Raw genomic sequence first — 461,373 nt, forward strand, 5'->3', positions numbered from 1 at the left:
AAAGTGGTGATGCATGGGTTAAAACAACTGATAATAAAGAATATTCTCCTAGTCAAATTGGTGCATTTATACTACAAAACATGAAAGAGGCAGCAGAAGCTTATCTTGGAGAGGAAGTAAAAGATGCTGTGATAACAGTGCCAGCATACTTCAACGACTCTCAACGTCAAGCAACAAAAGATGCAGGAAAAATTGCTGGATTAAATGTACTCAGAATAGTAAATGAACCGACTGCTGCAGCACTTGCTTATGGTCTTGATAAGAAACATGGGCACACAATAGTAGTATATGACCTTGGTGGTGGTACATTTGACGTTTCAATACTTGAAATAGGTGATGGAGTTTTCGAAGTGAAAGCAACAAACGGTGATACCCATCTTGGAGGTGAAGACTTTGATAATGGAGTAGTGAGTTATTTACTAGATGAATTCAAGAAAAGTAATGGCATTGATTTGAAAAATGATCCAATGGCTATGCAAAGAATCAAAGAAGCTGCTGAAAAAGCGAAAATTGAATTATCAAGTGCAATGGAAACGGAAATAAATCTACCGTTTATTACAGCTGATGCAAGTGGTCCAAAACACTTAAATATGAAATTAACGAGAGCAAAACTTGAAAGCTTAGTGAATGATTTAATCGAAAGAACTATGGCTCCTTGTAAAAAAGCTCTTGAGGATGCTGGTTTATCTGCTAGTCAAATTGGCGAAGTGGTTCTTGTTGGTGGCATGACTCGTATGCCAAAAGTCATAGAGAAAGTTAAAGAATTCTTTGGCAAAGATCCACATAGAGGAGTTAACCCTGATGAAGTTGTAGCAATTGGAGCTGCAATACAGGCGGGGATCATTCAAGGTGATGTAAGAGATGTGTTACTACTTGATGTGACCCCACTTTCTCTTGGTATTGAAACTCTAGGAGGAGTATTCACTCCACTTATTGAGCGTAATGCTACAATTCCTACTAAAAAATCTCAGGTGTTTTCAACTGCAGAAGATAACCAAACAGCTGTTACAATTAAGGTGCATCAGGGTGAAAGAAAACTGGCAGTTGATAATAAGCTACTCGGTCAGTTTAGTTTGGAAGGGATACCTCCTGCTCCGCGCGGAAGGCCACAAATTGAAGTGACATTTGATATAGATGCAAATGGAATAGCACACGTTTCTGCAAAAGATAAAGCTACTGGAAAAGAGCAAAAAATACGCATTCAATCTTCAGGCGGTTTATCTGATGATGAAATAAATCGCATGGTAAAAGAAGCTGAAGAAAAAGCGCAAGAAGATGAAAAGCGCAAAAAGTTTATTGAAGTGAAGAATCAAGCGGATAGCTTAGTCCATTCTACAGAAAAGTCTCTGACAGAGTATGGTGATAAAGTTTCACCAGAAGATAGATCTGCTATTGAAAATGCAGTTAACGAATTAAAAGAAGTTAGTAAATCTGATAACATTGATGACGCTGATTCAATACAGCAGAAAGTCACTAATCTTTCTCAATTATCTATGAAACTTGGAGAAGCTATGTATCAAGCATCTCAACAAAATAGTGCTGAAAATGGCTTTTCATCAGAAGGAAATCCAAATGATAAAGAGGAAAAAGTAGTAGATTCTGATTATCAAGACATAGATAATAAAGAAGAGAATAAGTAATTGCGATTGTCATCCAAGTAGCTGATACTGGGATGACAAGAGGAGCATATTGTTGCTTAAAGAAACCATTATGGATATTATTAAAACGATAGAAGAAAAGATACACGATTCGATAGATGTAATTGATATCAACATTATCGATGAATCAGCAAAGCATGCTGATCATTATTTTGCTTCATCTTCAACACTACCTTCACATATCAAGCTAATATTGATATCTGACAGCTTTATCGGAATGAACACTCTCAAAAGGCATAAATTGATCTATGAATTATTAAAGAGTGAGATAGAGCTAATACATGCAATTTCTCTTCACTTGTATACGCAAAACGAGTACAATTTAAAAAATAAATAATAAAAATGTGAAGGAAGAGTCTTTATTAGTTAAAGCAGGAAGAAAATTTAAGGACTATAAAGGTTCTATGAACCCGCCAGTTTATCATTCTTCTACCATATTATTCCCTACTTACAAGGACTACTTAAATGCAGCAAATGGAGAAAGTATATACGATGTAATCAACGATGATGTTGCAAGAGATTACAGCTATAGTAATGTTGGTACTCCCACTGTTCATTATTTTTCAAATGCACTGGCTGAAATTGAAGGGAGTGGACAAGCGCTTATTTTTCCTTCCGGACTATTTGCACTTACTTTTGCTATTTTGACTTTCACTAAAGCAGGTTCTCATGTTTTAATTCAGGATAACAGTTATTACCGACTCAAGAGATTTGCCGAAAATGAGTTACCAAACAGGGGAATAGAAGTAACTTTTTATGATCCAACACAGGATATAACTGATTTAATTCAGAGTAATACTTCATTGATAATGATCGAGACTCCTGGTTCTGTAACGTTTGAGATTTCGAATATAGAGCATATAGTAAAAGTTGCTAAAGAACGTGGAATCGTAACCGTTTGCGACAATTCATGGGCCACTCCTTTGTTATTTAAGCCGCTTGATTATGGAATTGATGTTGCACTATATGCGGTAACAAAGTATCTAGCCGGTCACTCAGATTTATTGATGGGGACTATGATTGCTGAAGGTGAAATTTTTAAATTGCTTTATGAGAGCTATAAAAATTATGGAGTAACCATTCAATCGCACGACTGTTATCTTGCACATAGGGGACTAAGAACACTGCACACACGTATGAAAAAGTACCAAAATACAGCAATGGAAGTGGCAAAGTGGCTAGAAGCACAGCAAAAAGTTAGAAAGGTTTTATATCCAGCACTTCCCTCCCATCCTCAACACGAATTATGGAAAAGTTACTTTAAAGGAGCAAGCGGCGTATTCAGTATAGTATTGGGTAGAGAATATTCATGTGAAGAACTAAGCTGCATGGTTGATCACATGAAAATTTTTGGTATCGGTGCTTCTTGGGGAGGGTGCGACAGTTTGATATTACCAATAGATCGTAGATCTATGTCAAGATCTGTAATGAATTCAGATTATGGTGGAAGTTTTATACGGATATTTTGTGGACTGGAAGATCCTGAAGATTTAATCTTTGACCTTAATGACGCACTAAAAAGGTTACCATGTTTAGACTTTCAAAACGATGAAGTAGGACATGAAACTGAGAGAATTACTGCATAACATTATTGATGTTAACTTTGATATTGAAATCAAAGGCGTCACATGTAATCCCAAGAAAATCAAGGAAGGTTATCTTTTTGTTTGTGTGTCAGAAAGGGATAGGATTTACATAGATCAGATATTATCTTGTGGAGCTAAAGCGATAATTGCAAGTGATTGCATAACAGAAGCTTCAAGCCTTGGTATCATTCCAACGCGTGATGCTGGAATCTGTATCTTCCACCCAAACCCTCAAGAAATATACAGCGAAATAGTCAGCAGGTTTTATCAATTCAAACAGCCAAAATATGTTGCTGCTGTAACAGGCACAAATGGCAAGACTTCAGTAGTAGAATTTTGCCGCCAGATCTGGCAAAACTCTGGCTATAATGCTGCGTCTATTGGAACACTTGGAACATGCATCAATAATGGCAGAAAAGGTAATAGCAACAGCCTTACCACTCCAGGTGCAGAAGACCTTTACGCAACATTGCGTGGTATAAGTGTAGAACACTTAGTGTTGGAATCATCAAGTCATGGGATTGATCAATACAGAATCCATGGATTAAAGTTGAGTGCTGCAGCTTTTACTAATTTCTCGCAAGATCATTTAGATTACCATAAAAGTCTTGGTGGATATTTAGAAACTAAAAAAAGGTTATTTTACGAAGTATTACCAGAAGGAAAAACAGCGATTTTAAATGCGGATATAGATGAATACGGCGCATTGCTTAAAATAGCTGAAAAACGCAGTAATAAAGTTGTGACTTATGGAAAAAAAGGCTCTGATATTACTTTATTAGAGCAAATACCAACTCCAAGTGGTCAATACCTTACAGTAAAAGTTGATAACCAAATTTACAATACATTTTTCCCAGTTTTAGGAAAATTTCAAGCATATAATCTGCTATGTGCAATTGGTATATCTGGATTAAATTACAGAGAAATATGTGTGGATAAACTCATTTTCCCGTCAGGAAGAATGGAGAAAGTGAAACCTTTTGCATTCGTGGATTACGCTCATACTCCAAGTGCGCTTAAACAAGCCCTATTGTCTTTAAAATGGCACTTCAATAAAAAAATAGTTCTAGTTTTTGGATGCGGTGGCAATCGTGATCAAACAAAACGCGCAGAAATGGGTAAAGTAGCACAAATATATGCAGACAAAGTGATAATCACGGATGACAATCCGCGTGATGAGAATCCTGCAGAAATTCGTCGTGGTATTTTACTACATTGCCCTGATGCGCTAGAGATAGAAGATAGAAGAGAAGCTATAGAGAAAGGAGTAGATATTGCCTATAATGAGGGTATGATTCTGCTAGTTGCAGGAAAGGGGCATGAAGGATACCAAATCGTGAGCGGCCAAACTTTTGAATTCAGTGATGTTGAGGTTATTAAAAATCACGTTTTAACATGCTACCGTTCTTGCAAGCGATAGCACTCTCACTTCTCTTGCACCAGAATTTAAAATTTCTTGAGAGCAGGACCTTACAGTTGCTCCAGTTGTTACTACGTCGTCAACTAATATCACGATTTTATTTTCGATAATTTTCTTGTTGCTTATGCTAAAAGCCTTCTTTAAATTTTTTTCACGCTGCTTAAGTGAAAGACCAGCCTGAGGGATAGTATGGCGAGGACGTTTTATTGCAAATGGCGTATAGGATAAATTGGATAACTTAGTCAACTCTTTTGCAAGCAGTGCTGCTTGATTATATTTACGTTTAAACAAACGCATTTTATGTAACGGTATAGGAATTACGACCTCTGCGTTCTGAAACGTATCCTGATTAGCTTGGTGTATCCACTTTGCATAGATTTTTACGTAATTCAAATTATCAAAAAATTTGAAATTTATAATCATGTTTTTACTATGTTGATCATAAGCAAAAACTGATCTTAATACTTTAAACGGTGGAGGATTGATGATGCACTTACCACACGTATAAATATTGTCTGAGATTACTACGCCACAAACATTGCAGTAATGCTTAGTTAGAAAATTGATTTTTTTGTTGCATTCACTACACAGATTAAGATTTTCATCAATGATACATTCGCAACTTACGCATACGCTTGGAAATATGAGATTTGTAGCTTTTTTTAGTAAGAGAAGGTTCACAACTCATTAAATATATTATAAAATAATTTATATAGTATAGCTAAAGTAACTTAAGCTTACACTCTTTCACTTTTTATTCCATTTCAATATAGTTCATGCTGCTGAAAAGCAGAACTTATAACTCAGTTTGTGGTATACCATTGACTGAAGTAGTCTTTGAATTATCCTTAGATAAAAATTGATGTTTTTCTGGCTTCTGTACTTCACTCAACTTACTTTGCACTTTGTCACAAGCCCACACAAGTGGCGTTATGATTGACGCGGCAGCCCAAATGATAGCAGCGCAAGCATAACTTACAATCTTGTTAAATACTCTAGCTACTGCATTAGCACAATCTTGCCCCATTTCTAAAAATATGTTTGAATAATTAACGAATGATTTTGTATCCGTTTTAAAACAATAGTCCCCTGTTATTTTTGACAATAACTTGACTGGAAAGTATGACAAACATGCCACTATCAAAAATAAAGGTTGCAATATTATGTTGGCTGCTAAAATAGCACTCAGTGCACACAATGAATACACTTTCTCTGCTCTGTAACCCACGTATTCACAATTATCATTGTTTTTATAATACTTGTTATAATCATCTTTACTCTCAACTCCACAAATTACATCTTTCACAGGTCCTAGCACATTATCAACGTAATGTACGGACTTATAGAAACTACTTTCTGGAACTAGTGTGCAATCTTCTGCTCTCTTAGCAGGTACAACTCCATATTCAACGTACCTTTTAAAGTATCGATATACTGACATTACCCTCTCCAAATCATAAATATGCAACATAGTCAATAATGATTAAGAAATAGTTTATAATAAATATGTTTTAAGATACCTGCCTGTAACACTTTCTGGAATTTTTACCACTTCTTCTGGAGTTCCAGTAGCAATCACTTCTCCGCCTTTTATTCCGCCCTCTGGTCCGATGTCTATTATATAATCTGCAGTTTTTATAACGTGCAAATTGTGCTCGATAACTATAACAGTGTTTCCCAGATCGACTAATCTATGGAGTATTTTTAGTAAGTTATTTATATCTTCAAAGTGTAATCCAGTTGTTGGTTCATCAAGAATATACAATGTTCTTCCGGTAAATCGTTTTGATAGCTCTTTAGATAGCTTTATTCGTTGTGCTTCCCCCCCAGACAACGTTGTTGACGACTGTCCGAGTTTTATATAGCCAAGTCCCACTTCCTGCAAAGAAACCAACTTTTCTTTTACCATTGGAAGGTTTTCAAAAAAAACACAAGCTTGATCTATCGTCATATCAAGCACATCAGAGATTGATTTTTCTTTATAAGTAACTTCCAATGTTTCCCGATTATACCTTCGCCCTTTACATTGCTCACACTTCACATAAACGTCCGGTAGAAAATGCATCTCTATCTTTAAGTGCCCATCACCTTTACAAGCCTCACACCTTCCCCCTCTGGTATTAAATGAAAACCGGCCTATATTATATCCCCTTGCTTTTGACTCCGAAAGACCTGCAAACCAATTTCTTATATGAGTGAACATACCAACATATGTTGCTGAATTTGACGCAGGAGTTCTACCAATTGGCGACTGATCAACTTCTATAACTTTATCTATATATTCAAGGCCTTCTATTCTATCACACTGACCATACCTTGCAGACGAATGATGTATCTTATGTGCTGAATATTTATATAACGTTTCTATGACTAAACTTGATTTTCCCCCTCCTGATATTCCAGTAACACAAATAAGATTCCCTATAGGAAATTTAACGTTCACATTTTTTAAGTTATTTTCACATGCATTTATTACTTTTATGAACTGAGTTGCTTGCTTTCTTCTCCTTGGAATTAAAATTTTTTTCTCTCCACTCAAATATTGCCCTGTTATGCTCCCCGAATTTCTTTGCACCTGGTCTGGTGTTCCTTCTGCAACAACTTTTCCACCATTTACGCCAGCTCCAGGACCAATATCAATCGCATAATCAGCAGCCATTATTGTATCTTCATCATGCTCAACAACGATTACAGTGTTACCCATGTCTCTTAAGTTTTTTAGTGTGGCAATTAACCGATCATTATCACATTGATGAAGGCCAATCGAGGGTTCATCAAGAACATATAAAACCCCCGTTAATCCTGAGCCAATTTGCGAAGCAAGTCTGATCCTCTGACTCTCGCCGCCAGAGAGAGTGCTAGATTCTCGATCAAGCGTTAGGTAATTCAACCCTACATTCTTTAAAAATGTTAGCCTCTTGATTATTTCACTTAGTATTTTATTTGAGATTTGCTTCTGTTGTTCTGTGAGCTTGTCTGGCAAATTTTCAAACCACTTAAGGGATTCATCGATACTAAGCCCTGATATTTCACCTATATGTTTGCTATCAATTTTTACTGTAAGCGCTTCTTTTCTCAATCTATAGCCAGTGCATTCTCTGCAGTGAGTAACAGAGCAATATCGCTCAACAAGCGTTTCATCATAATCCATCTGGTTTTCTAAGATACTGACCAAACCTTGAAATTTACCGAAGCCAAAGAGTATCATATCTTTTACTTCTTGATCTATGTTCTTCCACGGAACATCAAGGCTAAATTTACAATTTTCAGCCAGTGATAGAATTGCACTTTTTAAAAATCCATAACCTGTGTGCACTTGACGGAACATTGATCCCACTGGCTTTAAAGCGCCTTCAGATATTGAAAGAGTTTCATCTGGCACTATCAGCTTCACATCAATAGCCAGCTTTTTACCAAGCCCATTACACGAACCACATGCACCGTAAGGGCTGTTAAAAGAAAATAATCTTGGTTCTATTTCCTCAAGAGTGAAACCAGACTCGGGGCATGCAAAATTCTCTGAAAAAGTCAGAATTTGACCATTTTTATACTCGGAATGATGGTTGTCAGGTAGGTTTACTATTTCTACATACATTAGACCATTACCAAGTTTTAGTGCGGATTCTATACTACTTGGCAGTCGATTTCCTATATCGCCCAATATTGATATTCTATCTGCAACCACAAAAATGTCGTGTTTCTTGTTCTTATCGAGTTTAGGCAAGTCATCTACATTGTACACTTCACCATCTATTTTGAACCTTACGTAACCTTGTCTTTTAATTTCCAATATCTCTTTAAGATGTTCTCCCTTTCTACCACGCACAACAGGGGCAAGTATATATATCTTAGTTTCTAAAGGTAACGCAATTATAGTATCTACAATTTGAGACACCGTTTGTTTTGTTATTGGTAATCCAGTTGCAGGTGAATAAGGAACTCCTATTCGTGCATATACTAAGCGCAAGTAATCGTAAATTTCGGTAACAGTTCCAACTGTTGACCTTGGATTTTTTGAGATCGATTTCTGGTTGATAGATATTGCAGGAGAGAGACCTGTAATCGACTCAACATCTGGTTTATCCTGAATGTTGAGAAATTGACGCGCGTAAGCTGACAGGCTTTCAACGTACCGGCGTTGGCCTTCTGCATAAATCGTATCAAATGCAAGGCTAGACTTGCCAGAACCACTTAGCCCAGTTATAACAACTAGCTTATTTTTCGGTATATTGACGTCTACACCTTGCAGATTATGTTCCCTTGCGCCCTTAACTCTGATAAAATCGTCCATATTATACCATATAGCGTATTAACCATTATAGCCTCAAAATACGTGAATTTATAGTGATATATTGATTTTTTCAACTGTTACGGAGAATTAAGCAGCGTTTGATAAATCGTCATTCCGCTACTTGTTAGCGGCTGAGATACCGCGACGGTATGACGGTTAAGTAGGCCAGTGCCCCTATGATGTCATCCCAGTGTCAAGCACATAGCTGTACGAACGTTGTAGTTTAGGAGCAATTCCCACCAGTGGGCCAGTGCCCAGACACTGGTTCTATGCAACTTAATTAAAAACGTTTGTTTTAGCGTAAGACAACTACCTTTAGCTCATCAGCTCAGTTATAAGCAAAATTTCTGGATTCCAGACTGGAATGACACCATTTGCTGTGCAATTTACCTTCAAAAATGAATGTTCGTACAGCTATGTGTCAAGCACTGGGATGACACCATTCTTTTTTCTGGATTCCAGTGTCTGGGCACTGGAATGACACCCCCCTGATAGGCTCAAATCATAGTGTTTGTACAGTTGTGGGTTTAGGCTACCTATAAATTCTAAACTGTTGTTACGTATTAGGACCACCAAATACACCCCCAGGACCCAAAGTCAGTTTAGCTATATCAGAAAACAGGTTATGTGGAAATCTTAAAATACTTCTTGTTCGCCAAGCAAAATAAATACATTCCTACAAACAAGCAGATGCTCAATACTGACACATAAGAAAACTTAAAAATTAAATCTCTAATGTATATTGATAAGCATTTACCTGCAGAAAATTTGTATAGTAATCCAACACATACAACGGCACTATCAACCACTGATGCTATAATTAAAGTAATGAAATTTGCCATATGAAAATTCAACTTGGACTTCAATTTTTCAAAAATAATTATGCTTGAGAGAAGAGATACTAAAATTGCAGTATATGAAATCAATATCATCAAATTAAAACTTTGCCATTTAAAAACACAACATAGCGCTATACACACTATTAAGTTGTACGTAGCTTTGCTTCTGCCATAAAATTCAACCATTGAATTTACAACTAAAGCAGCTCCCACAAATAAGGCAGCACATATCATCAATTTATTTGAAGTGTTGAGTAAAGAAAGACTGATAAACAGGAGTATCGATAAAATAGACATAATTACCTACCCAAAATTAATAACATACATTCATTCTAAATAAACATTACATATAGTAAAAGAGTTATTTAGCATAATAAGAAAAATATTTTATATTAGCATGCCACATCTTTCAGATCTACTTTTAAAACATCCTTTATGTTTAGCACCTTTTTCTCTGTTACTTTGCCAATACATGAATAAACTGCACCTTCAAACAATTCTTCAAACCTCTTCTGATTTTGTGGTGTAATAGTAACCAAAATTCTACTTTGCGATTCAGAAAACATTATTATCTTGTTTATTATGTCTGTATTTTGTATTTTTCCTATTGGCACTAGTGAAAGATCGATTTCAGCACCAAGGTCTCCTGCAATTAGCGATTTTGCCAGAGCAATAACTAATCCGCCTAAGTTTGGTGCAATTGCAGAGGCAATTATGCCATCTTTTATTGCTTGGTTGTAACGCTCATACAACTTCCTAGCGCTCTTTGCATCAACTTTTGGTACGTTGTTATTACCTATTCCACTATATAACTGATATTCAGATCTACCAAGTTCATCAAGTGTTTCTCCAAGCACGTATATTAAGTCTCCCGGCATTTTCACATCAAGCGATACCGCATTTTCAATATTTTCTATAATTCCAATTGCTGAAATGAGTAATGAAGGTGGTGCAGATATCATCACTTTCTCGCCATTTTCATCATATCCCTTAAAGTCGTTAAACATACTATCTTTTCCGGATATGAATGGTGCTTTAAATGCGGTTGCGTAATCATAACAAGCCTCTGCAGCTCTCTTTAGCTGCCATAGCCTTTCTGGATTATAAGCGTCACACCAGCAAAAGTTATCGAGCAACGCTAGATGGTCTATATTTCCTCCTGCGGCTACATAGTTACGTATGGCAGTGTCGATCGCACATGCTGCCATATGGTAAGTGTCAATTTCCCCATAACTCGAGCCAAACCCTTGCGATTTTACAACACCTTTATTTGAAGAAAGGATTGGCCTTGAAACAATAGCTTCACTGCACACTCTTCCCTTGCCCTGCAGTGGTTTCAGCACTGACGACCCTTGAACCTCATGGTCATATTGCACCACTATGAACTCTTTACTGCATATGTTTGGTCTGCTCAGCATTTCTTTTAGTTCAACATCTATTGAACTAAGTGGGAGCTCAGAAGCTCGGTCTGGTGTCATGCAAGTAGCTATCCACTCTCCAGTCCACGGCTTTGTCTGTAAATGCATTTTAGGATTACCGTCATGCAGAAATTCAGTTTCGATGTCCATTATTACTTTCCCTTCAGGACATTTAACAACAGCTTTACCACTCTCATTGAACTCTCCAATCACACAAACCTCCACATCATGTTTTTTCATAATTTGCTTAAACATAGGAAGATTTTCTTCTGGCACTGCTAAGGTCATTCTCTCTTGTGATTCTGATATCCATATTTCCCACGAAGCCATACCATCGTTTTTAAGGAGAACCTTGCTCAAATCAACTTCAAATCCGTCTTTTCCCATTTCACCAATAGACGATGATAGACCACCTGCTCCGTTATCCGTTATTGCATTATAAAGACCAAGATCTCTTGCTTTTATGACGGCATTGGATAGTTTTTTTTGTGTTATGGGGTCACCAATTTGCACAATTGTTGAAGGGCTGTTTCCCGACAAAGCCTCTGAGGAAAACGTTGCGCCGTGAATTCCGTCCCTTCCAACTCTTCCACCAATAATTACGATTTTATCGCCATTTTTTGGTCCTTTAATGTGTGAAGGTGCGTTATTTATGTTGCGCGGAATAATTCCAACACTGCCAACAAAAACCAGCGGCTTGCCACAAAATCTATCGTCAAAATATACCGATCCAAGTTGTGTTGGAATACCAGAGCAATTACCAGCAACATTAACACCATGGATCACTTTTTTCATTATATATTTTGGCGGTAAGATCTCATCAGTGCGCTCTTTATCCCTATAAAATTTGCCTTTTGCTTCTTTGGCAAAGCAAAAGTAATAGGTATTCATTATAGGCTCCGCGCCTTTCCCGAAACCAACTACATCACGATTAACTCCAAGCACTCCGGTCATTGCTCCACCAAATGGATCAAGAGCTGAAGGGCTATTGTGGGTTTCAACTTTATCTACAATCAAGTAATCGTCATCAAAAATTATTCCTCCTGCGTTGTCAGAGAAAACTGACACACATATGTCAGAATTTATCTCACGCGTTGCACGCTTGATATAATGTGCGTATAGGCCATCTTTTATTTCATCAATGGGAGAGCAAAAGATATTGTGCTTACAATGTTCAGACCAAGTCTGTGCCAGAGACTCAAGTTCAATATCATATGGATTTCTATTAAGTTTTTTAAAGTAATCCTTTATAGCTTTCATTGCTGCCAGAGAGAGCCCTAAAGTGCCATTACCATCGATTCCATCTCTGCTGATTTTCTCAAGTTCTTGGTCACTTACATTTAGGTTAACAGACTTAGCCCCATTACTACTTGATATCACTCCAGTGCTCTCTTTTGTCATTCCTGTTTCCCCCTCTGTCATTCCAGTGCTTGACACTGGAATCCAGTTTTCATTATACAATTGCTTGAAATTTTCTGGATCCAAGTAGTCAAGCACTGGGATGACGCCTTTTAACTTACCGTAATGCCTCCAATAGTAATTGCCGTTTTCTTTATAAACAAGCGTGCAATACTCAGTGATAGGGTTGAATTCTTGCTTTATATCATCTTCAGTTGCTTGACTTAGAATCAATTTTGAACTTCTTGCTTTTATACAAACATTTTCATCAATGTAGTCCTTGTTTATTAAATATTCTCTAACAATTTGTTTCGCTGTGTTGCCTACATTATCGGTCATGCCAGGTAAGAAGCTTATTTCCAAGCCCCACTTTGCTTGTGGTTCTATGAAATCATACGGAACTTCTTCAAGGTTTTCATTGTAGGAATAATAACGGCAGTCTTGTATGACTTTATTATAAAATAGCCCGCAAATTTCTTCATATAATTTGGATGGTAATCCTTTGCGTATGTAAATCGAGTAAACGTTGACTAACCATCTGCATCCAATTTGCTCGCATTTATTTAAAACTTCTATTCTAATGTTTGCCATGTAATGTTATAAAAAATTTTAATATATAATAGCATACAAGCACGTTTATATTTTGAATAATTTCTATACAATAAAATATTGTATTAATTGTTACTGTTAGTGGGAAGAGTTTTTACCGTTAATGTGGATGAATCCCTTTTTGATGTGCTGGTTCAGCACATATTTTCTGAATATGAAAGAGAAAAAATTCCCGAGATAAAGGTCATACTTCCTTGCAAGAGGGATGTGATAGCGTTACTCAATGCATTCAAGAATTATAACGCTGAAAAATGCATAATTTTGCCAGAGATAGTTTCGCTAGAGAACATTGATGAGGAAGATTTAATATTAAATCTTGATAGAGTTAAAGTTATAAGTCCAATAAAAAGGACGCTGCTACTCATTCAATTCATATTGGAATGGAATAGAAAAAATAACGACAATTTCCCAGTTGATTTAGCTTATAGCCTGCCATCACTGCTTGATAAAATTCAATCTACCCAAACAACGGATTATGATCAATTTAATGAGCATTCAAAAAAAATAGAGAATTTCATAAGCTTACTCACTGAGACTTGGAGTAAAACTTTAAAAGGTTTAGAAGTAGTAGATATATTAAAACATAAGAGTGATTACATAAACAATATGATAATCTCTTTACAAAAAGACCAATATATAATCTTTGTTGGAATTGGAAAGGATAAGTCGTTAATTAAGGCTATATATGACCTGCCATTTGGAAAAATAATTTTGCCTAACCTGAATTTGAAAATTAAAGAGAAAGACTGGAAATTGCTTGATAAAAAACACTATCAATATTGTCTGAAAGATCTGCTCGATTATTTAAATGTAGATAGAAGGGATGTTAGCTGCTTGAACACTATAGAGAATGAAATAACTGACTATGTCTTTGATACAACTGCCGATCTAAGCAAAGTTAGTAGTGGACATGTTGGCAATATTGAAGTCATCACTTGTGATTCCAGAGAGGAAGAAGCACAAGTGACATCATTAATTATAGAAAATGAAGGTTATGAAAACATTTCTTTGGTCGTCTTTGATAAATTACTTGCAGCTCGTATAGCATGTTTATCAAGGCAACACAGTGCCATACCGGAAAATTACCCTTATATAACGCTTCTGCTTTATAGTATCGAAGTTTTGACCTCAAATTGGAGCAGTGTGTCATTACTTTCGCTCCTTAAACATAGGCTAGTGACTTTTGGTTACACTCAAGAAGAGTACACTCGGATTTTATCTGAATTTGAAATAGAGGTATTACGCAACTTTAGTACAAATGGCCTGAGCGATATTATAAATGCTATCAATGCCCATAAAAAGCTAAAACATAAAGAAGATATATTACTTATTATCAGTAAGTTAGAGGTTGTATTTAATCCTTTGCTTAACATTATAAATTGCCCTATTTCTGATGTGGTGGCAACTCATTTGCAGTGTGTTAATATGCTATCTGGTATAAATTTTTCAGAGCTAAATGGTGAAATAGGTAATTTCACCTGTAATTTCTTGAATGCATGTGAGGGTGTAGAAATTAAGTGCTCCTTAGAGTTATATAACCAAATTCTGACCTTATTTTTAGAGAAAGAGTTTTTCTCTGTAGCAAATGACTTAAATAAATTCAGCTTATATCACAACAAGGTTGTAATACTCGCTGGGTTTAATGAAGCGCCAAGCTTTCAAAGTCCGCTTTTGAATGCACTTACGAGAGAAAAATTTAGTCTTCCTTCTGCGCAAGAAGAGCAGGGGTATTTTTTTTATACTTTACACAATTTGTTTTGTGCAAGTAAGGTTTATATTACAAGATCGCTAAGCCATAGAAAACCAATTCTATTGCAGCGTTTGGAAATTATGTTACAGGGGTCAAAATATCCTTATCGTGATTGGCTAAGGATATTAAATACGCCTGAATGTACTGTTCCATGTACTCAGCCTATGCCAAAACCTCAAACCGAAGTTAGAAAAGAAAAAATGCAGGTGATGTCTTGCAGTGCAATAGAAAAGCTAATTCGTAATCCTTATTCATTTTACGTTGAATATATACTGGGCCTTAAACAATTAAGAGACTTGAATTTTAAGCCATCGATGTTGGAATTTGGCACTATGGTGCACAACATTCTTGCAAGATATTTACGCAACAAAAAGTCGCCAATGAGCATTGCACGAGAAACATTCTCGACTAGTCAGTTTAATTTTTCAAATATGTGGTGGATAAGACTACAGAGGGTAATTCAATCTTTTGTCGAACTTGATGAAACTCGAAGCAACTATGTTGAGTTGGAAAAGAGCTTTTCCTGTCCGATATTTCATATTCCAGTGCGTGATGCTGGTTCTTGTGATCAGTATGAAACTGCTGGGATGACAAATAGGCCACAAGAAATTTCACTGACAGCAAGATGTGATAGAGTTGAGTATCTACCAAGTGGGCAAGTGGCAATTATAGACTATAAGCTTGGTACACCACCTTCCAATGAAGAAGTAATGTCGGGATTTTTTCCGCAATTAATTTTACAAGCCTTAGCGGTAGAACATATAACAAAAAGAGAAGTCTCAGAACTTGCTTATTGGAAACTTGATTATGATAAAATAAAAGTTATTTCTATACAAAATTATAGATACAAAATGCAAGAATTAAAAAATGATCTGCCTGGTTTTTTATCTAATTATTTAAGTAATTCCACACCCTTTATTGCCTCTCCATATTTTGATAAATTCCTGAGATTTAACAGCTATAAACAGCTAGAAAGGGTAGGAGAGTGGTTGTAAATGGTGTCATCCGAGTAGCTGACACTGGGATCACCGCGAACCGTCATACCGCCACGAACCGTCATATCAACTATGTTTTTTTAAATTTTTTGAATTTAGTTTTATTACAACTCTTGTTTATAATTTTGTATTTTTATTCAATTAGAAAATGCATTTTTGACAATAAACACCCTAATTTATCATAGAAAAATTTTATATCAAACAACAGTTACTGCTTAGATTTTATGGTTTGTGCTTTAAGTGTGTGTGGACGCACATATTCGTTAACTTATTTCCTATGCAGATTTTTTTAATTCATATTAACTGCTTCTTTAAGCCTGGCATTAGCAATAACCATAATTTTACGCATTAGAGCTTACCATCTTCTTCTTACCACTTTCAATGAGCTTGGAATAAAATGCACCAAGTGCAGATTTGAGCAGCCATTGCAGCCGTTAGTACGAACATTGCTTCTACCGCCTGTTATTCTTCGATAACCAATAGCTTTTCCACTTTCTTTTGGATGCGCCAGCAAGACTTGCTACTTCTTTTCTGTTTAAGTAGCCAAGCTCTGGCATTAAACACAGAAAGTCTTGAGATAACTTTTCCAGGAACTGTTTTAAGGATTTTTTGACGTTGTTGTAACTCACGGCTTTCATCAATAATTTTTTGTATAGTATTATTGAGTTCATCTATTTGACTATTAAAGAATCCGATAGTTTTTTGACAACTTTCTTTTATATGGTCGTTTTCAGGTGCTTCCAGTCTACATTTTTCCTGAGTTCTCATTTGCGTAATGTCATCACGACGTTGACAAAGTGCAACCAAGGTTGATTGTTTTTCAGAAGTGGGGAGAGAGAGTTCCATGACGCATATTGAGCAAGAGCCCTTGCATCTGATTTATCGGACTTTGCTAAAGTTCCGTGTGACAAGATGAAGCTTTTTACTTTACGGGTATTAGCTCGATGTACAGCGATATTCTTGTCAATAAGAAAATGCGATAAACCAATTTCCTGTATTTTCTAAAGTTACTAAAGAATTAGGTAAGATATCTGAAAACTTTTTAAACAATTGTTGCCAACCAGAAGCATTATTATCAAATTCGACAACACTCTTCTGTGTGTGAACCGCAATAACATTTTTAAATTTTCCGATGTCAATACCAATAAAATTTTGATAAGATGTAACCATATTAATAACCTCGATAGTTTATTGATTTAAGATTGTAAACGGGTGCATACATATGTCCCATGCAACTATTCAAACGTATCGAGGGATAGCCTTGATATAAACGGTTGTCAACGCCGCGTCGGTCGTACACGCCCGCTATTCCTATAGTGAGTAGTTCCCTCTTGTTTCTTTTATAACATATTTTTAACTTACAGCCGCCGCGGTATCTCTTAGCCGCTAACACGTAGCGGGATGACGAGCTTATCGTCACGCCGCCACGAACCGTCATACCGCCGCGGTATCTCTTAACATAGATCCCCTACTATACCTTAACATAGATCCCGCTAACAAGTAGCGGGATGACGATTGTCGTTTAGCCATAAATATTAAGAAATTTACCAAATAAAAAAAAGGCAAAAGAAGCCCTGGGGTTATTATCTGCTTTAAAATATTGGCGTTTTTTATGTTTTAAACGCTTGACAAGCGAGATTCAGCCGCTTTTAATTGCAACTAACTTACGCTGCAAATGTTTAAGAAATTTACTAAGCAGAAAAAAAGACAAAGAATCCCCGAGTTAGCTAGTCTTTTACTATCTCTGTCGAGTATTGGCATTTTTTGATGTCTTGTAACGCTTTATAAGCGCGTTCAGCTTATTTAGATAAAAATCTAGATGTAGATGAAGTTTTGTAAAGACATACAGTATCTATATACTGCAAAAAATTGAACATAAGACGCCGATACATTAAGTAATCCTTACCTTTTAATCTGCAGATTGGCGAAAGCAAATACAATAGCTTCACTGTTATGATAAGGGGGCTGGCGAAGGGTGTCAAGGGATTTTTGACGAAATGATTTTGAAAGTAAAGAGCGGGAGAAGGGGTTCGAACCCTCGACCTCAACCTTGGCAAGGTTGCGCTCTACCAACTGAGCTACTCCCGCAATTAAATTAACCTAAATTTACTTAATTATAGGCATATACAGCAATTTGTAAACCCCCGTGTACACGAAAAATGTGAGAGCCCATAAACTTGTGTGGTTCCTTCTATGATCTTTTCGTATACTTAAGGCTTATTTTTGATTATCATAAGTTTTTAATTATTCCACAAAGCTTTATGGGAATATTTTTATATAAAGACGACTTGCCAGCTAGTTCAATACCAGATGATGTAAGGTCTATAGCTGTTGATACCGAGGCAATGGGGCTACTTCATAGCAGAGATAGATTATGCCTTGTGCAGCTCTCTTTTAATGATGGCAACGCTCACTTAGTTCAACTCAAGAACGATTATACAGCGCCAAATTTGAGAAAAATATTAGAGGATAAAAATATAACTAAAATATTTCACTTCGCGCGATTTGATGTGAGCATAATACGTTATTACTTGGAAACTTGGGCACTTCCGTGCTATTGCACAAAAATAGCTTCACGTTTAGTTCGCACTTACACAGATAATCATAGCTTAAAAGAGTTGTGCTTAGAGCTGCTTGATACCAAACTAAATAAGCAGCAGCAATCTTCTGATTGGGGAAATGAAAATTTAACAGACAAACAAAAAAGTTATGCTGCATCTGATGTTTTGTATCTCCACAGGATAAAGGAAAAGCTAGACTTAATGCTGGAACGTGAAAATAGAAAAGAATTGGCCCAAAAGTGCTTTGAATTTCTTCCTACTCGTATTGAGTTAGACTTAATGGGTTGGGAAAACGTGGATATCTTTAACCACCAGATGTAATAGAAGTTTTTTGTTTGTGCAAAACACTTTAGGGCAATTTTTCAAGCTCTGCGGTAAGAATTTAGTTGATTAACTGCTAATAGATATGCTATATTTTACAAAAATTTAGGTATTTTATGAGTGATGATATTACATCGGTAAATGATCAAAATTTCAAATCTGAAGTCACTGACTATAAAGGGTTTGTTCTGATAGACTTTTGGGCAGAATGGTGTGGGCCATGTAAAAGTCTAATGCCACGTATCGAACAATTGGCTAAAGACAGAAAAGGCAAGATTAAGATCTGCAAATTCGACATAGATGAAGGGACTGAAGTGCCAAGTAAGTATGGAGTGCAATCTATACCCACTTTAATCATATTTCAAGATGGTAAGGAAATTGCACGCAAAATTGGTGCAACAAATGATTTGTCAAGTTGGGTTGATAGTGAAATAAGCTAATAGACAAATTTGCTTTTGTGTGTATTATAAATATTGATAAAAGGGATTGTAGCTCAGTCGGTTAGAGCAGTTCGCTCATAACGAATTGGCCGTAGGTTCGAGTCCTACCAATCCCACCATTGTTAGCATGATCGTAACAATGAGAAAGCTGTAGTATATGAACTATATGTTGATATAATGGAGGAAATAATGAAATTTACTAAGTCTCTAAATAACAAGTTAGATGAATTGCACTTACTAAATCATCCATTTTACCAGTCATGGAATACAGGAAGCTTAAGCTTGCAAGCTTTACAAACCTATGCTAAAGAATATTATCACCACGTTGCTGCGTTTCCTCGTTACATCAGTGGTATACATTTTTTGTGCCCAGATCTAAAAATGCGACAGGTTTTACTTGGTAATTTAATAGAAGAGGAACAAGGTGATGAAAATCATCCAGAATTATGGCAACGTTTTGCTGAAGGGCTTGGCGTTGCGCGATCTGATCTTCGTGAAAGTGCACAGATTAAAGAGACACAGGAGTTAGTTGATGGTTACTTTGATATTGTAAGATCAGGTTTTGCGGCAGGTCTTGGAGCCTTATACGCTTACGAACGTCAAACTCCAGAGGTTTCTAAGTCTAAAATTGAAGGTTTAAAAAACACTATTCAATAAGTGATGAGTGTTCTCTTCAATTTTTTACGGTTCATATGGAAGCTGATGAGTGGCATTCTGAGGAGTGTGCAAATCTTATTGAAGATCTAGATGAAAAAGAGCAAGATAAAGTTATGCAGGGTGCTCAAAAGGGAGCAAAGCTCTTGTGGGGTTTTCTTGATGGGATGATAAATGCCAGTGTGTGTTAGTAGTTGTAAGTAGCTTAAACTCAGTGATGTTGGAATGCAATGTCTGCATGTAATCTTCTTATATCTGACTTACGGCTTTGGGTTCATTTAGGCTATAGTGCAGAAGAGAAGTATCATTCTCAATTAGTTAGTGTTAATATTGATTTTACCTTTAAATCCCCCCCTTTAGGACTTACAACTGACCGGCTTGAGGATACTATATGCTACTTGGAGGTAGTTCAGAGTATTCAATCTCTCGTTCAAAGCAAGCAATTCAACTTAATCGAGCATTTAACTCATGATATATACAGGACCATTAATAACCTTGTGATGCAAAAAAAGCTTATTATTTCTTCTATAGGCGTAACTATTCACAAAGTTGCACCACCTGTCCCCAGTGTGCATGGAGGTGTTTTCTTTACTTATCGTAATGCGTTGCAAGAATGATTTACATTTCTATTGGCTCAAATATGGGGAATCGCTTTTCCCATTTACAAAAGGCTGCTCAGTTACTGCAGGAACGCTATTTTAAAAATTTAAAATCTTCAATTATTCTGGAAACTAAGGCTATTTTACCAAATGATGCTCCACCTGGGTGGGACAGGCCATTTCTAAATATGGTTGTGTATGGAAGTTGTTCTTCTTCTCCTGAAGAGCTGTTAAAGGGCCTTAAACAAATTGAGTGTGACATTGGCCGCCCGCAGGTCTATGAAAAATGGGCACCTCGCGTTATTGATTTGGATATTTTGTTATGGGATAACCTGACACTTGATACATCCTACCTTAAGATTCCTCACCCAGAATTGATAAACAGACCATTTTTGCTTCACTTGATGGCAATGCTGAGTCCCATGGCAGTAGTTAACAAAACGTTTGGTACTATTAACCCTAACATTAAGGATTGCTTTTTAAGGAGTTTTACGCTTTCACCAGAGCTTGTAGGTATTGTTAATATTACTCCTGATTCATTTTCAGATGGTGGTCTTTATTATGATGCAGATCAAGCAACCAAGCAAGCACTGCAACTGGTATCAGACGGTGCAAGTATAGTTGATCTTGGTGCTCAATCAACAAGACCTGGCTCCTCAATACAAACTCCAAAAGCAGAATATGCACGCTTAAAACCAGTGCTTGATAATCTCAATCAGTATATGAAAGTTGGTGATATTAAAGTCAGCATTGATAGTTTCTGGCCAGACGTTATTTTAAATGTTTTGGAACACTACAACATTGCCTGGATAAACAATCAGAAGGGAGATCTAGATGATAATACCTTAAAAGCAGTTGCTAGTAATGGTTGCAGCATCGTTATTATGCATTCACTTTCAATACCACCACATAGAGACAACATTATTCCAGACGACACTGACCCAATTGATATCATAAATAATTGGGCAGAGAAGAGCATTAGCAGGTTACTTACCCTAGGTTTTGATCAAAGCTCGATAATTATTGATCCTGGTATTGGTTTTGGAAAATCTCTATATCAGAATATCTGGCTTTTATGCAATATAGAAGCATTGCAAAGTTTTGGCTGCAAAGTTCTGGTTGGCCATTCTAGAAAGTCATTTATTTCTTCTTTTTCTACAGAACCTGTCTTTAACCGAGATTTAGAAACAATTGCTTTATCATCTGCATTGCACAACAAGGTTGATTTCCTTCGAGTGCATAATGTGCGTGATCACATGCGATTCTTTGTAGCTCAAGCTGCTTTACAGGGATGATAGTTATCGGAATTATGGCTGTTGATCCCAAGGGGGTAATTGGAATAAATAATGGATTGCCCTGGCATTATCCAAGTGAGTTAGATCATTTTCGTCAGGTGACTGACAAACAAATTATTGTTATGGGAAGAAAAACATTTGAAACTATGTCTCAAAACATATTAAAGGATCGTATCCCTGTTGTTTTTTTCTCGTGACAAATTAAATTCTTGTTTTAACAGAGGAGTAAAATGCACTATTATTTCTTCTATGCAAGAGTTTTTGTCAATCCAAAGTAATTCTAAAGTCTTCATGATTGGTGGAGCACAAATAGCGCATCTTTTTTTGGAGTATGATCTAATCTCAGAATTTATCATAACAGAAATTCACAAACCCTATAAAGGTGATGTATATTTCAACTTAACACTTCTTGATGGATGGCATAAAACTATTCTCACCAAAACGAAAGATTATACTATATGTAGGCTAATACGTTAATATGCATGTTAAAGCAATTTATACCCACCGCATTGAATGTGGGGAAGTATTAGAGCAGGTTCTTGATCGCTATGTTTCAGAGTTGCTAGGAGAGGAAGTTGTTCTTGCTATCACATCAAAAATCATTTCTATTTGTCAAAAACAAGTGGTTTGCAAAACTGCTTGTTCTAAAGAAGAGCTAATCAAAAGAGAAGCTGATGCAATTGTTGATGTAGACCATAATTCTTACGGCATCTATTTAACAATCAAAGACAATATCTTAATTCCATCTGCTGGTATTGATGAATCAAATGGTAATGAAATGTATATTTTATACCCAAAGGATGTTCAGAAAACAGCTCTATCAATATGGAACTATCTCAAGACAAAACACTGCATAAAACATCTTGGTATTTTGATTACAGATAGTAACATAACACCTATGCGCCTTGGGGTTACGGGCGTTGCTCTTGGTTGGTGTGGATTTGAACCATTTTATTCCTATATAGGCAAGCCAGATCTTTATGATCAACCACTGCAAGTAACACAAGTCAATCTTCTTGATGCGCTGGCAACGTCTGCTGTTTTAGTTATGGGAGAAGGGGCGGAGCAAACACCAATGGCAATAATTAGTGGCGCACCAAAGATTCACTTTCTTACTCGTCTGCCAACTACAGAAGAAGAAAAAAGTGTGAAGATATCTATGGAAGAGGACCTTTACTCTCCTCTCCTCATGCGAGCCCGCTGGTTAAAGAGTTAAAGAGGAACTTAAAAATTTGCTATTAGACTTCTTATACCAATTCCCGCTACACAAGTAACGGATAGACAATAATAGAAAAAAGCCATACTGAAGTAAGTAAAGTAGCGAGGTTTAAATGGCATTAAGATCAAAATTATTGGATGAAAAAGTGGTGGAATCAGCAAAAGAAATGCTGAAGAAAGTAAGAAATAACGCATATGTTGCAAAAAAACTAAATGCTGTAATTGCAGCAAAAAAGCACAGTATAACAGCCGTAGCAAAGATATGCTGCATTTCAAGAAAGGCACTTACTGCATGACCTAAAATTTGGCAGAGAAGAAAAATTATTTGCTCCGCCTCAACGCCGTAGAAAAACTATATTGAATCAAAGTCAACGTGAACAAGTTGAGGTGTGGATAGAGGAAAACCCCAATATTACTATAAAAGAAATGAAAATAAGAATTCAAGAAAAGTTTGGTTTGAATATCAGCAAATCTACAGTACACCGTAATATGCAAAGAATGAAATTCTCATATATCACACCAAGACCAGTGCATAACGGACAAGATAAAAGTAAACAAGAGGAATTTAAAAAAAAATCTTAATGAAACTATTGTCATGTATCCTGAAAAAGAGCTATTTTTCTTCGATGAATCGCGGTTTGGCACACATTCAAAGATTGGACACGGGTGGTTTAAAAAAGGCATTAGGACACAGGTTAAGGTAAAACTAGGTAGGCAAAATTTTTATCTCTATAGTGCAGTTAATCCCAGAAATGGAGAAAGTTCTAGCTCAAACGTCAATACTGATTGTATGAATATATTCCTTGAGCAGATGTCACAATATTTAGGAACAAGGGAGGCATTTCTTATCATGGATTGTGCTAGTTGGCATAAGTCAAAAAATTTAAAAGTACCTAAAAATATCGACATTATATACCTACCACCATACTCACCTGACCTCAATCCTGTTGAGAGGTTTTGGTTATATATAAAACAGAACATTTTGTGTAACAAAATCTACGACACAATTGCTTTGCTTGAGAGCGCTTTGTGCAAATTTATTACCTCTCTTTCTCACTCCGCAATTAAAAAACTCTGCAATGCCGCTTATTTGATTCACTAGTAATGAGAATTGGTATAAACATGTTGCCGTCCACTTCCGCCTAACAAGTATAATGCGGCTTGACAAATTTATTGTCATCTCAGACCGCGGAGAGAACCATATGCTACTTTTAACTTATGTAAAATTACCAAGGATTATGGAGAAGATATGCTGTTTTGATTTGTGTGAAAATTATTGTTGACTTATGTGCAATTAGAGAACCTAAGTCACTTTAGCTATATATAAAAGGTTTAAGTGGTTGTATTGATGTATCTTTGTATTAAAAAACACCCAATAAGCAGAGTTGTAAGTGGAATAAACCACAAAATGTAAGTGCTAGATTTTATAGGCGGTACGATTATAATTGAATTGCCGTAAGAATTTTTTAACTCTGAGATTATCTCTTCATCTGTGTATCCATCATTGATTTTTTTACGAATTGCTTCTCGCATATCATACGCGATCTGAGATCCAGATTCAGACAATGATTCGCCAGAACATATTGGACACCTTATTATTTCAAATAAACTGGTTGCTCGTTTTTCCATGCTTTTATCTCTGAGTTTATTATCCAGAGTAAAAGCGTTTACGCCTGAGTGGAATATCAATATGAAAAGTAAACTAACTACTGCTCTCATCCTTGGTTAATTGGGTTATTTTACTGAGCTGGTTCATAAAATCAGTGGTGGATAACTTTCCAATAAAGCTTGACCCTACATCATCATCGTACTTTATTGAAAATTGAATGCCATCATCAGTTGTTTTTTCTGATAAGGAAGACATTAATTTTTCAAACGCATCTGAAGTTTTTGAGTCACCAATCATAAACGAGATTAATTCTTTATAATTTGATATAGCCACGTTGATTTTGTCTTTAAATGAAGACGTAACCAAGTTATAATTTCGCACTCCACCATCTGCAGCAAGAGAAAAATTATTACTTTGAATTAAAAATTTCTCTATGTTGAAATTAATTCTGGAAGCTGAGATGTGGTTTACAAATTCGTAATCAAATTTAGTGTCGATACTAAGGTAACTTTCAGGACTTGCAGTATTTTTATACCGATAAGTATAAAAATCAAATCCTAGTTTAGTATTTCCACTTGGTTCTTTATCGAGGTGAAATTGAATGTAATTGCTTTTATCATTCACTTCAGTTATAACACTTTGCTGATTTTCTAAAACATCACATTTTAATCCATAATCTTCGTAACGAAGTGTATCTATATAGTCTATCACGGTACTATTTTTGTTGAATCGCAATGAAGATGGTAAATCGTTTAGTCTAACAACAAAGTGGCTGCTATCGTTTGTGTGGCATTTTATATTCTTTTTCTCATCATCATGAACAGCAATGTTGACTTCATTGCTTGGTATGTAGATATATACTGATTTATCAAACAATCTATTTTTTATCAATAAAGCATCAGATGAGATGGTTAATTGCTCATTGGAAAATTTTGGGTTTGTCACACGGAAAATTAGGTTAGAAGGAAATCCACTAAAATCATGTGAAATATCAAATTTTTCGTCGTTAATGTATAGTATTGTTTCAGCTAAAAGATTTTTTACCTTACATGCAGAAAAATACCAAAAACCACTATACGCTACAGGAATAAACAAAAGTAAAGAGATGATAATATAGATAAAAATCTTACGCATGATTCCCCTATTTATCTAATGATATGTTTCTTGTACCCCTTGGTATGGTTACACACAAGCCGTCGATATCTTTTGTGATTTTTATTTGGCATCCAAGCCTCGACGTCTCTGTTAAGCCGAAAGCTAGGTCTAACATATCATTTTCCTCATCAGATATAGGGTTATGTATTTCTACAGCATTATAAAACTTTGGATCAACAATTACATGGCATGTAGAGCAAGCAAGAGAACCTTCACATGCACCTTCAAGCAGATCTGGATCACTTCTGTGGGCTAAATTGAGCAGAGTTTCTCCCTCTGCAGCTTCATAGCTTTTCTTACTCCCATCAGGTAAAATAAAAGTAACAGATGGCATATTATTCCTATTAAAATCCTTACTAATTTCTTTATATCCTACAGGTAATAACTAATATTTGCAAACTCTTTACAATTCCAGTACCTATATTTCTTGTTATCCAAGTATCTCCTTTAGCATAGATCCCGCTAACAAGCAGCGGGATGACGATTGTCAGGGTGTCATCCCACCCCCCTCTGTCATCCAAGTAGCTGACACTGGTTCCTTTATGATGGTAGCGCCCCTATGATGTCATTCCAGTGCTCCTTTCTCGTCATCCCAGTGTCAGCTACTTGGATGACAGAGGGGGGTGGGATGACAGAAGATGATGGAGTGACAGGGAGTAATACAAAAAGTTTCGTCATCCCCATTGAATCGGCTTTAAAATCGATGTTCAAAGTTGAAATTTCCCTAGAAGATGCGGGGAAAATCAGAAAAGGTCAGGAAGTTGTATTAAATAACTTGCGTAATTTAAAGAATCATGATATTTGTTGTACGGTGGTGGGTAGTGTACCCATTGCAATCTGCAGTTTTATTTATGGTTGTGTGAAACCTATTCGTGTTTTTAATATTTAAAATGAGGTTTAGATGTCGATAACATCCGAAAAGAAAAAGAGTTTGATAAATATATATGCAATTAAAGAAGATGATACAGGCTCATCTTTTGTACAATGTGCAATTTTGACCGAGAGGATCAGTAACTTAACTGAGCATTTTAAAGTGCACAAGCATGACCATCACTCTAAGCGTGGTTTACTTATATTGATAGGTAGAAGACGCAAGCACTTAAATTATATAAAGCGTAAATTTGGTAATGAAGCCTATCAGGAATTAATAGAGAAGTTAGGCATTAGAAAATAATCGAGGAATTTAATATGTTTAAAATTATAAAAAAATCTATAGAGTGGGGTGGTCGTGCCTTATCTTTAGAAACAGGAAAAATAGCACGCCAAGCTCATGGTTCAGTAGTTGTAAATTACGGTGATACTTCTGTTTTAGTAACTGTTGTACGTAAAAAGAAGGAAGAAAGCGTTGATTTCCTACCTTTAAATGTGCAGTTTATCGCAAAAAGCTATGCCATGGGTAAGATCCCTGGCGGGTTTTTTAAAAGAGAAGGCAAGCCATCTGATAGAGAAACTTTAATCTCAAGAGTAATAGATAGAAGTATAAGACCACTATTCCCAGAAGGATTTCATGATGAAATTAGTGTGGTGTGCAATCTATTAACTTATGATACAGTCAATCCTCCTGAAGTGCCAGCATTGATTGGTGCTGTTGCAGCTCTTGCAATTTCTGGTGTTCCCTTTCACTTTACTATAGCTGGAGTGATGGTTGGTTGTGATGAAAATAATAACTATATACTCAACCCTTCTGTTCAAGAGATGAAAGCAAGCAGCTTGGATCTGTTTTTGTCTGGTGATGAAAATTCAATTTTAATGGTTGAATCAGAAGTGAAAGAGCTCTCTGAAGAAAATGTTTTTAATGCAATAAAATTTGGCCATGAACACCTTAAGCCTGTCATTAAGCTCATAAAAGAGTTTGCTGATACAATTGGCAATAAACCTGAGAGCTTTGCCCCTATTGATGCATCAGATATAACACAAGAGCTCGAAAAATACGGTAAAGATTTTGAAAAAGCATATTCGCAAACAGTAAAACAAGAGCGAGTTCAAGCTCTAGAAGCGATCAGAGAGAATATATTGAATACTCTTAAAGAAACTGGAAAAGACGAAAAGTTAATTACGTATGCAGTAAAAAATTTTGAAAGATCTTTAGTACGTGAAATAATTAGGAAGAAAAGTGTAAGGATAGACGGTCGTAAGCATGATGAGATACGTCAGATAGAAGTTGAAGTTGATATTCTGTCCAAAACTCACGGTTCTGCACTATTTACAAGAGGCAATACTCAGGCACTGGTTGTTACTGCTCTTGGCACCACTCAAGATGAGCAAATTGTGGATGATATTGAAGGGGATAGACGTGAGCATTTCATGTTGCATTATAACTTTCCCTCATTTGCTGTTGGAGAAACTTCTGCTGCGCGTGCACCAGGAAGAAGGGAAATCGGTCATGGCAAACTTGCTTGGAAAGCAATTCATCCTGTTTTACCCGATAAGTCTGAATTTCCTTATACAATAAGAGTAGTGTCCGAAATTTTGGAGTCTGATGGTTCTTCTTCTATGGCAACAGTTTGTGGGACTTCTCTTGCTTTAATGGATACGGGTGTGCCAATAAAGGCCCCTGTTGCTGGAATTGCTATGGGTCTCATCAAAGATAAAGACGAGTATGTAATACTTTCCGATATACTTGGTGATGAAGATTATCTTGGTGATATGGACTTTAAAGTAGCAGGAACTAGTGAAGGGGTTACGGCGCTACAAATGGACATGAAAATTTCTGGTATAAGCTTTGAAATTGTTGAAAAATCTTTAGAACAGGCAAAAGCTGGAAGATTACTTATTTTAGAAAAAATGAATGCAGTGATTTCAGAACACAGTGATGATGTCAAAGACCATGCACCAAGGATGTTATCATTTTACATAGATAAAGACAAAATTTCTGCTGCTATAGGTTCTAAGGGGAAAAATATACGCAGTGTGTGTGAAAGAAGTAATGCAAAAATTGAAATAGGAGATGATGGTAAAGTTTCTGTTTTTGCTACGAGTGGCACTGAAGCTGAAATTGCAAAGAGTATGATGATTGATTCAATAACAGAACTAGAACAAGGTTCTATAGTTGATGTCAAGGTTGTAAGAATAGAGAAGTCTATTGTAGAGCTTGAATTTCTTAATGGCAGAAAAGGAAAAATGCACATAAGTGAAGTAGCTAATGAACATATAGATTCTATAGAGAGCGTACTTAAACAAGATGATACTTTCAAAGCACTAGTAATTGACTTCGAAAAAGGTGGGTGTCCAAAGTTGTCAAGACGTCGGGTTGATCAAGAGACGGGAGAGTTTTTTGAAGGTGAGCTTTACAACGAGGAAAGGAAAGATGGTCCAAATGACAGGGATAATTATTACAATAATTCATTTAGTAGAAAACCTGGAGGAAGTCACCATAAGAGGCCTCCTCGTCCTCGTTCTGGTTTCAGCAACAGAAATAGGCCGAAATTTGGTAATAATGATTCATCATCAGGTTTTTATTAAGAGTAAACTTCTTGCGTTACCTCTCGTCATTCCAGTGCTTAATACTGGAATGACACCCTTTCTGGTGAAGGTTGTTCTCAAATCACAATGTTAGTACAATTGTGGTGTTAGCTATAGCTAACCCAAGGTATCCGTTCAGCGGAGCGGTAAAATAAAAAGTAGACAAGGAGTGCTAAAAACACAATATCACAAGTAGTATGTGTGGTAAATATGTCTGATCTACTAGCTAGTCTTCTCAAGCTCTGTGAAAGCTTTAAAATAGAGATAGAGCAACTAAAAGCAGAGATAAAGAGGTTAGAGATAGAAAACGAAAATTTTAGATCTGAGAATAAGGCGCTAAGAATCGAAAATGCTGAATTGAAAGAAAGACTAGGTCTGAATTCACAAAATTCATCGATACCGAGCTCAAAAGAGTTATACAAGCTAAAGAAGAAAAAGAAAAAAAGTGACAGGAAAATAGGGGCACAGATTGGGCATGAAGGAAAGTATCGCCCTAAAATGGAAGCAGATGAAGTGGTGAAAATAGAGTTCTTGCGAGTGCGGAGGAGAAATTGCGATATCGAAAGAGCCATACATTCATCAAAAAGTTGATTTGCCAGCTTATGTTGTGGAATACCAATGGCCGCTGTTGCAAGTGTGGAAAAAGAAAAAGTAGCAAGTTACCAGAAGGTGTTACTGCGGATACATTTGGTCCAAAAGTTAAGTCAACAATTGCGGCGCTGAGCGGATTTTACAAGAACTCGAAAAGAGAAGTAGCAAATATTATAAAAAATATTTTCAACCTGGACATCAGTGTTGGTAGCGTGTCAAATAGCGAGGCTAGAGTTGCAGAAAAATGCCAAGAAGCATATGAGCAAATCGAGCAAGAAGTAAGTAAAAGTGAAGTTCTGCATATCGATGAAACGAGCCATTATAACAAAGGTAAACTTGGCTGGTGTTGGATGTTTGCAAGCAATACGGCAAGTTTTGTAAAATTGACAGAATCAAGAGGAATGAAGGTTTTGCAAGACAGCACATTTTGCAATCGCAATAGTTTGATAGTAACTGATAGATATTCAGCCTACAACTACTTTAATGATAAGAAAAGGCAAATCTGCTGGGCTTATTTAATAAGAGATTTTGAAAGGCTGGCTCATAGCTGGAACATTGAAGTTAAGATTCTTGGCTGTTATGTAAGAGATGTCACTACTGAATTATTTGCACTAAAAAAAGCTTTACTAAAAAATGAGATAGATGTTTTTAGATTTACCAGACGTGCCAGAAAATTGCGAAAACGTACAAGGTATTACTTGAAGCCGTTTACCTGAAGCAATTGGAGCTTCTCGAGTTGCAAAAAATATTTTGAAATCTGAAAGAATAATGTGGAATTTTTTAGATGACCCAGAAAACATTCCGCTGACAAATAACCATGCTGAACGGCAAATACGGCATTATGTCGTTTATCGCAAAAATTCATATTTTACCCAATCGAAGTGGGGAACTTGAACGGATAATTTCATTATACTTGACATGGAAACAAATGGGCTTTCCAAAACCTCTTATCTATCATCTCTCACACCGCTTAGCTGAACGGATACACGTGAATGTTGCAATTACAAAAGCGATCTCTACTAGGAGGATGTCATTTCAGTGCCCCTGTGATGTCATTCCAGTGCTCCTTTTTTTTGTCATCCCAGTGTCAGCTACTTGGATGACAGGGGAGGGAGGTGCTACCCTGACAATCGTCATCCCGCTACCTGTTAGCGGGATCTATGCTAAGAGATACCGCGAATGAATCGCGGTATGACGGTCTGCGGCGGTATGACGTAGGGCTGCACTAGCTATATCATGCATTTTATTAACCGACACTATAAACAACATCCTTACAATTATGAGATTGAACCACAACTTGCTCAAGCGTTAAGCTGCTGCGTTTAGCGTCTTTACCGTGGTTTTCCCCAAGAACATTTGTTCTTTCGTGTTTTATTTCTTCAATGAATTTCTTGTTAACGCTTTCAGGGTCAATCTTTTCCTGCGAATATATAAGATTAGTGCAATTTGTTTTTCTATAATAATGTATGCCAAAACCCACAATGAGTAATGCAAGTATACCAGAACCTATAAGTAATGATAATCCTATGTTATTAGTCAAAGGGTTTTGGTAAAATTTTTGTACACCATTAACACCATGTGTTGCAAGTAGCCCTAGAGGAAACGCTATATTTGCAGCAACTACACCAGTAAATAATGCAGTAAATATTGGTCTGTCGTTAATTACTGATTTTATTTTATTAGTTCTAGTAATTACTTTTTCGTCAATGTTAGTGAAGCCTTGTTTAGCTTCCCAAGCATTAAGTACAAAATTTGAATGAGTGCCATTGCTATATTCCAGTCTTACAGATTTTATAGCTTTATCTTTTGGCTGGTGCTCCAACACCTCAGCTAAAATTTTATCCGCATCTTTTTTTTGAATGGAATGTTCTTCAGTATCTATAAATTGCCTTGTTGCAAAAAATATTGGACCAATTGCAAGCAATGCAGCAAGTGCGATAACTGGTACAGTGATATATTTTGGGCTGTTTGTAAAAAATGCAATAAATTTTGCTTTATCTTGTAAATATAATAAAGCTGCAGATATACTGAGTATAATAGCACTTGCACCAAAAATTATAAAACCCTTCTGCTGCATGGCATACTTTGCTCTTGGCAAGAATCTGTTTGTTTTTTTATTTGTTGTGCTACCTATATCAGAATTTAGTGACAAAGACTCTTCAGAGTCATCTTTGCTTTTATACGATGGTAAAGTATTTGAAGACGCACCTAAATCATCTTTTGAGTTTTGACCACCTATTCCACTGTCTAAACTCTTTTTCGAAGATTTTGCATTTGGGTCTATAGCTGCATAAATATGTTCTTCTGATCCATTACCAGATAATCCTCCTAAACCTAAACTTGCTGTTTGTGATACCCAATCATGAGTCTCACCTTTTGTTTCTTCTAGGGAAGGAGGTAGTACTTCAGTACTAAGACCAAACAAATTTTTGTCTTCTTTGTCTTGTAAACCTGGAGCTTTTGGCAAAATCGGTGGTGCTCCATCACCATCTTTTTGTCGATTTACAGATGCATAAGTAGGATCCACTTCCTCATCATCTGATTCTTCATGTGACATTCCCTGCACACGTGGTACTACATTCAGTACACTTGAGATAGCATTTCCTGCTTCTTCAGGCGATGGTGGATCTTTTAGTGTTATCTTGCTATTGTCACCTGTTTGTTCGTAAGAAGTTAATTTTACTGTTGATTTTTCGACTGACCCATGCATATTCACTCCAAAGTTAATTACTATGCTGCATTGATTACGCTATAGTTATTAAGATGTAGTAAATACCAATTTACAGATAATGTATCTGTTTAGCAGAGTGGCAAAATAAGGTAGACGAGAAAAGACAACTATAGGAACAAATGGGTGTCATCCCAGTGCTTGACACTGGGATCCAGAAAATTTGATTGTGTACTATACAACATTTTTGATCAAAAGCTGGATTCCAGTGTCAAGCACTGGAATGACATCACAGGGGCACTGGAATTTTTGTTTCAATATTTGTACATTAGCCATGTATCTGAACAGATACATTATTAGTATAGAAATTGTCTATCAAAGATTCTTTCATTCAGAGGGTAATCTTTGTCAAAAAGCAAAGTGATTGTGTTCTCATGGTCTTTTTGTATTTTTATCTGTGATATATCATGAAATTCTTTGTAATCTGATACTACAAGTGCTGGACGGTTTTTTGTGTCGTTAATGTCAATTTGTACGATTGTATCGTTTGATATTAACGCTCCATTCCAATGCCTTGGGTAATAGCTATTGATAGAGGTTAATGCAAGTAAATTTGAATTTAGCGGCAAGATTGGGCCACCGGCAGAGAAGTTATATGCAGTGCTACCTGTGGGAGTAGATAATATTACTCCGTCCCCTCTAAATTTTTCTACTTTTAGCTTATCATTAATAGTGATATTCATTTCTACTATTTGGTTTGCTTTTCTAAAAACATATACCTCGTTTACCGCTATGTAGTGATACCTCTTGCCACTTGTGTCTGTTGCTTCCATTTTTAGCAAAGTTAACTGAGTTGAAGTTGCATGTTCTATATGATCAATTAAATCTTCACTGCGGCTAAAGCATTTATTCATCAAAAACCCAACATTGCCGGTATTTACCCCATACACATGCATGTTTTTATTTTCTATAACGTAATTATGCAAGGTGCGTAGCATAAAGCCATCACCGCCAACAACTATCAATAGATCGATTTCGGACTTATTTTCTTCTGTTATATTGATAAAATTAAGTTTCTTTAATAGTTTAGATACTTCCTGCGATTTTGGTGATGGAGAAGCAACATAGCCTATATTTTTGTATTTATGCATGCTTCAGTAAACTCTCTAAAACTTAAAGAGGAGGAGAATTAGAAAATGCTTCCATATTTATCGTTAAACTTAGCTAATTTGCTAGTTTTACTTGCTAACCCGCTTGTCAAACTTCCAGTCCATGCAGGGTGAGTAAGAGGATCTCTATCAAGTTTTACCCTATCTCCCTCCTTTCCATAAGTGGAACGAGTTTCAAACTCTTGACCGTCTGTCATAACTATAATAATTTTATGATAATTCATTGTTGTTTATAAACTTTTAGTCAGTTAACATTCTAGTGAACTTAATTCACTAAGTCAATCATTATTCTAAAATATTGACAAAAAATAAATAAAATGTTATACTTAATAAGGAATAAGTAATAATTATCATGATTTTCGCTTTCCCTGGTCAGGGCTCTCAGTTTGTAGGAATGGGCAGGAGCTTATATAGTGAGTTTTCTGTTGCAAGACAAGTATTTAATGAAGTAGATAGCATATTGGATGGAAAGCTGTCTCATTTAATCTTCAACGGTCCTATTGAAGAATTAACCATTACAGAAAACGCTCAGCCAGCTATAATGGCAGTATCAATTGCAATGCTACGTGTTATGGAGCATGTGTTTGGCAAATCTCTTTTCACTGATCACAATGTTAAATATGTTTGTGGGCATTCAGTTGGCGAATATACAGCGCTGTGTGCTGCAGGAGCGTTAACGCTTGAGTCTGCAATCAAGCTGCTGAAAGTTCGCAGCGAAGCAATGCATGAAGCTTCACTGAAATGTAAAGGCGGAATGGTTGCGTTGCTTGGAGCAGAGATAAATGAAGTGGAAGATATATTGAAATCAGTTCAAATTGACGGAATTTGTGAAATTGCAAACGATAACGGTGGCGGACAAGTGGTTATAAGTGGCACTAGAGAAGCTCTTGAAATGTTACCCGATTTATTCAAAAACTCGAGTGTGAGGAAACTAATTAAATTACAGGTTAGTGGGCCTTTTCATTCATCTCTTATGAAACCTGCTGATGAAAAAGTTTTGGAGTTTTTGAAGGGTATTAAAATAACCCGTCCTATAGTTCCTTTGATATCAAATGTTACAGCTAAAGAGGAGAGTGATCCCAAAGTTATAAAAACTTTACTCGCCAAGCAAGTTGTAAGCAGAGTGAAATGGAGAGAAATGGTTTTGTATATGTCAAGCCGTGGCATTAACAAATTTGTTGAAATTGGCCCTAATAAAGTTTTATCTAATTTGGTCAAAAGAATTGACCAATCTATCAGTACAAAAAATATAGATAGTATTGGTGATATTGACAGCTTCTTTAATGAATCATTAGTACTAACAGCGAAAAATTTAAAAGTTGGATTAAGTTAAAACACATCTATTTGATGTCATTCCGGTGCATAACGCTGCCTAGCTGGAATGACAGAGGGTAATGCAAGAAATCAACGAACTGCCTGTCATTTCGTTTGGTTTTTTAATTCCAAGTAGCTGTAAAATAGTAGGGGCAATGTCAGATAACCTTCCGTCTCTTAGTTTTAGATTATCGCAAGACACAATAAATGGCACTTTATTTAGAGTGTGTGCTGTGTGAGGTGTATTATTTTCTTCATCGAACATACATTCCACATTACCGTGGTCTGCAGTGACAATTAATGCGGTGTTGCTTGACTTTTTAACAGCACTCAGCACTTTCGCAAGACAATCATCTACAGCTAGCACAGCTTTCTCGGCTGCTTTTATATTACCTGTATGCCCTACCATATCAGGATTAGCGTAATTTACAACTATCAGTGCGAATTCTTGGGAGTGAATTTTTTCTACAAGCTTTTCTGTGAGCTCGAAGGCTGACATTTCGGGCTGCAAATCGTAAGTTTGAACTTTTGGTGAGGGAATGAGTATTCTTTCTTCACCAGAGAAAGGTTCTTCTTTTCCACAATTGAAAAAGAAAGTCACATGAGCGTATTTCTCGGTTTCGGCGATACGTAATTGTTGCAATTTATTGTCTGCTATTGTTTGTCCTAGAGTATCAGCGAAAGAAGTAGGAGGAAAAATATGAGGAATTTTGAGATCTTCTTTATATTTCATCATGCTTAGAATTGAAGAGAGTTTTGCTACCTCAATATAGTCTGTTTTGCCTAGCAAAATACTTGCTAATTGTATCATTCGATCAGCACGAAAGTTAGCCAACAGCACTCCATCTTCTGGTTTTATACCTTGATAGTCACCTATTACTGCAGGCCTGACAAACTCATCAGTTATGTTATTTTGATAATTTTCATCAATCAACGATACTGCATTATCATGACGAGGTGCCTTTGCAAATGCGATAGCCTCATAAGCTTCAATTATTCTCTCCCACCTGTTATCACGGTCCATAGCATAGTAACGCCCAGAAACAGTAGCAATTCTTATGTCATTTCCCTTTATACTCTTTATAAATTCTTGAATGCATTTTTTTCCTGAATTTGGCAATGTGTCTCTGCCATCTAAAAATGCATGTATCACCACTTTGATTCCATGCTGTGATATTTTATTTGCTAAAGTTGAAATATGCTTTTGATGCGAATGAACACCGCCATCTGACACCAATCCCACTAGATGGCATATACCATTCTTACTTTTTAGATCATTAATAAAACTTTGTAGATTTACATTGTTTTCTATTGTTCCAATCTCTTGATTAATGCGCTGAAGGCTTTGCATTACTACTCTACCACTGCCAATATTCATGTGGCCAACTTCTGAGTTACCTATCTGACCACCAGGTAACCCAACATCAGTTCCACAGGCGGATAAACTGCATTGTGGATAATTAGAGCTAATGTATTGCCAACAAGGTGGATTTGCGTTGCTAATAGCGTTGTATTTATTATTCTCTATTCCATTTCCCCAGCCATCTAGTATACATAAAACCACTGATTTAATGTTCATATAAAATCAACACTAGAATTTCACAGAGAAACGCTCCCCGGGCCGGATTCGAACCAGCGACCAATTGGTTAACAGCCAACTGCTCTACCACTGAGCTACCGAGGAATAAACCGTTTTTAATTTACCATGTTGAACGTTGGTTGTAAACGTTTTTTGTGTAGACTTTAAGTCCAACTGGTCACAGAAACGAAAAAACTTACTTGACAAACTCCGCCAGCCCCCTTATTGTAGTATTAAGAGTATTTCTGACTCAAAACTTGTTTTTGATCCGCGCGGGTTCAATAACAAAAATTCAGTAAAAAACTTGGAGTATCTATTGGCGGATTACATAAAATTATAGCGGCTGCATGTCTTTTTAATTTTTTCTACATTCAGCCAAATCGCGCTTATTTTAAGCGTTAGCACATTATTACAGCGCCAATTTAAAGTATTAGAGGGTCAAAACTCGCACCACGGGGCTTCTTTTGCCTTTTTTTTATTTGGTAAATTTCTTAAATATTTATAGCTAAACGACAACCGTCATCCCGCTACTTGTTAGCGGCTGAGATACCGCGAATGAATCGCGGTATGACGGTTCGCAGAGGCATGACGGTTCGTGGCAGCACGATAAGCTCGTCATCCCGCTGCTTGTTAGCGGGATCTCTTGTTAGCGCCGCGGCGGTATATTTGTCATCCCGCTAGCGGGATCTATGTTGAGAGATACCGCGGCGGTATGACGGTTTGTGGCGGTATGACGATAAGACACAAAGCCTAATGGAAAAAACTGCGAACGCCAGTGAAAAACATAGCAATTTTATTTTCATTTGCAGCTTTTATCACATCTTGATCTTTTAGCGAGCCACCGGGCTGAATTATAGCTGTAATTCCATGTTTTGTGCTTTCTACTATGCTATCTGGAAATGGGAAAAATGCATCTGAAGCAAGCACCGCACCTTTACATTTTTCACCTGCTTTTTTCACTGCAATGTTCACACTATCTATTCTGCTTGTTTGCCCTGCGCCGATGCCAATAGCACAACCATCTTTTGCTATAACTATTGCGTTGGATTTCACATGCTTACATATTTTCCAGGCAAAAATAAGATCTTTTTTTTCTTTGTCTGTTGCAGTGCATTCTGTTACTTGTTCTGCTTTTATTGTGTGGTCATTATTTTCTTGCACCAAAAACCCACCAACAACATTTTTAGTTTGGTATTTCACATTTTGTTGAAAAGATTTATGAATAATCACTCTTAAATTTTTCTTTCTTTGTAAAATTTTTAGTGCCTCATTGTTTACCGATGGTGCTATCACTACTTCTAAAAATATCTCGTTTAATTTTTCCGCTAGCTTTAAATCTATCTCCCGGTTTAAGGCAACTATACCACCAAAACTGCTTACTTCATCGCACGATAGAGCTTTTTCATATGCCTCCAAAGCATTATTACCAATAGCAGCGCCACATGGGTTATTATGCTTGATTATCACTGCTGCAGGTTCTTCGAATTCAGAAGTTATGTTAAGTGCGGATTCTATATCTACTATATTATTATAACTCAACTCTTTTCCATGTAGTTTTTCCAACGGATATTCTGTAAATTGATTACTATAAAATGCAGCTTTTTGATGGGGATTTTCACCATACCTGAGTTCTTGTACTTTATGCCCGTATAGAGCAAAAAACTCTGGTAACTCATTATTTTTACTCTGGGATAAAAACCAACTGTGAATATTAGAATCGTAGTGTGCAGTGAGAGCAAATGCTTTGGTTGCTAAGTGTTTTCTATATTCCAATGTTGTTTTATTGTTATTTTCTATCATCTCAGCTTTCAGTGCTTCATAGTCTTGAATGCTAGAAATAACTGAAGTAAAACGAAAGTTTTTTGCTGCAGCTCTAATTAATGCCACTCCGCCGATATCAATTTGTTCTATAATTTGCTCTTCATTTGAGCTGCTACTTACTGTCTCCCAAAATGGGTATAGGTTAGTTATAAGCAGGTCTATTGGCTCAATTTCTAGATCTTGCACTTCCTTTTTGTGCTTTTCTCGATCATAAAGTATTCCTCCATGAATTTTAGGGTGTAAAGTTTTTACTCTACCACCCAGTATCTCTGGAAATTGCGTATAATCTGATACTTCTTGCGTTTTTATTCCGGCATCAGATAGTGCTTTATAAGTATTTCCTGTTGAAAGAATTTCTATTTGTTGCTGCATTAAAAACGATGCAAGATCAATTATATTCGTTTTATCATATACCGATATTAAAGCTCTTTTGATTTTCATTTTTGTACAGAAAATTTTATAAGATTATATCTAAGAAAAGGAAATTTAGCTATTACATTTCTACACTAATTTAAAGCAGTCTATTCTATAAATTTTTTTACCATGCTTGATTTCAAGCCACGAATAAAATCTTCAATACTGCAAGGATTTCTCCCTTCCATTTGTACAACTTTAGGAATTAAAGTGCCACCTTTTAAACTTATGTGCATATTATCGTTAACAATCTTACCTTGTTCTGAAGCGAGAGCTTCAAAGTCAGCATCAAGTATCCTGATACGTTTATTTTCTATCTTAATGAATGCTTTTGGGTAAAACGCTTTAACCTTTCTATAAGCAACTTCACAGGCATCACTTGCATAAATTTTATAGTCTTCCACTTTGTTAGCGTAACATGCATCGTTATCGTTCTGTTTTAAGAGAAGCTGTTTTTCAATTTCGTTTAGCACTTCCAGCAGTAAATCACTGCCTAATTCAGACAATTTATCATGCAATGTCTTGTAATTATCGTTCTTTTCGATAAGAAATTTTTCCTGTTTTAAAATAGGGCCGGAATCTAATCCTTCATCCAGTTGCATAATGCTAACCCCGGTTTCTTGATCTCCTGCTAAAATTGTGTGCTGTATCGGGGCTGCACCACGCCACCTTGGTAGTAATGAAGGATGAATATTAATACAACCATATTTTGGAATATTCAAAATTTCTCTTGGAAGTATCAATCCATACGCAGCTACAACTGCAACGTCTGGTTTGAAATTTCTAAATTTTTCTTGCTCTGCCGAAAACTTTAGAGAGATAGGAGTACATACCTCTATGTTACTTTCTTCAGCGATAACATGTACTGGAGATTTCGTTGGCTTCTGTCCACGCCCTGAAGGTTTTGGAGCCTTGGTGTATACTGCTACTATTTTATTCTGTGATTTCAATAGTAAGTTTAGCGTACTAACAGCGAATTCTGGTGACCCCATGAAAATAATTCTCATGGTGTCTTTGCTTTAAGAATTCTCTGCTAATTTACCACTTACAGCTTCTACTAATTTGGCAAAATCATCCTTATAATTAACGGCCATCTCAGCAAGAATCTTTCTATTTAAATCAATGCCGGCAAGTGTAAGACCATGCATAAACCTACCATAAGTAAGCCCATGCTCTCTTACTGCTGCATTAATACGTATTATCCATAAACCACGAAAATCACGTTTACGATTTCTTCTGTCTCTATAAGCATATTGCAGTGCTTTTTCAACTCTTTGTAATGCAATTCTATAACAACTTTTTGCGCGCCCTCTATAACCCTTTGCCAGTTTCAATATTTTTTTATGACGAGCGTGAGTAGTGACTCCACGTTTTACCCGAGCCATTTTATTTTACCTCCATTTTATTAAATACCATAAGGCATATAAAGCTTAACTATACGCGAGTCAGATTTACCAAGAATCGTTGTACCGCGCTGATTACGAATATTAGATTTACTTCTCTTTACCATGCCATGCCTTTTGCCTGACTGAGTAGAAATGACTTTACCCTTAGCTGTAAGGTGAAAGCGCTTTTTGACAGAGGATTTGGTTTTTAATTTTATTTTCTTCATATTCTAAACAAATTTACAAGCACTACTATTGAGTTCTTTAATAGTAATTAAGTAGTAGTATAAATAATTTTATTAAAGAATCAAATTAAAATTGTATATTAAAGGAGTTTAAAAGTAATTACGCCCAATATATGTGTTATACCTTCTTTATTCCCAAGTGGCAACAATACTTGCCTCATTTTAACACTTTCACTTTCTTCCTCTTCGTTGATTGGACATTTACTCTCTATTACAGTATCAAGTTTATCAATGACTGCATCTATTTTATATAGTCGCAAAAATGGTGCATCAATTGCATACTTATTATCAATACGCGTCTTGTTCTCAAAACCATAGAATTCAACAGCCTTTTCTCCTGCATTTTCGCAAATATAACCTTGATCTTTGACTTCAATGATAAAACAATGCTGCCATGACTCCATTATTTCTGCAGTGTCTATTTCATGCCTTTCTGGCCAATCTCTGTCTGATCCTTTTATGTCATTCCAGTGTTGAGTCACCACATTTGCTATTCTTTTTTCTTTGCCTACATAAATTTCCATTCCAATTTCCACATATAAAACACAGATATGAGGTAAATTTATCGTGAATATATTGATTTTTTCTTACCACAAGGTGCATGTCACTAGAAGTTCTGAGATCTAGAGAGTGGTATTGATTTTATTTCCATTACAACTTATTATTTATAGATAACCTCAATAAAAACGATGAAGCTAAACGAAATCAGAGAAAGATTTATAAAATTTTTTGTAAATAATGACCACGAGCAGGTTTCTTCTTCTCCTTTGATTCCAGAACATGACTCAACGCTCATGTTCACAAATGCTGGTATGGTGCAGTTTAAAAATATTTTTACTGGTGCTCAAAAAACTGAAATGAAACGTGCTGTCTCAAGTCAAAAGTGCCTAAGAGCAGGCGGTAAACACAATGATCTGGAAAATGTTGGCTATACAACTCGGCATCACACATTTTTTGAAATGCTCGGAAATTTTAGCTTCGGTGATTACTTTAAGGAAACTGCGATAGAATTTGCGTGGGAATTTATCACTAAAGAGTTATCTCTTGATAAAAACAGACTATCCATAACCGTCTACCATACTGATGATGAGGCGTACGAGATTTGGCGTAAGATAAGTGGCTTTTCAAGTGATAAAATCATAAGAATTACAACGGATGATAACTTTTGGAGTATGGGAAGCACTGGTCCGTGCGGTCCATGTTCTGAAATTTTTTATGACCATGGGAGTCCTAATTTACAAGAGGGCGATAGAATTGTTGAAATCTGGAATCTGGTATTCATGGAGTTTAACAAAGATGAAGAAGGTAATTTACACAAATTGCCAAAAAAATGCATCGATACTGGAATGGGTCTTGAAAGAATAGCGGCTGTTATGCAAAACGTCCATGATAACTATGATATTGATTTATTTTCTGCTTTGATAAATAAATCTCAAGAGTATTGTGGAAGAACAGAAAATAAAATAGCGCATAAGATCGTAGCAGATCATCTTCGCGCGGCTGCATTTCTCATCGCAGAAGGAGTGCTTCCTGGAAATGAGGGCAGGAATTACGTATTACGCAGATTAATTAGGAGAGCCACACGTTATATTCACCTGCTTGGATATAATGATTCCCTACTCCATCGTATTTTTCCAGTGTTGATAGATAGCACGAGTTCGGCTTATATGGGAGCTGAATTAGTCAGAGCTAAAAGCTTAATAGAAACGACGTTAAAATCAGAGGAAGAAAACTTTAAAGACACTTTGATGAAAGGCATTAGTCTATTGGAAAAATTCACTGCAGATTTAAAACCAGGTGACACTCTGCCTGGAGAATTAGCGTTTAAGCTATATGATACTTATGGATTTCCTTTGGATATTACACTTGATATTTTAAAAGAGAAAAAAATAAATTTTGACCAGAAGGGTTTTGATGATGCAATGGGAGAACAAAAAGAGAGAGCACGTGCTAAATGGGCTGGATCTGGTGAAAAATCTGTTGAGCAAGTATGGTTTGATTTGATCGATAAATTTGGCAAAACAAAATTTGTTGGTTATGAGTTCAATGAAGTAAATGATGCGAAAATACTAGCTATAGTTTCCTCTAAAAATGAAGTAATTGATTCTGCAAAGGAGGGAGAAAAGATAACCATTATACTTGATAAAACACCTTTTTATGGCGAGTCAGGTGGACAGGTGGGAGATACTGGCAGTCTGATCAAATCTGATAGAAGTATTATTATAGTCGAGAATACCAATAAGGTTAATGACCTATATTTGCACAGATGCATAGTTAAGTTCGGTTCAATTTGTAAAGGTAACACAGTTGCAGCAAGCATTGACAAGGAAAGAAGGCAAACCTTAAGAAGAAATCATTCAGCTACACACCTTTTGCACTTTGTATTGAGAAAAATCTTGGGTGACCATGTCACTCAAAAAGGTTCCCTAGTTGCACCGGATAAGTTACGATTTGACTTTAGTCATAACACTCAAGTTACTCAGGATCAGCTATTCTTAGTAGAAGATATGGTAAACTCTCTAATCAGAGAAAACCTTTCTACGTCTACAAAAATTCAGAGCATGAATCAGGCAATAGACGAAGGAGCTATGGCGTTATTCGGTGAAAAATATGGCAACCAAGTAAGAGTAGTGAAGATTGGAGATTCAAGAGAACTGTGTGGTGGCACGCACGTTGAACATACTGGAGAAATTGGTTTATTTAAGATAGTAACAGAAAGTTCTGTTGCTTTTGGAGTGAGAAGAATTGAAGCTTTAACTGGTCAGGAAGCAATCAATTATGTACGTGATAATGAAATTAACTTAAAAAAAGTTGCAGAATTCGTAAAAGCACCAGCAAGTGAAATAATAAACCGATTAAATATTTTAAATCAAGAGCGCAAAGAATCTGAAGCTAAAATAAAAAATTTATATAAAAAACTTATAAGCGCAGAGAGCATAAAAAGCACTGAAATAAATGGAATAAATTTTGTAAGTCATGCTTTTACCAATATTCCAGCGAATATAATAAGAGAGTTTGTTTTGCAGCAACAAAAACCAAAAACGATAATAGCTTTCACGGCAACAGAAAAAGATAAAACAGTCTTGATTATTAAAGTAAGTAAAGACTTAGCTAATAAAATTAGTGCAAAAGAACTAGTATCAATAGCAGTTGAAAAAAATTGTGGTGGGAACGCTGAACTTGCACAAACAGGCTGTGATAGCAATAAAATAGATGATGCCATTACAGCCATTTGTAGCAAAATAGCAGCTTCTAAGCACTCTACGTCATACCACCACGAACCGTCATACCGCCGCGGCGCTAACAAGCAGCGGGATACTTAACCATCGTCTACACCGTCATACCGCGATTCATTCGCGGTATCTCTTAGCCGCTAACAAGAGATCCCGCTAACAAGCAGCGGGATGACGAATTACTATGCCGCCGCGAACCGTCATACCGTTGCAAACCGTCATACCGCGATTCATTCACGGTATTTCTAGATCCCGCTAACACGTAGCGGAATGACGAATTACTATCTACACTGTCATACCGCCGCGGTATCTCTCAACATAGATCCCGCTAACAAGCAGCGGGATGACGAGCTTATCGTCACGCCGCCACGAACCGTCATACCGCCGCGGTATCTCTTAACATAGATCCCCTACTATACCTTAACATAGATCCCGCTAACAAGTAGCGGGATGACGATTGTCGTTTAGCCATAAATATTAAGAAATTTACCAAATAAAAAAAAGGCAAAAGAAGCCCTGGGGTTATTATCTGCTTTAAAATATTGGCGTTTTTTATGTTTTAAACGCTTGACAAGCGAGATTCAGCCGCTTTTAATTGCAACTAACTTACGCTGCAAATGTTTAAGAAATTTACTAAGCAGAAAAAAAGACAAAGAATCCCCGAGTTAGCTAGTCTTTTACTATCTCTGTCGAGTATTGGCATTTTTTGATGTCTTGTAACGCTTTATAAGCGCGTTCAGCTTATTTAGATAAAAATCTAGATGTAGATGAAGTTTTGTAAAGACATACAGTATCTATATACTGCAAAAAATTGAACATAAGACGCCGATACATTAAGTAATCCTTACCTTTTAATCTGCAGATTGGCGAAAGCAAATACAATAGCTTCACTGTTATGATAAGGGGGCTGGCGAAGGGTGTCAAGGAAGTTTTTTCGTTTCTATATGCGCTACCTTAAGACTTCAACGTCTTAACGCACCTAACTCCATCTGCATATAAATTTGCATGGCTCTTTCCAGTATTAAGCAATGCAAATCCAATGTTGTCTACACTAGAGCGCAGTTCCCCTATTTCCTCATTGTTTTCATTTGTCACTTTAGTGCCAATATCTGGAAGTGCGTTATCCCCCTCAACAAGGTAAAGTTTTCTTCTGAATATTTCTTGTCTGCTCATTCGATTTACAACTTCCTGACCTATATAACACCCCTTATTAAAGCTTATACCGTTTACCTTATCGATTAAAAATTGCAGCGGAAACGATGAATTCTGCACCATATCTTTCGCTCCATCTGGAACGAGATTTTGAATTCTAACTTTTTCATACTGAGTAAAATCCCCAACCGGCTCTTTTATTTCATCTTTATGTATGATCCTCATTCCTAGCAGCTTGTGCCTTGGATCTTGAAAAATAACTTGTGACTTACCACTACACTCCGCCAACTTAGTATTAAACAAAACTCCAACCTTATATAGTGCGCTAACGTCTTTAATCTTCACTCTCAAGTAAGTTTTAAGCAAATCCAGTTTCTCGATTATTTGCTGCAAGTGCATGTTTTCGCACTCTAAGAGGGTGTATTTACCATATTCAATAAGAAAAAAATCATATAGATATTTTCCCTGAGGGCTAAGCAATAAAGAGTAAATGGCTTTTTGGCTATCCAACTTATTAATATCATTGGTTATAATACCCTGCAGAAAATCTCTAGTGTCAGGCCCATATAGCACTATCACACCACGACTTAAAAATGGTATATAACTCATGAAATCTCTATAAATAAATCTAAATTTTATTATATAACATTAGGCTCTTTTAGAAACTGCTTTTGGCGTGCATATTTTACAAGCTCCAGCCCTTGAAATCTAACTTACGAGTATATATATATAAACTTATAAGTTAATTTGTTGATGAGGAAAAACAAATGTCAAGTATAAGTTTAAATGTATTAGATGATAGCGTGCTGATCAAGCCTATTAGCGAAGAAAAGCAAGGTGGAATTGTGCTTCCATCAAGTGCTGAAAAGAAACCTACTAAAGGTGAAGTTATAGCAATTGGTGAAGGTTCACGCAATTCAAGTGGCGAACGCGTAACTTTAACTGTGAAAGCTGGTGATAAAGTGTTCTATCGTCAATGGGCTGGTACAGAAATAGAACATAATGATGAAAAGCTTATCGTGATGAAAGAGTCCGATATACTTGCTGTCATTAAATAGCAGTCTTTATTTTACTAAACTTAAACAAAGCGCAACATGACGCATTGTGAATGATTTTATTATAGTTTTCTAAATTTTTTATTAACAAGAGGTGATAAAAATGACTAATGTAGTAGTATCAGGTGAGCAGTTGCAAGAAGCCTTTCGTGAAGTCGCAGCAATAGTAGACTCAACGGTGGCAATAACTGCGGGACCTAGAGGAAAAACAGTAGGGATTAATAAGCCCTATGGAGCACCAGAAATTACAAAAGATGGTTATAAGGTGATGAAGGGTATCAAGCCTGAAAAACCATTAAACGCTGTAATAGCAAGCATCTTTGCACAAAGTTGTTCTCAATGTAACGATAAAGTTGGTGATGGTACAACAACGTGCTCAATACTAACTAGCAACATGATAATGGAAGCTTCAAAATCAATTGCTGCTGGAAACGATCGTGTTGGTATTAAAAACGGAATACAGAAGGCAAAAGATGTAATATTAAAGGAAATTACGTCAATGTCTCGTACAATTTCTCTAGAGAAAATAGACGAAGTGGCACAAGTTGCAATAATATCTGCAAATGGTGATAAGGATATAGGTAACAGTATTGCTGATTCCGTGAAAAAAGTTGGAAAAGAGGGTGTAATAACTGTTGAAGAGAGTAAAGGTTCAAAAGAGTTAGAAGTTGAGCTGACTACTGGCATGCAATTTGATCGCGGTTATCTCTCTCCGTATTTTATTACAAATAATGAAAAAATGATCGTGGAGCTTGATAATCCTTATCTATTAATTACAGAGAAAAAATTAAATATTATTCAACCTTTACTTCCTATTCTTGAAGCTATTGTTAAATCTGGTAAACCTTTGGTTATTATTGCAGAGGATATCGAAGGTGAAGCATTAAGCACTTTAGTTATCAATAAATTGCGTGGTGGTTTAAAAGTTGCTGCAGTAAAAGCTCCAGGTTTTGGTGACAGAAGAAAGGAGATGCTCGAAGACATAGCAACTTTAACTGGTGCTAAGTACGTCATAAAAGATGAACTTGGAATCAAGATGGAAGATCTCACGCTTGATGATCTTGGTACGGCTAAAAATGTTAAAATTACTAAAGATAATACCACAGTTGTCAGCGAAAATAGCGATTCTGACAGTGTGAAAGCTAGAATCGAGCAGATTAAATCTCAAATTGAAACTTCAACTTCCGATTATGATAAAGAAAAGCTAAGAGAACGTTTAGCGAAATTATCAGGTGGCGTTGCTGTGCTCAAAGTTGGTGGAGCAACTGAAGTGGAAGTTAAAGAACGTAGAGATAGAGTCGAAGATGCGCTGCATGCAACAAGAGCTGCAATTGAAGAAGGTATAGTTCCAGGTGGTGGGGTTGCGCTTCTTTATGCTTCATCTGTTCTCGACAAATTAAAAGGTGCAAGTGACGAGGAACAAATAGGCATAAACATTATCAAGAAAGTTCTCAGTGCTCCAATTAGAAGGTTAGTCAAAAATGCTGGTCTTGAATCTGCTGTTATAATTGACTATTTGATTAAGCAGAATGATAAAGAGCTTATATACAACGTTGAGGCTATGAATTACGCTAATGCATTTACAGCTGGTGTGATTGATCCAGCAAAAGTGGTGCGTATTGCTTTTGAAACAGCGGTATCTGTTGCGAGTGTGCTGATAACTACTGAATCTATGATAGTTGATGTACCAAGCAAAGAAAATGCTTCATCTCCTATGGGTGCAGGAGAAATGAGTGGCATGGGTGGATTCTAAGTAGAATGAAACCGTGGAGCAATTGCTCCACGGTAGTTCCAAAAAATCTCACATTTTACTATTCGTTAAAGGTAATACGTTTGGTGCAGAAATGCACTACTGTTTGCATCCGTTTCATGCCTTTATATTGTGGTTGTCTAATAACAAAAAGGCAGCATAAAAGAACTATAATCCCTAGTATATTTATACTATAGCTAACACGTCATACCGCGATTCATTCCACAACTGTACGAACATTACAATATGGCACATAGTAAACGATGTCATGAAAGTAGCTGACACTGGAATCCAGCATTTCCATAATCATCAAGACATTGTATTTTAACAAAAAACAGCTATTTTTATGCTTGCCAACTTAATAAAATTCCTGGATCCCAGTGTCAAGCACTGGGATGACACCCTCCTTATGGGCCAAAATCACAATGTTCGTACAGTTGTGGATTCATTCGCGGTATCTCGGCATAGATTCCGCTAACAAGTAGCGGAATGACGAATTTGTCGTTTTTCAGATTGTTGTAAGTCAGTTTAGCTATAGCATAATGCTATATTAATAAATAATCTATATAATGCTATTAAATGTAATAATTAAAATCTAAATCACTTTCTCTATAAAAGGAGAAATTTACCTTAATGAAAATATATATATATTTAATATTATTTTTATTTTTTTCTTGCGCTCAACTATATGCTGACGAGGAAATTGCAAAATTTGATTTACTTATTGGCGAGATAAATGAAGCAAGCTTCACTCTTAAAGGTGCAATAAAGGTTACAGTAGAACCAGGCTGGCACATATATTATAAAGATCCTGGAGATTTTGGCCTTCCCACGTCTATTAGTTACAAAGGTAATGCATCAGATATAAATATTCACTGGCCTATTCCAAAGGAACATAAAGATAAAGTAGGGAGAGAGACGTTTGTAAGTAACGTATATGAGGATATGGTATTATTTCCCTTTAAGATGAATATATTTTTAAATCAAGGGTATATTGACCTTAACTTCCATATAAATTATGCGATATGTAAAGATAGGTGCATCCCTAAAAATGTTGAGATAAAAATCAGGCAACCATTAAAGGATTTTATAGATTCTGATATCAATAAACTTATAAATGAGTGGTATGAAAAATAGAGTTCTCATGGGGTAGGTGTCATTCCAGCGCGTGACACTGGAATCTCATTTACTTTTTTGTTCACTATGTGAGGAACTTGGGCCTACAAGTATATAAACATAATGGTTTCACATAAAAAATTTAGATCCCAGATACTGTCTCTGCTGTCAAACAAATTATCCAACAAAATTACAATTAAATGGTTGATTCTTTTTAAGAATACCAAAAAAGACATGCATTAATTTTCGCATTAACGCAAGAACTATGACTTTTGGACATTTGCCTTTACTTGCTAGACGCTGACAAAACTTTTGAAAATGATTATTATGGTTTTTGACTACTATAGCTGGCATATAAAGAGCTTTTCGAATACGCTCAGATCCTATTTTGCATATGCAACTTCTCTTACTTACTGACGATCCCGATTGATAATGTCCTGGCAGCAAAAGCTGTAAATTGTTTAGCATTGTCAAAGTTATCAACTGATGGCATTTCTGCGACAACAGCAACAGCAGTAAGATATCCTATACCTTTTATAGTCTTAAGGTTTTCCACCATATTTTTTAGATGTGGATAGTTATTTATATGCTCATTAATTTCTTTTTCGAGAACAATAATTTGCTCCTCTATTGCCAAAATTACTTTAGATATAGCTTCTTTGCAACTGGAATGCATATTTTTGTTTTCCAAGCGATTTGTCTGTTGCACCTTATCATCTTTTAGCGATTGCATGCAACGCCCTCAAATGCCTCATTTCAGGTGCAATGGGCTTCCAAAGAGCAGGTTTGTTGGCGATACAAAATCTAGCTATCATAGCTGCATCTGATTTATCTGTCTTATTTCTGAGCAGCTCACTTTTGCCAAAAGCTTTCTGGGTTTACTATACTGACATTATGTCCTAAATCGTGCATAAAAGTAGCCAAATCTTCTCCATACCAACTAGTTGCTTCAAGACATAAATGAGTAAGATTTGCTCCATGGCCATTGCACCAAACTACAAGTTTTGCAAAACCATCTTGATTATTTTGAAAGACTTTGTGTCGTTTTTTACTGTCCACTAACAAACAAACATCAAATTTCTTTTTTGAAATATCCACACCCAAAATAGCATTTACTTGCATAAAATTGCCTCCAAGACTATAAATAAACTGAGAGTTTAGACTAACCTTGTAATACGGGATATAATTCCAAAAGATACTGTTCAGTCTTTAACTCTATGGGAGGGAAGCAAAATCTGGCTTAATGGCATTAGTGTCGCATCAGCTTCACCCTCCCTGTGAGGTATTTTAGCTCTAATGCCTCACATCATAAAGATACAAGTGTCACGCACTAACTGTACGAACATTGAGATATAAGAGTAATTTGTACCAAGAAAAAAGATGTCATCCCAGTGCCCAGACACTGGGATGACATCGTCTTAACATTGTACCATATTACAATGTTCGTACAGTTATATGTCACGCTACTTGGATGACAAGAAAAGGTTTCTAGAATGACGGAAACGAAGTCATACATAGAAAATAGGTTAGGTATTTTCAATTTTTGTTGTATACTCAAATAAAAATCTCACTTTTACAGATGGATACAGTAAAGTTTGTTTTATTACTGCCAACAATATTACTCATGCTAGTTGCTGGTGTTTACCTATCGATTAAACTAAAATGGCTACAGGTATTTAGATTACCATACGCCCTTTCACTCCTTGGAGCTAAAAAAGGAGAAAATAAATTTTCTTCTATAGCCGCTCTGTTTACAATTTTAGGGGGAAATTTGGGAGTAGGAAATATTTCAGGAACTGCTGTTGCTCTAAAAACCGGAGGACCGGGCTCTATTTTGTGGATGGCGATAATTATTGTTATCACTTCTGTGATAAAATATGTCACTTGTTATCTAAGTATAAAAACCAGAAAGGAAAAGAACGGACGGTTTATAGGTGGCCCTGTAGCCTACATGGCTGATGCATTTAACTCTAGAAAAGCTACAATTGTGTTTCTAGTTGTTATGATAATGGTTTCAATAACAGTTGGTAACCTTGTTCAGGTAAATTCTCTATCAATACCACTTAACATGATAGATGTGCCTGTAGTCATTGGTGGCATTGTAATGGCCATAATATTTTTTGTTGTTGCAGCTCTCAGCTTAAAAAAAATTAAAATTTTTATATCGGCTATGATACCGATAATGACGGTAAGTTACCTCACACTTTGCGGTATCATATTATTTAAATTTAGTGAAAATATTCTTCCTTCTCTAAAACTAATAACAAGCAGTTTTTTTACAACCAGTAGCTTTAACTCTGGTTTATCTTTAGGTTTGATTTTAGAAATGTTGACTATTATTCAAGTTGGAACTTTGCGAGGTATTTTTGCAACAGATATAGGGCTTGGCCTTGAAGGAATCGTACATTCTTCAATTGTTCCTAAGAAAAATAACAATAAATTTATTATTGAGCAGAGTCTAATTACGATAATATCGCCTTTTATAGTTGCGTTTATAGTGTTTATTACAACAATGGTACTGCTTGTCACAGATTCTTGGATTACTGATTTAGAGAGCACTAACATGTGCATATTTGCTTTTAGAAAGGCAATGAATTGGCCTTATATTGACTATTTAATTATGGCCATAATGTTTTGTTTTGCTTTTACTACTATTTTTACTTGGTTTTTTTGCTCAAAACAGACAATACGCTATGTGTCTATGGATAATAAATACACTAAAATCTGGATTGTAATTTTTACCATGATCATTCCGCTTGGTGCGATAGGTAAAGTCCGGTTGCTATGGGATGTTGCTGATATCTCGATTGCTGCTTTGTTGTTTATCAACATACTCGCTATACTCAAGCTAACCTCTCAAGATCCAGAAGTGTTTACTATGAGTAGCAGATATTTGAAGTTGCAAAAACAGAGCTATAGCTAAAGCAATTTAGGCTATGCAGCTGTTGTGATATAAGAGTGATTTCCGCCAAGAAGGATGTCATCCCAGTGCCCAGACACTGGGATCCAGGAATCTTGATTGGCACTAAGTTAGTGAGCATAAAAGTAGCTAATCTTATGTTAAAACACAACATTTTTGATGGGGTTCGTGAAAGGCTGGATTCCAGACTGGAATGACAACTTAAATCGTTTGATGTTACCATAAAATAGCTTGTGTCATCACATTAGTAACACAACCTTCCTTAATAAAAATTCAACCAATGCTTGTGATAATTATATTAGCTAGTATTAGCTAGAACTAAAGGCAGAGGGTTATTAGTGAGGGATATATGGGCACTAACGATACACAACAAGAACACATTTATAATGAGCGCATTCAAGAAATTTTTCCTTTATTTGATAAAATAAGAAAGGAAGACGACCCAATTTATAATGCTAGAGTTGATTTTAACACAGTAAAGTTTTTAACAAAACACGCCAACTGGAATTGGGACGAAGAAGAAAACAAAGATAAAGCATATGGAGTTATTCTTCAGAAATGCGACAAGACAAAGAAAGCTGGACAAGACCTTGAAAGTGAAGTTAAAGAAAGGTTGAAAGAGTATGTTGATGATGTTGCAGGAGTTTCAATATACGGTAATCACGCAAGTATTACGCTGGGAAATAACAAAAAAGAGTTTAAAATCAGCGAATTTTTAAACAGTGATTTTTGTGAGAAGAATGAAATCTCGGGATTTTCAACATTGCATAGTGATGGAAAGAGCGGAATGCATGGTTTTGTTGCCGAGGAAGAAGGGAAAAAAATAAGACATTATGTCGTAACTGATGGTTCATATGAAATGACTTTAAAGTGGTATGCGGAGGGGAAGGAATGTAAGATCAAAATTAAGATTGATGCTAACGGTGTAGACCTTGTTAAAGGTGATGATTTTTCTCTAGAACGGTTAGAAGTAAACAGAGATGTAAAAATAGGTGGTTTATTCTTGCATGAAATACAATTCAGGGAGAAAGGACAAGGAAAAGTGAATGAGGTGCAACATAATAAAGACAGTAACGAGCTATCATCTGAAACTACAACAAGAATTGATGTTAATAGAGATGTTAGCGTTCAAGCTACTGATATAACTCGAAAAAAAGAAGATCACCATTCACATTTTGGACCACAATCTAACAGCAGAAGGCAGTCTTACGATAGCGGAATTGGAAAAGATTTTGATGATAAAATTAATTCTCAGGAGGCTAAAGAAAAGCGTGAGCTTAGACAAGCAGCACGAGAAGCAAATTCGGGAGGTCAAGTTTATAACCTACAATCGCTTTTTGAGGAGAATCCTCAGAACAAAAAAACTCCTCCGCCACTTCCACCTAGAACTAGTTCACTACCACCTAAAAAAGGTGTTTTCGATGAGCAAGGGGGAGCCAAATCTGGAAGCCAAAAACCAGATAGAAGTGAGCAAACACCTAATGATCAGCAACAACCTAAAACCCAGCAACAAGAAGGAAATAGCAAAGGCGATCTGTTACAAGACATCAGAAATTTCAAGAAAAACAACTTACGGCACATTGATGTTGATGATAGAAAAGCATCAATTGCAGGAAGTAGAAAAAATAACCCATCACCGTTAGAGACATTAAAGGACAGAATTCCTTATTCATCTTCTCCAGATAACAGTGATAACCAAGATGCTAGTGATGCTAAGTGGAAAGAAAGTGAACAGCCGCTCTCTGCTACAGCACTCAATAATAAAAGTGACTCGGGCTATTCATCTCCAACTCATGACAATAATGAACAATCTCAAGTAAATCCTGAACAGTTAAAGAAGAGCTTAGAGAACATTGAACAAAGTGATCAAACTCCACCTGAAAATCTTCTTAAAGAAATCAGAGATAGATCACAGCAGGATAATAGAGGATTAAGGCAAGTTGATCCTACTGATAAACTGTCACAAGATAAAGAAGATGGATTGCAAAAAGACGATTTAGCAGATGTAAAAATAGTGGAAGGTCCAACTGTTAGTGTCTCTGCTTCAACACCAAATAGTATAAGTGATTCAGGCTATATATCTCCAACTAATAGTGATAGTAAATCTCAAACAGATTTAAAACAGGTAGGAAGGAAATTAGAAGAACATATTAGACAAAGTAATCTAACTCTATTTGAAGAACTTAAAAATACATTAGGTCAAGAAAATCTCGGGTTAAAACCAGCTGATCAGAGTCAGATTAGCGAAGAAACTAAAAAACGCTTGAGAGAAGTTGGGTTGCTAAAAGACAGCTCAACAGACATAAAAGCAAACGATTCGGGCTATTCATCTCCAACTCATGACAATAATGAACAATCTCAAGTAAATCCTGAACAGTTAAAGAAGAGCTTAGAAAACATTGAACCAAAAGAAATCGGAGATACGAGTGAGTTAAAAGGAGCATTGGGAAACCCGGATAAAGGGTTAAGAGAACCGGCACAACAGGCTACTAAAGAAAATATTCCTAAAGATTCATTCTCAGAAAACATTTTAGAAAAGATAGGAGAAGGTAAACAATATGACCCTATACGTAAGTGGTTAGAAAAAACAGTGGCAGAACGAGAAAATAATGACACTAATCCAACTGTAGATAAAAATAGCGAACTATATAAATTACTAGAGAAAGATGAAGCACAACTGAAAGCTGGAGTAATAGAAGAAGAAAGAGGAGATACTTTAACAGAACACACTGATGGTTATGATCGCAATAGAATTGCATTAGCTAACAGAAATAAAAGACCACTAGATTGGGCTAAACAGGTTGCTGAGTCACAACAAAAAAAAGATACTAATAAAGGTATTTCAATATAAATTGAAGTTAAAATAATTGCTTAGCAAACAATAGGTTTCATGTAATGGTAACCCTATAACGGAAGAGTAGGAGCCGCGTAAGAACAATACGAACACTCCAGCTAGGCCTTGTATATTGCATCCCCCCGCCCTATTTTTCCACTCTTCTGATGCTAAATAATACTTAATTTCTTGTTCACTGAGACGTTTAAATTTCACTATTGTAACCACAGTCCTGATATGTTGTTTAGATTGATCGGGAGTTAATAGATATACACTGGTGTATACTCTATGCCTTCTTCCTGATAACAAGCGGATACATTTTTCTGCTTGCTCAACGTTTTCAGCTTTGAGCAATATCCTTCTACCACAAGCAACAACTGTATCAACACCAAGCACAAAGTAATTTGGATTTGAGCTTTGTATTTTCTCCGCTTTACTTTTTGCCATACGGATTGAGTAATCCTTCGGAAGTTCCTTTTTTAAAGGGGCTTCATCTATATCTGCTGGCAAAATTAAACCTGGCTCAATGTTTATTTGTTTTAGTAAAGCTATACGCCTTTTCGATGATGAAGCAAGAATAAGATTATTTAGAGATCGTTCTGTCACTTGTACCTTTAAGCCTTCTAATGATCCTACCCTTTCTCGCATTCCTATCGTAAATGCTCATCTCAACTAACACCCTATCCCCTATAATGATGCGTATTTTACTTCTTCTCACTTTCCCTGATACATGACAGATAATCTCATGTTCATTGTCCAGTTTCACTCTAAATTCTGCTGCAGGTAGTAAAGCAGTTACTGCCCCTTCCACTTCAAAAATTGTTTTCGATTTCTCGTCTTTTATCATATGTTATATTATAATTTAATAATCTTTTTTAGTCTACTATAGATTTTAAATTATTATCAACACAAAAGACCTTTTGCGCCCCACTTAAGTTGCAACTTAACCCCAACCATCTTCACAATGATACCCTACCTACGTTTCTACTCTCTGCCACCTTCTCAATAGAACTTATAGGACTTATGTTGAAAGATAAATCATTATCACAATTTTCTTCATCGCTATCAAGTCCACTATCAACGCTTAAAGATCTGAGTAATGTTGTCTTCTCTCTCAGTGGAACATAAGACTCATTATCAACGCTTGAAGATTTGGATAACCTTTTCTTCTGTCGTGGAGCATTACCAGACTCATTAGAAATTTCTCCCGTTAATTGATTGTTGAAGCTCCTTTGTTCATCAGCACGAATTTTTTCTTCCAGTCCATCAAGCATTCCTACCAATTCATCACCCCATTCATTTTCTTCTTCTAATAATTGTTTACACTTTTCTTTCTCACGCTCTAGCTCGTTTCTTAACTCTTCGACTTTATCTTCATCTTTAGTGAGTTCAAGTGTAAGCACCTTATCTCCTGGAAATTCCTCGTACTCGTTTTCTAGTTCTTCAATGTTGAGTTTTAGTCTCTCTTCTCCAAGTGTATCTTGTAAATCGCTATCCTGCCTATCTGATTCTTTAATCTTTTGCCCAATTTCTACTTGTACCTTATATTCCTGATCTAATTCTCTTAGCTGATCTTTCAAGCGCTCTTTCTGCTGGCGTCGTTCAACCATTATCTGTTCCGCATCTTCTCGTGCTTGATTTAGCTCTTTTTCCAAATTCTTCTTTCCTGCATTAACAATTTTCAGCTCTTCCTTTAGCTTTCTTTTTTCTTCATATACACCTTTAAGTTCTTGTGCTTTCCCTTGTAGCTCTTTTAACACACCTGCTAATTCTTCATTTTTTTGTGCCAGTTCAGTTTGCAATTCCGTGTTTTTTTGCTCCTCTTTTTCAAACCTGTCTTGTAAATCGCTATTCTGCTTCTCTAACTTTACAATTGTTTGATTAGCTTCTGCTTGGGTTGTTTCTAGTTTCTCCTGTAGTCGCTGATTTTCTTGTATTAATTCATGGTGCTTTTTATTTATCACTTGCAACCCTGCTTCTATTTCTTGCTTCAATTCAACAGCTTCTTTTTTCAAATTTGACATTTCTTGCTTCAATTCAACGTTTTTTTCGGACAGCATCTGATTATTTAAAATCAATTCATCCATTTGTTGTGAAGCAACTTCTGTTTGAGTTTCAGTGTTTGTAAATTGACTTCCGTTTGAGTTGATGCATTGCTATTAATAGAAGGAGGAAGGCTATTGTCAGCATCAACTTTAGGGTCTAATTCCCCCTCTGGTTCCTTGCGATAGGCCACTATAGATTCATTTTGAAAATTGTTATTAGCAGTAGGCACAACATCAGCAGCCTTACCCTTTTCTAGTACAGCATCATATAAGGAGAGACTTTGAATATATAATTCATCATTTTGCTTTATCAATTCTAAGATCTCCTCCGATGAAACAAAATCTTCACCATTAAATTTTAGTACTTCAGTTATGCGACCGCTACTCACATTCATAATCATGGTACAAATTGAAACATTCCCGAACTCATCCTTTATAGGCCAAGTGCTTGTCATTTCATAACATGTGCCTTCTTTAAATTCATAATATCTTTTCTTATCTTCTTGATAAGCGTATATTTCATGTTTTTTATTGCAATAGATATTCAATTTTTTAATATCTTTCTCTTGCTGTAAAATGTCACTAATTCTTGTTGGCTCACTTTTATTGTAATTAATAAGGTTAACATTCAAAACTCTATGAGCATTATCAGTTTCTGTGTAATAAGCTTGAAGCTCTACGTCTTTCCTCTCAAAATATTTACTTGCAGTTTTTTTTCCCTGCTCTGCCAACTCTATGCATTTATCTATATCTTCCTTAAAGCTCTTATTAGCAGACTCTGTTACTGCTTTATCTATGTACGTTTGTTTAAAATCTCTATCGTTTATTAGGTCATAAAAACTCCACCCATCCCCAAAAGCCCCCTGCACGTAAGTGAAATTCTTTTTTTCCTTTAGTTCTCTTAAGAACCACACCTTTTCTTTCAGATTTTTCAGTTGAAAGCTTACCCTTGCCTTTACACTAGAGTTTTTGGCAGGAATACTAACTTCTTCTAATTCTTTAAGTAATTTGTTATTTTTTATAATTGAGGAGCAAAACTTTACAATAGCAGAATTTGCAAACGAAGGATCTTTTTTTATATCTTCATCAATAATTTCTTTAAAACGTGCAAATTGAGGTAGAACATAAAAATTGATTATTTCTTTTTCTGATCTTGTTTTATTAGCATAAGAGATATCACCTAATTGTGAATATAACTCTTTTAATGTATAGTAGATAAGCGTAGAGCAATAAACCTCCCTATTCAGTGAAGTTGGTCCAATACACTTTTCAAGTTGATCACCTGTTTTTCCTGCCTCTGCTGTTTTTTCTTCTTTAGCCAAACTTCCAATCATAATACACCTCCTTAACTATATTTATATTATACCAATTAACATATATTAAAAGAAATCAAACTGTATAACCTCGTCCTACACTAACTTTTATGATTACTTAATTGTGTAAAAATAACTGCAAGTGTTAAACTTGAGCTTTTATTTTTCATTATACATTTCTTACTACATGTTTATACTGCTGTCTTGCATAATAGACTATTCGAAGTTACACAAGTATTTTTTTTATTAGATAAGAGTTAGTAAGAGCCTGTTCATAATTTTTTCAGAAGTAAGGCAGTGAAAGCCAGAACTACCATTTGTAGGCTAGTATTGAGTTTTCGCTCACAATTTTTCCACAATCTTCTACATTTTTCTAACCAAGCAAAAGATCGCTCCACAACCCATCTTTTGGGCAATACAACAAAGGAACGTAATTCATTTCTTTTGATCACTTCAACGGTTGCACCAATAATCGTTTTTATTTGAGTTACAAAATTCTTTCCAGTATAGCCTGCATCAACCAGTACATTTTTAACTCCCGAGAGGTTTTCTTTTGCATTTTCGACCATTCTCACAGCACTGCTACGGTCAGTTATCTCTGCTGTTGTTGTATAAATTGCATGCTTGCGTATCTACTGCAATACGGCCCTGAAATCTTCTTGCCTGCATCATAGCTTCAGCAGTATCTGCATTTTTTATACTCTGTGCATCAATTATGCAGAAGCTTTTCCGACCATTGTTTTGTCGCAATTATTTTTTTTTAATACCAGCTCCAGAACACTTTCTTTATTTGCATCTGGTTTTTCACTCCACTTCTTAAAATAGTCGTAACAATTGCGCCATTTTGGGAACTCTTTTGATACCATTCTCCACTGGCAACCACTTTTTAACACGTATAACACTCCACAAAATACATCATGTAAATCAAGTGTTCTTGGTTTTGTCTTCTTTCTGCAAGATTCCAGATCTGCTACAATAATCTCAAACTTTTCTCGACTTATGTCACTTGGTTATAAACTTCGCATATCCTACTTTATATACTTTATCCTCTCACTTTATCTCTTTTTTGAGATTACGTACAGGCTCTAAGATACAAAGACGTTTTCAGAAATCTTTAAGCTTAATAACATCCTCTCTCTTTGGACTAGTTGAGATTAGATGAATTGGTACACCTATTAATTTTTCTAACCTGTCTATATATTTTATTAAATTGATAGGCAATGCTTTAATCGACCTTTTACCTTGAGTGTTTTCTTTCCAGCCAGGAAACTCTTCATATATTGGCTCTAATTCCCCTTGTATTGAATGCGATGCGGGTAAATAATCATACATTTTTCCGCTATACTTGTAACCAGTGCATATTTTAATTGTATCAAAAGAATCAAGCACATCTAATTTGGTTAATACAATGCTTGAAACTCCAGAGAGTTGTACGGCCTGGCGCACTAAAACTGCATCGAACCATCCGCAACGCCTTCTCCTATTGCTCACTGTTCCAAGTTCCTTGCCTATAGTAAATAAGCTGTCCCCCACTTCGTTCTTTTGCTCAGTAGGGAATGGACCATTGCCCACTCTTGTTGTATAAGCTTTTACCACACCAATAATGTAAGCATTGGAGGATAATCCTGAGCCTGTTATTGCTTGCGATGCTACGGTATTACTTGAAGTAACAAAAGGGTAAGTTCCGTGGTCGATATCTAAAAATGCGCCTTGGGCACCTTCAAATATTATTTTCTTACCTTCTTTCATCAAGTCATTTAATATCTTCCATACAGGTTTTTTATATGGAAGAATTTTTTCTGAAATCTCTTGAATTTCCTTTAATATTTCTTCTTTTTTAACCACCTGGTAGTTAAGGCCTTTTCTGATAGCATTGTGGTAATTCAGAAGAGTATCCACTCTTTTGTTGAGCTCATCTGCGTTTTCTAAGTCACAAAGGCGTATAGCTCTCCTGCCAACTTTATCTTCATAACATGGCCCTATCCCTTTGTTTGTTGTACCAATTTTGTGATTTCCGTTTAAATCTTCAAATAGCTTTTCCTTGTCCTTATGTACGCTAAGTATTAATGGACAGCTCTCGGATACCATCAAGTTGTTATAGTTTATGTCCACTCCTTTAACTTTCAATGACTCTATTTCTGAAACTAGAGCATGCGAATCAAGAGCAACACCGTTTCCTATAATAGATATTTTGCCTGGCCTCAAAACAGCAGAGGGCAGTAAATTTAATTTATAAACCTCATCATCTACTACTATAGTGTGCCCTGCATTATTTCCTCCCTGAAATCTCACAACTACATCTGCATTCTCAGAAAGATAATCTACTATTTTACCCTTGCCTTCGTCACCCCATTGCAGACCAATAATTACAATGTTATTCATCATTATTTTCTAAATTAATACATAAATATTAATACAGTACGCTACAAATGAAAAGAGAAATCTACGCCTTTCCTACACCCCTTAAATAAAGAAATATACTGTCGATTTTCTTAATATATTACCAAATTATTCATCATTATATGATATAACTTACAGCATATTTACAGTAAGGTGTTATTTATGAAAGAGACAAAAGGAAAAAATAATAAGAGTCCAGTAGTTAGATTAAAGGCCACAGCTAAAGAGTTCAATTTTAGTAAATTAAGAGCAGATCAAGATAATAAATTAGCGAATTCCGGTGAAACAATGTTCTTAGATTTTCAAAGGATGAATTTTATTATTAACGGAAAAGAAATAGATAAAAATCTTATTATTGCATTTAAGGAAGGAGCTAAGCACCGCAAAAGCGAACTTTTTAATAGTGATGATATATATAATGACGAAATATTTAACAAAAAAGGAACAAGAGAAATAGATACGGATCATGGCAAAGCTTTTGTTGCTTCAGTACTCGAAGATATTGAGAAAGAGCTTGTAAGTAATGCATTGGGTGAGCTATGGAAAAATCACTGTGAAAATTCCAAAACTGCCAATCATCAAAAAACCGATTCATATAAGAAAGAATTTGAAGAATTTTACAATGCTGGCCAAAGGTATATCCATCTATTACCAACAGAGAAAGATGAAAACAAGGATTACCGTTCCTTTGCAAAAGAAGTTTTCAAAAAAATGTTCAGATACGCTGGGGCAGAAGTTCCAAGTGATGCTATTTTAGAAGAGCTAGTTACCAATTGTAATCAAGCAGGGTATGAGGCTGCTCCATTTATACAAACCCAACTTGCACTTGGACAGTCGTTCATAGTAGAAAATCCTAAAAAAGTAATAAACATTGATTGTGCTAACCAAAATAATGTGAGAATTAGATCTGATATGAGGCTACCAATACTCTCTGTTAAAAATCAAGTTATGCATGGCGATAAGATATGTAATCTGTCTAGTTCATTGGAATTTACAATTGAATCTCACAATGGTGAAGACTTTGTAACATACAGAGATGGTAAATTGTCACTTACTATTCCTAAAGAGTTAAAAAATTATAAAGATAATGGCAAGAGCTTGTTTGACATTATTAAAGAATATTTTCAGAAATTCTGTGCAAAATTAGGATTTAAACCTGAGACAAAAATACAAATAGAGCATGGCTTCGGTGCTCAAAGTAACTATTTAGATGGTACAATATCAACCACAGGATCAGATGCAAATGAAGAATTTATCAATCTTTTAAGCGAAAATCTCAGAGAGAGGTTATTGGGGTCAGGAGTTGCTCTAGAAGATGAAGATGTTGATGATATTGTTGAAGTCAGAGTATCTACCGTTATAGATCTATTGAGTGATTATGCTAAATTGGAAGATAATAAAGAACACAGAGAGTTATTAATAAGTAAAGTAGCAGATAATTTAGGACTTTCCACTCAAGATAAAACAGCACCAGAAGTATTGATGGAATTAGGCTCTTTACCTTCTTTGATAAAAGGTCAGGTTAATCATAATCAAGTGCAGTCTGTTGTAAATACTTTTATTAAGTTAATTATTGAAGGGAAAAGCGAAGTATACAAAAAAGGAGGTGCGATTAATGCAATTGATGCAATTCATAAGGAGATAGATAAGGCAATTGTTGAGCAAGAAAAAAAAGCAACCAACAAACAAGATATAGAAAATGATAAATGGACAGATAGAATCAAAAAACAGAATTATTCTGCGGAATCACATGAACATTTACCTTAAAGATATTAGTAGGCTCTTTAAATATTTTAGAGTTCATGGTTGCAACGGTTGCTATTTTACAGCGCACCTCATCGTAAAAACTACGTGCCGTTGCATCATATGTTTCAAGAACGTTGGTAAAATGTTCAAGTTGATCTCGATTCAATACCTGATCTATTCTAGTTAGTTGGTCATTGCTGCTTTTAAAATTAGTTAGATCACATAACATAGCACGTTCTTCAGTTTCAGCAGGCAAGTATTTAAAGTGACCAAAGATATTTTGCCTAATTTTCTCTAGCATATTTACCTGTATACTTACAAAGCTACCTAATACCGCATACTGATTTCTCTCTTTATCTTATATAAATTAATTAAGTAAAGTGAATACAGTATCCACACTACTAAAAAAAATGTGGCACAAAACATAAACATTGCAACCAGTGGCAACAGCAGGGAACTTTCTATTGCTATTCCACCTTTTCTCAAAATGCTTGCTGGCTGATGGAGAGTGGACCATAAATTCACGGAAAATTTTACTATAGGAATATTTATAGCACTAAAGATGGCAAATACTGCTGCTGATTTTTCTGCCCTCGCTTCATTATCAAAAGCGCTCCACAATGAAAGGTAGCCAACATATAGGAAAAGTAAAATCAGCATTGAAGTAAGTCTTGCATCCCATACCCACCAAGTGCCCCAGGTTCCTTTTCCCCAGATGCTGCCTGTGATTAAACATATTGCCGAAAAGATTGTCCCTGCAGGAGCAGCAGCATGTGCCAAGACACTAGCAACGCTATTGTTCCATACCAATGAAATGAAACTGAGTGATGCAATTAATCCATATATTCCAAGAGCAAGCCATGCAGAAGGCACATGAATGTACATGATTCGTACAATTTCTCCTTGTTTATAATCTTCTGGAGAGAAGAATAACGCCAAAGACATTCCAATTAAAAAACATGCGAAACAAATAACCCCAAGCCAAGGTAGAGCTTTCTTAGAAAAATAAGAGAAATTTGTAGGCTTTAATAAAAACATTCGTTTTGAGAATAATTGTGTTAAGAATTTACCAATTAGTTTGAGTTTTATCAACAGGATAGTTTTTCTATATTTACGTAGGTCAACAAATTAGCATAATTTCAGTAGCAGATTGCTAGCTATTATTTTTAGTATATGACCCTTAAAAAGCTTAATCTACACTTAGTATCAGATTCAAGTGGTGAAACTGTTATATCAGTTGCAAAATCAGCTCTGAAACACTTTCGTTCTATAGAAACGATCGAATATGTTTGGTCTTTTGTGAAAAAAGAGGAGCAGATTGACAAAATTCTGGAGGAAATTAATAGGAAAAGTGATGAGCATAATTTTGTTATATGCACTATTACTGATGATGAGCTAAGAAAATATTTAAAAGATAACTGTATAAAGTTGAAAATTCCCTATAGAGCAATATTATCACATATTATTAGAGAAATTTCGTCCTATCTTGAAATTGAAAAAGACGAAAAGCTTGACTTGCATACTGAGATAAATAACGAATATTTTCAGCGCATTGAGGCAATAAACTACACTATTAATCATGATGATGGACAAAATATTCAAGATATTGATAAAGCAGATATAATTTTGGTTGGAGTTTCACGTACATCAAAATCTCCCACCAGTACGTATTTAGCTTACCGAGGCTATAAAGTTGCAAATATTCCTTTTGTTAGTGGAGTACCCTTTTATGTTGACTTGGCAAAATTAAAAAATAAACTAACGATAGGGGTAACAATAGACGTAAGTAGGCTAATAGAAATACGCAAAAATAGACTTACTTCAATTAACAACGAAGATAATAATATATATGCTAACCCTGAGAAAGTAGAAAAGGAAATTAAAGAAGCAGAGGAGCTCTTTAAACAGAATAACTGGCCAATTATCGATGTCACGCAAAAGTCGATCGAAGAAGTATCAGCAACAATTATACAATATTTTAATAAAATGTTATCAATTGACTAACTCTTGATAAGTGATTATAATGTAAAGTAATTTAATTCTTACTATAGATATGAAAGTCAAAGGGTCGCTAAAATCTCATCGTAACAGAGATAAAAATTGTAAAGTTGTGAAAAGGGGTGGTAAGATTTACATTATAAATAAGGTAAAGCCAAGGTGTAAAGCGCGTCAAGGTTCTTAGCTTTTTGTTCACCTTTTCATGTTATATATTTTTTATATGTGAAAGTACGGTGCTTATATCTAAAAAGAAGCAAAAGTTACTGTGTTTAAGCGCAGCCTTACTCATTTCTTCCCTTACATTATATTTCAGCATTAGCACAATTACAGGTAAACGTGGCTTATTGACGTTAATCGATTTAAAAAAAGAAATCGAGTACAATAAACTTTTGCTAAAGGATGTCTCTTCTGAAAAGGAAAAGTTGGACAACAAAGTATTTGGCTTATATGAAAAAAGCTTAGATTTAGATCTGCTTGATGAGCAAGCAAAAAATGCTTTAGGTTATGTGAACCCTAATGAACTTATGGTTGTTCTTGACGTGAAATAGCAGTAGAGATCTCCCTACGTCATACCGCCGCGGCGCTAACACGTAGCGGGATGACGGTTTTTCAAATTGTCGGTAAATCTAAGTCAGTTTAGCTATATTGTCTCTCACACCGCTTAGCTGAACAGACAATGGCGTCAACTTAAGGAAAAATGTCAGCGATAGTGTATAAAATTTCTCTCTAAAATTTTTACCATTAAATTACCCAAAAGCTGCATGACCTTACCCAGAAAAAGTAGAGAGAAAGTTAAGACGTTTTTGGAGTAAAATAAAACGTTTTTTCAAAATATGACAAATAGAAGAGAATATACAGCAGAATTCAAATTGGAAGCTGTTAAGCTGACAAATGAACAAAGAAAGGCAGGTCAAACAATTACAAAAATAGCAAGAGATTTAGGAATAAAGGGTGGTTTATTAGGAAAATGGATAAAGAAACACAACGAAAAAAAGTCGGCAGCAGATGCATTTCCAGGTAGAGGTAACATGGCTCCTTACGACAAAGAGAGGTTTGATTTACAAAGCAAAAGTAACAAGAGAAAGAGACATTTTAAAAAAAGCCCTGGCCAGTCAAAAAGAGTAAAATATTTTTTTATATAGTAACTGCTATAAAGTACAGGAATTATGTAGGATTTTCTGCTAGTGGCTACTATAAGTGGACTACAAGGAAAATAAGCAGTAGAGAATCAGCAAATAAAGAGTTATTAGCAGATATTCAAAAAATATATCAAGCTTCTAAATGTAGATATGGAGCTCCTAAAATTCATGCTGAATTAAAGGCTTTGGGTAAAAGTTGCAACTTAAAAACAGTGCAAAGTATTATGCAGAAAAATGGTATTCAGGCTATATTGAGAAGAAAATTTAAAATTAAGAAACAACAAACGGACAGTAGCTCCCAATATATTAGACCAAAACTTTATTGTCGATCAACCAAATAAAGTATGGGATTACTTATATAAAAACCAAAGAAGGATGGCTATATTTGGCAACAATAATCGATCTATATTCACGCATGGTAGTTAATGAGCAGTTCAATAAATAAACAATTGGTTATGGACTCTTTATTAATGGACGTTAACAAGCGTAAACCTGTTAAAAATCTACTGCTGCACAGTGACCAAGGTTCACAATATACTGCGCAAGGGTATCAATATCTCTTAGCTGTAAAGAATATAGATGAGTAATAAAGGCTGTTGTTACGACAATTCTGTTGCAGAAAGCTTCTTTAGCTCATTGAAAAGAGAAATACTTATTGATACTTCACAACACTCTGCTCAACAAACTAGAACTGCAATATTTGAATACATAGAAATTTTTTATAACAAACAACGTCACTATTAACTATTGCATTCCAGAACAATTTGATGCATCATTCTTTTTGTAAAAAACATTCCACACTTTCTCTCCACTTTTTCTGGGTAAGGTCATCATAGCATTAGTTAGATGCATTAGAATTGATCATGATGATGTACATATAATGTTTAGGTTTCAAGAACTTGCTCTGGAAATGCAAAAAAAAATGTTCAACATTATGTCGCGAGTCAAACTTAGGGTATTTGGCGTCTCATGTTTAATTTTTCGCACTACGTGCATCGCATGTCTTTAAAAATTTCTAGATTTTTATCTAAATAAGCTGAACGCGCTTATAAAGCGTTACAAGACATCAAAAAATGCCAATACTCGACAGAGATAGTAAAAGACTAGCTAACTCGGGGATTCTTTGTCTTTTTTTCTGCTTAGTAAATTTCTTAAACATTTGCAGCGTAAGTTAGTTGCAATTAAAAGCGGCTGAATCTCGCTTGTCAAGCGTTTAAAACATAAAAAACGCCAATATTTTAAAGCAGATAATAACCCCAGGGCTTCTTTTGCCTTTTTTTTCATTTAGTAAATTTCTTAATATTTATGGCTAAACGACAACCGTCATCCCGCTACTTGTTAGCGGGATCTATGCTTTGAGATACCGCGAATGAATCGCGGTATGACGGTTAAGTAAGGGATCTATGCTAAGAGATGCCAAAGACCTTCATGAAACTTTGCCCATTTGGCTTCTCTAAAGATTTCGTTTACAGAATCTAGTAACTCAGCTATGCAGAATAAAAAAAGTTTGTATGGTATACAAATAGTGTGTTTTTTTTATAATTATTTTCTATAATACATAAACCTTTGGTCCAAGCTGTAAATGCCACCATAGGCATTAAAAGTTAATTAACAAACTGCAATGTATAATTAAATAAAGAAACTTGTAAGACTTTGATCTTACAGATTATAAACTTGTCATAAAGTTTAATAGTGTCTGTTACTGCTTTTAGGTGTGAGGCTAGAGGGTTATTAGCAGTAACAGACACTATTAAACTTATTATAAAATTTACTTAAAGTAAATACTTAATTTAAAATATTATAATATTTTTACTTACAATAGATTTATGTAAATGCTTTTTTCCTCAATTAGTATTGTACTATTATACTTGTTGAATGCTAAAAAATTATTAACCATCACTAATCTCTATTTGCATAGTAAGTTTATATATACTATTATACAGTATATCACTTAGTTTTATAGCAAACAAACAAAAGATATGGTGAAGTTATTTGCACTATTGATAATATTTTACTCAAATATATCTGTTGCCTCTGCTCCTACTTCCTGGCAATTTGGATTTCCTGCTCCTGTAACTGAAGTAATGGAGGCTGTAGTTAGGTCACATTCGTTTGTGATGCTTGTGATGGTTACAATAATGCTTTTTGTGTGGGCGCTGCTTGCTTATATAGCGTTTCGCTTTCGTAAAAGCAAAGTAACAAACATAAGTAAAACTACCCATAGTGTTCCTTTAGAAATTATTTGGTTTGTTATACCAACTATCATTGTTGGTATATTAGCCTTTGAAAACGCTAAATTACTGAAGCTACAGGAAGAAATACCGAAAGCTGATATAACACTGAAAGTTATTGGCCATCAATGGTATTGGAGTTACCAATATCCAGAATATCAAGGTGTGTCATTTGATAGTTATATTAAGGGAAAAGAAGACTTTATCGAAGGAGATTTAAAGCTGTTCTCTGTTGATAACAACATCGTTTTACCCGTTAATGCTAACGTTCGTTTACAAGTTACAGCAGGAGATGTTATACATAGCTGGGGAGTACCAGCTTTTGGTGTAAAAATTGATGCGATACCAGGTAGGCTGAATGAGGCGTGGTTTAATATCAAAAAGCCTGGTGTTTATTATGGGCAGTGCTACGAATTGTGTGGTCAAGGCCATGGATTTATGCCAATTGTTGTTGAAGCAGTAAGCAAAGAAGATTTTAATAAGTGGATTGAAAATAGAAAATTAGTGAGTTAAATTTGGAGTATAGATATGAGTGACGTACCAAAGGGCATAAAGCGTTGGTTGTTTTCCACCAATCATAAAGATATAGGGACACTGTACATTATTTTTTCCATATTAGCTGGAATTATTGGTGGATTATTATCGGTGATTATTCGCACTCAGCTAATGCACATTAATATACTTAACAATAACTATCAATTATATAACGTAATGGTTACAGGGCATGCGTTGATAATGGTGTTTTTTATGATAATGCCAGCCCTCATGGGAGGATTTGGTAACTGGTTTGTACCTCTCATGATTGGCGCACCAGATATGGCGTTTCCTCGTATGAATAATTTGAGTTTCTGGTTATTAGTGTCATCTTTTATTTTGCTCATTCTCTCAGTGTTTATTGGTGAAGGTCCAGGTACAGGTTGGACTTTATATCCACCTTTATCACAGGTAATGTCCCATCCAAGTGCAGGAGTTGACATTGCTATACTTGCACTCCACGTTGCTGGTATGTCGTCAATTGTTGGGGCGATCAACTTTATAGTTACTATATTTAACATGCGCGCAAAAGGCATGTCATTAACTAAGATGCCACTGTTTGTTTGGTCTGTCTTGTTAACAGCATTTATGTTGATTGTTGCCTTACCAGTGCTTGCCGGTGCTATAACTATGCTTCTTACTGATCGCAATATTGGTACTTCCTTTTTTGATCCTGCCGGTGGCGGCGATCCTGTGTTATTTCAACATCTATTTTGGTTTTTTGGTCATCCAGAAGTTTACGTAATTATTTTTCCTGCATTTGGCATCATAAGTCAGGTTGTATCAACTTTTTCTCACAGACCTGTATTTGGTTACATAGGGATGGTTTATGCAATGATAGGTATAGCAGTATTTGGCTTTATGGTTTGGGCTCACCATATGTTCACTGTTGGGCTTAGTGCTGACGCTGCTGCATTTTTTAGCACTACCACAATTTTTATCGGTGTTATAACTGGTGTAAAAGTCTTTAGCTGGATTGCAACTATGTGGGGTGGAGCAATTGAGTTTAAGACCCCTATGCTATTTGCACTAGGTTTTATTTTCATGTTTGTTGGCGGTGGCATAACGGGAATAATTCTTTCTCATGGTGGAATAGATAAGCTCTTGCACGACACCTATTATGTTGTTGCTCACTTCCATTATGTCATGTCACTTGCTGCATTATTTGGAGCTTTTGCTGGCTTTTATTATTGGATTGGTAAAATGTCGGGTAAACAATATAATGAGCGCTTAGGTCAAATCCACTTTTGGCTTACTTTTATTAGCACCAATATCACTTTTTTACCTCAACATTTCTTGGGATTAGCTGGTATGCCAAGACGTATACCTGATTATCCTGATGCGTTTATCCCTTGGAATTATATATCCTCAATTGGCTCATATATGTCCTTTGTTTCAGTTATGTTTTTTGTGTTTATAGTTATACATCTCTTCAAATGGGGCAAGAAAGCTGGAGATAATCCTTGGAAAGGTGACACCTTGGAATGGACGGTATCTTCACCACCGCCTTTTCATACTTTCGAAAAGCCACCAGTGGTAAAATAGAATGTACACAAGTGTTTTGCTAAATGTTGAATCAACAATACTGGATTTTTGGCGTTTGCTGAAGCCAAGGATAATGTATCTTGTGGTATTTACTGCAGTTGCCGGTATGGTTGCTGCACCAGGTGGTATGCATCCTTTTCTAGCATTAATATCTCTTATATGTGTTGCTCTTGGCTCAGGATCTGCAGGTGCTATAAATATGTGGTATGACAGAGATATAGATCTGCTCATGGAAAGGACAAAAAACCGCCCTATACCCTCAGGTAGAGTTTCTGCAGAAAGCGCGCTTGAATTTGGTATCACTCTTGGAATATTATCAGTATTTATCATGGCAATAGCAGTAAACTATATTTCTGCTGCTTTACTTGCAATCAGCATATTGTTTTACGTTTTTGTATATACGATCTGGCTCAAAAGACGCACTCCGCAGAATATCGTTATCGGTGGTGCAGCAGGTGCTTTCCCTCCAATGATTGGCTGGGCAGCTGTGACTAATTCTGTAAGTTGGGAAAGTTTCATTTTATTTTTAGTAATTTTTATGTGGACTCCACCACACTTTTGGGCCCTATCTTTAAATAAGTCTGAAGACTATGTAAAGGCATCGATTCCAATGTTCAATATTGTTTATGGTCCGAAGAAAACAAGAAAATATATATTAATTTATAGTGTTTTGCTGGTGCTAACTAGCTTGCTTCCAGCTCTATTCTTGAAAAAGGCTTTACTTTATCTAAGCATGGCAACCTTTGAAGGGTGCGTTTTTATTTGGTACGCTATATCAATTCTCAGATTCAAGAACCACAGCTCACAGAAAAAAATGTTTTCTTATTCAATTTCTTATCTATTTTCCCTATTCGCCAGTATTATTTTTTGTTCTATTGATTTATTTTAATTATGAAAGAACGGCAGAAGCATAAAAACTATTTTTTACTTTTCCTTTTGGTAATGCTCGTTGTCACACTTTTTTTTGTTTCTATAATAAAATTTAAAGGTGCAGCTTAAACTACCTTTAGAAATTGTGCTTTCATAGAAGCAACTATATACTTTATTAATTCATTACAGTTAAAGATGAGCAAAAAGGAAGTGACAATATATACGGATGGGGCGTGTTCTGGTAATCCTGGAGCGGGAGGATGGGCAGCTATCATATTATTTCAAGATTATAGAAAAGACATTTATGGTAGAGAAGAAAATACCACAAACAATAAAATGGAGTTAACAGCGGTGATCAATGGGCTGAAAGTATTGAAATTTTCTTGTAATATTAATTTATATACGGATAGTCTCTATGTTAAACATGGCATAACAGAGTGGATAAATAAGTGGAAAATGAATGGTTGGAAAACAAGTAATAAAAAATCAGTAAAAAATATGGAATTGTGGAAAGAGTTAGACAACGTTGCTTTACAACACGAAATTGATTGGAAGTGGGTTAAAGCACACAGTGGCGATAAGTATAATGAGGAGGCTGATAGTTTAGCAAGAAAAGCAATAATCAATGCTTAAAAAAATTACTGTATTATTTTCCGTAGCTTTATTGTTCATATTGTGCTTCTTTATTTTTTTAAAGCCTTTAGAAATCAATATTAATTATGTTAATTTTTATGTTAAACATAAAATATCAAAAATATTTGTTGGCTCAAGCGTTAATGTGGAGAATACCTCAGTTGTTTGGCAGAAAGGTAGCAAAGATCCGTATTTAGTCATTACAGATTTGGCAATAGCAAACCCTAATTTTACTATAAAAGTTCCTGAGCTTTTTGTACATTTTAAGTTAAGTTCCTTATTTAAAGGTAACATAAAATTTTCTCAAGTTTTAGCTGATAATGTGCGTGTATATATCAAGAGAGAAGAAATTAATGTTAATCCGCAAAACTCATTAGACCTTTTGGATAATCATTATTTAAGTAATAACCGCCTTCCTTCGGTGTCATTCCAGCGCGTGACGCTGGAATCTAGAAAAAAAGAAACAAGTAGTCAAGCTACTTGGATGACAGGAAAAAAAGATATTGGGATGACAGGAAAAAAAGATACTGGGATGACAGGGAAGAATTTCAAGATGACAGAAAGCAGTGCAAAAAATCTATTAAAAACAATAAGGGAATTTTTTTTTGACTTAAATGCGGATTCAAAAATTGAATTTACTAACATCGCTATTAATAAAGGCACGGAAGATGAATTTTTTATTGATAAATTGTATATAGGGAAGGGGGAAGATTTTAATGTTTTAGATATTCATGTGAATACAAAAGATGAAAAGGGATTTTTGGATGATTTATCAATTACGATAAAAAATCGCAACAATTTGCTAAATGTGTACGGGACATTTTATGATCTAAAATTGGGACTATTAAGCGAGTTTTCTACATTAGTTAAAAGCTACAATTTGGACAAAAATATAGGATTCAAAGGAAGCTTCTCAGTGAAAATTAATAAAAAGGATGAAATTGTAGATGGAAATATATACGTATTGAATACAGAAAATTATTTGAACAAAAATTTGGCCTTAACTAATGTAAATATAAATTTAACATATAGTAATGGAATTATTAGTGTAAAAAACTTCCATTTTAAGTTAAATGACACGTATCTCTCTTTAATAGGCAAAATGAACTTTGGTACAAGTCATGCTTTGCTTAGAATTAATATTAGTAAGTTTGCTGCAAAGGATTTATGTACTTATATACCAGATAGTGTAGTAAATAGTAAATTTAAAAGCTGGTATTGTGATAATATTGATGGGGATGTTTTAAATACCATTGTAAGTTTCAATGGCAAAATTAACAATTTGGTTGATGACGATCTGTCAGACATTGTAATTGTTGCTGATATAGAAAACGGTAGCGTAAAATTTGATGAAGATTTTGAGCAAGTAAAGGAATTAAAGGGTGATTTGATCATCAAGAATAACGATCTTGAAATTACTGTAAATAGCGCTAAGTTTCAGAATTTCACTGTTAATGGTGGTGATATTGAAATGAAATCTCTAAATAAGGAAGATTCAGTTCTAACCATTAATGGCAAAGCTGTAAGTGATGCGTATGGTTTATATGAGCCTATAAGATTTAAGCTGGATGATGTGGTGAAGGTTGAAAGGGATAAAGTAAGTGGAATGGCAAAATCCGTATTTAATTTTCGCATTTTTAATCTAAATGCTGATGACAAAAAAGTAGACTTCTCAGCAAATTTTCATTCTGAAATTGACAATTTGGCCGTCTATAATGCAAGTCTTGGTAAATATGATATTAAGCTTAGTTTTGGCAGTGACTTTATAGATTTAAATGGTAGTGGTATGGTGAATAACACACAGCTATTATTTGACCTGAAAAGTAGCAATAGGAATGAAAGTTTCGCCTGGAATTTGACCGGAGATTTACCCGCTCAAATATTTAATTTTGATAGTGGCTATGTCAGTGCAAATTTAGAGTCAGTGATAAATCAAGATAAGACGGGGTATGTTAATGGTGATATAGATTTATCAGAATTTGAATCACATTCAAGCTACTTAGGGTGGAAAAATCGCTTTGAAGATCACAATAAAATTTTGTTTTCTACAAGGTTAAAAGGAGCAGGTGAATTGTTAGTAGATAAATTAGACATTGTAGGAAATGACCTAGATATAAAATTCAGCGGAAGAGTAGAAAATGGAAATTTATATTTAAATTCTAGTAGCTTTAAATTGCCTGATAATGATTTTAGTATAGAAATTGAATCAGGTAAGGAGAAAAATGCCATAACTATTTATGGTGAGGAAATTAACTTAAGTGATATTTTAGGCTTGCTTGGCAAAAACAGTAATGGATTAAATAAAGATATAGAGATTAGTATGAATGTTGACAATGTAATTATGAAAGAAGGCATCGTTATCAAAAATGCTAAGCTGAATGTAACCTGTACTAAAGGTAATTGCAATGGAAGTCAATTTACAGGGCAGTTTCTGGAAGATAGCAGCAACATACTAGCAGAATACAGTGGAATAGGGCTCGAAATATATGCGGATAATTCAGGTATGCTTTTGCGTTCCTTAGGCATTAGTAAATCAATTAAAAACGGCAAATTGTCTTTTTATCTCTCTCCTCAGAGAGAAAGTGGAGAACATTATGGTACGTTATCCATTAGCAATTTCTACATCAAAGATGCTCCACTACTTACTACTTTATTGTCGATGTCTTCATTGCCTGGCATTGTAAATGCCATAAAAAATGAAGGTGTATACTTTTACAAATGTAATGCACCTTTTTCATACAAAGATGGCACTATTGAAATTGAAGAATCTTGGCTTGAAGGGGCGGAGTTAGGTATTAGCACTGGTGGTAAGCTCGATATTAGAAATTATAAATTCCAGGTTGCAGGACAAGTAATACCAGCATATTCAATTAATAAATCTTTGTTAAAAATTCCTATAATTGGAAAACTTCTTACTGGTGGGAAAAGTAGGGGAATCGTTTCAATAGACTATAAAGCAAGTGGTGATGACAAAAACAATAACGTATCTGTTGATCTTATCTCTTCGCTAACTCCAAACCTATTAAAGAGGTTATTGGGAGTGTTTGATCGCATTATGACAAAAACTAACGAAAGTGGCTTAAAAGGTGGTGTGAAAAAGAAATTTGGTTCGATATGACCAAAAGGGAAGTTATTTAACAAAATTATGGACAAAAATGCAAGAATTTCAGAATGATCTACCTGGTTTTTTATTTAGTTGTTTAAGTAATACCACTCCCTTTAACCTCTCTATATTTGCTGAACAACTAAAAAGGGTAGGGGGGTGGTTGTAAATTGTATCTGTTCAGTAGAGTGGCAAAATAAGGTAGACGAGAAAAGACAACTATAGGAACAAATGGGTGTCATCCCAGTGCTTGACACTGGGATGGCTTTGTTGCATCGCTCTTCGGATAGTAGGTAACGCACAATAAATTTATGAAGCTATCTCAAATTTAGCCATACCAATATCAGTGAATTTATTAAGCAAATAGCATTTGATTGGCAGTTCTTTTTCTCGATTTATCTCAGATTTATTCCTAAAACTAAATCCGAATATTTGCTTTAATCTTGAGAAAAACCCTTCAATATAAGATCTTTTCCCATAATTTACTTCTTTTTTCCATTCTTTCATGCCATCTTCACCGTATAATTTTATTAACCTAATAGCAGCATTCCTGTCAGACATATAATCTATTTCTGGATGTTCTGCCGCATTGTTTATTGGTGGAATTTTTGTCTTTATATCATATTCGTTACACAACTTATAAAACTTGTGCCTATCACATGCTCTATCTGCATATAGTGCTTTTATGGCATGCTGAAAATCGACTTCTTTTAGCAAATCACAAGCTCCATAGTGATCAGCCGTTACTGTATTTTACAGCTATGGCTTTTTTGCTGTTTGTATTCAACATTACATGCAATTTTCTTGTCTGTTCATAGCTGCGATACTTTCTATCTTCGCTATTTTCTTTGCTATGACCAGGAGTGTTGTTGTATATACTAATTCCTGTACTGTCTATAGCAATTTCGATGTCTTCCATATTATTTTCTGCAATCATTTATCTTAATATTAAGTTTCTTAAACCTTCTTGATGCTTGTGAATAGCTGATAACTGCCAAATCTCTTCCTATTTGTTGCAAATACCCTTTTATAAACCCGACTGTTTGTCTTAAACCAATTCTAAAGAAACTGACGATTATATGCACCAAAATCACAACTTTATCACTATAAATATAGTTGCCGCCCTGCATTTTTGGACAATTCTCGTACCAATTTTCTATGGCGTCATTGATATAACAAAAAATGCTTCCTCTTTCTTGGAGAAATTTGTTATATTCATGGCAGTTACTGACTCTCATTTTTTGTGGCATATTTTTTCTTCAACAGTTAAATGGCTATTTATAATGAATTTTGTCAGTAACTGCCAGTTCTTTTCACTTGAGCGATGCAACAAAGCCCACTGGGATCAGGAATTTTATTAAGTTGGTAAGCATAAAAGTATAACTTCTACGTCATACCGCCGCGGTATCTGCTAACAAGTAGCGGGATGACGATTGTCGTTTAGCCATAAATATTAAGAAATTTACCAAATAAAAAAAAGGCAAAAGAAGCCCCGTGGTGGTTGGCTATTTACTATGTACTAAAATATCGGCGTTTTTTTTATTCTAAAACGCTTGATTAAGAGCGATTTAGCTGCTTTTAACTTGCAACTAACCTACACCGCAAGTGTTTAAGAAATTTACTAAGCAGGAAAAAAGGCAAAGAAACCCCGTAGTAGCTAGCATTCAAATTCTCCCTTGTCAATTTGACGTTTTTTGCTGTCTTAAACGCTTTGTAAGCGCGTTTCGGCTTATATAGGTAAAAACCCAGAGATTTTTAAAGACATGCGATGCACGTAGTGCGAAAAATTAAACATGAGACGCCAAATACCCTAAGTTTTTTGTCATTAACCTGCACAGATTGCGAAGATAAATAAATAGCTTCAGTACCATGATAAGGGGGCTGGCGGAGTTTGTCAAGGAAGTTTTTGTTTCTATTGAATGACAGTTGTAACCTACGAAAGAAGTCTGTTGTAATTTGTACGATATCTTTATAAAATGGTTCGCATAAGTTATCTAGCAGTGCAACTAAACAAATACAAAAATCAAAACGTCGCGGTTTTTGGTCTTGGTAAAACTGGTTTATCCGCCATTAACGCTCTAACAAAGAGTGGTGCAAGAATATATGCATGGGATGATCATGAAGAGCAAATAGCAAATACAAAAATGATGTATAAAAAATGTAATTTTATTCATCCCAAGGAATACAATTGGCATGAGATCAGTGCATTGGTTTTAAGCCCTGGAGTGCCAACAGAGCCACATTGGATAGTAAAACTTGCAAGGAGATTTGATTGCAAAATAAAATCAGACATTGAGCTATTTCTTGAAGCTAAAACTACGAACCAGAAGGTAATAGGCGTCACAGGAACAAATGGTAAATCAACCACTACATCACTAATAGGGCACATATTAAAATCTGCAGGGAAAAAAGTAGCTATTGGTGGAAATTTAGGCGTTCCTGTTTTGGATCTAGAAAGAGATGCAGAAATTTATGTAATCGAACTCTCCTCTTTTCAATTGGAGTTGATGAATGAAATTAACGTGGACATTTCAGCACTGCTCAATATTACACCAGATCACATAGATAGGCATGGAAGTATGGAGAACTACATAGCAACTAAATTAAAACTGATAAACGGTAGTGAGGTTGCCGTAATAGGATGTGACAATGAGATTACTGCTGATATATTCAACAAATTCACTGGAGACAAAATTCCAATCTCAGTAACATATTCCCCGATGTCATTCCAGCGCGTGACGCTGGAATCCAGAAAAGAAAAACCATTGCCAACTACTCAGATGACAGAGGGTGGTGCAAGAGATCTAATATCATTGGCAGGTAACAATTTGCTTGATTATAGTGAACAGATTGCTGGTATAGATCGAAATTATCTGGATCCCAGTGTCAGCTACTTGGATGACAAAAGGGGCACTGGGATCCAGAAGATCTCGTTAAAACTAGAGAATCATAGCTTATCAGTAAGCGACGTGAAAATAAACCTAATATCCAACGCAGAAAACATAGCAGCCACATATGCCGTATGTAAGGTACTTGGAGTAGATAGCAACACTATTATCAATGGAATCAAGTCCTTTTCAGGACTGAGGCATAGGAATGAACTGCTTGGCAAAATAAGAAATGTGTTTTTCGTGAACGATAGCAAAGCAACTAATGCAAAATCGAGCGAAAAGGCGATCTTATCTTATGAAAACATAAATTGGATCGCTGGTGGAAGAAGCAAAAAAGGTGGAATAGAATCATTAAGCAAGCATTTTACAAGGGTTAGAAAAGCTTTTCTTATTGGAGAATCAACCGAAGCTTTTGCAAATGTTATGGAGAATAAAGTAGATTATGTTAAATGTTGCAATCTAGAAGATGCATTCAGATTGGCTTTTGAAGAGGCCTTAAATAGCGCAGAAGAAGTAACAATATTACTTTCTCCCGCGTGTGCTTCTTTTGATCGATGGAAAAATTTCGAGGAACGCGGTGAAGCATTTTGTAGAATGTTTGAAAATCTCAGGTACAATCACACATGCTGTTTAGTATGATGTTGCGTGGAACAAAAGTTAATAATAGATAAGCTAATTAGGGTTATTCCATTTGAAGGGATAAGCGATGAAACCCTATTAAAGGTGTGCACTGACCTTAATCTAGCTAATAGCTTTTGCAAATTTCAGAATGGAATATATAGCGCTTTGGAGCACATAGCAGAGGACTTAAATAGCTCAATGGAAGCTGAATTAAGAAATTCTAATTTAGAAGATATGAAAGTGCGAGAGCGAGTAAAGTTAGCTATTCAAATACACCTTTCAAACTATGCTAAGCTACCGAATTATAGAGAACTTTTAAAAAATGTTTTATCATTCTCCGTATCACCAAAAAATACATATTTTTCTAGTAAACTTTTATACAGAACTATTAGTGCGATTTGGTATGGCATTCATGACCAATCAACAGATTTTAACTACTATACAAAAAGAGCAATATTAGCTGGAGTGTACTTAAGTACGATACTTTTTTTTATCAATGATTATTCAGAAGATTTTGTGGATACTTTATCGTTTCTTGATAACCGTATCAACAATGTCATGACATTTCAAAAATTCAAAACTCGCTTAAAAGGAATCATAGGAAATTTCTTATAAGCTATTGATTGTTGGTAGAAAAGTACTTGAGCACGATCCTGAAAAGGTTTGTGAAAATAAAAATATTCATGCTGATCATAAAGAACATTTAGTTTATCGTGAGGATAATAATGGTACAACAAAATACACCAGTTACGAAGAAAAAGAAAATAAATTTATTGAAGAAGCACATGAATATTTAATAGACTCTGAATTTAATAAAAATTTTGATCTAGGGCAGTACAGAATAAGTAATTTCTCCGGAAACTTGACGAAAATAGAACTGGAACTCATCAATGAAAAGTATATGCAAGTTCAAGTTAATAGAGAAAGAAAAATTATTCTCGCTATACCGTAGGTGCGTTCCAAGATTATACTGAAGTTTTTATTGCACTCAAAATCTTCGTTTTTCCTAATCTCTAGAATTATCAATGCATCATCACTTAACCAGCCTGAGTGAGCTAGTCCATTCAACGTTGATTCAACTAGATTGCTATTGTAAGGTGGGTCTATAAAAACTATGTCACATTTTGAAATAGGTTGTGGTAAGCAGTTAGCACTGCAGCAAATTAGCGTAACATTGTCCGTAATTCCAAAATCTTCTGCTGTTTTTTTAGGCAATTGCAAATTGTAATAATCTGAATCTACCATAAATGCATGTTTAGCGCCGCGAGAAAGCGCTTCAAATGAAAAAGAACCACTACCACAGAATAAATCAAGTACATTCAAGTTATAAATAGGTTTTCTTGAGGAAAGCATATTAAATATTGCTTCTCGGACAATACTCATAGTTGGCCGTGCAGCTAAATGCTTACCTGTAGTTATTTTTCTTCCGCGATATTTGCCTGCAATGATGCGTAGCATATTAAATAAGCTCCAAAATAATTAATTATTTATACTATATGATTAATGTCAATATGGCTTTAGCAGTTTAATAGAGAGAAGCTATCGAGTCGCTTGTAAGAAAAACACAAACACAAGACTCATCAGTTATCTTTTTCTGATTTGCCTGCTGCATTAATTGCTTGACCAATCTCATCTTGTAAATCATCATGATCATTTTTTTCATCATGATTTAGCCCTTCAATTCTGCTTTCTAACTCTAACTTAATTATAGTATTGATTTTATCTATATTATCAAGAAAGCCTCTACATTCTTCTTCACTATACTCTTCACCAGATGCTTTTTTTTCAATAAATAGGTTTTTAAATCCTGCTAGATCAGAATTCTGATCGGTATTTAGTACAACATTTCTCTCTATGAAGCTAAGATCTGACAGCAGTAAGCTAACCTCTAACAGATCTTCACTTTTCACGCTTTTAAGGTCTTCAAGACTTTCTAAAATACTAAACACCTTAATCCTTTCTTGTACAATCTCTTTGTCTTCCTTATCAAATTCAGACAATAAACTATGATTATCTACAAATTTCTCACTCAAAGCTTTATTCAATTTAGCAAAATTGACATCCTTGTCAAGTGATGTGTTATCCCGCAACAAGTCTACCCTTGCCCTACGCGCATTTAAAATGTCGTCGTAGTCATTTAACTTTATGTTGCCATCTTTGTCTTGCTGCAATTTATAATAATCAAGGCCTTTGAAATTTTTATTAGTCTTCATCTTCAATCCTCTTCTCATCTCCTTTTGCATCTGGTTTCCTCATTGGTTCCGGTAATTTCCTTTTACTGTCTTCTCGATTTCTTTTTTCCTCTCTTTCAGCACGTTTTTCTACAGCTTCTGGAGTGTTCATTTCAAAAAGTGGTGAGAGGTTATAAACTTTATCTTGATTTCTTCTGCCTTCTCTTTCAGCACGTTTTTCCATACCTTCAAAAGCAGATCCAAAATCATCAATTTCATCTGAACCTTTTGGTTCCGTGCCTAAATTTCGTGTCACTTCATTTGATTGATCAGGCTTATCTTCTTCTGTTGGCTGATCATGCTGTAGTTGATTAGGCTTGTCTTCTTGTTCTGTGCTTAGTTCTCGTACTACCTTATCTGGCTGACCTCCCCCTCGTAGTCGAAGAGGGTCGCCTTCTTCTAGTGGCTGATCATGGTTATCTCTTACTAGTTCCGTGCCTAACTCTCGTTCTACCTTATTTGATTGATCAGGATTGTCTTTTTCTGGTTCTCTCTTACGGCCTATGGTGTCATCATGAAGCTTATTCAAGAAATCTTGCCTATGCGATTTTGCTCTAAAAAGTAAGTTATTTGGATAACCATCTTTTTCTCCTGTACGACGGCTAACTCCTATAGAATCAAGGCCATGCTCCCAAGTAAACTTCATAGCATCTTCTATTGTATAGCCCAAATGTGATCCTACGTATCCTTTATAATAATCTAAATATTTACCGATCCTTCTGTGTGTAATATCTTCCTTATCAACTCCAAATGCCCTGTAGATCTTTTCCTCAAGTTTATCAACGTCATTTTTAGGTGATGTTGCAAATTTTGTTGCTTCAATAGTAGCACCTACAAATTTACGTGGCACATCAATAGCGTATTTCAGCACTCCTCCAACTCTTGGTACTCTCCCCAGCAGATTAGCTGCACCTCCGGCTAATCTATCCGGTAAATGAGTAGCCCAACTGCCTAAAGACTCAAGTCCTCTACCAGCAAAATTTTGCCACTGCTGTTTGAATTCTTCCATTATGCCAGTCAAAGGCGATGCCTGATACATACTAGATATATTGTAAACGCTGAATCCACCACCAGCGATACTTGAGCCCATTTGTTGTACGAACTCGCGTAAAGAGAACATTAAAAATGAAAGCAGGAATAATACAAAGATTTCCCCTGCATTGATTAAATAACCTCTCTGTATGTCTTGCACCCTTTGGTAATCACTATTTTCTTGATAGTTTCTATTTACCTTATAAAAATTCTGTGATTGGCAGCTCCCATCTTGTCTAATTATATCTTGCACTAAAGACTTTATTTCACTTTTTAAACTTGGCTGTAGAATTACTTTTTCTATGATTTCCTTGTAATTAGTACACCTGCTTTCATTTCCTGGCTGCTTACAATAGATTTCTGTCTTTTTACTTATATTATTAATCAATAATAAGATATCAGCTTTTTCTGATGCATGGGATAAACTATTTGTTAAACGCACTAAATCTTTTACACTACAGCTATTATCTACTACCATATCACTTTCTGCAATATAATGGTCTGCTGGATTCTCTTTAGTACCAGGAATTGGGTTAAAGAAAGGATAATCTATATAACGAAACCCTTTTTCAATGTAATCCGGTGGAAGAGGGATATACCCAGCACCGCCAGTAAATTTTATTGTACCACCTTCTCTGCTTATCTTTTCTATACCTTCTATGTTCTTATCTACGTTCAGCGGAGAAGCTTCTCCAAGAGTGTAAGGTACGAAAATTTGCCCTGGGGTCCAACCAAAGTACTGCTTATCAACGATACAAAAACCACCAAACACCCATTTTGGAGCACATAACTTTACCTCGAACCATTTATTGTAGCATACAGTAAAACCTAACTGCCTATAAAAGGTATTCATTATAATGGAAGCCAGTAATGACAAGAGAGCAAATATCATAATCGACTGTAAACAAAAGCTGATGCAGAATTTTATCCAACCTTCAAATAGACTTTTCAGCGGTGAAAATAAAATAGAAATTAGAAACAGTGGCATAATGGCTATAAGAAAAGCTATACCCATAAAACCAGAGAGAAATATTATGTAAGCATATAAGCACAGCAAGAAGTATAGCACAATCCCTATGAAAATTGCCGGTATCATAAGAAGGCTTGCCCACATTTGGTAATGTAAAAACGCTGCAAACTTTTTCCAAACAGAATAAGCAAAAAACTTATTGAACATGTCCTCCATGAAGCTAAACAACTTAGCTTCATCTCCTTGAACAATACTTCCGGTGTTCATGTTGGGAGCAAAATTAGTAATTATACTTATCAATTGTTCAAGACCTTTAACAAATAAAACAAGAAAATGATCATAGAAAAATCTAAAACTTCCAGGAGATATAAGCACTATTACTAGAGTGATTTTCATCATTCTGATGAGCATATCATGCTTATTTTCTTGTATCATGCCAAAAAGATAAAGAAGCGATGAAATCATTACAAATAGAACAAGCAAGGAAAGAACAAAATTGTGAAAGCTCGTACTTTTTTCAGCTATATTTTCGAACATAGCTTGTGCAACTGCAGGATCATTGCTATTAAAATGTTCTTTGCAATTTTCGTTAATCAATAATACACATTTTAGATAGTTATAAATATAATCAAAAAACTCAACCCCACTCGGTTGCCGCACTCCACTTAAGAACTCAAAAGAGTAGCCACCTACATTATCTAAGTAATATCTATCTAATATTTTTACATATATTTTCCATCCCTTTTTTAATTTCACCGGGTCACAATTTCTGTCCTTTAATTTAGTGCTATCTCTTTCTAAAGCAAAAAGACCGCTCCCATTCTCTGCCACGGAGTTGTAACCTAGATGTACAGTAGGAGATGAAGGATTGCGCATAGATTTCAAATCTTTGTTAGGACTATCGTCACCAGGCCTTTGAAACAAAAGATAAGCACCATGACCGTTGGTAAACCAACATGGAGCACCACGTGATACTGTATTTGCGCTATCATCTTCATTAATGCACTTGCACTTTACAGTGCAACTTGCATTAGACTTACTTGAAATTTTCTGTGGCGCACTAGGTTTGTAATCATTACAAACTAAGTGAAAGTCAGGTAGACTATTATCACCTGACTTGCCTTCAAATTTAGTTGCATATTTTAACTGCTCCAAGCTTTGTAAGGTATAACTGCCTTTTTTAGATTCCTTCTTGTTATTATTACTCCAAGATGTCCATGCACCATTCACTCGCACTTTTAAACTATCTCCATTGGTTTCGAGCCCGGTATCCTCCCACTCCACCACTTGGTTATGGTGAAAACCATAATTAATTTCACCAGTTTCAGGATCAACAACTTCTCCATCTCCTGGAATAAACGCATCGTGGTCGCTTGAAAAATGAGCGCTTACTGCAATAGGTTTAGGACCAAAATAGTCAGCAGATATACACCTTGGAAAAGGCATATCGTTTTTACTACAACCTGTGATCAGCACATAAGCTGCAAGAAGTAATACCCTAAACCAACATTTGCCTAAACGTGATTGCATATCTAAACTTTTTCCAAATACAGAATAAATTTCTAAAACTTTACTTAAAATATCTTTTTAATTAGTTACTCCATAATATCATTTATATCTTACTCCTCTCCATTTTCTTCCTTGTTTTTAGCTTTAGCACTAGGATCACTTCTTATTGTTTCATCAAAATTTTTTTGCTGATCTGATTGTTTTAATGTTTTAGGTCTATCACTCGTTGTTTTATCAGAACTTCCTTTAGAATCTTCTTTTTTGTCTGGTTGCTTTGGTGTGTTAGGTAATTTAGCCTCAATTTTTCCCCGATCTTTACTCATTTTCTGCTTGATACTCTGTATCATACTTTGGGTCTTATCATCAAGGCCAACGGTTGACAGCATAGCTTGCGATGCGCTCTTAGCAACTGTACCAACACCGCCAGTAACTCCATAACCAGAGCTAAATAGTGTTTGTACCATAGTTTCCGATATAGAAACAAAAGCTTCCATTGCACCGGCAATAATGAGGTATATAAACGCCTGGATTAGGTCTATAGGTAATGCTGCAAAGTGTCCACCAGCCCTTTCTCCGGTACTGAGTGCAACATCAACGCTAGTGCCAGGACTGTATCCAAGAGGCAGTATTGATTTCATCAAGCACAGATCATACGATAAGAAATTTACGCTAATTAAACATTGATAGCATGCAGAAAAATTTGTGAGGTTATATAAAACTGAATACATCAACTGATTTAAAAGAGATAAAAATGAAAATAAAATGACTGGTTCTAATGAAACATGAGCCAACGTTTTTATCCAATTATCAAACAAGGGTTTAGTCTTTTGAAATAGAATAAATACGATAAATAAAGGTGTTAATGACAGTAAAAACGCTACTAGAACAGTAGATATTACATATTTCAATGTAGCACTAATAATGCATTTTAAAAACGCATAAGTAGCGCAGAGTATTGCCAAAAATGCAATAACGCCAAAAGGACCAGAAAGCATCAACGATAAAAACTTTAGCCAAGTTTCTGCTGTGAATAATACTCCTGCTGTCAAGTCTAAGAATGCAAATTTTCTCTCCCCTTCTCCTACATAGCCAGAAAAACTATCAACTAAATAAGTGCTACCATCTATAAAAAGTCTGGATAAAGTTGTACCAAAAAGTTCCCAGCTTCTATCGCTAAAGGCAAAAGCTATAAATGCTATCTTGAACATTCTTACAATGAAATCAAATTTACTTAGCTGTATTGTTCCAAGCATATAGCCAACGACAGTAAATATAACGTATAGAGTAAGCAAAGCTCTTACCCCTTGAAGAAGACCTCTTGCATATCCTTTGTATGAATCTTTAACGCTGTCCCCAATTACTTCTTCTTTTATAAGTTTAAATACCCCGTTTACATTCGATGAAATAAAATCATTAATTTTTCTTTTAACAAATAAAGTTACTGTGTACTTATTATTTTCATAATATTTGCCATTTTTATCTGTAATGTCATCTCTCTCTACGTTGCTTACATTGATGCCGAAATATATCTTCTTAGATTCTTCGTTCTGAAAGTGTTCTCCGCTTATTACATCTAATATGGTGTACTCATCTTTTCCGTTTACTCTTTCTCTCACTCCTACCACTTTAAAATCATTAGTTCCCACACCATGCAAATCTTTAGGTGGCTCATCACCTAAATATACATATAATTTTTCGCCATTAATATATTCACATGATCTAGTCACCTTAACATGGTACCCTCCTCTATTATAGTAATAATGACCATAATCTGCGATAGCGAGCATCACACTACTACCGGGCGTTACCTCGTCATTTACTGGATAATCATTGTTCAATTCCAGAGAAAAATCCTCGAATTTATTGTTATCGCCAATTTGCAAACACATATTATCCCCTTTTGCACCCTCTTTCTTTGGAAGACATTGAATACCTTTAGCGATATTTTTATCATCAGGATCACCAATTTTTGCAACAAGAGCCTCAGCCCAAGATTTATCATCTTCAGTAAAACTACCTGCTTTAACATTCCCTTCCATTTTTTCTAGATAAGAATACATATCACATTTATTTCCTTTATCGTACTTCTTATACCTTATAGAGGAGACACAGTTCCGTTCTCCTGCTTGACCTAAACCATAGTTCCATATACCCTTCTCAGTATAGCATATATTTTGATGGTAACAGTTAAGCTCATAGGAGGAGTACTTTTTTCTCTCATCAAGACTACAGTTTTTTCCATCACATAACTCGTTCAATCCTATTTTAGCGCGGCGTAAATCAAGTAGTGAACCATATACCCATGGTTCGTTGTCTTGAATATAACCTTTATTAAAATGCACCTTATTATCATATGGGGTATACCCATTGCCAACTAGCACTTTGCTTTCCTTTGCTTTTGTTTTATCAAGAGGTAAAAATTGTATTTTATTTTTTGTACCATCTTTACCATCACAAAAAAACTCTCCCCCCTGATGTACTTCACTCACTGTAGCTTTCTTATATACAGTTTCCTTACGGTCATTTTCTACAGCTTTATAACAATTGTCATCAAAATTGATGCCTTTCCCTTCTGGATTGTCGTAATCAATTGTTATTTTTCTGGGAACTAAGCTGAAGCTTAACTTGTCACCAGGATTTACTTTAATTCCAGTGTCCACATAACGTCTATTGCTGCCAAATCCTTTGCCACCACATAGTTCGTTTTTACTTTCATTAACACCATAATTGTTAGGTACACTATTAATATCCGCAGCCTTACTATAATTTGGTTCTGAGCCATCAGCACAAAAGCTAGCTGGCACAAGTACTTTCCTTGGATTTTTGTCTTCTTTAAAAGGGCAAAAATTTACTGATCCATCGAGGGTGAATTTGATTTTCTCACCCTGACTAATTACCTGACCAGAATCAACCCAATGAATTTTATCGGCTTTACGAACTGGAACATCCACATTAACGCTGGTGTTTTTGCTCTGCAACCCAGGCTCGACACAATCCATATTACAACCAGTGATTGCAAGACACAGTATCAATAATAGTGATCTTTTACTTATCATTGCTGTCTTCCTGGTTGTGGTATCTGAGGCGTTGACCTTTGAGTCCCTTGTGGTATTTGAGGTCTTGACGTACCTGACTGTTGAGAGGCATCTCCTCTTTCTCTTCTTTGAACGCTTCGTTCATCTAACCCTACTGTTCCCATTAAGCTTTGTTGATACTGTCTTCCAGGTTCGCTTGCTACATAAGCACCAAACAACGAGTCAGATATTGCCGAAGAAGCTTCAACTAAAGCTTTCATAGCGTGTCCCAAAATAACAAAAGCCATCATAGCGGTAATATTAGGTGTATATTTGGAAGCATAACCATAAAAAATACAAGGGTTAAAAATCTTTAGGTTAATATTAAGTATACATGTAGAGCAGACCTCAAAATCAAATACTGAATACACAATATAATCCATAACCTGACTTATCAGTGATATAAAAATTAAAAGGACCACTGGATGAATTGCAAATCTTGCTAAATTTTTAACCCAGTTTTGAAACATCTGCCTAGTATACGCAAATAAAAGACAAATAATAAAAATAGGTGCTAAAGAAAGTAATAACGCAACTATTGCTATAGATGTAATAAAAGAAAATAAGGCATTAAAAATAGATAAGCTCACTGTGATTAAACCCCAAATCACCAAGCAAAAAGATACAATGCCCAAAGGGCCAGAAAATATAAGAGATACTATTAACAATACTGAATGCGATGACAAGAACCTATTGAGCGGCAAATCAAGAAACTCAAAAACATTTGAAGTAGTGCCTCTAAAATTTGCTATTTCTATTAGTTGTTTTGGAGTGTTAATAAATATAGAGAATGCGTTGTTATAAAAAAAGTCCCAGCTATTATCCTGCAATAGCTGAGCGATGATTCCTATCTTTACGCATATAATTAAAAACTCATATATAGAAATATGAGTTAATCCAAAAAAGTAATAAAGAGTATATAAGATTATATATAGTACTAATAGTGATATTATAGTAGATCTAATGGTATTTGTTCTGCTTGATTTTATAAAACTTTCGTAAAGAGACTTTACAGGACTAGTATCAGAGTGAATTGCGTTAGGGTCTTTATAATTAGAGCCGAAAAATGCAGTTTTCACTTTTTCATCAAAGAAATTATATATTGCACTAAAAGTTTTTGTAGGTGGCTCTTGAGTTGTTAGGTTAATGCTAAACTGACCTTCATTTTTGTAATCGCAGCCATGGTCTCTTATTCCGTAATATATGGTGCCTGTTTTGTCTTTTAATTTTCCTTTCAAGTTTTCCATGTCATGAACTTTGCTGATATCTACAGATATATCCGCTTGATTTTCACCAGGCTTATGCTCAGGGAATTTATCGGAAACACTTATATACAAGCTATTTTCCAGACTATGGTTCTTCGTTACTCTTATGTTGAACCCGCCTTTGTCATTTGTATTGTAGCAGCTCTTGTCATTTCTGCTACATAGACTAAAAGTTAAACTTGGTATTTGATGGTCATTCTCCATCTTATGATCACAACTAGTACATAAACCACCACCTGGAATGTGTTCAAGAGTTTCATTATCCATACCAACTTTTAGAAATGTAATGTCAGTTTTTACCTGTTTTCCCTTTAATACGTTACTAATAATTTCAGCAACAACAGATTCACCACTAGAATTTAAAGCATTGAATAGCTCAATTTCTATATTATTATATTCAATATACACGCAATCCTCGCCTCTACGACCAGAAGAAAATTTACATATACGTCTACAGAGTGAATTTAAAATGTGCGTATCTATCTTACTTGCACTGCTCTCTGAAAGCTTGCTGCAATCTATATTCTCTCCTTGTTTTATAGAGTTAATAATATTTTCAATTTCCTTTTTTCTTTCATCTTGATCTAACTTCGAAAACCAGTACTCTCTTCCACTCAACCATTGCGCATCGCCTATTATATATTTATTAGGACATATCCCATCCTTGCCACCTTGGCATTTCTCTTGATTTAAAACATGTGCAAAATGTTCCGTTTCTTGCTCGCTACACTTTTCGTCGATTTTCAAATACCTGATTTTTGTCTCACTCTCTTTATCTTTACACACTTTACTTCCAATCACACTAAAGCTTATCGTATCGCCTTTTTTAAGTGCAAATGGTAATGCAACGTCATTTCTCCCAGGCCCAATTGCAAAATCTGCATACTGCTTAGGACAAAAATTAACCTTACTAGGCACTATATCAATCTCTGTTACTCTTATTCTATCTGAGATATTAACACCAGAATCAACCCATTTCTGCTCTGTTGACACTATATCTAGTTTTTCACGCAAACCTGATAAATTTTCTGGCTTAATACAGTGATGTTCCCCGCAGCCTGACAGAAAAAAAAACGGTATTATCAGCAAAAATTTTAGCATAAATCCAACTCATTCAGTGCTTTTGTTAACACTCTCGGAGCTACTAGAACCAGAACCTCGAGATTTACTCTTGTCTCCACCACTCAACTTCTTAGCAGCAGCACCAGCAACTCCAGCAACACCCCCAGCAGCAGCTTTGGCAGCAGATAAAGCTTTGCCCACCATTTGTCCAGGTGTCTGACCTGAGCCAAGTGCTGCTCTATGGTTACCAGCAAGTTCAGCAGCCATGCCAGGAAGAATGTTTAAAAAGTGGTAAAAGAGGAATAATACTAAACACAATTTTAATAATTCTCCGATGAGAGAGCTGCCAAACTCCATGTATGTAAAGTCGAATAGACCAAGTATGCTGCTCTTTTTAAAGCTATAATTTTGCATCATACATGCAAGAGTAGTTTCATTTTTATCACATTCCCCATCTTTCAATTTAAACCACTGTTTTTTCTTACTATATGAGATTTCTGCTTGTTTCTTTTCATATGACTTGTCCGGTTGTTCATTTTTATATGACTCGTCCAGTTCAAAATTTAAATTTTTAAAATAGATTTTATCACATGCTATGAACATAAAGGACAAAAACGCAAAAAGGATAACCGGGTATAAGCTATAGGTAATCAACTCTTTCACCCAGCCTTCAAAATATCCTTTGGTGTGTTGGAATAAAACCATAGGAATGAACAAAGGTGATAAAATGATGATTACACTTAAAGCAACTAGAGATAAAATAAATACATAGCACAGCCACAAAATAACCATCATCATCAGAACGGCCATAAATATACAGACAAGAGCTACTAAAATTTGTCCACCAGCAAAAATAATACCGATTACCGAACCTGCAACTAATAAGACAGGAGCAGCACCAAGCAAGACTGCTAACGTTGCAACACCTCCAGTACCAATTTTGCCACCAATTCCATCTAAAGGGGCACCTAAATAAAATAAAATTCTACAATCAAGCCTATCCCAAGGTGCAAGATAACTGTAAGATACCCTCTTTCCTGCACGAGTATATTCATAATCTGTACCTGCTTTATAATTACATATGCCTTTACTTTCAGATGATGCTTTTAGCACTATCTCTGACAAACCATTTGAGAGACGAGTTAATTCTCCATAATAATGAGACATGGTACTGCCTGTTGTGAAGTAAATCACTAAAGCGAATTTTATGATCAACATATACATTTCTTGAGGCCTCTGAACTCCACCAGACATGGCTTTTATAGAGAACAGTATTAAAGCTAAAACTAAAACAGCAGTTACAGTGTTTTTCAGCCTTTTCTGTGCTACAGATATAAAACTCTCACCATTTGGTGCACCTTTACCTGCAACTAAATTATCTAATGATTCCTTAATGCATTGCACTATCATAGAAGTTACGGGAATAGGAGCTAATGATTTACTCCCTGCCTGGTTATAACAAGCTTCAGAAACATACGAGCTAAAACAGCCAGCATTATCATAACCTACAAAAATTTTCCCCCCTTGTCCGTTGAGTCCTTTTTCTTTAGATCTGATAATAGTTTTATAGTCATCATTATTACCAATAGTAACTTTTTCCTCTCCTGTACCATCTTTATTTTTGAATATCATCACAGATTTTTCACACATAGGAGCAAGTGGGTCAGGTGGCAATTCCGTGCACCCCATATCAACCCCTTGCGGCCAAGGAGTCATTTCGATACCAAGCATGCTAACACTGGCTAACTCCACACATAATCTGCCCGTTTTTCTCACTGCTTTGAATGTAGCTCCATGTATGGGTTCGCTCTGTCCTGCTTTGAGAACTCTACATTCCAGACCACCATCAACCTTAGAGGACCATGACCCATCTACGTATCCAGTGTCTTTCTCCCTGACATCAAAGTCTATGTATCCAGGTTTTCCTCTGGAATTAAAGTCTACCTTATTAAAAAGATTACCAAAAGTTAAAGGGTTTCGATTACATACTTCTATATATTCACTGTATTGCACACCATTTTTTGGCCAGTAATAACTCTCTGTACTCTCCTGAACGTTAGAATTTAAGGCTTCTTTTTCTGCTCTTTTCCCGTCATAATCTTTTTTGTTCACGTCTTCCCGAGCTTTATTTTGCAAACAAGAAAAATATTCCTCTTCTGTTTGGTAATTTTCATTGGTGCAGCCACTATAACCTGTGTCTTCTAATTTAAAATTTTTGTATTTTCCATCATGGTCACGTGCAACTGGGTGTTTAACAAAACTATGTTCACAAACAACAAGTCCTCCTATAGCTTTCCAGACTCCAACAATTGCAGCTATCATTCCAACAATAACAAGAGCGGTAAACAAACCAGCAGAAGAAACGATCAAAACAATGCCAGTAAATATTGCGCCAACAGCAATCGCTATTCCAGCAAGTGCTGCAGCTGTTTTAAACGCTCCACAATCAGGATTAGAGGCACGACTAAAACTGCCAGTGGAATTAAATCTGCTAACAAATTCTGTCTTGTCAGTACCACTTACTCCATCTGCAAGCACTGGATATGAGAGTAAAAAGTCTATATTTAGTAAAAATATCGCAATTAATAGCAATGACAGCTTAGTCTTAAACATTTTTTACCTTCTGATAAAATATAGGCAACCATACTTTTGGGTTGTCCCCAACTTCATTTAATATATCGTGTAACAATAGAACACTTTCTGCACGTCCGGATAATACGTTGATTATATCATCCAGGCCTTTTAAGTCTATTCTAGCTACTACAGCATTGACTCCTTGTTTCACCAAAAAGAATCTAGTACTCGGATCTGTGTGCTTAATTAATATATATTCACGTTCAGTTAACATAAAAACATCCCGATAGACACTAGTAGCTTTCAGATTTGGTAAAAAAATCTGTGTCGCTGTTTGTTGTACAAGCGTATCGCTAATAGTACTTTTACTTGCATCCTCAACACTCTGAGTAGCAAAAATCACAAAAGCATTTAGTTTTCTCAGTACCTTCAACCAGTCTTTTATCTTGGGTGCAAAAACTGGATTATCTATTAACGCCCATGCCTCATCAAGAACGATAATAGATGGAGTGCCATCAAGAGATATACTAATCCTATGAAATAAATAAATCAAGACCGGTCCAAGAGCAACAGGATCTTTGAGCAAGCTAGCCATCTCAAAACCAAATACTCTTGCTCGTGAAAAATCTAGCAAATCTTCTTTATTGTCAAATATTGCAGCATGAGAACCATTATCATGCCACATAGATATTGCCCCAGCTAGAGTATCAGGACCTGCAAGCCCTAAAAACGGTACGAGGTTTCTCAAGAATCTGTCTTCTTTTCTTAATTTAAAATTTCCTTCAATTGCATCATTAATTCGTGCAATATCTTCTGAAGTAAATTTATCATTATATACCGAAATTAAAGACTTTATCCACTCCATTAAAAATGTTCTATTATCAGAGGTATCATCAAGTTGTAAAGGATTAAAATTTGTTTTAGTTCTTGGTTCTATTACAGTATAGATACCACTAAGTGCTCTTAAGAAAATCTCTGCACCGCGATCTTTATCAAAAAAGAATATCCTTGGAGAAAACTTCATCGCTTGGGCACACAGGAAATTCATTAAAACAGTTTTACCAGCACCAGTTGGGCCAATTATCATAGTGTGTCCAACATCCCTTATATGAAAGTTGAAAAAAAATGGAGTACCAGATGTCGTGTCAAAAACTGTAACGGCATCTCCCCAGTGGTTATTGAATTTATTACCAGTAGGATAATTATGTTGAGATGCAAATCCAGCCAAATTAAGACTACTTATTGTAGCTTTTCTCACTATATAATCGAAATTACCAGGAATTTGCGCCCAAAATGCTGGTTCAAGGTTAACTCTCTCACGTATAGGGTAAACACCGCAATTAGAAAGCTCTGATTCTACCAACGACAGAGCGTTATCCAATGATTTAGGACTTTTTTCTATACATAAAATAGTCAGGTGATGTTGACCAAACGCAATCTTACCACTCATTGCGTCATCAAGCGCTTGAGAAATTTCTGCTATTTGAGAAATAGCTTTATCTGCAGACTGTATCATTCGATTTTGCTGTATCTGCATTTTTCCAATCGCCATTTGCCTGTTTATAAATTGAAAAGATTGCGTAATTATAAACTCGTAAGGAAGTTGTAAAAACGAATCAAGCATTCCTGCAGAAGTATGATTTCCATATTCTTTGATACTAATTATTCCAGCATATTTACTCTCATTATGAGTCACAACCTGTATCATCTTACGGCCAAAGAATAACCTATGTACTGGTAAGTATCTTGATATTTCAGTTCTTAGCGGAAAAAGCGTATTTGTAACGAAGCCACAATTTACGATTCTAGATAGAAACTCCATTATTTCGCAGAACAAACCATCTGGAGTTTCTTTTACTCCAAGAATTTTAGGCGAATAATTTCTAAGGCTTGTCACTACACGATTTGTCGTTTCCTCTAAATCTTCATACGTGGCACGTATATCACTTTCCCAAGCATGTTTTGAAGTTACATGTCCGAATTTTTTTAGTAGATGTGACAAAAATTCTACTCCTTTTGTGTCCGCTCTACGGATAATCGTAATGTATAGGTCATTAATAAATGATTGCCTTGTTGCGTGTTTTTCTCTCCATTTTAGATTTACGTGATTAGCGAAAAAATTCGGCAAACCTTGACTTGCAAATTCATCAGAAAAAATATTTTTCTTACGTCTGATAGTATGAAAATACAAACTAAATGCCGGAGATGAAATGCTTCTTAGCATCTGATTCCTGATGTTGTTCTGTATGACTAAATCCTCGTCATCGGCAGTTTCAAATGCAAAACCACTTAATTTTATAACCTTAACCAACCAATTTTCTTTTGTCATCAAGGTTGTGCTATTCCAATAGCAAGAATAAGGAATAAATTCAGCAGCGTGAACTTCCCTGTTCAGAGTAGATTTATTCTTTGATTGAATAGCCCTAAACCTCAGCATCACACAACGTTAAGCAATATCATAAGAATTGGCTCCATGGTAAAAACGATTTAAACATTTCGAGCACTTTCCCAATTTTACCATAAATAATTCAATAAACAACGGTTCTTTTGCAGAAGCTATATAACCAAGTCCATGTATACCTGGTAACATTAAGAGAATCACTCTTAAATCATTTGAATTAATGAAAATTAGCATGCAAATCAGGACGTTTAATATTGCAAACATATAACTCACACCAAAGAGCATTGCAGGTCTTGTAAGACCTTTAAATAATTGATCTGTTTGTATACTACCTGTGGACATATCTTTAACCTTCTAATAATAGCTCTAACACTAATACTATATCATTATATTAAAAATCCATTGAAACTAGTAGCACTTTAAGTTAAGATACATTATTTAATCCCGATAATGACAAGTTGGCCATTTCAAGAAGCAGAAAAAATATTGCAAGAGTTTCCTAATAAAAAAGAAATAATATTTGAAACTGGTTATGGACCCTCTGGTTTACCCCACATAGGAACCTTTGGAGAGGTTTTCCGCACTACAGTTATTGTAAATGCATTAAAAAAAATAGCTCCTGGTATAAAAACCAAAATCATTGCAGTTTCAGATGATATGGATGGTTTGCGAAAAATACCAGATAATGTGCCAAATCAAGAGATGCTAAGAGAGCACTTAAATAAACCATTGACTATGATACCTGATCCATTTGGCACTCATCAGAGTTATGGTCATCATATGAATTCATTGTTGTGTAAATTTCTTGATATGTTTGAATTTGAATACGAGTTCAGGAGTGCAACAGAGTGTTATAAATCTGGCGTTTACGATGAAAAACTTTTACTCTTACTGAAAAATTATGATAAAGTGATGGACGTAATGCTTCCATCATTTCGGGAAGAAAGACAGCAGACTTATAGTCCATTCTTGCCAATATGCCCAAAAACTTCTCAAGTTTTACAAGTTCCAGTAATTGAAACAAATACAGAGAAAGGAACAATCACATATGAAGACCCAAACGGGGAAAAAATAGAAGTTCCAGTGACAAAAGGAAAATGTAAACTGCAATGGAAACCTGATTGGGGAATGAGGTGGGCCGCATTTGGAGTAAATTACGAAGCTCACGGAAAAGATTTAACTCCATCTGCTGTGCTTTCAAGTCAAATATGTGAAATACTTGGAGAAAAGCCACCACTTCTGTTTTGCTACGAGCTTTTCCTTGATAAAGAAGGAAAGAAAATATCAAAATCAAAAGGAAATGGCATTTCAATTGAAGAGTGGCTAACTTACGCACCAACAGAGAGCTTAGCATTGTACATTTTTCAGAGTCCTAAAAAAGCTAAACGTTTATATTTTGATGTGATACCAAAATCAACTGATGAATATTTAGAATTTGTAAAGCGTTATCATGAGAACAAAGAAAAGGATATAAATAATCCTGCTTGGCACATTCACCAGGGCAATGTTCCCAGTATAGAAACTTCAGGCATAAATTTCTCACTACTTTTAAACCTAGCAGCAGCTTGTAATGCTGAAAACAAAGAGATCCTATGGGGTTTTATATCCTCTTATGCACCAAACGTTACACCAGAAAATAATAAAATGCTTGATAGACTTTCAGACTTCGCAGTAAAGTATTATCACGATTTTATCAAGCCAACAAAATCATATAAAACTCCAAATGAAAAAGAAAAAGCAGCGTTACTAGATTTGAAGGACACTTTACATTCTCTATCTACAACTGCTACTGCTGAAGAAATTCAATCTCAGGTATTTTCTATTGGAAAAAAATATGATTACACCAACTTACGTGACTGGTTTCAGCTATTATATGAAACGTTACTTGGCCAAAAAACCGGTCCAAGAATGGGATCTTTCATAAAGCTTTACGGAATAGGTAATACGATTTCTCTCATAGAAAGCGCTACTAAATGTATACTTTAGAGTTTACCTCCTTTCATTTGAGCTCTTTAGTTTTAATAAGAATCCCTTGACACCCTTCGCCAGCCCCCTTATCATAACAGTGAAGCTATTGTATTTGCTTTCGCCAATCTGCAGATTAAAAGGTAAGGATTACTTAATGTATCGGCGTCTTATGTTCAATTTTTTGCAGTATATAGATACTGTATGTCTTTACAAAACTTCATCTACATCTAGATTTTTATCTAAATAAGCTGAACGCGCTTATAAAGCGTTACAAGACATCAAAAAATGCCAATACTCGACAGAGATAGTAAAAGACTAGCTAACTCGGGGATTCTTTGTCTTTTTTTCTGCTTAGTAAATTTCTTAAACATTTGCAGCGTAAGTTAGTTGCAATTAAAAGCGGCTGAATCTCGCTTGTCAAGCGTTTAAAACATAAAAAACGCCAATATTTTAAAGCAGATAATAACCCCAGGGCTTCTTTTGCCTTTTTTTTCATTTAGTAAATTTCTTAATATTTATGGCTAAACGACAACCGTCATCCCGCTGCTTGTTAGCTGATGAGATACCGCGGCGGTATGACGGTTCGCAGTGGCATGACGATAAGCTCGTCATCCCGCTGCTTGTTAGCGGCTAAGAGATACCGCGAATGAATCGCGGTATGACGGTTAAGTAGGGTGTCATCCCAGTGTCACGCACTGGGATGACATTTAGGAGCACTGGGATGACACCCTCTTGGATGGAAATCAGTGTCAGATAATTTTATGACACCAGTTGTTGTAAACTCACTTTTTCTCGATTTTTTGGTTTATCTTGTCTACCTATTTTGCCACTCTGCTGAACAGATACACTCAACTAATGGTCAATACATCTTCTATTAAAAATTGTACAAATTCATTGCCATTCCAGTAATTCATAGAGATTTTACCCAAAATAGCTTTAACATTACCCTGCATGATAGCAGAGCCAAGATGAGTATTTGCAGAACGAAATGCAATAGCTCTTACCATAACATTATCATCAGCAATAAAACATTTTATATGGTCAACTCCTATAACTTCAGGCTTTCTTATCTTTGCTCCTTGGATAATAAACCTTGGTTCAGGATTTCCAACTCCAAATGGTCCCAAGCGTTGCAATTGATTCCATAAAGACAAATTTATTGCTTTAGCAGTTACTATACTATCAGCTTTTAAAGTTTTCTCATTTATAGAGTTTGAAAATCTTTCAGTAAAAAAATCATGCAAATCATTTATTTTGTCTTCTTTAATTGAAAATCCTGCCGCCATACTATGGCCACCACCTTCAATAATCAAATTTATAAACTTTGCGGAAAGGACTGCAGCACCGATATCAACTCCCAAAATTGATCTACAGCTTGCTTTTCCTATTCCATTATTTAAAGATATCACTACTGTTGGCAAGTGAAACTGCTCCTTTAGCCTTGATGCAATTATACCAATTATTCCCTGGTGCCAATTGCCACTTATCATTATAAAATTCGCACCTGATTGGGCAGACTTTTCCGCTTGTGCTGTAGCTTCCAAGAGAGCCTCATTTTCTAACACTTTTCTTGCATTATTCAAATCTATTAATTTTAGCGCGATTGAATGTGCCTCTTCATCATCATCGGTGGAAAGCAACCTTGCACCAAGCGATGCTTCTCCAATTCTTCCTCCAGCATTTATGCACGGTCCAATGCTAAACCCCAACCGCGAAACACTTGGTTTTTCAAGGATTCCCAAAGCATCAAATAAAACACGCAAGCCAACGTTTTTTCTTGTTGACATAACTTTTAATCCTTGTGAGACAAGTGCTCTATTGAGGCCTGTGATCTGCATAACATCACAGACAGTTCCCAGGGCAACCAAATCCAACAGATCAAATAAATCTGGTTCTTTTTTGTTGGTAAAAAATCCTTGCTCACGTAGGCTTTTATTAAGAGCAAAAATTAGCAGAAATGACACTCCAACTGCTGCTAGGTTATTATAAGGAGAGCTCTCATCAAGGCGGTTTGGATTCACAACTGCTACGGCGCTTGGTAATTTTTCCGTACCAAGGTGATGGTCAACAACTATAATATCAAGACCAAAAGCCTTTGCATCTTCTATTGGTTGATATGCAAGCGTACCACAATCAACGGAAATACATAAATCAATTCCATTCTTTTTAAGTTGTAATAAAGCATCTGTGTTTAATCCATAACCCTCATCAACACGATCTGGAATGTAGATTATAGAGTGTATATCGATTGCTCTCAGGTACCTGTTAATCAATGCTGACGACGTTGCACCATCAACATCATAGTCACCAAATATTGCAAGGTTTTCATCATTTTTTATTGCCCGTATTATACGAGAAACAGCTTTATCCATATCAAGAAGGTGAAAGGGATCTGGTAATAGCGATCTGATTAGTGGATATAAGAAGTCGCTTGCATTTTCTATGTTAACACCACGAGTAACCAATATTCTTGCTAATATTTCTGGTAACTCAAATCTCTGTGTAAGAGTTAAGATTTGCCTTTGATCTGCTTCTTGCAACTTCCACAATGCATTTGTTATGCTGCGCTTTTCAATTTCAAGTAGCATATTCTTTCTTTGTAAATAAAACTACTTTACCAGAATTTTTAAGCTTGTTCTATAATTGTATTAGACTTCTGCATAACCTAAACTAAGTAGAAAAAAGGTATCATCTAAGTAGCTGACACTGGTCTCCATCCAAGAGGGCAGTAGCCCCTTCGGTGTCATTCCAGCGCGTGACCAGGTCTTTTTAGCTATCATAGGATGACAGAAGCAGACACTCCACTTTGTCGTTCCAGTGCCTCCTTTTTTTGTCATTCCAGTGCCTTGACTATGATGGCTTTGTTGCATCGCTAGCTATGATGGATTAAAGATAAAAAAAGGTGGAGAATATCAGTAGCTTATTATTCTGGTATTTATAACAAGAACGGTCAGTGAATACCTAAATTTGAGTAAAAGAAATTTCACTACCATTTACCAATCCGGCTAAAATTCAAGAATTTCAATGCTTTAGCTATTTTCAATAGAATTAAATTTATTAATATAAATAACAAATTACTATTCTTAAATTTGATCAGATTGATTGCAAAAAAAAACAAGATTTTCAATAAGTTGCTTATAATCCTAACTATAGTTAGCCTTTCATAAGTAGCGATGCAACAAAGCCCACTGGGATCCAGGAATTTTATTAAGTTGGTAAGTATAAAAGTGTTATGTAAAATACAACGTTCTTGATGGGATTGCGTGAAATGCTGGATCCCAATGTTTGGGCACTGGGATGACAAAGGAGGACAGTGTCAGCTACTCGGATGACAAAAAAAGGAGCACTGGGATGACATCATCCTTTTTTTGGGGTTCCAGCGTCACGCGCTACCTTCTGTATAAATATTAAGAAATTTACCAAATAAAAAAAAGGCAAAAGAAGCCCCGTGGTTGGCTAATTACTTACATTATACTTTCAAGTATGGCGTTTTTTTTATTCTAAACGTTTAATAACCGCGATTCAGTTGCTTTTAAGCCGCAACTAATCTAAATTATAAACATTAAGAAATTTACTAAACAGAAAAAAAGGCAAAAGAAACCCTAGGGTAGCTAGTTATTCACTATCTATTTTTTAAGTTGGCGTTTTTTAATGTTTTAAATAGCGTATTTCAGCTTGTGTAGGTAAAAACCCAGAAATTTGATAAAGACATAGAGTGCACATAGTGCAAAAAATTAAACATGAGACGCCAGATACGTGAGTTTTTTGTCATTTAATCTGTACAGAGAAGATAAATAAATAGCTTCAGTTTCATGATAAGGGGGCTGGCGAAGGGTGTCAAGTAAGTTTTTTTGTTTCTATGGGTCAGTTGGTACGCGCTTTGCCTTTTAACAGATGTAAAAGCACAATTATTACGAACAACATTCCACCAACAACTGATATAGCGCCACCTATAATGAAGCACGTGCGTGCTAACATTGATGAAATACTTGGCAGATCTGCAACCTTCCTTAAAGCACCATATCCACCAAGCCACACAAGACCAGTGATATGGAGAAAATGCCCTATACTGTAGGCATAAATCTGTAATCTTACCATGGAACCTTTTATCTCTTTAAAGTTTAATTTGGGTAACAGCCAATAAATGAAATTCATAAAAGCTATAGTGATCCCAACTACAGAACCGTGATAATGAGCGGGAATGGTGACATTTCCTTCAATAGTCAACACTCCGAGCACATCTCCATAAGTGAACAACAAAAATGAATGTAATAAATAGTTGCTTTTATCATTAATAAAAGTTCTGATGTTGCAGCACACTAATATTATCAAAAAGCACGGCAAAACTGCTCCAGCAATCCTCATATGCCAAGTAAAAAACTGTATTAACTTGGCACTATCAACTGGATAAACAAAATATACAAACGGTGCGCCTACAGCTAAAATCGTGTTTATAAATAGTGGTAAAATAGTAATTTTATTGCTTGAAGCTAAACTAACATCACTGATCATTAAATAGACTAAAAACATTCCTTGAGTAAAAGCAAACTGCAATAAATGTCCGCCTCCCCAAAAGAGATATTCGTAAAATAAATTATTATCTGAGTGATATAGACCTGGAGGCATATTATTATATGCTAAAACAAAGCAAAGAAATGACGATACAAGTATAATAACTAGCCCAATTTGCCCAACAGAGAGAAATGAAACCTCTTTTTTGATGTGTATGCTAGCATTGTATTTACTAATATACTGGCAATAAATAAACTGAGTCCAAACAAAAATAATTTGTTTTGTAACACGGGAATATAATTACTTTTGATAACTTCAGTGTTTGGAACGAATGCGGATATAAACATGAGCAGCATCGAAAGGGTTGATAGAACCCATGAAAAGTTAAACCAACTATTGGTATTTTGTAGGTTTATGATAAAGAGCAGAGATATTATAGAGCACATCCACACTAAAATTGACAAGTTCACGTGTATTACCAGCGCATTATCAAAAATATATTGTGCAGAAGGAACAAGAGAGGAGATAAAAGGCAATCGTAGAAAAATAACAATTATTGACAGTAACCCAGAGCAAGCAAGAGCACATACTGCCAAGAACATCCATTTTCTACAGAGCGGAGCGTTGTCTTGTATATTAAGCACAATCTTTTTTCTCAATTTTGTTCAATACAATATATAACACTGCAATAATACCTAAAACATAGCAATAGTATACGTGTGGCACGACTGCCAAAGGTGAAACTCCAGCAATAGTGCTAGCCAAAAGCAATTGAGCGCCATACGGTATTAATCCTTGAAATACACAAGAAAATATGCCTAGCCATGCTGCACTATAGTGAGGCGGTATTTCATATTTCTTAGCAATATCTCTAGCAATTTCACCACTAAAAATTATAGCGATGGTGTTATTTGCAAGTAAAATATCAAATATGCTGACTATTTTTGCAATAAATAATTGCGCAGTTTTTTGTCCACCACGTTGTATCATAACCCAAGATGAAAGTTTATCTGCAAGCTCCTTAGAATTTTTACCTACCAGTCCTGAAAGCCCGCCAACCATCAATGACAGTAGCATAATTTCATGCATACTCATAAACCCCTTAGTGATGTTTTGGCTTAAAAACAATAAACCATAATTGTTGTTATTTATAAATCCAATGATTCCAGCAAAAGTTATGCTTAAAACCAATGCCGTAAATACATTTATTCCAAAGTTTGCAAGCAATATAAGTATTATGTAAGGAGTCACAAGCAATAAAGAATACTCCTTAACTGAAATAGCAGCACTATTGCTTGAGCTATAAAATAATATAATTATTGTGAATATAGAAGCAATTAGTGCCACTTTTGCATTCAGTTTTAATTTTTTCTTTATATCAGCCTTTTGAGACATCACAGATGCAATTGTAGTATCAGAGATAATAGATAAATTGTCGCCAAACATTGCTCCTCCTACAACGGTTGCAACTCCTAAGGAAGGAGAAATCCCAGCTTGTGTCAGTTCAACTGCAATAGGAGCAATTGTTGCAATGGTGCCCATTGATGTACCAATAGCAGTGGAGATGAAAGCTGCTACAAAAAATAATCCTATGAGTAAAAATTGTGTTGGTATAAATGAAAGAGCCAAATTAACTGTGGCATCAGCACTACCGATTGCTTTAGTTACTTCACTGAATGCACCTGCAAGTAAAAAAATGATGCACATAGTGATAATATTACGATCTCTTACCCCATCTAGAAAGGCATACATTTTTTCTTCAGTATTGCCCTTGTATAAAACCCAACCCAGAGCTATGGCAGGAACAATGGCTACTAGTGGAGATAACTGATAAAAAGCATTTGACACGCCAAGAACAGTAAAATATATGCCGCTTCCTACAAAAAGAAATAGGAACAGCAAAATAGGCAAAAAATTTGTAAAATAAAACATACCTCAGCTCTGATAAACGCAAATCAACTATGATATAATTTATATTATTATAAACCACAGTTGGCACCTTGACCAATGTTTTTCTAGAAAGCAATCCACCAGAAAAGGTTTCCATGAAAAGGACTATTATAATATATCATCTACTTGAATTAAACTGGGAGATAGAATAAGTAAAAAATATGAATGACATAACAACAAAGCAAGTCATATCCTTATGGGATGCACAAGTTGGTGGATTCTTGCCAGATAAAAGAGAAATGGAGATTGATAATATTTTTTTAATCTAATGCTTCAATGTTTCCGACATAGGAAAAGTATCATCTTTACTTTCTATAGAGGAAGGCACACTATTTTGATTATCATCACCATCAATTGGAGTAGTAGGGTGTATTAAAGCAACTTTCATAACTTCATCAATATTCTTAGCAAAAACTACGTTGATCCCCTCTTTGATGCTTGCCGGAATCTCTTGCATATCTTTCTCATTTTCACTTGGTATAATCACAGTTTTGATTGATCCTCTGAGCGCTGCAAGCAATTTTTCTCTTAAGCCCCCAATAGCTAAAACTCTACCACGCAATGTCACTTCGCCTGTCATAGCAACATTTTTGTTAACTGGTATATTCGTCATAAGAGAAACAATAGACGTACATACCGCGCCGCCAGCAGAAGGGCCATCTTTTGGTACTGCGCCCTCAGGTACATGTAAATGTATATCATTATTTTGGAATTTTTCGGGCTTTATACCAAAAAACAAACAATTTGATCGAATATAACTATACGCAGCTTTTATAGATTCTTGCATAACCTCTCCAAGCTTTCCTGTGTATTTTATTTCTCCCTTGCCCGGAATTAGGACTGATTCTATCATCAAAATATCACCACCTGTTTCAGTATAGGCGAGCCCAGTTACTATTCCTACTAAACTCTCATTTTCCGCAATGCCAAAGGTATATTTACGTACCCCTAAATAATCTTGTAAATTGTCAACCCCTACGGATATTTTCTTATTTTTATCAGTCAATATTTCTTTAACTGCCTTTCTCATGAGCTTTGCAAGCTCCCTTTCCATACTCCGCACACCACTTTCACGTGTATATAAACGTATCAACTCGTATAACGCCTCATTAGTTATGTCCCATTCCTTCTGATACAAACCATGCTCCTTCTTTAACTTCGGAATAAGGTGGTGTGTAGCAATACTGATTTTTTCATCTTCAGTATACCCGGACAATTGTATAATTTCCATCCTATCACGCAAAGGATGTGGTAAATTTAAGCTGTTTGCCGTAGCTACAAACATTACACTTGAAAGATCAAACTCAACTTCCAAGTAATGATCCGTAAAGTGTTTATTGTGCTCAGTATCTAAAACCTCAAGTAATGCAGATGCAGGATCGCCACGCGAATCAGAACCCATCTTATCTATTTCATCAAGCAGAAAAAGCGGGTTGCATGAATTAGCTTTTTTCATGTGTTGAATGATTTTACCAGGCATTGAGCCAATATAAGTTTTCCTATGCCCTCGTATCTCAGACTCATCACGCACACCACCAAGAGCTATGCGAACAAAATCTCTTCCTACTGCTCTTGCCATAGACTTAGCTAAAGAAGTTTTACCAACACCTGGCGGTCCAACTAAGCAAAGTATAGGACCTTTTATCTCTTTTACTCTTTTTAATACCGCTAAAAATTCTATTATTCTATCTTTTACTTTCTCTATGCCATAATGATTTTCATCTAAGATTTTCTTAGCTGCATTTAAGTTAATTTTTGCATCTTTGTACTTTCCCCATGGCAACTCAAGCAACCAATGCAAGTAACTAGATATAACTGTAGCTTCAGGAGAAATGGGATTCATTTTCTTGTATCTCTTCAAATCAGTTATAGCTTTCTCTCTTGCTTCCTGAGAAAGCTTTGTTTCATTTATCTTTTTTTCAAATTCATTGAGTATATTCCCTTCATCACCATTCTCAAATTCGCCTAATTCTTTCTGTATAGCTTTCAATTGCTCGTTAAGGTAGTAAACTTTCTGAGTGCTTTCAACTTGCGATTTAATTGTCTTATATAAACGGTTTTGTGCGTTCAAAATACTCATTTCTCTCTCAATAAAAGCAAAAGCTTTTTTTAAACGCTCTTCTGGGTCATAAGCCTCAAGTATACTTTGTTTATCTGATACTTTTATATTTAAATGTGAAGCTACCGTGTCTACAAGTTGATCAACTTCTTTGATTTGATCAATGGAGTTAATGGCAACCTCGGGTTGATTTTTCTTGTTTAGCTTACACCAGCTATCGAACGCGTCTACAACAGACCGCCTTAAAGCTTCTAAATCAATATTGTCTTCATCTTCTTTATAATGATTGTCTAACTCTACCCTGGCTTGTAATAAAGTATGAGAGCTAATATATTCTACAACTCTTCCCCTTCTTATCCCCCGGATTATAACTTTTACTGCATTGTCAGGTAATTTTATTAACGGTTGTACAATGCTTGCTAACACACCTACTTCATAAAGATCTTCAGGCTCTGGATTATCAACAGAGCCATCTTTCTGTGCTACAAGAAAAATCTCATTTTGGTGATTACTACTACTTATTGCATACTCTAGTGCATTAACAGATTTTTCTCTGCCTATGAATAAAGGCACCATTATATTTGGAAAAATTACTACATCTCTTAAAGGTAATACTGGCAATGCAGTAAAACTAGAGCTTACAGCACGTTCAATGTTCATAATATATGCCTCAAATTAATCATTAACCGTTATAACATTGCCATTGTTATTATGATTAACCGTTGCTTTTCCTAATTCTACCATTTTCTTAGTGATTACTATAGTGCTACCTTCAAAGCCTCCGTTTCCAGATGTATACATAATGTCAAGCAAAAGTGACTCCAAGATAGCACGTAACATTCTTGCACCTGTTTTGTAGCTTATAGCCTTTTTAGCAATAGCTGATATTGCTTCATCTGAAAACTCAAGGTTTACTTTGCTAAACGCAAGCAATGCTTTGTACTGTTTTATTAGTGCATTCCTTGGCTCTGTCAACACATGTATTAAATCTTCATGATCCAGCTCATCTAAAACAGCAGTTATTGGAACCCGCCCTACAAATTCGGGTATTAAACCGAATTTGATTAAATCTTCAGGTTGAACATCATGTAAAGCATTCTTTTTCTTTTGCTCTTTAGACTGACTTATATCTGCTCCAAAGCCAACTGACGTTCCCTTTTTTCTCGCTTCAATAATTTTATCGAGGCCTTCAAAAGCTCCTCCACAAATAAACAGTATGTTACTAGTATCCACTTGTATAAACTCTTGTTGCGGGTGTTTTCGCCCTCCTTGTGGCGGAACATAAGCAACTGTACCCTCCATAATCTTAAGCAGAGCTTGCTGGACCCCTTCACCTGAAACGTCACGGGTTATTGAAGTGCTTTCAGATTTTCTTGTAATCTTGTCTATTTCATCTATAAACACTATACCACGCTGTGCTTTTACAACGTCATAATTTGCAGCTTGTAATAAACGCGACAACACGCTTTCTACATCATCACCCACATAACCTGCCTCAGTTAAAGTTGTCGCATCAGCCATAGCAAATGGCACATCTGAAACTTTAGCAAGTGTTTTGGCTAGCAAAGTCTTACCAGAACCAGTGGGACCAATAAGCATTATATTTGACTTCTCGATTTCAATATCACTTATAGCATGAAATTGTACCATGGATTGACAATGGTTATACATAGCTACAGATAAAACGTGTTGCGCGTGTTCTTGACCTACAACATGCTTGCTGAGAAAGTTTTTTATATCCTCAGGTTTCTTTAGTAATAGCTTCATATCAGATATACGATCTGAATTAAAAGATCTATCTTTCTTTTGACTTATTGCTTTATGGGATAATTCTATGCACTCATTACAAATAAACACCTTTAAACCATCCGAAGAGTTAGTAATCAATTTATCTACTTCATCTTGCGCCTTGTTGCAAAAAGAACAGTAGTGTAAATCATTATTGTTATCCATTAACCCACCTTTTGTTTAACTTTAATATTTTCAATTTCAATATCTGTACGCTCAGCTATCACCCTGTCAATTAAGCCAATTTTCCTTGCTTCTTCAGGATCCATGAATTTATCTCTTTCCATCATTCCTTCAATTTTCTTCAGTGAATTTCCAGTATGTTTTTCATAAATTTGATTTAGTTTTTTCTTAACTCGCAAAATTTCATTAGCATGTATTTCTATATCAGTTGCTTGACCATGATAACCACCAGATGGCTGATGTATCATAATTCTTGAATGAGGTAGAGAGTAGCGCTTACCTTTTGTACCAGCTGCAAGCAATAAAGAACCCATAGACGCAGCTTGACCTATACATAAAGTTGAAACGTCTGGGTTTATATACTGCATTGTATCGTAGATCGACAAACCAGCAGTTACAACACCACCTGGTGAGTTGATGTACATACAAATGTCTTTATCGGGATTTTCCGATTCTAAAAATAAAAGCTGTGCTACTATTACACTGGCCATATTGTCTTCAATAGGACCTGTTACAAAAATTATTCTTTCTTTCACTAGTCTTGAATATATGTCATAAGCGCGCTCACCGCGACTAGTTTGTTCAACTACAATTGGTATAAGAGTCATACCTTTTCCTATTAAATATTATCAAATAATTCCTTTAATTCTTTCACAGAAACAATCTGCTCTTCTTTACTAACTTTTTCTATTATATAATCTGTCACTTTATACTCAAGCGCTTGCCCTCTAACTAATTCTTGAAATTGTTTATTTGATTCAAAATGCTTAATTACTCTGTCAAATTGCACATCTTTACTGACATATTGATTTACAATAACACTCAAAACATCATTTTGAGTTAATGATATTTTATGTTCTGCACTAAATTTCATAAATAACATAGCAAGCTTTACACGTTTTTCAGCTTCTTTACGAGAATCATTTTGAGCACCCAATTCTCCTTCCATTCTTTGTTGCTCCTGTTTTACTATGTCTGTGGGTAAATCAAAACTATAATTAGCATCCAAATAATCAAACAGCTCCTTTTTAATTAAGAGATTTCTCATTTCGGTGCACTGATCACCAATCATTTTTTTTGCATGATTTATTAGCAAAGAATAATCTTTAAACCCAATACTCTTAGCTATTTCATCATCATTTTCAAAATCTTTGGCAATTTGAATCTCATTAACTCGCACAGAAAAATCAGCTTCCTGTCCTGCAAGGGAAATGGCTTGGTAATTTTCAGGAAATTTCAACTTAAAGTTCTTTGTTTCTCCCTTTTTCATACCAGTTAATTGATCTTCAAAACCATTAATAAATGTGCCAGACCCTAAATTAACGGCAAAATCTTTGCTACTTCCACCTTGAAAGAGCTTATTCCTAATCCGCCCTTCAAAATCAATTATCAATTTATCCCCATCTTTCGCTTGATAAGAAGCATCATCAACAGAGGCAAAATTGGGGAACTTTGTTTTGATAGAATCAATAAATTCTTTTATATCTTCCTCTTCAATCTTTGCTTCAATTTTCTTTAAGTTTATTTTGTCAAGATCTATCATCGGTACTTCAGGCATCGACTCAAAAGATAGCTTGTATACAAAATTGCCCTCCTCATTTTCTTTGCCCAGATCTGGTAATGATATAACATCAACCTTAGGATAAATGTGAGACTTGACTTCAATTTTTTTCATCAAATCACTTGAGCAATAATCAATTGTATTATTTATCACATATTCCAAAGCCTCGTTTTTATAATTTGCAACAACAAGGTCATAGGGCATCTTTCCAGCCCTAAATCCAGGTGATTTTGCATTTTCTGCTATCTCTTGCAACCTGGAATTTACCTTTTGTTTTATATAATCACTACCAACTGTGATTTCATACTCATACTTTAGTTTATCTATACTAAGCTCTTTGTAGGTATATACGCTACTTACTTCGACTGTATTTTGAGGTATATTATTAGACATCATAATTCATTTATTAACATTTTAATTCATATCTTAATAGAGTCATTTTACCAGAATTTAAGTTAAACACAATCCTTAAGAACAGGTTTTTACACAAACAAAAGTGTATTTAGTGATTATAAATTTTCCCTTAAAACCTAAGTTACATGACTTTAAAGTGCGGATAGAGGGACTTGAACCCCCACGAGCAAGCTCACCAGGACCTAAACCTGGCACGTCTACCAATTCCGCCATATCCGCAAGAAATTTTCAGTACCCTATTATAGGTATTCCATTAAAAATATTCAAGGTTTAAAGTCTTACTTAATTTATGGTATTTACACAATCAAAAAAGCTTATTAACATTTCTTAATGAAAGCTCTAAACCATGAAAATCAATAATGAGATTAATAACAAGCTTCTTACTCGCAATTTTTTTGATTACACAAAGTGGTTGCACAACCCTTATAATAGGTGGTGTGGTGGCTACAGCGACAGCGACAGCAATAACAATGCAGGACAAATCCTTGGGAAATATCATTGATGATACGACTATGGTCATCAGAATTAATAAGGGGCTCTTAAAACATGGGCTATTTTCATCCATAAAGGTTAAAGTAAGTGAAGGAAGAGTATTGCTCATTGGAAGTGTTGACACTCCTGAAAAACAACTTACAGCAGAAAAAATAGCTTGGCAGCAAAAAGAAATTAAAGAAGTGATAAATGAAATAAGAGTAATACCAATTCAAATGGCTTCCATGCTAGACACCACTGTAGATGGCATGATAACAGCGGAAATAAGAACAAGACTCCTGGGAAAAAGAAATATTAAGTCAATTAATTATAGCGTTAATACGGTTGATAGAGTTGTTTATTTGATGGGTATAGCCCAAAATAAAGCGGAATTAAAAGCTGTAATAGCAATTGCAAGAAAAGTAAAGGGAGTAAAACAAGTTGTAAGTTATGTACGATACAGGTACAGTAAGTTACGCCATTAGGCAAAAATCGCTTTCAAATTATAACATTTGTACAGTTGTGACAATAGGTAGAGAACATAAATGAAAATTGCCTTTCAGATGTATGAAAATATAAATTTTGAAACTGACACTACATTCGTGCTAATAAAGGAAGCACAAAGGAGGAAGCACGAAGTTTTTGTCTATGCTCCTAACAATTTAGCACTAAAGCTAAACCATCCAATTGCTCTGGCTCAGAAAGTCAGCGTTGATGATTTTAGTTTTATCTCTAAAGAGGATGTAGCAATCAACTTGAATGAAATGGACATCATATTTATCAGACAGGATCCACCCTTTGATATGCGTTATATTACAACAACATATATCTTAGAAAAAACCAGCGCATTGGTAATTAACAATCCAACAGAAATAAGAAATTGTCCTGAAAAATTGATAACTTCATTATTTCCAGAGCTAATTCCGCCAACTTTGATTACTGAAAATATATCAATGATTAGAGATTTCTACTACAACTATCAAGATATTATTCTGAAGCCATTGTATAGTTATGGAGGAAACGATGTGATAAGAATACAAGATGAGAATAGTATTCAAGTAGTAGTGGATCTCATGATAGCAAAATACGAATGCCCTGTGATTGCACAATCATTTTGTAAAAACATAGATAAAGATAAAAGAATATTGCTACTTTATGGCCAACCAATTGGTGTAATGAAACGAATTCCAAAAATCAGTGGAGAGATCAGAACAAACATGCGACTTGGAGCAAGTTTTGAGCCCGCTCAAATGAACGATAGAAACAATGAAATATGTAACAAAATTGGTCCTGAATTAAAGAAAAGAGGGCTAATATTTGTTGGTATTGATATTATAGATGACTTCCTGCTCGAAATTAACACAACTTCACCCACGGGAGTAGTTTATATCAATAAATTGTATAATATATCGCTAGAAAAGGATCTTTGGGACGTGTTTGAAGAAAAAGCAAGCAGCCATCAACTAAACCTGTGAACAATCACCTTAACAAACTCAGTAGTCCCATTCTTTATCCCTGTTTTTTCTGTACTATTGGTCATATCACGCAATTTTTGAGAATTATTTAATAGATCAAATAGTACCTCTGTTAGATTTTTTTTTGCTTCACTATTCTGCTCAACTATTATAGCTGCTCTCGAGTCTTCAATATATTTTGCGTTATAAAATTGGTGATTATCTTTTGAGTAAGGGTAAGGAATATATATAGCAGAACGCCTAGCAAGAGTGATCTCTGCTATTGAAGTTGCTCCTGCTCTGCTAATTACCAAGTGAGCATTGGCCAGTCTATTCTCCATATCATCAAAAAATTCACTCAATTCACAATCGATCTTTTCACTTTTGTATAGACTTTTGACCTTGTTTACATTTTTCTTCGTACATTGCTGCGTCACTCTAATTTTCTTTTTCATTTTAATAGGTAAATCACAAATTACGCTGCTTACTACATCATCAAAAAAATTTGCACCTTGGCTGCCTGCTATGACCAATATATTTAGGATTTTCTCAGTGCTAGAATGGCTCTGTGCTTTTATATCAACAAAATTTCCTGTAAAAATACATTTATTGCCCTCTGCATATTTAGTCTCCGGAAAGCTGGTTGCAATTAATTTTGCACTCTTGAAAAAGAATCTATTTACTCTCCCTAAAACTGTGTTTTGTTCATGTAAAATTATAGGTATAGAAAGAACTCTTGCTGCAAGAAGAGTTGGAAAAGAAGCATAGCTACCAAAACCAATGACCGATTTTGGTTTTAATTTTCTTACTTGATACAGTGCTAACATAGAGCTGTATATCAAGAAAAGGAAAAACTTAAATTTGTTGCTGCTTGGTCTACGTAATGGTAAGGTGTAGCTTTCTATGTCGGTATTTTTATTTGTTTTTTTATCAGTGAATAATATGCAATTGTATCCTTGTGTCTTTAGTGCTTTTGCTAAAGCTATGGCCGGAAAGATATGCCCACCTGTGCCACCTGTTGCTAAAATAATATCCATCTGTAAATAATAAATCCTAGATTGTTAACTGTTATTTAACAATTTGCACGTAGAATTTTATTAAGCGTTATGATAGTTGAGTTAAAAATGCCTAAAAGTAATAGTAAAAAAGAACCTAATGAGAAAAATAAACCTCAAGAACAAAGAGAAGGCAGAAGCGGAGGTTTTTTAGAACTGCTAAAAAATATAATAAAAATTCTTTTCAATTCGGTCGTTGACCTACCTGAGCACGAGCAGCATAATAAAATGAAAAGCACTAATCTACAACAAGGTTTGGATACTAAAGGAAAAGGCCCAGAAGATCTTCATCCAAAGGCAAAGCTTGAAGTTAAAGAAGCAGCTAAGGGATTGAAAGAAGAGTTACAGAATTCTGATGCTGGTGGTAATCAATCTATTGAAACTAAAGTGCCTAATCAAACTACTACTCAAGACATTGACAACTCTAAAACGATGGAACGTTAGTTCAACTATTTAACATCTGCAGCAAGCACTGATTCATGTATCATCTCTGAAATGGTTGGATGAGGAAAAATCGTAGATTTTATGTCGAAGTCTGTTCCTTCTAGTTGCTTTGCAAGAGCAAAATTGCTAATTAACTCCGTTACTTCTGCACCTATCATGTGGCTACCCAGAATTTCTCCGGTTTTTTTATCTATAATCGTTTTCACTAACCCTTCAGTTTCACTGAGTGCAACAGACTTACCATTAAAATTAGAGTGAAATTTTCCTATTTTTATATCATACCCACCTTTTATTGCCTGTTCCTCAGTAAGGCCGATGCTCGCTATTTGTGGATGAGAATAAGTGCAATTTGGTATGCATTCTTTTTTTAACGCATGAGCATTTTTACCAGCAATCTTTTCAATGCAGATCACGGCTTCATGGCTCGCTTTATGTGCTAAACATGGTGGGCCAGCTACATCACCTATTGCATACACATTTGATTCACTAGTTTCATACCATTCATTCGTTTCAATAAAGCCAGAAGGGCTTAATTTAATTTTTGTATTTTCTAAACCTATATTTTCAATATTTGCTTGAATTCCAACCGCAACAATCACCTTATCAAATTCTTTGCTTTCACCACTACTTAGTAGCACTTGAGCAGAGTCTTTACTTTTAGTAAGAGCTTTTACGCTACTGTTTGTATATATTTTTATCCCCTGTTTTGTGAATATTTCTTGTGCTAAATCTGAAATGTCCTTATCCTCCAGCGGCAAAATAGTGCTCTTTATCTCTATGATTGTTACATCAACCCCCAAAGTACTATAAAAACTTGCAAATTCTATTCCAATTGCACCAGACCCTATAATTAGTAGCGATTTTGGTAATCTCTCTGGAGTCATAGCGTGCTGCGCATTCCATATTAAATCTCCATCTGCCTCTATTCCAGGCAGATTCCGTGCCCTCACGCCTGTTGCTAAAATGATATGCTTGGAAACAATTTCTTGTTCTTCCTTATCGCTAACGACTTTTATAGTACCATTGCCTGCAAGTTTACCAAAACCTTGATGAACTTTGATATTATTTTTTTTCATCAAATATGCAACACCGCTTGACAATTTATCAACAACGTTTCTTGAGTATTTCACTATTGATTGTATATCAAAATTCGCTCCCTTTACTTCTATACCAAACTCTTTTGATCTTTTTATTAGCCTATAAACCTCAGATGCTCTAAGCAGTGATTTTGTTGGTATACATCCCCAATTTAAGCATATACCGCCTAAATTTTTTTCTTTTTCCACAATTGCAGTTTTAAACCCAAGCTGTGCCGCCCTAATTGCCGCTATATAACCACCAGGACCGCTACCTATAACCGTAATATCATACTCATTCATCAGTTTTCTTCGTATTCAAAAAGATTATATATAACAGATGGAACCCATACAATCAATGGTCTGTCATCTACCGTCTTAAGAGTCAAGATAAAAGTTGTTATTTTTTATCATGGCATTTAAACAAACGATAATTTTTCTCATGACAGCAACTAATGCAACCTTAGCAGCTTTGCCAGAATCAACCAAACGCTGATAAAACGCTTTCATTTTTCTGTTGTGGCGCATAGCAACAAGAGCTGACATGTATAGTGCTTTCCTTGCATAAAACCTGCCTCCTTTGATTTGAGCTTTGCCAACTTTTCTTCCACTTTCACTAGTTTTAGGTGCAACTCCAACTAAGCATGCAATTTCTCTATTCTCTAATCTACCAAGCTCAGGCACCTCTGTCAGTAGAACGCTCGCCGTCTTTGACCAATACCTTTATAGCTGATTAAAAGCTCATTTTTTCCTTTCAATTCAGGGTCAGAATCTATTGTGTCTTCTATGTCTTGCCTAATTTCTTTCAATTGTTTTTCAGCAAACCCTATCTGTCTTTCTATGTATTCTCTAGCTTTTCCCGTCGCACTTTGCAGGCGACACTTGTTTGCATGAATTGCATCATTTAAATTACGCTCAACTGCCCCCAGCTCCTTTAATTCCTCTTGCTTTTGTGAAATTATACATCCTTTTACTTCACCGTCTTTACTGACAAATTCAGCGTATTTTTCCAGTAATTTAGCATCTAACTTGTCAGTTTTTGCAAAATGATTGCAAGCTTTGGCAAATGCATATACCCGATTCGGGTGAGCTTTATGGACAGTTATCTTGCAACAATTTTATAATGAGCTTTTCATAGCCACCAGTTTACATATAACTTGATGGGTAAATCGACTATATTTGTTTCTATAAACTTAGATATAGCATCACTCACGTTTGCTATGCGCTTATGCTTGCCATTAATTGAGATGTCCAATGCTTCCTTGGAAACATCTACTCCCATGAAAATTATTCTAGCCATTTTTGTACCTATAAATATAATCAAACAATAATGCAAAATGCTGTATACAGGATTGTAATTCGATCTTTTAGATCCACCTACCGTTCGTACTACATTTTGCTTTAAGCCTTACTATTACCCACAAATAAAAACATAATATTGTATTTACTCAAATAATTTAATTTTATTAACCTGAAAGCTTATTAGACTAAAATTATTAAACTAAGAGTTATAATTTTAGCAACTAAAAGCTGTAAATTGCACCATATAAACAGTTATTTCAAGCAAAAGTTATGCCATTAAGAACTATGCAACAAACATTTATATTTGTGGGTAATAGTAAGATCTAAATCCGATAGAGCATTGTTGGCACACCATCAAAAGTCGCCTCAGACCTCTAATGCATCAATGTACAAACTTACACCTTTTAGTTGGTAATACCATTTTAGACGTTTATCATTCGTTTTAGAAAATACTATAGTAGCGGAATGACGAATTTTTGTTTTTCAAATTGTCAGTAAATCTAAGTCAGTTTAGCTATATAAAACATAGTATAAAAAGAGCTATTTTAGCAAAATTTTAAACAAATAAAGTTAATTACTTCACAATTGATACCTTACGAGAAAAGCACATTTGATACAGATTTAAAATACAAGTTAACGAATTATTATGATTTTTACCAAGATAATAATATAGTAAGGTTTGGTAGTGAGGTATCAAAATGGAAAAATACACCAACGCATGGTTTAATAAGAAAGATAATCATGATTGTGCAAATGATGGCACTTGCGGGCAATCTATAAAGGATTTTAGGATTGGTAATTCTGATATTTCTTTTTTTGATAGTAACAAAAACTTAATTGCCAAAGTACCTAAACTACCAAAGTATTCTAGTGATAAATATGGGCATCAATTGTATAAAGAAGCCGAGTCAAAGCAGTTCAATTATTTTTCCACAAATATACATGATGTTTTGTCTAACAGCTTTACCGTTAAATACGGGTATATAAATTGTACTATAAAATACGACAACTTATCTGAGCAGGAACAAAACCAAATAGAAACAGACATTAAAACTGCCTATGAGGCATTTAAAGAAAAGTTTTGCTTCAAAGATAGTAGCATAAGTAAAAATATAACGGTTTACATTTTCAATAATAGAAGCGATTATACAAAGTATAACAATCTTCTCGGCATAGATGAAGATGGTAGTCCAGGATATATTACACGAGGAGTAACAGATTGTCAGAATACTCTGACATATAAGCAAAGTGCCATGGATTTTGTTCTGGGTCATGAGCTAGGCCACATATTTCAATTGTGTTTTTCACCATCGGCAACAGTCCAAACTTTGAGTATTCTGGATACTGAACTCATAGCAAATGTTGTTGGACGAGAAGTAGAAGAAAAAAATTATAAAGCTATTTGCAAGCAGATGGGTGTAGATGAATATAAATACGATGGATGGAGTTTTATTTTTAAATACATAGGTACAACTGGTAGTATATACCTCAAGGACCTTTCAGAAGATGAAAAATTTCAAATTATACAACGTGTCAAGAATTCTGGACTAGATGAATATGAAGACCATGGATGGATATTTAGTTTTAAATACAAAGGCACCACTTATAACGTAAGATGCAAGTACTTTTCAGAAGAAGAAAAATTTCAATTTATCAAAGACATTAAGAACTCTCATGAATCGCTCGTTAGTGAACGTTATAGATTAAATGAAGGGTCATTAAGTCAGAATGCAACTGTAGTAATTTTTGTTGATGAAAACAAGGACATAGAGAAAATATACTTTCATAATCCAGACAAGAATATGTCCAAATGGTTAGATAAGACACTCATAAGCAGAAGTAAGCCTGAACAAGATGTGGATGACACAGCAGGAAAAGAGCCTGAACCAGAATCAGCCGAAGAGGATACTCAGCAACCCAGTAATTTCTTATCCAATATTTTTTCAGCAATTAAATCCATTATTGATTCTATCTCATCACTCTTTTCATGGTTATTTGGGTCGAAAGAGAAAGAGTCTAATCAACAATCTGATGATAATCCTTCTTTGTTTAAGCTCGATGCTAATGAGTTAGATCACGAAGTTAAGCCTGATGCCAATGAGTTAGGTCACGATGTTAGAGATCACTTATCAGACAATTATAACCATTACAACTCATCTGATGGGCTAATGTAATATAGCTAATTTACAGTATCTGTTCAGATGCATGGCTAATGTACAAATATTGAAACAAAAATTCCAGTGCCCCTGTGATGTCATTCCAGTCTGGGATGGCTTTGTTGCATCGCTCAAGTGAAAAGAACTGGCAGTTACTGACAAAATTCATTATAAATAGCCATTTAACTGTTGAAGAAAAAATATGCCACAAAAAATGAGAGTCAGTAACTGCCATGAATATAACAAATTTCTCCAAGAAAGAGGAAGCATTTTTTGTTATATCAATGACGCCATAGAAAATTGGTACGAGAATTGTCCAAAAATGCAGGGCGGCAACTATATTTATAGTGATAAAGTTGTGATTTTGGTGCATATAATCGTCAGTTTCTTTAGAATTGGTTTAAGACAAACAGTCGGGTTTATAAAAGGGTATTTGCAACAAATAGGAAGAGATTTGGCAGTTATCAGCTATTCACAAGCATCAAGAAGGTTTAAGAAACTTAATATTAAGATAAATGATTGCAGAAAATAATATGGAAGACATCGAAATTGCTATAGACAGTACAGGAATTAGTATATACAACAACACTCCTGGTCATAGCAAAGAAAATAGCGAAGATAGAAAGTATCGCAGCTATGAACAGACAAGAAAATTGCATGTAATGTTGAATACAAACAGCAAAAAAGCCATAGCTGTAAAATACAGTAACGGCTGATCACTATGGAGCTTGTGATTTGCTAAAAGAAGTCGATTTTCAGCATGCCATAAAAGCACTATATGCAGATAGAGCATGTGATAGGCACAAGTTTTATAAGTTGTGTAACGAATATGATATAAAGACAAAAATTCCACCAATAAACAATGCGGCAGAACATCCAGAAATAGATTATATGTCTGACAGGAATGCTGCTATTAGGTTAATAAAATTATACGGTGAAGATGGCATGAAAGAATGGAAAAAAGAAGTAAATTATGGGAAAAGATCTTATATTGAAGGGTTTTTCTCAAGATTAAAGCAAATATTCGGATTTAGTTTTAGGAATAAATCTGAGATAAATCGAGAAAAAGAACTGCCAATCAAATGCTATTTGCTTAATAAATTCACTGATATTGGTATGGCTAAATTTGAGATAGCTTCATAAATTTATTGTGCGTTACCTACTATCCGAAGAGCGATGCAACAAAGCCATCCCAGTGTCAAGCACTGGGATGACATCGGAGAGTAAGTTGTTGTGTTTTTTTTAGTAAGTTGCTCAATTGTCACTGATTCATTTTCTCTAAAGTCACCTACCATAGTTCTTCTTAATTTTGTAATGTGTCCAAAACAATTTAATGCAATTCCAAGATCACGAGCAATTGATCTTACATATACACCACTACCGCATATCATAGAAAAATTTGCACTATTATTTATCTTACTATTACCCACAAATATAAATGTACTTATAAATAAAGTATTACAATATTAAAGTTTGCAAATATTGAGGGTATAAAAATGGCAAACGAGAGTAATGAATGGGCTAAAAATGAATTTGGAGATGCTGTACTTGGAGATAAAAGATTAACTGACCGATTAGTAAAGATTGCTGATAGTTTGATAAGTTTACCTGAAAGCTCAATTAATGAGGCATGCGGAAGTTGGTCAGAAGCAAAAGCAGCATAACGTTTTTTTCAAAATGAGAACGTAAAAGAAGTCGATATTCTAGCTTCACACATTGATAAAACAGTTGAAAGAACAAAAGCTCATAAAAGAATTCTTGTGATTCAAGATACAACTTATATTTCATACTCAAGCCATAAGCGGATTGGGAACTATTGCTGGAAAAGGAGCAGTAATGCATACAGCCCTTGCTGTTAGTACGGAAGCTGGGAATACTGGATCAAAAGATTTACTCGAGGCAACTCATTTCTGAAGAAGAAAAAAGACTAAAGAGCCATCGTAACAACGTTCATATTGAGGATAAAGAAAGTATGAAATGGCTAGAAAGTTTAAAGAAAACAAATAATATTATAGATCTGGCCCAAACCGAAGCTATAACTGTATGTGACAGAGAAGCAGATATGCATGATTTTTTTGAACTTGCACATAATCTTAACTCAGCAATTTTAGTAAGAGCTCGCCACAACAGAAATGTAAATAAAAAATTCATGCATACCAGGAACAAGCAAAAATTATGGTCATTTATCCAAGGCCTCCCTTGCGCTGGAAAAGTAGAAGTTGAAATCCCTGCTAGAGATAACAAGCAAAAAAGGACAGCGTTTTTAGAAATTAGATTCGGAAAATTTATCACATGAAGGCCATATAAAATGTAAAGAAGGTCACATAAAATATAAACCGACAGAGTCTACAACTTCACGCAATTCATGTTGTTGAAAAAAACTCTCCTCCCGAAGCAAGTCCTCTAGAGTGGATGCTTTTTTCCGGTCAGTACTTTTGAAGAAGCTGTTGAAAAAGTTAGTTGGTATTGTTTGAGATGGAAAATAGAGATATTACATAAAATTTTAAATCCGGTCTCAAAGTTGAGGAATGTAGACTTGGAACAGCAGAAAGATTAATGAGGTATTTAACAGTCATGAGCATTATTGCTTGGAGAATTTTCTTTATTACATCAATTGCAAGAACTAACCCAACATTACCATGTACTGCCTTATTAGCTGAGGAAGAATGGAAAGTTTTATATGTTAAAATACACAGGAAACCATGTCCAAATATAGCCCCTACTATAAAAGAAGCCGTTTCGTGAACTTGGAGGTCATTTAGCAAGAAAAAGCGACCCAAAACCAGGACCAATTACTCTTTGGAAAGGGTGGAGACGTTTCTTTGATCTAGAAGAAGGATGGCGACTTGCTCACGAACCTCATATTTGTGGGTAATAGTAAGATTTGATATGCTGCCAACACTTATGTTCAAATTAAAAATGTCATTTATGATACTAGCCACTTCACGCTTTGAGTTTTTGTAAAATCCGCTGAGTGCTGCAATTATAGACTTAACCCTTGGACCAAATGTATCTGGCGTAACACCTTCTGGTAACTTGCTACTTTTTCTTTTTCTGCATCTCCAACAACGACCATGTTCCAATTACTACATAAGGCCTAATTTCCGGAAGATCAACTTTTTGGTGAACATAAGGTTTTTCGCATATTACAAGCTCTCCTCCGCATTCGCAAATATTAGGCAACTCTATTTTTACTACTTTATCCGCTTCCATTGTGGCATGAAAATTTCCTTTATACCCAACCTGATCGCCAACATTCCTTTCGCTTTTTGGCTTGTCCTTTTTTGTTTTGTACAATTCTTTAGAGCTCGGTAGAGATGAATTTTTCGAGTTTAAACCAAGCCTTTCCTTTAATTCAGCGTTCTCTATCTTTAAAGCTTTATTTTCTGCTTTTAAGTTTTCTATCTCTGCTTTCAGTTTTTCTATTTTTTGCTGTAAATTTTTGCAAAGTTCTAAAAGGTTTACCACATTACCTCACTTTTGCTCTATGATTATCTTTTTAGATCACTTTGTCTACCTTATTCTACCACTCCGCTGAACGGATACAATTTACTAAACAGAAAAAAAGGCAAAAGAAACCCCGTGTTAGCTAGTTGTCACTCCCTAATCCTGCAAATTGGCGTACTATACTGTCTTAAACGACTTATAAGCGCGTTTCAGCTTGTGTAGGTAAAAACCTAGAAATATTGTGAAGACATAAGGTGCACATAGTGCAAAAAATTAAAAATAAGACGCCAACTACGTTGTTTTCTTGCTGTTTAATCTGCACAGATGAAGATAACTGAATACCTTCAGTTTTATGATAAGAGGGCTGGCGGAGTTTGTCAAGGAAGTTTTTCGTTTCTATTCCCAATAAAAGTTTGTTATATGGTTATGCAAGAAGTCTATTATAAATGAAATGAATGTGAAAAATATCTTATTAGCGTTTTTAGTACAAATGGTATTCAGTTTGCCGCTATTTGCAGCTGATCCTGTTTTGCTCAACTGCATTGAAACTCCAGAAATATATGACCTTGATGCAAGGCCAAAAAATTTTAACTCTTCAAACAATTTAAGAAGAAAACCTGGTTCTCCAAATAGTGCAATAGGGGAATTAATACACATAGTGGGTAGAATTACTGATATAAACTGCTTACCAATACAAAATGCTGTAGTTTCTATATGGCACGCGAATTCACGCGGCGTGAACCATTACGATAAGAATATAGAGGATGATCTGAATTTTGCTGGATCAGGAAGGTTTGTAGTGAATAATCTTGGCTATTATAATTTTATTACGATAGCACCTGGTAAAATTGGTGATAGAGCTCCACATATCAACTTTCTAGTTCAACATCCGGATTTTCCAGAATTCACAACGCAAATGTTTTTTGCTGACCATAATTGCGATAATTGCGCTGATCCTGTTCTTGAAGATTTTGTTAGTAATGGGCTTGCAAGCCTTCTCATAACACCATTTACTTACAGTGATCAGGTCATAAAAACCTATACGTTTAACATTACCTTGGGCGGATATAATAAGTTCTCTAATAAAAGATAAAAAACCTTGCATGTAAGGGAGTCCATAGTAAACTTAAGTGTTATTGTACTTAGGATGTATATGAAAAATATCTTACTGATGTTTTTGCTATGTTTTATGTACAGTTTACAATTATTTGCAACGGAGATACCAGCAATGAAAATAACAATTTCTAAAATTTCGCCCGATTTTAAAACAATAGTAATGGGTTTATTTGAAGACAACGAAACCGTAAATGATGGCGGAGTTTTGCAAGGAAAACAGGTCATAGATAATATAAAGCAATTTAGCGATTTCAATGGAAGTTTTGGTGAATTTTTCTCTACTGCTTTGCCAGAAGAAAAAAATGTTATAGTTGTTGGACTGGGTAAGAAGGATGAATGGAATGAAAATAAAGAATTAAATATTGGTGGTAAAATATATTGTGAGCTAAGCAGATTAAAAATTAAAAAAGCAGCGGTTTTAATCGAAGGTAGTGCAGCAAATGTTGCATATGGTGCGTTTCTGCGTAGTTTTAAGTTTGATAAGTATAAAACTAAAAAGGATGAGAAAATTACAGAGGTAGAGGAGATTACCGTATTAGTAAAAGATGAACAATTAAGTAATGCTGAAAGATCATTTGAGCACTTAAGGCAAGAAGGTGAGAGTATATTTCTTGCGCGCTCTTTTATAACAGAGCCTCCTAACATTCTATATCCAGAATCCTATGCTGATCATATAAAAAAAGAACTTACTAAGCTTGGCCTTGAAATCGAGGTGCTTGATAAAAAGCAGATGGAAGAGAAAAAAATGGGAGCCTTGCTTGGAGTTGCACAAGGAAGTAGTAAAGAACCAAAATTAGTAGTGATAAAATGGAATGGAGCTTCTAAAGAACAAAAGCCTATAGCTTTTGTTGGTAAAGGTATAACGTTTGACACTGGTGGAGTATCACTCAAACCTTCACGTGGTATGGAGTCGATGAAATATGACATGGCAGGCTCTGCTACTGTGGTTGGGGTGATGCATGCTTTAGCAGGACGAAAAGCAAAAGTAAATGCAATTGGCGTGGTCGCACTTGCAGAAAATGCAGTGGGTGGTAATGCTCAAAGACCAAGTGATGTAGTAACTTCAATGTCTGGACAAACAATAGAAGTGTTGAACACCGATGCAGAAGGAAGGCTCATACTTGCAGATGCTTTATGGTATACGCAAGATAGATTCTCACCAAAATTTATGATTGATCTTGCAACTTTAACTGGTGCTATAGTGGTTGCACTTGGAAATAACGAATATGCTGGTCTTTTTTCAAATAATGATGAATTAGCAAACCGTCTGATTGATGCAGGAAATGAAGTAAATGAGAAGTTATGGCGTTTTCCTATGAATGAAACTTATGACAAAATTATTGATTCACCGATTGCTGATGTTCAAAACATCGCTCCTGCAGGCTCTGGTGGAGATAGCATAATGGCTGCACAGTTTTTACAGCGTTTTGTGAATGAAACTTGCTGGGCACATTTAGATATCGCAGGCACTGCTTGGCACGAGAAAGGTACTGACATTTGTCCAAGAGGAGCAGTAGGTTTTGGTGTAAGGTTACTTAATAAGTTGGTTGAGAAGTACTACGAAGCCAATGATTAAAGGTCTTTATACTGGATTTATGGCTTAGCTACATGAACGTTTATTTTCGAGGCGCAGCAAATGAAAGTAGCTGATACATATTTCTTTTTTTCTGGATTCCAGTGTCAGCTACTTTCATGACACCCTGACAACCGTCATCCCGCTACTTGTTAGCGGCTGAGATACCGCGAATGAATCGCGGTATGACGGTTCGTGGCGGCGTGACGATAAGCTCGTCATCCCGCTGCTTGTTAGCGGGATCTAGAGATACCGCGGCGGCATGACGTAGGGAAACCGTTTTTTGGGTTAGCTATAACAGTAGTCAGGAAACAATAGCTTAAAAAGAGACTTAGTGTTAAATTTCTAATAGATTACTTATAAAAATAAATCTTATGGAAAGCAGAGCTAAGGCTTGGTTCATTTGGCTGATTAGTAACTTGGTTGTTATATTCAGCAACATGCAGATAATTTATACCTTTATAAGTGTAAATCTCGAAAAGGAACTTGGACTTACAATCGCGCAAGTTGCACTGGCTAATTCAGCATATACTTGGACTTTCGCCATCTTACAATTTTTTAGTGGAGCAACGTTTAATGTTTTTTCCAGTAAAAAAATTTATTTTTTCTCGTTATCAACTATGATCTTGGGGTTTTTTGTCCTTATTAATAGTGACAATTTCTCCCATTTGATTTTGTCTCAAGTGTTGATTGCAACTGGAGCATCATTTGGTTTTATTGGTGCTGCTCACACAAGTAGCATATGTTTTTCCGCTGCCCAATTTGGACTAATGTTTTCACTAGTGCAGACAATTTCAAGCCTTTCTGCTTTGGTAATTCAAATACTGTTCTCTAACTTGCTTGCCGAAGATGCATATTGGAAAAATCTGATTGTATGCATAATACTATTTGGTGTGTTGATATTTGTACTTACGCTTTTTTGTCCAAACACACTTCCAGAAAGCAGCTCAGAAAAGCGCACAATAAAAAGCTCTATGAAGACAGTAATGTGCTCTATATTAACAGTGCTAAAATTAAGAGATATCTGGATAACTTCAGTGGTGGGTGCTATTACTTTTGGAACATTTTTAGCACTTAATACCTTGTGGGCTCCAAGGTTACTGGGCAACTCAGAACTCAATGCAATGGAGTCAGGTATAGCAACTGCAATACTATGGCTTGGTCTTGCAGTTGGTGCTCCAATTGCAGATCGAATCTCAAACTTATTTAAAAATAGGAAACATGTAATTTCTGCTTTTGCTTTATTGCAAGGCGTCTCAATTATTATTTTACTATACAGCCATTTAACAGTCCACGTTGTGTACTTTTGTATGTTAATGTTCGGGTTTTTTGCGGGAGGACATATGCTTAATTTTACTGTCGGCAGCGAGATTGTGAAACGAAAATACATCAGCACATCATCATCCATTATCAATGGATTTATGTTTATTGGCAGTGGAGTTATAGTGTCAATGTTAGCACTTTTTACAGATCATAAAATGGCACTTTTTGCAATATTTGCGATATTGATAGTTGCCGGTATTTTAAATTATGCAACAAAAGAGACATACTCTAAAAAATAAAGTAGCTGAATCTCGAGTCGATTGCTATATTATATTTACGTATTGTAATATTTATCAATAATGGATCACGTTACAACAAAAGACACAACAGTAACTAAGGCAACGATAGCTGGAGATATAAACCAAGAAATAGGATTATCAAAGGAAGACTTTGTTTCGATAATAGATGATATATTGGACGAAATAAAGACAAGCTTGGTAAAGGATGGAATAGTAAAAATATCGTCATTTGGAACATTCTTGGTTAAGAAAAAGAAGGAAAGACCAGGAAATATACCAAATACATCGGAGAAAGTGATGATTCAGGCAAGAAATTCAGTTTCTTTTAGGCCTTCAAAAATTATAAAAAAATCAATCAATAATTAATGAACAAGGAAAAATTATTTTATACGATTGGGGAAGTAGCTGAAGAGCTACATTTGGAACAGCATGTTTTGAGATTTTGGGAAGGTCAATTTCATCAAATTAAGCCTACAAAGCGTAAAGGAAGAAGGCTATATGATCGCAAGTGTATAGAGGCCATAAAGAAAGTAAAATACATGCTATATGATAAAGGATATACAATAAAAGGAGTGCAAAAAGAATTTGGTAATGATATAAAAGTCACAAAGAATTTGTTGCAAGAACTCACCGATTTGAGGGACTATTTAACTAGTAAAATAAATAACGAGGAAAGTAACAAGCAGGCGTGAAACACTACGTCTCGCTAAAATTTTGGAGTTTTGTGAGAGTTTAAAATGTGGCATATAGCCTCATTTCTTATGTTATTAGCAATATTAATAGGCTGTGGCCTGCAAAAACCTGCACCTGTGCTGCTTAAAGGCGAAGAATTTTACGGAAAAAGAGATCTGGAATATACAAGAGAGTACCATTTAATTAGGGAGCCTTCAGTGCAAAAAGAAAGTAGAAAAGCCATCATAAATAGGATATACAAAGATAACAATAATACACAAAATGTGGGGGTAAATTGTAAATTTGTAATGCCAGTTAAAGGTTCAGCTACCTCTTCTGATGAAATGTGTAAGGATGGCATAAAAATTGCTGCTCAAAATGGAACGAACGTAGTTTCCTCTGCACCAGGCAAAGTGATATATGTAGGCAAAGGGCTGAGATGGTATGGGAATTTAATTATAGTGGAACACAAAGATAATTACATGACTGTGTACTCCTATTTAAAAAACATACATGTTGAAATTGGCGATAAAGTAAAGCAAGGTCAAGTAATTGGATCTGCAGGTAAATCAAGCACACAAGATAAAGATCCACAGATGTGTTTCACAATACGACATAATGGCCAAGCGGTTGATCCTTTGATGCATATGAACTGTAATTGAATTTGGATTTATATGAAATATGATTTTAAAAGTGTTGAAAAATTTTATCAAGATAAATGGGATTTTTCTGTAAGCAAGAGTGGTAAACAAGAAAAGTGTTACGTGTTGGAAATGTTTCCATATCCATCTGGTAAAATTCATATGGGACACTTACGTAACTATGCAATAGGGGATGTGATAGCGCGTTACAAGAGAGCTAATGGATTTGAGGTTTTGCATCCAATTGGCTGGGATGCGTTTGGATTACCAGCTGAGAATGCAGCAAGGGATAACAATATTAGCCCCGAAACATGGACAAAAGAGAATATAGATAATATGCGTACACAGTTGAAATCTATAGGTCTTTCTTATAATTGGGAGCGTGAACTCTCCACATGTGAGCCTGATTATTACAAACACGAACAAAAATTTTTCCTGGATTTTTTAAAGCATGGGCTTGCCTATCGAAAAGAATCATGGGTTAACTGGGATCCAGTGGACCAAACAGTGCTTGCAAATGAACAGGTGGTTGATGGAAAAGGATGGCGGTCAGGCGCCGTTGTTGAAAAACGTAAGTTATCCCAGTGGTTTTTAAAGATTACTGATTTCGCTGAAGATTTACTCAAGTGTCTGCAAAGTTTGAAAAATTGGCCAGAAAAAGTCAAAACAATGCAGGAGCGTTGGATAGGAAAATCTGAAGGGGTAACTATAGATTTTGAAATAGTTGGCTTAAATAAGAAATTAAAGATTTTTACAACTTCTCCTCATACTTGGTTTGGAGCTTCTTTTTTTGCGGTAGCAGCAGAACACCCTATTGTGCAGGATCTTAAGGACAAAGAAATACGAGACTTTATCGATGGCATGAAAGCAAAGGAGGAAAATGACGAAAAAATAGGAGTTTACACCGGATTAAACGTCAAGCATCCATTTCTTGATAAGGAATTGCCGCTTTACATAGCGAATTTTGTGTTGATGGAATATGGGGAAGGCGCGATTTTTGGGTGCCCTGCACATGATCAGCGTGATTTTGAATTTGCACAGAAATACGATTTGCCGGTTATTCCTGTTATTTGTGAAAAGGGTGCACAAGCCATAGTGACTCTAGAAGAAGCCTACACTGGCGGCGAAATAATGTGCAACTCTGAATTCTTAAATGGATTGACGGTTAGTGAAGCAAAGGAAGTAATCATTAAAAAGCTCAAAGAAAAAGGGATAGGTGAGAAAACAACAAACTATCGTTTACATGATTGGGGAATTTCGAGACAACGTTATTGGGGATGCCCTATACCTATCATATATTGCAGAGACTGCGGAACTGTTCCAGTACCAGAAAAAGACCTTCCTGTAGTTCTACCAACAGATGTGGAATTTACAAGTGGTGGTAATCCGCTTGATAAACACCCAACTTGGAAGTTCGTTGATTGCCCAAAATGTGGAAAGCAAGCAGAGCGTGAAACTGATACATTCGACACCTTTTTTGAGTCTTCCTGGTATTTTGCTGCATTCTGTAGTGAAGATAAATCAATAGACAAAGATGCATGTAATCGTTTTATGCCTGTTGATTATTATATAGGTGGGATAGAGCATGCAATTCTGCATTTGCTTTACTCACGATTTTTCTGCCGTGCTTTAACCAAATGTGGCTATTTTGATATTAAAGAGCCTTTCTCTACTTTAATCACTCAAGGAATGGTCTGCCATGCAACTTATAAAGACGAAAATGGTAAGTGGCTATTTCCCGCAGAAGCAAAAGAGTTGATTGCACAAGGAGCTAAGGTTCAAGTTGGAAAAGTCGAGAAAATGAGCAAATCGAAAAAGAACACAGTTGATCCAAATTTTATCATAGAAAAGTATGGTGCTGATACTGCCCGCTTGTTTGTGTTGTCTGACACTCCTCCAGAGAAAGATATGGAATGGTCCGATGATGGTGTGGAAGGTTGTTCTCGTTATGTAAATAAATTGTGGCGTATGGTCATGCAGCTTAAGCCTGTGAATATGCACTATGATAACAAAAGTGTTACGGGTGGACTTCTAGAGTACAGAAAAAAAATTCATAAACTCTTACATGGACTTACAGATGACTTGGAAAACTGCAGATTAAACTGTGTAGTGGCAAAATTTCGTGAAATGACGAATTTAATAGCTGAAATAGACGTAGCAGCTGGAAAATCTCTTATTAATGAAGGTATATGCATACTAATCAGAGTAATCGAACCATTTATGCCGCATTTAGCTGAAAGCCTATGGCAAGAAATAGGAGGTCAACCTTGGCCAAAAGCTGATGAATCATTATTAGTTGACGATACGGTAACTATAGCAGTGCAGATCAATGGAAAGTTGCGTGCGACAATCGAAGTGGCAATTAACTTACCTCAAGAAGAATTGAAGAAAATAGCGATAGACTCTGTGTCCAGTAAGATCGATCAAAACAAAGTTCGCACTGTATATGCTGTACCAAATAAGATAGTAAATATAGTTATATAAAAAATCCGTAGCGCATCTTTGACTTCATGGTTATACTCTTTTTAACATGCGATTATATCTTTTTTAATATAAAGGATATATACTTATGCATTATATATTTTTTTGTATGAGGAGTTATATGAAAATGAAAAGATTATGTGCTTTAGCTGTGTTGCTCACTTCATCTCTAGCAGGTACAGCTAATAATAGTGCAAGTAAGTCAGAAGATCAGTATTATGCAGGTTTAAACTTTGGTGCTGGATGGGGTGGTGGCTTAAAAATAAAACCTAGCGTTGTTTTTGGTTATCATCATGACAAAAACTCTAAGTTTGAACTTGAGGTTCTCACTGACATAAGTGATATGTTTGGTAAAGAAGAAAAGAAAATGGGGGCTAGCTTATTAGCAAATTACCGTTATTACCCTAACCTTGATATTGATCCCGTTAAGCTATATGTTAGCGGAGGTTTAGGAGGATACCTACAAGTAATACCTTTTGGCTTTGGTAACAGTGGTACAAGTGAACCTGCAAGCAAAGGTATTGAAGCTGCTGGAGAGAAGGCATCTGTAGTAGATAAAATACTGGGTTCTATTTCCTATAAACTAAAGGTCGGTGTTGATTATGAAATTGCTCCACAGATAGTTGGTACAGTTGGTATTACCGCAGGCGGGCAACTAAGTGGCTTTAAACCACCAGTACAAATACCGGACGCGATTCTAGAAGTAGGAATACGTTATAATTTTTAATGCTGCTACTTAGTTCATAAAGGTAGAGGCAATGTTGAGGATGAAATAAACAGCATTAAAAAAATCTGGAAATATATGAGATACTTTTCGAATATGGTTTTGAACGCTGACTATAGATTAGAAAAATAACAAGAAAAAGGGTAAACATACTGTAATTGCTGTTGAATGATGGAGTCCATTATTTTAGCACGAAGTAACGAATTCAGTAGAATAAGTTCTTCAAAAATAATTTAAACTTTTATTAGTAGGAGCAGTCTCATGGAATATTATAGCGATCTCACTAAAAGAAACTTTTATAAGTATCGTTGATGAGAAAGGAAAAATTGTTAAGGAAGAAGTTGTTGCAAGAGAAAGTAAGGCAATAGCTGAATTTTTTCTTGGTCAAGGCAAAAAATATGAATCCATGGGAATAGAAAGTGGACAGTTGTCAATTGACCTTACCCAGAAAAAGTGGAGAGAAAGTGTGGAATGTTTTTTACAAAAAGAATGATGCATCAAATTGTTCTGGAATGCAATAGTTAATAGTGACGTTGTTTGTTATAAAAAATTTCTATGTATTCAAATATTGCAGTTCTAGTTTGTTGAGCAGAGTGTTGTGAAGTATCAATAAGTATTTCTCTTTTCAATGAGCTAAAGAAGCTTTCTGCAACAGAATTGTCGTAACAACAGCCTTTATTACTCATCTATATTCTTTACAGCTAAGAGATATTGATACCCTTGCGCAGTATATTGTGAACCTTGGTCACTGTGCAGCAGTAGATTTTTAACAGGTTTACGCTTGTTAACGTCCATTAATAAAGAGTCCATAACCAATTGTTTATTTATTGAACTGCTCATTAACTACCATGCGTGAATATAGATCGATTATTGTTGCCAAATATAGCCATCCTTCTTTGGTTTTTATATAAGTAATCCCATACTTTATTTGGTTGATCGACAATAAAGTTTTGGTCTAATATATTGGGAGCTACTGTCCGTTTGTTGTTTCTTAATTTTAAATTTTCTTCTCAATATAGCCTGAATACCATTTTTCTGCATAATACTTTGCACTGTTTTTAAGTTGCAACTTTTACCCAAAGCCTTTAATTCAGCATGAATTTTAGGAGCTCCATATCTACATTTAGAAGCTTGATATATTTTTTGAATATCTGCTAATAACTCTTTATTTGCTGATTCTCTACTGCTTATTTTCCTTGTAGTCCACTTATAGTAGCCACTAGCAGAAAATCCTACATAATTCCTGTACTTTATAGCAGTTACTATATAAAAAAATATTTTACTCTTTTTGACTGGCCAGGGCTTTTTTTAAAATGTCTCTTTCTCTTGTTACTTTTGCTTTGTAAATCAAACCTCTCTTTGTCGTAAGGAGCCATGTTACCTCTACCTGGAAATGCATCTGCTGCCGACTTTTTTTCGTTGTGTTTCTTTATCCATTTTCCTAATAAACCACCCTTTATTCCTAAATCTCTTGCTATTTTTGTAATTGTTTGACCTGCCTTTCTTTGTTCATTTGTCAGCTTAACAGCTTCCAATTTGAATTCTGCTGTATATTCTCTTCTATTTGTCATATTTTGAAAAAACGTTTTATTTTACTCCAAAAACGTCTTAACTTTCTCTCTACTTTTTCTGGGTAAGGTCAGTATGGGAAAAGGTGAAAGATGTACTAAAAAACCCAGAGATGATAAAAAAGGAATACCAACGTAGAGTATTAGAAAATAAAAATGATGAATCATCAGAGAAAAAGTTTGCAAGAAGAGAAAATCAAATAAAAGAAGGTATCGAAAAATTAATGGAAGATTATTATAGTCAAGAAAATGCAGGAGAGAAAGGATATATAAGCGAGGAAGAATTTAAACAGACAATGAGAAAAATGAAAGAACGCTTACAAGGGATAGAAGAAGAGAAAAAAAGGTAGTTGATCAGAAGGCAGTAGAAAAAGGAATAAGTCTTATTATAAATAGCATAAAGAATTTTTATTCTAGTGTAAAATCGAACCTGGAACAGCTAGATTGGCAAACTAAGCGCGGCATTATTAAAGCATTAATAGGACAAATTAACATTGGTTGTGATCAGGTAGAAGTAGGATTTCAGATCGAAGAACCAGCACAGGATGGGGGAATTCTTAATTTGTATCATTGTACTACACATCATAATAAGGGGGTTGGCGAAGGGTGTCAAGTAATTCCGTTCCTTATGGGTAAAAAAAGAGAAACTCTAAGTTGCAGCCGCACAATGTTTCTCTTTTCTGCTGTTGATGATTATTTCGCCTATTGTAACTGCCGCTAGAATAAAGCAATAATATACCTGTGTTAATAAAGAAATAGGTGATACAGAGGCGATGCTACCTGCTAGCAATAGTTGGGAACCATAAGGTAAGATACCTTTTGTAGCACAAGCAAAAACATCTAATAAGTATGCGCTGCGATGTGGCGCAATACTGTGTTTTTGTGCAAGCCTTTTTGCAATGCCACCACTTAGTAAAATAGCAATGGTATTATTGGCAACTAAGGTAGTAAACATAGACACAATTCCTACTATCACAAATTCAGCTTTAGTTTTTGTGATATTGCTTTCATCGATGAGTTTATGCAACGCTTTTTGACCTTGCTTGTACATTATATGGCTCAATCCACCGATAAATAGAGCAAATATCACTATTTCGTTTACTTTTTTGAAACCGTCATACACGTCATGAGGAAATTGAATGATAGCATAGTCAAAAAAAGTTATTCCTAGCACACCAGCAATAATTATGTTTATAGTTATTGTTACTAAAGTGGCGACTTCAAGCAGCCCCATGATTATTAAAGAAATGTAAGGAATAATTTTTATTATAGAATAATAATCTAAATTTGATATAGAAATAATTTTTGTACTATTTGAGGCAACTGCTAGGTAGATGAGTGTTATAATGCTGGCAATAAGTGCAACTTTAGAGTTCATTTTAAGTTTATCTTTTGCTGAAGCTTCCTGTGAAGAAACAGATGCAATGGTGGTATCAGATATCATCGAAAGGTTATCGCCAAACACGGCACCACCTACTACAGTTGCAGTTCCTATTTCGAGACCAAAAGCTCCACTTTTTGCCAGATTAACAGCTATAGGTACCATCAGCGCAACAACTCCCATAGATGTGCCAATTGCAGTTGAAATAAAAGCAGAAGCCAAAAATACTCCAGGCAGCAGTAATCTTGCTGGAAGGAAATTAAGAATTAAATTAGCAACAGTGTCTGCGCTACCGATTGATTGAGTCACCGCAGAAAATGCTCCAGAAAATAAAAAATTAAACACATAGTAAGGGTGTTTTTGTCACCCATGCCCTTGATAACAGTATCGATGTTATGCTGAATTTTATTTGTACCACGTGAGACAGCAAAAAATAGTGCTGGTAATAAGCAGATTACTGGTGAAACCTGATGAAGTGGATTATCAGTTCCGATAAAAGAAAAATAAGCACCACTTCCAAGATACAAGATTAAAAAAATAATCAAGGGGACAAAAGCTATCATTTTGCTGTACCTAAACTTATAACTATAACTAATTAAGTGGTTTTAAGCAAGTTTGGTTTTCACTAGTTCTACAGGAAGTCAATAGCAGAGTTTTAAACTTCATATTTAATCTACTAAATAAATAGCACATGTAGCTTATTGCTTGACAATAGGATCTAATTGTTGTCTAGATTCCAGCATCACGCGCACAACTGTACGAACATTTGTTTGCGAAGAAATGTTATAGCTGGTTTTGCTTCAAACACAAAGATATCATCCGAGTAGCTGAATACTTGGATCCAGAAAATTTTGCTGCGAATAAGCAAATTTGTTTGGTGAGCATAGAAAGTGGAATGTGTAAGCGCAGCCTCAACAGGGTGTCATCCAAGTAGCTGACTACTTGGATCCAGCTGAGTTGGTGAGTATAAAAGTATAGCTAACGCGAGCTCTACGTCACGCCGCCGCATACCGTCATACCGCGATTCATTCGCGGTATCTCTTAGCCGCTAACAAGCAGCGAGATGACGGTTGTCGTTTAGCTATAAATATTAAGAAATTTACCAAATAAAAAAAAGGCAAAAGAAGCCCCGTGGTTGGCTAATTACTTACATTATACTTTCAAGTATGGCGTTTTTTTTATTCTAAACGTTTAATAACCGCGATTCAGTTGCTTTTAAGCCGCAACTAATCTAAATTATAAACATTAAGAAATTTACTAAACAGAAAAAAAGGCAAAAGAAACCCTAGGGTAGCTAGTTATTCACTATCTATTTTTTAAGTTGGCGTTTTTTAATGTTTTAAATAGCGTATTTCAGCTTATATAGGTAGAAACCTAGAAGTTTTATAAAGACATGAGGTGCACATAGTGCAAAAAATTAAACATGAGACGCCAGATACATTAAGTTTTTTATCATTAATCCACTGCAGAGATTGCGAAGATAAATAAATAGCTTCAGTTTCATGATAAGGGGGCTGGCGAAGGGTGTCAAGTAAGTTTTTTCGTTTCTAACGGTTGTTAACGTGCTGCCAAAAACTATGCAAGAAGTCTATTGAAATCGCGTATATCAATCGTTGTAAAATCACACAATTGCTCTGTAGAGCTATGCCCTGTAATAATTACTATACCATTTTGCTCAGAGCGTATTGAGATTAAGTTCAGCACTAATTCACACGTTGCACTATCAAGATTACAAAATGGTTCATCTATCAGCCAAACGTTTGCATTAGAAATCAAGAGGCGAGCAAGCGCAACTCTCCTTTTCCAGCCTGCAGAAAGTTCGCCATATCTAATATTAAGTACAGGTTGCAACTGCAAGCAACAAATAGCTGCCACAATCAATTCTCTAGTATTTCGTATTCCTGCCCAGAATTCTACGTTTTGAGCAACAGTTAAGCTATCTTTACAGGCATTCTTATGGCCTATATAGACCATAGAAGATATATAGGATTTTGGATCATCATATATATCTTTTCCGCAGTGCCTTATATTGCCTGATACCGGCGGTAAAAGTCCAGATAAACTTCTAATTAAGCTGGTTTTACCACTACCATTTGGACCAGTGATTAGAATCTTTGATTTTAGCTCAGCTTTAAAACTGAGATTCTTAAATAGTACCTTATTATTACGAGTGCAGGATAAATTTTCACATTCAAGCATGGATTATCTGCCCTTTCCCTTATGTTTACCTTGAGTTGAAGCCTGAGCTTTTACAAACAGCTCCCAAAATCCTTTCTGTCCGCCTTCTCTATGTATCAATTGTGCAAAACGCTGCATTAAACCATTACCCATCATAACCATCTTTGTCCATTTACCTACCGGTTTTGCTATGTCAACTATTTCTGGATCTTCTTTATAAACTTGCACATCTTTTTGTTTCTCGCGTAGCGTTTCTTGTTGTTTCAGCAACTCTTTTTGCTTATTTTTTTGATATAATTCATTGAATTTTCTGTCTTCTTCCCACTCTTCTTTAAAAACTTTTCTAGGAAATATGATTTTTCTAATGCGATTTTTGTATATTTTTCTCAAAAAGAGAAATACTGCAGCTACAGCAAGTAATGTTACGCTATATAATATGATCTGTGTAAGTGGCATTTCCTGTATCTAATTCATTAAAAATACCCTTGCTATTATACCATAATTATAGAAATTGTGCAATTTTTTTGCGGGTAAAGACAATATAAAAGCAGTACTGCTCTATTTCGAAAATTGCGCAAATATCTGACGAACGGGCTTGTATGTAATAAGGTTTATTTCTATACTTCTTAAAGAATTTAGAAGTAAAACAAATATGAACTGCTATAAAACTCATACGTGCAATGAACTGAGGAAGAACGACGTAGAAAAGGAAGTTACCCTTTCTGGATGGTTATATCGTAAGCGCGACCATGGTAACCTAATTTTTGTTGATTTAAGGGACTTCTACGGAATCACTCAGCTAGTATTTAATAATGACAAAGACTTTTTTGATGAGATATCAAATTTAAAATTGGAGAGTGTAATTACTGTTACAGGAATAGTTGAAGCTAGAACTGAAGATACGGTAAACAGCTCTATTTCTACCGGAGAAATCGAGGTGATAGTCAACAATTTGCGCGTTGAGTCGGAAGTTGAGTTCCACTTTGATGAAGAAATAGCAAAAGAAGAAAGAAGTATATTGGCAAGCATTACCGGCGAGCAAGAATACCCAGAAAACATGAGATTTAAATATCGATTTCTTGACTTAAGACGTGAAAAAGTCCGCAACAATATTATTTTGCGCTCACAAATTATTGCAGAGCTCCGCAAGCTCATGATAGAGCGAGGATTTTTAGAGATTCAAACTCCAATACTCACTGCTTCCTCTCCTGAAGGAGCACGCGACTACCTAGTGCCAAGCAGGCTAAATCCTGGCAAGTTCTATGCATTGCCACAAGCTCCGCAGATTTTCAAACAGTTGCTCATGGTTTCAGGGTTTGATAAATATTTCCAAATTGCACCATGTTTTCGTGATGAAGACGCAAGGGCTGACCGTTCTCCGGGAGAGTTTTATCAGCTAGATCTTGAAATGTCTTTTGTGACTCAAGAGGACATATTTGACGTTATTGAATCTGCTTTATATAAAGTGTTCGCCAAATTTTCTCGCAAGTCTGTCGATAAAGATTTTCCACGCATTACATACAAAGAGGCAATGCTTAAGTATGGTTCTGACAAGCCAGATTTGCGTAATCCACTATTAATCAGCGATGTTACAGAAATTTTTCGTGATTCAGGGTTCAATATTTTCAAAAGCAATATTGAGCGTGGTATGGTAGTGAGAGCCATCCCTGCACCTAAAACAGCAGAGGAACCACGCAGCTTCTTTGATAAAAAGATAGAACATGCGCAAAAAGAATTCGGTGCTAAGGGTCTTGGATATATAACGTTTGATAAAGATGGAACTGCGAAAGGCCCAATTGCTAAATTTCTTGATGAAAATAGGCTAAACCACATAAGAGAAGCAACAAACATAGAGCCAGGAGATAGTGTATTTTTTGCTTCTGACAAAGAGAATGAGGCGGCAAACATTGCAGGAAAAGTACGCACTCTTTTAGGGTCAGAACTCAGTCTTATAGATGATAATATCTTCAAGTTTTGTTGGATCATTGATTTTCCATATTTTGTATATGACGATAAAAGTAAAAAAATAGATTTCTTTCATAACCCATTCTCCATGCCACACGGTGGTCTGAAAGATTTAGAGGACAAAAATCCACTGGATATCCTTGCTTACCAATATGATCTTGTTTGCAATGGAATAGAACTGTCAAGTGGGGCGATTCGTAATAACAAACTGGATATCATGTATAAAGCTTTTGCCATTGCAGGTTATAGCCGGGGAGAAGTTGATACAAGATTCGGTGCACTTGTACGTGCATTCAGATTTGGTGTTCCTCCTCATGGTGGAATAGCACCAGGAGTTGATAGAATAGTTATGCTGCTTGCTGATGAGCCAAATATTCGTGAAGTAATCTGTTTTCCTATGAACCAGCAAGGTGAAGATGTTCTAATGGGTGCTCCTTCCAAGGTGGAGGATAAGCATTTACGTGAATTATCCTTGAAGGTTATTGAATGAAAAATTTTATAGCAAGGAGCACCGGTTAATGATATATTAGGTTATGTTAAATTGAAAGACCATGAATAATATCCGAAAAGCAATACTATCGGGCATGATCTGTAACATGATTGTGTGGTATGAACTCACTCTTTTTGGAGTATTAACAGATACAATCATCAACGTTTTTTTCCCATCAGAAGATCATTATTTGAGTACACTCAAATTCCTTGGTGTTTTTGCAATTGGTTTTGCGTTTAGACCAATTGGTGCAGTAATTTTTGGTTATATGGGAGATAAGTATGGCAGAAGAAAGACTTTACTTACTTCAGTAATATTAATTTCAATATCATCCACAATTATGGGAATTATACCTGGGTATAAAGAAATAGGGTTGCTTTCACCTGTATTGCTTGTGTTTTGTAGAATAGTGCAAGGAATAACTGCAGGAGGTGAAACAAGCATTAATACAGCATTTACGATAGAGCATTCAAAAAATAAAAAAAATCTAGGTTTCTTAGGAAGTATGAAGCCCTTTAGCGGAGCCCTTGGAACGCTCTTATGCATAACAATGATATTTATCTGCAAAAGAGTTACAGGTGAGAACTATGAAATATGGGGATGGAAGTTGCTTTTTTATTTTTGCTTTTTTTTGGGGACAATAGGTTTTTTAACTAGGTACATATTAAAAGAAAGCTTAGCATATAAAACTAATAAGTACGCTAATAATTTAGCACATTCACCATTGTTAGAACTAGTAAGAAACTATAAAAGACCGCTTATTATTTCAATCAATCTGGGAATTGCTCAGAATGCAATTGTCTACGCAGCAATAATGTTTTATAATATATCAATAAAAGAGCTAGTTATTTTATCTATTAGTGTTAAAGATTTAATGAGGATAGTAATACAGGTTGTATTTGCAGCATCTGCGGTACTTTTTGCAATTTTATCTGATAAAGTTGGAAGAAAACGCGTAATGATTCCTGTACTGATCATGCTATCTCTGATTGGTACATGTGTATTACCATTATTATCTTCCGTTAACCACTATGTCGTAATAATAACTTACTTATTGATTACTATACCAGTAGGTGCATCTTTTGGAATATATGGTTCTGTTATTTGTGAACTGTTTCCAACAAAAGTAAGATGCACTGGCGTAAGCTTAGCAAATAATATATCTGCAGGAATTTTTGGTGGCCTTTCTCCATACATATGCATGTGGCTTATAGAAAAAACCGAAACAAAACTTGCAGCAGGCATTTATCTTACTGCCTGCACATTAATTAGCCTAATATCTGTGCTTCAAATTAAAGCCAAAGACAGAAAAGTTGATTGGTGAAATCGTTTCAGTCGAAAAATAGCGCTTCAATGGATTTTTCGATGTGTTTAGTGATAGGAGCGGTGATAGTGATTTCTTTATTGTTTGGCAGTTTTAAAGATAAAGAATGCGAATGAAGGTGAATTTTATTTGCTATCCCATCAATAAAGGCTTTTTTACCACCATATTTACCGTCACCAAGAATAGGGCAATTTATATGAGCTAAATGTGCACGTAACTGATGGGTTCTGCCGGTAATTGGTTGTAATTTTAAATAAGCAACATTGTGTTTGGATTTTGCTATAATTGAAAAATGCGTAGTGGCATTCTGAGGTGAATTTTCATCAACGACCACTTTTTCTTGACCTGAAACATATTTTTTCACCAATGGATAGTCTATTGTTCCACTATCCTTGCTCGGTATGCCAGAAGTTAATGCTAAATAAGTTTTTTTTACTCTTCGTCCTTTAAATTCTTCCATAAGGTATCTGGCAACATTAGCGTTGCGTGCGAATATTATCACTCCACTCGTATCTCTATCTAGCCTATGGACAATTTTAAATGTTTCTCCCTCTCTTATTTGGTCAAGCAAATCACTCATGCTAATCTTTACTTTTACGCCACCTTGAACGATGACCCCTGCGGGTTTGTTTATAGCTAGTATATATTCGTCTTCATATAATATGTTCTCTCTTAGTAGATTCACTAACTTTTCATTATATTTGCGATCAGAATTAGCGTTTTCAATATAATTCAAGTGCTTCAGCGTTATAGTTTGCCCAGAATTTACTCTATCACTGGACTTTGCTTTGCAATCATCAACTTTGATTAATCCTTTCCTTAAAGATTTTTCAATTACAGATTGCTTTAGATCAGGAAAGATTCTTCTGATGTACCTATCCAGCCTAACGTTATCGTCTTCTATTAATATGGTTTTTATACTTTGTAGCATTCCATTATTTATAATGAATATCTAGTGAAATGTCAATTATTGGTGTCATTCCAGTGTCAAGCACTGGAATGACACCGAAGGGGTTACTGCCGTCATAAAGGAACCAGTGTCAGCTACTCGGATGACAGGAGAAGGAGACTACTGAGATGACAGCTAGCCTGACAACCGCCATCCCGCTGCTTGTTAGCGGGATCTAGAGATACCGCGAATGAATCGCGGTATGACGGTTCGCGGCGGCATGACGTAGAGCTTGCGTTAGCTATACTTTTATACTCACCAACTCAGCTGGATCCAAGTAGTCAGAGCACTGGGATGACAAAAAAAGGAGGGCACTTGGATGACGGGAGAAGGAGCTATTTGGATGACATCGTTTACTATACAATGTTTGTACAGTTCTGGATAAAAAAATTAGCTAACAAATTTATAAACATCAGTATACAGCTCATCAACGCTTGGTTCTTTACTATTTTTGGCAAAATCTTCCGACTTTTTTACTAAATCACGTATTTCCTTATCAATTACTTTGCACTCTTCTTCTGAAGCCATTTTATTATCTGTCATGTATTTCTTTAAAGTGCTTATAGGGTCATGATTTTGCTTCATATCTTCAACTTCTTCTTTTAAGCGATAAGTAGCAGGATCTGACATTGAGTGACCGCGATATCGATATGTCTTCATTTCAAGCAGGATAGGCCCTTTTCCGCTGCGTGTGTGTTCCGCTGCTTCGCTTGTAGCCTCATAAACAGAGAAAAAATCCATTCCATCAACTTGTTTTCCAGGAATACCAAAACTTTCTCCTCTTTTATATAACTCTGTTACTAAAGTTGACCTTTGCACGGAGGTTCCCATTGCGTATTCATTATTTTCTATGATGTAAACCACAGGCAACTCCCACAAAGATGCCATATTAAACGATTCATATACTTGTCCTTGATTTGCAGCACCGTCGCCAAAATATGTAAATACCACATTATCTTTTTTCTTATATTTATTAGCAAATGCTATTCCTGTGCCAATTGGAACTTGTGCTCCCACTATTCCATGCCCGCCGAAGAATTTTTTTTCAACGTCAAATACGTGCATCGAACCACCTTTACCTTTCGAGCATCCTGTTTCTTTGCCGGTAAGCTCTGCCATTACAACATTTGGATCAGAATCACATGCGAGCATTAAGCCATGGTCTCTATAACTTGTGATAAAAGCGTCACCTAATTTTGATGCAGCTTGAGTTCCAACTGCAACTGCTTCTTGTCCTATTGATAGGTGACAGAACCCGCCTATTAATCCCATCCCATATAATTGTCCTGCTTTTTCCTCAAATCTGCGTATGAGTAGCATTTTCCTGTAGAATCCAATTATCTGTTCTTTAGTGAAATTTTCTGCTTTCATATCGATTTCTTTTTCATTAAACTAACACAATACCAGGAATTTTAAATTTTTGCTAATGAACTATTACCACTGGCTTGAGGCTTTTCACGTTATCTCTGTTATCATGTGGATGGCAGGTATGCTTTATTTACCCAGGCTTTATGTCTACCATGCAACTGTAAAACCGGGATCGGAAAATGATAGCTTGCTTCAAACAATGGAAAAGAGGCTACTTAGATATATCATAAACCCTGCAATGCTTTTCTCACTTGGTCTTGGAATTACACTAATGGTTATTAGGGAAGAATATCGTGAAGGATGGTTTCATGTAAAAGCATTTGCAATACTTTTGATGTTAATTATTCATATGCTACTTGCAAAATATAGGAAAAATTTTGCAATGGGTTCGAATAAGAAGTCACATATTTATTTTCGCGTTTTAAATGAAGCAGTTACAGTATTGATAATAGTTATAGTTATTATGGTTGTTGTAAAACCTTTTTGACTGACCTTACCCAAAAAAAGCAGAAAGCTCGTATCTGTTCAGATGCATGGCTAATGTACAATACTGAAATAAAAATTCCAGTGCTCCCTTTCTTGTCATTCCAGTGCTTGACACTGGGATCCAGCTTTCTTTACAAATTCACCAAAAGTGCTTCATTCTATAACGCAAAACCCATACTCACCAAACTCAATGCATTACTTGCAATTAAGTTTCCTGGATGCCAGTGTCAAGCTACTCGGATGACACCATTCTTTTTCCTGGATCCCAGTGTCAAGCACTGGGATGACAAGAAGAGGGCACTGCCCTCTTGGATGGAAGCCAGTGTTAGCTACTTTCATGACACCCTGACAACCGTCATCCCGCTACTTGTTAGCGGGATCTAGAGATACCGTGATGGTATGACGTAGGGGTTGCCGAGAACTTGTCATCCAAGTGCTTGACACTGAGATCCAGTTTTTCGTATAATTTTGTCAAAATCTATTGTGCTAGCAAGTTCACTAGCGTCACGCGCTGGTCTGTTAGACATTTACGTGTAGGGTGAAGAAATTTTGAAAAAGACATACCAAATATGAAAGGCCTATATATTAAAACTTACGGCTGTCAGATGAACGTTTATGACTCCGTTTTAATGGAAAATGTAATTAAACCTTTGGGGTTCAACGTTGTTAGTGATGCAGGGAAAGCCGATTTAGTGATACTGAATACTTGTCACATTAGAGAGAAGGCAGCAGAAAAACTTTACTCAGAGCTTGAGAAGATTCATTCGTTACGAAAAGAAATGACTATAGTGGTGGCTGGGTGTGTAGCGCAAGCAGAGGGAGAAGAAGTGTTCAGAAGGGCTCCTTTTGTTGATATTGTTGTTGGTCCGCAGAGTATCGCTACCTTACCGGAGCTGATAGTCAAAGCAAGCAGAAGTAAAGGTCATGTAATAAACACTGATTTTCCTGAAGTTGCAAAGTTTAATAAATTGCCAGATGAATGCTATGGCAATAGCCAGGGGTCTTCTGCGTTTCTTGCCATACAAGAGGGTTGTGATAAATTTTGTACGTTTTGTGTAGTGCCCTATACTCGTGGAGCTGAGTATTCACGGCCAGTGAATGAAATATTTCGTGAAGCATTGAAATTAGTTGCAAATGGGGCAAATGAGATCAATTTGCTTGGTCAGAACGTCAATGCTTACCATGGGGAGTGCGAAGGGGAAGTGTGGGATTTAGGAAAATTAATTAGTCATATTGCTAAAATTGAAAAGCTAGAGAGGATTCGTTATACAACTTCTCATCCAAGAGATATGCATGAATCTCTCTACTTGGCACATGCGGAAGAGCCAAAGCTCATGCCGTTTGTTCACCTGCCTGTGCAGTCTGGTTCGAATAAAATATTGCACGCGATGAACAGGAAACACACTGCAGAGGAGTATTTGGAAATAATAGACAGATTTCGCAAATTGAAACCTGAAATCGAATTTTCTTCTGATTTTATTGTTGGTTTTCCTGGAGAAACCGAAAAAGATTTTGAAGAAACTATGAAATTAGTAGAAAAAGTTAGATATGCTCAGGCTTATAGTTTTAAATACAGCCCAAGACCAGGCACACCGGGAGCGGAAAGAAAAGATCAAGTACCAGAAGAGGTTAAAACAGAGCGCCTTCTTCGTTTACAGAAATTAATTAGTAAGCAACAACTTGAGTTTAACCAGAGTATGGTAGGTAAAACTATACCTGTTCTATTTAGCGATAAAAAAGGTAAACACCAAAACCAAATTATTGGTAAAAGCCCATATATGCAATCAGTGTGCATTGATGATTCTGAAGATAAATACAGGGACAAAATAGTAAATGTGAAAGTGTTGGAAGCTCGGCAGAGTAGTTTGCTGGGGTGTGCATTTCACTGATTTTAAGCAGCGTTAAATATAAATCTTAAGCAAAGAGTATTGAAAAAATGCAATCATAATCTTTTTCAAAAGTTACAAAGTTTAATTGCTACCTCTGCTGAACGGGTACCTTAAACCTACAAATTTGAGCTTACCTATATCAATTTTTTGTACAAGATGAGTTAGTAACAACTTTATGTATAAAATTGAAGAAGAATAAAAATACAATAACGAGCATTAAATTAAATATTCCCACCTTTAAAAAACCCTCTTTATATATTTCTAAAGATTCTAAATAATTTATTTTACCATTTACTGAAGGAACTGACATAAATTTTGATATTGCAACTCCGGCTAGGTTAGAAAACGCTAATGACAGCATTACTATACCCATCACTACTCCTCTAAGGTTTTTGGGGGCTAGTGTAGTTGCTTGTTCTTGGACTAATGGAGCAATACATAATTCTCCCAGTCCCATAAAGGAGATAGCAATTATTAAATATAAGTATTCTACTTTACCTTCAATGTTAGAGTTTAAACATCCTATGTACAGTGTGAAAAAACACATAGCCATTGTCAGAAGGCCAAGGGTAAACATGGAAGTTGCATATTTTTGCTTAAACTTCATGTATGTTCCAAAAAGAAAGCCAAATATTATAATTGACAAAGGATTTATGGCTTGAGAAACTGAAGCTGGGATTGTTATACCTAATACATTGTTAATAACGTTTCTTTCGGTGAATAAGTTAACCAAAGAGCCAAGCTGCATTTCTAAAGCAAAAAAACACAAGAAAAATACCACAAGAATAGATAATGCCACTAATTTTCGTCTTTGTTCTGCTGATAATTTAGATATTATATAAATAAATATGCCCAGAGCTGTTATTCCAATAAATATGAGCATATTAGTAAAAAATTCACTATGTATAAGCATTTTAGCAATTATTGATGATGACAAAAAGCTTCCTATCAATACTATACCAAAAATTTTAATCCCTAATATGCGCTTATTCATAAGCTCTGGATAAGGAGAAAGGCCGCTATCTCCTAAAAGATTCTGAAATTTGAGAAAAAAGATTAGCCCTATAGACATCCCAATACCAGCTAAACCAAAGCCGTAGTGCCAGCCAAACAAGTGGGCTACATAACCACATGAAATAGAAGCCAATATTGCTCCAATATTCACACCTACGTAAAATAAAGTAAAGCCTCTGCTACGTTCAGGATCGTCTTTGCCATAGCATGAACTAAGTAAGTTAGTTACGTTCCCTTTAAACATACCAGTACCTATGGCTATTAGAGATAAACCTAAATATAATAAACCTGGTTCAAACTTAACCAATGACATGCAAGCATGACCTGCTATCATCACTATCCCTCCAAGCAACACCATGTTGCGGAATCCCATCAACTTATCAGCTAAAAAACCTCCAAGTATTGGTATAGCATAACCTGTTGCAGCAAATAATGAGTAAATAGTAAAGGCCCTCTCATCAGTGAAACCTAAGTGAGAAGTCAAAAATAGGACCAAAAGTGCCCTCATTCCATAGTAAGAGAAACGTTCCCACATTTCAACAAAGCACAACATTTTTAAAAATTGTGGAAACTTATCTGTCTTCTGATCCATAAAATACCCCTAAAGCTTGGGTTAATGTTAAGTAAAACAATAAAAACTGCAAGTAAAACTTAAAAAAAGGTATTGGAAGCTCGGCAGAATAGTTTGTTGGGGTGTGAGCTACGGAAATATTTTTGAATTTGTAATTTTTCAGAAAGCCCTATATTCTTTAGTTTTACATAGCGAACATGAAGTCAAAGCATTATCCTGATACAGTAAGTAGTCCTGATTTTTCATCGTTAGAAAAGGAAATCATAAAATTTTGGCAGGAAAACAAAGTTTTTGAGCGGTCAGTTGAAGAACGTTCCAAGGATAATTGTTTTGTCTTTTACGATGGGCCTCCGTTTGCAAATGGACTTCCGCATTATGGACATTTACTCACTGGTTTCATCAAAGACGCATTTGCAAGATATCAAACTATGCTTCAAAAAAGGGTTGAACGTAGATTTGGCTGGGATTGCCATGGATTACCGGCTGAGATGGGAGCAGAAAAGGAACTTGGAATATCTGGCAGAACTGAGGTAGAGAAGTTTGGTATTGATAAATTTAACGATCATTGCCGTACTTCTGTGATGAAATTTTCATCAGAGTGGGAGAAGTATGTAAATAGGCAAGCAAGGTGGGTAGACTTTCACAATGACTATAAGACTATGGATAAATTATTCATGGAGTCGGTCATGTGGGCATTCAAGCAGCTTTATGATAAGGGTCTGGTGTATGAATCAATGCGCGTTGTACCATATAGCTGGGCATGCGAAACTCCATTATCTAATTTCGAAACAAGGCTTGATAACGCGTATAGAGAAAAAGTTAGCAAAGCTGTAACTGTTGCATTTGAGCTTTTAGAAAACCCACAGCAATTTAAAAGTGTTAAACGAAAGTGTAAATTACTTGCTTGGACTACAACTCCTTGGACGTTGCCGAGCAACTTGGCTTTGGCGATAGGGAAAGATATTGAGTATTGTGCAGTTTCAGTTCACTCCTTGATGTCATTCCAGCGCGTGACGCTGGAATCTATTTCTGGATCCCAGTGTCGAAGCACTGGGATGACAGAAGTTAATGAAAGGAGTTCAGTGAACAGTGAAATTTATATTTTTGCTGAAAGCTACCTAGAGAAATTTATCAGCCACTCTGAACAAAACAATATTCCATATGAAAACTGCAATATAAAACTTAAAGCGAATGATCTTGCAGGTCTTCCTTATAAACCACTATTTGATTACTTTAAAGATACGAAAAATGCATTCCGCGTTTTCATCGCTGATTATGTGACAGAAGAAGATGGTACTGGCGTTGTGCATACTGCTCCTGGATTTGGTGAGGAAGATTTTTACCTTTGCCAAAGCCATGATATTCCAGTTATTTGTCCAATTGATAACAGTGGAAAATTTACTGCTGAAGTTTCAGATTTGGCAGGGGTTCATGTTTTTGATACCAATGATACAGTAATAAAAAAATTAAAAGAGCAAGGGAATTGGTTTAAAACTGAGCAATATATTCACAATTATCCACACTGCTGGAGAACTGACACTCCTTTGATCTATCGCACTATGCCTTCTTGGTATGTTGCAGTTACAAAATTCAAAAGCAGAATGGTAGAGCTAAATAAGAGAGTTAATTGGATACCAAACCACATTAGAGATGGTCAATTTGGAAAATGGCTTGAAGGGGCACACGACTGGTCAATTTCACGCAATCGATTCTGGGGTACGCCAATCCCTGTATGGAAATCAGATGATGCGAGATATCCAAGAGTAGATGTATATGGTTCAATAGAAGAACTGGAGAGAGATTTTAATGTTAAAATAGACGACTTGCACAGACCATTTATCGATACTTTAACAAGACCAAATCCTGATGATCCAACAGGAAAATCAGTTATGCGCCGTGTACCTGACGTGTTTGACTGCTGGTTTGAATCTGGCTCGATGCCATTTGCGCAAATCCACTATCCGTTTGAAAATAAGGAGTGGTTTGAATCTGCGGATTTTATCACTGAATACATAGCGCAAACCAGGGGGTGGTTTTATACGCTCTTTGTATTGTCCACTGCTTTGTTTGATAGGGAACCATTTAAGAACTGCATATGCCACGGTGTTGTTTTGGATGTAAAAGGGCAAAAATTGTCCAAACGTTTGAATAACTATGCAGATCCAATGGAGGTTTTTGATAGATACGGTTCTGATGCACTGCGTTTTCTTATGCTTTCTGGATCTATTGTTTGTGGTGGTAATTTGCTACTCGATAAAGAAGGAAACTCAATACGAGATGTTCTGAAAAACGTAATAAAACCTATTTGGAATAGCTATCACTTTTTTACCATGTATGCAAATGCAGATGGGATTAAAGCTGAAGTTTGTAAGGATTATCAAAGCACTATTGATCGTTACATGATTTCCAAGTGTTTTGAAGCTGTAGAAGGTATCCAAGCTTCTATGAACAACTATAACTCCCAAGAGGCTTGCAAAATTTTAATGAACTTTTTTGAAGTGCTAAATAATTGGTATATTCGTCGCAGTCGCGAGCGTTTTTGGAAAAGTGATTTGGATCAGGATAAAACTGATGCTTATAATGTTCTATATACGGTTTTTTATTACATACTAAGAGCTGCAGCTCCTTTGTTGCCACTTATAACAGAGAATATATGGCAAGGGCTTAAGTATGAAGAAACATCTGTTCATTTGGCTAATTTTCCACAATTAGAGAAGTTTGATAGTCAGCTCATTGCCAAGATGGATTTGGTGAGAGAGATATGCAACTCTGCACTCTCTATTAGAAACACTTTTAACATACGTATCAGACAGCCACTTGGCAGTATGATCATTTATCATCAGTCTTCCTGTAGTTTTCTTGAAGGTGAGCCGTTTTCTGTCATCCCAGAGTTCTCTCCTGTCATCCGAGTAGCTGACACTGGGATCCAGAAAGAAAAAAGTGCTGGAATGACACCAAGCATGAATGAATATCAAGAGATGATAAAAGATGAGGTAAATGTAAAAAAACTGGAGTTAGTAAACAGACTTGAAGATATTGCATCACTAGAGTTAAAGCTAAGTTTTCCGCTGCTTGGAAAGAGAATACCAGATAAAATTAAGAAACTAGTTCAATATGTCAAAGAGGGAAAATGGAAGCAAGTTGAAAATGAGCAAGTTTTTTTAGGTAATGAGTCAGAAAATTACATCATAGAAAAAGGCGAATATGAACTATTGTTAAAAGCAAATAGTGGATATTCTGCTGTGTTTGATAACAACAAAGGAGTTGTCATTCTAAATACTGAACTAAATGATGAATTAATTCTAGAAGGGTTAGCGAGAGATGTCGTGAGGCTCATTCAAGAAACCAGAAAACAAGCTGATTTTCATATATCAGATAGAATCAGAGTAATAATCAAAACAGAAGAAGAGAAAATTAAGGAAGCAATAAATACGTGGTTTGAATATATAAAAGAGCAGACCCTTGCCTTATCTTTGGACATTAATACAGAAATTGGAACTAACTTCTATTCTAAGGAATATCAGGATTTAAGTGTTGGTATTAGGTTAAATTATTAGTAGTTGAAAGTTGTCATTGTTTATGCTATACTTAGGTTACTTGAGGTAAGGTTATAATATGAATAAGGCTGTTGCAGATGATTATGAAAAAGTTGTTGATTTGAATAACAATAGTGATGATTTAGGTAAAGTAGAATCTGTTGCTACTTTGGAGGAGGAAGAAGAATTTTTTGATGCTGTGGAAGAACAAGAGCCGTTAGCTAATTTTAACGTTCCACTCAGTATATTTCATTATAAAGATTATAACTCTGATTTTTTTACTTCTTGGTATAATATATCAAGTAGAATATTTAAAGAGGTAAATCGAGCTTGCCCGGAGAAGAAAGTATTAAATTTAGCTCTATCAGTTTTAATGTTTCCTTATATAGTTTTCACTGCGTTAGGATTAGCCGTATATAATAAATTAAAAACAAATGATAAGACACAAATCAGTTCAGAGGAGAATAAAACAAAAAAAAGTGAAGTAAGTGAAAGTACAGCAAAAAGATTGGCATATGGTGTTCTTGCTGCAATAGTGATTCTTGTTAATATCGCTGTGCTTGCAGCATTACTTATTCCTGCAACACTCGCTTTGGCTACTTTTTATCTTTTAAATAAAAAATTATCTCATTTTTTGATTGCTGCTATTAAAATAAGTAATGGGTTATGTCAAAATGAACACCAAAATATTGAGGTGTCTTTTCATGAGATAGAGGCTATTGAAGCAGACATTAAGTGGAATATGGAAGTTAAGTTTCCACCGCAATTTAAACAACTAGTTAGAGATTTATACGAAGATAAAGATGGTAGTTGGTTTAATGTTGCACGTGATTCAGAACATAATACCATACTGAAATTATCAGCTAATATCCACTTAAAAAATGGTCTTAAGCCTTTACGTAATGAGATCAAGAATGTGCTTGCAACTTCTATTCAAGAATTTGCGAAGACTATGGAAGAACTGATAAAACTAGAAAAGAAAGAGATTACATATGATAAATTGAAGGAATTGTTGGACGAATTCAGGTTAAAAGTGGTAAGTAGCATAGATTTTAAGTTGACAACTCACTTAATATACAACGCCTATCAAGTTGCCTTTATACAAGCAATTAAGTTTCAGCGAGATAGACGGGGAGAAGATTTTTCGCTGGAAGATGAGATAAAAAATTCTTTAGTGAGACAGGAATTAGAGAGCCAAGGTAAGGAATTACCAAGTAGAAAAGAGATTATAATAGAAGATTTGAAAAACGCAGGAATGGAAGTAGAAGACTCAAAAGATGATGAATTTTCTGTACATGAGGCGGAATGGAAAAAGCTTATAAAGGAAGGCGAAATAGTTAAAAGGACAGTAATTGATATTTATAAAAATAAGCATCTCCAAGCAACAGAGAAAGCCTTAGGTAATGCGAAAGAAGAAATTGAACGTTTAAGAGGAATAGGTCAAACAAGGTGTAACAATATATATAAGAAATTAAAAGAAATACATGAAAACAGTAGCTTAACAAATGACACCTTAAAAAGGGGGTTAGAAGACCTTTTTAAATTCGAATATCATGATCAAGAGATTGAGCGCAGGCTGATAAAATCAGTAATGAAAAAAGTTCAAGGTAAGTTAAGTCAATCAGATATACCGGATAAGGAGAAGCAAAGCCTAAGGAAGCAGCTTGAAGATTTAGAAAAAAAAGTAAAGGTTCCATCGGATAAGGAAGCTTCAGCTAAAATAAATGACTTTATAGAAAAGATGTATTTAGAAATAAAAAAATATAAAGTGCAAAGGTTACTTCGAGAACAAAAAAAGGGTGTTTTACGTTTATGCAAGAAATTAAGAAAATATGGTGAATCAGGTCTAGCAGAAATAATTGAAGCTTTTCGCGTGCAAGATGAAGGACATTTAGAAAAATCTACATTAGAACAAACACTCAAAGATCAAAATAAGCGTTTACAAGCTGAACAAAATAACAGGGAAAAAGGGCATCCGGGTACAAGATCAATAGAAGTGCTCTTAAAAAGGAATGAAGAAATTCTGAAAGCATTAAAACAGTTAGAATTAGGCAAAAAAGAATTATTGATAAATGAAGAAACAAAAAATGATTATAAAGAAGAACTAACGTCTCGTGAAAAAATAAAATTTGCAGTAATAGAAGATGATTTACTGAAGGTATTCAAGCTTGAAACTTTTGATGAAAAAGAAATCAAGAAGTTATTAGAAAGAGCAGAACTGGAGTACTGTTTAGCAGAAAAACGCATCAAATATCCTGTAATTAAAACAAAAGATAATATCAAACATTTTAGTCAAAATTTATTGTCTCCTTTGATAGACAATTTGACAAAAAATATAATAAATAATATACCAGGAAATAGTGAAGGTTGTATACAGAAAGTTAAGAACTGGAGTAAAGTTATGTTTGGTGCAATAAAGATTGGAGCATCAAATGCTTATAAAGAGACTACAGAGAGAAAAGCGTTAAATGTGGCACATAATACTTATAAAGAAGGAGAGACATTTCTTCAATGTTTTCAGTCAAATTATGAAGGTATTGGAGCCTTTTTAGGTAATTTATTTTCTGATGATAGGGTAACATTTAAAAATGATGTGTGGCCTAAAATAGAAGAGCATTTGCATGGAATGTGGGATAGATTTTTCAAGGATATTGAATTCAATATTGGAAATAAATTGGATGAAGTAAGTGTGACACAGCAACGGCAGGAAACTATGATTGTGACTCAACGATAAGTTCTCAAAGTTCCTCCGGTATTTTCACATACTAAATTAACTATAGCACTTGATTCTTTTTGGATCTCTTTTTCAGTTAAAGTGTGGATTGGAGAGCAAAAAGTAACTGACAACGCTATAGACATCTTATTCGGTTCTATATTATTTCCATGGTATACATCGAATATCAAAACTTCTGTGATGAGCTCTGAGCTTTTTTTTATCACATTGATTATGTTACCTACTTCCACATCCTTATTTACTATAAATGCAAAATCACGTTTTACACTTTGGTATTTATAATCGATAAATTTCTTTCTACTTACAGGTAAATTTTCAATATTTTCTAGTATTACCTCAAAACCTACAACTTTTTGCTTGATATCAAAAAGATCTAATATATTAGGATGCAACTCTCCAAAATAACCTGCTACTTTATTCTTAAAAGAGAGAGTGCCTGACTTTCCTGGGTGGTAATGTTCTTTTTCTGCTTTCTCTATCGTTAAATTATCACAATTAACGTTAAAAAACTCCAAAGCTGCTATGCAATCAGCCTTTGCGTCAAAAACATCTACTTTCCTATCAGTATTATAATGGTTTCGCGGTAAATTATTTCCTGACCTAATTCCACTTAAAACATACTTAGACTGAGCTTCACCATCGTAAATCGGCCCGATTTCGAAGATTGCAAGATCAGATATTCCATGGGCAATATTATCAGCAGTAACTTGCAATAAATTTGGCATAATACTTGGTCTCATTATATTAAAGCTATTGTTAAACGGATTATCGATGATAAATAACTTATTCGAGTAACCAAATTTTTCAGCTGTTGATTCACTCATAAACGACCAGGTTAGCACTTCATGAAACCCTCTGTTTGTCATCAAAATACGCAAATTGTCGTATGTACTATCTACTTCTTCAACATTATTTGGTAGTGGTTCTTCTTTTATTTTGTCATAGCCGTATATCCTTGTTACTTCTTCGATTAGGTCAGCCGGTATTGTCACGTCCGGTCTCCAGCTTGGTACTTGTACATTCCAATTGCCTTCGGTTTTTTTATCAATACTAAACCCTAGTTTCGTTAAGATATCAAGCACCTCATCAGGCGATACAGACACACTTCCAAACTTGTTCACATCCTGATAATCAAAGCTCACCTTGGTGTCAGCACTATCTAAACTGCCAGCAGACACTACGCTTGAGGTTTCTCCACCACATAAGTCCAGAATCATTTTAGCTGCAAGGTTGAGTCCATCAAAAGTAAATCCAGGATCAACTGAACGTGCAAATCTGTAACTAGCGTCTGTGGAGATGCCGAGCTGCCTTGAAGATTTAGTAATAGAGATGGGATCGAACCAAGCAGACTCTAAAAAGATATCAGTAGTTTCAAGAGTACATTCACTGCACTTACCACCTATAATTCCAGCAATTCCATGAATATTTTTATCACCTGCAATAACGCTTATGTCTTTGTTTAATAAGTATTCTTTACCGTTCAAACCAGCAAATTTTTCTCCGTCGTTTGCTTTGCGTACTGTGAGCTCTCCTTCTATTTTTTTTGCATCATACGCGTGCATTGGGCGGCTGAAAGATATCATAATATAGTTCGTGATATCAACTATTGCAGAAATGGAGCGCATTCCTATCGATTCCAGCCTATCTTTTAGCCATTTTGGGCTTTCTTGATTTTTTACATTGGCGATGTATATTCCACTAATAAAACTTTCCCCGTCAGTAACTTCAACATCGATTGGTGAATTTATGGAGCTGGTAAGTTGTGGAATGCTTAAAGTCTTTAATGTCCCAATTCCAGTTGCAGCAAGGTCGCGAGCTATTCCATAAATGCCTAAGCAATCTCCACGATTTGGAGTAACATTTATATCAATTACAGGGTCACAATTGAAAAATTTATCCCCTACTTTATAATCATCGGAAAGCTCGATTATTCCTTCACTTTTCTCTTGAACCAGCGCAAGTTCAGAAGCAGAGCAGAGCATCCCTTCACTTAGCATTCCTCGTATTTTTGTGGACTTAATTGTGAGATCACTTTCTGGCAACGTGCTACCAAGAGATGCAAGTACAGTTTTCATACCTTCTCTAACATTGTTTGCTCCACAGACTATTTGTAGAATTTTACTTCCATCATTTACTTTACATAATTTTAATTTATCAGCATTTGGATGAGGTACGACTTCTAATACCTCTGCAACGATAAACCCAGTCAATCTGGAATTATCGATCACATCTTCTACTTCTAACCCTATGTGAGTTAATTTATCGGTAATTTCTTCTAAACTAGCATTGGTTTCTAAATACTCCAGTAACCAAGATAACGTGAATTTCATCGATCTAACAAGAAATAAAAAAGTTATTGTAATATAAAATGTAGTGCTTTTAAAGCTTGTTGTAGTGGAATACTTCTACATCATAAACAATGATGTAGAAGCTTTTGTAACTTTATATCTTCTTGCGAAGAGAAAGAATTTTTTCTATGTCACCTTTTAAATCTATCTCCGGAAAGAATTTAAGACTTCCATAATCCCAGGCATCCTCATCAATGTTACCATCAAAAACGAAGTGTTTTATTGCATTATGGCTTTCATCTAGTACGTTGAGTCCTATGTAATAATCGCGAGTATCTTCGTCAAGGAAACAATCTACAAATTCGATGTATCCGTTACCAAATTCCTGCTCCAAATTCCTGCTCCAAATTTAAAAGATGATTAATGTTAATAAAATCTATTTCGTTCATTATATACCTCACTAAAAATTAAATTATAATCAAAATAAGATATTAAGTCAAGATATTGAATAATTTAACAAGATTAGTAAATTTTAAAATACAGAGCTGACTGTAATTAACATTCTAATTACATATTTTGTTAATATGTTAATGTTATAATAATACAGAGCCTTATCTTAATTCTTGACTTTGTCCTATAAAATTCATACTTTATTTACTGTTTATAATTCAGATTAAAATGGCACTAAATCCACTGGAACAGTTTAAGGTATATACAATAATAGAGTTACCTAGGTTATTTGGGTATGACGTAAGCTTTACCAATTCATCTTTTTTCACGATGATTTCGGTGATATTGATGATACTCTTTTTGCTTTTTGGAATAAAGAAGGGGTCAGTAATACCAGGATATTTGCAAGCTGCAGTTGAGTATGTATATGATTTTGTTATTTCAATAATAGAAAATAACACTGGAAGCAAAGGCTTGCAGCACATTCCATTGATATTCACAGTATTTATTTTCATTTTATCGTGTAATTTAGTTGGTGTTCTTCCTTATAGTTTCACGGTCACAAGTCATGTGATAGTCACCTTCGCTTTATCGATGGTGGTTTTTATTTATATAACGATTGTTGGATTTAAAGAAAGGGGAGTAGAATTTTTACGCATATTGCTACCAAAAGGAACTCCTTCGTGGCTTGCACCTATAATAATTATTATTAAGTTGTTTGCTTATTTAGTAAGACCGATTAGCCTATCAATAAGGCTTGCAGCAAATATGATTGCTGGTCATACAATCATCAAAGTGATAGCAGGGTTTATTGTAAATATGAACATATTTTTCACTCCTGCGCCGTTTTTGTTCATAATTGCATTGATAGGATTTGAAGTATTTGTTGCAATTTTACAAGCTTATATATTTACTATATTAACATGTGTATATTTGTCAGATGCAGTAAAGTAATTGACTTCCTTGTAGAATATTTTACAATTATATTATAAAGAAATAATTAAAGGTAATATATGGATTTAGTAGCTTTAAAATTTATAGCAATTGGTTTAGCTGTGTTTGGAATGCTCGGCGCTGGTTTAGGTATAGCTAATATCTTCTCTGCTATGTTAAATGGGATTGCGAGGAACCCTGAATCAGAAGGTAAAATGAAAAGTTACGTTTATATTGGTGCTGCCATGGTTGAAATCATGGGATTGCTTGCGTTTGTACTTGCAATGTTATTAATATTTGCTGCTTAACAGATGCCACAGCTTGATGTTTCAACCTTCTTTTCTCAAGTTTTTTGGTTTTTAATTTTTTTCTCTTCACTTTTTTTCGTAGTAAGTTGTTTATTTTTGCCAAAGTTAGATGAAATAATAAGCACTAGAAGTAAAGAAGTATTGGATTCTTTTAATAGTTCTGTTCATCTTTTAAGACTCACGGAAGATCAGGTTGCCAAGTATAACGCAGCTTTAACCCAAGCTAGAATACAGGCAAAAAAAATCATAGATGATGCACTTGCTCAGGCAGAAGAAATGAGAGCTAATGTAAAGAATATATTAGAAGAGGAAGACAAAAAAAAGAGCAAGCTTATTGAAGAAAAAGTGGCAGAATTTAAATCTGAATATACTGATCAGTTAAAACAAATGGCTACTAGTATTGCTTTAATTTATTATACTAAATTGACCAATTCTGAAATTGAAGAGGAGTTTGTTGCTGATTTGGTGTCCAAAGAATTTTAGGGGTTTTTATGTCTACATCACTGATTATCGGTCTTGCCTTTTTGGTAATTTTTGTCCTTTCGTATAAATTGCTGAAGAAAGTGATAAAAAATGCGCTTAACAATAAGCGTAACAAAAGCAAATTTTCAAGTGAAGAAACTGAAAAATTCAGGAAAGATATGTTGGAGTATTACAAAAAATCTTCTGAAAAATACAAAAAATTAGATGCAGAAGTTAATGAAATGATGAATGAAGCACTTGATAAAGCTAATAGTATCATTAAGCACAATAGACAGCAGCTAGATCAGACATTAGATGACAATGCCCATTCTAACTTGAAGAAAGTCACTGACCAAGTTGAAAAAGCTCTTGGAGATTTACAGGCTAACACAGCGAGTATAGCTGCTGATGCTGTAAAAAAAATAATGCATGAACGTAAAGATGATAAGCGTAGTAGCGAGGTCATATCTTCATTTTCACGTGACTTAAATAAAAAATTGCATTAGGTTTAATGCCTATACTTCAAGCTGATAATGTAGAAAAAATTAAGTTTGATTCTAGTTTATGCAAAGAGCAAGAGAAACTTTTTTACTATAAATTTAATATAATTCCTTGGCAAAAATTAAATGATACTACTTTTTTTATGGTTGAAGACACAAGTCTAGATATCACCCGTTGGGTCGAAACTCATTACGGTATTGACTATGTATTAATAAAAGTGGATAGCGAACAGATTTTAAATCTTCTTAACTCGCACTTTGGTATTTCAGAATTTGCAAGCAACTACTTATATTACAAGAATCCTAATTTTTCAGCCAAAAGCATTAAACTAAGCTCAATATTTTTTGCTTCTTTCTTTATTGTAACTTCAATTTTAACACTCACAGAGAAATGTACATATTTTGCTTTGATGTTGATATTTATAATCGGATGTTCTAGTTATTTATTCAAGTTTATAGCTACAGTTTTTAGCTTATGTGAAATCTCTAATCAAAAAGTGGATTATAGTAAGTTGAATGAACCTATATATACTATTTTACTGCCTGTATTTGAAGAAAGTGCAGTAATAGGGCAATTAATTGAAAGCGTTAAAAGTTTGGATTATCCAAAGTCGAAATTAGATGTAAAGCTTCTGGTAGAAAGTGATGACCAGGAAACGCTAGCAGCTATAGAAAAGTACACTTTACCACAGTATTTTGAAGTAATAAAAGTGCCTCATTCTTTGCCTAGAACAAAAGCCAAGTCATGCAATTATGCTATGAGCTTTGCTAGAGGAAAGTATGCAGTAATATATGATGCGGACGATAAACCAGACCCATTGCAGTTAAAAAAAGCACTGATTGAATTTAATAAGGGCGACGATAAGCTTGCCTGTGTACAGGCGAAATTAAATTACTATAATTGTGATTATAATTTTCTCACAAAATCCTTTTCTCTGGAGTATATGAACTGGTTTCAATACTTATTGCCTGGATTCCAAAAAATGAACATGCCGATGCCTTTGGGTGGTAGCAGTAATCATTTTTCAGTAAAAATTCTAAAAAAAGTGTTTTTCTGGGATGCTTATAGTGTTACCGAAGATGCTGACCTCGGTTTGAGACTTGCGCAAATGGGATATAAAACCAGGATGATTGACTCAGAAACATTGGAAGAGTCACCAATTGCTGTATTTGCTTGGATTAAGCAAAGAGCGCGCTGGATCAAAGGCTATATGCAAACTTATATTGTTCATTTAAAAAATATAAAGTCACTTTATAAACACACTGGATTTAAGGGAATTTTGCTATTGAATCTTTTTGTTGGCTCTGCAGCTTTTATATTTTTTACTACTCCATTTTTACTGCTTTCATTGATATTAACTAAAGTTTTAAATGAATTATTTTTGTACTACTTTGTAGTGGTATACGTTACTAACCTGATTCTTTTGGTAATAGCTGTCAAACAGCAAAAGATGCCTTTTTATTTTTATATAGTATCGATATTTTTTCCGGTCTATAGTCTGCTACATAGTGTTGCAGCTTTTCTTGCCTTGTGGGAGTTTATTCTTTACCCTGAGCGATGGAACAAAACTAAACATGGTTTATGGAAGCAAAACCTGTAGCCATTTGGCTTTTTCTCTGCTGTATTATGGTAATTCTTATGGTAGGAATTGGTGGATTTACCAGACTTACAAGAGCGGGATTGTCAATCACGGAGTGGAAACCTATTACTGGAACATTACCACCACTGAGTAAACAAGACTGGCTACAAGAAAAATTAAAATACGAAGCTACACCTGAATATAAAGCACTTAACTATGGTATTAGTATGGAGGAGTTTCGCGCTATATACTTAATAGAATATGTACACAGATTGGTGGCAAGACTAACAGGTTTAGTTTTTGTCCTGCCATTTATATATTTTACATTAAGAAGAAAAATATCTAAAAAGGTAGTAATAAAGCTATTTGTGGCATTATTATTTGGAGCTTTACAAGCTTTTGCTGGTTGGTATATGGTTAAAAGTGGTTTAGTAACTGAACCTCATGTTAGCCACTATAGGCTTGCACTTCACTTATTATTAGCATTAATTATCTTTGCATTATTGTCATATCAATTTTTTGATTATCAGATAAGGCCACAACAAACAAAACTTAAGGTTAGTGGTAACACTATATACTACGCAAGGATGATTTTGGTCCTAATTGTAATACAAATAATTTTCGGCGCATTTGTTGCGGGATTAAATGCTGGTTTGATTTACAATACCTTTCCACTAATGGACGGACAAGTCGTTCCAGAAGATTTATTTTTCTTACAGCCTATATGGCTGAATATCTTTGAGAACAGAGCGACAGTGCAATTTATACATCGAGCACTGGCATTGCTAATACTAACTTTGGTAGTAATACTCACAGTAAAAAATGCTAGCGTAAAACCGGTATATATTATGCTGCTCTCCATCATCATTCAGATAATTTTAGGAGTGGTTACTCTTTTGTTACACATACCAATAGCCATTGCCATAGCTCATCAAGTGTTTTCATTTATCTTGTTTGGGTCAAGTTTGTACTTCTTGTGTTATTTAAGAAAGCAGACTACATCACCAATCTGCACATTTTTTCCTTCTTGAACGGGAATATTTTTTATCACCATTGCTGCTTCAGCACATATGATATTTTCCATTTTCATTGCCTCCACCACAAATAAAGGTTGTCCTATTTCCACCTGATCTCCTACATTTACGTGCAACTTAACTAATAAGCCAGATATTGGGGATTTTACAGCATCTGCTGAAATCCCTTCTGTTTCATTATTTAGCATTAACCTACTTAATTCAGCTACATGAGGCTTAAATATACAACACTCAGCTTTCATGCCTGCATGTCTTATGAAGTACTTGCTGCCTTGTCTTTCTATTTTAAGTGCTATATTGGTATCGTCATTAATTGTGATATATAGCAATCTATAACTTGATTTCCACTTGCCTATAACGGAGTATTTATTGTGATTATATACCGTTATTAATATATTATCTTGGTATTTTGCATTTACGGAGTACTCATTGTCATTTATATTCACTATGAATAAATCTCTTGCACGGTCACCTGCCATCCGAGTAGCTGATACTGGTGCCCCTTCTTTTTTACTAGATTCCAGTGTCAAGCACTGGAATGACACCTGAGATGTTTCATTCACTGCTTTATGATGGTACCTTTCTTCATTTTCCAAATGAACATATAACGCAGTGAAAATAAATATTTTAATATACTCCTCTGTAACAAAATCGCCGTGAAACCCACTAGGGTAATGATCTGGAATGAATCTCGTATGGAGCTTTGCTGCGATAAAATTTGGGTGATGGAAGATGGATTCTAGAAATTCTATATTATTTGTTACTCCTTCTATATAGCATTCAGACAATGCTTTTTGCATTCTGCTGATCGCTTCTACTCTATCTTTTCCATATGTTATCACTTTGGCAATCATCGAATCATAGAACATGCTAATTTCTGAACCTGCAGCAACTCCATCATCTATTCTTACATAATCATTTTCACCCGGTTTATCGTAATATTTTATTCTTCCGCTGGAAGGGAAAAATTTCTTCGATGGGTCTTCAGCGCAAATTCTACTTTCTATTGCAGAACCAGTAAGTTTAATATCATCCTGATTGAATCTCAATTTCTCTCCACAGGAAGTTCTAATCATTTCTTCTACTATGTCTATTCCAGTTATAAATTCTGTTACTGGATGCTCAACTTGCAATCTCGTATTTACCTCAAGAAAATAGAAGTTTTGGTCTTTATCTACAACAAACTCAACAGTGCCTGCTGAAAAATAGCCAACTTGCTTTGCCAGAGAAACACATTGAACATACATTTTTTGTCTTACTTCTTCACTAATGAATGGACTTGGCGTTTCTTCTATTATTTTCTGATTATTCCTTTGTATCGAGCATTCTCTTTCTCCAAGACAAACTATATTGCCATATTTATCTGCTATGATTTGTATTTCAATATGTCTTGGCAACTCTATATATTTCTCTATAAAGATACTGCCATCCTTAAAACTTTTCTCTGCTTCATTTGTGGCTGATGTAAATGCTAGTTCAATTTCTTTTTTGGAGTTTACAATTCGCATTCCTTTGCCACCACCGCCTGATGCAGCTTTAAGCATAACCGGAAAGCCAATTTCTTCAGCAACTTGAGCTGCGTGGGCAGCGTCGCTAATCTTACCCATATATCCTGGCACTACATTCACCCCAGCTTTTTTTGCCGCTTCTTTTGCTGTTATTTTGTTGGCTGTAACTTCTATTGTTTCTGCACTGGGGCCGATGAAGTCTATATTGTGTTTTTGCAAAGCACGTGGAAAATCTGGATTTTCTGCTAAAAAACCATAGCCAGGATGAACTGCCTGCGCACCTGTTTCAACTGCTACTTCACATATTTTTTCAATGTTTAAATAACTGAGGCAAGATGGCGAAGGGCCGATATATCTTGACTCATCTGCTTGTCTTACATGCACAGAATTTACATCTGCATCCGAGTATATGCACACACAAGATATACCCATCTTATGGGCAGTTCTGATAATCCTGCAGGCAATCTCTCCTCTATTTGCTATTAAAATCTTACTGTACTTCTTTTCTATCATCGTATGAGTATACTTTCTGAAGTTAAGAAAGTAAATTTCTATATCATTGCCTGCAAGTAATTTCTAGCTTCATCAAACACCCAAACTTTCTCCTGCAAGTTGTACATTAGCATTTTCCACTAAAGTGCTTTCGTTATGCAAGGCATGTATCTCGCTACATGCTTTAACTGACAGGTATGTGACTCCGCCAGAAGCTATTGCAACCATCGAGCTTAGTGCAAAAGATTGAGAAACTAAAAATAAAAAGTATAAAGACAAACATAAAGCAGCGATACATGCTATCGCTGCTATTATATATAAGCACAGGTGAAACTTCTGGTTACATATAAAGCTGTCTTTTATGCCTGCGATTTGCTTAATTTCTTTCTGTTGTGCAGCATTTAAGTAATAAAGAGGAGTTTCCCCTCTTCTTATTAAAAGCATAGTCTTTACTGCAGAGCGCATCTTTAATATATTTTTATTACATTTGAGTTCCTCTTTCAATCTGCTTACTTCTTTCCGATCTCCAGCTTCTTCTGCTTTCGTAATTTTGTTATCAGCTTCCGTCTCTAAGTCATTCACAATCTCTTGTACTGCAGGCAGCAAAATTCCACTTCTTGCTGCTTCATGAAATGGATTATCTCCATATTCATTATGCGCAGTTACAGAAGCAATGTTCTTCTTACAAATGTCTACAAATTTACCTTTGTTTTGTATTCTTGCAGCTAAATGCAGGAGATTATCTGCCTGTACTCTTTGTTTTGTTTTATCAAAAGGGCCGGTGTAACGCCAATTGATATTAGCTTCATTATCTGAAAGCAATTTTGCTATATCTACAAGTCCATCCATAACTCACCTCGCTATATTCAACCAGTACTAAATTATACAACACAATTTATGAAAAACAAGTAAATTTTATCTCTCAGAACAAATAAATTCTAAATTGTTACAAACATAAATTTTAGCTATCATCATTTATATTACTGTAATAGACAAATATGCCAGACGTAGTCACTAGATTTGCTCCATCACCAACAGGATTTTTGCACATTGGAGGAGCTCGTACTGCTTTATTCAATTGGCTCTATGCAAAGCATCATGGTGGCAGGTTTTTGCTGAGAATTGAAGACACCGACAGAAAACGTTCAACGAAAGAAGCAATTGATGTAATTATAGAAGGGCTAAGATGGCTCGGTGTGAGCTATGATGGGGAAATAGTATATCAGTCAAAAAGAATAGAGCGGCATAAAGAAGTAGCAAACCTTTTAGTTGAGAAGGGTAGGGCGTATCACTGTTATTGCCCTGAGGATGAAGTTGCAGAAAAGAAAATAAAAGCAAGAGAAGAGAGCAAGATATACAAGCATAAATGTACTACAAAACCTCCTTCTTGTCATCCAAGTAGCCGACACTGGAAAAATATGTGGTCACGCGCTGGAATGACATCGGGTGTGAGGTCAGTTGTCCGCTTTAAAGTGCCAGATTCGCAAGAGATCGTTATTGATGATAAAATATACGGCCAAATCAAAGTAAATAGCAACCAGCTTGATGATATAGTGATCTTACGCTCTGACAACACTCCAACATATATTTTTGCTGTCGTAATTGACGATCATGATGCTGGAATAACTGATATAATACGCGGTTCTGACCATCTCACTAATACCTTTAAACATCTGCTAATATACCAGGCTCTTGATTTTGACATTCCACGCTTTGCACATGTGCCGCTTATCCATGGGGAAGATGGGAATAAGCTATCCAAAAGGCATGGTGCCACAAGCGTTTGCGATTATGAAAAGATGGGAATATTGCCAAAAGCGATGCGTAATTACTTGCTGAGACTTGGCTGGAGTCACGGCAACGATGAGATTATTAGCGATGAGCAAGCAATAGAGTGGTTTAATTTAGAAAGTATTGGTCGTTCACCTGCACGGCTCGATTTCAAAAAACTGGAGCATTTGAATAACCACTATATTAGTAATATGAGCAATGAAGATATTCTGACTCTAATGCTTAGAGAAAATACTCTAACTGACAAAAAAAAGGGCTATTTACTGCAGGGACTGACAGAGCTAAAAAAAAGAGCAAACTACCTGACCGAATTATTGGATTTAGCAAAATTTTATATTCAAGATCCGCCACTTGATTTAAGTGAAGAGGCTGAGCAAATTGTCAAATCTAACCTCAATATAATTAAGTTACTCGCGTCATTTCTGTCAAAGATCGGTGATGAAAATTGGAATAAGGGTTTTTTATCTTCTCAGATCAAGGAATGTGCAAAATTGCACGATATGAAAATAAGCGATGTATACCACTCATTACGCGCCCCTATAACTGGAGTAATGGATGCACCTGGAATCATTGATATCATGGTGATTCTTGGTAAAGATGAGTGTATAAGAAGGTTACAAGCAATTTAAATGAAATAAGAAAATTACTTGACACCCTTCGCCAGCCCCCTTATCATAACAGTGAAGCTATTGTATTTGCTTTCGCCAATCTGCAGATTAAAAGGTAAGGATTACTTAATGTATCGGCGTCTTATGTTCAATTTTTTGCAGTATATAGATACTGTATGTCTTTACAAAACTTCATCTACATCTAGATTTTTATCTAAATAAGCTGAACGCGCTTATAAAGCGTTACAAGACATCAAAAAATGCCAATACTCGACAGAGATAGTAAAAGACTAGCTAACTCGGGGATTCTTTGTCTTTTTTTCTGCTTAGTAAATTTCTTAAACATTTGCAGCGTAAGTTAGTTGCAATTAAAAGCGGCTGAATCTCGCTTGTCAAGCGTTTAAAACATAAAAAACGCCAATATTTTAAAGCAGATAATAACCCCAGGGCTTCTTTTGCCTTTTTTTTCATTTAGTAAATTTCTTAATATTTATGGCTAAACGACAACCGTCATCCCGCTACTTGTTAGCGGGATCTAGAGATACCGCGGCGGTATGACGGTTCGCAGTGGCATGACGATAAGCTCGTCATCCCGCTGCTTGTTAGCGGGATCTATGTTAAGGTATGACGGTTAAGTAAGGGATCTATGTTAAGGGATACCGCGGTGGTATAGCTATAGAAAACTTGTATAGATTTTTTCTACTTCTGTGATATCATAAGCCTGTAATGATAAAATAAGTAAATATGGATAAGTCAGCGTATGAGATCATAGAACATGAGTATGACGTGGTAGTAGTAGGTGCAGGTGGAGCAGGGCTCAGAGCAACGCTTGGGATGGCTGCAACTAATTTTTCAGTTGCCTGCATTTCTAAAATTTTCCCTACACGAAGTCATACAGTTGCAGCACAAGGCGGAATTAGTGCAGCTTTAGGTAATATCGGTGAAGACGATTGGCGCTGGCATGCATATGACACAATAAAAGGTTCAGACTGGCTTGGTGATCAAGATGCAATAGAATATATGTGTAAAAACGCTGCTAAAGCTGTTATTGAACTTGAAAATTTTGGCGTACCTTTTTCTCGTACAGAAGATGGCAAAATATACCAGCGTTCCTTTGGTGGAATGACAACTTACTTTGGTAAAGGAAAATCAGCGCAGCGCACTTGTGCGGCAGCAGATAAGACTGGGCACGCAATCCTTCACACTCTATATCAGCAGTGTCTTAAATTCAACGCTGAATTTTTTGTTGAATACTTTGTGATTGATTTAATTATGGATAGCGAAACATGCTGCGGAGTTCTTGCTTGGTCGCTATGCGACGGCACATTACATAGATTTCGTGCGCATAGAGTGGTGTTAGCAACAGGTGGATATGGACGTGTTTATTTCTCTGCAACAAGTGCGCATACCTGCACAGGTGATGGTAATGGCATGGTAGTAAGGGCTGGATTACCACTTGAAGATATGGAATTTGTACAATTTCATCCAACAGGAATATATGGCTCAGGGTGCCTGATGACAGAAGGATGCCGTGGTGAAGGGGGGTACCTCGTTAATTCTCAGGGCGAAAAGTTTATGGAACGTTACGCACCAAAAGCAAAAGATTTAGCTTCTCGTGATGTGGTAAGTCGCGCAATAACAATTGAAATTAGAGAGGGAAGGGGAGTTGGACCGAAAAAAGATTACATGTATTTAACTATAGCACATCTTGATCCGGAAGTAATAAAACTCAGATTGCCGGGCATTAGCGAAACCGCAAGAACTTTTGCTGGAGTTGATGTCACTAAAGATCCAATACCGGTCATTCCGACTGTTCACTATAACATGGGTGGCATTCCAACTAATTATTATGGAGAAGTGATCACGCTGAAGCAAGGTAAGGAAGAAGTGGTAGATGGACTATTTGCAATTGGAGAAGCTGCGTGTGTCTCTGTGCACGGTGCAAATCGACTTGGTTCTAACTCGCTTCTTGATCTTGTGGTTTTTGGCAGAGCTGCAGCGCTCAGAGCAAGAGAGAAACTAAAATCCGGTACACCACATAAAAAATTGCATTCAGACTGCACAGACTGGATAGTAGATAGATTTAATAAAATGCGATTTGCCTCCGGTGGGCTAAAAGTAGCAAAAATACGCAGCGAAATGCAGAACACTATGCAAAAGTACGCATCAGTGTTCCGTGTTGCTGAAGTTTTAGAAGAAGGCAAAAAAGCTATAAAAAAGGTAGCAAAAATGATGCCTGATATTTCACTTGAGGATCGCAGTATGATGTGGAATAGTGATTTAGTTGAAGCACTGGAGCTTGCTAACATGATCCCACAAGCGGTTATTACCATGGAATGCGCAGCTAATCGCGAGGAAAGCAGAGGTGCCCATGCTCGTGAAGACTTTCCTGAACGTGATGACAAAAACTGGATGAAGCACACTATAGCGTGGCTTGAAGAAAAGAAAGGGCAAATTAACGTAAAAATTGATTATAAAAAAGTGGCTGAAAAAACTCTGAGCGGTGAGATTGATTTCATAGCGCCAGAGAAGAGGGTTTACTAGTTACACTATCCCTACACAATTTTTCAACGAGTTTATTGATATGGCACTCATTTTAGTGTCTGGAGGACTCTCAGTATGCTCTGATTGATTTGATGATTTTTGCACCTCTTGCTCTTCTAAATCGTTGGACTTATTTTCTATATCTTTAACAGAGTTATTGCATTGTGTATCATTTTTTGGTGCGTTATCTTGAAGTGTAAGTTGCTTTTCTTCAGTAAACTTTCCTTTAATTTTTCCAAATCCTTCATAAATATTTTCTAAATTCAAGTAAATAAGATAACAAACTCCAATAACTGCTATAATAGATGAGGCAGTTGCAATTGTAATAATTCCTTGAGAAGCACTGAATATTGCTGCACAGGCTAAAGCAGCAAATACAAGCGTTGTCACTGCTTTACAAGCAACATTATTGATGTACTTCACAATATCGCGTGCTTTTAACTTCCTGCCAAAGTTGCACTTCAGTTCAGTTCTCATATCATCTGGAATAAGCGCTCTACCCATTGATTTCTCTATTCCTTTTATAGTTTTATAATACTCTTTGCTCCATAATCTTTCGGGTAGTATTAACTGCTTTGGGTCAACACCATTTTGCAATAATTTTACACAGAACTTGATCGTGTTATCACGGCTCTTAGGATTGACCAAATTATGTTTATCTTTTGTCGTCTTAGTAATTAGCGCTACTTGTAGTGGTGTGCGTTCTTTTTCGTTAGCGGCGTTTGCAGCTTTACTAAATTTCTCTTTTTCCACCGAATTTAAAATCAACTCTAAACATGTAACTTTTTGTTCTCCTTTGAATGAAGCAATATAGTGCAGAGCATTTTTTCCATCTTTATCTTGCACAGTAATATCTGCACCATTTTGTAGAAATAACTCTAAGGTTTTATACCTGCCAGTATCCTTAAATTCTTTTTTTACTACATTTTTTACTACATTTTTTATTTTATTTTTCAATGAAGGCTCTTTACTCTTTTCTTGTATGCGCTGGAGTATCTGATGGAGCGGTGTTTGCCCTTCTTTTTTATCATTTACAGCTTTTATAAATTGTTCTTTTTGGCCTGTTTCTAGCAATATATTGAGAAGTTTAAGTTTTTGTTTTGTTTCAGGTTTAACAATCAAGTGTAAAGCATTGTTACCATCTGTGTCTTTAAGGCTAATATCCGCACCTTTTTCCAATAGTTCTTTAAAAAGTTTTTTATCACTATTTTTAATTACTGGATGTAATAGATAATTATCATTACTATCTGGAGTATTTATGGTATGTGGTATAATTTCTTTAATTTTTGCTTCTGTATTGATTCTTATTTCTGGCTTTAATTTAGATTTCTTTCCTTGCTCTGCTAATTTTTCTAAGAAATTACGGTAGTATGTCTTTTGCTCCTCTTTTAAGTTTTGTAATTCTTCTGTAGATAATTCTAAATTATCAGAGCTGGCTCCATGCTCTAACAATTTTGTAAGAAACTTAAGTGTGTTATCGTTACTTCGAATTGTATTAGACTCATGTTTTTCTTTTGTTACCTTGTTAATTAGTGCTACCTGAAAAGGGGTCTGATTTTCACTATTAATGAGTTGTGCTAGATCTTTCTTGGTGACCGTTTTTATTAGGGTACCCAGAAACTTGCATTTCTGTTTCTTTTCCAACGACGCAATGAGGTGTAAAATATTTTTCCCTTCTTCAGCTTTTATGCTGCTAATATCCGTACAATCTTTTAGATATTTTTTTAATTTCCTGTTATTTCCATTTTTGATCGCTTTTAGTAATTGAACATTATTATGCGTTGTTCCGTTGCTTTTCTCTACTTCTTGATCTTCATTTGCTGTATTAGGGTTACTGATTGAATGTTTCTCATAATCATCACCAGCATCGCTACTGTAGTCACTTTCAATTCCACTGTCCCTACGATCATTTTGGTTACAATATTTGCTATTATAAGTAATTTCTGAAATTGCTTGCTTTACTCGCTCTTTTGTTTCATTTGATATTTTTTTCGATCGTTCTATTGCTTTATCTAGCACTGGAAGGAAGCATTGGACATAATACCTATAATATTTTTCTTGTTCTCTAAGTGATTCTTCTAATTTAGTTAATACTTCAGGACTAGCATCTTTCTCAAATAACCTTTTACACTTCTTGAGGGTTCCATCTTGACCTCTTGGTTTTTCACGCTTGTGTTCTTCTTTTTTTACCTTTCTCTTTATAATGCCATACAATTGCTCGTCTTTTCTATCCTGCTCTTGCTTTTTATTTTTATCTATGCATTCACCTAATTTATCTGCATTAGTAGTTAGTGCAGTTATATCTATACCCATACTAAAACCTCAATATTAAAAGCTATTTAAGTTGTCAGCACTAAACTAACAACCAAGAAGTTTGACTTTTAAATTGAGCTAAACGTTGTATATGTATAGGTGGAAAGGCAGAAAACTAGTTTCTATTAGAAAATCTGTTATCATAGTCAAATCCTCACTTGAACAGTTGCTACTATTTTAACCATTTAATCTTAAAAAATAATAAATATAGCTAAACTGCGAAACGTGCTACTGGCTAAAATAGGATAAGAAACTATAGCTGCAAATATCCAAATTGATGTTTTTATCAGTCTTCCAGACTTGGTTTTTCTTTTAGTTTTTTAAGTCTTTCTTTATTTAGTATGGAGCTTATCTCTTCTACACTTTTATCAATATCATCATTGATTATTACATAATCATATTTATCACGTTTGCTTATCTCTTTTTGAGCTTCGGCTAATCTGCGCTCTATTTCGCTTGCATCATCACTATTACGCTTTTGCAAACGCAACCTAAGCTCTTCCATTGAAGGGGGAAGTATAAAAACACTTACAACTTTTTTTCTCATGAGCTTGAATAAGTGAAATGCTCCTTGCCAGTCTATGCTGAGTAAAACGCTTATTCCATTGCTTAAGTTTTGCTCTATAAAATTTCTTGGTATACCATAAAAATTCTCAAAAACTTTGGCGTATTCAAGCATTTGGCCAGCTTTGCATAACTCGTGAAATTTTTCTTCGGTAACGAAAAAATAGTCTTTTCCATTTATTTCGCCGGGGCGAGGCTTGCGTGTAGTCATAGAAACAGACCTAACTAAATTAGTTGATTGCTCAAGTAATTTTGCTGATATAGTAGTTTTTCCAGCTCCAGAAGGGGAGGATAGAACCAATAATACGCCCTCACTTTTTACGGTCATTTTTCTTTGCATTTTTTAACATGGTGCTTTTTGGATCAGAGTTTAAAAAGCTAGAACCTTCTAAATTAGAATTTGATAAGTTGGTGCCAATGAGAGAAGAGTTATCAAAGACAGTATAGCGCAAATCGTTCTTTTCAAAATTTGCCTTATTCAAATTAACGTTTACAAACTTTGCTCTACTCAATGTTGAATTAGAAAAATCGGCATTTTCTAAATTCATATCCTTAAATTCAAAGTAAGAATAATTTACATTAAATTTTTCACCCTGTGATATTTTCTCTTGCAAATCTTCAATTGAAGTTATAGCATTTTCTAAGCCTGCAAGTTTTTTCTGCCCTTGATTGTCAATCAAAATTGAATTATCAAACTTGCAACCTGTTAAATGAGAATTAGCAACTGAACTTTTATATATGCTTGAAGAGAGAAAAGACATATCACTAATTGTTGAATTACTCAAATTGCTAAGAAAAAAACTAGTTTTCCTAAAGGCATTAGCGTGAAGCAAAGAAGATCTGAAATCGCTTTCAATAAAATTTGAATTAGTTACTTTTAAATTAGACCAGCTCGAATTATCAGCTAATAAATTAAAGAATGTTGAATTTTCTATTTCACTGGAATCAATATTATGGCGAGAAAGCGTACTGTTATAAACTTGAGAGTCTTGGATTTTTATCTTATACATTGAAGTTGTAGAAAGGTCTGAATCTTCTATCTTTGCAGAGGTAAATAGTGAATGGTCAAAAAATGAGCCATTCATGTTAGAATTCGCAACTTTAGTATTATGAAACTTTCCATGACGAATGTCAGCATTAGAGACATTAACTTGATGCAGTTCACTAAAACTAAAATCAATATTGGATAAATCAGCATCCTGAAGATTTGTTTCAGAAACATATGCATGTTTTATCTTGGAACCATTTAGTATAGATTGAACAAAACTTGAATTATCGTCATTCACATAGGAAATTTGTGTGTTGCTTAAATTAGTTTCGTCGAAGTTACTGTTAATTATGATAGAAGAATTAAGGCAAGCATCGGAAAGATTGCTACCTGTAAAGTCTGATTCTTTTAACTCTGCACCATATATGTTAGCATTTTTTAATGAAGAAAATTGTATCTTTAATTTATATGCATCCACTCCAAAGAAACTTGCATTATCAAGGTTGTTTTTCTGCATAACGGTATCGTTTATTTCACTATCACTAAAATTTACGTGGCTAACATTCGAGTTTGATAAGTTGGAGAAATTCATTTTCACATTCGAGAAATTAGTATGCAAACCAATTACGTTGTGCATACTTACTTTTTTGAGATCGGAACTGATAAAATCAGCATAACTAACATTAGACTGATCAAATACGATATCTGTTAAGTTTGCAGAAACAAATTTTGTAAAACTCAAATTTGTACCTTTTATTTTAATGCCATGTAAATTAGCATTGGAAAAATTAGCACCACGTAAATCAACATCAATGAAAGACACATCGGATAAATCGGTGTTAGAAAAATCGGCACCAATCAGACTTACTCCATCAAAAACAGATTTACTTAGGTACAGTTGGTTAAAATTAGCTCCATTTAAGTTAGAACCAAAACCTTTCTTAAAATCTTCTGGCACGCCCTCTTTGTGGCACTGCACCAAAAATTCAGCAAAGTCTTTTTTACTGTAAGATACGTATTTTACATCATGCAGAGCGTTTAAAAAATCACTAATCTGATTTTTTTCATCATTTGTTTCGTTTCCATAACATAAATGACCAACTAAAATTAATATCAAAAATCTAATCATCTTGCTTATCACACTGCGACTCATTGTTTTCTTTCGTTTTCACAGCCCAATCGTACATTGCTGAGCTTTCTTTATTGTCTATTTTTCTATCCTCCAAAAGATGTGGCATCATTTCGGCAATCGCATTTATTATATTGATCTGCTTTTTTTCGATTGCTATATCAATTGGGGATTGAAAATTATTGTTAACTACTCTAAGATCAGCACCTTGTAATAAGAGAAAGCGCACTATGTCTACCTCACCTTGTTTAACTGAATAAATGAGAGGAGTATCACCCAATTTATTTCTAAACCTTAGTATCTCTTGAATTGTTAATCCAATTTTTTCTAGCTTACTTATTACTCCTCTTAAGCAAGTTAAGTTGTTCTTCTTAATGCAGTAAAAAAATTGCTTACTGTAATCATCAATAAACACAGTTGTAGGAAGATGCTCATTAAGGCTATCATATTGTCGTTTATATATTGACTTGCTTTGTATGTCTTTATGACCCCATTCTTTTATTGGTTCTCTGTTTAGCTTTGTCCATTTTTGTAAATTTTTCTTTTCACTTTCATCTTTTTTAGTTATAGGTTTTACTCTATTGCGGTCCTTGGAATTACTGTTTGTTTCTTTCACTTTTTTTTCTTCAGACTGATTCTCTACTTTTTCTTTTTTTTCCTCTAATAATTGACTCGCATCACTTTTTGAAAGTTCATTATCTTTTATATCAATCTTCTGATCAGCTTGTAGATTTTTTTGCGGGTCAGTTGTATTCTCATTTAAATCAGCACTTAAAGGCAAAGGCTCTGGTTTCAAATCTTTATTCACTTCTTTATTGGCCATATTTGGTAAATTTTGAGCAAATTTGTCTGTGCTTCCTTCTAGCTGGTCATTTGGCAAATCTTTATCAATCTTTTCACCCTCACTTATAGTTTTTTCAACCACGGAAGCTTTGTTCTCGTTGTGTTGGAGCTTCTCTTTATCGGTAGTGCCGTCTAATCTTTTGCTCTCAGCCTCTTGTGTTTGTTTAGCATCGACGTTGCTTTTCAACTCATCTTTTTGATTTGTACTGCTCAGTAAATCTTGCTTTCTTGCACCTACATTTTCGTTTTTATGAACTGACCCAATTTTCTTTTCTTCACGCTGCTCTATGGCAAACAGGCTCAGTGATCCAAATACAACAACTAATAGTATGAAATATAAAATATTTTTCATAAATGTTCAAAACATAAGCTTAATTAAAATGATACTATAATCAAATGATTAATCTACAGTAAAAAATGCCTTAGGATTTAATTTATAAAAAAATAATAGATTTTTTTGTATCTGTTCAGGGGCATCGCAAATATTGAAGCAAAGTGGTCAGTGCTTACTGTACGAACATTGTGATTTGAGAGCAATCTCCGCTAGGGAGGATGTCATCCCAGTGCTCCTTTCTCGTCATCCCAGTGCCCAGACTACTTGGATCCAGAAAAGTTTGCTTGTAAGCAAGCAAACTAGCATAGAAAGTGGTTACAACATTTTCGATGAGATTATATGGAAAACTGGATCCCAGTGTCTGGGCACTGGGATGACAAAGGAGGACGTTATTCCAGTGCCAAGCACTGACCATTTGCTGTGCAATTTACCTTCAAAAATGAATGTTCGTACAGCTATGGAATGAATCGCGGTATGACATAGGACTGCTGTCATTCCAGTCTGGAATTTAGTCTTTACTGGGGAGAAGAAACTATCCTTCTACAGTGTATCCGTTTAGGGGAGGTATCTGTTCAGATGCATGGCTAATGTACAAATATTGAAACAAAAATTCCAGTGCTCCCTTTCTTGTCATCCCAGTGCCCAGACACTGGGATCCAGAAAACTTAACTTTAAATAAGTGGCTGCATAATAAACTACACATTAAACCTAAAGTGCATTATATCACCATCTTGCACGATGTAATCTCTGCCTTCAAAGCGAATTTTTCCTGCGTCTTTGCAAGCTGATTCACTTCCATACTTTATGTAGTCTGCAAAGCTTATTGTCTCTGCTTTTATAAAGCCTTTCTCAAAATCAGTGTGGATTACACCTGCTGCTTTATCGGCCGTTGACCCTATTTTTACTGGCCATGCCCGTGCTTCTTTGGGGCCCACAGTAAAGAAAGTTATCATACTCAGCACTTCATACATAATACGCGCTACTCCATCAAGGCCTGATTCTTGTAAGCCAAATTCTGATAAAAAACTCTGTTTTTCCTCTTCACTATCAAGATTTGCAATATCTGCTTCGAGTTTTGCTGAAATGCAATAAAATTTGCTTTTATTTTCCTCTGCCATTCTCTCTACCTTTTTAGATAATTCATTGCCAGTTATAACATTTGTATCTTCAACATTGCAAACGTACATAACGGGCTTTGTTGTCAGCAATTGAAGCAACTTCATCTCATCTTCATTGATATTCTCCAAACTTCTTGCAGGTTTACCTAATTTTAAAGTAGCTAATACCTCTTGCATTAATTCAAGTTGTCTCTTTAGCTCTTTATCACCTTGCTTTGCTTTCTTTTCCAATTGAGGAAGCCTTTTTTCTATGCTATCAATATCAGCTAGGATTAATTCCATTTCTACCACTTCAGCATCTGATATTGGATCTATTTTACTGTGTACATGGCTGATATCGTCATCCGTAAAGCACCTGAGCAGATGAACGATAGCATCAACTTCTCTGATATGGCTTAAAAATTTATTGCCGAGCCCTTCACCTTTGCTCGCACCCTTTACCAGACCTGCAATATCTACAACTTCTAATTGATTATAAATTATCTTCTCTGAGCCTGCAATTGCTGCGATTTGTTTCAAACGCTGATCTTTTATCGAAATCTTGCCTATATTTGGCTCAATTGTGCAGAAAGGATAATTTGCAGCTTCGGCTGCACTTGACTCTGTAAGCGCATTAAATAAGGTTGATTTTCCTATGTTTGGTAACCCAACTATACCGCAGTTAAAGCTCATATTTGCTATTTAAAGTTATAACTATTGCATAATTTAAAAATTTCTGCTATACTTAATTAGTTGCTTATTAATAATTTTGTTGGTATAGTAACATATAGCTTAAATTAAGGTAAAAACTATGGCTGAACCTAGGAAACGGAAGCTACCAAGTGATTTTCATGATGTTGAGGTTGGAATAAAAAGGCCCAAGATCTCAGGGCAAATGAATGTACCTAGGAAACAGAAACTATCAAATGATTTTTACGATACTGGAAGTCCGAAAAGGTTCAAGAGCTCTGGACAAGAAATAACTCTTTTAAATAGTAATCCTTACCCTGACAATTTCCATGTAGGACAAGCAATTGGTAATGGAAGCTGCTTTTTTGACTCATTCAGACAAGGTCTAGAACAGCAGAAGGGGATAGAAGTTACTGTTGAGCAGTTACGAGAAGACTGTAAAGAATTTGCACAAAAGAATCCACCAAAGTGGTTTACAAATGCAATTGTCAATAGTCATGATAACAATGGCCAGCACCGTAGTGAAACTGTAGATGATTATACAGCAAACATTATGCGTAACGATAGGTGGGGTGATCCTGACGTTGAAGGCAGAATACTTTGTCAGAAGTATGATGTAAAATTGCATGTTATAGAGAACCAGACTGTTGATAACCAAGATTTGTTTTTGCATGAATTAATAGACAATTCAGGTTCAAAAAGTGCAGGTGAATACAATAAAGTTAATTATGACGACAGTAGTGTTTTGCATGTAATAAACAAAGGACATGCTCATTTTGAACCATTGCTTGATAGAAATAAAAGTTTAGCAAAACAAGAACAAGAAGATTTCCTATTAGCAAAAAAGCTTCAGTTAGATGAGATCTTAGAGTATTGTAACCTTTCAAAGGATATCTCTGAGAGAGCAGAGGTTGAGAAGAGATTTGATGAGTTATTGGCAGAAAATGCTGATGGAAAAATTGGTGATGTTGTAGGGCAGTGCGTTAGTGATATAAAGCAGCGCATAGAGCACTCTGAAAAGCAAAACCCTTCAAGCTTACCAAGATGTAGTATGGAGGAATCAAGAACAGAAAAAATATTTCATCAACAACAAATATCACAATTGGAAGTGTAAAATAAATCTTCATAGCCCTGTATATTTTTATATAGGGGTTTGTGCAAGCATTTCATATAATATGAACTTGCAGTATGTACTAACCTAAATGCAAGTTGACCAGGAGACTAGTTTAATTATTGATGCCATAGAGGAATTTGGTGGTGAGGCTAGGCTTGTCGGCGGATGTGTGAGAGACTCAATTTTGCAACGTGATGTCCACGACATCGATTTAGCTACTAATTTGCTTCCTGATCAGGTGATGAAAGCGCTAAAACTCCGTAATATAAAAACTATTCCAACTGGCTTAAACCATGGAACTATTACTGCAATCTTAAATCAGAGGTCTTTTGAAATTACGACACTAAGGCATGATGTGAAATGTGATGGTAGGCATGCAAAAGTAGAATTTACCAATAATTGGCAAGCTGATGCTTCAAGGCGTGACTTTACATTTAACGCTCTATATGCAGATAAGCATGGCCATATATATGACTACTTTGGTGGCATTGAGGATTTAAAGGCGCGAAGGTTAAACTTTATAGGCAACGCTGAAGATAGAATTAAAGAAGACTATCTACGTATTTTAAGAGCATTTCGTTTTCATGCAAAAATATGTGCCGGAGATTTGAGTGATGAAATACTAAGCGTATGCAAAAAGCATTCGCATATGATCCAAAACCTCTCTGGAGAGAGAATAAGAGATGAAATACTTAAATTGCTGGAGTGCAATGATCCTTTTCCAACACTTAAGAGCATGCAAGAATCTGATGTTTTGCAAAAGATTATCCCAAAAGAAGTAAAATGCGAAATTCTGTCTTCGTCACTTCTTTTCGGCACTGATGTGCTAGTAAAATTAGCGTTACTCCTTAGGACTACTAAAAAAAATGACAGGCTAAGTCTTGGAGAATACATAATCATGTTTCTACGTCTTTCGAACAAGCAAAAGAAAAGGCTGCTATTTTTACTATCCAACGATATCAAAACAGAACTTTCAGAAAAAGAGCAAAAAAAATACATATCTTTATTTGGTAGAGAATTATATTGTGATTTAGTAAGAATTTGTGGTGTTGAGTCTGGAGAAAATGTTGATGAATATATTTCATTTGCTAATACATTCAATATTCCAAAATTTCCTTTATCTGGTGATGACTTGATAGGTATAGGTCACCAGCCAGGAAAAAGTTTAGGTAGAAACTTGGAATTGCTAAAACAACATTGGGAAGATAGCTCCTACGCTTTAACAAAAGAGGAGCTGGTGCTTTATGCTAAGAGCCTATTCTAACTGCTTTCTGACTGTTCAATGAATGTATGCTTGCAATATTAGGGGAACTCATAGAGGAATTAGGTATATGTTCTTTTTTAGCTTTTTCTGTTAATTGATATTCGTTTACTCCTCCTTGAGTTTGATTACACATTCCCTGATCTGGAGATAAAAATTTATCTCTTATGCTTAATGCCAGTTGTAACTCTTGAATCTTATTTGAAAAACATTTCATTTTAGCCTCTGTTAATTTTCCTGTAACAATTTCTTTAAGCAATTCTCCTGAGTCGTTATTATTATTATTCTTGCTATTAAAGCTGTGCAAGATAGAGTCTACAATCTTATTTACCCCTTCTTGTTTGTTAAATTCTAATTTTTTTACGCATTTTCTAACAGAAGGTGACAACTTGGCTTTTAACGTGTCATCTCGTAGTTCTTTACCCATATTTTTTCCAATGTTACAATGTTCGTTGACAACTTCTTTAACCTTAGCTTCTATGATCTCCCTTGCGGATTGTTTCAAATTACTTTCTAATAATTCAAGCAGCTTACTGCTTTCAAATTTGCCATCATCTTGATTTGATAGAGACTTTATAGTTTCATTAAGCACGTTATGGCAAAAGTGTTTCTCTTTAAATTCAGGAAAACCTTTTTTTAACTCCTCGTTTTTCCCAGATAAAAAGTTATTGAGACCCTTATCCCTAGAAAGCTTATTGGGCAAGTTTCGTAATTTTGAAAGAGTTGATTTTGCAGTAGATACTGTACTCACTGCACCTGCCTTTTTAGCCAATTGACCTTCTTTTGCTTCCTGTAGTTTCTTAGTGTCAGCTTTCAATTGACCTTCTAAATCAATCTCCAATTGTTGTTTAGATTCTTGAACACTTTGTAATTGCTTCCCCAAGTTCTCCATTTCACCCAATTGAGCAGTCAATGTATTCACACTTAATCGTAGAGCTTTGTTTTCATGACCTAAGTCACTGACTTTATTTTCTAATTCAGTATTTTTGTCTTTAGCCTGACACAATTTATCAGTCTGTGATTTAAGTAAAGCCACTAATTTGCTAGCTTGCCATTGTTGATTCAATTCAATTAATTTATCCTCCTTGTCCTTTAACCTACTCTTAAGTTCTATTATTTGTGCTTGCAGACTTTCATTATCTTTCCTAGTAGCTTCAATTTCTTCTCCTTGCTCTCTTATTATCATGTATTGATCAAATATAGTTTTCTGTTGTTCATCAACTTTATCCTGCATTGCTTTTTTATCTTGTTTGTATTTGGTTAGTTCCTCTTCTCGTTCGCCTGCATCTTCTGTAAGTCCCTTATAACTCTTTTCAAGTCCTTCAATTGCAGATCGTAATTCTCTATTTTCTTCTTTTAAGGAAGCATTTTGTAAACGTTCAAGTTCTAATTCCTGATTTATGCCCTCCAGCTGTTCTTCTAATGCTTCATCATCTTCCTCTGTTATCAATGCTACTCCATCAGTCTGAACCCCTCCATCTTTGTTTATCACTACACTTTGGCTCTCTTTCTCTACAACTTCAGGTTTTAAGTCAACTTGAACACTTCCATCTATTGTCTTAAAAGCATCAGTTTGAACTTCATTGTTTGCAGTAGTTTTATCGTAGTACAAAATATTTTCTGCCCATCTATTCCATCTCTTGGGCAATATTCGTCCAATCGTTTTTAGATATAACCAAGCAAATACAGTAGACCAGCTGTATTTTTTTTCCTTTCGCTTAATATTAATTTCATAATTAACCTTATTATTAATATTTAGCATAAAATTACCTTATTTTTTAACTTTAATTTACAGAAAATTTTAATAGTAATAAAGTTATATATATTAGTATAAATGTTAAACAAATACTAACACAGGTGTCAAATTATGGTAAAGTCTTTGCCCGCCTAATACACTTTAAGCAGAAATGTACATGTCTGCAAGTACAGCATTTGCTTTTTCTATCGCTCTTGCTAACACTTCCTGTTCATTGTTCTGATTTTTCACATTGATTACCTGAGCAGCCAAGTTTGCAGGAAAAGTGACCAAACTGACTTCCCATAATTCCACTTGTTTTAACACTCTAGCTCCACTTTTATGATCAACATCATACTCTATAGGTATATAGCCGATGGAAAGTCCGTTAATTGCCCCAGTTTTGAGCATCAAATACACTTCTTCTGCTTTCTGAATACCCAAAAGTAAATGTGCGGTTATATACAGGCCAACATCATTTTCATAAATATCTATGATGCTACCTATAGGTTCGTCAGGATTATGCTGCCAAAGGAGTTTTATTTTATTTCTGTTTAAATTTTCCTTAAATGCTCCGGGCAATATCAGATCATTTTGTTTATCAACTATGTTAAAAACGCTCGCATAACCAGAAAATACACCGTTTTCTCCTATACTTTTTATTGACAATGGTGAATAGAGAAATTTCTTATTCATAAGGCCTCCTGTAGGTTATAGTATTGGGAATTCTGTTTGCACAACGCACTGCAATGTCAAATCTATTATATGCAGTTCTCTAAAAAGGGAAAGTATTTTTTTTAGTTACAAAATAATAAATGAGACTATGAAAGCAATAAAGATCCCAGCGTCACGCGCTGGGATGACAGTAGGAAAACTCAGATGTGAAAGCACTCAATAACAGTCTAGAAAGTATTGAGATATGAGAAAAATCTGTACTCAGGTAACATCAACAATTGATATCTCTAGACAAATTTGATCCTACTTTTACTTCTGACAGAATAGAGATAACGTTCTCTTGTATTTTTTTATATCTAGCGATTTCTGATTCATTTTTTTGCACTTCCAATCTATTATGGAGTAAACTAGAAACATCTCTTACTAACGTAGAAATGTTTTGTGCGGCCTTATATGCTATTGTTCCAATAATAAAGCTAGCAAAGGTATTAATTCTATCAGTAGTAAAATCAGAAAAGTTTGACATGTTGGCATGGAAAACAGGAATGCAAGTAAGACTACCAGGACCATTATAGTAATTACCTTTAATAGCATTAATAGCCATCAAACTCACAAAGCTAGTAATACACCCAACAATAAAAGGTCTCTTATCACTGTGTCTAAGGGTCCAAATGTTGGAAAGCATCTCTTATATTAGTAATTCTGCGTATTATTTCGTAGATATGTGAAACATTAGCATTATTACTTAATGAAATTCTCCTAGATTGTTCAGATTTTTCCTGTATTCTATTACTAATTTCACAATTAAAGTCATCAATGCTTATACCACATGATGTTAAAATACGAACCATATCTTGATTGTCGTTTTCTGATGCAGAATATAATGCTGTCTCATCCTTATAATCACGAAAATTGACATCTCCTCCACTTGATCTATAAACGCTAATTATAAACTCTTCTAAGCTCATCTTATGATTTTCTTCCAAATACCTTGACACTTCCTTAAAATATTCTTTATCGGTAGCAAGTTTGTGTAGAAATGATTGGCCTGAAATTTTTTCTAATTGATCTATAATGATCCTCTGTAATAACATAATTAGCCTCCTATTAAAGTTTCAATACTATTGATAAAATGATACAGTATTATAGTTCTTTAGTCAAGGTGAATATTAATATATTAAGGTTAAAACTGCCAATTAGCAGTCAAAAGAATAAAATGAAATATCAAGTGATATCCTCTATAATTAAATTTTTTGAATGAAGAGATGACGGTTCGCGTAGGAATTAATGGTCTGGGTAGAATAGGCAGAGGCGTATTGCGTGCTATTTTCGAAATAGAAGAATATAGCAAACAAATAGAAGTTGTAGCTGTCAATGGATCGCTCAGTGCAAAGCAGCATGCACATTTGATTAAATATGATTCTGTTCATGGCAAATTCAGTGGTGATATTGATTTTAATGAGTCTCAAAATTGGATTTCTATAAATGGCAAAAAGTTTTCTTTATATAGAGAGCGGAATCCTGAAAATATTCCTTGGAATGTTGATGTAATACTTGAATGTACTGGTGCATTCAATAAACGTGAAGAAGCAATAAGGCACAATGCAGAGAAAGTAATTGTCTCTGCTCCAGTTCCGGATGCTGATGTCACTATAGTTTATGGTGTGAATGACGATATGCTCGAAAAAGAGCATAAAGTGATATCAGCAGGTTCTTGCACTACAAATTGCCTTGCTCCGATTGTGAAAGTCCTACACTCCAGTTTAGGTATAAAAAGCGGTTTTATGACTACTATACATGCCTACACGAATGATCAAAATGTTCTTGATGGTAATCATAAAGATTTGCGTAGAGCAAGGGCTTGCGGATTATCTATGGTGCCAACTACAACCGGGGCAGCAAAAACAATTGGTTCTGTCATCCCTGAATTAAAAGGAAAACTAGATGGCACTGCCGTCAGAGTTCCAGTTAGCAATGTTTCTATGGTTGATTTTAAATTTACGACTGATAAGAAAGCGACCGTTGAAGAAATCAATGAAATATTTAAGGATGCAGCTCTCTCCTCTACGTCATTCCAGCGCATGACGCTGGAATCTAATTTCTGGATCCCAGTGTCAGCTACTCGGATGACATCAGAGGGTACTAGGATGACAGAGGGTTATCCAATGTCAAATGTACTTTCTATATGCGAGGAACCTTTAGTCTCAATAGATTTTGTGCATAACCCTTATAGTGCAATTGTGGATTTAACTGGTACATATGTTACAGGTGATATATGCAGGGTTGCAGCGTGGTATGACAATGAGTGGGCTTTTTCGCTGAGAATGTTAGACATAGCATTATTGAGCTATAGTAAAGTATGAACTGGAACTCAAGCAAATACGCCTCATTTTATGAGCACTTTGCGGAACTCAGAAAAAGAGTTATCTTTTGCTTTCTATTTTTTTGCGTTGCTTTTGGTTTTTGTTATTACTTTAAGGAAAATATATACCGTTTTTTACTCGCACCTTTAATAGAAGCAACAAAAGGTAGCGAAGGTTTTTCTTTAATTTACACAGACTTAACAGAGGCATTTTTTGTGTATCTCCAAGTTGCAATAATGAGCGCACTTTTGTTTTCTTTTCCTGTGTTTGCATGGCAATTTTATATGTTCTTAGCACCTGGGTTATATAAAAGTGAAAGGGCAGTGTTGTTGCCATACTTGATTGCAACACCGGTTTTATTTGTAACGGGAGCTACTGTAGTCTATTACTATATATTTCCTTTAGCCTGGAAGTTTTTCATCACTTTTGAACATAGTGGGAAATCTTTCGGTATACCAATAGAGCTTATGCCATCAGTTAGCGAATATTTAGACCTCGTTCTCCAATTTATGTTTGCTTTTGGCACTGCATTTCAAATTCCAGTAATACTCACATTAATGGTGAGAGTTGGGCTACTGACTGCACAAAGTTTGTCAAATAAACGTAGAATTGCAATAGTGGTAATTTTTATTATCGCTGCAATCTTAACTCCACCTGATGTATTAAGCCAAGTAGGGCTTGCAATACCTATGCTGATTCTATATGAATTGTCCATTCTGATATGTAGGTATATTGAAAAAAAGAAGACAAAGATTTAAACAAAGAAATCCCTCTTATCTCCTTTATATCACATTTTTAACTTACAACATTCTTATTCAGGACTTAAATATGGAAATGTTTCATAAATTGATTGTAATACTTTGTTAAGTTCAGCCTTACTTTTGATGATCAATAATACTGTATCATCACCTGCTATAGTTCCTATAATTCCTATGTTTTTGCTATTATTTAATGAATAAATAACATACTTCTGATCTAGAAAGTAAGCTAGGCTGCTAGCTTGTCCTGGTTGAGTGTGTAGTACTATTAAACCAAAATCCGAAATTTGCATATTAAGTATTAATGGTAATCGATATTGGTTGATGTCAATTACTTTATACATACCAGCAACTTTGGCAATTTTAAGTTTTTTTAATTTTCTTGATAAAGTAGCCTGAGGAATGTTGTGCCCTCTTTCTTTAAGCAAGATCTGTAAATCGCTCTGCTCTAAAATTTCGTGATTTTGAATAATATTTAAAATATGTTCACCTAGTGTATTGTCATGCATTATGCATTTTCCTCATATTGAATATGTAATAAGTATATTTGAAATTATATTCATTATTTCTTGACTATTCAATTTTTAATGTCTATATTCATAAGATGAATAAAATATGAATATAAATTAGTAATATGAAAAAATATATTTTAAATGCTATTATAGTGATAAGTATTCTATTAACAGGATGCAAGGAAAATAAACACGATAATATCATTAGATTTGCAATTTCTGCAGATTATCCACCTTTTGAATATTATGAAAATGGTAAATTTACTGGCTTTGACATTGAGCTTGCTCAATTAGTAGCAAAAGAGTTAGGTAAAGAAGCGATATTTAAAGATATGCAGTTTAGTACTATATTTGCAGCATTGCAAAGTAATTCTGTAGATGCTGCTATATCTACTATTGGTAGCACAGAAGAGCGTGAAAAAAATTTTGATTTTTCAAATAGTTATTATACAGGGGAATTTGGTATTCTATATCACAAAAATAAACCCATAGCCGGTATAAACAACTTAACTCGCAAGAAGATAGCCGTTCAACTAGGAACTGTCATGGAAATTTGGCTAAAAGAGCATGTTCCTACAACAGCTCAAATTATTGCTATAGACAATAATAATCAAGCTGTAGAAACATTAAAGTCTGGTCATGTTGATGGCGTCCTAATTGATGAATTCCAAGGTAAAGTATTTAGCAAAAAAAATCCTGGTCTATCATGGTCAGCCACTGCCAAGTTAGATGGTGGTTATGTTATTGCTGTGAATAAAGGATCTGCTTTAAAGGATAAAATAAACGAGGCATTAAAAAGTTTAGAAAGTAAAGGTGTAATACAAAAAATAGCAGAAAAATGGCTAGGAGATAACTGATGCAGGAATTAATTTCTAATTTCTTGTTTGTTGGAACAGGCCTTGCCTTTACTTTAAAATTATTGATTGGAGGACTGCTTTTAGGTATGAGTCTAGGAGGGTTATTTTCAGTACTCAGATATAATAAGATCTGTATTCCATTAATTAATGGAATTATATCTGTAATACGTGGCACCCCCCTTATATTACAGTTAAGTGTTGTTTATTTTATGACTCCAACCATTGCAGGAATTAAATTAAACATATTTAGTGCTGGCATTATAGCATTTGGTCTAAATAGCTGTGCTTATATTGCTGAGATTTTACGAGCTGGTATTGAAACTATATCAAAAAACCAGTTTGAAGCAGCTAAAACTTTACAAATACCTAGTTTCTATATGTGGAGAGATATTATATTACCACAAGTTATTAAAAATATTCTTCCTGCAATGATAAATGAGATCATTGCACTCCTTAAAGAAACGGCATTAATCTCTACTATTGGTGGTGTTGATATTATGCGCTCTGCGCAAATGCTTGCAGCAGAACAATTTACTTATTTTATACCACTTTGTCTTGCTGGGGCTTATTATTACGCTCTTGTATTACTAATTGAATATATAGGCAAAAAGATTGAACAGAAAGGTATATATGATAAAAATGCATAATGTTTGTAAATTATTTAATAATGTTCCAGTACTTAATAATATTAACCTGATTATAGAACAATCTATAGTTGGTCTTGCTGGTCCTTCTGGTAGTGGTAAATCAACATTGTTACGTTGTATACAAAAACTCGAAGTTTTAGATTCTGGTAGCATTGAATGCAATGATAGTACTGGTTTTGTATTTCAGGATTTTCAACTTTTCTCACATATGACTGTCTGGGAAAATCTTACATATGCTCCCAAACTTAAAAACAAAACTCAGGATCAAAGTGATTCACTACTTGAGTCTTTGGGTATTGCCTCTAAAAAAAATGATTACCCTAGTAATCTATCCGGTGGGCAAAAACAGCGGGTTGCGCTTGCCAGAAGCTTAATGATGAATCCAAGGATTCTATTATGCGATGAGCCAACGTCTGGTTTAGACGTAGCAACAATAGTCGACGTTGTGGAACTATTACAATCAGTTAGAGATATGGGTATTACTATGATTATCGCTTCTCACAATTTGGATTTTTTAACAAAAATATCAGATCGGATTATTCTGTTAAAAAACGGAAAAATAATTGTAGATATCAATCCTAAAGAAATTGATGAACCAACAAACTATTTAAAAAATAATTATTAAAAGAGAATCACTCATATCATACTGAGAGCTATAACAGATTTTAGCATCGAAAATTACATAATATACATTATGGAAAACAAAATTACATAATGTAAGAAGCAATGCTAAAAATAAAATCACATAATATAGCAAACTATAGCTAACCCAAGAAAGGTTTTCCTACGTCATACCGCCGCGATATCTCAGCATAGATTCCGCTAACAAGTAGCGGAATGACGAATTTTTGTTTTTCAAACTGTCGGTAAATCTAAGTCAGTTTAGCTATATGTGTCAAGCACTGGGATGACACCCTCCTGATGGGCCAAAATCACAATGTTCGTACAGTTATGGAATGAATCGCGGTATGACGTGTTGCTTTGATCAGCTATAAAGATGATGCTGCGGAAGTTTTTAGTACTTGCTCGCAACTTTCCAACAATTTAATAGCACTGGTGTTTACAACCTCTCCGCCGACACGCTTAGTGACAAAAAACCTCACATAAGGTTTATTCGTATAAGAGTCTCTTAATATTCTCATTCCTCTGTTATCTACAATCTTATAAGCTTGTTTGAAATCTGCCATCGCAATTACTGGTAGCTGATTGTTTGGCGCTGGTGGCATATCGGCAGATTGATATACTGGTATTCCCATTAAAGTATCTGGAGCTTCAAGCGACAGACTTGGCTGCCAGAGATACTGACCTGTTTGAGATTTTAGCAGCCTGATATCCTTCAACGTACTCCTGTTTATCAAAAATGACGCATTTTTGGAATAATATTCGTCCAGAGAGTAATACAACATCATTATTGAATCACTATCTAATTTTTCAGTTTTAACTTGCTCTATTTTATTATAACTGTTTCCATTTTCATAAGCTAAAATTCCTTTTGGTTGAAAAGTGCCCTCACCCTTAATGAAGGCTTCGCTTTCTTCCTTACTAAAAGTCTCGGCAATCTTTTCCACCAGCCAACTCTCAACATCGACAAACGCATCATCGAGTAACTTTTGTGATATTTGTGGTTGAGCATATAACTCGTAAGTTGTGACGGAAATCTTTTGGATTTTGGGCGTGTCCGTATCTTTTGCAAAATCATACTTAGACTTATTGCCACCGTTCTCATCATCTACTGTTTCACTGCTCCAACCTGCACCGGCGCGGTCAAAATCTTCTATAATGTAATCCAATGTTTCAGTAGAGATTCTTTGACTGGAGCATATTTGTCGCATTGGGGACGAATCAGTTACGCGCTTGTTTATGCGTTTTACAATATGCGGAGTAACTAGATACCCTCCGATATCACTGTCATCTCCACTGAGGGTTTTGTGTGATAAACCGCTTTCCATTCCCTTGCGGATATAATCAGAAAAATATTTATCGCTTGTGCTAAAATCTGTATTTACTTCTGGGCGTTGAGCTGCAGTTTCGATCAAGTCTAAACGCTCTTTGCAACTATCAATGGCATTATTTACCTTGCATAGCTGCTCAATTGTTGCAGAATCAGCACGCCCTTTGCTTTCAATTTCTTTTAGTTTGCGATCATTTATTAATTTAAATTGCTCCCATGATGAAGCGAGTTCATTGATACGGTGAGCGATATCGGTAAGTGACATAATAGCCTCCTTTGAAAATGAAATAAAAATGGAAATAAGGTAATAGGAATGGCATCCATAGATGTTTCCCACAGTTGTACGAATATTGCAATATGGTACATAGTAAACGATGTCATTCCAGTGCTTGACACTGGGATCCAGCTTCTATGCAACTTAATTGAAAACGTTTGTTTTAGCGTAAGACAACTACCTTTAGCTCATCAGCTCAGTTATAAGCAAAATTTCTGGATTCCAGTGTCAAGCACTGGAATGACATCATCTGTTGTGCAATTTACCTTTAAAAATGAATATCCGTACAGTTATGTGCTTGGCACTGAAATGGCATCATTTTTTATCTGTTGAAAATGTAAACCGAAAAATAGCGTGGCACTTTGTGCCACGCTTAGTACTGTAAGCTTAATCCAGTAATTAAATTAAGCGAGGTAAAATAAAAGATAATGACACTATATAATGTTCGTTCTTTTATGTCAAGCACTTTTTTGAATTTTTTTGGTGATAATTTTTATCCAGTTATTTTATTATTGTAGTATAATTTCAATGCCAGATACTATCATTATGATCACTATCTAAATTTAAATCGTAATTATCATCAAATTTATATATCCCCTCCATCTCTTCTCTATGCAATTCATGTGAATCACCTAAAGCTTTTTGATTAGAAACGTCAACACAATACTGTAACAGTGCTCTTAATGCTCCAGCACTATCTTGATCTAAATTAAAATTGCTAAAATCAAATTTCTGCATACTCTCCACATGTCCTTCTCTACATAACCTACATATCTTAGCAAAAGCCCTTTCACTTTCTCGACTCCAAGCATTAAGAAAGTAAGGATCTACTACTTTGCTAAATTGTTTCTCTATCTCTTCAAGAGAGCTCTCTGGATTAAGTTCTAATATTACTTTGAAAATCCCACTGCCATGGAATCTATAAAATTTACTAGATAAGCTATCTTTTACAAAATTAACTGCATCATCTATTGTAACACCAGAGCGAGATTCAAATATCATCTCAAATGCTCCATAACAACTATCAATACCAAATTAATTATTTTTTCCATAAAATCAATTACCTCTTCTAAGGAAATTTGTGGCTTATTCCTCAAGATAACTTCTAAACTCTTGACAAAATTATGCCCATGCTGACCCATAGCATGGGTTTTCCCATTTATTGTATAATGATATAGCTTCTTATTTTCTATTATATGCTTATTGCACTGGTAGATATGTAGCTTATTCAATTTGCCAGAATATTCCTCTATTTCCTTATCTGGTAATTTTGAGCGGAATTCCTTGATTACTTCGCGTATTATTCTATTGATATTACTCATGCTTATTCCTAATTAATATGTTAGTATTTTTATAAATTAAGTTATTATATTAAAATTCTTTCATGGATTTCAATATTAGCTCCGCACTACTTGTAGTTTTTGTAATGGGTCTGCCAATGACGATATAATCAGCTCCTGAATTTATTGCTTCTTTTGGTGTTGCTGTTCTTTTTTGGTCGTCATGACCTGGATCTATACGAATTCCTGGAGTAATAATTTTAAAGTCTTCACCGCATTCTCGGCGCACTTCTTGAGCTTCTAGTGCAGAACAGACTACTCCATGGAGTCCAATCTTTTTTGCAAGCTTTGCAAGCAAAATTACCTGTGATTTTGCCTCTCTTGCTACTCCAAGCTCGTTTAAATCCTCATTGCTCATACTAGTTAGCACTGTCACCCCAATCAGCTTTATTTTTGTGCCTTGCACTACACTTAGCGCTTCTTCAAGCATTTTTGTTCCACCGCTGATGTGCAGAGTTAACATTTCAATGTTCAGAACTTTTATTACTTCAACTGTTTTGGCTACAGTGTTTGGAATGTCATGCAATTTCAGATCTAAAAAAATTGGTACATTGCATTTTGCAACTTCTTGCACTCCAGAAAGACCTTGAGCAGCAAAAAATTCTAATCCCAGCTTTACCATGCCAACTTTACCACGCAGAGCATTAGCTAGAGAAATAGCCTTATTTAAGTCTTGTGTATCCAGTGCGCATATTATTGGGTTCATTATCTTGCATGATTTATCTTATAATAAGACTCATTGTTGTGTTTTGCAAATACTTTCACTCTGATTGAACTGACTGCGTTCATAAGATTCTGTCAATAGTGAATTTGGCAACTTGGTCGGGGTGGATGAGCGACTGACAAATAATGATTCATATCCAAGATCTTCCAGCGAAGAAGAAGGCGTTTCGTCTGGCAAAAGCCGTGCAATTTCTCCTTGTAACGCAGACTTTAATATTTGAATCGTATCTAATATTGCTTTTCCATCATTATTTCTTATTGGTTCTTCTATATTGTCTGTTACGCATCTTATCAACAGTTGCGCAAAATTCACTTGTTTTTCTTTCTCTTTCAAAAAATCTTCTATTTGACTGTCTCGTTCTAAAAGTGAATTTCTTAAACTTTTTACTTCATTATTACAATCTTTTCTTATCCCATCTAACTCAAAAGATTGATTTTTAATTAAACCATTTGCTTCATCTAACTCTTCAAATTTCTCTTTTAATTCTTTAGATAAATTTTTCTTTTCTTTGTTGACCTCTTTAATTTTACATTGTAGCTTATCTAAGTTTGCATGCAGTCTTTCTTGTTCTTCACGTAATTCCTCTACTTCTTTAGAAAATCTATTTTTTCCTTATTCAATGCCTCTACTTTTTCACTAAGTTCATGTTTTTTCTCACGTAGTGCCTTTTGTACTTCACGTGACGTTTCTATTCTATCATTTAACCCCTTATTCTCTAGCTCTAAATGTTTATTATCATCCACTTCCATCTTCAGCTTTGCAATAAATCTACTTCTTTCTTCCAACTGTTTCTTTAAACATGAGATTTCAAGTTTTAATTTCTCTTCCTGCTCATTAAGCTTACCTATTTCCTTTCTTGTTTTGTCCAATTCATTGTCTATTTCAAACGTACGATTCTTTGCTGTTTCTAATTTTTTCTCTAAAGATTTTTTTTCTTCAAGAAGAGATTCTCTCTCAACTTCTGACTCATTTACTTTCTGATTCAATTTTTTTGCTCTCTTGTCTAAATTTTGCTTTTCTCGAGTTAATTCATGTTTTAATTTTTCCACTTCTTTGTTTGCAGCTTTTTCAGCTTCCTTTCCTAGAGTTATTTTATTTTCCAACTCTTGCTCTTTCTGAGCGAATTTATTTCTCTCAACCTCTATTTTTTTATTATTACTAATTATTTTATACGAAAGTGCAAGCACCAAAACAGATAATGTAGCTAAAGCAAGAATTAGAGGAAGAGGCACATTAGAAGTTACAATAAGCGCTAAAGATGTAAGTAACGTAAGAGTAGCTAAGGAACTAGCTACAAAATAAAATGCATTAGCCTCACTAAGCAAATTGCTCATTACTCCCCTCCCCCCCCACGTTCAGCAGTCTTGTATATATTTATTAAAATTCTCTTATCTGTGGAGGAATTATAGTGCTGCACCTACAACAAACTTTCCTTTTTCAGCCTGCTAGCTAAAAATAGCTAAGGTTTTATGTATCCAGTGTACAACTGTACTCAAAATGTGTGGCAGCTGTTGGTCGGGGTAGAACATCCACCGGTATATCCAGAATCACATGAAGCATCATTCAGCTTTTTATATGGCGGTCTTATTGGAGTGGATATATAAGGTGGTTTTGGTTTCGGGAACTGTTTATTAACAGACTCATTTTCACCTATTCCTTCAAGTTCTGATAAATGTTCACTGCTTATATCTGAAGAAATGGAATGACCTTGCTCGTCTTCCTGCCCAGTTACTGCTTGCAGATGTTCAACTTTTCTTTTCAAACCAGAATTATGTTCTCTTAATTCCTCGCATCCGTCATCCAACTCTTTTTCGCTACTTTTCAACTCACTGTTATTATCGCGCAACTTTTCATTAAGTTTTTTTAACTCTCCGATCTTATCAAGATTTTCATTGTTTTCCTCTTCTAATTTCTTGCATAGTTTTTCTTTTTGTTCTAAATCTGCAGCTAGCTGGATCGTTTCTTGCGCTTTTTTATTTAACTCTTTTTTCAATCGTCCTTCTTCTAATACATCATCTAAATCAGATTGTAAACAAGAAGTTTTGCCTTTTTCTTTTCTTAACTGCACTGCTAATTTTCCTACTTTTTTCCTTTTCTCCTCTAAACATGTTTCCAATTCTGTTATTCTTTCTTTTAATGAAAGAGCTAAAATTCCTTCATATTTTAATTCATCTAACTGCCTTTTTAAGGAATCTATTTCTCTTTGAGATTGAGATAATTCCTCCATTAAAGAATCCACTCTTTCATTCAATCTTACATTTTCATCACGTAACTCTTGGTATTCAAGAGAAAGCATCTTCTCCTTATGTTCTAACTGACCTTGTACTTTTGCACTCAATTCTGTATTTTCATCGTGTAAATCTTTGTTCTTATTATTAAGAGCACCTATCTTACCCTCTAATTCTCGGATTTGATTACCTTTATTATTTAACTCTTTTGTAGCATTATCTAATTTTTGCTGTGCATCATCTTGTTGTGTCTTTAACTGCTCTATTTCCTTATTTAACCCTGCAATTTCGCTTTCCAAATCTTGCTTTTCTCGAGTTAATTGATCTTTTAATTCCTTCACTTCTTTATTTACAGCTTCTTTAGCTTTTTCTCCCAGAGCTATTTTACTTTCTAACTCTTGTACCTTACTCTCTGATTGTTGTTTTACGCTTTCTAACTCTTGCTCTTTTTCAGCAAATTTATTTTTCTCAACCTCTATTTTCTTATTATTACTAATTATTTTACATGAAAGTGCAAGCACCAAAATAGAAAGTATAGACAAACTCAAAGCAACAGGAAGAGCTACATTAAAGGCTGCAACTGAAGACAAGAACTTAACATAAGGGGCAACAGCAAGTGTCCCAGACGCAAGCAATACCAAAGTAGCAAGAGCACCAGCTATAAGATATGGTGCATTGGTTTTACTATACAAATCCCTCATTATTCCCTCATACTAATAATGATTACAATAGCATGGATATTAAAGGAAGTAAAGCTATAAAAATCAGTATAAGTCTATATTCACTATGTATTTTCCGTCTTCAGTTTCAAGCTCAGACTGCATCCACTCTATCATTTCTGCATTGCACACTGCCTGCAAATCATCCTGTGCAGATTGATCTAACTTATCCTCTTGTACGCTCGCTTTTATCATCAACTTTTTTATCAGATGCTTAACTGATACATTATTATCTGCCTTTATCTTTCTGATAATGTTTAATATCTGAATAACATTATCTCCCATTTCCTCTGAATATTTATCGTAGATAAGTTCTTCTTTGCTCGGCCAATTACTTTGATTGTGTACAGAATTATAACTATACAACTGGTGGTATATCTCTTCTGTAATGTAAGGCAAGAAAGGTGCAAATAACCGCAAAATAATATTCAGTACATATGCCAAACTTTGCTTTGCACTTAAGGTTGCTTCACTGCTTCCGTACGCGCGTTTTTTTACTAATTCCAAGTAGTTATCACAAAAATCCTTCCAAAAAAATTCTTCTACTGCGCCCAAAGCTTCGCAGTATTCAAACTGTAATAGGTTATTCGTTGCTTTACCTATTACTTTGTACAGCTTAGACAGTATCCATTTATCCATCGTCTCACTGATGGAATTTATGCTTACTGTTTGATGCTTTTCCATGAACATGGAAACAAACTTGCTAGCGTTCCAAAGTTTTGTAACGAGGCGCTTGCCAATTTTGAATATATTTTCAGAGTAGACTGTATCAACTCCAAGCCTTGAGTTCGCTGCCCAATAGCGCACTACATCAGCTCCATAAGTTTCAAGTATTACATGAGGAGTAATGATGTTACCCTTTGATTTACTCATCTTTTTCTTATCATCTGCTAAACACCAACCGCTGATCATAATGTTTTTCCAAGGTAAAGAATTTGCATGATAATGTGCCTTTAAAATAGTATAAAAAGCCCAAGTTCTTATTATCTCATGGCTCTGGCTGCGCAGATCTGCAGGAAATATCGTATCATAACGATGATTTGGTAAGCTAAACTCACTGTTTACTGCTAGTGCACTTAGTTGAGGAGTAATTGAGCTTGTGGCCCAGGTATCCATTACATCTTGATCTGGGATAACCTCTTCTTTGCTATACCCTTTTGGCAAATCTTTCAATGGATCTATAGGCAGGTCCTTTATCTCAGCTAGAATAATTTTACCTTCTTCTCCCTTACGGTTGGAATACCACGCTGGAAATGGCACACCAAAATAACGTTGCCTTGAGATGCACCAGTCCCAATTTAGCCCTTCTATCCACACTTCCATACGTTTACGCATAGTAGCTGGATGCCAATTGCATTCTTTTACTTTATCTAATACTTGAGCTTTTTGCTCTAAAGTCTTGATAAACCATTGATAAGTAGGCAATATCTCAAGTGGTGCACCAGATCTTTCTGCGCACTTAACAGAATGAGAAATGTTAGTGCTTTCTACCAAAAGTCCTTTTTCAGTTAGGATTTCGATCATCCTCTTTCTTGCTGCTACAATTTTTAGTCCATTTATTTCATAGATTCCAGCGTCACGCGCTGGAATGACGCCGGGGTGTGGTGGAATGACATCATGAAGGTTCATCCTCCCATCCTGATCGATGATAATTTTCATCGGCAGATTATGCTTTTGCTGCCAATATATGTCGAGCTCATCACCGAATGTACAACACATAACAAGCCCAGTGCCTTTATCTATTTTAACCTTATCATCAGCTATTATTGGAACTTTTGTCTCTGTGATCGGCACCACGGCTGTTTTTCCGATCAGATGGGTGTAGCGCGCATCCTCTGGATGACAAAAAACTGCAACACATGCGGGAAGTAACTCAGGCCGCGTAGTTGCAATATTGATCTGCTCATTTTCTTGAGTAGAGAAAACTATCGTGTTTAAGGATGACTCAAAAACTTTATCTTCTATTTCTGCTTGTGCAATTGCTGTTTTATCAACCGGGTCCCAAAGGATGGGCTGCATTTTTCTATATGCATATCCCTTATTATATAGATCAATAAACGACATCTGTGAAAGCGTCACAGTTTCCTTGCTGATCGTGTGGTATTCCAAATCCCAGTCATAACTAATGCCGACCGATTTAAATAGTTCCTTGAATTCTTGCTTTGATTTTTCAATAACCTCATGGCACATCTCTATAAATTTTTCCCTGCCAACTTCTTTTGCGCGGGTTTTATAGGTTTGCTCAACCAATCTTTCAGTGGGAAGCCCATTATCATCAAACCCAATTGGGTAAAACACATCTTTTCCCAGCATGCGCTGAAACCTTGCAATAAAGTCCGTGTGGCAATAGCTAAATATATGGCCGATATGGAGTTTTCCTGATATTGTCGGTGGAGGCGTGTCTATAGTGAAAGTGTTATCCTTTTCACCATTCCATTTATAAACTTTACTACCTTCCCATAATATGTTGCATTTGTCTTCAACTTCTTTAAAGCCGTATTTTTCTTTTAACATAAATATTTCTCAATTTTAAACTTTAAGCTAGCAACGTCATACCGCCGCGGTATCTCTAGATCCCGCTAACAAGCAGCGGAATGACGATGGTCGGTAAACCTAAATTACTTTAGCTATAGCACAATTAAGTAAATACGGCAATTTTACGCCAAAATTTTTTGTTTACGAACATAAATTTTCTATGCTATGATAAAAATATTACTTGACCTTAGGTTCTAAGGGTATTATGTAATGTTAATTATATATATTGAGGTTAAATATGCATAATTCAAATCAAAATCTTTCACCTGGAGCAACTTCACCAACTGATATAACATCTGATCAAGAAGGAACTATAAATAAAAACTCTATTGAATCAGGAACAGAGCAGTCGTTACAAGGTTCTTTAGTTGGTAATCAAGAGTCTTTAAATGATTATGTTGATGCGAGTAGCACGCCTGTGTCTGAAGGGATTAATGATACAATGCAGGTTGCCGATGATAATGAGGTTACGTCGGGCAATAAAGGTAATCGAAGTGTTGTTTCTAGTGATAGCACGACATTAAGTGAAGGTTCTGTTAATGGGCAAGAAGGTGTTACTAAGTCAAAAAAAGGAAAAGGAAAAAGATCAACAAGTAAAAGAATACAACGGAGTAAGCAGCAGTTAAAAGAGAAAGACGAGGAAATAACAGCATTAAAAGCTCAACAAAATACACAAGAAGTTGCGGACTTACAGCAACAATTAGCAGATAAAGAGAAAGAAATAGCACAACTAAAACAACAACAGCCAAATGCTGAAGTTGACAAACTGAAGGCAGACTTAACAGCTAAAGAGAAAGAAGTTGACAAGCTAAAGAAGGAAAATAAAGAATTAGAAGCTGAAAACAAAAAAATTCAACAACTAAAACAAGGCAATGGAGCACGGTACACTGCTACTGTTGGTATGGGTCTTGCTGCTGGACTGATAGCATTTACTGCACTTGAACGTACAGTTAAGTTAGAGATGTTAGTAATGATTGGTATAGCAGTAGCATCTGCACTCGTAGCCGGTGGTATTACATATGCAGTATTACCTAGTACTCAAGTAGATGGGGCAAAAGCACAAGAAGTAAATGAGAATGGGAAAAAGAAGTAACAAGGGTTAAGCCGAAATGTACGTGTCAAGTAAAACACTTGACGCGAGCTTCAGTTTTTATATTCATTCATTAGCATAATATAATTTTGTGCTGATTGTGTAATATGTTTAATTTCTTCATTCGACATTTTTTTGAAGAATTTTGCTGGCCTGCCAGCCCATATTTCCCCACTTTTTATCACTTTTCCGTGTGTTACCAGTGAGCCAGCAGCTACCATAGCTTCAGGCTCCACAACTGCATGGTCCATCACGGTAGAGCCCATACCAATAAACGCCTTATCATGCACCGTGCATGCGTGCAACACACAAAAATGTCCCACTGTTACCATGCTGCCAATAATTGTGTCACCACCTGGGTTTCTATCCACATGAATTACCGTTCCATCTTGAATATTTGTTCCATTACCTATTTTTATTGATCCAACGTCCCCTCTGATTACACAATTAAACCAGATGCTTGCATCTCTTCCTATTTCAACCTTGCCTATGATATGCGAACCACCTGCGATGAAAGCACTTTCGTCTATTTTTGGTTCATAATTTTTGTATTTTAAAATGTGATACATATTAAGCCCAAAGTTTTATGCATATGTTAATCAAAATAAGGTAAGCAGTAAATACATACTTAGATTTCAAGTTATTTGGGTGACAGATGTTCTTGACTTACGTGCTTTGTACTGCTAAAATTTTTATTTTCAGCCCTATCTATAATGTCAGTAGCGGTATTAAGTATATTTCAAATAATATTGGTTGTTGTGTTAGTAATTTTAGTGCTCTTGCAGCCGCCTGGAAGTAGTTCGTTAAGTGGTTTTAGTAATACACAACAGGGGGTCAATTCGATGATTCCGGTGAAATCTTCTGAAAACCCGCTCAGCAGAATAACGGCTATTGTTGCTGGATTGTTTATTATAAACACATTGCTATTGTCAGGATTATGTTCAAAAGACGTACATAAAAAATCGATCGCAGAAAAAATTATATTAGAAAAAAAGCAAGAAAGTGAATCTACTTCTGTTCCATTTGAAAATTAATGAAGGAAGCTAAATTTATCTTTGTCACAGGTGGAGTTGTGTCATCGCTTGGTAAAGGCTTAGTTGCTTCGAGTGTTGGTGCGCTTCTTCAAGCTCACGGTTTTAAGATCCGTATCAGAAAACTTGACCCGTATCTCAACATTGATCCTGGGACAATGAACCCAACTCAGCACGGAGAGGTATTTGTTACCGAAGATGGTGCTGAAACTGATTTGGATCTTGGGCATTATGAGCGTTTTACTGGAATTAAAGCAACAAAAGATGACAATATAACAACTGGTAAGATATATCATGAGTTATTGAAGAAAGAGAGGCGTGGTGATTATCTGGGCAAAACTGTGCAAGTCATTCCTCATGTAACAGATTTGATCAAATCGTTCATTTTTAATGGTACGGAAGGTTTAGATTTTGTAATATGTGAAATAGGCGGAACTGTAGGTGACATTGAAAGCCAACCATTTTTGGAGGCTATACGCCAAGTTAACTACACATTAGGAAAACAAAGAGTTATCCTGATTCACTTAACTTTAATACCATATCTTACCGCAGCGCAAGAATTAAAGACAAAACCAACGCAGCATTCAGTTCGAGAGTTAAATTCCGCGGGGTTACAACCAGATATTATATTATGCCGCAGTGAGAAAGAAATTTTCGATAATCAAAGAGAGAAAATAGCTAAGCTTTGCAATGTTTCTTTATCCAATGTGATACCTGCCCCTGATGTGAGTCATATATATGAGTTACCGGTGTTGTATAGCCAATGTGGGCTTGATACGCAAATTTTGGAGCACTTTCATTTAAGTAAGCCAAAACCAAGCTTGACTGAATGGGATCAAATAGTGCATTCCATAAGGCACCCAACACAGGAAGTTACTGTATCTATAGTGGGAAAATACACCGAATTCCCTGATGCATACAAATCACTGGTTGAAGCATTAAATCATGGTGCGATTAGTAATAAAGTCAAAGTAAAGATAAATTGGGTTAACTCAAGAGAGAAGGAAGAAAAACCTATAAATGAAAAGCTTATAGGGGAGAAGTTACAGAATTCTCATGCAATCCTTGTTCCAGGGGGGTTTGGTGATGACGGAGTAGAGGGTAAAATATTAGCAATAAATTATGCCCGTACAAATAATATCCCATTTTTCGGAATTTGCCTTGGTATGCAGCTTGCAATTATTGAATTTGCTCGTAATGTTGTTAAGCTTGAAGATGCACACTCTGAAGAATTTCGTAACTGTAAACATCCAATCGTTAAGTTAGCTGGCGATCAAGATGACGATCTTGGTGGAACCATGAGACTTGGGGCATACAAATGTAATATAAATGCAAACTCTAAAATGATGGATGCATATAGTAACACTACTATTTCAGAAAGACACAGGCATAGGTACATAATCAATTCAGATTATAAAGATGACTTAGAAAAAAATGGGCTGTTATGCAGTGGCATATCAGAAGATGGAACGTGCATAGAGGCAGTGGAGTTAGAGAGTCATCCGTGGTTTATTGGTGTGCAGTTTCATCCAGAATTTCAATCAAAGCCGTTTTCTCCTCATCCTCTTTTCGTGTCGTTCGTTAAAGCAGCAATTGATAAGAAATAAGTGCCTAGTGTTTAAGTATCAATATATGGAGCTTGCCATAGAGCAAGCCAAACTCGCTCAAAAAAATGATGAGGTGCCCATAGGTGCTGTAATAGTGAGTGGAGACAATATCATTTCTTCTGCACACAATATATCCAGCGATCCAACTGCACATGCAGAGATGTTAGCGATCAGACAAGCATTTTCAACTCCCACGCTTTGTGATGCTGATATGTACGTAACATTAGAACCATGTCCGATGTGTGCTCAAGCCATTTCCTTTGCCAGAATTAAACGATTGTACTTTGGAGCTTATAATCCAAAAGGTGGAGGAATTGAAAATGGTGCTAAGATATTTCAATTTTGCAGCCATATACCTGAAGTTTATGGTGGGATATTAGAAACAGAATGCTCTTTTTTGTTAAAGGATTTTTTTGAGAAACTAAGGAACATTTGATAAATCGTCATGCTACTTGTTTTCCGATACAAAATCGTCATCCCGCTACGTGTTAGCGGGATCTATGCTAGGAGATACCGTGACGGTATGGCGGTTAAGTAATTCGTCATTCCAGCGCGTGACGCACAACTATACAAACATTGTCCACCAGCAGGGTGTCATCCGAGTAGCTGACACTGCCCTCCTTTGTCATCCCAGTGCTTGACACTGGGATCCAGAAGACTTAATTTTAACCAAGTGGCTGCATAATAAAGGCTGGATTCCAGTGTCAAGCACTGGAATGACATTACAGGGACACTGGGATGACATCATCCTTTTCTCTGGATTCCAGACTGGAATGACAGCAGTCCTACGTCATACCGTCACGGTATCTCTAGATCCCGCTAACAAGCAGCGGGATGACGGTTGTCAGGGTGTCAGCTACTTAGATGAAACCCTTTCCCGGTCTATCAAATCACATAGGAGAAAACTAAGACCAATCAAATTTCTTATCTTGCGGTTTTATTTGCAATATTGCTACCACACTGATCAACAAGCAGAAGACTATATAAAGCCCAGCAGCAAGGTTTGTTTGAGGAAATGTTACAGTCAACCAAATACAAACCATAGGAGTAAATCCTCCATGTAACGCATAAGAGATATTGCGTGATAAGCTCACACCACTAAATCTAACATTGGTAGGAAAGAGTTCAGATGCAACTATTCCTATGGGAACTATACCCCTTTCTATTATAGAGAGAACCATTACGCTCAACGCAATCACAAGATAATTTTTATAGTAATATGCAATAGATAACGCAGGACAACACAGTGCCATTGTAATTGCTATAAATAAGATTGCAGTGCGCTCTTTTCCAACTTTATCAGCCAACATTCCAAACGCTATTGAAGATATCGGCATTAATACACTGGTTATAATCAATACAATTTCGTTGATATATGTTGTTACATAAACATCCACTGATGCTATTTCCTTTGCGAGAGTTCGAAGAAATATGGTAAATCCAACAGCAACATTAACAGGTACAGATATTAAAATAGCAAGTATAAGAGCTCTCTTGTGGCGTTTTATAAGCTCTATTATTGGCAAATCAGGTAAATTTCTTTGTTTTCGATTTTTTTCATATGCTGGAGTTTCTCCCAATGTGTATATGCTATACGCGCTAATTAATCCTAAAATAGCTGAGAAAATAAATGGCAATCTCCAACCCAAGGTACAAAAATCAGTAGTTTTTTTGCAGATAATCACTATCACCGCAGAAAGCAAGACGCCAATGGAGCGACCAAAACCCATCATTCCAAAATACATCCCTAAGTTCTCTTTCCTACTGGATAAATGCTCTATAAGATAAACAGAACTTCCTTGTTCACCACCAAGTGCAATTCCTTGTGTTATATGGATTGCAAGAAGCAATATAGTAGAAATTATACCTACTTGATTGTGACTTGGAATAAATGCAATGAGACTTGATGGTATCGATATTAGCAAGATAGTAATTATTAATGCTATCCTCCTTCCATACCTGTCACCAACGTGACCAAATATGAATGCACCAAGTGGCCTTACAATTGCACCTAGCCCTACAATTCCAAATAATTGCAGTATGTTACTGTAGACATCTTTTGCAAAACAAAACTCTCTGCTGATTATGTTAATCAAATCAATAAAAAGCATGTAGTCATACCATATTGCGATTCTGCAGAGTATGGTTGATATCAACACCCTTGTTTGCACTAAATTCAATTCGTAAATGTTTGCTTATTCTATTCTGGCTGCTTTTTGGGATTTTACAACCTAAACATATAGAGTTGACTTTTTTATTATGGTGTGTGATAATTGCAATGAATATAGCCTATTTAGCAGCACTTATAGCAGCAGCTATAATAAAAATAGCAGCAGTAATACTTTGTGCTATAATGTGTATAAGCATTTTCTTTATATTATTTAAGGGAAAAAGAACACTTAGATTCAAAAGGATTTCTATCTCTTCTGAAAACAGTAGGTGTAATTTATATAATACTATCAATTATATCTCTCCCACTTATTATATTAAGCCTTACTACTCCGTCACCTCTGGTAGTAGGTATAGTAGGTGGTATCGTTGGTGCTATTTCCATAATACCATTAATAGTAGCTTACATTTTGCTTGTGGCTATATCGAATATCTTTATTACCAAGTCTTTATAAATTTGAGCTAATGTTACTGTCTTCATTTCTTCTTGGTTGTAATATTGCTGAAAGTTATCTATTTCCATAGGTATAACATATAATCTGATTTTATAAGATATTCTACCGGGATTAAAATATCGTAAATCTTAGGCGTTATAAACAAAATTTACAGGAAAAATAAGATGATACTACTCAAAAAGGCAAACAAGACGGTATTTTTCTGGCATAAGTTAGCGTTCAGCTTTACCTTTCCTTGCAAGACATTTTAGAGCTATTATGTCTTACTTCTTGAAGATACAAGTTAGCGTTTTTAACCCGAATTCTGGATTGGAGATTAAAAAAAACAAGAATATCAATAGCTTATTGTTTTAGCATTTACGATAAAGCAGTAAGCATTTTAAGACTAGTTACTAATTTAGTAAAATTCAAGACTTTCAATAATTTACCTAAAATCTAATCCAGAATTCTGGTTAATAATAAAATCTTGTTTTTTGAAAATGAATTTGGTAAACTTTAAAGATGTATGTGACAATATGGTGATATATTGTTTTTAGTATTTAATAAATTAAAGTACGTACTTGATAATTTTTCTGAACGCTCTAATCAAGCTAAAATAGGTAAGCTAGATAAAATTATTCTTAGTTTAAAATTGGTATAAGGTATTAAGATGAAAAAAATTGAAATTTCAGAATTACTAAAAAGAATTTCAATCTGTTTACTATGCGTGGCAACTATTGTCTCTATCGCTTTTTTGTTTGCCTATATGCATACAATGTTGCTTAGTAAAGGGTATGAGTTAGCTGCACATTATGTTAGTGAAGCTATGCCTTGTGTGTTACTTGTCGTTCCCCTTTTTATTGTTTGGTTTGTATATGATCAAGTATTCAGCAAACTAAAGGAAGTAGAGCTGCCTATATCGATAGAATTAGCTAATTCAGATGATAAAAGAATAACATTTGCTGATGCTATAATTGATGACTCCTTAAAACAACGGTTGCAGATGATTTGCTGTGACCAAATGACAGAAGAAATGCGCAAGCTGTTTGGAAATAAAAGTATTAATTCACTAAGAGGTTACATATTATATGGCCCTCCTGGAAATGGTAAAACACTTATCGCTCGTGCAATTGCAGGTGAATCAAATATGAATTTCATAAGCATCTCAGGTCCTGAACTTATTGGAGTATATATTGGTCATGGTGCACATGCTGTACGCGAGCTTTTTAAAATAGCAAAAAAATATTCTCCTTGTATAGTCTTTATAGATGAAATAGATGCAGTTGCTCAAAAAGAAGTACCGCTAATAACTCAGCTTACCATTGTCGAGAGAGTTTAACACAGTTGTTAACTGAAATAGATGGATTTAAGAGCAGAAAAGATATAATAGTAATTGGTGCAACTAACCTTATCGGTGGTATAGATCCAGCACTTATTAGACCTGGACGTTTAGGTCAGAAGGTTTATGTCCCTAATCCAAACATAGAGGTGAGACAAAAGATATTGGCACTTTATATGCGAGGTACAAAAACTGATGAAAAGCTAAGCCTCCAAGACATTGCAGACAAGACTGAAGGCTATTCTGGGGCTGAGTTAGAGCAATTAGTGAATGAAGCAAAAATTAGCGCTGGTGCGCAAAGACGGCTTATAGTGAGTGAGGAAGATTTCAGTTACGCGCTTCACAGGTTAAGTCCAGAACAAGAAAGAGATAGAATAAAGTTAGTTTCAAACGCGAAGACACAGATAGAAGAAACTTCTTTTATACGGTAAACATAAAAATTGAAATTATAGAAGTGTAGCTGAGCCAACCTTCGTTATTCTTATTATTACCCACAAATAAAGACATGGTATTGCATTTACTCAAATAATTTAATTTTATTAACCTGAAAGCTTATTGGATTAAAATTATTAAATTAAGAGTTATAATTTTAGCAACTAAAAGCTGTAAATTGCACCATATAAACAGTTATTTCAAGCAAAAGTTATACTGACCTTAGCCAGAAAAAGTGGTGGAAAAGTTAGGAATGTTTTTTACAAAAAAAGACAGTATCAATAAAAAGGATTTTATTCTATTTGAAATATAAAATTATCATGTATTTTTCTGTTATTCCCAAGTGAATTATTATTAACTTAGCAGTATATATTATTAAAAACACAAGCAATACAATCATTTTTAGCAACCAAAACCAGCAAGCGTGAGAAGATTTTTTTTTGGAATGAGTTGGTCATGATGTTTGTAAAACTTAATTTGTACACTTTACTTACCCCCAGTAATTCTGATATAGTTACTTTAGTTAAAGTCTATAAAAGTTTATAAATGGCAACCTTAAGTGTAAGAGAAGCTTTATGCACAGCAATTAGAGAAGAAATGCAAAACGACTCTGATGTGCTTATCATGGGTGAAGAAGTTGCAGAGTATGATGGTGCTTATAAAGTAACGAAAGGATTACTGAAAGAGTTTGGAGAAAACAGAGTAGTTGATACGCCTATTACCGAACATGGATTTGCTGGCCTTGCTGTTGGAGCGGCATTTGCTGGATTAAAGCCAATAGTCGAGTTTATGACTTTTAATTTTTCTATGCAAGCTATTGACCAAATTGTGAATTCCGCAGCAAAAACAAATTATATGTCAGGCGGACAACTTGGATGCCCTATAGTATTTCGTGGACCAAATGGCGCTGCAGCAAGAGTTGCTGCACAACATTCTCAATGCTTTGCAGCTTGGTATTCGCATATACCGGGGTTAAAAGTAATAGCACCCTATTTTGCCTCAGATTGCAGAGGTCTGCTTAAAGCTGCAATTCGTGACCCTAATCCGGTAATATTTCTAGAAAACGAAATAGCTTATGGACATGAGCATGAAGTTTCTGACTCTGAGCTATCAAACAAAGATTATCTACTTGAGATAGGCAAAGCTGCTGTTATACGGGAAGGAAAGGATGTAACTATCACTGCTTTTTCATTAAAATTAATGGATGCCTTAAATGCAGCAGATTTACTTTCGAGTGAAGGTATAGAAGCTGAAGTTATTGACCTCAGAACCTTAAGACCACTTGACACTCAAACTGTTATTAACTCTATTCAGAAGACTAATAGGTTAGTTAGTGTAGAAGAAGGATGGCCATTTGCAGGAATAGGAGCAGAGCTGTCAGCCGTTATTATGGAACAAGGATTTGACTACCTTGATGCTCCAGTTGTACGTGTAACTGGCAAGGACATCCCCTTACCTTACGCTGCAAATCTAGAAAAAAAAGCATTACCGCAAGTGGAAGATATAGTTGAAGCCGTGCATCAGGTCTGTTTTAGAAAAAAATAGTTCTTTTTTGTGTCTCCTGTTCCGCATTGGTCCATCAAAGAAGTATTTCCAGTGCCGCCTATACCACCCATTACTTTTATGACGATAGTTTTAGCACCGAAAAATACAGCACAAAATATACCGAGTGCAAAAAGAGCTGGCCATGGCATTCTACCAAATATCGCAAGCAAAGCTGCACCTATTATCACTACGGTCATAAGCGGTCCGCCTATTCCCCAAACGTAGCCAATAATGTTACATATTACTTGAGCAGTTGTATCAGTATTAGTGTCAGCGGCAGCACTCCCAACATGAGAAAAAGAAATAAATAATACTATAAGAAAAATATTGAAAATTCTCTTGATTGTAGGATTCATCTCTATACCTTAAACTTAGATATTGTAATTATATCTAAAATAGTATAATTTTTAGTAAAACTAGCATAAAGATTGAATAACAAACGGTGCCACAAAAGTAGTTGACACACAACTGCACGAACATTGTGCTACCAGGAGGGCAATGCTTCCTTCTCCTGTCATCCAAGTGCCCTCTTTTTGTCATGAAAGTAGCTGACACTGATTTCCATCCAAGACGGTGTCATCCAACTCCCCTGCCATCCCAGTGCTTGACACTGGGATGGCTTTGTTGCATCGCTAGCTATGATGGATTAAAGATAAAAAAAGGTGGAGAATATCAGTAGCTTATTATTCTGGTATTTATAACAAGAACGGTCAGTGAATACCTAAATTTGAGTAAAAGAAATTTCACTACCACTCACTAATCCGGCTAAAATTCAAGAATTTCAATGCTTTAGCTATTTTCAATAGAATTAAATTTATTAATATAAATAACAAATTACTATTCTTAAATTTGATCAGATTGATTGCAAAAAAAAACAAGATTTTCAATAAGTTGCTTATAATCCTAACTATAGTTAGCCTTTCATAAGTAGCGATGCAACAAAGCCCACTGGGATCCAGCCTTTCTGCAATCTCATCGAAAACGTTGTAACCACTTTCTATGCTAGTTTGCTTGTGAGCAACCTGGATCCCAGTGTCAGCTACTTGGATGACAAAAAAAGGAGCACTGGGATGACATCTTTATATTTAGGGCAAAAGAGGTACTTTCCGCTCATTTTTAACATTTCCTTCTTTTGCTTCATCCACTTTAGAGTCTGGTTCTTTATGTGTATCAGTCACAGATTCTTTTTCTGCTTGCATTATTTTACCTGATATGTACTCCTTAGCTTGCTTAGCGAGATCGATTACAATAACTACTCCAATTGCAGTTGCAATCGTAAGTGCTAGTGCATGTATTCCTACTGCAGGTAAGGACTCTAGTGCTGCTGATAAAGATGATAAGGAATCTACTTTACATATTGGAAAAACACCACTTACAGCGATAAAAGCTCCAGCTATGATGTTTCCAATAAACAGTAAAAGAGAAGTTAAGAACAAGTGCTGATAATTTTCAGGCTGTTGAGACAATCCTTTCGATGTTATTGAAAGCAAAATGTAAGCTACTATTAATGGTATTATGGAAATAGCACCAACGATACCACCTACTATACCTACTACCAGAGGTGACGGAGTAGTAAGGCTTAATATAATAAGTGGGAGAGATATAATTGATAGTATTATATAAATTACACCTACTGTTTTCAGAAGAGATAGAAATCCTTTTGAATCTAAGTGTTCTTTTTCCCTTAAATAATATAAAGAAAATGCTTATACACATTATAGCACAAAGTATTACTGCTGCTATTTTTATTATAGCTGCTGCTATAAGTGCTGCTAAATAGGCTATATTCATTGCAATTATCACACACCATAATAAAAAAGTCAACTCTATAGCTAACCCAAGAAAGGTTTCCCGCGTCATACCGCGATTCATTCGCGGTATCTCTTAGCCGCTAACAAGCAGCGGGATGACGAATTGCTTAACCGTCATACCGCCGCAGACCGTCATACCGCCGCGGTATCTCATCCGCTAACACGTAGTGGGATACTTGATCTTTACAGGGATGACGGTTGTCAGGCTAGCCTGTCATCCCAGTGCCCAGACACTTGGATGGCTTTGTTGCATCGCTCAAGTGAAAAGAACTGGCAGTTACTGACAAAATTCATTATAAATAGCCATTTAACTGTTGAAGAAAAAATATGCCACAAAAAATGAGAGTCAGTAACTGCCATGAATATAACAAATTTCTCCAAGAAAGAGGAAGCATTTTTTGTTATATCAATGACGCCATAGAAAATTGGTACGAGAATTGTCCAAAAATGCAGGGCGGCAACTATATTTATAGTGATAAAGTTGTGATTTTGGTGCATATAATCGTCAGTTTCTTTAGAATTGGTTTAAGACAAACAGTCGGGTTTATAAAAGGGTATTTGCAACAAATAGGAAGAGATTTGGCAGTTATCAGCTATTCACAAGCATCAAGAAGGTTTAAGAAACTTAATATTAAGATAAATGATTGCAGAAAATAATATGGAAGACATCGAAATTGCTATAGACAGTACAGGAATTAGTATATACAACAACACTCCTGGTCATAGCAAAGAAAATAGCGAAGATAGAAAGTATCGCAGCTATGAACAGACAAGAAAATTGCATGTAATGTTGAATACAAACAGCAAAAAAGCCATAGCTGTAAAATACAGTAACGGCTGATCACTATGGAGCTTGTGATTTGCTAAAAGAAGTCGATTTTCAGCATGCCATAAAAGCACTATATGCAGATAGAGCATGTGATAGGCACAAGTTTTATAAGTTGTGTAACGAATATGATATAAAGACAAAAATTCCACCAATAAACAATGCGGCAGAACATCCAGAAATAGATTATATGTCTGACAGGAATGCTGCTATTAGGTTAATAAAATTATACGGTGAAGATGGCATGAAAGAATGGAAAAAAGAAGTAAATTATGGGAAAAGATCTTATATTGAAGGGTTTTTCTCAAGATTAAAGCAAATATTCGGATTTAGTTTTAGGAATAAATCTGAGATAAATCGAGAAAAAGAACTGCCAATCAAATGCTATTTGCTTAATAAATTCACTGATATTGGTATGGCTAAATTTGAGATAGTTACATGAATTTACCATAAATCACCATCTCATAAAGTGTGATGCAACAAAGCCGTCTGGAATCCACAACTGTACGAACGTTGTAGTTTGGACCACCAGTGGGGTGTCATCCCAGTGCCCAGACACTGGTTCTATGCAACTTAATTAAAAACGTTTGTTTTAGTGTAAGACAATTACCTTTAGCTTATCAGCTCAGTTATAAGCAAAATTTCTGGATTCCAGACTGGAATGACACCATTTGCTGTGCAATTTACCTTCAAAAATGAATGTTCGTACAGTTGTGAACCTGTGGCAGGTATTACATAAGAGCATTTCCCTCTTCTAAATTAAAACGCACTTTTGCCTCCTTTGCAGTCTATACTTTAGATGTATTTAATTTACAAATACTAATTATTTATTAATAATGGTGATATGTAAATATAGTTATAAAATAATTGTTACACTTGAATTCCTTCCTGGTTTCTGTTGTTATCAGAACATTTAAAACACTTTAAGAAAGCTGCTTAGTTAAATTAACTTAGACAAGTAAATAGCAGTTTTGCAGCCTGTTTTTATGAATGATGATAAAATGTTGTAGCCAAATGCGCTTTCAGCATTGTGCTGAATTGCAATATCTTTGTGCTCTAACTCCTCGTCGCGAAATTTACTTATAGTTTCTCTTAATTCCCCATCTTCTAAATGTGAAACTTGCTCTTTGTAGTGCTCCCCGATAACTTCTTCAACTGCAGCAGTGCAAGCCATAGCAGCTTTTTTGCCCATAATGGCAGTTGCAACGCCAAGCGACACTCCTAAAACACGCCAAACAGGCAACAAAACAGTAGGACGAACTTTTTGCTCTTTGATTTTCTCATTAAAATAGTGAAAATGCTTTTTTTCCTGCTCTTCCATTTCAATTATTTCATTGATTATAGAAGATTTCTTAAGAATAAATTTTTGACCAGAATAAATGCAAATAGCTCCATATTCTCCAGCGTGATCTACTCTAATTGCCTGTTGCAAGAACTGATTGTTGCTGTACCTTAAATTATTTAGATTTCTTTCTTTCTCCACAATACACCTTACCTGATACGAACAGAGCTACTATGAGATAAATTAGATTCCATGTTGCTAAGGAAACACCTAGAACGTAATGAGGTCTGTCACAAGATGGAGAGTAATTAGGATTTAGTAGATTATTTCTGAGCTCTTCTATACTAACGTTACCACTTGCTTGCTCTGTACAACCTAAAACATCATGAAATAAGTGGAGTTCAAGACCTATATGATAAAAAGATATTACTGCACCTATGAGGTAGCTGCAAAACATTGCATAGATTAGAATTTTGTTGTCTTTAAGCATGCACGCTACTGCAAGTAATCCGGCGATATAGTAAACTATTCGCTCGTATGTACATAACTTGCATGGCAGCATGTTGAAAAAATATTCTAGCACATATGCAAAAATTAGAGCAGCGGCACTCGACAGCAGAAAGATTGCAGGAATTCTGGAATTATTACACATAACTTTAAGTAAATTATCCCTGAAAGTATAAAGCAGAGTATTCATTTTACATAGGGATTTTTATTTTTTTTCAAAAGCAATCTAACTGGCACACCGTCTGCAAAGAAATTTTTTCTGAGATCGTTAATTAAATAGCGTTTGTAACTTTCATCAACACTTTCAGGTATGTTACATATCAAAGAAAAAGCTGGAGGTTTAGTACCAATTTGAGCGATATACTTCATTTTAACTGCTTTGCCTTTTACAAGAGGGTGAGAATGTTTTCCTACAGCATCTATGAGCCACTTATTCAGTTTTGCAGTGCTGATCTTCTTGTTCAAGGATTCACTCACTTCAAGACACTTATCTATCACATCACCGCAGCGCATGCCTTTTAACGCAGAAATTGTTATAGTTGGCACTTCCAAGAATAACCTGGTTACTTCCTGTTGTTTGACAAATTTTATTAACCTGCTTCTGTCATCCTTACCTATTAAATCCCACTTATTTAAAACAACAATAATCCCTTTCCCTCCCTTAATTGCAGCTTCACCAATTGATAAATCCTGCTGCTCAATACCAACTAGGGAGTCTAGCATTAAAACTACCACATGAGAGCGCTTGATTGATTCCATGCTTTTCTCAACAAATCTTGATTCTAAGCCATCTACAACATTCGCCTTTCTGCGGATTCCGGCAGTGTCAATTAGAGTAATTAACTCTCCATCATGATCATATGTAATATCCACAGAATCACGTGTGGTACCTGGCTCTGAACTTGTTATTAGTCTGTTTTCTGCAAGTAAACCATTTAAAAAAGTTGATTTTCCAACATTCGGACGGCCGATGATCGCGATCCTCAGCCTACTCAGTTCATTGTTAGGTAACTCAGTGTTCTCGTTAAAATTTTCAATAACACCAGCTAATGCATCATAAAGATCAACCATGCCAAGATTATGCTCGGCAGAGATATACACCGGGCCAAGAAAATCAAAAAACTGCAAATAATCAACATTTTCGGATTTATGACTCTCGCATTTATTTGCTACTAGTATTACAGGTTTATTTATTTTTCTCTTCAGCCACTTTGCAAACTCTTCATTTCGCTCATTTTGCACTTTTGCATCAACAAGAAAGAAAATTATGTTTGAATTGGATAAAGAAAATTCGATTTGTTCAATAACTTGTAGTGAAAAATTAGTTTGGTCGTTCCATCCTCCTGTATCTATAACTTTAAACTCCAAATCGCTAATTCTCCCCATTCCCTCTCGCCTATCCCTTGTCACTCCTGGAATGTTACTCACTACTGCTGCTTTTCTTCCTACTAATCTGTTGAATAGGGTCGATTTTCCAGCATTTGGTAGGCCTACTATGGCGATTTTTAGCATAATTCAAGGGCATGTTCTATATGAAGTAAATTATAACCGAAACTTTTCAATTTAACTATTGACTTCGTAGATTATATAAGCATACTACAGTTAGAATTTTTTTATTTCGTTATGTAAAATATGGGGTAGTTATGCTAGTGTCAGAGCAAATAGAGAGTGTAGATAGAGAAGAATTAAAGCAACAAAATCATATACATAAAGATACAGAGTGTTCGGAAGAGACGACAATATATGGGCATATTAATCAACATATGGAAAAAAACATCTCAAATACATTGCATGAAATATATGATGCTCTTATGTCATATAACGAATCGGAACAGCCAATGGCGTCAACTTAAGAACTTTCATTAGCAAACTCTCCTAAAGACATGATGGCGTTTAGGCTTATCTACTTTATTGCGGCTGTCCCGGTCGGATTTTAACTTTAGCGCGTATACTTAAAAAGGGCTTGAAAGTTTTTTGGCGCAATAAGTACCTGATAGAGTTTCTGCCTCATTACACCAAATAAAACTGAAAAATTTAAACGATACTCAGTAATTTGATCTGGGTTCCAAGGCCCTTGTGCATCACACATATGAAGCGATAATATATTGCACATGACCAAGTTTGCCCAAAATTCTTGTAATACAGCCTCTCCAGAAAAATTCTCTAACTCTGCTCCTACTTTGAGTCGTTTATAGCACTCCTCTATGTGCCACCTTAACACATAAGCTTTGCTCCAAAGTCTCGGTCAAAAACTCTGTTTCTCAGTTGGCTAATGTCAGCACTATAACTCTTACTTTCTGTCCTTTCATTTTATTTTTTAGCTTTTCATTTTCTAATATAAAATCAAAATCTAATTCGCCAGCGTTCCCATAGCTTACTATAATTTCTTTTTTGCAAGCGAAAAATAAAATCTACTTCCAAATCATAATGCTGCTGAATGAATTTTACTGAAGACGATCATAGATAAATAATAATTTCTCTTGATTTAATAAACGCATTTGAGTGATAACTTCGGGTAATTGCTCTGCCGCCAACGTTTGTTCACCTATATTCCAAGCTGCAAGACGAGCACTACAAATTAGCGAAGTACACAAATCAACAAACAAATTGCCAATGGTGCCTGTTGTTCCATTTGGTTCAAACTCGGATACAATTTCCCCAGAGCTGGGTAATCTCATACCAGAACCATCTGCTGCAATAAGTCTATAGCCTCTCCAACTCAGGTTCATCCTGATAGGCTGTTTGGATGCTTAAATTCTTGAAAGCCTGTATGGCAAATCTTATACCTTGCTTTAGAAAAAGCTTGCTTTGAGGGTACATGTCAATGGCTCCATAAGTTCACATTCTATTCCCAAACTTTTTTTAACTAACTTTAAAATCATAGAAAATACTGTCGAAAAAGGAAGTTTTCTTGTTCGTGTAAAACTCAACACAATGGATTTTCTGAAAAGTTTTCGAGTATATTATATTTTTAATTTGTAGAATAAGGTTTTTTCCTTTTTGCATATTTCACCTAAAAAGGACACATTTTAGACTTCTTTGTTGAAATAAAACAGAAACAAAAGTGCTGTCCCTTGCACTCTTTGGATAATTTAATGATAAAAAATTTAGAGAGAAATTTTATACACTATCGCTGATATTTTTCCTTAAGTTGACGCCATTGTGTGAACGGATACGGTTTCCCGTCTTCACCATGCTATATAGAAAAAAGTCTGGATTCCAATTTGCATGACAATATGGAGTATCTGCTTCTTTCATCCCAGTGGGATCTTTTATTCCATTTTATCAACAGTTTGTTTTGCAGTATCAAACAATTTTAATCCTATAATCCCGAATGTAACTAAAATAAAGCATATTACTTCGAATAAATTAACTGGTTCATCAAATAGGTAAACTCCAAGTATCGAAGCTCCTATAGCGCCCACTCCAGTCCAAATTGCATAGCATACTCCGATAGGTATAGAACGTGTAGCGAGCGAAAGTAAATATGTACTAAGAGCCATGGAGAGTATGCTAATTATTGATGGTACGAGATGAGTAAATCCATAACTATGCTTAAGTGTTATGACCCAGAACACTTCAATTAGTGACGATAAGAGTAAATATATCCAATTCATGCATAAATTTTTAGGTTTAAATAGAGAGCTTCAGCCCTATGCTTCCTATTACAATTAAAACGATACATAAAACTTGAGATAAATTAATATTCTCTGTGAAAGTGGTTGCACCAATTATAGTTATTCCAATTGTGCATATTCCAGAGGAAACTGCATAGCATACCCTAATAGGTAGAAAGCATGCTGCAAGAGATAAAAAGTAAATGCTAATGATCATAATTACCAATGTTGCAATCGAAGGCACAACTTTAGTAAAACTGTTACTAAACTTTAGCGTTACAGCCCACAGTATCTCTAGGATACTAGACAGCAACAAATACAACCAGCACATTTTCGTAACATTTCAATCTTGTATTGTAACAGAAATTGTTAGTTAAAACTACACTAAAGTGCAATAGATCTCTCTTTCGGAATTGCTTTAATATCAAACTTAAAACAACATCCTAAAAAACTTTTCTACGAAATTCAATTCCTGCACGTCATTTGCTGCATAAAGTGGTGTAGTTTGTTGCTCAATACCTGGTATTTCTACAAAAACTTTGCCCACTTCTTGACCTTTTTTAATGGGTGCAGGTATCATATCTTTATATTCAATACGCACCTTAATTTGGTCATGCAATTTGCGGTTGTAAGTTATGGTAACATCGTTTGCAACTGTAATAGGCACTTTTCTATCTTTTCCATAGAGAACATTTACTTCCTCAACTACGCTGTCTTTAACGAATATTTTCTTAGTGTTAAAATGATTTAAGGAGTATTGTATCAATCTTTTTGCTTCTTCTATTCGCTCTTTCTCAGTGTTTAAACCATTTACGACAGCAAAAATTCTCCTATCATTTCGTTTTGCAGATGCTACAATGCCGTAACCACCAGCATTTGTATAACCGGTTTTTAAGCCATCAACCCCAATATCGTGAAAAAGTAGAAGATTTTTATTCTTTTGTACAATTTCATTATATGTCAAATATTGTTCGGAAAATAAATCATAATATTCAGGAAAATCGGTGAAAATCCTTTTTGCCAGCATTACCAAGTCTTTTGCGTTCATAAAATGATCTTCATCTGGCCACCCGCTTGAGTTGACAAAATGACTGTCATTCAGATTCAAATTTTGTGCAACTTCATTCATTTCAGCCACAAAATTCTCTTCTGATCCTGCAATGCCCTCGGCTAGTGTTATGCAGGCATCATTGCCTGAGACTATTGTAATTCCTTCAAGTAATTCCCTCACCGTAACGGATTGACCTTCTTTCAAAAACATGGAAGAGCCTCTCCTTTCCCACGCTTTTCTACTTACTCGAAATTTATCCTCCATGTGTATTATTCCAGCTTTTAGATAATCGAAGGCTATATATAAAGTCATTAGCTTGCTCATTGAAGATGGGGCCATTTTTTCATCAGAATTATGGTCAAAAATGAATGAGTCTGAAGCTAAATCTAAGACTACTGCTTGCTTTGCTTTGGTTCTAAACTGGTATGAGTATGAAGAAAAAGGAAGTATAAAAACTAATAGCAAAATTACCAATCTGCTTAACATATCTATAATTTTAAATTTATAGTGTACTAATTAATAGTATAATTTTACAGGGGCATTTCAATAGATCTCTTGCATAAAAATTCCTTGACAAACTTCGCCAGCCCCCTTATCATGAAACTGAAGCTATTTATTTATCTTCTCTGTACAGATTAAATGACAAAAAAACTCACGTATCTGGCGTCTCATGTTTAATTTTTTGCACTATGTGCACTCTATGTCTTTATCAAATTTCTGGGTTTTTACCTACACAAGCTGAAATACGCTATTTAAAACATTAAAAAACGCCAACTTAAAAAATAGATAGTGAATAACTAGCTACCCTAGGGTTTCTTTTGCCTTTTTTTCTGTTTAGTAAATTTCTTAATGTTTATAATTTAGATTAGTTGCGGCTTAAAAGCAACTGAATCGCGGTTATTAAACGTTTAGAATAAAAAAAACGCCATACTTGAAAGTATAATGTAAGTAATTAGCCAACCACGGGGCTTCTTTTGCCTTTTTTTTATTTGGTAAATTTCTTAATATTTATAGCTAAACGACAACCGTCATCTCGCTGCTTGTTAGCGGCTAAGAGATACCGCGAATGAATCGCGGTATGACGGTATGCGGCGGCGTGACGATAAGCTCGTCATCCCGCTACGTGTTAGCGGGATCTATGTTAAGGTATGGCGGTTAAATAAGGGATCTATGTTAAGAGATACCGCGAATGAATCGCGGTATGACGGTTCGCGGCGGGATTCCAGTGTCTGGGCACTGGGATGACAGGAAAAGGGGCTACTTGGATGACAGCAGATCACCTCTTCACAAAAATTTTATCAGTAATACGCATATCAATAATACTCCAATCGCTGAAAGTAAAATCAGTTGTATTGTGTAAGTGGTTTAAATAGTCCCATGCACTATAAGGGTTATCTTCAGGCAGTTTTACTGTGGAATCGTTATCAAGTATGATATTCCATCTTCTATTCCCTATATAAGCAAAAGAAGAAATGTGGTCTCTTAATTGAGTTTTACTCTCCAACACATCTCTAACAAATTCTAGGTTTGATAACGAGTTTTGTCCTTTAATTACAACAAGATCATCTACTAGATAGTCATCTACGATCACTTTACCTTCAAAATCAATTACCGAGGTTTTGTTATTATCTTTCCAGAGAGCAAACGGTTTATGCTCATCTATATTAATGTGTAGAGTATTGGGCAAAATTCTGTGAACTCTTACGTGTTTTATCCACCTGCTTACGGATTGTATGTTACCGGCAAGTTTTGAAAGTGATATATACAGGATAGGTTGCGTTCTATCTGTCAAACTTAGAATATCCTTTTTGTTTGTAAATTTATTGCCGCTCACGACTACTTCGTCGATTGAAAATCCACTACTGAGTAATAAACTAGATAGGCAGTCATTATACCAAGTAAAGTAGTAATTAAATCGATTTATTATTTTATCAAGTGAGCTGTAAGGTATTAGCTTAAGAAAAAGTGCTGTGATAATAACCAAGGCACACTTACGCAAAAAACTCCTTTGGCTTCTAGTAATACTGCTCAACATGACTTAAATCCCTAATATTTTTGTGCTGCAAACTATCTTCAATAATAATTTTAACTAATTCATTAAAATTGATTCCTTTTGCCAATTTTGCAATTTCTGGCACTAACGATAACTCAGTAAACCCAGGATGTGTATTAATCTCAAGCATTTTTAAAGTGTTATTTTTGGGATTATAACGGAAATCTGAGCGGGAAATAGTTTTGCATCCTAAAAATTGATGAACTTTCAGTGCGTGTTCCAAGGTCATTTTATATATATTGTTAGGAATTTCAGCGGGAAATATATGTTCTGCAAATCCATCTGTATACTTTGCTTCATAATCATAGAATTTATTTTTTGGTCGTACTTCTATAGTGCCAATTGCTTCATCCAGCAATACAGCAGTATGTAACTCTATGCCCGGTATGTATTCTTCTACGATCATCTTTTCCATTATAGTAGAACTATTATCTTTCAGTTCTAAGTAATCCTCGTGCGAGAAAATTATGTACACTCCAATACTTGAACCTTCATTAATTGGTTTTAAGACGTACGGATAATCGATTTTAATATTATTTTTTAGTAGATCTTCTCGGCTAATTACATAACCTTTTGCAGTGTCGATACTAAGGGACCGAAATATATGCTTTGACATCACTTTATTCATAGCAACAGCAGAAGCCATAACTCCTGAGTGTGTATATTTTATACCTAAAATCTCCAATAAACCTTGAATGCAGCCATCTTCACCATAAGGTCCATGCAGAGCGATAAAAGCAAGGCCCGAATTAATTTTTCTAAGCTTTTCAGCAATGTTACTGTCAACATCTATTTCTATTGCATTATATGAAAGGCTATCGAGCGCCTTCTTTATTGCTTTTCCGCTCATAAGCGATATTTCTCTCTCACAAGAAAACCCACCACTTAAAATTGCTATAGTTGGAACCATAAGCATTCTATGTTTTACTATATAGCATATATAATGGTTACATTAAGCTTATTAAATACCTACTTTGGCTAACTATAAGACCTTCTTACTTTCCTTTAAGCACTTTTTTTATCCACTTCAAATAGCGTGCTCGGCAACGGTACTGGCGTGTTTGCTGCACCTTTATACTGTTCACAGACAAGCTTTTCTAAATCCTCAGCAGATTGTTCTTTTGCTTCTTCTTTTTTCACTACTCCACTAGTTACTAAATCAATTAAGGCTGTAGTGTGTATTATCATTCGATTATTTAGCTCAAATATCTTTTTTGTATCAAGTGAGGGGTTTCTAATTAAGGCAGATAGTGCATGCATATATTTGTCTATATCAGAAAGACTTTTGCTTGTATCATAGTTGCTAACTAATATATATTCCTTCAAACGCTCAATTTCTTCTGGAGTAAACTTGTAAACTTCATCAAGTTTCCTTATTAAAGATATAGTAAGTATTCTACTTAGAACTCTTAATTCTCTAATAAATTGTACTCCTTCTCCTTCAGGATAAGACATTTCTTCCTTTTTATATTTCTTGAATAATTCTTGATCATAAGACTTCTTAAAATCTGACATTATTGCCAATGCTAACTCTTTTGAACCTAACTTATAAGCTTCGTTGAAGCTGCTTGCGTTGGCATCTTGTGCACCGCCTGCAGTAATTCCACAACTCCAAGAAATCTTTTTAAACAAGCTATAATACTCTTTTATCATCTCTTCCAGCAATATTTTAATATCATCTTCGGTTAACTTTACTGTTGATAATAGATCACATGTTTTTTCAAGATTACCGTTCGCTTGAAAAAGTAACCCTTCAATCTTTTTAATGGTTTCTCTTTTATTTATACTCATAACTTACCCCCAAGATTTAATGCTAACAGCTAGTTTTATAATCAAATATTTCAAAAGTCAATAAGCCTTTTTCCTTAATCCTTAAATTAATCGATACTAATTTATCAGCATAACAACTTAGATAACGCAACTATTTTCAGCAACCAAAAACAATAACCCTGAAATACAAAAAGTTTCTTTTCCTTCAGCAGTATTATTCTAAATTTTCCTCAAAATAAGTTGTTTTATCCTTTTTTTCCTTATACTCTTCTGCTGTATAGAGAGGTTGCTTCTTAGCTGTGATATTTGGCCATTTTTGTGAGTATTCTACGTTTATGTTGTAAAATGATTTGAAGATTTTTTGTTCACTGTTCAGTAACTCTTCATCTAGTTCTAAAATATCTTTTATGGAATCATCAGTTACAATTGCATCTACTGGACACTCAGGTATGCACACTCCGCAATCAATACATTCATCTGGGTTAATCACGAGCATGTTTTTACCTTCATAGAAGCAGTCAACGGGACATACTTCCACACAGTCCGTATATTTACATTTTATGCATTTATCTGTAACAAAATGCGTCATAAAACACTGTATATTTGCATTATCTTGGGTACACTAAATTGATAAGAAATTCAAGCCTTTTATGAAGATAAATAAATTGAACAACAAAGAATTAGAAGTATGGTTAAGCTTGGCTAGAACTATAGGACCAACAAAGTTTTTTAGTATACTAAGAACACATGGATCGCTAGATGAGGTGCTAAAATATCTCAATAGGGTGGCTAATAATAAGGTGTATGGCATTCAAGATGCACGAGAAGAAATCAATAATGCAGAAAGAATTGGAGCTAAAATTATACCCGCATGTGACCCAGATTACCCTGATCTTTTAAGAAATATCTCTAGTTGTCCTCCTGTAATAACTGCGCTTGGTGATATATCATTATTAAGCCGTGAGATAATTGCAATAATCGGTGGGCGTAACTCTTCAATGAATGGAAGAAATTTTGCCAATAAGTTGGCACTTGATTTAAGCGAAGCTGGTTTTGTTATCGTTTCTGGACTTGCAAAAGGAATCGATACTGCAGCAAACAGTGTAATATACAAAAATCATCCCACTATTGCTGTTACAGCAAGCGGAATTGATGTGGTGTATCCAAAAGAGAATTTTGATCTATACAAAAAAATCACTGGGAACGGTGGGTTAGTAATTACTGAGCTTCCATTTGCTACTAAACCAAAGCCTCAGTATTTTCCTCAGAGGAATCGAATTATATCTGGCCTATCGCTAGGTGTTGCAGTGATTGAAGCATCGAAACGTTCTGGCTCTCTAATAACAGCAGATTTTGCTTTAAATCAAGGGAGAGAGGTGTTTGCAGTTTCTGGTTTCCCTTTAGATTCACGCTGTAGTGGTAGTAATTATTTAATTAAAAACGGTGCTAAGCTTATCGAATCCGCTGATGACATAATAGAGAGTATTAGGTTTAGTCTACCTCCGCAGCAAAAAAACTATTTGATGTTGAGCACTATGCTGTTAACCAAAAACAAGAAAAATTACAACAGGCAAAATCTGTTATAGTTGATCATATTAACTCTGTACCTGTTGATATAGATGAACTTATATTAGCAAGCGGACTTTCTACCAACATAGCTCTAATGGCTCTTTTGGAACTAGAGTTGGAAAACAGAATAGAGCGTTCCCCGGGGAATAAAATATCGTTAATTTTCTAGATTACTTTAGCTATAGCTAGGTCGTTTTACTAGATGTTCGTACAGATATAGCTAAAGTGGCTTAGGTTTACCTACAATTTGAAAAACAACAAATTCGTCATCCCGCTACGTGTTAGCGGGATCTAGAGATACCGCGAATGAATCGCGGTATGACGTAGGGAAACCTTTCTTGGGTTAGCTATATATGCTTGACACTGAAATGATGTCATTTGTTATAGGATTCTTAGTTGCTGATTTTAGAATTGATAAGAGAAAACTTTTTTTCAACTTGTTGTATAATTTTATAAAAGTGATCGAAATCTAAGCTTGCACTGCCAATTAAAACTCCTGATAAATTTGAGATACTGAGCAAATTTTCTATATTTTCTGAACTGACTGAACCACCATATATAATGTGTTTTTTACTAGTACACAATTTTATTACCTCTATCACCTTAGCAATTGCATCATTATTTGGCACATGACCTGTGCCTATTGCCCATATTGGCTCATATGCTACGGTATATTCACCGTGTGTTGGCAAGCGGTTTTTACATTGATATTCTATTACTTCTTTTGTTTTTTCATTCTTATAATCTTCTGAATTTTCACCTACACAGATAATTGGGTGTAAGCCTGATTCTATTGCTATTTCCGACTTAAGTTTTATTTCACTATCTTTTTCATTAGCCCTTTCAGAATGCCCAAGTATTACGTAAGTACACCCTAGTTCTTTTAACATTTCTGCACTAATTTCACCTGTGTAAGAACCGAACTTTTTATGATGGCAATTCTGTGCTCCTATATTAATATTATTGTTCAACTCTATACTGCTTGGAAATGATGTAAAAGGAGGGCAAATCACTAGCTTAGAGGTAATTTCGTTGCTCTTGTTGTTAAGTTTGCCTATAAAGTCAACAAATGAAGAACGCATTCCATTCATTTTCCAATTTGCTACTATTAAAAAGGACATCAACTTTACTTATATGAGTGAGAGTGCCGGCTGTCGGACTTGAACTGACAACCTACTGATTACAAGTCAGTTGCTCTACCAATTGAGCTAAGCCGGCGTTAAACACATTAATAATATACAATTATCAATGAATTTTAGTCAACTAATTTTTAAAATACTGTATAATGAAAATAATATGAAAAAATTTTTACTGAAGCCAAAAAAGAGTCTAGGGCAAAATTTTATTTTATCGAGTGAGATAAAAAAAATAGTCGCTTTAGCTGGTAGTCTGGAGAATTTTAATGTCATTGAAATTGGTCCTGGATATGGTGCATTAACAAGAGAAATATTGGTGCATAATCCAAAGTCTCTACTTTCTATAGAAAAAGATAGAGATTTAGTAAAACACCATGATCAACTGCTAAATGAGCATCAAGGAAAGTATAAAATTATAGAAGCAGATGCACTGCACGTTATAGAAGAAGAGCTGATAGAACGTCCAGTTAAAGTTATTGCTAACTTGCCTTACAATATCTCGGTAGTGTTATTTTTAAAGTGGTTAAATAATATAAAATTTTTTACGAACTTGACATTAATGTTTCAAAAAGAGGTAGCAGATCGCATTACGGCAAGACCCAATTCTAAAGATTATAGTTCCTTATCAGTGCTAAGCCAGTTACTATGTGATATAAAAAAGGAATTTGATATTGAACCTAAAGAGTTTTTTCCAAGACCAAAAATACATTCTTCAGTAATTACAGTAAATCCTTTGCCTATCCCAAAATTTGCAGTAAATTTGGAAACCTTAACAAGATTAACACGTGCTGTTTTTTCTCAAAGAAGAAAGATGCTGAGAAATAGCTTGCAAAATATAACGAACCACGCTGAAACTGTCCTTGAAAACGCTAAATTGAGCGGAAACCAGCGTCCAGAAAACTTAACTATTGAGCAGTTTTGTTTGCTGGCAAATAATGTAGAATGCTTATTTTGCAATAAAATGTATTAGCAACTATATAGCTTTTCTATCTCCTAAAAACAGTTAGAGCTATACAATTAAAGGCTCCTAGCTAATTTTGCCTATTGCAATTTAATTAATTGGCGTATAAGCTTTAAATAAAGCCTATGAAAAAAATGGAAGCTTGTTATTCGTTTGACGATATACTTCTTTTGCCAGCCTATTCTAATATATTGCCTTGCGATGCAGATACAAAAACTTATTTAACAAATAGTATAGAACTAAATATCCCTCTCATATCCTCTGCAATGGATACTGTTACTGAATCGGGCTTTGCAATAGCTATTGCCCAACATGGAGGGATAGGTTGCATACATAAGAATTTATCAATAGATGAACAAGTTTTAGAAGTAAGAAGGGTGAAAAAATATGAAAGTTGGATCGTGTATAACCCAATTACGATTTCACCGGATAAAACAGTTGCGGAAGCAATTTCATTAATGAGAGAGCACAATTATTCTGGCATTCCTGTAGTCGATCAACGCAAGTTAGTTGGAATTTTAACTAACCGAGATGTGAGATTTATTGAAGACCAGAACATGAATGTAAAAGTTTCCGAAGTGATGACAAAAGATAAGTTAGTGACAGTGCGGGAGCAGGGAGTGAATAGTGCCTCAGCAATGAAATTGTTGCATGAAAATAGAATAGAAAAGCTTTTGGTCGTAGATGAAAATTCTTGTTGTATAGGTTTAATTACGGTTAAAGACATTGAAAAATACAATAGATACCCAAATTCATGTAAAGACAGTAAAGGGCGTCTCAGAGTTGCCGCTGCAATTGGCACTGGTAAAAAAGATGGTATAGACAGATGTGAAGCTTTGATCGGAGAAGAAGTTGATGTAGTTGTTGTGGATACTGCTCACGGTCATTCCGAAAACGTTATCAATACCATTAGGGAAATAAAAAAGATGTATCCTAATACGCAATTAATTGGCGGAAACATTGCAACAAAGGAGGCTGCTGAAGCGTTGATTGATGCGGGTGTTGATGCAGTGAAGGTTGGAATAGGACCAGGATCAATCTGTACAACCAGAATAGTTACAGGTGTTGGTGTGCCACAATTCTCTGCAATCAAGAATGTTGCAGAGGCGTGTAGAGCAAGAAACGTCAGACTAATTGCTGATGGTGGGGTAAAATACTCAGGAGATGTTGCAAAAGCTATTGCAGCTGGTGCTGACTCTGTGATGATTGGTTCGATTTTTGCTGGCACTGACGAAAGCCCAGGTGAGATTATTATGTATAAGGGCAGAGCATATAAAGGCTATCGAGGAATGGGATCTATTAGTGCAATGAAACGAGGTTCAGCTAGCCGTTATTTTCAAGATAAAGATTCAAAACTCAAATTAGTTCCACAAGGAGTGGAAGGAAGAGTTCCATTCAAAGGTCCAGCTTCAGGAGTAATCCATCAATTGATTGGCGGATTGCAAGCTGCAATGGGGTATACTGGCAATAGGAATATAGAAGAGATGAAAAAAAATTGTAAATTTGTTACTATTACTGCATCAGGATTAAGAGAGAGTCACGCTCATGATATAGTCATTACACAAGAAGCTCCAAATTATGCTTATCAAACGTCCAATTTGTCAACCGATTCGGAGTAGTCCAGAAAAAGTAGAGAGAAAGTTAAGACGTTTTTGGAGTAAAATAAAACGTTTTTTCAAAATATGACAAATAGAAGAGAATATACAGCAGAATTCAAATTAGAAGCTGTTAAGCTGGTTAAAGAAACAGGTCAAGCAAGTACAAAAATAGCAAAAGATCTAGGTATAGATGGCAGTATGTTAAGTAAGAAAATATGATGGAAAAATGTCTGGAGCATACGCATTTCCAGGCAAAGGCTCCTTATGACAAAGAAAGATTTGATCTAAAAAAAGAGCTAATAAGAGAAAGAGACATCTTAAAAAAAGCCCTGGGCAAAGAAAAAGAGTAAAGTATTCTTTTATATAGAAATTGCTATAAAACACAGGAACTATGTAGGGTTTTGTACTGGTGGTATTGGTTGCTAAGGAAAAAAGCAGTAAAGAATTAGCAAAAGAAGGGCTTCTAGCAGATATTCAAAAATACATCAAGCATTCTAAATGCAGATATGGAGCCCCTAAAATTCACGCTGAATTAAAAGCTTTAGGCAAAAATTAAAACAGTACAAAGTGTTATGCAAGAAAATGGCATTAAAACCAAGCTTAGACGAAGGTTCAAAAATAAAAAACAGCAAATAAGCAACCGAGTTGTGGCTCCGAACACATTGGATCAAAATTTTACTACTGATCAGCCAAATAAAGTTTGGGATTACCTACATAAAAACTAAAGAAGGTTGTTGGCGGCAATAATTGACCTATATTCACGCATGGTGGTTAATGAGTAACATGATAATTAGTTATAGATTCTTTATTGATGGCCGTTGATAAACGCAAACCCGATAAAAATCTGCTGTTACATAGCGATCAAGGGTCACAGTATACCTCTCAAAATTACCAATTTCTATTGAATACAAAAAACATCATTTCCAGCATGAGCCATAAGGGCTGTTGTTACGATAACTCTGTTGCAGAAAAGTTCACTTAAAAGGGAGCTGCTTATTGATACTTCTCGCTCAACAAACCAGAACTGCCATATTTGAATACATAGAAATCTTTTATAACAAATAACGTAGACATTCTACTATTAACTATTGCATTCCTGCACAATTTATTCTCATGATAAAAACGTCTTAACTTTCTCTCTACTTTTTCTGGGTAAGGTCAAATAGAGAATTTTACAAAAATCTATTTTTAACTTACAATCAATTATTACAATTTTAAACATACAACTTATGTATAACAGACTTATAGTCAAATCTTTTTCAGTATTATGCATCTGTTTATTTGCTTTATACATAACACTGCCAAATTTCTTTGATAATAAGCTTTTTATTTCGAAAAAAAGAATAAACTTAGGCCTTGACCTGAAAGGAGGGGCATCTTTGCTTTTAAACATAGACTTAGACTTCTATTTTAAGGAAAAGCTAAGCATGCTAGCTAACGAAATAAAAGAGACATTGCTAACAAAAAATATTGAATCTAACGTACAAAATAGCGTTATAACTTTAAATAATATTGATGATTATAAAAAAGCATCTGTGTTGATTAATGCGATAAATCCAAATTTAGAGCTAAATAGAAAAGATTCTTCGATTCTCATTTCGTATAAACCCCATTATAAAAATTCTTTGATCAGTGAAGTAGCTGCAGAATCAATAAACAATGTCCAGCGCCGTTTGGACAAACTTGGCACAAAGGAAGTCAGCGTTCAAAAACAAGGGCAGAATAAAATATTAGTGCAGGTGCCTGGAGTAGAAGATACCAAGCAGATAAAATCTCTGCTTGGCAAAACTGCTAAGCTAGCTTTTCATTTGGCAAACACTAACATAGCCAAGGTGCAGGATATAGACCATGAAACCACTGTCATGCTCAAGGATTCTTTAGGTAATTCTTATCCAATATTCCGCAAAACTGAAATAGGTGGTGATTCGCTGGTTAACGCATCAGTTAGATTTGGTCACTTAGGTAAACCAACAGTGCATTTTAAATTTGACAGCATAGCGAGTAAAAGATTCGCAAAAATCACTAAAGAAAATGTGGGAAAACCTTTTGCAATTGTTCTGGATAACACAGTCTTAACAGTACCTACAATACGTGAGCCAATTTTAAATGGAGAGGGAGAAATTAGCGGTAATTTTACTGAAAAACAAGCAAGCGAACTTGCAATACTTTTAAAATCTGGAGCACTGCCAGCACCACTTAAAATAATTGAAGAAAAAAACATTGGCCCAAGTCTTGGAGAAGAATCAATAAAGGCAGGGGAAATGGCAGCAACAATCTCTATTATAGCCGTGGCTTTATTTATAATCATCACTTACGGTAAATTAGGTGTATTGGCCTCTGTTGCGCTTTTTTCTAATGTAATTCTTATATTATCAATTCTCACTCTGCTTGAAGCAACTCTAACTTTACCTGGAATTGCCGGTATTGCACTCACTGTCGGTATGGCGGTGGATGCAAATGTTTTAATATTTGAGCGAATTCGTGAGGAAATAAAATCTGGCAAGAGAGTGGAACGTGCTATTGAAGAAGGGTTTAAAAACGCTATAAAGACAATACTGGATTCAAATATCACTACATTAATTGCTGCAGGAATAATGTTCATTATTGGCAGTGGAGCAATTAGAGGCTTTTCTGTCACTTTATCAATAGGAATTTTATGTTCGATGTTTTCTGCAATCACAGTCACAAAACTCCTGATAGAGTTGTGTATGAACCCGAAGGAACTAGTGCTTTGTTAGTCAACTACCTTCATTCCCACAACGTTATATCCTGAATCAACGTGCAAAATTTCTCCAGTAGTGCCACTACTTAAATCGCTTAATAAGTATAGCGCTGCCTTGCCAACATCCTCTATTGTAACATTGCGTCTGAGCGGAGAATTATTTCTATTCCATTCTGATATGAAGTGAAAATCGCTTATTCCAGAAGATGCTAAAGTTCTGATTGGACCAGCGGAAATTGCATTTACTCTGATATTTTGTGGCCCGAGATCACATGCTATATATTTTACACTTGCTTCAAGTGCTGCTTTACATAAACCCATAACGTTATAATTTGGCATAACTTTTTCAGCGCCATAATAAGATAAAGTAAGCAAACTACCACCACCTGACATCATTTTTTCAGCTCTTTGTGCTAAAGCAGTGAAAGAATAGCACGATATATGCATTGCATTGAGGAAGTTATTCAGTGAAGTATTGACATATTTACCATCTAACTCATTTTTATCGGAGAATGCTATTGCATGCACCAAAAAGTCAAGAGTACCCCATTTTTTCTCTATTATTTCAAAAGCGTTATCTACGATTTTTTCATTTGAAACGTCACAGTGTAATATTAGCTCCACATTTAATTCATCTGCTATTGGTAATAATTTTTCTTTTATTATTTCGTTCTGGTAGGTGATTGCAAGTTCTGCCCCGTGCTCTGAGAGAGCTTTTGCTATACCGCATGCTATCGATCTCTTATTTATTATTCCGGTTATTAATCCCTTTTTGCCTTGTAATAGACTTGTCGTCATAGAACTATCTGTTTTTTTATAATTTGGAATATTAACTAGGTAAAGTCAAGATATCACTATGTTTTAAAATATTTTTTGCAGTAACTTGAAGTCTATAAACAGTAATCTTGATTCTTCTACAACAAAGCCATCCCGTATGACATTTTGTCTATACCTAATTAAGCATATCAATAAGTAAGTAAATCTTAATATAATCTTATTATACCTATAAATACGCTGTATAGAATGAAAGTATGGATGATTTCATAACTGCAAGAAGAAAAGATGATGCTGTGGTATCTGTTTGTCAGGATAATAAGAAAAAAAACGTGTTAATTTTAGGGCTCAATCAAGCCGCAAGGAATTTGTTAAAATACGAGGAAGGGAATTTACTTAATAAGCCGTTAATCAATATTTTAAGTGCAAGAGCAGCTGACGACATGAAGAATTATTTAGAGTATACCGAAAATGGGCACGATTTACTTGATATATTACCTAAAGTGATAGATTTTTCCTTAACTGATGCTAAAGGAGAAGATATCAGGACAAAAGTAAAAGTTTTCCGCACTGCACAATTTGCCAGTAATAAAATAAATTATGAGCTGTTAATACGTGATATCAGTTTGTCCCATAAATTAGGAATCTTTAGAGATGAATATCTAATGGGTAAGAAATATAAAAACCATGACTTATTCGATATACCGGGCAATGAGTCCACTATTTTAGAGTTATACCTTATATTGAATTTCGCCTTTCAACATCAAATTAATGCAGCTATAGGAATAATTGGCTTAAATAGTAGCTGTAGCGAGACAAATGATGCACTGAAAGTTGTCATAGAACATTTTTATAAAAATTGCCGTAGTGATGATTTTCTAGGGTATATTGATGAGAATAAAGTGCTTTTTGTTTTGATTAACTGCGATGTAAAAAGTACATCTAAAATAATTAATCGTATACATTCTGCCATTAATAAGCAGTTATTAATGCAAAAATTACCAAGTGTATCAATAATTTATGGGAATATAGCTCAAAAACAGGCAGCAAAATCTACCAGCGGTGCCTTCTGAAAAGTTGTTTTTTATTTATATTGAGTTTAAACTTAAATTTTTATAAAGATTTAAGGTTATTTATGAAGTTAAAGTACTACCTGGTAGCACTGCTTTCATCATTGTTTTTGCAGAATAGTGCTAGCTCTAAAACAATTTTGGATAAGGAAATATTTTATGCAGAACTAGACGGAAAAATAGATTTGAGATTCGGCTACGCCTTCAACAGAGATTCTTTCAATGCTAAGCCTAAGGATAAAACTTCAAGTTATTCATACTTGCGCTTTCTTTATTTACAGCAAGTTTATCCAAATACTCAAATGGGGGTTAATGTTAAGGCAGGGGTTTCTGGTATTGCAAACCTAAAAGCGTTAGACATAGAAAAGTTAGACATGGAGGAATGGTATTTTATCATAAAAAACCAGGAACTTGGATCAATTGAATATGGTAAAAGAAGTTTAGTTGGTCAGAGCATGTTAATTAACACTTCAAAAATTTATGCAGCTGCTGGAGGAGTAAATGGTCATTGGACAAACTATGCAAATTTGCGCGGTGATCATAAAAAAGATGGTGACCCTGGATATGATCAAGACAAGGTGTTCTGGGTCAAGCCCAATATTTATAGCGATTATAATGAACTCGAACTAGGGTTAAAACAATCATCAATTAACTATATCTCCCCTGAAATCTATAACTTTCAACTCGGATTCAGTTATGTTCCAGGAAAAAATAACTTACAGTACAGCAATTTAATTGCTGCTGGCCTTTCCTATAAAAACAGCTTGTCAGATGATATAGGTTTTACTACTGCCTTAACTGGTGAATTTGCAAGAGAAAATTTAACTGATTGCTCAGATGGGACTTCTAAAAATTATGAATGCCGCAATCAATTACTACACTGGAATTTTGGTTTGAAGCTAAAATTGTTCGATCTTGATTGCATTTTTTCGTATGGTAATGGTGGTAAATCTGGTGAGAAGCGTAATCCTGAAACAAATAATACGTATTATATGAATGCAGGTATCGCTTACCGTTCTGATTCTTACAAATCGAGCTTAACATATTTTAGTAGTGGTAGGGATATTGCAGGCGAAGGTACAAACGAGTTAACATCATATGCTTTAAGTCTTGAAAATTCTCTTTTTTTAGGTACTTCATACTATTTCGATATTGTAAAGTTTAGTACAAAAGAGCCTAAAATAGAAAATAACAACTCTGGTTATGTGTTCTTGGCTGGACTGAAATTAAGTTTTTAATATTGCCTCCTTCCAACACTCTTTTCTGTCATCCAAGGTAACCGTTCACAGATTTCCACTTAATTTTTCAATCTCACTCATGGAGAGGCCAGTAAACTGACCTTACCCAGAAAAAGTAGAGAGAAAGTTAAGACGTTTTTGGAGTAAAATAAAACGTTTTTTCAAAATATGACAAATAGAAGAGAATATACAGCAGAATTCAAATTGGAAGCTGTTAAGCTGACAAATGAACAAAGAAAGGCAGGTCAAACAATTACAAAAATAGCAAGAGATTTAGGAATAAAGGGTGGTTTATTAGGAAAATGGATAAAGAAACACAACGAAAAAAAGTCGGCAGCAGATGCATTTCCAGGTAGAGGTAACATGGCTCCTTACGACAAAGAGAGGTTTGATTTACAAAGCAAAAGTAACAAGAGAAAGAGACATTTTAAAAAAAGCCCTGGCCAGTCAAAAAGAGTAAAATATTTTTTTATATAGTAACTGCTATAAAGTACAGGAATTATGTAGGATTTTCTGCTAGTGGCTACTATAAGTGGACTACAAGGAAAATAAGCAGTAGAGAATCAGCAAATAAAGAGTTATTAGCAGATATTCAAAAAATATATCAAGCTTCTAAATGTAGATATGGAGCTCCTAAAATTCATGCTGAATTAAAGGCTTTGGGTAAAAGTTGCAACTTAAAAACAGTGCAAAGTATTATGCAGAAAAATGGTATTCAGGCTATATTGAGAAGAAAATTTAAAATTAAGAAACAACAAACGGACAGTAGCTCCCAATATATTAGACCAAAACTTTATTGTCGATCAACCAAATAAAGTATGGGATTACTTATATAAAAACCAAAGAAGGATGGCTATATTTGGCAACAATAATCGATCTATATTCACGCATGGTAGTTAATGAGCAGTTCAATAAATAAACAATTGGTTATGGACTCTTTATTAATGGACGTTAACAAGCGTAAACCTGTTAAAAATCTACTGCTGCACAGTGACCAAGGTTCACAATATACTGCGCAAGGGTATCAATATCTCTTAGCTGTAAAGAATATAGATGAGTAATAAAGGCTGTTGTTACGACAATTCTGTTGCAGAAAGCTTCTTTAGCTCATTGAAAAGAGAAATACTTATTGATACTTCACAACACTCTGCTCAACAAACTAGAACTGCAATATTTGAATACATAGAAATTTTTTATAACAAACAACGTCACTATTAACTATTGCATTCCAGAACAATTTGATGCATCATTCTTTTTGTAAAAAACATTCCACACTTTCTCTCCACTTTTTCTGGGTAAGGTCATTCAAGTGTATCGCCTAAAACGGACTTCTTGGTTGTCGGCGAAAAACCTGGGTCAAAGCTCGAAAAGGCTAAAAAGCTGGGTATTAAAATTTTAACCGAGGAGGAATTTAATATGAGAGAAAAATAAACGCTATTGAAGGGTATCTTTGATGGCCATTACAGTTGCTAAATTCATGACATCCATTTGCTGGCCTTTTAAGATACTTTACAGAATGGTTGATAAAAGAGTACAAAAGGAGTCTAGAGTATGAAATGCTATTCTCAGATCATTTATGGAAGACATTTTTTTCATCAACACATTCAAAACTTAAAAAATAAACTAAAAATAAAGAAGTTGAATATTTCTTCAGAATTGTGTATAATTATTAATGCTTTTTAGGTACTCTCGCTATGGCTCTTTCTAAGTTTCTCAATCCAAAATTAGACTTAACCTTCAAAAAGGTCTTTGGTACCGAAAAAAATAAGAACATTCTTATTCACTTCCTCAATGATATCTTAGGATTTACCGGGATAGATACTATACAAGAAGTTGAGTTTCTTAGCACCTACATGGATCCTGAAGTCGCCTCTGATAAACAAAGCATCGTTGAAGTCCTTTGCAAGGATTCTAGTGGGTTCAGATATGTAATCGAGATGCAACTCGCTCGTGATAGGGGCTTTGAGAAACGTGCTCAGCTATATGCTGCTAAAGCTTACTCAAGGCAAGCTGATAAAGGTGACCAGTATCATAACCTTAAGGAAATTATCTTCATTGCTATAGCAGATTGTGTACTGTTTCCTAATAAATCTGAGTACAAATCAAAGCATACTATTCGAGATGAAGACACTAATGAGCATGATCTAAAAGATTTCTATTTTATATTTATTGAGTTGCCTAAATTCGCAAAAAACAAAGTAGAGCAGCTAGAAAGTACAATAGAGCGCTGGTGCTTTTTTTTCAAGTACGCAGAAGATACTACAGATGAAGACCTAAAAGATATTGCAGAAAAATCGCCAATAATAAAGCTAGCATACGATGAGTTAGACAAGTTTCGCTGGAATGAGAAAGATCTGATAGCGTACGAAGAAAGGATAATGGATCTGCGGAAAGAAGAAGGCATCCTCGCTCAAAAACTTGATGATGCTAGAGACGAAGGCATCCAAATCGGACATGAAAAAGGCAGAAAAGCAGAGAAAATTGAGGTCGCAAAAAACCTACTTAAAGCAGGAGTTTCTATTGATATTATAGCCCAAACTACTGGTCTTACAGCTGACGAAATCAAAAACTTAAGCTAATTTTATCTTTGGATGTCTAGATGAACATCTTTGTACTAGATGAAAACCCAGCAATTGCGGCGCAAATGTTATGTATATAGTAAAAATGCCATTAGAAACTGCTCAATTATTGAGTAATGTTTTTTCAACAGCATCCAAATCCTTTTGTCAGTATCATAAATCAGAATATAGAAGTCCCATATAAACTGACTCACAACAATCATCCTTGTTCTTTGTGGGCTAGGCAATCAGAAGGGAACTTTTATTGGTTCGGAAGAGAATTATGTAAAGAGTACACTTGGCGATACAAAAGAACGCATAAATCCGAAGAAATAGTAGATTGGTGTGATAGTAATAAGGATTTGCTAATTTTTCAACTTTTATACAAGCACTGTCTGATCGCTATAAATGTGGTAGTTCCATAAAAGCCTATAGAAAGTACTATTTACAGGAAAAGATGAGATTTGCTAAGTGGGAAAAGAGCAGAAGATTGGACAACGGAAAATTTAATGCTACAGGCATACAGCTCATAGGTAGAGAATGCATCCAAATTGGATATAAAAAGGTAAAATTGAAGTTGCAAAAAATTCGGGAGTGTTAAATAAACCATACGCGTCAAGTTAAGGAAAAGTGTAAGTAAAGTTGATAGAGTGAAGGAAAATAATAAGGTATAAATTCTCTTGGATATATGAATGAGAGAACTTACAATGGACAGAATAGCTTGCTTATCAAAAGACCTCAATGAATTCTTTAATGAAAAAGCAGACGAAATATCAATTGCAGTAGGTTTTATAAAAAGAAAGAGAAAACTTAATGGCTCATCATTCATAAAAGCTATGGTTTTTGGTAACATAGGAGTTGATGATTGCAGCATAGAAACAATGTGCCAATTGCTAAATGAAGACTCGATAGAAATTACAAAACAGGGTTTAGATTTTAGGTTTAGTGAAGAAGCAGTTGAGTTCATGAAAAAAATGTATAACGAAGCTTTGTGTTTATTTAAAAAAAAGTCTACAGATTGATTGCAAAATTTTACAGCAATTTGGAAGCGTTAAATTATTGGATAGCAGCTACATTAGCCTGCCCAGTAGCATGGAAGATATGTACAAAGGATATGGCAGTAGCTATAGAGATTGTGAGAATAATACCAAATCAGGAATAAAGCTACAGTTAGTCTTTGATTACCTGAATCAAGCGCTAGATAAGTTAAATTTTATGGAAGGAATAAGGTCGGATCAAGGTTATAGGGATTATCTGAACGGTTTATCAGCCAATGATTTGCTAATATTTGACTTGGGCTACTTTGTGCCTAGTTCTTTTAAACAGATTGATGAAGCAGGTGCATATTTTGTTAGTCGTTATAAGTCTGATACCAATATATATGATATAGAAACAAATCAAAAAATAGAGCTATTGGAGTATTTGGAAGGTCAATTATCTTCAGAAAAAGAAGTATTATTAGGAAAGGAAGTAAAAATTAAGGTAAGAATTATATGTCAAAAGCTAACTGAAGAACAGTCTATGGCTAGAAGAAGAAAGGCTAATAAATTAGCAAAGTCACATGGATATACATCTTCTCAAAAGAATCAAAAGTTATTAGATTGGTCAATATTTATAACTAATGTTCCAGAGAGTAAAATTAATGCTGAACAAATATTGACGGTTTATAGAGTAAGATGGCAAATCGAATTACTATTTAAACTATATAAAAGTCATATCAATCTTGATAAACTAAAAGGAAAGACAAATCCATTTAGAGTATTGTGCGAGCTATACGCAAAATTATGTGCTATTCTCGTATTTCACGGAATGATTGGCTGTGTAAAACTAAAAAAGAACACGGAGCTCAGTTTAACAAAGGCATTTATTGAATTGAAAAGGCGGGTTAGAGAGCTCTTTTTGATATTAAACAATATTGTCAATAATTTAAAAATTTTTCTAAAAAAGCTTACTATAATCTGGTCAAAGTTTTCTTTGAAAGACAGATATAGGAAGACCAGGGTATCTACTTTAAGCTCTCTACATTCCTTAACTTGACGCGTATGGTTTTTTGAACATTCCCTGTTAAGATGCCTAATCTACTTTCAGCCCCTCAGTATGTAAACTGCGTGGTAAAGACTCTAATTCCTTTGCAGCACTTAAACTTTTATTTTTTGCATGTATACCAAGCTTATTGAATTCTCGAGCAGCAGGAAACACCCTTGCTTCAAGAGAGCCAGCAGTTTTATTATAATGATCAACAGCACTTTTTAAGCTCCTGCGCAAATTATCAAAGTTTTCACCCATTGTGCAAATGCGCTCATATAAAATATGACCTAGTTCACTGATTTTCTTTGCGTTTTCAGCTATCATCTCTTGCTTCCATCCATACGCTATTGCTCTCAGCAACGCAATTAGAGTGATCGGTGTTGCAATGATCACTTTTTTTTCCACTCCAATCTCTATCAAAGCAGGCTCATATTCCAGTGCTGCGCTAAAAACCCCCTCCCCTGTTAAGAAAAGCACCACAAGTTCTGGCGTATTTTCAAATTGATTCCAATACTCTTTTTTACCCAAGTCATTTATGTGTTTTTTTATTGCCAGGGAATGGTTCTTTAATTTCTCCTTTTGTATTTGCAAATCATTTTGTGATATAGCATCCATGTAAGAATCAAGCGGCACTTTAGCATCTATTATTATTTGCTTTCCAGATGGCATTTTGATTATTAAATCAGGACGCAATAAATTATCCTCGTTTTTATCAATCACTGACGGCTGAGTAAAAAAATCGCAATACTCAATCATTCCTGCCATTTCTACCACTCTTTTGAGTTGCATTTCACCCCATTTGCCCCTAATGTGAGGTTTCCTCAGGGCATTAGCAAGGTTGGAAGTTTGGTTCATCAGCGCTCCAATTTGCTCCTTTAAACCTTCATAGGCCCCTACCCTCTCCTTTTCTAGCTCACGTATTTCATTATCGAATTTTTCTAATTTTTCTTTTATTGGAGTTACAACTTCGTTGATCGTTGCTTGTCTTTTTTTGAAATCGCTTTCCGTTTCTTTTAATTTACTATCGATTACTTCCTTTGCTAAGTTCAGAAAATTATTGTTATTTGTTTGCAAAGCATCAAGAGAGAGCGCTTTAAAAGTGTTTGTTAATCTCTCCTCTGCTTTTGTTAGTAATTCTATTTCCTTTTTCTTTTCCTCACGTTCTTTTTGCAGAGTTACTTCAAGTTCTGCTCTTTTGACCCTTAAATCAACTATTTCTTCATTCTTCGTAAGCAAAGTTTGCTTTGTTTCTTGAAGTTCTTGCTCTAATTTACATAAATTACCCTCAAGGTTTGCTTTCTTTTCGCTCAGTTTTTTTACGATAATGTAGAAAAATAGTAATAGAGAGACAACCAGAGCTATAGAATTGAAAAGCATCAGAATAAAAAAGCTGTATTTACAATTCTATATGATTTTTGTGTGTATAAGAAAGAAAAAAGGAGCACCTAAAGAGGTGACCTTACCCAGAAAAAGTAGAGAGAAAGTTAAGACGTTTTTATCATGAGAATAAATTGTGCAGGAATGCAATAGTTAATAGTAGAATGTCTACGTTATTTGTTATAAAAGATTTCTATGTATTCAAATATGGCAGTTCTGGTTTGTTGAGCGAGAAGTATCAATAAGCAGCTCCCTTTTAAGTGAACTTTTCTGCAACAGAGTTATCGTAACAACAGCCCTTATGGCTCATGCTGGAAATGATGTTTTTTGTATTCAATAGAAATTGGTAATTTTGAGAGGTATACTGTGACCCTTGATCGCTATGTAACAGCAGATTTTTATCGGGTTTGCGTTTATCAACGGCCATCAATAAAGAATCTATAACTAATTATCATGTTACTCATTAACCACCATGCGTGAATATAGGTCAATTATTGCCGCCAACAACCTTCTTTAGTTTTTATGTAGGTAATCCCAAACTTTATTTGGCTGATCAGTAGTAAAATTTTGATCCAATGTGTTCGGAGCCACAACTCGGTTGCTTATTTGCTGTTTTTTATTTTTGAACCTTCGTCTAAGCTTGGTTTTAATGCCATTTTCTTGCATAACACTTTGTACTGTTTTAATTTTTGCCTAAAGCTTTTAATTCAGCGTGAATTTTAGGGGCTCCATATCTGCATTTAGAATGCTTGATGTATTTTTGAATATCTGCTAGAAGCCCTTCTTTTGCTAATTCTTTACTGCTTTTTTCCTTAGCAACCAATACCACCAGTACAAAACCCTACATAGTTCCTGTGTTTTATAGCAATTTCTATATAAAAGAATACTTTACTCTTTTTCTTTGCCCAGGGCTTTTTTTAAGATGTCTCTTTCTCTTATTAGCTCTTTTTTTAGATCAAATCTTTCTTTGTCATAAGGAGCCTTTGCCTGGAAATGCGTATGCTCCAGACATTTTTCCATCATATTTTCTTACTTAACATACTGCCATCTATACCTAGATCTTTTGCTATTTTTGTACTTGCTTGACCTGTTTCTTTAACCAGCTTAACAGCTTCTAATTTGAATTCTGCTGTATATTCTCTTCTATTTGTCATATTTTGAAAAAACGTTTTATTTTACTCCAAAAACGTCTTAACTTTCTCTCTACTTTTTCTGGGTAAGGTCACTTACAACTTACTTTTAATTAGTCTAACCCATGCGTGCCAATCCCTCTCACCAAGATTGCTTTCAAAAGATAGGAGATCCTTTACAGCTTTTGAGCAAATTTCTTCACTTGGAATTGATAACTCCTTATTCATTGCGAACGTTAAACATTGAGTTTTGCACGCTTGTTCTAAATGATACGTGTAAAACATTGCTTCTTGTATACTCCGACCACACGTTATAGATCCATGATTACGCATTAACATGACAAAATTTTCTTTCAGATCAGCTATTAACCTCTTTCCTTCTGTATCGCTAAGTGCTAGGGAATTATAATTATGGTAAGAGATTTTATTGTAAAAGTGCAGTGCCCATTGACTTATAGGAAGCAGCCCATCTTTGAGAGAAGAAACCGCTACAATAGAAGGTGTATGCAAGTGAAAAATTGCTTGAATATCTTTCCTTGCTTGATAAACAAAACCATGAATTATATAGCCAGTTCTATTATATTGATATTCTTTGCCTTCAACTACATCTCCATCAAATGATACTTTCATTAACGAATGTTCATCTACTTCATCAAAACGCATACCAAACGGATAAATATAAAACGACTTTTGATCTTCAGAACGCACTGAAAGGTGAGTATATGTATGATCATCGAACTTAAGGTAGGACAAAATCTGATAGGCATAGACTAGATCCCTTTTTACTCTGCTCTTTGTTAACAACACAATCCTCTGTTAGAATCTTCTGAAGGTTTATACGCGAAAAGAGACTTGTAGTAAACTAATAAGTCTATGCCACTCTGTCTTGCTTTCTGAATACCAAACACTTTTGTGTTGTAGCTTGCTTAAAAATAGTTATCGTTATTATAGAGTTTATATACAGAATTTATGTTTTTAAATTACACAATACCTTAACTACAAAAATGATTTTCTATATAATATTTCATATGTTTTAAAGCTTCATTTTTATGTTATTATAAATGTAAGTTTCAAGATTGAAAATAATATGGTAAATATTAACACAAAAAAACAGCCAGCAGGATTTTTCATACATCTCTCTGGTCTTTCGGGAAGTGGTAAACTTTCCACAGCAATAGAATTATCTAATATGATAGACGCATTAATTGTAAATAGCAAGTTCTATAACAATGTTCAAGCTTGCTCTATATACGATGGTGTCTTTGAACGTGATCCAATACCTAAAGAAGTTCAAGATAGAATATATGGCATTATGCAAATTATGCTTCAGGTAATAGAAAATTATCCGATTCACTCAAAAAATTACATATTTATTGATGAGTTGATGGAAAATAATGACCAGAACATGAGGATGTATGATTCAATAGTAAGGCTTAGTAAAAAAATGGGCACAGAAATCCTTCCTGTAGTACTCAGGTGCGATCTACTGACATTACAAAAGCGTATTGCATTAAAAAGGCAAAGAAAAAATAGGAGGGTGATTAATGTAAATAACGTTATAGAGAAATTGAGGACTAACGATTCATTTATACCACCGAGTGCCATAGAGATAGAAAATTCAAATATGAGTATAAAAGAAGTAGCTCAAGAGATAGTAAACCAGATGCACAAGCTTAGCCAAATTGCGTGTATGCAAAAGAATAATCTATAGCAATTTCATATACTGAGGCTCATTTAAATATAAAGCTTCAACTTCGTTTAATTTTTGCTTGTTCTTCAGTCTATAATGAACTAATAGTCCTGCATGGCTAGCATTTAAATTGCAATCCATATGTGTACTGCTTGTAGCGTGACCAGGGTCACATGCTGCAGTTGGACCAGACAGCGGCAATAAATTGAAATCAAATAACTGCGTATAAAACCCTTGAGCATTTTTGATTATAGCTCTGATATTTTTTTTGCTATTTTTACAAAGCAAAGATATTGCATAGGCTTGAACTTCCAGCGCACTAACTCCATATAACGGCTTATTTGTAGCAAGATTTATACCTTGTGCTGCTGATATACCAACTCTAATTCCAGTGAAACTTCCTGGTCCAACTACTACCGCTAAATGGTCTATTTTATCGTAGTTATAATTGTGCTTATTAAATAAAGTATTTAAAGTTTTAAAAAATGATTCTGCATGACTATTGCTGGCGGAATTGCGCTCTACAAAACAATTACCATCATAATCAACTATTGCTATTGAACTACCAATACCTACAGTATCAATCGCTAAAATAGACATTACTTAAGCTTATCATAGAGTTTTGCAAACATCATAGTAAAGGCACCATTACCCATAACATTTGCTGAAGTGATTATTGGATCAAACACTATATACAATGCTGTAATTAACGAAAGCATTTCTGGAGAGAATTTGAGATGTTTCTCAAGAATAGGTAGCATTACCATAATTCCTCCTGCCGGCACTGCCACGATAGCAAACTTAAATAACAAAAAATAGAGAAGAAAAGTTACATAATCTATTGTGAATAATGAATAACCGGAGGCAATTATCATTGATAATATTATAATAAAAAAGCAATCACCTACTAAATGAAAGCTAGCAGTTATTGGTACAACAGACGATGCTATGTCAGGTTGCTTTACATTTTTTTTGCTTCCTTCAAGAGTAAGCGGCATAGTTGCATTACTAGACATTGTGCTCATTGCAGTAATAAATGCCGGTATCATATTGCCTATACTAGCTATCCAGCTTGTAACCTTGAATGAATTTGCTGCTCCATATAAGAGGAAAACATAAAGGTAGGTTGCAGATGCTATAATAATGAAAATTATTGAGTAATCCTTAAATATTATAGATAAAACTTGATCATGCTGCATTTTTAAAGCAAGCCCAAGTACAAATATTGGAATAATCGGCGTCAAAAACGTTTTCAAAATAAAGAGAGTTAAATCTAACATTTTGTTCGAAAGCTCTTTGCTTTTCTTGGGTAGCAATGTGGACACTACTATGCTGGATACAAATCCACAAGCAAGGGCATAAAAATTAGAAAGGAGTAGCGGCAGCCTAAACGACCATAAAGGAACAATTGTTTCTTCATACGTTATATCTTGTATTGAATAAGTGTTTTGTATGATAAAATGCCCAACAGAATAAGCTATTAAACTTGAAGCCAGATTCGATAAGAAGATCATTATAATAAGTAATAATATAAACTTTATAGCTGACTGCTTAAGATTGTTAACACTGCTAAAGATTAACGCAAAAATAACAAAAGGCATTATAAATAGCAAAACCTCTTTTATACTAAGGCTCACTGAGTACAAGAAGGTTTTTATTTCCATTGGAACTAAACGACCAAAGAATGCAGCTGAAGTGATGACCGTGAGTAAGATTAGTAGTTGTAGCACGTTCTTATATACCAATGTTCTATGGACATATATATGGTAAGTTAGTTGTTAAGTAAAGCAAAACTGCCTAAACTGCACAGCAAATGGTGTAATGAAAGTAGCTGACACTGGAATGACAAAGAAGAGTGAAATTAGCACTCACTTATTATTCGTGTCGTTTTCAGTAAAAGCCTCCTCCCATGTGCCTTGAGTTGCTGCACGGCTATACTCTGTTACTCTATTTTCAAAGAAATTCGTATGTTCCACGCCATTTAGTATTTCATCAAGCCACGGAATAGGATTATCATTGACATCATATATGGACTCAAGACCTAATTGCATTAACCGTCTGTTTGCTACGTAGCGTATGTAATTGCGCACTTCTTCTGCGGATAGTCCTTCAACATCTCCTAAATCAAAGGCAAGCTTTATGAATTCGTCCTCAAGTTCAACGATGGTGCGACATGCAGAATATAATTCCTCTTTAAACTCGTTGTCCCAAATTTCATTATTCTCTTTAATAAATGTATTAAATAACATGATAATTGAATTGGTGTGCAAAGTTTCATCACGGGCTGACCAGGCGATTATCTGCCCCATTCCTTTCATTTTTCCAAAACGTTGGAAATTGAGCAAAATTGCAAATGATGCAAATAACTGCAACCCTTCAGTGAATGCACCAAACACTGCTAGAGTTTTAGCTACATGTTTTTTATCGTGTTTTTTGCTTTCCTCGAATTCCAACATATATTCATATTTCTTTCTCATAGCATCATACTTTAAAAATGCTTGATACTCACTTTCTGGCATGCCAATTGTGTCTAAAAGATAAGAATAAGCTGCAATGTGTATGGTTTCCATATTGGAAAAGCTTGCAAGCATCATGCATATTTCTGTTGGCTTAAATATATTTGAATAATGCCTCATGTAGCAGTTATTTACTTCAATGTCTGCCTGAGTAAAAAATCTAAAGATCTGGGTTAGTAGATTTTTTTCTACACTTGAAAGTTTAGTTTTCCAATCCTTCACGTCATCAGCGAGCGGAACTTCTTCAGGTATCCAATGGATTCTTTGTTGCTGCAGCCACGCATCATACGCCCAAGGGTAATTAAAAGGTTTGTATATTGGATCTGCTTCTAACAATGACATAAGACACCTATTATTTTCTAAAGTAAATATTATATTAAGTGATATTGAGAATCAGTCAATTTAACTTTTTTGAAATTTGACGGCAGATAATTTATTAGTGTATTATAGCTTCAAGTAATTTATCAACAGAAATGCGAGTATTAATATCTTTTATTTTATTATTTACAGTGAGCTGCACTCACACTATTCACAATCACGGAGCTCCTGGCATTAGTGTTGAATTGTGGAGCAAGATAAAAGTAGGTGACGATAAAGAAAAAGTGGTTCACACTTTAGGATCACCAACATTAGTATCAAAGTTCGATGACAATGTTTGGTACTATGTCTCATATAAAATTAAACAAGCCAATTTTTTAGGAAAAAGGAAGTATAGTAGTAAGTCTCTGCAAATTTCATTCGACCAGGACGGTAAAGTTGAAGATACAAAAGAAACTGACATCTTAGAGAGATCTTTGGCTGTTTCTGATTGAAAGTTTGCTCAGATCTTCCTACGTCATACCGCGGTTCATTCCATAACTGTACGAATATTGTGATTTTAGTCCACTAGGAAGGATGTTACCCAAGTAGCATGACACTTGTATCTGGAATCTATTTTGTACGCAATTCCATCATTGAATTACATTTTCGTGTGAAATGTGACGTTCACAACATTCATGCAGCTGCAATTACTTTAGCTATAGAATAAAGTCTAGTGTTACTTCACGCCAAATGTGGTGGTGCTGAATAGGCAAGCCGGTTAATGGGCTACATTTATATACTGCACGCATTGCGTTATCTGCTATCGACCTGAAAAGTGGATTATCTCGATAGGAACTACTGTCTGCTATATCGGCCATAATTATCTCACCTTGACTGGATAATAATAAGTTGATTTTTATACTAAAATTTTCTTTGTAAGCTATGCTTTCAGGAATGCTCCAGCATTTTGTAAGTTTGTCTCTTATAGAGTTAATAATTTCTGTTACAACTAATTCATCCTTTTTGCTCTCAACGCTTTTTTCGTTTCCTATTTCATTCTTTGCCTCTTTAACATCCCTTCTTAGTTTCTTCTCTACACTTTTTTTTCTTTTTGGAACAGGAATAAATTCTTTACCCTCGTTAATAATGACTTCTTCTTGCATTTCGATAATTTGCCTCGGTTGTGCTACAACAGTGTGCCCAACTGTTTCTTTTTTCCTTTGTGGTATAGAAACAACTGACGTATCATTCGTTTGGGCTTTTGTTGAAGGTAACGAAAAAAGCAGAAAACCACATGAAGATAAAAAAAGAATGTAATTAGAATAGAAAAAACGCATATGTTAAGCAGCTTGTTTTACTGGTTTAAAGCTAATATTGCATGTAAAGTCAATATATTTTAGTTGATGGACAAGTTTGAAGTAAATAAGGAATCCCTTCAAAGTTGCAGGCAAGCGAAAGATTGCCTTCTCGACAGACAAAGAATTGTATAATGGATTAAAAGGAACCGTATGACAAAAATTATAGGAAAAGAATATACAGAATTTTTAGAGCAGTTGAAAGATCGTATTGCAACAAGCCGTTATAAGGCAGCGCTTGCAGTAAATAGTAAGCTTATCTTGCTCTACCATTATATTGGAACAGAAATCTTAAAACGGCAAAGAGAACACGGCTGGGGAGCTAAGGTAATTGATCAATTAAGTAAGGATTTGAGAAGTACATTTCCAGAAATGAAAGGCTTTAGCACGAGAAATCTGAAGTATATGCGTAAGTTTGCCGAAGAATATCCTGATGTTGAATTTGTGCAGGAGCCTCTTGCACAATTAACTTGGTATCACAATATCACTCTTTTGGAAAAAATAGAAAGTCATGAAATAAGATTATTTTATGTAAAAAAAGCTATTGAACATACGTAACATTATGGTGATGCAGATAGAACTTGGACTACATAAACGTCAAGGAAAAGCAATAACTAATTTTAAAGAAAAATTACCATCTCCACAATCCGATCTAGCACATTACACATTAAAAGATCCGTATATTTTTGATTTTTTAAGTATAGGTAAGGATGCTCATGAAAGAGAAGTAGAAAAAGGACTCGTAGGGCATATGGAAAAATTTCTGTTAGAACTCGGTGAAGGATTTGCATTTGTTGGTAGACAATTTCATTTAGATGTTGGTAATAAAGACTTTTATATTGATTTATTATTCTATCATTTAAAGTTACGTTGCTTCGTAGTGATTGAACTAAAAGATAAGGATTTTAAGCCGGAATATGCTGGTAAAATGAATTTTTATCTTTCTGCAGTTGATGATTTACTGAAGCACTCGACAGATCAACCTTCTATAGGGTTAATCTTATGTAAATCTAAAGACGATGTACTTGCTAAATATACACTCCGAGACATGAACAAGCCAATAGGGCTAGCAGAATATCGAATAACTGAAAATCTACCAGAGAACATAAAAACAGCTTTACCGACGATAGAAGAATTAGAAGCTGAATTATCCAAAATTTCAGACGAGGAAAAGTAATGTTACTAAAATCATTCAAACAATTATTTAGCAAACCAAAAGCTCAGTATGAAATGCATCAGGCTCAGGAAGAAGAGTGGCAGCCAATAACTTACTCTCTCATAGCCTTGAAACTTTGGAAGCAAACAGTAACGGAGTAAGTGATTTTTATGGATTACACGCTCTAGGTGCACTATCCTATATATCATACGGTCAATACACTCTAAATGAGATGGAAAGATGAAGGCATCATTATAGCTGCTAAAAAATACGGCGATAAAAACTTAATTCTTTCTCTGTTTACAAAAAATCATGGAAAGCGCAGGGGATTAACTAAGCTAACAAACAATAGCAATTATAAGTTTCAGATAAGTAATCTATTACATGCAGAATGGAGTGCTAAGTTACCTGAAAATCTAGGTTTTTTTAAGTGCGAATTAATCGAATCTCCATTCCATCATTTCTTTCAAGATAGGTTAAAAAGCATTACTATTGTTTCTTTCTCCTCTATTTTAGAAAAAGTGCTTCCAGAAAGTGAACCCTGTGCCGTGCTGTATGACAATTTTCGATATTTCATCGATGTAATTAAACACAACAATCAGTCTTGGCAAAGCCATTATCTTAACTTAGAGCTTCTGCTTCTTACGCAATTGGGATTCAAGTTAGACTTATCCAAATGCGCTGTAACAGGTGTTAAGGAAAATTTACAATTTATTTCTCCAAAAACTGGTAGAGCAGTGTCAAAAAAAGTAGGAGATTATTATGCAGATAAACTCCTACCTTTTCCACAAATGTTGCATGATGTATACAATAATACCCTACAAAACAGCTACTCATTCCAAGAATTTCAGTTAGGACTGAAAGTCACAGGATATTTTTTAAATAAGTATCTATTTTTGCAGTTAAACGTGAAATTTCCAGAGCTGAGAAACCTCATGTTGTCGCTTTAATCTTAGCAGTCCTACGTCATACCGCGATTCATTCGCGGTATCTCTTAGCATAGATCCAGCTAACAAGTAGCGGGATGACGAACTTATCGTCATGCCACCGCGAACCGTCATACCGTGATTTATTCACGGTATCTCTTAGCATAGATCCAGCTAACAAGCAGCGGGACGACGGTTGTCAGGGTGTCATCCCAGCGCCCCTATGATGTCATCCCAGTGCCCAGACACTGGAATGGCTTTGTTGCATCGCTACTTATGAAAGGCTAACTATAGTTAGGATTATAAGCAACTTATTGAAAATCTTGTTTTTTTTTGCAATCAATCTGATCAAATTTAAGAATAGTAATTTGTTATTTATATTAATAAATTTAATTCTATTGAAAATAGCTAAAGCATTGAAATTCTTGAATTTTAGCCGGATTGGTAAATGGTAGTGAAATTTCTTTTACTCAAATTTAGGTATTCACTGACCGTTCTTGTTATAAATACCAGAATAATAAGCTACTGATATTCTCCACCTTTTTTTATCTTTAATCCATCATAGCTAGCGATGCAACAAAGCCCACTGGGATCCAGAAAAATTTGCTTGTGAACAAGCAAACTAGCATGGAAAGTGGTTACAACGTTTTCGATGAGATTATATGGAAAACTGGATTCCAGTGTCAAGCACTGGAATGACAAGGTATAAACCTTATCGTCATGCTGCCGCGAACCGTCATACCACGATTCATTCGCGGTATCTCAGCATAGATTCCGCTAACTAGTAGCGGAATGACGGTTGTCGGCAAACTTAAGCCACTTTAGCTATAGCCAGTAACCACTCTATTTCTACCACTGTTTTTTGCTTTATATAAATATTTGTCGGCACGTACTATAAATTCTTTAATATTGTCAAGGTCAGATTCTTGCATTTCTGCAATTCCAATGCTCACAGTTACATCGTGGGTTGTATTTTTATCCGCAAGTATAAAAGGTTTTTTAGCAATAATTTTGCGTATTCTTTCCGCAATAGTATACGCATCTGATGTATCGGTATCTGGCATTACAACAACAAATTCCTCACCACCAAATCTAGCTAACAAATCTGTCACTCTAATATTTTCAGAAATTCTTCTCTGTATTTGCTTTAAAAGTTCATCTCCAGCACTATGCCCAAAACTGTCATTCACCATCTTAAAATAGTCTATATCAAGTATCATAAGAGACAACCTTCTATCCTTTTCCACAGAGTCCTTAACAATGTTTCTTAAGTGTGCATCAAAATATCTTCTATTATAACAGTTAGTTAATGGGTCCTTTATAGACATTTCCGCATTATTAAATAAATTCATTCTCAAGGCATCCTGATATCTTTTGCGTTTCACTTGCGAATTAACCCTTGCTATTAACTCACCCTCATCCAAAGGTACTGTTAAATAATCATTAGCACCTACATCAAGTGCTTTTACTAAATTGTTTTTATCATAATCCTCAGAAAGAATCAGAATTGGTGTATAACGTGTTTCCACCTTACTACGAAACTCAGAACACAAACGCAAGCCGTCAGTTTTTGAAAATTGCATATCAGAAATGATCAGGTCGTAACCATTCTCAATACCAACCTTCAATGCTTCTATTGGATCACTCAGTATTTTAATTGACCTAAAGCGTTGCTTTAATATATTATATATCTGCTCTGCTTGATGAACATCCTCATCTATAACAAGTATGTTAGCATCAAAAATCTGATTGGAATAATCCATAATACTGTTTCCTGCAACTCCACCAATCTCAGCGTTAGTTTCTCCTCTCAAACGCAATTCATCGATAATCATCTTTAAGCGTGTGAGAGACTTAATTCGTGCAGATAAAGCAGTTTTGTTTATTGGTTTAGTCAGAAAATCATCCGCGCCAGCATTAATACCTTGCACTCTATCATGAGTATCATGCAGCGCAGTTACCATAATTATTGGAATATGGGTTGTCAAGGGATCACTCTTTAGCTCCTTACAAACTTCAAAGCCATTCATCTTTGGCATCATGATATCAAGTAATATAATATCAGGCTGCTGCTTTGCTACTAAATCTATAGCTTCTTCACCATCATGAGCTACGATAACCGTATAGTACTCTGCTTTTAGTCGAGCTTCTAAAAGCTTGACATTAGATAGTACATCATCTACTACCAGAATCTTCGCTGTCATTATCTTTAGATGTATTATCTATATCGTAAGTAGGATAAAGCTTACCATTTTTACCAACTATGTAATTTACTTTCTCAGTATTACACTCTTTATATAAGTCTTCAATTCCGGCATCCTTCAATAACCTTCTGGCTTTTAACCTTACAATTGTAAAATACCTATATATAGTCTTAATAAAATCAATAAATACAGGTACCTTATTTTTATCAAGAACAATTATGCTCACTAAAGCTACAACTAAAATTTCTGAAAGACCTATATTGAACATTTTCCTATGAAGCAAGTACTTTAATCCTTCTGATTATAAATATTAATTTGCTTAAATCAAGTTTAGAAGCAACCATCTCATCTAAAAAACTATTATAACGTTCTATGTAGTCCTTATCATCACAAGCCCAGGTTTGAACCTTATCTTCGGGGTTATCAGTAGCTTTTATGACTTTAACAGCTAGCTTGTGATGGTAATTGCTTAAATCGTCCAATAAATCATTAACTAAGCTGCGATCCCAATAAGAAGAGCGGCTTTTCATCTTGATGGCAATTGTTCTAATCAGATCGAATCTTAACAGCGACTTTAACTCAAAGTATATTTTACCAGCATCAAGAATGGACAAAGATGTCTGTTCAGCAACAGATATAATGTCCAGTGCATAAGCAAGAACGCATAGATCAGCAACTTTTTTTGCTAGATCTTTATTTATATTAAGTTCTACTAAAGAAGTTGATCCATGGCTATAGATCTTTAATAGGTGTTCATCTAAAACATCAGTTAAGTTCTGGCCTAAAGTTTCAATTGCATCTTTAAATTTTGTAACATCATCCAATTCTACAAAGCTAAGCTTGCCAAGATTTTTCACTAGCCAAAATGATACTCTGCCAATAAATTTCTGCACGTTCCTCACTATTTGTAAGTATGAGTTAACATCAATTTTTCCATCCAATTCATCAATTTTCTGCCACAGGCTGTTTAAATCATACAGGTGGTTAACAACAATATATATGTTAACCGCTTCTTGTATCTTAATTCCAGTGTTCTCAGCCAAATTATTGATGAATATACAGCCCATTCTATTCACTACATCATTTGCAATGCAAGTAGAGATAATTTCTCTACGAAGTTGGTGTTTTAATATGAAATCCTTAAACTTTGTTACCATCTTTTTAGGAAAATAACCTAGCAAGTAGTCATGAGATATAAGATCTTTTTCAGACAGATCGGAATGTATAATTTCATTTTTTATTGCTGTTCTAGCATAAGACATTAGAACAGAGAGCTGAGGAGAACTGAAACCTTCTGCACCAGTTAACATCCTTGCTATCTCTTCTTCAGTTGGAAGAAATTCTACGCTTCGGTTTAACAGCCCAGATTTTTCTAAACTGAGCAGTAACCTGTGGTGCTGCTCCAATCTCTCTTTAGCTTGCAAACACTCAAGAAGTAATGCTTTTGTTTCAATTTTGTTGTGGTTCTCAAGCACTTTGGATGCAACTTCATCCACCATACTTGCCAGTATTTCATTCCTTTTTTCTAAAGAAATACCCCCTGCTTTCATAGCTGAAACAAATGCAATCTTAATGTTAACTTCAAGGTCCGAACATATCACTCCGGCTGAATTATCAACAAAGTCTGCATTGATATATCCACCTTTTTCAGCATATTCTATTCTTCCAAACTGTGTACAACCAAGATTTCCACCCTCTATAAACATAGAAGCTCTAATATCTTTACCATTCACTCTTAACTCATCGTTTGCTTTGTCACCGACCATGCTATGATTTTCACTCTTTGCCTTAACAAACGTGCCGATTCCTCCATTCCATATGAAGTCCACTTTTGCTTTCAACAGATATCTAATCAAATCACTTGGAGGTAGCATATCTTCTGTTATATCAAAGCACTTTTTTATTTCTTGAGAAATGTTTACTTGCTTACTGCTACGCTCAAATACTCCTCCACCCTGAGAGATCAAATCTTTGTTATAATCCATCCAGGTTGAAAATGGTAACTCAAAGAGACGTTTACGCTCTGTGAAACTCTTTTCTGCATCAGGGTTTGGGTCAACAAAAATATGCATATGGTTAAATGCGCCGATTAAATGTATATTTTTTGAAAGCAGCATACCGTTTCCAAATAGATCGCCAGCCATATCTCCAATCCCAATTACAGTTACATCTTGGTAAATATCCTTATTCATTTTCCAAAAATGCCTCTGTGCTGCAATCCATGCACCTCTTGCTGTGATACCCATCTTTTTGTGGTCATAACCTGCTGATCCACCAGATGCAAATGCATCACCAAGCCAAAAATTATACTCAGAGGCTATTTGGTTGGCATAATCAGAAAATGAAGCAGTGCCTTTATCTGCCGCAACCACCAAGTATGGATCGTCTTCATCATACCTAATCACATCCTTTGGTGGAATTATTTTACCATCAACTACATTATCAGTAATATCAAGCATTCCTCTAATGAAACTCTTATAGCACTCAACACTTTTCTCTCTTAAAATATTCTTATCTTTATAAGCTTGCTTTATTACAAACCCACCCTTTGCACCAACAGGGACAATAACCGCATTTTTTGTCATCTGAGCTTTCATGAGCCCCAAAACTTCAGTGCGAAAATCTTCCGTCCTATCCGACCACCTTAAGCCACCACGGGCTAATTTCCCTCCTCTTAGATGTATCCCCTCAAAAAGGTTTGAATAAATATACAATTCACGATACGGACGAGGATCAGGTAAACCATTTATTTTACTTGAGTCAAATTTTGTAGATAAATATGGTTTATCGTCTTGATAATAACTGGTCCTTAAAGTAGCCATTATCAAGTTAAATATCGAGCGCAAAACGTAATCATGTGAAACATTGCTGATCTCTTTTAGAAGTTCCTCAATTTTTTCTCTGACAATGTCCGTAGTTTCTGCTCTATCAATGTCTATGTTAGGATCAAATCTTGCATGAAATAGTTGTATCAAATACTTTACTATTTTTGGATGCTCTGAGACTACCTTTTGGATATATTCTGGATTGTAGTTAAATGACGTCTGCTTTAGGTAAGCACTTAACGCTCTAACCAGAAGCACTTCTTTCCACTTGAGCCCAGCAATAATGATCAAACTATTGAAATAGTCATTTTTAATTTCCTTGCTAAACACTTTCGCAAGTGTTATTTCAAATTGCTCTTTTAGAGTAATGTTGTCTATTAATTCATCGACTCTTGACAACACAAAATGGTGTATCCATATTCCGCCGTTAATTTCTATGTAATAGCCATTATGAGATAGAATCTTAGCTCCCAAATTCTTAGTAATTCTTAATATCCTCGATAATTCAAGACCTCCATTGCTCAAAGTGTAAACCTTTAATTGATAATTAAGATTGTCACGAGTAAGTCTTAAATCGACCTCGCTAACTCTTTTTTTCCTCACTATCTCCAATTTTTTCATATCGTAATATGCGTCATGAGGTTCGAAACTCTCTTGATAGCTTATTGGAAATGCCTTGCAATAACGGATGAATATATCCTCAACAGTGCTAAAAGTATTATATAAATTGTCTATAAAACGATCTTCCCATTTTTCCGTAATGTTCCTTAATTTGTTTTCGATACGCAAAACTTCATCATCAGGAATACTAGCGTTTTTAGCCTTTAGCACCACGTGCAATTTCATTAAGTCATATTCGTTTATAATGTGGTGGTTATAAATATCTGAACTTTCTGCATTTATCTCATCCTTCAATATATTGCTTATCTTGAGCATTAGCCTGGAGCTAGCATAACGCATCGGTATCAGCACTATACAACTAGTAAACGCTCCCTTACTTCTTAAGCATAACTTGACTCTTGGTCTTATTGCAAGGGACATAATAGAAGTACAAATTTGAAATAATTCTTTCTCATTAGACTGGAACAATTCATCACATGAGAATACTTGTAAAATATAAATTAGAGCTTTGTTATTGTGGCCCCCGGTTACAAACCCTGCACTTTTTTCTATAACTTTAACTTTATCTCTTATTATTGGAATAGTTCTAATATCTTGGACCTCCGCTACAGAAGTAAATAGCCCGAAAAAACGCCGTTCCTTTACCACATTACCCTGGTCATCAAATTCTTTTACTCCTATACAATTCATGTATGTACGCCGATGGACTATTGAGATTAGATCTGATCTCAATATGTATAGGGAATCAAGGTTTGCAGAAGGAATCAACGTACTTTGACCTACTCTCATCAGGCCAAGGTCCTTTTTGCTGTCACAGACGAGTTTTTCATCTTTACCAGCAATATATTCTTGATAACCTAGAAATACGAAGTTATTATTCTTTAACCAAACTAGAAAATCTTTTTGCTCTTGATTTCGGTCTGGTGTCATTCCAGTGCGTGACACTGGAATCCACGTGTCCTTTTCCTGGATCCCAGTATCAAGTACTGGGATGACAGAAAGACTTGCCTCATCAAGTTTCTTGAGCATTAAGTGCCAATCTTTCACAACGCAATTAACCGCTTTCAGCGTTTTCTGTAGAGATTCTTTTAATGTATCAACAAAGCTGTCACTTATACCTTTGATAATTACATATATGACTGACTCTTTGACTCCATTGCTTTCTTCCAAAGAGTAAATCTCGTCTATTAGGCCATCTTTTCTTTTAATGTTAATTATGCTGTTGCTGTAATAGCATATGGTTAAATTGTGCGATTTAATAGTTGCAATAACAGAATCAACCAAAAATGGCATATCATCGTTTGTTATCTTAATCGTGGTAAAATCGCCTTCTATTCCTGGTATATCATCTATATTGCTTACTACTAACTTACTTTCATCTTTCTCTTTTTGAGAAACAAAATTGTAAGCATCGTTTACAATATATAGCAAAAACTTATCATTGGCTTTTAGGTCGCTTTTATAAACAAAACTATAAAAATACTTAATGAATTTTTTAATTTTTTCTTTATCTTGCTGATTTTCTTGATCAGCTAGCTTAAATAAAGACTCAGTGTCAACATTATGATCTATACACATTTTTTTTAACAAAAATACACAGTGAACTTAAACCTTTTTAACTAAGATTTCATTATCAAGAGCGTACACTATTAGCTCATCATTTTCTACTACTTCCCCTGATAAAACTAATTTAGCTAAATTATTTTGAATACACTCTTGTATAACCCTTTTTAAGGGCCTTGCTCCATATTCAGGGTCATAGCCAGTTTGTGCTATTAGTTCTTTAGCTTCCTGCGACAAACTTATACTCAGTTTACGCTTAGCAAGTGTTTTTTGTAAATAAGAAAATTGAACATCTATAATTTTATAGATGTCATCTCTGGTTAAACTGTGAAATATAATAATTTCATCCAGCCTGTTTAAAAATTCTGGACGAAATGTTGATTTAACTATTTGCATCACTTCATTTCTTACAGAATCAACATTCCCTTTTAGCATTATCTCAGCGCCAAGGTTAGAAGTTAAAATCAGTATGGTGTTGCGAAAATCAATTAATTTACCATGACTATCAGTGAGTCTCCCCTCATCCAAGATCTGTAGCAATAGATTAAATATATCTGGATTTGCTTTCTCGATTTCATCAAACAGAATAACCTGATATGGCCTTCTTCTTACCGCTTCAGTTAATCTGCCACCTTGTTCATAGCCAACATACCCTGGAGGCGCGCCAATTAGCTTTGAAACAGAATGTTTTTCCATATATTCTGACATATCAAAACGCAGAAGCGCTGATTGATCGTCAAACAGAAATTCAGCTAAGGCTTTCGCAAGTTCGGTTTTACCAACCCCGGTTGAGCCTAAGAATAAGAATGAACCAAAAGGTCGATTAGTATCTTGCACCCCAGAGCGGGAGCGCCTAACTGCATTACTTATCGCTTCTATTGCATCTTTCTGCCCTATTACTCTTCTTCCTATTTCATTCTCCATGTTGAGAAGTTTTTCCTTTTCGCTGTGCATCATGTTATCAACTGGAATTCCTGTCCACTTTGAAACAATGTTTGCAATATCATCTCCAGTCACTTCTTTCTTTAAGAAACTATCAGTAACCTTTTCCTGATTTTTTAATTCATTCTCAAGCTGAGGAATCACACCATACATCAGCTCTCCTGCTCTTCCCAAATTCCCACTACGCTGAACTAATTCCAACTCTTTTCTAGCGTTATCTAATTTTTCGGCTGTTTCTTGTATTCTAGCTATTTTATTCTTTTCCATCTGCCATTTGCTGTTCAAGTCAGCAAATTTACTGTTTAGATTTTCGATCTCTTCATTTATCTTTTTTAAACGCTGTTTAGAATTTTCATCACTTTCTTTTTTTAAAGCCTCTGCTTCAATCTTTAGCTGTATAACCTTTCTCTCAAGTTCATCAATAACTTCAGGCTTGCTATCCATTTCAATTCTCACCCTGCTTGCTGCTTCATCAATCAAATCAATTGCTTTATCAGGTAAAAACCTATCTGTTATATATCTATTGGACAACGTTGCAGCAGCAATTATTGCACCATCTGTAATTCTTATACCATGATGCACCTCATATCTTTCCTTCAAACCCCTGAGTATTGAAATGGTATCAGTTTCAGTTGGTTGAGAGATAAACACAGGCTGAAAACGCCTTGCAAGTGCAGGATCTTTTTCTATATGCTGACGATATTCATCTAAAGTTGTGGCTCCTATACAGCGAATTTCTCCACGCGCAAGAGCAGGCTTCAGCAGATTCGAGGCATCCATTGCACCACTTGTTGCTCCTGCTCCAACTAAAGTGTGCAATTCATCGATGAATAATATAATTTTTCCCTCCGCTCTCGAAATCTCATTAATCACTGCTTTTAACCTTTCCTCAAACTCTCCTCTAAACTTAGTGCCAGCAATTAGTGCTCCAAGATCCAAAGCTAAGACCTTTGCATCATGCAAACCAAGTGGCACATCGTTTGCAACAATTCTATTTGCAAGCCCCTCAACTATTGCAGTTTTTCCAACACCAGGTTCACCGATCAGCACTGGATTATTTTTTGTCCGCCTCAGTGATACCTGCATAGTTCTTCTGATCTCTTCATCACGACCAATTACAGGATCAAGCTTTCCTTGCATAGCAAGCTCTGTAACATCTTTTGTATATTTCTTTGCCGCGTTTAATTTTTCCTCACTGTTTGGCGAGTCCGCACTGCTGCCTTGTCTCATTTCTGCAATAACTGAGTTCAGTTTTTGTAGAGTCACACCATTCTCTGCCAGAATTTTGCCTACAGTATCATCTTTTTGTGCAGTGAGGCCCTGTAGTAAACGCTCAACAGCAACAAATGAATCTTTATTTCTTCTTGCAATACCAATTGAATCTTCAAAAACTTTTGCTATTTCTCTTGAAAGTTGAAGACCACCACTTCCTGGACCTTCAATTACTGGCAACTTTTTTATTGCGCTATCCACAGCATCAGAAATACTTTGCACACTTCCACCACAAGCGTTTATCAAATCCTGAACTAAACCTGATTCATCTTCAAGCATCACTTTTAGTAAATGCTCAGGCATAAAAATCTGATGCCCAGCTCCCAACGCTTTCATTTGAGCACTTTGAATTAGACTTTTTGCTTTTTCGGTAAATTTATTTAAGTCCATAACACCAGTTAAATTCGTATTTGCTGATGTATATAACAACTGATTTCATAAATTTAAACCTAAAGTTGTTTATTGTTAGGTATGAAATTTAAAACTTTCTTAAAAAAGGAACTATCATAGTAACCATACAAATATCTTGTATCTCAAGACCTTTGGTTTTTGTTGCTGAAAATGGTTGTATTATTTAAGTTATTAACAATATACAATACTAAGTTAATGTAATTTATTTGGAGATGACAGGAAAATTTATTGTAACTTTATATTCTAAATAGAATAAAGTTCTTTTGTTAGTATTGTCCTTTTTGTAAAAAATATTCCTAATTTCTTCATCATTTCTGTGGGTAAGGTCATCTGCTTCTCTACCTCAAGTGGTTAACAAAGTTTCTTGTCACGAGGGACCAAATGGAAATCTGCTCGTTTTCACGCGAATTAATGTTACAAATTCTATACATTTCGTTACAAAATGGCATTCGCTTTCTCCATTATCCTTTACCTGCATTTTCATCAGCGTTCCTTGCGGTTTGCTTGCCATATAGGCGGAAATACAGGCTTACCCTGTTCCTTCTGTCATACAACAGTGGGTTAGGTGACTTCTCTATACCGGTGATTTGCGTACATCCAGAAATGAAAAATGTCACATTACCTTTTGGTCGGAGCTTATCAGCATCTTTAGCTCTTTAATCGTTACGATACTTATGAAGCTTCACTTACGTTCACCATACCACTAAGCCTAGCTCTCCAACCACATGATGCTTGTAGTTTATGCTCCTTTCACGATTGAGCATCTTCTTTTTCAAGAGGAGGTTCATTGTCCGCATCGCTTGGCACCAACCGGTTACCCGATTCGCACTGATGCGTAGACTCAGATGGCAAAACATCTGGTTTAATAAGTTTTAGAACTCTTTTAGTTTCTTTCTGAAGGAATTCCTCTCCTTTTAAACAATATGACCTAAGACTTTCAGGTCGCACCATTTCAATAATTAGCTGGGTTCCAGCAGAATCAGTACAGAAAACATCAACAATACTTTGTTTTTTAGAGGCAATCTCAGCATCCATGATAGTGCTGAGAAATTCTATTTCTTCTATTTCATCTTTGCCAGCGAAGCCCAATATATCATTGAGAAAGTGAATGAGAATATCTTTATTTTTCTCAGTGCCAAATATTCTCTTGAACGCGAAATTGTTTTTTGGATCGAGAAATTTCGAAAAGGCCATAATTAAATACAATTAGGAGACGAATAATTATACACTATTTTTCGCAAATGTTCAACCTCTGATTACTCCTTATTCTTTGCCCTTCCTGCACGCTTACGTTCATTTGGATCAAGGAATTTCTTGCGTAAACGTATAGATTTTGGAGTTACTTCCACCAATTCATCATCATCTATATACGCTATCATATCCTCCAGTGTCATTATCTTTGGTGGAGTGAGCTTTATAGCTTCATCACTACCTGAAGCTCTTACGTTTGTTAATTGCTTACCCTTTAACACATTTATCTCCAAATCATTGTCACGGCTATGCTGGCCGACAACCATGCCACAATATACCTTATCCTGTGGCTTAATAAACATAATTCCCCTGTCTTGCAAATTGAAAATTGCATATGCCACAGCCTCACCCTTATCTGTAGAAATTAAAACTCCATTGCGCCTTCCAGAAATTGGACCTCTATGTGGAGCATAACTGTGAAATAAACGGTTAATTATGCCTGTGCCACGAGAATCAGTTAAAAACTCTCCTTGATAACCGATTAATCCTCTTGATGGCACTAAAAACGTTAATCTTGTCCTGCCATTACCAGAAGGTCTCATGTCAGTTACTTCACCTTTACGGAAGCTGAGTTTTTCCATGATGATTCCACTATATTCATCATCTACATCAATTACTACTTCCTCTATAGGTTCAAGTTTTTTACCGCCTTCTTCTTTAAATAACACGCGAGGGCGTGATACCGAAAGCTCAAAACCTTCTCTCCTCATATTTTCAATTAACACTCCAAGCTGTAACTCACCACGCCCACCTACTTCAAATGCTTCACCGCTTGGTGCCAAAGTCACAGTAATTGCAACATTTGTTTCTGCTTCCGCATATAAACGATCCTTTATAGCAGTTGAAGTAAGCTTTGTACCTTCTTGCCCAGCAAAAGGTGAATCATTAACGCTCAGAGTAATCGCCATTGTTGGCGGATCAACTGGAGTTGAGCTTACTGCAGTTGTAACTTCTGGTGCTGCTATAGTATCTGAAACCGAAGCTTCCTCAAGTCCTGCAATTGCAATTATGTCTCCCGCCACAGCTTGTTCTACCGGAATGCGTTTCAAGCCAGAAAATGAGAGCAACTTAGTTAATCTTCCTCGTTCAATTACTTTGCCATCGAGGTCAAGCACCTTAAGATCTGAATTAACTTGTGCAACACCCTGATAAACCTTTCCTGTCAATATTCTGCCAAGAAACTTATCAGACTCAAGTAGAGTGACCAACATAGCAAAAGGTGCATTTTGATCATAAACAGAAGGTTTTATATAATCTATAACCGTTGAAAATAATGGGCTTAAATCTTTTCTTTCATCAGAAAGCTCCTTAGCACACCAACCATTTCTACCTGAAGCATACAACACTGGAAAATCTAGCTGCTCGTTGGTTGCATCAAGGTTAAAAAATAACTCATATATTTCATTTAGTACTTCATCAATTCTGCTGTCTGGTCGATCAACCTTATTGATTATCACAATTGGCTTCAAATTTGCTTTTAGTGCTTTTGAGAGCACAAATTTTGTTTGTGGCATTGGACCTTCTGCAGCATCAACCAGCAGCAACACACCATCTGCCATGCACAATACCCTTTCCACTTCCCCACCAAAGTCCGCGTGCCCTGGCGTATCAATAATATTGATCTTTTCATCGCCCCACATTATTGATGTGCACTTTGCAAGTATTGTAATTCCGCGCTCACGTTCTTGGTCGCCACTATCCATAACTCGCTCTTGAACTTCTTGATTCTCACGAAACGTGCCACTTTGTTTTAACATGTTATCGAGTAAAGTAGTTTTCCCGTGGTCAACGTGTGCGATTATTGCTATATTTCGGATCGATTTAAATTCGTTCATTTTCTATCATTTCAAAATTAATTTAGTAATAAGTATACATAAAATACACTTAGAGTAAATAACTAAAGCTGTGCTGTGCTTCCAAGATATTATAGGATTACTTTGTTAAATATTCTCTACTCCCAGGTTTTGTTATGGGTAGTTGTTTTAATTCACTTGGAAGTTCTTCCTCGCTGTAGTTTTTGATGTTCAGTTCAATCAAAGATATGACAGGAAAAGGCAGTTTCGTTTCACTATTTCTCTTTATCAAAGAAGCTTCAGCAACAACTTTACCTCCTTCCCCTTCTGCACATTCCACTGCTTCAAGCGAAGATTTACCTGTGGTTATCACATCCTCAATAAGTAATATTTTTTCACCTTTTTTAATTTCAAATCCACGGCGTAATTCAAACTTGCCATTAACGCGCTCGCAAAACATTGTCTTTATTCCAAGCTGCCTGCCAATCTCATAACCCACAATTATTCCACCAATTGCAGGAGATAATATTAAATCTATGGAGCTATTTAATTCTTTTTTTATTTTATCTGCTAATAATGCGCAAACTTTCATGGCTCTGCTTGGATTTTCAAAAATCTTCGCACACTGTATGTATGTGCCACTATGCAGTCCGGATGATAAAACAAAATGCCCATGCAAAATTGCTTCTGCTTCTTTAAATTCTTTTATTATTAGGTTATTTTCGTCTAATATCATTTTTTAAGTTTCACTATTACATTCTTTATTAATTATCTGAGTTATGCAAATATCAGACCACACATTTATTGCAGTTTCAAACATATCGATGATTGTATAAATAGGCAAAATCAGTCCCATAATATGCAAAGGAACATTCATCGATACGAGATAACTGGTTGCCATAAAATAGCACCCCATAGGCACTCCAGCGTTACCAATTGCAGCCCCTGTAGCTAAAAAAATCCATATCAACATTTCGCTCAAGGAAAATGCGTATCCGTTCATTTCTGCAACAAACATTACAGTGATTAGTATAAATGCAGCACATGCATTCATATTAATTGTTGTGCATATTGGTAAAATAAAAGACGACAATTTCTTTGGCACCTTTAGCTTGTTCTGCACACATTCTATAGTTGTTGGCAATGTTGCACTGGATGATTTAGAGAAAAATGCGAGCGTCAACGCTGGCATAACCCCCCTTAGCGTTTGAATTGGTGATATGCCTTTATACCACATAAGTAGCGGTAAGATCAGAAATGCCTGCACAAAATTTGCAGACATTATGCAAACAAAATACCATAAAAGATTGTAGAACTCGCTACCACCTTTTAATTCATGCAAAAAACATGTAATAAAAGACCAAACAGCAAGCGGAATAAATTTTAATAACCCTTGAGCAATTTTAAGTAGTGTATCAAAAAGTGCAGAGAATATTTGATGTAATATATCCTGCTTTTCTTTTGAAAGTGAAATAATAGCTCCGCCCATCAAAAAAGCGATTAATATACTACCAATAATGTTATTCTCAAGAAAGACTTGCACAAAATTAGAAGGAATGAGTGATTTTAAATATGAAAAATAACTGTGGTTATTGCTGTTAACACTCCCTATTGTATTACTTATGAAATTTTTTCTTGCTGGATCTATTAACAAATAAAACGATAATGCAACAAACGCAGCTATAATAGTTGTAAGCAGCGTATAAAATAGTGTTTTCTTAACTAAGGTTTTAATTTCAATTGAGTCTTTGAGTCCTGAAATTGTGGAAACTATAGATAGAAAAACTAAAGGTAAACTTATTAATTTCAACAAACTAACAAATATGTCACTAAATAGCTTTGCTATTTCAAATATAACTTCGTTGTTTAAATAGTAAGCAACTATTGCAAGCAGTATAGAAAAAAGTATTGCAAACTTGTGCATTGAAAATAAAACTTCAAAGTAACATTATACAATAATTTTGCTGTTTTGGAATCAGATTGATAGACAAAATAACTTTACAGATTAGGGAAAGATAAGAGGATGTGTTTATTCGGAGACAGTGTAAGATTTCTTAATTTAAATTTAGGTGCACTTAGCCCATTCTGGTGATAACAAATTGGAATAGATAAGATATGATAACTAACTCTTCTGCGAGTATATAGTTTTGCCGGACACAACAGTACGTACTACGTGTCCTTTTACTTTGCGACCATCGAAAGGAGAATTCTTTGATTTACTAGCAAAGTTGTCAGTTTTAATTTCCCATTCATGATTGAGGTCAACTAAAATTAAGTCTGCAGCAAGGTTTTTTTGTATACGACCACGTGGTATGTGTATTATATCTGCAGGCTTATATGTCAATTTTGCGAGCACATCAAGTAGACCCATTTGCCCACTGTGATAGAGTTCAAGTGAAAGGGGCAGCATTGTTTCAAGGCCAACAATACCAAATGCAGCATTTTCAAGTGGCAGATCTTTAGAACTACGATCATGCGGAGCATGATCGGTTGCAATGCAATCAATCACACCTGTCTTTAAACCTTCAACCATAGCTAAACGATCTTCTTCAGTGCGAAGTGGCGGGTTCATTTTTGCAATTGCCCCATGTTGTTTTACTATATCTTCAGTCAAAGTGAAGTGATGAGGGGTTACTTCGCACGTAACATTTAATCCCAAATCTTTTGCACGTTTAATAGCATCAAGTGAATCTTTTGAAGAGACATGTAGAATATGGTAGTGCACATTCTCCATATCTTTCATGAGCAGTATATCGCGACTTACCATAACCGATTCTGACGCACTTAAGATCCCCTTTACTCCCAATTCTTCAGAAATTTTACCTTCGTTGATTGCACCACCTGCTGATAAATTTAAATCTTCTGCATGTTGAGCAATAGGAACACCCAGCATACTTGAATAAAGCAGCGCCTGTCTCATAATCATTGGGTTCATAACTGGCATGCCATCATCAGTGAACCCAACCGCACCTGCTTCCTTTAAAAGTGCCATTTCAGTCAACTTTTCTTCCGAAGTGGTGATTTTAGCGTAAAATTCAACGTTTACATGTGAAGTTTCAAGTGCTCTATATTTCAAATATTTAGCCAAAACAACGCTATCAATTGCTGGAATAGTGTTTGGCTGACAAACTACAGTTGTAACGCCTCCTGCAGCTGCAGATTTGCTACCTGTATATATAGTTTCTTTATGTTCCTGCCCTGGTTCACGAAAATGTACGTGAATGTCAATAAGGCCTGGCATTAGAACAAGCCCTTTACAGTCTATTGTTTCATCGACCCCACTTGTTGAAAATAATGATTCGCCAAAATCAACAATTTTATCCCCTTCAGTCAATAGCGAACCTTTTATATCAAGTTTAGTTTCCGGGTCGATAATACGAGCATTAGTATACGCAATTTTATAGCCTTCCTTTTGCCCTGTTTGTAACAAATTCCAAGTCTGTGTCATTATATTTGAGTATCGATTATGCAATAAATCTAAAGTTTTTTTAATAAAACACAACCAAATTAAAACACAGACTAAGAGCTGTCTTGAATTAAAATTATCCCAAAAACCCCGCCCTTATAACCTAGTTAGCTCAGTTTTAACGTTAATGTGTGAAACTCTTAGCTCTGTTGGAGGATTTTCCAGTTGAATATCTAGCTCATTCTGCATGTTCGATAAACAAATTAAAGCTGAATCAAAATCTTCATCGAACTGTTTTGCTTCATGTATACCATCGATTATTTCCTCTAATTCTTCCACATCATCCATTTCTTGCGGCGCACTTTTTAATATCGCTTTTATTTGGTTTAAGTTTTGACGAATTTTCTCCTGATATCCAACAATTCTCTCTTGATATATGTCAATCATTTTTTGACATGCGTTGCCTCTAAATGGATGTTCTTTTTTCTCTTTTATGTAAGAATTTTGAAAGTCTTTACAGTTAAGGATTGCTTCTCTATGTTTTTTTATGTCATTAATTGCGCTGATTATCGACTTATCTATTTTCTTTAAATTTTCTTCCCGTTCTTCTCTTTTAATTATACTTTTGGATTCATTTTTTATCTGGTTCATTTTGTCATACAGGTTTCTGCATCCTTTGTAAGATACCATTGGTTGTAATATTCCTTCTTTTACACCTTTATTGTAAAAATTCTTCAACTCATCACTTGATAGTATTGTTATAGCATCTTCCCTTTTACCTTGTGATTTAGGATACTTTTTATTCAATGAACTAACATGATTTAACAAGAAATCTTTAACTAGCTCTTCCTTTTTAACTTCAGCTAATTTTTCTAGTGTTTCTATATATTTTAGAACTTCCGCAAAGAGCTGTCCACCAGATGGAGCAAATCCTTGAAGTGGTTTACTCTGAGCTTTATAAAAATCGGTTTGTAAAAAATCTTCAGCTTGTTTTTTTATTACTGAAAGCTCATTAAAGGCTTTTTCTGGATTGATTTTTCTCAAAATACTAATAGCTTCTCTAATCGCTTTTTCTCTCTTTTTATCACCTTGTTTTTCATTTAATATTAGACGTTCAGCTTTGGTAAAAGCATCACCGCGATCACTCTTTGCAATGTTACAAACGATGCTTTTTACAACTTTTTCGGTTGCTGCATAATCTATTTCTTTTGCAAAGCAGTCAACAAATGATTGCCAAACTTTTTTATTAACAAGCTTACTTGTCTTATTTTCAAAATCTTCTATATCTTTGAATCCTAAAATAGTATAGAGATTTTTTTCGATTATTGGTTCGGCATGTTGTTTTGCCACCTTACCTTTTATATTGAATGGAAATTTACTAATCTTAGTTGTACCCACAATGTTACCTCAATATTAACGCTATCTATAAAAGTATAAAGATTTAATATTTAATTTTTAACTAATACTAGCACAGCTAACTATGGGAGCATTATGCTATAGCTGACCCAAGAAAGATTTCCCTACGTCATACCGCGAATGAATCGCGGTATAGATTCCGCTAACGAGTAGCGGAATGACGAATTTGTTGTTTTTCAAATTGTAGGTAAACCTAAGCCACTTTAGCTATAGCATCAATAGCAAGTGTCAATTAACACTTTAACTTCTTACTTGTCATCAGTAATATTGTTTATATAAAAACTATAATTTTTTATGCCTGAACTTGGGAATATATTGCTATTGCTAGCCTGCTTATTGTCTTTGACATATTTGTTTTTACCGCTTAGTTCTTGTCGGTTTATTACCACTGCCATATTTTTTTGTGTATCAACATCAATGGCTATTTTGATCTACTGCCACATTACAAATGATTTCTCACTCGAAAACGTATACTACCACTCACACACAACAAAACCTTTGATCTACAAGATTTGTGGTGTTTGGGGAAATAAAGAAGGATCTATGTTGCTTTGGACCTTAGTGCTTACCTTTTACCTATTTCTGATGGGTATTTTTATTGATAACGGCAGTAAATTGAAGAAAGTATCCTTGATCACCCAAGGCTTGATTTGCTTTTGTTTTTTACTGTTCACTTTACTTGAATCCAGCCCCTTCACTAAAATGCCAGGCATTGAAACAGATGGACTGGGTTTTAATCCGATATTGCAAGATATAGGCCTTGCTATTCATCCACCGATATTATATTTGGGGTACCTTGGGTTTAGCGTTCCTTTTTCGCTCTCTATAGCTGGATTAATTGCAAAAGTTGAAGGAAATGTTTGGGCTAAAATTGTCAGGCCTTGGGTACTTATTTCTTGGTCGCTGCTCACTTTGGGCATCAGCTTGGGTAGCTGGTGGGCATATCGCGAACTTGGGTGGGGTGGATTTTGGTTTTGGGATCCAGTGGAAAACGTTTCTTTGATGCCGTGGCTAATTGCAGTAACGCTGACACATTTGTTGCTCGTGGTACGGAATTTCAATGTTTTAAAGAACTTTGCTATTTTACTTACGCTTACAACTTTTATATTGAGTGTGACTGGAACATTTCTAGTCCGCTCAGGAATACTCACCTCAGTGCACACGTTTGCAGATGACCCAAGGTATGGACTGTATATATTAGCGCTACTTGGTGTATTTACAGTCAGTAGCTTAGTAATATTTGTAGTGTTTACGAGAAAAAATCACACATCTGCAATGTCATTCCAGTGCGTGACACTGGAATCTGAAAAGAAACTTGCTACTCAAGTGACAGAGGGTAGAAGACTCTTTTCACGCCTTACGATGATGCTGATGAACAATTTATTATTCATCACTGCCTTTTTCATTGTGTTCGTTGGCACTTTATACCCTACAGTGCTCGAATATTTAACCGGTGAATTAATTTCAGTTGGAGCACCATATTACAATTCTTTATTTAATCCTATTGCACTGGCTATTCTAGCCCTCACGATAATTGGGCAATACTGCAGTTGGCAGGGAAATAGTCTATTGCCAATATTCCGCGAATATAGATTTTCATTCTGCAGTGCTGCAGCTATTTTGCCGTTTATCTTTCACATGGAGCTAATAATTGTGCTATCAATTACTATCTCCATAGCATTATTAATCTTTGTTTTAGAAGCATACAGTAAAAGAATTCGTTTATTTAAGAGCGAATCAATTTTATTAGCAAAAAAAGTTTCTAAATCCTACTATGCAATGATGGCAGCTCATGCTGGAGTGGCAATTCTAGTGCTTGGTATAGCATATTCGGTTGGTTGGCAGGAGAAAAAAGAAAATTACTTAAAAATAGGGGATAGCATAACAGTCAATAAGTTTAAAGTTACTTTACGAAATATTGAGCTAATAAAAGAAAAAAATTTCCATGCAGTGAGGGGTACAATGGATATCAGGAATTTGCTGAATAATAAGATATTAGGTGAGATAACCCCTGAATATAGATTTTACCTTGTGGAAGGTCAGAAAAATGTTGAAAGCAGTATCTACCACAATTTATTTTCTGATATTTATGTTGTAATTGGAGAAATTGATAAGAGTAAGAGCAAAATTGCAGCTAAAGTGCACTATAAACCTGGAATGTCTATAATCTGGTTTGGATCCTTTCTTATCGCTTTTGGTTCGCTCCTTGCTGCTTTTCCTTTTAGTGGACGAGCAAGGATTGTCTAGCTGTCGTGGATTTATTAACAACGCTCCTAGGTCCAGAGTGCAACGTATGAGAAATTACCGAGCTATAGATACTGATTTGCAAAGGTTAGAACCAAAGAAAGTTATATTTTTTTATTGACAGACCTATATATTACGATATTCACTAAGGGATTAGTGAGTAATGGTTATACAATATGAATGGTGGGGTATCAGGCAAGGAAAAAGTTATACGCACTCCTTTCGATTTTAAGGAGCCTTACAGCGATTGGCGTCAAATTTTTAAACGTCCTAATCAACAGTATAACCCTTCCAACTATGATTCGTCGAGCGAAATAAATGAACACGATATAGAAACTCAAAAGATTGAAGAAGGTGATGGCCATGATTCAGGTATTAGTTCCGATGATGAGGATGACCGGACAACTTATACAGCAGTACAATTAACTAATGATTCTCTTGATAGCCAAAGATATACAGGAATATGCATTCCAACACCAACTGATGGTTGGGTAGGTGAAAATAATCATCAGACTGGTTTATCAGGTAATTTGCCAAACGGAAGTAATAATCCACAAATTTTTGAAAGTACTGATTCAGTACAGCTAGATAATATTGTTTTTAGCAATCTAATTCAGCTTTCCTTGATTAGTCAAGAGCATAATTCTACCTGCAATGATCATGTAATTTGTGATTCAGGTCACAATTCTGACGATGAGGATCAGTTTAAACTGTTGTACGAAAAGGAGAAAATAGAAGCACAAAATAATCAAAAATATACAGAAAATGTATGTAATCCAACAAATGGTGGTTTGTTAGGTGAAAGTGATAATCAACAGATTTCTGAAGATACAGAAATAACTTCTGATTGTAATCCAGATGATTCAGATCCAAAAGGGAATGAGGGCTATGGTTTAGATGGTTCTTGTGAAAGTAAAGAAAATTTGACAAAGGGCGCTGACGGTAGTAATCAGACTTTTGAAGGTGAACAGAAAAGCTCAGAATTTCCGAAAGTTGACAATTGGTCAGATAGTGATGGGAACTCAGAAGATAGTTCGGACTCAAAAAAGGGTTCGTACTATAGTTCAGGTAATCTTGATTCAATGGAGTTAACAGATGATTTGGATTCAGAAAATGATCGGGACCTAGAAGATGATAATCCTTTTCTAAAAGACTCACTTTTTATGAAACTAAAAATGTCGTTAACTCAAAGTAAACAGGATCTGATTGATAAATGCTGTGGGGAGGTGAGAGGTATAACAGAACAAAATGAACAAAAAAATATAAAAATACTCCAGAAAGTATTAAGTGCATAGTAGCTAAATACTTAGAAAAAGAAGTAATGTTAAATTTAAAATGTAGTTGTTGTAACAAAACTGTAACAAATACAGTATTTGAAGAAATAAAAGATCTTACTAGTGGTAGTCATATAAGTAACAGAAGTAACACTTTTGTATTTGATAACTTTCCCTATCAAAGTAAAGATAAAAACTGTAACAAAGAAAGTAAAGGTCAAAACTGTAACAAAAAAAATGAAGTGTCCGAAGAGGACATTATCAAAAGCATTGTTAGTAATTTATTGTTAGAAGGTGGGAAAGTAAAACGCCATAATTTTTTCGATGGGAATGAGTTTGAGCAGATAGTTACTTGTAATGGATTTGATGATGGTCTTTCTGAGAAATGTAAGGAAATTGAAAGCAAGCTAAAAGGTTTAGCATATGAAAGTATTGTAAACAAAAGCAAGCAGACTCAAAATGTATTAGGAGTAGACAAGGATAATAGATATTTTTGTATAGAGTACTCGCAAGATAGTATTGTTGAATTTGCAGAAATCCTAAACAATGAAAAAGCCAAAGACTTAAATTTAAGAGTTGGCATACTCAAAATTGGAGAAAGTATAGTAAGAGTTGAAAATGTAGAAGAAATAGGGGGAAAAAGAAATTACATGGATGTCTCAAAAGGTGGTATTGAAATGTCTTTTACTACTGAGGTAGGAGAGATAAGTATTTATCTAAGTCCTAGTGAGAAAGGCAGCAATAAAATAAAAGTGGAGATTGATGGGGAAAACAGAGCAAGGTTTAATGAGTTAAAAAATAGGGGAAAAAGTTTAGGGGAAAACTGTCTTTTAGGAGGAAAAAGTGTTGAGGAAGCTATAGAGCATGAAAGTTTTGAAAGATATGGCAGTGTACCTAACACTGCTATGAAGGAACCTAGCTTAGGTTGCGTTGCTAACATAGCAAGGGGGGGATAAGCTTGCAGAGATAAAATGATGGGCCAAATTGGCAGTATTTTGCTCTTGTAATGTACTTCAAAATTGCAAAGTTTGCACTAGATAGAACTTAATTGACAGACAAGAATAACTGACAGAAAAATTTACATAGTCAAACAATCACAAAATAAACTAGTGAACTTTTTGAAAAGTATATAGAATTCAAATTATTACTTTAATTAAAGAAGATGGCACTTAGACTCATTCCAGATAACCTCGATATCAAGTTTAGTAAATATAGGGATTTGACTGCATTAATTAGCATTGTTCTTATCATCTTTTCAATATTCACTGTTGTGCTGCGTGGAGTGAACTTAGGCATAGACTTTGCAGGCGGGATTTTGATAGAGATAAAATCTTCAGATGAGAATCACTCTATTCTCGATGCATTAAAAGAAAATGGTTTTACAGTGCAAAGTTCAAAAGCGGGTGATAATTTAGTCATGCGTTTTAAAGATGAAGGAGATGAAGATAAAATCAAAAAGATAAAAAGCATACTAGAAGAAAAGCTGGGGAGCTCAATAAGCTATCGTAAAATAGACTATGTTGGCCCACAAATAAGCTCAACACAAATATTTGAAGGAATGTTATCCATGTTGATCGCGATTGTTGGAATATTTTTTTACGTTTGGTTTAGATTTAATTGGCAATGTGGATTCAGTGGAATAACAGCACTGATTCATGACGTGATTTTAACTGTTGGTTTTATTAGCCTAACTGGCATTGAGTTTAATATTTCATCAGTTGCAGCTCTCCTTACTGTCATTGGTTATTCAATCAATAACTCAGTAATTATATATGATCGGATTCGAGAGTATCGCAGGAGTGGTAAAAGTGGGCGGATGAGTGAGGTAGTAGATGCAAGTATCAACACTACATTATTTCGCACTATATTAACTTCTGGTACAACCCTTCTTGCTGCTCTTCCTTTGGTATTAATCTGCACAGATGCAGTGAGAGACTTCAGCTTGATCATTTTTTTTGGTATTTTGATTGGCACTTGTTCTGCAATATTTATTTCTGCTCCTATATTGACCTACAGAGCTTTGATAAGTAGATTGTAGAAGTGTTTAGTCGCGGTATAATATCAACTTATTATCTCTTATAGTGAAATGAAAATACCTTAAAAAGCTCATTCCAAGTAGTGAATGAGACATAGAATGAGTGTTAACGCTTGCCTGTACATCATTAATCAAAAAATTTCCTATTTTAACTTGAGGTATTTGGACCACTCCAGCTTTTATTTGACCTTTCGCAGTTTCATATATTTTAAAATCCTGAACGTTTTGTAAGTTAATACCAGCATGTAATGCGTCTTTTTGTGATAGAACAATATCGGTTGCTCCAGTATCAAGCAAAAACGTTATATTGCTATCATTGACTTGAGCCTGAATATAAAAGTGTCCATCGTATGATTTCGTAAATTCGATACTTCCACTATTTTGAATTCTTCCTTTATATGGTAAAAAAGTACTGAGAAATCTGTCGCTTAATTTGTCCCTTTGTGAATCAATAAGCATTGCAGTAGTGGCTATTATTAGTAACCAAATAACTAGATTTTTTACCGCGTTCATATTGTTAAAATTTGAAGCTATTAAAATAAATTTTAAAGATTAGCGTTAAAAGTTATTATTAAAAATAAGTAAATTTCATTGTTTTAGTACAATATTTAGTATACACTTTAAGAAGATATGTTTGATTTAATTTCATGTCAGAAGCAAAAAGTTTAATTTTGGCAGCTATCCTTTCCATGTTAATCATGGTGTCTTGGCGTATTATTTATGATAATTTTTTTAGTACAAACCAAAACCAGCCATTGATTGAAAATATTGAACATATCGAATCTTTTAACGACCTTGCTCCTATAATATACCAAAATCGTTCTGAAATTATTAATTCTACTCGAGAACAGAGGGTTAGTTTAACCAATAACATGATTAAAGGATCAATTTCTCTGAAAGGTGCAAGGTTTGATGACTTAATTTTAACTAATTACCACTTAGAACCGAATTCTTCTTCTCCACAAGTGGTGTTACTGTCACCTGCAGAATCAAAAGATGTATATTTCGCAGAATTTGGGTGGCTCGATCCGAATAACAAGATTAAAGTTCCAGATTCTAAGGCAGTTTGGCAAGCAGAGAAACTCAATCAAAAAGAGGTCAATTTATTTTGGGATAATGAAAATGGCATTGTGTTTAAAATGAAAATTAGCCTTGACGATAACTACATGTTTAAAATTGAGCAGATTGTTGAAAATAACACAAAAGATAATGTAGTTTTGGTTCCTTATGGTAAAATTAACCGTAAACGTGACAATATCAACGAATCTTATTGGATATCCCATGAAGGAGTACTGGGTGCATTTGATAATAAACTGGAGGAGTGGACGTATAAGGATATCTCCAAGAAACATTTAATAAAAGCAAATACAAGTGAAAAAAATTGGTTTGGTTTTGCTGATAAATACTGGCTCACAGCCATCATACCTGAAAAATCTGATAAAATAAATGTAAGCATTAAACATACTAACGCTAATGATATTGATAAATTTCAAGTAGATTTTGTTAAGTCTTATAAGAGTATACTTCCTGGTGCAAGCACTTCTAATGTGAATTATTTTTTTGCTGGAGCAAAAAAGTTGAATTTACTGGATTCTTATAAGGATACTCTCAATATACCTTTGTTTGATAAAGCTGTAGATTTTGGTGTTCTTTACTTTATAACTAAACCAGTGTTTTTACTGCTTGAATACTTTAACTTCGTTTTAAAGAATTTTGGCTTAGCAATATTATTGCTGACTTTAGTAATCAAACTTTTGATGCTTCCCTTATCTAATAGATCATATGTTTCAATGTTCAAGGTGAAAAGCTTGCAGCCTGAGCTAACTCGTGTAAAAGAGTTGTATAAAAATGACAGCTTAAAGCAGCATAAAGAGACAATCGCATTGTTTAAGAGAAACAACGTAAATCCAATGTCGAGCATTTTTCCCATGCTAATACAAATACCGGTATTTTTTGCTCTATATAAAGTATTATTTGTTACTATAGAGATGAGGCATGCTCCTTTTTTTTTATGGATTAAGGATCTTTCAGCTCCTGACCCAACGAACATCTTTACATTATTTGGGTTGTTTAATTATAACTTTCCTATTTCTATAGGCATTTTACCTATAATTTTCGGTGCCACCATGATAATTCAGCAGAAGCTAAGTGAGAAAGATCAAACCAGTAAAGATGATATTCAAGTAAATGTTATGAAGTTTTTACCTTACATTTCTGTCTTTATTTTTTCTTCTTTTCCTGCCGGCCTGGTAATATATTGGATATTTAGTAATATTATAACTCTAATTCAACAATCATTAATAAAGTTGTTTTTAACAAAAAAAGTGGTAGTAAATGTCGAGAATACTAATAGTTAATTCGATTTATTATACTGAAATAGCGAACCTTTTGCTTGAAGGTGCAATTGATAAATTAAAAGGCAGTAATGCCAGTTACGATGTAGTTGAGGTTCCTGGTACATTTGAGATACCAGCTACAATTCTTTTTGCAGTCAAGAGTGGGCATACTAATTATGATGGTTATTTAGCTCTTGGGTGCGTAATTCGCGGTGAAACCGATCATTATCAATATGTTTGTAAAGGAGTAATTGAAGGCTTAAATGCAGTTGTTATGCATTATGCAATGCCCCTTGGTATGGGCGTAATTACCGCTGACAGCAAAGATAAAGCACTAGTTAGAGCTGATAAAAACAAAAAGAACGTTGGTGGCCATGCAGCCTCAACTGTTTTGCATATGATAGATTTACACAATAAATTAAAATAATGGAGGAAAAACCAGTAGATAAAAAGTGGCGCATAAAAAGAAGCACGGCAAGATTTCTTGCTGTACAAATTGCTTATTCAAATATTTTCGTAGGTTACAACAAAAGCACTTTTAAACTGGGAAATTGTGAGCTTAAGGACTACATAAATAAGTTGAAAGATATATTTGAATGTGAAGAATTTGAACATCAGTTCTTAGAAAACTTGTTATATAAGGTTATAAAAAGCAGTGAAGAATATGATAAAATAATAGAGTCTTATTTACACCCAAGTTGGTCCCTTTCACGGTTAAATCTTATAAGCTTATCTATTTTGCGTGTTGCAATATGTGAGTTAGCTAATTGTGATACGCCAGTTCCAGTTGTCATTAATGAATATACTAACATTGCATCTGATTTACTTGATAAACCAAGCGAAATTGGTTTTATTAATGGGTTATTGGATAAGGCAAAAGATGCAGTTAAATTAAATAAAAATCCTTAGCAGCTTCTCACAACTATATAAAAGTTTATTTTTTAAGGCAATTCCCATTGAGTAACTGACACTAAAAAATAAAGAGGCAGACTTAGTCTGCCTCTTTTACTTCACTTGGCCATACTGTCTATTTTCCTTGTTGTTGAGAAGCAACTTGTTCAACAATAAGCGAGCCTAAATAAGTGTTAACTCCTTTATTCTCATTTTTGTTTAAACCTAATGTTTTATTCCATTCTGTTTTATCTACTGTCTCGAACTTACCTTCTTTGTTTTTCACTTCTAGTGAATTTATACCTAAGAATACAGTATCACCAAACTCCGCTTTACCATCACCAATTTCACCAGTAACATAGTAATTTTTGCCTTCTAAGCTGAAGTTTATACGATATTTATCTTTTATAACCTCACCTTTTTCATTCTTGTTTTGGTTATTTGCTTTTATATCTTCATGCACTTCTTTTGTTACTTGTAACATTACTGTACCATCCTTAATAACAATCTTCGGAGCTTTCAACTCAGATGTTTTATTGTTTTTGCTGATAGCGTATATTGCTAGACTAGTTAGTGCAACAGCAACAATTGCTAATATACCGATTCCAAGTGGTGTAGCTGCAAAAGCTGCAAGTGGAGTAAGCATGCAAGTTGAAGACACCCAATATGGTGCTGAAAGTGCTATTGCTGCGCCTATGACATACAAAGAAGTAAGTGCAACAAGTGCAGTATTTGTTTTGTGAAATTGACCACAGTGATTTTGAAAAGTTAGCATAAACGACCTCGTTTAATAAAATATTAATATCCTTAAATTGTGTATAAAAAAATTGTCATAGTCAAGCTTTTTCGTAAGTTACCTACCACTTGAGCCAAAGCCCCCTGCATTGCGACCGGTTTCTTCTGTGCAGAACTCTTCTCTGTCATCCCAAATTACCTGAGATACCGGAGAAATAAGGATTTGTGCGATTCTATCTCCTCTTTTTATTTCGTATGGTTGATTACTTAGATTAATTAGGCAAATTTTAACCTCACCTCGATAATCAGAGTCTATAGTGCCCGGAGAGTTTAAGACAGTGATTCCATGTTTTGCAGCAAGACCAGAACGTGGGCGTACTTGCCCCTCAAAACCGTTTGGTATTGCAATCACAATTCCAGTTGGAATAAGTAATCTCTCAAGTGGATTTAAAACAGCAGAGTCATTCAATGCAGCATAAAGATCCATACCAGCACTCTGCGTAGTTGCATAACATGGAAGAGACAAGTCTTCTCCGTGTGATAATCTTTTTATTTCTACTTTAATTTTACTTCTTTGCACTCCAATTTACCATCTATGAAGACTCAATTATAGCATGTAAATTGTATCTGCAAAAGTGATAAATGTAAATGATGTCATTCCAGCGCGTGACGCTAGGCCATAAAATTCCTTGACAAGTTCAGTGCTCCTTTTTTTTGTCATCCCAGTGCCCCTATGATGTCATTCCAGTCTGGAATCTAGTCCTTATTATGCAGCCACTTGGTTGAAATTAAGTCTTCTGGATCCCAGTGTCTGGGCACTGGGATGACACCCTGACAACCGTCATCCCGCTACTTGTTAGCGGGATCTAGAGATACCGCGAATGAATCGCGGTATGACGTAGATTGCTGTCATTCCAGTGTCAGCTACTTGAATGACACCCTCTTGGTATTCGTGTAGTTGTAAGCAGTATAGCTATAAATCACTCACAATCGATATGCTTGCATTACTCTCAGTAAATAAATCAAGCATAATGTTAGGTATTCTACCATCAACTATGTGAACAACTCCAGCACATTCCTCCGCCATTTTAACGTATGCCATAAGCCTTTCAATAAATTTTTCCCCTTTAATTTTCCCACAATCAATCGATGCATTTAAATTTTTAACAGATATCTTCCTGCCACCAATTTTATCTATTTCTTCATCTGTGTCACTCAAGATTATCATTTTAGATGCAGAAACTGCGATTGCGATTGCGCTTGCAGTGCTATCGGCATCAATATGATATGTTTCCCCATCTTTTCCATGACCAATTGGTGCAATAACTGGTATAAAATCTGATTCTTCAATAAAAAATAATATATCAGGATTGATTTCAGTGGGTCTACCGATGAACCCCATGTCTAATATCTTTTCGATATTATTTGATCTATCTTCTCTAAGCGTAGCGGTTATTTTTTCGGCTTTAATTAAGTTACCATCTTTTCCACATAATCCAATAGCTGAACCACCAGCAGAATTTATATACTGAACAATTTTTTTATTAACTGAACCACACAGTGCCATTTCAATGATTTTCATAGTGTCTTTGTCTGTAAGTCTGATACCATTCACAAACTTACTGTCCATACCCAGCATTTTTAACACCGAGTTAATTTCATATTCTCCGTCATGAATTATTACCGGATTTATACCAAGCTGCTTCAACAAGACAACATTATGCACAAAAGTATTAAATAGTGTTTCATCTAAGATTATTGTACCACCGCATTTAATGACAAAAGTCTCGCCTACAAAGCTAGGTATGTTAGATAGCACTTCAAGTAATATTTCTGCTTTTTGTTCAAATGATACCTCACCCTTTAAAAATTCGCTACTCTTCATTTTTTTATCTTGTAAACTTGAAAAACTCATCTCTTACCTTGGTTATTTTATGCTTAACACGGATGCTCATTTGATGAATTGACACATTCTCATTATTAATCCATTTTTGAATATCTTCTATAACAGCACCTAAGCTTTTTTGACTTACTTTATCTATTTTTGTTAGCACAATGTTAAAGTTAATGTTATTATATATTAACCAATAAATGAAGTCTTTGTCTATTTCTTTTAATCCTACCTTGCTATCTATCAACACAAACACTCTTCTTAGATTTCTTCTTTGAATTAGATAATACTCAATTAAGTTTAAATATTGTATAATTTCCTCCTTACCTGCATGAGAATAACCATACCCTGGCAGGTCAACAAGCCTGAACTTATCATTGTACATAGAGTAAAAATTTATTTGTCTAGTGCATCCAGGTTTAGAGGAAACTCTGGCAGCTTTTTTGCTGTTTATCAGTAAGTTAATCAGACTGGATTTTCCTACATTTGATCTACCAGCAAACGCAATCTCTGGAGCCGATTCATCTGGTAATGTTTTTATGTCCGAAGCTCCAAATATGAAATTGCAGTTCGATGTTATCTGTTTTGCCATTATATTCAACTAGAAGGTAGTAGGTATATTATAGTGTTATTGCTTGATATAAGAAATTTTTTATTTCAGTATATATTACTTAGCTAGATCTGTGCTATATGGATATGGAAAATAATTTACAAGACTTAAAGAAAAAATTTAATGATATAGAGAGGAATTTGGAAAATCCTACCAATTTAAGTCAAAAAGAATTCATTACCCTTTCAAAGGAATACTCTGAGCTCAGGCCAATAATCAAGATAATTGATGAATATAACACGCTGAAAGAGGAAATTTCAGACTTAGAAGAAATAATGAAAGATGAAAACAGCGAAGGTGATATAAAAGAGTTAGCAAAAGAAGAATTTTTCGAAAAGCAGAAGGTATTATTACCAAAAATAAAAGCAAAATTAAAGTTAGCATTACTGCCCAAAGATGAAGATGACTCAAGAAATGCAATATTAGAAATTAGAGCAGGTACAGGCGGAGAAGAAGCAGCATTATTTGCAGCAATGTTATTTCGTATGTATCAAAAATATGCAGAAAGAAGAAATTGGAAGTTCGAGCCAATAAGCATTTCTAATACAGGTATAGGTGGCTATAAGGAAGCTTCTGCACTCATTAATGGAACAGAAGTTTTTGCAAGGTTGAAATTTGAATCAGGGGTGCACAGAGTACAGAGAGTGCCAGAAACTGAATCCTCAGGAAGGTTGCATACCTCTGCCGCTACTGTTGCGATATTACCTGAAGTAGAAGAAGTTGACTTTAAAATAGAAGAAAAAGACTTACGAATAGATGTTTATAGATCCAGTGGTCCTGGAGGGCAATCAGTGAATACAACTGACAGCGCAGTAAGGGTCACCCACTTGCCAACAGGGATAGTTGTGATACAGCAAGATGAAAAATCGCAGCATAAAAATAAAGCTAAAGCGCTCAAAGTATTGAGGGCAAGGCTATACGAAATTGAAAGACAAAAAAAAGAAATGGAAAGGTCAACAATGAGGAAAAGTCAGATTGGCTCTGGTGATCGTTCCGAGCGCATAAGAACATATAATTTCCCACAATCAAGAATAACAGACCACAGAATTAATCTAACTTCACATCGGCTAGAGCAGATTATAAAAGAAGGCGAACTAGATGAATTTATTGAGGCATTAATCTCACGTAATGAAGCAGAAAGATTGGCAGGGGAAAGTTAGCAGCCTACAATGGAATATCTTTATTAATTACATAGGATCTTTTAAACGCAATAGATAGACAGTAAAAACAAGTTCTAGTACTATCGCGGATAAAACAAGAACAGCTACACTAATTGTTTGACCATTGTAAATGTAGCTTGTTAAGCCGATAAAAATAGCCATGATAAAAGCTCTAATGAACGAGACTGCAGAAGAAGCTGTGCCTTTAATTTCAGGGAAAACATTTATTGATGCATTAAAAATCACTGGCTGGAAAATTGCACAACCGATAGAAAAAATAATCATAGACAGTGTTACTAAGTAGAAAGAGTGGGGTACAATTATACTGAATATTACAAGCAATAGAGACCCAATAGCACCCACGCTCGTACCAGAAATTACACACTTTATTGCTCCAAGTTTCTGCAAGATTTTGCCAGCAAATAGACTGATGAGTGAGAAGCACCCAACTATTGCACCTTGATGTAGTGCATAAATAGTGCTAGATAAACCAAAAGTCTTCATATACAGAAAAGGTCCACAAGTAATGAATGACATATACGCAGCAGAAAAGAGGCTTGACATCAAAGACAACGTAACAAACCTCGGATTAGATAGTAGTTTTCTGTAATCTTTCATCGTTTTTTTAAACTGAAAATATCGCGGTTCTTTTTTGTTTCTGGTAACGCTAAAAGCAGCAAAACCCAAGAGATCAAACAAAGTATTGCAACAGTTGCATAATTACCACGCCATCCTACAATTTCATTGATGAAACTGCCTAACACTGGCGCAATTGCCATGACAACTGTAAGAACAGAATTCATGATTCCAATAAATTTCACCGCTTCGTCGCCTTTGTAGCTGTCTGCAACGATTGCAAACACAACTACAGATGTGCTAACACCAATGCCCTGAACAAAGCGAGAGATTAAAAGCCAAAAAATCGACGGTGCAAAAACACAACCAACAGCGCCGATTAATAACAAAGTGTTACCTATGATCATAATTCTCCTTCTGCCATAGCATTCAGACAATGGACCAAAAAACAACCCTCCTATGCAAAAGCCTAGGAAATTATAAGCAATAGTTAATTGAATTATGCCTTCCGGTACGTTAAAATAGTGCACCATATCAGGAAAACTAGGTACGGAAATGTCAATTTCAATGAACTTGGCAATGAGAGACAGGATTAACAGAAATGGTAGTAACATTTGAGATTTTTAATTAATGAATAAAAATATCACATTTAAAGTGTTGAAAGAAAACATTTTTTACTGTTATTAAAATGGTTAGAAACACCTCATGTGAAGGAATGGTGGATAAATTGGACACTAGGGTTAATTAAAGAAAAATATGACAACTATGTTAAAGCTCTTACTCTCTGTCCTAACTTTACTTATTTCCTCTTACTTTTTCAACAGTCCGTCTAAATTACTACAAGCAGTTTAATTTTTAGTAAATATGTCATTATTCAAAAATATGCAAGAAGCTTTATAGAAACTTAACATAATTTTATCATAAAAATGTCATTCTTAAGTCCTATGTAAAAACGAATTTTGGCACCAAGTGAATCTTTTTTAATTAACTATGAGCTGGATAAATTGGAAAATAAATTTTGTTTACTTTTACAATACCTTAAGATCTAATATAACTTTATCAGTCAAAAGTATCACAATAGGCTAGTATGTTCTTTACTCTTTTCCTAAAAATATTACCTATTTATATTACGATATTTATTGGTTATTTAGCAGGAAAATGTCTTAAAATTGATAGAAACACTATATCTCAAATACTCTTTTATATAGCTAATCCAATAGTGATTTTATATGGAGTTTCTCATACAGAAGTTAATTTAAAAGTAATTTCTCTGCCGATTTTGATATGGTTTATAGGTAGCACTATGTCCTTATCAGTGTATTATCTTTCTTCTTTTTTATTTAAGGATAACACGAGAAACATATTAGCATTTAGTTCGGGCAGCACAAGTATGGGTTATTTTGGCCTGCCGATTGCCATGGCTTTATTTGATGAAGATTCAGTATCTGTATATGTTGTTTGTTATATAGGAATGGCGCTATTTGAAAACAGCTTAGGATTTTACATAGCTGCAAATGGTATTTATACCGCAAAAGAATGCATATTAAAGTTGTTCAAACTTCCTTCGCTTTATGCGATGGTTCTGGGCTTCTTTTTAAGTATATACGATATACAAATACCTACTTTTTTAACAGATGTTATGATGAACATTAGAAGTACATTTGTCACATTAGGAATGGTGCTACTTGGAGTGAGCATTGCGAATATTGCAAGCTTTAAAATAGATTGGAAGCTTGCTTTGATCACTATTACAGCAAAGTACGTATTCTGGCCACTGTTTGTTTTAGGAATTGTCCTTTTAGACAAGCATGTTATAGGTATATACGATGAGAGCATATATAAAGCACTGATGTTGCTGGCTATTATTCCAGTTTCTGGGTCCAGTATAATACTTGCTAATATTTTGAATTATCAACCAGATAAAGCTACTCTGTTGCTTCTAATCAGTACTGCAGTGGGACTGTTTTATGTTCCACTAATAATATCATTATTTTTTACTAAACTTGTTCCTTTTTGATCAAAAAATTAAGCGCTTGCACAACCATTATTTGGGTAACAACACAAGACATTGATAAAACTTGAATTTATAGCTAAAGCAACTTCTACAATTTGGTAACCCGTCATCCCGCTACTAGTTAGCGCCGCGGCGGTAAATTGACCTTACCCAGAAAAAGTAGAGAGAAAGTTAAGACGTTTTTGGAGTAAAATAAAACGTTTTTTCAAAATATGACAAATAGAAGAGAATATACAGCAGAATTCAAATTAGAAGCTGTTAAGCTGGTTAAAGAAACAGGTCAAGCAAGTACAAAAATAGCAAAAGATCTAGGTATAGATGGCAGTATGTTAAGTAAGAAAATATGATGGAAAAATGTCTGGAGCATACGCATTTCCAGGCAAAGGCTCCTTATGACAAAGAAAGATTTGATCTAAAAAAAGAGCTAATAAGAGAAAGAGACATCTTAAAAAAAGCCCTGGGCAAAGAAAAAGAGTAAAGTATTCTTTTATATAGAAATTGCTATAAAACACAGGAACTATGTAGGGTTTTGTACTGGTGGTATTGGTTGCTAAGGAAAAAAGCAGTAAAGAATTAGCAAAAGAAGGGCTTCTAGCAGATATTCAAAAATACATCAAGCATTCTAAATGCAGATATGGAGCCCCTAAAATTCACGCTGAATTAAAAGCTTTAGGCAAAAATTAAAACAGTACAAAGTGTTATGCAAGAAAATGGCATTAAAACCAAGCTTAGACGAAGGTTCAAAAATAAAAAACAGCAAATAAGCAACCGAGTTGTGGCTCCGAACACATTGGATCAAAATTTTACTACTGATCAGCCAAATAAAGTTTGGGATTACCTACATAAAAACTAAAGAAGGTTGTTGGCGGCAATAATTGACCTATATTCACGCATGGTGGTTAATGAGTAACATGATAATTAGTTATAGATTCTTTATTGATGGCCGTTGATAAACGCAAACCCGATAAAAATCTGCTGTTACATAGCGATCAAGGGTCACAGTATACCTCTCAAAATTACCAATTTCTATTGAATACAAAAAACATCATTTCCAGCATGAGCCATAAGGGCTGTTGTTACGATAACTCTGTTGCAGAAAAGTTCACTTAAAAGGGAGCTGCTTATTGATACTTCTCGCTCAACAAACCAGAACTGCCATATTTGAATACATAGAAATCTTTTATAACAAATAACGTAGACATTCTACTATTAACTATTGCATTCCTGCACAATTTATTCTCATGATAAAAACGTCTTAACTTTCTCTCTACTTTTTCTGGGTAAGGTCAATTTGGGTCTGCACCATTTTTGAGTAATAGTTTTACTTCTTGTGCATTACCATCTTCTACAGCTAGGAATAATTGTTCTTCCTGTGTTTTTACGCGTGTTTCCACATTAGATATAAAAAATAACAATACTAAACATGCAATACCAATAATGCTAATATATTTTATAACTTTTCTCATAAGATATTTTACAATGCTTCTAATAATATTAGATATCATCTATAAAATTAAAAAATCCATGAAAGGGGATGAAAATATGTAAAAAAGTATTATTGATTAATTAAAAACAGATTTTGATTTGATAATACTAATAAAATCGATTTATCTTAAATTTACGTTGATTTTTACCTGTTATTTTTTGTAGTTTATCCAACGTAAATTCCAGGTAAAACAAAGTCGTTATCTCCAACCGTTACAACCAACTCTCCTTCTTTAATTTTTATTTGATTAGGTGTATGGTCCCATACCATCACACTCTGGGATCATACACCTAAAGTACTCCGACACTGGGATGACACCCCGGGGTTTCTGGGATGACAAAAAAGAGCCCCCTGAGCAAAAATCTTATAGCCACTTGAATGATAATTGACTTTTTACCTAAAATAACTAAGAAAGAAACTTCTCATCAAGATAACTTAAATATATACTAATTCTCTTATTTTTAAACGATTTCTCATCATGAATTGCACGATCAAAAACCTGAATTTGACTTGTTATAATGCTACAATTATTATTTGCAACTTCTAATACGCCACTATCAATTACAACCTTCTTTTCTATTTGGTTACTCATTTTAACAGTAATCATACCAGGCAATAAATAAATTAAGTAAGGAGCATGGTGAGCTAAAATCATAAGCTCCCCTTCGAGCCCAGTTACTGAAAGAGAAACCACTCCACTGAATGAAATTTGATCATCAGGAGAGAAAAATTGCACTTTAAAAGTATTCATAATCTTTAACTTTTATTTAGCTTCAGCTTGTATTAATTCAGCCTTTTTTATTGCTTCATCTATATTCCCCACCATATAAAAAGCAGCCTCTGGTAAGTGATCATATTTGCCTTCAACAATCCCTTTAAAACTGGAAACAGTATCAGAAAGTGAAACAAATTTACCAGGCATGCCAGTAAATATTTCTGCAACGTGAAAAGGTTGAGAAAGAAATTTCTGAATCTTACGAGCCCTATCAACAATAATTTTATCTTCATCAGATAGCTCATCCATACCAAGTATTGCGATAATATCTTGCAGTGATTTATAAGTTTGCAATATACGTTTCACCTCAGAAGCTACATTATAATGTTCTTCACCAATGATTTCAGCAGATAAAGACTGAGAAGTTGAATCAAGTGGATCAACAGCAGGGTATATTCCCATTTCAGCTATTTGCCTTGACAACACTGTGGTTGCATCAAGGTGAGAGAATGTAGTTGCTGGGGCTGGATCAGTTAAATCGTCCGCAGGAACATATATAGCTTGCACAGAAGTAATAGAGCCAGAAGTTGTTGAAGCTATTCTTTCTTGCATTGCACCCATATCAGTTGCAAGGGTTGGCTGATAACCAACAGCTGACGGTATTCTTCCAAGTAAAGCAGAAATTTCAGAACCAGCTTGTGTAAATCTAAAGATATTATCCACAAAAAATAGAACATCTTGGTTTTCACGGTCACGAAAATACTCTGCCATAGTAAGTGCTGTTAAAGCAATTCTAGCCCTTGCTCCAGGAGGCTCATTCATCTGACCATAAACCAAAACAGCTTGAGATTTTTCATGCTCATTTATATTTATTACATTTGAAGTGATCATCTCGTGATAAAGATCGTTACCTTCACGCGTTCTCTCCCCTACCCCGGCAAACACAGAAAATCCTTTATGAGCTTTTGCTATATTATTAATTAATTCCATTATTAGGACTGTTTTACCAACACCGGCTCCACCAAATAAGCCAATTTTTCCTCCTTTAAGATAAGGTGCAAGAAGATCTATAACTTTTATTCCCGTAACTAAAACTTCTTCCTGTATTCTCTGTTCAGTAAAACTTGGAGGTGCTCTGTGTATAGGCTCTAAGTTATACTTTCCCTTCAGTGGACCACACTCATCTATAAGCTCTCCAACAACATTAAAAATCCTTCCTAAAGTTGAACGCCCAATTGGCACCGATATTGGTGCACCTGTATCAACAAATTCATCCCCCCTTGACATGCCATCTGTGCTATCCATAGCAATACAACGAACTATATTGTCACCTATATGCTGCGAAACTTCTAAAACCAGCTCCTTATCCTTATATTTTAGTTTGCTTTTTAAAGCATTAAATATTTTAGGCAATTCACCTTCAAATTTTATATCAACAACTGCTTGAGTTACCTTAATCGCTCTACCTATATTCATCTCTTTATTTTTATCACCTAACACTATAATTCCATAAAAGAACTTCTAAAGAAAATAAATTTTATATTATTAATAGAAATTTTGCAACATTAAAACGCTTACTAGTTACGCTTCATTACAAACAATGCAAATGCATTTAATAGCCAAGTAATAATAAACAATACTAAACTAAGCGCATAAGCAGCAAGAGTTTGTACACTATTGAAATCCTGATCTCCGGTAAGTAATGTAGCGATCTGCACGGTAATGGTAGTAACTGAATTAAGAGGGTTAAAAGTCAAATTTGCGTTGATTCCCACAGCCATTAGCACAATCATTGTTTCACCTATCACTCTTGAAATTGACAATAAAATTGCACTTAAAATTGTAGGCATTGCATAAGGTATTGTTATATGCCATATAGTTTCCGCTGGAGTTGCACCAAGTGCCATGAAGCCATAACGCAAGCTTTTTGGAACAGATCTTATGGCATCTTCGAGTAAAGAAATAATAAAAGGAAGAATCATTATCCCAATCGATAAACCGGCAACTAAGGCACTTTCTGAGTGTATACTTAAACCAAAAAAATTTGCTACCTGCTTTATAAAGAAAGACAAAAACACAACCGCGAAATATCCATATACAACCGTAGGAATAGCAGACAAAACTTGCAAAGTTGTATTAACAATATAACGCACTTTCTCACTCGCATATTCACTAATATATATTGCAGAAAATAAACCAAGCGGAACGACAACTAACATTGCTATAATAGTTATAAGTAATGTACCAACTAAAAGCGGCGCTATACCAAAACATCCTATCTTCTCTTCATTGATAGTGACTACATTGTGGCCCCATTTCAAGCAAAACAAGAATTCTGAAATAGCTACTTTATTAAAAAAACTAATGGATTGAATAAAAATAGACAGCATTATAAATAAAGTGATAAAAAATGATATGGCCAAAGCCACAAATAACGAAAGTTTTATTATCTTATTTCTTTTATTTTTAAAGATAAAAGCAAGCATGAAAAAAAGTAACGCTATAGAAATAAAAGTTACAAAACAATTATTATAGAATACTAACAACCAAGTTAGCATCCATACACAACTAAGATATAGATAAGATTTAACCTTATTTACTTCTTGAAACCTACTAAAACAAAATAAAAGGATTAGTAAGACAGGTATGACTATCACCGAATTCATTCTTCCATGCATCAAATTTTATTCTACGAAAATGTCATACAAGTTCACCATTATTTGACAATAAAGTAAAACAATTTAAAATAAATAATTATATTAATATAAAAACAATGAAGAGAACATTTCAACCAAAAAATTTGATAAGAAAGCGCAGACACGGATTTCGTTCACGTATGGCAACAAGAGCTGGAAGAAAAATCCTTAATAGGCGCCGTTCATTAGGGTGTAACAAATTATGCGCATAGTAAGTATAAAAAAAAAGATTTTTCTTCTGCTTTCAAAAATAAGTTAGCACTCAACAGTCTTTTTTATCGTGGGCTTTATATATCACTGTACGCTATAAAAGAAAGAGAACCTGAAAAGTACATTCATACTATTAGAGTAGGTCTGGCTATCAGTAAAAAAACCGGAAAAGCAGCAAAAAGAAATAAAATAAAAAGGCAACTACGAATGCTTGCTAAAATTAGCATTTTAAATATAAGTAATATAGGGCACTACTACATAATACTAACTCATAGAAACATTATGCAAGCAAGTTATAAAAATTTACAAAAAGATCTAACTATTTGCTTAAAAAAGATAAAATAAAAAAAATCTCAATTAAGGTATTTACAACTATATTTTTTATGATAATATAGGTAAAATTTTTAAAAATAGTTAATGGGTGTGATGAATGGTAGAGCATATAAAAGAGGTAAATAACACAGGCTTTGGTCAGATGTATCAATTCTTATTTCTTCCTAAAGGAACAGGAACAGATTGGAGGTCAGCATTTCGCCAACAAGAAGAATTATTTAAAAAAGTGGGAGGTAATGTAATATTACCAGAAATCAGTAATTCTCCTTCAAAAGGGAATCAATTAGGGGAAGTAGGAACAATGCTAAATAATGTAGAAAATGACCAAGAACATATAAGAAAAAAAAGATATCATAGTTAAAGTAAAAACTTAAAGAATAGTAACAAAACAAGAAAGTTAAAATATAAGTATACCTACTGTCTAATTAACAAAGAAATTTTTATAAACTTGGCGGCGACCTACTCTCCCTTTTCAAGTACCATCAGCGCTAAAAAGTTTCACTTCCGAGTTCGAGATGAGATCGGGTGGTTCATTTTTGCTATAGCCACCAAGTCAATAAAAATTTCTAACTTAACAATTTTAACTTAATATTTAACACTGCATACACACATATAGAAAGCAAATAAATCAATCAGGCTATTAGTACTAGTTAGCTTCACATGTTACCATGCTTCCACACCTAGCCTATCAACGTGGTAGTCTTCCACGGCCTTAATTGGGAAATCTTTTTGAAGAGGGTTTCTTGCTTATATGCTTTCAGCAATTATCCCATCTATACATAGCCACCCAGCGATGCTATTGGCATAACAGCTGGTACACCAGAGGTATATCCATCTCGGTCCTCTCGTACTAGAGTCAGACCTTCTCAAATTTCCTTCACCCACGGCAGATAGAAACCGAACTGTCTCACGACGTTCTAAACCCAACTCACGTATCACTTTAATCGGCGAACAGCCGAACCCTTGGGACCTTCTTCAGCCCCAGGATGTGATGAGTCGACATCGAGGTGCCAAACGGTGTCGTCGCTATGAACGCTCGAACACCATCAGCCTGTTATCCCCGGCGTACCTTTTATCCGTTGAGCGATGACCCTTCCATACAGAATCACCGGATCACTATGACCGACTTTCGTCTCTGCTTGGCTTGTCAGCCTCGCAGTCAGGCAAGCTTATGCCATTATACTATCAAGCTGATTTCCGACCAGCTCTAGCTTACCTTCGCACGCCTCCGTTACTTTTTAGGAGGCGACCGCCCCAGTCAAACTACCCACCATACAATGTCCTAGTTCCAGATAATGAAACATAGTTAGATATCAAAAGTGTAAAGGGTGGTATCTCAAGGTTGACTCCATTATAGCTAGCGCCATAACTTCAAAGTCTCCCACCTATCCTGCACATCACACTTTTAATAGCAATGTAAAGCTATAGTAAAGGTGCACGGGGTCTCTTCGTCTAACCGCGGGTACCCCGCATCTGCACGGGGAATTCAATTTCGCTGAAGTGATGTTGGAGACAGTGGAGAAATCGTTACGCCATTCGTGCGGGTCGGAACTTACCCGACAAGGAATTTCGCTACCTTAGGACCGTCAGTGTTACGGCCGCCGTTTACTGGGGCTTCAATTCGGAGCTTGCACCCTTCCTATTAACCTTCCAGCACCGGGCAGGCGTCAGACCCTATACTTCCACTTACGTGTTTGCAGAGTCCTGTGTTTTTAGTAAACAGTCGCTACTCCCTATTTTGTGCCACCTACTCATAGTTGCCTAAAAGCAGGTTACCCTTCTTCCGAAGTTACAGGTATAATTTGCCGAGTTCCTTCAACATCATTCTTTCAACACCTTAGTATACTCTACTCATCCACCAGTGTCGGTTTGCGGTACGGCCTCATAAATATAAGTGCTATTTCCTGGAGCTTCTTTTAAGCATAGATCAATCCAATAAGATCTATACAAATACGAAACCCGTCACACTTAAGAGGTTTAGGAATATTAACCTAATTGCCATCGACTACTCCTTTACGGACTCGCCTTAGGAACCGACTAACCCTACGCAGATTAACTTAACGTAGGAACCCTTAGATTTTTGGTGAGAGTGTTTTTCACACTCTTTTACGCTACTTATGTCAGCATTCTCACTTCCGATATCTCCAGCAGTTTTCACAAACCACCTTCACAGACTTACGGAACGCTCCGCTACCGCGCCTATTGATCGAAATCAATAAGCACTCACATCTTCGGTATACAGCTTTAGCCCCGGTACATTTTCGGCGCAGAAAAACTTATTTAGACAAGTGAGCTGTTACGCTTTCTTTAAAGGATGGCTGCTTCCAAGCCAACCTCCTAGCTGTAATGGTTTTTCTACTTCCTTCCCCACTTAGCTGTAATTTTGGGACCTTAGATAGTGATCTGGGTTGTTTCCCTCTTCACCACGGACTTAGCACCCGTAGTGTGCCTGCTATATAATTAATTGTTGGTATTCGGAGTTTAGTTAGATTTGGTAAGACGGTGAATCCCCCTAGTCTATCCAGTGCTCTACCCCCAACAACATACATACAACGCTCTACCTAAATAGATTTCGCGGAGAACCAGCTATTTCCAAGTTTGATTGGCCTTTCACCCCTAATCACAACTCATCCAATAATGTTGCAACATTAACTGGTTCGATCCTCCAGTGTGTTTTACCACACCTTCAATCTGGTCATGACTAGATCACTTGGTTTCGGGTCTAATCCATAAAACTAAAACGCCCTATTCAGACTTGCTTTCGCTACGCCTACACCTAACGGCTTAAGCTTGCTTCATAGATTAACTCGCTGACCCATTATGCAAAAGGTACGCTGTCACTCTAAATATCAATAAATTGATATAGAGCTCCAACTGTTTGTAAGCACTTGATTTCAGATTCTATTTCACTCCCCTCCCGGGGTTCTTTTCACCTTTCCCTCACGGTACTTGTTCACTATCGGTCGTTAAGGAGTATTTAGGCTTGGAGGATGGTCCCCCCATATTCAAACAGGATTTCACGTGCCCCGCTCTACTCAAGGATTTAAAAACTTTCTACTTATACAGGACTATCACCTTCTATGGTTACTATTTCCAGAGTATTCTAATTCTTATTCTTAAATCACTAGCCTTTTCCGCTTTCGCTCGTCACTACTAACAGAATCTCGGTTGATTTCTTTTCCTTTGGCTACTTAGATATTTCAGTTCACCAAGTTTGCTTTACATACTTAGTACGTAATAACTAGCTAAACTAGTTGGGTTTCCCCATTCGGAAATCTGCGGATCAAAATTTGTTGACAATTCCCCACAGCTTATCGCAGCCTGCCACGTCCTTCATCGCCTCTTAACGCCAAGGCATCCATCAAGTGCTCTTAATAATTTATTTATCCGACTATATGCAGAATATGCAGAGTTAAATATTATTAAAATTGAATTGAGATTAAATTAATCTCTACCATAAAACTTGTCAAACATCTAAAAACTAAATTAATCTTTTATATGTTATAACCTAATAAATAATATGTCAACGCCTTTTTGCACAAAACATTTACTTATATTATCAACAACAATATACTAGCAATCCTAAACAGTATAATCTGAGAAATATGTGGTAAACTTATATATACAGTAAAAATTAATAAAAAAGATATTTTGTAAGATAAAATGTGTTAAAATCAATTGCCTAAAAATGATAATAAACATTCGGAGTATTTCTAACGTATGAAAAGTAATCTCTCTTTTATAAAAAACGTTGCTTTAAATTGTATGTCTAAGCTCATTGGCGTATTAAATATTAAGAAAGTAAAACACTTCATTGTGAATAAATATAATACTCTTCATAAAGAAATGACAGTGCTTCTTAAAAAATCTAAGAACCTGTTAAACACCAACATTGAAATCGGTTTATATCACTTTTATAAAGGTAGCATATCAGATGCAAAGTTACGATTTTGGTTAATTAGCATATTTTACCCCCATTTACCTATAGTCTGGTATAACATCGGAAGGTGTCATTTTGCGGTAGGGAATACTAACAAAGCTTATAATTATTTAACAAGGGCACTAAAATTAGATAATGACCACGAGGAGGCGTCTTACTATATAAAAAAAATGACAAACTCAGCGCCTATTACAGAATTGCCAAAAAACCTCATAAGACAATATTTTGATTACACAGGTGAATATTTTGTTGAGCATTGGTTGATTGCCAAACAATATAGAGGGCATGAACTTGTACACATGATAATTACAAAAATCTTCAACAACTCCACTTCTGAGCTCAATATACTCGACCTTGGTTGTGGAACTGGAATATGTGGTCATTTCTTGAAAATAAATAGTATTGGAAACCATATAATAGGAATTGACATTTCAAGTAGAATGCTAAATATCGCAAGAGGATGCTTTATAAAAGGTAAGCCTGTTTACAATGAATTAATACATATGGAAATGAAAGAGTTTCTTAAACAAGAGAAAAACCAGCAGTATGATGTAATTATCTTTGCTGAAGTGCTACATTATCTACATGACTTTCAAGAAGAATTGGAATTAGCAAAAAGATCTACGAGCAAAAAAGGGGTTATTGTATGTTTAATAAGAAGAAAGGAAGGTGAAGGTATTGACTTTGTAAATAAAGGAGACTATTTTCGTCACTCAGAAAGTTATGTTCAACATGTTGCAAAAGAAATAAATATGCAAATAAGTTATATGAGTTACTGTAAAATATATGGCAGTCAGGTTGACGGTATCTTGTTTGCATTACAGCATCAACAAGAAAATCCGAAAAACCTAACTTAAAAATCGCTCAAAATGACTTTTAAGTATCTATATATAATAAAAGAATAAAAGGAACTTTATGAATAACATTACCATTAATTACGCAAAGGACAGCAAATTAACCGACTTTGGAAAAGCAGTTCTATCAGACAGGTATTTAATAGAAAATGAAAGTTATCAAGACCTCTTTGCACGTATTGCTAATTACTATTCTGATAATAAAGAACATGCGCAGCGTCTTTATGACTACATGAGCAACTTGTGGTTCATGCCTTCAACACCAATACTCAGCAATGGTGGCACTAAGAGAGGGTTACCTATCTCTTGCTTTCTTAATGAAACCGAAGACAGCTTGCAGGGAATAGTTGATCTATGGAATGAAAATGTTTGGCTTGCTGCACGTGGAGGAGGCATAGGTAGTTATTGGGGAAATTTACGCTCAATAGGCGAAAGCGTAAAGGGTAGCGGCAAAACATCAGGAATTGTTCCATTTATTGTAGTGCAAAATGCTCTAACGCTTGCAATTAGTCAGGGATCCCTAAGGCGAGGAAGTTCAGCAGTCTACCTTCCTGTATCTCATCCGGAGATAGAAGAGTTTCTAGATTTACGCAAGCCAACAGGCGGTGACCCAAATCGCAAAGCGTTAAATATACATCATGCTGTAATAGTAACAGATAAATTTATGCAGGCTGTTGAGAATGATCAAGAATGGAATTTAATAAGCCCTCACAACAATAAGGTTATTTCAACTGTAAAAGCGCGGGATATATGGATCAAAATATTAACAGCAAGAGTTGAAACTGGAGAACCTTACATTATTTTCCTTGATGCAACAAATAACAATAAGCCAGAATCTTACAAAAAGCTCAACTTAGACATCAAGATGTCAAATCTATGCAGTGAAATAACTTTAACCACAGGTTATGATCACCTGAATAAGTCACGCACTGCTGTGTGTTGTCTATCATCCGTAAACCTTGAGTACTACGAAGAATGGAAAGACAATAAACTCTTCATAGAAGATATAATGCGCTTTCTTGATAATGTATTGGAAGATTTCATAAATAAAGCACCGAATGAAATGCAGCGAGCAAAATATTCTGCAGCCAGAGAACGCAGTATTGGTCTTGGTGTGATGGGCTTTCACTCATTTTTACAAAGCAAAATGGTTCCTTTTGAATCAGTAAGAGCACAACAATGGAATAAAAAAATATTTAAGTATTTACGCGAGCAAGCAGATATAGTTTCTAAAAAATTAGCAGAAGAAAAGGGAGCATGTTCTGATGCCAAAGAAGTTGATCTAATGGAAAGGTTTACACACAAACTCGCTATTGCTCCTACTGCTTCGATCTCCATTATTGCAGGTAATACCTCTCCTGGAATAGAACCATATGCAGCAAACGTATTCATACAAAAGACACTTACAGGCTCATTTGTAGTGCGAAATAAATTCTTGCAAAAACTATTAGCAGAAAAAAATCAAGACAATGATAAAATATGGTCTTCAATTTCAACAAACGAGGGTTCCGTTCAGCATTTAGATTTTCTTAGTGAGCATGAAAAATTGACATTTAAAACAGCGTACGAGCTTGACCAAAGATGGATTATAGAACATGCAAGTGATAGAACTTCGTATATTTGTCAATCTCAATCAGTAAATCTGTTCTTACCTGCCAACGTACATAAACGTTACTTGCACAAAATACACATGCTTGCTTGGAAAAAAGGATTGAAGAGCTTATATTACTGCAGATCACAATCAATGCAGAGAGCCGATAAGGTCTCGCATGACATATTCAAAAAAAGTGAAATATTGCAACAAAAAACAGATATTGACTACGATGAATGTCTGTCATGCCAATAGCGGCCTTACTCAAAAAAGTAGAGAGAAAGTTAAGCAAATGGGTAAATAGACTTCTTGCATAACCATATAACGCACTTTTATTGGGAATAGAAACGAAAAAACTTTCTTGACAAACTCCGCCAGCCCTCTTATCATAAAATTGAAGCTATTTATTTATCTTCTCTGTACAGATTAAATGACAAAAAAACTCACGTATCTGGCGTCTCATGTTTAATTTTTTGCACTATGTGCACCTTATGTCTTTATCAAACTTCTACCTACATAAGCTGAAACGCGCTTATAAAGCGTTTAAAACATAAAAAAACGCCAACTTAAAAAATGGATAGTGAATAACTAGCTACCCTAGGGTTTCTTTTGCCTTTTTTTCTGTTTAGTAAATTTCTTAAACATTTATGGCTAAACGACAATCGTCATCCCGCTACTTGTTAGCGGGATCTATTGCCGAGATACCGCGAATGAATCGCGGTATGACGGTTCGCGGTGGCATGACGATAAAGTTTATACCTCGTCATCCCGCTGCTTGTTAGCGGGATCTCTTGTTAGCGGCTGAGATACCGCGAATGAATCGCGGTATGACGGTTCGTGGCAGCATGAAGATAATCCCGCTACTTGTTAGCGGCTGAGATACTGCGGCGGTATGACGTAGATTGCTGTCATTCCGCTACTAGTTAGCGCCGCAGCGGTATGGTGTAGGAAAATTAGCTATATAGCTAACTTGTACCACGCGTTAAAGCTTTTAAACAGGTCTTGGTTTACTTACTCCATTATTTTCTTTATTATCAGATATCATTTTAAATAATATGGAGGAGCAAATTGTCAGCAATTGCCATTATTGATTTTGGTTCACAGTTTACACAGCTTATCGCAAGACAAGTAAGAGGAATGGGCGTTTATTGTGAGATATTTCCAAGCAACATCAGTTTTGAAACAATATCAAAATTCAATGGGTTTATTCTCTCTGGAGGACCACAATCTGTAAATGATGATTGTTCTGAAACAAGTAGAGTAGTACATGAAATTATAAAACTTAATGAGGCAACAAGCGTTCCTATACTTGGAATATGCTATGGACAGCAACTCATTTGTCATTATTTTGGAGCAAAAGTAAAAGAGAGTTTCAAACAGGAGTTTGGTAGAACTAAAATCAAGATACTAAAAGAATCCCCCATTGTAAAGGATACCTGGGATGTTAATTCTGAAGTGGATGTATTAATGAACCATGCGGACAGTGTTGATACTATACCACAGGGATTTACTGTTATCGCATCAGGTGTGATAAATCAAACAATTGCAATGATTGTTAACGAACAGCGAAAGATTTACTGTACTCAATTCCATCCTGAAGTGAGGCCCACAACAAATGGCAGTAAATTGCTCTCTAACTTCTTGGATATTGCAAATTGCGAAAGAGACTGGACAATGAAGTCGTTTATTGAGGAGCAAAAGGAAAAAATCAAAAATGTAGTAGGAGAGAAAAAAGTAATCGCTGCAGTAAGTGGTGGGGTTGATTCAAGTGTTGCAGCGGCTCTCACATATAAAGCTATAGGAAAACAATTAAACTGTATTTTTATCGATACTGGGTTGTTACGCAAGAACCAGACCATTGCTATGTTGAAAGAGATTCCGATAAACTACGTTGATAAATCAAATTTATTTTTGAGTAGATTGAAGGGAATAACTGATCCAGAAGAAAAACGAAAAATTATCGGTAACACTTTTATTGAAGTGTTTGAAGAAGAAGCAAAAAAAATAGGTGATGTGGATTTTTTGATGCAAGGTACCATCTACTCTGATGTAGTTGAGTCAGGGCATGCCTCAGACAACACTAGTACAATTAAGTCTCACCATAATGTTGGTGGGTTGCCAGAAAAGATGAATCTGAAGTTAGTGGAGCCTTTACGTTACCTCTTTAAAGATGAGGTAAGGCTACTTGGAAAGGAAATTGGGCTTTCAGACGAGATAATATTTCAACATCCATTTCCTGGACCCGGACTTGCAGTGAGGATTATAAGTGAAGTCGATAAAGAAAAGGTGCAAATATTGCAAGAAGTAGATGAAATATATATTAATACGATGAAAAATTACGATCTATATGATAAGATATGGCAAGCTTTTGCTGTATTATTACCAATAAAAACTGTAGGCGTTATGGGAGATGGTCGTACGTATGGATATGTTTGTGCTTTAAGGGCTGTAACATCATCTGATGGTATGACAGCTGATGCATTTCCATTTGAAAATAAGGATCAACACTTGCTAGTATTTTGGGATTTTTTACAGAATGTTGGCAGTATAATTGTTAATAATGTTCCCGGAGTAAATAGAGTTGTTTATGATATCACTTCTAAACCACCCGCAACTATTGAGTGGGAGTAAATCAAAAAGATCCCGCTGCTTGTTAGCTGGATCTAGAGATACCGCGAATGAATCGCGGTATGACGGTTAATTTTCTTTATTTTGCTTATAATTTCCACAAGCAGTGCAAACATAAATGAAGAATACAAATATCCTTTTGGTAATTCTATATGAAATCCATGAAGTATGAGGTACACACCGACAAGTAAAATAAATAAAATGGCGATTATTTTTAACCCTGGGTTAGATTTGATTAACTGGGCGGTATAACTTGATAAAAACAGCATTGCTAGCATGGAAAATGTAAATGCTGTAGCAATTATTACCATGTTATAAGTTAGTGCTATAGCAGTTAATATCGAATCAACCGAAAAAACTAAATCTATTAATATAATTTGTAGCACAACTAAAAAAAATTTTGATTTAACGTTTGCTTTCTTTTTATTTTTCTTACATACAAAGATGTCATCCCGTAACTCCATAGAGCTCTTAACAATAAGGAATAATCCCCCTGCGATCATAAGTAAATCCCTTGCTGATGCAGTGTGAAATATAGGTTTTTGCATTGACAATATAGATGATGTAAAAAATAGTATTACAAAACGCATTAATAGTGCTAATCCAAGGCCCATAAGGCGCACTCTTTCTCTCAGCGCATTTGGTACCTTATCTATTGCTAGAGAAATAAAGATTAAATTGTCTACACTAAGTATAGTTTCAAGTAGTGTAAGTGTCAGTAAAGTCCAAGCATCAGTTAGCATTTTTGTTTCAAATTCGGTTCTTCTTACTCTACAATAGATGTGTAAAAATTAAGTGACTTCACTCAGAAGTTTTATAGCAGTTCTCCAGAAAAACAGGATATATAAAGTTCAGCAGCTTCTTCTATTTTCGTTTTTGAGCAAAATCAATAATAAGAGAGTTTCTTATTTTCATGCACGCAAATAAGATAAAGCCTTATTTTCATTTTTGACTTTATTTGAAAATAATATATACTATAAAAATAGTGTGCTAGGTTGAATGAATGTATATTAAAGGATCACCATCAGGCAAAGTATTCGCTGGTTATCAGGCATTTATACCAAGCCCCTTGCCACCAAAATTTGAATGGGACAATGATTTAGTTAATAGTCTTTAAACCCTTACTTTACTATAAGGAAAGTGGTTGAAAACTTAGGTGTCGTATTTACAACAGCCCAAAGAGCAATCGTAAAGCTTGAAGATTTAGGCATCGTTTCACAAACTTCTCAAGGAAAGAGAGATCGGGTTTATTGTGCAACTGATATTTTGAATATTCTAGAAGAACCAACTAAGATTACAGAGAACTTCGATAGCACATTGTAGCTATTGTGATGAATAAATTCAGCAAACAGCAAGCTTAAAGAGTCTGATCCAATGGACATGCTGAACAAAAAGTAAGGAGCTCCTTTTGGAGGATTATATTAACTTATTAATTAATTGCTTGACTTTTAGCAGGATTTATTATATTATTTATTAATGAGCAATGCAATCAAACCAAGGAGGATAGCATGATAAATAATTTGGATTCAATAATTCTTGGAATAAAAGATGGTGAAAAGGCGATTGAAGATTTAAGGGTTGTTCTTAAAAAAAGAAAAGAAGAAGTTATTACTACACAGACATTTAATTACGCTTTACGATGCCCAAAAACTACAAAGGAAGCGATAGTACACGAAATTCTGCTTCATTTTATACAAAATCCTGGCGAGCAATCACTAGAACAAGTGATACAATGCTTAGATAGAGCAATACAATCTGGGATATATGCAAAAAACAACCCAATAAGAAATCTAGATGAAGAATTTCGTACTCATATAAACTTTAAAGATGAAGAGGGAAATACATTACTACATCATGCAGTTATAGGTAATAAAACTGAAGAAATAATCACCCTTCTTGTTACATATAGTGCAAATCCTTTGATACAAAACGCGGATAATAAAATTCCTTTAGATTTAGCTCAAGGAGAAACAAAAGAAGTGCTTATTAAAAGTATGAAAAAACAAGCTAATACGAAAAAAGAAAGCGCTATGGTAGGCAGTTTGGTGCCTGGCGTAATAATTGGTGGTTTTCTTGGTGTTGTACTTGGAGCTGGTGTGTGTGTTGCAGTAAGTCTTTCTGGTGGTATGATACTAGGTGTAATGATAGCATCTTCTCTTGTTGCTAGTATAGCTATTGGACTGGCCATGTATTTTTTGAGTCAAGACTATGAACAGGCTAAAGCGATAGAAAAAACTATTAGCACTGTTAGCTCTGAAATATCTGTTGATGATACAACTGCCGCTAATAAAAATAATAAAGAAGGGCCACAACTTACATATAGCTGACCCAAGCAACACGTCATACCGCGATTCATTCGCGGTATAGATTCCGCTAACTAGTAGCGGAATGACGAATGTGTCGTTTTTCAAATTGTCGTAAGTCACTTTAGCTATAATACACACAAGGAGGGTGTCATCCCAGCGCCCCTATGATGTCATCCCAGTGCTTGACACTGGGATCCAGAAAAGTTTGCTTGTAAACTAGCATGGAAAGTAGCTGATCTTACACTAAATGAATGTTTTTGATGAGGTTGCATAGAAGCTGGATTCCAGCGTCACGCGCTGGAATGACAACTGCGTTTTTTGTTTTTTTGTCATCAAATACTCCTACTCTTTATGTCATCCAAGTGTCCTGACTACTTGGATCCAAGAAATTTAATTGTTTTAAATTTTTCCCTCTATACACCTATTTAAAATTTATGTTATCCACATGTGCAATATAATCTATAATAACGTTTATCAATACAATATATTAAAAAATATTATGAGCTTCGTAAAAGAAAAAAACACCCCTGTGATGGAGCAGTATTTGAACCTGAAAGCTCAATACAAAGATCATCTGCTATTTTATAGGCTAGGAGATTTTTATGAATTGTTTTTCGATGATGCTATTAAAGCTGCGAAATTGCTGAATATAGTGCTCACTAAGAGAGGTAATTCGTGTGGGCAAGAAATACCAATGTGTGGAGTGCCAGCACACAGTAGTGAATCTTACCTACACAAGCTAATAGATTTAGGATTCAAAGTAGCAATCTGTGACCAATTAGAAACTGCTGATGAAGCAAAAAAGAGGGGCTATAAATCCATAGTAAAACGTGATGTAGTGCGAGTTGTAACTCCAGGTACAATTATAGAAGATTCACTACTGTAGGATAAAAGCAATAATTATCTCGCGTCCATAGTTGAACAAAATGACGAATATGCTATTAGTTGGCTTGAATTATCGACGGGAAAATTTTTTCACACTTTAACGAGTTTGAAAGCTCTAGATAGTGATTTATTGCGTATATCACCAAGAGAATTATTAATTTCTGAAAAATTCACTGAGGATGAAAAAATTAGATCGATTTTAAAAAATTATAAAATATCAATTACGCAACACGCACAGAGTTTTTTTTGAGTATAGTAAATCTCACAGAACGTTATGCGAGTTTTATAAAATCAGGGAACTTGGGAGTATAGGAAATTTCAGCAAAGTAGAAATCATGGCGTGTGGTGCACTGCTTGAATATGTCAGAGTAACGCAAAGGGGCTCCATTCCAAGGCTTGAATTCCCAAAAACCTATAAGCAACAAAATTTCATGCTTATTGATGCTTCAGCAAGGAGAAATCTTGAGTTGTTTTCAACTCAATTTGGTGAAAAGAAAGGTTCACTAATTTCAGTTATTGATCATACAGTTACAGCTTCTGGTGGACGCCTGCTCAAACAAATGCTCGCTTCACCCCTTGCTTGCTCCAAGGCAATCAATTTGAGGCTCAGCACCGCTCAATTTTTTGTAAATAATCATGAGCCACGCAGAAAAATACGAGAGATATTATCTAACATTCCAGATATTGAGAGGTCTTTATCGCGCTTAATACTAGGGCGTGGTTCACCAAAGGATATGAACCTATTGAAAATAGGCCTAGGAAAGACTTTAGAGTTGTCTGAGTTTCTGTCTACCTTGCATAATTATTGTTTAAGTGAAAAATCAGAAATTAACTCTCAGATGTCATTCCAGTGCTTGACCGGAGAAAAGGAACCAGTGTCTACTACTCAGGTGATAAGTAGTGACGAGAGTGAACTCAGCACAATACATAAGAGCCTTGGTAATCATAAAGACCTATTTGAACTGCTAAATAGTGCTATACTTGATAATAATCTCAGTTCCGTGAAAGAGGGAGGGTTTATCTACCCAAAATACAACTCAGAATTATCTGAGTTATCTTATATATTGAACAACAGTAACAAGTTGGTAACTAAGCTCCGTGAATCTTATCGCGACCTAACTGGCATTGCCGCACTCAAAATATTGCACAACAATATACTCGGTTATTACGTTGAAGTATCAGCAAATCACAAAATAACTTCGGATATATTTATTCATAGGCAAAGCTTAGCAAATAGCATGCGCTACACTACTAATGAATTGAAAGAACTAGAAAATAAAATTCTTACGGCACGTGATGCTGCAATCGGCTTAGAAATGAAAATTTTTAGTGAACTGTGTAGTGAAGTTGCTAAAGAGTCTGAAAAAATTGCTCTTGCTGCAAATGCTTTGGCAAAACTTGATATTAGAACCGCGTTTGCAGAGCTTGCAGTGCAAAATAATTACGTAAAACCCATTATTGATGACAGCAAAGAGTTCAATATCTGTAGCGGAAGACATCCAGTGGTTGAAGTTAACGATAAATTCATTGCAAATAGCATCAATTTAGCTGGTATACATCTAATTACTGGTCCTAATATGGCTGGAAAAAGCACTTTCTTGAGGCAAAACGCTCTCATTGCAATTTTAGCTCACATGGGGTCATTTGTGCCAGCAGAGAGTGTACATATTGGAGTGATTGACAAGATATTCAGCAGGGTTGGCGCAACGGATAATATAACAGCTGGTTATTCTACCTTCATGGTAGAGATGATCGAAACAGCAACGATAGTAAATCAGGCAACGGACCGTTCCTTGGTGATACTTGATGAAATTGGTAGGGGCACAGGGGTGTATGATGGATTATCTATTGCACAGGCGGTGATTGAACATATTCACAATGTAAATAAGTGCCGCGCCATTTTTGCAACTCATTATCATGAATTAACTAAAGTAAGCAAATACTTGAAGAACGTGAAATGTTTTTGTGTAAAAATAAGAGAGTGGAACGGAGAGGTTATCTTTCTACATGAAGTAATTGAAGGCATTGCAGATGAGTCATATGGAATACATGTAGCAAAACTTGCTGGTTTTCCTGATTCTGTTTTAAATAGAGCAAGTGAGGTATTTGAGGAGCTGAAGGCTTGAATCATTATTATAAGTGAAGAATTACCTATACAATCGTGGTAGTAGCTATAGAAACGAAAAACTTCCTTGACACCCTTCGCCAGCCCCCTTATCATAACAGTGAAGCTATTGTATTTGCTTTCGCCAATCTGCAGATTAAAAGGTAAGGATTACTTAATGTATCGGCGTCTTATGTTCAATTTTTTGCAGTATATAGATACTGTATGTCTTTACAAAACTTCATCTACATCTAGATTTTTATCTAAATAAGCTGAACGCGCTTATAAAGCGTTACAAGACATCAAAAAATGCCAATACTCGACAGAGATAGTAAAAGACTAGCTAACTCGGGGATTCTTTGTCTTTTTTTCTGCTTAGTAAATTTCTTAAACATTTGCAGCGTAAGTTAGTTGCAATTAAAAGCGGCTGAATCTCGCTTGTCAAGCGTTTAAAACATAAAAAACGCCAATATTTTAAAGCAGATAATAACCCCAGGGCTTCTTTTGCCTTTTTTTTCATTTAGTAAATTTCTTAATATTTATGGCTAAACGACAATCGTCATCCCGCTACGTGTTAGCGGGATCTCTTGTTAGCGCCGCGGCGGTATGACGTAGAATTTTACACTCACCAATTCAGTGTCCAATCTGGATTCCAGACTGGAATGACACCCTTTTGGATGGAAACCAGTGTCAGGACACTGGGATGACAAGAAAGAGGCTACTTGGATGATACCTATAGCCCTGTCATTCCAGCGCGTGACGCTGGAATCTAGTTCTTATTATATATCCAGAGATTTACTATATTAGTAATATCAAACTAGATCAATTCTTGCTACTTCAATTTTTCTTTCAGTTAATTCCTGCCTGGCACGTTAAGTCTAGCCTTTTATAAATGAACCAGAATTATAATTTATCTTTTAAAAATCTCAAATGTAATAAATTTATGTTTTAAAGGATTTGATATATCAAATTTTATTGTATTTACTTTCTCATCAAAAACTATAGTATTCTCATCTATGTGATATCTGTCTATTTGATATGCTAGTGAAAATGCGTCAAGCTTATCAGAAGTTGGAGGAGATTTATATACCACTACATTTAAAGTTTCTAAGTCTAAGTTCACTCTAACAGTCACAACACCTTGTTCAAACGAACTTTCAAACAAACCTTGAATAGATTCACCATGCATACATGGCGGGTCCATTCTTACAGCAGATATACATCGATTATATATTGCATCCCCTGAACCGTTGTGCATGCACATCGTAAAATCTTTACTTCCTTGAAAAAGGTCTATAAAATCTACCATAACACTTCACCACTACATAACAAACACTTTATAATATTATAAGTAACTAGCAAGCTCCATTACTAATTTCGTAGTGACTCTAATTGCAAAATTTAATATAAGTAGTAAAGTAGAACCACTGAATAAAAAACATATGTTAATTAATACAACGTCGGAGCTGGAGGACATATGTGAGGGGTTGATAGCAAAAAAGCCAAAATTTATAGCAGTTGACACGGAGTTCATTAGAAATAATTTAATCTACTACCCAAAATTATCGTTAATTCAAATTTCTTACGGAGAGAAGAGTTTTATTGTAGACGCATTAGTGCCAGAAATTGATTTATCATTCATTAAGAAAATAATGCTAAATCAGGGGATAACCAAAGTGTTTCATAGCTGCCGGCAGGATATAGAATCCTTACTCACTGTATTTAAATGTATTCCCACTCCCATTTTTGATACCCAAGTTGCTGCTATGTTTTGTCATTATTATCATGACTTTATTGGTTACTCAAAAGTAGTGGAGCAATATCAAGGAATAGCACTGGATAAAATTAAAGCTAAAAATTCAGATTGGTTAAGGCGTCCGTTGTCCGAAGATCAGTTAGATTATGCAGTAAACGACGTGGTACACCTATATGACCTATACCAAATATTGTGCAATAAACTTGAAGAAAATAATAGGATGGGTTGGTTTCAAGAAGAGATGGAATCAATAGTTGATATAAATAAGTATTTACATAGCCCAAAAGATGCATGGAAGAGGATTAAATTTAATTATGAAGTAAATCCAAGATTGATACTAACTGTTAAAGCAGTTAGTGAGTGGCAAGAAACCTTAGCACAGCGCTATAATATGAACCGTAATAAAATAATCAATAATGCTGTAATAGCTGATTTTATTGAAAAAAATGTAGAGCATGTTGATGAGATTTTAGATGATCTCAAGAGGAATACAAAAAATATAAAAGATGCGGATTTACTAGAGTTTGTGAATATTTTTAATGAAAATGAGAGAAATTGGATGCAGCAAAACAACACCTTATCGAGTAATTATGATAAATCTGTACTTGATATACTCTCAATTATTTTAGATAGTAAATGTAAAGAAAGTAACATATCAAGGAAATTAGTTTCTTCAAAAGATGAGTTAACCGGGTCAATATCTAGACAGACAGATAAATTATTCAAGGGATGGAGATATGATTTTTTTGGCAGGTCAGTTGAATCATTTTTGAACACAAGCTCAAAATTTGAGATTTCAGCAGTGAAATCCGCAAATAATATAACCAAAATTCAGAGTAATTTAGTGGAGAATAACTGTTGCTAAAGTAACTTAGATTTATCGACAATCGTCATCCCGCTACGTGTTAGTGGCTAAGAGATACCGCGGCGGTATGACGGTTAAGTAGGGTGTCATCCCAGTGCCTTGACTACTTCGATCCAGGAAAATTGATTGTAAACGAGCAAACATTTTCGATAAAATTACCAAAAAGCTAGGTCCCAGACTGGGATGACACCACCTACAAATTGCAATGTTCGTATAGTTATGTGCTTGACACTGGGATCTAGAAAATCTAGTTAATATATATAGAGAAACCTTAGCTATAGTTTCAAAAGAAGTCGAATGTATTTTGTTATATGATTATAAGTCTAACAGGCGGAATTGGGGTAGGAAAGAGCTTTGTAGCTAATTGCTTTCAAGAGTTTGGTGCTGTTGTATTTGATGCTGATTCTGTTGTACACCAACTTTATAAAGTGGATAAAAGCATAATAAGTTATGCAGAGAAAAATTTTCCTGGAGTGGTAGTAAATGGTGAAATAGATAGAACAGTACTGTCTAAATATTTCTTAGCCTACGATGAAAATTGGAAACAATTTCAATCTTTGGTTCACTCTGCTGTGCTGCGTGAATTAGAATTTTTTATTGCCAAGGAAAAAAAGATCGATAGAAAACTTTTAGTTTTAGATGTGCCACTTCTATTAGAAACAAAATTTTATTTATATTGCGACCTTATTGTTTTTGTTCATGCAGATAGCGTTGTGCAAGCTCAAAGACTTAACGAACGCAACATAGATAAAGAAAAGCTTAATCTAATCTCCGATGTTCAGTTATCTATTGAGGAGAAAAGGAAGATGAGTGACTTTATTATCGATACCAGTGTAAGCAAAGAGTATGTTTTTTCTCAAGTAAAAGATATAGTGGATTCATTAAACCTAAACACGTAGCTCTACGTCATACCGCCGCGGTATCTCTAGATCCCGCTAACAAGCAGCGGGATGACGGTTGTCAGGATCCCAGCAGCCTCCCTCCCCTGTCATCCAAGTAGCCCCCTATGGTGTCATCCCAGTGCCCAGACACTGGGATCCAGGAAAATTGATTGTGCACTATAGCAACATTTTTGATCAAAAACTGGATTCCAGTGGGCTTTGTTGCATCGCTACTTATGAAAGGCTAACTATAGTTAGGATTATAAGCAACTTATTGAAAATCTTGTTTTTTTTGCAATCAATCTGATCAAATTTAAGAATAGTAATTTGTTATTTATATTAATAAATTTAATTCTATTGAAAATAGCTAAAGCATTGAAATTCTTGAATTTTAGCCGGATTGGTAAATGGTAGTGAAATTTCTTTTACTCAAATTTAGGTATTCACTGACCGTTCTTGTTATAAATACCAGAATAATAAGCTACTGATATTCTCCACCTTTTTTTATCTTTAATCCATCATAGCTAGCGATGCAACAAAGCCATTCCAGTGTCAAGCACTGGAATGACACCCTTCCGATGGGAACTGCTCTCAAACTACAACAGCATGAGTAGCTATAGAAGCTTTAATGATACAAGAAAAAATAAACAGCTATCATTTTTTTAGTAATTAAGTAAAATAGAGTGAAAGATTGCGAGGAAGTTTTGAAAAATAAGATAAAAAAGATAGTAATTTCAGGAAAGGAAGTGTGGCCAATCATCGAGGGCGGCAAAGGCATTGCAGTTAGTGATGGAAGATCAAGCGGAGCATTTGCTGCAGCAGATGCTGTGGGTACATTTTCTGGTGCAAATGCTAAGCTTATTGATGATAATGGCAAGTTAGTGCCACTAATTTATAAAGGCAAAACAAGAAATGAAAAGCATAGTGAATTGATTGAGTATAGTATTGAAGCTGGAATTAGTCAGGCAAGAATAGCAAATGAAATATCAAAAGGTCATGGAAGAATACACATGAATGTACTTTGGGAGATGGGAGCAGCAGAACGCGTGCTTCATGGCATATTAGAAGGAGCGAAAGGTTTGATTCATGGTATTACCTGCGGTGCTGGTATGCCTTATAGGCTTGGAGAAATTGCAGCTAAATATCAGGTTTATTATTACCCTATTATCTCATCGGTGCGTGCTTTTAAAGCATTATGGAAGCGTGCTTACCAAAGAATATCTTCCTATTTGCTTGGTGGAGTAGTGTATGAAGATCCATGGCTTGCTGGAGGGCACAATGGACTCAGTAACAGTGAAGATCCAGAGCTACCACAGGCTCCATTTGAAAGAGTTGCAGAGCTTAGATCTTTCATGAACGAGATCGGTCTTTCAGAAACACCAATTGTTATGGCAGGAGGAGTGTGGCATTTGAAAGATTGGGAACATTGGTTTAACAATCTGCAAATTGGACCAATAGCTTTTCAGTTTGGCACTCGTCCACTTTTGACGAAAGAAAGCCCAATTTCTGCAGAGTGGAAAAAGAAGCTACTCACTTTAGAAGAAGGTGATGTATTTTTAAATAAATTCAGTCCAACAGGGTTTTACTCATCTGCAGTAAAAAATAACTTCATACGTGAGTTGCAGGAACGGAATTCACGTCAAATAAAGTTTTCAGAAAATGCTAGCGAAGAATTTAATAATGAATTTGCAATGGGTAGCAGAGGTAGAAAGATCTACCTTACTGCAAAAGACAAAGAACTGGCAAATACATGGACTAAAGCAGGGTACACAGAAGCAATGAAAACCCCAGATTCAACTGTTATTTTTGTGACGCCAGATAAATTTAAACAAATAAGAGAAGATCAAATCAATTGTATGGGATGTTTGAGCCATTGTTTGTTTAGCAATTGGAAAGATCATGGTGACCATTCAACAGGACGAAAGCCAGATCCGCGTAGTTTTTGCATACAAAAAACACTGCAAAACGTTATACACGATGGTGATATTGAGAACGAACTCATGTTTTCCGGGCACAATGTGTACAAATTTAAGCAAGATCCATTTTATGAGAATGGCTACGTACCGGCAGTAAAAGAACTGGTGGAAAGGATATTGACTGGGTATTGAGTCAGTGACCTTACCCAGAAAAAGTGGAGAGAAAGTGTGGAATGTTTTTTACAAAAAGAATGATGCATCAAATTGTTCTGGAATGCAATAGTTAATAGTGACGTTGTTTGTTATAAAAAATTTCTATGTATTCAAATATTGCAGTTCTAGTTTGTTGAGCAGAGTGTTGTGAAGTATCAATAAGTATTTCTCTTTTCAATGAGCTAAAGAAGCTTTCTGCAACAGAATTGTCGTAACAACAGCCTTTATTACTCATCTATATTCTTTACAGCTAAGAGATATTGATACCCTTGCGCAGTATATTGTGAACCTTGGTCACTGTGCAGCAGTAGATTTTTAACAGGTTTACGCTTGTTAACGTCCATTAATAAAGAGTCCATAACCAATTGTTTATTTATTGAACTGCTCATTAACTACCATGCGTGAATATAGATCGATTATTGTTGCCAAATATAGCCATCCTTCTTTGGTTTTTATATAAGTAATCCCATACTTTATTTGGTTGATCGACAATAAAGTTTTGGTCTAATATATTGGGAGCTACTGTCCGTTTGTTGTTTCTTAATTTTAAATTTTCTTCTCAATATAGCCTGAATACCATTTTTCTGCATAATACTTTGCACTGTTTTTAAGTTGCAACTTTTACCCAAAGCCTTTAATTCAGCATGAATTTTAGGAGCTCCATATCTACATTTAGAAGCTTGATATATTTTTTGAATATCTGCTAATAACTCTTTATTTGCTGATTCTCTACTGCTTATTTTCCTTGTAGTCCACTTATAGTAGCCACTAGCAGAAAATCCTACATAATTCCTGTACTTTATAGCAGTTACTATATAAAAAAATATTTTACTCTTTTTGACTGGCCAGGGCTTTTTTTAAAATGTCTCTTTCTCTTGTTACTTTTGCTTTGTAAATCAAACCTCTCTTTGTCGTAAGGAGCCATGTTACCTCTACCTGGAAATGCATCTGCTGCCGACTTTTTTTCGTTGTGTTTCTTTATCCATTTTCCTAATAAACCACCCTTTATTCCTAAATCTCTTGCTATTTTTGTAATTGTTTGACCTGCCTTTCTTTGTTCATTTGTCAGCTTAACAGCTTCCAATTTGAATTCTGCTGTATATTCTCTTCTATTTGTCATATTTTGAAAAAACGTTTTATTTTACTCCAAAAACGTCTTAACTTTCTCTCTACTTTTTCTGGGTAAGGTCAAATGCTCCATCCCTTCCTGTTAATGGTCTGCCTTCCCTTATTGATGACAGTATATTTGCTTCCAGTTCTTTGTAATCTACCAAACCGGTAGTTCTGTTTACTACTTTCTGACTCATTGTCAAACCTCCATTTTTTTATATCAATTTATTACTTTTTTTTCGGTTTGACACACTTTTTTGAACCATACGCGTCAAGTTAAGAGATTGTGAGCAAATTTAGAGAGGTTAAAGTGGATACTCTAGCCCTTCTACGTTTGTCTTTTAATGAAAATCGCGACCAAGTTATAGTGAGTTTTTAAGAAATGCTTTTAAACTATTAATTTTGGTTAATACTAAAAATAACTCTCTAACCCGCCTTTTTAGCTCAATAAATGCCTTTGTTAAGCTAAGTTCTGTATTCTTTTTCACTTCTGTGCAACCAACTATGCCGTGAAATATAAGAATTGCGCACAATTTAGCATATAGTTCACATAATACTCTGCATGGCTTTCCTTTTAGCTTATCAAGCCTGATATGGCTTTTATACAATTTAAATAATTTGCCACCTTACTCTGTAAATCGTTAATACTTGCTCAGCACTAATTTTATTTTCTGGAACATTAGTTATACCAGTTCAACAATTTTTGATTTCTTTTAGAGGATCCTGCGATCTTGCTAATCTATTAGCTTTCCTTCTTCTGGCCATATTCAGTTAGTTTCTGACATATAATTCTTACTCTAATTTTTGCTTCTTTTCCTAACAATACCTCGTTTTCTAAAAATCTCTAAACATTCTAATAACTCCATTTTTTGATTTGTTTCTACATCATATACGTTGGTATCGACGACTTATGAAATAAGCTCCCATTTCATTGATTTGTTTAAAAGAACTTGGCACAAAATAACCGAGATCAGATATTAGCAAATCATTGCTTGATATATTACTTAAATGTTTCCTATATCCCTGGTCTGATCTTATTCCCTCCGTTAAATTAAGTTGGTCTATTATCTGATTCATGTAATCGAAAACTAATTGTAACTTTATTCCAGACTTAGTATTGCTTTCATAGCCACTGTAGCTAGTACCATAACCTTTATACATCTCTTCCATACTGTTAGGTAGAGTAATATAGCTACTGTCCAATAATTTAACACTATTAAATTGCTGTAAGATTTTGCAATCAACTTGCAAGATATTTTTAAAGAGAATCACAGATTCATTATACATCCTTTTCATAAATTCCACTGCTTCTTCAGTAAATCTAAAATCCAAACCTTGTTTTGTTATATCTATCGAGTCCTCGTTTAGTAATTGACACATTGTTTCTACGCTACAATTATCAACTCCTATATTACCCAAGACCATGGCTTTTACGAATGATGAACCTTTTAGCTTTCTCTTTCTTTTTATAAACCTTGTTGTAATTGAGATTTTCTCTGCTTTTTCATTAAAAAATTCTTTGAGCTTTTTTGATAAGCAAGTTATTTTATTCATTGGTTCTCTCACTAAAAGTATATCTGGGAGAACTTATACCTTATTATTCTATCTCTTTCATACCTTTATTTCCTTAACTTGACGCATATGCTTTTTTGAACATTCCCAACGAAAAAAGAAAAACAAGGTCTAATTTTCTTTTTTATTTGCGATTTATCTATTAATTAACCGTGAAAGGTTACGTGTAATGCTCCTTCACATAATTATCAATAATTGCCTTAAATTCTTCAGAGACATTATCACCTTGTAAAGTTTTGAAATATTTGCCGTCTTTGTAGACTGCTGAAACAGGTTTTTCTCCATATCCAGGCAAGCTGATTCCCAAATTTGCGTGTTTGCTTTCTCCAGGACCGTTTACTATGCATCCCATAACAGCAATGCTCATATGCTCTACACCTGGATTTTTTTTCTTCCATATCGGTATATGAGTTTTTATATAGCCATTCACCTCTTCAGTTAATATACGAAAACGATCGCTACTCGTGCGCCCACAACCAGGACATGAATTAACCTGAGGGTTAAAGTATCGCAAGCCTATAGACTGCAATATTTCCTGACACACCACCACTTCATTAGTACGCGATTCACCAGGACGTTGAGTCAAAGAAGCCCGTATTGTATCTCCAATGCCATTTTGCAATAAATAAATAAGCCCTGCTGCGGTATTTACCACACCTTTATTGCCCATACCAGCCTCAGTTAAACCCAAATGCAGCGCATAATTGGAAGATTTTGCAAGTGCCATATAAACTAAAATTAAATCTTGTACTTTGCTAACTTTACATGAAATGATTATTTTGTTTGAATTTAGACCAATTTCTTCAGCTTTTTTTGCACTATCAAGAGCAGACATTACAAGTGCTTTGCGCAGTATAACGTCAGAAGGCCTTGAATTACTAAGCGAAGAGTTTTCATCCATCAATTTTTGCAAAAGGTATTTATCAAGACTACCCCAATTTACCCCAATTCTAACCGGAAGATCGTGCATTATTGCATACTCTATAACCCTTTCAAACTTCTCATCACGTTTGTTGCCAAAACCTATATTGCCTGGGTTTATCCTAATTTTACCCAGCATTTTGATGTTGTCTGGATAATCTTGAACTAATTTATCTAGCTCATACTGACCACAGCCTACCAATATTTTACCGTCAAAACCTTCTTTATTTATCTCTTCTACTATATAAGGTATTGCTCTTGCTACCTCCTCTGAGTTCAAGGCAATTCGCACCAATTCTGAACCTGTACGCGCTAGTTCTGTTATCTCTTTTGCATAATGTTTTGCGCTACTTTTTATATTATCAGAATCTATATGCACGCCAAGCGCCATAGATTGTACAACTACAGGATTATTTCCACCTATCTTTACTTTTCCAACTTCTACAACATGAGTCTTGTGCCTGGAAATCGGCAATAATTCATATGCATCATCATTCAATATCAGGTCTTTATCTAGCATATTATTAATGGCCAATATTGTGATACTATTTTACTGTGTCAGCTACACTGCCAAATGAACTCGAACCATTCAAACTATAAGCATCTACGTTATCCAAATTAGCAATAGAATCATGTGAGCATGTTTTTCTTGATGGAGTTTTTTTTATAGTGATATTCATAGGAGAAACTTTTTTTTCTCGTGTTGAAGTAACTTTCTTCTCTTCTTGTTGTTCACTTTCATGCTGCTTATTTTCATACTGGAAAACTGGCTCTTGATCTATAAATACAGCACCCCTTAAACGCGCGATATTAATACCATGCTGATTTATCATAGCGCTCTCTTCATCGTCGACTATGCACGCTTCCATGTCATTTGGCTCATTATCAAGACTAGCAATTTTTTTCTCTTTTAATTTTTTGATTAGATCTTCTTTATTTATAGCTCGATCTTGTGACTTTTTTTTCTTGAGCAATTCCCTACGCTTTTCATATAGCTTATATGACTCAGCAAAATCCTCATCTGTATGAAAGCTTGCACCACCAGGGTTACCAGGAGGTATGTATCTCTTACTGAGCTTAGATTTAGCTTCAGCACTATGCACAGTAAAAAAGCTAGAAACCAAAAACATTAATATAAACAAGACTTTAGAAAAAATCCTAAGCATATGGTGCTATAGTAAATATCGTGTTTTAAAAGATAGCAATTAACAAACTTTAAGTAAACCAGAATCTTTACTAACTTTACAATACAAATATTTTTCTAAAAAGTGATATGTTTACTATCAAAAAATCTACATAGGCTAAGAGAAGAGGAAGGTGTTACAAGTTGCGTAACACCTTTTCAAGAAAAGTGTTATACAACTTAGTTTGGAGTGTATAAGCTATTCTGTTGCACTTGAGTATCAACTTTATCATTAAGTTTTGTGTCTGGCGTATCTTTAGACAAGTTCTTTTCTTTCTCCCTTTCACACTTAACTCCCTGATAGATACAGAATGCAACAAAACTAGTTATCGCTATTACGGCAACAGCAGTGGCTATGGTACAAATTAGTAGTGTTTTTTCTTGATCTGCTACTGCCTCTGCAAGTGTTTCCACTTTTTCTTGTAGACCGTTTAAGTGCTCTTGCATAGCTTGAAACTGCTCAGTACCAATCTTGTCTTCTAATGCACTAAATACCTCTTCAAACTGTTTAGCATCTATCTTTTGAGCTTCTTGCCATTCTTTTAATGCACCAAAAACTTTTTCAAACTGCTCAGCATCGATTTTTTGACTTTTTTGCAATGCTGTTATATCTAACCTATCATTGCCAGACAAACTATACCAAGCATTACTAAAAACATTTGACATTTTAACCCCCTAGTTAATTAATATATTATAATTTTACATTCCCAATGTTTAAATTATTATTAAATTAACTGTCATTATGTATTGACCTTTTAATAATTTTGTTTGACTTGCTTTTTAAAAGTGCGAAAACTTAAATTAAGGTACTTACGAAATACATGAAGAAAAATGCTTATTGTATTTTTGTAACCATTAACACTTAATTCTACAATTCTTTGATCTCACTCATGGAGAGGCCAGTAAACTTAACAATAGTGTTGACATCAACATTATTAGCTAGCATTGCTTTTACGACTTCAATTTTTCCTTTCCGTACACCTTTCTCTTCAGCAAGATCAAGTCTGTATTCAAGGATAGCTTCTTCTTTCTGTAGATCCATCACTCTTTCTTCATAAGCTAGGAGATCTTTTTCACTCCAGTGAAACTTGTCTAATTCATCGTATGCTAGCTTTATTATTGGTGATTCCTCTGCAATTTTCTTTAGATCTTCATCTGTCGTTTCTTCTGCATGCTTAAAAAAGAAGCACCACCTTTCTATTGTGCTTTCTAGTTCCTCCACTCTGCTTTTTGAAAATTTAGGTAATTCTATAAAGACAAATTGAAAATCTTTTAAGTAATGGCCGTTGGTTTTTATATCACGTATATTTTGAGTAGAAATATACTCAACCTCTTCAGGGAATAGCATACCATTGGAAATAGCAATGAAGAAAACCTTCTTTAAATTAATGTAATTTTTATCAGCCTGCCTTGAGTAAGCCTTAGCAGCATAGAGTTGTGCGCGCTTTTCAAAGCCCTTGTCGCGAGCGAGCTGCATCTCAATTATATATCTTGACCCACTAGAATCCCTGCAAAGAACATCAACTATACTTTGTCTATCAGAGGCAATTTCAGGGTCCATAATGGTGCTTAAGAATTCTACTTCTTGTATAGTATTGACTTCAGTACATCCTAAAATATCATTTAAAAAATGGATAAGAATATTCTTATTTTTTTCAGTACCAAAGATTTTCTTAAATGTTAAATCTAACTTTGGATCGAGAAATTTAGAAAGAGCCATGGCAAGAATGCTTGAAAATATTAATAATTATACACTATTATTAACAATTATTCAATTATATTTTTAAGGAAGACAACTTTTAACTTTGTAAAAGATAGCCAAGAAAGTTGCATTTGCAGCAAATTTTAAGATACCCATCTATGGCCTAACTTAACGCGCATGAACGTTCTCAGAAGCCCTGTTATTCTACTAATATCTCTCTCTTTCCTGAATAATTTGGAGCACTGACAACACCTTCTTTTTCCATTCTTTCAACGATGTTTGCAGCTCTGTTATAGCCTATTCTAAGTTGTCGCTGAATGTAACTGGTTGAAACTTTTTGATCTCTTTGAATGATGGCCACTGCTTGATTGTAGAGGTCGTTTTCTTCATCCTCTGTTTCACCTTCTGATTCCACAGAAGAATTTTCATCTTCTTTGGTAATTTCCTCCATATAATTTGGCTCACCTTGCATTTTCAGATGATCAACTATATCTTGTACCTCATCATCGCTCACAAATGGGCCGTGAATTCGAATAATCTTACCACCAGAGGCCATATAAAGCATATCACCCATACCAAGCAATTGTTCAGCCCCTTGTTCGCCAAGTATTGTGCGACTATCTATCTTAGAAGTAACAGCAAAACTGATTCTCGTTGGAAAGTTCGCCTTTATCACACCTGTGATCACATCCACAGATGGGCGTTGTGTTGCCATTATGATGTGTATTCCTGCAGCACGAGCCATCTGAGCTAAGCGTTGAATAGAGCACTCTATTTCTTTGCCGGCAACAAGCATCAAATCTGCCATTTCATCTACAATCACTACAATATATGGGAATGTTTCCATTTTAATCGGCAGCTTTTCAAACAAAGGTTTGCCTGTTGTTGAGTTAAAGCCAATCTGCACAACGCGCTCCAATTCTATTCCACTATTCATCGCTTCTGTGATTCTTTGGTTATAGTTTATTACATTGCGCACATTTAAATAGGACATCATGCGATAGCGGTTTTCCATCTCTTTTACTATCCACTTAAGAGCGACTACAGCCTTTTTTGGCTCTGTTACCACTGGCGTTATTAGATGCGGTATTGCATCATATATTGAAAGCTCAAGCATTTTTGGGTCGATCATTATCATCTTACATTCATCAGGACTTAATCGATAAACGAGTGAAAGAATCATAGTGTTAATCGCAACTGATTTACCAGACCCTGTGGTTCCAGCAACGAGCAAGTGGGGCATTTTAGTTAGATCTGCAATAACTGGTTTTCCACTTATTTCTTTGCCAAGCGCAATTGGGAGATTTAAGTTTGCATTTTGGTATTCTGGGGATTCAAGCAAATCACGCAGCATTACAATTTCCCGTTCCTTGTTCGGCAACTCTATTCCCATAGCATTTTGCCCACGAATTATTGAAATACGTGCAGAGAGTGCACTCATCGAACGTGCAATGTCATCTGCAAGGCCAATTACTCTTGCAGATTTCGTGCCAGCTTGTGGTTCAAGTTTGTACAAAGTCACAACCGGCCCATAGCATACACTGATAATTTTTCCTTGCACGCCAAAATCACTCAGGACTTGTTCCAGCAGAGATAAATTTTTATTGCTCTCTATTTCATTCAGCTGCTTTCTCTGCAAAGACTCCTCTGCTTTAGAAAGTAAATGGATACTTGGAAACTTAAACTCACTTAAAACCTCCTCGGTAGCTTTTTTCTGTCTTTCTTTTGGTTGTTGTTTAGTAGTGATTTTAGTTCTATGTTTTTCTTCTACTACTAATGGTGCAATTGAATACTCAGTAGTTTTATGTGATCTGAAGAATGGAACATTTACAAATAAGCAAGCTATTTTTTTACATAAGAAGAATAGAGAGTAAATTGTTCTCTTCCAACCAACAGATCCTACAAGACCTATTGATGTTACTATCACAAATATATAAAACGGGCAGTTATTAATTAGTGCATTCCCTATTATTCCACTGTGTCTGTACCTTGCAGTGATGCCTAGCGAAAGTTGTGGTAGTATAGCACATATCCCTAAATTGATTAATATTAAATAGAGAATTTTTAGCAGCCTTTTTGATGGCCTGAAGATCAACAAGTAAACTATGGTTGTAGCTATTGTAACACTAGTTAATCCAAGAAATTGAACCAATATATCAGCTAAATATGAACTTACTATTCCACCTAAATTTGTCACTTCCTCATTTGTAGCTGTGTTTAAGGAAGGATCTTTATAGTTATAGCTAAAAACTGATATATATATATATATTAAAAGGGATAGATATATTGCTGATTTTAGATATTTTTTTAACATCTACCTAAAGTAGTAAGCTACTGTATATTTTACAAAGTGAATTGTTATTAGCAATATCATTATAGATAAATCTAATCCGTTGAACGGTGGTATATATCTTCTAATAATCTTTAGTGGTGGATATGTCAATTGGTTCAAGATGTGCATTATGCTACTGACAGTTTCATTATATATGTTCACCATATTAAGTTTAACCAGCCAGTTTAGGACAACCCAACATATTAGAATGAAGCTATAAAGATCAAGTAACGTATTGAGTAGATATATGATTGGATGCATACATATCTATTACACGAAAGTTATATAAAAGACAAGTATTTAGCCTTTTCAAACTCAAAATGTTGTTTTTGCTGAACCAAAAAAAACTTCATTTTTTGAGCTGCGCAAAGCCACCTAAAGTAGAGAATGGACAAGGAAGGAGGGGTGTATAATATATATTAATGTTGATATTTATTTCTTATAAATATCATCTCTATGTCCTATCTCTGTGATAGTTACTATATGATCTAATTGATTTACTCTGTAAATTACACGATAGCCACCAACTCTTAGCCTTCTACATCCTTTTAAGTTATGATGTAGTGGTTCACCAAAATTTATTGGGTCAACTGTAAGACGTTCTTTTATAGCCTTTTGAACTCTTAGCCTTATTGTCTTTGGAAGGTTTGGTAAATCTTTTTCAACAACACTCTTTAGAGACTTAACCTTGTAACGCTCTAATCCCACTTAATATCTTCAAAATCAACTGTTTCTGCACCTTCAACATCACGCTCATCAGAAATTTTAGATACTAAAAAATCCTCCATTTCAAGCTCAACTGCTTCTCTAAATAGTTTTCCTGCTAATTCTTGAACGGGCTGTTTAGTAAATTCAGATAATTCAGCAAGATGCTTTAAAGTTTCTTCGCTAAGAGCTATGTTAATGCCTGAATTTGCCATATGTTTTACCGAACTCTACTACTGTAACAAGTATACAACATTTTTTTTAATTTTTCAATAAAGAAAGTTGATGATACGTAAGAAAAATTTTGCCACCTGCGTTAATAAATAATTAAAAATTTAGCATATTTATCTACCCTCTATTCTATTACTTAAGTTAGACCACTTTTTTCTATTAATATTTTTTGTTTATAAAGATGAGCAGTTACTCATCACGCAGTTGATCTATGGATATAATACTACCGTTTGATAGTTTTTCAGTACATTTTTCACTTTTGTATTCTTTATCAGAGTCGATACTGATTTTGTCAAATATTAAAACATCTCCTGAAATTTTATCACGAAACTCACTAATAGCAAAAAACGGTATAGTAATTCGCTCTTGTTTTCCTTGAAAACTCAAACTGACGCTAAATTTATCCTCAGAAACTTTTAAATCATAGAATTGATGCTGTAATATAATAAGCATTTGAGTAGGGTATGACTTTTTCAAACGATCTGGCATGGTCACACCATTAAAATATGTGAAAAATAATATTTCTAAGTGAGGGATAAAACCATTACCTGATATAACATCTAAAGTTTTTTTGATAACTTGAAACTTAGCAGAATTAAGCAGTTTTTTGTAATCTGTTTGCTCCATATAACTTTCACATACGTAAATTTTGGGGGAACTTCTGTTACCCGGCGTTCCCTAAACCGTGCTTTAGTAATAAACCGGTTGTGCTAAATTAAGCAGCAACACGATATTCTTCAGCAGCAAAATTATCGTTTGCATTTAAATTATGAACTCTTAGCGGTGGTGTCTAACCGAGCAAAGCTACCATCTTTACTATGCATGTCGATCCTTAATCGCCCCCGTATAATTAAAAAACATGGTGGAGGCGCCGAGTACTGCCCTCGGGTCCAATACACCTATTACAAGGTAATTTTATTGCTATAGTACACAAAATGTACATAGCTATTATATAGCAACATTAAATAAATGTCAAGATATTATGACCTTAAGTTGATTTATTGCTAAAACAAAATTAATATTTCCAGTAAAAAATTCTGTGCTCTTAACCTGACACATATGGCTTTTTGAATACTCCCAATGAAAATATTTATAAATAAATATTTACTCTTCTTTTTTATTGTTTTTAGGTTTTTCTTGATCAACCATTTCTCCACCGATCTCTTTTATTTTTAGTATCAACGACTCTGGTACATACATGTCAATTACTTCTTCTGCTGTCACAAATAAAGCCTGATAAGAGTGTGAATTTATTATCCAATTAGGCAATATGTCTTCTGCTTCTATTTTATACTCTCCCTCTTTTTTGTCATATACTGTGTAGCAATATAAGTGCACAGCAAAAAATAATACATAAGAGAGCAATATTCCTTTAAGCACTCCGAGAAAGATTCCAGTAACTCTATCGATAAACCCCAACCTTATGGGTAATAATATGTACATTAGCCAGTTATTTATTATCATGAATATAAGATTAAGTATAATAAATACAGAGATTGTAGAAAGTATGTTTAGTGTAACTTTAGAATCAAAATATTTACTATAATTTGGAGTGAAAAAATCATAGTGATTAGCTGTCAGAAAGACCGATAAAAATAGAAACATTAGTGCGCATAGCTCTTTTATAAAGCCTCTAGTTACCGAGATTATTACGCATAGAACAACAATAAAGATAATTAGGCTATCGAAAAGCATGTTTTATATCTATATGGTTTTCAAGATATAATAGTTGTAAATAACAAGGTTGTAAAATTAATTGTATTTATGCTGCATCAATTGATCTAAATACCTAGCGATCATGTCAATTTCTAAATTCAAATAATCATTTACTTTGTTGTACTGAAAAGTTGTATTTTCCCATGTATAGGGAGTGATATTTACTGTAAATTCCTGATTAACAACTGAATTCACTGTGAGGGAAACCCCATCTAGTGTAACGGAGCTTTTTTTTGCAACAAATTTAATTAATTCTTGTGGGCACGATAGTTTGATTTCATGAGAATCTAAATTTTGATTAATTGTTAAAAATTTTACTATCCCATCAACATGACCCTGAACCAGGTGGCCATCGATCTTATCGCTTAATCTCATTGCTTGTTCGAGATTTATTTTTTTTCCTATTCTCCACGTATTTAAGTTAGCAACCTTCATAGTTTCTTGAGATGCTTGGACTGTAAATGTATCGCTCATTATATCAACAACAGTTAAACACACACCAGAGCAAGCTATTGAATCTCCTTTATTTATAGAGGATAAATTTTGTGTCTTGATATGGAAAATTTGATCAGAGTTGGAGTGAGTGGTAGTATCAGTTATAGTCCCGATATCCGTGATAATTCCTTTAAACATATGGTGAAAATAAATAATTTTACCATGAAAAATTTTTTACAACAACTTATTTCTATTTTGTTATAGTTAAAGTAATTCTGGTTTACCGACAATTTAAAAAACGACAAATTCGTCATCCCGCTACGTGTTAGCGGGATCTAGAGATACCGTGACGGTATGACGTAGGAAAACTGAGCCTGCACTAGCTATAGGCGCGAGAAAGGGGATCGTTTTCACTTACTTGCTTAATAGATTCTATAGAATATTCAGAATATATAAAGCGAGCTAAATTCAAAATACACAGCGCGATTAATATTGGCAACCCTATGTTCAATGCTAACCCAATACTTTCCCTTTTTTCTGGTGGCACTAATCCTTTTAACATTGACACTTTTCCTAATGGAAAATGCCATAAGCAAAGTGTTGATGCAGATGCTACTATTATAAATAGACAAAAATAAGCCTTTTTTGAGGAAAATACAGTTTTTAACGGTGATTTGAGTGTAATGTTAGTAGGTGGTAGAGTTTTAGCTTCATTTGTTGCTGGTGAAAGATCTTTAATTGGTAAAGGGTTTGTAGATTTATGAGGAGTATTTTCATGTTGTGGAGAAGGTTGTTGTATATAAACACCTGAAACTAATTTAAGCAATTGCTCTTTTTTTCTATATACTTGTTTTTGTAAATATTCTTTACCTAAAAGTGAGTTACTAAGAGGTTGTGGCCTTTCGAGTATCTGTAATACTTCTGATATTTCGCCTGGCTCTAATATAGCATGTAATTGTTTATCTTGAAAGTAAACAATATTGAATACTGAGCTGAAAATATTGCAAAATGTTTCTGGATCTTGATTTTTGTATCCACTCATCACTTCAATAAATATTTTATCGAGCTTTTTCCCCCTGTGCTCAATTTGGTTATCTATCACAGCTACTCTAGCATCATTTCGTGCTTGTTTTATGGTAGATTGTTTTTCTTCTTCTGGTAGTTCTTGAGATTGCTTTTTCGATTTTTTTCTATTAGCTTTAAAATACTCTGTGTGCGAAGTAGTTTGACCTACATTCTGTTCTGCTTCTTGAGGTATTGGATTTTCTATACTACCCCCTGTCATCCGAGTAGCTTGACTACTTGGATCCATGTTTCTTTTTTCCTGGTCAAACGCTGGAATAACACCAAATGGTATATTGTTGCTCTGTATAGAAAATTTTGGCAATTGTTGGGAAAAGAATTGTGACGTATTAAAAAAATTGGGTAGACAGAAAAAAGATCTAAACCAGAAAACGTTTTCATGCATTGCAGCAACTACTATCGAAACACGTGTAACTTGTTTTCCATTATTTGTTACATCGAAGCCAAATGAGCCTGTAACTGGTACGATTTGTTTATTTTGTGCATTTTTTTGGTTAGTTTCACTCTGTTCTTTTTTGTCTTCATTTTCAGTTTTTTCTGCATGTTGTAGCTTTTCATTTAGAAATAACTCGATTTGGTACAAGTTGTCCAGGTTAATGTTTTCAACGTCTGTTTGTAGCGTTATCGTTGTGCCCTGCAGAAGGATTTGAGGCGGAGCACTATTTACGAATTCTTCTACAGTTTTATAACTGTTAGTTTTACAGTAGTTATTATATAGTTCACTGCTTTCTTTGGGCACTTTTATGTTGGCTGTAAATTTTTTTTCCCGGGAAAGGCAGATTTTGAAAAAATCAATTAAAGGGTTTATTCGAAATAATCTTATATTAAAGGTGTCTTTATCTGTTGCTGTTAGCTCAAATGAAAATTTTTGTATATTGCTTTCAATACTTCTCGAGCGAATAGCACTGATCTTAATTGTTTCGCTAGAAAATGCTTTACTTATGTTTCTGGATTTTTCCTTAAAGAGCTTAGGTAAATCCTCTATTTTATACTTATTCTTAGTTTCAGTGTTACTGTTGTGCATAGTTGATACAGCAAATTCATCAACGCAAAGGTAAATAAAAAAGATTAATTAGTCAATAAATTAATAATCAGAATAGGGCAATTTTTCGGATTGTTGATGATATTTAAAATTTCACTATAATGAAAGTTTAAGCCAGCGTTTTTAAGATGAATAAAGAGTTATTAGATGACATACTTTCACTTGAAGATAAAGCAGTTTCCGAAATTGAGAATGCTTCTTCTTTGCAAGATTTAGAAAAAGTTAGGCTATTGTATTTGGGAAAAAAGGGTGTAGTTAGAGCGTATTTTGATAACTTAAAAAAGATAGAAAATGCAGAGAAAAAGCGTGATTTAGGTGCAGTGATTAACGCTTTACGTGATAAGATAGATCATCTTATCATTAATAGGGAAAATGTGCTAAAAACAGAAGAAGTTAACTTTAAATTGCAGAACGAGGCGGTTGATATCACGTTGCCCGTTAGACCAGAAAAAATGGGCAAGGTCCATCCACTCAGTAAGGTTATAAATGAAGTAAAGCTTATTTTTGCACATATGGGTTTTAAAGCAGTTGATGGCCCTGATATTGAAGATGAATTTCATGTATTTGATGCACTGAATACTCCAAGTCATCATCCTGCGCGAGAGGAGCAAGATACCTTCTACTTAAAGAACAAAATAGATGATAAAAGAATGGTACTGCGCACTCACACCTCATCTGTACAGATTAGAACCATGGAAAAAACAAAAAAGTTCCCAATTAAAATAGTAGCTGCAGGTAGAGTATACAGAAACGACTTTGATGCAACTCACACCCCTATGTTCCATCAAATAGAGGGGTTATATGTCGATGAGAATGTCAATATGGGCCAGTTAAAATTTACTATTCATCACTTCCTTAATAAGTTCTTTGGCGATAAAGGGCTGAAGATACGTTTTCGTAATAGTTTTTTCCCTTTTACCGAGCCTTCTGCGGAAGTGGACATAAGTTATAAAGGTAGTAAATGGATAGAAGTACTGGGATGCGGTATGACGCATCCAAATGTATTTCAAAATGTTGGAATAGACCATACTAAATACAACGGTTTTGCGTTTGGCATTGGTATAGAAAGGCTTGCAATGCTAAAATATCAAATTAGCGACTTGAGGAGCTTTTATGACAACAAAATCAGCTGGCTTGATCATTACGGTTTTCATTTTTCATCTTTAAGATAAGTGATAAGTAAAACTCATACGTTCGTTATACTTGCTGCAGGGCATGGCAGGCGGATGAATTCAGATTTGCCTAAGGTCCTACACAAAATAGGCAGTTTTTCCATGCTCCAGCATGTCATTTACAATGCAAAACAGTTAAATCCTGAAAATATTGCTGTTGTAGTTGATCAGCCTTTAATTGAAAGACTAAAGTGTTTTAAGGATATACAGTTAATTACACAAGAATTAACACTTGGCACGGGAGATGCGGTCAAAACTGCGATGAGAAACCTAAGAGAATTGCCAGATTCAAGCATAGTTGTTGTGCAGTATGGGGATACTCCGCTCATAAAAAGCAGCACAATAACTAAAATGATTAGTTATTTAGAAGGCAAGGCTCTAGTTTGCCTAGGTTTTAGGACAAGCAATAAAGAATACGGTAGGTTAATTATTGAGAATGGTTCCTTAAGAGAAATCGTAGAAGCAAAGAGTGATAAAAATAATCATGAAGAATTTCTTGCCAATGCTGGAATAATGGTGGCATGTGCAAAGAATTTACGTGAATTGGTGGAGAAAATAGAGTGCAATAGCTCAACTCATGAATATTACTTGACCGATATAGTTTCCATTGCAGTGAAGAGTAATTTAAATGTCGGTTACGTTATTACCGGTGGAGAAGAAGCAACGGGAATAAATAACAGAAATGACCTTATAAAAGCTGAATTTTACTTTCAAGAAAATAAAAGAAAAGTTTTTACCGACTCCGGAGTAACGCTTGTTGCACCAGAGACTGTTTTCTTTTCTCTTGATACGCAAATTGCCAGAGATTCAGTTATTTACCCATATGTTTTTTTCGGTACTGGAGTGAAAATAGAGTCTGGTGCGAAAATACTGCCATTTTCGCATTTAGAAAATTGCTTAATTAAAAGTAATGCTGAGGTCGGTCCATTTACCAGAATACGCGGAAACACAACAATTGGTAATAAGGCAAAAATAGGAAATTTTGTGGAAGTGAAAACAAGTGAAGTTGGTCAAAACACTAGAATAAAACACTTAAGTTATATAGGAAATGCTAAAGTAGGGCAGGAGAGTAATATAGGAGCAGGCACTATTGTTTGTAATTATGATGGGAAAAATAAACATGAAACGAATATAGGGAGCAATTGCTTTGTTGGCGCCAATAGCTCACTAATTGCGCCGCTTAATATTCATGATGAATCTGTAATTGCAGCAGGTAGTGTTATAGTTGAGGATGTACCAAAAAAAAGCCTTGCAATAGCAAGAGAAAAGCAAGTAACTAAGAGAATAAAGTAGTCTAATTTAATTATGTTGTTGTGTCATTTTTAATATTAAACTTCTTGCATAACCATATAACAAACTTTTATTGGGAATAGAAACGAAAAAACTTCCTTGACACCCTTCGCCAGCCCCCTTATCATAACAGTGAAGCTATTGTATTTGCTTTCGCCAATCTGCAGATTAAAAGGTAAGGATTACTTAATGTATCGGCGTCTTATGTTCAATTTTTTGCAGTATATAGATACTGTATGTCTTTACAAAACTTCATCTACATCTAGATTTTTATCTAAATAAGCTGAACGCGCTTATAAAGCGTTACAAGACATCAAAAAATGCCAATACTCGACAGAGATAGTAAAAGACTAGCTAACTCGGGGATTCTTTGTCTTTTTTTCTGCTTAGTAAATTTCTTAAACATTTGCAGCGTAAGTTAGTTGCAATTAAAAGCGGCTGAATCTCGCTTGTCAAGCGTTTAAAACATAAAAAACGCCAATATTTTAAAGCAGATAATAACCCCAGGGCTTCTTTTGCCTTTTTTTTCATTTAGTAAATTTCTTAATATTTATGGCTAAACGACAACCGTCATCCCGCTACTTGTTAGCGGGATCTATGCTTTGAGATACCGCGAATGAATCGCGGTATGACGGTTCGCGGTAGGATGACGTAGGACTGCTGTCATCCCAGTGCCCAAACACTGGGATCCAGTTTTCTTTACAAATTCACCAAAAGTGTTTCATTCTATAACATAAAACCCATACTCACCAAATCTAATGCATTACTTGCAATTAAGTTTCCTGGATCCCAGTGTCTGGGCACTGGGATGACAAAGGAGGACGTTATTCCAGTGCCAAGCACTGACCATTTCTGGTCTCTTAAATTGCAACTAATCTAAGTATTAAAAAATTTACCAAGCGAAAAAAAAGGCAAAAAAAGCCCGATGGTTGGCTAGTTACTTACATTATACTTTCAAGTATGGCGTTTTTTTATTCTAAACGCTTAATAACCGTGACTCAGCCGCTTTTAAGCCGCAACTAATCTAAATTATAAACGTTAAGAAATTTACTAAGCAGAAAAAAAGGCAAAGAAACCCTAGGGTAGCTAATTATTCACTATCCATTTTTAAGTTGGCGTTTTTTGATGTTTTAAATAGCGTATTTCAGCTTGTGTAGCTAGAAATTTGATAAAGACATGAGGTGCACATAGTGCAAAAAATTAAGCATGATTTACGCCAAATACATTAAGTTTTTTTGTCATTAATCCACTGCAGAGATTGCGAAGATAAATAAATAGCTTCAGTTTCATGATAAGGGGGCTGGCGAAGGGTGTCAAGGAAGTTTTTCGTTTCATCCAATGCGCTGCCAAAAGTTTGTTATGCAAGAGATCCCATAAATTGGGTGTCATAATAACTACACCCACATTAATTTTGGTGTACGTGACCTTGAAAGATCGTGATTCAATACTTAAATTATTAGGGTAGTAGGCAAATAATGGAGCTCAAAATGCATAATGTACAAGAAACTGAAAATTTAAAATTTGACGCTGAGGTAGGGAAAGTACTGAATATAGTGATTCATTCACTTTACACCAATAAAGACATTTTTCTGCGTGAATTAATATCAAATGCATCAGATGCATGTGATAAGTTGCGCTATGAATCTCAACTAAACCCTAATTTGCTAGATTTGAGTGACGAATTAAAAATCACTATCAGCTCCAATAAAGATAAGAACGAGCTATATATCACTGATAATGGCATTGGAATGAATAGACAGGATTTAATAGACAATCTTGGTACAATTGCAAGCTCTGGTACGCAAAAGTTCTTGGATGCGATTAAGAATAGCAAGGATTCAAGCCAAACTGTGGAGCTGATTGGGAAGTTTGGTGTTGGTTTTTACTCAAGCTTTATGGTTGCATCAGAAGTAATAGTAGAATCGAGAAAAGCTGGAGAAGAGGAGTCTTGGATCTGGCAATCCAAAGGAGATGGGGAATATTCAATCAGCAAGTCAGATAATCAAGTCCCTCGCGGAACCAAAATTACGCTCATTATGCATCCTGAAGAAAACGAGTTTTTAGATAAATTTCGTGTTGAAAATATTGTCACTACTTACTCTGATCACATAAATTTTCCTGTTGAATTTATAGACGAAGAAGGAAAAAGTGAAAAGTTAAACAGTAAGGCTGCAATTTGGACTAAGCCAAAAAATGACGTTACTCAAGAGGAGCACAACGATTTTTTCCGCAGTGTTGCCCACGTTGGCGGGGAGCCCTGGATGATATTGCATAATAAAAATGAAGGTGCAATAGAATATACAAATTTGCTTTATGTTCCTTCTATAAAACCTTTTGATTTATTCCATCCAGATAGACGTTGCTCTGTTAAGTTATATGTAAATAAAGTATTTATCACTGAAGATAATGTACAGATCATACCGCAGTATTTACGTTTCTTGAAAGGTATTGTTGATTCACCGGACTTACCTCTTAATATCAGCAGAGAAACGTTGCAGAATAATCGTGTTGTTGAGCAAATCAGGAAATCCCTCACTAAACGCGCGATATCAGAGCTCGGTAAAAAGGCAAAAGAGAATTTAGAGGAGTACACAAAATTCTGGACCAATTTTGGTGCAGTTTTAAAGGAAGGTCTTTGCGAAGCTATGCCAACTGATGAGAGAGAAGCGCTGCTCTCAATTTGCAGATTTAATAGCACCGGTGATGAGAAGTTGATCAGCATTGATGATTATATAAGCAGAATGAAGCCTGAGCAGGAACATATCTATTATCTCACCGGAAATAGCCTCGATTCAGTGAAAAACAGTCCGCAACTTGAGGGATTCGTCAGTAAAGGACTAGAAGTGCTCCTATTTGTTGATCCAGTTGATGACTTTTGGACTAGTGTAATTCATGAATACAAAGATCAGAAAATCAAGTCTGTAACCCGTGCAGATGTTGATTTGGAAAAATTCTCTTCAGAAGAAGATAAGACAGATGAAGAAAATAAATCAAATGGAGAAAAAACTGAGGAAACTATACTGCAATATTTTACCACAGTGCTTGGAGATTCAGTAAAAAGCGTAAAAATTTCCAAAAAATTGACTGATAGTCCCGTATGCCTAGCGGTTGATGAAGGTGCTATGGATCTTCGCATGGAGCGTTTTTTGCGTGAACAAAAGCAGCTAAATTACCGCACGCCAAAGGTGCTTGAAATTAACACTAAGCATCCTGTAATAAAGAGTATAATGAAATCTTATGCTGAAAGTGGTGAAAACCCAACATTGGAGGACGTGGTTCACTTATTGTTTTACCAAGCTTGCATCGTGGAAGGCGAAGAGATGGATGACGCGAGCAGCTTTGCTAAGAGACTGAATAATTTGCTTGGCAAGATTTCTGTTTAATGCTATACTTAGCTTAGCTGCTAGTTAGGAGGTAAAACATGTTTGGTTCCAATTTTAGAGACTTTGTATCACAAGATACAACTTCACAGGGCCAATCAAATTCTGAAAGATTAATCAAAAGTTGGCATGGTTTTGAAAAACCAGATTCTGAAGATTCAGGTATTGAAGAAGAGTTTGAAGTTTTAGATAGCGAAAGTCAAGAGATACCAGCTACTCCATGTAGTACATCCCCTGAAGATCTAAGTTTAGAGAATGCAATACTTGCAAACTTTCCTGATGGTTGTGATAGGTCGTTTACTGTAGAGTTAAAAGATGAAGATTCATATGGTATCATTCCTAAAAACTTAACTTTTGCTGAGATTATAAATATCTTAAATCAAGCTATACAAGAAGATAATTGTGAAGAATTAGACAAGGTTGTACAAAATATTGAAGATTATGAAGGCAGGTCTATTACGCTGGATAATGAAAATCTCAAAGATTTCTGTTCAAATCAACTTAATTTGGAGTTACAAAACAGAAGCAACCATCAACATATATATTCAAATGTACTATCACAATATAAATTTGATCAAGAGGGTTTCAAGTATGATTATTCAGTAAAAGAATTGGTACTATTGGCAATTGCAGCTAATGACAAGCTAGTAGAGCAATATCAGGATTTTCTTTTTGCTGAAGAAAACTTAAGTCTTTTACCTCTCCTTGTTGGTAATCAAAAATATATTGAAGCTTTTATAGAAAAATTCCATGGTAACGATGGAGTTTACGGAAGATTAAAAGGTCAAGCTATACAACTTGTCGAACCTAATAAGATTGACTTCTTCTCAGCTACAGCATTAAGAAAAGAGCAAGAATTATTAAATGCAGTTTTTGTCGAATACGTTTTAAGAGATTTTGGACAGGTGTTAAAAACAAGTAAACCTGATCCTTTGTATGGTGTGCTTGAAACAGCGTCTCTGATCAAAAATGAAGAATTCATCACGATAGTGCTGGATGCATTTGAAAGATATATTAATGGGCTAACTAAAAAAGCCTCAACAGAAGAGTTATTAAAAAAGAGCTTTGCTACCTTGTTAGAAACTGCGATAAGTCAAGAACACATATCTGTCATTGAATACTTGTGCAAACGATACACTAATAGTGCAGATCATGCCATTTACGATGTATATAAACAAGCATTTACAGATGATAAAGTTATTACAATACTAAGGCAACAAATCCTGAAAAACATAGGAGCTCGTGGCAGAAAAGAAATTTATGATTTAATTCTGAAAACTGCATTGGATGCTGGTAATATTGCATTTATCGAGCACTTGTGTGAAAAATGTGCTAAATGCAGCAATGATGTTATCGGCTATCTCAATCAAAAATTTAAAAATAACGAATTTGATAACATACACGAATCAATCCTCATTGCATTGTCTAATGTTGAATACACAAACACAGACGTTATAGTCGAGGTGCTTTTTTACACTAAAGAAATCCATCAAAACGTATCACATAATGAGCAAGTGATTAGGCCGGTCATACAGAATATACTGAAAAATGCAACACACTACTCAATAGGCCAAGAAGATTACTCCTTAGTCAAGGAAGTATGTTACTTATGCACAGAAATTGATGCAATTAACATAATTTTTCGAGAGGAGTGTAAGATTTTTAAATCTAGCATAGAAAAGCGCATAGAAGATCTGGAAAAGGAAAACAAATTATTGCAATCTGAAGCTTTACGTGAATATAACAGCCGTCTTCCAGGTATTGTAAATGGATTAGTTCAGACTGCTTGCATAGTGTATGATGAATACACTAAAGATCCAAAAGACAATAAACGTCAAAAGAATATTGATCTAATATTCAGTTTAATGCAAATTAGAAATATTCTGCAATTTTCTATTGATGTGCAAAAATATTCCTGTCATGAACGTCAAGATTTGTGGGATGAAATGTGCCAAACTCCTGGAACTTTTATAATACGAAAAAGAAGTAATAACGTTGCAGATGAATTAGAAATTCCAGTTATAACAAGTGACATTCTATCAGAAAATCCAGGACTTGAAAGTACTGGCAGTCAACAACCACAAGAAAATGTGGACAGACGAGAAAATATTATGAACAATGAAGAGGCTTCAATAGAAGAAGCTATAGATAATGATTATAGGGGGGGTAAAATGTCTAGAAATAAAAACAGCACAGAGCAGAAATTGTTGAATGCTATCTACATTCCTAAGACGATGGAGAGTTACTTAAAAAGGAATAATATAAAAGATGAACCTATTTTGAAGAGTATCATAGACAAAGTAAATGCTGAAATTCAAAAGAAGAAGGAGGAGGAGAAGAACATTATCAATCCAGGTCCTACTAAGAAGCAAAGATGCATTGATCAGAGAAACACACTCTTAAAAACTAGAGATTTTCTTGAAAAAAAGATCAAAAGCATTGGAACTGATGCTAAGGCTGCTGTATCATCAGTAACTGATGTTAGCGCTACTACAAGTAGTCACGAAGCTCCTGTTAATATTGATGATGAGAAAAAACAAGCTCATGCTCAACCTGCTGAACATGTACCAGAAGAAAGTGCAAAACTTAAGGCACAGCCTTCTAATACTCAAGAGCAACAAAAAGTTTCTGAGACTCCAGTTCCAGAACAAACGGATGATATTGAAAGTTTAAGTACACAGGACGCTCTTGTTCTTCAAAGTAAAAGTGCTACCGTGTTATCAATTGATGGTGAGGATAAACAAACTCCTGTTCAACCGGTAGAGTCTGAAAGTAAAGGTGATCAACAAGGTTCACCACCACTTTCACCACAGAGTTCTGCGAGTGGTGATGTTGAAGGTACAGAAGCCTCTGCTAATGCAGCAGTAACTACGCCTGAAGAAGCACGTAGTCTTGTGAGTGATGGTGAGCATGATAAAATCGTGTCTAAAGAGCACCAAGATGATGCACTAGAAAAAGATTTAATAGATTTTTCAAGTGATGATGGCAATAGTCCTCTAGGAGATCCAGTACCTACATCAACTAACGAAATCCCTGGACAAGAAGATGGTACTCAAACTACCACCAGGCAGCAAGAACCGAATCCAATTCCAACACCTACACCGGTGCCAACGCCGAACCTAACACCAACACCGAATCCAATTCCAACACCTACGCCGGCGCCAACGCCAGGACTGACACCGGATCTAACACAAGATCCAATTCTAACACCTACGCTGGTGCCAACACCGAATCCAGTGCCAACACCAGAACCAGTGCCTTCAGTAGCTAACAACAAATCTGAGCAGGTGAATGATACTCAAACCAATGGCGGGTTGCCTAATAATTCAGGCAAAAATAATGCTATTCCACAAAATACAAAAAGTAGTAAGCTGCCTGTTATAGCTGCTTCTGCACTTGCAATAGCTGGTATTATTTCAGGGGTGGCTGTTGCAGTTTACTTGGAAATGTTAGCGGTAGGAATAGCAGTTGGAGCTTGTTGTCTGGTTGCTGCTGCAGTTATATACTGCTGTACACCTAAAAGCCAAGTTGAAAACAACAAGGTTGACAAACCTTTCAACACGAAGGAAGCATCTACTACCGTATCTGTATAATAAATATTGTAGTTTACCATTTAATAATTTATTATAATTATGTTAATTATCGGTAAATAAGGACTTGGTAAACTACGAAGAAATATTCTTGAATAAAATAAAAGATATAAAAGATGAGGGGCGCTACCGTGAATTTACGCACTTTGCGTCATTGCCAGGTAGGCTCCCCCACATTATGGACTATGAAAGAAATAGGGAAGTAATCGTCTGGTGCAGTAATAACTATTTGGGAATGTCACAAAATGAGAGTGTAATTGCCGCTATCCAAAATTCATCTGTTGGTGCTGGAGGAACAAGAAATATATCTGGTACAACAAAAGAGGTTGTCGAACTTGAAAAATCCTTAGCTTGTTTGCATAAAAAAGAGGCTGCTTTAACTTTTGCTTGTGGCTACCTCGCTAACCAGACAACACTTAGCACTTTATCGTCTGTTATTCCGGGCGTAGTAATTTTTTCAGACGAGAAGAACCATTCTTCGATGATAGAAGGCATAAAATCAGGAAAAAGGCCAAAACATATATTTAAACACAATGATGTTAATCATCTAGAGCAGCTACTTAAGTCTATAGACAAAAAGACACCAAAAATCATAGTACTTGAATCCGTATATTCAATGGATGGTGATGTAGCTCCGCTTAAAGAAATATGCGACCTGGCAGATCAACATAATGCAATTACCTATTTGGATGAGGTGCACGCAGTTGGTATGTATGGTTCACATGGTGGTGGAATTGCAGAAAGAGAAGGCCTGATGGATAGAATAACCGTTATTCAAGGTACACTATCGAAGGCTTTTGGAGTGATGGGTGGGTATATCGCGTCTTCAAAGAGCTTGGTAGATGTAATAAGAAGTTCCGCTCCAGGATTTATTTTTACCACTGCTATGTCGCCTGTTTTAGCAGCGGCAGCAAAGGCAAGCGTTGAACACCTAAAATCAAGCAACATTGAAAGGGAAAAGCAAAAGCAAGTCGTTGAAAAAGTAAAAAACTCACTGAGAAATGCAGGAATTAACTTCATTTTAACAGAAACTCATATAATTCCAATAATAATTGGCGACCCAGAGTTATCCAAAAAAGCATCAAAATTATTATTTGATGAGTATGGAATATACGTTCAACATATAAATTACCCGACAGTTCCAAGAGGAACTGAGCGTTTCCGTATTACCCCTACACCTTATCATACCGATGAAATGATAGAACATTTGACAGAATCTCTTGTAAAAGTTCTCGAAAAGTTGTCTATCTCTGTAGCTTGTTTATCCTAATTTAATATCGCCAGCAATAATCAATCCGTTGTCTTCCGTTAGCCTTCCACCGCTTTCTTGTAGAAAAAGTCTACCGAGCAAGGTTTTATATTTGTTAACTCTAGAGTAAACTATTCCTCTGTGCCTTCCTGCCGCAAGGTATGCAAAGCCTAAAATTGTTGAACCGATGGAGCGTACACTACTATTGCCAGGCAGCAATTTATTTAACAAATTACCACTTACATCTATTAGACCCCCTTCACGGCTTTTCACCCGCATTTTTATATGACGAGATCTAAAGTCCTCAAGAAAAGCACCTTTCTTTTCTTCTGCCCAAAAAGTTTCTCTAAGAGCCGGAGCATCAATTACAGCCGCCACAACTTTATTTTTATGAATGAGACAGACTGATACTGCAAAATAAACCATACAACTGGAAAAGTTCTCCCTGCCCTCTATAGGCATAATAAACCAGGTATAAGTGTCATCTTTTACTTCTTGATCAGTATCATCTTCGGAAATAAACCCATAGTCTCGTTTGTAGTCGTGCAAGCAATCGTATATGGTTTGCTTGGATTTTGAATAAGTTTTATTGATAAAGTCTGCTGATTTAACATTAGAGATTTGTAATTCATTAAAATCGCGCATAAGCTGCCTGGAAGCACTACGCACAGAATCAAGCATCACATTAATTCGTGGTGATGAGATGGACATTCTTCTTTTTACTCTTTCACTCTTTCATAATAGCTGTCATCTGGAGTATATACTACAATTTTATCCTCTTCTTTTATAAACTGAGGCACGTTAACGCGCATTCCGTTTTCCAAAATTGCAGGCTTATAAGAAGCAGTAGCAGTTTGTCCTTTAATAACAGACTCTGTTTCTTTCACAGCAAGTGTAACATAATCAGGCACATGCGCAGAAATTATTTTGTCTTGATAAGCTACAACTTTAATTTTCATGTTATCCTGTAAATAAATTTTTTTTTCTCCCAATAAGTCCAAATTTATAGTGATTTGCTCGTAATTACTTGGATGCATAAGATTTACAATGTTTCCTTCAGTGAAAAGGTAAACATATTCCTCTTCATCTAAAATTGCCCTTCTGATTGTTGCATCAGAACGAAATCTTTCATAGTGTTTTGCTCCGGTTTTGATGTTTTTCATTTCGGCTTGTATGTATGCACCACCTTTACCAGGTTGAGTATGCATAATACCTACAACCAAAAATAATCCGCCGTTATGTTCCAACACCTGACCTGGTCTGATATCGTTAGCTCTTTCTGCCATAATTACATTTTCAATTTGATCTTATAATTATAAATAGCTTTATATAAATATCAAAGTCTTTATTAGTCAATAAATTCTGGTATATTTAATACTATATACCTCCCCTTTATATTTATATGTGGAAATATCTCTTTAGTGAAAGACAGCATAATACGTTTTTTTGTGCTGATAACTAAAATTTCTAATATATCCCCTGAGCCAAAATTATACACAGATTTTACATTGCCATATAATTCATTACTTTCCAGCCTTACTTCCATATCTACAAGGTCACTTTGATAAAATTCATCCTCATCATTTAGCTCTGGTAACTTGCTTCTTTCTATATATAGCTTCTTATTCCTCAAAAGCTCTGCTTCATTACGGGAATTTACTCCACTTATTGTAGCTATTACTAAATTATCACCTATGATGGATACTGAGTCTATTTTATAATTCTCATCACCACTTATTAGCTCACCATATAAGGAGATATTTTTGGGCTTTTCGGTGAAAGTTTTTAATTTAACAGCTCCTTTAATTCCGTGAGGAGAGGTAATAATTCCTAAGCATACCAGATTGTCGTTCATATTAATATCAAGCATCTAATCAGAAGATTTCTCAGATAAATATTGAGCCAGAATCTCAATTCCTTCATCAATCTCTTTTTCAGTGATAATTAGTGGAGGTAAAATTCTCACAACGTTATCTGATGTTACTCCAACAGTGAGTAAACCACGATGACTTAACTCTTCTGCAAATTTTTGATTGTCTGCTTTCACTTTTATTCCAAGCATTAACCCTTTCCCTCTCACTTCTTCTATTATTGGAAATTTACTTGCTAAGTCTTCTAATTTATTTTTTAAATACTTACCTCTAATTTCAACATTTTTCAAAAAGCCAGGACTGAGCAATTCTTCGAACACAGCATTACCTACTGAGGTTGCAAGCGGATTGCCACCAAAAGTGGAACCGTGCATACCAACTGCCATGTATTTAGCAGCATTTTCAGTCGCAAGACAAGCCCCTAGCGGAAACCCGCCGCCTATTCCCTTTGCAAGAGCACATATATCAGGTTCCACTCCTATATGTTCGTATGCAAATAATTTTCCTGTCCTACCAGCACCGCATTGCACGCAATCAAAAAATAACAATATGTCATTTTCATCACACAGCTTTCTTAGTTCTTTCATAAAGACTTCATTCATTACTTTGATACCACCTTGCCCTTGTATTGGTTCTATTAATATAACGCCTATATCACTTGAAATTGCTTTCTTTACACTCTCAATATTGGGCTCGATATTATCACACCAATCAATACAGGGACTCAGTAATTCAGAAAATTTCTGTTTATCGTTTGCAGCACAAGTTAGGAAGGTTCTTCCATGAAATGCACCATGGAATGTTAAAATTCTGTGACGGTTTTTATTGCCTTTTCCGTTTTGATAGACCCTAGCAATCTTAAGCCCACATTCTACTGCCTCTGATCCAGAATTTGAGAAAAATACAGTGTCAGCGAAACTATTGTTTATTAATTTTTCTGCAAAATTATTGGCAGCAGGTATATTATAGGTATTTGATATATGCCATAATTTTTCTCCTTGCAATTTAAGAGCACTAATTAATCGCGAATTAGTGTGACCTAAGCTACTAACGGCTATTCCGGAGTGAAAATCTACGTAGCGCTTACCGTCAATATCATACAAGTAAATATCTTTACCATAAGAAAAATTTATGTTAATAGGAGAATAAACTGGCAAAATAGGAGAAATTGTCATAAAATATTATATGCTAAATTTTATTATTAATAACATAAAAGCCGTTGTTTCGCAATGAGTAAGGATATGTATAAGATAGGTAAATTAATGTTTTCTGCACTGGGAAAAAACAAATACACAAAAGTTATCGCATTATTCTCATCAATTTTTATGATTTTATTCAGTGTGATATATTGTAATTATTTACTAAGGAGTAATTTCCTTTCTTCTTACCGTGATTCAAGTGTAAACTTAAAAAGTGTATTAGAAAATGGTATAATAAAAAAATACCATTATTTACTAATAGAAAAGCATCACATTAAATACAAAAATTTTGACTACATAAACCAACTAGTAAAACTGCGTGCTGAATTATTACAATCAGTGAGCAAAGTAAAGGATTTCAGCTTAATACTGTATGATCAAAACGGCAGAATAATATTCAGTAATTTTAACACTCAAGATTATGATTATGAACAGTTACTTACAAACGATGAAATTGATAAATTATTAAGTAACCAAGAAATACTTTATACTACAGGAAATACATTAACTTCTATTTTCCCTATATTCCATGAAAATAGCGCTAAGCCGTCGTTTTTTTTGAAGATTCTTCGAAGCTACAATAATTCTTATGTTATAGCATATGGCCTATTTTTAATATTTTTAGGCTTATTATTAATAATTTTAATATTAATAATGTTCTATTTGCACTTTTCTAATACCAAAATGCTGGCCAAGCAACATAAAACTAACATTGAATTACAGCAGATAAAAGAGGCATTAGAGCAAGAAAATGCAAACAAGCTAAAGTTTTTTGCAAGCGTTACACATGAATTACGCACACCTCTTAATGCTATTATTGGATTTGCAGAGTTGATCAAAAATGAAACTTTAGGTTCAATGGATAACTCTCAATACAAGGAGTATGCAGACGATATATATAATGCAGGGACACACTTACTTGCCTTAATTAATGATGTGCTCGATTTTTCTAAAGCTGAATCAAGTAGTTTAACAGTAGAAAAAGTGAAGTTTAACCTGAACAAAATAATAGATTCATGCGTAAATATGCTATTACCTAAATTAAAAGAAGCAGGGATTAATTTAAAAAAAGAGATGACTAATAAACAATTATTAGTCATTGCAGATTCCAAGAGAATGAAACAAGTTATAATAAATTTATTATCAAACTCAATCAAGTTTACTCCTAAAGATGGTTTAATAAGAATGGTGATAAAAGAAAATATAGAAAAAAACTTATTAACCATTGAGTTTCATGACAATGGAATAGGAATAATGCAGCAGGATATATATAAAGTTATGTCTGTTTTTGGCCAAGCAGATTCGGGATATAGAAACGAAGGTACGGGCATCGGATTACCGCTAAGCAAGAAATTAGTAGAGTTAATGGGTGGAACTTTTGACATTAAAAGTGAAGCGAAACTTGGTACTACGATAACATTGAACTTCTTTTATGAAGAACAAACATGTGAAGATTCGATTGATTTTTAATAGGATCTATTTGATATGGCCTTACATCAGACGAAAACCACACTTTATCAAAAGCGGCAAGCCGAGAAGGCAGTTATCAATAAGCCCCCTATCAAGAATCTTATCTGTGTTAGCTATATATAAAATTTGATACTCTGACTACAATATACTACTATAGATAGAAGCGTTATTAATGGAGCAAGGTATGGAGTTAGTAGTAGGAAATAATGCACCTGATTTTAGTTTACCAACAGATTCTGGTGAAAATTTATCACTGAGTGAATTTTTTGATAAAAAAAATGTAGCTCTTTATTTTTATCCTAAAGACGATACTCCGGGTTGTACGATGGAAGCAAAAGGCTTTAGAGATAAAATAGATGATTTTTCTTCCCTTGACACAGTGATAATTGGTGTATCAAAAGATAGTGTTAAGTGCCACACTAACTTCAAAGCAAAATACTCTCTGCCGTTTTCTTTAGTTTCTGATGAGAATGCTGAAATGTTGGGAAAATATGGTGTTTGGGTAGAGAAAAGTATGTTTGGCAAAAAGTATATGGGAATAGAACGCACTACTTTTTTAATAGATAAAAAAGGTAAAATAGTGAAGATCTGGAAAAATGTAAAAGTTAGTGGACATGTTGATGAGGTTCTGGAAGAAGTAAAGAGAATATAAACTAAAGAATAGGTTAATGGCTACCCATTGCTACATAAAAAAGCTGAAATTACATAATTTTCGTAGCCACTCAAACTTTGAACTGGATTCAGATGATAGCTCAGTTGTAATAACTGGCGAAAATGGTATTGGTAAAACTAATATACTTGAAGCAATCTCGTTGCTTGCTAAAAGCAATGGAATGAAAAAAGCAAAAGCCAGTGAGATACAAAATAGATTCAGTAATGAAGATTGGGTAGTGCACTATGATTTTTTTAATGGAACGGATTTTAATTCAATTGGTATCGCAAAGAGTTTTGATAAGAAACTAATACAAATTGATGGAAAAACGCAATCAAGTTATTCATCTCTGTATAAGATATCCAATGTAATATGGCTGATTCCACAAATGGACTATGTTCTTCTTAATTCTCCAAGTGACAGATTAAAATTTTTAGACCGTATAGTTTCACTGTTTGAAGAAAATTACACTTGCTGCTACATGAAATATAGAAAAGCTAAACATGAGCGAAGTAAACTATTGAGGGAGAACATTTTGAACAAAAACTGGTTCTCTAGTCTTGAAAACATAATGGCCGTTAATGCAGTTAGTATTTTACATATGCGATCGTCTGTTTTAAAAATATTACAAGATACAATTGATAACCATTCCAGTAAGCTTTTTCCGAAGGCAAGTTTGAAATTCAGCAGCCAGCTAACTTTGGACGATACTGCAGAATATTTTCAGAATCGTCTAAAGGAAAACAGAGAAAAAGATTCATTGACTGGTAGAGTAACCCTTGGTGTGCATAACGATAATTTCCGGGTTTTTTGTCAAAAAAGAAACGTATCAATAAATCTGTGCTCCACTGGAGAACAAAAGTTATTACTGCTTTCTATTATTTTATCCAGTGTAAAAGCAAGGTGTATTCATTACAATAAGGCACCACTTCTTCTACTTGATGATATAATGTCTCATCTGGATAAACATTACAGAAAGGCGTTAATGGAGGAAGTGTTAAGTATTCAATGTCAAACTTGGATAACTGATGTAAATCAAGATAATTTCAATAGCTATCTTTATTCTTTCAAGTTTTTTGAATTATCAAATGAATAGTACCTCTTTCAAAGCTCATACAGGCAACTCCCAATTGTAAATTCCGGCAATTAAACCTCAAACCAAAACATTTCTGTTTTTTTACTTTAAATTAAATGCAAAAGTTACTTTACAAACTTCGCCAGCCCCCTTATCATGAAACTGAAGCTATTTATTTATCTTCTCTGTACAGATTAAATGACAAAAAAACTCACGTATCTGGCGTCTCATGTTTAATTTTTTGCACTATGTGCACTCTATGTCTTTATCAAATTTCTGGGTTTTTACCTACACAAGCTGAAATACGCTATTTAAAACATTAAAAAACGCCAACTTAAAAAATAGATAGTGAATAACTAGCTACCCTAGGGTTTCTTTTGCCTTTTTTTCTGTTTAGTAAATTTCTTAATGTTTATAATTTAGATTAGTTGCGGCTTAAAAGCAACTGAATCGCGGTTATTAAACGTTTAGAATAAAAAAAACGCCATACTTGAAAGTATAATGTAAGTAATTAGCCAACCACGGGGCTTCTTTTGCCTTTTTTTTATTTGGTAAATTTCTTAATATTTATAGCTAAACGACAACCGTCATCCCGCTGCTTGTTAGCGGCTAAGAGATACCGCGAATGAATCGCGGTATGACGGTATGCGGCGGCGTGACGATAAGCTCGTCATCCCGCTGCTTGTTAGCGGGATCTCTTGTTAGCGGCTGAGATACCGCGAATGAATCGCGGTATGACGGTTCGCGACAGCATGACGATAACCTCGTCATCCCGCTGCTTGTTAGCGGGATCTCTTGTTAGTGCCGCGGCGGTATAGCTATACCTTTTTCTACTTAGTTTAGGTTATGCAAGAAGTCTAATAACATTTATTGCTATTTTGCCATGTATCCCTTATACTATAAAGTAGAACATTATAGGTTTCAGCAATGATAAAAGAAATTGAAGAACTAATAAAAATTGTTGGTAAGGGTAATTTATTAGAGACGTTATTTATTTTTTTAGGTAGCTTTCAACATGCTGACTTAGGTCGTTTTATGGATCACAGAAATCATTTTGGTTTGTCTGAATTCATTAGAAAAAAAGAGGAACCATTAGATAAATATTTTAACTTAAAATTTAGTCTACAAGGGCTGTTTTTAATTTATGCTCAAGCTTATCAAATTCTAAGTGAAAACAATAACCTGAATACTAAAGATGTCATAGATAAAATATATGAAGTTATTAAAGGATCTGAGTTAAATGAATATATAAATGAAGTAGTAGATGGAAGAAAATTAGATTTACTTAACATCTTAGCAAATCCAAAGAGAGAACCAATATTTAAAACAGAAGAAGATTTTGAAAATAAAGTACTCATTGGTCTTAGAAAGTTACTAAGTGAAGGAAATACATTAAACAAATATGACAGAGAATTTGCATTAAATAAGTGCGTTATTGGCTGTTACTACTCTATTCATAATATAAAAGTAGATAAAGATATTGCATTGTTGTTTTCCATAGGTAGTTACTATAAAGAACTTTCACCATCTAACAAAACAGTAAGAAGAGAAGTACTAGAGATATGTGAGAATCAGTTAATAGAGAACTATATAGTGCACTTAGCTAGCAAACTACACATGATCGGATTATCAAGTAGAGATAAATATACAATCGACCATGAGAATGTGGATCGGCAAGAGAAAGCATTGAAAATGGATGGATTAACATGTCCTATAAATACAAAAAACACCCTAGAGCAACTGTTAAAAAACCAAAATAGTGATGAATTTGAACAATTAGTAATGAGCCCTGAGAATATATACTACTCAGTGTTGCCAGAAGAGAATGAATATAGGCCAAATCTTATCACCAGCAAGAAAAAAGAAAAAGACTATAAAAACACAGTCTGTAAACTTATTTTAGGTATGTTTATATTGTCTGTTGGGTTATCTGTTGCTGATTATTTCCTTATGGAGCAAAAATTGCTCAACTCAATAAAAAATGTTTTGCCACAAGACAACCTTACTAACCTGATAATTGGTGCGGTGCTTACTATTGTAATAGTATATGCCTTATTTCAATTATTGAAACCACCACAGGAACCACCACTTTCAACAGTCAATAAGATGATGAATGAAAATTTAGGACCGCTCCATGCAAAACAAGCTTAGAACTACATAAATGTAGCAACTTAAAAGTACATATTGTATAATCTTAAGTTAAGAGGTAATTTATGGATTTAAGTAAAATAACAGCGGGACCAAATGCGGTGAATGTGGTAATTGAAATAAGTGCGAATGCTGAGCCTGTAAAGTATGAATTTAATAAAGAGTTTGGGTTGTTACAAGTTGACAGATTTTTGTCTACCTCAATGACTTATCCTTGCAATTATGGGTTTATACCAAATACCTGCGCAGGTGATGGTGATCCTGTGGATGTTTTGGTGCTAACTCAATTTCCCTTAGCATCTAGTGTTTTAATATCGGTGCGTCCAATAGGCGCATTACTCACTAAAGATGAAAAAGGAGAAGATGAGAAAATATTAGCTGTGCCTGTTTCCAGTGTTGATAGCTATTATGACAATATAAAGGACTATTCTGACTTATCTAAAAGCCTACTAGATAAAATTACTCATTTCTTTTCTCATTATAAAGATCTAGAAAAGGGAAAAACGGTAGCAGTTGGAGAATGGGTTGGTGTAGAAGAAGCAAAACAAATTGTTGCAAGCTCTATTAAAAGCGGAAATTAGTTTTTGTTGATTTATAGCTAAAGTGGCTCTACGATTTGAAAAATAACAAATTCGTCATTCCGCTACTCGTTAGCGGAATCTATACCGCGCACAACCGTACGAACATTGCAATATGGCACATAGTAAACGATGTCATCCCAGTGCGTGACACTGGGATCCAGACTTTCCGTAAAAACGTTATATTTTAACATAACACTTATATGCTCACCAACTTAGTGCTAATCAAAATCCTGGATCCCAGTGTCACGCACTGGGATGACAAGAAAGGGAGCACTGGAATTTTTGTTTCAGCATTAGCCATGCATCTGAACAGATACAAATATTGCAATTAAAAGCATTAGACAGGTGGTAGAGGTCTTGGTATTATATAATCTTTAGGTTCTAAATTTGGAAGGGTGGCCGAGCGGCTGAAGGCGGCGGTTTGCTAAACCGTTATACGACCCAAAAGTCGTATCGAGGGTTCGAATCCCTCTCCTTCCGTATACTGTTTTGAGCACGGTCTAAATTCGCTATATTAGCATGTTTTTAGCCTATTTACCAGCGTACCTGATTTTGTTGCAATGGTTTTTATTTCCATTGTCACTGAGATCACTATTAAAAAGTTGGCTAGCATTGACTCAGTATTTATTATAGAATTGGTTATTAACCTTACTTATATGCATAAAATACTAATTTTACTGTTAATAGTGTTGCCACTTAGGTTGCTTGCAATCGAGATTGAAATTGTTGCAGATGTAAATGGTGAGCCAATTTCAAATTTAGATATCGAAAAACGCATCAACTTTATAAATTCATTGTTTGGCACTCAAAGTGTTGATCAAAAAGGAGCAAAGCCTCAAATTCTTAGGGAGCTAATAGACGAAATTATCATTATCAATGAAGCGCAGAGGCTGAATATAAAATTGAGCAACGAGGAGTTAGATAATGCTATCATGTTATTTTTAACCCAAAGTTTTAAACTTAAGGCTAATGAAGTTGATCAATACATAGAGAAGCATAATATAGATCTTGGTATTTTAAGAAAACAAATAAAATGTCAGTTACTGTGGAGCAAAATTATTGAAGTAAGAATTGTGCCATTTATTAATATAAGCGATAAAGAAGTAAATGATGTAAAAAGGCAAACAGAAAAGCCGGATTATCTTATCACGTTCCAAGAGTTTATAATTCCTGATCAAAAAGACAAGGACGTTTATGGTATAGCTGAAGATTTAGTAAAAAAATTACGCAACAGTAATAACCCAGAATCTCCAATAAAGATGCGTAAAGCAACAGTTAATTTAAGTCAGCTAAAAGGAAAACTCAAGAACGTTTTAGAAGGATTAGAAACCAGCGACATAGCAGGTCCATTCAGTTTTAGTGAAGGTTACTCTGTTATAAAAGTAATAGATAAAGTACAACTTAATCATGCACTGCTGGAAAGCACTTTAAAATTAAAACAGATTGTGGTTGAAGGTTCAGAAAGTTTATTAGATAATCTCAAGGAGCAAAAAGTTAATTGTTTAAATTTTGATAAATTAGCAGATAATTTTAAGCTGCCAAACGCAAAAGAATTTGAAATAAAAATGCGAGATTTAAATCCTGATTTACAGATTTTATTTAGTAAAACAAGTGTGAATGAAATAGTAGAATTGAGAGAAAATGGCACTGCAAAGTTGATGATGTTGTGTGATATCAAGAGTAATGTAGCGGGTATAGAAGCAATCAAACAGAAAATGTACCAACAAAAGATTATGATACAAAGCAACTTGTTATTAGATGATATGCGTAAAAATGCAGCTATCAGTTATCGGTATAGTTGAAGTCAGAGAGTGTCCTTGTCTCTGTCTTTGTGTATAGAACTATATAAATTACTTTGTTCTATAAAATTTCAAAAAATTTGAACAAATGTAGTTAAAATAGCACATGAAGAATATAATGCTAATTGGTGGTGGAGTTGGAAATGCAGTGTTATTTTCGATAGGGAAGGCATGTCTTGAAAATAATAACAAGGTTTTGTACTTCGCTGGCTATAAGAAGTTAAGTGATGTATTTAAACGAGCACTGATAGAGCGTGCATCAAATGCAGTAGTTTGGGCATGTGAAGAAGGATTGATAGAAACAAGCAGAGATCAAGATAAATCCTTTCATGGTAATATAGTTGATGCAATAGTCTCTTATCAACAAGGAAGATTAGGTATTAATTTGAACGTTATAGATAAAATTATCACTATTGGTTCTGATAAAATGATGAAAGCTGTGAATGAAGCTAGAAAAACAATTTTAAAGCCATATCTGAAGTCAAGTCATATAGCAATATCGTCAGTTAATTCTCCTATGCAGTGTATGATGAAAGAAATCTGTGCTCAATGTGTTCAGCAACATATAAATAAGGAAACAGGAGAAAGAAGTTTTGTTTATAGCTGCAGTAATCAAGACCAGGATATGGAGTTTATTGACTTTGACTTTTTAAGTGAGCGCTTGAAGCAAAATAGTTTACAAGAAAAACTTACTGCAAAATGGATAGATCATGTTCAAAGATATTAAACAGCACAAAAAGGAAATAAGAGAGCAATATAGAGCTATAAGAAAAGATATTGATGAAAGTTATTCCAGTTATGCAGCAAATTCCCTTATTAATCTCTTTAATCAGAACTTAAGCTACGTTAAAGGCAAAACAATAGCAGCTTACATTCCAATGGACGGGGAAATAAATGTTGTACCTTTGATGCATAGTTTACTCGATTTAGATTATAAAGTAGCAATTCCTAATAAAAATAAGTTACTAAAATTTGAGGAATGGAACAAAACAAATGAAGATGTAATTCCCGACACAATCATTACTCCTGTTATTGCTTTTGATGATCATTTTAATAGATTGGGTTTTGGCGGTGGTTGGTATGATACAATGATAGAAAAACTGCGGCCACTTGGAAAAATATTTATAGGTGTAGCCTATGAGAAACAATATTGTAAAGATTTACCTGTAGAAAAACATGATCAAAAATTGGATATTATAATCACTGAGATGTGTGTTAGATGTGGAAGTGGATTGCTCAAAAAAGTGGATAAAAAGGAGTAGCGTAACCCCACTTTCTGATAGTAATTTTTGCGTAAAAAAATGCATCAACTTGGTCCTGTGATTCCTCCTTCACTAACTCGTGCAGCACTTGAAATACCTAAGTGAGAAGATGGCTTCATTGCTGCAACTTTCTCATCAACAATTTTTTCTACCTCCTCTATTTTACCCTCACCAATGGCCATAATTTTAGATTGAAATTTCTCCATAAGTTCCTCAAGTGCTTCCTTATCACTTTCATAAGTACTAGTACCTTTTTCTCTAAGCTTTTTCATGTCATCTTCTGAAAAATTTTGAATAGTTCCATTCTTTACTAACTCTTGTATAGCAGATCGCTGCCCTTCATTTTGAAGCATGCCTATGACCTTTGCTTTACTCTGGGCGTTTTTTATTTTTTCACCTTCTTCGGACATATTATAGCCTATAATCTCTTGAGCCAAACTGTTGTATAATTTACTAAAGTTATCTTTTTTTGGCCCAACCTCAGGCAATTTATCCCCTAAATTTTTAGATAAACTTTTCACTGCTTTTCCTGCATCAATCGCACCTTCTTTTATTTTTTCCCCTGCCTTTCCTATACCTATTCCTACATAACGTGCTCCAATAGCTACAAGCGCTATTAATGTAGCAAGCACAATAAGCGGAGAAAATGCTACTCCTAATACCATTCCAGCAGAAGCTATTCCTATTTTTTCATTTGCAGAGGCTGATTTAAAATAATTGACTAGATTGTCCAGTGGACCTTTATTATTATTTATAACATTACTTATTGCTTGCTGATTAACAGATTTTAACGCCTCTTCTATTATTTTTGAGTTAACATTTTCAGAAGTTAAATCTTTAAGTGCTTCTTCAATGAGTTTTATAAATAATTCTTTATTTACCTCCTTTTGCAAGCCTTGGTCATTAATTGCTAAACCTAAATCTTTGAGGTTCATCCCTTTAACTTGTTCTGATAGGGTTGTAAATAACTCTTTTTTCCCCTCTTGTGAGGATTGTGCAATACTTTCTATTATATCTGAAATAGCTTTTCTTAGTTCTGGATAGTCAGTGTCAAAAAACATACTATTGCTAGATTCCATATTCAGCTTTGTTGATTATAAATATGCCTAATTATACATACTAATCATTAATTATATTATAATTGATATAACATACCCCTTTCCAAATATAGAATTTGTATTAAAATATCTAGATTATATGAAATCAAGGTACTTTATGGGTGAAAAAAAATTAAAAGCTGCTGTGGTCTTATCAGGGTGTGGTCACCTTGACGGTGCAGAGGTAAGAGAAGCGGTTTTAAGTTTGCTTGTGCTTGATCAGCAGGAAGTGGATGTTAAATGCTTTGCACCTGATATCAATATCACACAAGTTATGAATCATAGAACAAAAGAGGCAACAAAAGAAAAAAGGAATGTACTTGTAGAAGCAGCAAGAATCGCAAGAGGCGAAATATATGACTTAAAAGAAGCCAAAGCTGAAAATTTTGACATGCTAGTTGTACCTGGTGGATACGGGGTTGCGAAAAATTTATCTGACTTAGCTGAAAGTAAAGACATGGTGACAGTAATGCCTGAATTTGAAAGATTAGTTTCAGAATTTTTTGTTACAAAAAAGCCAATAGGAGCGATATGCATATCTCCAGCCATCATTGTTTCAATTTTAAGTAGCAAGATAGGTAAAGAAGAAAGTAAGGTTAAGGTAACTATAGGAGATGACAGAGAACAGTTGATAGAAAGGCTTGGCGGCGAGCACATAAAATGCGATACAGAGTTATCAATAGAAGACGAAGAACATAATGTATTTTCCTGTTCTGCTTATATGCGTAGCGACGAAAGTACATACTCTGTATATCAAGGGATAAAGCATATGATTGACAGCATGGTAAAAAAGATTAACAAAAAAACTAAACAGCCATTCCTATAAGGTGTACTAAATAAGACTTCTCTATTAATCACACAATTAACTGTTGAATTTTACATTTCTAGCTGTATTATGGCTACGTAGCTAAAGTAACTTAGGTTTATCGACGCTTTACTACTTGTTAGCGGTGTGGTGTAGTGGCCATATATGTTTAGTTCTTTTTTTTAAGGTATTTTGTATGTCAGATCTTTTCTATATTGAAACTACGTGTTGTGTGGACGGTCAGTGTGATGTCTATACAGGGGAAGTGAGTTTTAATGATGTCATGTTAGGCAAGTTCAGTCTAAATTCGTGCAGCGGGAAAGAAGCTATGATAAATCTAGACATTATTACATTCGATATTAATATCGCTATTGATGGTCAAAATGGAAAGACAATAAAAAAAGACCTTAAAGGTCTTGAATTTGTAACTAAAGATGATGGTTCTTGGTATATTAATAAGGATTTTGGTAATGATAAATTTGAAATTATAGTAAAGCAATCATAATTTTACATCTCAGGTGTAACATTTAGTATAGGTGCTACTCTATTTATAATGTTTCTTACTATAGGTGCAGCAATTACTCCCCCGGTATGGTGCATCCCTTGAGGCTCATCAATAGCAATTAGCACTATGTACCTTGGGTCAAGCATAGTTAGCACTCCTATAAATGATGCTATGTTTGCATCTTTGCTATATTTACCATCTACAACTTTTTCCGCCGATCCAGTTTTTCCTCCTATTGAATATGCCTTTATTTTTGCTTTTCTGCCAGTGCCATCTGTTACTGCTGCACGTAATAATTTTCTCATTTCCCTGGAAGTTCTTCTTGAGATAATTTGCTCTCCTATACTTCTTTTATTCAACATCAAGGTTGCGTTATGAAATATCCCATTGTTGATTAATGCTGCTGCAGTTTGTGCAAGATGTATAGGAGTTACAGCTATGCCATAACCATAAGATGCTGTTATTAAAGTGTTTTCACTCCATTTATCCGGGATTATCGGTGTGGATTTTTCTGGTATTTCTATTTTCAAAGGAGAAAATAGCTTCATAGCTTTAAAGTATTCTACCTGTTTTTCAATACCTAGTTTGACTGCAATTTTTGCTGCACCAATGTTGGATGATTTTACAAATATATCTTGCACAGTAATTTTTGGAATTTTAGATTTATGAAAATCCTGAATTTTATACTTTCCAATGGTGATTGGTGTTGATACGTCATATAAATCGCTAGTTTTTGTAGCGTTCGCATCAAGCGCTGCGGCTATTGTAAAGTATTTTAATACCGACCCCATCTCATATACCCCAAGACTGGCGCGATTAAACTTTTGTACGTCTTCTGCCTTATTCTGTAAGTTGGGATTAAAATCAGGTAGGCTGACCATCGAGATAACTTCACTATTTCTCACATTTAAAACAATTCCTACTCCGCCAAGTGCCTGATATCTGCTTACAGCTTTAGTTAGCTCTTCATGCACTATGCTTTGCACTCGTGTATCTAAGGATAGTTGAACATATTGATCAGCAGAGCGTGACCATCCCTGTCGGATGACAGAAGATTGTGCAGAAGCTTGGTCTGGTGTCATTCCAGTGCACTGACACTGGAATCCAGTTTTATGCGCAATTTCATCACAAACATTGTTTTTGACATATGTTTCTGGAATCCGTTGTTCATCACGTAATTTGTCAGTATTTTTATATCTGGATCCCAGTGTCACGCACTGGATCTGTTGTGTGGGGAATTGCTGTGCAGGAATTGCTTTCAAGTTGCAACATTCATACAACTGTATATCAGGTACTTGGATAACAGAATGTTGTTTGTTTTTACTTATATACGCCTCAACTCCTGCAATACCATTGCCATCTATGTCAGTGTAACCAAGCACGTGTGAAAATAAATTACTGTGAGGATATATACGCTTTATGTCGTCATAAAAATTTACTCCTGGTACACCAGCGTTTTTGATCGCTAGTAATTCTTTTGGAGTCAAGTGCCGCTTTATCCAAGCAAATTTCTTTTCTGAAGTAAGTACTCTATATAAGTTCTTGTATTCGAGGTCATGCAAAGTAGAACACAGTTGTGCTGCTATACTGTCCGGATTCTTTACTTTGGTTGCATCTATATATAGTGATGTTGTGGGCACATTTGTTGCTATTACCACTCCATTTCTATCTAAAATATCAGGTTGTTTATGTACTATATTATCTTTTCTAAAATTTTCTGAAGTAGTAGGTTGATCAAATGTTAAAGAGAATATGCGAAAAATAATTATTATATAAAATATAAATAATGGTACTATGAAACACAGTGAGCGGAGCTTATTTTTAAGTAATGCTTGCATATTTACTTGATTTGACAAAAATGGAAATCATCTTAGCTGAACCACGAGGTTTTTGTGCCGGGGTAAAAAGAGCTGTGGACATATTAGCTATTACTTTAGAAAAATATAAAAACGAGCGCCAAGTTTATGTGCTACACGAAATTGTTCACAATAAATATATAGTAGAGGACTTTAAGAAACAAGGAGTGGTTTTTGTAAGCAGTATCGAGGCAATTGAAGATAATGAAGGAATACTGATCTTCAGCGCGCACGGAGTATCAAAAAATATAGAAGATGAGGCAAAAAGAAAGGGTATTCAAGTGATTGATGCAACATGTCCTTTAGTTAGCAAAGTGCATAAAGAAGCAAAAAGGTATGAAAACAGTGGTAAAGAATTAATTCTCATTGGGCATGAAAACCATCCAGAAGTTAAGGGAATTAGGGGAAGAGTAAACAATCCTATCACTTTAGTGCAAACTTTGCAGGATGTATATGATTTAAAGGTTAAAGATCCAGATAATTTGTCTTATGTTACACAAACCACGTTAAGCATCGACGATACCCATGAAATTATTGTTGCCCTGAAGCTCAGGTTTCCAAGCATAACAGGTCCAGATTTAAAGGACATATGCTATGCAACGCAAAACAGACAAAATGCTGTTAAAAAGCTAGCTGAAATTGTAGACATGGTATTAGTTGTAGGAAGTAAAAATAGCTCAAATTCAAACCGCTTATTAGATCTGTGCACTGCTAGAGAAAAAAGAGCCTACTTGATTGATAATTACAGATGTGTAAATAAAAGCTGGTTCCAGGGCGTAGAAAAGATAGGAATCACTGCAGGTGCTTCCGCTCCTGACATATTAGTTGATGAATTAATGGACTACCTAAAAGTAAACCTGAGTGTAAAAATTTCAGTTATGCCAGGTGGTATTATTGAAAATGTTCAGTTTAAAATACCGAATCTGGTTTAAAACACAACTTATCTACTAAGCTTCTCTTGAAATCACACAGACCAGCATCTATAGCTAAGACGTCATGCCGCGATTCATTAAACTTCTTGCATAACCATATAACAAACTTTTATTGGGAATAGAAACGAAAAAACTTCCTTGACACCCTTCGCCAGCCCCCTTATCATAACAGTGAAGCTATTGTATTTGCTTTCGCCAATCTGCAGATTAAAAGGTAAGGATTACTTAATGTATCGGCGTCTTATGTTCAATTTTTTGCAGTATATAGATACTGTATGTCTTTACAAAACTTCATCTACATCTAGATTTTTATCTAAATAAGCTGAACGCGCTTATAAAGCGTTACAAGACATCAAAAAATGCCAATACTCGACAGAGATAGTAAAAGACTAGCTAACTCGGGGATTCTTTGTCTTTTTTTCTGCTTAGTAAATTTCTTAAACATTTGCAGCGTAAGTTAGTTGCAATTAAAAGCGGCTGAATCTCGCTTGTCAAGCGTTTAAAACATAAAAAACGCCAATATTTTAAAGCAGATAATAACCCCAGGGCTTCTTTTGCCTTTTTTTTCATTTAGTAAATTTCTTAATATTTATGGCTAAACGACAATCGTCATCCCGCTACTTGTTAGCGGGATCTATGTTAAGGTATAGTAGGGGATCTATGTTAAGAGATACCGCGGCGGTATGACGGTTCGTGGCGGCATGATGTAGGACTGCTGTGACACCATTATAGAGTGAACCAGTGTCAGCTACTTGCATAGAAAATGTTTATGACTAATTTTTAGATCAAACATGGAATTTAGACAAACTTAACTTTTTTGTGAGACTGTTCAACAATAATAAATAAATTGAGAGGAAAGGTTACGGCAATGGAAAAGAAAAAGTTTTTTTGAAATAATAAATGAGGTAAGCAAGAGTGAAGGTTTAAATGAGAATAATTTACTTGAAAGAATAGGAAGTGAGCTAAGAGATGCAGACTCAATAGTATATAGCACTTATAACAATTTGAAGATAGATAAGATGTTCAGTATATTAGATTCAGACAAAATTGTAAATTATATGTTGGTACATCTTGCTGTGGAATGTAACAGTGTACCAATAGTAAAACTCCTACTAGCAAAGGAAGCAAAAGTTAATGAACCAATATATGAACTTGATGAAGCTAAGTCTAAGCTAACTGCTTTGCACATTGCTGCTTTGCATGGTCATCAAGAGATAGCTCAGCTTTTATTGAACAATAACGCAAATCCTTTACTAAAAGATAGTCAAGGCCGAACTCCAAGGGATATTGTCGGTGATGTAAAAGGTAAAAAGGCTATAATAAAAATGTTAGAGGAAGGAGAACAACGTTATGCTGAGACAAGAGCTACGAGAAGACAACCTTATAGACAAGGCACTTTACCGCAGCCTAATAATAAAACTCCAGGAGATTCAGCTATGGGCGGAAATAAAATAACTGCTGCAGTGCAAGCATGGAACGCAAGAGATCAGAAAGAGAACAACGGAATTACACCAAACAGCAGAAAAATCTATGTACAAGATGAGGATGAACAGACTTCTTCAAACTCAATCACTAATGAAAACAATATAAACAAAGTAGATGATACATTAGAAAGAGAACTGGCTAAAAGAGATGCTGTGGCGCAAAAGTTGCAAGAGGCAGAACAAAGACTTGCCAATAATCAGAAGCGCATAGAACATAATGACTTGCACAGTCAACATCCAGAGCAGTATACTACATATAATGGGGAACAGACCTTTTTAAATAAAAGTAGTAGTGACAACAGTGGAATATGTTTTGATGGAGATGGATCTGAAGCTTTAGGCCAATCTATATTAGAAAATGGAGAAGACATTGATGCACAAGATAAAGATGGCGTGACCCCTTTACATTGGGCTGTTGCAGATAACAATAAAGAATTAGCAAAACTTTTGATAAAACATGGAGGAGATGTTGATGCACGAAATAGAGATAAACATACCCCTTTACATTATGCTGCTGTGCATGGTTATGTAGAGATTGCAAAGTATCTAATAGATAATGGAGCAAATGTTAATGCACAAGATCAAGATGAACATATCCCTTTATACTTTCCTGTTACAAATGACAATAAAGAATTAGCAAAACTTTTGATAAAATATGGAGCAGATCGCTCATTGATAAAGGATGAAGACCTAATAGATAGACTAAACAGTATGTGTGATCAGCCATCTGAGGTTGTACCTAGTACCTTTTCTCATTCCAAAACACACAACGCAACGGAAACTCCAGAAAAAGCAGAAAAGGTTGAAAAACGTAAAGCTAAGTTAAAAGAATTACGTACTCAGCTAAAGGATGAGCAGAAAAAGAATGAATTGCTAAAACAAAAAATACAAGATCTAGAAAGTAAAAACACAACGCTTAATAGTGAATTAGAAAAAACAAAAACTAAAAAAAACGAAGTACCATTAGAAAAAGCGCAAAAGGAACTAACAGAATTGAAAAGTTATATCACTGGACATGGAGCTAGGCTGGACACACTGGAGAAACTCAATGAAGAGAATGAATCACTAAGACAAGAAATAAAAAATCTAAAAAATGAAAACACAACACTTAATAGCGAATTAGAAGAAAACGAAAATAAGCATTCTAAAACAAAAGTGTTGTTAGAAAAAGCGCAAAAGGAACTAGCAGAATCAAAAAGTTGCATAGTTGGACATGAGACTAAGTTGAAACAATTCAATAAAGAGAATGAATCACTAACACAAAAAATAAAAAGTCTGGAGAATGAAAACACACCACTTGAGGGTGAACTGGGCAAAACTAAAACAAATGAAGTGTCACTAGAAAAAGTAGGAAAAAGACAATTTTCCCCAAAAGTTGCCTACGCGAGCCTTGCAGCTATGTTAGCAGTAGGTGCTGCTCTTAGTATTGCTTCCGGATTGTCTGTTCTATTAATAGTTGCAGCTTCTGTGGTATCTGCACTGATAGCCGGTGGCATTACATACACAATATCAAAACCCATCGCTCCTGACACTGAATTGAAAGAAGTGAATATTCAAGGTTCAGCACAACGGTGTTTGTAAAACTTAGCACCTACATCTGTACGAACATTGCAGTTTGCAGGTGGCAGATGCAAGTAGCTGTACTGGAATCTATAACTAACCCAATAAAGGTTTCCCAGCAGTCCTACGTCATACCGCCGCGAACCGTCATACCGTCACGGTATCTCTTAGCATAGATCCCGCTAACAAGCAGCGGGATGACGAATTTGTTGTTTTTCAAATTGTAGGTAAACCTAAGCCACTTTAGCTATAGTAAAAAGTATTTGCAAGTTACACAGTAGTGTGAATTTTTTACTTCGGTAGTTTTTCATTGTCATTATAATCATAATAGTAGTTGAGTTTAATTGATATGAAAACTTTTACGAAAAATTTTAAAAATAACGAAAAAAGCTAGAGGAGTTTAATAAGGAAATTGAAGATATAACAACTATAGCTCAAGATAAATTTGCACATGAACTTGAGAACATCGCATATGACAGTGTGCAGAAATTTCGCAGTCTGCTTGCTAAAGAGTTAAACTCCACCTTCAATAATATTCATTCTCAAAATGTCAATCTACTAAAATCTAGCCTAGTTGAATATGCTATAAGTTCAAATTTTATCAACAAAAAAGGAGAAACAGCTTTAATACGTTCTCTTCTTAATATATTCATACGATAAAGCACTCAGAGTTGTTGCTGCGCCAATCTAACTTAATGTTGCATGCAAGCTGCATAGCTAAAGTAAGTAAGATTTGCCCCATGCTATCACGAGGTAAACCTTACTTATTCTAGCTATATCAAAAAGGAGGGTTATTATGTCAATAAGATCTACTTCACCAAGAATATCTGTGCAACGCAAATCTAAGCCTGAATCTTTTCCAGTTACTTTAGAAGAGGTTAAATCTTTTTTACGTATTGAGAACAACCAGGATGATAAGTTGATTTCAGATCTAATTTTTATGGCAACTGATTATGCTGAGTGGCATATGGAAAAGTCACTAGTAAAGCAAACATGGCAAGTTTCATATGAAGATTATGTATCTCGTAGGATCTATTTAAGCTATGGCCCTGTGAGTAAGATAGTATTGGCTACTGCAATGATGTCTAAAAATCAAGAGAAGAGAACACTTAAGTATTATTTTAGTGATGTAGGGGGCTACGTTGAGTTTTTCAATTGTTTGAATGCAATAAGAGTTGATGTTGTATACGAGGCTGGCTATGACAATGTTCCTGAGCAGATAAAACTAGGTATTATGCGGCATGTTTCTGCTCTTTACAAAAATCGTGAATCGGAGGTAAGTAGCCATTTATCTGAAGTGAAGAAGGTATATTCTCCGTTTCGCGAACCAAAGGTTGTGTTGTAGCTCTTTCTTGTCATCCAAACTGGGCTACTACGTCATACCGTTACGGATAGATCCCGCTAACAAGCAGCGGGATGACGAGTTTGTATCGGGAAATGCTGCTTATGTTTTAGCTATATATCTTTACGAGGATTCATTATGGAAAAAATTCAAGCTATAAATGAGTTGTACAATAGCATTTATGCAGCACTAAAGGCAAATTCTGATTTAAGAAAATATGTTACTAACATTTATGACTACTTACCTAAACAGGTCACCATTCCTTACCTGAGATTGCGCGCAGTGAATTATAGCAACCTGCATATGCTGTCCAATTTTGCTACAAAGGCAAGATTTTCATGCGACATATATACTTATCATATAGACAGTATGTTTGCCATTATAAGGCATATTAACTTGATACTTAAGAGCATTGAAGGTTTTAGTAGTGAGGTCATTTTAGAAAGTAATTGTGCTATGGATCAGCACGATGAAATTTTACATTCAACAATTAATTTTGATATTTTAATAAAAGGAGGTGATAATGAGCAAATTACAGCTAAAAATTAAAGATCATGACAATAATTTTATTGTGTTAAATAATATACGAAACCTAAGGTTTACTTTGCGTAATAACAGAGAAGAGGTAAAAGATATTTCTTCTTTTGGCTGGAGAAAAGTATTGGATTCTGCTGGAAGCAGACATATTACGATAAAAATTAATGGAATTTTAGACTCTGTATTAGCTGATGAATTATTACGTAATTCTGCTATGCTAAACTCTAATAATGATTATGAAATTAGTTTTAAGGCTAAGGAAAAGATAAGGCTTAGGTGCTCAGTTGAACTGTATGAGAGGTATTATGACCCCGCTGCTTTTGACAGTTTTACTGTAATTTTAGCGAGTGCTGAAGTTGTAAACGCTTTTCATTAATGTTAATTTAATTTTTTCATATACAATAGTAACTGGTGAGAATTTTAACTAAATTAAAAAAAATCATGAACGACAAAGACCTTTTCGAGGAAGACGGTGATAATATTGAAGAAAATAACGATGATAAAAGAGAGAGAAGTTTAGAAAATGAAAATCAGCAAAATCAAGAAGAACAACACAAAGAGAAAGATAAGCAATACATAATACAGTATATTCAAGACTATTTGAAAGTTTTTGAGGATATTCTAAATCAGATCGACGAAGGAATTGATAATTTAGATAGTTACGAAAGGACTATGCAAATAAAGCGAAGCATAGACAGGCTCATAGAGACTTTATATAGTCAGGCTGCGTCTGAAGATATTGATGCAGAATTTGAAACCACAAAGCATACTCGCGATAAATCAGAATCTATGAAAAGAGTTAGAGAGAAAAGAAGGAAGCAAGCGATAGAAGAAGTATTAAGTAGCATGTTTGCCCAGCAACAAAAGGAGCTAATGAACGCTAAACACTTAAGTCATGGACATGAAACAGCACATGATGATGAAGCAAAGAAACGAGTGAAGTCTTCAATCAGGGGAGTGTTGTTTTCGGTGATTGCTCATAGGATGGATCCAAGAAGGAGGGCAGGGGAAACTGCTGACGATAACGAAAAGCAAGCTCATATACATGGCAGGGAAGCAGTTGGTGGAGCTTTAGGTGCATTGTTAAAAACGTTTTTAACAGCGGTTGCTGCTATTGTGCATGAAATTGCTAAACCACTTCAGAAACAGGAAACATCTTTTGCAAAACAAGTTGAAGAAAGCAGAAACGCAGATTCACAAAAGGGTCGATCTGTGTAGATTTCTCCTTATAATAATCTTTCGATTCTACTGTCTGTTAATTCAAATTAGGGTTATAAAATTTTAGAAGCCAGCTCTTATATAACCAATTTATAGCAAGAAATTACGATACAAAAATCAGCGTCCGTTAGAAAATAAACATAACACAGGGTGATAGAGTTGCCCCTATCCATAAGCGTCAGTTAAGCTCAAAATTGTAAGCTTAAAATATGGTTGAATAATTATTAATAATAGTATATAATTATTAACGTTTTTCAGGCATTTTTGTTATGGGTGCGCCAAGTAAGCGTTTAGAATACAATTGGTGAAAATCCAACTGACCTTACCCAGAAAAAGTGGAGAGAAAGTGTGGAATGTTTTTTACAAAAAGAATGATGCATCAAATTGTTCTGGAATGCAATAGTTAATAGTGACGTTGTTTGTTATAAAAAATTTCTATGTATTCAAATATTGCAGTTCTAGTTTGTTGAGCAGAGTGTTGTGAAGTATCAATAAGTATTTCTCTTTTCAATGAGCTAAAGAAGCTTTCTGCAACAGAATTGTCGTAACAACAGCCTTTATTACTCATCTATATTCTTTACAGCTAAGAGATATTGATACCCTTGCGCAGTATATTGTGAACCTTGGTCACTGTGCAGCAGTAGATTTTTAACAGGTTTACGCTTGTTAACGTCCATTAATAAAGAGTCCATAACCAATTGTTTATTTATTGAACTGCTCATTAACTACCATGCGTGAATATAGATCGATTATTGTTGCCAAATATAGCCATCCTTCTTTGGTTTTTATATAAGTAATCCCATACTTTATTTGGTTGATCGACAATAAAGTTTTGGTCTAATATATTGGGAGCTACTGTCCGTTTGTTGTTTCTTAATTTTAAATTTTCTTCTCAATATAGCCTGAATACCATTTTTCTGCATAATACTTTGCACTGTTTTTAAGTTGCAACTTTTACCCAAAGCCTTTAATTCAGCATGAATTTTAGGAGCTCCATATCTACATTTAGAAGCTTGATATATTTTTTGAATATCTGCTAATAACTCTTTATTTGCTGATTCTCTACTGCTTATTTTCCTTGTAGTCCACTTATAGTAGCCACTAGCAGAAAATCCTACATAATTCCTGTACTTTATAGCAGTTACTATATAAAAAAATATTTTACTCTTTTTGACTGGCCAGGGCTTTTTTTAAAATGTCTCTTTCTCTTGTTACTTTTGCTTTGTAAATCAAACCTCTCTTTGTCGTAAGGAGCCATGTTACCTCTACCTGGAAATGCATCTGCTGCCGACTTTTTTTCGTTGTGTTTCTTTATCCATTTTCCTAATAAACCACCCTTTATTCCTAAATCTCTTGCTATTTTTGTAATTGTTTGACCTGCCTTTCTTTGTTCATTTGTCAGCTTAACAGCTTCCAATTTGAATTCTGCTGTATATTCTCTTCTATTTGTCATATTTTGAAAAAACGTTTTATTTTACTCCAAAAACGTCTTAACTTTCTCTCTACTTTTTCTGGGTAAGGTCAAACAATGACTATGCAAAAAAACTAATAACATGTATAATCTATAAATAATTTCTGAGGTAGATTGTGAAACTAGGTGTTAATATCGATCACGTTGCAACCCTCCGCAACGCACGCGGAACTTCTTATCCAGATCCATTGAAAGCAGCAGAAATAGCCATTGACGCTGGAGCAGACTTTATTACTGTACACTTACGAGAAGATAGAAGGCATATTAGAGATGAAGACGTATTTAACCTAAAAAAAAGCATTAGCACTGAGTTAAATCTTGAAATTGCAGCCACGGAAGAAATGCTTGAAATAGCAAAAAAGGTAAAACCCTATTCGATTAGTATAGTACCAGAAAAAAGAGAAGAATTAACAACCGAAGGTGGCCTGGATATCGTGAATATGCACAGTAAACTTTCTAGTATAATAGAGGAAATGCATAGCTCTAGCATAAAAGTCTCACTGTTTATCGATCCAAATATTGATCAACTAACATATCTTGAAAAGCTAGGGACAAAACCTGACATAATAGAAATTCACACAGGGGATTACTGTGATAATCCATCAGAAAAAAAGTTACAGTTAATTACTAATGCTGCAGAGTACGTCAATAAATTAGGAATAGAATGCCACGCAGGACATGGCATAACTTATAAACACGCTAAGAAGATGACAAGAATACCTCACATCTCAGCTCTTAACATAGGCCACTATTTAATTAGCGAAGCTGTATTTTACGGCTTACACAGCGTAGTAAAAACAATGAAAATGACAATGTCTAACTAACTGCTGCTTTTTCCTTCTCATTTAAAATACTTAAAAGAGTTTGGCTTGCTTTAAATTTTACCCTTGTCTTTTTAGGAACAGTCATGATCTCACCACTTTGGGGGTTACGACATTGTTTTTCCTGACTGATAGCAGTAGAAAATGTTCCTATTCCATGCAAACGTATTTCACCTTTCCCATGCAGCTCATTCTTTATTATTTTAATAAACGCATCATGAATCTTGCTCAAATCAGATTTTGTTATATCTATATTCTGACTAGAACAATCTTCCTTTAATTGTTTTATTATATCTTCTTTACTCATAAATTACCTTAATATTGAAAAAATCACATAAATAGCATATTATGTTGACACCGATAGTCAACTAAATTCATCACAAAAATAGAGGATATCATACATTTTTGCAAATATTTGTATAATACTTACAAAAAAACACCACTATAAAATAACTATCTCTTAGAAAATTGACACTTTTTCCGAGCTTTATGTTGACCATATTTCTTACGTTCAACAACACGTGAATCTCTAGTTAAGAACTCACCATTACGTAATATAGAATGCAAATCTTGGCTTACGCTACTTAAAGCTCTGCTTATTCCATGAGCTAGAGCACCTGCTTGACCAGATAGCCCTCCACCTTTTACAGTTGCAAATACATCATATTTATCTAACATAGAGGTTGCAACAAATGGCATTTTTACTGTTTGGCACACTGACTCTCTTTTAAAATAAGAAATTAGATCGCCTTTTTTGTTAACACTAAATTTTCCACTCCCCGGCTTTATCCATACTCTTGCTACAGATTCTTTTCTTCGGCCTGTAGCATATAAACGACCAAGCGAATCAACTGCTGATTTAATTGTCTTTTCTGACCAATCATTGTTATTTATTGTAGAACTCTTCATTTTTACTCCATTACTTTTTATTTTTACGATTCAAAGAGGCAAAATCTATCTTTTCAGGTTGCTGTCCTTGATGCTTATGCTCTGAACCAGAATAAACATACAAATTTTCAAAGCGTCTACGTGCCATAGGCCCATCATCAAGCATCCTTTTCACTGCCATTTCTATTACACGCTCAGGAAATTTGCCATTTAAAATATTATCTGGAGTAGTTTTCTTCAAACCACCAGAATAACCTGTATGCTTATAGTAAATTTTATCTTTAAGCTTCTTTCCGGTGAAATGCACCTTTTCTGCGTTGATAATAATTACATTATCGCCACAATCCATATGAGGTGTATACTCAGGTTTATGCTTTCCACGTAATAGTGTCGCTACAAATGCTGCAAGCCTCCCTACCACTAATCCTTCTGCATCTATGACAAACCACTTTTTATTGATTTGTTTCTCCTTTAAGAAAAAAGTCTTCATTATTTGATCCAACAATAGTAAGCTATGATATACTTAATTTCTCAATAGTGTCAACAATATTAGTTATTGATTATTAAAGTAATTTATGTTAGTAATTGAGCTGCGCAACCAATATGCATAGGAATTAGAATGTTTCGATTGATTATCACACTTGCGATCATTTTTAATACTATAAGTTGCTATGCAACCGATGTGGGAGAAGTGATAAGCAAAGCCATCAAAAATAGCTCAAAAATAAAGTCTCAATTTTACCAATATAAAAGCGCAGAAAAACACTATAAATCTTCTGGGTTAGCTGGATTTTTACCTGACATTAATTTGCAATACAATTTCGATAGTAACTTTAATCTTGATACATCTGAAAAAAAACTTACATTGCGCCAGAAATTAATCGATGGCGGTGGTACCTTTGCCACATTCAGTCGATCAAGCCATCTTCTCAAAGCAGAAAAGATGCGATTTCAGCAATTAAAACAAGAGCTTGCACTTAATGCTGTGAAAGCATATGTTAATGTTTTACAAAAGACAGAAATATTAAAGCTCAGAGAACATAAAGAACGCGTTTCTTTGGAACATTTGTCAGCTATGAAAAAACGCTTTTCCCTTGGAGAGGTAACCAATGCTGAAGTTTTGTTAGCAAAAGCAAAATTTTCGTCTTCTATATCCGAAAGAGTTGATGCTGAAGGTAAATTAAAGTTGGTAAATATTGCTTATTATCATTTGATTGGCGAAGATGCTGATGACCTTTCTGAAGCTAATGATAAACTACCTTCTGTTCCAGAGCTAAATGAATGTTTACAGTTAGCAAAAACCAATAATTTATCTCTAAAAGCAGCAATTTATCAAAAAAGAGCAGCCGGAATGGAAGTGATTGCTGAAAGCTCCAAGTGGCTTCCTTCTTTAAATCTAAGTGCAAGCAAAAATTTTGGGGAGGATGGTATGAAGGTAGACAAACTATTAGAAAATGTTCATGTAGTTTTTACTCTTGATGTTCCAATCTTTAAGAGAGGAGTTAATGCTTTTGGTGTCAGTAAAGCTAAAATGGATGCAAAAAAATCTACCTACGATTATTATGAAACGGTAAAAAATATAGAACAAGCAGTTGTAAATGCTTGGAATAATGTGTTGACAGCAAAGGCCATTATCAAAGCAAGTCAAGAAGCGGAAAAAGCAGCAGCTCTAGCATTGGAAGGAGTTGAGCAAGAAGTAAACTTAAATTTAAAGAGTACATCTGACCTTTTGGACACTGAAGATGCATTATTTAAAGCACGTTCAGACTTAGTTGAAGCAAAAAGCAATTATGTGATTAGTGTTTACAACTTGCTTTTTATGATAAATAGTATAGACCTCTAAATTTAATGGTATTAGCACTATGCATGATGAACAAGGCAATCAATCTGTAAAAGATATCCTAGAAGATATAAAAAAAGCTATATCGGGTAAAAACGCGAGTAACGATAAAGCAGAAATAAAGGATGAAAATGATGATGTGCTATACCTTGAGGAAGAGTATCCAGAAGAAATAGAAGAAGATGGCAAAAAAGAAAATAATGAAAAAGAGGACATTGATAATGATGACCAAAGTGAGGAAATGGCTTGCAACAATAACCAATTTAATGGCCATAGCTACAATTCAGAAGAAAAAAAAGATATTTATTTGTACGATAATATCCAAATGAGTAATAACAAAGCGAGTAATAGCGGCTTACAAGCGCAAAATAACGATCATCTAATTTTAAAAGAGAATATGGAAGAGATCAAAGCGTTGCTTGGAAAAATGCAAAACGAATTACAGCATAAACAACAAAAAAAAGCGAACCTTACTGTTGAAGAATTAGTTACATCTCTTTTAAAACCTCAGCTCTCAGAATGGCTGAATAAATATCTACATGCACTGGTAAAAGAAGTAGTTGAAAAAGAGCTTAAAGATATAATCAATAATAAGTAGGGTATTAGCAATAAAAACTAGAGTAAAGACGGCTAGAGGCAGAAAACTATCTTCAACAAGGTGGCTACATCGTCATTTGAATGATCAGTATGTGCAAAAAACTAGCAAGGATGGTTATAGGTCACGCTCAGCATATAAGCTGGTAGAAATGGATAACAAATTTAAATTATTCCAAGAAGGGCAAAAAATTATTGATCTTGGTGCTTCTCCTGGTGGATGGTCACAAGTTGCATCTCAGAAAGGTGCAAATGTGGTTGCTCTTGACATAAAACCAATGAACGCAATTAATGGAGTAGAGTTTATACAATGTGATATTATCAATGAGTTTGAAATTTTAAGAGAAAAATTCAAGGATCAAAAATTTGATGTAATTTTATCTGACATGGCGCCCGAATCTTGTGGTTTAAAATCGTTGGATCATATCAGAATTATGCTTTTATGTGAGGCAGCGCTCAATTTTGCAAAGCATTTCTTGAGCCATGGTGGCACGTTTGTAGTAAAAATTTTCCAAGGAGAATCTGATAAAGATTTTTGTAACGAGCTAAAAAAAATGTTTAAAACAGTAAAATACTTTAAACCAAAGTCAAGTAGATCTGAATCTACAGAAATGTATTTGGTAAGTTTAGGCTTTATTGGCAGCAGACTTTCTATATAATATTAATCCAGGTAGCCCGCAGAAACGAAAAACTTCCTTGACACCCTTCGCCAGCCCCCTTATCATAACAGTGAAGCTATTGTATTTGCTTTCGCCAATCTGCAGATTAAAAGGTAAGGATTACTTAATGTATCGGCGTCTTATGTTCAATTTTTTGCAGTATATAGATACTGTATGTCTTTACAAAACTTCATCTACATCTAGATTTTTATCTAAATAAGCTGAACGCGCTTATAAAGCGTTACAAGACATCAAAAAATGCCAATACTCGACAGAGATAGTAAAAGACTAGCTAACTCGGGGATTCTTTGTCTTTTTTTCTGCTTAGTAAATTTCTTAAACATTTGCAGCGTAAGTTAGTTGCAATTAAAAGCGGCTGAATCTCGCTTGTCAAGCGTTTAAAACATAAAAAACGCCAATATTTTAAAGCAGATAATAACCCCAGGGCTTCTTTTGCCTTTTTTTTCATTTAGTAAATTTCTTAAATATTTATAGCAACATGAATTGGGCAGGAAGGTGTCATTCCAGTGCTCCTTTTTTTGTCACCCGAGCCCCTATGATGTCATTCCAGTGCTTGACACTGGGATCCAGTTTTCCATATAATCTCATCGAAAATGTTGTAACCACTTTCTATGCTAGTTTGCTTGCTCACAAGCAAACTTTCCTGGATCCCAGTGTCAAGCACTGGGATGACAGAAGAAGGAGGCACTGCCGTCTTGGATGAAAAGGCTGGATTCCAGTGTCAGCTACTTTCATGACATCATCATAAGGTAAACCAGTGTCAGCTACTCGGATGACAGGAGAAGGGGCTACTTGAATGACGGTGTCGGTAAACTTAGAGCTATAATAACTATTTGCCTTTTTTCTGCTTAGGTTATGCAAGAAGTCTACTGTCTGAGAAAAAGTAGATAAAGGGTGAAGAAAGATAGAAGTGTTTAGATAGCTTAAAAAGAACGTTAAGTCATGCTTTTTATTTATATTGACAGCGTATATGACATCGTTTACGATTAAAGTTAATAACAATAATTTATATTTATCATGTTTGCAGTAATTGAGACTGGTGGAAAGCAATATTTAGTAAAAGAAGGTAGTATAATAAAGGTAGAGAAGTTAGAAGCTGAAGAAAAAAAAGAGGTGGAAATCAATAAGGTGATTTGTATTTCAAATAATGGCTTATCTTATTCATCTAATGCTACTGTTAAAGCTGAAGTGTTGCAGCAGTGCAGGGGGGAAAAAATTATAATCTTTAAGAAGAAAAGAAGAAAAAATTACCGTAGGAAAACTGGTCATAGGAAGTATATAACTGTTCTTCGTATAAATGAAATTAGTCTTCAAAAGTAAGAGGTAAGATATGGCAACTAAAAAATCAGGTGGTAGTTCCTGTAATGGTAGAGATTCAGCGGGTCGTAGGTTAGGAATAAAGAAGAATGGGAAGGTTATTCCTGGTAACATAATTGTGCGCCAAAGAGGCACAAAATTCCATCCTGGGAAGAATGTTGGTATAGGTAAAGATCATACGATTTTTGCTAAAATAGAAGGCTGGGTCAGCTTTAGAAGGTCAGCAAATAAAAGGACTTTTATTGATATCGTGCCTACAGATAATATGAAAGCTTCAGCTTGAATAAATCATGGGTCTGTAGCTCAGGTGGTTAGAGCGCACGCCTGATAAGCGTGAGGTCGGAGGTTCAACTCTTCCCAGACCCACCATTTAGTAGTTACTAACTGTGTTTTCTATAGCGGTTTTGATATTGTATAAGCAAAAACATGAGTTTATATAAAAATTTAGTAACCAGTGAATCAGTGGCGGCTGGTCATCCAGATAAAGTAGCAGATCAAATTTCAGATGCAATACTTGATGAGTACCTTTTTACTGATCCTTTTGCGCGAGCTGCAATAGAGACTTTAGTCACCAAAGATAACGTTATTATAGCTGGGGAAGTGTTTGGGCCTAACATCAAAAATAGCAGGATTGAAAGTATTGTACGGAATACAATAAAAGATATTGGTTACAAGCACGATGGGTTCCACTGGAGAAAAGTGAAAGTAAATATATTGCTGCATGAGCAATCAAATGACATTGCAATAGGGGTGGATCAAGGTGCTGGAGATCAGGGCATAATGTATGGCTATGCAACAACAGAGACAGAAAACCTTATGCCGGCACCCATTTTTTATGCACACTCGATTCTGAAAAATATCATGAGCGCAGTTAAAGAAGCAAAACTTGGTCCAGATGCAAAGTCACAAATCACTTTGGCATATGAGAATAACCTCCCGGTACGTGCTGAAAGTATTATTGTCTCGATACAGCACCCTGAGAATTTGGATCAATCAAAAGTAAAAGAAATAATTTACCCTTACATAGTTTCATCTTTACCTGAAGGATGGATGTGTCCTGAGGAAAATCTCTTAGTCAATCCAACTGGTAGATTTGTTATTGGTGGGCCAGTTGGTGATTGTGGATTAACCGGACGAAAAATTATGGTTGATACTTATGGGGGTTATATTCCACACGGTGGAGGGGCATTTTCCGGAAAAGATGCAACTAAAGTTGATAGATCTGCAGCTTATATGGCAAGATACCTTGCTAAAAATATTGTCTTTGCAGGTTTGGCTGAACGTTGTCTTGTGCAGCTTTCTTATGCAATTGGTGTATCAAAACCTACTTCATTCTATATTGATACATTTGGTGCGAATAAGGTAGAGGAAAGAGTAATTAAAAAGTTTATCGAGAATAATATAGATTTATCAACAAAAGGCATAATCAAGCATTTATCGCTTAATTGCCCTATATATAAACGTACAGCCTGTTATGGACATTTTGGTAAACAGTCGGAAAGGGACGGTGGATTTTCTTGGGAAAACATGGACTTATCTGCTGATCTTTGTAGAGAATTCAATATAGAAGGTAATAGTAAAATTTCTTTAGATTGCTAAAATTTTTGATTTACAGCCTCATATTTATATACTAGCTTATTGTTAAAGCATAGCACGCTTTTTCATAATAATTATACCATATTAGTAATAATTTTATATTCAATTTTTATTGTGAGGCTTATAAAGTGTATAACGAAATAGAAGGAGAACTGTACAACGTAATTGTAAAAGAGTTTTCTGATCTTATTGATAAAATAAAAGAACACCCTTTTAATGTTGAATTGATAAATAATACATTAGATTATGAAAAATTCAAATTCTACCTTCAGCAGGATTTTCTGTATTGTATAGATTGCGCTCGTGCTTTTTTAATTGTTGCAGCTAGAGTTGATGATATTGAAATGATGAGTAGTTTAATCAATTTGGCACAAGGAGCATTTTATGTTCGAGAACAGTATAAAAAATATTTTGAAGATTGTGATCTATCTGATGATCACAAAAAGTCAAGAGCTTGTTCTGCCTTTACTGACTTTTTCATGAGTGCCGCATATCACAATTCTGTTAATGAAGCTTTAGTAGCATCTTATTCTTGCTTTAACATATACCAAATCGTTATACGCCATATGGTAAATGAGATAACAACTAAAGGGGTTAAAAATAACAAATACAAAGAGTGGATCAACATTTATAGTAGCGAAACAGTAAATGCTGTAATTGATGAGGTTACTGATATTACAAATAAGCTATATAAAAAAGCTAGTGACTGTGAAAAAAAGAGGATGTATGAGTTTTTTAAGAAAGGGCTGGAATTAGAAATAATGTTTTGGGATGAGGCATATTACTCTAATATATCTAGCAAAGAATATTAGCAGCGGATTATTTACGTTAACTTGATCTTTTATCGATAACTACAGTGTTCAGTGGCATAATTAGGAGCTGTTACGGGTCAAATCTTTTAAAGGATATAATTGAGCATCCTTTTAATGTTGAGTTAGCGAATAACACCCTAAATATAGAGAACTTCAAATTCTATGCTCAACAAAAGACGTTGTTCTTAGGTGATTATATTTGTACCACCTTAATTACTGCATCCAAAATGGAAGATTATAGTAGTATTATCTCGCTTGCTGAAGTAGCCCAAAGAGTAGTGACTGTTAATAGAATGTTATATGACTACTACTTTACTATGTACGGTATAAGTCGCGAAAAGAAATCTCTTGAGTGTTTTAATTTCACTAATTTTCTTTTATCCATCTCGCATAGTAATACCTATGAGGCTATGACGGTTTTGTATTCTTGCATGTTTATATACGAGACTGTCGTTGATAGCATGAAAAATAGATTCAAGAAAAATAATAGATATAGGGATTGGTTTAATTTTTGTTACAGTGATTCAGTAAAGTCTGGATGCATTATTTTGGAAAATATTGTTGATGGATATTGCAGCAGAGCAAGAGAAAACGAAAAGAGCAGAATGCTTGAGTTATTTAGAATAACTGCACAATTTGTGTTAGATTTTTTGAACGGTGCATATAATTTTTCAAGATTCAATCAATTTCCTAAGGAACATTGACAATTTTAAGCTAATTTGTATCCTTAATAAGTATTTTTTAAAATGCTATGAAAAGTAAAGAACATGATTTTCATTTAGTGGATCCAAGCCCTTGGCCAATTGCTGTATCAGCAGCAATTCTTATTCTTGCACTTGGATTAGTTGGCGCGCTTCATAAACAAATTGTCGGAATGTTTTGTTTAGTTTTGGGAATCTCCGCAGTATCAGGGGTGCTGTTTTATTGGTGGAGAGATGTAATAAGGGAGGCCATTTATGACAAATGTCACACTGCCATTGTAAAACATGGACTCAAATTTGCAATGTACTTGTTTATTCTCTCGGAGGTCGTATTTTTTATAGTGTTCTTTTGTTCATTCTTTAAAGCCTGGCTTGATCCAGTTTTTTTATTTGAGGCGTTTTCTCCTGCAAAAAAAGTTGAATGGCCCCCTGAGGGAATTTTGCCACCTGATCCGTGGTCACTACCATTCATGAATACATTAATATTATTGCTTTCTGGTACAACAATTACTTGGGCAAATCACTCTTTACTTAAAAATGATAAAAAGAGCATGATTAAAATGCTGTCCATAACTATATTGCTTGGAGTTTTTTTTATAATAGTGCAAGCAATAGAGTATCATGAAGCGAGTTTTTCTCTACAAGAAACAGGAGAAAAGCTTATTTATACATCCAATTTTTACATGATTACCGGTTTTCACTGCGCACACGTTATAATAGGAATAATATTTTTATCAGTGTGTTTATTTAGAGCACGGAAAGGCCAATTTACACTTCAGGACCATTTGTGCTTTGAGTTTGCCTCCTGGTATTGGCACTTTGTAGATGTAGTCTGGATATTTTTATTTTTGTTTGTCTATTGGTTAAGCGTTTATTAAGTGGTTAAAATAATAGGTCTAGATCCAGGAATAAGCAAGACTGGGTGGGCCATTATCAGCCTGAACGAAAAAAATAATATTGAATTTTTGGGCGGCGGTACCATATCAACTGATGGTAAATTGGGTACAGGTGAACGCCTACATACAATTTTTGAACAATTAAAGAAAGTAATTTCCCTATACTCTCCGAATGAAGCTGCGGTGGAGAAAATTTTTGTTAATAAAAATCCTAAATCTTCACTAACTTTAGGATATGCAAGAGGGGTTGTAATTTTAGCGTTAAAAATAACAAAGCTAACTATGAATGAATATGATGCAAACTATGTAAAAAAAAGCATTACCGGAAATGGCCATGCTGATAAGGATCAGATGATATTTATGGTGAAGCAAATAGTTAAAAATTTGAGTATAAAATGCCACCATGCTGCTGACGCTCTTGCTGTAGCAATTTGTCATGCTTATACGAAAGGTTCTTGTTTTGTTGAGTAACTTTTATATGGGATTCAGTTTGAAGATTTCCAGATCTGGAAAAACTATTTGATTGTATTTATCTTGTCTAACGTTCGTTGCAAAATAATACATGCGGAGATTTTATCATCTATTTTTTTCGATTTTGTGATTGATATTCCAGTAATTTTTAGTGTATGAGTTGCGATAGATGTTGAGAAGCTTTCGTCTTGTAAGTATATATTTACTTTATATTTTTTTATTATTTTATTTGCGAATTGGATTATAGTTTTACACCATTTAGTTTCTTGCTCGTCCATTTTTAATGGTAGTCCTATTACCATTGATCCAGATTCATTTTCTTTGAATATTCTATGCAGATAACCTAAATCTTTGCTCATATTTTTTCTGTGATATATGCTATGAGCTGTGGCTATGAGCTGTGTTTTATCGCTAAATGCTATGCCTATTTGCTTTTCTCCCATGTCAAGGCACATTATGCGCTTATCTTTTGGAATAGACTTTAGAAACTCATCTGGATTTCTATGTAGCATCTATTAGACTTCCTTTAAAGTGACCTTACCAAAAAAGTGGAGAGAAAGTTAAGAAAATTTTTTACAAAAAGAATAATGAATCAAATTGCTCAGGAATGCAATAGACTTCTTGCATAACCCAAACTAAGTAGAAAAAAGGTATCATCTAAGTAGCTGACACTGGTTTCCATCCAAAAGGGCAGTGCCCCTATGATGTCATTCCAGTGCTTGACACTGGAATCCAGACTTTAATTGTTATACTTGTAAATAAGTCTGGTGAGAATAGACGTTCATCTCAAAATGCAGTATTTTTGTTGAAATAGCTCAACTGGATTCCAGCGTCTGGGCACTGGAATGACACCTTTGTGTTTGCATAGCTGTACGAACATTGTGATTTGAGAGCAATCTCCACAAGGGAGGATGTCATTCCAGTGCCCAGACACTGGAATCCAGGAAAAAGAATGGTGTCATCCAAGTAGCTGACACTGGGATGGCTTTGTTGCATCGCTACTTATGAAAGGCTAACTATAGTTAGGATTATAAGCAACTTATTGAAAATCTTGTTTTTTTTGCAATCAATCTGATCAAATTTAAGAATAGTAATTTGTTATTTATATTAATAAATTTAATTCTATTGAAAATAGCTAAAGCATTGAAATTCTTGAATTTTAGCCGGATTGGTAAATGGTAGTGAAATTTCTTTTACTCAAATTTAGGTATTCACTGACCGTTCTTGTTATAAATACCAGAATAATAAGCTACTGATATTCTCCACCTTTTTTTATCTTTAATCCATTATAGCTAGCGATGCAACAAAGCCCACTGGGATCCAGAAGACTTAATTTCAACCAAATAATAAAGGCTGGATCCCAGTGCTTGGCACTGGAATGACAGCAATCCTACGTCATACCGCAATTCATTCGCGGTATCTCTTAGCCGCTAACAAGCAGCGGGATGACGGTTGTCGTTTAGCTATAAATATTAAGAAATTTACCAAATAAAAAAAAGGCAAAAGAAGCCCCGTGGTTGGCTAATTACTTACATTATACTTTCAAGTATGGCGTTTTTTTTATTCTAAACGTTTAATAACCGCGATTCAGTTGCTTTTAAGCCGCAACTAATCTAAATTATAAACATTAAGAAATTTACTAAACAGAAAAAAAGGCAAAAGAAACCCTAGGGTAGCTAGTTATTCACTATCTATTTTTTAAGTTGGCGTTTTTTAATGTTTTAAATAGCGTATTTCAGCTTGTGTAGGTAAAAACCCAGAAATTTGATAAAGACATAGAGTGCACATAGTGCAAAAAATTAAACATGAGACGCCAGATACGTGAGTTTTTTTGTCATTTAATCTGTACAGAGAAGATAAATAAATAGCTTCAGTTTCATGATAAGGGGGCTGGCGAAGTTTGTCAAGTAAGTTTTTTTTGTTTAATCCGTTTCTATGAGCTACTTGGATGACGAGGTTACATATTTATGGCAACCTCATTACCTACGCTCAAAAAGTTTTTCAATATCACTGAGTTTCATTTCTATATAAGTTGGTCTTCCGTGGTTGCATTGCCCGGAATATGGGGTTTTTTCCATTTGTCTCAGCAGCTCATTCATTTCATCTAACCTCATTTTTCTACCCGCTCTAATTGATCCATGACAAGCGATAGTGGCCAATATTTTGTTCACTTTATCTTCTACTGGCAATGTATCTTCTATTTCCGTTAATCTATCAATTATGTTAATTAGCATCTCTTTCACATCTATTGCTCCCAAAATTGCAGGGATTTCTTTTACTATCACTTTATTCTCTGATTTGATTTCAATATCAAAACCCATTTCAAATAACTTATCTTTATAGATTTCAATCATCTCCATTCCGGCTTGATTTTTGATTTCAACCGTTTCAGGAAGAAGTAGTTTTTGTCTTTTTATACTTGATTTTTGTTTTAGGCATTCATATACTAATCTCTCGTGGGCTGCATGCTGATCGACTATAATCAATTTGTCCCTTACCTCTGCAATAATATAAGTATTATAGACCTGACAGCGTGCAAACCCGAGCGGGTGGCTCTCTATCAAATCAACTTGCTCTAACACCTTTTTTTCTAGAACCATAGTCTCCGCTTGTGATGGTAATTTCTGTATGCCGGTATAATCAAACGATTTTGACTGTTCTGATAAGCTTTTTACTCTTTCATTTGGAGAAGCAAATTCTTTTATTAGTTGATTTTCAAAAGGACTTGGCCTTCTTTCATTTTGAACATTAGGTTTATCAAAAGGATCTGGCAATGTTGAATCCATTTTCTGGTCATGCGCTAGAAAGGTGCCTATCCTTCTTGACAATGCTTTAATTAATCCTCTTGTCACTATCTCATATATGAGCTTCTTATTCTGAAACCTTACTTCTGACTTATTTGGATGCACATTTACATCTACTTGATCATAAGGTATCTCTAAATGTAACGCTGCGAAAGGATACCTATCGCTTGGAATAAAATCATGATATGCATACCTAACTGCGCCAATAAGTAGATTATCTTTGATTGGCCTTCCATTAACAAACGTATAGATCTGAGTTGACTTACCACGATTGACGGTCGGTTTACAGATGTGTCCCGTAAGTTTAATGCCGTCTTCTTCTTCATTAATCTCCAGAGAACTGCCCTGAAATTCTTCTTCTACTTCACACAATCTATGAAATAACGAAGTCTGCTTAGCGTATTTTAAGAGCTTTTTATTACCTGAATTGAAAGTAAACCCTATATGATAGTTAATCATTGCTAGGTTATTTACAATATCAACAATGCTTTGAGTTTCTGCTCTTTCGGTTTTTAGAAATTTTAGTCTATTTGGAGTGGCAAAAAATAAATCTCGTACTTCAATATGTGTACCTTGTGATAAAGAGTAAGGAGTTTGCTCCCCTATTTTCTCTCCACCCTCATAACTTATAGACCATGCTTCATTTGCTTCTCTTGCCTTAGACGATAATTTTATCCTACTTACTGCTGCTATTGAAGGCAGAGCTTCTCCTCTAAAGCCAAGATGCTTGATTCTATCAACTCATTGTCGCTCAATTTTGAAGTAGCATGGCGCATAAACGCAAGTTCTAAATCGTTTTTTTCTACTCCGTTACCATCATCTGTCACAATAATAAGGTTACGCCCACCACTTTCTATTTTGATCTCTATTTCTAAACTTCCAGCATCTATTGCATTTTCCACTAATTCCTTTACTACACTTGCTGGCCTTTCTATCACCTCCCCCGCTGCTATACGGTTTATGGTTTTTGTGTCTAAAAGAATTATTGCCATAGATTTATTATGAAACTGGTTTTTCTTTTACTTCTTTGGTCTGTTTCTCTCTCCACTTTTTTAACCTACCTGCAATTTCACTGTTGGAAATTGACAATATAGATACGGCAGTAATGGCAGCATTATATGCTCCATTTTCTCCTATAGACATGGTTGCAACTGGAACACCCTTTGGCATTTGAACTATAGAGAGTAGACTGTCCAGCCCATTTAATTGTTTACTATGCACAGGAACGCCGATAACTGGTAAACAAGTTAGTGACGCAACCATACCAGGTAAATGAGCTGCACCTCCTGCACCAGCTATAATAACCTTAAAACCTTCTTCTTGTGCAGATTTAGCAAAATTGAAGAGCCTTTCTGGTGTTCTATGTGCAGATATTATGAATATGTCATGTGAAACTTCTAATGCTTTTAACATATCGACGGTATGGACCATAGTAGTGTAATCTGACTCACTTCCCATAATAACAGCAATATCTTTTTTTATTTTTGTCATATTCAACACAATTTTACTTACTAACTAAATAATGTTCCAGCTAAAAAGCAACAAATATTTAAATTATATTATAAATATAATATATAGAATTCTCGTTAAAATAGAAATTTTAAAAATTTAAATAAATATTTATATTAAGATATAGAGATATAAACTTCTTATGTAAGATAAATTTATAAAATAATTATTTTTGTATTTCAAGCTTTGTAATCTTAGCTTGTTCTTTCTATAAATGGTTTTTTCAGATAGACTGATGGTAAAATGGTAATTTAAAATTACTAGAAATTTGATAAAAATATTAATATATAATCAACTTAAAGTTTTAAATATTGATATCATATAATTATTGACAAGTTACATGATATTAATATCTTGGTATATTAAATATTATGTTATAATATTTAATAAAGTTAATTGATATGTGAGTGTAAGAATTATGGAAATAATATCGTTAAATAACTTAGACAGTGCAGGAATAAAAACAAAGTTGCTTTATATAATAAATAAAATTGTAGAAAAAAATGCTTGGACTCAGGCTTTTGCAGCTGAGAAACTTGGTATTGATCAGCCAAAGGTATCACAAATTAAAAATGGTAAAATAGATGGTTTTTCTTTAGAGCGATTGTTAGGATTTCTAAAAAAACTTGATCATGAGATAACAATCACGATGACAGAAAGCCAAGAAATAAAATCTGAGGCAGAAAAAGTAAAACATGAAGTTGAATCGCAATAGATACAAAGTTGACAACTTGTTTTTTGTGATATAGTATAAAACTTATTAAGGTAGTATCTTATGGCTGAGTCTATTGTAGAAAAGTGTATAGAACGGGTAAGTAACCGTTTCAAATTGGTTCTGTTGGCAAGTCAAAGAACACATGATTTAAATACAGGGGCAAGTAATCCAATTCAAGCAGCTAAGTTTAAAGGTCATAAAAATACCATAGTTTCCTTACATGAAATAGCAGGAAAACAGGTGGATACTCATGAGCTGTTTAGCCTTTTGGTAGGTAGATGCAAGGAATACATGAAAGGAAATATGAATAATGTTTACAGCAGTAATACAAGTAAGCTAGCGAATTTATTAAATTTTTCTGATAACACAGACCTTGATGCAAGTCAAGAAAGCCAAGATTATGAAGTGGATGGTGAAATAGATGATGAAATAAATGATCAAGATGGCGATGAAGAAGTATCCGTTTAGAAATCTACTGAAGTTACATAGTCTTTAAATGATTTGCATTGCTATCTATACACTGTTGTTCTGTATGAGTGTAATGTTGTGTTGCATAGTGTCTAAGTCAAATGATGTGTACAATAAGGTTTTAGCGTTCAATAATTTCTCAACGCAAGTAGTTGTACTTATAACAGCAATATCAATCATTCTGAATAATTTTTTTTTAATTGATATAGCATTGTTGTATGCTAGCGTTAGCTTTATATCAACTATAGCACTAATGAGATTAATGTTGTTTTGATAATTTATGATAGGATCCATTTTCATATTTTTAGGTATTTGTTTGATAATTATTTCAAATATAGGGGTGATCAGATTTCCTGATTTCTATACTAGGTTACATGCAGCAGGTATTACAGATTCTAGCGGTGCAACGTTATTGTTAATTGGTTTTGCTTTGCAGAATGGATTTTCAATCAATACTGTTAAAATAGTATTATTAATTTTTATAATATGGGTAGCTAACTCAACTAATAGCTATATTTTAGCGCGCACTCATTATAAAGTTAAGAAAAAAACTGTTAAAGAAGGCTAAGGTGTTAGAAATATTAAATGTAGTGTTACTTTTGTTGTTACTAACAGTTACGGTTTTTATAGTTTTCTCGCGACATTTAGTCGTAAGTGCTGTTCTAATGTGTGTATTTAGTTCACTGATTGCGCTTATATACTTAATTATGAATGCACCTGATGTTGCAATTACTGAAGCTTCTGTTGGTGCGGGGCTCAGTACAGTTTTTACGTTTGCAGCACTCTCCTTGATAAAGAATCATAAAGTAAATCTATCTCATAACCCTATAACGCTTTTTTTTATGTTATTTCTGGCTGTATGTTTGTCATATTTTATGATTCAATTGCCAGATTTTGGCAGCCACAATGCTCCGATCCACTTGCATGTTGCTCCTTATTATGTGGAAAATACCGAAAAAGCTACCGGTATTCCTAATATAGTGACAGCTATTTTGGCAAGCTTTCGTGGTTATGACACGTTTGGAGAAACTATAGTAGTTTTTACTGCTGCGCTTTGTATAACGTTGATATTAAAAGAAGAAAAAGAAAATGATTAAAGATCCGATATTAAATGCAGTAACATTTTTGATGATACCTTTTATCATTTTATTTGGTTTATACATACAATTTCACGGTGATTACACTCCGGGTGGAGGTTTTCAAGCAGGAATAATTATTGCCTCCGGGATAATATTATATTCAATGCTATTTGGTGTATCTACAACTCTAAAAGCAATACCTTATTCTGTGATTAGATTGACTAACGTGTTAGGTATTTTAATTTATGGAGGAACGGGCGTTGCAACAACTTTACTTGGCCAAAATTTTTTATCTTATGATATCTTGTTAACCAATAATAGAACCGGTCAAAAATTAGGTATTTTTTTGGTGGAATTAGGTGTAGCATTTACTGTCTGCTCCTCTATGTTAATTATATATATAAATTTTGCTCGTAGGAAAAAACAATGACTTTATATAATTATACGATTATTATTGTATTAATGGTGCTAGGTTTATATATTATTATAAACGATAAAAATTTAATCAAGAAAATGATAGGGGTAAGCGTCTTCCAAGCATCTGTTTTGTTATTTTACATATCTCTAGGATATATAAAAAGTTCCTTGCCTCCTATATTGGTTTCAAATTTTTATTCATATAGCAATCCTATACCCCATGTTTTAATGCTTACTGCTATAGTGGTTGGAATTGCAACATTTTCAGTTGGATTATCCATAGCAGTAAAAATGGAAGAAAAGTATGGAACAATCGATTAAGACAAGTGTACATAAATTAACAGTATCTTAAACTATATGAAGTAACAAATAGCCACAAGTTAAAAGTAAAATTATAGACTTGCTCGTTGTAAGTTTGTTTGTTAATAAGAAATAAAATTATAAACTATAAAGGTAATGATGTCAACTATTAATGATGCAGAAGATAAGAAAAAAATTATCAAAGATCTGGTAACTAAGAGTATAAAAAAGGGTGGTTTTATCACCTTTGATGATATAAATGATAAATTATCAGATGAAAATTTTTCGTCTGACTTTATAGATGATGCTATATCTTTATTGCAGGATTCCGGAATTAATGTGCTTGAAAGTAGCGAAGATAAAGAAGATATTCCTTCCAACAGTGATGATAGTAAACTTGATGATGATGACACATCGCCAAATGTTACTGCAACTTTAGTACAAAATGATGATCCAGTGAGGATTTATTTACAAGACATGAGCTCCGTAAAGCTTTTATCAAGGGCAGATGAAATCGAGATAGCAAAAAAAATTGAATCTGAAAAGCATAACATGTTACGTGCAATAATTGAAACATCAGTAACATTAAAGGTGATAAAAGTATGGCGTGATGATTTAAGTAATGGAGCTCTCTTACTGAGAGAAATTATAGATCTGGATGCAATTTATAACTCTGATTTTAATGTGGTACCCAAAGAAGAAAGTGAAGAGAGTGAAGAAAGTGCTGAAGATGTTGAGGATTCTGAGGATGTTTCTGAAGATGCTGAGTACTGTAGTGATGATGAGAAAGATAGTAAAAAAAGTGATGATGAGAAAGACGGTAATAATGAAGATATAAGTTCAGTCAATTTAAATGTTTCTATTCTTGAAATGGAAAGTGACTTATTGCCAAAGGTCATAGTTGCATTGGATGAGATAATTACTTTAACAAATGAAGCGTTGATATTAAGAAAAAATTCTAAAAATTTCTCTAATGAGCTAGAAAATTTGTATAATCAAATATGGTCTATAGCATTACAAATTAAGTTAAGTGATGCTGCTGTTGCCAGAATTACACAAGAACTTTATAAGATAAATAGATCCATTACGCTTGAAGAGGCTAATCTTATTGCTGAGGCTAGAAAATACGATATCGATAGAGAAAGTTTCTATAAAGTTTATGATGACGTGCTTTTAAAGCACGAATTGAAAAAGATAAGTCTTTTAAAGATCAATGAAAATCAGTCCTCTTTTACAGGTGAATTAAAAAACAAATTTTTAAGGTTTATAGACGATAACTCTGAACATATAGCTAGTACCTTGAACGGTATTAAGCAGCATATACAGGAAGATAACGTACAAGAACTTAAGGAGCTAATCAAGAGAATACAAAAACACGAACGAGAAGTCTCTGAAGCAAAGCAAGAAATGATTAAGGCTAACTTAAGGCTAGTAGTTTCCATTGCTAAGAAGTATTCAAAAAGAGGCCTTGATCTGCTTGATTTGATACAAGAAGGCAATATTGGTCTTATGAAGGCCGTGGATAAGTTTGATTACAAACGTGGATATAAATTTTCAACTTATGGCACTTGGTGGGTAAGACAATCAATCACTAGAGCAATACCTGAGCAGTCTAAAGTAGTTAGAATACCAGTTCATATGGTGGAAATTATCAGTAAAATCAACAGAGCATTAAGAAAGATGACTCATGAGATGGGAAGAGAGCCGACGTTAGAGGAATTGAGTGTAGAACTGACAATGCCACTGGAAAGAATACGCAAAGTTATGAAAATAGCAAGGGATCCAGTAAGTCTTGAAGCTCCAACAGGAAAAGATGATAGTAGTACCTTTGGTGATTGTATAGAAGACAAGCGAGTCTCCAGGCCAGAGGATGCTGCAATACTTGCTGACTTGCGTGGCATTACAACCAATGTTCTTGCAACTTTAACACCAAAGGAAGAAAGAATTTTAAGAATGCGTTTTGGCCTTGGTAAAGATGGGAAGGAACATACCTTAGAAGAAGTAGGAAAAATTTTTAATGTAACACGTGAGAGAATTAGGCAAATAGAGGCAAAAGCACTGCGCAAGTTGAAACATCCAAGCCGTGCTAGAAAACTTAGAGGGTTCTTTTAAGTATACGTGTCAAGTTAAGAAGAAGCTGATTTTGCCCGGAAAAAGTGGAGAGCAAGTTAGGCCAAAGTTGTATAATTTCACCGCTATTTTTCTTTTTCTATGAATCTAATGAAACAACATGCTAATCTACGGTAAATATTATGACAAACAAAAATGACAATTCTAATTCAAAGTATAGAAATTTTTATGTTCTGGGTGATAGCTTATCCGATAATGGCGCAATCATTGGAATTTTAAATAATTTATCCTTTGCAAAAAGCGTAAAATTTGATGATCCTTTTTATCAAGGAAGATCTTTTAGCAATGGCCCTACTGCTGTTGAATATATAGCAAAATATTTAGATTTAGATGAATTTAAACCTGGGTGGAGTTATTCATTTTTTGGGAGATGCCACGAACAGCAAGGTCAGAATTACGCAGTTTCACATGCAACAGCATCTGAAATTTTTGACCCTATTTTTTCTTATTTCTTCAATAAATTTCGTTTAGCTAACCAGCTAGATGCGGCAATTAAACATCATCCAGATATAGGTAAAGAAGATTTATTTTGCATCATAATCGGCGGAAATGATGTTATGGTTGCCACTGCTTATGACGATACTAAAGCGGAAGAAGTGTTGGAACAAGCAGTGAGTGAAATATGTAATGCACTTAAGGTTCTAAATGAACATGGTGTTAAGCATGTAGTTGTTGCAAATGCACCTGAAGTTGGCTCAATACCAGCTTTTAATAGAGATGAAGAAGCAAGGGAACTAGCTACAAAGCTCACGGAGAGTTTCAATGCAAAACTGGCTAAAGGCTTAGATTATATGAAGAAAAGTACAAATCTTGAAATAAAAGCATTTGATCTTAACTCTAAAATGAGAAGTATGTTTAGCGAATACAAGAGCAAAGGTTTAAATTGTCAAGATGCATGCACATCGAACATTGCAGACCAAGTTGGGAGATTTAAAGAAAATATAAAAATACTCTTAAAGTTGATATTTAAAGGGGAACTTGACGTTCACTATAACCCTGGGTGTAGCAAAGAAACACTAAAGGATTATTTCTTTTTTGATTATTTCCATCCAACTGCGGAACTTCATCATGAAGTTGGTAATGAAGTGTATGAGTTGATTTGACACAGTTTTTTTGAACATATCCTTTTAAATAGTAACCAGACTGCATTCTGTGATTTTTAGCAAAACACGATCTTTCATTTGAGCTTTCTTCAATTTAAAATAAATACAGAAAATTGCTGCCTATAGCTAAACTGACTTAGATTTACCGACAATTTGAAAAACCGTCATCCCGCTACTATATAGTTATTGATATATATTTTCTTTTAAGCTCTTGGTTTTGATCGATAAATGTAATCATTTCATCTTCTAAAGTTTTAATTTGATTACGTAAAATTGCAAGAAGTTCCTCTATTTGTTTGATTATAGATGTATCAGTTACCTGTTGGATTTGGGTTTTTTGTATTTTTGCTATTTCTACAAGTTGGTTTCTACGAGATAATTTTTGTTTCAAGCAATCAATATTACCATTACTAACTGTTAAAGGAGTAACACGCATATCTGTATTATTAATATAACGTGAGATGATACTGCAGTCTATTTTATCAGTTTTTGTAGTAATACCAAGGCTTTTAGCATAGTCTCTCCCACCTTGGTTGAATGACGTACACTTCAAAACCATTGCTTAGTAAAGTATAGGCACATAATTTTTCGTATCCACCAGTTGCCTCAAGACCAATTTTGGTTACATTATGCAAACGTAAAAAGTCCAGCATTTCATCAATGGATTGTACATTGTTTTCAAATATTTTATAATGCTCAAGTGGGTGAATGTGGAGATCTAATTTACTTTTGCTAACATCAATGCCAGCAATAATGTTTGATGAATTCATAATTCCTCCGTAATAATAACATATACTGCATTTTCCAGCCTTATATACGAGCCTAAAAGCTCAATCAGTTGTTCGGAACTTTCAGTATAATAAACCAGAGAAGAGAACCTTGCTGAACAACGATTCTTATAATCAAGGGGCGTGACGGTTCCTCTTCTCTGTGTGTCTTTAATATCACTACTTTGATATTTATAAAGACTTGTTCTTAACATATAAGGGAAGTGTCCTCTAGGTAAGATTGTGGAGTATTCGTTGTAGCATTTGGCTGTTCAATTACGCTAGTTGATTCTTTAGGTATACTATTTCCTTCAAAATTTCCATCTTTTTATTATGTTCTCTTTAGCATTTTGAGAGTGAATTATTCTAGTTTTGATATTTAACCGTTTTGTATCTGCTGTAATGATTTCACTTCCAATTTGCTATTCTTTACATATTGAATTGCAAGCACTAACGCTTTACTCCCAGAAGCTGTGGTACTGTAAGCTATATTTTGCAAAATAGCAGTTCTCCTGATATCTTTGCTATCTGAAACTGATTTCACACCTTTTGAGGTATTGATCACTAGATTTATTTTTCCATCTTTGAGCATATCAACTATGTGGGGTCTGCCTTCTCTTACTTTATTTACAGCTTGTGCAGCAATGCCGTTATTGTTCAGATACGAAGCTGTGCCTTTGGTGGCATATATTTCAAAACTCAGTTCTTTCAACATTCGTACAACAGGCAATATATACTCTTTATCATCATCTTTTACTGAAACCAGAGCTGCTCCTTCTGTTGGTAACTTGTATCCTGCAGCCATGTGCACTTTTGCAAGTGCAGCTTCGAAAGATGAGTCGATTCCCATCACTTCTCCTGTTGATTTCATTTCAGGACCAAGTAAAGTATCCACTCCTGCAAAGCGGGTAAATGGAAAAACAGCAGCTTTAACTGCAAAATGATTGAAAGGCTTGTTTTCCTGATTCAATTTTTTACCCAAAATAACCTGAGTGGCAAGCTTTGCAATAGGAATATTGATTACCTTGGAAATAAAAGGAACTGTGCGACTAGCCCTTAAATTCACTTCAAGTATGTATACATCACTAGACCTCTTGCATAACTCGATTTCTGAAGGCAATTTTGTCGTCAAAGCTTGTCTGCGCTCCTCAAATACATTCGAGTATTCTGTGGTGCTCATCTGCACTTTTCCTAAAGATTTCTCATCACAAACAGGTTCTGCAAGAGGTCTATTCTCTTGAACAGCAAACTGAATGTTTATCAGACCTTTCACTTTTAATGCTAATGCTATTCTTTCAGTTTGTAGCTTAATCTCTTTTATTACTTCGTCACTCAATGTATTTGTCGGTATTGAGCATGTTGAATCGCCAGAGTGGATACCAGCTTCTTCAATGTGCTCCATGACCGCTGCAATGAAAACTTTTTCCCCATCACATACAGCATCAACGTCAACCTCAACTGCATTGACTAAAAATTTATCAAGAAGCAGCGATCCGTGTTCAAAAATTTTGGTTTGATTCAAGACATACTCTTTGAAGCTCTGAGTATCGTGTCTAATCGACATAGACTGACCGCCGAGGACATATGATGGCCTGACTACTAGTGGAAACCCCACCTTTTCTGCGTTGGTTAACGCTTCTTCTACTGAATGGCAGATAGAATTTTCAGGTTGTTTTAAATTAAGTTGCAAAGCAAGATTTTTAAATCTCATGCGATCTTCTGCAAGGTCAATAGAATCAAACGAAGTTCCCAGAATTTTGAAACCTCTCTCGTTAAGCACTTTGGCTAACTTTAAAGGTGTTTGACCGCCTATTTGAACTATTACACCAACCAGTGTGCCATTTTCTTGCTCTTTACTTAGTATTTCAAGCACATCCTCTGCAATGAGTGGTGCAAAATATAAACGATCAGCGGTATCGTAGTCAGTTGAGACAGTTTCGGGATTACAGTTGATCATTATTGTTTCATACCCCATTTCTTTGGCGGCAGAAGCTGCATGTACGCATGCATAATCAAACTCAATACCTTGACCAATGCGATTTGGACCACTTCCTAAAATGACAACCTTTTCTCGGTCAGAAATATTCGCCTCACATTCCGTTTTATTTTCAACATCACCCTCATAGCAGCCATACATATAAGCAGTGCTCGATTCAAATTCAGCTGCACAGGTGTCTACGCGTTTATAAACTTGTTTAATGCCAAATTTTTTTCTTATTTCTTCGATTTGTTTTACTCGATCTCCAGCGTGTAACGCTGGCTGGATCCCAGTGTCACGCGCTGGGATGACATTAGAGGGTACTGGAATGACAGAGGTAGGTCTATTACTTAACTTTGCTAATCTTGCATCTGAAAATCCCATTTTTTTCATCTCTAACATTTCATATGCAGTCTCAGGAAGGCCGTTTTCCTTGATTTTTTGTTCAGCCAAGATGATTTGCTGTATATTTTGCAGAAACCATAAGTCATATCCTGTAATCGAATTTATTTCTTCTATGCTAATTCCGTGGCGCATTGCGTCAGCAGCAATCAGTAATCTGTTTGGTAGCAATTTTGCTAATTGAGATTTTATGTGATCAATATCAATGTTCTCAGGAAATACTTCATCAAGTCCTGTAAAATCAGTTTCAAGTGAACGGAAAGCTTTCTGTAGTGACTCATTAAAAGTGCGGCCTATAGACATCACTTCTCCCACTGATTTCATGGAGGTTGATAATTCACAATTCTTCCCCTTAAATTTCTCAAACTCAAATCGAGGAATTTTAGTGACGATATAATCAATCACTGGTTCGAATGCTGCTGGTATTATTGGAGCGCAGTCGTTACGTATTTCATCGAGCGAATAGCCGATAGCAAGTTTGGTTACAACTTTTGCAATAGGATAGCCTGTTGCTTTCGAAGCAAGTGCAGAAGAGCGAGAAACCCTTGGATTCATTTCAATTACAACGAGGCTTCCATCTTCTTTAGGATTTACTGCAAACTGAACATTTGCACCGCCGGCACTAACATCAATTTCTCTCAGCACTGCTATAGATGCATTTCTCATTTGTTGATATTCAGCATCACGCAGAGTCAAAGCAGGAGCAACCGTAATACTATCTCCGGTGTGCACTCCCATCGGATCAACATTTTCTATCGAACAGACTATTATGCAGTTATCTTTACAATCGCGGATAACTTCCATTTCATACTCTTTCCAGCCGATAATTGATTCATCTATCTGAACTTCATTTATTGGCGAAATTTTGAGAGCACTTTCTGCGATATTGAAAAACTCCTCTTTATTATATGCTATGCCACTACCTGCACCACCAAGAGTGAATGATGAACGAATGATTGCTGGTAATCCAACGTAATCCAAAGCCTTTTTTATTTGTTCTTGATTTTTTATAATGATACTTTTGGGGTATTTCAGTCCTATTTTATCCATGGATTGGCGGAATAACTCTCTATCCTCTGCTTTTTTTATTGCTTCTCTATTTACCCCTATTAATTCTACGTTGTATTTGTCTAACACTCCATCATCTGCAAGTTTTATTGCACAATTGAGCGCTGTTTGCCCGCCCATTGTTGGCAATATTGCGTCTGGCCTCTCCTTAATTATAATTTTCTCTATGATTTCAGGCAGTACCGGCTCAATATACGTCGCATCAGAAAACTCAGGATCTGTCATTATAGTTGCGGGGTTGGAGTTAACCAAAATGACTTTATAACCTTCGCTTTTTAATACTTTACAGCTTTGCGTTCCGGAATAATCAAACTCGCATGCCTGACCTATAACTATTGGGCCTGCTCCTATTACTAATATAGATTCTATATCTGTGCGTTTCGGCATAATTACAATAACGGTCTCTATTCAAGTAATGTTACCAATCTTTCCTGTATATGTGAATTTTTATTAAACCTATTAGCTAATTACTTTTAGGCTTGACGCATAACTGTACGAACATTGCAATTTGCGTGGCAGATTCCAGTGCTTGACACACAGCTGTACAAACATTCATTTTTGAAGGTAAATTGCACAGCAAATGATGTCATTCAAGTAGCTGACACTGGTTCCTTTATGACGGCAGTGCCCAGAGGTGTCATCCCAGTCTGGGATCCAGAAAACTTAACTTTAAATAAGTGGCTGCATAATAAAGACTAGATTCCAGTGTCAAGCACTGGAATGACACCATAGAGGCACTGGGATGACATCCTTCCTAGTGGAGATTACTCTCAAATCACAATGTTCATACAGTTGTGGGCTTAACGGTATCTTTGCAGATACTATGGTAATTTATTCGGGAGATTTGCTAAGCGGTAAGATTTTTCCTGATATGCCGCAGTCTTCAGAAGCTAATTCCACAAATTTATCTGTTAGTTTATCAGGTGACACCAATTCAGATCCAGGAAATGCCTGCTCACTACCCACAGGTCCTTCCGTGTATACAGCATTTACACATAATTTTGTATGTTTTGTCTCAGATGCATATATCTGCACCATTATTTCTAGTGCAACTTTACTTGCAGCATACGGCATCCAATATGGATAAGAGGAAGGAGAAAGTGTCACTTCTGAGGTCATGAATATCGCTCTTCCAGCATTAGACTTTTTTAGCATTGGATCTAAGTTTTTTAGTAAGTACCAATTGGCAGTAAAATTTGTATTCATTACGTTCTGTAGCTCTTCAATCTCACAGTCATGAATGGGGTTCAGTTTGCCTAAAATTCCAGCACACACAACTAATATATCAAGTGCTCCAGATTCTGATAATTTCAGGCTTTCTATCATGTTTGTCAGTATCTTTACATTCTCAAAGTCTAAAAGATCAAGCTGAATTAGTTTCACAGAGCCTTCTTTAAATTCTTCAAGCTCTTCAATTTCATTATATAGTGGCTTGAGATTATCAAGAGATCTTGAAATCAGAATCACACATGCACCTTCTCTTATAAACCTTTTTGCAACAGCAGAGCCTATTCCACCTGAAGCTCCGGTGATTAAAGCTACTTTACCTTCTAACTTACCCATTTCTTTCTCCTTAGCGAGATCCATTGAAATATTTTAGCTGAAAATTGAATTTTGCTCCATATATAAAAATCAAACTTAGCATATAAAAAAATAGTAATGACACTACCACACCACCTAAACTTCCATATATCAAATCCAGTTGGTCAAAGGAAGCTTTTAAGTATTGCTTAAAAGCTGAAGCAGAAATCGTCCAAAGAATAACAGCTACACAAGATCCAGGAAATACGTCTGATAAATTTTGTTTTATGTTTGGTAACATAAAATATAGCCAAGAGACTACTGTGAAAAGTACAAATTCAATAAGTAAATACCTAGTATAACTTAGCACCTGATAGGAAAAATCAATTAGCATTGGTACTAGTGTAGAAAACACTATAGTTAGAGTTATAATAAGCGTGATTACTAAAAATTGTAATATACTTAGTACTCTTCTTAATATATAAGGCGGCGAAACCGGAACTTTATAGGCCTTATTGAGTATTGTTCTAAGCCCTTCAATTGTCGATGAAGCGGTCCAAACAGCACCTACAATTGCTAAAGTTAGTAAGCTTTGCGGCGGGCCTGATATTATCTCCCTAATACGCGGCATCAAAGATGATAAAATATCCTGTGGCATGTTATCAATGATAAATACCCAGCCAATGTTGTACTGGTCTAAAAAATTTGCGAATGTTGACGCCACAGCCATTAAAACGATGAGAAAAGGAAATATTGATAACAGAATTAAAAATGATAAATACCCTGCATGCTCCACTCCATCATTATGAATTGTGTCAATCAAAGCACGATAAAGGCAATAAACGATGCTGTAAAATTTCTGTAGCACTGTAATATAGACGAACCAAGAAAAGTATTCTAAATGAAATAAAGGATACTTTTAAGCAAAAATCCTCACCATTTACTTAAATTTAATCAAAGTGAAGGATAATCCAGCATTAAATAGAAATTATCGGAGGCGTAATGAAAAATTTTCTTCTACTTGTGGCTTTAATTCTCTCCTTTGCATTTGATGCAAATACTGCAAATACTTTTGTTGATACAAGTGATACAACATCATCGGTGATATGCAAGATAATAGGCTATACTCACGGCATAGGCGGACCGATGATCACAATAGTGATAATTGGTGCAGCTTTGCTTGCGATATTCGGCAGAATGCCATGGCCAGCGCTTTTTGCACTCGGTGCGTTCACTGCTGTGTTTTTTGGCGCTCCTGTAGTCGTTTCAAAAATAACACCAGGAGGTGTGATTTGTAAAGACGGTGCAGTAGCGGATAAGTAATAGAAATTATTGGAGGCACAAACGTAGTTTTCTTTACTTGAAAGTGGTCAAGCTGACCACTTTCAGTGTCTATGAATACCTAATAAATTCTCTTTCTGTAATCATATCAGTTAAAGTTTAGATTCCAGCGTCACGCGCTGGAATGACAAGGCTTATCGTCACGCCGCCGCATACCGTCATACCGCGATTCATTCGCGGTATCTCTTAGCCGCTAACAAGCAGCGAGATGACGGTTTTCGTTTAGCTATAAATATTAAGAAATTTACCAAATAAAAAAAAGGCAAAAGAAGCCCCGTGGTTGGCTAATTACTTACATTATACTTTCAAGTATGGCGTTTTTTTTATTCTAAACGTTTAATAACCGCGATTCAGTTGCTTTTAAGCCGCAACTAATCTAAATTATAAACATTAAGAAATTTACTAAACAGAAAAAAAGGCAAAAGAAACCCTAGGGTAGCTAGTTATTCACTATCTATTTTTTAAGTTGGCGTTTTTTAATGTTTTAAATAGCGTATTTCAGCTTATATAGGTAGAAACCTAGAAGTTTTATAAAGACATGAGGTGCACATAGTGCAAAAATTCAGCATGATTTACGCCAAATACATTAAGTTTTTTATCATTAATCCACTGCAGAGATTGCGAAGATAAATAAATAGCTTCAGTTTCATGATAAGGGGGCTGGCGAAGGGTGTCAAGTAAGTTTTTTGTTTCTATTCCCAATGTTATATGGTTATGCAAGAAGTCTATTGTATGTTTACACTCTGCATTAAAGCTTTTAGTTAAGAGCATATCCATCCACCGCCGATAACTTGCTCATCTTTATACGCTACACAGGCTTGACCTGGACTGATGCCAAAGTAATCGTCGTTTAAAATGACACAGGCTTTATTTTTTTCGTCAGTTGAATGTATTGTTGCTAAACTTCCCGCATGTGATGATCTCAGCTTCACAGTTACTTCCATACCTTCCTTTGGTTGTTCTAACCAATTTAACTCCTTGATCAATATTTTTTTTTGCATTAATACGTTGATCGGACCTACTATAACCTCATTATTTTCTGTATTAATTTTTATCACATAAAGAGGTTCATTGTGTGCGATACCCAAGCCCTTTCTTTGCCCCACTGTAAAATTTACTATGCCACTGTGCTCGCCTAGCACTTTTCCATTAACATCCACTATTTTACCTTTCTGTACAGATTGTGGAGCTAATTTAGCTATTGTTTTACTATAGCTTTCGGAAACAAAGCATATATCTTGACTGTCCGGCTTTTCAGAAATTTGTAAGCCAAAATACTTTGCTAATTTTCTTATATCACTTTTATAGAACCCACCTAGTGGAAATCGCAAAAGCTTCAATTGCTCTTGAGTTGTAGCAAACAAAAAATAACTTTGATCTTTACTTTTATCAATGCTTCTACACAACTTTACCTCACCATTTTTTTCTAACCTTCTCACGTAATGTCCTGTTACGAGCACATCCGCACCAAGATTTTTTGTAACTTGCAATAGATCACGAAATTTTACCGTTTGGTTACATCTCACGCATGGTATGGGAGTTTCCCCACGCATATAGGTACTCGCAAAATCCTCTATTACTTCCTTTTTGAATATTTCCTCATAGTTTAAAATATAGTGAGGAAAGCCAACACTTTCAGCCACACGCTTAGCGTCATAAATATCTTGTCCAGCGCAGCATGCGCCCTTTCTTGCACCATCGGTGCCATAGAGTTGAAGAGTTACACCTATCACCTGGTACCCAAAGTTATATAGCAGTGCTGCAGCAACGGAGCTATCAACTCCCCCGGACATTGCAACAACAGCCTTGGTCTGGTGCGGAGCTTTATCTTTTAGCAGAGGTTCAATTTCAAATTCTTTTAGCATAATCGCCTTAATTTATAAACACAAACTTGGTGTCATGCAAGTAGCTGACACTGGAATCTAGTTTCTATTACACAATTTCATCGAAACAGCATACTTGTTTATAGTCAATTTTTCTGGATCCCAGTGTTGGCTACTTGGATGACATCTTTATGCTTGAGGTAAAATTTGCTATAAAATTCGATGAACTACCTTTAAAAATAATTTAATCCTGCTTAAATAAAACATGGCCAAAATAATCCATGTTTTCAAGCACTTTTCCGCTACCCAGAGCAACACAACAAAGTGGGTCATCTGCAACACGAACTGGTAGTTTTGTTGTTTCACTGATAACTTTGCCCAAGTTACGCAATAATCCGCCGCCACCGGATAAAATTATTCCTTTATCGACTATATCAGAAGAAAGTTCAGGTGGAGTGCTCTCCAGTGCAGTCCTAATAGCAGAAATTATCTGATGTACAGGCTCTATTAAACTCTCTGCAACTTGGTATTCTGATAAAAGCATTTCTTTTGGCATGCCACTCACTAAATCCCTGCCTTTAATTATCATTCCCTCTTTGTTATTTTCACCTGGCAAATTGGCTGAACCTATGCTTTTCTTAATTTTCTCAGCGGTTGTTTCACCGATTAATAATTTATGATTTTCACGAATATATGATTTTATTGCTTCATCCATAATATCGCCACCTACTCTGGCAGAACGTGAATAAACAATTCCACCTAAAGAAATAATTGCAACTTCAGTTGTACCGCCTCCTATATCAACGATCATAGAACCCTCAGGTTCAGTAACCGGGAGCCCAGCTCCGATTGCTGCAGCCATTGGTTCTTCAATTAAAAATACTTCATTTGCACCAGCACTTTCTGCTGCATCTTGTATAGCACGCCTTTCAACTGGCGTGGATCCAGATGGAACGCATATGATAATATTAGGTTTATTAACAGTGAATTTTGTGTTTGCACTGCGTATGAAATATTTTAGCATTTCTTCCGCACTTTTAAAATCAGCAATGACTCCATCTTTTAAGGGCCTTATCGCCTCTATTTCTCCAGGCGTTTTTCCAAGCATCATTTTAGCTTTTTTACCAAAAGCATAAGGAACGTAGCTTCCTTTTTCTTTTATTCTTGCTACAACTGAAGGCTCATCAAGCACTATTCCCTGATTTTTCTGATAAACTAAAGTGTTTGCAGTGCCAAGATCTATAGCAATATCGCTAGCAAATAAACCTTTGAAAGTGAAAAGACTACAAAACTTTTCGGTTAATTTTCGAACAAAATTCATACGCAACTCAAGAAAATCATTTATTAAGACAAATTATACTTTCCAGATAAGTAGCTAATGCAGCACTCAACGTCTAAACCCTTACCTGTTACTTTTTTTAGCAGTTCCAGGCCACACTTTGCACTGTATATATTTTGAGATAACCAACTGATAAGTAAACTAAAATCTCCTTTTATTATAGCACTTAATGATTCGTAATGATTCTTTTTAACGCAAGAGAAAATCTGCACAGCAGCAATTAAAGCAATAATTTTTATAGGAAAGTAGCCCATAACACCGCTTGCCCAATATTCATCTTGAAAATAAGTGTTTAGCTCATTTTCAGCTTTTACTGGAATTTTATAGTGCTTCATACCTTCCAGCCACGCATCATGCAGGTCTTTGACTTCCAATGTACCATTTATTATATCTTGTTCTAACCTAGTTCTCAACATAATATGAGCTAACAGACTAAATTCATCTGCATTTTTTAAAAAAGAAGAAAGGTTTATTTCATTGAAAATCAAGTACAAATTTTCAACACTGCTAACTTTCTCGTTAGTTTTGCCTTTTATAGCAAATTTCTCTTTTATGTGTGGTTGAATGAACTCAATAAATTCTCTGGATGTTCCAATCATCCTTTCCATGAATAACCCTTGAGTTTCATACATAACATGTCTCGTAATTGGGCTACTTATAGAATTTTGCGCTAAACATTTTTGATAAATTGCATAACCACTATGCCGTAAAAGAGAAAATAAACCATAACAAAAGTCAGATTCATCATAATCTATAGGGTAGTAATAAGAAGTACGAACCTCATGCAGTGCGACACCCATTTGCTGTAAACATGACGAGCCAAGTTCAATCTGCTTCTGAGTAGCAACTTTTTGTATATTAGTAACCTTATCCTTTTTCTGCTTTTCAATTATTTTATCTACATTTCCACTAAAGAATTTGCCTACCTTGGGGAATACTTCCCTTATATTCTTTTCTGTGATATCAGAGTCATAGTCAGCAAGCAGTGAGTCGTATTTTGAGCATTTTAATTGCTGCGATTTTATAGAAGCTACTTCGCGAATGAGTGTGATTAAATCAGTAAAACGTTCTTTTAGTTTTTCCAAGTTACTGGCTTCAGAATTGTTTAGCCTCCATAAACTTTGGCATTCAACTTTAGCTTTGGACAAAGATTTTACTAAATCAATAGGAACAGCACTGTTGCTCTTATGTATTCTCTCTATTAACTTTAGCTGCCAAGCATCTGCACTCTTTTTGTTGTCAAGAGCATCTGCTAATGATTCCTTTATTACGTCATGAGAGATAATTTCATGTCTGATTTCTTCTAGAAGACTCATTTGTTCAACTTTGTCCTCTGCATTCAATTGGCTTTGGTTTAGTACTTTTAGCGTATTTTCGATATTCTTTACCCTATATAATACTTCCTCTAAAAACTTATAAGATTTCATATTTGTTCATTATTTTAGAAAACATCTGTTTAACATCGTGATAGATTAATAATAAAGTTAAAAGTATATTTGCTTAAAGTACAATAAAAAATTGTACTTTTTATTCTTTTATTGGATTTTTCTACTCAGAGTCCAGCATATTATAGGAAAATTAATTGTAAGGTTGTAGAAAAAGTATTTAGTATTTTATTTCTCTTGACTATATTACAATATGGAGAGATATTAGCTACTGAAATTAAAGTTACGCACTATTTAAAATTTATGGAGGTTTAGTAATGTGGAGTAGACTGGTTATAATGTGCTGTTTTTGTTTATTACTTACTGGTGTAAGTTCTTGCCCAAAAAAAGGAGCAAATACAACAAATAAAATAAATTCTGTTGTTAAGCAGATAGGTGATAAAAGAGTTTTCTTTGGTTATGATGAATCTAGTATTGCTGAAGTAAGTGCAGATGCATTACTTGACGTAATGGAGGTGTTACAAGATAACCCTGACGCGAAGGTTACTTTAACTGGTCACACTGACAACCGTGGTTCTCATGAATATAATCTTGCGCTAGGCGCTAGAAGGGCAGATGCAGCTAAAAAATTTATGGTTAGTTGTACACCCTACATAGAAAACAGAATAAAAACTGCTTCTAAAGGTGAAACTGAGCCTTTGGTTAATGTAAAAGATGATTCTAGAAATTCTAAATATGAAAAAGAGCATGCTAAAAATCGTAGAGTGGAATTTTCATTTTCTGGAATAAAGAAATAGTTTCTTGCATTAAAACCTGGATCCCAGTGTCAAGCACTGGGATGACATAAAGAAAGGGCACTGGGGTAGACAAAAAAGGACAAACTTGTCATATTTCGTTGCTTGTTAGCGGGATCTATATATACCACAAATAAGTCGCTGTATGACGTAGAGACTATCTGGCCATCAAGAGGCATAATGGAATTAGAGTTATTATTTCAAAATGTGGTTAATAGTTTTGCTTTCTATAATAATCAAGTTGCAGTTGCAGTATCAGGTGGTGTAGATAGTATAATCTTACTGCACTTAATGAATAACTGGGCAAAAAAAAACAAGCTTCCACTTCCTATAGCATTAACAGTAAATCATGGGTTACGTTCAGAGTCTCAAAAAGAAGCTGATTTTGTTGTAAGTTATGCAAAGGAACTTGGAGCAAAGGAATCGTTCATATTAAATTGGGAGAAGCAAAATATTAAAGGCAATATTCAGTTACAGGCACGAAAAGCACGGTATAAGTTACTAGCAGAGTGGTGTAAAAATAATAATGTTAAATATTTACTTGTTGCTCATCACAAAGATGATCAAGCAGAAACGTTCTTGTTAAGATTAGAGCGAGGTAGTGGCGTAGATGGATTATCATCAATGGACTACAAGTCTTTCCTAAATGGTATTTATATATTTAGGCCATTGTTAAATTTTAGTCGTAGTGAAATAGAAAAGTACGCTAAGCTTCATCGGTTAAAATGGATCGAAGATAGAAGCAACTATGACTTAAAATACAGGCGAACTTTATACCGTAACTTACTTAAAGCAAGTGATAATCAAGAGATTTTAACAGAGCGAATATGCCTCACAGCCCTTCATATGAAAAGAGCTGCAAAAGCGTTGATGCACTACACACGCCTTGCGTTTAATGACTGCGTTAATGTGCATGATCTTGGTTATATTGAAATTAAACTAAGTGAGTTTTATCAATTGCCAGAGGAAATAGCCTTGAGGCTTCTTCTTTACTCCATAATGGCAATTGCCAGTAAACATTATAAACCAAGGTACAACAGCCTTATCGTAATATTTAATAAAATATTGCAAAAGGATAGTAATGTTAATTGTACACTTTCTGGGTGTAAAATAAGAAAACATGGAGAAAATATCTTGATAATTAGAGAATCGTCAAAGATACAAGAAATTACCTTAAACCTACCTTTAAATGAACCTACTCAATGGGATAACAGATTTAGCTGCACAATACTCGGAAATCAAGAGTGTTCAGTTATCATCGCTCCATTAAAAAAAACACAAAAAGTTCCTGAATTTCTGAAGGATTACAACTGCTGCCCTGAAGTTTTCTATTCTTTGCCTGTAGTGCTAAAAGATGGAAAGGTGCTTGCTTATCCTGATGTAAATTATAACGGAAAAAATACCAATGACGATAAGGTTCAATGCATTATTAATAGCACGATAAAACAAAATTTGGTAAGCTTGATTAGTATTTAGTTAGAAATAGAAATGAAAAAATTTTTAGAAGGCTTATTGATCTGGTTAGTAATTATTGTTCTTATTTCAGTTGCTTATATTCAGTTCAGCGGAAATGTAGGTAAAAGTAAAACAATTATACCTTTTTCGGAATTTTTAACTAGACTAGAAGACAATGATGTAGAAAATATTGTCATAAAAAACCAGAGCATTGAAGGCAAGTTCAGGGACGGTTCAAGTTTCAATTCAAGCGGTGTCATATATAGCGACCTAATAAAAAATTTACATGATAGAAAAGTGAGATTCTCCTTTTCAACTGGAGATTCTGCCATGAACGTAATTGGTGGATTACTTATCTCATGGGTCCCAACATTTATCTTTATTGGCTTCTTGCTATTCTTTCTTAAACAAACACAAGCGGGGGGCAACAGAACTATAAGCTTTGGCAAGTCAAGGGCTAGACTCATGACTAGTGGAAAAAAAGTAACATTTGATGATGTTGCCGGAATTGATGAAGCAAAAGAAGAGCTAGTAGAGATCGTTGATTTTCTTAAACAAAGGCAAAAATTTCAAATATTAGGTGGAAAAATACCAAAAGGGTGCCTTTTGATTGGCTCTCCTGGAACTGGTAAAACTTTACTTGCTCGTGCAATTGCAGGAGAAGCTAATGTGCCATTCTTTAGTATTTCTGGATCTGATTTTGTTGAAATGTTTGTGGGTGTTGGTGCAAGTCGTGTTCGTGATATGTTTGATCAAGGCAAGAAAAATGCTCCTTGTATAATTTTTATAGATGAAATAGATGCGGTGGGTAGACATCGTGGCATTGGTCTTGGTGGCGGCAATGATGAAAGAGAACAAACATTAAATCAGTTATTAGTTGAGATGGATGGCTTTGAGTCTAATGAAGGTGTAATAATAATTGCTGCGACTAACCGTCCGGATGTCTTAGATCCAGCACTGCTTAGACCTGGTCGTTTTGACCGACAGATTACTATTTCTTTACCCGATATAAATGGGCGTGAAAAGATATTAAATACTCATATAAAGAAAATATCAATAGCACCAGATGTAAACGTGAAAACAGTTGCAAGAGGAACACCAGGTTTTTCAGGGGCTGATCTAGCAAATTTGGTGAATGAATCTGCACTTATCGCTGCAAGAAGAAACAAGAAGATTGTTACCATGGATGATTTCGAATATGCACGTGATAAAGTGATGATGGGCGTAGAAAGGCGATCTCTCATTATGACAGAAGAGGAAAAGAGACTGACTGCATACCATGAAGCTGGTCATGCGATGATTGCTGTTAATATGCCTGCTTCTGATCCTATACACAAGGCAACAATTATTCCACGCGGTAGGGCACTCGGTTTAGTTATGAGACTACCAGAAACAGATAGAGTGTCCCTCACAAGAGAAAAGATGCTAGCAGATATAACTGTTGCAATGGGTGGAAGAGTGGCAGAAGAGCTAATTTTTGGCTACGATAAAGTCACAAGCGGTGCATCTTCGGATATAAAACAAGCATCTGATTTATCACGCGCTATGGTAACAAAATGGGGAATGAGTGACAAAATAGGCCCGATCTATCACAATCGCGAACAAACCATACATGGTTCTGAGATAATTTCTGAAGATACGTTAAAACTTATAGATGAAGAAGTGAAGAAAGTTGTATCTTCTTGCTATGAAAAAGCAAAAGACATTTTGACCAAGCATAAGAAAGGCTTAGATCTCATTGCCGAAAATCTACTGGAGTTTGAAACTTTAACAGGAGATGAAATAAAGGACATATTAAATGGAAAAAAAATTGTTAGAGAGAAGAATGAGAAAATAAAAAAATCCTCTCTCTATGAGAGTTGACCTCATCTTAAAAATGCTAATCAGCTAACGCTGCAATAAAACATTCAGAATTGTAACTGTCAATATAAATTGTATTAAAATATTCATAATATTGCATTTTCATCACAATAATGCTATCATTCAGTTAGTATTAATGTTTAATGAGGTGTGAGTAATGATTGATATAGCTTCTATTGGTGTAAGTACAGTTATTGATCAGAATTATAGAAGAAAAGCACAATTATGTTTATCAGGATTATTTGTAACTGTGTCAATAGCAACTGTTACCTGGTTTATTTTCCCTGCGTCACAAAATGTATTAGCTCCGTTTTTACTTCCGGCTATGTTCTTGCTCTTCACTTTATCGATGGGTTATTACATGTTCATATTTAGTTGTGAAGAAAAATCTTTGGTAAAGAATGTTCTTGTTATGGTTGAACCGGCTGAATCGGTAAAGAGAGTGCATTGCCAAGAAAATATTAAGTCCTTATTAGCAGAAGTGAGAAGTACTACGAAAGATAGGTTTCGTAACGTGCTTGTTAATCTTTGTTTTGAAGATCGTAGTAAAGCACACAAACTTGCATTATATGTGAAAGAAATTGACAATATTGTGTCTTCAATAAAAAATAAAGACCTCTTAGACCATTTTGATCAATTTTTTACTATTACTGAAGTAAGCAATAAAAAAAATAGAAGTGAATTAATGAACCTCGCAAGGGCATATAAGATGATAAGTGAAGAAGATCCAGACAAAATACAGGTTTTTTAGCTACTCAAACAAAAAGTTATTCATATGAAATAATGTTACCTGAAATTGATAATTTTCTATCACAAGCTAGGTGATTTTATCAATAATTTCATTGTGTACGTGATTATCATTTTTTGTTTCAATTCCAGTGATAACACTGCACCTAACGGGCTCTTTTATGGCTATTTCCTGAAATCCTTTTCTGACCTTATTGTAAAAATTAACATCCATTTCTTCATATTTATTCTTGTCTTTTGCTCTATTTAACCCAACTTTAACATCAATATCTAGAATAAATGTAATATCTGGACATTTAATTTCTACTAACTTATGTAAGTCCCTTATTAGCCCTAAATCAACACTAAGCCCATATCCTTGGTATGCAATAGTTGAATCAATAAACCGATCACAAATCACTATTTTTCCTTCTGCAAGAGCTGGTAATATTAATTTTTTCATATGTTCGCGCCTCATCGAAATAAGTAGCAAGAGTTCAGAAATAGGATCAATATTATTCGTTAACAACACTCCTCTTATCTTTTCTGCAAAGTTAGTGCCACCTGGTTCTCGAGTCAATACCACATTATTTTCGCCGTGAATTTGCTTAAAATGATTTGCAAGTAGCTTAGATTGTGTTGTTTTACCAGAGCCGTCTATTCCTTCGAAAGTTATGAACATAAGTTTTATAATTATAATACTAAAAAAGAATATGCAAACAGTATACATAGAAACCGTTTGACATTTAAATAATAAGACCGTAAATTACATGTGGTATAATAATAGTCTATGGTTGCTCTGAATACTCCTAAAGTCGATTTTAGTTTTACTGCAAAAGATTTTAATCTTTTGGGAGTAGACAATAAATACTATACATTAAGTGACTGTTGTGGAAAAAATGGTCTTATTGTAATGTTTATATGCAATCACTGTCCTTACGTTCAGTCAATTATTAGTAATCTGGTAAGCGATGTTGATCAATTGAAAAAAGATTATCAGGTAAACACCATTGCAATAATGCCAAATGATGTAAATGAATATCCAGAAGATTCCTTTGAAAATATGATTAATTTTGCCAAGGAAAATAAGTTTACATTTCCATATTTAATTGATAGTACACAGAAAATAGCTAAAGAATACGGGGCTGTTTGCACTCCTGACTTTTTCGGCTTTAATTCCAATTTAAACCTTTGCTATCGTGGACGTTTTAACAACGCAAAAAAAGAAAAGGTTCAAAGCTATGAAGTAGGAAGTAGTGACTTATTTCAAGCTATGAAATTTATTGCAGAAACTGGTAATTCTCCAATTGACCAAAAATCAAGTATTGGCTGCTCAATTAAATGGTCTAATTCTACAGGTTAAATATCATGCACAGTGGCTCTCAGCATTTGTTTGATATTATAATTTTGCTTTCTGCTGCTGTGTTTATAGTCATAGCATTTTGGAAAATGAATATTAGTCCAGTGCTTGGTTACTTCGTTGCAGGTGCAGTTATTGGTTCTCACGGATTTAATCTGATACACTCAGCTGAAGCAATGGATAATCTTGCAGAATTTGGTGTAGTTTTTCTATTATTCATTATAGGCCTTGAATTGACATTTGAACGCCTGATCGCTATGCGTATTCATGTATTTGGGTTCGGTTCTCTTCAAGTTATAGTTACCATGGTAGCAATATGGTGCATCGCTCTTGCTTTCGGAGTGAATACGAATATAGCAACAGTTATTGGTGGTGGGCTTGCGCTATCCTCAACAGCAATAGTGTTGCAGGTTCTGCAAGAAAAAGGTTCTCAAGCAAGTCAGGTTGGTAGATTGTCGATAGCAGTGCTATTAATGCAAGATTTTGCAGTGGTACCATTAATAGTATTGGTACCTTTACTTACTGGCAATTCTGAGCACAGCCTGATAAGCTCATTGGCAGGTTCATTGGTGCAAGCAGCTATTGCATTAGTGCTGATATTTATAACTGGTAGATTATTGCTTAGACCTTTATTTTCGGTTATTGCTAAAATGGAAAGTAATGAGATCTTTATATCAACAACGCTTTTAATAGTATTAGGAGCAGCATTTATTACTGAGCAATTCCATTTATCGTTAGCATTAGGTGCATTTGTTGCTGGATTGTTAGTTGCAGAAACAGAATATAGACACTCAGTAGAACACGCAGTATTGCCATTTAAAGATTTGTTTCTTGGCTTATTTTTCATGACTGTTGGTATGTCCATCAATACCGAACTTTTACTCAATAAGTTACCACTAATTACTTTATTATCGATTATCCTTATCGTTTTAAAAACATCTATTATATATATATTGTGTAGATTTTTTGGGTTTAAGAGTGCACCTGCTATACAAGCTGGGTTACTGCTTTCACAAGGCGGTGAATTTGCGTTTATTTTATTTCGCTTAGCAGATGAGCTAAATGTGCTACCAAGTGAAATCGCTCAAGTACTTATGATGGTAACTACAGTAACCATGGCTTTCACTCCTCTTTTATCAGGGCTTGGAGATTGGATAGCAAACTCATTTAGCACTGAGAAAACAATATTAGATGATGAAGCTGTTGAAACAGATACACAAGATCTTTATAACCATGTGATAGTTGCTGGATTTGGTAGAGTGGGATATATGGTAACAAAAATGCTTACGGCAGAGCATTTAAGTTACGTTGTTGTAGATATTCAATCGAAAATAGTCAAAGAAGGAAAAAGTGATAGTTTTCCTATATATCTTGGAGATGTTACAAGATGTGAAATTTTAAAATCGGTAGGAATAGAAAGAGCTCAAGCTCTCGTTATTTCAATAAAGAATGAAGTTACTATAAAAAAAGTTGTTTCTTTAGTTGCAGCAAATTTTCCGCATGTAAATATTGTAATACGCTTACCAGATCTGAGTAATGTGGAGGTTTATAGAGATCTAGGAGCTAGTAAAATTATTCCTGAAACATCTGAGATAGGATTGCAGCTAGGTGGAGCTGCACTGAGCCTTAGTGGTATTAGCGAAAGTGGAGTTATGTCTTTAAAAAGTAGATTCAGAAAAGGCAATTACAGTATGTTAAAAGACCTTGGTAGTGATAAAGATGAATAACTACTTCTCTAATTTTATGTACAGAAAGCTTCAAGCTTTATTGAGGTTTTGCCTATAGTAAATTACGCACATAATCAACCAAATTAAGGAAAGTGCAAACCAAGTGATTGCATATTCCAAATGCTTCATTGGCTGTATAGCTACTTTGCTGCCAAAATTGTTCGGCCACAATATACACTTCTCTAGCTTAATACCTAACTCATTGGAAATTTCTTCTGTACTCAGGGTAAACCATGTATTCGAAGTAGTATCGTTCTTGATAAACCAATTTTTGCTTTTACTGCTATTGCAATATAAAACTCCACCTGCAGCTACTTTTTCAATTTTTGCTCTTTCCTCTTTTTTTTCTTTAACTATTCCTTTGTTCACTAGCATATAATTTCCAGTAGTAAGTAGCATAGGAGATAACACATAATATCCATATTGCCCTGCAAAAACATATAGTTCTATGTCACTTAGAATCCCATCGATCTTGACATGCCTATAGTTAAATTTTTCAAGGTCGTTATTGGGCAATAGATGAACAACTGGAAGACTCATATTTTTGATAATATTATTCTTCCAGTTCAATCTGAATACTTGCCATAATCCTAATAAAAAAAGGAGCAAGCAAGGTACAATTAAAATAAATACTATTTTTTTTAACACTCTATATTTGTGTTCTTAAATAGTTTTCAACACCCATTAGTTCAATAAGGTCAATCTGTTTCTCAATCCAATGGAAGTGCTCTTCTTCATTTTTTAACATCTCTTCTAATAACATTACACTAACAAAATCTTTTTCTTTCTCAGCGATAGAAATCGTTTCTTTGATATCCTTAATACCTTTTCCCTCTAATTTCAAATTAGCTTCTAAGATTTTCCGTATTGTGTCTTTTGTAAACTTTCCATCATGCTTTGATATTTCGTTTGTATCCTGAAAATTTGGAACTCCTTTAAATAACAAAATTCTTTCTGCCAACTTGTTTGCATGTTCAAGTTCTTCGTTAAGCTCATTTTTTACCTTTTCTGCAAGTCTATTAATTCCATTATTTTTGAGAATCGCAAAATGCAAAAGATACTGGCGTACAGAAGTCAGCTCATTGGTCAATAATTTATTCAAATGTTTTACTATCTCTTCATTCATAATCTTCCCTTAGTTCAATTCATCAGCATAATTTATATGATAACGATAGTTATAGCAACTCATTTAATAGTTCCTTTGATAACAACCGTATTAAATAGCATGTCGTGGTATGTCTGTTTCTTTTTAGAAAAACAAGCAACTAGATACCAGCAGAGAGTGAGCAGCACTATCATTACTTTCAATGCACTCAAGACATTCACTAATACTTCCTGATCTTGCAAAAATTCAGTAAGGATAACTGCTACACTGTTTAACAAAGGAAGAAAAAACTGGGAAGTGCTTCTGTCAAACGCTAAATTCAAGTCTATTTTAGAATTATCTAAATTGATAGTATATATATTCAGTAACTGTTGGCCGGGAGTTGCTTGGGCCTTTGAAGATATAAAATATGTGAAGTAACTACAATTTACACACATGTATGATAGATGTAAGATCAACGGAGAATCCTCTAATAGCAGTATAATTAATAAAGTTGGAATTAATAAAATTGCTACATCTATTAAATACGCGCAAAAGCGCCTTTTTATGCTGGCAATCTCTGTCATTACCTATCTTCTAAATACTTTATTACAAAATCTGTAAGTTTATCAAAATGTTGAAAACATAACAAATCTTCATAACCGCTTATTGATTGACCGTATATAATAGGTAAACAATTGGCATTTTGTGCACACAGAACATCTGTGATGCTATCACCAACGAAAAACACATTTTCTCTATTTATAGGCAACGTACTCTCTTCTAGTGCAAATAGCAGTGGGGTTGCAGATGGTTTATCTTCCGCGGTATCGCATGACCCAACCACTCTTTCAAAGTAAGAATCCAGTTTAAAATAGGTAACTTCTTCACGTAAATTAGTATTTTTCTTATTACTTACTATTGCTAGATAAACATTGTGGCTTTTCAGTGTCTGCAACATTTCCTCTACTCCTTGATTCAGAGCAATGTTTTGTAATAGCGCATTATCTAAGTATTGTTGATATATCTGATTCGCTTTTTTCCACTGATCGCCAAATAAATTGACCATATAGCTCTTTCTCGACTCATGGGAATTTCTATCAGCAGCTTTATTACTATACCCCATTGAGTTTATGGTATGCTTAATAGCGTTAAAAATATTATCTTGAGTGTCAACTAAGGTATTATCCCAATCGAATACTACTGCTAATGGGCTGTTTTTCATTTCTATATTGTTATATATTTTAAGTTAATAAATAAATAGCATTTTAATGAAAAAGATATAAATAGGACGCTCTACCACAAGTTATGTTAACTGTTTTTTATATAATTAGCTAATATACTGGTTATATGATATGTTTTAATAGGTAATAGGTATGGCCCAGACATCTCAAGAAAGTGTTGAAAAAAAGTTTAAAGACGTCTTTGAACGTTCTCCAGGTGCTTTTCCAGAAGGTACTTCATTAGAAGAGAAGGTTAATTATATCGCAAAAGGAACAAAGGCTCTAAAAGCTGTGAAAAGTAAGGAGCTTGAGAACAAAATGAAAAACGTTGCAGAATTGAATCAGAAACTTGAAAGTCAAGAAGGACGTGCAGATGAAAAAGCACGTCAAGATTTTGAAAGAATTGCTGAGCTTGACCAACAATATAAAGGGAAGGGCATCTTCACAAGTGAAAAAGTTGCAGAATTAAAAAATGACAAAAAATTTCAAGAAGCAGCTAACACTCTTAGAGAAACTACAACAGAAGGTAAAAGTGTTGAACAGAGTGGACAAAAAAAGACTTCTGAGGCTTCTGTACAAACAGATACACAGCCATCAGAGCACATCGTTAGTCCCTCAGTGAGCAAGAGTTCTGTAAAAGAGAAGCTCAACACTGAGCCGGACAAAAAAAGATACCACGCCTCAACCACAAGAAAATCAAAAAGAAGAAGGGTTTTTGAGTCTTCTGAAGCGCTTTGTTAAGAAAATATTAGAAAAACTTTTGGGTGAGGATGAAAAGAGTGTGGAGAATACTCATGACATGAGAGAAGATGCTCAAAGAGATACGTCAAATAACGAAGAGCAACAAAAGAGTAAGCAGCTTGATGAAATTTTAAAGGACAAAAGTGTAAGCGAGGGTTTGAAGCAGGCAACAAAGCTTGAGAACCCGGCAATAACGCCTGTTAATACTCCTAAAGTGAATGAAGTAAACACGGGTCGTGAAAGGTGATCCGCTTTCAAGCTTCATTATACCGCCACGAACCGTCATACCGCCGCGGTATCTCATCCGCTAACAAGTAGCGGGATGACGATTGTCAGGGTGTCATCCCAGTGTCCCTATGATGTCATCCCAGTGCCCTGACTACTTGGATCTAGCAAGCTTTGCTTGCAAATAAGTCTAATACGCGTCGCGTTTTATGCCAAAACACAATTGGAGTTACATGCAAAATAGATCCCAGTGTCAGCTACTCGGATGACAAAAAAAGGAGCACTGGGATGACACCATTTGTTGTATTTAACAAAGTTCGTACTTAGCTTCATGTTAGCTATAAACATTAAGAAATTTACCAAGCGAAAAAAAAGGCAAAAGAAGCCCCAGCTAATATCTATTTTAGAACATTGGCGTTTTTTAAGTCTTAAACACTGCAATTTAGCTGCTTTTAAATGCAACTCACCTTAGTTTAAATGTTTAAGAAATTTACTAAACAGAAAAAAAGGCAAAAGAAACCCCGTGTTAGCTAGTTGTCACTCCCTAATCCTGCAAATTGGCGTACTATACTGTCTTAAACGACTTATAAGCGCGTTTCAGCTTGTGTAGGTAAAAACCTAGAAATATTGTGAAGACATAAGGTGCACATAGTGCAAAAAATTAAAAATAAGACGCCAACTACGTTGTTTTCTTGCTGTTTAATCTGCACAGATGAAGATAACTGAATACCTTCAGTTTTATGATAAGAGGGCTGGCGGAGTTTGTAAAGTAAGTTTTTTCGTTTCTAACGGTTGTTGCCAAAAACTATGCAAGAAGTCTATTGACAGGTGATTAAATTATAATGTAGCCTATCGCCGTATATCCGGGGGTGGGTTGTTGTGAGGCTTTTTCACTTTTTATTCTTGTTAATGTGTTTTTCTCTGTATTACTATGCGGGTTTTATATTTTCGCCCTGCCCAAAAGCTACGGTTTGCTTTTCACCTGGAGAAGATTGTGCTGTACCGATAATCAACGTAATAGATCAGTCTAAAAAATCTATCTTAGTTCAAGAATATACATTTACTCTTGGAACAGTTGCAAAATCTTTGATTAATGCTAAAGAACGCGGTGTTGATGTTAAAGTCATCTTAGATAAATCGCAACTCTACTCAAAATATAGTGTTATAAATGAATTATTTTCAGGTGGAGTACCAATTTGGATCGATGATAAGCCAAAGATTGCTCATAATAAGATAATGATTGTTGACAATCAAAAAGTCATCACAGGGTCATTTAACCTTAGTAAGACAGCTAAAAAAGGAAATGCTGAAAATTTATTAATTATTACAGATTATCCTGAATTGATTCAGCAGTATGTGAAAAACTGGGAGGCACGAATGTCACAATCTTACAAATACGCTCCCAACTAATCGAGAGCGCTTGCTCAAAATCAGTTTTAAAAACAGCAAGGGAGAGCTTTTTTGATTGATTGGCATAATGATTATGATATAATGAACTAAAAATTTAAGGAATAAAGTAATGGATTATATAAATGATGCTGCCGGTAGCTACACTGCTATTCATGATTTTTTTCAAAACAACGGTGTTGGAGATTACAAAGTTCAATGCAATTATGGTGGGGTGCCGTATGCTACTGATGAGTACGTGCATTCTGGCGATAAATTTTGGAGTAATAATTTCATAGACTCACATTTTGGCAGGGAAATAAAAATGTATCCTCAAAGTGAACTTTTAGCTAAAGAATATGCTGGAAATACGTTGCCAGTTTCAATATCACTAGATAAGGATTTAATAAAAATGAAGGAATGTCAGAAAAAAACGAAATTTGTGGAACTAGAAAGGGAGTCAGGTGATTTAGTGCATGATAAGCAAAAGTATGTAAAGTGTTACACAACAAAGCTATCATATGATGATGTACATATTTACAATAACGATAAAGTTTCAACATTTAGCATAAAATACGACGTGCCAAATGATCCGAAATACAGTTTAAATATAACATTTACAAAGGTTGATGATAATAAACCAGGATTTTGGCAGAAATTTAAAAATATGTTTTAACGTGACCATTCACTGGTTTTTACTCAATCAACCAACAACAGTTAATATCAAATTTTTATAATTAAAAAATATGCTATTTTTTAAAACTTTCATTCTCCTTGACTCTGTCAACTTCACAAAACAACTCTTGGACCAAATGTATCTGGCATAACACCTTTTGGTAACTTGCTACTTCTTTTTTTCCGCATCTCCGACAACAGCCATTGATATTCCACTACATAAGGCTTGATTTTTGGTAGATCAACTTTTTTATGAATAATACTATGCTTCTCCTTAAATTGACCATTTACCCTAAACGCTATTAGCTTCCTTAAAATTTACATTAATGCCTATTTTGCCTAAACTGAAGCGTCTTTTCCAATTTTTTCTAGCATCAACTCAGCAGCTTTTTGTTCAGCAATCTTTTTACTAGAAGCGCATGCAGAAACTTTACCATAATCTTCTATGCAAACTGATATAGTAAATTCAGGATTGTGCGCTGGTCCAGTTTGTTTTACAAGCTCATACTCTGGTAAAGGCAATTTGTTTTTCTGAGTCCACTCTTGCAGTGAGGTTTTAGGATCTTGAGGGGGGTCAAGCATGCCTTTAGCTAGCTTTTCCCAATATTGGATAATAAATTTTTCAACATTTTCAAGCCCGCCATCAATATAAATTGCACCTATTAGTGCTTCAAGCGAGTTTTCTAAATTTTTTAAGTTACATCTCCCTCCATTGCAGCGTTCACTATTATTCATGATGATAAAGCTGCCTAATTTTATTTCTTTAGCAACATTAGCAATGGTGTTGCCACAAACTAAATCCGTCTTTCTTTTTGCCAATGCTCCTTCTTTTTCTTCAGGAAATAGTTTAAACAGTGTGGCAGATACAACCATATTCAAAACACTATCGCCCAAAAACTCTAGTCTTTCGTAGCTTACAATCTGGTTTTTGCTATTCCTTTTATTTACGCTTGGGTGAGTTAGTGCCTCTTCTAATATTGCATAATTTGTAAATTTATAATCAATGATCTTAGATATTGCATCATTCAAACTCTTCATACCCATTATTTAAAAGAATAACACTTCCTACCACACCTTTATACCAAAGAATTAGTTTTGTTTTATTAAAATAATACCAACAACTTCCAAAATATACAGTTTAATAGACTTCTTGCATAACCATTATTTGAATAATGATTCATCGATGTTATTCCAGTGTCGGCTACTTAGGTGACAGAGAAGATGTTTAATGTATACAACCCACCACCTCACTAATGTTACTAAATCCATCTCTCCTTATTAGTTCTGCAAGTTCTAGATTAATTTTGTTTACAACTTGAGGTCCGTGGTATATGAGAGCAGTGTACAACTGCACCAAAGAAGCTCCTGCCTTTATTTTTTTATATGCATCAGCACCACTTGAGATTCCTCCGCATCCTACCAACAATATTTTGCCCTTAGTAAGTTTGTACATATCGCTCAATAACTCGGTTGAAAGTTTAAACAGCGGTTTGCCACTCAACCCACCACTCTCGTTGTGGTGGGAATGTAAGTTATTCCGACTGATCGTAGTGTTGCTCACTGTTAATCCGTCAATCTTATATTCCAACGCAAGCTCAGCGATATTTTCTTTCGTTTGCTGATCTATATCTGGTGAGATTTTTAATATTATTGGTATGGATTTAGAATTATCAATTGATTTCCGGGTTAGAGTTACGGATTTCAACAATTCCAATAATTCTTGCTTATTGTGCAGATTGCGTAAATTAGGCGTGTTTGGGGATGAGATGTTCAGCACTATATAATTGCTTTTTCCATATACTATCTTTATTAAGTCAACATAATCGCTGATTTGGTCCTTTGATGTACTGTTTTTTCCTATGTTGATGCCAAAAATGCAATCATCAAGCTTGGTTTTATCTATTTGTTTAAGAAAGTAGTCTATTCCTTTATTGTTAAATCCCAATCTGTTAATTACCCCTTGATCTTTAATTAACCGAAAAATTCTTGGTTTTTTGTTTCCATATTGTGGATTACGAGTTACAGTACCAGTTTCAATAAATCCAAAACCAAATGAAAGCATAGGCCTTATAACTTCTGCATTCTTGTCAAAACCTGCAGCCAGACCCACGGGGCTTCTGAGCTTATTACCAAAAAAATTCACACTCAAAGATTCTGGTAGCTCTATAGGATTCTTATAAGGTATTTTCTTTAATGCCATAATTGCCAAAGAGTGAGCAACTTCGGGCGGCAGTAAAAACAATAAATCACGTAATATCATTTTGTAAAACACTTTGCTTATTTTTAGTTTATTTTTTACCATGAAACGCTATAAGAGTATAACCATAACTTGAAAAGAAATTGATTTTACTTATGAATAATTTTCTCTATAGGTTACACACTTAAAGCTACTGTTGAATTGAGCAACTTTTACAAGATATAGAAAATGAAAGAGGCCGGGACCGGAATTGAACCGGTATAAAAGGATTTGCAGTCCTCTGCATAAGCCATTCTGCCACCCAGCCGTTTTTTATGTGTAGATATCCATTATATCTTTTAGCATAGATAAAGCTTCCTCCCTTTTGCGTTGGAAAGTGTTACGTCCAATGATTGAACCATTACCACCACCCTGCTTAATTTCTTTCGCTTCATTGCATATGTCATTCACTGATTTCGACTCGCCACCAGAAAAAATTACTATTCTTTTTCCTGCAAAACAAGATCTTTTAACATATTCAATTCTTTTAGGTAATGATTCAATATTTTCTGTTTCTATTTTCTCCCTTTCCAAATATTTAGTTGGAAGTTTTACTTTTATTATATTAGCGCCAAGCAAAGCTGCCATGTGTGCAGCATAGGCAATAACATCAACCGCTGTTTCACCTTCTTTGGAAATTCCTTCACCGCGTGGATAAGACCATAGCACTACTGCAAGCCCATAAGATTTGGCTTCAGCTATGATTCCACGGGCTTCTTCCATCATATCGAAACACTTAGCAGAACCAGGATATATAGTAAATCCGACAGCTAAGCAGCCCAAACGCAGCGCATCTTTCACAGAAGAGGTTATTGCCTGATCAGAGGTTAGATCCTTTGAATGTAAAGAGTTGGAACTATTAAGTTTCAAAATAAGTGGGAGCATTCCAGCATAAGTTGCAGCACCAGCTTCAATCATACCAAGTGGAGCAGCATATGCACTTACTCCCGAATCAACCGCAAGCTGAAAATGATAATGTGGGTCATAAGCATCAGGGTTAACTTCAAAACTTTTAATTGGACCATGCTCAAATCCTTGATCTACTGGCAGAATCACTAACTTGCCAGTACCGCCAAGCTTTCCATGCATGAGAATACGAGTAAGATTTGCTTTTACCCCAGGGTTTTCACTTTCGTAGTAGCTTAGGACTTGTTTTACTTTATCACTTATCACTATAATTCAAATTGAATTTAAGTTATAGATTGTAACAAAGATGAAGTTCAATACAAGGATTTTAAACTATATCAAAAGCAATTTTATTTTCTACTTTATTCATATAGATTCTTAATTTCTTTCCTTTTATTAATTTACGATTCAGTATTTCTTCCGCTAAGTAACTTTTTATCTCTTTTTCAATAAGTCTCTCTATCGGACGTGCTCCCATTTCCTTACTATAACCCATTTGTACAAGATAAGATTTCACTTCATCCTCTACCAAGCAGTTTATGCCTTTTTGTGTCAGTTGCTTTTTCAGTTCTAGGACAAATTTATCCACAATATGCAAAATCACATCCGTACTTAAGTCGGAAAAAGAAATAATCGCATCAAGACGATTACGAAATTCAGGGCTAAAAACCTGTTCTATCGCTTTTTCACTATCACCAATGTTAAAATTTTTATGCCCAAAGCCAACAAAACTTTTGCTGCGTTCAACTGCTCCTGCATTAGTTGTCATAATTAAAATTATATTGGAAAAGTTAACTTTACGTCCGTAAGTGTCTGTAACGCAGCCATAATCCATAATTTGTAGCAATATATTATAGATATCGCTATGAGCCTTTTCAATTTCATCAAGCAGCACAACACTATATTGATTGTTAGATACAGACTCTGTGAGTAATCCACCTTGATCATAACCTACATATCCAGGAGGAGAACCAATCATCCTTGATATCGTATGAGATTCAATATATTCGGACATATCAAAGCGTATAAGATTCATGCCCATGCTTTCTGCTAATTGTTTTGCTAGCTCGGTTTTACCAACACCGGTTGGTCCTGCAAAAAGATAATTTGCTAAAGGCTTATTGTAATTTCTCAACCCAGATTTAGCAATTTTAATAGAACTAACAAGAGATTCTATTGCCTGCTCTTGGCCAAAAATCACCTTCTCTAGATTAGCTTTTAAAGATTTTACTTTCTGCAAATCATCAGATTCAGATCCACAAGGCACATTTGTAATTCTAGTAATGGTATTCTTAATATCTCTACTATTTACAATTTTACCCCTGTTTCTTAGCAATTTACAATATGCCCCTGCCTCATCAATAACATCAACCGCTTTATCAGGTAATATTCGCCCAGTAATATACTTATGCGAAAGTTCAGCCGCAGACCTAATGGCATTCTTTGTATAATATACTCCATGATACCCTTCATAGTAGTGCTTTATGCCATCTAGTATCTTTATCGTTTCATTAACAGAAGATTCTTTAACATTAATTTTTTGAAACCTTCTCGCTAGTGCTTTATCTTTTTCAAAACTAGCGCTGTATTCTCTATATGTAGTTGCACCTATACAACGCAGTGTACCTCTTGCAAGCGCAGGTTTGAGTAGGTTACCTGCATCAAGAAAGCTACCACTTGTAGAACCTGCTCCAATGATAGTGTGTATTTCGTCAATAAAAAGGATAGCACCTGGTTTTGCCTCAATTGCTTTTATTATAGATTTTATTCTCTCTTCAAAATCACCTCTGTAGCGTGTCCCTGCAAGGAGTGATCCTAAATCCAAAGCATAAATTATACTGGACCTGAGCGCACTTGGAACACTGCCTTCAATGATCTTGAGTACCAAACCCTCAACTATTGTTGTTTTGCCAACACCTGGGTCTCCAACATATAAAGGGTTGTTTTTTCTACGCCTCAATAATATTTCTATAGTGCGATTTAACTCATAATCACGACCAATAACATAATCTATTTTTTTGCTTCTTGCATAGTCATTTAAATTTTTACAATAACTTTGTAGAATTTCCTCATCTTTTAGTAGCTCACCTTTATTTACTGTAGTAGGAGCGTCATTATTTTTATCAAGTTTTGCTTTATGATTGGTGGTGTATTCATCTATATCGCTCAAGTATTTCATATTAGATATATGGTAAATCAAATTGGAATCTTTCGCATTTTGTTTCTGCAATAGATTTTCAACGTATAAGTCTTGCCTAGACAAAATTTCTACTAGAACATTTGCTCCATTTATTTCTTTTTTTCCCAAGCTATGAGCCCGTATTATTGCTCTGTGTATTATGCATTGAAACATTGAGCTAGGTTTAACTCCACTGATAATCAATTCAGAACTGCTTTGTAAAAACCCTTTTATATTATTATTATAATCATTAGCCTTAATATTGCATCTTGATAGAATGTTATCCATACTGATGATTTCATCGGCTCTGATATTACATCTTGATAAAACGTAATTTACATCCACGTCTTTAGTTAACGCCAGCAATAAATGTTCTACTTTCGCATATTTAAGATTAAAATTAGAAGCAATGAATAGTGCTCTATTCAAACTTGCCTCTAAGTTTTTGGAAATCATCTCCTATTCTCTTTAAAAGTGGGAACTCATATATAATGAATAGCACACAATTATTAAAAAATTTGAAATCCAGCAGTTCGCTGTAGCCAATTTGAATCCCACTCTGGATCTACGTCATAGCACCGCAATATCTCAGCATAGATTCCGCTAATGAGTAGCGGAATGACGAGTTTTACGCTTATCAAATTGTAGGTAAATCCTATTTAATACGCTTTTTCTAGTACTCTGCTTTTCTTCTTAAATGCATTGATCTTTTTTCTACCGTATTTAGTCTTTAACGTACTTGGCCTTTTAAAGACCTTTTTGCTGTTACGTTTTTTAAATTGCACACTACAATCAAAATTTAGCTCTCCTTCTTTGTCTGCCAGTACAGGCAGTCTTCTCTTATCTTGAGGTGTAACAAAAGATAGCGCATACCCTTCAGCTCCAGCGCGTGCAGTTCTACCTATACGATGAATATAGTCAGCTTGCGATTGTGGTGCATCATAATTGATAACATGTTGAATGTGGGGAATATCAAGGCCGCGAGAAGCAACATCTGTTGCAACCATGATTTGATTACGGCCACGACGAAAAGAATTAATGACCCTTTCGCGCTTGTGCTGCCTTAAATCACCATGAATTGCTAAAGCGCTATAGTCATCTTTGTGCAATCTGTTAGCTAGCTGATCCGCTCCTCGCTTTGTTTTGACAAAGATAATGATTGATCCTTCGCGCTGACATAGTTGTGTAACAAGCTTTTCATATTTTTCTGATTCTGATGCATAAACAATTTCTTGCTTAATTTTTACAGAAGTTGTAACCTCACAATCAACAGAAATACGTTCTGGTCGATTAAGGTACTTCTCAGCAAGTTTTACTATATCTCCAGGAAGAGTTGCAGAAAACATAAGAGTTTGCCTTATTTTAGGCAAATGCTTCATAATTTCTTCAATCTGAACTCCAAAGCCCATATCAAACATACGATCCGTTTCATCAAGCACAAGAACGCTAACATTGCGAGTAATCAAAGTTTTACGCTCAATATGGTCTATAATACGACCAGGAGTACCTATTACAATTTGTGGTTTTTTCTGAAGCTGATTTAGCTGCCTAAAAATAGGCTCACCACCAATCAACAAAGCGACCCTTAGTGCAGAATTTTGAGATAAGAGTTTTCTTATCTCATTTGTTACCTGATGCGCAAGCTCTCTGGTTGGCACGATGACTAAAGCTGAACCAGTGTTAGGCTCATTCAGCAACTTAGCAACCAACGGAATAGCAAATGCTAAAGTTTTTCCAGTCCCCGTTTGAGCAGATCCGAGAATATCTTTACCTTGTAGCGCTAAGGGAATCGCTTGTATTTGAATCGGAGTTGGGACGAAAAGATTATTTTTATCTAGAGCTTGTCTAAGCGAAGCTGGGAGACCCATCTCATGAAAATTATTCACAATACGTTAATCCTGTTAAAAGACTTCATAATAGATTAATCTTCCAATCTTAAATTTATTGCAGATTTTTTATCTTCTCCGTTTCTACCGCGCTCCTCTTTAACCTCATAACTCACCCTTTCTCCTTTTATTCCCTTCTCTTTATTCTCTCCTTTAAGTGCCTCAGGTCTTATTCCCGAACGTTCCAATGTGCTAATATGTATAAAAACGTCACCCCCTTTACCTTCTGGCTTGATGAAACCATAGCCTTTTTCGGCATTAAACCATTTTACATTACCAAATTCCATTTAAACAACTCCTAAATTATTAACTAACATTACTAATGTGATGAAAAACTTTGAAATTACGATTGAGAATGCTTTAAGCTTAGCTATTGAAACTAAACCTTTATACTCCATAGTCTATTCTTAACATTACATGACAATAATACACAATTGTTGTACTTGATGCAAATAAATTTTTTAATCGTTAAGCGAACCTGCAACCGTCATTTCGCTAACTTTAATCGTTGGTGAATTAAATTGCCCACAAAAAGTTAGATCATCTGCAACGACTAAATTGCTAAACATATCCTTCAAATTGCTAGCAATGGTAATCTCATGTATTGGATACGTTATTTTTCCATTTTCTATAAAAAATCCGGAAGCGCCTTGGCTGTAATCGCCATTGATTAAATTGACACCAAAACCAAATAAATCAGTTACATATATTCCCTCTTTCACTTCCTGAATTAATTCTTCAAACGATACATCACCATTCTCAATGTAGAGGTTACTAGCTGCAGGAATAACTGCAGCATTACTTGCACGAGTTGCACTTCCGGTTGTTTCTGAGTCTAATTTTCTAGCCGAGTATAAGTCTAAAATCCAATTTTGTAATATTCCGTTTTTTACAAATATATTTTTCTTGCTAGTTATCCCTTCTCCATCAAATGGTCTCGATGCTATGCCTCTTGGCAACAATGGATCATCGATAATATTAATTCTATCGTTGAAAATCTGAGCGTTTAAACTACCCCTCAAGAAAGAACTGTTGCTTATAATACTGCTCCCATTTATAGCAGAAGCAAAACTTTTTACTAGCCCTTTTGCTGCTCTTTTTTCAAAAATAACTGGAAATTTACCAGTTTTCATTGTACGTGAATTCAATTGATCAACTGCTCTTTTTGCTGCTTCTTTTCCCATTAACTCTGGCAACTTTAAATCACTAAAATTACATGCTATATCATAATCGTAACCAACCTTCATTTCACTTTCTCTTCCAGCAACAACAGAGACCTGATTAGCAAAGGTTGATTTACTAAACGAGCCAATAAAACCAGAAACAGTCGATAATACTGTATTCACTAAAGCGTATGAAGAAGAGGCTCCTTCAGAATTAGTGATACTCTTATGTGCAAGGGCTGAATTTTCTGCAGCTTCAGCAATTTCTTTTAGGTTATCAACGGTTACAACATTATTATCTGAGATACTTAAATCTGCAGAAGAGATATAATTACTACCATTTACAGCAAAATTAATGCAAGGATCTTCTGGCGCATTCTTTGCCATTTCTACCACTTGGCTTACTGTATCACTCAGATTATTCAAATCGTTTGTAGAAATATACGCAGCTTTGTTTTTACCTGCTATAGCTCTGATTCCTACAGTGCAATTTTTAGATTGTGATATTTGCTCAATTTTTGATAGACGCTGAGAAACTGAAGTCTTATTAGTTTCATATATTGTAACTTCCGCATCTTGATTTTGCTTTTTTATTAGTTTAGTAATATCTGCTGCAATATTTAATATATTCATTTTCTATTCCTTAGATTTCTATAAAGATTCTGCACCACCTATAACTTCAATTAAATCAGTCGTAATCGCTGCTTGACGAGAACGATTATAAAGCAATGCTAATTTGTTCAGTATCTCTTTAGTGTTTCTGTTTGCTGATTCCATAGCAACCATTCTAGCACTATTCTCACTCGTTGCACTTTCAAGTAAAGCAGAGTAAAGAGCAATTACAACGTAATCTTGAACCAAAGATTTTAAAATAAATTCAATATTTTGTGGTTCATACTCATAGCCGTAATCTGTTGTTGGACCAGCCAGAGAGCTATCAATCAAGGATGAGTCTTTACTCCATGGTTTTATTGTTTCCAACATTGGTTTTTGCGTGAAGGTATTATAGAATTTACTATAAAAAACTTTAACTTTATCGTATTTACTTAAATCTATACCATCAACCAAAGCTTCTACGTGCTTTAACGTGATTCCCTTACTATTTTCAATTTTTAAGATACTTTTAGAGTCAAATCTATTTTTACCTACATCAAAAGCTTTTTTACCAAGAAATACAATATCTACTTTTTTGCCATTTGCGATTGACTTATTTACACGCTCTTGACTAAATTTGACAATAGAAGAGTTAAAGTTGCCGCACAAGCCACGATCAGACGCAATAATGAATACTAGGTAAGAACCGTCGTTACTGACATTTAGAATTTTTGCCAGTAATTCTTGATCAACTGATAGCATTAATGAAAAAATAATGTTATGCAGCTTAGATACATATAATTTTGAATTTAATAACTTCTTTTGGCTTTGTAACAACTTTGCTGCAGAAACCATTTGCATTATTTTCGTGGTTTTCTGTACAGACCTAATATTCTTAATTCTTAAGGATAATTCCTTTAAGCTCTTCATTTTGTATACAACCCTGATTTATTAAAATATATAACTGTTAGTGTCTAAAAGCAAGTTTTTTTGACATTAAAACCAAGTCTAGCTAAGAAACTTGCAGGTTTATTGTTTGGAGATAAGGATTATATTAAGAAAGTGCTCTAACTTCAGCAATATCAATGTGAAAGTAGCCTAATGGTAATTTCTACACTTTGTGGAATTTTATAATATATAATAAACACAATTAAAACTATTACAACTTGAACACTTATGATCCCATTGTTCTAGTTCCCTGTTACAATTTTTACATTTCCAGCCTGGATCAGGCAAAGCTTCTGAGCCCATCTTGTTTAGCCAATAAATTACCTTGTCGTGTTCTTGCAATGTAACCTTGAGTTGTATTACAATAAAGTAGATTGACATGTAATTAGCTTTTTTCATAGCAGTGTCTAAATATTGACTTGCAAGATCATATTTACCTGAACTCATTGAGGACAAAGCAAGTAAACAGTAACTAAAATAATAATCAGGGCGTAAGTTGTATAGTCTTTCAGCACCTTTACTATTTAAATTGATGTACATTTTAGCTGACTGAGGAGTAGGATTTACTGTATACTCTGCCTCTAGCACTGCAGAAGCTTTTCTGATTTTTCCAAGTTTAATATATAATTCTGCCTTTAAATAATTGATGGGCTGAAAAATTGCACTATAACGTTGTGCTCTAAATAAAGACTTTATAGCCTCCTTAAAATTTCCTTTACTTTCATATTGCTTTGCTAAAGCGCAATAAAACACTGCAAACATTTCTTTATGATCAAAGGGGAGAAAAATATTGGACTTAACTGCTTCCTTCAACCTCAAAATTGCATTAATCCAATCTTCTTTCAATATGCAATGCTCTATTTGAAAGGGAATAGATAGCATTTTATCGTTAATTGAACTAGAGCAATATTCTATAAATTTTTGAAAGACTACTTTTTCTTGTTTGAGGTGGACAATCAGCTTATTGGCTAGAAGTAGAGCTAAGTTACGATTTTTATTTGCAATATTTGTTAAACCGTTACTGAAAAAGCTGTAATTTCCCGTCTTACCTGAGTTAAAGAGCTTTATTAAAGACAACCTATCGCTCTCCTCACTCAGACTTTAACTAGCTTTTGGGCATTCTCTATATTGTCTAAGTCTATGCTAAAGAAAGCTTCAAAGAGAAGCAATTCTTCCCTATCCCTTCTTCTATTTCTTATGTTGGCAAATGTTGATGAAATGGAGGAAAAAAAGCGTACAAGTGTAATTAATAAAAATAATAAAACTACACAAGTAAAAATAATGAAATATAGATCAATACTTATAGTGTAATTGCCTAATTCCAATTTTATTACTTCACCACTTACCTTGACCCATATACCAAATAAAAACGAAAAAGCGAAAATTATAAAATAAATCATTAGATATATTGTAATAAGCGATGATATATTGTTGAAATATTCTTAGAAGCTACAATAAAACCATTCAATTTATTCAGCCATGGCTTGAATTCTGAATGCGTTAAATTGCTTACTGTAACAGTTATATTTTGCCAATCATTATCATTTATTGACTCCTCAATTTCTGCGAATTTTACTCTTAATGGATCATTTCGGTCGTCTACCTTTATCCAGTTTGAAATGATTTTTTTAGACAATGTACTTTTGTTGTAATCGATAGTATCAATAGTTTTTTCAAAAGATAACTTCAATTCGTGTAAGGTATTTATCTCTTTCAAATTTTCTAATTCATCTACTGCATTTTCTATCTCTGGATCGTCAAGCTCTGATATCAAAGGCTTTATTGAATTTATATGGTTATCAAATTTTGCTTCTCGCAATAACGAATTCTTCATTTTAACCACAAGTAATAGCAATTTTGCAAGGTTCTTACATCTTGAGTTATTATCACCTTGCTCACATTGAGTATGCTGACTTCTCTTGAGGTCAAATATCTTTTTTTCTATTCTAGATTGATTAACTTCAAGCAACATTCTAAATTCATCCATGTTTTCCGTTAAAGCTTTCACATTGTTTTCACTCTCTTGCTGATTTATTTTTAAAAAGATTATGTTATTTATTGTGATGTAACCGGTAAATAACAATACAATTAAGAACCAACCTATGTACTTTTGCTGAGTATCATTCATAACGTAGTATCTCCGCAGGATCTTGTGCAGCTGCCTGCAACGCAGGAGCAATTGTCGCTAAAAATGATAAGAGTAACGCAAGTGCAGAAATATTTACTACGTCTTGGGGTACTAATATCACTGGCAAACTTGAAAAAAAGTATATCATAGGATCAAACAGCTTGACGTTAGTAATGTTTTCTAAAAACACTCTAATGCTTTCGATATTGAGAGAAAAAACGACACCTATAATACAGCCAAGACAAGTTCCCGTAAAACCGATTAATAGACCACAAGCGCAAAATATACGCATAATGCTTCCACTTGTTGCACCAAATGTACGCATAATTGCAATCGCGGATTTCTTTTCTTGCACTATCATCATTAAATTTGAGATAATATTAAACGCTGCTACAACTATAATCAAAGTGAGAATTAAAAACATCACATTTCTTTCAGTTTTTAAAGCACTAAAATAATGGCTTTGCTGTGATTGCCAACTTTCAGCTTCCATTCCTATTTCTTTTTCTATAGCATCTGCCAGCTTATCAGCTCTAGTAACGTCGTCTACAAGTACTTCTATATTTTTTATGCTATTTTTATAATTAAAAAAGGCTTGTGCTGATTTTAGAGGCATATATATCAAGGTATTATCATACTCAAACATACCCATATCAAATATTGCTATAACTTTATATTTTTTCATTCGCGGCATTTCACCAAGTAATGCATCAAATTCTTCAGATGATATAAACGTAATTTCGTCGCCATAGTCAACGTTCAAAGCTTCTGCTAAGCGTGCTCCTATTATTATTCCTTCATCAAATTTTTTTACATCACCTATAATTACATTATTTGTAACGGCAGTACTATCAAGCAAGTCTTTAGTTGATACACCTCGCACTACGCTACCTGCAATTTTACCGTTTGCTACAATAATAACTTGATCATTGGTCATAGGAGTAGCTTTTAATATACCAGGAATTCTCTCAATAGATTTTGAAACTGCGTAGTAATCTGAATTTATGTTCCTATCAAAATAAACATTAATATGGCCATCAATGCCAAGTATTGAGTCAAGCAACTTTGCTCTGAATCCGTTCATCACAGACATCACCACTATTAGTGTTGCAACTCCAAGGGCAATGCCGATAATAGAGAACAAAGTCATTATAGAGCAAAATCTGGCATTTTTCGCTCGCAAATAGCAAGCAGCCATAGTAATTTCAAAGGCAATGGACATTACAAAATATTTTGAGGTTAAACATTATATTTTTGAAACTTCGTATAATTGTAGACTTTTCTTTATTTAAAAACTAGAGATTTTTGCTTCCTTAAATTTAGCAGGCTTATAGAGTATCTTTAACATTAGAATTTCAAAATCTTCCATATACATCATCCAACCTCACTATATCATTATCAGATAAATGCTCTCCTATCTGAAATTCAACTATTTCAAGTGGAGAGCTTATGCTTCTATTTTCAATCCTATGGGAAACTTCCCTTGGGATTTCTATCATATGGTCTTTTGCTATAGCATATTCTTTGTCTTCTAAACTAACATACCCAACTCCTGATAGCACTATATGGTATTCATCTCTATAGTGATGGAATTGCTTAGAAGTGCAGCTTAATGGATTTATAAAAAGATATTTTATAAGAAAATTTTCGCTCATTAAAATTATACTACAAAATCCCCATGGTTTAACTTCTTTCCTTATCACCTTTACTTTCTTAACTTTATGAATAAATGAAATTAGACTTTTGTTTGGTTGCTTACAAGCTCCACCCAATAAATTTTTATTACTTTTTGTCGTTGAAACTGGTTCTTTTTCTCTAATCACATGCTGAAATGACACCGGTTCTTTACTAAACTTCTCACTCAATTCTAAAACTGAATTCCAAGTTCCAACATCCAACCAATCGAAATTAGCTTCTATCATTGCAACGTTTTTTGCTTTCTCCATCACCAAGTAATCAATGGATATGCCTTCAATTCCTGCAAAATCTCGTTGTTTTAAATACAGAAATCTCTCTTGCGGTGTGAAATATTTAAAACATAAATTGTAAAGATTCGGGGGCAGATTTTTTAATCTCATCTATGTAGCGTTTTGCTTTAAACACAAATATTCCAGAGTTCCAATAATGATCGTTACTTAACTTACGCTCGGGCTTTTCTGTAAAATCTTTCACTATATGACATTTTTCTTTCTGATCATATACTGCATTTATATAGCCGTATTCAGAATTGAATTCATGAGGCTTAACCCCAAAAGTGACTATAGAGTTAGTTTCAGAGGCTAACTTAGACGCTTTTTGAGTAGAAGCATAAAAACTATTCAAATCACCTATAAAATGGTCTGAAGGCAGAATTAACATTGTCTCGTTTTCATTGCAGAGAAGTGCAGCAATTAATATTGCCGCTGTTGTTCCAATTTTCACTGGTTCGAAAATCACTTTATATTCTTGCAGTGCATGCAATTCCTCCATCACTAATGACTCGTACTGTATATTTGTAGCAATTATGGGCGGCATATAATCGCTTTTTAGCCTCAACAAAGTGTTGTGAAACATAGTGTTCTGACTAAATATTTTCTGAAATTGCTTTGGCTTAGATAAAGGCCAAAGTCTGCTACCACTACCACCACACAATATTACAGGGCGCATTTAGTTAAGATATTAATTAAATAATTAATATCTTATACTGAGGGCAAAATACATGCAAGTTTTTGTTGTGGAATAGTTAATAAAGAAAGTAAATGTTGATTTAAAGTAATTGCTAATGAGAGTGATCATGTGTAGCGCCTTGCCCTTGCTGTGAATTTCTTCTATTTTGTAATTCCTCAACATGACCTTTTCTTTTATCACTTAATATTTCATTACCCTTATTTTGTTCTTCCTCAGGACTCTTTAGTATTTCATTACTCTTGCTAACTTCTTTATCATCCCCTTGTTTCTTTGGCCTTCTAGCGTTAAGCTCATCCCATGTGCCCACTAGTGAATCACGATTCCCATGATCCGGCTTTAGCCTTTCTTCACCTTTAATAACATTAAAGTCACTTTTTGCTTCTTCCAAACATCCTTTCAGTTGGTGTTTCCACATGGTGTAGTAAGCATCACCATATTTTTTCTCATTTGCTACAAACAATAAAATTGGAGCCTTAAGTATAGTAGCTCCCATATTCACTAAATTTTTTATTGCCATTGCAGGAGTAAATAAAAGATAACCAAAAGACTTTGCAATTGGGTTTTGTTCGCTTATTAAATACTTCCCTAACTTTATAGGAAGAGAAGTCAACAATTTAGTACAAACTTTAGCCAAGCTTGTAGCAAAAACGATAGGAACAGATATAAGACTTTTATCTAGCTCTAGATTACCATTCTGATCTCTAATTTCTGAAAAATGGGTGCTTAGCTTTTTGTCATCACTAGTGTATAATAATTCTCCATTTCTTCCTTTTTCATCAACAACTTCCTGAACTTTACCTTCTTTATTTTTCACCTCTTTAGTTAGCACAGAAGAGTTAGTTAATTCAAACGGATATTGAGGATTCTTAGTTTTTTGAGCTTCGAAAATTGGCGCGTGTTTTTTCAAATCCATTCTCGAAAAGCCTAATGGCTCAAAGTATGACTTATTTAACCAATCTATAGGAATTTGCTTACCCTGATTGTCTATATAATTGATAGTAAAATAAGATCTATCATTATCTTCATTTTTGGGAACTAAAGATAATCTGAAACTTGGTTGTTTTCTATTCTCATCTTTTTGACCATACAAAAGTTTATAGGTTGGATTTTTATCTTTATCTAGTATAGCATTTCCATGCATATCCCTGTTTTCTATGATTTTAGCAGACTGTACAATTTGATCATAATTTTTTGGATACTGGCATTTCCTTCCATCATACATCATTACCTTTCTAAGGTCTTCGACGTAAACTTGAGATTCAGGTGAAGTAAGCAGACCTTTTGCTTTAAGTGTAAGATCTATTGCTCCCTTTTTTAATGCTTCAAACATATTGTCAAACCAAAATCGCTATAATGCTATAGTTCAATAATAAAACTAGTACACTAATAATATATTAACACAGCACCGGTGATTTTACAAGAAAATATGCCTGTAGAAGATAAAGATTGTAAAAGCGAGGGTTATATAAGTAATGCTTGATAAGTACTTTATGCATGTAATTGTAAAAATCCTCAAAGGTACGCTGTGTATATAATCTTCGCATACTACCTGCATTCCAAGAACTGCGTGCCAAAAAATGCAAAACAACAATACAACAAAAAATAAAAGCTCTAGAGGGTGATTAATAAATTTTTCACTAAAAGACAAAGAGCTATCAGTATAAAATGTGCAAGAAAATGAATAGATAAACCAAGGAAACAGGAACAGTAAAATTACCGCAGAAACACGCTGAACCCACCAATGATGTACTGAATTTCCAGACTGACTCATATAAACATAAATAAAAAAGCCATAGTAGAAAGAAGTAGCGTTACTGTCAGCAGTATAGCACCCCTTGAAACGCCAGTAATTTCTAAATTAAGCCCAACATCCCACAATAAATGACGAATACCATTAAGAAAATGATATACAAAACTTATAAAACATAAGACATAAGCTAATTTAGCAACAGGAGTGAATAATAATGCATTTAAGTACCTTACTATAAGTAACTCAGGAAAGTAAACATGTAATATGAAATACCAAGAAAGTATCATTAATAAAAGGAATAGCAAGATACCAGTCAATCTATGCATAATAGAGAAAAAACTAGTAACTTGTACTTTATATATTTGTAAATGTGGAGAAAGAGGTCTATCACTCATAAAATTCCGTTATCGGGAAATTAAAATAAAGTAGAAGTAAAGACAGCAGTATAGCACATAACAACACCATCATTAAAAATGGTAAATTATGTGCAAAGCCTAAGGAGGTAATCCAGCTGCAGATTCCCCTACTGCTACCTTGTTACGACTTCACCCCAGTCACCGATCCCACTTTAAATAACTCCCTCCTTGCGGTTAGGTCGTTAGCTTCGAGTGAAACCAATTCCCATGGCGTGACGGGCAGTGTGTACAAGACCCGAGAACGTATTCACCGTGGCGTGCTGATCCACGATTACTAGCGATTCCAACTTCATGCACTCGAGTTGCAGAGTACAATCCGAACTGAGATGGCTTTTAAGGGATTAGCTTAGCCTCGCGACTTTGCAGCCCATTGTAGCCACCATTGTAGCACGTGTGTAGCCCACTCCATAAGGGCCATGATGACTTGACATCATCCCCACCTTCCTCCAGTTTATCACTGGCAGTTTCCTTAAAGTCCCCAGCATTACCTGATGGTAACTAAGGATGAGGGTTGCGCTCGTTGCGGGACTTAACCCAACATCTCACGACACGAGCTGACGACAGCCATGCAACACCTGTGTGAAACCCGGCCGAACCGACCCTATCCCTTCGAATAGGTATAATTTCCATGTCAAGGAGTGGTAAGGTTTTTCGCGTTGCATCGAATTAAACCACATGCTCCACCGCTTGTGCGGGTCCCCGTCAATTCCTTTGAGTTTTAATCTTGCGACCGTAGTCCCCAGGCGGAATGTTTACGCGTTAGCTGTAATACAGAAAGTAAAACTTCCCATATTTAACATTCATCGTTTACAGCGTGGACTACCAGGGTATCTAATCCTGTTTGCTCCCCACGCCTTCGCGCCTCAGCGTCAGATTTGAACCAGATAGACGCCTTCGCCACTGGTGTTCCTCCTAATATTTACGAATTTCACCTCTACACTAGGAATTCCTCTATCCTCTTTCAATCTCTAGATTAGCAGTTTTAAAAGCAATTCCAAGGTTGAGCCTTGGGATTTCACTTTTAACTTACTAATCCGCCTACGCGCCCTTTACGCCCAATAATTCCGAATAACGCTAGCCCTCTCCGTATTACCGCGGCTGCTGGCACGGAGTTAGCCAGGACTTCTTCTGTGAGTACCGTCATTATCTTCCTCACTAAAAGAGCTTTACAACCCAAAGGCCTTCTTCACTCATGCGGCATGGCTGGATCAGGCTTTCGCCCATTGTCCAATATTCCCCACTGCTGCCTCCCGTAGGAGTCTGGACCGTATCTCAGTTCCAGTGTGGCTGATCATCCTCTCAGATCAGCTATAGATCATTGCCTTGGTAGGCTATTACTCCACCAACTAGCTAATCTAATATAGGCTCATCTAATAGCAATAAATTTTTCCCCCGTAGGGCGTATACGGTATTAGTTGCCGTTTCCAACAATTATTCCGTACTACTAGGTAGATTCCTATACATTACTCACCCGTCTGCCACTAAGTTATACCATAGCAGGCTACAATATAACTCCGTTCGACTTGCATGTGTTAGGCCTGCCGCCAGCGTTCATTCTGAGCCAGGATCAAACTCTCAAATTTAGACTTCAACCTATAAAAGGTTGAGGGTATATCGGATAAATCCGACAAAAAATAATTTAGCTTAATACTGCTGTCTTTATTTCTACTTTAGAAATATTTTAATCTCCAACTATTCAAACAACTTTAAGAATATTATTATGTGATATAATCACTATGTCAATATGTTTTTGCAAATCAAAAGCATTAATGTATAAATATATAACTATTTGGAATATTACCATGAAAAAATACATCTTTCTGCTTGCAATCGCGCCAATGTTAGTTGGCATCACATTATACTTATTGCGCAACATTGATAACACAAAACAATCTATAACTGCAGGTGACAAGTTTTACGAAGTATTATTCTTAAAAAAAGATAATAAGCCGCTGCTAGAAGAAATAGATTCAAATTGGGAGTATTTAGCAAATTTTGAACGCGCATTCAATCATATCTCAGATTCAATGCCAACAGACACAGCATCTATTTATAATGATTTGGCAGATGATAAAGATGCTCCTAATGTTTTGCGTGAGTTAGCACAATATTTAGAAGTAATGAGCTTACTTCACTCCAACGGTGAAAAAATAAATAAAGATAAAATTGATAATTTAGAATCAAGTGCAGTGTATCCTTATTCAAGCCAAGAAGCTATTGCTGTAGTAAAGATACACAATAACGACGTTAAGGGTGCAACTGAAATATTGCGTTCCCTATTAAATGATAGAAAATGCCCTATCCTAATCAAAGCTAATGCACAAGAATTACTCAGGATATATGGGAGTTAACTCATTGGACTTTTTGCATAGCTTTTGGCAGCGCATCGGATGAAACGAAAAAACTTCCTTGACACCCTTCGCCAGCCCCCTTATCATAACAGTGAAGCTATTGTATTTGCTTTCGCCAATCTGCAGATTAAAAGGTAAGGATTACTTAATGTATCGGCGTCTTATGTTCAATTTTTTGCAGTATATAGATACTGTATGTCTTTACAAAACTTCATCTACATCTAGATTTTTATCTAAATAAGCTGAACGCGCTTATAAAGCGTTACAAGACATCAAAAAATGCCAATACTCGACAGAGATAGTAAAAGACTAGCTAACTCGGGGATTCTTTGTCTTTTTTTCTGCTTAGTAAATTTCTTAAACATTTGCAGCGTAAGTTAGTTGCAATTAAAAGCGGCTGAATCTCGCTTGTCAAGCGTTTAAAACATAAAAAACGCCAATATTTTAAAGCAGATAATAACCCCAGGGCTTCTTTTGCCTTTTTTTTATTTGGTAAATTTCTTAATATTTATGGCTAAACGACAATCGTCATCCCGCTACTTGTTAGCAGATACCGCGGCGGTATGACGTAGAAGTTATACTTTTATGCTTACCAACTTAATAAAATTCCTGATCCCAGTGGGCTTTGTTGCATCGCTCAAGTGAAAAGAACTGGCAGTTACTGACAAAATTCATTATAAATAGCCATTTAACTGTTGAAGAAAAAATATGCCACAAAAAATGAGAGTCAGTAACTGCCATGAATATAACAAATTTCTCCAAGAAAGAGGAAGCATTTTTTGTTATATCAATGACGCCATAGAAAATTGGTACGAGAATTGTCCAAAAATGCAGGGCGGCAACTATATTTATAGTGATAAAGTTGTGATTTTGGTGCATATAATCGTCAGTTTCTTTAGAATTGGTTTAAGACAAACAGTCGGGTTTATAAAAGGGTATTTGCAACAAATAGGAAGAGATTTGGCAGTTATCAGCTATTCACAAGCATCAAGAAGGTTTAAGAAACTTAATATTAAGATAAATGATTGCAGAAAATAATATGGAAGACATCGAAATTGCTATAGACAGTACAGGAATTAGTATATACAACAACACTCCTGGTCATAGCAAAGAAAATAGCGAAGATAGAAAGTATCGCAGCTATGAACAGACAAGAAAATTGCATGTAATGTTGAATACAAACAGCAAAAAAGCCATAGCTGTAAAATACAGTAACGGCTGATCACTATGGAGCTTGTGATTTGCTAAAAGAAGTCGATTTTCAGCATGCCATAAAAGCACTATATGCAGATAGAGCATGTGATAGGCACAAGTTTTATAAGTTGTGTAACGAATATGATATAAAGACAAAAATTCCACCAATAAACAATGCGGCAGAACATCCAGAAATAGATTATATGTCTGACAGGAATGCTGCTATTAGGTTAATAAAATTATACGGTGAAGATGGCATGAAAGAATGGAAAAAAGAAGTAAATTATGGGAAAAGATCTTATATTGAAGGGTTTTTCTCAAGATTAAAGCAAATATTCGGATTTAGTTTTAGGAATAAATCTGAGATAAATCGAGAAAAAGAACTGCCAATCAAATGCTATTTGCTTAATAAATTCACTGATATTGGTATGGCTAAATTTGAGATAGTTACATGAATTTACCATAAATCACCATCTCATAAAGTGTGATGCAACAAAGCCATCCCAGTGTCATGCTACTTGGATGACACCAACAGTTGATATTGGTTTGTTGCTTTGCTAGCCAACTACTAGCTATGCCTCAAGTTTCCTATTCAAAATTTTCAATATCAAATCCAATTCATTTGGATTATCATACCGTATCATAACTTTACCCTTAGAATTGTTGTCATTAATTTTGATCTTTAAACCAAGTTGAGAAGATATAGCGCCTTCTATTACTGTCATATCTTGATTTCTAGTATATCTCTGCTCTTTTTGATTGTTGTTTTGATGTAGGTCCTTTATCAGTTTTTCAGTTTGTCTAACGCTTAAGCCCTGAGAAACTATTTTTTCTGCAATACTTTCCGCATTTTCAACATTAATCAACGCTCTTGCATGACCCATAGACAATTTTTTCTCATTGATCATTGTTTTCACCCTATCAGGGAGCAACAACATCCGAATCATATTGGTTATGTGGCTGCGGCTTTTGCCTATAGCTGAAGCTAATTCCTCATGTGTATAGAAAAACTCATCTATCAGTTTTCTGTAAGCTTCACCTTCCTCTATTGGATTAATATCTTGCCTTTGTATGTTTTCAATAATGGATACTTCCAAGCATTCCTTGTCGCTCAGATCTTTTATGATAACCGGTGCACTATCAAGATTTGCAATCTTGCTTGCTCGCCAACGACGTTCTCCAGCTATTATTTCATAACCATCATCATTTGAATCTTTGCGTACCACGATAGGCTGTATAATGCCACTTTTCTTTATCGAATTTGCAAGTTCTCTTAATGACTCCTCGTCAAAATGTTTCCTCGGTTGAAATTTGCTTGGGTGCAGTAATGAAATAGGCAAATGCTCTTGTCGATCTTCTTTATTATCATAATTATCGCCTATGAGGCCGGCAAGACCTCTGCCGAGGCGTCTATCATCCTTCATACTACGCCCTCGCTTACTAGTTTCTTCTCCTTACAACTGCTCGCGTGCTTTTTTAAAATTTCCCTTGCCAAACTTATATATGCTTGTGCACCAGGACACTTAAGATCATACACAATAGCGGGTTTTCCATGAGAAGGCGCTTCTGATAACCGTACGTTACGTGGAATAACAGTCTCATACAATGGGATGATAGTTTTGTATACTTTATCATTTAAATACTGGCAAATATCGTTTTTAATCTGTTCACTGAGTTTGTTGCGCCTGTCATACATTGTTAACACTATCCCTTCTATTGCCAAAAAAGGGTTTAGGTTATTTCTTTTTATCAGCTCTACAGTTTTAACTAAATGGCTTAATCCCTCCAAAGCAAAAAATTCACACTGAAGAGGGACAATAATAGAATTAGCAGCAGTCAAAGCATTTATGGTTAGAAGCCCAAGTGATGGAGGGCAATCGATGATTATATACTCATAATTATCGCGTATCTTCTCTAATGCGCTTTTTAGCACAAATTTTCCTCGCTCAAGTTGCGATAATTCAATTTCTGCAGCTGATAAATCAACTACTGACGAAATTAGTGATAAATTTGGAATTTCCTTTATATTGAAAATTGCCGATCCTATCAATTTATTTTCGCTGCTTAGTAGTATTTTGTATATATTTTTTTCTTCCCTACTACGATAAGAAATCCCGAGCCCGGTGCTAGCATTTCCTTGAGGATCAAGATCTACCAATAAAGTGCTTTTTCCCACAGCAGCAAAGGCTGTCGATAAATTTATACTAGTTGTGGTTTTGCCAACTCCACCCTTTTGATTTACTATTGCAATAATCTTGCTCACGCCTTTTATCTTATGTATAAAATAATTCTATTGTATATATGCAAGAAACTTTTGCATTAGAAAATTTTTTTGTTGTTAGCCACACTAAAATTAGACTGTCTTTTTTGCTTTGTGTAAAACACTTTGAACCTTGTTTCCTAATTCATTCAGAGTGAATGGTTTTGGCAAAAAGTGAAAATCTTCTATATTGATGTCATCACTCTTTAAAAAAGCATCTTCTGCATACCCAGAAATAAAAATAACGTTGATATTTGGCCTATGGATCAATGCTTCTTTAACTATTTCTGGGCCGCTCACCTCTGGCATGATTACATCAGTGATTATAAGATCTATGTGTTGACTTTTTTTACTGATTATTTCTAGCGCCTCGCTGCCTATGCTTGCTTCTATTACATCAAATCCTTTTCTTTTGAGTGCTTTAGAGATGAATTCCCTTACTGAATCTTCATCTTCGATTAATAAAATTATACCATTACCTTTAATTTCACTTACTACCGGTTTTTCTGTTTCTTCACTATCTTCCTCTCTATCATTTTCATCTGATATGTAAACCATGGGCAAAAATATGCTAAATTTAGTTCCATGATTTACTTTGCTAGCAACATAGATGTATCCTTCAGTTTGTTTAATAATGCCATATACAGTAGAGAGGCCAAGACCTGTACCAGAGGTAATATCTTTGGTAGAAAAAAATGGATCAAAGATCTTTTCAGTTGTATCACTCGTCATTCCACATCCAGTATCAATTACTTCAATCACAACATAATTTCCATGTTCAATCGCTTCCTTGTCTGGAGAAAACATATCCTGAGGTGTAGAATTTAATGAGTCAATCTTTTGATTAAAGGTTCGTATAGTTAATTCTCCGCCCTTTTCCATAGCAGCACTAGCATTGACTGCTAAGTTAAGTATAACTTGCTCTAATTGCCCTTGATCAGCCCTAACAGCACCCAAGTCTCTACCATAATAAATATTAAATTTTATATTTTCACCTATTAATCTTTTTATCATTTCATAAAGATTAGCTATAGTATTATTTACATCAATAATTTTTGGCTGCAAGGTCTGTCTTCTTGAGAAAGCAAGCAATTGTCTTACTAAATTTGATCCACGCTTTGCATTTTGCTGTATCTGTATTATATCTCCAAAAGATGGGTCACCAGCTGAGTGTTGGAGTAAAAGCAAATCGCAAAATCCTATTATCCCAGTCAATATATTGTTGAAATCATGCGCAATACCACCTGCTAACTGCCCTATAGCTTGCATCTTTTGATAATGCTCAAGCTTTATCTCTAGGTTTTTGTGTTCAGTATTGTCAATAAAATAACAAAGTATGAAGATCATTTTATTATGAAGAAACTTATTGAAATATATTTTTATGTTATTACCGCCGTTGAGCTGTACATCAAAGGACGCATTATTTATTCTATTACTCGAAAAATATTCACGTATTTTCACATGATAACTATCCAATATCAATGTAAAGATTGAATTATTATCTGACCCTGCAAGCTTTATTAGTGCCGTATTTTTCTTTACAAAGTTGCCGTTTATGTCACATTGTGCAATAGCAATTGATGAATTTGCAAAACAAGGGTGTAATTGATAATCAACAAGATTTGATTCGGTTGGTGTTATAAAGCCATATATATAGCTATGGTTGTATTTATCACAAAATATAGCAGTGCTCATATAAGCCTTGAATGGAATACCACTTATAGTAAAAAACAAAATTTCATTATCGGTTATTGTATTGTTATACTTAGATTGAGATATAAAATCACTGATTGAGCTACCTTTTTCCAGTTTTTTCAGTTCAAATATGTCTAAAAATCTTTTATTTACAGATAAAATCACTCCTTTGGCATTTGCAATGTAAGTTCCTATACTGTGTTTTTCTATTAACTCTTCATATATCTGCTCCTTGTTTATCTGTGTTGCTTTTAACACAAAATACCCATCTGGCCTTGCTATTGGCACTAATGATAAATTTAAAATCTTATTACTATTTATAGCAATTTGGGGATTATCTGGTATTGGCTCAAAGAGCAAAAGAAAGTTAGATACTCTATTCTTCTTGTTTAAGGAAATGCATACCTGTACAGAAGAGTTATTTTTTAGTGCATGATAGAGTACTTTTTTGTCTGCTTCTGAAACATCTCCTATTTCAAGAATCTTGCCTAACGTAATGTCATCATCTATTATATGATCTTTAAACCTTTCGTAGAACCTTGCATCAGCATAAATAACACCCTCATCTTTATGTAAAATAAGGTAAAATTCTGTATTATGATTTAGTGCATTTGCAAATATTGCATTTTGAAATTCTATAGTATTAAGTAGGTATCTGTAGCGTTTTACATTATACATCATAAAGAGAGTTGTTAGAATGCTAACTAATAAATTAATCTCTATATTAATATGCTGACTATATATATCAAAAAAGTAGAGTATCGATATTGCTACTGGAGGTAAGAGTATAATAACTGCCATCACAACAATTGACATTCCATAATTTCTTAGTATGAAGTCAACCCTGTTCTCTTTTTTGTTATCTATGTATCTTTTACTCATTATTGTTACTTGGCATTGTTGTACATACGAAAATGTTTTATTATATTGATTTAATTATTATAGATTTATTAACGTCTTTGATAGATAATTATCATCCAAATCTAATTAAGTTCCTTAAATATCAGATATAACAATGTTAATAAGCTAGCGAGAGGGTATTATGGAAAAACAAAGAACACAAGCATTTAAATGGTTCTGTGCACTAAGAGATAAGATCATAGAATCTTTCTTATTAATTGAAAAACAATCATCCGCAGAGCCAAAGATCGAAAAGAGAAAGTGGGATCGCCCAGGTGGTGGAGGTGGTGAATCTACAATTATTTTTGGTAATGTTTTTGAAAAAGTTGGAGTAAACGTTTCAAAAGTACACGGAAAATTTGCAGATTCAGCCATCAATGAAATTCCTGGTGCAAGTGAAAGTAACGGAGAGTTCTGGGCAAGCGGTATATCTTTAGTGTCTCATATGCAATCGCCCCTTATCCCTGCAGCGCATATGAACACAAGGCTGATATATACTTCAAAACAATGGTTTGGTGGAGGAATGGATTTTACGCCAATATATAGAAATGAAGAAGATTGCAAGTATATTCATGAATCAATCAAAATGACATGTGATAGATTTGACACCGGATATTATCCAAAATTTAAAGAGCAATGTGACAATTATTTTTTCTTACAACACAGAAAAGAGCCACGTGGCATTGGTGGCATTTTCTATGATAATCTGAGTTCTGGCAACTGGGAAAACGATTTTGAGTTCACAAAAGCAGTAGGTGAAGCCTTTTTGGAAATTTATTCGCACGTCATACGTAAACATATGCAAAAATCTTGGACAAAAGAACAACGAGAAAATCAATTAATAAAACGTGGCAGATATGTAGAATTCAATCTGTTATACGATCGTGGCACAAGGTTTGGTTTAATGACGGACGGCAATCCAGATGCAATTATGATGTCAATGCCACCACTTGTTAAGTGGTTATAGAGAGCTGCTATTAGTAGAAAATAAATCATCATAGTTTAAAATTGCACCATGATAGTGAGCTTTTATATAGGGGGTATAATCATGGGCATAATAGATAATTTTTTAATTAAATCTGTCAAAAACAATGACATAAAAGGTGTTAAACTGACTCTAATTCTCTATGATGCATTAAATAGTTTTAGAAAATTCTTTTCAAAGACTATGTCTCTCAAGAATACAGGATCATTTGATATAAATAATAATCAAGCTTTAAATCAGGCTTTAGGACATGCTACAGATCACAAAATAATGGAATTGCTGATTAATCGTGGAGCTGATATCCACTCAATAGATGAGAATGGAAAGAATGTTATAATTCGTGTTATTGAGAGTTTAGCAGAATCAAAAAATCTAAAATTGGATAGTGAGAAAAACTTACCAGCAGAGATAATTCTTCACCCCACAGTTTCCTTTTTACTAGGAAAAGGCGCAGAGTATTATTCTACAGATGATTTGAATGTTGAAGCTATACAACAAAAACCTCCTAGAACCTCTGAATATGAGCCAATAACTATGTACGCTGAGGTGAACAACAATGTAATACCACCTCAAAAACCTTCTAGAACTTTTGAGTATAAGCCAAAGAGCACTAATTATGATGCTTTGCCTTCAAAAGAGCCAATTTACGCTGAGGTGTATGATGCTAAGGTTAGTAACTCATTAGGGGAGAATGGTTATTTGAGTGTATCAGAAGAATCTATTTATGCTGAAATATATGATTCACATAAAAAATCCACTGAAAATTTATCATTGGAAGATAGTGGTTATTTGAGTATATCAGAAGAACCTATTTATTGCACTATAGATGATCTTTCAGAACAAAAGCCTGCTAGCCTAAAACAGAAAGAGCCAGAACAGTCGTCAGAACCTATTTATGCTAGGGTAGATTTGTCCAAGAAAAGAGCAGAAAGAAAAGCAAAAGACATAAAAGCTAATTCTGGAACTTGCCATGGGTTAGTGCAAGATAAAGTGAATGATTGGCAAGTGAAGCTAAATGAGCTAAGTGCTAATAAGTCGATAAGTCAGCAACAGACTAATGATCAAAAAATTAAGACCAAGGCTGGCTTTAGTGTAGAAGAAATAAGGCAGAAATATGAGCGTAGAGATTCTGGCTACGATTCTGGCTATGATTCCGATACAAAAGTTGAACAACAATTAGAATTAGCTCCTAAATCTGAGATAGGTTCAGTGAGTATTGAGCATGGAGTAATAGGAGGCTGTCGATATAAGATTACTGATATATCCCTCTAACTATGTGATTCAAAATAATTGAATTGACTTTATATATGTAATCGATATAACCTAGTTAGATTCAAGTTGACTCTTTCGTCTAGTGGTTAGGACACCACCCTTTCACGGTGGTAACACGGGTTCAAATCCCGTAAGAGTCACTCAAATAGAATATAATTAAAGTTTTAAATGGGAAAAATTAGGCTTTATGTTGAAGAAGCTTTATCACAAGGCGTGAGTTTAGCACTTAATCCACAACAAAGTCACTATATTTGCAATGTAATGCGGCTTAAGAAGTATGATAATCTCTCTCTTTTTAATGGAAAAGATGGAGAATGGTTAGGAGAAGTAGTTAATATATCGCGTAAATTGACAAAAATTACACTCAAAGAATGTGCCAAACAACAGCAATATGAGGAAAATTTATACCTGTATTGTGCCATGGTAAAAAGTGCTGCTTTGAACAACATAGTAAGACAGGCAACTGAAATGGGAATAACTTGCATTCAATTTATTTCAACGGAACGTACAGTAGTAAAAAACATTAACCTAAGTAGAGCAAAATTACAAGCAATCGAAGCAGCGGAACAATCCGGTAGGATGAGTATACCAGAGATTTTGCCTCCTATTAACTTTTGCGAATTACCTGATTCCCAGAGTAAAAATTTTGTTTTATGTGATGAAACAGGTAAAGCTGATAAAGTGCTGAAAGGTAAGAAAAATGTTGCTATTATTGTTGGCCCTGAAGGTGGTTTTTCATCTTATGAACTTGATCTTGCCGATAAGTTTTGTCAAAAATTGAGTCTAGGAAAAAGAATTTTAAGAGTCGATACCGCTGTGGTTGCTGCACTAACTTTCACCAATTGGTGTAGCTAGATTTTTAAATATGGCTAAGATAAAGAAATCTGGTTCAGTGTTGCGCGCACAAAAACCCTGTAGACTTTCTACGAAGCAGTCTGTTGTTAAAGAGGAGCTAATAAAAAACATATTCTAAGATAATATTAAATCTCATATTATATTTTTTCTAAAGTAAACAAATGAATCTTGCATTTTGCCTGAGTTATTGATACTCTGAGTAAAGAAGTCGGGGCGTAGCGCAGCCTGGTAGCGCATTTGGTTTGGGACCAAAGGGTCGGGAGTTCAAATCTCTCCGCCCCGATGTTAGTATAATTGTAAGAACGCTGTAACATAAGAGTAATCTCCATCAGTAAGCAAGTAGCTGACACTGGAATGACATTATTCACCATGTAAATTATGGCATATTACATTTTAACGCTCAAGTTTATAAAATAATTGACAATGTTAATTTTCTAATTTATAAATAGATTTTGAAATGATTACCGAAGGAGGTATAGAGTTTGATAGAAGTATCAGTCCATTATGGTGATGTAGACAGAGCTCTTCCAGTATTGAAAAAAACAATTCAAAAGGAAGGAAGAGGGTTGAAAATGAAAAAACAATATCATGAAAAAAAATCAGAAAAAAGAGCTAAAAAGAAAGCTGAAGCTAAAAAAAAGAGGTACCAACAAGAGTGCAGAAGGCAGCGTTATGGTTGGTAGTTTGTACTCAGGTTAATAGTTTATCATTGGTTATTTTATGAATATTCACGAATATCAAGCGAAAGAAGTTTTGCATAAATTTAATGTCCCGGTGCCAAAAGGTTTTGTTGCTACATCTGCGGAAGAAGTAAAGACTCAAGTAAGTCAATTAAAATCTGACGTGTTTGTAGTTAAAGCTCAAATTCATGCAGGTGGTAGGGGTAAAGCCGGTGGCGTAAAGCTAGCAAAGTCAGTTGAAGAAGCTCAACAGTTTGTAAAGGACATGATTGGTATGACTTTAGTTACTCATCAAACAGGGCCAAGCGGGCAGCAAGTAAGAAAAGTGTACGTTGAAGAAGGCTCAAGCATTAAGAAAGAGTATTATTTAAGCCTGGTAATCGACCCGAAGCTCAGTAGGCCAATATTCATATTTTCCTCAGAAGGTGGAATGGACATTGAAGAAGTGGCGAAAAATTCTCCTGCAAAAATTGTGAAATTTGATATTGATTCTGCTACAAGTTTTGATAGCAGCAAGTTAAGCAGCAGTTTTGATTTGAGTCCAGAACAAATAGAAAAGATATCGAACATTGCAAAAAAAATATATGATGCGTTTATTGCAACTGACGCGAGCCAAATTGAAATTAATCCACTGGTTGAAACAAATTCTGGAGATTTTATTGCGCTCGATGCGAAAATTAATTTCGATGACAATGCTTTATATCGTCACCCAGAAATTATGGAACTTCGTGATTATGATGAAGAAGTGAAAGAAGAGATAGAGGCTTCAAAATATGGGCTCAGTTACATCAAAATGGATGGCAGTATTGGTTGCATGGTAAACGGTGCAGGTCTTGCTATGGCAACAATGGATATAATAAAATACTACGGAGCAGAGCCTGCTAACTTTTTGGATGTTGGTGGTGGAGCGAGTAAAGAAACTGTAACTGAAGCATTTAAAATCATATTGTCTGATAGCAACGTAAAAGGAATTCTGGTTAACATATTTGGTGGTATAATGCGTTGCGATATTATCGCAAGTGGAATTGTTGCGGCTGCAAAAGAAATGAGCATTAAAGTTCCTCTAGTGGTTAGATTATCAGGTACTAATTTTGAAGAAGGAAAAAAAATCTTAGAAGAGTCAGGATTAAATATTATTGCTGCAGATGAACTGGGTGATGCTGCACAAAAGATAGTAAAAGAGGTAAAATAAAGCATGTCCGTTTTAGTAAACAAAGATACAAGATTAATATGCCAGGGTTTTACTGGTGCACAAGGCACATTTCATTCAGAGCAAGCAATTGATTACGGAACGAAAATGGTGGGAGGTGTAACTCCTGGAAAGGGTGGTAGCACTCACCTTAATTTACCGGTTTTTAATACTGTAGCAGAAGCCAAAGAAAAAACCGGTGCAAATGCTACAGTTATATATGTACCTGCTAAATTTGCTGCTGCTGCAATACTTGAAGCAATAGATGCAAAAATAGAATTGATAATTTGTATTACAGAGGGCATTCCTATACTTGATATGGTGAAAGTTAAGCGTGCGCTTATCGGCTCAAAAAGTCGATTGATTGGTCCCAACTGTCCGGGAATTATTACACCTGAAGAATGCAAAATAGGAATTATGCCTGGCCATATCCATAAGCGTGGACACATAGGAATTATGTCTCGCTCCGGAACTTTAACTTACGAGGCAGTAGCACAAACAACCGCTGTTGGTCTTGGTCAATCCACGTGTATCGGAATTGGGGGGGATCCAATTCATGGTATGACATTTGTCGACTGTATGGAGCTCTTTTTAAAAGATGACGATACTCATGGTATTGTAGTTATTGGTGAAATAGGTGGAAACGAAGAAGAAGATGTATCACATTTTGTGAAAACAGAAAAAACTAAAAAGCCAATCGTTGGTTTTGTAGCAGGCCAAACGGCACCTCCAGGAAGACGTATGGGACACGCTGGAGCAATCATCTCCTCCAGCGGTGGAAGTGCTGGTGCAAAACTAGAAGTTATGCGGAGTGCCGGGATTGCAATTGCTGAAACCCCTGCAGTAATTGGTAAGAAGGTATTGGAAGTAATGCATCACTAGAATTAGGGTCACAAAAACCCTATATCACCGGTCATGAATACGTTATTTGCCCATTCGATTAATAACTTGCCTCCTGGTAAATTTACTGAAGTCTGTTGGGCAACCAGATATCCACGTAGTGTGGATGCAACAAGTGCTGCACAGGCTGCACTACCGCATGATGCAGTAATGCCTGTACCTCTTTCCCAAACTCTTAAAGCTATTTCTCCAGACTTTTCAACTTGTGCAATACTAACATTAATTTTCCGAGGAAATAATGCGTGATTTTCTAGCTTTGGTCCTAAATTTCGCAATGGTATTTCACTTATGTTATCAACAAAAAAAACTATGTGAGGATTGCCAATATTTACTGCAACAGGATCTTTTAGCATTTCAAGCTCTATAGGTAAGTGAAGAGTGTCACACTCAGTAGACAAGGGAATTTCATGCCATTTTAGCAAAGGTTTACCCATGTTAACCTTTATGGATTTATCACCCACTTTAAAACACTCTAAAATGCGTTTGCTTGTTAGCTCAATAATGGAGTATTCAGCACCTTTTTCTGACATTATCAAATATCCAACACAGCGTGCTGCGTTTCCGCACATTTCAGCTCGACTGCCATCAGCATTATAGATATGCATAAAACAGTCTGCAGCATTAGACATTGTTATAATTATCACTTGATCACAACTGCTTTGATCAGCAATTTGTCTATGGTTCCAGTCTAAATTGTTTGTTGAACGTGAGTCTATGATAACGAAATTGTTACCAGTGCCGTGCATTTTGATAAAATTTTCAGAATTTTGGCCACTCATCATAAAAAAATATTTCTTCTATTGGTCTTCTTTTCTTCTTACTTGTTTCAGCACCCTCTTCTTCGTAACCAACCGCTATCACTGACATTACGTTAAAGTCATTGGGTATATTGAACTCTTTCACTATTTTATCTCTATCAAATCCACCCATTTGATGGGCCATTAAGTTCATAACTGCAGCTTGTAACATAAGTCCATAATTTGCTGCACCAGTATCATGATTAGCCCAAAGATTTTCTCCTTTACCTTGTTTACGGAAGTTTTTAGCACTTAAAGATATGATTAACACTTGTGCATCTTTTGCCCATTTTTGATTAGATTCATCAAGGCAATTTAGCAGCTTTTCCCATGCGCTTTGATTGTTCTGTTTGTTGCATATTACGTATCTCCAGGGTTCATCACCAAAACATGAGGGAGTCAGCCTTACAGCTTCCATTAAAATATCCATGTCTTCCTGAGATATTGCTCTTGTAGGATCGTATGAACGTCCGCTGTGTCCTGCTTTCATCAACGATAATAGATCTTGTTTACTCATCATTTTTAATTTAATAGTGCATAAATAATTCATTGTAGCACAATATAAGCAAAATTTAAATTGCAAAACCTCTCATACACATATATTACATTTAATAAGTTATTTTTATTGGGAAGGTATGTTTATAACACAATCTAGCAGCAGATCAACACTGGCTGAAATATTGTCTTGCGTTTTACTTTTATTCTTGATGGCTCAAATAAGCATACCATTGCAGCCTGTGCCTATCACATTGCAAACTTTAGGAGTAATGCTTATTGGGCTTAAATTTAACCGCAGAACAGCATTCTATTCTGTGCTTACATATCTATCACTTGGTGCAGCAGGATTGCCTGTTCTTGCGAATTTTTCTGGTGGTTATCACGCTCTTCTTGGACCAACCGGTGGATATTTAATTGGCTGTTTAGCTGCTGTTATGGTAATGAGCAAAGTAAATGAATTACTGAACTCTAAGTATAAATCATTTGTATGTAATTCTTTAAGTTGTCTGGCTGGTACAGTTGTAATCTTTATTTGTGGTGTTAGTTGGCTTGCTGTTTACTTGGGTCTGGGACAAGCAATAATGGTGGGTGTTTTACCATTTATCCTTCCTGGTTTGATAAAAATTTTTCTACTTGTAGCAGCTTTGCAATATTTGAAAAAATGATAAAATTTCGCCCTCATCATTTCATGTGCACCCTCGCGTTTCGGGGATATGGGTATTCTCAAGGTTTTGTAGAAAATTATAAAAGGATAGCAAGCAAAGTAATTAGTACTCAAATCGAAGTAGTTGGTAACCTTGATAATATCTGTAGTGCTTGTCCAAATCAGACTAAACAAGGTAAATGCACCACACAAGCTAAAGTTTTAGAGCTAGATAGAAGGCATATGGAAATTTTAGGAATTAAAATTGGCGAGACTTTAACTTGGAATGAGGCAGTAAAAAAGATTAGGGAGAAAATGTCTTTAAAGAAATTCGAGTACGCATGTGAGGGGTGCAACTGGCAGCCATATGGAATATGTAAAAATGCCCTTTTAAATCTACAAAGGTAGTTGACAAAATGTTAAGATAAATTGAAGCATTTTTGTGGAAATAAAGCGAAATATGGAAGACAAAAGATAAATGCATTCTGAAAAGCTACACAGCATGTTCGTCCCGCTAATTAATAATATCTTTATTATTGTATGAGATAGGTAATTTAGCATTTATGAATTTGTAATGTGTTACGCATAGCTCAAAGAAATAAGGTTTACTGGTTACACGCTGCAGCCAATGCCACAACACTAGGACCTATGTTTATCTGCATGTTAATTTGCGTTGTGATTTTATGGAGGTCTTCTGTTACCTATGCTAGTGAAAATTTGGAGATACAAAAGGCCTTCGATAGTGTTGTCAAGCATATAAAAGCTGATAAAAAATATAAAGATTTTGATGTTATTGAGAGAAAAAGTGACAAATTTAATATCAAAATTTCGCAGAATTCTGGCAAGAGTTTTGACATATACTCTACTTTAAAAAAAGCAAAAGATTCCTTTGAATCAGGAGATAATGAAGCAGCTATTTCTCTCCTTAATCAGATTATCGCAAAGTTTCCTTATCATAAAAATGCTTTAATTGGATTGGGAAATATTTATTACGCTAATAAAGAATACAAAAAAGCTGTAGAGATTTACACAAGACTGTTAAAAGAACACCCTAGTAACCCTTACATATTAAAAAATTTTCTGACGATAATCTCACAATATGATCCTGATCTGGCGTTGAGTGAAATGTTAAAATTGTATGATATACATAAAAATTATGCTCCTTTATTAGCAAATTTAGGTCTGATCTATATGAAAAAGGAGGATTATGTAAAAGGTAAAGAGTATATGATAACTGCTATTTCCCTCGATGAAAACAATATTTTTTATACTTATAATTTAGCTGTTATTCTAGATAAACTTTCAGATTTTCAAAATGCTACAATATTCTACTTAAAGTTGTTAAACATGGCTACAACTTCGAAAGATGTGAGTGAAAAAATACCTTTATACAAAGTGACAGCAAGACTAAAATTTATAAAACTTCACAGCACGCACCCAAAGATTTCATAAAAGCTTATAGCTTACCTAAAGCTAATTTATCGTATCTGTTCAAGGGAGTGGCTAATGTGCAAATATTGAAGCAAAGTGTGTGACACACAGCTGTACGAACATTTGTTTGCAAAGGTAATTTGCACAACAAATGCATAACTGTACGAACATTGTGATTTTGGCCCATCAGGAGGGTGTCATCCCAGTGCCTTGACTATGATGGCTTTGTTGCATCGCTACTTATGAAAGGCTAACTATAGTTAGGATTATAAGCAACTTATTGAAAATCTTGTTTTTTTTGCAATCAATCTGATCAAATTTAAGAATAGTAATTTGTTATTTATATTAATAAATTTAATTCTATTGAAAATAGCTAAAGCATTGAAATTCTTGAATTTTAGCCGGATTGGTAAATGGTAGTGAAATTTCTTTTACTCAAATTTAGGTATTCACTGACCGTTCTTGTTATAAATACCAGAATAATAAGCTACTGATATTCTCCACCTTTTTTTATCTTTAATCCATCATAGCTAGCGATGCAACAAAGCCATCATAGTCAAGGCACTGGAATGACAAAAAAAGGAGGCACTGGAACGACAAAGTGGAGTGTCTGCTTCTGTCATCCTATGATAGCTAAAAAGACCTGGTCACGCGCTGGAATGACACCATTCTTTTTTCTGGATCCCAGTGTCGGCTACTTGGATGACACCATTTATTGTAAGGGCTTACCTCACATTTACTCTATGATTATCTTTTTAGATCACCTTGTCTACCTATTTTGCCACTCTGCTGAACGGATACAATTTATTGCTATTTTTGTTTACAATAATAATATTGAGCTATAGAATTAGATCTAAAGGGGCAATTAGCTCAGCTGGTAGAGCATCTCGTTTACACCGAGGAGGTCGGCAGTTCAAGTCTGTCATTGCCCATTTGCTTAACTGAATGTTAGTATTATTAATTACTTCAATTAAAGTATAGAAAATGCAGGATAATATAGTACCAATCTCAATAGTAAAAGAGCTGGAAGATTCTTATCTTTCCTACGCAATGAGCGTTATCATAAGCCGGGCTATACCTGACGTGCGGGATGGATTTAAACCTGTTCACAGGCGCATATTATATGCAATGTCAAGAGCTGGATTCGATGCCGGTAAGCCATATAAAAAGGCAGCTCGTATAGTTGGGGATGTAATGGGGAAATATCACCCACATGGTGATGCAGCTATTTACGATTCCTTGGTTAGAATGGCCCAAGATTTCTCTCTTCTTTTACCACTTGTTGATGGGCAAGGTAACTTTGGTTCGATAGATGGAGATCCACCAGCTTCAATGCGATACACAGAAGCAAGACTTCAAAAAGTGTCGCACTTTTTACTGAATGATATTGATGAAGATACAGTTAATTTTAGGCCAAACTACGATGGAAATGAAACAGAACCAGTTGTGCTGCCTGCAGAGTTTCCGAATCTATTGGTAAACGGTGCAAGTGGTGTTGCAGTTGGTATGGCAACCAATATTCCTTCTCATAATCTTGGAGAAATAATAGATGCTTGTATATTATATGTAAATAATCCTGAAGTTACTTTGGATGAGTTACTTGAAGTGATGCCAGGGCCGGATTTTCCAACTGGGGGAACAATTCTTGGAAGGTCTGGAATAAGATCAGCATTTGCAACTGGTCGTGGATCAATTGTTGTGCAAGGCAAGACTCATATAGAAGATCTGCCACAAGATAGGCAAGCAATAGTGATTGATGAAATACCTTACCAGGTAAATAAAGTAAAATTAATTGAGAAGATAGGTGAGCTTGTAAAAGAAAAAAGAATTGATGGTATAACAGAAATTAGGGATGAGTCCGATAAGTCTGGTATTAGAGTAGTAATTGACCTCAAAAGAAATGCTGAAGCAAGTTTTATACTTAATCAAATATTGGGGCTAACTCCACTAAGAAGTAGTTTTAGTGTTAACACTTTAGTGCTCAATAACAACAGGCCTGCTTTGATGTCATTGAAAGAAATCATAGAGGCCTTTATTGATTTTAGAAAAGAAGTGTTAATCAGGAGAACAGAATTTCGTCTAAGAAAAACGAGAGAAAAAGCTCATATATATATAGGGCTCTACATTGCGGTCCTCAGCATAGATGAAGTGATAAAAATCATCCGCGGTGCAAAAGATCCTGCGGAAGCAAGTAGAGAACTTTTAAATAAAGAATGGAAAACTTCGAATGAAATCAACACTATTATCGAGTTGATTTCAGATAGCGCAAGTTTTTTGAAAGATGGAGTGTATAGATTAACTGAGCTACAAATTAAAGCTATCCTTGATATGAAACTGCAGCGTTTAACAGGCCTTGAAAAAGACAAATTAGAAGCTGAGCTAAGTTCAATGATCAACCTGATAAAAGAATATATCGCTTTTCTTGGCTCAGGAGAGAAGTTGATGAAAGAAATAAAAAACAATCTACAAGAAATAAAGAACAGATTTGCTGTGCCGCGAAAAACTTCAATAGAAGAGTCAGACGTGGACATTGAAGCTGAAGATCTAATTCCACAAGAGGATATGGTGATAACCGTAACTATGAATGGTTATATCAAGCGTGTAAAACTTTCTCACTACAGAACTCAGCGTCGTGGTGGAAAAGGAAAGCTAGGACAGGGATTAAAAGAAGAGGATGTAATCACAGAATTATTTGTTGGAAATACCCATACTAGCTTTTTATTCTTTTCTAACATTGGTCGAGTTTATAGATTAAAAGTTTATAAGTTACCTCTTGCAGAGCCAACCGCACGTGGAAGAGCACTTGTTAACATATTTCCGCTTAGCGATGGTGAAACTATAACTAATATCATGCCATTGCCAAGTGAAAATGACGAAAATCAAAACATAGTTTTTGCTACTGCCTATGGAAACATAAGGCGTAACTCCTTAGCGGACTTTCACTATATTCCAAGCAATGGAAAAATAGCAATAAAGCTCGATGAAGGAGACAAATTAGTATCGGTTAAGGTATGTAATGAAATTGACCATGTTTTACTTTCAACAACGCTTGGAAAAAGTATCAGATTTGTTGTAAGTGATGTGCGTCAATTTAAGAGTCGCAATTCAGATGGCGTAAGAGGTATCAAACTTGTAAAGAATGACAGCGTGATATCCATGACCATATTAAATGGGATAGGTGTAGCAACAGAAACAAAAGAACTTTACTTAAAAGTTCCACTTGCAAAAAGACTGGGGACTGCAATTAATAACTCCATTGATTCTAAATTGGAAAAGACTTTGAATGATTTAGGAATAGATAACGAATTATTCTTAAAACTTGCAGTGAATGAGGAGTTTATATTAACTATTACTGAAAATGGCTTTGGTAAAAGAACTTCTGCGTATGAATATAGAGTAACTAACAGGGGTGGTGTTGGTATCACCAATATTCTTACTACTAGCAGAAACGGTAATGTTGTTGCTAGTTTTCCAGTTGAGCAGGGTGATAATATAATGCTTATTACAGATAAAGGAAAGTTAATTCGCATTTCGGTCAATGAGATTAGAATTGCAGGACGCAGCACTCAAGGAGTCACTCTGTTTAAAACAGAAAGTAGAGAAAAAGTGGTGTCAGTAGCGAAAATTGAAGATCCTGATTCCACTGAAGATAGTATTTTTGAAGTTGAAAACTCTATCTCTTCTCAACCGTAGTACAGGTTAAACAAAAAGCGCAAGTTTTTGTTGATTAATACGCAGTATTTAAATTAAAATATATACTTATGGCTAAGTAAAGATCAATGGACAAAAATTTAACTAAAAATAAAAAACCACTGGCAAACAAAGAGGATAAAAAAACACCTCCTGTTAAAGACCTTACTAAAAATAAGAGTAGGAGAGATTTTATAACATTAACTACATGCGCTATGGCAGGTATAGGAGCTGCAAGCGGACTTTGGCCACTGGTTAAATCTATGAATCCTTCTGCTGAAGTTCTAGCAACTTCCACAGTGGAGGTGAATTTGTCTGGAATTCAGGAAGGACACGGAGTAAAAGTAAAGTGGCAAGGTAAACCAGTATTCATTCGTAGACGCACAAAGCAAGAAATTGAGGCTGCAAGAGCTGTGAATGTGAAGAGCTTGAGGGATCCTCAATTAGATGAGCAGAGAGTATACGAAGGAAAAGACGAATGGTTAATTATGCTTGGAATATGTACACATCTTGGGTGTGTACCGGTTGACCACGCTACAAGAGATGGTAATGGTTGGTTCTGTCCTTGCCACGGTTCATATTATGATACATCAGGCCGAGTGATTGGGGGTCCTGCACCGAAAAATATGGCTGTACCTGATTATTTTTTTTCCAGTGAGAATGTTGTGGTAATTGGCAAGAAGGCTTAACGGAACTCGTTAAAAAAAACTCACAGGATCAACATCTATTATCACTGCAATACTCGAATTCAAGTTACAATTTTTAATCCAATATTTCAGCTTTTTTTGTATAGATAAACTGTGTTTATTGTGTATTTTTAATAATACCCTATGCCGATACTTATTATTTAAAAAATTTATTGCTGCTGGTGATGGGCCAAGAATTTCAAATTCCTTTTTGTCTACACCTACATTTTTTTCCTGGATACAAGTAGTTAAGCTACTTGGATAACAAAGAAGAGATTTTACTATTTCATTCGCTGCTTTTTGTGTTGCAATCTGATTCTTACCACAAATTATAAGCGCTATTAATCTGCTAAATGGTGGCATTTTGGCTTCGCGTCTTGACTTAAGTTCGATTTCATAAAATGAGTCTCTTTTTTGATGCAGCAATGCTTTTATTATTGAACTTTCAGGATTATTAGTTTGCACTATTACCATTCCTTTTTCATTAAACCTTCCTGATCTGCCTGCAACTTGGTGCAATAATTGATACGTCTTTTCCGCTGCTCTTAAATCAGAATTTTCGAGGCTCAAATCTGCATTTATTACTCCAACCAAAGTTAATTTGGGAAAATTGTGCCCCTTAGCAATTATCTGTGTGCCGATTATAATGTTCACCTCTTCCTTTAACACTAAATCAATGATGTTACTAACCGACTTCTGATCGCTGCTTATCATCGCAGTTTTTGCGTTTGGTATTAATTTCACCATTTCTTCAAGTAACCTTTCAATTCCTATGCCGTAGAGGGACAATGGCTGTTCACTTTGGCAATTAGAGCATTTTTCTGGAAGTTTCAATTGATAAGAGCAGTGGTGGCACAAAAGAGCATTTTTTTTCTTGTGATATGTAAGCCAAACAGCACAATTTAAGCAGGAAATTTTATATCCACACTTTTTACAAATTGCCAGTTGTGCATACCCTCTGCGGTTTAGAAAAAGCATAACCTGCTGTTTTTTCTCTATGGTTTGTTTGATGCTTTCAAAAAGCTCAGAGGAGATCCATTGCTTGTTGTTCCTCATATCTACTACTTTAATGAGTGGCAATTCTGCACCACCAAATCGCTTAGTTAGCTTTACATGATTGTAATTCCCGTTTTTAACATGATGAATCGTTTCAAGCAGTGGAGTAGCTGATGATAAAATAATCGGAATATTTTCAAATTTGGCTAAGATTATCGCCATATCTCGAGCATTATATATAATTCCCTGTTCTTGTTTAAAAGATGAGTCGTGCTCTTCATCAACGATAATCAATTTTAGGTTTTTATAAGGCAAAAAAAGCGCTGACCGTGCACCAATAATTATCTGCGCATTTCCATTTGCTATATTGAGCCAATTATTCCGGCGAGTTTTTGGAGTGAGCCCTGAGTGCCATTCAACTAAGTTTTTTGATATCTGACCGCGAACACGATTTACCAATTGTGAAGTTAAAACAATCTCAGGTAGGAGGATTAAAATTTGTGTATTACCTTCTCCTGATGTCATTTCAACATATTCTGGTGTCATACTAGTACGTGGCAAAGACGGTATGCTAAATGTTACAGTGGGTTTTGCCTTGAGTATAAAGGTGTCATTCCAGTGCTTGACACTGGAATCCAGGAATTTTGATTGTAAATTAGGTATTGGTTTTAAGTTAAAATAAACATTTGTAATGAGGTTATATGAAAAACTGGATCCCAGTGTCAGGCTACTCGGATAACACCCTCTTGGTAGACCCAAATCACAATGTTCGTACAGTTGTGTCTCTGGGCACTGGGATGGTAAAGTCTGAGCAGCATTTGGAACGGCAGTGTAATTCTTAATCAATTGTGCAATCACAGAGAGATAAACTTCGGTTTTTCCAGATCCTGTCTCACCGTCAAGCAAAGTCACTGAATACTCGTTCAAATTGCTTATTATTTTATCACTAGCTATCTGCTGTTCAGGGCTTAATTGGCAACTTATTTCACTTGTTTCCTGCTTTTGTTCAACACAAACCAATTTATCTATGTGATTTACTTTTAACACTCCTCCCATTATCACTTTGGCAAGCATACCAATAGGTATTAAATTGTATTGTGCAACCCACTCTGCAAATGCAATCAATTTTGGTCTAATATTTGGTAAATCGATTTTTTGCTCAATAAATTTTAATTCTCGGTTACTTTTATCACTGTATTTCCAAACTATTCCGATTAAGCGTTTTTTGCCAAATGGCACCACTACGTAATCTCCAAGTAAAATCTCAGTATTTTCCTCAATTGCATATGAAAATAACTGATCAATTGGAAGTGATAGTAATACGTCAACTGTTTTTGCCATAGTGATTGAGTTTAACATTGTTTTAAAGAGCTTGTAACTTTATTAAGCCTGGCAATATAGATGAATCGGTACAGAGAAAATCTTAACGTTTAACACATTTTTCATAGTACAGACCGTATGATTGATAAATAAAATGATTTATAGAATTTGTGGAGGCTACCAATGGTCAACGACAAGATTACTTTGAACTTTGAAATAGAAAAAGGCGAACCTATAGATCGATACTACTTTTCTGCACATATAAAGCTTACAGATGAAAGCAAAAATCTTTTGCGGGAGAAGCTTGGCAGTACAATTCAATTCGATAATCTAGATGATCACTTCAATCTTAACCATGAGAATTTTTATATCTACTACAACAAATATAGTGAGCACAATGGTAGAAGTGAGCTACACGTTAGGGATGATAACGGTAAATATTTAACCTCCAATCTTCCACTTAATTACTATGGATTCTCAATGGAACTATCACCTGACGGAGCGTCAATTGCAGATTATGGTTTTTATCCTCTGTATGCAATCTATAACCCAAATCACTATAATAAAGCAAAGGAAAAAGTATTTGATGATCACGGTGAATTGTCACCAATTGCATCAAATGTGTTAGATAATTTTTTAAGCAACACAAATAGCTTAACCACACAAGATATATTACAAAATGTATTCTCACAACTGCAGAAGAAAGCTGATGAAGAAGCAGAAAGATTGGCAAGAGAAAGAGAAGCAGAAAGACAAAGGGAGGAAGAGTTAAATGAAAAGAACGAGGAGTTAAAAGAACTTGTAGAAAAGGATGAGATTAAAATATTCAAAGTGGTAAAAGGTAATGATTTAGGTAATGGACATTCAGCAGTAGTTTTACAACTTGATGGGGAAGAAGGTGACAAGATACCTCTCGACTCTAGTAAATACTACATAGCAGAGTATAGACACCACCCAGAATGGGAAGGCGATGAATATTTAAATTTTGTTAGCCCTGATAGTGATATGCTGGTTAATTATGAAAACTTATTTTTTGTGCTCAATCAAAGCTCCTACTCAGACTTTGAAAGTGGGTTTTATTCAGAAAACAGAACCGATCCCCATAATTATGCTAAATATTCAAAGGAACCATATTTGAGTGGTGACCAGCTATCTGAAAAATTATCTAATGAATTGGAGGAAGATAGCAATCAGATAGGTACTGAATTTACAATTGATGATGAGCAAGTAGACGAAGAAGTTGTGGTAGAGAGTGAAGCCAAGTCTGGGGAGAAAGGAACGGTTGGTGAGGATAACGCAAAAAATACTATACAGGAAGAAGAATCTAACTATATAGATCAAATGCAAGCGGATGATAGCAGCAGTTATAAACCAGCTTTGCAAAGCAATCGTGATGATTATGCTGATACGAAAAAAGCTCTGCAGGAAAAATTGCATGGAGATGAAATACACAAGCAAAGTAATGAGAAAGCTCAAAAAGATATAGAAGTAAAAAAAGTAACTGTGGAAACTGACAGTAGCAGTAATAAGACTGAAAAACAAACAAAACCAACAGAAGATGAACAAGAAACTGTTATGGCAAGTGTGATAGAAAATATGGATAAAAATTCTGATATTGAAGCAGAAACTTCTAACAGTGTTGCAAATTCACAACATCCCTTAAAAATAAAGACAGGAAGTCCTCTTGAAGTGGGAAAGTATAAGGTGGAGCTGCAAGTGACATATGATGATGTAAAGAATTTTTATGATACCGTACGTGGTAAATATCATGCTGGCGATGGATATAACTACGAACAAGTAATGGTTTTATATAATGAAATTGTTAGGCCCGCTCACAATCATCATTACGAGCTGTTTACTCTTGATGAAGCACATGTTGCTAATGATCACCTGTTTATCAAGGGTCAGGATTTTGGAACTCTAAATGATTTTAATGAGATGTTCTATAAAAGTGATGAGTTAATGTGATGTAAAAAGCAAGATTCAATCTGGTGAACGAGAGTTAACTGACAGAGGAGATTGACACGTATGCCTTTATCTTTAAGATTGTTTATCAAGTATAGACATCAGCTCGCCCCATTCTCTTTTACCAATATTACTTTCTTCTCTAGTAACGTTTTCCCCTTTAATTAATTTGCGAATTATTTCTAGACCAGTTCTTGAAATACAGGCTGATTCTAGGCAATATTCAACAAAGGCATTGTAGGCCAGTGGAACCCATTTTTTTATTATATCCAGCATAACTTCTGCATAAACTCTGATTTCATATTGGGCATGCTTATCAGCTCTAAGCTTCAAAAAATGAAGGAGATTATGCAGATCTATTTTCCAATAAAATTGCGTGTAGTAATTAAGCATTAGGTTAGTTCTGGCAATTTCTCTTGCAAGCCCCTGCTCAATAAATTTTTCATAATGAGAATATACTAAATTAGAGTCATTTGTTAGAGAATCTATTATTTCCTTTGAGGTATCTGGATCAAAAGCTTCCCCGCTACCTTGTTTATTATTGTCAGATTGTTTTGCAACTTGTTCTGGTTTAGGTGTATAAAATTCATTATCAAGTATTGAATACCTTGCTGAATATTCATTCACATTTGCAGTTCTATGCCTTATCCATTGCCTTGCAACAAAAATTGGAAGTTTCACGTGAAACTTAATTTCACACATTTCAAATGGAGTTGTATGATGATGTCTCATTAAATACTTTATAAGTGCTTCATCCTGACTTATCTGTTTTGTTCCCTTGCCATAAGAAACACGAGCAGCTTGAACTATAGCGCTATCAGAGCCCATATAATCCACTACTCGAATAAATCCATGGTCTAATACCTTATGTTCTTCATATAAGATTGCATCTATTTCTTTTACTATAGTTCGTTTGGTTGCTTCATTCATAAAATATCCTCAAGACGAAATGGAGATATCAGCTCCACATGAATTGAGTTTTTCATGCATTGCTTCATATCCTCTCCATAAATGATGTGAATTGTTTATTATAGTTTCTCCACCGGCTACCAAAGAAGCAAGCACCAAAGCTGCTGTTGATCTTAAGTCAGTAGCATATAGATTAGCTCCAGATAAGCTTTTTATTCCACTTATAGTAGCTTTGCTTTTCTCGATGCTGATATTAGCACCTAACTTTCTCAATTCATCTGCATGTGTAAATCTGTTTTCAAAAATGTTCTCTTCAATTACTGATATCCCATCAGCGATGCACATTGCAGACATCAGTTGTGGTTGCATATCACTGGGAAAATTGGGATATGGATCTGTCGCAACGTTAGCAGACTTAATAGAGCCATTTTTTCTGGAAATAACAATGCCTCCATCATACAGTTCAACCATAGCTCCTATAGTCTCCAACTCATTTGTAATACACCTTATATCAGATAGATTTATTCCTTCCAACTCCAACTTACCACCGGTTATTATAGCAGCTAGTGCATAGGTGCCTGCTTCTATGCGATCTGGTATTATTTTATGAACACATCCATTTAGTGCTTCAACTCCTGTTATTATGACCTTTGTATTATCAATTTCAATATCAGCACCCATTTTCTTCAGAAAATCTATTAAATCAAGAACTTCCGGCTCAGTTGCAGCATTGTTTATTGTTGTCACTCCTTCTGCAAATGTTGCTGCCATTATTACATTTTCTGTTCCGCCAACACTTATTTTCTCAAATGTGATTTCTTTTCCTTGTAGCTTTCCTTTCACTGTTGCAATTATATTATAGCCGTCAATTTCAATTTTAGCTCCCATTTCTTCTAATGCTTTAATATGCATATCAACGGGACGCTTTCCAATGTTGCATCCACCAGGAAATGCTGTTCTCGCTTTGCCAAATCTGCTAAGCATTGGACCCAATATTAGAAAAGAAGTTCTTAGCTTACTTGCGGTTTTATATGGCATCACGTGATTGTTGATATTGCTGCAGTCAATTTTCAAAGTATGGTTCGCTTTATAATTTTTATTGTGCATAAAGTTCACTTCTGCTCCAAGACTTTCAAGCAACTTAGACATTAGATGCACATCAATTAAATCAGGTACATTATGCAAAATTACCGGGGAGCTACTTAATAGACTTGCTGCCATTATTGGTAAAACAGCATTTTTTGAGCCATTAATCTTGATTTTTCCGACCAAAGGTTTGTAGTTATTTCTTATTAATATCTTGTGCATTTAATTAGATATAAAGTATAATTCATTAGTTTATTGAAGTCTTACTAAGTATAATAGATTGACCGTAAAAGGCAAAATTTGCTTTTTCTTCCTCATCATCCCAGTGTCATGCTACCTGCATGACACCTGATGCGAATTGCCCCCGAAATTTTATACTATGAATTACTCAAATGACGCTCTCGAGCTTTATCAAACCAAATAACACCAATTGCAACAATGAAATAACCAGCTGCTCCTAATGTAAGGCGAATTACTGCATCGAAAGTTGACAGAGGAGGAGACGGCATTAGAATGCTCAAAACACTATACACAAGATTATTTGTTGCATGAGCAATAGTTACTGGCCAAATCGAGTTGTCTTTTTCAAACAACCAGGTAAACATTATAGACATTGCACAAATATAAAGGGTATAAGCACAAATAGTCGGGAATGTAAAGCCATCCTTCCACAAAGCTGAGCCAGCAACCACATAAGTTGGTATGTGCCATACTGACCAAATAATACCGACAATAATTGCTCTGATATAAAAATTTGATATTTTGCTTTTAAGATTTTTCAAAAGATAGCCACGCCAACCGATCTCTTCACCAAGAGACATAATGATCCACATCACAAAGGTTGATAATAAAACAAATAACATCACTAATGGACTCAAAACTGCACTCAAATCCTTTACACGGTCTAACGTAAAAGACTCTCGGAAAAATGAAAAACCGCAGTAAATTGACAAAAGACCATTGGAAATTAGCATACTTACCAGAATAAGTATAAACCCTAATAGACAGTTTTTTTGGCGAACTAAGTTTAAAAAGATCCCTTACCTTCTGTTTATTATAAATGGTTAGCAAAATTGCAACTGAAGCCGGAACAAATGTTGTTAATAATGTTATGTCTTTGAAAGGTAAGCACCAAGCTATAATGCACGTCAAAAAATATGTAATTACAACAAATAATGTACAATTAATAGTGGTTAAATTCATGCATACGCCCATCAATTCCTTTTCTGCATTATTGATCTTTATTCATAAATCGTCAATAAAATACTTCTTCAGGGATGAATAGAATATTTTTTCTTTTTGAATTGCTATTGATAGTTTAATTTTTATATGTATTCCATTTCACAACCGTTTGTCATCCCAGTGTCACGTGCTGGGATGACAGTAGGAGAGCTGCTTGCATGACAAGAGGAGGGTACTGGAATGACAAGAGGAAGACACTGGGGTGACATCAACTAAACTTGTCCAAATATGAGCGATGCATTAGTGCCACCAAAACCAAACGAATTAGAAAGTGCATATTGAATTTTATGCTCCTGAGCTTTAAACGGTACAAAATTTAAATCACATCCTTCTGAAGGCTTGTGTAAATTTAAGGTTGGTGGAATAATCCCATTATTTAATGCAAGAATACTGAATATTGCCTCAACGCTTCCTGCAGCACCAAGCAAGTGCCCTGTAGAGGATTTAGTTGAAGAAACGGGTATTTTATAAGCGTAATCGCCGAACAACTTTTTCATTGCTATCACTTCGATTTTATCTCCAAGTGGTGTTGAAGTTCCATGTGCATTGATATACCCTACTTGATTGGGATTAATTTGTGCACTATGAAGAGCAAGTTGCATTGCTTTAAATGCGCCTCTTCCTTCTGGATGCGGTGCAGTGATGTGGTGTGCGTCTCCTGTGAGTCCATATCCATTCAGTTCAGCATATATTTTTGCTCCCCTTTTTTTTGCATGTTCGTATTCTTCCAACACCAATATACCTGCTCCTTCACCCATAACAAAACCATCGCGTTCTGCATCCCATGGTCTGGAAGCTTCTTTGGGTTTATCATTGAATTTAGTTGATAACGCTTTCATAGATGCAAAACCTGCAATTCCAACTCTACACAGTGCACTTTCTGCTCCACCTGCAATCATCACATCCGCTTCACCAAGTTTTATAGTTCTTGCTGAGTTTATGATTGCATGCGCACCTGTTGCACATGCGGTTACTGCTGAATCGTTTGGACCTGTAAATTCGTATTTAATAGAAATATGGCCAGATATCAAATTTATTAGACTTGCAGGGACAAAAAATGGACTGACACGTCTGGGCCCTTTTTCCTGCATGGTAATAACATTTTCCTGAATTGACGGAAGACCACCTATACCAGAGCCAATAGTCACACCAACACGTTCCCGATTGATATTTTGGCTTTCCAAAATTAATGAATCATCTACTGCCTGAATAGCTGCTGCAATACCGTAATGGATAAAACGATCTGTCCTTTTTGAGTCTTTCTCAGAAATATAATCTAGTGGATTGAAATGGTGCTCAATGTTGTCTGATTGCAACGGCACCTGCCCTGCAATTTTGCAAGCAAGATCAGAAGAGTCAAATCTATCCGTATTGATTGCTTTTATGCCGGATTCACCTTTTATTAGCCTTAACCAAGTGTTGTCAACATCTGCTGCTAGTGGAGTGATTAAACCAACACCAGTGACTACTACTCTTCTGCTCATTTAACACTAACTATTAGCCTTTTTTATTATTAATGTACTCAACTATTTGCTCCATAGTTTCCATTTTTTGTGCGTCTTCATCTGGAATTTCTATCCCGAACTCTTCTTCTGCCGCCATGATGATTTCAACTGCATCTAAACTGTCCGTACCATGCTCCGAAAGCTTTGAAGAGCTGTTGAATTTCTCTACATCCTTACTAATGTGCTCTAGTATAATCTTTTTCACTTTTTCTTCTATGTCTTCTCTAGTGCTCTTTGCTAGTTCGCTATTCACATTTCTTACCAAAAAAATAACCTATTCTTTGATGTTATAAAAAATTTTTATGTTTGCAATATCTTTTATAACTGGTAAACTACAGCAAAGTTTTCTACTGCCCTAGCTGGCTAGCGTTACGTGCTAAACAATTAACAATTCAAAAATGCTAGACGAAACAACAAAAAATTTGCTTATTGTAGAAGTAAACAAACTCTTACCCGAAAATAGCGAGAATAAGCTTATATCAGCTATGCGTTATATACTCCTTGCTCCTGCAAAACATATACGCTCCTTTTTAGTCATAGCTTCATCGCAAGTGTTTAACGCGGAAGCTAAAAAAGTAATATCAGTTGCTGCAGCAATTGAATTTGTTCATGCTTACTCTCTAATTCACGATGATTTACCGTGCATGGACAACAGTGATACTCGCAGAAGCCAGCTAAGCTGCCATAAAAAATTTGATGAAGCAACAGCAGTGCTTGCCGGAGATGCACTACTTACTCTGGCTTTTGGGGTATTATCTTCGTTAAATGAGAAACGCTGCGAGATCATAAAAGTGCTCTCTCAAGCAATAGGAATTAGGGGAATGGTGGGAGGACAGGCTTTAGATATTGACACAGATTTTAACAAAATAAAAGAAATTCATTTGATGAAAACCGCAAAACTATTTGCAGCTTCATGTGAAATAGGTGCTATAATAGGGGGTGCTACAGATGAACAACGGAGAGCGTTATATAACTACGGGATAAACCTAGGGCTTATCTTTCAAGCTAAGGATGATATTGAAGACTACGAACAAGATAAAACAAATAACCTAATGTCTGTGCTTGGTAAAAGTGAAGTAGAGGACTATATAGACGGCCTCTTTAAACAAGGCTTGGATAATTTGAGTGCGCTTTCAGGGGATACTAATTATTTATATGATTTATTGAATCAAGTAAAGAAAGATGGTTAGAAAAATTATATTACAAATGCTTATTTCCGTAGTAATGATTCTCACTTTAACTTCTGCTTTTGTGTTTACTATTGTCTATATAAACAAAGGTAAACCGGAAAAAAAGGACAAGCTTTATGAGATAAATGCCACGCATGGTGGTTTGATACAGACGATAGCATATTACCTAGTGAAGCCAATACTTGAATCAGCACTTGACCGCTATATTGAAAAGCATGGGCTAACAGAATATTTAGAAGAAATGACGCAGCAAAAAGAAGAGGATTCGATAAATTTTTATGAAATTACTGAAGGCAGTGGCAGCAAGGCTTTTTGTGGCCTGGAAGTCCTATTGCAAATATATAAAATTTCTAATAATAACTCAGCAACACTCCCTAGCAAAGTTTCTGATGTTACTTTGAAAATAGGTCAAGATGACCTAAAAGAAGTGAGTTTAGGGGCAATAGGTATGAAAGAAGGCGGAGAGCGTGTAGTTACTATTGCCAATGAGAACAAAATGAATTTTAATTCTTATTACGTCAAACTGATCGAAGTAAAGGATAAATATCCCGACTCAGTAAATAATCTGATGGTTTTTAATGACTTAATTAACAAGACTGGAAAACAAGTAAGGTGCGGTGATGAGATATCGGTTAAATATAGCGTAAAGGAGCATAATGGGGAATATATAGTCAAAGATCAAACAGTGCAATTTAGGGTTGGCGATAAAAAAATACCACTTGCTATAGAGCTTGGAGTTGTGGGAATGAGAGCTGGTAATAAAAGAACTATTCTTTCTCCGCCTGACCTTTTGACTATTACTGACGATATGTTAATAAAAGACATAGATTATGATGAAAAAAATATCTCAATAATTGACTTAAGCTTAGATGTTAAGCAAGAGGTCGCAGCACACCATTCTACTGTTGAAAAACAGCCTAAAGAATATAGCTGAAATTTTAGGTCTACTGGCTAATCTTCTGAACACTCTCTATACTACTTAAAGTAGGCTTTTCGTTTTTCCTAAAGTATAAACTTAGATAAATCAAGCTGCTTCGAAATTGACTCAAGTTTATCTTTTACATACTTGCTGTCTATAATGAATTTTTCGCTATTTTTCTCAGAAGCAATGAAACTTATTTCATCTAAAAGCTTCTCCATGACAGTGTGAAGCCTTCTTGCGCCTATATTTTCCACTTGCCTATTAACTGTAAACGCTATTTCAGCTATGGTTTTTATACCATCATCAGTGAACTCAAGTGTCACATTTTCTGTTTTCATTAAAGCTATGTACTGCTTTAACAAACTAGATTCTGGTTCCTTTAATATTCTTATTAAATCCTCTTGAGTAAGTGCCTTAAGTTCTACCCTGATCGGTAATCTGCCCTGCAATTCCGGTAAGAGGTCAGATGGTTTAGACTGATGAAAAGCACCAGATGCAATAAATAATATATAGTCTGTTTTTACATGGCCATACTTAGTTGTAACAGTTGTTCCTTCAAGTAATGGTAACAGATCGCGTTGCACTCCTTCTCTGTTTACTTCACCTTTTACTTCTGTACGCGCTGCAATTTTGTCTATTTCATCCAAAAATACTATACCGTCATTACTAACAAGATCAATGGCTTCTTTGATTATCTTATCTTCATCCATTAGCCTTTCACTTTCTTCATTAATTAATATTTCACGCGCTTCTTTTACCTTCACCGTAATAGTTTTTGTTTTTTTGCTCCCGTTAAACATCTTGCCCATTATTTCTGTTACATTCATCACACCAACTTGCCCACCTGGCATGCCTGGTATATCGAAAGTAGGTAACATACTCTTGCTCTCTCTGACGTTAATAGAAACTTCTCCGTCCTCAAACTCTTTATTCCTCAACCTTTCTCTAAAAATTTTTTTACTCTCTTCGGTTGCATTTTCGCCTACCATAGAGTTTACTATTGTTTTCTCAGCTAAAATTAAAGCCTTTTTAGCTAAGGCTTTACGGGCTTTCTCTTTAACTAAAACTATTGCTGCATCAACTAAATCGCGTATTATCGAATCAACGTCACGTCCAACGTACCCTATTTCAGTAAACTTCGTTGCCTCAATTTTTATGAACGGTGCACCGGCAAGTTTTGCTAAGCGACGAGCTATTTCAGTTTTACCAACCCCTGTATGACCGATCATCAATATATTCTTAGGTATGATTTCATCACGCAATGGAAATGGAACCTGATTGCGACGCCAACGATTTCTGAGCGCAATAGCAACAGCACGCTTTGCATCATCCTGTCCGATTATGAATCTGTCCAATTCTTTAACTATCTTCTGTGGTGGCAGGTCATCTAACAAAACTTGAGTGCTGTCATTAACTTGAACATCGCTGTCATTTGAATCAAAACCACTCTTAGTATCTTTATAGAGGTTATCTTTTTCATCGTAGGTGTCACTACTACAAGACCGCCCTTCTGAAAGGGTTATGGGCTGATTGGAAAAATTGGTGCATAAAGTTTTTTGCTTGGAAGACATATCACTCCTCTATCTTTTCAATAACTACATTATGATTTGTATAAACACATATATCGCCAGCTATCTTCATAGCCTTTTTCGCAATTTCCTCTATTGATATTCCTTTAATGTCAATTAAAGCTCTTGCTGCAGATAGAGCAAAATTTCCCCCAGAGCCAATAGCTGCGACTCCATCTTCAGGTTCAAGAACATCACCTGTTCCCGTAATTACTAATGAAATAGATTTATCTGCAACGATCATCATAGCTTCTAATTTCCTCAGATATTTATCCATTCTCCAGTCTTTTGCAAGTTCAACACATGCTCTCATTAATTGCCCTGGGTGCTTGTCAAGTTTAGATTCTAATCTTTCAAAAAGAGTAAATGCGTCGGCTGTTGCCCCGGCAAATCCAGCAATTACGGAATCACCAGAAAGACGCCTAACTTTTTTTGCTCCAGATTTTATAACAGTGTGGCCCAGTGAAACTTGTCCGTCACCTATTACTACTACACTTTTATCTTTTCTAATTGATAATATAGTAGTGCCATACATTTTATTGTTATCGTGTTGAATCATTTTTCTATCACTTTAAATAAGAATCTCATTATACTTTAATCTTTAGTCAAATTTACTAAATATGTTCAACTATAGCTTATAATATAATACCTTCCTTATAACATTTAAAGTGCAGATGCAAAACATAATTCACCCAGATTTGGAAAAAAGTATAAATAATTGGTTCGAAGCAAAATTTAATGGCCTTACATCGCCATTTTATAGCTCTATAGATCTTAGAAACTCTGGCTATAAAATCGTTCCAGTAGACGCTAATTTATTTCCTGCGGGGTTCAATAACTTAAGTGAAGAATCAAGAACGATGGCAGCAAGATTGATAAAAAGCTATTTTAAAAGACATCAATACAAAAAGGTTCTTATAATACCGGAAAATTATACACGCAATAAAATGTATATAGAAAACGTATTTGTTATAGAGAAAATACTACAACTCGCAGGTTTTGAGACTAGAATTGGCCTTTTATATAATGAAGTATACAATTTAATAGAACAGTATGAAACTGTTGTGAAAGAAAACTCTCTGCTAAAGACAACTTCAGGATTTGTGCCTGATGTTATTATACTGAACCGTGATATGACGAGCCACATTCCAGACACGCTGAAAGACGTAAAGCAAGATATAGTACCAAGCCCACTATACGGTTGGCATAGCAGGCAGAAATTTAAGTATTTTGAAATCTATCAAGAATTAGCATCTGAGTTTTGTGGCGAATTTAAAATAGACCCATGGCTAATTTCTGTGCTTACAGAGAGCTGTGATGGAGTTGATTTTGATGATGATTTGTCACTAGGAGCAGTAGCAACTAAAGTTGACCAAATATTATCTCTAGTGCAAAAAAAATATGAGGAATATGAAATAAAAACACAACCTTACGTTTTTATCAAAGCAAGCAATGGCACATATGGGATGGGCATTATAACAGCAACAAGTGGAGAGGAAATATTAAACCTCAATAAAAAAAAGCGTCATAAAATGAAAAAGATAAAAGAAGGAATAGCAATCAATAGCGTTATTATACAAGAAGGTGTACCAACCATTGACATGTTTAAAAGCAGTTCTGCAGAACCGCTAATATACTATATAGGAGATACTCCAACATGTTACTTATACCGATGTAATAGCAGAAAAGATGTATATTCTAGCTTGAATGCCACTGACTGTGAGTTTCATGATGTTAGCCAGGTTGTAGAAGGTAAAATTCTATCACTTTGGAGTATTGTTAGCAAATTAGCAGTACTAGCGTTGGCAGTAGAAATAAAATCTTTTCATCCCTAATTCTTATACCTCTACAGTGCTGTCATTAGAATGACCGTTTATATTATGAACATCATCAAGTTCAGTGGAAGGATCATCATTGACAGGTTGTTGAAACAATTTGTCAAGCTGAACTGCAAGAAATACTGCACTATATATTATGCTGACTGTTACGCTTAAGTTGAAATTATAGATTATACCATTACCTAAGTTTATTGGTATAGTTGGAGTCTCTATCCTTCTTAATATGAAGTTTAATAAACCTAACGACAAAGTTAATGTGCTAATAATAAGGTCCTTCTTACACTCAGCAGACTTTTCAGGATCCTTATTATCCAGATATTCCTTGCATGTATAATAATAGCTTATAGGTTCTGAAATGAACAAAAATAGGATCGTTGAGGTTAAGTTAATATAACTTATTATGTCTGTATTGCTTCCAGTGCAAAAATGGATGATTTTCAACATCATTAGCGCTTCTATGGTGCTGCTTGCAAGATTAGCCGATTTACCCACAATTTTTGCCAGCTCTTTTTTACTCTCAGGGTTTCTGTAATCCTTAATTAGATCCTGTAGAGTAAATGCAGAATGGGCAATGTATAGAATAGATGTCGGAAACTTTACTAGTCGAGCAACATTCCGTATAAGAAAGATATTGGATCTATTATTGTCAATGAACTCGCAGCAAAATTGCAGTGAAATCTTACACAATAGGGCTGTTAAACCTGTTGTGATGCAGATTACCTTCCTGAAATCATGATCATAAATATCATGCACCCTTTGTGCGAGTATGTTAGATTTCTTTTTTAGCTTGTTTGGCATGAAATAGTTAATAACTTCCTGTTATTCTATCACATAAAATCCTAAAAGAAAAGCCCTATGAATCAGGACTTTAAGGGAGATTTATGCACAAATCGGCTAAGCATTTTATAAACAAGGGATCGGTACTGAGAGTTGGCACACGAAAGTAATATCCATCCTTGATAATTGCTTTATATTCTATATCAAGTTCAACTAGAGTTTCTGAATGCTCAGAAACAAAAGATATAGGTGATAGAACTACAGGTACACCATCAGCTTTTGCGCGTAATAGCTCACTTTCAGTGCTTGGCTCTAGCCATTTTACAGGACCAATCTTACTCTGATAACATATTGACCAATCTAAGTTATTGATAGCTAACTTTTCTACTATTAACTCTACGCTTCTTTCTACCTGTGAAGCGTAAGGGTCGCCCTTTTTAATGATACTAAGAGGTAAGCTATGGGCTGAAAATAGGACTCTTGGTTTACCGATTTTTCTAGCCAATTTATAGTACTTAGCTATCAGATTAGTGTGAGCTTCAATAAAATCTTGGTTATCATAATAACGGTGAATCATTTTTGTATTGCATTTTAGGCCATACCGTTTAGCATTTTTTTGCCAATTCTCGATGGATGACAGAGTTGTGGTAGTTGAATATTGTGGATACAGTGGCAGCAGAATTACTTCGTCAGGATCAAACTGTTTTACACTTTCAATAACTTCGTCAGCAAATGGACGCCAATAGCGCATGCAGATGAATACCTTGTGTACATGGTTTCTATTTTCGTTTAATTTTAGTTCTGAAGCATTAGCTTGCATTTTTGTATTCTCTAGAATTGGCGATTTACCTCCAATTTCCTCGTATATTTTTCGTGCAGTATTTTCTCGTTTCGCAGATATAAACTTTGCTAAAAGAAACCGAAAGGGATTCGGTAGATTGATTATTCTCCTGTCATAAAAAAGGTTGAATAAAAAAGGACGGACCGCATTTAGTGAATCAGGCCCGCCAAGATTAAATAAGATAACTGCCTTTTTCACCTACGCACTACTACAACAAGTTACTTCTGGGGTGCCTATAAAATTAGCTACACACTCATCAAATTTAGTTATAGGCACTAAATTTCTTACACTGGCATACAATAAGTGGCCTGATCTCTTCAGGTTACTCTTGGTAGATGTGAAGTTCCAATCGAAAAATGTATCGACAAAAAGACTTGGTACCGTTTCAAGAAGTTCAACAGCAGCTAAAGATAGCATTATACAACTTTGCAGGACATTCAGAAGAACCTTGAGGGGAAAAAGTAAAACTTTAACGAAAAGAGAGGTGCTACTTGTTTCATCCAGTAGTCGCCCTGAGTTAGGCGAATTATACTCGGTGTGTTTTCTATTTTGATCAAAGATAGGAAATTTTATAGTATCTTTCTTAAATTCCGCGTCTATTTCTTTTCTACTATGGTTAGTGATTTTTTCCATTAACTTCTCACGCAGATGAAAAGTTCTGACAATAAAACATGTGGCAATCATTAAGGAAGCACATAAAAGTGCGCATTGCATGAGGCTCATACTGCCTAGCATAGCTGGCAGTGCAAAACAAACAAATGGCACTATGATAGCCATTTCAAGAAATGGAATAGTGTTTCTTTTCATTGCAAAAGCAGCACCTTTTTTTAATTCTGTATTATGATGTAAGCTATATTCCAAAAAGCTTAAAAAGGCCAAATTAAAAGTTAAAAATCCTTTTGTTCCACAAAAAAGTGATGACTTAAAGTTACTTACTAATTTTTTAGTAGTAGATTTAGCTTGTTTTTTAGTGGTAGGCTCAGCTTGTTTAGTAGTGTTATTTTTACAACATTCACCCATACAATACCTCCTTGATGGTTTATTCTTAACTATAAATAAAAAACTACTTTTATCAAATCAAAATTTGCAATAAAATGAATCCATAAATATACAATCTTATATAAGGGAATAATATGGCAATTGAGAAGACACTTTCGATATTAAAACCTGATGCAGTAAAAAATAATATTACAGGCAATATAAATTCCTACATCGAACAATCTGGGCTGAAAATCACAGCACAAAAAATGATGTTACTAACAAAAAAACAAGCAGAGCTGTTTTATGAAATTCATAAAGATAGGCCTTTTTTTGGGGAATTAGTAGAGTTTATGACCTCTGGTTCTGTGGTAGTTCAAGTTTTAGTTGGTGAAAATGCAGTAAGTAAATACAGACAAATCATGGGAGCTACCGATCCAAAGCAGGCAGATAAAGGCACAATCAGGGGTGATTTTGCTGATGATATTAGTGAAAATAGAGTTCACGGCTCAGATAGTCTAGAAAATGCTCGTAAGGAGATAGCTTTCTTTTTTGCTGAATGTGAGTTGGTGTAGTCAACTCAGATTGGCGTCATCCAAGTAGCTGACAACATAGAAACGAAAAAACTTCCTTGACACCCTTCGCCAGCCCCCTTATCATAACAGTGAAGCTATTGTATTTGCTTTCGCCAATCTGCAGATTAAAAGGTAAGGATTACTTAATGTATCGGCGTCTTATGTTCAATTTTTTGCAGTATATAGATACTGTATGTCTTTACAAAACTTCATCTACATCTAGATTTTTATCTAAATAAGCTGAACGCGCTTATAAAGCGTTACAAGACATCAAAAAATGCCAATACTCGACAGAGATAGTAAAAGACTAGCTAACTCGGGGATTCTTTGTCTTTTTTTCTGCTTAGTAAATTTCTTAAACATTTGCAGCGTAAGTTAGTTGCAATTAAAAGCGGCTGAATCTCGCTTGTCAAGCGTTTAAAACATAAAAAACGCCAATATTTTAAAGCAGATAATAACCCCAGGGCTTCTTTTGCCTTTTTTTTCATTTAGTAAATTTCTTAATATTTATGGCTAAACGACAACCGTCATCCCGCTACTTGTTAGCAGATACCGCGGCGGTATGACGTAGAAGTTATACTTTTATGCTTACCAACTTAATAAAATTCCTGATCCCAGTGTCTGGGCACTGGGATGACAAAGGAGAGCTACTCGGATGATACCTTTTTCTACTTAGTTTGGGTTATGCAAGAAGTCTATTATAATCAGGCTTTAAGTGTGCGGAAGTAATTTTTTGCGTTAGAGTAAAAAATTTTTTCTATAGCTAATCAAAGTGGATCAAGAGAAACTTACCACTTTCTTTACAAAGGGTTTGATGTTACCATTTGACTGCCTATTCTGAATTTATTGAATGAACGTTAACATAAAGAATCTAGTTCATGCTTTCTCTAAATTGCCAAGTTTAGGGCCATCATCATCACGCAGGTTAGTTATACATTTACTCCAAAACAAAGAAAAAGTTATGCTACCACTTGCATCTTTGATTAAAGAGCTAGCAGATCTTATAATAGAGTGTGAAGTTTGCGGAAATCTAGATACTAAATCACCTTGTTCTATTTGTACTAACCCAAAACGTGACACTAAGTTACTGTGTGTAGTAGAAGAATTGGGTGATTTATGGGCGTTTGAAAAAGGAAATATATATTCAGGTTTATACCATGTTTTGGGGGGCAGATTGTCTGCGATAAATGGCATAGGTCCAAAAGAACTCAACCTTGATACTATTCTGAAAAGAGTGACAGAGTCTAAAATTGAAGAGATAATTATCGCAATTAATCCGACATTAGAGGGTCAAGTTACTGCACAATATATAATTGAATTGCTAAAAAATTTGGATGTGAAAATATCACGTCTTGCTTGCGGCATACCAATGGGCGGAGAAATTGACTATCTTGATGAAGGAACGCTGAGGATAGCACTTACTTCAAGACAAGAATATGAGTTAAATATAAAATAAGACATGTGCTTAAAAAAACTTATATCGCTAATAACATTCAAAAAGAAAGAAATAGCGCCACCACTTAAAGTGGTGGCTTGGGAAAATGACCGTCTAAACTATAAGCAATTTTCAGGTAAATTTAACAATATAATTAAAACAATTGATCAGTCTTTTACAATAATATCTTTGGAAGGATATGATGGATGGGGCAAGACGTTTTTTTTGAAAGAATGGGTAAAAGAGTTAAAACAGCAAAATGAAATTGCAGCTTATTATAGTGCATGGGATATCAATGCATTGGACCAACCACTGCCTTCTTTTTTAAATTTCCTATTTGAAGATTTATTTGTATCGTATAAAGTAAAAAGAAGTGTTATACAACAGTTCAAGAACATAAACCAAGAGCTATTTTCTCTAAACACACTAGGAAAGCTGATCAGTAAATCTCCACTTGCTATGCTTTCAGTATTTCTTGATGCTGCAAAAGAGGCTGATAAAAAAGACATAGGTTTTGTCTTGAGTGAATTAAGTCTTCTCCAAAGAAGAAAAGAGAGTACTAGAGATTTTAAAACACAGTTAGCGGATGTGGTTAATAAAATCAGAAAAGACAAAAACATTTATATAATGGTGGATAATCTTGATGTGTGCCGTCCTAAATTCGTTGTCGATTTTTTGGAATCTATAAAGTATATGCTTGATGTGGAGGGGCTGGTTTTCATTATTCCTGTAAGTAAAGATAAGAGTAATGTACAAAGAGCAATCAGCACAATACTTGGACCAAATTTTGACCTAAAATCTTTTACTGATCTCTCTTTACATTTGCCAAAACAACCGATAGAAAAATTTACAAAAGAACTATTTGAAAATATTAAATTACCGAAAAAGTCAAAAAATTTGATTGTAGATAGTTTTATATTTTATGCAGAAAGCCTGTCACTATCGTTAAAAACAATAGAATACTGCGTAAAAAAAATAAAGCTGTGTCTTCTGAATCACACAAGAGAAGAATTACCTGATCCGAATTTGTTTTCATTTTTGGTAATACTGCAATCGATAAATATTGATATATATGAGGAATTAGGTTTTTCATATCAAAGAGCATTGGAAAAAATTGAAAATGAATATAAATCTTTAGTTCTAAATGGTCAAGAAGAATGGGAAAAACTTAAAACCTCTCTAGAAACTGCTTTTGCAGAGAGGGAGTCAAAAATTAACAAAGCTATAAAGGATATACTATTTTGAAAAGATACCCTACCTTCACATATACAAAGATAGGGTAACATTTGATTAACGCCCTTTTACTATGTCATTACCTTGTTCAAACTTTCTGATTAATTCGCTTACATTGACATTAGATAATTTTTTACCTGCAGATTTGTCATTATGTGAAGCATCAGGTTTACGAAGGTCTTCCTTACTGTTACTCCTAGTAATATTACATCTAACAATGTTTGAATTATTAGACTTATCGCTTACATCTGAAATATTGCTTTTTTCACTACATGAAGACGAATTACTCGACATATTGCCTAAGCTAAAGAGCTTTTTACCTTGATAGATTGGATTCCAATCAAGTGGATTATAAGTTTTTTTGCTAGTCTCAACCTTTTGGTTATTTTGCTGTTTAGGAGAAAAACCAAGTTTTTCTCTTTCTTTCTTGCTTAGCGTTTTGAGAAATTTTACGGTTTCTAATTCATCAGTTGCTTGTACTTTATGTAAATCAAAGCTTTTTTGATGGTTATCCTGCTTAACATTTTCCATCATTTTATCTTTTATTGTTCTATCCTCATCATCAGAAGTGCTGCTACTAATATCACTGATACCACTATCCCCTGAATTGCGGCGTTGTTTGTTAGGAGTGCTATGAATGTTGTCTTCCATGAGTTTTTGCATTGTTGGGCCAAATGTTCTTCCAAGATTGCTACTCACTGTTTCATTACTATCATTTGCTTGAGAATGAGGTACATTTCGCTCAAAAATTGCTTTTATTCCAGCAAATTTAGCTTGGGAAGATTTCGGAGGAACAGGTGGGGCAACCATGCCTTTTGAGTTAATCTTTCCTTTATTTTGAGGAAAAATTTTTGGATTATTTTTTTCTACTGTAGTATTCATTTTTTTACCTCTAAACCTATTAACTAATAAAAGTATAAACTTAGAGGTATTAATTTTGTAATAACAATGCTAATAGATTACCGCAGTTTCAATAAGCATCACCAGAGGATTCTCTATATAATGCTTAAAGGCATTTAAAAACTTTGCTCCGAGTGCCCCATCAACTGCTCTATGGTCAACAGAGAGCGTTACTGTCATTATTTCTGCTGTTTCTATTTTCTCATTCATAACAATTGGTTGTTTTTTAGATGCACCAACTGCCATAATGCAAGATTGCGGCGGATTGATTATAGCACTGAAGGCTTTTATACCAAACATCCCTAAGTTGGAGATAGTAAACCCTCCTCCTTGAAACTCTTCAGGTTTCAATTTTCCAGATCTTGCTCTGCTTACTAAATCTTTCACTTCTTTTGATATAGATAAAATACCCTTTTTATCAGCATTTTTTACTATAGGAGTAATTAGCCCATCTTCAAGTGCCACAGCGATTGAGATATCTACATTCGAGTATTTAAGTATTTTATTATCTATCCACGAAGAATTTATATCAGGAAATTTTTTCATGCTAAAAGCCACAGCTTTGATAATTAAGTCATTGATTGTTACTTTATTGTTTTCATCTGCTGAGTTAATCTCGTTTTTTAACGATATTAACTTATCAACCTGGCAGTCTACAGTTAAATAAAAATGTGGAACATTCTGTTTGGATTCAGTCAGGCGCTGTGCTATCACTTGGCGTATGTTGCTTACTTCAACTATCTCAGGACTTTCAGTATGTATACCACTGCCTAAAAACTCCAACACATCAGCCTTAATTATGCGACCGTATGGTCCTGTACCTTTTAATTGCTGCACATTAACCCCTTCATTTTGAGCTATTTTCTTAGCTAATGGGCTTATTTTTATTCTACCTTCTGTTGTCTTAGTATCTTCTTCTTTTCTAGATCCCAGTGTCAAGCACTGGGATGACATTGAGAGGTTGGATTCCAGCGTCACGCGCTGGAATGACACCGAAGAATGACTTATTGGCTTTCCGTTTAAATCTTGGTGTTCTGATTTTTGATTATCAACAGCACATTTTGTCACTTCCTTTTTAACTGCACTATTGATGGAAGTTGAGGTATAGTTGTTAAGTGCATTTTCATCCTCCCCTTCTTCCAGCATTAAAGCTATTGGTTGATTTACAGGCACGCCACTTGTTCCTTCTGTTACTAAAATTTTTGCTACAACTCCTTCATCTACAGATTCAAACTCCATTATGGCTTTATCAGTCTCTATCTCAGCAATTACGTCGCCTACTTCAACTTTGTCTTGTTCTTTTTTATGCCACTTTACAATTTTTCCTCCAGTTTTGCTCATTGTCGGTGAAAGAGCAGGCATTAATATTTCTATAGGCATTGATTTTGCATTTAAAGATCTATTCAATTTTTAATTTACTCTTTATCTTATGTCAACCTAATCGTGAATTATGATGAATAAGTCTGTTACACTATCCCTCACGTTATCCCAGCGCGTGACACTGGGATCTTGGTTCAGTACTATTATCCTATTGTTTTTATTATTTAGCCATAGCTTGTTTGCTAACAACTTTGTTTCAACCAAATCAAATAAGATCAACATGAGAACGGGGCCAGGGTTTCACTATCCTGTAAAATGGATATACACTTGCAAAAATCTGCCCCTGAAAGTGATAGAAGAGTTTGAGAGTTGGAAAAAGGTCTGCGATATAGATGAAGACTGCGGATGGATAAAAGGCAATCTTCTTAGTGATAAGCGCTACGCGATTGTAAAAGAAGATACTTATGGATATCAAAAACAGAGTGTAGACAGCAAGATTACTATAAAAATAGACAAATTTGTTGTAATGAAAATAGAAAAGTGTAACGAAGAGTGGTGTTTTCTTTCTACCCCAAAACGCAAAGCATGGGTACAAAAAAAACATATATATGGGGTTGATTAGGTTGACAAAAGATCTGAATTAACACTAGTTTCTAGGCCTTCTGTAGCATGCTCTTCATGTGAAGCAGAGGATGGCACTGACTTCTTCATGCTCTGGAGACTGTACAGGGCTATCACAGAAACTCCTTAACATCTCCTCAGCGGATGAATCTAAAATTTGTACAATAGACTTTTCACTTTGTTCTCTTAGCGATTGATCCACTCTAGAAATCAACTCAGAAAACTCGCTACCTGATTTTTCAGCTTCACTTTTTATTTTACTTTCTATGCTTGCAATATTACCTTGTTCAATTTCTTCTTTTGTTATGTTGAACGAATTTGCAGCATCTTGATATCCAATCTTGCAATTTCCACAACCAATTATGCAAAAAGCAATGGAATTAGATATTTCGCTTGCAGCCCACTTATGTATAGCGTAAGCCAAATAATTGTCATGGTATTTAATGCTAAATTGTTGTTCTATTAGCTCAGAAATTTTATTCTTTAGAGACATAAAGTACCCTCCTTACATTCGTTATACCTTTTTGTTAAGATACAGCAATTACACCATTTACTACATGCTTTACTTTAATTAATTATTAAAACGAGAGCATAATTTTCAGAGTTATATCTTTTTACCTTAACAATTCTTTTTTGAGTTCCTCTTCAATCATCTTAGTTAAACTCGTGTCAAACTCACTCCTCGAAAAATCCCTAACCTCCCCGGGATCATATCGATTTCCTATCATTTTTTCAATAGCATCATTTATTATGTTTATGTCAAATCCCTTTATAATAGGCGTTACCTTCACCTGCCCTGCAGAGCCTTTACCATAAATTCTTTTGCTTTTATCAATGCAACCACCTGCACCAGGTTTACTGCTTCCAAAACCCTTGCTACACTTTACTGTTTCATGCTTGATTTCACCATTTTCTATATATATTATTTTATTATCTTCAGTAACCCGCAATCCTGTTGTTGTGGTTTTTTCTTTTAATTTTACACTATCATCAATTATTGGTTCGGTATAATCCTTATACTCATATATTTTATAGATGCCTCCGCCTCCCATAGTGATTAAATCCTTGCACTCTTGTTTACCTAAACGACACTTTCTTATAAAAATAGGACCCCCATCCTTATCTGTATATTCCTTTTCCCTGTTACCTCCTCCCTGTTCAACTTTAATGTTAATTATAGGATAATCAAGATCAATTTCCAATTCAGCTTTAATATAATCTCCTGGCATTCCTACTCTACTTTCAGTGGAATTAGGTGTGTAAGTGTAAGGTGTATCTTTTATGTGACCTGCTTCACCACATCCCCACACTTCTATTTCAACACGGCTAGATGTTATTTGTGAGCCATCCACATCATAATCTCCACTTCCAAAAACATGGGACTTTTCGCTCTTTTTTTCCGGTTCTTGTTTCTCTTTTTCCAGTTGTTTCTCGATTATCTCTTTTAACTTCTCTTTGAGACCTTCTAAATCGAACCTACACAATTTATCAGCGTAAAAGACCTCCGTTCTGTTTGCTTTAATTGGTGCTTCTTGTTGTGTGACAACGCCATTTGTATTTTGTGAAATCTTTGTATAAAAAGGTTGAGTGTTTTCTTTGTCTACATATCGTGTTGAACGGCTGCATGTTCCAGTAAAGCAGATACAACCATCATCACCTTGATTACATTTTTCTCTATGCTCTACATCCGTCAATTTGTATACTACTTTCAGTCCTTTACTAGATTTAAATGTATCGTCTATCTCATCATTTCTTTTTACACAGTAACTGCATTCTCTCTTCTTCTGCTCATTTTCATCAGGGAAGAAAACATACCCTTGTTTATTGAATATTATTTTATCTAACTCACTCTGATCTCTGTTTAAGAGATCGGCTCTTTTATTTTCCTTGCTTGGAAGATAATAGAACTGATTTGATTCCTTGGAGTAAACAGCATTGTATTTAGTATATCTTGTTCCCATTAATTTTAGTGGTATTATTTTATTTTCTCTTTTAAGAACAAACTCCTCTGGTTCTGGCTGCCATCCAGAAAGACAAAGCATTTTACTGTTAGAATTTCCTTTATACTTTACTTCTATTTCCGGCTGCCCAGAGTTATTAAATTCACATTGAATAGATTTGTCTTTTAACTTTTTCTCAAAATCATTAAAACTATAAAAACTTCCGCCTTTAGAACATTTAATTTGCACATCAGGAACATAGCCATATTCTTTCAGAACTTTAAATTGTTGCGGATTACTTTCTAATATACCTTCTATAATATTATCAATATTACTATCAGTTGTTTTTGCTACTATTGCTGGTTTTACTACTTTTAAAGATAGGGGGCCAATGTTTATAGGATGGTTGAGGTCAGTATTAACATTAAAAGTACAGGAACCATTACTATAGGTTCCATGTGCTTTAGCACAAGTGCTCTCACTCATCTTCATTTCTACTTTCAATGTATTTTTATTTACTATCTCCACTATCTCAGGTTCTGGAGCAGGTGGTGCAGGAAAACAGCGGACGAACTGTGGATTTTGTTCATTTATACTTTGAGTTCCAAGGTATTCAGCACAGAGCTGGCCCTTTTTTCTATAGGTTTTGAAGTAATAGTGAGTATCCTTATCTGTAACAGTATATGAGTGATTTGGAATGTTCTCATTATTTGAAACAACGTGTGGAAAACCTAACTCTTTTCTTTCCTCCAGTCCGCTAATTATCACCCCAACTCTTGGATCGAAGTAATCATTATCTTCATTTGTTATAGGAACAATTCTAACTTGTGGAGGTGACATCGCAAGTTGTTCACAGAATGGAGGGGGGCTAGGTGCAAGTGGCACAGGAGCACATTTTACTGCCGTTTGGTAGCAGGTATCACAGACTTTTTCCATCTCCCCAGGACGGAAAATATTCTCACCCGAAAATACTCTAGAATCCCATGAAGAAATTCCTGACATACAAGCCCCTTTTTGACTGCAAGCACATATTTTAGGAGAGTTAGCGAATCTTCTTTTTTCCTCATCAGTAACACCGTCTGCCCATTCCCATTTAAGACCCCGAGCAATTTCTCCTCCAGCTTTTGTTTTATCTCCTTCCCAGTCGATAAAAGCTGCAGCAGAAACTCCAGCTCCTGTACCTTGCGTTCCATATATCTGGCGGCAGGATTCCCCACTTTGTAAGTCATAACAATAACTTTGTCCATCATAAGCACATACTCTAATTTTGGGATTAAAGTAACCATCAACTCCTTGATCTTTTATTGCTTGCACCTTAATTTCCTTTACCCAATCTCCACCAACTATTGCTTCCAACCAAGTATTACTTTCTACAAATGTTGGACAATCAGCATATCCTTGATACGAAAGACCAAGTATCAAAAAAAATATCAATAAGAAATTAAGCCTTACACTTCTCATAAAATACCGGTAACCACTCATTAACTTCTTCTCCTTTTTCCTTTATTGCCTCGTACATATACTTTATCGTCTCTTTGTTAGCTGAAAGTACATGTATTTCTTGCATATTCTTTAAATCTAAATTTAAAGTTACTAATCCTTTATACTGTTTTATCAAAAATAAACCTTCCTGCGTTGGCGTCTGCAGAATTATATTCAGCTCCTCTTTTGATAAAGAAAATGCTTTCATGTATAATCTATTTGCATTGACGTTCGGCATCAAGATTCTTGTATCAACATGTTTATCTAAATATTGAGTAAATTTGCTAGCAAATGCGAGATTTAAATTTTCAGTACTTAGGATTACTACAACATTTAGTTCCGTCATTCTTTGCATCCAGTTATCAAACTCTTTCTCTGTAGGAAAAATATTACTTATCTCCCATGCTTCATCCAAAACAAGTATTGCAGGCGAGCCATCACATTTTGCCTCAAAAGAATATAAAAAATAGTAAAGTATCACGGACATACATTCCTTTTGTTTTGTAAGGTTTGCGGTGTTGAGAGATATAATTTTTGTTTCCCAGTCAATATCTGATTCATTACCATCTTGAAATAAGTAAGCAAAGTCACCATCGTCACACCATCTACTTATCTTACCCCCAAGGAGCAAGAGCACCTCAGAAATTTGTGAAATAGAACGTGATTCCTTGGGTATAGCAAATATAGAATCCACAATTTTTCTTATCTTTTCTTCTACGTCCACCAAGCTCGTATCGGCTACCATTCTTCTGATCAGTTCAACCAACATATTGCGATTGGAAGCACTATCTTCAA

375 protein-coding genes, 11 tRNA genes, 3 rRNA genes, 1 other RNA gene and 44 pseudogenes (2 of these 434 running past the window's edge) are annotated in these 461,373 nt (G+C 35.0%); 216 read left to right on the forward strand and 218 right to left on the reverse strand.

Going from position 1 to position 461,373, the window contains the following annotated elements; genetic code table 11:
* From dnaK to OPR39_RS01225, 4 genes are all read left to right on the forward strand, one after another.
* Positions 1-1,640 carry the 3' portion of a molecular chaperone DnaK gene (dnaK, locus tag OPR39_RS01210; RefSeq protein ID WP_265038873.1) on the forward strand. It extends 283 nt beyond the left edge of the window, so 1,640 of the gene's 1,923 nt are visible here — the last part of the coding sequence; its start codon lies beyond the left edge, outside the window; it ends in the stop codon at positions 1,638-1,640.
* Positions 1,641-1,710: 70 nt separating this feature from the next.
* The gene (locus OPR39_RS01215; RefSeq protein ID WP_007549117.1) at positions 1,711-1,995 is read left to right on the forward strand and encodes a BolA family protein; all 285 of its coding nucleotides are present in this window, start codon (positions 1,711-1,713) and stop codon (positions 1,993-1,995) included.
* Positions 1,996-2,002: 7 nt separating this feature from the next.
* The gene (gene metC / locus OPR39_RS01220) at positions 2,003-3,244 is read left to right on the forward strand and encodes a cystathionine beta-lyase (RefSeq protein WP_012673299.1); all 1,242 of its coding nucleotides are present in this window, start codon (positions 2,003-2,005) and stop codon (positions 3,242-3,244) included.
* Entirely contained in the window at positions 3,219-4,664 is a 1,446-nt protein-coding gene (locus tag OPR39_RS01225) for a Mur ligase family protein (RefSeq protein WP_015589277.1), read from the forward strand. Before metC ends, OPR39_RS01225 begins: the two co-directional genes overlap by 26 nt.
* On the opposite strand, the gene OPR39_RS01230 is transcribed toward OPR39_RS01225, so the two are convergent.
* From OPR39_RS01230 to OPR39_RS01250, 5 genes are all read right to left on the reverse strand, one after another.
* Positions 4,635-5,345, reverse strand: coding sequence for a ComF family protein (locus tag OPR39_RS01230; RefSeq protein WP_015589276.1), 711 nt, complete (start codon positions 5,343-5,345; stop codon positions 4,635-4,637). The genes OPR39_RS01225 and OPR39_RS01230 overlap by 30 nt on opposite strands.
* Before the next feature lie 115 nt (positions 5,346-5,460).
* Complete coding sequence (locus OPR39_RS01235) at positions 5,461-6,105, reverse strand: hypothetical protein (RefSeq protein WP_141457257.1); 645 nt, start codon at positions 6,103-6,105, stop codon at positions 5,461-5,463.
* A 54-nt stretch (positions 6,106-6,159) separates the two neighbouring features.
* Positions 6,160-8,955, reverse strand: coding sequence for an excinuclease ABC subunit UvrA (gene uvrA / locus OPR39_RS01240; protein ID WP_265038874.1), 2,796 nt, complete (start codon positions 8,953-8,955; stop codon positions 6,160-6,162).
* Positions 8,956-9,578: 623 nt separating this feature from the next.
* A complete protein-coding gene (locus OPR39_RS01245) occupies positions 9,579-10,091 on the reverse strand; it encodes a hypothetical protein (protein ID WP_015589273.1) in 513 nt (170 codons plus the stop codon).
* Between the two features lie 95 nt (positions 10,092-10,186).
* A complete protein-coding gene (locus OPR39_RS01250; RefSeq protein WP_265038875.1) occupies positions 10,187-13,201 on the reverse strand; it encodes an AIR synthase-related protein in 3,015 nt (1,004 codons plus the stop codon).
* Positions 13,202-13,300: 99 nt separating this feature from the next.
* Here OPR39_RS01250 and OPR39_RS01255 point away from each other — a divergent pair, with 99 nt between their 5' ends.
* Positions 13,301-15,964, forward strand: coding sequence for a PD-(D/E)XK nuclease family protein (locus OPR39_RS01255; RefSeq protein ID WP_174516936.1), 2,664 nt, complete (start codon positions 13,301-13,303; stop codon positions 15,962-15,964).
* A gap of 289 nt (positions 15,965-16,253) precedes the next feature.
* Here the strand turns inward: OPR39_RS01255 and OPR39_RS01260 are convergent.
* Positions 16,254-17,134, reverse strand: a pseudogene (locus OPR39_RS01260) (IS110 family transposase).
* Between the two features lie 845 nt (positions 17,135-17,979).
* Positions 17,980-18,052: transfer RNA gene (locus OPR39_RS01265), tRNA-Gly, on the reverse strand.
* Between the two features lie 173 nt (positions 18,053-18,225).
* Between OPR39_RS01265 and OPR39_RS01270 the strand changes: the two genes are divergently transcribed.
* The 9 genes and pseudogenes from OPR39_RS01270 (at position 18,226) to OPR39_RS01320 (ending at position 24,154) form a co-directional block, all read left to right on the forward strand.
* Positions 18,226-18,846 (forward strand): ribonuclease D, encoded by a 621-nt coding sequence (locus OPR39_RS01270; protein WP_015589270.1) that lies wholly within the window; start codon positions 18,226-18,228, stop codon positions 18,844-18,846.
* A gap of 116 nt (positions 18,847-18,962) precedes the next feature.
* The gene (gene trxA / locus OPR39_RS01275) at positions 18,963-19,286 is read left to right on the forward strand and encodes a thioredoxin (RefSeq protein ID WP_006279168.1); all 324 of its coding nucleotides are present in this window, start codon (positions 18,963-18,965) and stop codon (positions 19,284-19,286) included.
* 42 nt (positions 19,287-19,328) lie between these two features.
* Positions 19,329-19,405: transfer RNA gene (locus OPR39_RS01280), tRNA-Ile, on the forward strand.
* 70 nt (positions 19,406-19,475) lie between these two features.
* Positions 19,476-20,131 (forward strand): annotated as a pseudogene (locus OPR39_RS01285) (CADD family putative folate metabolism protein).
* A 39-nt stretch (positions 20,132-20,170) separates the two neighbouring features.
* Complete coding sequence (locus tag OPR39_RS01295) at positions 20,171-20,557, forward strand: dihydroneopterin aldolase (protein ID WP_007548841.1); 387 nt, start codon at positions 20,171-20,173, stop codon at positions 20,555-20,557.
* A complete protein-coding gene (folP, locus tag OPR39_RS01300) occupies positions 20,554-21,834 on the forward strand; it encodes a dihydropteroate synthase (RefSeq protein ID WP_141457249.1) in 1,281 nt (426 codons plus the stop codon). The genes OPR39_RS01295 and folP overlap by 4 nt, the downstream gene beginning before the upstream one ends.
* A pseudogene (locus OPR39_RS07095) lies at positions 21,831-22,311 on the forward strand (dihydrofolate reductase). The gene folP and the pseudogene OPR39_RS07095 overlap by 4 nt, the downstream one beginning before the upstream one ends.
* 1 nt (position 22,312) lies before the next feature.
* The gene (locus OPR39_RS01315; RefSeq protein WP_015589264.1) at positions 22,313-23,050 is read left to right on the forward strand and encodes a putative folate metabolism gamma-glutamate ligase; all 738 of its coding nucleotides are present in this window, start codon (positions 22,313-22,315) and stop codon (positions 23,048-23,050) included.
* A 115-nt stretch (positions 23,051-23,165) separates the two neighbouring features.
* Positions 23,166-24,154: pseudogene (locus OPR39_RS01320) on the forward strand (IS630 family transposase).
* Between the two features lie 230 nt (positions 24,155-24,384).
* On the opposite strand, the gene OPR39_RS01325 reads toward OPR39_RS01320, so the two are convergent.
* The 3 genes from OPR39_RS01325 to OPR39_RS01335 are packed head-to-tail and all read right to left on the reverse strand — an operon-like array spanning position 24,385 to position 26,150.
* Entirely contained in the window at positions 24,385-24,771 is a 387-nt protein-coding gene (locus OPR39_RS01325) for a cytochrome c-type biogenesis protein (protein ID WP_015589263.1), read from the reverse strand.
* Positions 24,755-25,795 (reverse strand): hypothetical protein, encoded by a 1,041-nt coding sequence (locus OPR39_RS01330; RefSeq protein ID WP_015589262.1) that lies wholly within the window; start codon positions 25,793-25,795, stop codon positions 24,755-24,757. The genes OPR39_RS01325 and OPR39_RS01330 overlap by 17 nt, the downstream gene beginning before the upstream one ends.
* A 7-nt stretch (positions 25,796-25,802) precedes the next feature.
* Positions 25,803-26,150 carry a ferredoxin family 2Fe-2S iron-sulfur cluster binding protein gene (locus tag OPR39_RS01335; RefSeq protein ID WP_012673282.1) on the reverse strand — a complete coding sequence of 116 codons (348 nt, stop codon included), beginning with the start codon at positions 26,148-26,150 and terminating at the stop codon, positions 25,803-25,805.
* A gap of 225 nt (positions 26,151-26,375) precedes the next feature.
* Here OPR39_RS01335 and OPR39_RS01340 point away from each other — a divergent pair, with 225 nt between their 5' ends.
* The 4 genes and pseudogenes from OPR39_RS01340 (at position 26,376) to tnpC (ending at position 30,843) form a co-directional block, all read left to right on the forward strand.
* A complete protein-coding gene (locus tag OPR39_RS01340; RefSeq protein ID WP_227738555.1) occupies positions 26,376-26,705 on the forward strand; it encodes a hypothetical protein in 330 nt (109 codons plus the stop codon).
* Between the two features lie 12 nt (positions 26,706-26,717).
* Complete coding sequence (gene rpsO / locus OPR39_RS01345; protein WP_006279944.1) at positions 26,718-26,990, forward strand: 30S ribosomal protein S15; 273 nt, start codon at positions 26,718-26,720, stop codon at positions 26,988-26,990.
* A gap of 14 nt (positions 26,991-27,004) precedes the next feature.
* Entirely contained in the window at positions 27,005-29,278 is a 2,274-nt protein-coding gene (pnp, locus tag OPR39_RS01350) for a polyribonucleotide nucleotidyltransferase (protein WP_141457247.1), read from the forward strand.
* A gap of 210 nt (positions 29,279-29,488) precedes the next feature.
* Positions 29,489-30,843: pseudogene (gene tnpC / locus OPR39_RS01355) on the forward strand (IS66 family transposase).
* 272 nt (positions 30,844-31,115) lie between these two features.
* Here tnpC and OPR39_RS01360 read toward each other — a convergent pair.
* On the reverse strand, positions 31,116-32,579 hold the full coding sequence (locus tag OPR39_RS01360; RefSeq protein ID WP_174516898.1) for a hypothetical protein: 1,464 nt from the start codon (positions 32,577-32,579) through the stop codon (positions 31,116-31,118).
* Between the two features lie 144 nt (positions 32,580-32,723).
* Here OPR39_RS01360 and OPR39_RS01365 point away from each other — a divergent pair, with 144 nt between their 5' ends.
* A complete protein-coding gene (locus OPR39_RS01365; protein WP_265038885.1) occupies positions 32,724-32,897 on the forward strand; it encodes a hypothetical protein in 174 nt (57 codons plus the stop codon).
* Here the strand turns inward: OPR39_RS01365 and OPR39_RS01370 are convergent.
* On the reverse strand, positions 32,894-33,688 hold the full coding sequence (locus tag OPR39_RS01370) for an NAD kinase (RefSeq protein WP_141457245.1): 795 nt from the start codon (positions 33,686-33,688) through the stop codon (positions 32,894-32,896). The genes OPR39_RS01365 and OPR39_RS01370 overlap by 4 nt on opposite strands.
* A 38-nt stretch (positions 33,689-33,726) precedes the next feature.
* Entirely contained in the window at positions 33,727-33,930 is a 204-nt protein-coding gene (rpmE, locus tag OPR39_RS01375; RefSeq protein WP_007548602.1) for a 50S ribosomal protein L31, read from the reverse strand.
* Positions 33,931-34,058: 128 nt separating this feature from the next.
* On the opposite strand from rpmE, the gene fabD reads away from it, so the two are divergent.
* Positions 34,059-35,039 carry an ACP S-malonyltransferase gene (gene fabD / locus OPR39_RS01380; protein ID WP_015589258.1) on the forward strand — a complete coding sequence of 327 codons (981 nt, stop codon included), beginning with the start codon at positions 34,059-34,061 and terminating at the stop codon, positions 35,037-35,039.
* Positions 35,040-35,078: 39 nt separating this feature from the next.
* Here fabD and gpmI read toward each other — a convergent pair whose 3' ends face one another.
* The 7 genes from gpmI to OPR39_RS01415 form a co-directional block, all read right to left on the reverse strand.
* Positions 35,079-36,599 (reverse strand): 2,3-bisphosphoglycerate-independent phosphoglycerate mutase, encoded by a 1,521-nt coding sequence (gpmI, locus tag OPR39_RS01385; protein ID WP_265038887.1) that lies wholly within the window; start codon positions 36,597-36,599, stop codon positions 35,079-35,081.
* Between the two features lie 33 nt (positions 36,600-36,632).
* Positions 36,633-36,704, reverse strand: a tRNA-Asn gene (locus OPR39_RS01390).
* 645 nt (positions 36,705-37,349) lie between these two features.
* Positions 37,350-38,861, reverse strand: coding sequence for a bifunctional phosphoribosylaminoimidazolecarboxamide formyltransferase/IMP cyclohydrolase (gene purH / locus OPR39_RS01395; RefSeq protein ID WP_015589256.1), 1,512 nt, complete (start codon positions 38,859-38,861; stop codon positions 37,350-37,352).
* Between the two features lie 80 nt (positions 38,862-38,941).
* Positions 38,942-39,841, reverse strand: a complete 900-nt coding sequence (gene fmt, locus OPR39_RS01400) for a methionyl-tRNA formyltransferase (RefSeq protein ID WP_015589255.1) — start codon at positions 39,839-39,841, stop codon at positions 38,942-38,944.
* A 12-nt stretch (positions 39,842-39,853) separates the two neighbouring features.
* Positions 39,854-40,219, reverse strand: a complete 366-nt coding sequence (rplT, locus tag OPR39_RS01405) for a 50S ribosomal protein L20 (RefSeq protein ID WP_015589254.1) — start codon at positions 40,217-40,219, stop codon at positions 39,854-39,856.
* 20 nt (positions 40,220-40,239) lie between these two features.
* A complete protein-coding gene (gene rpmI / locus OPR39_RS01410; RefSeq protein ID WP_015589253.1) occupies positions 40,240-40,446 on the reverse strand; it encodes a 50S ribosomal protein L35 in 207 nt (68 codons plus the stop codon).
* Between the two features lie 98 nt (positions 40,447-40,544).
* Positions 40,545-40,988, reverse strand: a complete 444-nt coding sequence (locus OPR39_RS01415) for a PAS domain-containing protein (protein ID WP_015589252.1) — start codon at positions 40,986-40,988, stop codon at positions 40,545-40,547.
* Positions 40,989-41,153: 165 nt separating this feature from the next.
* Between OPR39_RS01415 and alaS the strand changes: the two genes are divergently transcribed.
* Positions 41,154-43,787 (forward strand): alanine--tRNA ligase, encoded by a 2,634-nt coding sequence (gene alaS, locus OPR39_RS01420; protein WP_265038889.1) that lies wholly within the window; start codon positions 41,154-41,156, stop codon positions 43,785-43,787.
* 864 nt (positions 43,788-44,651) lie between these two features.
* Here the strand turns inward: alaS and ygfZ are convergent.
* Positions 44,652-45,458 carry a CAF17-like 4Fe-4S cluster assembly/insertion protein YgfZ gene (ygfZ, locus tag OPR39_RS01425; protein ID WP_015589111.1) on the reverse strand — a complete coding sequence of 269 codons (807 nt, stop codon included), beginning with the start codon at positions 45,456-45,458 and terminating at the stop codon, positions 44,652-44,654.
* A 167-nt stretch (positions 45,459-45,625) separates the two neighbouring features.
* On the opposite strand from ygfZ, the gene OPR39_RS01430 reads away from it, so the two are divergent.
* From OPR39_RS01430 to OPR39_RS01440, 3 genes are all read left to right on the forward strand, one after another.
* Positions 45,626-45,907, forward strand: coding sequence for a co-chaperone GroES (locus tag OPR39_RS01430; RefSeq protein WP_173862882.1), 282 nt, complete (start codon positions 45,626-45,628; stop codon positions 45,905-45,907).
* Between the two features lie 100 nt (positions 45,908-46,007).
* On the forward strand, positions 46,008-47,657 hold the full coding sequence (gene groL / locus OPR39_RS01435) for a chaperonin GroEL (protein WP_141456977.1): 1,650 nt from the start codon (positions 46,008-46,010) through the stop codon (positions 47,655-47,657).
* 630 nt (positions 47,658-48,287) lie between these two features.
* Positions 48,288-48,791 (forward strand): protein-disulfide reductase DsbD domain-containing protein, encoded by a 504-nt coding sequence (locus tag OPR39_RS01440; protein ID WP_015589109.1) that lies wholly within the window; start codon positions 48,288-48,290, stop codon positions 48,789-48,791.
* Positions 48,792-48,947: 156 nt separating this feature from the next.
* On the opposite strand, the pseudogene OPR39_RS07370 reads toward OPR39_RS01440, so the two are convergent.
* Positions 48,948-49,892 (reverse strand): annotated as a pseudogene (locus OPR39_RS07370) (IS110 family transposase).
* A 208-nt stretch (positions 49,893-50,100) separates the two neighbouring features.
* A complete protein-coding gene (locus OPR39_RS01455; protein ID WP_141456975.1) occupies positions 50,101-50,328 on the reverse strand; it encodes a hypothetical protein in 228 nt (75 codons plus the stop codon).
* Between the two features lie 21 nt (positions 50,329-50,349).
* Between OPR39_RS01455 and OPR39_RS01460 the strand changes: the two genes are divergently transcribed.
* The 3 genes from OPR39_RS01460 to OPR39_RS01470 all read left to right on the forward strand — a co-directional run bounded on the left by OPR39_RS01460 (position 50,350) and on the right by OPR39_RS01470 (position 54,541).
* On the forward strand, positions 50,350-51,693 hold the full coding sequence (locus tag OPR39_RS01460) for an alanine:cation symporter family protein (RefSeq protein ID WP_015589108.1): 1,344 nt from the start codon (positions 50,350-50,352) through the stop codon (positions 51,691-51,693).
* 35 nt (positions 51,694-51,728) lie between these two features.
* Positions 51,729-51,887: a hypothetical protein gene (locus OPR39_RS01465; protein WP_153296804.1), complete on the forward strand. Its 159-nt coding sequence runs from the start codon at positions 51,729-51,731 to the stop codon at positions 51,885-51,887.
* 152 nt (positions 51,888-52,039) lie between these two features.
* The gene (locus OPR39_RS01470) at positions 52,040-54,541 is read left to right on the forward strand and encodes a hypothetical protein (protein ID WP_265038891.1); all 2,502 of its coding nucleotides are present in this window, start codon (positions 52,040-52,042) and stop codon (positions 54,539-54,541) included.
* On the opposite strand, the gene OPR39_RS01475 is transcribed toward OPR39_RS01470, so the two are convergent.
* The 6 genes and pseudogenes from OPR39_RS01475 to OPR39_RS01500 all read right to left on the reverse strand — a co-directional run bounded on the left by OPR39_RS01475 (position 54,533) and on the right by OPR39_RS01500 (position 60,263).
* The gene (locus tag OPR39_RS01475) at positions 54,533-55,129 is read right to left on the reverse strand and encodes a Maf family nucleotide pyrophosphatase (RefSeq protein ID WP_265038893.1); all 597 of its coding nucleotides are present in this window, start codon (positions 55,127-55,129) and stop codon (positions 54,533-54,535) included. The genes OPR39_RS01470 and OPR39_RS01475 overlap by 9 nt on opposite strands.
* On the reverse strand, positions 55,107-55,370 hold the full coding sequence (gene infA / locus OPR39_RS01480) for a translation initiation factor IF-1 (RefSeq protein ID WP_007550159.1): 264 nt from the start codon (positions 55,368-55,370) through the stop codon (positions 55,107-55,109). Before infA ends, OPR39_RS01475 begins: the two co-directional genes overlap by 23 nt.
* A 112-nt stretch (positions 55,371-55,482) precedes the next feature.
* Entirely contained in the window at positions 55,483-56,610 is a 1,128-nt protein-coding gene (locus tag OPR39_RS01485) for a hypothetical protein (RefSeq protein ID WP_255498610.1), read from the reverse strand.
* The gene (locus OPR39_RS01490; protein WP_265038897.1) at positions 56,598-57,902 is read right to left on the reverse strand and encodes a hypothetical protein; all 1,305 of its coding nucleotides are present in this window, start codon (positions 57,900-57,902) and stop codon (positions 56,598-56,600) included. The genes OPR39_RS01485 and OPR39_RS01490 overlap by 13 nt, the downstream gene beginning before the upstream one ends.
* Before the next feature lie 251 nt (positions 57,903-58,153).
* Positions 58,154-58,882 (reverse strand): annotated as a pseudogene (locus OPR39_RS01495) (IS5 family transposase).
* A gap of 103 nt (positions 58,883-58,985) precedes the next feature.
* Positions 58,986-60,263: an adenylosuccinate synthase gene (locus OPR39_RS01500; protein ID WP_015589105.1), complete on the reverse strand. Its 1,278-nt coding sequence runs from the start codon at positions 60,261-60,263 to the stop codon at positions 58,986-58,988.
* Between the two features lie 180 nt (positions 60,264-60,443).
* Between OPR39_RS01500 and OPR39_RS01505 the strand changes: the two genes are divergently transcribed.
* Positions 60,444-62,048, forward strand: coding sequence for a hypothetical protein (locus OPR39_RS01505; protein ID WP_174516894.1), 1,605 nt, complete (start codon positions 60,444-60,446; stop codon positions 62,046-62,048).
* Here the strand turns inward: OPR39_RS01505 and OPR39_RS01510 are convergent.
* Both OPR39_RS01510 and ccmC read right to left on the reverse strand, forming a co-directional pair.
* Complete coding sequence (locus OPR39_RS01510; RefSeq protein WP_015589103.1) at positions 62,002-62,328, reverse strand: hypothetical protein; 327 nt, start codon at positions 62,326-62,328, stop codon at positions 62,002-62,004. The genes OPR39_RS01505 and OPR39_RS01510 overlap by 47 nt on opposite strands.
* Before the next feature lie 26 nt (positions 62,329-62,354).
* Positions 62,355-63,065: a heme ABC transporter permease CcmC gene (ccmC, locus tag OPR39_RS01515; RefSeq protein WP_015589102.1), complete on the reverse strand. Its 711-nt coding sequence runs from the start codon at positions 63,063-63,065 to the stop codon at positions 62,355-62,357.
* Between the two features lie 135 nt (positions 63,066-63,200).
* Between ccmC and OPR39_RS01520 the strand changes: the two genes are divergently transcribed.
* From OPR39_RS01520 to OPR39_RS01570, 9 genes and pseudogenes are all read left to right on the forward strand, one after another.
* Positions 63,201-64,031: a pyruvate, water dikinase regulatory protein gene (locus tag OPR39_RS01520; protein ID WP_015589101.1), complete on the forward strand. Its 831-nt coding sequence runs from the start codon at positions 63,201-63,203 to the stop codon at positions 64,029-64,031.
* Between the two features lie 49 nt (positions 64,032-64,080).
* The gene (ykgO, locus tag OPR39_RS01525; RefSeq protein ID WP_006279631.1) at positions 64,081-64,209 is read left to right on the forward strand and encodes a type B 50S ribosomal protein L36; all 129 of its coding nucleotides are present in this window, start codon (positions 64,081-64,083) and stop codon (positions 64,207-64,209) included.
* A 49-nt stretch (positions 64,210-64,258) separates the two neighbouring features.
* Positions 64,259-64,573 carry an FtsB family cell division protein gene (locus OPR39_RS01530; protein WP_015589100.1) on the forward strand — a complete coding sequence of 105 codons (315 nt, stop codon included), beginning with the start codon at positions 64,259-64,261 and terminating at the stop codon, positions 64,571-64,573.
* Positions 64,574-64,858: 285 nt separating this feature from the next.
* Positions 64,859-65,951 (forward strand): annotated as a pseudogene (locus OPR39_RS07375) (IS3 family transposase).
* A gap of 1,192 nt (positions 65,952-67,143) precedes the next feature.
* Complete coding sequence (coxB, locus tag OPR39_RS01550; RefSeq protein WP_265038899.1) at positions 67,144-67,908, forward strand: cytochrome c oxidase subunit II; 765 nt, start codon at positions 67,144-67,146, stop codon at positions 67,906-67,908.
* Positions 67,909-67,923: 15 nt separating this feature from the next.
* Positions 67,924-69,474, forward strand: coding sequence for a cytochrome c oxidase subunit I (ctaD, locus tag OPR39_RS01555; protein WP_015589126.1), 1,551 nt, complete (start codon positions 67,924-67,926; stop codon positions 69,472-69,474).
* A gap of 1 nt (position 69,475) precedes the next feature.
* Positions 69,476-70,363 carry a heme o synthase gene (locus OPR39_RS01560; RefSeq protein WP_015589125.1) on the forward strand — a complete coding sequence of 296 codons (888 nt, stop codon included), beginning with the start codon at positions 69,476-69,478 and terminating at the stop codon, positions 70,361-70,363.
* 176 nt (positions 70,364-70,539) lie between these two features.
* The gene (gene rnhA / locus OPR39_RS01565) at positions 70,540-70,977 is read left to right on the forward strand and encodes a ribonuclease HI (RefSeq protein ID WP_015589124.1); all 438 of its coding nucleotides are present in this window, start codon (positions 70,540-70,542) and stop codon (positions 70,975-70,977) included.
* Entirely contained in the window at positions 70,970-74,095 is a 3,126-nt protein-coding gene (locus OPR39_RS01570; RefSeq protein ID WP_015589123.1) for a YhdP family protein, read from the forward strand. Before rnhA ends, OPR39_RS01570 begins: the two co-directional genes overlap by 8 nt.
* A 294-nt stretch (positions 74,096-74,389) precedes the next feature.
* On the opposite strand, the pseudogene OPR39_RS07380 reads toward OPR39_RS01570, so the two are convergent.
* Positions 74,390-75,330 (reverse strand): annotated as a pseudogene (locus OPR39_RS07380) (IS5 family transposase).
* A gap of 726 nt (positions 75,331-76,056) precedes the next feature.
* Here OPR39_RS07380 and OPR39_RS01590 point away from each other — a divergent pair.
* The 3 genes and pseudogenes from OPR39_RS01590 to OPR39_RS01600 form a co-directional block, all read left to right on the forward strand.
* Positions 76,057-77,610: a Mur ligase family protein gene (locus OPR39_RS01590; protein WP_265038902.1), complete on the forward strand. Its 1,554-nt coding sequence runs from the start codon at positions 76,057-76,059 to the stop codon at positions 77,608-77,610.
* A 6-nt stretch (positions 77,611-77,616) separates the two neighbouring features.
* On the forward strand, positions 77,617-78,207 hold the full coding sequence (locus tag OPR39_RS01595; protein ID WP_010082414.1) for a COQ9 family protein: 591 nt from the start codon (positions 77,617-77,619) through the stop codon (positions 78,205-78,207).
* 22 nt (positions 78,208-78,229) lie between these two features.
* Positions 78,230-78,544, forward strand: a pseudogene (locus OPR39_RS01600) (hypothetical protein); the annotation flags it as partial.
* On the opposite strand, the gene rsmD reads toward OPR39_RS01600, so the two are convergent.
* The 8 genes from rsmD to OPR39_RS01640 all read right to left on the reverse strand — a co-directional run bounded on the left by rsmD (position 78,502) and on the right by OPR39_RS01640 (position 94,052).
* The gene (gene rsmD / locus OPR39_RS01605; RefSeq protein ID WP_141457227.1) at positions 78,502-79,050 is read right to left on the reverse strand and encodes a 16S rRNA (guanine(966)-N(2))-methyltransferase RsmD; all 549 of its coding nucleotides are present in this window, start codon (positions 79,048-79,050) and stop codon (positions 78,502-78,504) included. The pseudogene OPR39_RS01600 and the gene rsmD sit on opposite strands and share 43 nt — an antisense overlap.
* A gap of 122 nt (positions 79,051-79,172) precedes the next feature.
* Entirely contained in the window at positions 79,173-79,805 is a 633-nt protein-coding gene (locus OPR39_RS01610; protein ID WP_010082417.1) for a WD_0853 family protein, read from the reverse strand.
* Positions 79,795-83,355, reverse strand: coding sequence for a TrbL/VirB6 family protein (locus tag OPR39_RS01615; protein WP_265038905.1), 3,561 nt, complete (start codon positions 83,353-83,355; stop codon positions 79,795-79,797). Before OPR39_RS01615 ends, OPR39_RS01610 begins: the two co-directional genes overlap by 11 nt.
* 89 nt (positions 83,356-83,444) lie before the next feature.
* Positions 83,445-86,390 carry a TrbL/VirB6 family protein gene (locus OPR39_RS01620; RefSeq protein ID WP_174516844.1) on the reverse strand — a complete coding sequence of 982 codons (2,946 nt, stop codon included), beginning with the start codon at positions 86,388-86,390 and terminating at the stop codon, positions 83,445-83,447.
* Entirely contained in the window at positions 86,387-88,774 is a 2,388-nt protein-coding gene (locus OPR39_RS01625) for a TrbL/VirB6 family protein (protein ID WP_174516845.1), read from the reverse strand. Before OPR39_RS01625 ends, OPR39_RS01620 begins: the two co-directional genes overlap by 4 nt.
* A gap of 9 nt (positions 88,775-88,783) precedes the next feature.
* Positions 88,784-91,348, reverse strand: coding sequence for a TrbL/VirB6 family protein (locus OPR39_RS01630; RefSeq protein ID WP_265038907.1), 2,565 nt, complete (start codon positions 91,346-91,348; stop codon positions 88,784-88,786).
* On the reverse strand, positions 91,341-93,746 hold the full coding sequence (locus OPR39_RS01635; RefSeq protein ID WP_010962886.1) for a VirB4 family type IV secretion/conjugal transfer ATPase: 2,406 nt from the start codon (positions 93,744-93,746) through the stop codon (positions 91,341-91,343). Before OPR39_RS01635 ends, OPR39_RS01630 begins: the two co-directional genes overlap by 8 nt.
* 9 nt (positions 93,747-93,755) lie before the next feature.
* Positions 93,756-94,052: a type IV secretion system protein VirB3 gene (locus OPR39_RS01640; protein WP_007548615.1), complete on the reverse strand. Its 297-nt coding sequence runs from the start codon at positions 94,050-94,052 to the stop codon at positions 93,756-93,758.
* Between the two features lie 108 nt (positions 94,053-94,160).
* Between OPR39_RS01640 and OPR39_RS01645 the strand changes: the two genes are divergently transcribed.
* Complete coding sequence (locus OPR39_RS01645) at positions 94,161-95,696, forward strand: lysine--tRNA ligase (protein WP_015589250.1); 1,536 nt, start codon at positions 94,161-94,163, stop codon at positions 95,694-95,696.
* Between the two features lie 830 nt (positions 95,697-96,526).
* On the opposite strand, the gene recJ is transcribed toward OPR39_RS01645, so the two are convergent.
* From recJ to OPR39_RS01660, 3 genes are all read right to left on the reverse strand, one after another.
* Positions 96,527-98,266, reverse strand: a complete 1,740-nt coding sequence (gene recJ / locus OPR39_RS01650) for a single-stranded-DNA-specific exonuclease RecJ (protein WP_265038909.1) — start codon at positions 98,264-98,266, stop codon at positions 96,527-96,529.
* Between the two features lie 60 nt (positions 98,267-98,326).
* Positions 98,327-98,548 (reverse strand): hypothetical protein, encoded by a 222-nt coding sequence (locus tag OPR39_RS01655; protein ID WP_041573526.1) that lies wholly within the window; start codon positions 98,546-98,548, stop codon positions 98,327-98,329.
* Between the two features lie 994 nt (positions 98,549-99,542).
* Positions 99,543-100,304, reverse strand: coding sequence for a heme-copper oxidase family protein (locus tag OPR39_RS01660; protein WP_265038911.1), 762 nt, complete (start codon positions 100,302-100,304; stop codon positions 99,543-99,545).
* A gap of 231 nt (positions 100,305-100,535) precedes the next feature.
* On the opposite strand from OPR39_RS01660, the gene OPR39_RS01665 reads away from it, so the two are divergent.
* Positions 100,536-100,871: a hypothetical protein gene (locus tag OPR39_RS01665; RefSeq protein ID WP_179943678.1), complete on the forward strand. Its 336-nt coding sequence runs from the start codon at positions 100,536-100,538 to the stop codon at positions 100,869-100,871.
* Here the strand turns inward: OPR39_RS01665 and OPR39_RS01670 are convergent.
* The 6 genes from OPR39_RS01670 to OPR39_RS01695 all read right to left on the reverse strand — a co-directional run bounded on the left by OPR39_RS01670 (position 100,827) and on the right by OPR39_RS01695 (position 108,364).
* The gene (locus OPR39_RS01670) at positions 100,827-102,122 is read right to left on the reverse strand and encodes a Na+/H+ antiporter NhaC family protein (RefSeq protein ID WP_141456953.1); all 1,296 of its coding nucleotides are present in this window, start codon (positions 102,120-102,122) and stop codon (positions 100,827-100,829) included. The genes OPR39_RS01665 and OPR39_RS01670 overlap by 45 nt on opposite strands.
* Before the next feature lie 283 nt (positions 102,123-102,405).
* Positions 102,406-104,859, reverse strand: coding sequence for an endopeptidase La (gene lon / locus OPR39_RS01675; protein ID WP_265038915.1), 2,454 nt, complete (start codon positions 104,857-104,859; stop codon positions 102,406-102,408).
* 15 nt (positions 104,860-104,874) lie between these two features.
* Positions 104,875-106,152, reverse strand: a complete 1,278-nt coding sequence (gene clpX, locus OPR39_RS01680) for an ATP-dependent Clp protease ATP-binding subunit ClpX (RefSeq protein WP_006279985.1) — start codon at positions 106,150-106,152, stop codon at positions 104,875-104,877.
* Positions 106,152-106,778 (reverse strand): ATP-dependent Clp endopeptidase proteolytic subunit ClpP, encoded by a 627-nt coding sequence (clpP, locus tag OPR39_RS01685; RefSeq protein WP_006280254.1) that lies wholly within the window; start codon positions 106,776-106,778, stop codon positions 106,152-106,154. Before clpP ends, clpX begins: the two co-directional genes overlap by 1 nt.
* A gap of 11 nt (positions 106,779-106,789) precedes the next feature.
* Positions 106,790-108,124, reverse strand: coding sequence for a trigger factor (tig, locus tag OPR39_RS01690; protein WP_015589117.1), 1,335 nt, complete (start codon positions 108,122-108,124; stop codon positions 106,790-106,792).
* A 158-nt stretch (positions 108,125-108,282) separates the two neighbouring features.
* Positions 108,283-108,364, reverse strand: a tRNA-Leu gene (locus OPR39_RS01695).
* Between the two features lie 140 nt (positions 108,365-108,504).
* Between OPR39_RS01695 and OPR39_RS01700 the strand changes: the two genes are divergently transcribed.
* Both OPR39_RS01700 and gshB read left to right on the forward strand, forming a co-directional pair.
* On the forward strand, positions 108,505-109,101 hold the full coding sequence (locus OPR39_RS01700; RefSeq protein WP_006279461.1) for a BON domain-containing protein: 597 nt from the start codon (positions 108,505-108,507) through the stop codon (positions 109,099-109,101).
* Positions 109,102-109,161: 60 nt separating this feature from the next.
* Positions 109,162-110,091 carry a glutathione synthase gene (gene gshB, locus OPR39_RS01705; RefSeq protein ID WP_265038917.1) on the forward strand — a complete coding sequence of 310 codons (930 nt, stop codon included), beginning with the start codon at positions 109,162-109,164 and terminating at the stop codon, positions 110,089-110,091.
* Here the strand turns inward: gshB and murG are convergent.
* Entirely contained in the window at positions 110,076-111,107 is a 1,032-nt protein-coding gene (murG, locus tag OPR39_RS01710) for an undecaprenyldiphospho-muramoylpentapeptide beta-N-acetylglucosaminyltransferase (protein ID WP_015589119.1), read from the reverse strand. The genes gshB and murG overlap by 16 nt on opposite strands.
* Positions 111,108-111,176: 69 nt before the next feature.
* On the opposite strand from murG, the gene OPR39_RS01715 reads away from it, so the two are divergent.
* The gene (locus OPR39_RS01715; protein ID WP_006279962.1) at positions 111,177-111,569 is read left to right on the forward strand and encodes a hypothetical protein; all 393 of its coding nucleotides are present in this window, start codon (positions 111,177-111,179) and stop codon (positions 111,567-111,569) included.
* 5 nt (positions 111,570-111,574) lie between these two features.
* On the opposite strand, the gene lpdA is transcribed toward OPR39_RS01715, so the two are convergent.
* Both lpdA and OPR39_RS07385 read right to left on the reverse strand, forming a co-directional pair.
* Positions 111,575-112,948, reverse strand: a complete 1,374-nt coding sequence (gene lpdA / locus OPR39_RS01720) for a dihydrolipoyl dehydrogenase (protein ID WP_015589121.1) — start codon at positions 112,946-112,948, stop codon at positions 111,575-111,577.
* 75 nt (positions 112,949-113,023) lie between these two features.
* Positions 113,024-113,945, reverse strand: a pseudogene (locus OPR39_RS07385) (IS110 family RNA-guided transposase).
* A gap of 700 nt (positions 113,946-114,645) precedes the next feature.
* Between OPR39_RS07385 and OPR39_RS01735 the strand changes: the two are divergent.
* Positions 114,646-116,121, forward strand: coding sequence for a hypothetical protein (locus tag OPR39_RS01735; RefSeq protein WP_265038919.1), 1,476 nt, complete (start codon positions 114,646-114,648; stop codon positions 116,119-116,121).
* A gap of 184 nt (positions 116,122-116,305) precedes the next feature.
* Positions 116,306-117,246: pseudogene (locus tag OPR39_RS07390) on the forward strand (IS5 family transposase).
* 47 nt (positions 117,247-117,293) lie between these two features.
* Here OPR39_RS07390 and OPR39_RS01755 read toward each other — a convergent pair.
* A pseudogene (locus OPR39_RS01755) lies at positions 117,294-117,518 on the reverse strand (tRNA pseudouridine(55) synthase TruB); the annotation flags it as partial.
* A gap of 81 nt (positions 117,519-117,599) precedes the next feature.
* Here OPR39_RS01755 and OPR39_RS01760 point away from each other — a divergent pair.
* Positions 117,600-118,978: pseudogene (locus OPR39_RS01760) on the forward strand (IS4 family transposase).
* A 7-nt stretch (positions 118,979-118,985) separates the two neighbouring features.
* On the opposite strand, the pseudogene OPR39_RS01765 reads toward OPR39_RS01760, so the two are convergent.
* Positions 118,986-119,571 (reverse strand): annotated as a pseudogene (locus OPR39_RS01765) (DUF6444 domain-containing protein); the annotation flags it as partial.
* A gap of 430 nt (positions 119,572-120,001) precedes the next feature.
* On the opposite strand from OPR39_RS01765, the gene OPR39_RS01770 reads away from it, so the two are divergent.
* From OPR39_RS01770 to OPR39_RS01805, 8 genes are all read left to right on the forward strand, one after another.
* Entirely contained in the window at positions 120,002-120,643 is a 642-nt protein-coding gene (locus tag OPR39_RS01770) for a protocatechuate 3,4-dioxygenase (RefSeq protein ID WP_015588781.1), read from the forward strand.
* Positions 120,644-120,739: 96 nt separating this feature from the next.
* A complete protein-coding gene (locus OPR39_RS01775) occupies positions 120,740-122,242 on the forward strand; it encodes a leucyl aminopeptidase (protein ID WP_010962337.1) in 1,503 nt (500 codons plus the stop codon).
* Between the two features lie 371 nt (positions 122,243-122,613).
* Positions 122,614-123,801, forward strand: coding sequence for an MFS transporter (locus OPR39_RS01780; RefSeq protein ID WP_141456806.1), 1,188 nt, complete (start codon positions 122,614-122,616; stop codon positions 123,799-123,801).
* A 60-nt stretch (positions 123,802-123,861) separates the two neighbouring features.
* Complete coding sequence (locus OPR39_RS01785) at positions 123,862-124,167, forward strand: integration host factor subunit alpha (RefSeq protein ID WP_265038921.1); 306 nt, start codon at positions 123,862-123,864, stop codon at positions 124,165-124,167.
* Positions 124,167-124,493 carry a MerR family transcriptional regulator gene (locus OPR39_RS01790; protein ID WP_006279880.1) on the forward strand — a complete coding sequence of 109 codons (327 nt, stop codon included), beginning with the start codon at positions 124,167-124,169 and terminating at the stop codon, positions 124,491-124,493. Before OPR39_RS01785 ends, OPR39_RS01790 begins: the two co-directional genes overlap by 1 nt.
* A 45-nt stretch (positions 124,494-124,538) precedes the next feature.
* On the forward strand, positions 124,539-125,135 hold the full coding sequence (locus tag OPR39_RS01795) for a murein hydrolase activator EnvC family protein (RefSeq protein ID WP_006279879.1): 597 nt from the start codon (positions 124,539-124,541) through the stop codon (positions 125,133-125,135).
* Between the two features lie 12 nt (positions 125,136-125,147).
* Positions 125,148-127,598, forward strand: a complete 2,451-nt coding sequence (leuS, locus tag OPR39_RS01800) for a leucine--tRNA ligase (protein ID WP_141456805.1) — start codon at positions 125,148-125,150, stop codon at positions 127,596-127,598.
* A 118-nt stretch (positions 127,599-127,716) separates the two neighbouring features.
* Complete coding sequence (locus OPR39_RS01805) at positions 127,717-128,322, forward strand: hypothetical protein (RefSeq protein WP_265038925.1); 606 nt, start codon at positions 127,717-127,719, stop codon at positions 128,320-128,322.
* Between the two features lie 475 nt (positions 128,323-128,797).
* On the opposite strand, the pseudogene OPR39_RS07395 reads toward OPR39_RS01805, so the two are convergent.
* A pseudogene (locus tag OPR39_RS07395) lies at positions 128,798-129,890 on the reverse strand (IS3 family transposase).
* 83 nt (positions 129,891-129,973) lie between these two features.
* Between OPR39_RS07395 and OPR39_RS01825 the strand changes: the two are divergent.
* Positions 129,974-130,237 carry a hypothetical protein gene (locus OPR39_RS01825; RefSeq protein ID WP_010082214.1) on the forward strand — a complete coding sequence of 88 codons (264 nt, stop codon included), beginning with the start codon at positions 129,974-129,976 and terminating at the stop codon, positions 130,235-130,237.
* A 299-nt stretch (positions 130,238-130,536) separates the two neighbouring features.
* On the opposite strand, the pseudogene OPR39_RS01830 reads toward OPR39_RS01825, so the two are convergent.
* The 3 genes and pseudogenes from OPR39_RS01830 to OPR39_RS01840 form a co-directional block, all read right to left on the reverse strand.
* Positions 130,537-131,831, reverse strand: a pseudogene (locus OPR39_RS01830) (Na+/H+ antiporter NhaC family protein).
* 1,012 nt (positions 131,832-132,843) lie between these two features.
* Positions 132,844-133,467, reverse strand: coding sequence for a heme ABC exporter ATP-binding protein CcmA (ccmA, locus tag OPR39_RS01835; RefSeq protein WP_015589045.1), 624 nt, complete (start codon positions 133,465-133,467; stop codon positions 132,844-132,846).
* A 3-nt stretch (positions 133,468-133,470) separates the two neighbouring features.
* Entirely contained in the window at positions 133,471-133,902 is a 432-nt protein-coding gene (locus tag OPR39_RS01840; protein WP_006279891.1) for a hypothetical protein, read from the reverse strand.
* A 196-nt stretch (positions 133,903-134,098) separates the two neighbouring features.
* Here OPR39_RS01840 and aspS point away from each other — a divergent pair, with 196 nt between their 5' ends.
* Complete coding sequence (aspS, locus tag OPR39_RS01845) at positions 134,099-135,901, forward strand: aspartate--tRNA ligase (protein ID WP_015589044.1); 1,803 nt, start codon at positions 134,099-134,101, stop codon at positions 135,899-135,901.
* A 61-nt stretch (positions 135,902-135,962) separates the two neighbouring features.
* On the forward strand, positions 135,963-137,225 hold the full coding sequence (locus tag OPR39_RS01850) for an MFS transporter (protein ID WP_265038927.1): 1,263 nt from the start codon (positions 135,963-135,965) through the stop codon (positions 137,223-137,225).
* Between the two features lie 7 nt (positions 137,226-137,232).
* Here the strand turns inward: OPR39_RS01850 and OPR39_RS01855 are convergent, their stop codons facing one another.
* Positions 137,233-138,156, reverse strand: coding sequence for an RluA family pseudouridine synthase (locus OPR39_RS01855; RefSeq protein WP_006279888.1), 924 nt, complete (start codon positions 138,154-138,156; stop codon positions 137,233-137,235).
* A gap of 408 nt (positions 138,157-138,564) precedes the next feature.
* Positions 138,565-139,545: a pyruvate dehydrogenase (acetyl-transferring) E1 component subunit alpha gene (pdhA, locus tag OPR39_RS01860; RefSeq protein ID WP_006279887.1), complete on the reverse strand. Its 981-nt coding sequence runs from the start codon at positions 139,543-139,545 to the stop codon at positions 138,565-138,567.
* 55 nt (positions 139,546-139,600) lie between these two features.
* Between pdhA and hemJ the strand changes: the two genes are divergently transcribed.
* Entirely contained in the window at positions 139,601-140,029 is a 429-nt protein-coding gene (gene hemJ, locus OPR39_RS01865) for a protoporphyrinogen oxidase HemJ (RefSeq protein WP_265038929.1), read from the forward strand.
* A 194-nt stretch (positions 140,030-140,223) separates the two neighbouring features.
* Here the strand turns inward: hemJ and OPR39_RS01870 are convergent, their stop codons facing one another.
* The gene (locus OPR39_RS01870) at positions 140,224-140,367 is read right to left on the reverse strand and encodes a hypothetical protein (RefSeq protein ID WP_167482809.1); all 144 of its coding nucleotides are present in this window, start codon (positions 140,365-140,367) and stop codon (positions 140,224-140,226) included.
* Between the two features lie 230 nt (positions 140,368-140,597).
* On the opposite strand from OPR39_RS01870, the gene miaB reads away from it, so the two are divergent.
* Positions 140,598-141,917 carry a tRNA (N6-isopentenyl adenosine(37)-C2)-methylthiotransferase MiaB gene (miaB, locus tag OPR39_RS01875; RefSeq protein ID WP_265038933.1) on the forward strand — a complete coding sequence of 440 codons (1,320 nt, stop codon included), beginning with the start codon at positions 140,598-140,600 and terminating at the stop codon, positions 141,915-141,917.
* 139 nt (positions 141,918-142,056) lie between these two features.
* On the opposite strand, the gene OPR39_RS01880 is transcribed toward miaB, so the two are convergent.
* Positions 142,057-143,523: a peptide MFS transporter gene (locus tag OPR39_RS01880; RefSeq protein ID WP_007548626.1), complete on the reverse strand. Its 1,467-nt coding sequence runs from the start codon at positions 143,521-143,523 to the stop codon at positions 142,057-142,059.
* A 176-nt stretch (positions 143,524-143,699) separates the two neighbouring features.
* Between OPR39_RS01880 and ileS the strand changes: the two genes are divergently transcribed.
* A complete protein-coding gene (ileS, locus tag OPR39_RS01885) occupies positions 143,700-147,059 on the forward strand; it encodes an isoleucine--tRNA ligase (protein WP_265038935.1) in 3,360 nt (1,119 codons plus the stop codon).
* Positions 147,060-147,117: 58 nt separating this feature from the next.
* Complete coding sequence (locus OPR39_RS01890) at positions 147,118-149,772, forward strand: hypothetical protein (RefSeq protein ID WP_265038938.1); 2,655 nt, start codon at positions 147,118-147,120, stop codon at positions 149,770-149,772.
* On the opposite strand, the gene pheT is transcribed toward OPR39_RS01890, so the two are convergent.
* Both pheT and OPR39_RS01900 read right to left on the reverse strand, forming a co-directional pair.
* Entirely contained in the window at positions 149,763-152,102 is a 2,340-nt protein-coding gene (gene pheT / locus OPR39_RS01895; RefSeq protein WP_141457159.1) for a phenylalanine--tRNA ligase subunit beta, read from the reverse strand. The genes OPR39_RS01890 and pheT overlap by 10 nt on opposite strands.
* A 112-nt stretch (positions 152,103-152,214) precedes the next feature.
* Complete coding sequence (locus OPR39_RS01900) at positions 152,215-152,454, reverse strand: hypothetical protein (protein ID WP_265038939.1); 240 nt, start codon at positions 152,452-152,454, stop codon at positions 152,215-152,217.
* A gap of 284 nt (positions 152,455-152,738) precedes the next feature.
* Between OPR39_RS01900 and OPR39_RS01905 the strand changes: the two genes are divergently transcribed.
* Genes OPR39_RS01905 through OPR39_RS01930 form a run of 6 tightly spaced genes read left to right on the forward strand, consistent with a single transcriptional unit; the run spans position 152,739 to position 157,324 of the window.
* Entirely contained in the window at positions 152,739-153,464 is a 726-nt protein-coding gene (locus OPR39_RS01905) for a F0F1 ATP synthase subunit A (RefSeq protein ID WP_015589037.1), read from the forward strand.
* Positions 153,465-153,523: 59 nt separating this feature from the next.
* Positions 153,524-153,751, forward strand: a complete 228-nt coding sequence (locus tag OPR39_RS01910) for a F0F1 ATP synthase subunit C (protein WP_006014985.1) — start codon at positions 153,524-153,526, stop codon at positions 153,749-153,751.
* Positions 153,752-153,754: 3 nt separating this feature from the next.
* Positions 153,755-154,234 (forward strand): F0F1 ATP synthase subunit B family protein, encoded by a 480-nt coding sequence (locus OPR39_RS01915; protein WP_265038940.1) that lies wholly within the window; start codon positions 153,755-153,757, stop codon positions 154,232-154,234.
* 8 nt (positions 154,235-154,242) lie between these two features.
* Entirely contained in the window at positions 154,243-154,719 is a 477-nt protein-coding gene (locus OPR39_RS01920; RefSeq protein WP_141457161.1) for a F0F1 ATP synthase subunit B family protein, read from the forward strand.
* 5 nt (positions 154,720-154,724) lie between these two features.
* The gene (locus tag OPR39_RS01925) at positions 154,725-156,314 is read left to right on the forward strand and encodes a glycosyltransferase family 2 protein (RefSeq protein WP_141457162.1); all 1,590 of its coding nucleotides are present in this window, start codon (positions 154,725-154,727) and stop codon (positions 156,312-156,314) included.
* The gene (locus tag OPR39_RS01930) at positions 156,296-157,324 is read left to right on the forward strand and encodes a COX15/CtaA family protein (RefSeq protein ID WP_174516784.1); all 1,029 of its coding nucleotides are present in this window, start codon (positions 156,296-156,298) and stop codon (positions 157,322-157,324) included. The genes OPR39_RS01925 and OPR39_RS01930 overlap by 19 nt, the downstream gene beginning before the upstream one ends.
* On the opposite strand, the gene OPR39_RS01935 is transcribed toward OPR39_RS01930, so the two are convergent.
* Together OPR39_RS01935 and OPR39_RS01940 are read right to left on the reverse strand one after the other, a co-directional pair.
* Positions 157,273-159,348, reverse strand: a complete 2,076-nt coding sequence (locus tag OPR39_RS01935; protein WP_265038943.1) for an acetyl-CoA carboxylase biotin carboxylase subunit — start codon at positions 159,346-159,348, stop codon at positions 157,273-157,275. The two genes, OPR39_RS01930 and OPR39_RS01935, sit on opposite strands and share 52 nt — an antisense overlap.
* A gap of 72 nt (positions 159,349-159,420) precedes the next feature.
* A complete protein-coding gene (locus OPR39_RS01940; protein ID WP_265038945.1) occupies positions 159,421-160,176 on the reverse strand; it encodes an ankyrin repeat domain-containing protein in 756 nt (251 codons plus the stop codon).
* A gap of 149 nt (positions 160,177-160,325) precedes the next feature.
* Here OPR39_RS01940 and gltX point away from each other — a divergent pair, with 149 nt between their 5' ends.
* Together gltX and sdhA are read left to right on the forward strand one after the other, a co-directional pair.
* Positions 160,326-161,747 (forward strand): glutamate--tRNA ligase, encoded by a 1,422-nt coding sequence (gene gltX / locus OPR39_RS01945; RefSeq protein ID WP_141457167.1) that lies wholly within the window; start codon positions 160,326-160,328, stop codon positions 161,745-161,747.
* Positions 161,748-162,470: 723 nt separating this feature from the next.
* Complete coding sequence (gene sdhA, locus OPR39_RS01950; RefSeq protein WP_265038946.1) at positions 162,471-164,270, forward strand: succinate dehydrogenase flavoprotein subunit; 1,800 nt, start codon at positions 162,471-162,473, stop codon at positions 164,268-164,270.
* Here sdhA and OPR39_RS01955 read toward each other — a convergent pair whose 3' ends face one another.
* The 4 genes from OPR39_RS01955 to OPR39_RS01970 form a co-directional block, all read right to left on the reverse strand.
* Positions 164,271-166,583, reverse strand: coding sequence for an ankyrin repeat domain-containing protein (locus OPR39_RS01955; protein ID WP_265038948.1), 2,313 nt, complete (start codon positions 166,581-166,583; stop codon positions 164,271-164,273).
* 286 nt (positions 166,584-166,869) lie between these two features.
* Positions 166,870-167,475 (reverse strand): guanylate kinase, encoded by a 606-nt coding sequence (gene gmk / locus OPR39_RS01960; protein WP_015588988.1) that lies wholly within the window; start codon positions 167,473-167,475, stop codon positions 166,870-166,872.
* Positions 167,459-169,264 (reverse strand): pentapeptide repeat-containing protein, encoded by a 1,806-nt coding sequence (locus OPR39_RS01965; RefSeq protein WP_265039425.1) that lies wholly within the window; start codon positions 169,262-169,264, stop codon positions 167,459-167,461. Before OPR39_RS01965 ends, gmk begins: the two co-directional genes overlap by 17 nt.
* Complete coding sequence (locus OPR39_RS01970; RefSeq protein WP_265038952.1) at positions 169,257-170,459, reverse strand: ankyrin repeat domain-containing protein; 1,203 nt, start codon at positions 170,457-170,459, stop codon at positions 169,257-169,259. The genes OPR39_RS01965 and OPR39_RS01970 overlap by 8 nt, the downstream gene beginning before the upstream one ends.
* Positions 170,460-170,592: 133 nt before the next feature.
* Here OPR39_RS01970 and OPR39_RS01975 point away from each other — a divergent pair, with 133 nt between their 5' ends.
* The gene (locus tag OPR39_RS01975; RefSeq protein ID WP_236514785.1) at positions 170,593-170,907 is read left to right on the forward strand and encodes a hypothetical protein; all 315 of its coding nucleotides are present in this window, start codon (positions 170,593-170,595) and stop codon (positions 170,905-170,907) included.
* Positions 170,908-170,973: 66 nt separating this feature from the next.
* Here OPR39_RS01975 and OPR39_RS07330 read toward each other — a convergent pair whose 3' ends face one another.
* Both OPR39_RS07330 and ychF read right to left on the reverse strand, forming a co-directional pair.
* Positions 170,974-171,144: a hypothetical protein gene (locus tag OPR39_RS07330; protein ID WP_349496636.1), complete on the reverse strand. Its 171-nt coding sequence runs from the start codon at positions 171,142-171,144 to the stop codon at positions 170,974-170,976.
* Complete coding sequence (gene ychF / locus OPR39_RS01980; RefSeq protein ID WP_015588985.1) at positions 171,137-172,231, reverse strand: redox-regulated ATPase YchF; 1,095 nt, start codon at positions 172,229-172,231, stop codon at positions 171,137-171,139. The genes OPR39_RS07330 and ychF overlap by 8 nt, the downstream gene beginning before the upstream one ends.
* A 118-nt stretch (positions 172,232-172,349) precedes the next feature.
* Between ychF and OPR39_RS01985 the strand changes: the two genes are divergently transcribed.
* Entirely contained in the window at positions 172,350-173,342 is a 993-nt protein-coding gene (locus tag OPR39_RS01985; protein ID WP_265038954.1) for an OTU domain-containing protein, read from the forward strand.
* 88 nt (positions 173,343-173,430) lie between these two features.
* Positions 173,431-174,606: a CCA tRNA nucleotidyltransferase gene (locus OPR39_RS01990; RefSeq protein WP_265038955.1), complete on the forward strand. Its 1,176-nt coding sequence runs from the start codon at positions 173,431-173,433 to the stop codon at positions 174,604-174,606.
* On the opposite strand, the gene OPR39_RS01995 is transcribed toward OPR39_RS01990, so the two are convergent.
* The 4 genes from OPR39_RS01995 to OPR39_RS02010 all read right to left on the reverse strand — a co-directional run bounded on the left by OPR39_RS01995 (position 174,590) and on the right by OPR39_RS02010 (position 178,107).
* Positions 174,590-176,365: a coiled-coil domain-containing protein gene (locus OPR39_RS01995; RefSeq protein WP_174516763.1), complete on the reverse strand. Its 1,776-nt coding sequence runs from the start codon at positions 176,363-176,365 to the stop codon at positions 174,590-174,592. The two genes, OPR39_RS01990 and OPR39_RS01995, sit on opposite strands and share 17 nt — an antisense overlap.
* Before the next feature lie 135 nt (positions 176,366-176,500).
* The gene (locus OPR39_RS02000) at positions 176,501-177,034 is read right to left on the reverse strand and encodes an HK97 family phage prohead protease (RefSeq protein ID WP_006280514.1); all 534 of its coding nucleotides are present in this window, start codon (positions 177,032-177,034) and stop codon (positions 176,501-176,503) included.
* A 250-nt stretch (positions 177,035-177,284) separates the two neighbouring features.
* The gene (locus OPR39_RS02005; protein WP_044471216.1) at positions 177,285-177,617 is read right to left on the reverse strand and encodes a hypothetical protein; all 333 of its coding nucleotides are present in this window, start codon (positions 177,615-177,617) and stop codon (positions 177,285-177,287) included.
* A 55-nt stretch (positions 177,618-177,672) separates the two neighbouring features.
* A complete protein-coding gene (locus OPR39_RS02010) occupies positions 177,673-178,107 on the reverse strand; it encodes an ankyrin repeat domain-containing protein (RefSeq protein ID WP_015588980.1) in 435 nt (144 codons plus the stop codon).
* Positions 178,108-178,278: 171 nt separating this feature from the next.
* Between OPR39_RS02010 and OPR39_RS02015 the strand changes: the two genes are divergently transcribed.
* Together OPR39_RS02015 and tatC are read left to right on the forward strand one after the other, a co-directional pair.
* Entirely contained in the window at positions 178,279-179,376 is a 1,098-nt protein-coding gene (locus OPR39_RS02015) for a type I glyceraldehyde-3-phosphate dehydrogenase (RefSeq protein ID WP_174516762.1), read from the forward strand.
* A complete protein-coding gene (gene tatC, locus OPR39_RS02020) occupies positions 179,373-180,134 on the forward strand; it encodes a twin-arginine translocase subunit TatC (protein WP_265038957.1) in 762 nt (253 codons plus the stop codon). The genes OPR39_RS02015 and tatC overlap by 4 nt, the downstream gene beginning before the upstream one ends.
* 53 nt (positions 180,135-180,187) lie before the next feature.
* Here tatC and OPR39_RS02025 read toward each other — a convergent pair whose 3' ends face one another.
* On the reverse strand, positions 180,188-180,643 hold the full coding sequence (locus tag OPR39_RS02025; RefSeq protein WP_015588977.1) for an arginine repressor: 456 nt from the start codon (positions 180,641-180,643) through the stop codon (positions 180,188-180,190).
* Positions 180,644-180,768: 125 nt separating this feature from the next.
* Between OPR39_RS02025 and OPR39_RS02030 the strand changes: the two genes are divergently transcribed.
* From OPR39_RS02030 to OPR39_RS02040, 3 genes are read left to right on the forward strand one after another with little or no spacing between them, the layout of a single operon-like run.
* Complete coding sequence (locus OPR39_RS02030) at positions 180,769-181,503, forward strand: ABC transporter substrate-binding protein (RefSeq protein ID WP_015588976.1); 735 nt, start codon at positions 180,769-180,771, stop codon at positions 181,501-181,503.
* Entirely contained in the window at positions 181,503-182,150 is a 648-nt protein-coding gene (locus tag OPR39_RS02035) for an amino acid ABC transporter permease (protein ID WP_007548901.1), read from the forward strand. Before OPR39_RS02030 ends, OPR39_RS02035 begins: the two co-directional genes overlap by 1 nt.
* On the forward strand, positions 182,134-182,775 hold the full coding sequence (locus tag OPR39_RS02040) for an amino acid ABC transporter ATP-binding protein (RefSeq protein ID WP_010962606.1): 642 nt from the start codon (positions 182,134-182,136) through the stop codon (positions 182,773-182,775). Before OPR39_RS02035 ends, OPR39_RS02040 begins: the two co-directional genes overlap by 17 nt.
* A gap of 364 nt (positions 182,776-183,139) precedes the next feature.
* Here OPR39_RS02040 and OPR39_RS02045 read toward each other — a convergent pair whose 3' ends face one another.
* The gene (locus tag OPR39_RS02045) at positions 183,140-184,366 is read right to left on the reverse strand and encodes a phage major capsid protein (RefSeq protein ID WP_265038958.1); all 1,227 of its coding nucleotides are present in this window, start codon (positions 184,364-184,366) and stop codon (positions 183,140-183,142) included.
* A gap of 48 nt (positions 184,367-184,414) precedes the next feature.
* On the opposite strand from OPR39_RS02045, the gene OPR39_RS02050 reads away from it, so the two are divergent.
* Positions 184,415-184,708, forward strand: a complete 294-nt coding sequence (locus OPR39_RS02050) for a hypothetical protein (RefSeq protein WP_265038959.1) — start codon at positions 184,415-184,417, stop codon at positions 184,706-184,708.
* A gap of 192 nt (positions 184,709-184,900) precedes the next feature.
* On the opposite strand, the gene OPR39_RS02055 is transcribed toward OPR39_RS02050, so the two are convergent.
* The 7 genes from OPR39_RS02055 to OPR39_RS02085 form a co-directional block, all read right to left on the reverse strand.
* Positions 184,901-185,377, reverse strand: a complete 477-nt coding sequence (locus OPR39_RS02055) for a hypothetical protein (RefSeq protein ID WP_246039523.1) — start codon at positions 185,375-185,377, stop codon at positions 184,901-184,903.
* Positions 185,374-185,697 (reverse strand): hypothetical protein, encoded by a 324-nt coding sequence (locus OPR39_RS02060; RefSeq protein ID WP_265038962.1) that lies wholly within the window; start codon positions 185,695-185,697, stop codon positions 185,374-185,376. The genes OPR39_RS02055 and OPR39_RS02060 overlap by 4 nt, the downstream gene beginning before the upstream one ends.
* Positions 185,698-185,746: 49 nt before the next feature.
* A complete protein-coding gene (gene pyrF, locus OPR39_RS02065) occupies positions 185,747-186,421 on the reverse strand; it encodes an orotidine-5'-phosphate decarboxylase (RefSeq protein ID WP_006280567.1) in 675 nt (224 codons plus the stop codon).
* Positions 186,422-186,451: 30 nt separating this feature from the next.
* Entirely contained in the window at positions 186,452-186,772 is a 321-nt protein-coding gene (locus OPR39_RS02070; protein WP_010082621.1) for a hypothetical protein, read from the reverse strand.
* Positions 186,773-187,023: 251 nt separating this feature from the next.
* Positions 187,024-187,773, reverse strand: coding sequence for a coiled-coil domain-containing protein (locus tag OPR39_RS02075; RefSeq protein WP_265038965.1), 750 nt, complete (start codon positions 187,771-187,773; stop codon positions 187,024-187,026).
* A 158-nt stretch (positions 187,774-187,931) separates the two neighbouring features.
* Positions 187,932-189,368 (reverse strand): hypothetical protein, encoded by a 1,437-nt coding sequence (locus OPR39_RS02080; RefSeq protein WP_265038968.1) that lies wholly within the window; start codon positions 189,366-189,368, stop codon positions 187,932-187,934.
* Between the two features lie 63 nt (positions 189,369-189,431).
* Positions 189,432-191,900 (reverse strand): valine--tRNA ligase, encoded by a 2,469-nt coding sequence (locus tag OPR39_RS02085; RefSeq protein ID WP_174516760.1) that lies wholly within the window; start codon positions 191,898-191,900, stop codon positions 189,432-189,434.
* Positions 191,901-192,159: 259 nt separating this feature from the next.
* Between OPR39_RS02085 and OPR39_RS02090 the strand changes: the two genes are divergently transcribed.
* Positions 192,160-193,014, forward strand: coding sequence for a hypothetical protein (locus OPR39_RS02090; RefSeq protein WP_209452300.1), 855 nt, complete (start codon positions 192,160-192,162; stop codon positions 193,012-193,014).
* 50 nt (positions 193,015-193,064) lie between these two features.
* Here the strand turns inward: OPR39_RS02090 and OPR39_RS02095 are convergent, their stop codons facing one another.
* Positions 193,065-193,580, reverse strand: a complete 516-nt coding sequence (locus OPR39_RS02095) for a gamma carbonic anhydrase family protein (RefSeq protein ID WP_141457186.1) — start codon at positions 193,578-193,580, stop codon at positions 193,065-193,067.
* A 144-nt stretch (positions 193,581-193,724) separates the two neighbouring features.
* Here OPR39_RS02095 and secG point away from each other — a divergent pair, with 144 nt between their 5' ends.
* From secG to OPR39_RS07400, 4 genes and pseudogenes are all read left to right on the forward strand, one after another.
* The gene (secG, locus tag OPR39_RS02100; RefSeq protein WP_007548880.1) at positions 193,725-194,045 is read left to right on the forward strand and encodes a preprotein translocase subunit SecG; all 321 of its coding nucleotides are present in this window, start codon (positions 193,725-193,727) and stop codon (positions 194,043-194,045) included.
* Positions 194,045-195,649, forward strand: coding sequence for a CTP synthase (locus OPR39_RS02105; protein WP_015588967.1), 1,605 nt, complete (start codon positions 194,045-194,047; stop codon positions 195,647-195,649). Before secG ends, OPR39_RS02105 begins: the two co-directional genes overlap by 1 nt.
* Before the next feature lie 25 nt (positions 195,650-195,674).
* Complete coding sequence (locus tag OPR39_RS02110; RefSeq protein WP_015588966.1) at positions 195,675-196,085, forward strand: nucleoside deaminase; 411 nt, start codon at positions 195,675-195,677, stop codon at positions 196,083-196,085.
* Positions 196,086-196,290: 205 nt separating this feature from the next.
* A pseudogene (locus OPR39_RS07400) lies at positions 196,291-196,371 on the forward strand (WPE palindromic element domain-containing protein); the annotation flags it as partial.
* A 183-nt stretch (positions 196,372-196,554) separates the two neighbouring features.
* Here OPR39_RS07400 and OPR39_RS02115 read toward each other — a convergent pair.
* Complete coding sequence (locus OPR39_RS02115; RefSeq protein ID WP_256359313.1) at positions 196,555-197,820, reverse strand: MFS transporter; 1,266 nt, start codon at positions 197,818-197,820, stop codon at positions 196,555-196,557.
* Between the two features lie 1,102 nt (positions 197,821-198,922).
* Between OPR39_RS02115 and OPR39_RS02120 the strand changes: the two genes are divergently transcribed.
* The 3 genes from OPR39_RS02120 to OPR39_RS02130 all read left to right on the forward strand — a co-directional run bounded on the left by OPR39_RS02120 (position 198,923) and on the right by OPR39_RS02130 (position 201,568).
* Complete coding sequence (locus OPR39_RS02120; RefSeq protein WP_265038972.1) at positions 198,923-199,591, forward strand: AAA family ATPase; 669 nt, start codon at positions 198,923-198,925, stop codon at positions 199,589-199,591.
* 5 nt (positions 199,592-199,596) lie between these two features.
* Positions 199,597-200,022 (forward strand): AAA family ATPase, encoded by a 426-nt coding sequence (locus tag OPR39_RS02125; RefSeq protein ID WP_265038975.1) that lies wholly within the window; start codon positions 199,597-199,599, stop codon positions 200,020-200,022.
* A gap of 547 nt (positions 200,023-200,569) precedes the next feature.
* A complete protein-coding gene (locus tag OPR39_RS02130) occupies positions 200,570-201,568 on the forward strand; it encodes a pyruvate dehydrogenase complex E1 component subunit beta (protein ID WP_015588962.1) in 999 nt (332 codons plus the stop codon).
* Here OPR39_RS02130 and OPR39_RS02135 read toward each other — a convergent pair.
* Complete coding sequence (locus tag OPR39_RS02135) at positions 201,544-201,924, reverse strand: TrbC/VirB2 family protein (RefSeq protein ID WP_015588961.1); 381 nt, start codon at positions 201,922-201,924, stop codon at positions 201,544-201,546. The two genes, OPR39_RS02130 and OPR39_RS02135, sit on opposite strands and share 25 nt — an antisense overlap.
* A gap of 101 nt (positions 201,925-202,025) precedes the next feature.
* On the opposite strand from OPR39_RS02135, the gene OPR39_RS02140 reads away from it, so the two are divergent.
* Entirely contained in the window at positions 202,026-202,247 is a 222-nt protein-coding gene (locus OPR39_RS02140; RefSeq protein WP_265038977.1) for a hypothetical protein, read from the forward strand.
* Between the two features lie 406 nt (positions 202,248-202,653).
* Here the strand turns inward: OPR39_RS02140 and OPR39_RS02145 are convergent, their stop codons facing one another.
* Entirely contained in the window at positions 202,654-203,034 is a 381-nt protein-coding gene (locus tag OPR39_RS02145; RefSeq protein WP_265038978.1) for a hypothetical protein, read from the reverse strand.
* 672 nt (positions 203,035-203,706) lie between these two features.
* Here OPR39_RS02145 and OPR39_RS07405 point away from each other — a divergent pair.
* Positions 203,707-204,647, forward strand: a pseudogene (locus OPR39_RS07405) (IS5 family transposase).
* 498 nt (positions 204,648-205,145) lie between these two features.
* Here OPR39_RS07405 and OPR39_RS02165 read toward each other — a convergent pair.
* From OPR39_RS02165 to der, 3 genes are read right to left on the reverse strand one after another with little or no spacing between them, the layout of a single operon-like run.
* Positions 205,146-205,688, reverse strand: coding sequence for a demethoxyubiquinone hydroxylase family protein (locus OPR39_RS02165; RefSeq protein ID WP_006279362.1), 543 nt, complete (start codon positions 205,686-205,688; stop codon positions 205,146-205,148).
* Entirely contained in the window at positions 205,663-206,184 is a 522-nt protein-coding gene (locus tag OPR39_RS02170; RefSeq protein WP_015589379.1) for a disulfide bond formation protein B, read from the reverse strand. The genes OPR39_RS02165 and OPR39_RS02170 overlap by 26 nt, the downstream gene beginning before the upstream one ends.
* Positions 206,181-207,506 carry a ribosome biogenesis GTPase Der gene (gene der, locus OPR39_RS02175; protein WP_010963041.1) on the reverse strand — a complete coding sequence of 442 codons (1,326 nt, stop codon included), beginning with the start codon at positions 207,504-207,506 and terminating at the stop codon, positions 206,181-206,183. The genes OPR39_RS02170 and der overlap by 4 nt, the downstream gene beginning before the upstream one ends.
* Positions 207,507-207,637: 131 nt before the next feature.
* Here der and OPR39_RS02180 point away from each other — a divergent pair, with 131 nt between their 5' ends.
* The gene (locus tag OPR39_RS02180; protein WP_012673405.1) at positions 207,638-207,847 is read left to right on the forward strand and encodes a hypothetical protein; all 210 of its coding nucleotides are present in this window, start codon (positions 207,638-207,640) and stop codon (positions 207,845-207,847) included.
* Positions 207,848-207,856: 9 nt separating this feature from the next.
* Here OPR39_RS02180 and OPR39_RS02185 read toward each other — a convergent pair.
* From OPR39_RS02185 to OPR39_RS02220, 8 genes and pseudogenes are all read right to left on the reverse strand, one after another.
* Positions 207,857-209,000: pseudogene (locus OPR39_RS02185) on the reverse strand (transposase).
* Between the two features lie 266 nt (positions 209,001-209,266).
* Positions 209,267-209,611: a DMT family transporter gene (locus OPR39_RS02190; protein ID WP_006279756.1), complete on the reverse strand. Its 345-nt coding sequence runs from the start codon at positions 209,609-209,611 to the stop codon at positions 209,267-209,269.
* Positions 209,612-209,627: 16 nt separating this feature from the next.
* Positions 209,628-209,942: a DMT family transporter gene (locus OPR39_RS02195; protein ID WP_010082606.1), complete on the reverse strand. Its 315-nt coding sequence runs from the start codon at positions 209,940-209,942 to the stop codon at positions 209,628-209,630.
* 99 nt (positions 209,943-210,041) lie between these two features.
* Complete coding sequence (locus OPR39_RS02200; protein ID WP_010082605.1) at positions 210,042-211,148, reverse strand: D-alanyl-D-alanine carboxypeptidase family protein; 1,107 nt, start codon at positions 211,146-211,148, stop codon at positions 210,042-210,044.
* Positions 211,149-211,938: 790 nt separating this feature from the next.
* Complete coding sequence (locus OPR39_RS02205) at positions 211,939-212,697, reverse strand: cell division protein FtsQ/DivIB (RefSeq protein WP_265038980.1); 759 nt, start codon at positions 212,695-212,697, stop codon at positions 211,939-211,941.
* Entirely contained in the window at positions 212,678-213,631 is a 954-nt protein-coding gene (locus OPR39_RS02210) for a D-alanine--D-alanine ligase (protein ID WP_265038982.1), read from the reverse strand. Before OPR39_RS02210 ends, OPR39_RS02205 begins: the two co-directional genes overlap by 20 nt.
* 89 nt (positions 213,632-213,720) lie before the next feature.
* Complete coding sequence (locus OPR39_RS02215; RefSeq protein WP_015588845.1) at positions 213,721-214,506, reverse strand: hypothetical protein; 786 nt, start codon at positions 214,504-214,506, stop codon at positions 213,721-213,723.
* A gap of 193 nt (positions 214,507-214,699) precedes the next feature.
* Complete coding sequence (locus OPR39_RS02220) at positions 214,700-215,074, reverse strand: ferredoxin family protein (RefSeq protein WP_141456813.1); 375 nt, start codon at positions 215,072-215,074, stop codon at positions 214,700-214,702.
* A gap of 61 nt (positions 215,075-215,135) precedes the next feature.
* Between OPR39_RS02220 and dprA the strand changes: the two are divergent.
* Positions 215,136-216,223 (forward strand): annotated as a pseudogene (dprA, locus tag OPR39_RS02225) (DNA-processing protein DprA).
* 223 nt (positions 216,224-216,446) lie between these two features.
* On the opposite strand, the gene OPR39_RS02235 reads toward dprA, so the two are convergent.
* A complete protein-coding gene (locus tag OPR39_RS02235; RefSeq protein ID WP_015588848.1) occupies positions 216,447-217,175 on the reverse strand; it encodes a triosephosphate isomerase in 729 nt (242 codons plus the stop codon).
* 24 nt (positions 217,176-217,199) lie between these two features.
* A tRNA-Thr gene (locus OPR39_RS02240) sits at positions 217,200-217,272 on the reverse strand.
* 78 nt (positions 217,273-217,350) lie between these two features.
* Here OPR39_RS02240 and rsmA point away from each other — a divergent pair.
* From rsmA to secD, 4 genes and pseudogenes are all read left to right on the forward strand, one after another.
* On the forward strand, positions 217,351-218,160 hold the full coding sequence (gene rsmA / locus OPR39_RS02245) for a 16S rRNA (adenine(1518)-N(6)/adenine(1519)-N(6))-dimethyltransferase RsmA (RefSeq protein ID WP_265038986.1): 810 nt from the start codon (positions 217,351-217,353) through the stop codon (positions 218,158-218,160).
* A 116-nt stretch (positions 218,161-218,276) separates the two neighbouring features.
* Positions 218,277-219,770 carry an IMP dehydrogenase gene (gene guaB / locus OPR39_RS02250; protein ID WP_065095043.1) on the forward strand — a complete coding sequence of 498 codons (1,494 nt, stop codon included), beginning with the start codon at positions 218,277-218,279 and terminating at the stop codon, positions 219,768-219,770.
* Between the two features lie 63 nt (positions 219,771-219,833).
* Positions 219,834-220,814, forward strand: a pseudogene (locus OPR39_RS07410) (IS3 family transposase).
* A 164-nt stretch (positions 220,815-220,978) separates the two neighbouring features.
* Positions 220,979-222,487, forward strand: coding sequence for a protein translocase subunit SecD (gene secD, locus OPR39_RS02270; protein WP_015588851.1), 1,509 nt, complete (start codon positions 220,979-220,981; stop codon positions 222,485-222,487).
* Here secD and OPR39_RS02275 read toward each other — a convergent pair.
* Positions 222,484-223,269: an enoyl-ACP reductase FabI gene (locus OPR39_RS02275; RefSeq protein WP_015588852.1), complete on the reverse strand. Its 786-nt coding sequence runs from the start codon at positions 223,267-223,269 to the stop codon at positions 222,484-222,486. The two genes, secD and OPR39_RS02275, sit on opposite strands and share 4 nt — an antisense overlap.
* A 233-nt stretch (positions 223,270-223,502) precedes the next feature.
* Here OPR39_RS02275 and OPR39_RS02280 point away from each other — a divergent pair, with 233 nt between their 5' ends.
* The 7 genes and pseudogenes from OPR39_RS02280 to OPR39_RS02315 all read left to right on the forward strand — a co-directional run bounded on the left by OPR39_RS02280 (position 223,503) and on the right by OPR39_RS02315 (position 230,148).
* Entirely contained in the window at positions 223,503-224,318 is an 816-nt protein-coding gene (locus OPR39_RS02280) for a hypothetical protein (RefSeq protein ID WP_015588853.1), read from the forward strand.
* Between the two features lie 62 nt (positions 224,319-224,380).
* Positions 224,381-225,553, forward strand: coding sequence for a porin (locus OPR39_RS02285; protein ID WP_141456814.1), 1,173 nt, complete (start codon positions 224,381-224,383; stop codon positions 225,551-225,553).
* Between the two features lie 168 nt (positions 225,554-225,721).
* A pseudogene (locus tag OPR39_RS07415) lies at positions 225,722-226,814 on the forward strand (IS3 family transposase).
* A gap of 56 nt (positions 226,815-226,870) precedes the next feature.
* A pseudogene (locus OPR39_RS02305) lies at positions 226,871-226,984 on the forward strand (BRCT domain-containing protein); the annotation flags it as partial.
* 263 nt (positions 226,985-227,247) lie between these two features.
* Complete coding sequence (locus OPR39_RS02310; protein ID WP_015589065.1) at positions 227,248-228,132, forward strand: Rpn family recombination-promoting nuclease/putative transposase; 885 nt, start codon at positions 227,248-227,250, stop codon at positions 228,130-228,132.
* 20 nt (positions 228,133-228,152) lie between these two features.
* Positions 228,153-228,712, forward strand: a pseudogene (locus OPR39_RS07100) (pyrimidine dimer DNA glycosylase/endonuclease V).
* Between the two features lie 106 nt (positions 228,713-228,818).
* Positions 228,819-230,148, forward strand: a pseudogene (locus OPR39_RS02315) (IS4-like element ISWosp9 family transposase).
* A 36-nt stretch (positions 230,149-230,184) separates the two neighbouring features.
* Here OPR39_RS02315 and OPR39_RS02320 read toward each other — a convergent pair.
* The 3 genes and pseudogenes from OPR39_RS02320 to OPR39_RS02340 all read right to left on the reverse strand — a co-directional run bounded on the left by OPR39_RS02320 (position 230,185) and on the right by OPR39_RS02340 (position 233,453).
* Positions 230,185-231,516: a DNA recombination protein RmuC gene (locus tag OPR39_RS02320; protein WP_007548651.1), complete on the reverse strand. Its 1,332-nt coding sequence runs from the start codon at positions 231,514-231,516 to the stop codon at positions 230,185-230,187.
* Positions 231,517-231,689: 173 nt separating this feature from the next.
* Positions 231,690-232,670: pseudogene (locus tag OPR39_RS07420) on the reverse strand (IS3 family transposase).
* 72 nt (positions 232,671-232,742) lie between these two features.
* On the reverse strand, positions 232,743-233,453 hold the full coding sequence (locus OPR39_RS02340) for a class II aldolase/adducin family protein (RefSeq protein ID WP_265038990.1): 711 nt from the start codon (positions 233,451-233,453) through the stop codon (positions 232,743-232,745).
* Between the two features lie 280 nt (positions 233,454-233,733).
* On the opposite strand from OPR39_RS02340, the gene OPR39_RS02345 reads away from it, so the two are divergent.
* On the forward strand, positions 233,734-234,357 hold the full coding sequence (locus tag OPR39_RS02345) for an ATP-binding protein (protein ID WP_174516962.1): 624 nt from the start codon (positions 233,734-233,736) through the stop codon (positions 234,355-234,357).
* Here OPR39_RS02345 and tsaB read toward each other — a convergent pair.
* The 3 genes from tsaB to OPR39_RS02360 all read right to left on the reverse strand — a co-directional run bounded on the left by tsaB (position 234,352) and on the right by OPR39_RS02360 (position 237,194).
* Positions 234,352-234,936, reverse strand: coding sequence for a tRNA (adenosine(37)-N6)-threonylcarbamoyltransferase complex dimerization subunit type 1 TsaB (gene tsaB, locus OPR39_RS02350; RefSeq protein WP_015588890.1), 585 nt, complete (start codon positions 234,934-234,936; stop codon positions 234,352-234,354). The two genes, OPR39_RS02345 and tsaB, sit on opposite strands and share 6 nt — an antisense overlap.
* Positions 234,936-236,066, reverse strand: coding sequence for a dicarboxylate/amino acid:cation symporter (locus tag OPR39_RS02355; protein WP_265038992.1), 1,131 nt, complete (start codon positions 236,064-236,066; stop codon positions 234,936-234,938). The genes tsaB and OPR39_RS02355 overlap by 1 nt, the downstream gene beginning before the upstream one ends.
* Positions 236,067-236,204: 138 nt before the next feature.
* Positions 236,205-237,194: a ribonucleotide-diphosphate reductase subunit beta gene (locus tag OPR39_RS02360; protein ID WP_006280119.1), complete on the reverse strand. Its 990-nt coding sequence runs from the start codon at positions 237,192-237,194 to the stop codon at positions 236,205-236,207.
* Between the two features lie 131 nt (positions 237,195-237,325).
* Between OPR39_RS02360 and OPR39_RS02365 the strand changes: the two genes are divergently transcribed.
* Entirely contained in the window at positions 237,326-237,664 is a 339-nt protein-coding gene (locus OPR39_RS02365) for an outer membrane protein assembly factor BamE (RefSeq protein WP_006279908.1), read from the forward strand.
* A gap of 204 nt (positions 237,665-237,868) precedes the next feature.
* Here OPR39_RS02365 and OPR39_RS02370 read toward each other — a convergent pair whose 3' ends face one another.
* Complete coding sequence (locus tag OPR39_RS02370) at positions 237,869-238,381, reverse strand: hypothetical protein (protein ID WP_244662810.1); 513 nt, start codon at positions 238,379-238,381, stop codon at positions 237,869-237,871.
* Here OPR39_RS02370 and OPR39_RS02375 point away from each other — a divergent pair.
* From OPR39_RS02375 to recO, 4 genes and pseudogenes are all read left to right on the forward strand, one after another.
* On the forward strand, positions 238,299-238,469 hold the full coding sequence (locus OPR39_RS02375; RefSeq protein WP_244662821.1) for a hypothetical protein: 171 nt from the start codon (positions 238,299-238,301) through the stop codon (positions 238,467-238,469). The two genes, OPR39_RS02370 and OPR39_RS02375, sit on opposite strands and share 83 nt — an antisense overlap.
* A 191-nt stretch (positions 238,470-238,660) precedes the next feature.
* Positions 238,661-239,684: pseudogene (locus OPR39_RS07215) on the forward strand (PDDEXK nuclease domain-containing protein).
* Between the two features lie 76 nt (positions 239,685-239,760).
* Positions 239,761-239,907 (forward strand): hypothetical protein, encoded by a 147-nt coding sequence (locus OPR39_RS02390; protein WP_007548499.1) that lies wholly within the window; start codon positions 239,761-239,763, stop codon positions 239,905-239,907.
* Entirely contained in the window at positions 239,891-240,613 is a 723-nt protein-coding gene (recO, locus tag OPR39_RS02395) for a DNA repair protein RecO (RefSeq protein ID WP_141456877.1), read from the forward strand. Before OPR39_RS02390 ends, recO begins: the two co-directional genes overlap by 17 nt.
* 797 nt (positions 240,614-241,410) lie before the next feature.
* Here recO and OPR39_RS02400 read toward each other — a convergent pair.
* The 10 genes and pseudogenes from OPR39_RS02400 to OPR39_RS02445 all read right to left on the reverse strand — a co-directional run bounded on the left by OPR39_RS02400 (position 241,411) and on the right by OPR39_RS02445 (position 258,275).
* Positions 241,411-242,793 carry a PleD family two-component system response regulator gene (locus OPR39_RS02400; protein WP_015588886.1) on the reverse strand — a complete coding sequence of 461 codons (1,383 nt, stop codon included), beginning with the start codon at positions 242,791-242,793 and terminating at the stop codon, positions 241,411-241,413.
* Complete coding sequence (tatB, locus tag OPR39_RS02405) at positions 242,765-243,061, reverse strand: Sec-independent protein translocase subunit TatB (RefSeq protein WP_010082258.1); 297 nt, start codon at positions 243,059-243,061, stop codon at positions 242,765-242,767. Before tatB ends, OPR39_RS02400 begins: the two co-directional genes overlap by 29 nt.
* 4 nt (positions 243,062-243,065) lie before the next feature.
* Positions 243,066-247,817, reverse strand: a complete 4,752-nt coding sequence (locus tag OPR39_RS02410) for an NAD-glutamate dehydrogenase (RefSeq protein WP_265038995.1) — start codon at positions 247,815-247,817, stop codon at positions 243,066-243,068.
* 27 nt (positions 247,818-247,844) lie between these two features.
* Complete coding sequence (gene clpB, locus OPR39_RS02415; protein WP_015588884.1) at positions 247,845-250,406, reverse strand: ATP-dependent chaperone ClpB; 2,562 nt, start codon at positions 250,404-250,406, stop codon at positions 247,845-247,847.
* A 969-nt stretch (positions 250,407-251,375) separates the two neighbouring features.
* Positions 251,376-251,621 (reverse strand): annotated as a pseudogene (locus OPR39_RS07105) (PD-(D/E)XK nuclease family transposase); the annotation flags it as partial.
* A gap of 62 nt (positions 251,622-251,683) precedes the next feature.
* Entirely contained in the window at positions 251,684-253,513 is a 1,830-nt protein-coding gene (gene typA, locus OPR39_RS02425) for a translational GTPase TypA (protein ID WP_015588882.1), read from the reverse strand.
* Positions 253,514-253,610: 97 nt separating this feature from the next.
* Positions 253,611-254,207, reverse strand: a complete 597-nt coding sequence (gene pyrE / locus OPR39_RS02430; RefSeq protein WP_015588881.1) for an orotate phosphoribosyltransferase — start codon at positions 254,205-254,207, stop codon at positions 253,611-253,613.
* A 3-nt stretch (positions 254,208-254,210) separates the two neighbouring features.
* The gene (locus tag OPR39_RS02435; RefSeq protein ID WP_015588880.1) at positions 254,211-255,395 is read right to left on the reverse strand and encodes a dicarboxylate/amino acid:cation symporter; all 1,185 of its coding nucleotides are present in this window, start codon (positions 255,393-255,395) and stop codon (positions 254,211-254,213) included.
* A 198-nt stretch (positions 255,396-255,593) separates the two neighbouring features.
* Positions 255,594-256,919, reverse strand: coding sequence for a dihydroorotase (locus tag OPR39_RS02440; RefSeq protein WP_141456873.1), 1,326 nt, complete (start codon positions 256,917-256,919; stop codon positions 255,594-255,596).
* 114 nt (positions 256,920-257,033) lie between these two features.
* Entirely contained in the window at positions 257,034-258,275 is a 1,242-nt protein-coding gene (locus OPR39_RS02445) for a hypothetical protein (RefSeq protein ID WP_015588878.1), read from the reverse strand.
* Between the two features lie 312 nt (positions 258,276-258,587).
* Between OPR39_RS02445 and OPR39_RS02450 the strand changes: the two genes are divergently transcribed.
* The 4 genes from OPR39_RS02450 (at position 258,588) to secF (ending at position 263,849) form a co-directional block, all read left to right on the forward strand.
* Positions 258,588-260,540, forward strand: a complete 1,953-nt coding sequence (locus tag OPR39_RS02450; protein ID WP_265038997.1) for a heme lyase CcmF/NrfE family subunit — start codon at positions 258,588-258,590, stop codon at positions 260,538-260,540.
* A 173-nt stretch (positions 260,541-260,713) separates the two neighbouring features.
* Positions 260,714-261,832 (forward strand): hypothetical protein, encoded by a 1,119-nt coding sequence (locus OPR39_RS02455; protein WP_265038998.1) that lies wholly within the window; start codon positions 260,714-260,716, stop codon positions 261,830-261,832.
* A gap of 26 nt (positions 261,833-261,858) precedes the next feature.
* On the forward strand, positions 261,859-262,767 hold the full coding sequence (locus OPR39_RS02460) for a hypothetical protein (protein WP_265039000.1): 909 nt from the start codon (positions 261,859-261,861) through the stop codon (positions 262,765-262,767).
* A gap of 206 nt (positions 262,768-262,973) precedes the next feature.
* Positions 262,974-263,849, forward strand: a complete 876-nt coding sequence (secF, locus tag OPR39_RS02465) for a protein translocase subunit SecF (protein ID WP_141456869.1) — start codon at positions 262,974-262,976, stop codon at positions 263,847-263,849.
* A gap of 6 nt (positions 263,850-263,855) precedes the next feature.
* Here secF and OPR39_RS02470 read toward each other — a convergent pair whose 3' ends face one another.
* Complete coding sequence (locus tag OPR39_RS02470) at positions 263,856-264,359, reverse strand: TIGR02281 family clan AA aspartic protease (protein ID WP_015588875.1); 504 nt, start codon at positions 264,357-264,359, stop codon at positions 263,856-263,858.
* 134 nt (positions 264,360-264,493) lie between these two features.
* Between OPR39_RS02470 and yidC the strand changes: the two genes are divergently transcribed.
* From yidC to nusB, 3 genes are read left to right on the forward strand one after another with little or no spacing between them, the layout of a single operon-like run.
* Positions 264,494-266,203 carry a membrane protein insertase YidC gene (gene yidC, locus OPR39_RS02475; RefSeq protein WP_015588874.1) on the forward strand — a complete coding sequence of 570 codons (1,710 nt, stop codon included), beginning with the start codon at positions 264,494-264,496 and terminating at the stop codon, positions 266,201-266,203.
* Positions 266,181-266,609, forward strand: coding sequence for a 6,7-dimethyl-8-ribityllumazine synthase (locus tag OPR39_RS02480; RefSeq protein WP_015588873.1), 429 nt, complete (start codon positions 266,181-266,183; stop codon positions 266,607-266,609). Before yidC ends, OPR39_RS02480 begins: the two co-directional genes overlap by 23 nt.
* Complete coding sequence (gene nusB / locus OPR39_RS02485) at positions 266,609-267,091, forward strand: transcription antitermination factor NusB (protein ID WP_015588872.1); 483 nt, start codon at positions 266,609-266,611, stop codon at positions 267,089-267,091. The genes OPR39_RS02480 and nusB overlap by 1 nt, the downstream gene beginning before the upstream one ends.
* A 118-nt stretch (positions 267,092-267,209) precedes the next feature.
* Here nusB and OPR39_RS02490 read toward each other — a convergent pair whose 3' ends face one another.
* From OPR39_RS02490 to yihA, 4 genes are all read right to left on the reverse strand, one after another.
* A complete protein-coding gene (locus OPR39_RS02490; RefSeq protein ID WP_015588871.1) occupies positions 267,210-267,848 on the reverse strand; it encodes a hypothetical protein in 639 nt (212 codons plus the stop codon).
* 78 nt (positions 267,849-267,926) lie between these two features.
* Complete coding sequence (dut, locus tag OPR39_RS02495) at positions 267,927-268,388, reverse strand: dUTP diphosphatase (protein WP_015588870.1); 462 nt, start codon at positions 268,386-268,388, stop codon at positions 267,927-267,929.
* Positions 268,389-268,781: 393 nt separating this feature from the next.
* Entirely contained in the window at positions 268,782-269,693 is a 912-nt protein-coding gene (argB, locus tag OPR39_RS02505; RefSeq protein ID WP_015588869.1) for an acetylglutamate kinase, read from the reverse strand.
* Positions 269,694-269,697: 4 nt separating this feature from the next.
* Positions 269,698-270,291: a ribosome biogenesis GTP-binding protein YihA/YsxC gene (gene yihA / locus OPR39_RS02510; RefSeq protein ID WP_015588868.1), complete on the reverse strand. Its 594-nt coding sequence runs from the start codon at positions 270,289-270,291 to the stop codon at positions 269,698-269,700.
* Positions 270,292-270,389: 98 nt separating this feature from the next.
* Here yihA and prfA point away from each other — a divergent pair, with 98 nt between their 5' ends.
* On the forward strand, positions 270,390-271,469 hold the full coding sequence (gene prfA, locus OPR39_RS02515) for a peptide chain release factor 1 (RefSeq protein ID WP_015588867.1): 1,080 nt from the start codon (positions 270,390-270,392) through the stop codon (positions 271,467-271,469).
* A 27-nt stretch (positions 271,470-271,496) separates the two neighbouring features.
* Here prfA and OPR39_RS07220 read toward each other — a convergent pair.
* Positions 271,497-272,659 (reverse strand): annotated as a pseudogene (locus OPR39_RS07220) (multidrug effflux MFS transporter).
* 16 nt (positions 272,660-272,675) lie between these two features.
* Here OPR39_RS07220 and OPR39_RS07425 point away from each other — a divergent pair.
* The 3 genes and pseudogenes from OPR39_RS07425 to OPR39_RS07430 all read left to right on the forward strand — a co-directional run.
* Positions 272,676-272,818: pseudogene (locus OPR39_RS07425) on the forward strand (N-acetyltransferase); the annotation flags it as partial.
* A 314-nt stretch (positions 272,819-273,132) separates the two neighbouring features.
* Positions 273,133-274,062 carry an AEC family transporter gene (locus OPR39_RS02530; RefSeq protein WP_141456821.1) on the forward strand — a complete coding sequence of 310 codons (930 nt, stop codon included), beginning with the start codon at positions 273,133-273,135 and terminating at the stop codon, positions 274,060-274,062.
* A 209-nt stretch (positions 274,063-274,271) separates the two neighbouring features.
* Positions 274,272-275,252, forward strand: a pseudogene (locus OPR39_RS07430) (IS3 family transposase).
* A 93-nt stretch (positions 275,253-275,345) separates the two neighbouring features.
* On the opposite strand, the gene OPR39_RS02550 reads toward OPR39_RS07430, so the two are convergent.
* The 4 genes from OPR39_RS02550 to pstC all read right to left on the reverse strand — a co-directional run bounded on the left by OPR39_RS02550 (position 275,346) and on the right by pstC (position 278,926).
* Entirely contained in the window at positions 275,346-275,564 is a 219-nt protein-coding gene (locus OPR39_RS02550; RefSeq protein ID WP_010962434.1) for an ankyrin repeat domain-containing protein, read from the reverse strand.
* A gap of 387 nt (positions 275,565-275,951) precedes the next feature.
* Positions 275,952-276,296, reverse strand: coding sequence for a F0F1 ATP synthase subunit epsilon (locus OPR39_RS02555; protein WP_015588865.1), 345 nt, complete (start codon positions 276,294-276,296; stop codon positions 275,952-275,954).
* 12 nt (positions 276,297-276,308) lie between these two features.
* Complete coding sequence (atpD, locus tag OPR39_RS02560) at positions 276,309-277,736, reverse strand: F0F1 ATP synthase subunit beta (RefSeq protein WP_015588864.1); 1,428 nt, start codon at positions 277,734-277,736, stop codon at positions 276,309-276,311.
* 101 nt (positions 277,737-277,837) lie between these two features.
* The gene (gene pstC / locus OPR39_RS02565; RefSeq protein WP_038199744.1) at positions 277,838-278,926 is read right to left on the reverse strand and encodes a phosphate ABC transporter permease subunit PstC; all 1,089 of its coding nucleotides are present in this window, start codon (positions 278,924-278,926) and stop codon (positions 277,838-277,840) included.
* A 107-nt stretch (positions 278,927-279,033) separates the two neighbouring features.
* Here pstC and rpmH point away from each other — a divergent pair, with 107 nt between their 5' ends.
* From rpmH to OPR39_RS02580, 3 genes and pseudogenes are all read left to right on the forward strand, one after another.
* Positions 279,034-279,168 (forward strand): 50S ribosomal protein L34, encoded by a 135-nt coding sequence (gene rpmH, locus OPR39_RS02570; RefSeq protein WP_006279898.1) that lies wholly within the window; start codon positions 279,034-279,036, stop codon positions 279,166-279,168.
* A gap of 19 nt (positions 279,169-279,187) precedes the next feature.
* A pseudogene (gene rnpA, locus OPR39_RS02575) lies at positions 279,188-279,511 on the forward strand (ribonuclease P protein component); the annotation flags it as partial.
* A gap of 85 nt (positions 279,512-279,596) precedes the next feature.
* Positions 279,597-279,860 carry a hypothetical protein gene (locus OPR39_RS02580; RefSeq protein WP_141456820.1) on the forward strand — a complete coding sequence of 88 codons (264 nt, stop codon included), beginning with the start codon at positions 279,597-279,599 and terminating at the stop codon, positions 279,858-279,860.
* An 85-nt stretch (positions 279,861-279,945) separates the two neighbouring features.
* On the opposite strand, the gene rrf is transcribed toward OPR39_RS02580, so the two are convergent.
* A 5S ribosomal RNA gene (gene rrf, locus OPR39_RS02585) occupies positions 279,946-280,052 on the reverse strand.
* A gap of 66 nt (positions 280,053-280,118) precedes the next feature.
* Positions 280,119-282,884 (reverse strand): 23S ribosomal RNA (locus OPR39_RS02590).
* A gap of 335 nt (positions 282,885-283,219) precedes the next feature.
* On the opposite strand from OPR39_RS02590, the gene OPR39_RS02595 reads away from it, so the two are divergent.
* The 3 genes from OPR39_RS02595 to guaA all read left to right on the forward strand — a co-directional run bounded on the left by OPR39_RS02595 (position 283,220) and on the right by guaA (position 288,515).
* Positions 283,220-284,296, forward strand: coding sequence for a methyltransferase domain-containing protein (locus OPR39_RS02595; protein WP_015588862.1), 1,077 nt, complete (start codon positions 283,220-283,222; stop codon positions 284,294-284,296).
* A 58-nt stretch (positions 284,297-284,354) separates the two neighbouring features.
* Entirely contained in the window at positions 284,355-286,139 is a 1,785-nt protein-coding gene (locus OPR39_RS02600) for a ribonucleoside-diphosphate reductase subunit alpha (protein WP_265039003.1), read from the forward strand.
* Between the two features lie 813 nt (positions 286,140-286,952).
* Entirely contained in the window at positions 286,953-288,515 is a 1,563-nt protein-coding gene (gene guaA / locus OPR39_RS02605) for a glutamine-hydrolyzing GMP synthase (RefSeq protein ID WP_141456818.1), read from the forward strand.
* Positions 288,516-288,547: 32 nt separating this feature from the next.
* Here the strand turns inward: guaA and OPR39_RS02610 are convergent, their stop codons facing one another.
* Entirely contained in the window at positions 288,548-289,255 is a 708-nt protein-coding gene (locus OPR39_RS02610; protein WP_038199715.1) for a TerC family protein, read from the reverse strand.
* A gap of 397 nt (positions 289,256-289,652) precedes the next feature.
* On the opposite strand from OPR39_RS02610, the gene OPR39_RS02615 reads away from it, so the two are divergent.
* From OPR39_RS02615 to mutS, 5 genes are all read left to right on the forward strand, one after another.
* Entirely contained in the window at positions 289,653-289,835 is a 183-nt protein-coding gene (locus tag OPR39_RS02615; protein WP_006279522.1) for a hypothetical protein, read from the forward strand.
* 185 nt (positions 289,836-290,020) lie between these two features.
* The gene (locus OPR39_RS02620) at positions 290,021-290,839 is read left to right on the forward strand and encodes an ankyrin repeat domain-containing protein (protein ID WP_141456816.1); all 819 of its coding nucleotides are present in this window, start codon (positions 290,021-290,023) and stop codon (positions 290,837-290,839) included.
* A 478-nt stretch (positions 290,840-291,317) separates the two neighbouring features.
* Positions 291,318-291,704, forward strand: coding sequence for a MutS N-terminal domain-containing protein (locus OPR39_RS07230; protein ID WP_406833338.1), 387 nt, complete (start codon positions 291,318-291,320; stop codon positions 291,702-291,704).
* Between the two features lie 54 nt (positions 291,705-291,758).
* A complete protein-coding gene (locus OPR39_RS07235; RefSeq protein WP_406833342.1) occupies positions 291,759-291,953 on the forward strand; it encodes a hypothetical protein in 195 nt (64 codons plus the stop codon).
* Positions 291,913-293,829: a DNA mismatch repair protein MutS gene (gene mutS, locus OPR39_RS02625; RefSeq protein WP_406833343.1), complete on the forward strand. Its 1,917-nt coding sequence runs from the start codon at positions 291,913-291,915 to the stop codon at positions 293,827-293,829. Before OPR39_RS07235 ends, mutS begins: the two co-directional genes overlap by 41 nt.
* Before the next feature lie 888 nt (positions 293,830-294,717).
* On the opposite strand, the gene OPR39_RS02630 is transcribed toward mutS, so the two are convergent.
* Positions 294,718-295,116 (reverse strand): hypothetical protein, encoded by a 399-nt coding sequence (locus tag OPR39_RS02630; protein WP_007548550.1) that lies wholly within the window; start codon positions 295,114-295,116, stop codon positions 294,718-294,720.
* Between the two features lie 133 nt (positions 295,117-295,249).
* Here OPR39_RS02630 and OPR39_RS02635 point away from each other — a divergent pair, with 133 nt between their 5' ends.
* The 3 genes from OPR39_RS02635 to OPR39_RS02645 all read left to right on the forward strand — a co-directional run bounded on the left by OPR39_RS02635 (position 295,250) and on the right by OPR39_RS02645 (position 299,417).
* Positions 295,250-296,428, forward strand: coding sequence for a ribonuclease D (locus OPR39_RS02635; RefSeq protein ID WP_141457325.1), 1,179 nt, complete (start codon positions 295,250-295,252; stop codon positions 296,426-296,428).
* 311 nt (positions 296,429-296,739) lie between these two features.
* A complete protein-coding gene (coaE, locus tag OPR39_RS02640) occupies positions 296,740-297,327 on the forward strand; it encodes a dephospho-CoA kinase (RefSeq protein WP_006280338.1) in 588 nt (195 codons plus the stop codon).
* A gap of 686 nt (positions 297,328-298,013) precedes the next feature.
* The gene (locus OPR39_RS02645; protein ID WP_015588855.1) at positions 298,014-299,417 is read left to right on the forward strand and encodes an NAD(P)H-dependent flavin oxidoreductase; all 1,404 of its coding nucleotides are present in this window, start codon (positions 298,014-298,016) and stop codon (positions 299,415-299,417) included.
* Positions 299,418-299,465: 48 nt separating this feature from the next.
* On the opposite strand, the pseudogene OPR39_RS07435 reads toward OPR39_RS02645, so the two are convergent.
* The 16 genes and pseudogenes from OPR39_RS07435 to OPR39_RS02735 form a co-directional block, all read right to left on the reverse strand.
* Positions 299,466-300,558: pseudogene (locus OPR39_RS07435) on the reverse strand (IS3 family transposase).
* A gap of 52 nt (positions 300,559-300,610) precedes the next feature.
* Positions 300,611-300,745, reverse strand: a pseudogene (locus OPR39_RS02665) (IS256 family transposase); the annotation flags it as partial.
* Positions 300,746-300,824: 79 nt separating this feature from the next.
* A pseudogene (locus OPR39_RS02670) lies at positions 300,825-302,102 on the reverse strand (IS4 family transposase).
* Between the two features lie 178 nt (positions 302,103-302,280).
* Positions 302,281-303,561, reverse strand: coding sequence for a flavodoxin-dependent (E)-4-hydroxy-3-methylbut-2-enyl-diphosphate synthase (gene ispG, locus OPR39_RS02675; protein WP_015588834.1), 1,281 nt, complete (start codon positions 303,559-303,561; stop codon positions 302,281-302,283).
* Positions 303,562-303,586: 25 nt separating this feature from the next.
* Positions 303,587-304,207, reverse strand: coding sequence for a TRP75-related protein (locus tag OPR39_RS02680; RefSeq protein ID WP_015588833.1), 621 nt, complete (start codon positions 304,205-304,207; stop codon positions 303,587-303,589).
* Positions 304,208-304,404: 197 nt separating this feature from the next.
* A complete protein-coding gene (locus tag OPR39_RS02685; protein ID WP_265039004.1) occupies positions 304,405-304,890 on the reverse strand; it encodes a hypothetical protein in 486 nt (161 codons plus the stop codon).
* A 202-nt stretch (positions 304,891-305,092) separates the two neighbouring features.
* Positions 305,093-305,944, reverse strand: coding sequence for an Rpn family recombination-promoting nuclease/putative transposase (locus OPR39_RS02690; protein WP_265039005.1), 852 nt, complete (start codon positions 305,942-305,944; stop codon positions 305,093-305,095).
* A 181-nt stretch (positions 305,945-306,125) separates the two neighbouring features.
* Positions 306,126-308,240 (reverse strand): FtsK/SpoIIIE family DNA translocase, encoded by a 2,115-nt coding sequence (locus tag OPR39_RS02695; protein WP_265039006.1) that lies wholly within the window; start codon positions 308,238-308,240, stop codon positions 306,126-306,128.
* Positions 308,241-308,519: a YggT family protein gene (locus OPR39_RS02700; RefSeq protein ID WP_006279515.1), complete on the reverse strand. Its 279-nt coding sequence runs from the start codon at positions 308,517-308,519 to the stop codon at positions 308,241-308,243. It abuts the gene before it with no gap.
* A gap of 171 nt (positions 308,520-308,690) precedes the next feature.
* Positions 308,691-308,966 carry a type II toxin-antitoxin system RelE family toxin gene (locus tag OPR39_RS02705; RefSeq protein WP_265039008.1) on the reverse strand — a complete coding sequence of 92 codons (276 nt, stop codon included), beginning with the start codon at positions 308,964-308,966 and terminating at the stop codon, positions 308,691-308,693.
* A complete protein-coding gene (locus tag OPR39_RS02710) occupies positions 308,957-309,178 on the reverse strand; it encodes a hypothetical protein (protein WP_006279415.1) in 222 nt (73 codons plus the stop codon). The genes OPR39_RS02705 and OPR39_RS02710 overlap by 10 nt, the downstream gene beginning before the upstream one ends.
* Before the next feature lie 205 nt (positions 309,179-309,383).
* Positions 309,384-309,821 carry a ClpXP protease specificity-enhancing factor SspB gene (locus OPR39_RS02715; RefSeq protein ID WP_006279412.1) on the reverse strand — a complete coding sequence of 146 codons (438 nt, stop codon included), beginning with the start codon at positions 309,819-309,821 and terminating at the stop codon, positions 309,384-309,386.
* A 23-nt stretch (positions 309,822-309,844) separates the two neighbouring features.
* Positions 309,845-310,174: a transfer-messenger RNA gene (gene ssrA / locus OPR39_RS02720) on the reverse strand.
* A 124-nt stretch (positions 310,175-310,298) separates the two neighbouring features.
* Positions 310,299-310,889: a CvpA family protein gene (locus OPR39_RS02725; RefSeq protein ID WP_015588828.1), complete on the reverse strand. Its 591-nt coding sequence runs from the start codon at positions 310,887-310,889 to the stop codon at positions 310,299-310,301.
* A 57-nt stretch (positions 310,890-310,946) separates the two neighbouring features.
* On the reverse strand, positions 310,947-311,543 hold the full coding sequence (locus tag OPR39_RS02730) for a riboflavin synthase (protein ID WP_012673066.1): 597 nt from the start codon (positions 311,541-311,543) through the stop codon (positions 310,947-310,949).
* Between the two features lie 181 nt (positions 311,544-311,724).
* Complete coding sequence (locus OPR39_RS02735) at positions 311,725-313,452, reverse strand: hypothetical protein (RefSeq protein WP_015588827.1); 1,728 nt, start codon at positions 313,450-313,452, stop codon at positions 311,725-311,727.
* Positions 313,453-313,598: 146 nt separating this feature from the next.
* Here OPR39_RS02735 and pheS point away from each other — a divergent pair, with 146 nt between their 5' ends.
* The 5 genes from pheS (at position 313,599) to hemA (ending at position 324,172) form a co-directional block, all read left to right on the forward strand.
* A complete protein-coding gene (gene pheS / locus OPR39_RS02740) occupies positions 313,599-314,642 on the forward strand; it encodes a phenylalanine--tRNA ligase subunit alpha (protein WP_265039010.1) in 1,044 nt (347 codons plus the stop codon).
* Entirely contained in the window at positions 314,643-315,935 is a 1,293-nt protein-coding gene (gene glmU, locus OPR39_RS02745; protein ID WP_265039011.1) for a bifunctional UDP-N-acetylglucosamine diphosphorylase/glucosamine-1-phosphate N-acetyltransferase GlmU, read from the forward strand. It abuts the gene before it with no gap.
* A gap of 1,484 nt (positions 315,936-317,419) precedes the next feature.
* Positions 317,420-319,315: a molecular chaperone HtpG gene (gene htpG, locus OPR39_RS02750; protein WP_265039013.1), complete on the forward strand. Its 1,896-nt coding sequence runs from the start codon at positions 317,420-317,422 to the stop codon at positions 319,313-319,315.
* Positions 319,316-319,353: 38 nt separating this feature from the next.
* Positions 319,354-322,905, forward strand: coding sequence for a host RNA manipulator TomO (locus OPR39_RS02755; protein WP_265039016.1), 3,552 nt, complete (start codon positions 319,354-319,356; stop codon positions 322,903-322,905).
* Between the two features lie 64 nt (positions 322,906-322,969).
* Positions 322,970-324,172, forward strand: a complete 1,203-nt coding sequence (gene hemA / locus OPR39_RS02760; RefSeq protein ID WP_174516755.1) for a 5-aminolevulinate synthase — start codon at positions 322,970-322,972, stop codon at positions 324,170-324,172.
* Here hemA and OPR39_RS02765 read toward each other — a convergent pair.
* The 4 genes from OPR39_RS02765 to OPR39_RS02780 form a co-directional block, all read right to left on the reverse strand.
* Positions 324,164-324,862 carry an inositol monophosphatase family protein gene (locus OPR39_RS02765; protein ID WP_015589485.1) on the reverse strand — a complete coding sequence of 233 codons (699 nt, stop codon included), beginning with the start codon at positions 324,860-324,862 and terminating at the stop codon, positions 324,164-324,166. The genes hemA and OPR39_RS02765 overlap by 9 nt on opposite strands.
* An 8-nt stretch (positions 324,863-324,870) precedes the next feature.
* Complete coding sequence (gene efp / locus OPR39_RS02770) at positions 324,871-325,437, reverse strand: elongation factor P (protein ID WP_012673415.1); 567 nt, start codon at positions 325,435-325,437, stop codon at positions 324,871-324,873.
* A 62-nt stretch (positions 325,438-325,499) separates the two neighbouring features.
* The gene (rimM, locus tag OPR39_RS02775; RefSeq protein ID WP_015589486.1) at positions 325,500-326,006 is read right to left on the reverse strand and encodes a ribosome maturation factor RimM; all 507 of its coding nucleotides are present in this window, start codon (positions 326,004-326,006) and stop codon (positions 325,500-325,502) included.
* 15 nt (positions 326,007-326,021) lie between these two features.
* Positions 326,022-327,197 (reverse strand): aspartate aminotransferase family protein, encoded by a 1,176-nt coding sequence (locus OPR39_RS02780; RefSeq protein WP_015589487.1) that lies wholly within the window; start codon positions 327,195-327,197, stop codon positions 326,022-326,024.
* 66 nt (positions 327,198-327,263) lie between these two features.
* On the opposite strand from OPR39_RS02780, the gene OPR39_RS02785 reads away from it, so the two are divergent.
* The 9 genes from OPR39_RS02785 to OPR39_RS02825 all read left to right on the forward strand — a co-directional run bounded on the left by OPR39_RS02785 (position 327,264) and on the right by OPR39_RS02825 (position 336,208).
* Positions 327,264-328,691 (forward strand): sensor histidine kinase, encoded by a 1,428-nt coding sequence (locus tag OPR39_RS02785; RefSeq protein WP_015589488.1) that lies wholly within the window; start codon positions 327,264-327,266, stop codon positions 328,689-328,691.
* A 184-nt stretch (positions 328,692-328,875) separates the two neighbouring features.
* Positions 328,876-329,343, forward strand: a complete 468-nt coding sequence (gene bcp / locus OPR39_RS02790) for a thioredoxin-dependent thiol peroxidase (RefSeq protein ID WP_015589489.1) — start codon at positions 328,876-328,878, stop codon at positions 329,341-329,343.
* Between the two features lie 16 nt (positions 329,344-329,359).
* A complete protein-coding gene (gene recF / locus OPR39_RS02795; RefSeq protein WP_265039017.1) occupies positions 329,360-330,439 on the forward strand; it encodes a DNA replication/repair protein RecF in 1,080 nt (359 codons plus the stop codon).
* A 906-nt stretch (positions 330,440-331,345) separates the two neighbouring features.
* Positions 331,346-332,569: a WD1261 family protein gene (locus OPR39_RS02800; RefSeq protein ID WP_015589474.1), complete on the forward strand. Its 1,224-nt coding sequence runs from the start codon at positions 331,346-331,348 to the stop codon at positions 332,567-332,569.
* A gap of 62 nt (positions 332,570-332,631) precedes the next feature.
* Positions 332,632-333,147: an inorganic diphosphatase gene (ppa, locus tag OPR39_RS02805; protein WP_012673395.1), complete on the forward strand. Its 516-nt coding sequence runs from the start codon at positions 332,632-332,634 to the stop codon at positions 333,145-333,147.
* 389 nt (positions 333,148-333,536) lie between these two features.
* Positions 333,537-333,627, forward strand: a tRNA-Ser gene (locus OPR39_RS02810).
* Between the two features lie 176 nt (positions 333,628-333,803).
* Positions 333,804-334,949, forward strand: coding sequence for a SurA N-terminal domain-containing protein (locus OPR39_RS02815; protein ID WP_141456704.1), 1,146 nt, complete (start codon positions 333,804-333,806; stop codon positions 334,947-334,949).
* A gap of 103 nt (positions 334,950-335,052) precedes the next feature.
* Positions 335,053-335,673, forward strand: a complete 621-nt coding sequence (locus tag OPR39_RS02820) for a ferredoxin reductase domain-containing protein (RefSeq protein WP_015589476.1) — start codon at positions 335,053-335,055, stop codon at positions 335,671-335,673.
* A complete protein-coding gene (locus tag OPR39_RS02825; RefSeq protein WP_015589477.1) occupies positions 335,657-336,208 on the forward strand; it encodes a 5-formyltetrahydrofolate cyclo-ligase in 552 nt (183 codons plus the stop codon). Before OPR39_RS02820 ends, OPR39_RS02825 begins: the two co-directional genes overlap by 17 nt.
* A 44-nt stretch (positions 336,209-336,252) precedes the next feature.
* Here OPR39_RS02825 and OPR39_RS02830 read toward each other — a convergent pair whose 3' ends face one another.
* Positions 336,253-337,287, reverse strand: coding sequence for a hypothetical protein (locus OPR39_RS02830; protein ID WP_015589478.1), 1,035 nt, complete (start codon positions 337,285-337,287; stop codon positions 336,253-336,255).
* Positions 337,288-337,423: 136 nt separating this feature from the next.
* Here OPR39_RS02830 and elbB point away from each other — a divergent pair, with 136 nt between their 5' ends.
* Both elbB and OPR39_RS07110 read left to right on the forward strand, forming a co-directional pair.
* On the forward strand, positions 337,424-338,131 hold the full coding sequence (gene elbB, locus OPR39_RS02835; RefSeq protein WP_022626165.1) for an isoprenoid biosynthesis glyoxalase ElbB: 708 nt from the start codon (positions 337,424-337,426) through the stop codon (positions 338,129-338,131).
* 175 nt (positions 338,132-338,306) lie between these two features.
* Positions 338,307-338,615 (forward strand): hypothetical protein, encoded by a 309-nt coding sequence (locus tag OPR39_RS07110; RefSeq protein WP_039963709.1) that lies wholly within the window; start codon positions 338,307-338,309, stop codon positions 338,613-338,615.
* Between the two features lie 2 nt (positions 338,616-338,617).
* Here OPR39_RS07110 and OPR39_RS02845 read toward each other — a convergent pair whose 3' ends face one another.
* Positions 338,618-340,453, reverse strand: a complete 1,836-nt coding sequence (locus OPR39_RS02845) for a peptidoglycan D,D-transpeptidase FtsI family protein (protein ID WP_141456705.1) — start codon at positions 340,451-340,453, stop codon at positions 338,618-338,620.
* Positions 340,454-340,473: 20 nt separating this feature from the next.
* On the opposite strand from OPR39_RS02845, the gene ispH reads away from it, so the two are divergent.
* From ispH to OPR39_RS02875, 7 genes and pseudogenes are all read left to right on the forward strand, one after another.
* Positions 340,474-341,403 (forward strand): 4-hydroxy-3-methylbut-2-enyl diphosphate reductase, encoded by a 930-nt coding sequence (ispH, locus tag OPR39_RS02850; protein WP_265039427.1) that lies wholly within the window; start codon positions 340,474-340,476, stop codon positions 341,401-341,403.
* Positions 341,404-342,422: 1,019 nt separating this feature from the next.
* A complete protein-coding gene (locus tag OPR39_RS02855; RefSeq protein ID WP_265039019.1) occupies positions 342,423-344,468 on the forward strand; it encodes an ankyrin repeat domain-containing protein in 2,046 nt (681 codons plus the stop codon).
* Between the two features lie 328 nt (positions 344,469-344,796).
* Positions 344,797-345,107, forward strand: a pseudogene (locus tag OPR39_RS07115) (ECH_0659 family protein).
* Between the two features lie 136 nt (positions 345,108-345,243).
* Positions 345,244-345,792, forward strand: coding sequence for a head-tail connector protein (locus tag OPR39_RS02860; RefSeq protein ID WP_265039021.1), 549 nt, complete (start codon positions 345,244-345,246; stop codon positions 345,790-345,792).
* A gap of 135 nt (positions 345,793-345,927) precedes the next feature.
* Positions 345,928-346,338 (forward strand): tail completion protein gp17, encoded by a 411-nt coding sequence (gp17, locus tag OPR39_RS02865; RefSeq protein ID WP_015588822.1) that lies wholly within the window; start codon positions 345,928-345,930, stop codon positions 346,336-346,338.
* A complete protein-coding gene (locus OPR39_RS02870) occupies positions 346,313-346,702 on the forward strand; it encodes a phage tail tube protein (RefSeq protein ID WP_174516995.1) in 390 nt (129 codons plus the stop codon). The genes gp17 and OPR39_RS02870 overlap by 26 nt, the downstream gene beginning before the upstream one ends.
* A gap of 65 nt (positions 346,703-346,767) precedes the next feature.
* On the forward strand, positions 346,768-347,544 hold the full coding sequence (locus OPR39_RS02875) for a hypothetical protein (RefSeq protein ID WP_265039023.1): 777 nt from the start codon (positions 346,768-346,770) through the stop codon (positions 347,542-347,544).
* 360 nt (positions 347,545-347,904) lie between these two features.
* On the opposite strand, the pseudogene OPR39_RS07440 reads toward OPR39_RS02875, so the two are convergent.
* Positions 347,905-348,997 (reverse strand): annotated as a pseudogene (locus OPR39_RS07440) (IS3 family transposase).
* A 134-nt stretch (positions 348,998-349,131) separates the two neighbouring features.
* Between OPR39_RS07440 and OPR39_RS02895 the strand changes: the two are divergent.
* Positions 349,132-349,839, forward strand: a complete 708-nt coding sequence (locus OPR39_RS02895; protein ID WP_141456804.1) for a pyridoxine 5'-phosphate synthase — start codon at positions 349,132-349,134, stop codon at positions 349,837-349,839.
* Here the strand turns inward: OPR39_RS02895 and OPR39_RS02900 are convergent.
* From OPR39_RS02900 to rplM, 3 genes are all read right to left on the reverse strand, one after another.
* A complete protein-coding gene (locus OPR39_RS02900; RefSeq protein ID WP_006279876.1) occupies positions 349,832-350,143 on the reverse strand; it encodes an HU family DNA-binding protein in 312 nt (103 codons plus the stop codon). The two genes, OPR39_RS02895 and OPR39_RS02900, sit on opposite strands and share 8 nt — an antisense overlap.
* 146 nt (positions 350,144-350,289) lie before the next feature.
* Positions 350,290-350,745 (reverse strand): 30S ribosomal protein S9, encoded by a 456-nt coding sequence (gene rpsI / locus OPR39_RS02905; RefSeq protein WP_007548415.1) that lies wholly within the window; start codon positions 350,743-350,745, stop codon positions 350,290-350,292.
* A 10-nt stretch (positions 350,746-350,755) separates the two neighbouring features.
* Complete coding sequence (gene rplM / locus OPR39_RS02910; protein WP_010082596.1) at positions 350,756-351,214, reverse strand: 50S ribosomal protein L13; 459 nt, start codon at positions 351,212-351,214, stop codon at positions 350,756-350,758.
* A gap of 129 nt (positions 351,215-351,343) precedes the next feature.
* On the opposite strand from rplM, the gene OPR39_RS02915 reads away from it, so the two are divergent.
* From OPR39_RS02915 to OPR39_RS02925, 3 genes are all read left to right on the forward strand, one after another.
* A complete protein-coding gene (locus OPR39_RS02915) occupies positions 351,344-352,567 on the forward strand; it encodes a TolC family protein (protein WP_265039026.1) in 1,224 nt (407 codons plus the stop codon).
* Positions 352,568-352,586: 19 nt separating this feature from the next.
* Positions 352,587-353,162, forward strand: coding sequence for a PopZ family protein (locus OPR39_RS02920; RefSeq protein ID WP_010082598.1), 576 nt, complete (start codon positions 352,587-352,589; stop codon positions 353,160-353,162).
* 76 nt (positions 353,163-353,238) lie between these two features.
* Positions 353,239-353,817 (forward strand): RlmE family RNA methyltransferase, encoded by a 579-nt coding sequence (locus tag OPR39_RS02925; protein ID WP_015588787.1) that lies wholly within the window; start codon positions 353,239-353,241, stop codon positions 353,815-353,817.
* Between the two features lie 562 nt (positions 353,818-354,379).
* Here OPR39_RS02925 and OPR39_RS07335 read toward each other — a convergent pair.
* Positions 354,380-354,526, reverse strand: coding sequence for a hypothetical protein (locus OPR39_RS07335; RefSeq protein WP_265039028.1), 147 nt, complete (start codon positions 354,524-354,526; stop codon positions 354,380-354,382).
* 329 nt (positions 354,527-354,855) lie between these two features.
* On the opposite strand from OPR39_RS07335, the gene rplU reads away from it, so the two are divergent.
* From rplU to ruvC, 8 genes are all read left to right on the forward strand, one after another.
* Complete coding sequence (gene rplU, locus OPR39_RS02935) at positions 354,856-355,158, forward strand: 50S ribosomal protein L21 (RefSeq protein WP_265039030.1); 303 nt, start codon at positions 354,856-354,858, stop codon at positions 355,156-355,158.
* Positions 355,159-355,168: 10 nt separating this feature from the next.
* Complete coding sequence (gene rpmA / locus OPR39_RS02940) at positions 355,169-355,438, forward strand: 50S ribosomal protein L27 (protein ID WP_265039033.1); 270 nt, start codon at positions 355,169-355,171, stop codon at positions 355,436-355,438.
* Positions 355,439-355,447: 9 nt separating this feature from the next.
* A tRNA-Ile gene (locus tag OPR39_RS02945) sits at positions 355,448-355,524 on the forward strand.
* Positions 355,525-355,581: 57 nt separating this feature from the next.
* Positions 355,582-356,754, forward strand: coding sequence for a methionine adenosyltransferase (gene metK, locus OPR39_RS02950; protein ID WP_174516991.1), 1,173 nt, complete (start codon positions 355,582-355,584; stop codon positions 356,752-356,754).
* 125 nt (positions 356,755-356,879) lie between these two features.
* Entirely contained in the window at positions 356,880-357,563 is a 684-nt protein-coding gene (locus OPR39_RS02955) for a TenA family protein (RefSeq protein ID WP_038249063.1), read from the forward strand.
* A gap of 44 nt (positions 357,564-357,607) precedes the next feature.
* Entirely contained in the window at positions 357,608-358,267 is a 660-nt protein-coding gene (locus OPR39_RS02960) for a TenA family protein (RefSeq protein ID WP_174516992.1), read from the forward strand.
* A 47-nt stretch (positions 358,268-358,314) separates the two neighbouring features.
* Positions 358,315-359,142, forward strand: a complete 828-nt coding sequence (locus OPR39_RS02965; RefSeq protein WP_006279354.1) for a cytochrome c oxidase subunit 3 — start codon at positions 358,315-358,317, stop codon at positions 359,140-359,142.
* Positions 359,143-359,631: a crossover junction endodeoxyribonuclease RuvC gene (gene ruvC / locus OPR39_RS02970; RefSeq protein WP_015588791.1), complete on the forward strand. Its 489-nt coding sequence runs from the start codon at positions 359,143-359,145 to the stop codon at positions 359,629-359,631.
* A gap of 44 nt (positions 359,632-359,675) precedes the next feature.
* On the opposite strand, the gene ruvX is transcribed toward ruvC, so the two are convergent.
* From ruvX to purE, 4 genes and pseudogenes are all read right to left on the reverse strand, one after another.
* Positions 359,676-360,143 (reverse strand): Holliday junction resolvase RuvX, encoded by a 468-nt coding sequence (ruvX, locus tag OPR39_RS02975; RefSeq protein ID WP_010082183.1) that lies wholly within the window; start codon positions 360,141-360,143, stop codon positions 359,676-359,678.
* Positions 360,144-360,417: 274 nt separating this feature from the next.
* On the reverse strand, positions 360,418-360,627 hold the full coding sequence (locus OPR39_RS02980) for a hypothetical protein (protein ID WP_265039036.1): 210 nt from the start codon (positions 360,625-360,627) through the stop codon (positions 360,418-360,420).
* A 983-nt stretch (positions 360,628-361,610) separates the two neighbouring features.
* Positions 361,611-363,427 (reverse strand): annotated as a pseudogene (gene mutL, locus OPR39_RS02985) (DNA mismatch repair endonuclease MutL).
* Positions 363,428-363,434: 7 nt separating this feature from the next.
* On the reverse strand, positions 363,435-363,926 hold the full coding sequence (gene purE, locus OPR39_RS02990) for a 5-(carboxyamino)imidazole ribonucleotide mutase (RefSeq protein WP_015589499.1): 492 nt from the start codon (positions 363,924-363,926) through the stop codon (positions 363,435-363,437).
* Between the two features lie 436 nt (positions 363,927-364,362).
* Between purE and OPR39_RS02995 the strand changes: the two genes are divergently transcribed.
* From OPR39_RS02995 to OPR39_RS03035, 9 genes are all read left to right on the forward strand, one after another.
* Positions 364,363-364,659, forward strand: a complete 297-nt coding sequence (locus tag OPR39_RS02995; RefSeq protein ID WP_012673420.1) for a helix-turn-helix domain-containing protein — start codon at positions 364,363-364,365, stop codon at positions 364,657-364,659.
* A 60-nt stretch (positions 364,660-364,719) separates the two neighbouring features.
* A complete protein-coding gene (gene rpoZ, locus OPR39_RS03000; protein ID WP_007548528.1) occupies positions 364,720-365,127 on the forward strand; it encodes a DNA-directed RNA polymerase subunit omega in 408 nt (135 codons plus the stop codon).
* A gap of 28 nt (positions 365,128-365,155) precedes the next feature.
* Positions 365,156-365,401, forward strand: a complete 246-nt coding sequence (locus OPR39_RS03005; protein ID WP_007548527.1) for a monovalent cation/H+ antiporter complex subunit F — start codon at positions 365,156-365,158, stop codon at positions 365,399-365,401.
* Between the two features lie 6 nt (positions 365,402-365,407).
* Positions 365,408-365,695, forward strand: a complete 288-nt coding sequence (gene mnhG / locus OPR39_RS03010) for a monovalent cation/H(+) antiporter subunit G (protein ID WP_006279703.1) — start codon at positions 365,408-365,410, stop codon at positions 365,693-365,695.
* Between the two features lies 1 nt (position 365,696).
* Entirely contained in the window at positions 365,697-366,224 is a 528-nt protein-coding gene (locus OPR39_RS03015) for a DUF4040 domain-containing protein (RefSeq protein ID WP_015589497.1), read from the forward strand.
* A complete protein-coding gene (locus tag OPR39_RS03020) occupies positions 366,217-366,636 on the forward strand; it encodes a Na(+)/H(+) antiporter subunit B (protein ID WP_006279705.1) in 420 nt (139 codons plus the stop codon). Before OPR39_RS03015 ends, OPR39_RS03020 begins: the two co-directional genes overlap by 8 nt.
* Positions 366,633-366,944, forward strand: a complete 312-nt coding sequence (locus OPR39_RS03025; RefSeq protein ID WP_006279706.1) for a cation:proton antiporter subunit C — start codon at positions 366,633-366,635, stop codon at positions 366,942-366,944. The genes OPR39_RS03020 and OPR39_RS03025 overlap by 4 nt, the downstream gene beginning before the upstream one ends.
* 138 nt (positions 366,945-367,082) lie before the next feature.
* Positions 367,083-369,035: an RNA polymerase sigma factor RpoD gene (rpoD, locus tag OPR39_RS03030; protein WP_265039037.1), complete on the forward strand. Its 1,953-nt coding sequence runs from the start codon at positions 367,083-367,085 to the stop codon at positions 369,033-369,035.
* A gap of 140 nt (positions 369,036-369,175) precedes the next feature.
* Entirely contained in the window at positions 369,176-370,156 is a 981-nt protein-coding gene (locus OPR39_RS03035) for an SGNH/GDSL hydrolase family protein (RefSeq protein WP_265039039.1), read from the forward strand.
* 181 nt (positions 370,157-370,337) lie between these two features.
* Here OPR39_RS03035 and OPR39_RS07445 read toward each other — a convergent pair.
* From OPR39_RS07445 to carB, 3 genes and pseudogenes are all read right to left on the reverse strand, one after another.
* Positions 370,338-370,926, reverse strand: a pseudogene (locus OPR39_RS07445) (IS110 family transposase); the annotation flags it as partial.
* Entirely contained in the window at positions 370,923-371,138 is a 216-nt protein-coding gene (locus OPR39_RS03050; protein ID WP_006279709.1) for a hypothetical protein, read from the reverse strand. The pseudogene OPR39_RS07445 and the gene OPR39_RS03050, both read right to left, overlap by 4 nt.
* 164 nt (positions 371,139-371,302) lie before the next feature.
* On the reverse strand, positions 371,303-374,758 hold the full coding sequence (gene carB / locus OPR39_RS03055) for a carbamoyl-phosphate synthase large subunit (protein ID WP_265039041.1): 3,456 nt from the start codon (positions 374,756-374,758) through the stop codon (positions 371,303-371,305).
* 138 nt (positions 374,759-374,896) lie between these two features.
* Here carB and OPR39_RS03060 point away from each other — a divergent pair, with 138 nt between their 5' ends.
* Positions 374,897-375,070, forward strand: a complete 174-nt coding sequence (locus OPR39_RS03060) for a hypothetical protein (RefSeq protein WP_167471214.1) — start codon at positions 374,897-374,899, stop codon at positions 375,068-375,070.
* Between the two features lie 132 nt (positions 375,071-375,202).
* Here the strand turns inward: OPR39_RS03060 and OPR39_RS03065 are convergent, their stop codons facing one another.
* Positions 375,203-375,958 (reverse strand): SDR family oxidoreductase, encoded by a 756-nt coding sequence (locus OPR39_RS03065; protein WP_174516753.1) that lies wholly within the window; start codon positions 375,956-375,958, stop codon positions 375,203-375,205.
* The gene (locus OPR39_RS03070; protein WP_015589493.1) at positions 375,945-376,760 is read right to left on the reverse strand and encodes a YihY/virulence factor BrkB family protein; all 816 of its coding nucleotides are present in this window, start codon (positions 376,758-376,760) and stop codon (positions 375,945-375,947) included. Before OPR39_RS03070 ends, OPR39_RS03065 begins: the two co-directional genes overlap by 14 nt.
* A gap of 134 nt (positions 376,761-376,894) precedes the next feature.
* On the opposite strand from OPR39_RS03070, the gene OPR39_RS03075 reads away from it, so the two are divergent.
* Positions 376,895-377,215 carry a TrbC/VirB2 family protein gene (locus OPR39_RS03075; RefSeq protein ID WP_265039043.1) on the forward strand — a complete coding sequence of 107 codons (321 nt, stop codon included), beginning with the start codon at positions 376,895-376,897 and terminating at the stop codon, positions 377,213-377,215.
* Positions 377,216-377,761: 546 nt separating this feature from the next.
* Here the strand turns inward: OPR39_RS03075 and OPR39_RS03080 are convergent.
* The 4 genes from OPR39_RS03080 to OPR39_RS03095 form a co-directional block, all read right to left on the reverse strand.
* The gene (locus tag OPR39_RS03080; protein WP_265039045.1) at positions 377,762-378,004 is read right to left on the reverse strand and encodes a hypothetical protein; all 243 of its coding nucleotides are present in this window, start codon (positions 378,002-378,004) and stop codon (positions 377,762-377,764) included.
* Positions 377,995-379,098: a tRNA 2-thiouridine(34) synthase MnmA gene (gene mnmA / locus OPR39_RS03085; protein ID WP_015589473.1), complete on the reverse strand. Its 1,104-nt coding sequence runs from the start codon at positions 379,096-379,098 to the stop codon at positions 377,995-377,997. The genes OPR39_RS03080 and mnmA overlap by 10 nt, the downstream gene beginning before the upstream one ends.
* A 202-nt stretch (positions 379,099-379,300) precedes the next feature.
* On the reverse strand, positions 379,301-380,377 hold the full coding sequence (locus OPR39_RS03090; RefSeq protein WP_141456703.1) for a rod shape-determining protein: 1,077 nt from the start codon (positions 380,375-380,377) through the stop codon (positions 379,301-379,303).
* A 23-nt stretch (positions 380,378-380,400) separates the two neighbouring features.
* Positions 380,401-381,822 (reverse strand): gluzincin family metallopeptidase, encoded by a 1,422-nt coding sequence (locus tag OPR39_RS03095; protein WP_015589471.1) that lies wholly within the window; start codon positions 381,820-381,822, stop codon positions 380,401-380,403.
* 275 nt (positions 381,823-382,097) lie between these two features.
* Between OPR39_RS03095 and OPR39_RS03100 the strand changes: the two genes are divergently transcribed.
* From OPR39_RS03100 to OPR39_RS03115, 4 genes are all read left to right on the forward strand, one after another.
* A complete protein-coding gene (locus tag OPR39_RS03100) occupies positions 382,098-382,577 on the forward strand; it encodes an OmpA family protein (protein ID WP_010081889.1) in 480 nt (159 codons plus the stop codon).
* A 177-nt stretch (positions 382,578-382,754) separates the two neighbouring features.
* Entirely contained in the window at positions 382,755-384,050 is a 1,296-nt protein-coding gene (tilS, locus tag OPR39_RS03105) for a tRNA lysidine(34) synthetase TilS (RefSeq protein WP_015589470.1), read from the forward strand.
* 12 nt (positions 384,051-384,062) lie between these two features.
* Positions 384,063-385,892, forward strand: coding sequence for an ATP-dependent zinc metalloprotease FtsH (gene ftsH, locus OPR39_RS03110; protein WP_265039048.1), 1,830 nt, complete (start codon positions 384,063-384,065; stop codon positions 385,890-385,892).
* A 154-nt stretch (positions 385,893-386,046) separates the two neighbouring features.
* Positions 386,047-386,640, forward strand: a complete 594-nt coding sequence (locus OPR39_RS03115) for a hypothetical protein (protein WP_265039050.1) — start codon at positions 386,047-386,049, stop codon at positions 386,638-386,640.
* A 66-nt stretch (positions 386,641-386,706) separates the two neighbouring features.
* Here OPR39_RS03115 and tmk read toward each other — a convergent pair whose 3' ends face one another.
* Positions 386,707-387,297, reverse strand: a complete 591-nt coding sequence (tmk, locus tag OPR39_RS03120; protein ID WP_015589469.1) for a dTMP kinase — start codon at positions 387,295-387,297, stop codon at positions 386,707-386,709.
* Between the two features lie 108 nt (positions 387,298-387,405).
* Between tmk and OPR39_RS03125 the strand changes: the two genes are divergently transcribed.
* Together OPR39_RS03125 and OPR39_RS03130 are read left to right on the forward strand one after the other, a co-directional pair.
* Complete coding sequence (locus OPR39_RS03125) at positions 387,406-387,978, forward strand: thioredoxin family protein (RefSeq protein ID WP_015589468.1); 573 nt, start codon at positions 387,406-387,408, stop codon at positions 387,976-387,978.
* A gap of 5 nt (positions 387,979-387,983) precedes the next feature.
* Positions 387,984-389,702: a monovalent cation:proton antiporter-2 (CPA2) family protein gene (locus OPR39_RS03130; RefSeq protein WP_141456699.1), complete on the forward strand. Its 1,719-nt coding sequence runs from the start codon at positions 387,984-387,986 to the stop codon at positions 389,700-389,702.
* Between the two features lie 30 nt (positions 389,703-389,732).
* On the opposite strand, the gene OPR39_RS03135 is transcribed toward OPR39_RS03130, so the two are convergent.
* Genes OPR39_RS03135 through OPR39_RS03150 form a run of 4 tightly spaced genes read right to left on the reverse strand, consistent with a single transcriptional unit; the run spans position 389,733 to position 392,011 of the window.
* Positions 389,733-390,350 (reverse strand): SURF1 family protein, encoded by a 618-nt coding sequence (locus tag OPR39_RS03135; RefSeq protein WP_265039052.1) that lies wholly within the window; start codon positions 390,348-390,350, stop codon positions 389,733-389,735.
* Between the two features lies 1 nt (position 390,351).
* The gene (gene bfr / locus OPR39_RS03140) at positions 390,352-390,828 is read right to left on the reverse strand and encodes a bacterioferritin (RefSeq protein WP_007549093.1); all 477 of its coding nucleotides are present in this window, start codon (positions 390,826-390,828) and stop codon (positions 390,352-390,354) included.
* Between the two features lie 59 nt (positions 390,829-390,887).
* Positions 390,888-391,373 (reverse strand): RDD family protein, encoded by a 486-nt coding sequence (locus tag OPR39_RS03145; RefSeq protein WP_015589465.1) that lies wholly within the window; start codon positions 391,371-391,373, stop codon positions 390,888-390,890.
* The gene (locus tag OPR39_RS03150; RefSeq protein ID WP_015589464.1) at positions 391,373-392,011 is read right to left on the reverse strand and encodes an HAD family hydrolase; all 639 of its coding nucleotides are present in this window, start codon (positions 392,009-392,011) and stop codon (positions 391,373-391,375) included. Before OPR39_RS03150 ends, OPR39_RS03145 begins: the two co-directional genes overlap by 1 nt.
* A 151-nt stretch (positions 392,012-392,162) precedes the next feature.
* Between OPR39_RS03150 and OPR39_RS03155 the strand changes: the two genes are divergently transcribed.
* From OPR39_RS03155 to OPR39_RS03170, 4 genes are all read left to right on the forward strand, one after another.
* Complete coding sequence (locus OPR39_RS03155) at positions 392,163-392,750, forward strand: hypothetical protein (protein WP_265039054.1); 588 nt, start codon at positions 392,163-392,165, stop codon at positions 392,748-392,750.
* Entirely contained in the window at positions 392,725-392,997 is a 273-nt protein-coding gene (locus OPR39_RS03160; RefSeq protein WP_265039057.1) for a hypothetical protein, read from the forward strand. The genes OPR39_RS03155 and OPR39_RS03160 overlap by 26 nt, the downstream gene beginning before the upstream one ends.
* 857 nt (positions 392,998-393,854) lie before the next feature.
* Positions 393,855-394,385 carry a phospholipase D family nuclease gene (locus OPR39_RS03165; RefSeq protein ID WP_015589462.1) on the forward strand — a complete coding sequence of 177 codons (531 nt, stop codon included), beginning with the start codon at positions 393,855-393,857 and terminating at the stop codon, positions 394,383-394,385.
* Between the two features lie 109 nt (positions 394,386-394,494).
* Positions 394,495-395,037, forward strand: coding sequence for a hypothetical protein (locus tag OPR39_RS03170; RefSeq protein ID WP_265039058.1), 543 nt, complete (start codon positions 394,495-394,497; stop codon positions 395,035-395,037).
* Between the two features lie 338 nt (positions 395,038-395,375).
* On the opposite strand, the gene rnc is transcribed toward OPR39_RS03170, so the two are convergent.
* The 17 genes and pseudogenes from rnc to OPR39_RS03265 form a co-directional block, all read right to left on the reverse strand.
* Positions 395,376-396,074 carry a ribonuclease III gene (gene rnc / locus OPR39_RS03180; protein WP_006279914.1) on the reverse strand — a complete coding sequence of 233 codons (699 nt, stop codon included), beginning with the start codon at positions 396,072-396,074 and terminating at the stop codon, positions 395,376-395,378.
* 187 nt (positions 396,075-396,261) lie between these two features.
* A complete protein-coding gene (locus OPR39_RS03185; RefSeq protein ID WP_015589461.1) occupies positions 396,262-397,338 on the reverse strand; it encodes a quinone-dependent dihydroorotate dehydrogenase in 1,077 nt (358 codons plus the stop codon).
* Between the two features lie 130 nt (positions 397,339-397,468).
* A tRNA-Cys gene (locus OPR39_RS03190) sits at positions 397,469-397,540 on the reverse strand.
* A gap of 5 nt (positions 397,541-397,545) precedes the next feature.
* A complete protein-coding gene (locus tag OPR39_RS03195; RefSeq protein WP_041573616.1) occupies positions 397,546-398,442 on the reverse strand; it encodes a class I fructose-bisphosphate aldolase in 897 nt (298 codons plus the stop codon).
* 64 nt (positions 398,443-398,506) lie between these two features.
* Positions 398,507-400,813, reverse strand: coding sequence for an AAA family ATPase (locus tag OPR39_RS03200; protein WP_265039060.1), 2,307 nt, complete (start codon positions 400,811-400,813; stop codon positions 398,507-398,509).
* Positions 400,814-401,016: 203 nt separating this feature from the next.
* Complete coding sequence (locus tag OPR39_RS03205; RefSeq protein WP_015589458.1) at positions 401,017-402,243, reverse strand: DEAD/DEAH box helicase; 1,227 nt, start codon at positions 402,241-402,243, stop codon at positions 401,017-401,019.
* 35 nt (positions 402,244-402,278) lie between these two features.
* Entirely contained in the window at positions 402,279-402,530 is a 252-nt protein-coding gene (locus OPR39_RS03210; protein ID WP_038199602.1) for a cold-shock protein, read from the reverse strand.
* 174 nt (positions 402,531-402,704) lie between these two features.
* Complete coding sequence (locus OPR39_RS03215) at positions 402,705-404,039, reverse strand: TldD/PmbA family protein (RefSeq protein WP_010081974.1); 1,335 nt, start codon at positions 404,037-404,039, stop codon at positions 402,705-402,707.
* Between the two features lie 18 nt (positions 404,040-404,057).
* Positions 404,058-404,930, reverse strand: a complete 873-nt coding sequence (atpG, locus tag OPR39_RS03220) for an ATP synthase F1 subunit gamma (RefSeq protein WP_010081973.1) — start codon at positions 404,928-404,930, stop codon at positions 404,058-404,060.
* 198 nt (positions 404,931-405,128) lie between these two features.
* A pseudogene (locus OPR39_RS03225) lies at positions 405,129-406,348 on the reverse strand (heme biosynthesis protein HemY).
* Positions 406,348-407,076 (reverse strand): hypothetical protein, encoded by a 729-nt coding sequence (locus OPR39_RS03230; RefSeq protein ID WP_265039066.1) that lies wholly within the window; start codon positions 407,074-407,076, stop codon positions 406,348-406,350. The pseudogene OPR39_RS03225 and the gene OPR39_RS03230 overlap by 1 nt, the downstream one beginning before the upstream one ends.
* The gene (locus OPR39_RS03235) at positions 407,069-408,298 is read right to left on the reverse strand and encodes a lipoprotein-releasing ABC transporter permease subunit (protein ID WP_012673387.1); all 1,230 of its coding nucleotides are present in this window, start codon (positions 408,296-408,298) and stop codon (positions 407,069-407,071) included. The genes OPR39_RS03230 and OPR39_RS03235 overlap by 8 nt, the downstream gene beginning before the upstream one ends.
* Before the next feature lie 133 nt (positions 408,299-408,431).
* Positions 408,432-409,722 (reverse strand): annotated as a pseudogene (locus OPR39_RS07450) (sugar phosphate nucleotidyltransferase).
* Positions 409,723-409,834: 112 nt separating this feature from the next.
* On the reverse strand, positions 409,835-411,073 hold the full coding sequence (locus tag OPR39_RS03250; protein ID WP_141456696.1) for a hypothetical protein: 1,239 nt from the start codon (positions 411,071-411,073) through the stop codon (positions 409,835-409,837).
* 84 nt (positions 411,074-411,157) lie between these two features.
* Positions 411,158-411,514 carry a succinate dehydrogenase, hydrophobic membrane anchor protein gene (gene sdhD / locus OPR39_RS03255; RefSeq protein ID WP_010963113.1) on the reverse strand — a complete coding sequence of 119 codons (357 nt, stop codon included), beginning with the start codon at positions 411,512-411,514 and terminating at the stop codon, positions 411,158-411,160.
* Positions 411,511-411,888, reverse strand: a complete 378-nt coding sequence (gene sdhC, locus OPR39_RS03260) for a succinate dehydrogenase, cytochrome b556 subunit (RefSeq protein WP_015589453.1) — start codon at positions 411,886-411,888, stop codon at positions 411,511-411,513. Before sdhC ends, sdhD begins: the two co-directional genes overlap by 4 nt.
* A 100-nt stretch (positions 411,889-411,988) precedes the next feature.
* A 16S ribosomal RNA gene (locus tag OPR39_RS03265) occupies positions 411,989-413,492 on the reverse strand.
* A 153-nt stretch (positions 413,493-413,645) separates the two neighbouring features.
* Here OPR39_RS03265 and OPR39_RS03270 point away from each other — a divergent pair.
* Positions 413,646-414,260, forward strand: coding sequence for a hypothetical protein (locus OPR39_RS03270; protein WP_265039072.1), 615 nt, complete (start codon positions 413,646-413,648; stop codon positions 414,258-414,260).
* Between the two features lie 708 nt (positions 414,261-414,968).
* Positions 414,969-415,909, forward strand: a pseudogene (locus OPR39_RS07455) (IS5 family transposase).
* Positions 415,910-416,026: 117 nt separating this feature from the next.
* On the opposite strand, the gene OPR39_RS03290 reads toward OPR39_RS07455, so the two are convergent.
* The 3 genes from OPR39_RS03290 to OPR39_RS03300 form a co-directional block, all read right to left on the reverse strand.
* Complete coding sequence (locus OPR39_RS03290; RefSeq protein ID WP_006279814.1) at positions 416,027-416,878, reverse strand: ParB/RepB/Spo0J family partition protein; 852 nt, start codon at positions 416,876-416,878, stop codon at positions 416,027-416,029.
* Complete coding sequence (locus OPR39_RS03295; RefSeq protein ID WP_265039076.1) at positions 416,875-417,717, reverse strand: ParA family protein; 843 nt, start codon at positions 417,715-417,717, stop codon at positions 416,875-416,877. The genes OPR39_RS03290 and OPR39_RS03295 overlap by 4 nt, the downstream gene beginning before the upstream one ends.
* A 90-nt stretch (positions 417,718-417,807) precedes the next feature.
* Positions 417,808-420,291: a response regulator gene (locus OPR39_RS03300; RefSeq protein ID WP_265039078.1), complete on the reverse strand. Its 2,484-nt coding sequence runs from the start codon at positions 420,289-420,291 to the stop codon at positions 417,808-417,810.
* Between the two features lie 160 nt (positions 420,292-420,451).
* Here OPR39_RS03300 and hemF point away from each other — a divergent pair, with 160 nt between their 5' ends.
* The 8 genes from hemF (at position 420,452) to sucD (ending at position 426,172) form a co-directional block, all read left to right on the forward strand.
* Positions 420,452-421,276, forward strand: a complete 825-nt coding sequence (gene hemF, locus OPR39_RS03305) for an oxygen-dependent coproporphyrinogen oxidase (protein WP_015589449.1) — start codon at positions 420,452-420,454, stop codon at positions 421,274-421,276.
* Between the two features lie 81 nt (positions 421,277-421,357).
* Complete coding sequence (locus OPR39_RS03310; RefSeq protein WP_265039080.1) at positions 421,358-422,566, forward strand: ankyrin repeat domain-containing protein; 1,209 nt, start codon at positions 421,358-421,360, stop codon at positions 422,564-422,566.
* A 68-nt stretch (positions 422,567-422,634) separates the two neighbouring features.
* Positions 422,635-422,706 (forward strand) — tRNA-Glu (locus OPR39_RS03315).
* 28 nt (positions 422,707-422,734) lie between these two features.
* Positions 422,735-423,421 carry a 16S rRNA (uracil(1498)-N(3))-methyltransferase gene (locus OPR39_RS03320; protein ID WP_015589447.1) on the forward strand — a complete coding sequence of 229 codons (687 nt, stop codon included), beginning with the start codon at positions 422,735-422,737 and terminating at the stop codon, positions 423,419-423,421.
* A 209-nt stretch (positions 423,422-423,630) separates the two neighbouring features.
* Positions 423,631-423,704, forward strand: a tRNA-Pro gene (locus OPR39_RS03325).
* Positions 423,705-423,903: 199 nt separating this feature from the next.
* Positions 423,904-424,104: a 30S ribosomal protein S21 gene (rpsU, locus tag OPR39_RS03330; protein WP_006279819.1), complete on the forward strand. Its 201-nt coding sequence runs from the start codon at positions 423,904-423,906 to the stop codon at positions 424,102-424,104.
* Between the two features lie 37 nt (positions 424,105-424,141).
* Positions 424,142-425,293 (forward strand): ADP-forming succinate--CoA ligase subunit beta, encoded by a 1,152-nt coding sequence (gene sucC / locus OPR39_RS03335; protein ID WP_015589445.1) that lies wholly within the window; start codon positions 424,142-424,144, stop codon positions 425,291-425,293.
* A 3-nt stretch (positions 425,294-425,296) separates the two neighbouring features.
* A complete protein-coding gene (sucD, locus tag OPR39_RS03340; protein WP_015589444.1) occupies positions 425,297-426,172 on the forward strand; it encodes a succinate--CoA ligase subunit alpha in 876 nt (291 codons plus the stop codon).
* Positions 426,173-426,180: 8 nt separating this feature from the next.
* On the opposite strand, the gene dapF is transcribed toward sucD, so the two are convergent.
* Both dapF and OPR39_RS03350 read right to left on the reverse strand, forming a co-directional pair.
* A complete protein-coding gene (gene dapF / locus OPR39_RS03345; RefSeq protein ID WP_006279822.1) occupies positions 426,181-426,969 on the reverse strand; it encodes a diaminopimelate epimerase in 789 nt (262 codons plus the stop codon).
* Entirely contained in the window at positions 426,950-427,537 is a 588-nt protein-coding gene (locus OPR39_RS03350; RefSeq protein ID WP_265039082.1) for a nitroreductase family protein, read from the reverse strand. Before OPR39_RS03350 ends, dapF begins: the two co-directional genes overlap by 20 nt.
* 85 nt (positions 427,538-427,622) lie before the next feature.
* On the opposite strand from OPR39_RS03350, the gene OPR39_RS03355 reads away from it, so the two are divergent.
* From OPR39_RS03355 to petA, 7 genes are all read left to right on the forward strand, one after another.
* Entirely contained in the window at positions 427,623-428,150 is a 528-nt protein-coding gene (locus OPR39_RS03355; RefSeq protein WP_015589442.1) for a biotin transporter BioY, read from the forward strand.
* The gene (locus tag OPR39_RS03360; RefSeq protein ID WP_006279825.1) at positions 428,147-428,536 is read left to right on the forward strand and encodes a DUF1284 domain-containing protein; all 390 of its coding nucleotides are present in this window, start codon (positions 428,147-428,149) and stop codon (positions 428,534-428,536) included. The genes OPR39_RS03355 and OPR39_RS03360 overlap by 4 nt, the downstream gene beginning before the upstream one ends.
* Positions 428,537-428,704: 168 nt before the next feature.
* The gene (locus OPR39_RS03365) at positions 428,705-429,580 is read left to right on the forward strand and encodes a tetratricopeptide repeat protein (protein ID WP_174516848.1); all 876 of its coding nucleotides are present in this window, start codon (positions 428,705-428,707) and stop codon (positions 429,578-429,580) included.
* 515 nt (positions 429,581-430,095) lie between these two features.
* Entirely contained in the window at positions 430,096-430,404 is a 309-nt protein-coding gene (locus OPR39_RS03370; protein ID WP_265039084.1) for a hypothetical protein, read from the forward strand.
* 14 nt (positions 430,405-430,418) lie between these two features.
* Positions 430,419-430,491 (forward strand) — tRNA-Val (locus OPR39_RS03375).
* Positions 430,492-430,543: 52 nt separating this feature from the next.
* Positions 430,544-433,252, forward strand: a complete 2,709-nt coding sequence (gyrA, locus tag OPR39_RS03380; RefSeq protein ID WP_265039086.1) for a DNA gyrase subunit A — start codon at positions 430,544-430,546, stop codon at positions 433,250-433,252.
* An 86-nt stretch (positions 433,253-433,338) separates the two neighbouring features.
* Positions 433,339-433,938, forward strand: a complete 600-nt coding sequence (gene petA, locus OPR39_RS03385; protein ID WP_265039088.1) for a ubiquinol-cytochrome c reductase iron-sulfur subunit — start codon at positions 433,339-433,341, stop codon at positions 433,936-433,938.
* 9 nt (positions 433,939-433,947) lie between these two features.
* On the opposite strand, the gene priA is transcribed toward petA, so the two are convergent.
* Entirely contained in the window at positions 433,948-436,290 is a 2,343-nt protein-coding gene (gene priA, locus OPR39_RS03390; protein WP_015589438.1) for a replication restart helicase PriA, read from the reverse strand.
* 144 nt (positions 436,291-436,434) lie between these two features.
* Between priA and OPR39_RS03395 the strand changes: the two genes are divergently transcribed.
* A complete protein-coding gene (locus OPR39_RS03395; protein ID WP_141456689.1) occupies positions 436,435-438,219 on the forward strand; it encodes a hypothetical protein in 1,785 nt (594 codons plus the stop codon).
* 72 nt (positions 438,220-438,291) lie between these two features.
* On the opposite strand, the gene thyX is transcribed toward OPR39_RS03395, so the two are convergent.
* The 3 genes and pseudogenes from thyX to OPR39_RS07460 all read right to left on the reverse strand — a co-directional run bounded on the left by thyX (position 438,292) and on the right by OPR39_RS07460 (position 441,363).
* Positions 438,292-439,146: an FAD-dependent thymidylate synthase gene (gene thyX, locus OPR39_RS03400; protein WP_015589436.1), complete on the reverse strand. Its 855-nt coding sequence runs from the start codon at positions 439,144-439,146 to the stop codon at positions 438,292-438,294.
* A gap of 9 nt (positions 439,147-439,155) precedes the next feature.
* Positions 439,156-440,433 carry a UDP-N-acetylglucosamine 1-carboxyvinyltransferase gene (gene murA, locus OPR39_RS03405; protein WP_265039090.1) on the reverse strand — a complete coding sequence of 426 codons (1,278 nt, stop codon included), beginning with the start codon at positions 440,431-440,433 and terminating at the stop codon, positions 439,156-439,158.
* A gap of 155 nt (positions 440,434-440,588) precedes the next feature.
* Positions 440,589-441,363 (reverse strand): annotated as a pseudogene (locus tag OPR39_RS07460) (lysostaphin resistance A-like protein).
* On the opposite strand from OPR39_RS07460, the gene OPR39_RS03415 reads away from it, so the two are divergent.
* Positions 441,272-441,496: a hypothetical protein gene (locus OPR39_RS03415; RefSeq protein ID WP_265039092.1), complete on the forward strand. Its 225-nt coding sequence runs from the start codon at positions 441,272-441,274 to the stop codon at positions 441,494-441,496. The pseudogene OPR39_RS07460 and the gene OPR39_RS03415 sit on opposite strands and share 92 nt — an antisense overlap.
* Positions 441,497-441,536: 40 nt before the next feature.
* On the opposite strand, the gene OPR39_RS03420 is transcribed toward OPR39_RS03415, so the two are convergent.
* Genes OPR39_RS03420 through acpP form a run of 3 tightly spaced genes read right to left on the reverse strand, consistent with a single transcriptional unit; the run spans position 441,537 to position 443,211 of the window.
* The gene (locus OPR39_RS03420) at positions 441,537-441,662 is read right to left on the reverse strand and encodes a hypothetical protein (RefSeq protein ID WP_255324783.1); all 126 of its coding nucleotides are present in this window, start codon (positions 441,660-441,662) and stop codon (positions 441,537-441,539) included.
* Between the two features lie 3 nt (positions 441,663-441,665).
* On the reverse strand, positions 441,666-442,937 hold the full coding sequence (fabF, locus tag OPR39_RS03425; RefSeq protein ID WP_015589434.1) for a beta-ketoacyl-ACP synthase II: 1,272 nt from the start codon (positions 442,935-442,937) through the stop codon (positions 441,666-441,668).
* Between the two features lie 13 nt (positions 442,938-442,950).
* Positions 442,951-443,211 carry an acyl carrier protein gene (acpP, locus tag OPR39_RS03430; RefSeq protein WP_006279836.1) on the reverse strand — a complete coding sequence of 87 codons (261 nt, stop codon included), beginning with the start codon at positions 443,209-443,211 and terminating at the stop codon, positions 442,951-442,953.
* A 145-nt stretch (positions 443,212-443,356) separates the two neighbouring features.
* On the opposite strand from acpP, the gene OPR39_RS03435 reads away from it, so the two are divergent.
* Positions 443,357-444,148, forward strand: a complete 792-nt coding sequence (locus OPR39_RS03435) for a polyprenyl synthetase family protein (protein WP_265039096.1) — start codon at positions 443,357-443,359, stop codon at positions 444,146-444,148.
* Entirely contained in the window at positions 444,141-445,082 is a 942-nt protein-coding gene (locus tag OPR39_RS03440) for an FKBP-type peptidyl-prolyl cis-trans isomerase (protein ID WP_015589432.1), read from the forward strand. The genes OPR39_RS03435 and OPR39_RS03440 overlap by 8 nt, the downstream gene beginning before the upstream one ends.
* Before the next feature lie 68 nt (positions 445,083-445,150).
* On the opposite strand, the gene hslU is transcribed toward OPR39_RS03440, so the two are convergent.
* Complete coding sequence (gene hslU / locus OPR39_RS03445) at positions 445,151-446,641, reverse strand: ATP-dependent protease ATPase subunit HslU (protein WP_006280200.1); 1,491 nt, start codon at positions 446,639-446,641, stop codon at positions 445,151-445,153.
* 1 nt (position 446,642) lies between these two features.
* Entirely contained in the window at positions 446,643-447,197 is a 555-nt protein-coding gene (gene hslV / locus OPR39_RS03450; protein ID WP_006280198.1) for an ATP-dependent protease subunit HslV, read from the reverse strand.
* Positions 447,198-447,312: 115 nt separating this feature from the next.
* Here hslV and gshA point away from each other — a divergent pair, with 115 nt between their 5' ends.
* Positions 447,313-448,473 carry a glutamate--cysteine ligase gene (gshA, locus tag OPR39_RS03455; RefSeq protein WP_015589431.1) on the forward strand — a complete coding sequence of 387 codons (1,161 nt, stop codon included), beginning with the start codon at positions 447,313-447,315 and terminating at the stop codon, positions 448,471-448,473.
* A gap of 3 nt (positions 448,474-448,476) precedes the next feature.
* Here gshA and OPR39_RS03460 read toward each other — a convergent pair whose 3' ends face one another.
* The 3 genes from OPR39_RS03460 to OPR39_RS03470 form a co-directional block, all read right to left on the reverse strand.
* On the reverse strand, positions 448,477-449,274 hold the full coding sequence (locus OPR39_RS03460) for a hypothetical protein (protein ID WP_006280195.1): 798 nt from the start codon (positions 449,272-449,274) through the stop codon (positions 448,477-448,479).
* A 70-nt stretch (positions 449,275-449,344) separates the two neighbouring features.
* On the reverse strand, positions 449,345-450,292 hold the full coding sequence (gene hemH / locus OPR39_RS03465) for a ferrochelatase (protein WP_010082099.1): 948 nt from the start codon (positions 450,290-450,292) through the stop codon (positions 449,345-449,347).
* Complete coding sequence (locus OPR39_RS03470) at positions 450,293-451,114, reverse strand: hypothetical protein (protein ID WP_015589429.1); 822 nt, start codon at positions 451,112-451,114, stop codon at positions 450,293-450,295.
* Between the two features lie 113 nt (positions 451,115-451,227).
* Here OPR39_RS03470 and ndk point away from each other — a divergent pair, with 113 nt between their 5' ends.
* From ndk to OPR39_RS03485, 3 genes are all read left to right on the forward strand, one after another.
* The gene (ndk, locus tag OPR39_RS03475; RefSeq protein ID WP_015589428.1) at positions 451,228-451,647 is read left to right on the forward strand and encodes a nucleoside-diphosphate kinase; all 420 of its coding nucleotides are present in this window, start codon (positions 451,228-451,230) and stop codon (positions 451,645-451,647) included.
* A gap of 850 nt (positions 451,648-452,497) precedes the next feature.
* On the forward strand, positions 452,498-453,103 hold the full coding sequence (recR, locus tag OPR39_RS03480; protein WP_010963080.1) for a recombination mediator RecR: 606 nt from the start codon (positions 452,498-452,500) through the stop codon (positions 453,101-453,103).
* Positions 453,104-453,106: 3 nt separating this feature from the next.
* Positions 453,107-454,327 carry a KAP family P-loop NTPase fold protein gene (locus OPR39_RS03485; protein ID WP_015589427.1) on the forward strand — a complete coding sequence of 407 codons (1,221 nt, stop codon included), beginning with the start codon at positions 453,107-453,109 and terminating at the stop codon, positions 454,325-454,327.
* Positions 454,328-454,372: 45 nt separating this feature from the next.
* Here OPR39_RS03485 and OPR39_RS03490 read toward each other — a convergent pair whose 3' ends face one another.
* Complete coding sequence (locus tag OPR39_RS03490; RefSeq protein ID WP_265039099.1) at positions 454,373-455,197, reverse strand: hypothetical protein; 825 nt, start codon at positions 455,195-455,197, stop codon at positions 454,373-454,375.
* Positions 455,198-455,266: 69 nt separating this feature from the next.
* On the reverse strand, positions 455,267-456,595 hold the full coding sequence (locus tag OPR39_RS03495) for a pyruvate dehydrogenase complex dihydrolipoamide acetyltransferase (RefSeq protein WP_141456686.1): 1,329 nt from the start codon (positions 456,593-456,595) through the stop codon (positions 455,267-455,269).
* A 73-nt stretch (positions 456,596-456,668) separates the two neighbouring features.
* Between OPR39_RS03495 and OPR39_RS03500 the strand changes: the two genes are divergently transcribed.
* Complete coding sequence (locus OPR39_RS03500) at positions 456,669-457,157, forward strand: SH3 domain-containing protein (RefSeq protein ID WP_265039429.1); 489 nt, start codon at positions 456,669-456,671, stop codon at positions 457,155-457,157.
* Between the two features lie 54 nt (positions 457,158-457,211).
* On the opposite strand, the gene OPR39_RS03505 is transcribed toward OPR39_RS03500, so the two are convergent.
* From OPR39_RS03505 to OPR39_RS03515, 3 genes are all read right to left on the reverse strand, one after another.
* The gene (locus OPR39_RS03505) at positions 457,212-457,649 is read right to left on the reverse strand and encodes a WBM0748 family T4SS-associated protein (protein ID WP_242049510.1); all 438 of its coding nucleotides are present in this window, start codon (positions 457,647-457,649) and stop codon (positions 457,212-457,214) included.
* A 121-nt stretch (positions 457,650-457,770) separates the two neighbouring features.
* Positions 457,771-460,557, reverse strand: a complete 2,787-nt coding sequence (locus OPR39_RS03510) for a hypothetical protein (RefSeq protein ID WP_265039431.1) — start codon at positions 460,555-460,557, stop codon at positions 457,771-457,773.
* A protein-coding gene (locus OPR39_RS03515; RefSeq protein WP_265039101.1) for a VirB4 family type IV secretion/conjugal transfer ATPase crosses the window boundary here: on the reverse strand, positions 460,538-461,373 show its end. It continues 1,519 nt past the right edge of the window; 836 of the gene's 2,355 nt are visible here — the last part of the coding sequence; its start codon lies off the right edge, out of view — the gene reads right to left on this strand; the stop codon is at positions 460,538-460,540. The genes OPR39_RS03510 and OPR39_RS03515 overlap by 20 nt, the downstream gene beginning before the upstream one ends.

It is taken from the genome of Wolbachia endosymbiont (group A) of Yponomeuta plumbellus, assembly GCF_947251575.1.
GTDB lineage: Bacteria > Pseudomonadota > Alphaproteobacteria > Rickettsiales > Anaplasmataceae > Wolbachia > Wolbachia pipientis.

What these genes read in the sequence shown, in the direction of transcription:
- yihA (WP_015588868.1), bottom strand. Translation starts at nt 270,291, where the DNA reads ATGGCAAAACAGATAACATCGAACTGCAATTTCATATTTGGAGCTTCG.
- hemF (WP_015589449.1), top strand. Translation starts at nt 420,452, where the DNA reads ATGGAAAAACAAAGAACACAAGCATTTAAATGGTTCTGTGCACTAAGA.
- OPR39_RS02595 (WP_015588862.1), top strand. Translation starts at nt 283,220, where the DNA reads ATGAAAAGTAATCTCTCTTTTATAAAAAACGTTGCTTTAAATTGTATG.
- ispG (WP_015588834.1), bottom strand. Translation starts at nt 303,561, where the DNA reads ATGCTAGATAAAGACCTGATATTGAATGATGATGCATATGAATTATTG.
- tsaB (WP_015588890.1), bottom strand. Translation starts at nt 234,936, where the DNA reads ATGTCTATTTTAGCGATTGATACTGTAGGTATTGGTAGTTCAATAGCA.
- OPR39_RS02915 (WP_265039026.1), top strand. Translation starts at nt 351,344, where the DNA reads ATGTTTCGATTGATTATCACACTTGCGATCATTTTTAATACTATAAGT.
- OPR39_RS01500 (WP_015589105.1), bottom strand. Translation starts at nt 60,263, where the DNA reads ATGAATAACATTGTAATTATTGGTCTGCAATGGGGTGACGAAGGCAAG.
- OPR39_RS02080 (WP_265038968.1), bottom strand. Translation starts at nt 189,368, where the DNA reads ATGAGGGATTTGTATAGTAAAACCAATGCACCATATCTTATAGCTGGT.
- OPR39_RS01870 (WP_167482809.1), bottom strand. Translation starts at nt 140,367, where the DNA reads ATGAAAGTAGCTAACACTGGCTTCCATCCAAGAGGGCAGTGCCCTCTT.
- OPR39_RS01215 (WP_007549117.1), top strand. Translation starts at nt 1,711, where the DNA reads ATGGATATTATTAAAACGATAGAAGAAAAGATACACGATTCGATAGAT.
- OPR39_RS03415 (WP_265039092.1), top strand. Translation starts at nt 441,272, where the DNA reads ATGGTTAGCAAAATTGCAACTGAAGCCGGAACAAATGTTGTTAATAAT.
- metK (WP_174516991.1), top strand. Translation starts at nt 355,582, where the DNA reads ATGAGTTTATATAAAAATTTAGTAACCAGTGAATCAGTGGCGGCTGGT.
- OPR39_RS01225 (WP_015589277.1), top strand. Translation starts at nt 3,219, where the DNA reads ATGAAACTGAGAGAATTACTGCATAACATTATTGATGTTAACTTTGAT.
- OPR39_RS01940 (WP_265038945.1), bottom strand. Translation starts at nt 160,176, where the DNA reads ATGGATGGACTTGTAGATATAGCAAAATTGCTTTCAGATAATGAAGCT.
- OPR39_RS01970 (WP_265038952.1), bottom strand. Translation starts at nt 170,459, where the DNA reads ATGAAAAATATTTTATATTTCATACTATTAGTTGTTGTATTTGGATCA.
- gp17 (WP_015588822.1), top strand. Translation starts at nt 345,928, where the DNA reads ATGGAAAAAATTCAAGCTATAAATGAGTTGTACAATAGCATTTATGCA.
- OPR39_RS02900 (WP_006279876.1), bottom strand. Translation starts at nt 350,143, where the DNA reads ATGAGTAAAGAAGATATAATAAAACAATTAAAGGAAGATTGTTCTAGT.
- uvrA (WP_265038874.1), bottom strand. Translation starts at nt 8,955, where the DNA reads ATGGACGATTTTATCAGAGTTAAGGGCGCAAGGGAACATAATCTGCAA.
- fabD (WP_015589258.1), top strand. Translation starts at nt 34,059, where the DNA reads ATGATTTTCGCTTTCCCTGGTCAGGGCTCTCAGTTTGTAGGAATGGGC.
- OPR39_RS02280 (WP_015588853.1), top strand. Translation starts at nt 223,503, where the DNA reads ATGGATGATTTCATAACTGCAAGAAGAAAAGATGATGCTGTGGTATCT.
- OPR39_RS02180 (WP_012673405.1), top strand. Translation starts at nt 207,638, where the DNA reads ATGCTAGTGTCAGAGCAAATAGAGAGTGTAGATAGAGAAGAATTAAAG.
- OPR39_RS02690 (WP_265039005.1), bottom strand. Translation starts at nt 305,944, where the DNA reads ATGGCTCTTTCTAAATTTCTCGATCCAAAGTTAGATTTAACATTTAAG.
- OPR39_RS01840 (WP_006279891.1), bottom strand. Translation starts at nt 133,902, where the DNA reads ATGCCACTTACACAGATCATATTATATAGCGTAACATTACTTGCTGTA.
- OPR39_RS01655 (WP_041573526.1), bottom strand. Translation starts at nt 98,548, where the DNA reads ATGCAACAAAGCCATCATAGTCAAGGCACTGGAATGACAAAAAAAGGA.
- OPR39_RS03395 (WP_141456689.1), top strand. Translation starts at nt 436,435, where the DNA reads ATGGTCAACGACAAGATTACTTTGAACTTTGAAATAGAAAAAGGCGAA.
- OPR39_RS01460 (WP_015589108.1), top strand. Translation starts at nt 50,350, where the DNA reads ATGGATACAGTAAAGTTTGTTTTATTACTGCCAACAATATTACTCATG.
- OPR39_RS01505 (WP_174516894.1), top strand. Translation starts at nt 60,444, where the DNA reads ATGAAAGAGACAAAAGGAAAAAATAATAAGAGTCCAGTAGTTAGATTA.
- OPR39_RS03270 (WP_265039072.1), top strand. Translation starts at nt 413,646, where the DNA reads ATGTCAATATGTTTTTGCAAATCAAAAGCATTAATGTATAAATATATA.
- murA (WP_265039090.1), bottom strand. Translation starts at nt 440,433, where the DNA reads ATGCACAAGATATTAATAAGAAATAACTACAAACCTTTGGTCGGAAAA.
- OPR39_RS02215 (WP_015588845.1), bottom strand. Translation starts at nt 214,506, where the DNA reads ATGAGTATAAATAAAAGAGAAACCATTAAAAAGATTGAAGGGTTACTT.
- OPR39_RS03145 (WP_015589465.1), bottom strand. Translation starts at nt 391,373, where the DNA reads ATGACAGAGATTGCCAGCATAAAAAGGCGCTTTTGCGCGTATTTAATA.
- OPR39_RS01925 (WP_141457162.1), top strand. Translation starts at nt 154,725, where the DNA reads ATGCCTATACTTCAAGCTGATAATGTAGAAAAAATTAAGTTTGATTCT.
- tig (WP_015589117.1), bottom strand. Translation starts at nt 108,124, where the DNA reads ATGTCTAATAATATACCTCAAAATACAGTCGAAGTAAGTAGCGTATAT.
- OPR39_RS03075 (WP_265039043.1), top strand. Translation starts at nt 376,895, where the DNA reads ATGAAAAATTTTCTTCTACTTGTGGCTTTAATTCTCTCCTTTGCATTT.
- OPR39_RS02685 (WP_265039004.1), bottom strand. Translation starts at nt 304,890, where the DNA reads ATGTCAAATGTTTTTAGTAATGCTTGGTATAGTTTGTCTGGCAATGAT.
- OPR39_RS02205 (WP_265038980.1), bottom strand. Translation starts at nt 212,697, where the DNA reads ATGTTGAGCAGTATTACTAGAAGCCAAAGGAGTTTTTTGCGTAAGTGT.
- OPR39_RS01610 (WP_010082417.1), bottom strand. Translation starts at nt 79,805, where the DNA reads ATGAAGACTAATAAAAATTTCAAAGGCCTTGATTATTATAAATTGCAG.
- OPR39_RS01640 (WP_007548615.1), bottom strand. Translation starts at nt 94,052, where the DNA reads ATGTCCACAGGTAGTATACAAACAGATCAATTATTTAAAGGTCTTACA.
- OPR39_RS03485 (WP_015589427.1), top strand. Translation starts at nt 453,107, where the DNA reads ATGTGCTTAAAAAAACTTATATCGCTAATAACATTCAAAAAGAAAGAA.
- OPR39_RS01660 (WP_265038911.1), bottom strand. Translation starts at nt 100,304, where the DNA reads ATGCCTCCAGGTCTATATCACTCAGATAATAATTTATTTTACGAATAT.
- OPR39_RS02680 (WP_015588833.1), bottom strand. Translation starts at nt 304,207, where the DNA reads ATGCTTAGGATTTTTTCTAAAGTCTTGTTTATATTAATGTTTTTGGTT.
- OPR39_RS02040 (WP_010962606.1), top strand. Translation starts at nt 182,134, where the DNA reads ATGATAAAAATGCATAATGTTTGTAAATTATTTAATAATGTTCCAGTA.
- OPR39_RS02025 (WP_015588977.1), bottom strand. Translation starts at nt 180,643, where the DNA reads ATGCATGACAATACACTAGGTGAACATATTTTAAATATTATTCAAAAT.
- ftsH (WP_265039048.1), top strand. Translation starts at nt 384,063, where the DNA reads ATGAAAAAATTTTTAGAAGGCTTATTGATCTGGTTAGTAATTATTGTT.
- OPR39_RS02075 (WP_265038965.1), bottom strand. Translation starts at nt 187,773, where the DNA reads ATGAGCAATTTGCTTAGTGAGGCTAATGCATTTTATTTTGTAGCTAGT.
- typA (WP_015588882.1), bottom strand. Translation starts at nt 253,513, where the DNA reads ATGAACGAATTTAAATCGATCCGAAATATAGCAATAATCGCACACGTT.
- OPR39_RS02755 (WP_265039016.1), top strand. Translation starts at nt 319,354, where the DNA reads ATGTTTGGTTCCAATTTTAGAGACTTTGTATCACAAGATACAACTTCA.
- OPR39_RS03440 (WP_015589432.1), top strand. Translation starts at nt 444,141, where the DNA reads ATGGTTAGAAAAATTATATTACAAATGCTTATTTCCGTAGTAATGATT.
- OPR39_RS03505 (WP_242049510.1), bottom strand. Translation starts at nt 457,649, where the DNA reads ATGTCTCTAAAGAATAAAATTTCTGAGCTAATAGAACAACAATTTAGC.
- sdhC (WP_015589453.1), bottom strand. Translation starts at nt 411,888, where the DNA reads ATGAGTGATAGACCTCTTTCTCCACATTTACAAATATATAAAGTACAA.
- fmt (WP_015589255.1), bottom strand. Translation starts at nt 39,841, where the DNA reads ATGAGAATTATTTTCATGGGGTCACCAGAATTCGCTGTTAGTACGCTA.
- OPR39_RS01995 (WP_174516763.1), bottom strand. Translation starts at nt 176,365, where the DNA reads ATGCTAAATATTAATAATAAGGTTAATTATGAAATTAATATTAAGCGA.
- OPR39_RS01245 (WP_015589273.1), bottom strand. Translation starts at nt 10,091, where the DNA reads ATGTCTATTTTATCGATACTCCTGTTTATCAGTCTTTCTTTACTCAAC.
- OPR39_RS02965 (WP_006279354.1), top strand. Translation starts at nt 358,315, where the DNA reads ATGAAAAGTAAAGAACATGATTTTCATTTAGTGGATCCAAGCCCTTGG.
- OPR39_RS01490 (WP_265038897.1), bottom strand. Translation starts at nt 57,902, where the DNA reads ATGATTGGAAGTTTGGCTAAAGAAGAAAAAACAGCAGAGGCAGGAAAA.
- recR (WP_010963080.1), top strand. Translation starts at nt 452,498, where the DNA reads ATGAACGTTAACATAAAGAATCTAGTTCATGCTTTCTCTAAATTGCCA.
- OPR39_RS02825 (WP_015589477.1), top strand. Translation starts at nt 335,657, where the DNA reads ATGTTCAAAGATATTAAACAGCACAAAAAGGAAATAAGAGAGCAATAT.
- OPR39_RS03420 (WP_255324783.1), bottom strand. Translation starts at nt 441,662, where the DNA reads ATGTCACCCCAGTGTCTTCCTCTTGTCATTCCAGTACCCTCCTCTTGT.
- sdhD (WP_010963113.1), bottom strand. Translation starts at nt 411,514, where the DNA reads ATGAGTCAGTCTGGAAATTCAGTACATCATTGGTGGGTTCAGCGTGTT.
- sucC (WP_015589445.1), top strand. Translation starts at nt 424,142, where the DNA reads ATGAATATTCACGAATATCAAGCGAAAGAAGTTTTGCATAAATTTAAT.
- pdhA (WP_006279887.1), bottom strand. Translation starts at nt 139,545, where the DNA reads ATGAAAGCAGAAAATTTCACTAAAGAACAGATAATTGGATTCTACAGG.
- OPR39_RS02620 (WP_141456816.1), top strand. Translation starts at nt 290,021, where the DNA reads ATGATAAATAATTTGGATTCAATAATTCTTGGAATAAAAGATGGTGAA.
- OPR39_RS03510 (WP_265039431.1), bottom strand. Translation starts at nt 460,557, where the DNA reads ATGAGAAGTGTAAGGCTTAATTTCTTATTGATATTTTTTTTGATACTT.
- secF (WP_141456869.1), top strand. Translation starts at nt 262,974, where the DNA reads ATGGCACTTAGACTCATTCCAGATAACCTCGATATCAAGTTTAGTAAA.
- OPR39_RS03005 (WP_007548527.1), top strand. Translation starts at nt 365,156, where the DNA reads ATGATTTGCATTGCTATCTATACACTGTTGTTCTGTATGAGTGTAATG.
- OPR39_RS03500 (WP_265039429.1), top strand. Translation starts at nt 456,669, where the DNA reads ATGAATAAGTCTGTTACACTATCCCTCACGTTATCCCAGCGCGTGACA.
- OPR39_RS01615 (WP_265038905.1), bottom strand. Translation starts at nt 83,355, where the DNA reads ATGCAATCACGTTTAGGCAAATGTTGGTTTAGGGTATTACTTCTTGCA.
- OPR39_RS03300 (WP_265039078.1), bottom strand. Translation starts at nt 420,291, where the DNA reads ATGAGTAAAAGATACATAGATAACAAAAAAGAGAACAGGGTTGACTTC.
- mnhG (WP_006279703.1), top strand. Translation starts at nt 365,408, where the DNA reads ATGATAGGATCCATTTTCATATTTTTAGGTATTTGTTTGATAATTATT.
- OPR39_RS01770 (WP_015588781.1), top strand. Translation starts at nt 120,002, where the DNA reads ATGAATGTGAAAAATATCTTATTAGCGTTTTTAGTACAAATGGTATTC.
- ygfZ (WP_015589111.1), bottom strand. Translation starts at nt 45,458, where the DNA reads ATGAGTTATATACCATTTTTAAGTCGTGGTGTGATAGTGCTATATGGG.
- OPR39_RS01670 (WP_141456953.1), bottom strand. Translation starts at nt 102,122, where the DNA reads ATGTTTTATTTTACAAATTTTTTGCCTATTTTGCTGTTCCTATTTCTT.
- OPR39_RS02120 (WP_265038972.1), top strand. Translation starts at nt 198,923, where the DNA reads ATGAAAAAAATTGAAATTTCAGAATTACTAAAAAGAATTTCAATCTGT.
- rplM (WP_010082596.1), bottom strand. Translation starts at nt 351,214, where the DNA reads ATGAAGACTTTTTTCTTAAAGGAGAAACAAATCAATAAAAAGTGGTTT.
- OPR39_RS03035 (WP_265039039.1), top strand. Translation starts at nt 369,176, where the DNA reads ATGACAAACAAAAATGACAATTCTAATTCAAAGTATAGAAATTTTTAT.
- pheT (WP_141457159.1), bottom strand. Translation starts at nt 152,102, where the DNA reads ATGAAATTCACGTTATCTTGGTTACTGGAGTATTTAGAAACCAATGCT.
- prfA (WP_015588867.1), top strand. Translation starts at nt 270,390, where the DNA reads ATGGATATGGAAAATAATTTACAAGACTTAAAGAAAAAATTTAATGAT.
- OPR39_RS01370 (WP_141457245.1), bottom strand. Translation starts at nt 33,688, where the DNA reads ATGCATAAATACAAAAATATAGGCTATGTTGCTTCTCCATCACCAAAA.
- OPR39_RS01630 (WP_265038907.1), bottom strand. Translation starts at nt 91,348, where the DNA reads ATGTTTAAGACTAAGCTGTCATTGCTATTAATTGCGATATTTTTACTA.
- OPR39_RS01785 (WP_265038921.1), top strand. Translation starts at nt 123,862, where the DNA reads ATGGATCACGTTACAACAAAAGACACAACAGTAACTAAGGCAACGATA.
- recF (WP_265039017.1), top strand. Translation starts at nt 329,360, where the DNA reads ATGGCTACCCATTGCTACATAAAAAAGCTGAAATTACATAATTTTCGT.
- OPR39_RS02045 (WP_265038958.1), bottom strand. Translation starts at nt 184,366, where the DNA reads ATGTCACTTACCGATATCGCTCACCGTATCAATGAACTCGCTTCATCA.
- OPR39_RS03095 (WP_015589471.1), bottom strand. Translation starts at nt 381,822, where the DNA reads ATGAAATCTTATAAGTTTTTAGAGGAAGTATTATATAGGGTAAAGAAT.
- OPR39_RS02800 (WP_015589474.1), top strand. Translation starts at nt 331,346, where the DNA reads ATGATAAAAGAAATTGAAGAACTAATAAAAATTGTTGGTAAGGGTAAT.
- OPR39_RS03020 (WP_006279705.1), top strand. Translation starts at nt 366,217, where the DNA reads ATGATTAAAGATCCGATATTAAATGCAGTAACATTTTTGATGATACCT.
- lon (WP_265038915.1), bottom strand. Translation starts at nt 104,859, where the DNA reads ATGAACATTGAACGTGCTGTAAGCTCTAGTTTTACTGCATTGCCAGTA.
- alaS (WP_265038889.1), top strand. Translation starts at nt 41,154, where the DNA reads ATGAAGCTAAACGAAATCAGAGAAAGATTTATAAAATTTTTTGTAAAT.
- OPR39_RS02440 (WP_141456873.1), bottom strand. Translation starts at nt 256,919, where the DNA reads ATGACACAGACTTGGAATTTGTTACAAACAGGGCAAAAGGAAGGCTAT.
- OPR39_RS02490 (WP_015588871.1), bottom strand. Translation starts at nt 267,848, where the DNA reads ATGCTAACTTTTCAAAATCACTGTGGTCAATTTCACAAAACAAATACT.
- rsmA (WP_265038986.1), top strand. Translation starts at nt 217,351, where the DNA reads ATGAAAAAATTTTTACTGAAGCCAAAAAAGAGTCTAGGGCAAAATTTT.
- OPR39_RS02210 (WP_265038982.1), bottom strand. Translation starts at nt 213,631, where the DNA reads ATGCTTATGGTTCCAACTATAGCAATTTTAAGTGGTGGGTTTTCTTGT.
- secG (WP_007548880.1), top strand. Translation starts at nt 193,725, where the DNA reads ATGTCAGTAGCGGTATTAAGTATATTTCAAATAATATTGGTTGTTGTG.
- OPR39_RS01570 (WP_015589123.1), top strand. Translation starts at nt 70,970, where the DNA reads ATGCTTAAAAAAATTACTGTATTATTTTCCGTAGCTTTATTGTTCATA.
- purE (WP_015589499.1), bottom strand. Translation starts at nt 363,926, where the DNA reads ATGACAAAAATAAAAAAAGATATTGCTGTTATTATGGGAAGTGAGTCA.
- rpmE (WP_007548602.1), bottom strand. Translation starts at nt 33,930, where the DNA reads ATGAATTATCATAAAATTATTATAGTTATGACAGACGGTCAAGAGTTT.
- rnc (WP_006279914.1), bottom strand. Translation starts at nt 396,074, where the DNA reads ATGAAGAGTTTGAATGATGCAATATCTAAGATCATTGATTATAAATTT.
- clpX (WP_006279985.1), bottom strand. Translation starts at nt 106,152, where the DNA reads ATGGATAACAATAATGATTTACACTACTGTTCTTTTTGCAACAAGGCG.
- ppa (WP_012673395.1), top strand. Translation starts at nt 332,632, where the DNA reads ATGGATTTAAGTAAAATAACAGCGGGACCAAATGCGGTGAATGTGGTA.
- OPR39_RS01635 (WP_010962886.1), bottom strand. Translation starts at nt 93,746, where the DNA reads ATGCTGAGGTTTAGGGCTATTCAATCAAAGAATAAATCTACTCTGAAC.
- OPR39_RS02110 (WP_015588966.1), top strand. Translation starts at nt 195,675, where the DNA reads ATGGAGCTTGCCATAGAGCAAGCCAAACTCGCTCAAAAAAATGATGAG.
- clpP (WP_006280254.1), bottom strand. Translation starts at nt 106,778, where the DNA reads ATGACTCTTATACCAATTGTAGTTGAACAAACTAGTCGCGGTGAGCGC.
- OPR39_RS01795 (WP_006279879.1), top strand. Translation starts at nt 124,539, where the DNA reads ATGTGGCATATAGCCTCATTTCTTATGTTATTAGCAATATTAATAGGC.
- OPR39_RS02015 (WP_174516762.1), top strand. Translation starts at nt 178,279, where the DNA reads ATGACGGTTCGCGTAGGAATTAATGGTCTGGGTAGAATAGGCAGAGGC.
- OPR39_RS02635 (WP_141457325.1), top strand. Translation starts at nt 295,250, where the DNA reads ATGTTAATTAATACAACGTCGGAGCTGGAGGACATATGTGAGGGGTTG.
- OPR39_RS01905 (WP_015589037.1), top strand. Translation starts at nt 152,739, where the DNA reads ATGGCACTAAATCCACTGGAACAGTTTAAGGTATATACAATAATAGAG.
- OPR39_RS02410 (WP_265038995.1), bottom strand. Translation starts at nt 247,817, where the DNA reads ATGTGTATAGATCATAATGTTGACACTGAGTCTTTATTTAAGCTAGCT.
- OPR39_RS02090 (WP_209452300.1), top strand. Translation starts at nt 192,160, where the DNA reads ATGCATAATTCAAATCAAAATCTTTCACCTGGAGCAACTTCACCAACT.
- priA (WP_015589438.1), bottom strand. Translation starts at nt 436,290, where the DNA reads ATGTTAAACTCAATCACTATGGCAAAAACAGTTGACGTATTACTATCA.
- elbB (WP_022626165.1), top strand. Translation starts at nt 337,424, where the DNA reads ATGGGTGAAAAAAAATTAAAAGCTGCTGTGGTCTTATCAGGGTGTGGT.
- OPR39_RS01850 (WP_265038927.1), top strand. Translation starts at nt 135,963, where the DNA reads ATGAATAATATCCGAAAAGCAATACTATCGGGCATGATCTGTAACATG.
- tatB (WP_010082258.1), bottom strand. Translation starts at nt 243,061, where the DNA reads ATGTTCAATATAGGTCTTTCAGAAATTTTAGTTGTAGCTTTAGTGAGC.
- OPR39_RS02785 (WP_015589488.1), top strand. Translation starts at nt 327,264, where the DNA reads ATGTATAAGATAGGTAAATTAATGTTTTCTGCACTGGGAAAAAACAAA.
- ykgO (WP_006279631.1), top strand. Translation starts at nt 64,081, where the DNA reads ATGAAAGTCAAAGGGTCGCTAAAATCTCATCGTAACAGAGATAAAAAT.
- murG (WP_015589119.1), bottom strand. Translation starts at nt 111,107, where the DNA reads ATGGATATTATTTTAGCAACAGGTGGCACAGGTGGGCATATCTTTCCG.
- OPR39_RS02460 (WP_265039000.1), top strand. Translation starts at nt 261,859, where the DNA reads ATGTTAAATTTAAAATGTAGTTGTTGTAACAAAACTGTAACAAATACA.
- rsmD (WP_141457227.1), bottom strand. Translation starts at nt 79,050, where the DNA reads ATGCTACGCATCATTGCAGGCAAATATCGCGGAAGAAAAATAACTACA.
- tatC (WP_265038957.1), top strand. Translation starts at nt 179,373, where the DNA reads ATGAACTGGAACTCAAGCAAATACGCCTCATTTTATGAGCACTTTGCG.
- sucD (WP_015589444.1), top strand. Translation starts at nt 425,297, where the DNA reads ATGTCCGTTTTAGTAAACAAAGATACAAGATTAATATGCCAGGGTTTT.
- OPR39_RS01915 (WP_265038940.1), top strand. Translation starts at nt 153,755, where the DNA reads ATGCCACAGCTTGATGTTTCAACCTTCTTTTCTCAAGTTTTTTGGTTT.
- OPR39_RS02005 (WP_044471216.1), bottom strand. Translation starts at nt 177,617, where the DNA reads ATGGCTATTAATGCTATTAAAGGTAATTACTATAATGGTCCTGGTAGT.
- OPR39_RS02550 (WP_010962434.1), bottom strand. Translation starts at nt 275,564, where the DNA reads ATGATATCTAATATTATTAGAAGCATTGTAAAATATCTTATGAGAAAA.
- folP (WP_141457249.1), top strand. Translation starts at nt 20,554, where the DNA reads ATGATTTACATTTCTATTGGCTCAAATATGGGGAATCGCTTTTCCCAT.
- carB (WP_265039041.1), bottom strand. Translation starts at nt 374,758, where the DNA reads ATGCCGAAACGCACAGATATAGAATCTATATTAGTAATAGGAGCAGGC.
- ileS (WP_265038935.1), top strand. Translation starts at nt 143,700, where the DNA reads ATGAAGTCAAAGCATTATCCTGATACAGTAAGTAGTCCTGATTTTTCA.
- OPR39_RS01315 (WP_015589264.1), top strand. Translation starts at nt 22,313, where the DNA reads ATGCATGTTAAAGCAATTTATACCCACCGCATTGAATGTGGGGAAGTA.
- petA (WP_265039088.1), top strand. Translation starts at nt 433,339, where the DNA reads ATGGACAAAAATTTAACTAAAAATAAAAAACCACTGGCAAACAAAGAG.
- OPR39_RS01335 (WP_012673282.1), bottom strand. Translation starts at nt 26,150, where the DNA reads ATGCCATCTGTTACTTTTATTTTACCTGATGGGAGTAAGAAAAGCTAT.
- gpmI (WP_265038887.1), bottom strand. Translation starts at nt 36,599, where the DNA reads ATGAACATTAAATCAGTGGTTTTATGTATACTAGATGGCTGGGGAAAT.
- OPR39_RS02765 (WP_015589485.1), bottom strand. Translation starts at nt 324,862, where the DNA reads ATGTCCATCTCATCACCACGAATTAATGTGATGCTTGATTCTGTGCGT.
- OPR39_RS02730 (WP_012673066.1), bottom strand. Translation starts at nt 311,543, where the DNA reads ATGTTTAAAGGAATTATCACGGATATCGGGACTATAACTGATACTACC.
- OPR39_RS01340 (WP_227738555.1), top strand. Translation starts at nt 26,376, where the DNA reads ATGATGTCATTCCAGTGCTCCTTTCTCGTCATCCCAGTGTCAGCTACT.
- OPR39_RS02630 (WP_007548550.1), bottom strand. Translation starts at nt 295,116, where the DNA reads ATGGTAGATTTTATAGACCTTTTTCAAGGAAGTAAAGATTTTACGATG.
- hemJ (WP_265038929.1), top strand. Translation starts at nt 139,601, where the DNA reads ATGAACTATTACCACTGGCTTGAGGCTTTTCACGTTATCTCTGTTATC.
- OPR39_RS02600 (WP_265039003.1), top strand. Translation starts at nt 284,355, where the DNA reads ATGAATAACATTACCATTAATTACGCAAAGGACAGCAAATTAACCGAC.
- OPR39_RS02470 (WP_015588875.1), bottom strand. Translation starts at nt 264,359, where the DNA reads ATGAACGCGGTAAAAAATCTAGTTATTTGGTTACTAATAATAGCCACT.
- OPR39_RS01520 (WP_015589101.1), top strand. Translation starts at nt 63,201, where the DNA reads ATGACCCTTAAAAAGCTTAATCTACACTTAGTATCAGATTCAAGTGGT.
- OPR39_RS02860 (WP_265039021.1), top strand. Translation starts at nt 345,244, where the DNA reads ATGTCAATAAGATCTACTTCACCAAGAATATCTGTGCAACGCAAATCT.
- OPR39_RS02200 (WP_010082605.1), bottom strand. Translation starts at nt 211,148, where the DNA reads ATGTTAAGCAGATTGGTAATTTTGCTATTAGTTTTTATACTTCCTTTT.
- rnhA (WP_015589124.1), top strand. Translation starts at nt 70,540, where the DNA reads ATGAGCAAAAAGGAAGTGACAATATATACGGATGGGGCGTGTTCTGGT.
- OPR39_RS02610 (WP_038199715.1), bottom strand. Translation starts at nt 289,255, where the DNA reads ATGCTAACTGATGCTTGGACTTTACTGACACTTACACTACTTGAAACT.
- OPR39_RS02980 (WP_265039036.1), bottom strand. Translation starts at nt 360,627, where the DNA reads ATGCAACAAAGCCATCCCAGTGTCAGCTACTTGGATGACACCATTCTT.
- gmk (WP_015588988.1), bottom strand. Translation starts at nt 167,475, where the DNA reads ATGACCGTAAAAAGTGAGGGCGTATTATTGGTTCTATCCTCCCCTTCT.
- OPR39_RS01715 (WP_006279962.1), top strand. Translation starts at nt 111,177, where the DNA reads ATGATAGTTGAGTTAAAAATGCCTAAAAGTAATAGTAAAAAAGAACCT.
- OPR39_RS02780 (WP_015589487.1), bottom strand. Translation starts at nt 327,197, where the DNA reads ATGACAATTTCTCCTATTTTGCCAGTTTATTCTCCTATTAACATAAAT.
- OPR39_RS01880 (WP_007548626.1), bottom strand. Translation starts at nt 143,523, where the DNA reads ATGGATCAGAAGACAGATAAGTTTCCACAATTTTTAAAAATGTTGTGC.
- OPR39_RS03100 (WP_010081889.1), top strand. Translation starts at nt 382,098, where the DNA reads ATGTGGAGTAGACTGGTTATAATGTGCTGTTTTTGTTTATTACTTACT.
- miaB (WP_265038933.1), top strand. Translation starts at nt 140,598, where the DNA reads ATGAAAGGCCTATATATTAAAACTTACGGCTGTCAGATGAACGTTTAT.
- OPR39_RS02700 (WP_006279515.1), bottom strand. Translation starts at nt 308,519, where the DNA reads ATGCATCCAATCATATATCTACTCAATACGTTACTTGATCTTTATAGC.
- OPR39_RS03490 (WP_265039099.1), bottom strand. Translation starts at nt 455,197, where the DNA reads ATGAATACTACAGTAGAAAAAAATAATCCAAAAATTTTTCCTCAAAAT.
- groL (WP_141456977.1), top strand. Translation starts at nt 46,008, where the DNA reads ATGACTAATGTAGTAGTATCAGGTGAGCAGTTGCAAGAAGCCTTTCGT.
- OPR39_RS02435 (WP_015588880.1), bottom strand. Translation starts at nt 255,395, where the DNA reads ATGCACAAGTTTGCAATACTTTTTTCTATACTGCTTGCAATAGTTGCT.
- OPR39_RS01470 (WP_265038891.1), top strand. Translation starts at nt 52,040, where the DNA reads ATGGGCACTAACGATACACAACAAGAACACATTTATAATGAGCGCATT.
- OPR39_RS02870 (WP_174516995.1), top strand. Translation starts at nt 346,313, where the DNA reads ATGAGCAAATTACAGCTAAAAATTAAAGATCATGACAATAATTTTATT.
- OPR39_RS01910 (WP_006014985.1), top strand. Translation starts at nt 153,524, where the DNA reads ATGGATTTAGTAGCTTTAAAATTTATAGCAATTGGTTTAGCTGTGTTT.
- OPR39_RS02875 (WP_265039023.1), top strand. Translation starts at nt 346,768, where the DNA reads ATGAACGACAAAGACCTTTTCGAGGAAGACGGTGATAATATTGAAGAA.
- ctaD (WP_015589126.1), top strand. Translation starts at nt 67,924, where the DNA reads ATGAGTGACGTACCAAAGGGCATAAAGCGTTGGTTGTTTTCCACCAAT.
- OPR39_RS01625 (WP_174516845.1), bottom strand. Translation starts at nt 88,774, where the DNA reads ATGCTAAAATTTTTGCTGATAATACCGTTTTTTTTTCTGTCAGGCTGC.
- pnp (WP_141457247.1), top strand. Translation starts at nt 27,005, where the DNA reads ATGTTTAAAATTATAAAAAAATCTATAGAGTGGGGTGGTCGTGCCTTA.
- ndk (WP_015589428.1), top strand. Translation starts at nt 451,228, where the DNA reads ATGGCAATTGAGAAGACACTTTCGATATTAAAACCTGATGCAGTAAAA.
- OPR39_RS02170 (WP_015589379.1), bottom strand. Translation starts at nt 206,184, where the DNA reads ATGAATACTCTGCTTTATACTTTCAGGGATAATTTACTTAAAGTTATG.
- OPR39_RS03210 (WP_038199602.1), bottom strand. Translation starts at nt 402,530, where the DNA reads ATGGAATTTGGTAATGTAAAATGGTTTAATGCCGAAAAAGGCTATGGT.
- leuS (WP_141456805.1), top strand. Translation starts at nt 125,148, where the DNA reads ATGAAATATGATTTTAAAAGTGTTGAAAAATTTTATCAAGATAAATGG.
- rpoZ (WP_007548528.1), top strand. Translation starts at nt 364,720, where the DNA reads ATGGCTGAGTCTATTGTAGAAAAGTGTATAGAACGGGTAAGTAACCGT.
- OPR39_RS02060 (WP_265038962.1), bottom strand. Translation starts at nt 185,697, where the DNA reads ATGAGTAATATCAATAGAATAATACGCGAAGTAATCAAGGAATTCCGC.
- OPR39_RS02235 (WP_015588848.1), bottom strand. Translation starts at nt 217,175, where the DNA reads ATGTCCTTTTTAATAGTAGCAAATTGGAAAATGAATGGAATGCGTTCT.
- OPR39_RS01620 (WP_174516844.1), bottom strand. Translation starts at nt 86,390, where the DNA reads ATGATAAGTAAAAGATCACTATTATTGATACTGTGTCTTGCAATCACT.
- purH (WP_015589256.1), bottom strand. Translation starts at nt 38,861, where the DNA reads ATGAAAATCAAAAGAGCTTTAATATCGGTATATGATAAAACGAATATA.
- OPR39_RS01990 (WP_265038955.1), top strand. Translation starts at nt 173,431, where the DNA reads ATGCAAGTTGACCAGGAGACTAGTTTAATTATTGATGCCATAGAGGAA.
- OPR39_RS02130 (WP_015588962.1), top strand. Translation starts at nt 200,570, where the DNA reads ATGGCAACCTTAAGTGTAAGAGAAGCTTTATGCACAGCAATTAGAGAA.
- OPR39_RS01805 (WP_265038925.1), top strand. Translation starts at nt 127,717, where the DNA reads ATGAAAATGAAAAGATTATGTGCTTTAGCTGTGTTGCTCACTTCATCT.
- bfr (WP_007549093.1), bottom strand. Translation starts at nt 390,828, where the DNA reads ATGAATGAAGAGATAGTAAAACATTTGAATAAATTATTGACCAATGAG.
- OPR39_RS02220 (WP_141456813.1), bottom strand. Translation starts at nt 215,074, where the DNA reads ATGACGCATTTTGTTACAGATAAATGCATAAAATGTAAATATACGGAC.
- aspS (WP_015589044.1), top strand. Translation starts at nt 134,099, where the DNA reads ATGAACTGCTATAAAACTCATACGTGCAATGAACTGAGGAAGAACGAC.
- trxA (WP_006279168.1), top strand. Translation starts at nt 18,963, where the DNA reads ATGAGTGATGATATTACATCGGTAAATGATCAAAATTTCAAATCTGAA.
- rpsO (WP_006279944.1), top strand. Translation starts at nt 26,718, where the DNA reads ATGTCGATAACATCCGAAAAGAAAAAGAGTTTGATAAATATATATGCA.
- OPR39_RS01510 (WP_015589103.1), bottom strand. Translation starts at nt 62,328, where the DNA reads ATGCTAGAGAAAATTAGGCAAAATATCTTTGGTCACTTTAAATACTTG.
- OPR39_RS02000 (WP_006280514.1), bottom strand. Translation starts at nt 177,034, where the DNA reads ATGAATAAGAAATTTCTCTATTCACCATTGTCAATAAAAAGTATAGGA.
- OPR39_RS01890 (WP_265038938.1), top strand. Translation starts at nt 147,118, where the DNA reads ATGAATAAGGCTGTTGCAGATGATTATGAAAAAGTTGTTGATTTGAAT.
- OPR39_RS02580 (WP_141456820.1), top strand. Translation starts at nt 279,597, where the DNA reads ATGGTAGAGCATATAAAAGAGGTAAATAACACAGGCTTTGGTCAGATG.
- mnmA (WP_015589473.1), bottom strand. Translation starts at nt 379,098, where the DNA reads ATGCTAAAAGAATTTGAAATTGAACCTCTGCTAAAAGATAAAGCTCCG.
- OPR39_RS03080 (WP_265039045.1), bottom strand. Translation starts at nt 378,004, where the DNA reads ATGCTCTTAACTAAAAGCTTTAATGCAGAGTGTAAACATACAATAGAC.
- ccmA (WP_015589045.1), bottom strand. Translation starts at nt 133,467, where the DNA reads ATGCTTGAATGTGAAAATTTATCCTGCACTCGTAATAATAAGGTACTA.
- OPR39_RS02135 (WP_015588961.1), bottom strand. Translation starts at nt 201,924, where the DNA reads ATGAATCCTACAATCAAGAGAATTTTCAATATTTTTCTTATAGTATTA.
- OPR39_RS02830 (WP_015589478.1), bottom strand. Translation starts at nt 337,287, where the DNA reads ATGGAATCTAGCAATAGTATGTTTTTTGACACTGACTATCCAGAACTA.
- rimM (WP_015589486.1), bottom strand. Translation starts at nt 326,006, where the DNA reads ATGAACGACAATCTGGTATGCTTAGGAATTATTACCTCTCCTCACGGA.
- sdhA (WP_265038946.1), top strand. Translation starts at nt 162,471, where the DNA reads ATGGATAAGTCAGCGTATGAGATCATAGAACATGAGTATGACGTGGTA.
- hslV (WP_006280198.1), bottom strand. Translation starts at nt 447,197, where the DNA reads ATGATTCAACACGATAACAATAAAATGTATGGCACTACTATATTATCA.
- OPR39_RS02275 (WP_015588852.1), bottom strand. Translation starts at nt 223,269, where the DNA reads ATGACGACAAGTCTATTACAAGGCAAAAAGGGATTAATAACCGGAATA.
- OPR39_RS03200 (WP_265039060.1), bottom strand. Translation starts at nt 400,813, where the DNA reads ATGATTTCCAAAAACTTAGAGGCAAGTTTGAATAGAGCACTATTCATT.
- coaE (WP_006280338.1), top strand. Translation starts at nt 296,740, where the DNA reads ATGATTATAAGTCTAACAGGCGGAATTGGGGTAGGAAAGAGCTTTGTA.
- hslU (WP_006280200.1), bottom strand. Translation starts at nt 446,641, where the DNA reads ATGTCTTCCAAGCAAAAAACTTTATGCACCAATTTTTCCAATCAGCCC.
- OPR39_RS01645 (WP_015589250.1), top strand. Translation starts at nt 94,161, where the DNA reads ATGACAAGTTGGCCATTTCAAGAAGCAGAAAAAATATTGCAAGAGTTT.
- OPR39_RS02365 (WP_006279908.1), top strand. Translation starts at nt 237,326, where the DNA reads ATGCGAGTATTAATATCTTTTATTTTATTATTTACAGTGAGCTGCACT.
- OPR39_RS01700 (WP_006279461.1), top strand. Translation starts at nt 108,505, where the DNA reads ATGAGATTAATAACAAGCTTCTTACTCGCAATTTTTTTGATTACACAA.
- OPR39_RS03155 (WP_265039054.1), top strand. Translation starts at nt 392,163, where the DNA reads ATGGCCCAGACATCTCAAGAAAGTGTTGAAAAAAAGTTTAAAGACGTC.
- OPR39_RS01855 (WP_006279888.1), bottom strand. Translation starts at nt 138,156, where the DNA reads ATGCTACAAAGTATAAAAACCATATTAATAGAAGACGATAACGTTAGG.
- OPR39_RS02035 (WP_007548901.1), top strand. Translation starts at nt 181,503, where the DNA reads ATGCAGGAATTAATTTCTAATTTCTTGTTTGTTGGAACAGGCCTTGCC.
- OPR39_RS01790 (WP_006279880.1), top strand. Translation starts at nt 124,167, where the DNA reads ATGAACAAGGAAAAATTATTTTATACGATTGGGGAAGTAGCTGAAGAG.
- OPR39_RS03235 (WP_012673387.1), bottom strand. Translation starts at nt 408,298, where the DNA reads ATGTCCATTGCCTTTGAAATTACTATGGCTGCTTGCTATTTGCGAGCG.
- OPR39_RS01360 (WP_174516898.1), bottom strand. Translation starts at nt 32,579, where the DNA reads ATGCATGGGTCAGTCGAAAAATCAACAGTAAAATTAACTTCTTACGAA.
- ispH (WP_265039427.1), top strand. Translation starts at nt 340,474, where the DNA reads ATGGAAATCATCTTAGCTGAACCACGAGGTTTTTGTGCCGGGGTAAAA.
- clpB (WP_015588884.1), bottom strand. Translation starts at nt 250,406, where the DNA reads ATGGACTTAAATAAATTTACCGAAAAAGCAAAAAGTCTAATTCAAAGT.
- OPR39_RS07230 (WP_406833338.1), top strand. Translation starts at nt 291,318, where the DNA reads ATGAGCTTCGTAAAAGAAAAAAACACCCCTGTGATGGAGCAGTATTTG.
- dapF (WP_006279822.1), bottom strand. Translation starts at nt 426,969, where the DNA reads ATGAGTGGCCAAAATTCTGAAAATTTTATCAAAATGCACGGCACTGGT.
- OPR39_RS02455 (WP_265038998.1), top strand. Translation starts at nt 260,714, where the DNA reads ATGAATGGTGGGGTATCAGGCAAGGAAAAAGTTATACGCACTCCTTTC.
- OPR39_RS03370 (WP_265039084.1), top strand. Translation starts at nt 430,096, where the DNA reads ATGCAACAAAGCCATCATAGTCAAGGCACTGGAATGACAAAAAAAGGA.
- coxB (WP_265038899.1), top strand. Translation starts at nt 67,144, where the DNA reads ATGGTGAAGTTATTTGCACTATTGATAATATTTTACTCAAATATATCT.
- tmk (WP_015589469.1), bottom strand. Translation starts at nt 387,297, where the DNA reads ATGTTCATAACTTTCGAAGGAATAGACGGCTCTGGTAAAACAACACAA.
- rpmI (WP_015589253.1), bottom strand. Translation starts at nt 40,446, where the DNA reads ATGAAGAAAATAAAATTAAAAACCAAATCCTCTGTCAAAAAGCGCTTT.
- OPR39_RS03360 (WP_006279825.1), top strand. Translation starts at nt 428,147, where the DNA reads ATGATAAAATTTCGCCCTCATCATTTCATGTGCACCCTCGCGTTTCGG.
- ruvX (WP_010082183.1), bottom strand. Translation starts at nt 360,143, where the DNA reads ATGCTACATAGAAATCCAGATGAGTTTCTAAAGTCTATTCCAAAAGAT.
- OPR39_RS01270 (WP_015589270.1), top strand. Translation starts at nt 18,226, where the DNA reads ATGGGAATATTTTTATATAAAGACGACTTGCCAGCTAGTTCAATACCA.
- OPR39_RS02360 (WP_006280119.1), bottom strand. Translation starts at nt 237,194, where the DNA reads ATGTCATTGTTAGAAGCAGATCCAATATACAAACCTTTTAATTACCCT.
- OPR39_RS03170 (WP_265039058.1), top strand. Translation starts at nt 394,495, where the DNA reads ATGGATTATATAAATGATGCTGCCGGTAGCTACACTGCTATTCATGAT.
- pyrF (WP_006280567.1), bottom strand. Translation starts at nt 186,421, where the DNA reads ATGAACCCAATAATATGCGCACTGGATACACAAGACTTAAATAAGGCT.
- OPR39_RS03215 (WP_010081974.1), bottom strand. Translation starts at nt 404,039, where the DNA reads ATGAATATATTAAATATTGCAGCAGATATTACTAAACTAATAAAAAAG.
- OPR39_RS03150 (WP_015589464.1), bottom strand. Translation starts at nt 392,011, where the DNA reads ATGAAAAACAGCCCATTAGCAGTAGTATTCGATTGGGATAATACCTTA.
- fabF (WP_015589434.1), bottom strand. Translation starts at nt 442,937, where the DNA reads ATGAGCAGAAGAGTAGTAGTCACTGGTGTTGGTTTAATCACTCCACTA.
- OPR39_RS02085 (WP_174516760.1), bottom strand. Translation starts at nt 191,900, where the DNA reads ATGTTAAAAGAAAAATACGGCTTTAAAGAAGTTGAAGACAAATGCAAC.
- recJ (WP_265038909.1), bottom strand. Translation starts at nt 98,266, where the DNA reads ATGCTACTTGAAATTGAAAAGCGCAGCATAACAAATGCATTGTGGAAG.
- OPR39_RS03230 (WP_265039066.1), bottom strand. Translation starts at nt 407,076, where the DNA reads ATGAATGATACTCAGCAAAAGTACATAGGTTGGTTCTTAATTGTATTG.
- rpoD (WP_265039037.1), top strand. Translation starts at nt 367,083, where the DNA reads ATGTCAACTATTAATGATGCAGAAGATAAGAAAAAAATTATCAAAGAT.
- bcp (WP_015589489.1), top strand. Translation starts at nt 328,876, where the DNA reads ATGGAGTTAGTAGTAGGAAATAATGCACCTGATTTTAGTTTACCAACA.
- pheS (WP_265039010.1), top strand. Translation starts at nt 313,599, where the DNA reads ATGAATAAAGAGTTATTAGATGACATACTTTCACTTGAAGATAAAGCA.
- OPR39_RS02285 (WP_141456814.1), top strand. Translation starts at nt 224,381, where the DNA reads ATGAAGTTAAAGTACTACCTGGTAGCACTGCTTTCATCATTGTTTTTG.
- recO (WP_141456877.1), top strand. Translation starts at nt 239,891, where the DNA reads ATGAGATGGAAAGATGAAGGCATCATTATAGCTGCTAAAAAATACGGC.
- OPR39_RS02480 (WP_015588873.1), top strand. Translation starts at nt 266,181, where the DNA reads ATGTCGAGAATACTAATAGTTAATTCGATTTATTATACTGAAATAGCG.
- OPR39_RS01780 (WP_141456806.1), top strand. Translation starts at nt 122,614, where the DNA reads ATGGAAAGCAGAGCTAAGGCTTGGTTCATTTGGCTGATTAGTAACTTG.
- OPR39_RS03025 (WP_006279706.1), top strand. Translation starts at nt 366,633, where the DNA reads ATGACTTTATATAATTATACGATTATTATTGTATTAATGGTGCTAGGT.
- OPR39_RS02855 (WP_265039019.1), top strand. Translation starts at nt 342,423, where the DNA reads ATGTTCAGTATATTAGATTCAGACAAAATTGTAAATTATATGTTGGTA.
- OPR39_RS03320 (WP_015589447.1), top strand. Translation starts at nt 422,735, where the DNA reads ATGGGAAAAATTAGGCTTTATGTTGAAGAAGCTTTATCACAAGGCGTG.
- OPR39_RS02450 (WP_265038997.1), top strand. Translation starts at nt 258,588, where the DNA reads ATGCCTGAACTTGGGAATATATTGCTATTGCTAGCCTGCTTATTGTCT.
- atpD (WP_015588864.1), bottom strand. Translation starts at nt 277,736, where the DNA reads ATGAATATAGGTAGAGCGATTAAGGTAACTCAAGCAGTTGTTGATATA.
- OPR39_RS03290 (WP_006279814.1), bottom strand. Translation starts at nt 416,878, where the DNA reads ATGAAGGATGATAGACGCCTCGGCAGAGGTCTTGCCGGCCTCATAGGC.
- OPR39_RS01415 (WP_015589252.1), bottom strand. Translation starts at nt 40,988, where the DNA reads ATGGAAATTTATGTAGGCAAAGAAAAAAGAATAGCAAATGTGGTGACT.
- argB (WP_015588869.1), bottom strand. Translation starts at nt 269,693, where the DNA reads ATGAAGAGTAGCGAATTTTTAAAGGGTGAGGTATCATTTGAACAAAAA.
- OPR39_RS01485 (WP_255498610.1), bottom strand. Translation starts at nt 56,610, where the DNA reads ATGGATGAATTGATTTTAAATAATCAGATGCTGTCCGAAAAAAACGTT.
- OPR39_RS03185 (WP_015589461.1), bottom strand. Translation starts at nt 397,338, where the DNA reads ATGGTAAAAAATAAACTAAAAATAAGCAAAGTGTTTTACAAAATGATA.
- htpG (WP_265039013.1), top strand. Translation starts at nt 317,420, where the DNA reads ATGCATAATGTACAAGAAACTGAAAATTTAAAATTTGACGCTGAGGTA.
- OPR39_RS03355 (WP_015589442.1), top strand. Translation starts at nt 427,623, where the DNA reads ATGTTTATAACACAATCTAGCAGCAGATCAACACTGGCTGAAATATTG.
- lpdA (WP_015589121.1), bottom strand. Translation starts at nt 112,948, where the DNA reads ATGAATGAGTATGATATTACGGTTATAGGTAGCGGTCCTGGTGGTTAT.
- OPR39_RS01330 (WP_015589262.1), bottom strand. Translation starts at nt 25,795, where the DNA reads ATGCGTAAGATTTTTATCTATATTATCATCTCTTTACTTTTGTTTATT.
- nusB (WP_015588872.1), top strand. Translation starts at nt 266,609, where the DNA reads ATGGAGGAAAAACCAGTAGATAAAAAGTGGCGCATAAAAAGAAGCACG.
- OPR39_RS03310 (WP_265039080.1), top strand. Translation starts at nt 421,358, where the DNA reads ATGGGCATAATAGATAATTTTTTAATTAAATCTGTCAAAAACAATGAC.
- secD (WP_015588851.1), top strand. Translation starts at nt 220,979, where the DNA reads ATGTATAACAGACTTATAGTCAAATCTTTTTCAGTATTATGCATCTGT.
- pstC (WP_038199744.1), bottom strand. Translation starts at nt 278,926, where the DNA reads ATGAATTCGGTGATAGTCATACCTGTCTTACTAATCCTTTTATTTTGT.
- OPR39_RS01920 (WP_141457161.1), top strand. Translation starts at nt 154,243, where the DNA reads ATGTCTACATCACTGATTATCGGTCTTGCCTTTTTGGTAATTTTTGTC.
- OPR39_RS02195 (WP_010082606.1), bottom strand. Translation starts at nt 209,942, where the DNA reads ATGTGCTGGTTGTATTTGTTGCTGTCTAGTATCCTAGAGATACTGTGG.
- OPR39_RS03065 (WP_174516753.1), bottom strand. Translation starts at nt 375,958, where the DNA reads ATGGATCTCGCTAAGGAGAAAGAAATGGGTAAGTTAGAAGGTAAAGTA.
- yidC (WP_015588874.1), top strand. Translation starts at nt 264,494, where the DNA reads ATGTCAGAAGCAAAAAGTTTAATTTTGGCAGCTATCCTTTCCATGTTA.
- OPR39_RS02095 (WP_141457186.1), bottom strand. Translation starts at nt 193,580, where the DNA reads ATGTATCACATTTTAAAATACAAAAATTATGAACCAAAAATAGACGAA.
- OPR39_RS01775 (WP_010962337.1), top strand. Translation starts at nt 120,740, where the DNA reads ATGTACAGTTTACAATTATTTGCAACGGAGATACCAGCAATGAAAATA.
- gshB (WP_265038917.1), top strand. Translation starts at nt 109,162, where the DNA reads ATGAAAATTGCCTTTCAGATGTATGAAAATATAAATTTTGAAACTGAC.
- atpG (WP_010081973.1), bottom strand. Translation starts at nt 404,930, where the DNA reads ATGAAGAGCTTAAAGGAATTATCCTTAAGAATTAAGAATATTAGGTCT.
- gyrA (WP_265039086.1), top strand. Translation starts at nt 430,544, where the DNA reads ATGCAGGATAATATAGTACCAATCTCAATAGTAAAAGAGCTGGAAGAT.
- OPR39_RS02695 (WP_265039006.1), bottom strand. Translation starts at nt 308,240, where the DNA reads ATGTTAAAAAAATATCTAAAATCAGCAATATATCTATCCCTTTTAATA.
- OPR39_RS02920 (WP_010082598.1), top strand. Translation starts at nt 352,587, where the DNA reads ATGCATGATGAACAAGGCAATCAATCTGTAAAAGATATCCTAGAAGAT.
- OPR39_RS02010 (WP_015588980.1), bottom strand. Translation starts at nt 178,107, where the DNA reads ATGTTATTACAGAGGATCATTATAGATCAATTAGAAAAAATTTCAGGC.
- der (WP_010963041.1), bottom strand. Translation starts at nt 207,506, where the DNA reads ATGCTAAAAATCGCCATAGTAGGCCTACCAAATGCTGGAAAATCGACC.
- OPR39_RS02375 (WP_244662821.1), top strand. Translation starts at nt 238,299, where the DNA reads ATGACTTCTTCTTGCATTTCGATAATTTGCCTCGGTTGTGCTACAACA.
- OPR39_RS01735 (WP_265038919.1), top strand. Translation starts at nt 114,646, where the DNA reads ATGGAAAAATACACCAACGCATGGTTTAATAAGAAAGATAATCATGAT.
- pyrE (WP_015588881.1), bottom strand. Translation starts at nt 254,207, where the DNA reads ATGATATTAGACGAAAATAACCTAATAATAAAAGAATTTAAAGAAGCA.
- OPR39_RS03460 (WP_006280195.1), bottom strand. Translation starts at nt 449,274, where the DNA reads ATGCCAAACAAGCTAAAAAAGAAATCTAACATACTCGCACAAAGGGTG.
- rplU (WP_265039030.1), top strand. Translation starts at nt 354,856, where the DNA reads ATGTTTGCAGTAATTGAGACTGGTGGAAAGCAATATTTAGTAAAAGAA.
- OPR39_RS01985 (WP_265038954.1), top strand. Translation starts at nt 172,350, where the DNA reads ATGGCTGAACCTAGGAAACGGAAGCTACCAAGTGATTTTCATGATGTT.
- guaB (WP_065095043.1), top strand. Translation starts at nt 218,277, where the DNA reads ATGAAAAAAATGGAAGCTTGTTATTCGTTTGACGATATACTTCTTTTG.
- OPR39_RS02030 (WP_015588976.1), top strand. Translation starts at nt 180,769, where the DNA reads ATGAAAAAATATATTTTAAATGCTATTATAGTGATAAGTATTCTATTA.
- OPR39_RS02725 (WP_015588828.1), bottom strand. Translation starts at nt 310,889, where the DNA reads ATGCTTTTCGATAGCCTAATTATCTTTATTGTTGTTCTATGCGTAATA.
- OPR39_RS01955 (WP_265038948.1), bottom strand. Translation starts at nt 166,583, where the DNA reads ATGGGTATAGATATAACTGCACTAACTACTAATGCAGATAAATTAGGT.
- OPR39_RS02530 (WP_141456821.1), top strand. Translation starts at nt 273,133, where the DNA reads ATGTTCTTTACTCTTTTCCTAAAAATATTACCTATTTATATTACGATA.
- OPR39_RS03435 (WP_265039096.1), top strand. Translation starts at nt 443,357, where the DNA reads ATGCTAGACGAAACAACAAAAAATTTGCTTATTGTAGAAGTAAACAAA.
- OPR39_RS01665 (WP_179943678.1), top strand. Translation starts at nt 100,536, where the DNA reads ATGAGCAGCATCGAAAGGGTTGATAGAACCCATGAAAAGTTAAACCAA.
- OPR39_RS02310 (WP_015589065.1), top strand. Translation starts at nt 227,248, where the DNA reads ATGGCTCTTTCTAAGTTTCTCAATCCAAAATTAGACTTAACCTTCAAA.
- OPR39_RS01930 (WP_174516784.1), top strand. Translation starts at nt 156,296, where the DNA reads ATGGAAGCAAAACCTGTAGCCATTTGGCTTTTTCTCTGCTGTATTATG.
- OPR39_RS01235 (WP_141457257.1), bottom strand. Translation starts at nt 6,105, where the DNA reads ATGTCAGTATATCGATACTTTAAAAGGTACGTTGAATATGGAGTTGTA.
- OPR39_RS03470 (WP_015589429.1), bottom strand. Translation starts at nt 451,114, where the DNA reads ATGGGTGAATGTTGTAAAAATAACACTACTAAACAAGCTGAGCCTACC.
- OPR39_RS02735 (WP_015588827.1), bottom strand. Translation starts at nt 313,452, where the DNA reads ATGCACAACAGTAACACTGAAACTAAGAATAAGTATAAAATAGAGGAT.
- OPR39_RS02055 (WP_246039523.1), bottom strand. Translation starts at nt 185,377, where the DNA reads ATGATATTTGAATCTCGCTCTGGTGTTACAATAGATGATGCAGTTAAT.
- rplT (WP_015589254.1), bottom strand. Translation starts at nt 40,219, where the DNA reads ATGGCTCGGGTAAAACGTGGAGTCACTACTCACGCTCGTCATAAAAAA.
- ccmC (WP_015589102.1), bottom strand. Translation starts at nt 63,065, where the DNA reads ATGTTTTTATTAAAGCCTACAAATTTCTCTTATTTTTCTAAGAAAGCT.
- OPR39_RS01560 (WP_015589125.1), top strand. Translation starts at nt 69,476, where the DNA reads ATGTACACAAGTGTTTTGCTAAATGTTGAATCAACAATACTGGATTTT.
- infA (WP_007550159.1), bottom strand. Translation starts at nt 55,370, where the DNA reads ATGATAAAAGACGAGAAATCGAAAACAATTTTTGAAGTGGAAGGGGCA.
- OPR39_RS02400 (WP_015588886.1), bottom strand. Translation starts at nt 242,793, where the DNA reads ATGACAGCGAAGATTCTGGTAGTAGATGATGTACTATCTAATGTCAAG.
- OPR39_RS03495 (WP_141456686.1), bottom strand. Translation starts at nt 456,595, where the DNA reads ATGCCTATAGAAATATTAATGCCTGCTCTTTCACCGACAATGAGCAAA.
- rpmA (WP_265039033.1), top strand. Translation starts at nt 355,169, where the DNA reads ATGGCAACTAAAAAATCAGGTGGTAGTTCCTGTAATGGTAGAGATTCA.
- rpmH (WP_006279898.1), top strand. Translation starts at nt 279,034, where the DNA reads ATGAAGAGAACATTTCAACCAAAAAATTTGATAAGAAAGCGCAGACAC.
- OPR39_RS02105 (WP_015588967.1), top strand. Translation starts at nt 194,045, where the DNA reads ATGAAGGAAGCTAAATTTATCTTTGTCACAGGTGGAGTTGTGTCATCG.
- OPR39_RS03350 (WP_265039082.1), bottom strand. Translation starts at nt 427,537, where the DNA reads ATGAATTATTTATGCACTATTAAATTAAAAATGATGAGTAAACAAGAT.
- OPR39_RS03130 (WP_141456699.1), top strand. Translation starts at nt 387,984, where the DNA reads ATGCACAGTGGCTCTCAGCATTTGTTTGATATTATAATTTTGCTTTCT.
- OPR39_RS02995 (WP_012673420.1), top strand. Translation starts at nt 364,363, where the DNA reads ATGGAAATAATATCGTTAAATAACTTAGACAGTGCAGGAATAAAAACA.
- OPR39_RS02320 (WP_007548651.1), bottom strand. Translation starts at nt 231,516, where the DNA reads ATGCTTTTCAATTCTATAGCTCTGGTTGTCTCTCTATTACTATTTTTC.
- OPR39_RS02715 (WP_006279412.1), bottom strand. Translation starts at nt 309,821, where the DNA reads ATGGAGCAAACAGATTACAAAAAACTGCTTAATTCTGCTAAGTTTCAA.
- OPR39_RS07110 (WP_039963709.1), top strand. Translation starts at nt 338,307, where the DNA reads ATGTCAGATCTTTTCTATATTGAAACTACGTGTTGTGTGGACGGTCAG.
- rpsI (WP_007548415.1), bottom strand. Translation starts at nt 350,745, where the DNA reads ATGAAGAGTTCTACAATAAATAACAATGATTGGTCAGAAAAGACAATT.
- OPR39_RS03115 (WP_265039050.1), top strand. Translation starts at nt 386,047, where the DNA reads ATGATTGATATAGCTTCTATTGGTGTAAGTACAGTTATTGATCAGAAT.
- OPR39_RS02710 (WP_006279415.1), bottom strand. Translation starts at nt 309,178, where the DNA reads ATGGCAAATTCAGGCATTAACATAGCTCTTAGCGAAGAAACTTTAAAG.
- OPR39_RS01325 (WP_015589263.1), bottom strand. Translation starts at nt 24,771, where the DNA reads ATGAGAGCAGTAGTTAGTTTACTTTTCATATTGATATTCCACTCAGGC.
- OPR39_RS02815 (WP_141456704.1), top strand. Translation starts at nt 333,804, where the DNA reads ATGCATAAAATACTAATTTTACTGTTAATAGTGTTGCCACTTAGGTTG.
- thyX (WP_015589436.1), bottom strand. Translation starts at nt 439,146, where the DNA reads ATGAATGAAGCAACCAAACGAACTATAGTAAAAGAAATAGATGCAATC.
- OPR39_RS02190 (WP_006279756.1), bottom strand. Translation starts at nt 209,611, where the DNA reads ATGAATTGGATATATTTACTCTTATCGTCACTAATTGAAGTGTTCTGG.
- ychF (WP_015588985.1), bottom strand. Translation starts at nt 172,231, where the DNA reads ATGAGCTTTAACTGCGGTATAGTTGGGTTACCAAACATAGGAAAATCA.
- OPR39_RS01590 (WP_265038902.1), top strand. Translation starts at nt 76,057, where the DNA reads ATGGTTCGCATAAGTTATCTAGCAGTGCAACTAAACAAATACAAAAAT.
- OPR39_RS02345 (WP_174516962.1), top strand. Translation starts at nt 233,734, where the DNA reads ATGGTAAATATTAACACAAAAAAACAGCCAGCAGGATTTTTCATACAT.
- OPR39_RS01935 (WP_265038943.1), bottom strand. Translation starts at nt 159,348, where the DNA reads ATGATAGAAAAGAAGTACAGTAAGATTTTAATAGCAAATAGAGGAGAG.
- OPR39_RS07330 (WP_349496636.1), bottom strand. Translation starts at nt 171,144, where the DNA reads ATGTGTAGTTTATTATGCAGCCACTTATTTAAAGTTAAGTTTTCTGGA.
- tilS (WP_015589470.1), top strand. Translation starts at nt 382,755, where the DNA reads ATGGAATTAGAGTTATTATTTCAAAATGTGGTTAATAGTTTTGCTTTC.
- OPR39_RS03125 (WP_015589468.1), top strand. Translation starts at nt 387,406, where the DNA reads ATGGTTGCTCTGAATACTCCTAAAGTCGATTTTAGTTTTACTGCAAAA.
- OPR39_RS03250 (WP_141456696.1), bottom strand. Translation starts at nt 411,073, where the DNA reads ATGTTTGAAGCATTAAAAAAGGGAGCAATAGATCTTACACTTAAAGCA.
- OPR39_RS01250 (WP_265038875.1), bottom strand. Translation starts at nt 13,201, where the DNA reads ATGGCAAACATTAGAATAGAAGTTTTAAATAAATGCGAGCAAATTGGA.
- OPR39_RS03090 (WP_141456703.1), bottom strand. Translation starts at nt 380,377, where the DNA reads ATGAATTTTGTTCGAAAATTAACCGAAAAGTTTTGTAGTCTTTTCACT.
- OPR39_RS02845 (WP_141456705.1), bottom strand. Translation starts at nt 340,453, where the DNA reads ATGCAAGCATTACTTAAAAATAAGCTCCGCTCACTGTGTTTCATAGTA.
- OPR39_RS03050 (WP_006279709.1), bottom strand. Translation starts at nt 371,138, where the DNA reads ATGTTAAGAACAAGTCTTTATAAATATCAAAGTAGTGATATTAAAGAC.
- OPR39_RS01440 (WP_015589109.1), top strand. Translation starts at nt 48,288, where the DNA reads ATGAAAATATATATATATTTAATATTATTTTTATTTTTTTCTTGCGCT.
- OPR39_RS02555 (WP_015588865.1), bottom strand. Translation starts at nt 276,296, where the DNA reads ATGAATACTTTTAAAGTGCAATTTTTCTCTCCTGATGATCAAATTTCA.
- gltX (WP_141457167.1), top strand. Translation starts at nt 160,326, where the DNA reads ATGCCAGACGTAGTCACTAGATTTGCTCCATCACCAACAGGATTTTTG.
- gshA (WP_015589431.1), top strand. Translation starts at nt 447,313, where the DNA reads ATGCAAAACATAATTCACCCAGATTTGGAAAAAAGTATAAATAATTGG.
- OPR39_RS02820 (WP_015589476.1), top strand. Translation starts at nt 335,053, where the DNA reads ATGAAGAATATAATGCTAATTGGTGGTGGAGTTGGAAATGCAGTGTTA.
- efp (WP_012673415.1), bottom strand. Translation starts at nt 325,437, where the DNA reads ATGGCAGAAAGAGCTAACGATATCAGACCAGGTCAGGTGTTGGAACAT.
- OPR39_RS01295 (WP_007548841.1), top strand. Translation starts at nt 20,171, where the DNA reads ATGTCTGCATGTAATCTTCTTATATCTGACTTACGGCTTTGGGTTCAT.
- OPR39_RS01965 (WP_265039425.1), bottom strand. Translation starts at nt 169,264, where the DNA reads ATGATTAGATTTTTGATATTAATTTTAGTTGGTCATTTATGTTATGGA.
- OPR39_RS02050 (WP_265038959.1), top strand. Translation starts at nt 184,415, where the DNA reads ATGGCATCCATAGATGTTTCCCACAGTTGTACGAATATTGCAATATGG.